The sequence below is a fragment of the Klebsiella sp. X13 genome, assembly GCF_003323835.1.
GTDB lineage: Bacteria > Pseudomonadota > Gammaproteobacteria > Enterobacterales > Enterobacteriaceae > Klebsiella > Klebsiella ornithinolytica.
On record NZ_CP030874.1, the window covers coordinates 2,175,006 to 2,632,614 of the forward strand.

The following is a 457,609-nucleotide window of genomic DNA, read 5'->3' on the forward strand; positions in this document are numbered from 1 at the left end:
GGCTAACCTCACTGGGCGCGACAACGGTTCAGGCGGGGGATGGCGTGGAAGCACTCCAGAAAATGGCCGAGTCCAAACCCGACCTGATGATTTGCGACATCTCTATGCCGCGAATGAATGGTCTTGAGCTGGTGGAGCAGCTGCGCAACCGGGGCGAAAAACTGCCGATTCTGATGATTTCGGCAACGGAAAATATGGCCGACATTGCCAAAGCGTTGCGCCTTGGCGTCCAGGATGTGTTGCTAAAGCCGGTAAAAGATTTCAACCGCCTGCGGGAAACGGTGTATGCCTGTCTGTATCCCAATATGTTCAACTCGCGGGTTGAGGAAGAAGAGCGGTTGTTTGAGGACTGGGATGCGCTGGTTAGCGACCCTACCGCAGCGTCAAGGCTACTGCAGGAGCTTCAGCCTCCCGTACAGCAAGAAATTTCGAAGTGCCGTATCCATTATCGTCAGCTGGTGTCGGCGGATAAACCCGGTCTGGTGCTCGATATTGCGCCATTATCGGAAAATGATCTGGCATTCTATTGTCTGGATGTCACACGAGCAGGAGATAATGGGGTGCTTGCGGCGCTGTTGCTGCGGGCTTTGTTTAATGGATTGCTTCAGGAGCAGCTGGCCCATCAGGGGCAGCGCCTGCCGGAAATGGGGAGCCTGTTAAAACAGGTTAACCAATTACTCCGTCAGGCCAATTTACCTGGGCAGTTTCCATTGCTGGTGGGTTATTACCATAGCGGTCTGAAAAATTTGATATTGGTATCCGCAGGTCTGAATGGCACACTCAATACCGGAGAACATCAAATTCAGATTAGCAATGGCGTTCCGTTAGGGACATTGGGTAACGCTTATCTCAACCAAATTAGCCAGCGCTGCGCATCATGGCAGTGCCAAATTTGGGGGGCCGGAGGGCGTTTGCGACTGATGTTGTCTGCGGAATGAACAATTACCGGTTTTTTTAAGCTGGTAGGATTACCGGGTAATCTTTTGCGGTGGTACTATCATTGCGTTTTATAAGTAAAGTCCTAATTCGAGGGAACACAAACCTTTTCAGACCAGGTTTGCCTGAGTGGACTGATATACTCGACACGTTATTATTAACGAAAAGTTTAAAAAACGAACAGTCCAGGAGATTTCAATGGCTGCCCTTAATTCTAAAGTAAGAAAAGCTGTTATCCCGGTTGCGGGATTAGGTACCAGGATGCTACCCGCCACCAAGGCTATTCCGAAAGAAATGCTGCCACTGGTAGATAAGCCTTTAATTCAGTACGTTGTTAACGAATGCATCGCAGCCGGAATTACTGAAATTGTTCTGGTGACCCATTCGTCTAAAAACTCTATCGAAAACCATTTCGATACCAGTTTTGAACTGGAAGCGATGCTGGAAAAACGTGTTAAACGTCAGCTTCTGGAAGAGGTTCAGTCTATTTGTCCGCCGCATGTCACCATTATGCAGGTCCGTCAGGGGCTGGCTAAAGGTCTGGGTCATGCGGTACTGTGCGCGCATCCGGTGGTGGGTGACGAGCCGGTCGCGGTTATTCTGCCAGACGTTATTCTGGATGAATTTGAGTCGGATCTTTCCCGTGATAACCTGGCCGAAATGATCGCCCGTTTTGATGAAACAGGATCCAGCCAGATTATGGTTGAGCCGGTTGCTGATGTTACCGCCTATGGCGTTGTCGACTGCAAAGGCGAATCCCTGCAGCCGGGCGAAAGCGTCCCGATGGTGGGTGTGGTTGAGAAGCCGAAAGCCGATGTGGCGCCGTCTAACCTTGCTGTCGTCGGTCGCTATGTGCTGAGCGCAGACATTTGGCCGCTGCTGGCAAAAACACCTCCGGGAGCCGGGGATGAAATCCAGCTGACCGATGCGATCGACATGCTGATCGAGAAAGAGACCGTTGAAGCCTATCATATGAAAGGTAAGAGCCACGACTGCGGTAATAAACTGGGCTATATGCAGGCGTTTGTGGAATATGGCGTGCGCCATAAATCCCTCGGTGCAGATTTTAAAGCCTGGCTGGAAAAAGCAGTAGCTAAGTAATCGTTTTCTGCTTAATGATAAACCGGGAGCGAATTTCGTTTCCCGGTTTTTTTATATCGCCGGGCGGCAGATAAAAAAAATCCCGCCGAAGCGGGATTTTTCAAATACAGATGCTCGATTACAGCAGGAAATCGTCCAGGGTTTTACCCTGCTCGTCCATGGCTTTTTTGATCACTGCCGGGGTGCGACCTTGACCTGTCCAGGTTTTGGTTTCGCCGTTTTCATCAACGTAGCTGTATTTAGCCGGACGCGCAGCGCGTTTAGCTTTAGTACCCGCTTTGACTGCCGCCATGGTGCTCAGCAGTTCGTTCGGGTCAATACCATCTGCAATCAGCATTTCACGGTATTGTTGCAGTTTACGAGTACGCTCTTCAATTTCTGCAGCTGCAGCGCTTTCTTCTTCGCGACGTTCGTTAACGACAACTTCTAATTTTTCCAGCATTTCTTCTAGCGTTTCAAGGGTGCATTCTCTTGCCTGCGCACGAAGAGTACGGATGTTGTTCAAAATTTTAAGTGCTTCGCTCATTGTAGTAATCTCAAACTTATATTGTGGGGTGGTTTGTTGGACTAATAATAGAGCGATATAATCGGATGTGCAATAGGGGAGAATGTAAGGAATTCAAAATTACTTGTTATTTGTCGCAGCAATTAATTAATTTAAGTTAAATTCTACGTGCGACTTCACATCTTTTTTGCTTATAGCCTGACCCGAATCCTGCGCTAAAACCCTGAGATAGTATGCTTTTCTCTGCTGGCCGGGAGTAAAATTATACTTTGCAGGGATAAATATCCCTCTTGAGTATTAGCGTATTAGTAACGGCAATCTTTAATATAATCTGGTGAGCAAAAAACGTTATAGCGGGTTGGCTCATGCTACGATTCGCACAAAAGGACAATCGCCGGGCGCCAGCCAGGGGGGCTGTACAAATTACCGGCACCTGCATTCAATTAAAAAAGCGTAATCTATCAGCAGGGGGGACGGACATAGCGTATGCCGCTATACCCATGCTGAAAGGGGGGATAGCACGGGAAAATATGCTACAATTTTGCCGCGATAAAACACACTGATTGGGGTGATGCAGCCGATGGCTCAACTTTATTTCTACTATTCTGCAATGAATGCAGGTAAGTCGACCGCTTTGTTACAGTCGTCATACAATTACCAAGAGCGTGGCATGCGTGCCCTGGTTTATACCGCCGAGATTGATGACCGCTTTGGTTCAGGTAAGGTCAGTTCAAGAATTGGTCTCTCCTCGCCAGCCCGCCTGTTTAACCCTCAGACCTCGCTCTTTAGCGATATTGCGGCCGAGCATGCGCAACAGCCTGTTCATTGTGTCCTGGTGGATGAGAGTCAGTTTCTGACCCGCGAGCAGGTACATGAATTGTCTGAAGTCGTCGATCGGCTGGATATTCCGGTGTTGTGTTACGGCCTGCGTACGGATTTCCGTGGCGAGTTGTTTATTGGCAGTCAGTATTTATTAGCGTGGTCCGATAAGCTGGTTGAATTAAAAACGATCTGCTTCTGCGGACGTAAAGCGAGCATGGTGCTGCGTCTCGATCAGGAAGGTCGGCCATATAATGAAGGCGAGCAGGTCGTGATTGGCGGGAATGAGCGCTATGTTTCCGTCTGCCGTAAACATTATAAAGAGGCGTTAAGTGAAGGCTCGCTGACCCGGGTGCAGAGTAAACATCGCCCCTGCTAATCGTCCACATCATTCCCCGCCCAGGCGCCTGTATGGCGCCTGCTGCGTCTCTTTACTGTGAACCGATGTCCTGACCTTTCCCCGGAACGGGTTATGCCTGGCACGCATGCTGCTGACGATTCTCCGCGACGGGCTTCTCCTGACCGGGTATCAACGGCATGAGGGCGTAATGAGCCTGACCAGGCTGCCGTGCCGCCGAAAACAAACCGCCAACAGCGTTAGCGTAGATATCCAGGTCGCAATGCGCGTCAGGAAAAAGCGTTTGCGATCGCTTATCCGGTCATGCTCTACCGGAATGAGATAAAAAAAAAGCCCCATCCGGAGATGGGGCTTTTACCAGCGTTATCAGAGTCGATTAAGCAGATTTCTTCGCTTTTTTATCGGCTTTTGGCGCTGCTGCGGTCTCTTTCTTCGCGGCAGTTTCACCTTCGCTGAACTCGTTACCGTAGAAGGTATCCAGCAGAATCTGTTTCAGCTCGGCAATCAGCGGATAGCGCGGGTTAGCGCCGGTGCACTGGTCATCGAATGCATCTTCAGACAGCTTGTCAACGTGGGCCAGGAAGTCAGCTTCCTGTACGCCGGCTTCACGGATAGACTTAGGAATACCCAGTTCAGCCTTCAGGCTTTCCAGCCATGCCAGCAGTTTTTCAATTTTCGCTGCGGTACGGTCGCCCGGTGCGCTCAGACCCAGGTGGTCCGCGATTTCAGCGTAGCGACGGCGTGCCTGCGGACGGTCGTACTGGCTGAATGCAGTCTGCTTGGTCGGGTTGTCATTCGCGTTGTAACGAATCACGTTACAAATCAGCAGGGCGTTAGCCAGGCCGTGCGGAATGTGGAACTGAGAACCCAGTTTGTGCGCCATGGAGTGACATACGCCGAGGAAGGCGTTAGCAAACGCGATACCGGCGATAGTTGCTGCACTGTGCACACGCTCACGTGCTACCGGGTTCTTAGAACCTTCGTGGTAGGACGCTGGCAGGTACTCTTTCAGCAGTTTCAGCGCCTGCAGAGCCTGGCCGTCGGAGAACTCAGATGCCAGTACGGAAACATAGGCTTCCAGGGCGTGAGTCACGGCGTCAAGACCACCGAAAGCACACAGGGACTTCGGCATATCCATCACGAGGTTAGCATCAACAATCGCGACGTCCGGAGTCAGCGCGTAGTCAGCCAGCGGATATTTCTGACCCGTTGCATCGTCGGTAACAACGGCGAATGGCGTAACTTCAGAACCGGTACCGGAAGTGGTGGTGACGGCGATCATCTTCGCTTTCACGCCCATTTTCGGGAACTTGTAGATACGTTTACGGATGTCCATAAAGCGCAGCGCCAGGTCTTCGAAGTGGGTTTCCGGATGTTCGTACATTACCCACATGATTTTCGCGGCATCCATCGGGGAACCACCGCCCAGGGCGATGATAACGTCCGGCTTGAAGGAGTTAGCCAGATCCGCACCTTTACGTACTACGCTCAGGGTCGGGTCAGCTTCAACTTCGAAGAAGACTTCAGTCTCAACGCCGGATGCCTTCAGCACGGAGGTGATCTGGTCTGCATAACCGTTGTTGAACAGGAAGCGGTCAGTCACAATCAGCGCGCGTTTGTGACCATCAGTAATCACTTCATCCAGTGCGATTGGCAGTGAGCCACGACGGAAGTAGATAGATTTCGGAAGTTTGTGCCACAACATGTTTTCAGCTCGCTTAGCAACGGTTTTCTTGTTGATCAGGTGTTTCGGACCAACGTTTTCAGAGATGGAGTTACCACCCCAGGAACCACAACCCAGAGTCAGGGAAGGCGCGAGTTTAAAGTTGTACAGGTCACCGATACCACCCTGAGAAGCCGGGGTGTTAATCAGGATACGTGCGGTTTTCATCATCTGGCCGAAGTAGGCAACGCGAGCCGGCTGGTTGTCCTGGTCGGTGTACAGGCAAGAGGTATGACCGATACCGCCCATCGCAACCAGTTTTTCAGCTTTATCAACAGCATCTTCGAAGTTCTTCGCGCGGTACATCGCCAGCGTCGGAGACAGTTTTTCGTGAGCAAACGGCTCGCTTTCATCAACGTCGGTCACTTCACCAATCAGAATCTTGGTGGTAGCCGGAACGGTGAAGCCTGCCAGTTCAGCAATTTTGTATGCCGGCTGACCTACGATTGCCGCGTTCAGTGCGCCATTTTTCAGGATGATGTCCTGAACGGCTTTCAGCTCTTTGCCCTGCAGCAGGTAGCCGCCGTGGCTGGCGAAACGCTCGCGAACGGCGTCATAGACAGAGTCAACAACAACGACTGACTGCTCAGACGCACAGATAACGCCGTTATCAAAGGTTTTAGACATCAGTACGGAAGCGACCGCGCGCTTAACGTCTGCAGTTTCATCAATAACAACCGGAGTGTTACCTGCACCCACGCCGATAGCCGGTTTACCGGAGCTATAGGCTGCTTTAACCATGCCTGGACCGCCGGTCGCGAGGATCAGGTTAATGTCAGGGTGATGCATCAGCGCGTTAGACAGCTCAACGGAAGGCTGGTCGATCCAACCGATCAGATCTTTCGGTGCGCCTGCAGCGATAGCGGCCTGCAGCACGATATCTGCCGCTTTGTTGGTCGCATCTTTCGCACGCGGATGTGGAGAGAAGATGATCGCGTTACGCGTCTTCAGGCTGATCAGTGATTTGAAGATTGCTGTGGAAGTCGGGTTAGTCGTCGGAACGATACCGCAGATAATACCGATAGGTTCGGCGATGGTGATAGTCCCGAAAGTGTCGTCTTCAGAGAGAACACCGCAGGTCTTTTCATCTTTATATGCGTTATAGATATATTCGGAAGCGAAGTGGTTTTTGATAACCTTGTCTTCGACAATGCCCATGCCAGATTCGGCTACGGCCATTTTTGCGAGAGGGATTCGAGCATCTGCGGCGGCCAAAGCGGCGGCACGGAAGATCTTATCAACTTGTTCTTGAGTGAAACTGGCATATTCACGCTGGGCTTTTTTTACGCGCTCTACGAGTGCGTTAAGTTCAGCGACATTAGTAACAGCCATAATGCTCTCCTGATAATGTTAAACTTTTTTAGTAAATCAGTAGCTCGATTCGACAGTATAGACAGGCTGTTAACAGCTTGCATCTAAATGTTAAGGTGCCGTTTCTGGCGCCGCTGGCTTCATTGATTTACTAAAGAAGCTTGATCTTTTTGATTCTCAGGTACCGCTATGCTGCACTCTTTTGGTGTCAACAAGGTTACTCACTTCTGAGTATAATTTACGTGATTTAGATCAAGTTTGCGCGAAGCTGACACCTTTCAGCAGTCTGTTTTTTGACCGGTCAAATCAAGTGTAATAATTGGTATGCAAACTAAGTGAATAAGTAACCGGGGGAAACAAATATATAACATGCCATTTTGTCGCCGCTATACGTATATTTGAGATGAATTATGCTGCTAAAAAGCGTATCTTCTGCGCGAATATTTTATGTGGCTAACTGTCAACAGCCATTTTTAATGATGCTGCGGAGCGCACTGTGACTCTACCGTTGTTTGATTTTTCAACCTACTTCAAGTTTTTCATCGGGTTATTTGCGCTGGTTAACCCGGTAGGCATCATCCCGGTCTTCATTAGTATGACCAGTTATCAGACGGCGGTGATCCGCAATAAGACCAACCTGACGGCGAATCTTTCGGTCGCCATCATTCTGCTGACGTCGCTGTTTCTCGGTGACTCGATTTTGCAAATTTTCGGCATCTCTATTGATTCATTCCGTATCGCCGGCGGGATCCTGGTCGTGACGATTGCGATGTCGATGATCAGCGGCAAACTCGGCGAGGACAAACAAAACAAGCAGGAAAAATCGGAAACCGCAATTCGTGAAAGTATTGGCGTCGTGCCGTTGGCGCTGCCGCTGATGGCAGGGCCGGGCGCAATCAGCTCGACTATCGTCTGGGGAACGCGCTACCACACGGTAACCTACCTTTTAGGGTTCTCCCTTGCCATTGCCCTGTTTGCCTTATGCTGCTGGGGGATTTTCCGCATGGCGCCATGGCTGGTGCGCCTGTTAGGGCAGACCGGCATCAACGTTATCACGCGTATTATGGGGCTGTTGCTGATGGCGCTGGGGATTGAGTTTATCGTCACCGGAATAAAAGCGCTGTTTCCCGGCCTGGTGAGTTAAACGCGCTTGCGCGATGCGGAGCCCAGCGCTCCGCGTTTGCTTCATTATTAGCAAAACATATCCATAAAGCGGAAAAGGCGGTACAAGATAGTTTTCTGTAATACCTTTAAATGTTCTTATTTATCAAATTGTTGTGCAAGTTATCGAACGTCTCCTCTCTTTTTATCCCCCCTCCGCCACTGTTATTTTCTTCACATCATTCTCTGGTGCTTGCCGTCGCATAATTGAAATGATATTAGTAATTTCATAACCGGGGCAGATGAATGTGCTAAATAATAACCGATTGTTAAATTTTCGTACAAAAATGCATCTTCGCGTGGTTCTAAGACACCCATAACGGGCTGTTGACAGTATCTGTATGAAAACTAAATTCTTTAATGATTTTCACGCCGAAAGACAGGGCAAGATAGCGGCGTAGAGAAAACCATAAAAGAGAATCCGGTAACATATTTGCAAATTGCATTGGCGGATGAGATGGCCTTTTGGTACTTTCCGCCGTGATCGCTAACTGAATAATACACGTAAATGAGAATTATTATTAAATAACTCATTACGGCTGAAAACGCCCCGCAACAGGGGATAAAAGAATCGACGCCAAGGTCGCCGTTTGAGCGGCCGTAATAAATAAGTCGGTGATAGCAAGCAGTAACGTCTGACAGCAGCATAAACTCCTGCACTGTACAGAATCCCGTAAGGGGAAAAAAACAGGCTGGTTAAATAGCCAGTAATTATAATGAATGGAGTAACAACACAATGACCATCATCACCAAAAAAAGTCTGGTAGCCGCGGGGATTTTGTCTGCGCTAATTACCGCGAATGTTGCCATGGCAGCGGATGTACCTGCAGGGGTGCAGCTGGCGGATAAACAATCGCTGGTACGTAATAACGGCGCAGAAGTGCAATCCCTGGACCCGCATAAAATTGAAGGCGTTCCGGAATCCAACATTAACCGCGATTTGTTTGAAGGGTTAGTGATTGGCGATATTCAAGGCCATCCGATCCCTGGGGCCGCAGAATCCTGGGATAATAAAGATTTTAAAGTCTGGACCTTCCATCTGCGCAAAGATGCCAAATGGTCCGATGGCACGCCGGTTACCGCGCAAGATTTCGTTTATAGCTGGCAGCGTCTGGCGGATCCGAAAACCGCTTCACCTTACGCAAGCTACCTGCAATATGGCCACCTGCTGAACGTTGATGACATTATCGCGGGCAAAAAGCCGATCACCGATCTGGGCGTCAAAGCGATTGATGATAAAACCTTCGAAGTGACGCTGAGCGAACCGGTTCCTTATTTCTATAAACTCCTCGTTCACCCATCCGTTTCTCCGGTGCCAAAAGCCGCTATCGAAAAATACGGCGAGAAATGGACCCAGCCTGCCAATATCGTGACCAACGGCGCTTATAAGCTGAAAGACTGGGTCGTTAACGAACGTATTGTGCTTGAGCGCAATCCGCAATACTGGGATAACGCGAAGACCGTCATTAATCAGGTGACCTACCTGCCGATTTCTTCCGAAGTGACCGACGTTAACCGCTACCGCAGCGGCGAAATCGACATGACCTATAACAACATGCCGATTGAACTGTTCCAGAAGCTGAAAAAAGAGATCCCGCAAGAAGTCCATGTTGACCCGTATCTCTGCACCTATTACTACGAAATTAATAACCAGAAAGCACCGTTTACCGACGCCCGCGTTCGTACCGCGCTGAAAATGGCGCTGGATCGCGATATTATCGTTAATAAAGTGAAGAATCAGGGCGACCTGCCGGCCTATAGCTATACACCGCCGTATACCGATGGCATGAAGGTTGTCAAACCAGAGTGGTTTACCTGGTCTCAGGACAAGCGTAACGAAGAAGCGAAAAAACTGCTGGCGGAAGCCGGATATACCGCCGATAAACCGCTGACCTTTAATTTACTGTATAACACTTCCGATCTGCATAAAAAACTGGCTATTGCCGTGGCGTCCATCTGGAAGAAAAACCTGGGTGCTAACGTCAAGCTGGAAAATCAGGAATGGAAAACCTTCCTCGATAATCGTCATCAGGGGACCTTCGACGTGGCGCGTGCCGGCTGGTGTGCGGATTACAACGAACCGACCTCATTCCTGAATACGATGCTGAGCGACAGCTCAAATAACACCTCTCATTATAAGAGCCCGGCTTTCGATAAAATCATCGCCGAAACATTACAAACGAATGATGACGCGAAGCGTGCCGATCTGTATGCGCAAGCAGAACAGCAGCTCGATAAAGATTCTGTGATCGTGCCGGTCTTCTATTACGTCAACGCCCGTCTGGTTAAACCGTGGGTGGGTGGCTATACCGGTAAAGACCCGTTAGATAATATCTACGTTAAAAACCTTTATATTATCAAACATTAATGGCAATACGTGGGGCAGGCGACGCTTGCCCCACCGTGTCTGAATTCATCGCACTCGATAGGCACAGGCCAGAAGGTACGGGCAATGTTAAAATTTATTTTTCGTCGCTGTCTGGAAGCGATTCCGACGCTATTTATTCTTATTACGATCTCTTTCTTCATGATGCGTCTTGCGCCGGGAAGTCCATTTACCGGTGAACGCACGCTGCCGCCAGAAGTGATGGCGAATATTGAAGCCAAATACCATTTAAACGACCCCATCATGACCCAGTACTTCAATTATCTGAAGCAGCTGGCGCACGGTGATTTCGGTCCCTCTTTTAAATATAAAGACTATTCGGTAAACGATCTGGTGGCGTCGAGCTTCCCGGTCTCCGCTAAATTAGGGCTGGCCGCCTTCCTGTTGGCGGTAGTTCTCGGCGTGACGGCAGGGGTTATTGCGGCCCTGAAGCAGAATACGAAATGGGATTATGCGGTCATGGGGGTGGCAATGACCGGCGTGGTGATACCCAGTTTCGTGGTTGCGCCGCTGCTGGTGATGATATTCGCCATCACGCTGCACTGGCTGCCCGGCGGCGGCTGGAACGGCGGGGCGCTGAAATTTATGATTCTGCCGATGGTGGCCTTATCGTTAGCCTATATCGCCAGTATCGCGCGTATTACCCGCGGTTCAATGATTGAGGTCCTGCATTCTAACTTTATCCGCACCGCGCGAGCCAAAGGGCTGCCGATGCGGCGCATCATTTTACGTCATGCGCTGAAACCCGCGCTGCTGCCGGTTCTTTCTTATATGGGGCCAGCATTCGTGGGGATCATCACCGGCTCAATGGTTATCGAAACGATCTACGGTCTTCCGGGTATCGGTCAGCTGTTTGTGAATGGCGCGCTTAACCGCGACTATTCGCTGGTGCTGAGCCTGACCATTCTGGTCGGTGCGCTGACTATTCTGTTTAACGCGATTGTTGACGTGCTGTACGCCGTTATCGATCCGAAGATTCGCTATTGAGGCTGGAGTTCGCCATGATGTTAAGTAAGAAAAGCAACGAGGCGTTGGAAAACTTCAGTGAAAAGCTGGAAGTCGAAGGACGTAGTTTATGGCAGGACGCCCGCCGTCGCTTTATGCATAACCGTGCCGCAGTTGCCAGCCTGATTGTGCTGGTGATTATCGCGCTGTTCGTGACTATTGCACCGATGGTTTCGCAGTTCTCCTACTTCGATACCGACTGGGGCATGATGTCCAGTGCGCCGGACATGACGTCCGGCCACTATTTTGGTACTGACTCTTCCGGCCGCGACCTGCTGGTGCGTGTCGCTATCGGCGGGCGTATCTCGCTGATGGTCGGGGTGGCTGCGGCGCTGGTGGCGGTGGTTCTTGGGACACTCTACGGTTCACTTTCCGGCTACCTGGGCGGCAAAGTCGACTCCGTGATGATGCGTCTGCTGGAGATCCTCAACTCCTTCCCGTTCATGTTCTTCGTTATCCTGCTCGTCACCTTCTTTGGCCAGAACATCCTGCTGATTTTCGTTGCCATCGGTATGGTCTCCTGGCTGGATATGGCGCGTATTGTTCGCGGCCAGACGCTGAGCCTGAAGCGCAAAGAGTTTATCGAAGCGGCGCAGGTCGGCGGCGTCTCAACATTCAGTATTGTGGTTCGGCATATCGTGCCTAACGTACTGGGCGTGGTGGTGGTGTACGCCTCTCTGCTGGTGCCGAGCATGATCCTGTTTGAATCCTTCTTAAGCTTCCTTGGCCTGGGGACTCAGGAACCCCTGAGCAGCTGGGGTGCACTGCTCAGCGATGGCGCGAACTCTATGGAAGTGTCGCCGTGGCTGCTGCTGTTTCCAGCGGGGTTCCTGGTGATTACGCTGTTCTGTTTTAACTTTATCGGCGATGGCCTGCGTGATGCCCTCGACCCGAAAGATCGCTAAGGAGCGCCGTCATGAGCACAATTGAAACGGCAAAAGCGCCGCAGGCACAGCAACAATCCGGCCTGCTGCTGGATGTCAAAGATCTCCGCGTCACGTTCAAAACGCCGGATGGCGATGTCACGGCGGTGAACGACCTCAATTTTAACCTGCGTGCCGGGGAAACGCTGGGTATCGTCGGCGAATCGGGTTCCGGTAAGTCGCAAACCGCGTTTGCTTTGATGGGCCTGTTGGCCTCCAACGGTCAGATTGGCGGGTCGGCTCTGTTTAACGGCCGCCAGATTCTCAATCTGCCGGAGCGCGATCTGAATAAGCTTCGCGCCGAACAAATTTCAATGATATTCCAGGACCCGATGACCTCCCTGAACCCGTATATGCGGGTGGGTGAACAGCTGATGGAAGTCCTGATGCTGCATAAAGGTCTGGGAAAAGCCGAAGCCTTTGAAGAGTCGGTGAAGATGCTGGATGCGGTTAAAATGCCGGAAGCGCGTAAGCGCATGAAAATGTATCCTCACGAATTCTCCGGCGGGATGCGCCAGCGCGTGATGATTGCGATGGCGCTGCTGTGCCGGCCTAAACTGCTGATTGCCGATGAGCCGACAACCGCACTGGATGTCACGGTTCAGGCGCAAATCATGACCCTGTTGAATGAGCTTAAGCGCGAGTTCAATACGGCGATCATTATGATTACCCACGATCTTGGGGTCGTCGCCGGGATCTGCGACAAAGTGCTGGTGATGTATGCCGGGCGAACCATGGAATACGGCATGGCGCGGGATGTCTTTTATCATCCTTCGCATCCGTACTCGATAGGCTTGCTGAACGCGGTTCCGCGTCTGGACGCCGAGGGCGAGTCGCTGTTGACCATCCCGGGTAATCCGCCAAACCTGCTGCGTCTGCCGAAAGGCTGCCCGTTCCAGCCGCGTTGCCCGCACGCGATGGAGATTTGTCATAGTGCTCCACCTCTGGAGGAGTTTGCACCGGGCCGCCTGCGCGCCTGCTTTCAACCGGTAGGGGATCTGCTATGAACGCCGTTACGGAACAAAGAAAAGTCCTGCTCGAAATTGCCGATCTGAAAGTCCACTTTGATATTAAAGATGGCAAGCAGTGGTTCTGGCAGCCGGCCAAAACGCTGAAAGCGGTGGATGGCGTCACGCTGCGTCTCTACGAGGGCGAAACGCTGGGCGTGGTCGGGGAATCCGGCTGCGGCAAATCGACTTTTGCCCGGGCGATTATTGGTCTGGTGAAGGCGACCGACGGCAAAGTCGCCTGGCTTGGCAAAGATCTGTTAGGCATGAAGCAGGAAGAGTGGCGCGATGTTCGCAGCGATATCCAGATGATTTTCCAGGATCCGCTGGCTTCGCTCAATCCGCGTATGACTATCGGCGAAATTATTGCCGAGCCACTGCGCACCTATCATCCAAAAATGTCGCGTCAGGAAGTGCGTGACCGCGTGAAAGCGATGATGATGAAAGTGGGTCTGCTGCCGAACCTGATTAACCGCTATCCGCACGAGTTTTCCGGCGGCCAGTGCCAGCGTATCGGTATCGCCCGTGCGCTGATCCTTGAGCCGAAGCTGATCATCTGCGATGAGCCGGTCTCGGCGCTGGACGTATCGATTCAGGCGCAGGTCGTTAACCTGCTGCAGCAGCTGCAGCGCGAAATGGGGCTGTCGCTGATCTTTATCGCTCACGATCTGGCGGTGGTGAAGCATATTTCCGATCGCGTTCTGGTGATGTATCTGGGCCATGCGGTGGAGCTGGGCACTTATGATGAGGTGTACCATAATCCGCTGCACCCCTATACCAAAGCGCTGATGTCCGCGGTGCCGATTCCAGACCCGGATCTGGAAAAGAACAAAACCATACAGCTGCTGGAAGGGGAGCTGCCGTCGCCGATTAACCCGCCGTCGGGGTGCGTTTTCCGTACGCGTTGTCCCATCGCCGGGCCAGAATGTGCGAAAACGCGGCCGGTGCTGGAGGGGAGTTTCCGACATGCGGTTTCCTGCCTGAAGGTAGACCCGTTATAATCTCTGGGGCTGACGTAGGTCAGCCCTTTTTTTTTGCGAGGTTAAACGTGGCTGTTCATTTTCACGCCGCTCGCCAGCGGCTGTATCATCTACTCTTCGATCAAACCCGTCGTTCCGGACGACGATTTGAAGGTCTGTGCGGTATTTTTGCGCTCTTGAGCGTGCTGGTGATTTTTATTGAGTCCGGTCTTGGCACGCAATATCACCTGACGTTTGATGAATGGCATGTTTTTGTCTGGCTGGAGCTGTTTGTCACCGCTGTTTTTACCCTCGAATATTTCCTGCGTATTATCAGCTGGCCGAAACCCCTCAGCTATATTTTCAGCTTTTGGGGGGTGATAGATTTAGCCACCATCCTGCCGCTCTATGTGATGTGGATGTGGCCGGAGATGGGGCTTAATTATGTCTTTGCGTGGCGGGCGATGCGGGCGATTCGCTGCCTGCGTATTCTTAAACTGCTGCGCTTTATGCCGTCATTGAATATTTTCTGGGCGGCTATCGTCAGCGCCCGCCATCAGCTGATCCTCTTTTATTCCTTTATTGCCATCGTGATGGTTATCTTTGGATCGCTGATGTACCTGATTGAAGGGCCGCAATATGGGTTTACCACCTTAAATGCGTCGGTCTACTGGGCGATTGTGACCATTACGACGGTCGGGTATGGCGATATTACGCCGCATACGCCGATCGGCAGAATTCTGGCCTCGGTTCTGATCTTAATCGGTTATTCCATTATCGCCATTCCGACCGGACTTATCACCACGCATATGACCAGCGCATTACAACATCGCCGCGCGCGCGCGTGTCCAAACTGTCAGCACGCCGCTCATGATAAAAATGCGCGTTTTTGCAACGCCTGCGGCAGTGAATTAGCGGAATAGTCAGGAAACAAAAATAAAACGGCAGGCGGTGTGGTGACCGTCTGCCGTTTTTTTGTGGTTCAGTATGGGGGACGCTTATTCACGCCACAGAATATGGCACAGCTTATGGTCTTTTTCGCGGCACAGCAGAATGCGCGCAAAGATATCGTTAATTTCGCCGCCATCGGTATCGGCAAGACCAATCACGACTTCGGCGAAAAAGTCCGGGTTGAGGTCATAATCGACATGCTCTTCCCAGTCCGGCGCAGGGTCAAACAGCTCGGCGCCGCCGCGTTCTTCAAACTGCAGGTTAAACAGAATGACATCCGCCGGATCGAGGTTGTCGACAGCCAGCTCCAGGAAGATGTCATAAGCTTGTTCAAGCGTTTCGTCTTCGGTCAGGCGATTGTTTAAATCCATATCCATGATTGCTACCCGTTAAACATCTGATTGGCACGTTTTACAGCAACGGACTGAAGAAGTAAAACAGTCGCTCGGTGATCCGCTGCCAGAGCGGTCGTTTTAACCACAACCGGGCGTCCAGCAGGCGCGAACGGGAAATATAATCGTCCTGAACGGCCGCCAGATCGCCGCCGAATCCGACGTCGTCAATGACCAGCGTGATTTCGAAATTCAGCCACAGGCTGCGCATATCGAGATTCACGGTACCGACCAGGCTGAGCTCGCCGTCGACCAGTACGCTTTTGGTATGCAGCAGGCCGCCTTCAAACTGATAAATTTTAACCCCGGCCGCCAGCAGCTCGGTAAAGAAGGCCCGACTGGCCCAGCCAACCAGCAGCGAATCATTCTTGCGCGGCAGGATAATGCTGACGTCGACCCCGCGTTGCGCCGCGGTGCAGATCGCATGCAGCAGATCGTCGCTGGGCACGAAGTACGGGGTGGTCATGATCAGATGTTCTTTGGCGGAATAGGCGGCGGTGAGGAGCGCCTGATGAATCAGATCTTCCGGGAATCCGGGGCCAGAGGCAATGGTATGAATCGTGTGTCCGCTGGCTTCTTCAAAGGGCATAATATTGAGGTCCGGCGGCGGCGGTAAAATACGTTTGCCGGTTTCAATCTCCCAGTCGCAGGAGTAGACGATGCCCATCGCCGTGGCGACCGGGCCTTCCATACGCGCCATCAGATCAATCCACTGCCCGACGCCGGAATCCTGTTTAAAGAAGCGCGGGTCGACCATGTTCATACTGCCGGTATAGGCAATATAGTTATCAATCATCACCATTTTGCGGTGCTGGCGCAGATCCATGCGGCGCAGAAAAACACGCATCAGGTTGACCTTCAGCGCTTCGACCACCTCGATGCCGGCGTTCCGCATCATGGCTGCCCACGGGCTGCGGAAAAAGGCGACGCTGCCGGCGGAATCGAGCATCAGGCGGCAGTGAACGCCGCGTCGCGCCGCCGCCATTAAGGATTCCGCGACCTTATCGGCCATGCCGCCCGGTTGCCAGATGTAAAACACCATCTCAATATTGTGCCGCGCCAGCTGGATATCGCGCATCAGCGCCTGCATCACGTCATCAGACTCGGTCAGCAGCTGAAGCTGATTGCCCTTAACGCCGGCGATCCCCTGACGCCGTTCGCAGAGCTTAAACAGCGACTCGGCAACCGGGCTGTTATCCTCGGCAAAAATATGTTTGCAGGCTTTGAGATCGTTAAGCCATTTGGCGGTGGAGGGCCACATCGCCCGGGCCCGTTCCGCACGACGTTTACCCAGATGCAGCTCGCCAAATGAGAGATAGGCGATAATCCCCACTAGCGGAAGAATATAGATAATCAGCAACCACGCCATTGCTGAAGGTACGGCGCGCCGTTTCATCAGAATGCGTAATGTTACACCGGCGATGAGTAACCAGTAACCGAGGATGACCAGCCAGTTCACCACCGTGTAAAAGGTTGTCATAGATGAAAAATCCTTTTGAATAACTCTATGTCATGAGTTTACGCATCAACATCCATCTGGCAAATAAAAACGCAGCGAAAGCGTTGGTCAGCCGGATTCATGGGTTTATAATGTGGTCTGTTTTTCACTTGTAGAGTAGTAGCAATGAAGCGTAGTAGAACGGAAGTAGGGCGCTGGCGCATGCTAAGACAGGTGAGTCGCCGCAAGTCCCGCTGGCTGGAAGCCCAATCGCGCCGCAACATGCGCATCCTCTCCATCAGGAAGGAACTGGTGAAACGACAACGTGGTTCCCTGCTGTTTGTCTTCACTGAGTACTGATATAAAAGGCACCGTTTACGGTGCCTCTGTTATTTTAGCGTCGGACGGTCTCAGAATACTTTCTTATAAGGCTTCACGGAGACGTTCTGGTACACGCCAGCCGCGATGTAAGGGTCATCATTTGCCCATGCTTTGGCGACTTCCAGCGATTCGAACTCCGCAATGACCGTTGAGCCAGTAAACCCGGCGGCGCCAGGCTCATTACTGTCGACGGCAGGCATTGGCCCGGCGGTCAACAGACGACCTTCATCTTGTAATAGCTGCAAACGTGCCAGGTGGGCGGGACGTACCGACAAGCGCTTTTCCAGAGAATCGGCAATGTCTTCAGCGTAGATAACGTAAAGCACGGCAAGGCTCCTTATCAATAAACAGGCGAATCACGTTAAGTGAATCCGCCGTTGACTGCAATGTAAAGATGCGTACCGACTTAAAATGCCATGCTTCAGACGTTTTTTCCCACAAAACGGGGCAAATTTTGATGCAAGATAACAAGGCTTATTGAATATGATTGCTATTTGCATTTAAAATCGGGGCATCATTTTTCAACAGAAACGACTATGAGCGCAATGACCCTTGATTTACCTCGCCGCTTCCCGTGGCCGACGCTGCTGTCCGTGGCTATCCACGGTGCCGTTGTGGCGGGGTTGCTTTATACCTCGGTACATCAGGTTATTGAACGGCCCTCTCCCTCGCAACCGATCGAAATTACGATGGTTGCGCCGGCAGATCTCGAACCGCCTCAGGCGGCACAGCCGGTAGCGGAACCCGTTGTTGAACCGGAGCCTGAACCGGAAGTGGTGCCGGAGCCGGAGCCACCAAAAGAAGCGCCGGTGGTGATTCACAAGCCCGAACCCAAACCGAAGCCTAAGCCTAAACCGAAGCCGGAGAAGAAGGTTGAGCAACCGAAGCGGGATGTGAAACCGGCGGAAACGCGCGTGGCTTCACCGTTCGAAACGACCAATACGGCGCCAGCACGTACGCAGCCGAACTCCGCACCGGCAACGGCAAAACCGACCCTGACCGCGCCGAGCGGCCCGCGGGCGATAAGCCGCAACCAGCCGGCGTATCCGACACGTGCCCAGGCGCTGCGTATCGAAGGTTCTGTACGCGTCAAGTTTGATGTCACGCCGGATGGGCGAGTGGATAACGTCGAGATTCTCTCCGCGCAGCCCGCCAATATGTTTGAACGCGATGTAAAAAATGCGCTGCGCAAATGGCGCTACGAAGCGGGCAAGCCGGGAACTGGCGTCACCATGACGATCAAATTCCGTCTGAAAGGCGTAGAGATTAGCTAACCGTGTTGTCATCAGGCCCCTTATGGGGCCTTTTCCATTAAGACCGCATCCAGCGCTTTCTGCGCCGTCACCAGATGCTGCCCGCCGAACAAGATCGCCCGGTTTAACAACGTGTAGAGCTGATAAACCGGCTGACGATCAAGGAAACCAGAGGGCAGCGGCGATATCGACTGGTAGCCATCGTAGATCTGCGGCGGCTGTTCAGGGTGCAGCGGCAGCATCGCCAGATCGCACTCTCGGTCTCCCCAGTAACAGGCGGGATCGAAGATATAGGGGCCGTTCGGGCCTAGCGCGCAGTTCCCCGACCACAAATCACCATGCAGCAATGACGGTTGAGGCTGGTGATTGCTCAGGCGCTGCTGCACATTATCGACGATGCTGTCGATATCGCCGAAGCTGAGCCCTTTTTCGGCAGCCAGCTCCAGCTGCCAGCCGATACGCTGTTCGGCAAAGAAAGTCGACCAGCGGCGCTGCCAGGCGTTGGGCTGCGGCGTGGTGGAAAGGTCGTTATCAAAATCCAGACCAAACTGCGGCTGATCGCTCCACTGATGCAGATGTGCAATATGCTGACCGAGTAAGAAGGCGTTGTGCGCGTCCAGCGGGCGAGGGGGCAGATATTCCATTACCAGGAAACTGTAGTCGCGATCGCTGCCAACCGCATAAACCTGCGGAACGCTAACGGTTTTACTCCGTGACAGCAGCTCAAGCTGGTCTGCTTCAGCGGTAAAGATAGGCAGAAGTTCACGCTCATCACATTTAACAAAGTAGTCCCGACCGCCGAAACGTAAATGCCAGGCCGCATGAATTTCACCGCCGGGCAGTTCGTTGCGGAGTTCGATTTCAGCTGCTTCGGAATGCCAGTCGCTTAACAACGTGCTGATAGCTTGCCACATGCTGTCTCTCCCCTTGTTTTCCACCATTTCATAAGGTTAGCCCATAACCCCGGTGTAAAATTCGAACTGACGCACAACTGGCGCGCTCCGTTGCACGAATCGCACTTATTGAGCTTTCAACCACTCAGCAAATGTGGTGACGGTAACGTCGACGGGGCGACCCAGCGCCGTTTCCGCCAATCCGGCGCTAAGCGCTTTGACCTCGTCGGCGCTTTGCGCGGAAATCAGGCCAAAGGTATTGGTACCCAGTTCATGGACCTTGCCGTTTTCATCATTCAGCACAAGAGTAAATCCTGCGCGGGTGAGATGATTACTTAGCTCGTTAATTTCGGTCAGCGTCTCTTCCTGAAAGTTAACCGTGACGACGCGGGTAACAATTTCTGTGCTCATTTTTCACCCTGTTGTAATCCATGGAATTTTCAGCATAGACCATGATGATGATTTGGCGACTCCCTCTGCGCCAGCAGAGGGAAGGAGAACTAGCGACCACACAGGTAAGTGTAGATTTTGTGCGTGTTTTCCAACGAGCACAGACGGGTACCCTGGTTAATGGTGGCGGCGCTACCGGCGGCGACGCCGAAGCGGACCATATCCTCCAGACTGGCATCTTCCGCCAGGCGCAGGGTCATTGCGCCGACCATGCTGTCGCCGGCGCCAACGGTACTTTGGCTTTTCATCGGCGGCGGCACGACCTGTACACTGCCGCTGGCATCAACGCCCAGCGCACCCTGCGGGCCGAGTGAGACCACAACCCGGCGGACCTTACCCGAACGAATCAGCTCCTCCGCCGCGCGTCGAACGTCATCCGGCTGGCTCAGATCGCGCCCCACCAGAGCACTCAACTCTTTTTGGTTAGGCTTGACGAGCTCAATATTCCCGACATCAAGAGCGGCGGCCAGCGCCTCGCCCGAACTATCAATGATGCAGCGAAGTCCGTGACGCTGTGCGCTTTTGACTAACTGAGTCAGGTTGTCAACGCCGATGCCAGGCGGCAGGCTGCCGCTTACGACCAGCAGTGAGCCGGTCTCGATCGCCAGAACCTTTTCTTCGAGGCGACGGAACTCCTCTTCCGTTAAGGCGGCACCAGGCATCACGAAGCGATATTGTTCGCCGCTGGCGCCTACGTGGACATGCAGATTTTGTCGCGTCCAGTCTTGCGCCTCGACAGGCTCAACCGGGACCTGTTCTGCGGTGAGCAGCGCCGTAAGATGTTCGCCGGTGGCGCCACCGGCCGGGTAAATGGCCGTTGCTTCACCACCGAGAAAGGTGATGGCACGTGCGACGTTGATACCGCCGCCGCCGGGTTCGAAAATCGGTGCGCTGCAGCGGAGTTTTCCTTCGGGGTACATTTGCGGGGTCAGCGTTGCGCTATCGAGTGAGGGAGCCAGCGTTAGCGTATAGATTTTGGTCATCTAATTTCCTCCATGATACGGGTTAAGCTGTTCTGTTTTTAAGCATGGCACTTCTTAGCGGGAAGGGGAAGCCATTGCCGGTCGCGATTTGTAAAGCGCTTTTTATTTTTATCTTTATGAAATAAAGATTGTTCTAAGAGCTGTCTTATTCAAAAAATGAAATAGTAATTGATTGCTATGTTAATCGTGCTTTTTTATAATTCTTTGCCTTTCATTGGACCTGCAAGATACAAAAATCATTCAAGATGCGTCGAGGCGGCGAGGGAAGCCATCCCACGAAAGCACAGTTCATGCTGTGTGGGGGATGTCTTAGTGACGCCAACAAAGAAGTAGCCTGAAGGATGACGCGTATAGCGATCCTTGCGAAAGTTTCCGGGACCAGCTGGGTCTCTCTTTTTGTTGTACGGACTCTAAATTAAATGAAGCTTTTGAAGACAGTACCCGCAGCGGCATTGCTGGCGGGGGGGCTCTTTGCGTCTGCGCACGCATTGGCCGATGATTCCGTTTTTACTGTTATGGATGACCCTTCCACTGCCAAAAAACCTTTCGAAGGTGCGGTTAACGCCGGTTATCTGGCGCAGTCCGGAAATACGAAAAGTTCTTCAATGACCGCGGATTCTACGTTGACCTGGTACGGCGATACGACGGCATGGTCGCTGTGGGGTAATGCCAGCAACACGTCATCCAACGATCAGCGCTCCTCCGAAAAATACGCGGTTGGTGGCCGTAGTCGCTACAACCTGACCGACAGCAACTACGTGTTTGGCCAGGCCAGCTGGTTGACCGATCGCTATAATGGCTATCAACAACGCGACGTTTTAACCGCGGGTTATGGTCGTCAGATCCTGAACGGTCCGGTTCACAGCCTGCGCTTTGAATTTGGTCCGGGCGTGCGCTATGACGAGTATACCGATGGCGATAATGATACTCAGCCGCTGGGCTATGCTTCCGGTACCTGGGCCTGGCAGATGACCGATAACACCAAGTTCACCCAGGGGGTGTCGGTGTTCGGTGCCCAGGACACTACGCTGAACTCGGAAAGTGCGTTGAATGTCGCCATCAATGCGCATTTTGCACTGCGGGTTGCCTACAACCTGACCTGGAACTCCGAGCCGCCGTCATCGGCGCCGAATCATACCGATCGCCGCACGACGCTGTCTCTGGGTTATAAGATGTAATGTATTTCAGGCCGGGAAACCGGCCTGATTGTTTTAAAATTAGCAACCATCGGCATTATTATTTTTGGTCATTCGTTTTATTTTTTATAAAAAGAAAATAACTCCACAATTTCCTCATAATTCATTTTTTCCTGACAACTCTGTAGATAATTTGACACAAATAGCTAAATATTTAGTCGGACAAAAGTGTGATCGGGATCTATACTGTTGACTATCGACGAAGATGAGATCTTTGCCGGACAACCTTCAGTAAATAAGAGAATCACCATCATGAAAAATAGCAAAATCGCAACTGCGGCTGTGATGCTGTGCACCCTGTCTTTTGGCGTATTCGCCGCGAACCCGGTCCCGCAGCCAGGCAACACCGACCATACGCAGGTTGGTATTGCGAAAGCGACCGATGTTGAAGCCGGATCGAATATTGCTCCCGGTTCACAATCAACCGGTCACTCTATGGATGATGCATTTAATGTCCATACTCTTGTTGCCGGCGAGTGGTCCTGATTTTCATCTGTAGATAATATGATGACGTTTCAGGGAATATAAAGCCGGGTAGAGATGTACCGGTTTATTTCCTGAATGGTGGTCAACACTGATTCTTCCACTTTGCTATTTCTTGCCATTACCTATTGTGGCACGAGCTGTTTTTCTTTTTTCGTCCGCCGTCCCGCCACGTTGTTCCTGTGGCTGAATATCCAGCATATGATTCTGTCCCCCTTGTTTTATCCATAACCGCCACCATTTATCTTGTTCTGACTTTTAACACGCACTAATGATGTGTAAACTAAGGGTCGGTGTTATCAGCAGGCGGCTGCAGGTGGGAACGACTCGGTAAACGATCGTCCTCATATTTCGCAGAGTGAAGCGGGAACTGAGCTATAACTTGTTGATAATTATTATTATATTGTTTTGTATGTGCTCTTTCGTGTGGGGCACCACTGCAAATAAGGACATAAAATGCCTGTAATTACGCTTCCTGATGGCAGCCAACGCCATTTTGACCACGCCGTTAGCCCGCTGGATGTTGCTCTGGATATCGGTCCAGGCCTGGCGAAAGCCACGATCGCGGGACGAGTGAATGGTGAGCTGGTCGATGCCAGCGACCTCATCGAAAACGATGCAACCCTCTCCATCATTACTGCAAAAGATGAAGACGGCCTGGAAATCATTCGTCACTCCTGCGCGCATCTGCTCGGTCATGCGATTAAGCAGCTGTGGCCAAACACCAAGATGGCTATCGGCCCGGTTATCGATAACGGCTTCTATTATGACGTCGACCTCGATCATACGCTGACCCAGGAAGATATCGACGCGCTCGAAAAACGTATGCATGAGCTCGCCGAGAAGAATTATGACGTCATCAAGAAGAAAGTCAGCTGGCACGAAGCGCGTGAAACCTTTGTGAAGCGTGGCGAGACTTATAAAGTTTCCATTCTTGATGAAAATATCGCCCATGATGACAAGCCTGGCTTGTATCATCATGAAGAGTACGTCGACATGTGCCGTGGACCGCACGTGCCGAATATGCGTTTTTGTCATCACTTTAAACTGATGAAAACCGCAGGCGCGTACTGGCGCGGCGACAGCAACAACAAGATGTTGCAGCGTATTTACGGTACCGCATGGGCAGATAAAAAAGCGCTTAACGCGCATCTGCTGCGTCTGGAAGAAGCGTCCAAGCGTGATCACCGCAAGATTGGCAAGCAGCTCGACCTGTATCATATGCAGGAAGAGGCGCCGGGTATGGTCTTCTGGCATAACGACGGCTGGACAATCTTCCGCGAGCTGGAAGTGTTCGTTCGCTCCAAGCTGAAAGAGTACCAGTACCAGGAAGTAAAAGGTCCGTTCATGATGGACCGCGTGCTGTGGGAAAAAACCGGGCACTGGGACAACTACAAAGATGCGATGTTCACCACCTCTTCTGAGAACCGTGAATACTGCATCAAGCCGATGAACTGTCCGGGTCACGTGCAGATCTTTAATCAGGGTCTGAAATCGTACCGCGATCTGCCGCTGCGTATGGCGGAGTTCGGTAGCTGCCATCGTAACGAGCCTTCGGGCGCGCTGCATGGTCTGATGCGCGTACGTGGCTTTACTCAGGATGATGCGCACATCTTCTGTACAGAAGAGCAGGTCCGTGAGGAAGTGAACGCCTGTATTCGTATGGTCTACGATATGTACAGCACCTTTGGCTTCGAGAAAATCGTCGTCAAACTCTCAACTCGTCCGGAAAAACGTATCGGAAGCGACGAGACCTGGGATCGTGCTGAGGCGGATCTGGCGGTCGCGCTGGAAGAAAACAATATCCCGTTTGAATATCAACTGGGTGAAGGCGCGTTCTACGGTCCGAAAATTGAATTTACTCTGTATGACTGCCTCGATCGTGCATGGCAGTGCGGAACGGTACAGCTGGACTTCTCTCTGCCGCAGCGTTTAAGCGCTTCTTATGTGGGCGAAAATAACGAGCGTCAGGTACCGGTAATGATTCACCGCGCAATTCTGGGGTCTATGGAGCGCTTCATTGGCATCCTGACCGAAGAGTTTGCCGGCTTCTTCCCAACCTGGCTTGCGCCGGTGCAGGTCGTGGTGATGAATATTACCGATTCTCAGTCTGAATACGTTAACGAATTGACTCGTAAACTACAAAATGCGGGCATTCGGGTAAAAGCGGACTTGAGAAATGAGAAGATTGGCTTTAAAATCCGCGAGCACACTTTACGTCGTGTCCCGTATATGTTGGTCTGTGGCGACAAAGAAGTCGAAGCCGGCAAAGTGGCCGTGCGTACCCGTCGTGGTAAAGACCTCGGCAGCATGGACGTAAATGAAGTGATCGAAAAGCTGCAACAAGAGATTCGCAGCCGCAGTCTTCAACAACTGGAGGAATAAGGTATTAAAGGCGGAAAACGAGTTCAAACGGCGCGTCCGAATCGTATTAATGGCGAAATTCGCGCGCAAGAAGTTCGCTTAACAGGTCTGGAAGGCGAGCAGCTTGGTATTGTGAGTCTGAGAGAAGCTCTGGAAAAAGCTGAAGAAGCCGGAGTAGACTTAGTCGAAATCAGCCCTAACGCCGAGCCGCCGGTTTGTCGTATTATGGATTACGGCAAATTCCTCTATGAAAAGAGCAAGTCTTCTAAGGAACAGAAGAAAAAGCAAAAAGTTATCCAGGTTAAGGAAATCAAATTCCGTCCTGGCACCGATGATGGCGACTACCAGGTAAAACTCCGCAGCCTGGTTCGCTTTCTGGAAGAGGGTGATAAAGCTAAGATCACGCTGCGTTTCCGCGGTCGTGAGATGGCTCACCAGCAGATCGGTATGGAAGTGCTTAACCGCGTCCGTGACGATCTGAGTGAACTGGCAGTGGTCGAATCCTTCCCGTCGAAGATCGAAGGCCGCCAGATGATCATGGTGCTCGCTCCTAAGAAGAAACAGTAAGGCCTTCAAGTAGCAACTCCTGTGGAGCCCTCAGGCTTCGCAGGCGTTGTTCGCCTATGTTTCGTTTATTAACAATGCGAAGTGGAAGTTATTAAAATGCCAAAAATTAAGACCGTACGCGGTGCTGCTAAGCGCTTCAAAAAAACCGGTAAAGGTGGTTTTAAGCACAAGCACGCTAACCTGCGTCACATTCTGACTAAAAAAGCTACCAAGCGTAAACGTCACCTGCGTCCGAAAGCCATGGTTTCCAAAGGCGATCTGGGCCTGGTAATTGCGTGCCTGCCGTACGCATAAGTCGTTAACCCTTTTAAACTTTTTAATTAGAATAGATACAGGAGAGCACATATGGCTCGCGTAAAACGTGGTGTAGTTGCCCGTGCACGTCACAAGAAAATTTTGAAACAAGCTAAAGGCTACTACGGTGCGCGTTCTCGCGTATACCGCGTTGCCTTCCAGGCTGTTATCAAAGCTGGTCAGTACGCTTATCGTGACCGTCGTCAGAAAAAGCGTCAGTTCCGTCAACTGTGGATTGCGCGTATCAACGCAGCAGCACGTCAGAACGGTATTTCTTACAGCAAATTCATCAACGGCCTGAAAAAAGCCTCTGTTGAAATCGACCGTAAGATCCTGGCTGACATCGCCGTATTCGACAAATTAGCGTTCACCGCGCTGGTCGAAAAAGCGAAAGCAGCTCTGGCATAAGCCAGTTGAAAGAGGGAGCTTGTCTCCCTCTTTTCGTTTCAACACCATCAATACATTGACTTTTATTGCCGTAAGCTTTTCAATACAGGTCTTACGTTTCGTACCAGACAAGGTAATGCAAGCATGAATGCTGCTATTTTCCGCTTCTTTTTTTACTTTAGCACCTGAACTCAGGAGGCTAGCGCGTGAAAGAAGAAACGGAAAACAGCGCCAGAAAGCCTCCCACTGTGGAGGCTTTTTTCGTATATGAACGTGTTCATTCTATTTCAAGCTGCAGGTGCGCGGGCTGAGTGCGCATCCGGCGACAGCGATTTTTCTGTGCTAAGTGCCATGCGGCCCGACGCCGCCTGTGACTCGAAATAGTCAGAATAAAATAATGATCATAACCGGTGTCTGCACCGACATAATGAGGAAAACCATGTCACATCTCGCAGAGCTGGTTGCCAGTGCGAAGGCAGCCATTAATGAGGCATCAGATGTTGCCGCGCTGGACAACGTCCGCGTGGAATACCTGGGGAAGAAAGGGCATCTGACCCTTCAGATGACAACCCTGCGTGAACTGCCGCCAGAAGAGCGTCCGGCGGCTGGTGCGGTCATCAACGAAGCGAAAGAGCAGGTTCAGCAGGCGCTTAACGCGCGTAAAGCGGATCTGGAAGGCGCAGCGCTGAATGCGCGTCTGGCCGCAGAGACTATCGATGTCTCTCTGCCCGGTCGTCGGATCGAGAACGGCGGGCTGCATCCGGTGACACGCACCATCGACCGTATCGAGCACTTCTTCGGTGAGCTTGGCTTCACCGTCGCGACCGGTCCGGAAATCGAAGATGACTACCACAACTTTGATGCGTTGAACATTCCGGGCCACCACCCGGCCCGTGCCGATCACGATACCTTCTGGTTTGATGCGACGCGTCTGCTGCGTACCCAAACCTCCGGCGTGCAAATTCGTACTATGGAAAACCAGCAGCCGCCGATCCGCATTATTGCGCCGGGCCGCGTTTACCGTAACGACTACGACCAGACCCATACGCCGATGTTCCACCAGATGGAAGGTCTGATTGTTGATACCAATATCAACTTCACCAACCTGAAAGGGACGCTGCATGACTTCCTGAATAACTTCTTCGAGGAAGACCTGCAGATTCGTTTCCGTCCGTCCTACTTCCCGTTTACCGAACCTTCCGCGGAAGTTGACGTTATGGGTAAAAACGGCAAGTGGCTGGAGGTCCTCGGCTGCGGAATGGTGCATCCGAACGTTCTGCGCAATGTTGGCATCGATCCGGAAATCTATTCCGGCTTCGCCTTCGGCATGGGGATGGAGCGTCTGACGATGCTGCGCTACGGCGTGACCGATTTACGCGCGTTCTTCGAAAACGATTTGCGTTTCCTCAAACAGTTTAAATAAGGGCAGGACAGAATAATGAAATTCAGTGAACTGTGGTTACGCGAGTGGGTTAACCCGGCGATCGACAGCGAAGCGCTGGCTAACCAGATCACCATGGCGGGCCTCGAAGTGGACGGCGTTGAGCCGGTAGCCGGTAGCTTCAACGGCGTTGTTGTCGGTGAAGTGGTTGAGTGCGGTCAGCACCCGAATGCCGACAAACTGCGCGTCACGAAAGTTAACGTCGGCGGCGAACGTCTGCTGGACATCGTCTGCGGGGCGCCAAACTGCCGTCAGGGGCTAAAGGTTGCCGTAGCAACCATCGGCGCCGTGCTGCCGGGCGACTTCAAAATTAAGGCCGCGAAGCTGCGCGGTGAACCTTCCGAAGGGATGCTGTGCTCGTTTTCTGAGCTGGGCGTGTCCGACGATCATAGCGGAATTATCGAACTGCCGGCGGATGCGCCGATTGGCACCGATATCCGTGAATATCTGCAGCTGGACGATAACACGATCGAAATCAGCGTCACGCCGAACCGTGCGGACTGCTTAGGTATCATCGGCGTCGCCCGCGACGTGGCCGTTCTGAATAAAGAACCGCTGAACGCACCGGAGATTACCCCCGTTGCCGCCACCATTACCGATACTCTGCCTGTCACCGTTGAAGCGCCGGAGGCCTGTCCTCGCTACCTGGGCCGCGTGGTGAAGGGTATCAATGTTAAAGCGCCAACCCCGCTGTGGATGAAAGAGAAGCTGCGTCGCTGCGGGATTCGCTCCATCGATGCGGTCGTTGACGTCACCAACTACGTGCTGCTCGAGCTGGGTCAACCGATGCATGCGTTCGATTGCGACCGTATTGACGGTGGGATCGTGGTCCGAATGGCGAAAGAGGGTGAGAAACTGGTTCTGCTGGACGGGACCGAAGCCAAACTGGATACCGATACCCTGGTCATTGCCGACCATCACAAAGCGCTGGCTATGGGCGGCATCTTTGGCGGTGAACACTCTGGCGTCAATGACGAAACGCAGAACGTGCTGCTGGAATGCGCGTTCTTCAGCCCACTGTCGATCACTGGCCGCGCGCGTCGCCACGGTCTGCACACCGATGCGTCTCATCGCTATGAGCGCGGCGTGGATTCAGCGCTGCAGTATAAAGCGATGGAACGTGCAACCCGCCTGCTGATCGATATCTGCGGCGGCGAAGCGGGCCCGGTTATCGATGCGACCAACGAAGCTGCGTTGCCGAAGGCGGCGACCATTACCCTGCGTCGTAGCAAACTGGATCGTCTGATTGGCCATCATATTGATGATGCGCAGGTGAGCGATATTCTGACTCGCCTGGGCTGTGAGGTGACCGTCGGCGATGGTGAGTGGCAGGCCGTTGCACCGAGCTGGCGCTTCGATATTGCCATCGAAGAGGACCTGGTCGAAGAGGTGGCCCGCGTTTACGGGTATAACAATATTCCGGATCGGCCGGTGCAGGCGGGGCTGATTATGGGCACCCACCGCGAAGCTAATCTGTCGCTGAAACGTGTAAAAACGCTGCTTAACGACAAGGGCTACCAGGAAGTCATCACCTACAGCTTTGTTGACCCGAAAGTGCAGCAGCTGATTCACCCGGGTGAAGAAGCCCTGATTCTGCCGAGCCCTATCTCCAGCGAAATGTCGGCGATGCGTCTGTCGCTGCTGACCGGTCTGCTGGGTACGGTGGTGTACAACCAGAACCGTCAGCAAAGCCGCGTCCGCATTTTTGAAAGCGGTTTGCGTTTTGTTCCGGATACCCAGGCTCCGCTGGGCATTCGTCAGGACGTGATGCTGGCCGGTGTGATTTGCGGCAACCGCTACGAAGAGCACTGGAATCTGGCAAAAGAGACCGTTGATTTCTACGATCTGAAAGGCGATCTGGAGTCCATTCTCGACCTGACCGGCAAATTAGCGGATATCGAATTCCGCGCAGAAGCGAACAGCGCACTGCATCCGGGGCAGTCAGCCGCGATTTATCTGAAAGGTGAACGTATTGGTTTCATTGGGGTTGTTCATCCTGAACTGGAACGTAAACTGGATCTGAACGGCCGGACTTTAGCGTTCGAGCTGGAGTGGAACAAGCTTGCAGACCGCGTGGTGCCTCAGGCGCGCGAGATTTCTCGTTTCCCGGCGAACCGTCGTGATATCGCCGTTGTTGTCGCGGAAAACGTACCTGCAGCCGATGTTTTGACAGAGTGTAAGAAAGTTGGCGTAAATCAGGTAGTTGGCGTAAACTTATTTGACGTGTACCGTGGTAAAGGGGTGGCGGAAGGCAGTAAGAGCCTTGCGATTAGCCTCATCCTGCAGGATACCAGCCGTACACTCGAAGAAGAGGAGATTGCCGCTACCGTTGCCAGATGTGTAGAGGCATTAAAAGAGCGATTCCAGGCATCATTGAGGGATTGAACCTATGGCGCTTACAAAAGCTGAAATGTCAGAATATCTGTTTGATAAGCTTGGGCTTAGCAAGCGGGATGCCAAAGAGCTGGTAGAGTTGTTTTTCGAAGAGGTGCGTCGTGCTCTGGAAAACGGAGAACAGGTAAAACTCTCCGGGTTCGGCAACTTCGATTTGCGGGATAAAAACCAACGCCCGGGTCGTAACCCGAAAACGGGGGAAGATATTCCCATTACAGCCCGGCGTGTGGTGACCTTCAGACCCGGTCAGAAACTTAAAAGCCGTGTCGAAAACGCTTCGCCCAGAGACAAATAATCTGAACTAACTAAAAAGGCCGCTGATGCGGCCTTTTTCTTTTGTGGCGTAAATCAACTTCTTACGGCAGTAACCATCACCTCGACGAGGATATCAGGGCGTGCCATTTCCGCCTGGACGGCCGCGCGTGCCGGGCTGTGACCTTCCGGCATCCAGGCGACCCAGACCTCGTTAAACCCGGCAAAATCACGTGCCATCGTCTTCAGCCACACCTGAGCAGACAGAATATGACGATTATCACTGCCGGCTTCGGCCAGCAGAGCGTCAATTTTTGCTAAAACCTCCCGGGTTTGCTGGCGGATATCGTCATCGCTGCTTGCCGGGGTTTGCCCTGATAAAAAGATCAGATCGCCGTACCCGACGCTGGCGGAAAGGCGGGGCTGCGAATGATGACGTTCTATTTTCATGCTGAGTGTTCCCATGTCAGACCTTCTAAAGAAATGGCGGGACTTGCGCCGTTGAGTAGCGCGCCGAGCACCACCGCGCTGCCGGCGGCCAGAGTAAAGCCGAGGCTACCCTGACCGAGGTTCATCCACAGGTTCTGATACCCGGCACGACCAAGCAGAGGGGGACCCGCGGGGGTTGAAGGGCGCATACCGCACCAGGCCTCTGCATCCTCAACGCCCTGCAACTCAGGGAAGCTGCGGGTGACGATCTTTTTTAGCGCCTGGATACGCTCGGGGCGCAGTTCATCGCCGTCGTAGCCAATATCGACCATGGCGGCAATGCGCAGCCGATCGCCCAGCCGGGCGTAGACCACTTTATGGCCATAATCCGTTACGCTGATATCAGGCGCAATCCCGGGCTTTGTGGGGTAGGGGAGCGTCAGGCTGTAGCCTTTCAGAGCGCACAGCGGCACGCGAATACCGGTACCGGCCAGCAGGGGACCGCTGCCGTTTCCTGCCGCCACGATGTACTCATCGCCGACCATCGTTCCCTGACGGGTATCGACAGAATCAATGCGGGCGCCTTTTTTATTCAGGCGCAGCACCTCACAATCGCTGGTCAGAGTAAAGCTGGCGCTGGCATGCAGCTTCTCCAGCAGCGCCTGGCAGAATTTTTGACAGTCGGCGGTCTCATCGCCGGGCGAATAAATACCGCCCTGCAGCGAAGGGTGAATATATTTCAGCGCCGGTTCAAGTTGAATACACTCGTCGGCATTCAACGCTTGCTGATATTGCGGGCTGATACCTTTGGCGGCTTTATTAAAATCATATGTCCGGCGATGAACGATCAATTTCCCGGAACGCCGCCAGTGAAAGTCGTGCAGATTATCCGCCGTCAGCCACTCCTGCATCACCTGACGGCTGAGCAGCGACAAGCGCAATATATGATCGCCGTTGAGCTTATTCGTCTGGCTATTACAGGCGCGGAGAAACTGCAGCAGCCAGCGCCATTGATCCGCCGACATTTTCAAACGCATATTGAGAGGCGAGTCGGCTTTACCCATCCATTTCATCCCCTGCAGGGGAACGCCACGATCGGCCAGGGGGGCCACATACCGGTAGCTAAGCTGCCCGCCGTTGGCAAAGCTGGTTGCCAGACCTGGCTTCGCCTGACGTTCCAGCAACTGGACCTGATGACCGCTCTTGATTAACTCATAAGCTGTTGCCAGCCCGATAACACCGCCGCCGATAATGACAATGCGCTTTTTCATAACCTGATAAACCCACCGCTGATAAATGCATGGGCTTTATGTCAAAGCATTTGCCTCTGCGGCGCAATTGACTTTTTATTTTCAGGGTATAACTCCAGGTTAATCTCCTGCAGCTGCTGGCGGAGCCGGGTGCAGAGAAAATCGACAAACTTCTGGCTGATCGGGCTGAGTGAAACGTCTGCCCGACGCAGTAAACACAGGGTGATCATCATCGGCGGCGCGATCGGATGAATCATCGCCGGCGCCAGGTTATGCCGGGCGGAAAAAATATCGGTAATGCTGCATCCCATGCCGCGTTTCACAAATTCGGTGGCCATGTAGTAGGTCTGCACGTTCAGACGGGTGGTCGAAAAATCGCGGCGGGTCGCAATGGCCGCGGAGAGGGAGTGTGGTCCTGGCGAGATCCACCGCTGCTGGTCAATCTCCTCAATCGCCACTTCTCCCTGGCGATAGTCTCGGTCAATGTATACCAGCGGGACCTCAGCGATAGCGGTGCTGGTGATCTCCCCTTGCTGGACGGGCTGTAGCGTCAGGGCCAGATCGATCTCGCGCAGATCCAGTTTTTTGACCAATGTCTCAGTGTGTTCGGTGGTGAGTGTCATCACCAGATTGGCATTTTGTTGATAGAAATCGGTGACCAGCTCCGGGACCAGACTCAACCCAAGGCTCGGCAGACAACCGAGGCTCATTTTGGCCCGGGGGTCGCGGGCCAGGTTATCGGCGAGCAGGCGGAGGTTATCTAGATCCTGATAAATATTCTGAGCTTTTTCAAACAGCATCAGCGCTTCGCTACTGGGCAGCAGTTTACCGCGTACCCGCTGAAAAAGTTTAAAACCGAGCTTCTGCTCGGCGTTTTTTAGCGCTTTGCTGGCGGCGGGTTGAGAGATATTGAGCGATTCCGCTGCTCGGGAAAGCGTGCCGCAAGTCATCACGGCGTGGAAGATTTCCAGGTGACGCAGTTTCATGAGGAGTTAACTCAGGGTTATAGAGGCCAGATAAAAAGTCATTTTCCAATAACATGAAGTTAACATAAATTTAATCCGCAATCAGCGAGCTGTTTACTTATCGCGCTGACTGCGCCGCCTTCCGGCGGATAATCCGATTCTCAGAACAATACCTGTTGTCCCTACATACACCCTCAGGCAACCAAGCCAACACATTATAACGAGGGGGATATTTTCTGAGCAGGCCCGAATACACCGCGTCCCAATAGCGGCCGGTTTTATTGGCATCAAGGAGTTATATGAGTGACTCAACGCTCTCTGGCAACCCGCTAGCCAGACAGAATATCACCAGAAAAAATATTATTATTGGCCTGTTATTAGGGCTGTTTTTAGCGACGGCATTTTGGTGCCATGGACACCCCGCAGACGAACTCGGCTTGCTGAGTTTTACACCGCTTGTCGCCCTCGCCATCCTCTCGCTCGTCGGGGTAGATATTGTGCTGGCGGTGATCTCATCCATTATTATTGCGATGATTATGACCTCGACCAGCTTGCCTGAAATGGGAACAATGCTGGCAAAATCGACCGGCTCTTTTATTGCCACCGTCGGGTTAATCATTATGCTCGGTGCCGGTGTCGGAGAAGTGGCGACTCGTACCGGCGCCGCGGTGGAGCTGGTGAAATTTTTGGTTCATCGTATCGGGCTGTCGAGTCAGACCCGGGTTAAACTGGGTATTGTCATTTCGTCGATTCTCATCTGCGGCGCCCTGGGGACCATGGCCGGGGGAAATGCGATCATCGTGGCGGTAATTATTCCGGTTGCCGCGGCGGTCAGACTGACGCCGCCGACGGTGGCCGCGCTGATGATGACCGCCGGCTCCATCGGGCTTTTTACCGGGCCGTTTACGCCGAGTACCGTGACGATTCTCAAGCTTGGCGGCCTCAGCTATCCGGACTATTTGCTGTATGTCGGGTTGCCAATGAGTGCGGTGACTTTGCTGGCCGGCTGGGTGATGGCGGGGCGGATTCAGAAGATGACCGAAGGGAAGCTGCGGTATGAGGTCGACCTGTCTGAAAAAACGCAGGAGCAAGCCAGTGCCGCCGTTTCAAGGCGCAAAAAGCTCAGCGCGCTGGCGTTTGCGGCAACGATTATCGTGATGGCGGTGGTTGGGGTAGTGATAAAAGCCGGCTTTAGCTTCGCGATTATTGTGATGCTGCTGGTGGCGTTGATCACCGGACTGGTCGGCGGCCTACGGCCCACGCAGATTTTGCAGGCGCTGTATCACGGCTGCGGCCGTCTGGTGTGGATGTTTATCCTCTACTGGCTCTATAACCCGATTCTTGAACTGATGGATGGGCTCCATGCCTATCAGGGGCTGCTGGACTACACCCAGCCGCTGCTGGAAGGGATCTCCCCGGCCTGGCTGTGCTTTTGTATTTTCGCCTTCAATATCATTGGCCATGTTCCCGGCGCGGCGGTGGCGCAGATGACCTTTACCCACAAGATTTTTGGCCCGATGTTGATGGCTGCCGGCGTCCCGCCGCAGGGAACCACTGCGGTTCTGCTGGCTTCATCGCAGGTGGACTGGTTTGGCCCGTTCCCCTCTTCGGACATGTTCGGGCAGATGGGGCTGGCGCAGTCGACCCATCTCAAGTACATGCTCTATAACGGCTGGGCTATCGTGATTGCTAACATTATTCTCTTCGCTCTGCTGTTTCAGGTGCTGGTGTAAGAGACCTTTCTGCTCAGCGCGGCGGGGCCGATGTCCCGCCGTTGTGGCCATTGGATCATCAGGTTATCTCTTCCCCTGCGGGAGGTTTTGCTTTTCTCACCTCTATCGCCACCGTAAAATCAACGGCATCTCTTTCTGGCATGACGGAAATTATGCTGACCTTTGTCCAAACTCAACAGCGCCGCAGCCGGCGCTGGCTTATTGCACTCCTGCTGCTGCTCCTCGCCATGTTGACCGTCAGTCTCTGCGCCGGAGACCAGTGGATTGGTCCGCAGGAGTGGTTCAGCGCCAAAGGGCAGCTGTTTATCTGGCAGATTCGTCTGCCGCGGACGTTGGCCGTTCTGCTGGTGGGCGCCGCGCTGGCACTCTCCGGGGCGATCATGCAGGCATTATTCGAAAACCCGCTGGCGGAACCGGGGCTGCTGGGCGTTTCTAACGGCGCTGGCGTGGGGTTAATTGCTGCGGTGTTGCTGGGCAAAGGCTATCTGCCGGGATGGGCGCTGGGGCTGTGCGCGATTGCCGGTGCGCTGGTGATTACTTTTATTCTGCTGCGTTTTGCCCGGCGGCATCTGTCAACCAGCCGTCTGCTGCTGGCGGGCGTCGCGCTCGGCATTATCTGTAGCGCGTTGATGACCTGGGCGGTCTATTTCTCCACCTCTTTCGACTTGCGTCAACTCATGTACTGGATGATGGGCGGGTTTGGCGGCGTGGACTGGCAGCAGCTGTGGCTGATGCTGGCGCTGTTGCCGGTACTTATCTGGGCGTGTCTGCAATCACAGCCGCTGAATCTCCTGGCGCTGGGAGAGGTGTCCGCTCGTCAGCTGGGGCTGCCTCTCTGGCTATGGCGCAGGCTGCTGGTGGTGGCGACAGGCTGGCTGGTTGGCGTGAGCGTGGCGCTGGCTGGGGCAATTGGATTTATTGGGCTGGTGATACCGCATATTCTTCGCCTGTGCGGCTTGAGCGATCATCGGGTGCTGCTTCCGGCCTGCGTGCTTGCCGGCGCCAGTGCGCTGCTCGGCGCCGATATCATTGCCCGCCTGGCGCTGTCGGCGGCGGAATTACCGATCGGCGTGGTCACCGCGACGCTGGGCGCGCCGGTCTTCATCTGGCTACTGCTGAAATCCGTGCATTCGCAATAAGCGGTGGGCTGGCGCAGCCATGATCGCTGCGCCAGGGGCGGGACGCTGGGGCTTACCAGCCTTTGATCGCATCGCCTTTGTATACTTCCATGGCTTTATCGGCGACTTCTTTGGTCTGGAAGGCCTCTTTCAACTGCTGAATCTTTTTACTGTCTTTATTCTCTTCACGTGAAACGATGGCATTCACATACGGAGAGTCCGGTCCTTCCATAAATAAACCATCGCGGGCCGCGGAAAGACCTGCCTGCGCGGAGAAGTTGGTGTTAATAATCGACAGCGCGACGTTCGGATCGTCGAGAGTACGGGTCAGCTGCGGCGTATCGACTTCAACAATTTTCAAATGTTTCGGGTTGTCGATAATATCCAGCGACGTCGGCAGATAGCCCACGCCCTCTTTCAGTTTGATTAAGCCCTGCGCCTGCAGCAGGAGCAGGCTGCGGCCTAAGGTCGTGGTTTCGTTAGAGATAGATACCGTTGCGCCGTCCGGCAGCTCGTTGATATGTTTAATTTTGCGTGAATAAGCGGCAATCGGGAAGACGAACGTTTTGCCAACGATGGCAAATTTGTAGCCGCGCTCTTTGGACTGCGCCTCGAGATAGGGCAGCGTCTGGAAGGCGTTAGCATCGACGTCTTTATTATTTAACGCTTCATTTGGCAGTACGTAGTCATTGAAAGAGATAACCTCAACGTCGAGGTTGTATTTATCCTTCGCCACCTGCTCAACCACTTTCCAGATGGCTTCATCCGGTCCGGTGTTAATCGCCACCTTAACTTTGTTGTTATCGTCAGGAGAGCAGGCCGATAACAATACTACCGATGTGGCGATTAACACTGAGCTTAACAACTTTTTCATCTATAAAAACTCTCTCAAATTAGTCCATAACAAAAGGCTATTACATCCATTTAACACTGTACACTGAATTGTCTGCTGACCATATTGAGAGGAATTCATGTTAGCGGCGCGTACGGTGCGGTATTCCTGGCCGCCGATTAGACGTACAATGAGCGCCCGTGAATCCGCTACAGTAGATAGGGATCACCTTAAATCAGAAACCCGTTTTATGGACGGAGGGAAGGCTATGCAACACGATATTCTGAATACTGAAGTCACCACGATTGATGGTCAAAAAACGACGCTGGCGGACTATGCGGGTCGCGTTCTGCTGATTGTGAACGTGGCCTCAAAATGTGGTCTCACGCCGCAGTATGAGCAGCTGGAGACATTGCAAAAAGAGCTCGGGCACGATGGGTTTACCGTGCTTGGCTTCCCTTGCAATCAGTTCCTGGGCCAGGAGCCAGGGAGCGAAGAGGAGATTAAGACGTTTTGTAGTACGACCTATGGCGTCACTTTCCCGCTGTTCAGCAAGGTAGACGTCAACGGTGAACATCGTCATCCGCTGTACCAGAAACTGGTTGAGGCCGCGCCGCAGGCCGTGGCGCCAGAAGGCAGCGGTTTCTACGAGCGTATGGCAAGCAAAGGCCGTGCGCCGGCAAACGTCGGCGACATTTTGTGGAATTTCGAAAAATTCCTGCTGGGCAAAGATGGCCAGGTTATCCAGCGCTTCTCGCCGGATATGACCCCGGACGATCCGCTGCTGGTTGCCGCCATTAAAGGGGCGTTAGCGAAATAATGCCGTTTCTGATGCAGCTGCGGAATGTCAAAGAAGCGGGGCGTCTGGCGCCGTTTAGCGCCCAGGTGCGTCCGGGTGAAATGGTCCATCTGGTAGGGCCAAACGGCGCAGGCAAAAGCACGCTGCTGATGCGAATGGCCGGTCTGACTGCGGGGCCCGGAGACGTTATTCTTAACGAACGTAAACTGGGCCAGTGGTCGGCACAGGAGCTGGCGCGTCACCGGGCCTACCTGAGCCAGCACCAGATGCCGCCTTTTGCCATGCCGGTGTGGCACTATCTGTCGTTGCATCTGCAAAATGGCGGGCAAAGCGAACTGCTCGCCAGCGTTGCCGATAAGCTGGGCCTGAGCGATAAGCTCGGGCGCCAGGTGAATCATATTTCTGGCGGCGAGTGGCAGCGCGTACGCCTGGCGGCGGTCATTCTGCAGGTTCATCCGCTGGCGAATCCGGCGGGGCAGCTGCTGGTGCTGGATGAACCGATGAACAGTCTGGACGTGGCGCAGCAGGCGGCGCTGGATCGCGTTCTGGGTGAACTGTGCGAGGCGGGCGTGGCGGTAGTGATGAGCAGTCACGATCTTAACCATACCCTGCGACACGCCCATCAATCCTGGCTTATCTGCCGGGGGCAGGCCATTGCCTGCGGTGAGACATCGGCAGTGTTAACCGAAGAAAACTTAACCGCGGCCTATGCGATTCCTTTTCAGCGCATCGCGGTTGCCGGTCATTTTATGCTCGTTGCGTCACACTAGCACGAAGCAACCTTGCCAGTGCATTGATAAACCAGCTAAATTATCCTGACGAATTGATAAGGAACAGAGGAATCGTCTGAGATGCGTTTGTGGTTCATTTTATTGACGGCGCTATTTCTGGCTGGCTGCAGCAGCCACCGGGCGCCGCCGCCGAATCCGCGGCTTGCAGATTCCATTACCGTTATCGCGAACCTGAACGAGCAGCTGCGCAACTGGCGGGGCGCGCCGTATCGCTATGGCGGTATGTCTCCGCGCGGGGTCGATTGTTCCGGATTTGTCCTCATGACCTTCCGCGATAAGTTTGCCCTACAGCTGCCGCGTGAAACTCGCGATCAGGCAGAGATTGGCACTAAAATTGATAAAAGTGAGTTGTTGCCGGGGGATCTGGTCTTTTTCAAAACCGGGTCCGGCGACAGCGGTCTGCATGTGGGCATCTACGATACCGACAATCAGTTTATCCATGCATCGACCAGCCAGGGCGTGACGCGTTCCTCCCTGGATAACGTCTACTGGAATAAGAAGTTCTGGCAGGCCCGCAGGATATAGCGACGGACGTCGTGGCGAAGGGGAAGCACTGGCTTCCCTTTTTTTATGTCGATAACCCTGCGTTTCTCCCGTGTTAATACCTTGTTGAAGGCACTACACTGGAGAGAGGAGGAACCATGACCCTGTCTTTTACTACCCACTGGCGTGATGAACTGCCGGATTTCTATACCCCTTTAGCGCCCACTCCGCTGAAAAATGCCCGACTTATCTGGCACAATGCGCCGCTGGCGCAAACCCTGGGCATTCCCGAGGCGCTGTTTCATCCGGCGCAGGGCGCCGGCGTGTGGGGAGGCGAAACGCTGCTGCCGGGCATGTCGCCGCTGGCGCAGGTCTACAGCGGCCATCAGTTTGGCGCCTGGGCCGGCCAGCTTGGCGATGGCCGGGGGATTTTGCTTGCTGAACAGCAGCTGTCGGACGGCCGTCGTCTCGACTGGCATCTTAAAGGCGCCGGACTGACGCCCTATTCGCGAATGGGCGACGGGCGGGCGGTGCTGCGTTCCACGATCCGCGAAAGTCTGGCCTCGGAGGCCATGCATGCGCTGGGGATCCCGACGACGCGCGCGCTCGCCATGGTCACCAGCGATACCCCCGTGCAACGCGAAACGCTGGAAAGCGGCGCGATGTTGATGCGTCTGGCCGAAAGCCACGTGCGCTTTGGCCATTTCGAACATTTTTATTATCGCCGTGAGCCGGAAAAGGTACAGCAGCTGGCCGACTACGTGATTCGTCATCATTGGCCGGAGCTGGTTGATGACGCTGATAAATATGTTCTATGGTTCCGTGACGTTGTCACGCGGACGGCGACGCTGATCGCCAGCTGGCAGACGGTTGGCTTCGCCCATGGGGTGATGAATACCGATAACATGTCGATTCTTGGGCTGACGATGGACTACGGCCCCTACGGCTTCCTGGACGACTTCAAACCCGATTTTATCTGCAACCACTCCGATTATCAGGGCCGCTACAGCTTTGAAAACCAGCCGGCGGTTGGCCTGTGGAATTTACAACGTCTCGCGCAGTCGCTGTCGCCGTTTATTGCGGTGGATGCGCTTAATGCCGCGCTGGATGACTACCAGCATGCTTTGCTGACGGTATACGGCCGCCGGATGCGCGATAAGCTGGGTCTGTTCACCCAGCAGAAAGGTGATAACGACCTGCTGGATGGGCTGTTCGCGCTGATGATACGGGAAGGCAGCGATTACACCCGGACTTTCCGGATGCTGAGCGTGAGTGAACAACACAGCGCGGCATCGCCGCTGCGCGATGAGTTCATCGATCGCGCGGCCTTCGATAGCTGGTTTGCAGGCTATCGCGCGCGCCTGCGCGATGAGCCGATCGACGATGCGCAACGCCAGCAACAGATGCAGAGCGTCAACCCGGCGCTGGTGTTACGAAACTGGCTGGCACAGCGGGCCATTGAGCAGGCGGAGCAAGGGGATATGAGCGAACTGGCGCGTCTGCATGAGGTATTAAGCCAGCCGTTTGCAGACCGGGACGATGAGTATATCAATCGTCCGCCCGACTGGGGAAGGCGTCTGGAAGTGAGTTGCTCCAGCTGATGTTACCCCGGACCTTCTCTGTGCTCGCGGGCGGAGAAGGTCTATTTAGTCAGAATCAGTTTCCCCGCATGGGTCTGGCGCAGTAAATAGCGCTGGCCACCATGCTCAATCACCACCCGGCCTTCAGCGCCGAGTAAGGAGCGGCTGTTGATCTTACGGTCCGTGGGAATGGGGTAAGGGGCATTGTCTTTTGTTTTTTCTGCTGTGGCAGTGTTATCCATACGCGTCATAGCACCAAATAAAAATAAAAGAAACAATGATAATCATTATCAATAATGTTAATTTTCACGGCAAGCGTTATTTGCGAAAACCCTGTTTTTTGGGGGGAGGCTGCGCCAGACTGCGCGGAAAGAATCTCCCCCACCATGGCGTGGCGGGGGCAGGGACTACAGGCGGGTTGCGGTTGCCGCGGCCAGTTCGGCTAGCAAACGTTCGCTGTCTTCCCAGCTCAGGCAAGGATCGGTAATGGACTGGCCCCGCGTCAGCGGCTGCCCGGCAACCACCTTCTGCGTGCCTTCCTGCAGGAAGCTTTCGGCCATGATGCCGGCAATCGAAGTGGAGCCGGCGCGAATCTGCTGGCAGATATCGGCACACACCTCCAGCTGACGACGGTGCTGCTTCTGGCAGTTGCCGTGGCTGAAATCAACCACCAGCTGTTCCGGCAGATCAAATTCACGCAGCGCATCGCAGGCGGCGGCGATATCTTCAGCATGATAATTCGGCTGTTTACCGCCGCGCATGATGATATGGCCGTACGGGTTGCCGCTGGTCTGATAGATGGTCATCTGCCCCTGTTTATCCGGCGACAGGAACATATGGCTGGCGCGGGAGGCACGGATGGCATCGACGGCAATACGGGTATTACCATCGGTACCGTTTTTGAAGCCGACCGGGCAGGAGAGCGCGGAGGCCATTTCCCGGTGGATCTGGCTTTCGGTGGTACGCGCGCCGATAGCGCCCCAGCTTATCAGGTCGGCAATAAACTGTCCGGTCACCATATCGAGAAATTCGGTGGCGGTGGGGACCCCCAGCTCGTTGACCTGCAGCAGCAGCCGACGTGCCAGCTCAAGACCGTGATTCACTCGATAGCTGCCGTTAAGGTCAGGATCCGAAATTAACCCTTTCCAGCCAACAACGGTACGCGGTTTTTCAAAGTAGGTACGCATGACGATTTCCAGCTGCGGCTGGTAGCGTTCACGCATCCCCTGCAGGCGGCGCGCGTAGTCCATCGCCGCGTCGGTATCATGAATGGAGCACGGTCCGATAATCACCAGCAGGCGGCGATCTTCACCGTTGAGGATCTTTTCAATCCGGCGGCGGGAAGCGGCAACGTGCGCCGCAACGTCGGCAGACACGGGATGCCGCTGCGCCAGTTCCGCGGGCGTCACCAGGCTTTCAATGCGCGCGGTACGCAATTCGTCTGTTTTATTCATTGGAGTCTCAAAAAATCTGTTTCTTCCGCGGCGAAAATGCCGGGAAGTGATGCGCATCACGATAAACCAATCTCTGCTTATTGCAAGGGCAGGTCATGATCCTGTATAGGCCACGGGCGATAGCATAAACAAATTTTCTCCAATGCACTAGTTCGTTAGTACATTCTTCGATTCAGCCCCATGATGTCCATGATTTTAGTCGCAATTTCTTCAACAGAATAATTGGTGCTATTCAGGCACGGAATTTTATTCTTGCGATACAGGGCCTCCACCTCGGTCACCTCCATGCGACACTGGCGCATCGATGCATAGCGGCTGTTTTCACGGCGTTCTTCGCGGATCGCGGCCAGCCGTTCCGGATTAATGGTTAAACCGAACAGCTTATGTTGTAAGGGTTTAAGCGAAGCCGGGAGGATCAGGTTGTCCATATCGTCGGCGATAAACGGGTAGTTTGCCGCGCGGATACCGTACTGCATCGCCAGGTAAAGACTGGTCGGGGTTTTGCCGCAGCGCGAGACGCCCAGCAAAATGACCTGTGCCTGATCGAGATTACGCAGCGAGATCCCGTCGTCATGGGCGAGGGTGTAATCAATTGCCGCAATACGTGCATCGTATTTGTTGAGGTTACCCGGCGTCAGGCCGTGGGTGCGATGCGCGATGGGCGTCGGGTCGAGCCGCAGTTCCTGCTGAAGCGGAGCCACCAGGGCCTGCACGATATCCTGACAAAACCCCTCACTTTGCAAAATAATATCGCGAATTTCAGGGATAACGATGGAGTAGAACACCAGCGGGCGGATGCCGGTCTGCTGATAGATGGCGTCAATTTGTTCCTTTACTGCCCGCGCGCGGCTGATATTTTCGACGAACGGCAGCGTAAAACTGCTGATCGCGACCGGGAATTGCGACATCACCGCATGCCCCAGTACTTCGGCCGTAATGGCGGTACCGTCAGAAATATAAAATACGTGGCGATCTACAGCACTTTCCATTTTGACCATCCGGTATAATGAGTTTAATTATCTGAAAGCAGAAATTAAATTTAAGCATATCCCTTTAGGCTTTGTCTCACTTTTAAAATGAAACGGTATTTTTATTTTTAATGAAAAGGTCGGTTCAGTTTTCGATTTTGCCGGCGTTTTGTATCTTATTGCAGCAGATTTCAGCAGAATCATTGGGTTAGCTATATCGGGAAAAGTATCCTAAAAAATGAAAAATAATTTGCTTGAACGATTCACCGTTTTTTTCAGCCGCATAAATATGTCAGGATAAATCCCGTAGTTGATCGTGAGTTTTTTATCACTGGTATTAAATCACAAAAGGATTGTCTCGATGTCCAACAATGGCTCGTCACCGCTGGTGCTTTGGTATAACCAACTCGGCATGAATGATGTAGACAGAGTTGGGGGCAAAAATGCCTCCCTTGGTGAAATGATTACGAATCTGTCCGGTATGGGTGTTTCCGTACCGAACGGCTTTGCCACCACCGCTGATGCCTTCAATCAGTTCCTGGACCAAAGCGGTGTAAACCAGCGCATTTATGAACTGCTGGATGAAACCGACATTGACGACGTTTCCGCATTAGCGAAAGCGGGCGCTCAGATCCGTCAGTGGATCATTGATACGCCGTTCCAGAGCGAACTGGAAGACGCCATTCGTGATGCCTATACACAGCTGTCCGCGGATAATGCCGAGGCCTCCTTTGCCGTCCGTTCCTCCGCCACGGCGGAAGATATGCCGGATGCCTCCTTCGCCGGGCAGCAAGAGACATTCCTCAACGTGCAGGGCTTCGATGCCGTGCTCGTCGCGGTGAAGCACGTGTTTGCTTCGCTGTTTAACGATCGCGCGATCTCCTATCGCGTGCATCAGGGTTATGACCACCGCGGCGTGGCGCTATCCGCCGGGGTACAAAGGATGGTGCGTTCCGACCTTGCCTCATCCGGCGTCATGTTCTCCATTGATACCGAGTCCGGCTTTGACCAGGTGGTATTTATTACCTCCGCCTGGGGCCTCGGGGAAATGGTGGTGCAGGGCGCGGTTAACCCGGATGAGTTCTATGTGCATAAACCGACGCTGGCGGCGGGTCGTCCGGCCATCGTGCGTCGCACCATGGGGTCGAAGAAGATCCGCATGATTTATGCCCCGACCCAGGAACACGGCAAGCAGGTGCGTATCGAAGACGTTCCGCAGGCGCAGCGCGATATTTTCTCGTTAACCAACGAGGAAGTGCAGGAGCTGGCGAAGCAGGCGGTACAGATTGAGAAGCACTACGGCCGTCCGATGGATATCGAATGGGCGAAAGATGGCCACACCGGTGAGCTGTTCATCGTCCAGGCCCGTCCAGAGACCGTCCGCTCGCGCGGCCAGGTGATGGAACGCTATACCCTGCATGCGCAAGGACAGATTGTGGCTGAAGGCCGCGCTATCGGTCATCGCATCGGTGCTGGCCCGGTAAAAGTGATTCACGATATCAGTGAAATGAACCGGATTGAGCCGGGCGATGTCCTGGTGACCGACATGACCGACCCGGACTGGGAACCGATCATGAAGAAAGCCTCGGCGATCGTCACCAACCGCGGCGGTCGTACCTGCCACGCGGCAATTATTGCCCGCGAGCTGGGGATTCCGGCGGTCGTTGGCTGCGGTGACGCGACCGATCGCATTCAGGAAAACCAGAATGTAACCGTCTCCTGTGCCGAAGGCGATACCGGCTACGTCTACGCCGAGCTGCTGGATTTCAGCATTAAGAGCTCAAGCGTGGGGGAAATGCCCGATCTGCCGCTGAAAATCATGATGAACGTCGGTAACCCGGATCGCGCATTTGATTTCGCTTGTCTGCCGAACGAAGGCGTTGGTCTGGCGCGTCTGGAGTTCATCATCAACCGTATGATTGGCGTTCACCCGCGCGCGCTGCTGGAGTTTGACGACCAGGAGCCGGCGCTGCAGAACGAAATCCGCGAGTTGATGAAAGGTTACGATTCCCCGAGAGAGTTTTACGTCGGTCGTCTGACCGAAGGGATTGCGACTCTCGGCGCGGCGTTCTATCCGAAGCGGGTAATCGTGCGTCTGTCCGACTTCAAATCTAACGAATACGCCAACCTGGTGGGCGGCGAGCGTTATGAGCCGGAAGAGGAGAACCCGATGCTCGGCTTCCGCGGTGCCGGTCGCTACGTCTCAGACAGCTTCCGCGATTGCTTCGCGCTGGAGTGCGAAGCGGTGAAGCGTGTGCGCAATGAGATGGGGCTGAGCAACGTCGAAATCATGGTGCCGTTTGTCCGCACCGTCGCCCAGGCGAAAGCGGTGGTAGAAGAGCTGGCGCGCCAGGGACTCAAGCGTGGCGAAAACGGTCTGAAAATCATTATGATGTGTGAAATTCCATCGAATGCGCTGCTGGCCGAACAGTTCCTCGAGTACTTTGACGGCTTCTCTATCGGTTCAAACGATATGACTCAGCTGACGCTTGGCCTCGATCGTGACTCCGGCGTGGTTTCTGAGCTGTTTGATGAACGTAATGACGCGGTGAAAGCGCTGCTGTCGATGGCGATTCGCGCGGCGAAGAAGCAGGGAAAATACGTCGGTATTTGCGGCCAGGGGCCTTCTGACCACGAAGATTTTGCCGCATGGCTGATGGAAGAAGGGATTGATAGTCTGTCTCTGAACCCGGATACCGTGGTGCAGACCTGGCTTGGTCTGGCTGAACTGAATAAGTAAGCCCTCGCTTTACATTCCCCCAATCCCCGTCAGCAATGGCGGGGATTTTTTATTTTCAGCGTCTGGCGACCGCTATTGACAGCCGTATGGGCAAACAAGAAAAAATAGCGGGCAGCTAGCGGAACCAGGTAAAAAAAAGCCCATCGTGGGAGATGGGCAAAGACTACACACAGCAATTCGTTGTTTCACTCAGGGGATTTCCATGCTTATAAATCAAGGTGTTGATCTATAACCGTGCCCTAATAGTAGACACAGCCTTTTTTGGCGTCGATCGGATTCATCTCAATAGTTAAACAGCTGTGAAGAATATGTCGATTGCGTAACATGAGAGAGGGAATAGTGGGGGAGAACGGTATTATTTTTATCAGTTTTTCTTATGATTAAGGCGGGTTTCCCCGCCTTAATTTTTTACTTTTCGCTGTTGATATTACTGACGTTTAACGCTTCAAGTTCCGCCAGTACCTGATCGGGATCTTTCGGCGGCGGCGGCACCTCCTGCAGCCAGGCATCAAACAGGCGCCAGGAGACGGCGAGCAGCACCGGACCGATAAACAGGCCAATCATTCCGAAGGCGATCAACCCGCCGATAACGCCGGAGAGAATCAGGATCATCGGCAGGTCGGCGCCCATACGAATCAGCACCGGGCGGATAACGTTATCCATGGTCCCCACCACGCAGCTCCATACCAGCAGCACCGTGCCCCAGGTGGTATCTCCGCTCCAGTAGAGCCAGATAATCGAGGGGATCAAGACAAGCAATGGCCCCAGCTGTACCAGACAGGTGAAGATCATGACCACGGTCAGCAGCGCGGCGTAAGGGACGCCGCTAATCGCCAGACCAATCCCTCCGAGCACCGCCTGAACCAGCGCAGTCACCACCACGCCCAGCGCCACGGCGCGAATGGCCTGACCGGCCAGCAGGACCGCCGCATCGCCGCGTTTTGCCGCCAGACGCGTTGCGAAGTAACGGAATCCATAGGCGACTTTCTCACCCTGCCAGTACAGCAGGGCGCTGAACAACAGCATCAGCCCGCAATAGACCAGCAGTTTGCCGATATGCGCCGCCTGACCGACGAACCAGGTCGTGGTGGTGCCGATATAGGGACGGATTTTGGCCATAATGGCCGCACCGCCCATATCCAGCAGACCGTGCCAGGCCGCGTAGAGCTTGTCGCCAATCAGCGGAACGCTATTGAGCCAGGCGAAATCCGGCAGCGTGACATTCCCGGTGGAGATAAGTTTTATCAGCGGAATGCTGTTATCTACCAGGCTATTCACCAGCAGCGCAATCGGGATGACGAACAGTAAAAACAGCAGCACGGTCATGACCAGCACGGCGAGGGCGCGTTTACCGAACAGCAAACGCTGCAGACGCAGCAGAACGGGCCAGGTGGCGATGACGACGGTGCCAGCCCAGGCGAAGGACAGAATAAAGGGTTGCACCACCCACAGGCAGGAGATAATTATCAGGGATAAGAACAGTACCGACAGCAGTATTTGCGGTATATCCCGGGGTTGGCGATCGTTAATCATAGAGAAATTTTACCTTTCCAGTCGCGTCAAAATGCTGACGCCGCGTAAATCCATATACTGATAATAATATCAATAATTTCACGGGCCTGATTTTGCACATAAATCTCGTGGGCGCATATGAAAAAAATGTGATAAAAAGTTGACTGCGCCACGCAATCGTTTAGTTATCCATAGACAAAATCATCCGGACGCATCGAGTCGGCGACAGACTCCCGGCTCTCAGGCTATTTTTGCCCGCCGTGGTGGACGTGGTTTACATTGCCCGCAAGGGTCAGCTTCACGCAAGGATTCGGCAGCAAATGCGCCAACAAGAGGCAGTCTGAAGGATGACATCACTACAACACAACATAGTCAGGCAGGGTCAAGCATTATGATCCCACAAATTTCTCAAGCACCAGGCGTCGTTCAACTGGTATTGACTTTTTTGCAGGTACTGGAGCAACAAGGATTTACCGGCGATACCGCCACTAGCTATGCCGACAGGCTAACGATGGCGACAGATAACAGCGTTTATCAACTGTTGCCGGATGCCATTTTATTTCCCCGCTCGACGGCCGATGTCGTCCTGCTGGCGCGGCTTGCCGCCGAAGATCGCTTCAAATCGCTGGTCTTTACCCCGCGCGGGGGCGGCACCGGCACCAACGGCCAGTCGCTGAATGCGGGAATTATCGTCGATATGTCCCGCCATATGAACCGCATACTCGAAATCAACCCGGAAGAGGGATGGGTTCGTGTCGAAGCAGGCGTAATTAAAGATCAGCTGAACCAGTATCTTAAGCCGTACGGTTACTTTTTTGCCCCGGAGCTTTCCACCAGCAACCGCGCCACTCTGGGCGGGATGATCAATACCGATGCCTCCGGCCAGGGGTCATTGGTTTATGGCAAAACTTCAGACCATGTTCTCGGCGTTCGTTCGGTGCTGATGGGCGGCGATATTCTCGATACCCAGGCGATGCCCGTCGCTCTGGCGGAGACACTGAGCCGGGAACAGTCGGCGATTGGGCGGATTTACCGAACGGTATATCAGCGTTGCAAAGCGCAACGTCAGCTCATTATCGATAAATTTCCAAAACTTAACCGCTTCCTGACCGGATATGATCTGCGCCACGTCTTTAATGATGACATGAGCGAGTTCGATCTGACCCGTATTCTCACCGGTTCGGAAGGGACGCTGGCCTTTATCACCGAAGCGCGTCTCGATATTACCCGTCTGCCGAAAGTTCGCCGTCTGGTGAATATCAAATACGATTCGTTTGATTCCGCGCTGCGCAACGCGCCGTTTATGGTCGAGGCGAAAGCGCTGTCGGTGGAAACCGTCGATTCAAAAGTCCTTAACCTGGCGCGCGAAGATATCGTCTGGCATTCGGTCAGTGAGCTGATTACCGATGTCCCGGATAAAGAGATGCTGGGGCTGAATATCGTCGAATTTGCCGGCGATGACGCGGCGCTTATCGACAACCAGGTGACCACGCTGTGTCAGCGCCTTGATGAGCTGATTGCCGCCAGCGAAGCGGGCGTCATCGGTTGGCAGGTCTGTAACGAACTGGACGGCGTTGAGCGCATCTACGCGATGCGTAAAAAAGCGGTGGGGCTGCTGGGGAATGCCAAAGGTGCCGCCAAGCCGATTCCCTTTGCGGAAGATACCTGCGTGCCGCCGGAACATCTGGCCGATTACATCGTTGAGTTTCGTGCGCTGCTCGACAGCCACGGCCTGAGCTACGGCATGTTTGGCCACGTAGACGCCGGCGTTCTGCACGTGCGTCCGGCGCTGGATATGTGCGATCCGCAGCAAGAAGTGCTGATGAAACAAATTTCCGACGAGGTCGTGGCGCTGACCGCCAAATATGGCGGCCTGCTGTGGGGGGAACACGGCAAAGGCTTCCGCGCCGAGTACAGTCCGGCATTCTTTGGCGAAGAACTTTATGGCGAGCTGCGAAAAGTCAAAGCGGCGTTCGATCCGCACAACCGTCTTAATCCGGGGAAAATCTGTCCGCCGGAAGGCGTAGATGCGCCGATGATGAAAGTGGATGCCGTGAAGCGCGGCACCTGGGATCGGCAGATTCCGATTGCGGTGCGCAGCGCATGGCGTGGCGCGATGGAGTGTAACGGTAACGGCCTGTGCTTTAACTTTGATGTTAAAAGCCCGATGTGCCCGTCGATGAAGGTCAGCAATCATCGTATCCACTCGCCGAAAGGGCGCGCAACGCTGGTGCGCGAGTGGCTGCGCCTGCTGGCGGATCGCGGCATCGATCCCAATCAGCTGGAAAAAGATCTGCCGGAAAAACGCGCCAGCCTGCGTACGCTGGTGGCGCGGACCCGCAACAGCTGGCACGCGCGCAAGGGGGAATATGACTTCTCCCATGAGGTCAAAGAGGCGATGTCCGGCTGTCTGGCCTGTAAAGCGTGCTCTACCCAATGCCCGATTAAAATCGATGTGCCGGAATTCCGCTCGCGCTTCCTGCAGCTTTACCACAGCCGCTATTTGCGGCCGGTTCGCGATCATCTGGTGGCAACGGTGGAATCCTATGCGCCGCTGATGGCTCAGGCGCCGAAGACGTTTAACTTCTTTATTAACCAGCCGTGGATGCGCAAGCTGTCAGAAAAGCACATCGGGATGGTGGATCTGCCGCTGCTCTCGACGCCGTCGCTGAAGCAGAGGATGGTGGGACATCGCTCGGCAAACATGACGCTGGAGCAGCTGGAAACGCTCAGCGCTGAGCAGAAAGCTAAAATGGTGCTGGTGGTGCAGGATCCGTTCACCAGCTATTACGACGCGCAGGTGGTGGCCGATTTTGTGCGCCTGGTTGAAAAAGTGGGCTACCAGCCGGTACTGCTGCCGTTCTCGCCAAACGGCAAGGCGCAGCATATCAAAGGGTTCCTCACGCGCTTTGCGCGTACGGCGCAGAAAACCGCAGATTTTCTCAACCGTGTGGCGCAGCTGGGGATGCCGATGGTTGGCGTCGATCCGGCGCTGGTGCTGTGCTATCGCGATGAGTACAACCAGGTTCTGGGGGACAAACGCGGCGATTTCCGCGTGATGCTGGTGCACGAGTGGCTGCCACAGGCGTTGCCGGAAGCTCGCGAGCAGGAGAATGGCGGCGAAGCGTGGTATCTGTTTGGTCACTGTACGGAAGTCACGGCGCTGCCCGCGGCGCCGAAGCAGTGGGCCGAGATTTTTGCGCGCTTTGGCGCGAAACTGGAAAACGTCAGCGTGGGCTGTTGTGGGATGGCCGGAACCTACGGTCATGAGGTAAAAAACCACGCCAACTCGCTGGATATCTACGCGCTTTCCTGGCAACAGGCGATCCAGCGTTTACCGCGCAACCGGTGCCTGGTGACCGGATATTCCTGTCGCAGTCAGGTGAAGCGCATTGAAGGCAGCGGTGTTCGTCATCCGCTGCAGGCGCTGCTGGAGATTATTGGATGATTTGGAAACGTCAGACAACGCTGGAACAGCTTAACCGCATGGGCGAAGGCAATATGGTCGGGCTGCTGGATATTCATTTTGATAGCTTCACCGATGAGACCATCGAAGCCACCATGCCGGTGGATAGCCGCACGCACCAGCCGTTTGGTCTGCTACATGGCGGAGCATCGGTGGTACTGGCGGAAACGCTGGGCTCGGTTGCCGGCTATTTGTGCAGTGAAGGCGAGCAAAAGGTGGTAGGGCTGGAGGTCAATGCCAACCACATTCGCTCGGTGCGCGGTGGCCGGGTCAGAGGCGTCTGTAAAGCGCTGCATGTCGGATCGCGCCATCAGGTGTGGCAGATTGAAATCTTCGATGAACAGGGGCGCCTGTGCTGCTCTTCGCGCCTGACCACGGCGGTAGTCTGAGATAGCTACCGCGGGCTGAGATTCTACTTGTCCAAATATATGGGGGAATATATTTCCCCCATATATTCAGCAGATTTTATTGTGTTTCATCCTTAATCGTTTCGCTGGGACCATTCTTCTGCACCGAGGCAATTCCTTTTTTCGCCGCCTCCTTCGAGGAATACATTTCACTGGTGGCGATGGTTTCATGGTTATCCGCTTTTAGCAGGAAATACCATGGCTGGGAAACGCTTTTCTCGGATTTTTTAATAACGTAATAGCCCATTGTTAACTCCTTTGCGCATTAGCATCGACATCATGATATGTAGACCATCGCGGCTTATACAGCAAGCTATCGGCGCTAAAAATATAATTCATGAATTGTTCACGCTACTTATGCTACTATTTTAAGTACGAAATACTTATGTGTAACCAAGAGGACGGAGTTAACTATGGGTATCATTTCCTGGATCATTTTTGGTCTTATTGCCGGTATTTTGGCTAAGTGGATTATGCCAGGCAAAGACGGCGGCGGGTTTATCGTCACTATCGTTCTGGGTGTCATTGGTGCGGTTGTAGGTGGTTGGATCAGTACGTTCTTTGGCTTCGGCAAGGTCGACGGCTTTAATTTTGGCAGCTTTGTCGTGGCGGTAATTGGTGCATTAGTGGTACTGTTTATCTACAGAAAGATTAAGAGTTAATATACCGTCATCATACCCGCATCCTCATTGCCGTCGGTGGTGAGGATATAGATATTGAGCACGAAAGAAGACGCAAAATAAAAGCTGCCACGTTCACTGGCAGCTTTTTTTATGAGGCTGACATCAGCCGCTCAAGGCTACCGGTATATGACCCCAGGATAACTCAGGGCATATCGGGAGCGGGAACGACTTCCACGCGCACTTCATAATGTTTCGCGCTACCTGTCGGGATCAGCGCGGTCAGTTTATTAATGGTCTCAACCGGGTTATCGGTGGCAACCGTTGCAGAGAATAATACCGGTTTTCTCGGCGGGAATGGCGGCAGAGGCATAGGCATTGGACCACGCCCTTGCGGCATGTCCATCACCGGCTGTCCGGCATTATTACCGGCGGGAGCAGGGCCGTCATTTTTATCTGCCGCAAATGCACTGGCCGCGACAATTGACGCGGTGGCTAACAGAGCAATGATTGTTCCTTTCATCTTCGTTACCTCGTTGGAATGTGGCTGGAATCTTAGAGGCAAGGTCATTGACGAACAATCCCACGGCGGGCGAATCCTCCAAAACTCCTCATTTCATAACGAATGTGAAGCTCCGGCGTGGCAGGCAGGGTTTGTGGCTGGCTTAGTTCAGCAGTACGCTCATCACCAGCAGTACCACCATGCACATCGACATAATACTGATATCTATCATCCTGTACGGACAAACTCCAGGTAAGCAGTGCCTCCGACACAGGGCCGAAAACTGTAGGAAATTTAGGCGGGAATTGTACATCAATTTACCAGTAGAGAAAAAACCTTTATTCCTGGTTTTTGTCCGAATTTAACATGATAACCGCTTCGCTTTACCGGATAACAAATAGCCATCCAGAAGGATGGTTATAGATAATGCTAAAGGGGTAGATCCGATAGTGCCTTGTCATCGTCCGGTACAAATAACAAGCTATTGATTTGACAGTAAGTGCTACGGATGCTGAATGGACTCTTTTCGATTTCAAAAATAGGTATTTCCGATGCACCTTTCCCATTGCCCGCCATACCTCCGCAAAACACTAAATAACTTATTATTTATCAATATATTAAATTACAAAATAGTCACCTGATAACCTGCGGGGGAGGGTCTATGCTTATAAAAAGCGAGATAAAAGGGTTCGCAAGGGGAATATCCCTTCTCCGGCTGGGTTGAAGTGATAATCGTTATCATTAACATGGTCGTATGCCCTTATGGCGCTAACCAATGAGGTAGAGCGATGGAATTAGATACAGGAACCTTCAATCCCGATGAATTTAGCTGGCGGGGTCTGATGATGACCCCGGCGGCAGCCGCCCATATTCGCGATCTGGTGAGTCAACAGCCCGATAAGCAGGGGTTGCGTCTGGGGATCAAAACCAGCGGCTGCGCCGGGTTTGGTTACGTACTCGAGCTGATTGCCGAGCCGGCAGAAGACGACCTGCTGTTTGAGCGCGACGGGGCGAAACTCTGGGCACCGCTGCAGGCTATGCCGTTTATCGATGGGACGGAGCTGGATTATGTTCGGGAAGGATTAAATGAAATCTTTAAGTTTCATAACCCGAAAGCACAGCACGAATGTGGCTGCGGCGAAAGCTTTGGGGTTCAGGCGGAGTAACTATGTCTCGTAATACTGAAGCAACTGACGATGTCAAAACCTGGTCCGACGGGCCGCTCAATTATAAAGAAGGCTTTTTTACCCGCTTAAAGACCGATGAGCTGGCGAAAGGCATCAACGAAGAGGTGGTGCGCGCCATTTCCGCCCGCCGCAACGAGCCCGAGTGGATGCTCGAATTCCGGCTAAAGGCATTTCACGCCTGGCTGGAGATGGAGGAGCCGCACTGGTTGAAAGCGCATTATGAAAAGCTCAACTACCAGGATTACAGCTATTACTCGGCGCCGTCCTGCGGTAACTGCGACGACACCTGCGCTTCTGAGCCTGGTGCGGTGCAGCAAACCGGCCCCGGCGCCTATCTGACTCAGGAAGTCGAAGAGGCCTTTAACCTGCTGGGCGTGCCGGTACGCGAAGGGCGTGAAGTCGCGGTTGATGCGATTTTCGACTCCGTCTCGGTAGCGACAACCTACCGGGAAAAACTGGCGGAGCAGGGGATTATTTTCTGTTCGTTTGGTGAAGCGATCCACGACCACCCGGAGCTGGTGAAGCAATATCTTGGCACCGTGGTGCCGGGGAATGACAACTTTTTTGCCGCCCTCAACGCGGCGGTAGCTTCTGACGGCACCTTTATCTACGTGCCAAAAGGAGTGCGCTGCCCGATGGAGCTGTCGACCTATTTCCGCATTAATGCGGAAAAAACCGGCCAGTTCGAACGTACCATTCTGGTGGCCGATGAAGGCAGCTATGTCAGCTATATCGAAGGGTGTTCTGCCCCGGTGCGCGACAGCTATCAGCTGCATGCGGCGGTGGTCGAGGTGATTATTCACAAAGATGCCGAGGTTAAATATTCCACGGTGCAGAACTGGTTCCCCGGAGATAACAACACCGGCGGGATTTTGAATTTCGTCACCAAACGCGCGCTGTGCGAAGGTGAAAACAGCAAGATGTCATGGACGCAGTCAGAAACGGGGTCCGCCATCACCTGGAAGTATCCGAGCTGCATTCTGCGCGGCGATAACTCCATCGGCGAATTTTTCTCCGTGGCGCTGACCAGCGGGCACCAGCAGGCAGACACCGGCACCAAGATGATCCACATCGGCAAAAACACCCGCTCGACGATTATCTCGAAAGGGATCTCCGCCGGGAAAAGCCAGAACAGCTACCGTGGGCTGGTCAAAATTATGCCGACGGCTACTAACGCGCGTAACTTCACCCAATGTGACTCGATGCTGATTGGGCCGGACTGCGGGGCGCACACTTTCCCGTACGTGGAGTGTCGCAACGACAGCGCGCAGCTGGAGCACGAAGCCACCACTTCGCGGATCGGCGAAGACCAGTTGTTCTACTGCCTGCAGCGCGGCATCAGCGAAGACAATGCCATCTCGATGATCGTCAACGGCTTCTGTAAAGATGTCTTCTCGGAGCTGCCGCTGGAGTTTGCCGTCGAAGCGCAAAAACTGCTGGCTATCAGTCTGGAACACAGCGTCGGCTAAGCGCCAGGCTTTACGAATTAAGGGAAATGAGATGTTAAGTATCAAAAACTTGCAGGTCGCCGTTGAAGACAAAGAGATCCTGCGCGGATTGAATCTGGAAATCCGCCCTGGCGAAGTGCACGCCATTATGGGGCCGAACGGCTCCGGCAAAAGCACGCTTTCTGCAACGCTTGCCGGGCGCGAGGACTATGAGGTCGTCGGCGGTAGCGTGGAGTTCAAAGGCAAAGATTTGCTCAGCCTGGCGCCGGAAGACCGCGCCGGTGAAGGCATTTTTATGGCCTTCCAGTACCCGGTAGAGATTCCCGGCGTCAGCAACCAGTTCTTCCTGCAGACCGCGCTGAATTCGGTGCGCGACTATCGCGGCCAGGAAGAGTTAGACCGTTTCGATTTCCAGGATCTGATGGAAGAGAAAATTAAGCTGCTGAAGATGCCGGAGGATTTGCTGACCCGTTCGGTGAACGTGGGCTTCTCCGGCGGTGAAAAGAAGCGCAACGATATCCTGCAAATGGCCGTGCTGGAGCCGGACCTGTGCATTCTTGATGAATCGGATTCCGGGCTGGATATTGACGCCCTGAAGATCGTCTCTGACGGCGTCAACGCGCTGCGCGACGGCAAGCGCGCATTTATTATCGTCACCCACTATCAGCGTATTCTCGACTATATCAAGCCTGATTACGTCCATGTGCTCTATCAGGGGAGAATCGTCAAATCCGGCGATTTTACCCTGGTCAAACAACTGGAGGAGCAGGGCTATGGCTGGCTTACCGAACAGCAGTAACGCGCTGCAGCAGTGGCATCATCTGTTTGAGGCGCTGGGTGAAAGGCGAACGCCTGAAGCCCGCCGGCATCTCCAGCAGGTCCTGCGCCTCGGTCTGCCGACGCGCAAACATGAAGACTGGAAATATACGCCGCTGGATACACTGAACAAAGGCACTTTTGTCGCGCTTCCACCGGGTGCCTTAACGGCAACAGAGCGCGATCAACGGGCGCTGTCGGTGGATGCCTGGCGGCTGGTGTTCATCGACGGGCAGTTCAGCGAGACGTTAAGCGACAACCTGGCCGGCAGCGGCTACGACGTCAGCGTGGCGGACGATCGTCAGGGATTGCCTGACGCGGTGCAGCCGGAAGTGTTCCTGCATCTCACGGAGAGCCTTGCTCAGACGGTGACGCGAATCCGCGTAAAACGCCATCAGCGGCCCGCTAAGCCGCTGCTGCTGATGCATGTGACGCGTGGAGGAACGGGCGACGACCTGAACACCGCGCACTATCGCCATCATCTTGAGCTGGAGAGCGGCGCCGAGGCGACGATTATCGAGCACTATCTGAGCCTGGATGAACAGCGCCACTTTACCGGCGCGCGTCTGACGATGTCGGTGGCGGATAATGCCCATCTGCAGCATATCAAACTGGCGTTCGAAAATGCGCAGAGCAACCATTTTGCCCACAACGATCTCGCGCTGGGCCGCGACGCTTCGGCCTTCAGCAGTAGCTTCCTGCTTGGCGGCGCGGTATTGCATCACCGCACCAGTACCCAGCTGCTGGGGGAGAACAGCACCCTACGGATCAACTCCCTGGCGATGCCAGTCAACAATGAGGTCTGCGACAGCCGAACCTGGCTCGATCATCGCGTTGGCTACTGTAATAGCCGCCAGCTGCATAAGACCATCGTCAGCGATAAAGGGCGGGCGGTGTTTAACGGTCTGATTAATGTCGCGAAGCACGCGATTAAAACCGACGGTCAGATGACCAACAATAATTTGCTGCTGGGGCGCCTGGCTGAAGTGGACACCAGACCGCAGCTGGAAATTTATGCCGACGACGTCAAGTGTAGCCACGGCGCCACCATCGGGCGCATCGACAACGAACAGCTGTTCTATCTTCGTTCTCGCGGCATTCCCTACCGGGCGGCGCAGCATATGATCCTGTACGCTTTCGCCGCCGAGCTGACGGAGGCGATTGGCGATGAGACGCTCAGGGCGCAGATTCTGGCGCGTATTGGCCAACGTCTACCGGGAGAAAAAGCATGACATTTTCTGTTGAACGGATACGCGCGGATTTTCCGTTGCTTAGCCGGGAGGTCAACGGTCAGCCGCTGGTCTATCTCGACAGCGCCGCCAGCGCGCAAAAACCAGAGGCGGTGATTCGCGCCGAGGCGGAGTTTTATCGCCACGGCTATGCCGCCGTCCATCGCGGTATCCATACGCTGAGCGCAGAGGCGACGGCGCGGATGGAACAGGTACGTCAGCAGGCGGCGAGGTTCCTGAATGCCCGCTCAGCGGAAGAGCTGGTCTTCGTCCGGGGGACCACCGAAGGGATCAATCTGGTGGCCAATAGCTGGGGGAATGCCAACGTCGGCGCCGGCGATAACATCATCATCAGCGCCATGGAGCACCACGCGAACATCGTCCCCTGGCAGATGCTCTGTGCCCGGGTGGGCGCCGAGCTGCGGGTTATCCCGCTCACTCCGGACGGCACCCTGCAGCTGGATGCCATTCCGGCGCTGTTTGATGAGCGGACCCGCCTGCTGGCCATTACCCAGGTCTCCAACGTGCTGGGGACGGAGAACCCGCTGGCGGCCTTGATTCCGCTCGCCCGCCAGCATGGAGCGAAAGTGCTGGTGGACGGGGCGCAGGCGGTGATGCACCACGCGGTGGATGTGCAGGCGCTGGACTGCGATTTTTATGTTTTCTCCGGCCACAAGCTGTACGGCCCGACCGGGATTGGCATTCTGTATGTCAAAGAGGCGCTGCTGCAGGAGATGCCGCCGTGGGAAGGGGGCGGGTCGATGATTGCCACCGTCAGTCTGACCGAAGGGACGACCTGGGCGAAAGCGCCGTGGCGCTTCGAGGCGGGCACGCCCAATACCGGCGGGATTATCGGCTTCGGCGCCGCGCTGGAGTATGTCAGCGCGCTGGGGCTGGCGCACATTGGCGAATATGAACAGACGCTCATGCGCTACGCTTTGCAGGCGCTGAAGGCGGTGCCGGATTTGACCCTCTATGGCCCTGACGAGCGCCTGGGGGTGATTGCCTTTAACCTTGGCGCACATCATGCCTACGACGTGGGCAGCTTCCTGGATAATTACGGTATTGCCATCCGCACCGGCCACCATTGCGCGATGCCGCTAATGGCGTTTTACAACGTACCGGCCATGTGTCGGGCTTCGTTGGCGATGTACAATACCACGGAAGAGGTGGATCGCCTGGTCGCAGGACTACAGCGCATCCACACGCTATTGGGCTAAAGGAAGCAATCATGGCGGCATTACCGGATAAAGACAAACTGCTGCGCAACTTTAGTCGTTGCGCGAACTGGGAAGAGAAGTACCTCTATATTATCGAACTCGGCCAGCGGCTGGCGCCGCTGAGCGCCGAAGAGCATACCGCGCAAAACATCATTCAGGGCTGCCAGAGCCAGGTGTGGATCGTGGTAGAACAAGGCGAAAACGGAGGGCTGTCGCTGCGCGGCGATAGCGATGCGGCGATTGTCAAAGGGCTGATTGCCGTGGTCTTTATCCTCTACGACCAGATGACGGCCAAGGATATCACCGACTTTGACGTACGGCCGTGGTTTGAAAAAATGGCGCTGACCCAGCATCTTACCCCTTCGCGATCTCAGGGCCTGGAAGCCATGATTCGCGCAATTCGCGCGAAAGCCGCAAATCTTAGCTAGAATAAACAGGTAGATTTCATTCTGTTACGTCAGGCCGGAGATGATGCCGGCCCGACGGCAGATCCTGGCGTTTTATCAGCGAAAGAAGGAATCTCAGTATGAAACGCGCATCTCTTATCACCGTAGCGCTTCTGACAGCCCTTAGCGTCTCACACGGCGCCTGGGCGGTAGATTACCCACTTCCCCCGGCGAACAGTCGGCTCATTGGCCAGAATCAATGGTGGACGGTACAGGAAGGGGATCGCAATCTGCAGGCGATTGCCCGCCATTTCGACACGGCGGCGATGCTGATTCTCGAAGCTAACGACACCCTCGCACCGGTGGAGCCGAAACCCGGGACTCAGGTATTAATTCCTTCACAGATGCTGCTGCCGGATGTGCCCCGGGAAGGTATCGTTGTGAACCTGGCGGAACTGCGGCTGTACTACTTCCCGCCGGGAGAGAACCAGGTTCAGGTTTATCCGCTGGGTATTGGTCAGCAAGGGCTGGAGACGCCGGAGATGACCACGCGCGTCGGGCAGAAGATCCCCAATCCGACCTGGACGCCGACAGCGGGCATCCGCGCGCGTTCGCTGGAGAAGGGCATCAAGCTGCCGCCCGTGGTGCCGGCCGGGCCGAACAACCCGTTAGGGCGCTATGCGCTGCGTCTGGCGTACGGCAACGGCGAGTACCTTATCCACGGTACCAGCGCGCCGGATAGCGTTGGCCTGCGGGTCAGCTCGGGCTGTATGCGCATGAACGCCGCGGACATCCAGGCGCTGTTTAGTCAGGTAAAAACGGGGACGCCGGTTCGCGTTATCAACCAGCCGGTGAAATTTGCGATTGAGCCGGACGGTAAACGCTATGTCGAAGTGCATCGGCCTCTGACGCAGGATGAAGCGGGCGACACCCGTACGATCCCGCACACGCTGCCAGCGGCCTTCCATCAGTTTGCCGGAGATAAGACCGTAGACGATGCGCAGCTTAAGAAAGCGCTGTCCCGACGTGCGGGCTATCCGGTGGTCGTCTCCACGGGCAATGAGGCGGCGAGCGGCGCAGCGCTATCGACGATGTCTGTGCAGAATGGCGCGATGGACGAAGCGAAAAGAGTGCAGTAGCGCGAGGCGGAAGGGGAGAGAGGACAAAAAAATGGCGCACAATGTGCGCCATTTTTATTACACAGGTACTATTACTTACGGTATTTAGTAGCCTGGTTGTCCAGACGCTGGTTAGCGCGTGCTGCGTCGTCTTTAGCAGCCTGGACGTCAGAACGCATTGCGTTCACGTCGTTGCTCAGCTGGTCAACTTTAGCGTTCAGAGTCTGAACGTCAGAAGACAGCTGATCGATTTTAGCATTGCTGGAGCAACCAGCCAGCAGAGTAGAACCCAGGATTACCGCGCCCAGTACCAGTTTAGTACGATTCATTATTAATACCCTCTAGATTGAGTTAATCTCCATGTAGCGTTACAAGTATTACACAAACTTTTTTGGGATGAGAATATTTTTTTACGGTAATACGCTTATTTTTGATCGTTCGCTCAAAGAAACATCGAATTTGGCAGATTAGTTTAAAAATCTTTGTGAAAACAGCACGCTTCCATCGGATTCATCTTAGATAATCTCTTATTAAATAGTAAATTCCGATTTGCATTTTTATTAAGAGTAGCTAGTGATTGAATAAAAAAAAGCGCCTCGAAGAGGCGCCTTTAAAAAACGAATTAACCTGTAAATTATTACAGCACGTGTACGGAGGCTGTATTGGTGGTTCCGCTCGGGACCAGCGCACCAGAGACCATAACAACCACGTCGCCTTTACGCGCCAGGCCGCTCTGCAGCGCCAGTTCTTTACCCAGGATGTAGAAATCATCGGTAGAGGAGAGCTGGTCAACCAGCTGCGGCACCACGCCTTTGGTCAGCACCAGCTGACGAGCAGTGGTTTCGTTGGTGGTCAGCGCCAGAATGGTGGCGTCCGGGAAGTATTTACGCACGGCGCGCGCAGATTTACCGCCCTGGGTCGCGACAACAATCAGCGGAGCTTCCAGTTTTTCTGCCGTTTCTACCGCACCACGGCACACGGCTTCGGTGATGCGCAGTTTACGGTTGTCGTTGTTGAATTCCAGACGGCTGGTCATCACGCGGTCGGTACGTTCGCAGATGGTAGCCATGATGGTGACCGCTTCCAGCGGGTATTTCCCTTTGGCGGATTCGCCAGACAGCATAACCGCATCGGTACCGTCGAGGATGGCGTTCGCAACGTCACCGGCTTCTGCGCGGGTCGGACGCGGGTTTTTGATCATGGAATCCAGCATCTGGGTGGCGGTGATAACCACTTTACGCGCGCGGATACATTTTTCGATGATCATTTTCTGGGCGAAGATAACTTCTTCAACCGGGATTTCAACGCCCATGTCGCCACGAGCAACCATGATGCCGTCAGACGCTTCGAGGATCTCGTCGAAGTTGTTCAGGCCTTCCTGGTTTTCAATTTTGGAGATGATCTGGATGTTTTCGCCGCCGTGCGCTTTCAGATGCTCGCGGATTTCGACGACGTCAGAACGCTTACGGATAAAGGAAGCAGCAACAAAATCAACGCCTTGCTCGCAACCGAAGATCAGGTCCTGCTTATCTTTCTCCGCCAGCGCCGGCAGGGCAATAGAAACACCCGGCAGGTTAACGCCTTTGTTTTCGCCCAGGTCGCCGTTGTTCAGCACTTTACAGATGACGTTCTTACCTTCAATGGCAGTCACTTCCATGCCGATCAGACCATCGTCGACCAGAACGGTGTTGCCGACGGACAGGTCGGTAGTGAAACCTTCATAGGTCACGGCGACGATTTCGTTGTTGCCGACGACGGATTTATCGGTAGTGAAGGTGAAAGTCTGACCGGCTTTCAGGGAGACGTCATTGCCGCCTTCCAGCTTGATGGTGCGAATTTCCGGGCCTTTGGTGTCCAGCAGGATAGCCGCGGTCTTACCGGTTTTGCTCAGCACGTTACGCAGGTTCTTGATGCGTTGACCGTGTTCAGCATAGTCACCGTGAGAGAAGTTCAGACGCATGACGTTCATGCCCGCGTCCAGCATTTTGGACAGCATCTCTTCGGATTCGGTTTTCGGACCGATGGTGCAAACAATTTTGGTCTTTTTCATGAAAGTTTTAGTCTTTAAGTTGTGAAGGATATGGAAATCTCGCTCCGTGGGCGCACGGCCGTGGAGTCAAACCTGTATTGCGAAAGTTGCTATGCCACGCTCTAAGAATAGGTGACAACAAAAGAGCGTGCAGAAGAAAGTGTGCTGGCGGTTCAGCCCATGAAAAGAGGCAGTATTTTATGCGTTTAGTTGTGCAGTCCAATGTGCTGAAACCATTCAAGAAAGAATCGGTGGGCATTATACGACGCTGGAACAAAAAAAGAAAATGAAAACGACGTTTCATTCTTTCCCATAAAAATGTAACAAAACTCAAACTAATCTAAATCTTCTCCGCAACACATTTTTTCACCAGCCGACAAAAATCAACGCCGTTATTTCGCGGATTTTCTCGCGGTTAGCCGCTGGAAACAGCGCACTGGCGCAAAAAAAGTGCGCTGGTTTGATTTATCACGAAAACATATCAATAATAATTTGATTGATAATGATAATTTGTGAGTCGACAAGAATGGGAAATAAAGCCAAAGACGACGAGTTGTACCAGGAAATGTGCCGGGTGGTAGGGAAAGTGGTGCTTGAAATGCGCGATCTCGGCCAGGAGCCAAAACATATCGTGATCGCCGGGGTGGTACGGACCTCGCTGGCTAACCCGAAAATCGCCCGTTCTGAACTGACCAAAGAAGCGATGGCGAAGGTGATCCACGCCTTATCCGGACACGATTAACCTTCCCGGCGCGCGGATCGCGCAGGCTCAGGAAATCACGAAACGCACGACCGCTTTCACCGCGATATCGCAGTGGTGGGCGACCATCTCTTCATCGTCGATAGCCGGCAAAGGGTCGTCGAGGAAGAGACTGTTGAAGGTGTAAAAGTTCGACACCTGATAAAAGCTAAAGCTGCTGATCAGGCGATGGACATCCCGCGCCTGCAGACCCTCCTGAAAAATTCCCTGCTGCTGCCCGCGCTGCAGAATATCCTCCAGAATCGACAGGGCGGTTCGATTCAGCGGCTTAAGCTGCCCTGACGACTGTAACCACTTCCCGCGCTGCATATTCTCCATACAAATCACCCGCATAAAGTTCGCATGGGTGGCGTGATAACGCACGCTCCAGCGCACCAGCTGAACCAGCGCTTCGACCGGCGGAAGCTGTTCCAGTCCGAGCTGCTGTTCAGTCTCGCGAATGCGCGCGTAGACATGCTGCAGTACCTCCTGGTACAGCTGCTCCTTCGTCTTAAAGTAGTAAACCACCATGCGTTTAGTTGTCTGCGCCTCGGTGGCAATTTGTTCCATGCGCGCCCCGAACAGCCCGTGTTCGGCAAAGACGACGATCGCGGCGGTGAAAATCCGCTCCTTCAGGGACTGTGCTTCATCATGAGCCACGACAGACATAACCACTCCTTTTTTCTGAGAGACAAAAAATACACATAATGATCACAAATTAGCAACCTTGCATGGCGCAAATGAACCAAATGATACATATTCAGGACTCACGTCTGTTGATGACACGAGGACCTATGCTGCGCTCTATTGCTACCGTTTCGATTTCCGGCACCTTGCCCGAAAAGCTCCATGCTATTGCGGCTGCGGGTTATCAAGGCGTCGAAATCTTTGAAAACGATCTGCTTTATTATACCGGCACGCCGGCGGATATTCGCAATCTGGCGGCTGATTTAGGGCTAAAAATCACGCTTTTTCAACCCTTTCGCGATTTTGAAGGTGCCAGCCGCAGCCAGTTTGCGGCGAATATGGCGCGGGCGAAGCGCAAATTCGCCCTGATGCATGAGCTGGGCTGCGACACACTGCTCCTGTGCAGCAATGTGCAGCCGGACTGTTCCGCAGATGTTGCGCTGCAGGTGGCGGATCTCGCCGCGCTGGCGGCGCTGGCGGAGCAGGAAAAGATCGTCATCGGCTACGAAGCACTGGCCTGGGGAACGCACGTCAACCGCTGGTATCAGGCCTGGGAACGGGTGAAAAGCGTGAACAGCCCGGCATTGGGGATCGTTCTGGACAGCTTTCATATTCTGGCCCGCGGCGACAATCTGCAGCGGTTGCCTGAAGTCCCGGTGGACAAAATCACCTTCCTGCAGTTGGCGGATGCGCCGCTGATGAAGATGGATGTCCTCGAATGGAGTCGCCATTTCCGCTGTTTCCCGGGGCAGGGTGAGCTGCCGCTGGTGGACTTTGCCTGTGATCTGACCCGTTGCGGCTACCGCGGCCCGTGGTCGCTGGAAATTTTCAATGATGGCTTCCGCGCGTCGCCGAACGGCGCAACGGCGAAAGATGGCTACCGCTCGCTGCAATGGCTGGAAGAGCAGACCCGCCGGCGGCTGGAGGACAGCGATGCGTCGCTGTTTCACGCTGCGACAGTGCCGGACTATCTCGGCCTGGAATTTATCGAATTTGCCGCCAGCCCAGCGGAAGCGCAGGCTCTCGGCCAGCGCCTGTCGCAGCTGGGGTTCTGTCAGGAAGGCAGCCACCGTTCGAAACAGGTGGCGCTGTGGCGTAACGGCGGGGCAAGAGCGATTGTCAACTCCCAGCCGCACAGCTGGGCCGACCATTTTCACCAGCGCCACGGGGTCTCGCTGTGTGCAATGGCGCTGCGCGTCAGCCGCAGCGCGGCGATTGTTGAGCGCGCCCGCGCCTATGGTTACGCCACCTGGCAAGGGGATGCCGGGCCAAATGAAAGCCCGATTCCGGCGATTTGCGCCCCCGACGGCAGCCTGATCTATTTAATCGAAGCCGGTGACGATATCTACGCCCGCGATTTTCATCTGCATGACGCGCCGGCGCTGCGCGATGACTACCGCGGCATCGATCATCTGGCGCTGGGAATGGAGGCGGAAAGTCGCGATAACTGGATTATCTTTTTCCGCACCGTCTTTGGTTTCACCCTCGAACATGAACAGACGCTGCCGGATCCGTATGGTCTGGTGCGCAGCCTGGCGGTTCACAGCCCGCAGGGCAATATTCGCCTGGCCTTGAATATCTCCCAGAGCCGCGCCACCCAGATTGCCCGGTCGGTGGCCTGCTATCAGGGGGCGGGCTTGCAGCACGCGGCGTTTGCCTGCCGTCACCTGCCGGAGACCCTCGACGCCCTGCCGCAGGTCTCCCGTCAGGCGCTGCCGATTCCGGCTAATTACTATGATGACCTGCTGGCGCGCTATGGCGAGGCGGTGGATGTCGCGACGCTGCAACGTCTGCACATTCTCTATGACGGCGATCCGCGCGGCGGGGAGTTCCTCCACCTTTATACCCGCCCGTTCTCGGCAGGGCGCTTTTTCTTCGAATTGACCGAAAGACGCGATGGCTATGCCCTGTACGGTGCGGCAAATGCCGCCGTTCGCCTGTCGGCAATGCAATACAGCTAGTGATGTATCAAATGGTTCATTGAGCACAGCATCGTCAATACAATAACAACATTCATCTGCACCCTATGACAGGAAAACGACTATGAACGCGTACAGCCAGAATCACTCGGCAGCGGCGCAAGCCGCGACCGCCGTGCCGCGCTCCCGGCGGCGAATGGGGATCCTCACGCTGCTGGCTATCGGCACGATGATTAACTACCTCGATCGGACGGTGTTGGGCATCGCGGCCCCCAGTTTAACTTCCGAACTGGGGATTGATGCGGCGGTCATGGGGATCGTGTTTTCCGCCTTCGCCTGGACCTACGCGCTGGCGCAAATTCCCGGCGGCCTGTTCCTCGACCGTTTCGGCAATAAAGTGACTTACTTCCTGTCGCTGACGCTGTGGTCGCTGTTTACGTTGTTTCACGGCATGGCGATAGGGCTGAAAACCCTGTTGCTGTGCCGCTTTGGGCTGGGGGTCAGCGAGGCGCCCTGTTTCCCGGTGAACAGTCGGGTGGTCAGCGCCTGGTTCCCGCAGCAGGAGAGGGCCAAGGCAACGGCGGTCTATACCGTCGGGGAGTACCTCGGGCTGGCCTGCTTCTCACCGCTGCTGTTCTGGATCATGGGCAGTTTCGGCTGGCGAGCGCTGTTTATCAGCGTCGGCGCGGTCGGGGTGCTGTTTGCGCTGGTGTGGTGGCGCTGCTACCGCGAACCGCATGAAGACAAACGCCTCAGCCAGCAGGAGCGAGATCATATTGTCAACGGCGGCGGTCTGGTGACGGCGAGCGACCAGCAGACGGCTTTCAGCTGGCCGCTGGTGCGTCAACTGCTGGGGAAACGGCAGATTCTCGGCGCCAGCATCGGTCAGTTTGCCGGGAATACGGTACTGGTGTTTTTCCTCACCTGGTTCCCAACCTATCTGGCCACCGCGCGCCATATGCCGTGGTTGAAGGTGGGGATCTTTGCCATTCTGCCGTTCCTTGCCGCCGCCGGCGGCGTGATGTTCGGCGGCTGGATCTCCGACAAACTGCTGAAGGCCACCGGCTCGGCCAACCTCGCGCGTAAGCTGCCGATCGTTGCCGGTCTGCTGATGGCCAGCAGCATTATTTCCGCCAACTGGCTGAGCAGCGATCTGGCGGTGATTCTGGTGATGTCATTCGCCTTCTTTGGTCAGGGAATGGTCGGTCTGGGCTGGACGTTGATCTCCGATATCGCGCCGAAAGGGCTGGGTGGCCTGACCGGCGGCCTGTTTAACTTCTGCGCTAATTTCGCGGGGATCCTCACGCCGCTGGTGATTGGCTTTATCGTCGCGGCCTTCGGCGACTTCTTCTATGCGCTGATCTATATCGGCGGCGCGGCGCTGCTCGGCGTCGTGGCGTATCTGTTTATTCTGGGCGATGTCAAACGCATCGAGCTATCGCAGTAAAGGAGCAGGGGATGATAATTAGTGGTAATACGCAGCTGATCGCGCATCTGGGTTATCCGACCGGTGGTTTTAAGGCGCCGATGATCTACAACCCGTGGTTCGACCGACAGCAGGTGGATGTCAAAGTGGTGCCCACGGGCGTGAAGCCGGAGGCGCTGGCGACGGTGGTTCCGGCGCTGTTTACGCTGACCAATATTATCGGTGCGCTGGTCACGATGCCGCACAAGATTGCCACCTGCGGGCTGGTGCATCGCCTCAGCCCCACGGCGACCATTGCCGGCGCCTGCAACGCCATTCGCCGCGAGGCCGACGGCACTCTGAGCGGCGATATGTTCGATGGCGATGGTTTCGTGCTCGGTATCCGGCGTAAAGGCTTTCAGCCAGAGGGGGCACGGGCGCTGGTGGTCGGCTGCGGCGGCGTGGGGTCGGCGATCGCGGCTTCGCTGGCAGCGGCGGGGGTACGCGCCCTGACGCTCTACGATAGCCACGCCGATGCTGCGCATGCGCTGGCGCTTCGTCTGCTGCAACACTATCCGCTGCTGGATATCAGCCTGATGCAGCGTGACCCGCAGGGGCACGATCTGGTGGTGAACGCCACGCCGCTGGGGATGAAGGCGGGGGACCCGCTGCCGCTCGATCCTCAGCGGTTGACGCCCGGTACCTGGGTAGGGGAAGTGGTGATGACCCAGGCCTTTACGCCGCTGCTGCAGGCCGCCCAGGCGCGCGACTGTCCGGTTCAGCGCGGTACCGACATGTTGTTTGAAATGATCCCGGCCTATCTGCGTTTCTTCAACCTGCCGGTAGCGACCCCGGAACAGCTGCGCGAACTGGCGGAAATTCGCTACTGAATCGCTGGCGGCCCGGTTAATATATCGTTCTGTTTCCGGGCATTTAGCGAGCCATCATGATGACCAACGCAGTCGTTCTGCTGGCGGCGGGGAGCCTGAAAGGGGCTTTTATCCCGCTGCTGGCAGGTTTCCATCAGCAAAGCGGTATTCGGGTCGAGGCCCATTTTGGTCCTGCAGGTTTACTGCGCGAGCGTATTGAAGGCGGGGCGGCGTGTTCGGTATTCGCCTCTGCCAACCGTCAGCATCCCCAGGCGCTGCGCCAGGCCGGGCGGGCGGGAGAATGTTATTCGTTCGCCCGCAACCAGCTGATGCTGACCGCCCGTCGCGCCGCCTGCGATGACCGCGCCGACTGGCTGGCGCTCCTCACTAACCCGCAGCTGCGTCTGGCGACATCGACGCCGGGCTGCGACCCGTCCGGCGACTATACCTGGCAGCTGTTTGAGCGCATTGAAGCCCGCTTCCCTGGCTGCGGCAGCGCCATGATGGCCCGCGCGCAGCAGCTGGTCGGGGGACGGCAGTCGCTCAGCGTCCCGCCGGGCGAGACGGCGGGAGCCTGGCTTATCCGCGAAGGGTTAACCGACCTGTTTATTGGCTATGCCCATTACGCCAGCCAGATGACGATGGCCGACGATCTGCGGACGGTAACGATTCCGGCGGCGTGGAATATCCAGGCTGATTATCAGCTGACGACGCTCGACGAGAGCGCCGGGGCGCAGCGTCTGTGCCGCTTTATCCTCGGCGCAGAAGGGCAGCAGTATCTGCAGGCCGCGGGTTTTTTACCGGCTAACGCCGAATCGTAAACTGCGGCGCCAGCAGCGGTGAGTCTGAGCCGGGGTAATCAATTTTACGCACCGCCAGGCCGTAGGCGCGCTGCAGATGCGGCTCGCTAAGCACTTCCCCGGAGCGTCCCGCCAGCCACTCGCCGTCCGGCAGTAGCAGCAGCGTATGGCTGGCGACCTGCAGGGCATGGGTGGGGTCGTGGGTGGTGAAGATCACGGTGCGCGACTGGCGATGGGCCAGGTCGCTGATGAGCTGCAGCACCACCTGCTGGTTGGACAGGTCCAGCGCCGAGCAGGGCTCATCCAGAAGGATATTCTGGCTGGCACCCACCAGCGCGCGGGCAATCAGCACCAGCTGCTGCTGGCCGCCGGAGAGCGAACGAAACGCGCGGCCCGCGAGGTCGGCGATGCTCAGCTGGCGTAACGCCTCCTCAACCCGGCGTTCATCGTCAACGGCCGGTTGGGCAAACAGACTGACTTGCCGGGCGCGGCCCATCAACACCACCTCCCGCACTTGCCAGTTGAACGCCGGGCGGAACGATTGCGGCACAATCGCTATCCCGCCTTCACTGTGGAAACTCCCGCCAAGCGGCGGCAGCACGCCGGTGAGGGTGTCGAGCAGGGTGCTTTTCCCGCGCCCGTTGGCACCGAGTACCGCCCAGATTTCACCGGGCAGGCACTGCAGGCTGAGCGGCCGGAAGAGCGGCTGACGGTGGCCGTAGCGCAGTTCCGCCAGCCGAAGCGACATGTTCATCAGACCATCCCCCGACGACGTGAGTGGATCAGTAGCCAGGTAAACAGCGGGGCGCCGAGCAACGCGGTAATGATCCCGACGGGTATCTCTGCCTGGGTCAGCGAGCGGGCCAGATCGTCGACCACGATCATTAATCCGCCGCCGAGCCAGAAGGCGGTGGGCAGCAGACGGCGGTGGTCGGCGCCGACCAGCAGCCGTGCCAGATGCGGGATCACCAGTCCCACCCAGGCGATGCTGCCGCTGACCGCCACCTGTGCGGCCACCAGCACCGCGCAGCATAGCAGCACGCCGCGGCGCAGCGCGGTGACCGAGACGCCGAGACCGCGCGCGTCTCTCTCCTCCAGCGCCAGCAGGTTGATTCGCCAGCGCAGCGCGATCAGGAGCGTGGTGCTGACGAGAATCGGCAGCGCCATGATCGCCACTTTGTGCCAGCTGGCGGTGGCGAAGCTGCCCAGCAGCCAGAAGACGATATTCGGCAGCGTCTCTTCGGTATCGGCCAGATATTGCATCAGGCTGACGAGAGCGGCGAAAAAGCCGCTGAGAATAATCCCGGAAAGAATCAGCACCAGCGTGTTTTCCCGCCCTTGCAGCGCGGCAATCAGGTACACCAGCATTAAGGCCAGCAGGCCGAAACCGAAGGTGGAGGTCATCATCAGTACGGTGTCCAGCCCCAGCAGGATGGCCAGCGTGCCGCCAAACGCGGAACCGGAGGTGACGCCAATGATATGGGGGTCCACCAGCGGGTTCTGGAACACGCCCTGCAGCGTGGCGCCGCACAGTCCGAGCGCGCCGCCGGCCAGCAGCGCCATGATGACGCGCGGCAGGCGCACCGACCAGACAATTTGCCCGGCCACGCCGTCTGCGGGCGACAGATGTCCCAGCTGGCTGAATACGTCGCTGAGGCTCAGGTGATACTGGCCGGCGCACAGCGAGGCGACAGCAATCAGCAAGGTTGCCAGCGCCAGCCCGCCTTGCAACAGCGCCGGGTGACGATTACTGAGCATCCGGCGTCCACTTCACGCGATAAAACCGCTGGTAGTACTCCTGCGCTTTGCTATCAACATCCACGCCGTTATAGCGGGAAGGATAAAGCTTTTTGGCCATCCACAGCTCGCCGAGGGCCAGCGCTTCCGGCATCGGGTAACCCCAGGCTTTGGCATACTCTGGCATCAGCCAGACGCGGTGATTTTTTACCGCGTCAATCCCTTGCCACTGCGGATCGGATTCGATCTGTTTGACCACCTGCGGATAGCGGTCCTGGACAAAGATCACCTGCGGATTCCACTGTAAAACCTGCTCCAGTGAAACCTGACGCGCGCCCTTGACCGTGGCCGCCGCGACGTTCAGCGCGCCGGCATGTTTCATCATCAGGCCGGTGTATTTGCCGGAGCCGTAGGTATTGAGGTCTGGATTGGCCATATAGACGCGCACCTGCTGATTGTCGGGGATATCGGCGACCGGCGCGTTGGCCTCTTTGCGCGCGGCGAAGGCGGTGCGAATGAGCGTTTCCGCCTGATCTTTGCGATCGACCACCGCACCAATCAGGCGAATACCCTGCTTTAACCCTTCGTTATAGGCCTGCTCTTCATCGGCCATCGACGGGTTCATTTTGTTTTTTTCACCCGCGGCATCCTGGCGTAACGAAATAGCCACCACCGGGATCCCGGCGTTCTGAATCTGTTGAATCATCGCCTGCGGCGCATAGTTGGCGACAAACACCACCTGCGGATGCAGCGCCAGCAGGCTCTCGATATTGACCTGGGTTAAATCTCCCGGCGTTGGCAGTTGTTCAATCCCCGGCATAAAGCGGGCGAAAGCAGGGCCAAGCTGCTTTTTCCAGCTGCTCATCACGCCAACAATCTCGTCACTGGCATTAAGCTGCACCAGCAGGTTTAGGGTTTGATGCTGGAGAACGACGGCGCGGGTAATGTGGTCAGGAAGCGTCACCTCGCGGCCAAGCTGGTCGGTGACGGTACGGTCGGCAAAAGCATGACCGGCAAACAGGCAGGCGCTGACCAGCGTCAGCCCCGGTAACAAACGGGGTCGTTTTGACATGAGTGGACTCGGTTAGGTGAGAAGAATCGTCGTATATTAAAATATATAGCGTTAGCGGAAGCAATGCTTACCGGCCGGTCTACCCATTCAGGACAAGTTTACTCGTAAAAAACCGCTTCTTCGGTCATTCGCGACTCGATCTGCGCGGCGACTTTTTGCAACGGTGCCAGATATTTCTGCGCCGCTTGCTCAAGACTCATCGCCTTCGCCATATAAACCAGGTTCAGGCAGCCGATAACCCGCTGCTGGCTGCGGATCGGTACGGCGATGGAGGCGATTTTCTCCTCCTGCTGCCAGCCGCGAAAGTTTTCGCCGTAGCCCTGACGTCGTGTGCGCTCAAGTATTGCCGCCAGCTTTTCCGGCTCTCGCGCCAGCTGATACTCCTCTTCCGGGCGCGCCGCGAGGATCTCGATCATCGCCTGGCGCTCATGATCCGGGGCGAAGGCCAGCCAGGTGAGCCCCGAGGCGGTCAGCAGCAGCGGGAGCCGACGGCCGACCATCGCGCGATGAAACGACAGGCGGCTGAAGCGGTGCGTGGTTTCACGGACCACCATGGCGTCAACATCCAGGGTGGAGATATCCGTCGGCCACAGCACTTCGCGCAACAGCTCCCCCAGTAGCGGGGTGGCGAGGGCAGAAATCCAATGTTCGTCACGAAATCCTTCACTCAGCTGACGGATTTTGAGGGTTAAACGAAAGCTGTCATCGGATTGACTGCGGCGAACGTAACCCTCCTCCTGCAAGGTCTCCAGCAGTCGTCTGACGGTGGTGCGATGCAGGCCGCTAAACTCAGCCAGCGTGCCGACCGTGGCCCCGCCATCGAATTTATTTAACAAATTAAGTAACAATAATCCCCGACTCAATCCGCGGACCGTTTTGTAATCTGCCTGCCTGCTTTCGCGCATATTTCCTCAATTAATATCCAGATAAACAATGATGTGCACCTGGTGCACATCCGGTGATGTTTTGATTGTAGCGCATCCGGCCGACCCTATACTGACCTCACTATAAAAATGTATTTACATCTATTTAACAAAGTGCCGGGCGTCAGTTTGCGACGCAGGCACGGTGTCTGAGTCGTGAGGTTCTGAAATGACAACATCGAATCCGGATATTCAACCCGCTGTACAGCATACCGCCCAGGTCGCGATCGCCGGCGCGGGCCCGGTCGGCCTGATGATGGCCAACTACCTTGGTCAGATGGGCGTCAGCGTACTGGTTGTCGAAAAACTCGAGGCGCTGATTGATTACCCGCGGGCTATCGGCATCGACGATGAATCGCTGCGCGCGATGCAGGGCATCGGGCTGGTGGACCATGTTCTCCCGCATACCACGCCGTGGCACGCGATGCGTTTTCTGACGCCGAAAGGGCGCTGTTTCGCCGATATCCAGCCGATGACCGATGAGTTTGGCTGGCCGCGGCGTAACGCGTTTATTCAGCCGCAGGTGGATGCCGTCATGTATGAAGGATTGCAGCGTTTTCCCCATGTGCGCTGCCTGTTTTCTCGCGAAGTTGAAGCCTTTAGCCAGTCTTCGGATGCGGTGACCTTGCATCTGAAGGGACCGGCGGGCGAACGCGAAACGTTACAGGCCGACTGGCTGGTCGCCTGCGACGGCGGAGCCAGCTTTATTCGCCGTACGCTGAATATTCCCTTCGAAGGTAAAACCGCGCCGAATCAATGGATTGTTATCGATATCGCCAATGATCCGCTGGCGACGCCGCACGTCTATCTGTGCTGCGACCCGGTGCGTCCGTACGTCTCCGCCGCGTTGCCGCACGGCGTAAGGCGTTTTGAATTTATGGTGATGCCCGGCGAAACCGAAGCCCAGCTCAGCGAGCCGCACAAGATGCGCCAGCTATTGAGCAAGGTGCTGCCGGATCCGGACAACGTCGAGCTGATTCGCCAGCGCGTCTATACCCATAACGCGCGTATCGCCGAACGCTTTCGCGTCGATCGCGTGCTGCTGGCGGGCGATGCCGCCCACATCATGCCGGTCTGGCAGGGGCAGGGGTACAACAGCGGCATGCGCGATGCATTTAACCTCGCCTGGAAACTGGCGCTGGTGGTGAACGGCAAAGCCGGTGAGGCGCTGCTGGACAGCTACCAGCAGGAACGGCGCGATCATGCTAAAGCGATGATCGATCTCTCGGTCACCGCCGGCAATGTGCTGGCGCCGGCGAAACGCTGGCATGGCGCGGTGCGCGACGGAATTTCGTGGCTGCTCAACTATCTGCCGCCGGTCAAACGCTACTTCCTCGAGATGCGTTTCAAGCCGATGCCGCAATACCGTGCCGGCGCCCTGCTGCTGGAGGGGGAAAGCAAAAACTCGCCGGTGGGGAAAATGTTTATTCAGCCCAAAGTCACCCTGGAGAGCGGTACGGTCACGCTGCTTGATGAGGTCATTGGCGCGAATGTCGCCATTCTCGCCTGGGGCTGCAACCCACAATGGGGGCTGAATGCCGGGCAGATAGCCCAGTGGCGCGCCGTCGGCGTGCGATTTATCCAGGTCGTGCCGGAGGTACAGATTCATCGCCAGCAGGACAATTTTGCGGGCGTTATCCGCGTCGGCGATACGCAAAACCGTCTGAAAAGCTGGTTTGCGCAGCACGATACCGCGATTGCCGTAGTGCGTCCGGACCGCTTCGTCGCCGCTGTGGCAATCCCGCAAACCCTGGGTCAAAAGCTTGACGCGCTGGCGAGCAAGATGCAGCTGGCCTCCGTGCAGACCACAACAACGATTGAACAGGTGGCTTGATATGAACGCGTATCTTCATTGTCTCTCGCATACGCCGCTGGTGGGTTATGTTGACCCGGCACAGGCGGTGCTGGACGAGGTTAACGGCACCATTGCCGACGCCCGGGCGCGGATTGCCGCCTTCGCCCCGGAGCTGGTGGTGCTGTTTGCCCCCGATCATTACAACGGTTTTTTCTACGATGTGATGCCGCCGTTCTGTTTAGGCATCGGCGCGACTTCTATCGGTGATTTCAGCAGCGCCAGCGGCGTCCTGCCGGTGCCGACGGCGTTGGCGGAAGCCTGCGCCCACGCGGTGATGAAGGAGGGGATCGATCTGGCGGTCTCTTACTGCATGCAGGTGGATCACGGCTTTGCGCAACCGCTGGAGTTCCTGCTCGGCGGGCTGGATACGCTGCCGGTTCTGCCGGTGTTTATCAACGGTGTCGCATCGCCGCTGCCGGGCTTTCAGCGCACCCGCATGCTGGGCGAAGCCGTCGGCCGCTTCCTGACCACCCTCAACAAACGAGTATTAATCCTCGGCTCCGGCGGGCTGTCGCATCAGCCTCCGGTGCCGGAGCTGGCGAAGGCCGATGCCCATATGCGCGATCGGCTGCTGGGCAGCGGCAAACAGTTGCCGCCGGTCGAGCGGGAACTGCGCCAGCAGCGGGTCATCAGCGCGGCGAAACAGTTTATCGAAGACCAGAACTCGCTCTATCCGCTCAACCCCGTCTGGGACAACCGTTTTATGAGCCTGCTGGAGCAGGGACGGCTGATGGAGCTGGATGCCGTCAGTAACGAAGAGCTGTCGGCAATGGCCGGCAAATCGACGCACGAAATTAAAACCTGGGTGGCCGCCTTTGCCGCGCTATCCGCATTTGGCAGCTGGCGCTGCGAAGGCCGCTATTACCGACCCATCCCCGAGTGGATAGCCGGATTTGGCTCGCTGAGCGCCACCGCGCAGAACTGAATTAACGGGAGAATATGATGAGCTACCAACCGCAAACCGAAGCCGCCACCAGCCGTTTCCTCAACGTGGAAGAAGGCGGAGAAACACTACGCATTCATTTTAACGACTGCGGCCAGGGAGATGAAACCGTGGTCCTGTTGCACGGCTCCGGCCCCGGCGCCACTGGCTGGGCCAACTTTAGCCGCAATATCGATCCGCTGGTTGAGGCGGGCTATCGGGTGATTCTGCTGGACTGCCCCGGCTGGGGGAAGAGCGACTCGATTGTCAATCGCGGCTCGCGTTCCGACCTGAACGCCCGAGTATTGAAAAGCGTCATTGATCGGCTGGATATCAGCCAGGTGCATCTGCTGGGCAACTCCATGGGCGGTCACAGTGCGGTGGCCTTCACCCTGAGCTGGCCGGAACGGGTGGGCAAGCTGGTGCTGATGGGCGGCGGAACCGGCGGCATGAGTCTGTTTACGCCAATGCCGACGGAAGGCATCAAGCTACTGAACGGCCTGTATCGCGAACCGACCATCGAAAACCTGAAAAAGATGATGAACATCTTTGTTTTCGATACTCGCGATCTGACCGACGCCCTGTTCGACGCGCGTCTCAACAATATGCTGTCGCGCCGGGAACATCTGGATAATTTCGTCAAAAGTCTGGAAGCCAACCCGAAGCAGTTCCCGGATTTTAGCCCGCGTCTCGGCGAAATCCGCGCCCAAACCCTGATCGTCTGGGGGCGCAACGACCGCTTTGTCCCGATGGACGCCGGCCTGCGCCTGCTGGCCGGAATTAACGGTTCTGAACTGCATATCTATCGTGACTGCGGCCATTGGGCGCAGTGGGAACATGCCGACAATTTCAACCAGCTGGTGCTGGATTTTCTGGCGCGCAAATAAGGAGCCGTGATGACAACGCTATCTCTCGAACAGCTGGCGCAACGACTGCGCGATGCCGAAGTCCAGGGACGGGCCATTGAACCGCTGCGCGATCTCCTCGGCACCGATAATGCGGAGGCAGCCTACGCCATCCAGCGGATTAACGTCCAGCACCACGTGGCGAACGGACGGCGGGTGGTGGGGCGCAAGGTGGGGCTGACCCATCCTAAAGTGCAGCAGCAGCTGGGCGTTGACCAGCCGGACTTCGGCACCCTGTTTGCCGACATGTGCTACGGCGATAACGCCGCTGTACCGTTCTCCCGGGTGCTGCAGCCGAAAGTGGAAGCCGAAATCGCTCTGGTGCTTAAACACGACCTGCCGCATGCCGATACCACCTTTGATGAGCTGTACGCCGCTATCGACTGGGTGTTGCCCGCGCTGGAAGTGGTCGGCAGCCGTATCCGCGACTGGTCGATTGGTTTTGTCGATACGGTCGCCGATAACGCCTCCTGCGGCGTTTATGTCCTGGGCAGTCCGGCGCGGCGTCCGGCCGGACTGGATCTGAAAAATTGCGCTATGCGTATGACCCGTAACGAGGAAGAGGTGTCCAGCGGGCACGGCAGCGAATGTCTTGGCCATCCGCTCAATGCGGCGGTGTGGCTGGCGCGCAAAATGGCCAGCCTCGGCGAGCCGCTGCGGGCGGGCGATATTGTGCTGACCGGGGCGTTAGGCCCGATGGTGGCGATTAACGCCGGCGATCGCTTTGCCGCCCACATTGATGGTTTAGGTTCAGTAGCGGCAACGTTTGCCGCCGAAGAGGGAAGCAGTGATGAGTAAACGCAAAGTCGCCATTATCGGCTCCGGTAATATCGGCACCGATTTAATGATCAAAATTCTGCGCCACGGCCAACACCTGGAGATGGCGGTGATGGTCGGTATCGATCCTGAATCCGACGGTCTGGCCCGCGCCCGGCGCATGGGCGTCGCCACCACTCATGAGGGCGTCGGCGGCCTGATGCAGATGGCGGAGTTTGCCGATATCGATTTTGTATTTGACGCCACCAGCGCCGGGGCGCACGTGAAAAACGACGCCGCGCTGCGGGAAGCCAAACCGGAGATCCGCATGATCGACCTGACGCCGGCGGCCATCGGCCCGTACTGCGTGCCGGTGGTCAATCTTGAGGCCAATCTTGCCGAGGGTAATGTCAATATGGTGACCTGCGGCGGCCAGGCGACCATCCCGATGGTGGCGGCGGTATCGCGGGTGGCCAAAGTGCACTATGCGGAAATCGTCGCCTCGATTGCCAGTAAATCTGCCGGTCCGGGAACACGCGCTAACATCGACGAATTCACTGAAACCACCTCGCAGGCTATAGAGAAAGTCGGCGGCGCGGCAAAAGGTAAAGCGATTATCGTACTGAACCCGGCGGAGCCGCCGCTGATGATGCGCGATACTGTATATCTCCTGAGCGAAGCGGCGTCGCAGCAGGAAATTGCCGCGTCGATTGCGGAGATGGCGGCCGCGGTGCAGGCCTATGTCCCGGGATATCGCCTGAAACAGCAGGTGCAGTTTGAGGTGATTCCCGAAGATAAGCCGGTCAACCTGCCGGGCATTGGCCGCTTCTCCGGTCTGAAAACGGCGGTTTACCTCGAGGTTGAAGGGGCGGCGCACTATCTGCCTGCCTACGCGGGTAACCTCGATATTATGACCTCGGCTGCGCTGGCGACGGCGGAAAAAATGGCCCAGTCAATGAACGACGCGGCGGGAGAAGCAGCATGAACGGCAAAAAAATCTATATCTCAGACGTGACCCTGCGCGACGGGATGCACGCGATTCGCCATCAATACTCGCTCGACAATGTGCGCCAGATTGCCCAGGCGCTGGATAGCGCAGGAGTGGATTCTATTGAGGTGGCCCACGGCGACGGCCTGCAAGGTTCGAGCTTCAATTACGGCTTCGGCGCCTATAGCGATCTGCAGTGGATTGAAGCGGCGGCGGAGTCGGTCAGCCGGGCGAAAATCGCCACTTTACTGCTCCCTGGTATCGGAACTCTGCACGACCTGAAAAATGCCTATCAGGCCGGGGCGCGGGTGGTGCGTGTGGCAACCCATTGCACGGAAGCGGATGTTTCCGCCCAGCATATCGCCTTTGCCCGCGAGCTGGGGATGGACACCGTTGGCTTCCTGATGATGAGCCATATGATCAGCCCGGAACAGCTGGCCCAGCAGGCGCTTAAGATGGAATCCTACGGCGCGACCTGCATTTACGTGGTCGATTCCGGCGGGGCGATGAATATGCACGATATTCGCGATCGTTTCCGCGCCCTTAGGGCGGTGCTCAAGCCGGAAACCGCCACCGGGATGCATGCGCACCATAACCTGAGCCTCGGCGTCGCCAACTCCATCGCCGCGGTGGAAGAGGGCTGCGACCGCATCGATGCCAGCCTTGCCGGCATGGGGGCCGGGGCGGGGAATGCGCCGCTGGAGGTCTTTATTGCTGCGGCGGACAAACTTGGCTGGAACCACGGCACCGATCTGTATGCGCTGATGAACGCGGCCGATGAACGGGTGCGGCCGCTACAGGATCGTCCGGTACGCGTCGATCGCGAAACCCTGGCGCTGGGCTATGCCGGGGTTTACTCCAGCTTTCTGCGCCACAGCGAAGTGGCGGCCGCGCGCTACGGTCTGAGCGCGGTCGATATTCTCGTCGAGCTGGGCAAGCGACGGATGGTGGGCGGCCAGGAAGATATGATCGTCGATGTGGCGCTGGACCTGCTCAACCGCGCGAAATAAAAACCGGCGGCTGGCAACGAATCAGCCGTCCTTCACCTGCACCGTTTTCGCTATCGCACAGGTACCCTATGACCACGACAACCTCTGGATCGGCTTCACGCCTGATGTTAACCATCGGGCTCTGTTTTATGGTTGCCCTGATGGAAGGGCTGGATCTTCAGGCGGCCGGGATCGCCGCCGCCGGGATGGCTCACGCCTTCGCGCTCGATAATATGCAAATGGGCTGGATCTTCAGCGCCGGTATTCTCGGGTTACTTCCCGGCGCGCTGGTGGGGGGAATCCTGGCTGACCGCCACGGCCGCAAACGGCTGCTGATCGCTGCGGTCACGCTGTTCGGCCTGTTTTCCATCGCTACCGCGCTGGCAGGGAGCTTTCCGATGCTGCTGTTGGCACGCCTGATGACCGGTATGGGGCTGGGGGCGGCGCTGCCGAATCTTATTGCATTGACCTCCGAAGCGGCCGGTCCGCGATTTCGCGGTACCGCAGTCAGCCTGATGTACTGCGGGGTGCCGGTGGGCGCCGCGCTGGCAGCAGTGCTGGGATTCTGGGGGGAAACCTCCGCCTGGCAGACGGTGTTTTGGGTCGGCGGCGTTGTGCCGCTGCTGCTGGTGCCGATGCTGCTGCGCTGGCTGCCTGAGTCCGCCGTCTTTCGCGCCGGTATGCAGAGTGCGCCGCTACGGACGCTGCTGGCGCCGGAAAACGCCAGCGCCACGCTGCTGCTGTGGCTGTGCTATTTCTTTACGCTGCTGGTGGTCTACATGCTGATCAACTGGCTGCCCATGCTGCTGATAGGTCAGGGATTTCGCGCCGGTCAGGCGGCTGGCGTCATGTTTGTTTTGCAGCTGGGAGCCGCCTGCGGCACGCTGCTGCTGGGGGCATTGCTGGATAAACTGAGTCCGCTGCTGATGTCGCTGCTGATCTATTGCGGTATGCTGGCGTCGCTGCTGGCGCTGGGCTGCGCCTCCTCCTTTCCGGCGATGCTGCTCTCGGGTTTTGTGGCCGGGCTGTTTGCCACCGGCGGGCAAAGCGTACTGTACGCGCTGGCGCCGCTGTTCTACCGCACGGAAATTCGCGCCACCGGGGTGGGGACGGCGGTGGCCGTCGGGCGGCTGGGGGCGATGAGCGGTCCGCTGCTGGCGGGAAAAATGCTGGCGCTGGGCGCCGGTACCGTTGGGGTAATGGCCGCCGCCGCGCCGGGGATTCTGCTGGCCGGCGTGGCGGTATTCTGGCTGATGAATCGTCAGAGACGGCAATCAATAGCCTGACGACGGTGCCGGGTTATGTTTCAGGACCCGGCACCGCGCCACCTTGCGCAACGGCAGACTTTGGCATACGGTAAATCATCACCCATTGATCATCTCTGCCGCCATGTCTTTTCAATCCCGGTTACTTAGCGATATTCCCGGCATTCGCTACGCCTTTCTCGATGTCCACGAAACGGCCGCCTTTCCTTACAGCGAAATGGCCCCGGTGAAGCTGGTGCACGGCAATGTGGTTCATCATTTTCAGCAGCCGGCGCCGCTTACCGACCGCCCGCATGCCGACGCGGTTTTTACCGCATCAAGTGGGCAAAAGGTGGGAGTGGTGACTGCCGATTGTCTGCCGATGCTGATGGCTTCCCGCGACGGGCGCTTTGTCTGCAGCGTACATGCGGGCTGGCGCGGTGCGGCGACCGGTATTATTGCTAATAGCCTCGATCTCTTTGCCCGACATGGCATACCGCCGGACGAGGTCGTGGTAGCGATCGGGCCGCATATTCAGGTCTGCTGCTATGAAGTGTCGGCGGCATTTTATCAGGCGCTGTTGGCGACGCCGGTGGCCGGGCTGGTCAAACAGCACCGCGATCGGCTGTTTCTGCACCGCCGTGGCCCTGAGCCTGCGGCGGAAAAAGCGCGGGCGACGGGTGACGACACAATGTGGTTCGATCTGCGGGCTTTTGGCCAGCTGCTGTTACGCCGCGCCGGGGTGCCGGAAAGTCATATTGAATGGCTGGGCAGCTGTACCTACTGTACGCCGCAGTCGCTGGGGTCGTTCCGGCGGCGTACGCACTTCCCGGCAGAGAAAACGTTCCAGTACTCGTGGATTATGCGCGAGGCCTGATATCACCCGGCATCGCGCTGCCGCGCTACAGTACCGTAAACCCGTGCGTCCCGTCGTTTGCCAGCTGGGCCACGAGGCCATACTCCCACTCCAGATAGGCCTGCATCGCTTCGCGGGAATTATCGGTTCCTTCATAGGGGCGACGATAGCGATCGCTACGCGCGCTGATCAGACGGGTTGCGCCATGCTCCAGCGGCAGACCTGAAGCGATCCACCCGGCGGTGCCTCCGCTTAATACCTGCACCGGTTTGCCGGTCAGCGCCGCCACTTCGTCGACGGCGTAGCGTGCCAGCAGGCTGCTGCCACAGGTCAGTACGTAACGGCTGGCAGAGGGAATCAGCGCCAGCGCCTGTTTCAGCCGCGAGCGTATCAGCCAGTATGCCCCGGGAATATGCCGCGCCACATAGTTGGCGCTGGTGGTGAAATCCAGAACCACCGTTCCCGGTTCGCGCAACAGCGCCGCCAGCCGGGATGCGTCGATCTCCTCTGCCGCAGGCGCCGCGGGCAGGCTGGCGGCCGGTACGCCGCGTTCGCTAAAGTTCGCCGCGCTCAGACCGCGCAGGATTGCCGTTTCCCAGCCCATTTGCGCCAGCCACGAGGCGGTTATCGCCGCGCGAATACCATCATCATCCACTAAGACCAGACGTGCGCCGCGAACGCTGGCGTGGTGATCGGTCTCCTGGACCAGCTGGCCGCCCGGTGCGCTGAGGCTTCCCGGCAGGTGACCTGCGGCGTACTCCTCCGGACTGCGGACGTCAAAAAGATAGGTGGTGCGGTCGGTCTGCTGCTGCCAGCGCCGGAGCGTGGCCTGGTCGATAACCGCCACTCCGGCTTTTTCCGCCAGCTGGCTGACCTGCTGAAGACGCGCCGTCGAAGCCCGCGATTCCTCGGCATAGCGGCGCCGCTGGTCGCGATCGAGGGCCAGTCCGGCCAGCGTCCAACCTATGGTGCCGTTACGTAAGGCATAGACCGGGTTGCTCACGCCGGCATTGATCAACGACTGGGCGCCGATAATGCTGCGGGTGCGTCCCGCACAGTTGACGACGATTGGCGTCTGCGGCGAATCGACCAGTCCGTCAATACGCAGCGCCAGCTCACCGCCGGGAACGCTGATACCGCCCGGAATACTCATGGTCTGATACTCATCGAACCGTCGGGCGTCGACAATCAGCACCGGCTGACGGCTGTCAATCAGCGCCTTCAGCTCTCCCGCGTCCAGAGAGGGGGTCTGCCGTTGGCTCTCCACCAGCTCGCCGAACGCTTTGCTGGGGGAGTTAACGTCCTGGAAGAGCGCGCCGCCGCTGCGCTGCCAACCCTTCAGGCCGCCTTCCAGCAGCGCGACATCTTGATATCCCCAGCCGCGCAGGCGATCGACGGCCTGGGCGGCCAGCCCCTCGCCGTTATCGTAAACGGTGAGCGGCGTCGTCAGCCGCGGCACCCGACGGTGGATCTCCAGCTCGAGCTTGCTCAGCGGAAGATTGGCCGCAAACAGCGGGTGAGCGGTGGCAAAATCCGCTTCTTCACGCACGTCAATCAGCGCCAGTTCGGCGTGGTCGAGCAGCGACTGGCGCACTTGTGCCGGCTGGCGATAAGTGTGGATGGGCATATTAATTATCCTTCGGGAAATCCCAGATATTGGGTAAGTGGCGATTGGAGTAGCCGGAAATAAAGGGTTTGATGAGACCTTCCGGCGTATAGACGGCACGTTTAACGGCGCCAATATTGCCGCCGTAGACATGGATACTGATCGACACGCTCTCCGCCAACGCGTTACTGACGCGGTGAATATCACCATCGCGGGAGGAGACTTTTTCGACCTCGCCCGGGGAGAGTCGTCCGGCAATACCGTCGGCCACCGGAAGGCCTGTCGCATCGAGGCGATAGCGCTGATTCTCTTCCGCGCCGCGTAGCATGCCGATGACGCCCCACACGCGGTGATCGTGAATCGGCGTGGCCTGCCCGGGCCCCCAGACAAAGCTGACGATCGAAAAGCGTTGTCCGGAATCGGCGTGCAGCAGGTATTGCTGATAGTGGTGGGGATGCGGCAACGCGTACTCGTCCGGCAGCCAGTCATCCTGCCGGACCAGCCGCGCCAGGCGCTGCGCTACCGCCTCCAGCAGAGGCGATTCGTCAGTGAACTGCCGATGAAGGGCATCAACTTCTTGAATAAAATGGCGTAGTTTTTCCAGTCGTGGTGCGGTCATGTACGGTTCCTGTCAGAGGGACTGGTCATTACGCTAACAAAGGCGTTAATATTATTTAAATGCAATTTACGCATATATTAATATGCAAAATTCACATTAAGGATTCTATGCGCATCGACGACATTGACGCCCTGCTGGCGACGGTACAGTTTTCTTCCCTCAATCAGGCGGCGGAATATCTGGGAATTACCCAGTCGGCCATTACCCGACGGTTGCAGCGTCTGGAGCAAACTCTCGGGGTGACTCTGTTGGAGCGCCAGACCCGGCCGTTGACGCTAACTGCTGCCGGGCACCGGGTTTATGAGCAATGCCTGAGCATCAAGCGGGAGACAAAAAAGCTGTACGGGCTGCTGGATCCGCAGGCCGAACCGCACGGTATTTTGCGCCTCGGCGTACCGCAGAGCGTGGCGGAAATTGCGCTTCAGCCGGCGCTGCTGGCGCTACGCCAGCAGTTTCCGCAGCTCCAGCCGCAGGTCACCTGCGGCTGGAGCGGGTTGCTGCAAAAGCGGCTCGAGAGCGTCGAGCTGGATGGCATGCTGGCGATGGGGCCGGCACAGCAGGTCTTTGCCGACGGCTATGTCGGCCGGTTGCTGTGTTCGCTGGATATTGTGGTGATTGCGGCGAAAAGCCTGCGCCTGCACGCCGCTGAACTGCGGGACTGCGCGTCTCAGGGCTGGGTGCTTAACCCTGACGGCTGCGGACTGCGGGCAGGGTTAATTCGTGAACTACAGGCTCAGGGGCTGCGGCTTCAGCTGAACGTCGAAACAGCGGGCGCTCACCTGCAAATTGGCCTCGTCGCTCAGGGTCAAGGGTTGGGTCTGGTACCGCGTGCGGCGCTGGCCGCCAGCCCGTGGCGCGATGAGGTGACAGCCCTGACGTTAGCCGATTTCCAGCCGGCGGTCTGCTTGTGGCAGGTGAGCGCACAGAATCTGGCGAATCTACAGCAGCCGTTCACTTTTTTTGCCGGGAAAATCGTCCAGCAGTTAACTCTATCTGACTGAATAGTATATTAAATTATCAAAATGCTAATTTTGCATATTAAGATATGATAAAAATGCATTTTGCTCATTAACTGCCGATGTATAGGGTAACGACAGGCGCCGCCGCTGCGGCCACCGTTACCCGACGCAAGGAGTTATGTTATGAGCATTCAGTTTCTCGGGATGATCGGCCATCGCCTCTCATCCGAAACCATCGCCCCGGCAGGCCCGGTTTTTGACCGCGACTATATCGTGCGCTTTGCGCAAACTCACGAAGCGGCCGGCTTCGATCGCCTGCTGGTGGGGCATTGGTCCGATCAGCCGGATGGCTTTCTGGTTACCGCGCTGGCCGGGTTATCGACGGAGAAAATCAATTTTCTGCTGGCCCATCGCCCGGGATTCGTCTCGCCGACGCTGGCGGCACGTAAGTTTGCTACCCTGGAGCATCTGCTCGGCGGGCGTCTGGCGGTGCATATCATCAGCGGCGGCAACGATGCCGAACAGCGTCGGGATGGTGACTACCTCAACCATGACGAGCGCTACGCGCGTACCGATGCTTTCCTGGATACGGTGCGAAAAGTCTGGACTGCGGAACAGCCCGTTGATATCGACAATGACTTTTATCAGGCCGAGCAGGCGTGGTCGGCAATCCGCCCGCTGCAACAACCGCACATTCCGATCTACTTCGGCGGCTCGTCCGAGGCCGCCATTGCGGTAGCCGGTAAACATGCTGATGTTTTTGCCCTGTGGGGCGAATCGTTAGGGCAAACGGCGGAGACCATCCGTCGGGTGCGGGCCGAAGCCGCGAAGCATCAGCGCCACATTGATTTTAGCGTCTCATTCCGGCCGATTATTGCCGACAGCGAAGCGCAGGCCTGGGAGAAGGCCGAGCATATTTTACATGTCGCTTCCGAACGGGCGGCGCAGGCGGGCCAGGGTTTCAAAGCGAAGCCAGACAGCGAAGGGGCACGGCGCCTGCGGGCCACGGCAGAACAGGGAAATGTGGTGGATAAACGTCTGTGGACCGGTATTGCGAAACTGGTTGGCGGCGGCCATAACTCCACCGCGCTGGTCGGAACGGCGGAACAGGTTGCCGATGCGCTGCTGGATTATTACGACCTCGGGGTGCGCAACTTCCTGATTCGCGGCTTCGATCCATTAAACGATGCGCGGGAATACGGGAAGGCTCTGCTGCCGATTGCTCGCGAAAAAGCGGCTCAGCGCGCGATTCAGGAGCGCGCATCGTGACGCTTTCCGGTCAACAGCCCCTGCGGCCGCAGGCCGACTGGTTGCGGCAGCTAACCCACATTCGTCAGCAGATGGCCGAACAGGCGGCAGAGCTTGACCGTAGCGGCGATTTTCCCCACCACAATCTCGCGCTCCTGCATCAGAGCGGTTTTCTGAGCCTTGCCACGCCGGCGCAGTATGGCGGGGCGGGGGCGGATTTGGCCCGGCTGCAGCAGGCGATTACCGCCATTGCGTGGGGGGAACCGGCGACGGCGCTGATCGTCTGTATGCAGTATCTGCATCATCTGCGTCTGGCGGAGAGCGACGGCTGGGCGGAACCGCTGCGTCGGCAGGTCTATCGCGATGCCGTCGAGCGAGGGGGATTGATCAACAGCCTGAGAGTTGAACCTGAACTCGGCTCGCCGGCGCGCGGGGGGCTGCCGCAGACGGTTGCAACACGTACCGCCGACGGCTGGCGTCTTAACGGGCACAAACTCTATACCACCGGCGTTGAAGGGCTAAGCTGGCTGGCTATCTGGGCACGAAGCGACGATCTCGATCCGCAGGTCGGCACCTGGCTGGTACCGCGAGAAAGTGACGGTGTCACCATTATTAAAAGCTGGGACCATGCCGGAATGCGCGCGACCGGCAGCCATGAAGTGATACTGAAAAATGTACCGATCCCCCGGCAAAATGCGGTGGATATCTGGCCGGCATCTGCGCCTCCCGCCGCGGATGCCGAACGTTTCCGTCTCTTCGCCAATCGACAGACCGCGCTGTTAGCCGCGATCTATGACGGCGTGGCCCGCGCGGCGCGGGACTGGTTGCTGGGCTGGCTAAGTACGCGGGCGCCGGCCAACCTCGGGCACCCGCTCTCCCGTCTACCGCGTGTGCAGGAAAAAACAGGTCAGATAGAAGGCTGGCTGCTGACGAACCGCTGTCTGCTGCAACAGGCCGCCGGACTGGAATTGACCGCCACCGAGGCCAATCTGGCCAAGGTCACCATTACCGACAACGCGGTGCAGGTCGTGACTCTGGCGCTGGAGCTTACCGGCAATCATGGCCTTAGCCGACAACATCCTCTTGAACGCCACTATCGCAACGTGCTGTGCGGGCGCGTGCATACGCCGCAGAGCGACAGCGCGTGGCAGGCGGCGGGTCAACACGCTTTTCAATCATAAGGATAATGTTTATGCACGAACGAACAATAACAAGATTGGCCGCGGGGCTCTCGCTGCTGGCGCTGAGCGCTTTGGCGTCGGCGCAGGAGCGCATCACTCTGCGAATTGCCGATCAGAAAGGGGGCATGCGCTCGCAACTCGAAGCGGCCAACGCGCTGCAAAACCTTGGCTATGAGATCAAGTGGGCTGAGTTTCCGGCCGCCGCACCGCTGGCGGAAGCGCTGAACGCCGGCGCGGTAGACGCCGGGATTATTGGCGATGCGCCGCTGTTATTTGCCCTCGCCAACGGCGCGCCGGTAAAGGCCATTGCCGTCGATAAAAGCAACCCGGCGGGCACGGCCGTGCTGGTTCCTCCGGGAAGTTCGCTAAAGCGCGCCGCGGATTTAAAAGGTAAGCGGATCGCCACCGGGAAAGGTTCGATCGGTCATTACGTGGCGCTGAAAGCCCTGCAGCAGGCGGGGATCTCACCGACAGAGGTGCAGTGGGTATTTCTCGGCCCGGTCGATGCCAAAGTGGCTTTACTCAACGGCTCGGTCGATGCCTGGGCGACCTGGGAACCCTATACCACCCAGCTGGTGAAAACCGCCGAAGGTCAGATTCTGGTGAGCGGTAAAGGGCTGCTGCCGGGGAATACGTTTCTGGCGGCAACGGATGAAAGCTTAAAGGATCCGGCTAAGCGCGCGGCGCTACAGGATTATCTCACCCGCCTGGCTGGGGCGGAGCGCTGGGCTTACGCCAATCTCGAGAGCTATGGCAAAACCCTTGGTGACATCATCCGTTTCCCGCCGGACATTGCCCGGGCGCAGTTTGCTAACCGCCAGTCGCAGTGGCAGCGTCTGGACTCGCGCACCATTGAACAGCAGCAGGCGACCGCCGACTTTTATCAGGCCAATGGTCTGATTCGCGCGAAGCTGGATGTCACGCCGACCTTTGATACCCGATTTACGCTGCCTGATGTCCCGGCCGCTCAGGAGAACAGACCATGAATCAGTCCGCTTTCTCACGCCGCCGCTTTTTACAGCTCAGCGGTGGAACCATGCTGGCAGCGGCCGCCTGGCCGCTGTGGGCGCATACGATGACCACGATGCCGGCGGAGGGCGGAAACGGTGAAAACCTGGCGCTGCGGCTGGCGGAACCCTACAAGCTGAAGCTGGCCATCAACAAGAGCGCGGTTTGCCTCGCGCCGGTGGCGGTCGCTGAGCAGCAGAAGTTTTTCAGCAAATACAACCTTGAGGTTGAGTTCGTTAACTTCGGCAACTCGACCGATGTGCTGTTGGAGGCCATCGCGACCGGCAAGGCCGATGCCGGCGTCGGGATGGCGCTGCGCTGGTTGAAGGCGCTGGAGCAGGGTTTTGACGTCAAGTTGACGGCCGGAACGCACGGCGGCTGTCTGAATCTGCTGACGGCAAAAAATTCGCCGTTTGGCGGCCTGGAGAGTCTGAAAGGGCAGACGATTGGCGTCACCGATATGGCCGGACCGGACAAAAACTTCTTCGCTATTTTGCTCAAACGACATGGCATCGATCCGATAAGCGACGTGCAGTGGAAAGTTTACCCGGCGGATCTGCTCAGTATCGCGCTGGATAAGCAGGAGATTGCCGCCATCAGCGGCAGCGAGCCCTTTAGCTTCCGCCTGCTGCAAAGCGGGAAATATCAGCTGATCGCCAGCAATATGAGCGGCGATTACGCCAACCTGAGCTGCTGCGTGCTGGGGGTAAGCGGGGCGTTGGCCCGGGATCACAAACCGGTTGCCGCCGCGCTGACCCAGGCGATTCTCGAGGCGCACAGCTATGCATCGGCTCACCCCGAAAGCGTGGCGCAATCGTTCATGGCCCATGCATTAAACACCGATGAGGCCGAAGTCTCGGGGATCCTTCATGGCCAGGGGCATGGACACCACGCCGTAGGAGAAGCCTTTGTGAATGAATTGACCCAGTACGTGAGCGATCTGCAGCGGGTACAGGTGATCAAACCGGGGACCAATCCTCACCAGTTTGCGGAGAGTATTTATGCCAACGTATTCGCCTGATCGGGCGCTGTCGCGCGCCGGGGGGCGCTATCCGTTGTGGTCTGAAGGGCTGCTGGCCGCCGCGCTGTGGCTGGCGGGCGGGATGTTTACTTTGGCGTGGCCGGATGTCGGGCGACGCTGGCCCTACAGCGCGGGGTGGGCGATGAGTCAGCTCGCCATCGCCGGTGGACTGCTGGCGCTGGCGCTAAGTTGCCGCTACTGGCATCAGCGGGGCGGTCGTCTGCTCGCGGCCGGAAAGTGGCTGGCGCTGCTGCCGCTGCTGTTTACGTTATGGCAGTGGCTGACGGCAAAAACGGCGATCCTGCCGGTGCCGTTTTTTGCGCCGCCGCAGGCGCTGATCGAAGTCCTGGTCGACGACTGGCCGCGGCTGCTGGATAGTCTGCTGCACTCTCTGGGGCTGCTCGGGCTTGGGGTGCTGCTCGGCACCTCCTGCGGTTTTATCAGCGGGCTGGCGATTGGCTGGTCGCAGCGTATCGGCTACTGGCTGCATCCGGTCCTGCGCCTGCTTGGCCCGGTGCCCTCAACGGCGCTCTTGCCGCTATGCCTGTTTATTTTTCCCTCCAGCTTTGGGGCAAGCGTGTTTCTGATTGCGCTGAGTACCTGGTTTCCGGTCACCGTGCTGACCTGGTCCGGGGTCATGAGTATCGATAAAGCCTGGTATGACGTCGCCCGCACGCTGGGGGCCAGCCAGCGTTTTCTGATTTTACGGGTGGCGATTCCCGCCTCGCTGCCGAATGTGTTTGTCGGCTTGTTCATGGGGCTGGGCGCATCGTTTTCAGTGCTGATCGTCGCTGAAATGGTTGGCGTGAAATCGGGCATCGGTTTTTATTTGCAGTGGGCGCAGGGCTGGGCGGCTTACCCCAATATGTATGCCGCGCTGCTGGTCATGGCCTTTCTCTGTTCCGGCCTGATAAGCGGGCTGTTTATGGTGCGCGATCGGCTGCTGAAGTGGCAGCGAGGAGGGATGACATGGTAGCGACAGCGGCATCCCAGAACAGCGCCCGGGTTGGCGCTGGCATCGAGATTCACCATTTGCACCATGCCTTTTCCCTCGGCAGGGAAACGGTGCCGGTGCTGGAAAATATCAGTCTGCGGCTGCGTCCGGGAGAGAGCGTGGCGCTACTGGGACCTTCGGGCTGCGGTAAGTCGACGCTGCTGCGGCTGCTGGCGGGACTGGAACCCATGCAGGGCGGGCAGATCCGGATAGATGACGCGCCGATGGGCGGTCCGGGGCCCGACCGCATTCTGGTGTTTCAGGATCCGACGCTCTATCCGTGGCTGACGGTGCGGCAAAATGTGCTGTTGGGGCCGCAGGCGCAGGGCAAAAAAGGGCGTGAAGCGCAGGCCGATGCGCTGATAACGCGTATCGGCCTGCAGGGATTCAGCCAGGCGTGGCCCCGGCAGCTTTCCGGCGGGATGGCCCAGCGGGCCGCGCTGGCGCGCGCGCTGCTCAACGAGCCGCGTTTACTGCTGCTCGATGAGCCCCTCGGCAAACTGGACTCGCTGACCCGCATCGGCATGCAGCGCGAGCTGATTACGCTCTGGCAGCAGCAGGGCTACACCAGCCTGCTGGTGACCCATGACATTGAAGAGGCGCTGCTGCTATGCGAACGCGTGCTGGTGATGTCGCCGCGGCCGGGGCGTATCATTGGCGAATTTACGCTACCGCTGGCCTTTCCCCGGCATCGGGATAACCCGCAGCTGTTGCAGCACCGACAGGATATTTTACGCATGTTAGGGCAGGCGGAGGACTGGTAGTCTGGCGCAGGAGCAACGGATGGACCCGGACAGGCCGCGATGGCGCTGTCCGGGCGTGGTGATGCGATCAGAAGTCCATTTTCACCGTAAACTGCACTTCCCGCGGATCGCCAATCTGATTGCCCAGGTTGTTTGTGGCGATGGATGAGGTGTAGTAGGTCTTATCAAACAGGTTCTTCACGTTAACCTGCAGCGTCACCGGATATTGCAGCTTCATCTTATAGGCGGCGAAGACATCGGCGACCGCGTAGCCCTGCAGATAATAGTCCGCGCCGTTGGTGCCGGAGCGTTTGCTCACCGCGCGACCGCCGCCGCCGACGGTCAGCGTATTGCTGTCGTAGACGTTATGGATGTCGTAGCTGAGGAACAACGAACCGGTGTGTTTCGGGACGTTGGGCAGCGGCTTACCGGCATAGTCAGGATCGTCGAGCACTTTCGCGTCGGTATAGCCGTAGCTGGCGATCACGCTCAGGTTATCGGTAATCGAACCGGCCAGATCCACCTCGACGCCGCGTGAACGCACTTTCCCGGCGGTCTTGGCGACAGTCTCATCGCCGACGGCTTCGGTGTACAGCACGTTGCGTTTATGGATATCAAACAGCGCGATGTTGGCGGTGATACCGCTTAACAGATCGAACTTGGCGCCCACTTCATAGGATGTAGACTCTTCGGGCGGCAGATTGCCGATGTAGCTGGCGATCGATGACTGCGGCATAAACGACTGCGCCACGTTACCGAACAGCGACACGGTTGGCGTCAGCTTATACACCAGACCAAATTTCGGCGTCCATTTCTGGTCGCTGCTGTCGGTGTTGACGTTGAACGGACGCCCTTTGCCGGCGTACTGGGTGTAATACTGATAGCGCATCCCGGCGACGGCAATCCACTTGTCGGTCAGATAGAGCGCATCCTGAACGTAGGCGGCGTAGCTCTCCTGCTGAATACGCTGATCGCTATCGGAGTCCGAAACGGTGCTGCAGGTGCCGACAGTGCCGTAGACCGGGTTATAAATATTAAACCCTTTCACATTCTTACAGCGGATCATATCGGTGCGCAGCAGATCGTAATTCTCATAGGCGATGCCGGTGAGGACTTCGTTATAAAACCCGCCGACGACCACGTTGCCCTGTAAATCGGCGCGAGTTGTGTGCATCTTTTGCGTTGAGCCGTGGGTGGCGTCAACGCGGCGGGTCAGATCGCCGGTGGCCGAATCGTAGGCCGTCACCCGGGCCTGGTTATCGTTGTAGTGATCCTGGCTGTAACTGTAGTCAAAGCGGGCGGTCCAGGCATCGTTCAGGCGATATTCGGCGTTCAGCTGCGCCAGATCGGAATAACCATCGGTCACGTTAAACGGCTCGTCAAAGCGCGTTTTCCGATCGACGTTGACCGCGTGACCGGTATTAAGATCGAAGATGGTACCGCGATCGAACGGAGTATTGTAGTCGCGATGGGAGTACGACACGTTCACCGTCGCCCTGTCGCCAAACCAGGTCAAGGAAGGGGCGATAAAGCTGCTTTTCTCTTTACCAAAGTTGCGCCAGTAATCCTCATGTTGGTACTCGCCGATGATCCGGTAGGCCAGCCGCGTGCCTTCGATGGGGCCGGTGACGTCAAACTGGCCGGTACCGCCGCCAAAGCTGCTGGAGGTGGCGGAAATCGATCCGCCGAAGGTTCTCTCCGGGCGTTTCGTGACGACGTTAATCAATCCGCCGGGGTCAAGAATGCCGTACAGCGTGGAGGCCGGGCCTTTCAGTACTTCTACGCGTTCGGTGGCGGCATTAAAGCTGCGCGGCAAAACGGTACGCAGACCGTTGGTCATGATTGAGCCGTCGCGGTTGGCGCCAAAACCGCGGCGGGTAAAGGCATCCTGGGTCCCGCCGAGGGTGTTGGTCTGGACGACGTTGGCGACGTTATACAGCGCCTCGTCAAGGGTAGTGGCGTGCTGATCTTCCAGCACCTTGTCGCTGACGGTATTTACCACCTGCGGAATATCCAGCAGCGGCATCGACGTCAGGGTCGCCGTTGAGCTGGCAACCGGCTGATAGCCGTTGGTGTCGCTCTGAGCACCCGCGGCGACCACCGTCATGGTTTCGTCGCCAGCCGTTTTCTCTTTGCTGGCGCTGTTTTCTGCTGCAATTAATCCCGGTGAGGTAAAAGAACCCAAAAATATCAGTGAAAAAAGAGCTCGCCCTTTCAGCGTTATGAAAGGGATCGTTGATCGCGTCATTTGTCTGTTTCTCGTGAACGAATCTGTCCTTTGCAGACAGAAAAAGCCAATTAAATCATTGCCCTTAAAAATATTATCTGCCTGTTGGTCGCGATGATTTGCGTTCAGACATGTAATTGAGAATCATTCAATCACGAGAGAATGTAGTAGTAAATGTTATGTAAGATAAAAAATTAACCGTTGCAGGATCGGTGATTGCGGCGCTTTTTCTTACCCGTTTTTTTGAGCTAATTTTTTGTTTTTTATGTAAAAAATTTAAACTTCTTTATGCAGGAATCCTGGTAGTGCAGGCAATTTATGTCCGATAAAACAGAGTATTGACTACTACATTCATCCGCAGCATGATCAAAAGAGAATGAGATTTATTTTTGTTTGAGTGCAGAACGTGCTGGCTGATGCCACGCCGTTGCGGCGCAGGAGCGAGTTATGCCACAGCGGGTGATGCCTGCAGAGCAGGGAATCGTGCTGGATTCCCTGTCGGCCGGATACGGCCAGACCCTGATTGTCGATGATATTCAGTTGACGATCCCTCACGGTAAAATGACGGTACTGGCCGGGGCTAACGGCTCCGGTAAATCTACCTTGCTGTCGACGATTGCCCGCATGCTGAAACCGCTTGGCGGCAGCGTGCGTCTGGATGGTCAGACGATTCACACTATGCCGACCCGGGCGGTTTCACGTCAGCTGGGGATTCTGCCTCAGTCGCCGCTCACTCCCGAAGGATTAACGGTCTTTGAGCTGGTTTCCCGCGGTCGCTACCCCTGGCAGGGATTGATGCGCCAGTGGTCTGATGCCGACGAGCGGGCGGTAGAAGAGGCGATGGCGTTGACCGGCACCGCCGAATTTGCCCATCTGCCGGTAGACAGCCTCTCCGGTGGCCAGCGCCAGCGCTGCTGGATTGCGATGGCGCTGGCGCAGGAAACGCCGACGATTCTGCTGGACGAGCCGACCACCTGGCTCGATTTGCGCTATCAGGTCGATATCCTCGAACTGCTGCAAACCCTGACCCGTGACCATGGACGCACGGTGGTCACCGTGCTGCACGACCTTAACTTTGCGGTGAACTATGCCGATATCCTGGTGTTCCTCAAGAAAGGGCGTATTGCCGGGGTCGTGGACGAAAACGCCAGCTGTACCCCGGAGCTGATCAAAACCGTGTTTGACGTTGAGGTCCAGATGTCGCTCAACCCGCAGACCGGTAAACCCTTTTTTATGCCCTTTCGCGCGCGGCAGGAGGAAGCCCAATGAGCGCCTCCGCGCTGCTGTTGCACCGCCGCCGCCAGGCGCGGCCAAAACGTGCGCTCGCGCTCCTGACGCTGCTGCTGATTGTCGGTTCGGTGGTGCAGCTGGGACTGGGGGCTCGCTGGATTGCGCCGGAGACGGTGCTCCAGGCGCTGTTTCACTACGATCCACGTAATTTTGACCAGCGGATTATTGTCGAGCTGCGTCTGGTTCGCCTCGCGGCGGCGCTGTTGACCGGCGCGGCGCTGGGCGTCGCCGGAGTGCTGCTGCAGACGGTGATTCGTAACCCGTTGGGGGAACCGCATATTCTGGGGCTTAATGCCGGCGCCTCACTGGCGGTAGTCGCAACATCGGCGCTGGGTCTGAGCGGAATGACGTCAGGTCGCCCGCTGATTGCCGCCGGCGGCGCTGCGCTGCTGTTTGGCGGCGTCATGCTGCTGGCGACCTCCGGGCGCGGCGGGGCGACGCCGCTACGCATCACGCTCTGTGGCGTGGCGCTCTCCGCCTTTGCCTCGGCGGTCACCGCCGCGATCCTGATTCTGGATGAACAAACGCTGCTGGCGATGCGTACGTGGCTGGCAGGCGATCTTGCCGGACTCAACTGGCCAGTTTTACGATCGGCGACGCTTCCGGCGCTGGCCGGTGGCCTGCTCGCGCTGCTTATCGCGCCTCGCCTGAACGTTCTGGCGCTGGGCGACAAGGTGGCGCTGGGGCTGGGGGTGAACATTCTTCAGACCCGACTGCTGGGGCTGGGTGCCATTGCGCTACTGTGCGGTGCGGCAGTGGCGGTCGCCGGGCCGATCGGTTTTGTCGGACTGGTGGTGCCACACGTTATTCGTCGCCTGATCAGCGAAGATATTCGTCTGGCGCTGCCGCTGGCGGCGCCGGTCGGGGCGCTGGTGCTGCTGTTTGCGGATATCGCCGCCCGCACCCTGGTGGCGCCGCAGGAGCTGGCGACCGGGGCGATGACTGCGCTGGTTGGCGCTCCGGTATTTATCTTTATCGCGGCGAGGTTTTTTAAATGAAAAACGCGGTGCGCCGTGCCGGTTTCCGGCCCCTTCGCGCGGGGAGCTGCCATCTGCTCCTGCGCCCTGCGGCGCTGAACATCGCCGCGGTGCTGATTATTGCCATTCTGCTTCTGGCAAGCTTTGGCCTGACGCGCGGCAGCTTCCCGCTGCCTGCCGGTACCCTGGCGCGTGCGCTCTTTGCCCCGGAAAATGTTGGCGACCAGTCACGCTTTATCCTGTTTGATATTCGCCTTCCCAGGCTGCTGATGGCGCTGCTGTGCGGCGCCATGCTCGGGCTGGCGGGGGCGGCGATGCAGAGCATCACCCGAAACGGACTGGCGGATCCGGGGCTGATTGGCGTCAAAGAAGGGGCCAGCGTGGTCGTGCTGGCGTTGATTCTGTTCTTTCCCGCCGTCGGGCTGGTCTGGCGGCCGCTGGCGGGCATTCTCGGCGGGGCGCTGGTGGCGCTGCTGGTGCTGGTTCTGGCCCGGGATTGCTCGCGGCCGCGCTTCATTCTGATCGGTATCGGCGTCTCCTGGACGCTGGCGGCGGCGGTCGGCATTTTTATGACCACCGCCGATGTGCGCGATGTGCAAACGGCGATGATCTGGCTTGCCGGCAGTCTGCATGCGGCAACCTGGACGCTGCTGCTGGTGGCCTTTTTGTGGGCGTTGCCGGGGACATTGATTCTGTTTCTGACCGCCCGGGCGGCGGATGTGGCGCTGCTTGGCGACCGTACCGCCGTGGGACTCGGCGTACGCCTGCAGCAGCTGACCCTGCTGCGCTTTTTTGCGCCGGTGCTGCTCACCTCCGCCAGCGTCTCCTGCGTCGGTAGCCTTGGTTTTGTGGGGCTGATGGCGCCGCACATGGCACGCTTTCTGCTGCGCGGTGGTCAGGTGTCGCTCCTGTGCGGCAGCGCGTTGATTGGCGCGCTGCTGGTGCTGTTTACCGATACTCTCGGCCGTCTGGCCTTCGCGCCGCTGCAAATTCCGGCCGGAATTGTTATTGCGCTGGTGGGGTGTCCGTTTTTTATCTTGCTGCTGTGGCGTCGTCGTGACGCCCTGTAATGTAGAAGGGTTGCTATGCGTTGGCTTATTTCTTTGCTGTTGTTAGCGGCGGGCGTGACCGGCGCCGCCGAGCGTCAAACACAAACGTTTACTGATGATTTAGGGCGGGTGGTGACGGTGCCGCTGCATCCGCAGCGTATCGTCTCGATGCACGACCTGGATATCACGATTCCGCTGATTGAGCTTGGCGTGCCGCCGGTGGCCAGCCACGGGCGCACCCGCCCCGACGGTAGCCACTATCTGCGCTCCAGCGCCCAGCTGACCGGGGTCGATTTTGATAACAGCGCGATTCAGTTTATCGGCACCGCGGATATTGACCTCGAAGCCGTTGCAGCGGCGAAGCCGGATCTGATTATTACCGAACCGAGTCGCCACGTCTCTGTGGAACAGCTGGCGAAGATTGCACCGACGGTCAGCATTGACCATCTGCAGGGCAGCGCGCCGCGAATTTACAGCAAGCTGGCGCAGCTCACCGGCAGCGAAGCGCGGCTGGCCATTCTTGAGCGCCGCTATCAGACGCAGATAGCCCAGCTCAAAGCGATGGTGGATACCCGCAACATCACGGTGTCGGTTATTCAGGCCAACAATGGCAAAGTCACCGTTCACCACTCTTACCACGCGCTGGGACGGGTACTGCGCGACGCCGGGTTTCATTTTCCGCCGTTGATCGACAAGATCCCTGACGGCCAACGTATTGACGTCAGCGCCGAACAGCTGCCGGAGCTGGATGCAGATTTTGTTTTTGCTACCTGGCGCTCGGATACCGGCGGTAAACCGCAGGAGGAGCTGCAGGCGATGGAAGGGGTGATGCCCGGCTGGTGCGACTTTATGCGTGCCTGCCGCACCGGTCGCTATATCCTGCTGCCGCGTGAGGAGGTTATCTCCAACTCCTTTGCCGCTCTGACCCTGATGGTGGCACAGGTGCAGTCGCACATTGCCGGTCGGCCGCTGCCGGCGGAGCTGAAATGAAAACCCCGGTAAAAAGAGAGAAAGGGCGGGTCGACCTGTTCGGCGAACGCTTTCGCGCCCGGGCGCACCAGCTCTCGCCGCGGCTGCTGGCGGTCGTCAGCTATATCAACGAAAACCGGGAAGTGGTGCTGGAGCGCACGGCGATGGAGATCGCCGCGGCGACTCAGACTTCGGATGCCACGGTGGTGCGGGCCATTCAGGCGCTGGGCTTTGCCGGCCTGCGCGAACTGAAGCAGACCATGGAGCGCTGGTTCGGCCCCTCCATCACCTCATCGGAGAAGATGCTGTCAACGGTGAATGCGCTCTCCTGCGATGTGAATTCGAGCATTGATTTTGTGCTGGAGGGCCATCAACGCGCCTGTGAAGTGCTCTCTCGCCCCACCAATCGCGCCGCCGTCGCCCAGGCGGTAGCGCTACTCAGCGAGGCACGGCAGGTGGCGATTTTCGGCATCGGGGCATCGGGGATTCTGGCGGAGTACACCGGCAGGCTGTTCAGCCGTATCGGATTACCGTCCAGCGTGCTCAACCGCACCGGCTTCAGCCTTGCCGAGCAGCTGATCGGTCTGCAGCGCGGCGATGTGATGATTATGATGGGACAAAAATCGCCGCATCGCGAAGGGATGACCGCGCTGCGTGAAGCCCGGCGGCTGGGGATCCCGACGATTTTGTTAACTCAGGCGGTGGACTCACGCTTCAGCCAGGAGGCGCAGGTGGTGATCGACGTTCCGCGCGGCGGCGATAACGGCCGGGTACCGCTGCACGGTACGGTGCTGGTCTGTCTCGAAATGCTGGTGCTGTCGGTGGCGACCGCCACGCCGCAGCGGACCATGAAATCAATGAAGCGCATTAACGAACTGCATAAAGCGATTGGTAAATCCGGCGGTAAACGCAGCTAAGTACGCGATAATTCACAGGCTGAAAGGTTTCCTGTTGCAAGTAATCGTGATGATGTGTATTTTTATGCAAAATTAATGCATAAAAAGAGGTTGTCATGATGGGAAAATGGATGAAGGCGTGCTGTCTGTTGGTGGCTCTGGCAGGGAGCGCGCAGGCGGCACAGGAGACGTACGTTGTCGGTTCCGGCGGGACCTACCGCCCGTTTGAATATGAAAACAGCCAGAAGCAGCTGGAAGGTTTTGATATCGATATCATCAAAGCGATCGCCAAAGCGGAGAACTTTAATATCAAGCTGGTGAATACCCCGTGGGAAGGGATCTTCGCCACTCTCGGCTCCGGCGACCGCGACATCATTATCTCCGGGATAACCATCACCGATAAGCGTAAACAGATGGTTGATTTTTCCGCTCCTTACTTCCCGGCTGAACAGTCCATCGTGGTGCCGGCAGACTCCAAAGTGACCTCCCTGGCAGCGCTGAAGAGTGAGAAGGTCGGCGTGGTGAACTCCAGCACCGGCGATATCGTGGTCTCTGATGTGCTGGGTAAAAACAGCACCTCTATTAAGCGTTTTGATAATACCCCGCTGATGCTGCAGGAGCTGTTTGAAGACGGCGTCAGCGCGGCGGTGGGCGATGTGGGCGTGGTGAAATACTACATCAAACAGCACCCGGAGAAGCAGTTCAGGCTGGTGCCGGACGCCAGGTTTGAACGTCAGTATTTCGGTATTGCGGTGGCCAAAGGCAACGCTGAGCTGCAGGCGAAAATCAACGCCGGTCTGAAGAAAATCGTCGCCGACGGCACCTACGCCAAAATCTATAAAACCTGGTTTGACGACAACGTCCCGACGCTGCCTGCGCAATAATTCATCTTTTGGTTTTCATGACGGCTATCGACGCGTGCGATAGCCGTATTTTTTAGGGAAGCACTATGACGGGATTCCGTTGGGAGATCATCGAGGAGTACGGTCCGCTGTTTATGGACGGCGCCTTGATGACCATTAAATGTACCATTATCTGCGTGATCCTCGGTACTCTGTGGGGCCTGACGCTGGGCCTTGGGCGTATGGCGAAAGCGGAACACGGCGCGTGGAAATATGTACTGCGCTATCTGGTGCAGTATCCGGTGCGCGTTTACGTCAGCGCGTTTCGCGGCACCCCGCTGTTTGTGCAGATTATGGTGGTGCACTTCGCGCTGGTGCCGCTGTTTATCAACCCGCGTGACGGTCTGCTGGTCAGCCATGGGCTGATGAGCGCCGATTTCGCCCGCGAACTGCGTTCTAACTACGGCGCGTTTCTCTCCTGTATCGTGGCCATTACCCTTAATGCCGGGGCCTATGTCTCGGAAATCTTCCGCGCCGGGATTCAGTCGATTGATAAGGGGCAGATGGAAGCCTCACGCGCGCTGGGGATGCCGTGGTGGAAAACCATGCGCCAGGTGATTCTGCCGCAGGCCTTTCGGCGGATCCTGCCGCCGCTGGGGAACAATGCCATTGCCATTGTCAAAGACTCTTCGCTGGCTTCGGCGATTGGTCTTGCCGATCTGGCCTATGCCGCGCGTACCGTGTCCGGCGCCTATGCCACCTACTGGGAACCCTACCTGACCATTTCTCTGGTCTACTGGGTCATTACCTTCCTGCTGGCGCAGCTGGTTAACCGTCTGGAAAAGAGGTTTGGCAAAAGTGATTCACATTAATAATCTGCACAAACGTTTCGGCGACAGCCACGTACTGCGGGGCATCAGCTGCGATATTAAACCGCAGGAAGTGGTCTGTATTATCGGGCCGTCGGGTTCCGGAAAAAGCACGTTCCTGCGCTGTATGAATGCGCTGGAAAGCGTCAGCGAAGGCATCGTCGAAGTCAACGGCTTTGCCGCCCACGACCGCAGCACCGATCTGAACAAGATGCGGGAAAGCGTTGGCATGGTATTTCAGCGCTTTAATCTGTTCCCCCATATGACGGTGCTGGAAAATCTGATCATGGCGCCAGTCAACCTGCACGGCGTGAGCCGTTCGCAGGCGGTGCTGCTGGCGGAGGAGCTGTTGGCGAAGGTTGGATTAAGCGATAAGCGTGACGCCTGGCCCTCCAGTCTCTCCGGCGGCCAGCAACAGCGGGTGGCCATTGCCCGCGCGCTGGCGATGAAGCCTTCGATTATGCTGTTTGATGAGCCGACCTCTGCGCTGGACCCCGAGCTGGTGGGCGACGTGCTGGAAGTGATGAAAAATCTCGCCAGCGAAGGGATGACGATGGTTATCGTCACGCACGAGATGGGCTTTGCCCGTGAAGTGGCTGACCGGGTTATCTTTATCGATCAGGGCATTATTCAGGAAGAGGGGAGACCAGAGCAGATTTTTACCGCTCCGGTCAATCCGCGCACCGCGGCCTTTTTAAGCAAGGTACTATAATACCGTACGACGGCGCGCCATCAGGGAACATCCGCTGATGGCGCTTGCCGTCGCATCTCAGGCGGTTTCAGTCTGAGCATCGTCGTCATCGCGGTCCTGGCGTTCATTCGCCAGCAGCGCTTTCTCCGTTTTCCCCAGGCACTGAATCAGCAGGAACAACACTCCGCAGGCCAGCAGGGCGATCAGCAGGCCATCATAGCCGGAGACGCTGATCAGCAGGCTACTGACAACCGGCCCGGCAACGCTGCCCGCCGACCAGAAAAAGCCCAGCAGCGCGTTGATCATAATAAGCTTCTGCCCGCTGAAGGTTTTACCGGCGCGCACCAGCGAGAGCGTATATAGCGCCCCCGCCGCCGCGCCAAGGATCAGACACCCGACAATGAGCTGTACAGGCGACGCCAGCAGGAATGGCAGCGCCACCAGGGCGAGGCAAAACACCGCCGCGCAGCTCAGATGCACGCGGCGGATACCAAATTTGTCGGCCACCCAGCCCAGCGGCGCCTGGAAGAAGGCATCGCCGGTTAGCACAATGGTCACCAGCAGGACCGCCATCGCTTCGTTCAGCCCTTTATCCATCCCGTAGAGCGGCAGCAGCGCCAGAATGCTGGCGTCGAAGAAGGCGAAGCAGAAGACGCCGGACGCCAGAACCGGTAAAAACGCGCCCAGGCTACGCCAGCTGGCGCGTTCAGAGAGGCTTTCGCGACTTCCGCTCGGCAGATGGCGCAGCATCAACAGACAGGCTGCGGTCAGACCGACGACGGCCAATAGCACCCAGATTTGATAATCGGCGCCGGCAGAGATCAGCAGCGGCCCGGCCAGCTGGCAGCCGGTGAATGCCGAGGCGTAAATACCGGTCAGCGTCGCGCGGTTTTTACCCGCCGCGCCGCCGGTTATCCAGCTTTCGCCAAGCACGATGATCACCCCGGAGGCGATACCGGTCAGAAAGCGCGGCAGCAGCAGCGGCAGCAGATCGACGGTCAGACAGGAGGTGATGGTGGCGAGCGCCAGCAGGATCAGGTTGGCCGTGAGCAGGGTGCCCATCTCAAAACGACGGCACAGCGCGGGCGAGAGGAACGACGAGAGCATCATCCCCGCCGGCGGCAGTGCGGCCAGCAGGCCGACATAGACCGTGTCTATCTGCTGCTGCGCAAGTTCAAGGCTGATTAAAGGCACCGTATAACCGGTGATAAATCCCACTAATGACGCGGCCATAATCATCGCCAGCGTGGGGGCAAGGCGATTCTGGTCTGGGTTAAACATTTTATTCCCGATAACGGAAGTCAACAGGTGGATAATCCGGCAAAGTGCCGACGACCCTGAATATTAATTAATCGTATGCGCGCTGTCACCGTTGAAATGACTACTAATATTGATACGCGGGTGCGGGCACCCGGCAAAACGCGCCGTTCGGGCCTCCGGGGAGTGTTGTCAGCGCGCTGGCGAAAGGATATAACGAAGAGGGCATTCCGCCAGCGACGGGCGCATGCATAAAATGTATCCCGATTTCATACTCGTTCAGCGTTGATGCTGTGCAGGAAAGGAGTAACACATGGCAGTATCGCCTTCATCGATCGCCGAGGCCATCCGCTGGCGTCGTGATTTTCATGCCTGCCCGGAGCTGGGCTACCAGGAACAGAAAACCTCGCGTCGCGTCGCTGAATTATTGACATCTTTTGGCCTGCAGGTGCATAGCGGGCTGGCAGGGACCGGGGTGGTGGCCACCCTGGAGAACGGCCCCGGGCCGGTTATCGGCCTGCGCGCCGATATGGACGCGCTGCCGATTACTGAACTGGGTGACGTCAGCTACAAGTCCCGTAATCCGGGCGTGATGCACGCCTGCGGCCACGATGGTCATACCGCTATGTTGCTGGCCGCCGCCGCGCATCTGACGCAGACTCGCCGCTTTCGCGGGACGGTGCATTTTGTTTTTCAACCGGCCGAGGAGAACCTCGGCGGTGCGCGCAAGATGGTGGAAGAGGGGCTATTTGAACGTTTCCCGATGGACGGTATCTACGCGCTGCATAACTGGCCCGGGCTGCCGCTGGGGCACGTGGCGGTTAACGAAGGGCCGATGATGGCCTCGCTGGATGCGTTTGAAATCACCCTGACCGGCAAAAGCTGCCATGCGGCGATGCCGGAAAGCGGCGCCGATCCGATTGTCGCCGCCGCGCAGCTGATTATGGCCCTGCAGACGATCCCCTCGCGTCGCCTGTCGCCGCAAGAGTCGGCGGTCGTCAGCATTACCCAGATTAACGGCGGTGAAGCGATTAACGTTTTACCGGACAAAGTGGTGCTGCGCGGCACCTTCCGCTGCCTGAGCAACCGGGTGCGTGAACGAGTGAAAGGGCTGATTGCGCACTATGTCAGTACGCAGCCGCAGGTCTCCGACGTGCAGGGGAGCATTGCCTGGTATCCCGGCTATCCGGTGACCAAAAACCATCGCGCGGAGGCGCTAAAGGTGCGCGAGGCGGCGGTGGCGGTACTGGGCGAGGCGGCGGTGAGCGGGCAGATCGCGCCGTCGATGGCGTCGGAGGATTTTGCCTGCATGCTGGAGGCCTGCCCTGGCGCCTATTTCTGGATCGGTACCGATGGCGAAACGCCGTCGAAACCGCTGCATAATGCCGGCTATGATTTTAACGACGATCTGATTGAACACGGCGTGACGCTGTGGACGGCGCTGGTGGAAAAACTGCTGCCGGCGGGCTGACGCCACGGCGGAACCTGTTGCGATCGCCGTGAAAGGGAGAGGCGATGCCTCTCCCCCAACACTCAGGCGTTTACTGCCGCCTTCAGGCGCGCTTTCATGTCACTGTAGGCGCGCCAGGCAAACTGCTCTGCCCAGAGCTGGTCCTTGATGGCTTCTATCTTCACCGCGCAATATTTGGTTTCCGGCGTTTTCGAGACCGGGTCGAGGTTGTCCTGAGTCAGCTCATTGCAGGCACCGACCCACCACTGGTAGGTCATATAGACGGCGCCGTGGTTAATACGATCGCTGATATCCGCGCGGGTAATCACTTTTCCGCGACGCGAGCTCACCCACACCAGCTGCCGATCGGCGATCCCCAGCCGGTCGGCGTCGGCGCGGCTTATCTGCACGCGACCGGGCTCATCGGCAAGGGATTGCAACGCCGCGCAGTTGCCGGTCATCGAGCGGCACGAATAGTGGCCGACTTCGCGCACGGTACAGAGCACCAGCGGATAGTCGGCATCCGGGGTCTCCGCCGGCGCACGCCACGGCGCGGCAAACAGCTGACCTTTCCCCGACGGGGTATCAAAGCGGTTTCCTTTATACAGCCATGGCGTGCCGGGATGTTCGAGCGTCGGACACGGCCACTGCACGTGGTTCATATCGCCCATTTTTTCATAGGTGACGCCGTAGAACAGCGGGCACAGTTCACGCATTTCGTCCCAGATTTGCTGGTTGTCGTCGTAATGCATCGGGTAGCCCATTTCGCTGGCCAGCAGGCTGATGATCTCCCAGTCGCGTTTTACGTTGCCCGGGGCCGGGATGGCTTTTTCGAAGCGCTGAAAACCGCGATCGGCGCAGGTGAAGACGCCGCCGTGTTCGCCCCAGGAGGTGGCCGGCAGCAGCACGTCGGCTATTTCGGCGGTTTTGGTCATGAAGATATCCTGCACCACGACAAAATCCAGCGCCTCGATGCCCTTACGCACCAGCCCCAGATCGGCTTCGGTCTGCAGCGGGTCTTCCCCCATGATGTAGTAGGCTTTGATCTCCCCGCTCAGCGCTTTATGCGGAACTTCGGTAATACGGGTGCCGACTTTGTCATCCATTATGGCCGGGTCGATCCCCCAGGCTTCGGCAAATTTGGCGCGGACGTTGGGATCGGTCACCTCCTGATAGCCGGGGAACAGATTCGGCAGCACGCCCATGTCGCAGGCCCCCTGGACGTTATTCTGCCCGCGCACCGGGCCGACGCCGACATGTTCCCGGCCGAGATTACCGGTCAGCAGAGCCAGGCTGGCGAGGCCTTTCACCACGTCGACCGCCTGGCCGAACTGCGTAACGCCCATGCCCCACATAATCGTGGCCGACGGCGCGGCGGCAAACATTCTCACCGCCTGACGTACCTCTTGCGCCGGGACGCCGGTGACCGCTTCCACCGCTTCAGGCGAGTAGGCTTTCACCGCCTCACGGTAGGCGTCCAGCCCTTCGGTAAAGCGTTCGACGTAATCATGGTTATAGAGATCTTCTTCCAGCAGAACGTGGCCGAAGGCGTTGACCAGCGCCATATTGCTGCCGTTGTTGAGCTGCAGGTGGCGATCGGCAATGCGGGCGGTTTCAATTCGTCGCGGATCGCAGACGATGATTTTCGCGCCGTTTTCGCGCGCTTTAATCACCCGACGGGCGACGATAGGGTGGGAATCGGCGCAGTTGTAGCCAAAGACCAGCAGACATTTTGAGTGTTCAATATCGCTGATGGAGTTGCTCATCGCGCCGTTACCCAGCGCCACCTGCAGACCCGCCACCGACGGACCGTGACACACGCGGGCGCAGCAGTCGACGTTGTTGGTGTTTAACACCGCCCGGGCAAATTTCTGCATCACATAGTTGGTTTCATTCCCGGTACCGCGAGACGAACCGGTCGTCATAATCGCGCGCGGGCCATACTGTTCTTTAATCTCCCGGAGTTTTTTTGCCGTATAGCGAATCGCCTCGTCCCAGCTGACCGGGGTGAGTTTCCCCCCTTTCTGGTAGCGAATCATCGGCTGCTTCAGGCGTGGGGTAAGCAGCTGAGTATCATTAAGAAAATCCCATCCGTAATACCCTTTGAGGCACAGCTGATTCTGATTGGTCACCCCATCGGCGGCTTCCGCACGGATAATTTTATTGTTATCGACAACCAGCTTGAGTTTGCAACCCGCCCCGCAATAAGGGCAGACGCTTGTGATTTTTTTCATCAGTAACAGACCTGTTAACAGTGAATGAAGATCGATGGTCAGGCCGGGCCCGGCCCGCCATCGTCATGGAATCCTTTCGCCGCGATACAAGCGGAAGGCAGGAGCGGTATGCAGAAGTTGTGCCAAAATTAATGCGTTGATATATAAGGGGATTAATTCGTGCTGCGGAGGTGTCGTCGTGATGTCGTCACTAATGACGATGACGTAACAGAACGCCCGGGGAGGGCGTTCTGTCAGGGGCTAGCGCATTTTGGGCTGAAACTGCGCCAGTTCCTGCGCCGGGAATCCGGCTTCCAGCGCCGCTTCGCAGATGGCCTGCCAGCTTCCGGCATCCAGTGGAATGCCCTGCGCCAGGCGCGCCTGACGATTGGCTTCTTCCCATTCGCCCGGCACCAGAATCGGCGTCTGCGCATCGTGAGGCGACTGTTTACACCAGTCGATGAAGGCTTCCGTCTCGCGCTGCATATCCGGTGCGTCGAAGGCTTTCGGGTCGAGAATAATGGTGGTCATGCAGTTGAAGATGGCATCAACGCAGGTCTGTAGGCTCTGCTGGTGGGTGGTCTGGCCGCCGGAAACGGCACCGCCGAGGATTTCGCACAGCGTGGCGAGGGCGTAGCCTTTATGTTGGGCAAAGGTGAGCAGGGCACCCAGCGGCGACGTCTGCATGACCGCCGGGTCGGTGGTCGGTTCGCCTCGGGCGTCAATCAGTGAACCGGGCGGAACGGCTTCGCCTTTATGCCAGGCGACGCGCGTTTTGCCAAAGGCAATCGCGCTGGTGGCGTAGTCGAGCAGCAGCGGAGGCTGACCTTCTCGCGGGAAGATAACGCACAGCGGATTGGTGCCAAAGCGGCTGTCTTTGCCGCGAAACGGGGCAACCATCGGGTCGCCTACGACGCTGACGAAGTGGATCGAAATAAAACCTGCCGCCGCGCACTGCTCGGCCCAGTAGCCGATGCGTCCGATATGATGCGCGTTGCGCAGGGCGATAGCCGCCATACCGTGTTGCCGGGCTTTCTCAATCCCTTTTTGCATCGCTTCATGGGCTACCACCTGACCAAAGCCTGCGTTGCCGTCGAGCGTCACCACCGCGCCGGCGTCCTTCATCACGCTGGCATGGCGGTTAAGCTGCAGATGCCCCTGCGCATGAGAACGCACGTAGCTCGGGATCATCCCCACGCCGTGTGAGTCGTGGCCGGCGAGATTAGCGGCCACCAGATGGTCGGCGACAAGGGAGGCTTCGGTGGGAGAACTGCCAAGCTGAATGAAGAGAGTGTTGACGAACTGATGCAGATCCGTTGCCTGAAAACGATATCCGGTTTGCACTGATACGCTCCTGTGACCTATTTGATTGTGTTGTTGTTTTGTTAAGTTTGCGCTTCCATGCTGCGCTCCTGGGCGAAGAAGATCAATACTTTGCGCCGAGGAGAGAATTGAGGGGCAGAGAACAGGATTGAGGCCGCAGGTGCTGTTCGCGGCGGCGATAATCACTATGATAAAAATGATAATCAATGTGAAAGAGAAAACCAGAATGAATATCAGCACGCTCTTGTTAATTATCGTCGCCATCGCCCTGCTGGGAATATCCGTCTATTGTTTACTCAGCTATATTAAAGAGCGTAGGGCGACACATTTTAAATCATTCCGCCATCGTTAACGTCAATGCGCGGTTTTAATATGGATAGTTATCGCGCCAGGCTTTCGGCGAGAGATGATATTTTTCGCGAAAGTGTTTGCTGAATAACGGGTGGCTGATGAAGCCGCATAGCCAGGAGACGCGCTCGACGGGCAGATGGGGATTGCTTTCCAACAGCTGTCGGGCGGCCTCCAGGCGGATCTCTTTGATCACCGCCATTACCGAGGTTCCCTGTTCGTTGAAGGCCCGGTCAAGGCTGGCTCGCGAGCAGCGCAGCGTCCGACAAAGCTGGTCGGGAGAGAGCTGGTGTTGATGATAGTTGAGCGTAATAAACGCTCTTGCGCTATTGACGATATGGCTTAATTTTCCGCATGAACGCAGTCCTTTTTCCTTGGCCACATCGGCCAGCACCAGCAGTGAAATTTGATGCAAACTATCGACGATAGCGGCGGTTTCTTGCGGTGATAAACGGTCTGACCGTTGATCGAGGAGCTGCATATGCGATTTTAAAAATAGCGCTAAAGGATGGTTTTCCAGTGAAATAATGGGACTAGTGAGTTTTCCGCTGAATAATGGTTTGATTTTCTCATTATGCGGAATGATATACAGCTGTTTAACATCGTCACATTGATAATGGTAATAATCATTACGCTGGTGAACAATCAACATTCCCGGATTCACCTGCGCGGCGGCAGATTTTTTTCTGCCGTTAATTAACTGGTGGCCGTGGACTAATAATGAGATATAAACAGAGGACTCTGCAACCTGATGAGGATCGAAGAACGTCTCATTCCTTGAGCCCATCGCACTACAATAGTCGCCAGAAACCCCGGAGATGGTTTTGTGATTAGCAATAATGTCTGCCGGACGGCGGTTGTTCACCACCTTGATCCCATAGCAGCTGAGGTTTTGTGCTATTTGCTGATAGCGCTCTTCCGGCGCGATATCCGCCGCGCTTAAAACATGTGGAACGTACAGCGTCGAAGGTCTGGACATGCTTGTCTCTTATCCCGGGTTGACGTTGGCAGGTAGCTCTGTTTTATCCCTCTGATTATAATATTAATCTTCATGAAAGCCAGCGGGCGGCCGGTTTTTTACATTGGCCTGAGGGGAGATTGTGCAGTATTGCGTGGAAAGCAATCAATCCGTAGCACATCGCGGTGACAGGCTGGCCGCATCAACCAGCGGAAATCTATTTGCGGTTAACATTTTCGCGGCCTTGAAATATATGATTAATTAATTTTAATTTCTTTTTTTTGTATTTTAAGTGGGCGCTTTGAGTTGTTATTTTGACATTTTAATAAAATAAACCAACCCCGTCTTTGTTATTTTTCATCTTCCTCGGGCTCGCGCAACAGCAAAAAAAAGAGAGTGGACAGCAGGATGGAAATCATCGCAATCTAAAAAGAGACATTCATTTCGCAACGGGGAAAATACGCGTATGCGCAAGAGTAAAATAATTGTTCTATCTTTGATGGTTGTTTGTGTTTTATGTTTTGCAATTGTTGCTGTTTATTTTTTATTGCTCAAGGATGACGCTGCGGAGCCGGTCAATGAAGAGACGGAAGCTGCGGTCCTCAACGTCGCCGGATTAGCGAACAACGGGCATCGCGACGAGCAAACGTTGAGAGCGCTGTTCGAGGCACGCATCGTGACTCGCCAGCTGAATCTCGATCGCGGCGAGCTGGTACCTGCCGGGCAGACTGGCGAAGAACACCAGCGCTGTGCAGACCTGCCACCGAACCGCGACCCGGCGCAGATCCGGCGTCGCTGCGCGCTGGTGGATATTTACCTGGTCCGTGATACCGACCAGCGTATTCAGCAAATTATTCTGCCGGTCTACGGTAAGGGCGCCAAATCAATGATGTATGCGCTGGTTGCTCTCCGCACGGATGGCCGTACGGTAAATGACCTGATCTATTACCAGCAGAATGAGACGCCGCTGCTGGGGGGGAGGGTGGAAGACCCGCAGTGGCGCAGGCAGTGGGCAGGGAAAAAAATCCGCGATGAACATGGGCGGCCCGCGTTGCAGGTTGTTCAGGACAATACCGGCCAGCGTGACGCCTATACCGTTGACGGCATCAGCGGCGCGACCCTGACCTCAACCGGCGTGGAGAAAAGCATCAATTTCTGGATGGGGGAGCAAGGTTACGCCAATTTTCTCCGCCATCTGCAGGATAATCCCGCGATATTAACCCAGTAACCTTCAGCCGTTTGCCTCCCTGCCGCGACGCCACTTCCGGCGTCGTTTTTTTATCTTGCGGGCGGGGATGACATCAAAAACGGACGCGCGCAGCCGACACAAAACGTGTTGTTCTTTGCAGCTTTTTACATAAATTGTCACCATTTGACATTTTCATGATCTGGGTCATGTGGACTGCAAGGAAAAATGACAATGATAACTATTATCATTGCCGTTAATGGAACCCGTCATGTCAGCTCCTCGCTCTTTTCTGCTGCTCACTTTGCTCAGCGTCCTGTTCTGCGCCTGCGCGACGGCGCAAACCCGCTACGCGCCGCTGATCGAGGATATTGAGCACCGGCTGGATAAAACGATCGAGCTCTACCAGCAGCAAAAAAACAACGAGGCGCGTCGGGAAGTGCAGGCCGCCTATTTCGAAGTGTTTGAAAACCTCGAAGGCCCTATCCGCATCAATTTTTCGGCGCGCAAAAGCTACGAAATGGAGAGCACTTTCGGTGACATCCGTCGCATGATTGCAGACGGCAAGCCGCTGCAAGAGGTTCAGGCTCGGGTGGACGGACTTAAGAAAGCGCTGCGCGACGTTGAGCCGGTGCTGGATGGCGGTCATCGGCTGGTGGCGGAAGAGCAGCATACCGCTTTGACCCGGGGCGATATCGCATTGCACTGGCAGAACAGCTTCCGCACCATCGACGATCTGCTGGCGCAGGCGGTGAGCGCCTATCAGACGGGAAATTACCCCCTCGCCAGTCAGCAGGTGCAGCAGGCGCACTATCAGGGGTTTAAAAACTCAGAGATGGAAATGTCGGTGCGGCAAAACCGCTCGGCAAAAGAGGCGGCGGCCATTAACCAGCAGTTTACCGCCCTGATTGCGCTGACGTCCCAGCCGGATCGTCTGAACGACGTGGCTTATCAGGTGACGACGCTGTTGCAGGAACTCGAAGACATATTGCCCGGGCTGCCGACGACCCGCGATGACCAGCCGGTGAATGCCCCGACAGCAGACGAAGGGAGCACTCCGCTCGCCGCTGGCGTGCCGGCCGCTGACTGGGCTAACGTTGCAACGGGGATCAACCAGAGTATCGAGGCGGCGCTGACGCGCTACCAGCACGGCGAGGCGTCCGATGCCATTCTGGATATTCAGGACACCTACTTCGATCGCTTTGAAGCCAGCGGGATGGAGAACAAAATCGGCTCCCGCGATGCCGCATTTAAAACCCGTCTTGAGGCCCACTTCACCCGTCTGGTCAGCCTGATGAAGGCCGGGCAGCCGCAGGACAAACTGGTGGCTGAAGCCGCTGCGCTACGAGCCGATCTGCATCAGGCGGTGGCGATGCTGGGCGAGGGGGAAGAGACGCAGTGGAGCCTGCTGCTATACAGCCTGATGATTATTGTCCGTGAAGGGCTGGAGGCGCTGCTGATTGTGGCGGCCATCGTGGCCTGGCTGGTGAAAAATGACCATCACGACAAGCTGCCGCTGATTCGTCAGTCGGTGGTCGTAGCGCTGGTTGCCAGCGTGGCGACGGCGGTCGTTTTCCAACTGGTGTTTACCCGCTCCGGCGCCAGTCGGGAGCTGCTGGAAGGGATTACCATGCTGATCGCCGTGGTGATGCTGTTCTTTATGAGCTATTGGCTGCTGTCGAAGGTTGAATCCCGCCGCTGGAAAGCCTGGCTGGAGGGTAAGCTGACGCATTCGCTCTCTCGCGGCTCGCTGGTGGGGCTATGGCTGACCAGCTTTCTTGCCGTCTATCGGGAAGGTGCCGAAACGGTCCTGTTTTATTACGCCCTGGTGGGCGACGCGCAGAGTGTTTCCGGGCATCTTGCCATCGGCGCCGGGTTTATTATTGGCTGCGTGCTGCTGCTGGCCGCGTGGCTCATCATGCGCTACTCGGTGGTGCGTCTGCCGCTCAAACCCTTCTTCATCTTCACCGGCGGTTTTATGTACCTGATGGCATTTGTTTTTGCCGGTAAAGGTGTCCTTGAACTGATAGAAGGCAAACTGTTTCAGCCTACGCTGGTTGGCGGCGTGCCCGAAATCAGCTGGCTGGGCATTTATCCCTATCTGGAAACCCTGACGCCACAGGTGATTTTACTGATTGCTGCCCTGGTCGCCCTGTGGATTACGCTCCGTCGCAATCACCTACCCACAGCACAGATAAAAAATAATACTTCAACAAATTAAGACGAGAGGATTTGTCAAATGACCATCAAAAAGAGCCTGATTATCGCTGCCACCGTGGCCGCTATTTTTACCGCGCCCGCGGCGCTGGCTTTTAAAGAGTATCCGGCCGGTGAACCGGTCACCATGAATGAGATGGAGATCGCCGCCGTCTATCTTCAGCCGATTGATATGGAACCGCGCGGAATGGGTCTGCCGGCCGCGAAATCAGATATCCATCTGGAGGCCGATATTCATGCGGTTGAAGGGGGAAAGAATGGTTTTGGCGCCGGGGAATGGATTCCCTATCTGACGATTGCCTATACCCTGGTCAATAGCGATACCGGTGAAAAGCAGGAAGGGACTTTTATGCCGATGGTCGCGAGCGACGGTCCACACTATGGCGCCAATATTAAAATGATGGGCGTCGGCAATTATAAAGTGACGTATCACATTGAACCGCCATCAAAAGCTGGGATGCACCGTCATACCGACAGCGAAACCGGGGTTGGCCGCTGGTGGAAACCGTTTGATGTCAGCTATGAATTCAAATACGTCGGCCTGAACTAACGTTCGTCGCGCAGGATGGCCAGCATGCCGTCCTGCGGTGTATTACCGCATGCGGATTGCACATTATCCGCCGAACCGGGTCGAAGTTATGAGTTATTTTTTCGTCACCACGCTGCAGGTTTTTTTCTGCATAACGCTGCTCTCCTCGGTGCTCTGGGGCCGCGGCGAACCTCCTTCACTGCGCCCCCTCACGTGGACGCTGCTCACGGCGCTGGCCTGTGGGCTACTGGCCGGACTGTTTATTCGCGGGAGCCAGACGCTACAGCTGATGCTGGTGAGCGGAGAAATCCTCCTTTCCCTGCTGTTTTTACTGAGCTTCTGGTGGGCCACGCCGCGTCTGCGCTACGTGTGGCAATGGATCCTCGTATTTGGCGCCGCCCGTCACTGGGCTCTGGATCCCAATCTTGGCGGATTAACCTCCACCCACGTGCTGAATACCGACCTGCTGCTGAACCTGACCGCGCTGGCGCTGGCCGTTGCGCTGCTGTGTCTGGCCGCGGTGCTGTGCGCTCTGCTGCTGCGGCGGATGAGCTGGCCGTACTGGCCGCTGACAATTCTCCTGATGATCCTGCTGTGGCTGCCGCTGTTCGGCAATCTGCTGCTGCTGTTGATGAAGCTGCAAATCATCCCCTTACTGAAGCCGCTGCTGAGTTTTGTGGCCAGGGTGACCAACAATGCCGCCTGGTATAGCTGGCTTGCCGCCGCCGTGCTCCTGCTGCAGTGCCTGTGCTGGACCCCGGCTATCCGTAGCTATGCCCGGGCGGTGAAGGCGGCGACGGCGCCGGTTGCCCGTCGACTGGCGTTGGCCGAGCGGCGCAGCGCTGTCCGCCTCTGGTTAACGACGATCTGCTGTGCGCTGGTGATTTCAGGTGGCCAGCTGTGGTGGGATCTGGTGGCCTCGCAACCGCCGAGGCTCTCGGAAGCTCAGCCGGTCAGCCTTGCCGCTGATGGTCTGGTCCATATTCCGCTTACCCAGGTTCGCGACGGAAAACTGCACCGTTTCGTTTGGGTGGCAGACGACGGTAAGGCGGTTCGCTTCTTTGTCATCAACCGCTATCCCGACAAATTACGCTTTGGCGTGGTATTTGATGCCTGCCTGCTGTGCGGCGATCAGGGATATGTCATGGAAGGTAATCAGGTGATTTGTGTCGCCTGCGGGGTACACATATTCATTCCTTCGATTGGTAAACCCGGCGGCTGTAATCCGGTACCGATCGATGGCTGGCATAACGACGAACGTGAGCTGACGATACCCGGTACGGCGCTGGCCGTCGGAGGCAATTATTTCTCTACCGTGCTGACTATCAACGTGACCGACCCGGTGGACGGGACGGTCCTGACCAACACGACCGCAGAGTATAAATACAGCTACGCAGGCAGAACCTGGTTTTTTGCCTCTGAAGCAAACTACAACCGTTTCCGCAACGCGCCAGAGGCGTTTGTTCCCGGCACGGTGCAGGAGGAGTAACCATGCTGTGGCGAATGATCTATCAGTCATGGGGGCGTAATCTGCGCCGCAAAGCGCTGGCGGTGTTAACCGTTTTCCTGGCCACGAGTCTGATCTCGGCGCTGCTGGCTATTTCTATCGACATCGGTGACAAAATGTCCCGGGAACTGAAATCCTACGGCGCCAATATCTTAATTGAACCGGCAGGGCAGGCAGCGCTACCTGCGTTATTCAGCGAACAAAGCAACCCGCTGGCCAGCGATGATTTCCTTGATGAATCCGAGCTGGCGAATATTAAGGATATTTTCTGGCGAAATAATATCGTTGGGTTTGCTCCCATGCTCAGCGGCGAGGCGACCGTTGACGGGCACGATATCCGCATACTCGGGACCTTCTTCAGTCAGCCGGTCGCGATACCGGATGAAGAGGGCTATGAGACCGGGCAGCGCACGGTCAGTCCGTTCTGGCAGGTTACCGGCAACTGGCCGCAGGAACCTGTAGGCAAGACGCCGCAAACATTAGTCGGCCATGCGCTGGCGCGTAATTACGGCTGGCAACCCGGTGACCATCTCAGGCTCCAGGTGGCGAACGAGGCCGTGGATGTGGTGGTCAGCGGCGTTCTCTCCAGCGGGGGTGATGAAGACAACCAACTGGTGATGCCGCTTAGCATCGTACAGCAGCTGCTGGGTCTGACGGGAAAAGTACAGGCAATTCGCGTATCGGCGCTGACGGTACCCGAAAATGAGCTGTCGCGCCGGGCGCGTGAGAATCTCGAGGCTCTCAACGCCGAAGAGTATGACCTGTGGTATTGCACGGCATACGTCTCTTCTATCGCTCACCAGCTGGAGGAGGCCATTTCCGGTGCGGAAGTGCGCCCGGTCTGGCAGGTTGCGGCCTCGGAGGGCGTAGTTATCGATAAAATTCAGCTGCTGATGGCGGTCGTTACCCTGGCGGCATTGGCCGCTGCGGCAATGGGTATTGCCTCGCTGATGACCAGTACCATTATGGAGCGAGCCCGGGAGATCGGCCTGATGAAAGCGCTTGGCGCCCGACAGTGGCAAATTCTGCTGCTGTTTTATCTCGAAGCAGCGCTGGGTGGGCTGGCAGGTGGGGGGCTGGGCTGCATCGCTGGCTGGGGGCTGGCGAAGATGATTGGCCTGATGCTCTTTGCCACGCCGCTCGACTTTGCCTGGGTGGTGGTGCCCTGTGTGCTGGTGATCGCAGTGCTGATTGCGCTTATCGGCACCTGGTTCCCGGCGCGTCGTATCGCCCGACTTTATCCCGTGGAGGTGCTGTATGGCCGCTAAGCGCGACATGCTGTGGCTATTGGTCTGGCGGGCGCTGCGTCTGCGTCTGCAGCGCGTCAGCGTCGTGTTCACCGCGCTGGCGGTTGGTGCGACCATCGTGACGGCGCTTTCCGCCGTGTGGTTTGACATCAACAGCAAAATGAGCGAGGAGCTGCGGACCTTCGGCGCAAATTTTTATATCGGCCCAGGGCACGGTACCCGTATGCCGGAGCCGACACTGCAGGCGATTCTTGACGATGCGCCGAAGGGACTGATTCATGGCGCCAGCCCCTGGCTATACGGCACGGCGCGTACCGAGCTGGAAAAAGTGGCGATCGTCGGCGTGTGGTTTGAGTCGCTGCAAAAGCTGGTGCCGTACTGGCAGGTCAGCGGCAACTGGATCGGCGTCAGCTTTGACGATCGCCATGCGATGGTGGGCGTTAAGCTGGCTCAGCGGCTGGCGCTAAATGTGGGCGATAGCGTCACGCTGGTGGATCATCAGCGGCGCAAAAAACTGCTGGTCAAGGGGATCGTCGAGGCCGGTGACGCGACCGATAACATGCTGATTGTCAGCCTGAACGTGGCGCAGGCGTGGCTGCAAAAGCCCGGTATTATCAGCCACGGCCTGCTGAGCGTCAGTAACGATCTCGGCCAGGTGGAAAACTATGCCGGGCAGCTGCAGCAGCGCTATCCCGCTCTTGAGATCCGCCCGATCCGTAAGGTCTCGGCAACCGAAGGTCAGGTACTGGATAAAATCAAAGGGCTGATGGGGCTGGTTTCTCTGGTGATTCTGGCGCTGTCGTCGCTGTGCGTGAATACCACCCTGATGGCAATTGTAGGCGAGCGCGCCCGTGAGTTTGCGCTGCAAAAAGCGCTGGGCGCCAGCAATGGCGATATTATCCGCCAGATGCTGCTCGAAACCAGCATTATCACTCTGGCAGCGGTGGTCTGCGGCTGGCTGCTCGGCTATCTGCTCGCCCAACTGCTGGGGCTGACCGTGTTTAATGCCACTATTTCGCTGCGCCTGCCGGTGCTGCCGATTACCCTGGCGCTGTCTTTACTGGTCGCCTTGCTGGCGGCCATTGTTCCGGTTCGCCGCGCGGTGAGCGTTGAACCGGCGAAAGTGTTGAAAGGAGAATAACGCCATGACCGTCACGCCTTTACGTCAGATGGCGATTGAAACCCGTCATTTATCTAAGCGCTTCGGAGAGGTTACCGCGCTGGATGACATTAATTTGTGCATCGCCCGCGGTGAATTCGTCGCCATTATGGGGGCTTCAGGCTCCGGGAAAACGACGCTGATGAATATTCTGACCTGTCTGGACACCGCCAGCGAGGGGCTGGTTATCCTCGACGGAACCGATGCCGCGGCGCTGGATGAAGAAGGGCGACGGCGCGTTCGCGCGCAGAAGATAGGCCTGGTGTTTCAGCAGTTTCATCTGATTCCCTTTCTGACGGCGCTGGAAAACATCATGCTGGCGCAGCATTACCACAGCGTCGTCGATGAGGCGGCGGCCAGGGCTGTGCTGGCGCAGGTTGGCCTTGAACATCGCATGACCCATTTACCCAGCCAGCTCTCCGGCGGGGAGCAGCAGCGAGTCTGTATTGCCCGGGCGCTGGTGAATGAACCCCCGGTGATTTTTGCCGATGAGCCCACCGGTAACCTGGATGAAGAGAATGAACAGCGGGTGCTGGACCTGCTGACCGACCTGCATCGTCAGGGGCGCACTATCGTGATGGTGACCCACAACCCGGCGCTGGGAAAATTCGCCGACCGTATCGTTCGGCTCCAGCACGGCAAATATCTCGGTGAGGAGATGAATCCCCATGCGCATGCCTGAAGTGATGATAGCGATGCTGCTGGTTCTGCTCCTGGCCGGCTGTAAAGAAGAGAAGCTGGCACGTGGTGAGACGGCACCTGCGCTGGCGGCTTTTGATTTGCAAGGGAAACCTGCCAGCCTGGAACGTTGGGAAGGGAAGGCGGTGTATCTCAACTTCTGGTCGGCCAGCTGCGGAGGTTGTCTCGCGGAAATGGATACGCTGCAGACGCTCAGCCAACGCTGGCCGGATAAACTGGTGGTGGTGGGGGTGAATACCGACCCGGAGCAGGTGGATATCGCTCCGCTGCTGGCGAAGCATGGCATCAGCTACCCGGTGCTGCGCGATCAGCTTCATATTACTCAGGATCGTTATCAGGTGATCGGGACGCCGACATCGATAGTGATTGACGCACGCGGGCGGGTGCGCGACCTGCATCAGGGGTGGCGAAAACCCGAAGAACTCCAGGCGGTTTTTACCCGCCTGGCCCAATCTGAATAGCGGCATCCCGGGCGCTGGCCCGGGACAGAGGGGTTATCGCTCAGTCCAGCAGCGAAGGATCGGCATCAATCATCAGCTGCTTCATTTCGGCGAAGTGCTGGCGGGAAAAATCGGCGATATTCTCCCAGTCCTGGGCAGTTTTCTCCGCCACCTCAGCCGACAACACCTTCAGCGGCTGGCCGGTTGACCACGCGGTGACCAGAATCTGGCAGGCCCGCTCCAGCGTCCAGATATCGTCAAACGCCTCGCCGATGGTCGCGGCGGTAACCAGTACCCCGTGGTTGCCCATCAGCAGGCGGCGTTTATCCGCCAGCAGCCCGGCCAGCCTCGCCCCTTCGGCGACGGTATCCGCCATCCCGCCATACAGCGTATCCACCGCCACGCGATTAAAATAGCGCGCGCTATTCTGATCGACCGGCAGGATCTGCGGATTCGCCAGGCAGGCGACGCTGGTGGTGTAGATCGGGTGCAGATGCAGCACCGCCCGCGCCTGCGGCAGCCGCTGATGGATCTGGCCGTGGATTGCCCACGCGGTGGCGTCCACGTCCGGTCGCTGCGCGGTCGCTTCATCATCGGCATCCAGCAGCAGCAGGTCGCTGGCGCGGATCCGCGAAAAGTGTTTCCACTTCGGATTCAGCAGAAACTTTTTGCCGTCCGGCGACAGGGCCGCGCTAAAGTGGTTGGCGACGGCCTCGTGCATGCCGAGATGCGCGATGATGCGAAAGGTCGCCGCCAGATCGATCCGCGTTTGTTCTTCGAAAGAGTAAGCCATCGCCTTACTCCGCTTTCGGCATCAGGGTTTTCAGGTCGTCTTCCGTCGGCGGCTGGAAGTGATATTTTTTCAGCAGCGCCGCGTATTCCGGCGTGGCGCTGAATTTCTTCAGCCCCTCCTCAAGGGCGCTTTTCACTTCGCTGTTGCCTTTTTTGACGCCAAAGCCGTTCAGCACCGGGTAAATTAAGGTATCGGAAGAGATAACGATCCGATCGCCCAGTTTCTCAACGACGCCACGCGCCACCGCCGCATCGGTAATCTGCGCCTCCACCGCCCGCGACAGCAGCGCCTGGGTGGTTTGCGGATCGGTGCTGTACTCGCTCAGCGCAATGGGCGGCAGGCCTTTCTTCACGCAGTAGTCCGCCGACAGTTTTTGCAGCTGCGCCAGCCAGGAGGTGGCTCCCATCGAGCCGATTTTATGGCCGCAGAACGCTTCCGGAGTTTTAGGCTGATAGCTGGCGCCTTTAAGCGCCAGGATCGATTCGCCGCTTTTCAGGTATGGCACCATGTCAATCACCTTCAGGCGTTCGGCGGTGATATACATCGAGGAGTTGGTAATATCGAACCGCCCGCCCTGCAGACCGGGGATCAGATTAGGAAAACGGGTATCGGTATTCACCGCCTCGCGGCCAATGGTTTTAGCCACACCGGCGAGAAACTCAATATCAAAACCGGTCGGTTGGTTGTTTTGCATATATTCATAAGGATAAAAGGTCATATCCGAACCGGCGGTAATTTTCCCCGGCTGCAGGAACGCCGCAAAAGTGCTGAACGAGGTCAGGGCGCCGGCGGTGCAAAGAAGCAGAGCATTAAATCGTTTCATAAAAACCTCCAGGGATGACATTACATGCTGGCAAGATCGTGGCCGGCCTGCTGAACGAAGAATGAGGCACCGCGCGGCTTCTGCGGCAAACGTAATTGGTTGGCGGCGCTGCGTACCAGGCCGCTCTCCACGCCGGCTACCAGTTGGCCCGCGTGCAGGCTTGGTAAGGGGTTTTCGCCAAAGGGCAGGGCGTCCTCGGCGGCGTAAACGCTGATAAACAGCGTCCGCGGCAGTTCGGTCTCATTAGGGCTCGAGGCGTGGAGCAGACGGGTATGCATAAAGCACACCGAGCCTGAGGGGCCAAAGCAGGCGGCGGGCTGCTGGCACTGCGCGGATACCACCTCGTCGTCAACCGAACCGGTAAAACGCCCCTCCTGCCAGTGGGACCACAGCGGCCCCTTATGGCTCCCCGGCACCACGTTCAGCGGGCCGTTTTCCGGCGTGACGTCGCTGATCATCAGCAGGGCCGTGATGATGTCGTCATTGCTGTGCGGCGTGAACAGAAAATCCTGATGCCATTTCACCTGCGTCGCGGTAAACGGCAGCTTGGAGTTGATTTTACTGTGATGAAAACGGGTGCCGCTACCGCCGATCAGCTGGGCGGCGATGGTCGCCATACGCGATTGCAGGGCGGCATGTTCGAAGGCGACGGAAATCTCCGTCGGCGAACTGACCCGGCGCAGCGAGGGGTGATCGGCGCGGTGATCCCCTTCAAGGTCGAAACGCGGGCGACCGTCGAGCGTCTCGCCCCACACCTCGGTGTGGCGGCGGCTCTCTTCGACCCAACCGTCAAAATCCTGCTGCAAGGCGGCGATTTCGTCAGGCGATAGCACCCCTTCGACCACCAGAAAACCCTGCTGATGAAACTGTTCGATTTGCCACTGCGCGATCATAATTTTTCCTTTCACAAACGGAGAGTTAAGCCAGGGAGACATCTTTCAGGAAGGCGTCAACGCGCGGGTGGTTACCGTCGCGCATCGCCTGCGGCGTGTCGTCGCACACCACGCGACCTTTTTCCATAAAGACAATCCGGTCAGAGACTTTGAAGGCAAAATTCATTTCATGGGTCACGATGACCATGGTGATGCCTTCATGGGCCAGCGATTCGATAACCTGGAGCACTTCATTGACCTTTTCCGGGTCAAGCGCCGAGGTGGGTTCATCGAACAGCATGATTTGCGGTCGCATCATCAGGGCCCGGGCAATGGCGACGCGCTGTTGCTGGCCGCCAGAGAGCTGGTGCGGATATTTCCACGCGTGCTCCAGCATGCCGACCTTATGCAGTAATTCGCAGGCCTGCTGCTTCAACTCGGCGTCCGGGGCCAGCCGGTGGTAGCGCGGCGCCAGCAGCAGGTTGCCGAGAACCGTCAGATGGGGGAACAGGTTAAAACTCTGGAAGACCATGCCGATGTTGAGGCGGTACTGCGCATTCTCCATAAAACGCGGTTTCTGCACGCCCTGGCGATCGAGGTGAATAAACGGCTGGCCGTTGATCCGAATTTCGCCGTTGTCGATCTGCTCAAGTCCGTTGAGCAGGCGGATCAGCGTGGTTTTCCCGGAGCCGGAAGGGCCAATCACTGAAACCACCTCTCCCGGCTGAATTTGCAGGCTGACGGCCCCGAGCACTTCCACATTGTTATAGGCTTTGTGCAGTTTTGACGCCTGCAGCGCCGGCTGCGGATTATCGACCGCGCTGCGCACGATTACCGGGCGTGTTTGGGTCGCCAGCCGCTGCATCTCGCTGTCGATGGGGCGGGTGACTTTCCGCCGGGTGACATCGAGATAGCTCTCCAGCCGTTTGAGCAGGAAGTCGAAAACGGTCACGATCAGCACGTAGTAGAACGCCACTGCCGCCATGGTTTCCATCACCAGGAAATTTTGCGAATACAGACGCTGGCCGACCATTAAAATCTCGGTCAGGGAGATGACCGACACCAGCGAACTGAGCTTCACGACGGCAATATATTCGTTGGCCAACGCCGGGAGGGCGACGCGCAGCGCCTGAGGAATAATCACCCGCCATTGGGTGCCGGCATAGCGCAGTCCCAGCGCCCGGGCGGCTTCGCTCTGGCCTTTAGGTATTGAAAGCAGGCCGCCCCGGTGGATTTCGGCGACGTAGGCGGCCTCACTCAGCACCATCGCCAGCAGGCCGGCCCAGAACGGATCGTTGAGCACTGGCGCTGACGACGGCACCGCCTGGGGCAGGTTATAGACGAATATCAGCAGTACCAGCAGCGGCAGGCTGCGGAACAGCCAGATATAGAGCCGCGCCGGAAGATTAAACAGTTTGCGCGGCGACTGCTTGGCCAGGGCGAGAACAAATCCCAGCACAATACTGCAACCCCAGGTCAGCAGACTTAATTTAATGACGGTCCAGGTGGCCTGCCAAAAATCTGCATCGCTGAGCAGACTTAACATGTAGTTCCAGTTAAACGTCATGGGCTATTTCACTCGCCATAATGAATGGACATGAATGCGATACCGATGATCAAAAATGGGGCATCGCCAGGGTTTATCTTGCAATAACACTATGCTGGCAGTTTTCGCTGCGAGGCAATTAGTAAATTTTTGGCCTTTAAGTTTAAAAAAACTATACAGGTGGATTAATTCCAATAAATTTAAAGCAATGAGTACGAAACAAGAACTAAACATTAAAAAAACAATTGCGCGGAAGGGATAACGGAACGGGCGTTTAAATCGCGAGTTGTGCCATGTTGGGGCGCGCGAGGAATTAATTTGGTGCAGCCTGATTCAGGTTGGTGCAATTAAGCGGATGCGGCGGTGTCGGTATAATGTTGACTTCGCCGGGACGCTAAATAAATCATTTGCTCAGCGAGGAAATAAGCGAATCCCGGCGAAATGGCACGATGCTTGCAAATTGCATATCAGGAAACTATACCGTTTCCGCTTGTGACAATATTCCGTAAAGGGTGAGGCTATGACGCGATTCACGCTCAAACAACTTAAATACTTCGTCACCGTTGTAGAGACCGAGAGTATCGCTGAAGCCTCCCGGCAGCTCCATATTGCCCAGCCGTCGATCTCGATTGCCATTAAAAACCTTGAAAGCACTTTTGAGCAGCAGCTGTTTATTCGCCATCATGCTCAGGGCGTCTCGCTGACCTCCTGCGGAAGGCGTTTTTATGAGAAAGCAAAAGAGCTGCTGCGGCTCTCCTATGAGTTTGAACAAAACTCCCGCGCCGATAAAGAGCTGGTTTCCGGGACGATTTCCGTCGGCTGCTTTGAGTCCGTCGCGCCGCTGTACATGCCAAAGCTGGTCGCCGGGTTTAAAAAAATGTACCCCGACATTACCCTCCAGCTGTATGACGGTGAACAGCATGAGTTAATGCACGGCCTGCATCGCGGGCGTTTCGATCTGGCGCTGGTCTACGATCTGGAATTAGGTCATTCGGTCAATAAAGAGATGCTGAATGCACCGCATAAACCCTATGCGCTGCTGCCGGCCAGCCATCCATTGGCGCAGAAAAATAGCGTCACCTTGCAGGAACTCAGCCATGAACCGATGATTTTGCTCGATGCGGTGCCCAGCAAGAATTATTTCATCACCATATTTAAAGAGAAGGGCTATCACCCTGAAGTGGCGTACAGTTCGCCCTCGATCGAAATGGTTCGCTGTATGGTAGGACAGGGACTGGGGTTTTCGGTATTAGTCACCCGGCCGTTGTGCGATATGACCTATGACGGCGAGAAACTGGTGCAGTTAGATATTGAAGATGAGATGCCCGCTTCGACATTAATTATGGCGCATCTTGCCAATAATGAACCGACCCGGCCCACGCAACTGTTTATGGACTATTGCCGCAGTATTGAATTAACCCCCGCACATTTTTGAATAAATAAGCCTGCGGTCACTGCAGGCTTATTTATTTTACGCTGCCGTTAAGGCTCGTAATTTTCTATTCAGCGACTCGTTTTATAATAATTTACCCGCGATGGCGGATTAAATATTCTGTGTGGGTTCCATTCGCGGTGGCTAAACCGCTGGCCTGCCAGGGGCACCTTCAGCCGCCTCATCTCTCCACACAGGAAGGTTAGCTATGCAAAATCAGCGTGACCCACATATTGATTCGCAGATCATCGACAGCTATCAGCAGGATGGCGTCGTGTTGCTGAAGGGGGTGTTCAGGCCGTGGATTGAAAGCCTGGCCGCCGGCGTCGCGGAGCTGATGGCCAACCCCAGCGAGTATGGCCACGCCCGCACGGTTGTGCCGAAAGATGGCTCCGCCCCGTTCTTTCAGGATTATTGCAACTGGTCGCGGATCCCTGACTTTGAACGCTTTGTCCTGCATTCGCCGGCGGCGGAAATCGCCGCAGCGCTGATGCAATCGAAGACGGCAACGTTTTTCCATGAACATACGCTGGTGAAGCCGCCCGGCGGCAGCACGGTGACGCCCTGGCATCACGATCAGCCCTATTATTGCGTCGAAGGGCAGCAAAACGTCAGCTTCTGGATCCCGCTGGACCCGGTGGCGGAAGCGATCTCGCTGCGCTGCATCCGCGGTTCCCACCGCTGGGGCGACGAGTTCAGCCCAACCCGTTTTAACGGCTCAAAGCTTTACGCACACAGCCGTTTTAAAGAGCTGCCGGATATTGATGCGCATCAGGACGATTACGATATTGTTAGCTGGGCGCTGGAGCCGGGAGATGCCGTCGCCTTTCATTACCGGACGCTGCACGGCGCGCGGGGCAATGCGACCGCGCGCGCGCGGCGGGTTTTCTCCGCTCGCTGGGTCGGGGATGACGCCACCTTCGCCGATCGCGGCGGAGTCACCTCGCCGCCGTTCCCGGAGCTGACGCTGAAAGATGGCGAGGCGCTGGTCTCGCCGCTGTTTCCCCGGGTCTGGCCGCGAGAGTCATGTTGAATTATCACCGGGCCGTCTCCTCGCGGCCTGAATTTGCCCGGCCACCATTTTCCCCTGTTAGCCCTATCGCCCATATTATTTTCCGCAACGCAATTCAGTGGCGGTAAATTGCCCTCCTGCAGGTCAGTTGTGGCCTGCAGCCATTCTATTGCAGGAAAGGCACGGCGCCCGTTTAATCAACAGCGCCGCTGATTCTTAAGGTTTCTTAATATTCGGTGGCGGGCGCGGGTAAATATTCTTCGCCTTATTCCTCGATTTTTTGACCGCCGCGGGCGCCAGTTTATTTAAATTAAGCCAGCGTCACAAAAGCCGGAAAAAAACACCCCCCGTCATTGCAACGTCCTGATGTCTCGCTATATGTTAAATTTGTGTTTAATAAATGATAATTAAGGGTTGGTTTTATGCATAGGAAAATTGGTGGTTTAGTGGTTTCACTGACGACAGTCTTCTCCTGTTCTGTTCTGGCAGAATTACCTCAGGGTTACCCGGCTGATTATCAAAAAGTGGTTGATGCCGGGGTGAAAGAGGGCAAGGTCGTGATCTATTCGACGACGGATACCAAAGCCGCAGGCCCGTTAATTAAAGGGTTTGAGGCGCAATACCCCGGGATAAAAGTTGAATATAACGATATGAACAGTACCGAACTCTATAATCGCTATATCAGCGAGCAGGCGGCGGGCGGCGGGAGCGGCGATGTGGTCTGGAGTTCATCGATGGATACGGCGCTAAAACTGGCGACGGATTATGCCGAAAAGTACGCCTCTCCGGAACTGAGCAAGCTGCCGAAATGGGCGGTCTGGCAGCAAAAAGCCTATGGAACCACCTACGAACCGGTGGTCTTTATCTATAACAAACGTTTGATTCCGCAGGGTGATGTCCCGGATTCGCACACCGCGCTGGCCAAACTGGTCACCGCGCAGGCGGATAAATTCAAAGGCAAAGTGACCACCTACGATATCGAGAAATCGGGGCTGGGCTTCATGCTGGCGGTACAGGACAGCAAAGCCGACGCCAACTATTTCGCCGATCTGGCCGGGATGGCAAAAGGCGGTCTGACCGTGCAGTCTTCAACCGGCACCATGATGGAGAGGGTCTCCTCGGGTGAAAACCTGCTGGGCTATAACATTCTCGGCTCCTACGCCGAGGCGCGGGCGAAAACCGATCCCTCATTAGGCATTTCCTATCCAAAAGATTATGTGCTGGTATTGTCGCGGGTCTCGTTTATTACTCAGGAATCCGAACACCCGAATGCCGCCAGACTGTGGTTCGATTATGTTCTGTCGGAAAAGGGGCAGAGTATTCTGGCCAACCAGGCGGATATTCCCTCTATTCGTAATGATATCGAAGGTAAAAACGATATCGACGGCATGACCAAAATGTTGGGCAATGCCCTGAAGCCGATTCCGGTCGATGAAACGTTACTGGAATATCTGGAACCGAAAAAACGTCTGGAATTTATCAAACAATGGCGTACCGCCGCCGCAAAATAATACCTGCCGGAGGCGCATCATCGGATGCGCCGCCTTTTCGCGCCGGGTATTCCCGGTTTTCAACACCCGTCTGGTTTGTACTCCGCGCCTGACCAAAGGGATAAGCTATGAATGTAATACGCAGAAAGTGGCAGGGGCTACCGCGTGGCATCGTGGTAGTGATAACGGCATTAGTGATTTATATCCCGCTGTTATTTATCGTGGTGCAGAGCTTTCTTTCCGCCCCGTTTTTCGCCCGCAGCAAAGAATTCAGCCTCGGGGCCTTTGAATTTATTTTTACCGACCCCGACTTTTATCTCGCGCTGAAGTCCGGTTTTATTCTGGCGGTGGGGCTGGTGCTGATTGCGATACCGCTGGGCGGGATCCTCGCATTCTTAATGGTGCGTACTGATTTGCCCGGGCGACGGTTTATTGAACCGCTGATTCTGGTGCCGATTTTTGTTTCTCCGATGGTACTGGCTTTTGGTTATGTGGTCGCCGCCGGACCGGTCGGGTTTTTCTCGCAATGGGCAGAGCAGCTGCTGGGGGTTGTGCCGTGGAATATCTATTCCATGTTCAGCATTGTGGTGATTGCCGGGCTGACTCACGTCCCGCATGCCTATCTCTATATCTCCTCCGCGCTGCGTAGCGTCGGTTCGGATGTCGAAGAGGCGGCGCGGACGGTAGGGGCATCTCCGCTGCAGGTGATGACCTCGGTCAGCCTGCCGATGGTACGTCCGTCGATTCTCTATGCCTGCGTGCTGCTGTTTTTCCTCGGTCTGGAAGTGTTCGGCCTGATGCTGGTACTCGGCGACCCCGAAGGCAATATGGTGCTGGCGACCTATCTCTATAAGCTGACCAATAAGCTTGGAACCCCTTCATACCACCTGATGGCGGCGGTGGCGGTCGTCCTTATCTGCATCACCATTCCGCTGGTCATGCTGCAGCGTCGCCTGATGCGCACGGCCAATCGGTTTGTGACCATGAAGGGCAAAGCGTCGCAGGCGCGAGCGCTACCGCTCGGCAGGTGGCGCTGGGTTGCCGGCGGGGTGGTGGTCTTCTGGCTAACCGTGACTATCGGCGTGCCGCTGATTGGCGTAGCCTTGCGGGCGTTTATCTCCAACTGGGGGGTGGGGGTTTCTCTCTGGGATGAACTCTCGCTGGCGACCTTCCGTAATATCTGGCAGCAGCCGAACCTGCTGCGGGCCATCGTCAACTCCATGGCCATCGGTATTTTCGGCGGCGCGCTGGCGGTGATCTGCTACCTGTTTGTCGGGATTGCGATGCATCGCAAAGCGGATAATGTCACGCGCTTTCTCGACTACAGCGTGCTGGTTCCGCGTGCGGTGCCGGGCCTGCTGGCCGGACTGGCGTTCCTGTGGGTGTTTTTATTCCTGCCGATGTGGCTGGATCAGTCGCTGAAAAACGGCTGGCTCTCGGCGCTGCCGGTGGCCGACTGGCTACGCGAACATCTGATTGTGCAGCTGCGGGCGCTGCGCAATACCATTTTCAGCGTCTGGCTGGCCTACACCGTTGTGTGGATGGCCTACGGGCTGCGGTTGATCTCCTCAACCCTGCTCCAGGTGGCGCCGGAGCTGGAGGAAGCCGCCCGGAGCAACGGCGCCTCGCGGGGCCAGGTCACGCGCCACGTTACGGTGCCGCTGTCGCGCTACGGCCTGATTGGTTCCTGGCTGCTGATGTTTCTGATCTTTGAGCGTGAGTATTCCACCGGCGTCTATCTGCTCTCGCCGGGAACGGAGACCATTGGTTCGATGCTGGTCTCGCTGTGGGCGGCGGGAGCCATCGATATTGTCGCCGCGCTTTCGTTTATCAATATCCTGCTGGTGGTGGTCGGGTTAGGTATCGCCCTGCGCTTTGGAGTGAAATTACATGATTGAATTATCAGTAGAAAATCTGCATCTGACCTACGGTGACAACCCGGTGCTGAAAGGGGTGTCGATGACCTTGAAGCGGGGAGAAGTGGTGTCGCTGCTGGGACCGTCTGGCAGCGGAAAAACCACCTTACTGCGTGCGGTTGCCGGGCTGGAGAAGCCCACCGGCGGGCGGATCGCTATCGGCAAGCAGACGGTCTATGACGGCAATCCGCGCAGCGAAATTCCGGCCGAGGCGCGCAATCTTGGGCTGGTGTTTCAGTCCTACGCTCTGTGGCCGCACAAAACGGTATTCGAGAACGTTGCCTACCCGCTCAGGCTGCGGAAAGTCGCCTCTGGCGAAATGAAACAGCGGGTGCAGGCGGTGCTCGATCAGCTGGGGCTGGGGCACCTCGGAAACCGCCATCCGCATCAGCTATCGGGAGGGCAGCAGCAGCGCGTGGCGATTGGTCGGGCGCTGGTCTACAACCCGCCGGTTATCCTGCTTGATGAACCGCTGTCGAACCTTGACGCCAAATTACGCGAAGAGGCGCGGGTTTTTCTGCGCGAGCTGATTATCAAGCTGGGGCTGTCGGCGCTGATGGTCACGCACGATCAGAACGAAGCGATGGCGATTTCCGATCGTATCCTGCTGCTCAACAATGGCGTGATTGAACAGCAGGGGACGCCGCAGGAGATGTATGGCAATCCGGCGACTCTGTTTGCCGCCGAGTTCATGGGCAGCAATAACCGCCTGCACGGTAAGATTACCGATGTGATGGACGGTCGGGCGCGGATTGAAGGGGCGAGCTGGGCGCTGTGGGGAATGGCGGACGGACGGGTCAGCGTCGGGCAGGAGGCGACGGCGGTGATCCGCGTAGAGCGTCTGTGCCTTGGGGCGACGCCCCAGGATAATATGCTGGAGCTACCGCTGTTAACCAGTATGTATCTCGGCGACCGCTGGGAGTATCTGTTCCGTACCCGGGGAGATGATTTCGCTATTCGCGCCTATGGTCCAGCGCTGCGCGACGACGGGCATTGTCACCTGACTTTCCCGGCCAATGATCTGTGGATTTTCCCGCGAACGTAGGCCTGAACGTCTCTGGCGGACGGCGATAGCGTGAGCGCCGTCCGCGAAATAAATAGCGTAATACTGGCGTCATGAAAATATACCGTTAAGAAACAATTTCACTGCGGTAATTCTATATTCTGTCTCTATTCACCGTCGCGGCGAATAATTCATCGCCGGCGGCATTGTGCATTGTCTCTCAGCGAATAAGCATTGCGCGAAATACAGTTAATATCCGTTATTAAGCAATTTAACCGCTCAAATTGTTTACTTTTTACGGAATCTTACGTTTGCACGCTGCCAGACAGCCATGTACCATAAACAAAAAAGCAACATTTGTGATACGTATCACTCTTTTTTGGGAAAATGGTCAGACCTACTTCGGCGCTGATTCCACCCCCATTTCTGCCCTCTGGATATTGCATACGCGTTCTGATTATCAAATGAAAAGGGATATTTTCCTTTTTTTCATGACGGTGTATGAGAATCGACTAATATCCAAACGATAACTCTATAAACATCATCGCCAGCGGCGATTTATTTTTTGTACGACTTAATGGCGTCGTGCCAGCAGGTCCGCTAAAGCGGTACCTTTCTGGAATCGGTTCCAAAGCAGCGTTTGCTGGGCTTGTAACAACAAAATCAGTAATTTAATTGACAGGAATGTGAGAATGTCGAGCGAAAAAACCAATAATTCGAGGCGTGATTTTTTAGTAAAATCAATGGCTTTGATACCCACGGTCGTGATCGGTAGCGGCAGCGTCGGCGCGGTTGCCGCCGCCAGCACCGCGCAGGCGGCGGAGCGTGCCACTGCCGGCGGATCCGCTTCCGCGACCACCGGCGACTGGAAACCGCAGTTTTTTAACGAACGCGAGTGGGCATTTATCAACGCCGCGGTAGCGCGCCTCATTCCGGCCGATGAACTGGGGCCTGGCGCACGCGAAGCCGGCGTACCGGAGTTTATCGATCGGCAGATGAATACTCCGTATGCCACCGGTTCCATCTGGTACATGCAGGGGCCGTTTAACCCCGATGTACCAAAAGAGATGGGTTATCAGCTACCGTTGGTCCCCAAACAGATCTACAACCTCGGGATTGCCGACGCCGATGAATGGTGCCAGGGCCAGTATCACCAGCCGTTCGCCGGGCTGACCCCGGAACAACAGGATGCCGCTTTAAGTCAGTTTGAAGCCGGCAGCGCCGCCTTTAAACAGCTGCCGTCTTCGCTGTTCTTCTCTTATCTGCTGCAAAACACCCGCGAAGGTTTCTTCAGCGATCCGATTCATGGCGGCAACAAAGGCATGGTTGGCTGGACGCTGATTAATTTTCCCGGCGCACGCGCCGACTTTATGGACTGGGTTGAACGGGGTGAACGCTATCCCCTCCCGCCGGTATCAATTAATGGGGAGAGGGCATAACGATGACCACCGTACTGAAAAAAACCGACGTCGCGATTGTGGGCTTTGGCTGGGTTGGCGCCATTATGGCCAAAGAGCTGACCGAAGCCGGATTAAATGTTGTCGCCCTGGAGCGCGGCCCGATGCGCGATACCTGGCCTGACGGTGCTTATCCGCAGGTGGTTGACGAGCTGACTTACAATATTCGCCGTAAGTTATTCCAGGATCTGTCGAAAAGCACCGTCACTATTCGTCATAACACCAGCCAGCAGGCGGTACCGTATCGCCAGCTGGCGGCCTTTTTGCCGGGGACCGGCGTCGGTGGCGCCGGACTTCACTGGTCCGGGGTCCATTTCCGCGTGGATCCGATAGAACTGCGCATGCGCAGCCACTATGAAGAGCGCTACGGCAAAAGCTTTATCCCGCAGGATATGATTATTCAGGATTTTGGCGTCACCTACGACGAGCTGGAGCCCTTCTTCGATAAGGCTGAAAAGGTCTTTGGCACCTCCGGTACCGCCTGGTCGGTGAAGGGACAGGTAGTCGGCAAAGGGCGCGGCGGCAACGCCTTTGCGCCGGACCGTTCGGACGACTTCCCGCTGCCGGCGCAGAAAAACACCTGGTCGGCGCAGCTGTTTGAGAAAGCGGCGCGGGAAGTGGGTTACCACCCCTACAATCTGCCGTCGGCGAACACCTCGGACTCCTACACCAACCCTTACGGCGCGCAGATGGGACCGTGCAACTTCTGCGGCTACTGCAGCGGCTACGCCTGCTACATGTATTCCAAAGCCTCGCCGAACGTCAACATCCTGCCCGCGCTGCGCCAGGAAAAGCGCTTTGAGCTGCGCACCAACGCTAATGTTCTGAAGGTCAATCTGACCGCCGATAAGCAGCGCGCCACCGGCGTGACTTACGTCGACGGACAGGGGCGCGAAATGGAGCAGCCGGCAGATCTGGTGATTATCGGCGCCTTCCAGTTCCACAACGTTCACCTGATGCTGCTTTCCGGCATTGGTAAACCCTACGATCCGCAAACCGGGGAAGGGGTGGTGGGTCGCAACTTCGCCTATCAGAATATGACCACCATCAAGGCTATTTTTGATAAGAATACCTTTACCAATCCGTTTATCGGCGCCGGTGGTAACGGTGTCGGGGTGGATGACTTTAACGCCGATAACTTCGACCATGCCGAGGCCGGCTTTGTCGGCGGCTCGCCGTTCTGGGTCAACCAGGCCGGGACCAAACCCATCTCCGGACTTCCGGTTCCTCCGGGGACGCCGGCGTGGGGCAGCAAGTGGAAATCGGCGGTTGCCGATACCTACACCCATCATCTGTCGATGGACGCCCACGGCGCGCACCAGTCCTACCGCCAGAACTATCTCGATCTCGACCCGAACTACAAAAACGTCTTCGGCCAGCCGCTGCTGCGAATGACCTTTGACTGGCAGGAAAACGACATCAAGATGGCGCAGTTCATGTTCGATAAGATGGCGCCGATCGCCAAAGCGATGAAGCCGAAATATCTGCTCGGCAGCCCGAAAAATGCCAACAGCCACTTTGACACCACCAGCTACCAGACCACCCATATGAACGGCGGCGCGGTAATGGGCGAAGATCCGAAAACCAGCGCGGTGAACCGCTATCTGCAAAGCTGGGACGTGCATAACGTCTTCGTTATCGGCGCTTCGGCCTTCCCGCAGGGTCTGGGATATAACCCGACGGGGACGGTGGCCGCGCTGGCCTACTGGTCAGCAAAAGCGATCCGTGAACGGTACCTGAAAAACCCGGGTCCACTGGTGCAGGCATAAAGGAAGGCAAATGATGAAAATGCAATGGTTATCGGCACTGGTGCTCGGTGCGTTAAGCTGTGCGGCGTTTGCCGAAGAGGCGCCCGCGGACAGCAATTTGATTCAGCAGGGCGAGTATCTGGCGCGGGCCGGGGACTGCGTGGCCTGTCACACCAACGGTAAAGAGGGGAAACCTTTTGCCGGCGGCCTGGCGATGGAGACGCCTATTGGCACGATTTACTCCACCAACATTACCCCGGACAGCGCCCACGGCATCGGCGGCTATACCTTCGAGGAGTTCGACGACGCGGTGCGCAAAGGGGTTCGCAAGGATGGCTCAACCCTCTATCCGGCGATGCCGTACCCGTCATTCGCCCGGGTGAGCGAAGCGGATATGCGGGCGATGTACGCCTACTTTATGCATGGCGTGGCGCCGGTTGCCGAGGCGAATCGCGATACCGATATTCCGTGGCCGCTGTCAATGCGCTGGCCGCTGGCGTTCTGGCGCGGGATCTTCGCTCCGACGCCGGCCGATTTTGTCGCGAATCCGCAGGTCGACCCGGTGCTGGAGCGCGGGCGCTATCTGGTGGAGGGACTCGGTCACTGCGGGGCCTGCCACACTCCGCGTAGCCTGACGATGCAGGAAAAAGCGCTTAGCGAAAGCGAGGGTGACGACTATCTGGCAGGCAGCAATGCGCCGATTGACGGCTGGGTGGCTTCCAGCCTGCGCGGTGAAAATCGGGACGGTCTGGGCACCTGGAGCGAAGCCGAACTGGCGGAGTTCCTGAAAACCGGGCGTAACGATAAGTCCGTGGTCTTCGGGGGAATGAGCGATGTAGTGGAACACAGCCTGCAGTATCTCTCTGACGACGATATCACCGCGATTGCCCGCTATCTGAAATCGCTGCCGCCGCGCGGTGGAAAACAGACCCCGGCGCCGGTTGAAGACAGCGTAGCGAAGGATCTGTGGAAGGGCGATGACAGCAAGCCCGGCGCGGCGCTGTACGTGGATAACTGCGCGGCCTGCCACCGTACCGATGGCGTGGGTTACAAGCGCGCCTTCCCGTCGCTGAAGGGCAACCCGGTAGTGCAGACCGATGATGCGACGTCGCTCATCCACATCATCCTCACCGGCAGCACCACGCCGGCGGTGAAAAATGCGGTGTCTAATCTGACCATGCCCTCGTTCGGCTGGCGTCTGGATGACCAGCAGGTGGCGGATGTGGTCAACTTTATCCGCACCAGCTGGGGGAACCACGCCTCGCCGGTGAGCGCCAGCGATGTGGCAAAAGTGCGTAAGGACAAGTCGATCGTTCGCGATGAGAAGGCGACAGGTAATGTCGACATCTCGAAACTGCCGGTTTCCGGTCAGTAACCGTCGTGGATGCGCCGCCCGGGTGGCGCATCCCGAACGGATTGTCGACGCTAACGGCGGTCTGAACCAAGGAGAGTACATTCATGCTGCATGCCGAAGGACTGAGCGGCATCTTTGATGACCGGGTGCTGTTCCAGGCGCTGACTCTGACGGTCGGGCCAGGCGAACTCCTGCAGGTGGCCGGCGATAACGGCGCCGGGAAAACCTCGCTGCTGCGGATGCTGTGCGGCCTGACGCGTCCGGAAAGCGGTACGGTGAGCTGGCAGGGCGAACCGCTGGCGAGCGTGCGTGAAGCGTTTCATCGTCAGCTGCTGTGGCTCGGGCATAAGCCCGGCGTCAAAACGGCGCTGACCGCGGACGAAAATTTGCATTTCTTCTTCCCGCAAACCCGGCAGCAGACGCGAGAAGCGGCGCTGGCCGAAATGGGGCTGGCGGGTTATGAAGATGTCCCGCTGAGTCAGCTCTCCGCCGGACAGCAGCGGCGGGTGGCGTTGACCCGTCTGTGGTTGACGTCGGCGACGCTGTGGATCCTTGACGAGCCGTTTACCGCGCTCGACGCGTCGGCTATTGCGACCTTAAGTCGTCGGCTGGAGCAGCATGTTCTGGCGGGTGGCAGCGCGATCCTCACGACTCATCAGCCCCTGCGTCCGCTGGCCTGCGCTCTGCGCACGTTAAGGCTCGGCGCCGGAGAGGAGGAAAACGCATGATGTGGACGCTGTTTGCCCGCGAAATGCGCCTGGCATGGCGCAACGGGGCAGAGATTCTCAATCCGCTGTGGTTTTTCCTGGTGGTGATCACCCTGTTTCCGTTTGGCGTCGGCGCCGACCCGCAGCTGCTGGTACAGATCGCGCCCGGCATTGTCTGGGTTGCCGCGCTGCTGGCGGCGCTGCTGGTGATGGACCGCCTGTTTCGCGACGACTGGCAGGACGGTTCGCTTGAGCAACTGCTGCTGCTGCCGACACCGCTGGTGGCGGTGGTTGTGGTCAAGGTGCTCGCCCATTGGGCGATGACCGGTCTGCCGCTGCTGGTGGTATCCCCGCTGGCGGCGCTGCTGCTGGGGATGGCCCCCCACGATGCCGGCGTACTGGCGCTGACCCTGCTGCTGGGGACGCCGACCCTGAGTTTTCTCGGTGCGGTTGGCGTCGGCCTGACGGTAGGGCTGCGGCGCGGCGGGGTTCTGCTGAGTCTGCTGGTGCTGCCGCTGTCGGTTCCGCTGCTTATTTTTGCCTACGGCGCCATTCAGGCTGGCGCCGCGGGGCTGCCGGTGGATGGCTATCTGGCGATTCTGGCGGCGTTTTTAGCCGCCAGCGCCACGTTGTGTCCGTTCGCCACCGCCGCCGCATTACGGCTGACGGTGCAATAATTCGCTGCGGTGACGCTGCCGCAGTCATAAAAACAGTAGTGTGAGCAAACGTTATGTGGAAAGCATTACATCAACTGGCGATACCCGAACGGCTGTACGGCCTGTGCGGCCGCTGTATTCCCTGGCTGACGGCCTTGAGCGCACTGCTGCTGGCGGTGGGGCTGGTGTGGGGATTTGTCTACGCGCCGGCGGATTATCAGCAGGGACAAAGCTATCGGATTATGTATCTGCATGTCCCGGCGGCCATGTGGTCGATGGGCGTCTATCTGGCGATGGCCGTCGCCGCCTTTGTGGGGCTGGTCTGGCAGATGAAAATGGCCGATCTGACGGTGGCGGCGCTGGCGCCGGTGGGCGCCGCCTGCACGGCCATCGCGTTGGTCAGCGGGGCGGCATGGGGGAAACCGATGTGGGGAACGTGGTGGATCTGGGACGCGCGCCTGACGTCGGAGCTGGTTTTGCTGTTTCTCTATGCCGGGATTATCGCCCTCTGGCACGCCTTCGACGATCGCCGTCTGGCGGGCAGGGCGGTCGGTATTCTGGTGCTGGTGGGGGTGGTGAATCTGCCTGTCATTCACTATTCGGTCATCTGGTGGAACACGCTGCATCAAGGGTCGACCAACATGCAACAGTCGATTGACCCCAGTATGCGTCTGCCGTTGCGAATCTGTATTCTGGCCTTCCTGAGCCTGGTGGCCACGCTGACCCTGATGCGCCTGCGCAATTTGATTCTGTTACAGGAGCGGCGCCGGCCCTGGGTCCAGGCGCTGGTCACGGCCCCAAAAGGAGCGGAGAAATGACCCCCGCCTTTTCATCTGTCGCCGCCTTTCTGGCGATGGGCGGCTACGCATTTTATGTCTGGCTGGCGGTGGCGGCGACGCTGCTGATCTTCGGGGTTCTGACGCTGCATACCTGGTGGCAGCGACGGACGCTGTTCCGCGAGCTGAGTCGTCAGCAGGCCCGGGAGCGGCGTATCGCCGCCGCTCGCCGCCGTGCAGAAGCGGAGGGCGCCGATGCAAACGCGTCGTAAAACCCGGCTCGGGATCGCGCTGGCGGTGCTGGTTGGCCTCGGGTTGACCATTGGCCTGACGCTGTATGCCCTCAGCGCCAATATCGATCTCTTCTACACGCCGGGGGAGATCCTGTATGGCAAAACGGAAACTCATCAGCGGCCACATCACGGCCAGCGTCTGCGGATCGGCGGCTATGTACAGCCCGGCAGCGTCAAGCGTGATCCGCAGACCCTGGACGTCAGTTTCCGACTGTACGACGCTCGCGGTGTGGTGGAGGTCAGCTATCGGGGCATTCTGCCGGACCTCTTCCGCGAGGGGCAGGGAGTGGTAGCCCAGGGGGTGCTCGATGGCGATCGGCACATTACCGCCCGGCAGGTGCTGGCAAAGCACGATGAGAACTATACGCCGCCGGAAGTGAAAGAGGCGCTGCAGCCGGAGAAGAAAGGAGAACAACCATGATGCCGGAACTGGGGCACTATCTGCTGTGCCTGGCGACAGGCCTCGCGCTACTGCTGGGCATTTATCCGCAATGGGGCGCGGCGCGGCAGGACCCGCGGCTAATGGCGCTGGCGCGGCCTCTGGCCTGCGCGCTCTTTTTCTGCGTCGCGGGCGCTTTTCTCGTGCTGGTCCATGCCTTCGTGGTCAATGATTTCACCGTGCGCTATGTCGCGGATAACTCGAACAGCGCGCTGCCGATGTGGTACCGGGTCGCGGCGACCTGGGGCGCCCATGAAGGCTCATTGCTGCTGTGGGTGCTCCTGCTGAGCGTCTGGACTTTCGCGGTGGCGCTGTTCAGTCGGCGGATGCCGCAGGACGCCGTGGCGCGGGTGCTGGCAGTGATGGGGACCATCGCCTTCGGCTTTCTGCTGTTTATTCTGTTCACCTCGAATCCGTTTGCCCGCACGCTGCCGCTCTATCCGGTTGATGGTCGCGACCTTAATCCGCTGCTGCAGGATATCGGCATGATTTTCCATCCGCCGATCCTGTATATGGGCTACGTGGGCTTCTCGGTGGCGTTCGCCTTTGCGATTGCGTCGCTGCTCGCCGGACGGCTGGATACCGCCTGGGCGCGCTGGTCGCGTCCGTGGACCCAGGCGGCATGGGTATTCCTGACTCTGGGTATCGTGCTGGGCTCTGCCTGGGCCTACTACGAGCTGGGATGGGGTGGCTGGTGGTTCTGGGATCCGGTGGAGAACGCCTCGTTTATGCCATGGCTGGTGGGGACGGCGCTGCTGCACTCCCTGGCGGTCACCGAGCAACGCGGGAGCTTCCGGGCCTGGACCGTGCTGCTGGCGATTGCCGCCTTTTCACTGTGCCTGCTGGGAACCTTCCTGGTGCGCTCCGGGGTGCTGGTGTCGGTCCATTCGTTCGCCTCGGATCCGACGCGCGGGCTGTTTATTCTGGCGCTACTGGTGGTGGCCATCGGCGGTTCGCTGCTGCTCTATGCCCTGAAGGGGGGGCAGGTACGGGCGCCAGTCGAACATGCGCTGTGGTCGCGAGAGTCGTTTCTGCTGGGGAACAATATTTTGCTGATCGCCGCCATGCTGGTGGTTCTGCTCGGCACGCTGCTACCGCTGGTGCACAAAGAGCTGGGGCTTGGCAGTATCTCGATCGGCGAACCCTTTTTTAATCTGCTGTTCACCGCGCTGATGGCGCCGTTTGCGCTGTTGCTGGGACTGGGACCGTTGATCCGCTGGCGACGCGACCAGCCGGGCAAGCAGCTTAAGCGGCTGGCGATTGCGCTGCTGGTGACATTGTCACTTTCTCTGCTGCTGCCGTGGCTGTTGCAGGACCGGATTGTCGCCATGGCGGTTCTGGGTCTGATGATGGCGATTTGGGTACTGCTCTTTGCCCTGATTGAAATCCATGAACGGGCGACCCACCGGCACGGTTTCTGGCGCGGCCTGCGGGTGATTTCGCGCAGCCAGTGGGGAATGGTGCTGGGTCACGTTGGCGTGGCGGTCACCGTTATCGGGATTACCTTCAGCCAGAACTACAGTATTGAGCGCGACGTACGGATGAAAACCGGCGATAGCATCGATATTCATCGCTACCATTTCGTGTTCGACGGGGTGCGCAACATCGTCGGCCCGAACTGGACCGGCGGTGAAGGAGTGATTACGGTGACGCGCAACGGTCGCCCGGAGGCAACGCTGTACGCGGAAAAACGTTACTACAGCGCCAGCCGTATGATAATGACCGAAGCGGCGATCGGCGGCGGTTTGACGCGCGATCTGTATGCCGCGTTGGGGGAAGAGCTGGACGATGGCAGCTGGGCGGTGCGTCTGTACTACAAACCGTTCGTGCGCTGGATTTGGTTCGGCGGCGGCCTGATGGCCCTTGGCGGCCTGTGCTGCATGCTCGACCCGCGCTACCGGATGCGTAAACAACGGCAGGAGGCACAATGAAGCGCAGGCTGCTTTTTATTCCGCTGGCGCTGTTTCTGCTGCTGGCGATGGCGCTGTTCTGGCAATTGATGCGTAACGCCGAGGGCGACGATCCGACGATGCTCGAATCTGCGCTGATCGGCAAACCGCTGCCTGAGTTTCGCCTTGAGGCGTTGACGGCGCCGGGAAAAACCTACAGCCGTGCGGCGCTGATCGACGGGAAACCGCTGCTGCTGAATGTCTGGGCCACCTGGTGCCCGACCTGTCGCGCCGAACATCAGTTCCTGAATGCGCTGTCCGGGCAGGGGGTTCGCGTCGTCGGGCTGAACTACAAAGATGACCGGCAGAAGGCGGTGAACTGGCTCGACAGTCTCGGCAACCCCTATGCGCTGAGTCTGTTCGACGGCAGCGGCATGCTGGGGCTTGATCTGGGCGTATATGGCGCGCCGGAAACCTTTCTGATTGATGGCCAGGGCATTATTCGCTGGCGTCACGCCGGCGATCTGAACGCCCGGGTGTGGCGCGAACAGCTCCAGCCGCTATGGCTGAAATATACCCAGGAGCCGGCAGCATGAGGCGCTGGATACTGGCGCTGATGGCGCTGCTGCTCGCCGGCCAGGCGCTGGCCGCCATCGATACCTGGCAGTTCAAAAACGAAGCGCAGGAGCAGGCGTTTCGCGAGATCACTTCGCAGCTGCGCTGCCCGAAGTGCCAGAACAACAGTATTGCGGACTCGAATGCGATGATCGCCGCCGATATGCGGCTGAAGGTTTATGAGCTGATGCAGCAGGGACAAAGCAAAGATCAAATCATCGCCTATATGGTGGCGCGCTACGGCCATTTCGTCAGCTATGAACCGCCGTTGACCGCCGGGACCTTACTGTTGTGGCTGGTTCCGGGGCTGTTTGTTATCGCCGGTGTCGCGCTGCTGGTGGCGCGAACCCGACGTCGCGGTGGCGCAAGCGCTGCGCTGAGTGAACAAGAGCGTCAGCGGCTGGCGGCGTTACTGAACAAAGGAGAGGATTGATGACCCTGTTTTTATTGCCGGCGCTCCTGATGTTGGCCGGGGCGCTGGCGCTGCTCTATTTTCCGTGGCAGGGGAAGGCGGCGGCGGATCGCGATAGTCTGAACCGGACGCTGTACCAGACGCGGCTCGACGAGCTGGCGCAGGAGGACAACGTTGCCGACCGGGAAGCGATGGTGGTTGAACTGCAGCGTACGCTGCTGGCCGATATTCCCGACGTCACGCCGGCAAAAGTCCGCCCGCTCAGCCGTTGGGTGCTGCTGCCCGGCGCGGCGGCGCTGGTACTGTTGAGTAGCGGGATCTTCCTTAAAACCAGCGATATTGGCCAGGTGTTGCTCTGGCAGCAGGCGGAACGTCAGACTCCTGCGCTGCTCCGGCAGGTGCAAGACCCAACGGCGGCGCCGCTGCGGATGGATCAGCTGGCTCAGCTCAGGCTCGGGCTGCGCAGCCAGTTACAGGATCGGCCTGACGATCTTGCTGGCTGGCAGCTGCTGGGACGTATTGCCCTGTTGCTCAACGATGGCGAGACGGCGATCGGCGCCTTTGCCCGCGCCCATCAGCTGGCGGCGGGCGATCCGCTGGCCGCATTCGATTACGCCAGCGTACTGGTGCGGGCCGGCGATAGCGGCCAGCTGCGGATGGCAGAACTGCTGCTGCGCGAACTGCATCAGCGGCAGCCGCACAATCTGCCGGTGCTGGAACTGCTGGCGCTGAGCGCGCTGCGTAGCGAAGATTACCCGCAGGCGGTTGCGGCATTGCAACAACTGCTGGATATATTGCCGGCGAACGATGCGCGACGTCAGGCCATTGAACGCCAGCTGGCGCAGGCGAGCGCGCGTTAATCGGCCGGGATAATCATTGCCCGAGCGACCAGCACATAAAAAAAGCCCCTGTTTCGCGGCAGGGGCAAACCATGTCAGAGCATCATGGAATTAGTTAAAAACCATACCGCCGTCGATCAGTAGCGACTGGCCGGTCATATAGTCGGAGTCCGGGCTCGCCAGATACGACACGCAGGCCGCGACGTCTTCCGGTTCGGATAAACGTCCCAGGGTGATGCGTTTCGCGAACTCGGCCGTACCGTAGCCCAGCGGTTTACCCGCCGCTTCCGAAACCTGACGATCGATCTCTGCCCACATTGGGGTTTTGACGATCCCCGGACAGTAGCCGTTAACGGTGATCCCCAGCGGCGCCAGGTCGCGGGCGGCGGTCTGGGTCAGGCCGCGCACGGCGAATTTACTCGAGCTGTAGACCGCCAGCTCCGGATTGCCGACGTGCCCGGCCTGGGAACAGGCGTTGATGATTTTCCCGCCGTGGCCCTCTTTTTTAAAGGCGTCGACGGCCGCCTGAATGCCCCAGATGACGCCTTTGACGTTGATGTTATAGACCTTATCGACGGTCTCCTCGACGATCGCTTCGATCGGCGTCGACGGGGCGATGCCGGCATTGTTGACGATAACGTCGAAACCGCCCAGCGCTGTACGCGCCTGTTCGACGGCGGCGAAAACCTGTTCACGGCGCGCGACGTCTACCTTAAGCGCCAGCGCCCGGCCGCCGTGCTGGTTGATCTCGGCGGCCACGGCTTTCGCCGCGGTATCGTTGTAATCGGCAATGGCCACGGCAAATCCGTCTTTAACCAGGCGCAGCGCGATAGCTTTACCGATGCCCTGAGCGGCGCCGGTGACAAGGGCGACTTTTTGCATATTTCTTTCCTTTTTGTAGTGACTCACAGTATTTGGCTGAGATGGAGTTGCCCCATCAGCAGAGGGTTATCGCGGTAGTCGACCGGAATAGCGACCACCGCCGGGCCATCGACGTCCATGGCGGCACGTAATGTCGGCTCCAGCGCGTCGGCGCTCTCCACCGAAAAGCCTTTGGCCCCGAAAGATTCGGCGTAGGCTTTGAAATCAACCGGACCGAACTCTACGCCGGAGAGGCGCTGGTATTTTTTCTGTTCCTGAATCGCCACCATGTTGTAACCGTTGTCGACCCAGATGATATGCAGGATATTGGCCTGCAGCCGGACGGCGGTCTCCAGCTCCATGCTGGATTGCAGGAACCCGCCGTCGCCGGAGACCGAGACCACTTTGCGCTGCGGATTGACCAGCCAGGCGCCGATTGCCCACGGCAGCGCGACGCCCATCGTCTGCTGACCGTTGGAAATCATCACCTGGCGGGCGCGGAAGCTGTACAGATAGCGGGCGATCCAGATATGGAAGCTGCCCATGTCGACGGTGAGGGTGACATCGCTGTTGACGATATCCTGCATCGCCCGCACGATGCGCAGCGGATGAAGGGCAAATTGATTCAGCTGCGCGCCGTGGCGGTCGAGCAGCTCGCGCTGATGCTGGCGATCGGTGAGGATCTCCGCCGCCTGCGGGGTTAACACCAGCTTATGACTGATGCGTCGGGTCAGTTTGTTCAGCGTCGCGGCGATATCACCCACCAGCTCCATATCGGGGGTGTAGTTACGCTCTTCATAAGCCGGCAGCACGTCGATATGTACCAGCGTCGCGTTACCGCGGTTCCACATCGCCGGTTCATACTCGACCGGGCTGTAGCCGATGCAGATGATCAGGTCGGCGAGGTGGAGCAGGCGGTCGCCGGCCTGGTTGTTAAACAGTCCGACCCGGCCGGCGAAGCGCGCAAAGTGCTGCTGATTGACCGCCCCGGCAGCCTGGTAGGTGCTGGTGACCGGAATATGACTCTGTTCCAGCAGCTGGTGCAGGGCGCGGCTGTTTTCCGGCTGGCTGGCCATCAGCCCGAGCAGGAAAACCGGGTTCCTGGCGGCGGCGATCATCTGCGCGACCTTCTCGATCGCCTCGTCAGGGGCCGCGCCCATTTGCGGGGCGTTGCCGACCGGGAGAATCGCGCCGTGGGTGGGTTGATCGACAACATCCTGCGGCAGGCTGATAAAGGCGCTGCCGGGGCGCCCCTGCTCAGCGGCGCGGAAAGCGTTGGAGACAACTTCCGCCAGCGCGTCGGCGGCGGTCACTTCAACGGCATATTTGGTCACCGGACTGAACATCGCCACGGTATCCATGCTTTGATGGACCAGTTTTGCCTTATCCGCCCGCTTAACCGCGCCACCCAGCGCCACCACCGGATCGCCCTCGCTGTTCGCGGTAGCCATCCCGGTAATCAGATTCGAACAGCCTGGGCCGGAGGTGACCAGCGCGACGCCCGCTTTACCGGTCAGGCGACCGACTGCCGCGGCCATAAAGGCGGCATTAGCTTCGTGGCGCACGGGAATAATCCGGATGGTGGAGTCCAGCAGCGAATCGAAGACTTTATCTATTTTCGCGCCGGGGATGCCGAAGACCTGGCGGACGCCCTGGGCCTCAAGCTGACTGACTATCATATCCGCGCCGTGCGCCCACTGGCGTTCGTGACGTTGATTGTCCATATGAAGCTCCTTAGTTTTCTACCGCGCGAATGGCGGCGTCGAGATTGTCAGGATGCAAATCGGCCTGGAGAAAAGCGCTGTCGGCCGGGAGGTCAATCAGCAGTTTGTGGATCTCGCCGAAAGTCAGCACGCCGCTATCGAGCTGGTAATCCAGCAGATGGCCGCCGCCCTGACGATCGTCGGTGATGAAGTGTTCGTGATACCCGGCGACGTTAATCCCCTGCATATGCTGCGGGGTGCGAAAACCGACCAGTATCCCTTTGCGCTGGTTGAAGCGGAACACCGGCTGGTCGTCCAGAACATCGGTCATCGCCCGGTAGGGGGGAGTCTGGCGGGGTACGGTCCGGGTATGGGCGTGGCGAAAATGGCCGTCGATATGCAGGGCGCAGAACAGATTGTCGGAGGGGATCTGTCGGTCGATGATCTCATGCAACTGCTGGCGGTTTACCGGGTGGTCGAAGCTGACGCGGTGCTGCGGTCGAAACCAGGTCATCACCGCGAACGGTGTTTTTTGGTCCCCGCGGGCTTTGCGCGCGCTGCCGTCGGCGCGCAGCTGGTAGACCTCGCTGCTGAAGGCGATCAGTTCGCCATCGAGTTCGTTAAAGGTTCCGAGACCGAAATCGCCGTGGGTGAGCAGGTCGGCGATGGTGGTATTGCCCTCATAGACGCCGCTCAGGAGCGCGCTCATCAAAGAGGTCTGATAGAGCACGTTATCAGGCTGCTGGGCAGAAAAACCGCGTACGGTTTCGCACAGGCTTTGCTGGCAGGTGCATGCAGAAGAATGGGTCATCAGAGACTTCCTCGTTCAACAAATATAAGAAAGATTAAATAATTGTTGACCCGATTCAGCTCTCAGTTCCAATATACAAAGCATGCTGGTTTGAGACGTTTTTGATATGGAACTTCGTTATCTACGCTATTTTGTCGCCGTGGCCGAGGCGCGAAATTTCACCCGCGCCGCCAGGGAGCTTGGCATCTCTCAACCGCCATTAAGTCAGCAAATTCAGAGGCTTGAGAGGGAGATTGGTACGCCATTGCTGCGCCGTCTGACGCGGGGAATTGAGCTGACGGAAGCGGGAGAATCGTTTTATGAAGATGCCTGCCAGATCCTTGCTCTGAGCGACGCGGCGCTGGAAAAGACCAAAGGTATCGCCCGCGGGATGAACGGCAGGCTGGCGTTAGGTATCACCAGTTCTAATGCTTTTCATCCGCAGATTTTCGCGCTGCTGCGCCAGTTTCAGCGCCGCTATCCGGCGGTCGCCCTGCGCCAGGTCGAAGGCAATATGGCGGCGCTGATGAGCGCGCTGGGGGAAGGGGAGCTGGATATCGCCTTTGTGCGCCTGCCGTGCGAAAGCAGCAAAGCGTTTAACCTGCGCATTATCGATGTGGAGCCGATGGTTATCGCCCTGCACCGTGACCACCCGCTTGCCGGTGAGAACGCGCTATCGCTGGTACAACTGCAGGAGACCGCGCCGATTCTGTTTCCGCGTGAGGTGGCCCCGGGACTGTATGAGCAGGTCTTTAATAGCTGTTTGCGCGCCGGTATCGATATGCAGCAGGCGAGTCAATCTTCGCAACTCTCCTCCTCCTTAAGCATGGTGGCTGCCGGATTTGGTTTCGCGCTGGTGCCACAGTCGATGACCTGTATCCACCATCCCGACGTCATCTATCGCCCGTTATCGGGGACGCCGGTGACGACCGATGTTGCGATTGCGTGGCGGCGATTCGAACGATCGCGAACGGTAAAACGTTTTCTGGAGATGTTTTAGCCGCTCCGGTGGGCTATCGGAGCCGTATCAGCGGTCGGGTTGTGGCTATGAGAGGTAGACGTTAGCCGCCGTCGGACCGCGCAGGCCGTTGACCCGGCGAAATTCAACGCGAATACCTGGAATTATGGTTTCTGATTCACCAGGGGATAATGCAGAAATATGGACCTGAACGTCTTTACGACCATCGGAGGGAATTATAAGGCCTTTGCCGGTTTTATTATCAAACGCTTTGACAATGCCTGTCATTTTTTGGAACAAATAAAATCCTTGTAAAAATAAGTACCGGCGAACTATACATTAATCGAACAATAAAGCTATCGATTTAATTTTTTACCGGAGCAGGCTTCCGGACGGCTAAAATAAACCTTGCTAATAAATATACCCTGTGCCTTAATAGCCAGGTCGGTTTGTAAGACAGAAAGCAGTTCACTAAAGCAGTCCTCATTTCCAGGCGTTATCGCTGATACCTCCTTCCTTGAGTCCCTCCATTAAGTGTTAAGTTGATTCTGTAGCGCAAACCAGTTTGCCGATTAAGGGCTCATAAAAAGGAATATCGAATGTCGAATAAAATGACTGGTTTAGTCAAATGGTTTAACGCAGATAAAGGCTTCGGCTTCATTACGCCGGCCGACGGCAGCAAGGACATCTTCGTCCACTTTTCTGCGATTCAAAGCGAAGACTTCCGCACCCTGTTTGAAGGGCAGAAGGTTGAGTTTGTGGTCGGCAGCGGCGCGAAAGGCCCGGCGGCGACAAACGTTTCCATCGTAGGCTAAGTATGCTGAACATGGGCGGGTCTGGGATAACGAAGACGGCAGCAGCCTGAGTAGACAGATTTACCCGTGGAACAGACAGAATAGATTTATTTAAAACCCGCCAGAGTGCGGGTTTTCTATTTGCCAAAAAAATAACAACCGATTGTGCCATTCATTCAAGGTGATAAGAATAATCTAATCAGTGTTGGATTTCGTGGAACAATCAGCGTCTGGCATCTAGAGATTAAGCAGCATTTTTTGCTGTTGTCTGGAAGAGTTTGTGGCAGTAAGGGCAAATGAGCTGGGCGCCTTTTTGTACTCGGCTGAAGCTGTGTTCTGAATCCTGGGAGCAATTAGGGCAGGTGCATTTTACAAGATAATTACGGCGGCTTTTGGCATCTTTTCGATCTGACATATGATTTCCTTCCTGATTTAATGGCCTGAAACCATACATCATTATTAAATAAATAGCCCGAACTCATTGTCTTTTGCCGAAAATAAACCGACGACAGGAAAATATCCCGCCGGAAAAATGAGGCGCCTGCTCAGCAGGAACGGGCGCCTCCTGAGCAGGTTGTCGGTTATTGCGCGACCCAGCCGCCGTCCATGTTCCATGCCGCGCCGCGCACCTGGGCGGCACCTTCGCTACAGAGAAACAGCGCCAGTTCACCCAGCTGTTCCGGGGTGACAAACTCGCCGGAGGGCTGCTTTTCCGCCAGCAGCTGTTCGCGGGCCTGCTCAGGATCGCTACCTTCAGCGATGCGTTTATCGATCTGCTGCTGTACCAGCGGGGTTAACACCCAGCCGGGACAAATCGCATTGCAGGTCACGCCGGTTCTGGCGGTCTCCAGCGCCAGCGTTTTGCTCAGGCCGATCACGCCGTGTTTGGCCGCGACGTAGGCCGACTTATCCTTCGAGGCCACCAGGCCGTGAACCGAGGCAATATTGATAATGCGCCCCCAGTTACGCGCCCGCATCCCGGGGAGCGCCAGACGACTGGTGTGAAAAACGCTGGAGAGGTTGATAGCTATAATATCGTTCCACTTCTCTACGGCAAAATGCTCCACCGGCGCCACGTGCTGGATCCCGGCGTTATTAATCACAATATCCACGCCGCCAAATTGTGCCTCGGCGTAGGCCATCATCGCCTCAATTTGCTGCACATCGCGCAGGTCGGCATCGTGATAGCCCGGGGTTTTGCCGATTTGCGCCACTTCCGCGCGCGCGGATGCGCTATCGCCAAAGCCGTTGAGGATCAGCTGCGCGCCGGATTTTGCCAGTACCTTCGCGATCCCTAAACCGATACCGCTTGTTGAGCCGGTGACCAGCGCCACCTTTCCGTTCAGATTCATGCTATTTTCCTTCATGATGCCGGTGAAATATTGTCGCATCAGACAATGCCGGTTAAATAGAAGACGGCAATGACAAACAGAACCGCCAGACTTTTAATCAGGGTAATGGCAAAAATGCCGCCGTAGGCCTGACGATGGCTGAGGCCGGTAATCGCCAGCAGGGTGATTACCGCGCCATTATGCGGCAGCGTATCCATACCGCCGCTGGCCATCGAGGCCACGCGATGCAGCACCTCCAGCGGAATATCGGCGGCGTGGGCGGCAGCGATAAAGGTCTCCGACATCGCCGCGAGGGCGATACTCATCCCGCCCGATGCGGAACCGGTAATCCCCGCCAGCACCGTCACGCTGATGGCTTCATTCAGCAGCGGGTTGGGAATGGCCGTCAGCGCTTTTGACAAAACCAGGAAACCGGGCAGCGCGGCAATGACGGCGCCAAAGCCATATTCCGAAGCCGTATTCATCGCCGCGAGAATAGCGCCGCTAACGGCGGTGCGGCTGCCTTCCGCCAGACGCCCGCGGATATTGCGAAAGCCGAACACCAGCACCACGACAATGCCAGCCAGCAGCGCTGCTTCAACGGCCCAGATCGCGGTGATTTTGCCCACTTCGGTGACGATCGGCTTCGCCAGTCCCGGTAAAACCAGCTCGTGAGTGGTACCGTACCACCGCGGGATCCAGCGGGTAAACAGCAGGTTCAGGATCCCAACCAGCAGCAGCGGGGCAATGGCTATCAGCGGATGGGGAAGGTTGATGTTGTCCGGCGTGTCCGGCTCGTTTTGTAAATCCGTGCCGTAACCTTCTCCCGCGTGCTGGGCTTTACGGCGTTGACGTTCCAGCCAGAGCAGACCGAAGGTGATGATAAACAGCGAACCGATCGTTCCAAGCCAGGGGGCTGCCCAGGCGTTGGTGCCAAAGAAACTGGTGGGAATAATGTTCTGGATCTGCGGCGTCCCGGGCAGGGCATCCATGGTGAATGAAAACGCCCCCAGCGCAACGGTGGCCGGAATCAGCCGTTTGGGGATAGCGCTCTGGCGGAACAGCTCGGCGGCAAACGGGTAGACCGCGAAGGCCACCACAAACAGCGAGACGCCGCCATAGGTTAGCAGGGCGCAAACCAGGACGATGACCGGGATGGCGTGACGTCGGCCGAGGATCTGAATGGCGGCGGCGACGATGGCGCGCGAGAAGCCCGACAGCTCAATAAGCTTGCCGAACACCGCGCCCAGCAGAAACACCGGGAAGTAGAGTTTTACAAACCCGACCATTTTTTCCATAAACAGACCGGTAAAGGTCGGTCCTACTGCGCCAGGGTCGGTGAGCAGTACTGCGCCGAGGGCGGCGATAGGGGCAAAGAGGATAACGCTATATCCTCGATAGGCCGCCAGCATCAGTAATGCCAGCGCGGCCAGGGCAATCAAAACACTCATCACGACACCTCACTCTCATTGTTATTGTGGGCTACAGTTCGAGACGCTACGGTTTCAGGGCATAGCGCAGGAGGTGCTCCCGACGCGACTGGATACGCGCCATTCGGGCATTATCCCAGCGATAAAATCCTTGCCCGCTGCGCGCACCGGTCTCGCCCCTGGCGACCTTTTCCGCCACCAGTTCCATCATTTGTGCGCCGCCGGCCAGCTCCGGCAGCAGGTGCTGACAAATATCCTGCACCGTCGCCAGCCCGGTCATATCGGCCGCCTCCAGCGGACCGACCATCGCGTAGCGGCGGCCGAGGGAGGCGCGCATGACCCGATCTACCACTTCCGGTGAGGCGATACCGCTGTGGACGATATGCAGCGCCTCGCGCAGCAAAGCGAACTGCAGGCGATTGCCGACGAACCCCGGCGCCGCACGTTGAAGCACCACCGCTTCCAGCGCCGCGGTGGCGAAAAAGTCGCTCACCAGCGCGGGGAGGTCCGGGCGCGTGGCGCTGCCGGGCACCACTTCCACAAGCGGAATAAAGTGCGGCGGGTGCCAGAAGTGGGCGATTAACAGCCGCTGCGGGTGGATCATACCCGCCGCGAGGCTATCCGGCGGCAGGCCGCTGGTGTTGCTGGCAATGATCGCATCGTCGGCAATCAGCGTTTCCAGCTGAGCGTACAGCGCATGTTTGAGCGGCAAACGTTCGGGAATCGCCTCAATCAGCAGCGTCGATTCCGCCAGATCGCTGAGGCTGGTGGTCCCGGTTAAGCGCGCCAGAACCGCCTGCTGGTGGGCGGCGTCAAATTGTCCGCTCTCCTGCAGTTCATGCAAAATAGCGGCGGCAACGGCAGGGACTTCCGCCAGACGCGTCGGGTCGGTGTCGTAAAGCCGTACCCGGTGGCCGTGGCGAGCAAAGTGGCAGGCGATACCGATACCCATCAGTCCGGCGCCGAGCACCGCCAGCGTTGGTTTATACATAGTGACTCCTGTTAACGTGCGATCGTCATGGCGATACCCTGTCCGCCGCCCACGCAGAGGGTGGCAAGCCCTTTACTGGCGCTCCGGCGCTGCATTTCATGCAGCAGGGTGACGAGGATCCGGCAGCCGGAGGCGCCGATAGGGTGGCCGAGGGCAATGGCGCCGCCGTTGACGTTGACCTTGCTGCTCTCCCAGCCCAGGGACTGGCCAACCGCCAGCGCCTGAACGGCAAACGCCTCGTTAGCCTCAATTAAATCCACCTCATCCAGCTGCCATCCGGCCCGGGCCAGCGCCATCTCGCAGGCGCTGACGGGACCAATGCCCATGATCGCCGGATCGACGCCTGCCACGGCGCTGCTGACAATGCGTCCCAGTACCGGCAGTCCCCGCTCCCGGGCTTTGTCGGCGCTCATCAGGAGTACCGCCGCCGCGCCGTCGTTAAGCGAAGAGGCGTTCCCGGCGGTGACGGTGCCGTTTTCCACGCGGAACGCAGGGCGCAGCTGCGCCAGCTGCTCTGGAGTGGTGGCCGGGCGGGGCTGCTCGTCGCGGGTAATGGTCTGCGGCGGTTGCTTCCCCTGTCTGACGACGACCGGCACGATCTCTTGTTCAAAGCGGCCCGCGTCGATCGCCGCCGCCGCTTTCTGCTGTGAACCGGCGGCAAAGGCGTCCTGCTGTTGGCGATCGATGGCATAGCGGTCGGCGAGATTTTCTGCCGTTACGCCCATGTGATAGTCGTTGAAAGCATCCCACAGGCCGTCCTGAATCATGCTGTCCCGCATGCTGCTATGGCCGATGCGTAGCCCGGCACGGGCGCCGTCAATCAGATAGGGGGCATTGCTCATGCTCTCCTGACCCCCGGCGATGACCACCTGGGCGTCGCCGCTGCGGATCGCCTGCACCGCTTGCTGCACGGCTTTCAGCCCGGAACCGCAAACCAGATTCACCGTCACTGCCGGACAGTCGATCGGCAGACCGGCGCGTAAGGCCGTCTGGCGCGCCGGATTCTGCCCGCAGCCGGCGGTTAAAACCTGGCCGAAAATAAGCTCGTCGACTTCCGTTACCGACAGCGAGCAGCGGGCCAGCAGGCTGCGCACGACTTCGGCGCCGAGGTCAACGGCGGAAAGCGCTGAGAATACGCCACGAAAGCTGCCGATGGGCGTTCTGACCGCACTGACAATCACCACTTCTTTCATGTTGCCTCCTCAGTTGAAACGCATTTCACAGACGTCGTCCGGGACAATCAGGCGTCCGGCGGTTTTGCGCCTGATGTCGTCGAGGGTGACGCCCGGCGCGTGTTCGCGCAGGACGAAGGCCCCGTCGCGTATCTCCAGCAGGGCGAGGTCGGTCAGTACCCGCCGAATACAGCCGACGCCGGTCAGCGGCAAGGTACAGCGCGGCAGGAGTTTGGATTCGCCGCTTTTCGAAGCGTGGGTCATCACCACGATGATGTTTTGTGCCCCGGCCACCAGATCCATTGCGCCGCCCATGCCTTTCACCATTTTCCCCGGGATCATCCACGAGGCGATATTGCCCTCAACGTCAACTTCAAAGGCGCCGAGAACGGTCAGATCGACATGACCGCCGCGGATCATGGCGAAGGACTGCGCGGAGTCGAAGATCGCCGCGCCGGTCCGGGCGGTGACCGTCTGTTTCCCGGCGTTGATCATGTCGGCGTCGAGCTCCGCCTCGTGCGGAAAACCGCCCATACCGAGCAGGCCGTTTTCGGATTGCAGCATGACGTCAACGCCTGCCGGGATGTAGTTGGCCACCAGCGTCGGGATGCCGATCCCGAGATTGACGTAGTCGCCATCGCGCAGCTCCCGGGCGACGCGGATAGCCATTTGTTCGCGAGTCAGCATAATCAGAGGCTCCCTGCGCGCAGCGTGCGCTGTTCAATGCGTTTCTCGAACTGGCCGACGATCAGCCGGTCGACGTAGATGCCGGGGGTGTGGATTGAAGAGGGCGGAAGTTCCCCCGGCGGGACGATCTCTTCAACCTCGACCACCGTAATGCGCCCGGCGGCGGCCATCAGCGGATTAAAGTTTTGCGCCGTATGGCGATAGATAACGTTGCCGTACCAGTCCGCCTTCCAGCCTTTGATGAGAGCGAAGTCGCCGGTGATGGCTTCTTCGAGGATGTAGTGCTTACCGGCAAACTGGCGCACCTCTTTTCCTTCCGCCACCGGCGTACCGTAGCCGGTGGCGGTGTAAAAACCGGGGATGCCTGCGCCGCCGGCGCGAACTTTTTCCGCCAGCGTGCCTTGTGGGGTCAGCTCCACCTGCAGTTCGCCGCTGAGCGCCTGCTGCGCAAAGAGGGCGTTTTCGCCGACATATGAGGCCACCACTTTGCGTACCTGGCGCGTCTCCAGCAGGATGCCAAGACCGAAACCGTCGACGCCGCAGTTATTCGATACCACCGTCAGCCCCTGTACGTTCCGGCGTTTGACTTCGGCAATCAAATTTTCGGGAATGCCGCACAGGCCAAAACCGCCGGCCAGCACGGTCATACCATCCGTTAACCCTTCCAGCGCCGCTTCGTAGCTGGCGACGCGCTTATCCAGTCCTGCCATGTTTCACCTCTGCTGGCTTGCGATGGGGCTATCATTGGCGGCGCAGACTGATTTGTTAATTTTGAATTTGTGACCTACTCATTGGGTTTTCTTATTAATTTGTTGTTAACTAAATTTTTTCAATTAGTTAACGGGATGAAAAATGAGAATGAGTGTCAAACAGTTACGCGCGTTTTTAGCGGTAGCTCACACTCTGAATTTTGCCCACGCCAGCGAACGGCTGAATATTTCGCAGCCGGCCCTCAGTCTGACCATCAAAGGACTGGAGGAGGGGCTCGGCGGCGCATTGCTGCAACGCAGCACCCGCCGGGTGACGCTGACTCAGGAGGGGGAGATCTTTTTGCCGATGGCTCGTCAGCTGCTGGCCGACTGGGATAACGCCGAAGAGGCGATGCGCCAGAGCTTTACCCTGCAGCGTGGCAAAATCTCGATCGCGGCCATGCCCTCGTTTGCGGCAAACGTCCTGCCCGAGGTGTTGAAAGCCTTTCGCGATCGCTATGCCGGAATTAACGTGACCGTTCACGATGTGATTAACGAGCAGGTGATAGAAATGGTTCGTGAAGGGCGGGTGGAGATGGGGATCGCCTTTGAGCCGGCGCCAACCAATAATCTGCTGTTTACGCCGCTGGGCGTTGACCGTTTTATCGCGATTGTGCCGAAATCATCGCCCCTGGCCGGTAAACATCGTCTCTCCTGGCGCGAGCTGTTGACGCTGGATTTTATTACGCTGCAGCGGCCTTCGGCGGTCCGCCTGATGCTTGAAGAGGAGCTGGCGCGCAGCGGTCGTCAACTGGATGTTGCGCTGGAGAGTCACCAGCTGGTGACGGTCGGCAGAATGGTGGCCAGCGGCCTCGGCGGCAGCGCCGTCCCGGCGCTCTGCCAGTCGCAGATGCAGGCGCTGGGCGCCGTATGTCTGCCGCTGGATAACCCGCCGATTGAGAAGTGTGTCGGGGTGATCCATGCCGGTCATCTGCAGCTGTCGAAGGCGGCGCAGGCGTTGCTGGGCACGCTGAAGGGGGCATTTACGGCTTGACTGACGGGCGAGGATAAAAAAAACCGGCGTGGTTAGCCGGTTCAGGAATCAGATTTTGCAGGCGTCGCCACAATCATCATCGGCAACGATCGCTTCGGCTTTTTTGTCAGCGTCTTCAAGGCGTTCGGCATTGCGCTCTTGCGCTTCTTCCAGACCGCTGAAGACCAGATTGTCGAGATCAATTTCCATGAGTTACCCACTTTAGTTCACTTTTGACTGGGGTCAGATTATAGAGCAAAACCATGCCAGGATGAACCCTCGGCGCCCCGTTACCGCACAGAGCGGTAATAGCGTGGCGCCGCGTGATATTTTCATCTGACGCCAGAAGAGACTGCCAATAATAAGAGTTGACATCCCCCCGCCTTTAATTATAGGCGTGAGAATGATTATCTACCTATTTATTAAATGAAAGGACAACGACTCACTAATCAAGCGTTGACTTGAACTATTTATGATATTATGGCCGCGATTATGGTTGATTCTATGGATCTTGATCAATGGCTCAAACAGCAACAGTTGCCATCAAAGAATGGCGAAAAAATAATAAATTGATTTGTCAAATTAAACTCAAATATAAAAAGGTCTTACGAAAATGCAGAGAAATACCTCTCGCAGGGGGAAAGTATAAGGAATATCAAGCGCTTTGTGATAAATATGTTTGCGCCAGATTAACCGGTGCAACGCAGGGGCTGGTCAGTTTTCAGGATAAGCCGTTCAAAGCCTATTTAAATAAAAAAATGTCAAGAAGAGCCAAGCTGGATATTGCCTATGGCTCCTTGATTTTTATCGAGAAAACCTTTAGCGCAGCCGCGCTGCCACAGCTGTATAACGTGGTGGAGTATGGGCTGACCGTGGCGGAAATTCCGCTGAAAAACGGTAGCCACATTGCGGTGAAATTGCTGGCTTCGCCTTTTCAGGAAGAGGGCGAACTGATGCTATTAATGCTTCAGGATGGAAAACGCATTTACAGCATCTGTTTTTCCTGCACCGAGGATGGCCGGGCTTATATCGGCGGCATTCAGGGAGGGAAGGATATTGCCAATGATGAAATTAAAGTGCTGACTAAAGAGCTGCACGGCACCCGACCGAAAAATTTAATTATCTCTCTGCTATATGGTTTTTTACAGCATAGCGATATTAAAGAGATCTATGCCATCGACTCCGATTTTCACGTCAAAAGCGAGAAAGTACAAACCAGCTATGCTGCGCTGTGGCTGGAAGTCGGGGGCGAAAAACATCGTCGCGGCTGGTATAAATTACCGCCGCAGGAGATCAAAAAAAGTATAGAAGAGGTCAAAAGCAAACATCGCAGTCAGTTTATCAAACGCGAAGGTTTGAAGGAGCTGGCGCAGCTGGAAATGAAGGCTGCTCTGCGGCAAATCAGTGGGTCCCGGCCCGTAAACTAATTTGCACCTACCGGTGTGCTGGCCCACAGGGGGCTGTTGGCCAGCCATCACCCGCCCGTTTATCCTCCTCTGGTGATTTATCACGCGCTTTATCACCGTTTCTGATGCAACTTCCGTTTATATATTAAAAAATTTTAAACATTTAATGCTGGTTTGTTTTACATAACTTTTACAAATCCATATACTTTATTACGTTCTTCGCTCGGCTCATGAGCGTCCAACCAGGATGTTATGCGGTCTGTATCCGATTTGTTTGGATCGGATGCTGTTAAAAATAAATATATTGGTTATAACGACTAAAGTCGTATGGGATGAGATATGGACGAACAGCGAGGTAGCGGCAGGAGGATCTTCTTCACCGTCTACCGGGTTATATTTGTATTACTCAGTTTTTGTACTGGACTCTTTTTCACTTTCTGGGGCGGTAAGCTCCTGACTCTGGGCGGTAGCGCCTGGTACCTGTTGGCTGGAGTGGCCTATCTGCTTATCGCCATCGGATACCTTATCCGCAGTCAATACGTCCTCCCTTTCACCATCGTGACCTTCTTACTGACCCTTGTCTGGGCGCTTTATGAAGTGCAGCTCAGCTACTGGGGACTGATTCCTCGTCTGGTGGTTCCGGCTCTGCTGCTGATGCTGGGCCTGTGGCTGGCCACAACGCTGCCGGTCAAACGCACCGCGGTCCGCTATGCGAACTGGAGCGCCTCGGCGATTTTCATCGCGCTTCTGGCGACGCTGGTCTCGGCGTTTTCTCCCCACGGTGGCATTCATCATGGCGTGGTGAAAGCCGCCGCCGATAGTAAGCCAACCCTCGCTTCCCAAAGCGACAACTGGGAGTTTTTCGCCCGCGATGCCTCAGGTACCCGTTTTGCTCCATACGATGACATTACCCCGGAGAACGTGAAAAACCTGAAGGTGGCGTGGACCTACCACACCGGCCGCCGGGTAAGCGGCCCGGGGATCGGGGTGGATGAGAATACGCCGCTGCAAATTGGCGATACGCTCTACTCCTGTACGCCGCTGAACGTGGTCACCGCCCTGGATGCGGATACCGGGAAAGCGCGCTGGCGCTTTGACCCACACGCGCAGACCGCAGAGCACGTTACCTGCCGCGGCGTCGGCTACTATGATGTGCAAAACGATACGACGCTGACGGCGCAGGAGAAAGCCAGCCCGGACCTGCAGCAGTGTCCGCAGCGGATTCTGGTCTCTACCGTCGATGCGCGCCTGCTGGCGCTGAACGCCAAAACCGGCGAGCTGTGCGATAACTTCGGCCGCCACGGTAGCGTCGATCTCAAGCAGGGGATGGACAACACCGAAAACAGCAAGCGCTACCATCCGACTTCGACGCCGGTGATCATGGGGCATATTGCGATACTGGGCGGCTGGGTTCGCGATATTATTCACGGCGAACCTTCCGGCGTGGTCCGCGCCTTCGATGTGCGCAGCGGCAACGTGGTTTGGGCCTGGGATGTGGGGCAACCGGAAAATGTGACCGATCCGCAAAAAGGGCGCGTGTACACACTCGAAACGCCGAACGTGTGGACGGTTCCGGGCTTTGATAAAGAGCTGAACCTGGTTTATCTGCCGACCGGCAACGGTCCGCCGGATTACTGGGGCGGCGATCGTAATGAGGCCAAAGAGAAGTACGGCTCTTCGGTGGTGGCGGTGGATGCCAGCACCGGTGAAACAAAATGGGTCTTCCAGACCGTTCACCATGATGTCTGGGACTATGATTTGCCGTCTCAGCCGGTGCTGTTCCATATGAAAAATGACCAGGGCGAAGAGGTTCCGGTCCTGATTCAGACCACCAAAACCGGTCAGATCTATGTTCTCGATCGTCGCACGGGCAAACCGGTGACGCGCGTTGAGGAACGGCCGGTAGCGCACGCAGGCGCAGAAGGCGAACGTCTTTCTACCACGCAGCCGTTCTCGACCGGGATGCCGCAGCTCGGCGTTGAGCCGTTAACCGAGAAATCCATGTGGGGCGTGACGCCGTTTGACCAGCTGATGTGCCGCATTGACTTCAAAGAGTCCACCTACCTTGGAATGTATACGCCGCCGTCAGAGAAGCCGTATATCGAATGGCCGAGCCTGCTGGGCGGCATGAACTGGGGCGGCATCACCATCGATGAACGCACCGGGACGCTGTTTGTTAACGACATGCGTATGCCGCTGAGAATGTCTCTGGTGCGTCAGGAAGATATGGCGAAATACAAGGTCTCCACCGACGAAGTCCCGGGCTTTATGGGCACCGTCCGTCCGCAGATCGCCGGGCCATATGGCGGCGTGCGGATCGATATTCTGCAATCCGCGCTGGGGATTCCGTGTAATACGCCGCCGTTCGGCACGATGAGCGCCATCGATCTCAATACTCGTCAGCTGATGTGGCAGGTTCCGATGGGCTCCGTCGAGGATACCGGTCCGCTGGGTCTGAAAACCCATATGCATATCCCGCTGGGTATGCCGACGCTGGGCGGCCCGACCTCGACCGCTTCCGGGCTGATCTTCTTTGCCGGGACCCAGGATAACTACCTGCGGGCGCTGGATTCCGCAACCGGTAAAGAGCTGTGGCGCGCGCGTCTGCCGGTAGGCGCAGTGGCCGCGCCGCTGATCTACAAATCGCCGAAAACGGGCAAGGAGTATGTGGTGATCTCCGCCGGCGGCGCCAGCCACTCCCCGGATGTGGGCGATGATATTATTGCCTATGCGCTGGAAGAGTAGCGCCCTGAAGGCGGCGTATTGAGTTCGCCGCTCCGCCAGGTTAAAACCAGCCAGCGTCATTGCTGACTGGTTTTTTTTTGCCTCAGCTCAGGTGTCGGCCACGTTGACCGACAGTCGCAGGGCCTCGCGCTTTAGCAGGAGGCGACCACCTCATGGCAGGCCACAAAGTGGCCGGCGGCTATCTCACGCAGCGTGGGGATTTCGCGGCGACAGCGGTCGTTAGCGCTCGGGCAGCGTGAAGAAAAACGACAGCCGGGCGGCGGATTCGCGGGATCGGGGATCTCGCCTTGTACAACCGCGACGGGTTCGGCGTGCGGCTCGAGCGTCGGTATCGCCGCCAGCAGCGCCTGGGTGTAAGGGTGGCGCGGTTGGGCAAACAGCGCATCGCGACTGGCGGTCTCCACCAATTGTCCGAGATACATCACCGCCACGTCATCGCAGAGATGCTCCACCACGCCAAGGTCATGGGAGATAAACAGAAAGGTAACGCCGAAATCGTCGCGCAGATCGGAAAACAGGTTGATGATCTGCGCCTGGATAGAGACATCCAGCGCCGAGATCGGCTCGTCGGCAATGATAAAGTCCGGGTTGAGAATCAGCGCCCGGGCAATCCCGATACGCTGGCGCTGACCGCCCGAGAACTCATGTGGAAAGCGATTGTAGTGGTGGGGCGCGAGGCCGCAGATCTGCATGACCGCAATCACCTTGTCATAGAGTTCCGCTCGGCTGCACAGTTTATGCTGCAGCATGGCTTCGCCAATCGCCTCGCCAACGCGAATCCGCGGGTTCAGTGAACTGTAGGGATCCTGAAACACCAGCTGGATTTTAGGGCGTAGCGCCTGCATCTCCTGCGAGGAGAGGGCGGAGAGCTCCCGGCCCCGGTATTTCACGCTACCGGCGCTCTTCTCGTATAGCCCCAGTAGCGTGCGCCCCACGGTCGTTTTCCCGCTGCCGGATTCGCCCACCAGGCCGAAAATGGTCCCCTGGCGGATGCGAAAGCTGACGCCGTCCACCGCCCGTAGCTGCCCGGTTTGCTGGCCAAACAGCCCCTCGCGCAGCGGAAAGTGTTTTTTTAATCCTTCGACTTCAATGACATATTCATGGCTTTCAGTGTTCATGCAACCGGCCCCGCGGATAGGGTGTGAAAGCAGGCGGCCTGCCGCGTTGTTCCCAATAACGGAGGGAGACTCTGGCGGCAGACTGCGCTGGCCCGCTGGCAGCGGTCGGCAAAGGCGCAGCCGGCTGGCAGGGCGGCCAGATCCGGCACCTGGCCGGGAATTGAGTACAGGCGACGGCGTCGTTCGCCGGGCACCGGACGCGAGGCGATCAGCCCCTGAGTATAGGGATGCTGCGGGTGGCGTAAGATCTCGGCCGTCGGGCCAGACTCGACCACCCGGCCGGCGTACATCACCACCACCTGTTCCGCCATTTGCGCAATCACGCCCAAATCGTGGGTGATCAGCAGCATCGCCATCCGCCTGGACTGCGCCCGATCGCGCAGCAGGCGCAGGATTTGCGCCTGAACGGTGACATCCAGCGCGGTGGTGGGTTCATCGGCGATCAGCAGCTTCGGTTGGCAGCTCAGCGCCATGGCAATCATCACGCGCTGTAGCATCCCGCCGGAGAGCTGGTGCGGGTAGCTGTTCATCAGGCTATCCGCGCGCGCCAGCCCCACTTCGCTTATCAAACGGGTGGCGTGGAGCCAGGCGGCTTTGGGCGTTTCGCCACGGTGGCGAATGAGCGGCTCGCACAGCTGCTCGCCGATGGTCAGCACCGGGTTCAGCGCGGTCATCGGTTCCTGAAAGATCATCGCCAGCTGGTTGCCGCGCAGGTCGGCCATAGGGTTGGCTTTCAGACGCAGCAGGTCCTGCCCGTCAAAGAGGATTTCGCCGCTATCAATACGCGCGGCATGGGGCGGCAGCAGGCCCATTAAGGCCATGGCGGTGACGCTTTTTCCACAGCCGGATTCGCCGACGATCCCAACGGTCTGGCCGGCATGAATAGCGAACGACACCTCCTGTACCGCCCGCACACGCTGTTTTTCAGCGGCGAAGGAGACCGAGAGTTGTCGGAAAGTGATTAACGGGGCGCTCATTTCAGCCTCTGTTTCATTTTCGGATCCATCGCATCGCGCAGGCCGTCGCCCAGCACGTTAATGGCAATGACGGTGATAAAAATGGCGATACCCGGCGGCATCCATAGCCACGGACGACGCTGGAAATCGATCAGGCTGTTGGCGGCGTCCATCATATTGCCCCAGGAGGGCGTGGGGGGAACCACCCCCAGTCCAAGGTAGCTGAGCGCCGATTCGCTCAGAATGGCATTTGCCACCGCCATGGTGGCCATAACCACCAGAATCGGAATGGTATTGGGCAGCAGATGGCCAAACAGGCGACGGCGCGCGGAGAGGCCCAGCACCCGGGTTGCCAGCATGAAATCACGTTCGCGCAGCGACAGGCATTGACCCCGCACCAGCCGCGCCAGCTTTGGCCACTCCAGCAGGCTGAGCATCACCACGACCATATAGATCCGGGCATCCGGGGAAAAATCGAGTTCGGATAACATCGCGCCAGCGACGATCAGCAGCGGCAGGCCGGGAATCGTCATGACCAGGTCCGCCAGGCGCATGATCAGCTTATCGGTCAGGCCGCCGGCATAGCCGGAGACGGCGCCGAGCAGGTAGCCCAGCGCCACCGACAGCAGCATGGTGAGCAGGCCAATAATCAACGAAATACGTCCGGCCATCAGCAGGCGGGTGTAGACATCGCGGCCGAGAAAGTCGGTGCCCAGCCAGTGCTCAGCGCCGGGCGGCTTGTTAATCATCAGGACATCGGTGGCATCATCTTTCCACGGCGACCACAGCGGCCCCAGCACGCACCAGGCGGCCATCACCGCCAGCAGCAGCAGGCAAAACATGGCCAGCCGGTTGCGTTTAAGCGACCGCCAGGCCTGGCGCCACGGTGACGGGGTGATCATAGCGAGCGCCGGAATCTCCGCCTTGCGCAGGCGACGTGGCGTTGAAAACAGAGTGCTAAACATGATTATGACCTCAGCCGAATTCGCGGGTCGGCCCACGCGTAGAGAACATCGGCTATCAGGTTGCCCAGAATGGTGAGCACCGCCAGAAACAGGGTAAATCCCATCAGTACCGGATAATCGCGGGCGGCCAGCGAGTCGATATGAATATGCCCGGCCCCGGGCCAGTTAAAGACCTTTTCCGTGATGATGGCGCCGGAAAACAGTCCCGGTAACTCGAAGCCGAGCAGCGTGATAATGGGCAGCAGCGCATTGCGCAGCGCGTGTTTGAAGATCACCGTCCGTTCATGCAGCCCTTTGGCGCGGGCGGTACGAATAAAATCCATTCTGACCACGTCAAGCATACTGGCGCGGAAGTAGCGCGTCAGGCTGCCGGCCTGCAGCATCACCAGCGCCAGAACCGGCAGCACCAGGTGCGCGGCCACCTGCAGGATATAGCCCCAGCCGCGGTCATCGCTGCCGGTGTTGGTCATTCCGCCAACTGGCAGCCAGTGCAGATCCACGGCGAACCACTTAATCAGCAGCAGACAGAGGAAAAAGGTTGGAAAGGACATCGCGGCAAAGACCGCCACGCTCACCAGGTGGTCAAACAGCGAGTTTGGCTTCATGGCGGAGACGATACCCACCGTCAGGCCGATACCCCAGTAAAAAACCAGCGCAATGCTTGCCAGCAGGAACGAGTTCCAGATGTACTGGTTTAGCAGCTGGCTGACCGGAATCTGGTACTGCAGCGAGAAACCGAGATCGCCTCGCAGCAGCTGGCCGAGCCAGTGCAGATAGCGGGTCAACAGCGGTTGGTCGAGGCCATAGATGGCTTTGAGTTCGGCGGCGCGAGCGGCAGTGAGGGTAATATTACCGTCGATAAAGTCACCGGGCGTTTTGGCAAACAGCATAAAAATAATCAATGAGGCCAGTAGCAGCATCGGCAGCGTTTGCAGCAGCCGTCTCAGGATAAAATTTCTCATAACATTCTCACATCAGCCGCCGGGTTATTCCGGCGGCTGTGATGGTTACCTGGCGATTTTCACATCCGGCAGGCTGCCGGTCAGGCCGTTATAAATATCCGGTTTAAAACCGGATACCCTGGCGCTGCTGGCCGAGAGAATCTGGCGGTAGCCGAGAAGAATGACCGGCGGGTCTTCCGCCAGCACCTGATACAGCTGGTGGTAAATCGGCTTACGTTTTTCGACGTCGAGCACGGCGTTGCCTGCGTTAATCAGCTTATCGACCTGTGGATTGTTATAGCCTGACTCTTTGGCTTCAGTGCTGTAGAAATCCCATACGCCATCGTGCGGATCGTTGAGCGTGCTGGTGCTGAAGGAGGCCAGGTCATAGTTGCCCGCTTTACGCTGGGCCATCAGGGCGTTGAAGTCGACCACCTGCGGCTTGAGCACGACGCCGATCTGCTGCCAGTTCTCTTTGGCAATCGGGATCAGCGCATCGTTGAGCACCTTCTTACTGACCAGCAGCGTCAGCTCCAGACGCTGGCCGTCTTTCACGCGGATGCCGTCCGGACCCGGTTTCCAGCCCGCTTCATCGAGCAGTTTTTTCGCCTGCGCCGGATCGTAGTGATACGGGTTAACCCCCTGCGGATTGTAGGCCCAGGAGATAGGGGCGATCGGTTCAACGGCCACCTTGCCATAGCCCTGGTACACCACATCGATCAGCTTCTGGCGGTCGAGGCCGTAAATCAGCGCCTGACGAACTTTGACATCCTTCAGCGCCGGACGACGGACGTTAAACTCCACCTGGCTGTAATCGCTGGAGCCGTAGAGGTTGATATTGGCGAAGCCGAGCATTCTCAGCTGTTCGATATCGTCCGGGCGCGAGGTAAAGGCGTCGTAGTCGGTTTCGCCGGTCTGGAACAGCTGGAAGTTGGTCGACGGATTGGTGACGCGGTAGATAAAGCGCGGCGTCGGCGGTGTGCCGCGGTAGAAGTGGCTGTTAGCGTGGAAACGAATCTCCTGGCCCGGAATATATTTGTCATAGACGTAAGGACCGTTGCCCAGCGGTTTTCCGTGCAGGGTGCGGAGATAGTCGAGGTTGCCGCGCTGATACTCTTTGCCGTACCAGGCTTTCGACAGCACCGGCCCTCCGATCCGCGAAAGGGTGGTGGCCCCGGGCTGCGTCGTCGTGACCTGCAGGGTCAGCGGGTCGATGACCTTCAGGCCGCTGACGCTGTCGGCTTTCCCGGCTTTATACTCGGCGCCGCCGGCAATGTTGGCGAGGGTAATATCGGTATCGCCGTCATACTTTGGATCCAGCAGCACGGTCAGAGTAAAGGCGACATCTTCCGCGGTGAGCGGCGAGCCGTCGCTGAAGGTCAGATTCGGCCGCAGCTTGATGGTATACACTTTGTTGTCGGCGCTCACTTGCCAGCTTTCGGCCAGGCCAGGGACCAGGTTGCCGTGGCTGTCCCAGTCAATCAGGCGTGAAAAGATGACGTTGGTGACGTTTTCGTCCCAGCCGTTAACGAAGAAGTAGGGGTTAAAGATCCCCTGCGGCTCGGAAATCCCGGCGACGACGGTGTCTTTACGCAGTTTGGCTGCCGCCGGGATCTGGCTGGCATCGGTGGCCGGCGTGATGCCTTCCTGCAAAATATCGTCCGCGCTGGCCACAGAAGAAAATGCCAGCGTGCCGCCGATTAACGCGATTCCAAGAGCGTGTGAAAATCGCGTCCGTTTAGTTTTTAATCCGTGCAGTAATCTGGACAAAAGTGCTCCCTCATCAAATGATTGCGTTGAAATTTACAATTCATGACGAAAGATAAGAGGCGCACCACGGCCTGTCTAACAACGAAAAAATATGATTTATAGCGAATCAGCATTAGCAATAATCTGGCAATAAAATGCCAGATTTTGATTAAGACGTAGAATTTTCCACCGACAGGTCCGTAGCGAGAGTCAGACGGTCCGCGACCCAGCCGTGCTGACCCAGCGCGCGCTCATCCAGCGGCCGGGGCAGCCGGATGCGCAGTTGCCCGATGACCCGCCCCTGAATCTGCTCGCAGTTGCCGTACAGCAGGCGTGCCCCGTCGCCGAGCAAAGCGGCGATGTGGTGTAAATCCGGTTCACCGCCGCTGCTGCCGTCGAAGTGCAGGGTCACCAGCTGCGAGCCGTCCACCGACGACAGGTTCTCGCCGGGACGACCGTGATGCAGCGTACTGGTCATGCTGCGCGTCACCTCGTGTTGCGGGTTGCCAAACACTCGCCACACCTCGCCCTGTTCGATAATGTGCCCGCGCTCCAGCACCGCCACCCGATCGCAGAGCGTGCGGATAACCTCCATTTCATGGGTAATGAGGATAATCGTCAGACCCAGGCGCTGGTTAATCTCTTTCAACAGCTTAAGCACAGAGAGGGTGTTTTCCGGATCGAGCGCCGAGGTTGCCTCGTCGCAAAGCAGAATTTCCGGCTGGGTCACCAGCGCACGAGCGATCCCGGTGCGCTGCTTTTGCCCGCCGGAGAGCTTTGCCGGCCAGCTATCGCGCAGGGCGCCGAGGCCGACCAGTTCCAGCATCTCATCGACCCGACGCTGTCTTTCGGCCCGCGGGACGCCGGCCATCTTGAGCGGCAGCTCGACGTTTTGCGCCACCGTTTTGGTCGACATCAGGTTGAAGTGTTGAAAGATCATCGCCACCCGGCGGCGCAGGTCGCGCATCTGACTGCGTGAATAGCGCAATGTCTGTTCACCGTGAATGGTGATTTCGCCGCTGTCGGCGTTTTCCAGACGATTAAACAGGCGCAGCAGCGTCGATTTCCCGGCGCCGCTGCGGCCGATAATGCCAAAAATCTCCCCCTGATAGAGCGTCAGGTCAATATTCTGCAGCGCCTGAACACCGTTAGGGTAGGCTTTGCTTATTCCGCTTAACTGGATATGCGGTACGGCATGAGGATCGTGAGTCACGGTAGTTTGCTCCATCAACCTTGAAAAACCGGCAGCATCAGCGCTGCCGGATACGCTCCGGCGATCAGAAGCCCGGGACGATTTTGCCTTTGTAGCGGGTCAGGATAAAATTGCGCACCGCGTCGGAGTGCAGCGCTTTCGCCAGCTTCTGGATCCCCGGATCGTTGAGGTTATCGGGACGGGCCACCAGATACTCGACGTACAGATCGCTGCCTTTTTCCACCAGCAGGGCTTTATCGGTGTCGATCCCTGCTTCCAGCGCATAGTTGGCGAAAATAAACGCCAGATCGACCTGATTCACCGCCCGTGCCAGCATGGCGCCTTCCAGCTCGCGAATTTTAAAATGGTGCGGGTTGGCGACAATATCCCGGGTCGCCGATTGCGGATCCTTCGGATTTTTCAGGGTCAGCAGGCCGGCATCGCTTAACATGACCAGCGCCCGCCCGGTGTTGACCGGATCATTCGGCACCGCGATGGTTGCGCCATCCGGGAGCGCTTTGATGTCGTGGTATTTGCTGGAGTAGGCGCCAAACGGTTCAATATGGACGCCTACCACCGGCACCAGATGGGTATGTCGCGTCTGGTTGTAGTTCTCGAGGAACGGACGGTACTGATAGTAGTTGGCGTCGAGGTTTTTCTCCGCCAGCTGTTGGTTGGGCTGAATAAAGTCGTTAAAGACTTTGATTTTCAAATCAACGCCCTGTTTGGCCAGCTCCGGCTTTACAAACTCAAGGATTTCCGCGTGCGGTACCGGCGTGGCGCCGACGGTCAGCGTCTCATTGGCGGCGACAGAGGCGGAGAAGAGGGTCAGCAGCCCGGCAGCGATAAGGGTTTTTTTCACGATGTTGTTCATGGTTTTTTCCTGGAAAAGTAGCGTGAATGTGTTATTTACGGCTCATGTACCGCACGAGGCGGTCGCCGCTCATCTGTAAAATCTGCACCAGGGCAATCAGCAGCAGGACGGTGACCACCATCACGTCGGTCTGAAAGCGCTGGTAGCCAAAACGAATCGCCAGATCGCCGAGCCCTCCGCCGCCGATAACCCCGGCCATAGAGGTGTAATCCACCAGCAAAATCGCGGTAACGGTGACGGCGGCAAGCAGTCCGCCGCGTGATTCGGGCAGCAGGGTGTGCCAGATCAGCTGCGCGGTATTGCCGCCCATTGACCAGCTGGCCTCCACCAGACCGTGATCCACCTCGCGCAAAGCGCTTTCCACCAGCCGGGCGAAGAAAGGCGCGCAGCCCGCCACCAGCGGCGGAATGGTGCCCTGTACGCCCAGGGAGGTGCCGGTAATTAAGGTGGTGACCGGGATCATGACGATCAGCAAAATAATGAACGGCAGCGAACGCAGGACGTTGACGCAAAGCGACAGCAGGCGATACAGCCGCGGGGCGTGCAGCAGCTGCGGCTGGCCGGTGAGGTAGAGGACAATCCCCAACGGCAGGCCGAACAGTACGGTAAAGCCCAGCGACCAGCCCAGCATGATTAACGTGTCGATGCCCGCCTGGGTCACATCGCTCCAGTCGATATCGGCAAAAAACTCCAGCACGGGGGCCACCTTAGTTCCAGTCGTGACGCTGTGGGCGAATGCCGTTTAATACCCAGTTGCCGAGCAGCTGATATTTCCAGCGTACCGGGTCGTGCAGGGTGTGAACGCGCGCATTGCGCCAGTGGCGATCGAAGTTATGGCGGTTGCCGGTCGCCCGGGTGCCGCTGAGTTCAAACAGGCGGCTGGCGGCGTCAAGGGCGACCTCGGTGGTGAACACTTTGGCGCGGGCAACGGCGATGGAAGCCTGCGCCACATGCTCTTCGCTGAGATCATGTTTAAACCGGTCGAGAACCTTGCCTGCCTGCTCCAGCAGCGCCTCAGCGGCGGCCAGTCGGCTATCAATCTGTCCGATATGGTAGATGGTGAGCGGATCGTCGCTGGCCCGTTCGACGCCGGCATCAATCCACGGTCGGGCGAACTGGCGAACAAAGGTGATCGTGTCGTTGAGGGCCGCGCGGGCGATCCCGGCATCAATCGCGGCGGTGGTGAGCTGCGCGAAGGGGCCGGCGAGCGTCGGCGTGGCATAAGATTTCCACGTCGGGAAAAGATGGAACGGCGCGACCGCCAGATTCTCCGCCAGCACCGTGCCGCTGGCGGTATTCCGCTGTCCAAGGCAGTCCCAGTCATCGAGCACCGTCAAGCCAGCGCTGTCGCGCGGTACGAAGGCCAGCTGCGCGCGATCGTCGGCGTCCAGCGCCAGAATGCCTATCCAGTGGGCGTAGAGCGATCCGGTGCAATAGCCCTTACGTCCGTTGATGTACAGCGTTTCACCGCGGGTTTCCAGGCGGGTGCGGATATCGAGCACCGTTTTGCCGCCGGTCTCGGAGAGCGCGTTGGCAAAACGATACCCCTGTAACACCAGACCAAAAAAGAAGGCCTGCTGCTCTGCGCTGCCCTGCAAACGAATGTCCTCGAGCAGGCAGTAGTGGTTTTGCGGAATTTGTCCGAGCGACGGATCGGCGGCGGAGATGATGGCAATCACCTGGGCCAGGGTGGCGGCGGAGACCTCGGCACCGCCCCATTGGCGCGGCACCGTGATGCCCCACAGGCCGCTGTTGGAGAAGGTATCGACAATCTCGGGCGCCACCGTCCCGTGACGGTCGCGTTCTGCGGCTCCGGGTTGTAGCCGCTGGGCAATCTCGTGGGCGATGGCGATGGCTTCTTCATCGCTGCCGATGACATGGGCATTCGGCGAATGGCGGGTGTAGCTGACAAGCGATTTACTTTCTGACATACGGATTTCTCGTGGTTAACTAAATGGCTATATGCAAAAAATAGATAACTAAATAACCTATAATTCCAATGTGTTATATGTGAATAGCAAAGGCTGTGCCAGTTCGCGGAGAATTTTTAGATGAGTAAAATCAATTGATTACGTTTCTATTTGCCGGAGGGGCTGCTGCAAATGCAGCTGCGGTGATAGCAGGCTGTTGCATTTCCGACAGCCTGCGTCGGGGAAACTTGCTGCAACAAGCGTTATGTAGTTTTATATATATCGAAAAATGATCATCAGAGGATCGGCAATGCATCTGTTTATGTTCTACGTCGGTGGCAATGCGGGTAAATCGAATATTGAAGTCCATGACATTCAGTTTGTGGTGGCGCGAACCCCGGAAGAGGCGTGGCCTGCGCTGCGCGAGGCCTGGTTTGGCGATGCGGATAAAATCCATATTGACGGCTATAGCAGGATCCGCTGGGCCGATGGTTATGAGGTGACTCTGGCCAGAACGCCTGCTCACGACCGGGTGAAACTGTTCTTTGTTAACGCCGGCGGCTATCGGTCCGACACCCTCGCGGAGCTACATGAATTCGGACTGTTTGCGGCGAGTGATGCGCGGGAGGCGAAGGCGAAAGCGCTGCAGACGCTGCTACGCGGCGCCTGGCAGCAGCATAAGGACAATCTGCAGGCCGTCGATGATTGTCTGCTGCTGGACAAGGTGGGCGACTGGTATCTACACCTGACGCCCAACGCTGCGGGCGAGGCGGCAAAACCCGAGTGGCAAGGCTATCAACCGATTGGGATTTGAAATCCTGTCAGCGCCGGGAGGCATCCTCGCTCATTGCCCGTCAGATTTTGGCCTGATTGACTCGCGCTGAGAGGGCCTGATGGCTCTCTTTACGTTCGCTGTATCGCCCGGCGAGCAGCGGGGTATGGCCTTTCAGCAGCTGGGTTATCTTGAACAGCTCTTCGCTGACGTCGACGATTCTGTCGTACCACGGCGAGGGCTTCATGCGACCCTGTTCATCAAACTCCTGCCAGGCTTTGGGGACAGACGATTGATTCGGGATAGTAAACATCCGCATCCAGCGCCCGAGGATCCGCATCTGATTGACGGCGTTGAACGACTGGGAACCGCCGCACACCTGCATCACCGCCAGCGTTTTGCCCTGAGAAGGGCGGACAGCACCTTCGCTCAGGGGGATCCAGTCAATCTGGGCTTTCATCACCGCGCTCATCGCGCCATGTCGCTCCGGTGAACTCCAGATCATCCCGTCGCACCAGCGCACCCGTTCACGCAGCTCAACCACTTTAGGGTGCGATTCCGGCGCATCATCGGGCAGCGGCAGTCCGGAAGGATTGAAGGTCTGGACGCTGGCGCCCATGGCCGTCAGCAGTCGCCCGGCCTCTTCCGCGGCGAAGCGGCTGAAAGAGCGCTCGCGAAGCGAGCCGTAGAGAATGAGGATGCGCGGTGGCGCCCGATCCGGGAGCTTGTTGGCAAGTTCAAAATCAAAAAATTCATGTTGCAGGGCAGGAAAATCAGCCATGGGGGAACACCTTTTTTTGAGAGCGGTTGTTTCAAAATTTATATATATGATTTAGCATATATATAAATGTCACGCTAAGGAATCGAAAATGCCGCATCCGCTAGAGGTTTTTAAAATATTGTCTGACGCCACGCGCCTGACGATCGTGATGTTGCTCAGGGAGCAAGGTGAACTGTGCGTCTGCGATATTTGCGCGCTGACAGCGGAATCACAACCCAAAATCTCCCGTCATATGGCGATTCTTCGCGAGGGAGGGCTGGTTCTTGACCGCCGGGAAGGGAAATGGGTGCACTACCGTTTGTCGCCGCATATGCCGGCCTGGGCGGCAGAGATCATCGACAGCGCATGGCGATGCCTGCGTGATGAGGTGCGTGCCCGGGTCGCTGACGCTTCACCGTCTTCCTGCTGATGGCGGCTTAATATATCTGTTATTGCATATTTGATGGGGTGAGGAATGCTGCTCGCAGGGACCATTTTTTTATTGACGCTGCTGCTGGTTATCTGGCAGCCGAAGGGACTCAGTATCGGCTGGAGTGCGAGCCTGGGGGCGGCGCTGGCGCTGGCGTTCGGCGTTATTCATCTGAGCGATATTCCGGTGGTCTGGAATATTGTCTGGAATGCCACGGCGGCGTTTATTGCGGTGATTGTTATCAGTCTGCTGCTGGACGAGTCGGGCTTTTTCTCCTGGGCGGCACTGCACGTTGCCCGCTGGGGGAATGGGCGCGGGCGAAGACTGTTTAGCTGGATAATTCTGCTGGGCGCCGTCGTGGCTGCGCTGTTTGCTAACGATGGCGCGGCGCTGATTCTGACCCCCATTGTTATCGCGATGCTGTCGGCGCTGGGTTTCAGCCAGCGCGCGACGCTGGCCTTTGTGATGGCTGCCGGTTTTGTTGCCGATACCGCCAGCCTGCCGCTGGTGGTGTCGAATCTGGTCAATATTGTTTCGGCCGACTTTTTCCATCTTGGCTTCAGCAGTTATGCGGCTGTTATGGTGCCGGTCGATATCGCGGCGATCCTCGCGACCCTGGCGATGCTGCATCTGGTCTTTCGTCGCGATATTCCAGCGGTCTACGATCTGGCCCTGTTGCCTGAACCGGCCAGCGCGATTAAAGATCGCCCGACGTTCCTGACCGGTTGGGTGGTGCTGGTGGCGCTGCTGGTCGGCTTTTTCATCCTGGAACCGCTGGGGATCCCGGTCAGCGCTATTGCCGCTGCCGGCGCGGCGGTGCTGCTGGCGGTGGCGAAAAAGGGGCGAGTCATTCATACGGGCAACGTGCTGCGCGGCGCGCCGTGGCAAATCGTCATCTTTTCGCTGGGGATGTATCTGGTTGTTTACGGTCTGCGCAATGCCGGGTTAACCGACGCGCTCTCCGGCGTGCTGAATGTGCTGGCGGAAAACGGGCTGTGGGTGGCCACGCTCGGCACCGGGGTGCTGACGGCGGTGCTCTCGTCGCTCATGAATAATATGCCGACGGTGCTGGTCGGAGCGCTATCCATTGATGGCAGCACGGCAACAGGGGTGATTAAAGAGGCGATGATCTACGCCAACGTCATTGGCTGCGATCTGGGGCCAAAAATCACCCCCATCGGCAGCCTTGCGACGCTGCTCTGGCTGCATGTTCTGGCGCAAAAGAACAGAGCCATCTCCTGGGGCTACTATTTCCGTACCGGGATCATCATGACCCTACCGGTACTGCTGGTGACGCTGGCCGCACTCGCTTTGCGTCTCTCTTTTTCTCTGTCGTGAGAACCTGATATGAGCAACACCATCATTTATCACAACCCGGATTGCGGCACGTCGCGCAATACGCTGGCCATGATCCGCAACAGCGGTATTGAGCCGACGATTATCTACTATCTCGACACACCGCCGTCGCGGGAAGAGTTAGTGGGTCTGATTGCGGCGATGGGGATAACGGTGCGCGCGCTGCTGCGTAAAAACGTCGAACCCTACGCGCAGCTGGGGCTCGATGATGAAACCCTTAGCGACGAACGACTGATCGAGAGCATGTTGCAGCAGCCGATCCTGATTAACCGGCCCATTGTGGTCACCCCGTTGGGCACACGCCTTTGTCGTCCGTCGGAAGTGGTGCTGGAGATCCTTACCCAGGCGCAGAAACAGCCGTTTCGTAAGGAGGACGGGGAATGGGTCGTGGCGACTTCAGACCAGCGGCAGCCATAAGGTATCCGGCTCGGCAAACCCCGCTTCAACCTGGGCGAAAAAACGGCTGGCGTGCAGCCCATCCACAAAAGCGTGGTTGAATTTACCCGCGACCGGAATGACGCCGTTTTTCAGTTTGCCCCAGGTGAGCGCCGGAACCGCCGCGCCCGTATAATACTCGGCCTGGGTGATGGCGCTAAAATGGAGCCACGGTAGACAGCTGGCGCAGAAAAAGTGCTCGCCCTCGACAATCAGCGGCGCCGGATCGATGGTTTTTGCCGCCTCAATATTCGGCGTCGCCGCGCGGCTAAAGGCGGCGAAGTCGGCGGCATTGTTGCACCACACCTGACGAAACCCTTCCTGGGCGGTCATGACGGGCGTCATCACCGCAATATCATCATATTCAATAATATCGTCGCCTCGCATCCGCTGCTTGAGCTGAGGTACCGCGTTGGCTGCCCGCAGCAGCGCGTAGAGCGCCAGCTGGAAAAAGGAGACCTGGCGATCCTTCGCGCACTCATACAAGCGCTGTGCTTCTACCGGCACGCAGAGGTTAAAGCTGGGGTTGGCAAAAGTGCGATAAAACTCGAAATGATCTCGACGATGCCAGCTCTCTTTATCGATGACATGGTAGGTAGACACGGCGCGTTCCTGCTCAGAATGGGTTGCAGAGATGACTATGCAACGATTTCAATCAGATTGCCATCCGGGTCTTTGATCACCGCTTCATAATAGCCGTCGCCGGTCGTGCGCGGCGGGGAGACTAAAATCCCCTGTGTTTCTGCCCGCTTCGCCAGCGCATCGACCTGCTGCGCGCCGCCGACGGAGATAGCCAGATGAACCCATCCAGTGTGGTTATTGTCCGGCGTGACCGCCTGCAGCCCCGGTTTGCACATCAGCTCAATGGCAATATCTTCGCCAATTTTCACAAAATAAGACTCAAAGCCGGGATTGGTCCGGCTGCAATATTTTTCGTTAATCTGGCCGTTAAAGAAGCTGGTCCAGAAACGGGCCTGTTGTTCAAGCTGCCGGGTCCAGAGCGCGATATGGGCAATTTTCATTTTTACCTCTTTACAGGGTAGGTTGACAGAGCCGGGCGGATGCATGATTATGCTCCTTAATGCTCGGTTAAGATAACTTCAGGAGTTAATGTGCTCGATTATGCAGCTTTCCCTCAGCAACGACAAGCGCTGATTTGTCAGATCCTCCAGGAAAACGGTCGGGTGGTCTGTAGCGAGCTGGCCAGCCGCTTAAACGTCTCCGAGCATACAATTCGCCGCGATCTGCATGAACTTAGCAAAGACGGGTTCTGTAAAAAGGTCTACGGCGGCGCGGTAATGAACCTGCCGGAAGCCGGGGATTACAGCGAGCGGAAAGACAAAAATGCAGCAACAAAACTCAGAATCGCGCAGAAATGCGCAAGGCTGGTGAAGCCCGGCGGCTGCATCTTTATCGATACCGGTACCACCAATCTGGCGATGGCGGAGGCGCTACCAGCCGAACTGGCGTTAACGGTGGTGACCAATTCGCCGGAGATAGCCGCAGAGCTGCTCAAAAAGCCGCTGTATGACGTGGTGATGCTTGGCGGGCAGGTTCAGCGAGCGTCGGGCGGCTGCGTTGGCGCTTCGGCGGTGGCTCAGCTGCAGGGCGTGCTGTTTGATCAGGGGTTTATCGGCGGCTGCGCAATGGCGCCGGAATCCGGTCTGACCGGATTCGACTATGCCGATTGCGAATTTAAAAAAGCGGTGATTAAACAGTGCAGTGAAATTATCGTCGGCCTGACTTCGGATAAAATTCCGGCGGTGGCCCGTTTTGTCGTCGCCCAAAGCGGCGATATCGATGTGCTGGTGGTGGAGGAGAACATCAGTCGCGAGTATCGCGACACGTTCCGCGAGCACGATATCCGCATTTATACCGTCTGACCCCCGCTAAACGCCGCCGCATCGGCGACAGACCTCCTGCTGAGCCGCGCCATCCGGGCGACGGCTGGCAATTATTAATTTGATAAATTACGTCTTCTCACTTTGATAAAATCACCGTCGTTCGGGCGGTGATACGCTCTCCGCATCCTCCGCTGCGCTGATTTTTCCCCGTCGGTGCCTCTTTTTGCGTTTCCAGTCACAAATAATAACCTGCACCACATCCCGGCGGACTTATGGCACAGATATTGGATTTGTTGTCCCGGACGGGTTTTTCCCGTGGGTGAACGGATACTGCATGCAATGGCTAAGTCTGGTTTGCCATCAACGGACAATAATAAGGGGAATATTATGTGCGCTTTACGTTCAGCGTCGCCGGGACGAGTGGATGGCCTGGCGAAAGTCAAAGGAACGGCCATTTATGGTGATGATATCACCCTGCCAGGTATGCTATTTGGTGTCTGCCGCTATGCGGATATCCCGGCGGGCAAAATTGAACACCTTGATTTGAGCGATGCGCTGGCGGTCGACGGCGTGGTGAAAATTGCCACCTGGCAGGATATTCCTGGCACGCCAGCGGTGGGGGTTATCGTGAAAGATTACCTGCCGATCGTCAAAGATGAGGTGGTCTTTCACGGCGACGTGATTGCCGTGATCGCGGCGACCACCTATGAGGCCGCCTGCGAGGCCGCTGACAAAATACACGTCCGCTATACGCCCTATGCGCCGCTCACCGATGTTGAGCAGGCGCTGGCACCCGGTGCCCGGCTGATCCATCCGCAACGCAGCGACAACATTGCCGCGCATCATCATACGATTAAAGGCGATGTTAATAAGGGGTTCGCCGAGGCTCGCCATGTGCTGGAGCGCGAGTATGAAGTGGGCTTTCAGGAGCATGCGTATATCGAGCCGGAAGTGGTGCTCAGCTGGCTGGATCCCACCGACGGCAGCCTGATCATTTCCGGTTCGATTCAGAATCCGCATCGTGTTCGCGGATTCGTGGCCAAATTTATGGGCTGTCCGCAGAGCTTAATTAATATTAAGCGGGCGGTGATGGGGGGATCGTTTGGCGGTAAAGATGATGTGATCGACCATCTGGCCTGCCGTTCGGCCTTACTGACCCACTTAACCGGTCGCCCGGTGAAATTCGCCTATACCCGCGAACAGTCGATTATCGAGAGCTGCAAACGTCACCCCTATAAAATGAAGTATAAAGTGGGGCTCGATGAGGTCGGGCATATTGTCGCGATGAAGGTCGATATTCTCGCGGACAGCGGCGGCTATGCCGCTTCTTCGCCCTTCGTGACCTGGCGGTCTTCGGTACAGGCCGCGGGTCCTTATCGTATTCCTAATGTCCATATTGATGTGAAAGCGGTCTACACCAACAACAGCTATACCTCGGCGATGCGTGGCTTTGGCTCGCCGCAGGTCGTCTACGCCCATGAATCATTGATGGATGAGATTGCGGAATACCTGGATATTCCACCGCTGAAGCTGCGTGAAAAAAACGCGCTACGACAAGGCGATACTTCGATTACCGGCCAGGTGTTTGATAACCACACCGTTTCGGCAATTGAAGTGTTGAATAAGGCCAGCACGTCGGCAGAATTCATGGCGAAACGCCAGCATTATCGTGTGTTGAATCAACAGGGAGGCGTCTGGCGCTACGGTATTGGCCTGGCGCTGAGCTATCGCGGCTGTTCTATCGGTGCGGAAGGGGTTGATACCTCAACGGCGCTGATTCAGGTCAACGAAGACGGCAGCGTTAACCTTTCGACATCAGTATCAGAAAATGGTCAGGGGTTACAGACCACCATGTCGCTCATTGCCGCCGAAGCGTTTGGTATTGGGCTTGAAGACATTCATTTTAGCGAACCGCCAACCTCGGTAATTGGCGATGGCGGATCCACGGCGGCCACGCGCGGAACGATGGTGGGCGGCGGGGCGATTCTCGATGCGGCAGAGAAGATTAAACGACGCATTCTCAGCGTCGTCGGCGACACGCTTGGCACCTGCGAGCTTGCCGATACCCTCTGGTCAGGTGGGTTGATAATCAATCGCCATGACGAAAGCCGACGTATTGATTTTAAAAGCGCCGTCAATAAAACCAAATGGGCCAGCGTCAGTCTCACCGAGTATGGCTGGTTCGTCCCACCGCCGATTCACTGGGATGAGGAAAAAGGCTGCGGCAGTCCGTACTTTACCTGGGTGTATGGCTGCCAGGTGGCTGAAGTTCGGGTGAACACCAGTACAGGGAAAACTGAACTCCTGCATGTGACCGCTGCGCACGATGTTGGGCGGATACTCAATCCGGTGGGGTTTGAAGGCCAGGTCTGCGGCGGCGTCGCCCAGGGGTTTGGCTATGCGCTGCTGGAGGATTTCAATATTGAGCACGGCCAGGTGAAGTCAGAAAACTTTGACAGCTACCTCCTGCCGACCATTAAAGATATTCCACGAATGACGGTTATCGGCGTAGAGAATCCCGATCTTGCCGGACCGTACGGTGCGAAAGGAATCGGCGAGCCGGCGACTGAACTGGCGGCGGCAGCTATCAATAATGCGGTCAGCTTCGCGCTGGGGAAACGCTTTAATAAGTTGCCGCTGACCCTTGAGCAGGTGATCCTCGGTTTCAATCTGAAAAAGCCCGCCCGGCAGAGCGAGTTGATGATTGAGCCTGAAAATAAAAAGCAGGTGCTGCGGCTGACCGACGTGACGATAACCCGTCCACAGAATCTGGAACAGGCGCTGACGCTGCTGGCTCAGGAAGGCGTGAGCGCAATAGCGGGAGGGACGGATGTCATTGTGCAAGGGCGCATGCAAACCCGGGCAATGAAGCTGGTGGATATTTCCCGTCTTCAGGAACTGACCGGGATTACAGAAGATCCCCATAGTCATGAGATGGTCATTGGCGCGGCGATGACCTTTAACCGTATCAGCGAGCATCCGCTGCTGCGCGAGCGTTATCCGCTACTGGTTCAGGCCTGTCACACCGTAGGCTCACATCAGATTCGTAACCGCGCCACCATTGGCGGCAATATCGTTAACGCCGCACCCTGTGGCGACTCCATTCCACCGGCGATACTCTACGATGCGAGTATTGTGCTGCATTCTCTGCGCGGCACGCGGCGGATGTCGCTGGGTGAGTTTCTGCTATCTGGCTATAAAACCCAGCGTCAGCCGGATGAGCTGCTGACTCAGGTGATCCTGCCGCCGCCGGCCAGACCGGAGGCCAGAGGTTTCTATCATCAACTGGGGCGACGTAATGCGCTGAATATTACCCGGCAAAGTCTGAGCGCGCTGCTGGCGCTGGATACCAACGGCTGCGTCGACTACTGCCGGCTGGTGGATGGCGCGCTGTTTAGCAAACCGCAGCGCCTGCCTGATGTCGAGCGTTGCCTGATTGGTCAGCGGTTAGAGCATGCATCGATCGACAGCGCTTGTGCGGTTCTGGAAAAGCTGATCGATGCCGCCATCGGCAAACGCTGGTCCGCGGCCTATAAGCAGCCTGTGTTTATCAGTATGTTCCGCGACATGATGGCGCAGGCGAAGCAAGAATTTGATAAATAACCATTAATTAACGGGGCGTGATATCGCCCCGCACAGGATAGCGCAATGAGCACAATCAAAGTGAAGGTCAATGGCAAGCTGGTGGAAGCGAAAGTGGAAGGTCATATGCGGTTGTTGGATCTGGTGCGCGACACTTTGCACCTGAGTGCCACTAAAGAGGGCTGTTCCATCGGGGAGTGCGGCGCCTGTACGGTATTAATGGATGGTCATGCCGTCTGTTCATGTCTGGTTCTGGCCGGGCAGTGCGATGAGGCGGAAATCACCACGCTTGAAGGATTGAACGATAACCCGCTGACGCAAAAACTGCAGCAGGCATTTGTCGAGAAAGGCGGCGTGCAGTGCGGTTTTTGTACTCCTGGCGTACTGGTGAGTACCACGGCGCTGCTGACTAAAGTGCCGCAGCCGACGGATGAACAGTTGAAAGATGTGCTGGAGGGGAATATCTGTCGCTGTACCGGCTATCAACCGATTCTTGATTCTATTCACCATGCTTTAAAGTCATAGATCGTACAACCCGGGCTAAGGTGTAGACGCCTGGCCCGGGTTGCTCTCTTTTCTGTCTGATAACCTGACCCGCTGATCTAATCGCTCCTGACGACTCCCGAAAGCGGCCGGATCTTTTCCCCGATAAACGTAGCGCAAGCGGGGAACAGTGTTAACCCATTGCGCTTTCGCGCAGGCGGGCTTTCAGCCTGGTGTACTCATCAATCACATACTGCTCGGCGGCGCGCTGGTCGGCGATGCGCTCAACGTTCACGGCACAGTACTTGTACTCCGGCGTTTTGGTTATCGGGCTTAAGTTCTCCGCTACCAGCTCATTACAGGCGCCAATCCACCACTGATAGGTCATATAGACCGCCCCTTTATTCGGCCGGTCGCTGACCTGCGCGCGGGTGATAATGCGGCCTTTACGTGAGTTCACCCACACCAGCGCCTCATCCTCAATACCCAGTCGCGCGGCATCGGCGGTATTGATTTGCGCATAGCCCGGTTCATCCGCCAGCGCGGCCAGCGCCGCGCAGTTGCCGGTCATGGAGCGGCACGAATAGTGGCCTACTTCCCGCACGGTGGAGAGCACCATCGGATACTCGTCGGTGAGCTTATCGATCGGCGCAACCCAGTCGCAGGTGAAGAACTGCGCCAGCCCGTTCGGGGTAGCGAACTTCTCTTTAAACAGATAAGAGGTCCCCTGGTCGGCGTCGGACTCATCGCGGCACGGCCACATCACGTAGCCCAGCTCGCCCATTTTCTCGTAGGTGGCGCCGTAAAAGTTCGGGCACAGATGCCGCAACTCGTCCCAGATCTCCTGGGTGTTGTTATAGTGCATCGGATAGCCCATTCGGGTGGCGATTTCGCTGATGATCTGCCAGTCGGTTTTCAGGTCCCACTTCGGCTCTACCGCCTTAAAGAAGCGCTGGAAGCCGCGGTCCGCTGCGGTATAGACGCCTTCGTGCTCGCCCCACGAGGTGGACGGCAGGATAACGTCGGCCGCCGCGGCGGTTTTGGTCATGAAAATATCCTGGACAATCACCAGCTCCAGCTCTTCAAACGCTTTACGCACGGCAGAGAGCTCGGCGTCGGTCTGCAGCGGATCTTCGCCCATAATGTACGCTGCCCGTACTTCACCGTGCGCCGCGCGGTGCGGCAGCTCGCTGATGCGATAGCCGGTATGCGCCGGCAGGCTCCCGACGCCCCAGGCTCTGGCGAACTTCTCGCGGTTCTCCGGGAATTTCACGTATTGATAGCCCGGATAGGTGTCCGGCAGCGCCCCCATATCGCAGGCGCCCTGCACGTTGTTCTGGCCGCGCACCGGGTTGACGCCGACGCTCGGCTTGCCGAGGTTGCCGGTGAGGATCGCCAGGCTGGTCAGCGAGCGCACGGTCTCCACGCCCTGATAGAACTGGGTCACGCCCATGCCCCACAGGATGGCGGCGGATTTCGCGCCGGCATACATCCGGGCACAGGAGCGGATCGCCTGCGCGCTGACGCCGGTGATGGCTTCCACCGACTCCGGCGTATAGCCTTCGACGATTTTACGATACTCCTCGAAGCCCTCAGAACGGCTGGCGACGAAGGATTTATCGTAGAGATCCTCTTCGATAATGACGTGGCCGATGGCGTTGAGCAGCGCGATGTTGGAGCCGTTTTTCAAGGCAATATGCATATCGGCAATGCGCGCGGTTTCAATCTTGCGCGGATCGCAGACGATAATTTTCGCCCCGTTGCGTTTGGCGTTAATCACGTGATTCGCCACAATAGGGTGTGAGTCGGCCGGGTTGTAGCCAAAGATAAAGACGAGATCGGTGTTATCAATCTCCGTGATGGCATTACTCATGGCGCCATTACCGACCGACTGGTGCAGACCTGCAACCGAAGGGCCGTGTCAGACGCGAGCGCAGCAGTCGACGTTATTGGTACCAATAACGGCGCGCGCGAACTTTTGCATCACATAGTTGGTTTCGTTCCCCGTCCCGCGGGACGAACCGGTGGTCTGAATGGCGTCCGGACCGTACTTCGCCTTAATGGCGCTGAGACGGGTCGCGACGTAGTCGAGCGCCTCCTCCCAGGAGACGGATTCCAGTTTTCCGCCACGCTGACGGCGGATCATAGGGGTTTTCAGGCGCGGGGTGAGGATCTGGGTATCGTTAATGAAATCCCAGCCATAATAGCCTTTCAGGCACAGGGTTCCCTGGTTGTTTTTTCCCATTGCCGCTTCGGCACGAAGGATTTTTTCCTCCTCAACGACCAGCCTGATCTTACAGCCAGCTGCGCAATACGGGCATACGGTAATCACCTTTTTCATTATGATAATTTTCCTCGTCAGAACGAAGCGGAGACAGCGCGATTAAAAGAATAACCAAAAGTCGAAGCGGCTATGGAAACTCAAATTAATGGCATATTGCACCGCTGGCAGGCTCAGCAAACAGAGAACCGCGGTGGCGAAAACCAGGCGTAATAACATGATAAGTGCTCCTGAGTTCGCGGAATGAATGCTCCCGGTAGCGGGATGACGGCGTCAGAGTTATGCATTGACGCCGTAGTCTTTCTCGTTATTCATCGTGTTGCTGCTGTTTAACTTTGCGCATCAGTAACCACATGCGCATCGTACGTGGCTGGCGCTTAACCGCCGGGTTCTCGGGAATCAGCCCCGTGTGTTTGTTGTAACCGTTAAAGAACAGATTGAGGGTGACGGCGCTGAACGTGGCCAGCATGATCCCGCTATGCAGTAGCGGCTGCAGTACTGTCGGGAATTTTGAGAAAAAATCATGCGACAGCGTTGGCGTCAGACCCACGCCAAGGCTGATGGCGACGATATAAAGGTTGTAACGATTAGAGGAGTAGTTAATACGCGCCAGAATGCGAATTCCCGTCGCCAGTACCATGCCGAACATGACCAGCCCTGCGCCGCCCAGCACAAACTGCGGGATTGAGGCGACCAGCACCGCCATTTTCGGCACCATCCCGAATATGATCAGAATAGCGCCGGAAGCCACGCAGACCCAGCGGCTGTGAACGCCTGTGACGCTGACCAGCCCGACGTTTTGCGAAAAAGAAGTGTGGGGGAAGCTGTTGAAAACGCCGCCAAACACCGTGCCGATACCGTCAACGCGCAAACCACGAACGATATCCTGCGGCGTCAGCTTGCGGCCCACAATTTCACCCAGCGCCAGGAACATCCCCATCGACTCAATAAAAACGATGATGACCACGGCGGTCATCGTGATAATCGACACCGGATCGAAGACCGGCGTCCCTAACGCCATCGGAGTGACAATTGCGAACCATTTGGCGTCGTACAGGCCGTTGAGGTTGACTTCATTCATCATCATGGAAAGGCCAAAGCCAAAGACGATGCCTAACAGGACGGCGACATTAGACATAAAACCTTTGGCGAAGCGTGTGACCAGCAGGATAAACAGAAGTACGGCGAAGGAGATGCACAGATAAACCGGATTACCATAGTCAGGATTGCCTTTCCCGCCGGCCGCCCAGTCGATCCCGACCTGCATAATGCTCAAACCGATAGAGGTGATCACCACGCCGGTGACCAGCGGTGGAAATAGTGGCATCAGCCGTCCGATGAGAGGGGCGAGCAGGGTGGTGATGATTCCGGCGCCGATCGTCGCACCGAAAATCCCCAGCAGTCCGATGTCAGGGTGTATACCAATGGCCAGCATCGGCGTGACGGCGGCAAAGGTCACTGACATAATGACCGGGAGACGAATCCCCATAAAACGACCGATACCGATACATTGCAGTAGCGTCACGACGCCGCAGCAAAACAGATCGGAGCTGATCAGTAGCGCCACCGTATCCTTACTTAATCCTAGCCGGTCCCCTATCATTAAAGGCACGGCGACGGCACCTGCATACATAACCAGAACGTGTTGCAAACCCAAAACGACCAGCTTCCCCGGCGACAAGACGCGATCCACCTCATCTGTTGTATGGGGGCTGCCAGAGACCGATGGTGGCTGAGAATCAATGGCGCTCATAACTTTGTTCTCCTTATTATCCGACATTTTCCGCCAGTGCTTCCTGAAAGGCGCGACTGGGGAGAAGGATGAGTAACGATTGAATACACCTGAGGGGAATATGCTTAGGGAGTGCCAGTTTTATGAATTTGAGGCAGAAAGTTGTCGAAATGAGTCGACTGTCACAGAACGCGCCTTTTACGCCGCGACAGGTCAGGATTAAACAACGGATGAGGAAGAGAAGGTTCTCATAATGATAGGAATGAAATCATTATGAATCGCCACATGATTCTGTGCGGCATTTCACTGGAGGTCCCCGGTCGGCGCTGGGAAGGGTGTTTCTTTGAGGCGCTTCTCAAAAATGAACCTGCTACGCGGCAGAACATAAAAAGCGCCTGATTATTGCATCGTGACCCTTGTCATTTTCATAATAATAAAAGGGACGCAAATGAATAGATTTATCGTTGCCGATGCCGCCAGCTGCATTGGCTGCCATGCCTGTGAGATAGCCTGCGTGACTGCGCATCATCAGGATGTCTGGCCGCAGCAGCGTCGTCATTTTCTTCCACGCATCCACATTGTCTTCCACCGTAATGAGAGTCGTGCCGCTACCTGTCATCACTGTAACGATGCGCCCTGCGTAACCTCATGCCCGACGCAGGCGCTCTATTTGGCTAATGACAGTATTCAGCTCCGACAGGCGCAGTGCATCGGCTGTAAAAACTGTGTGATAGCCTGCCCGTTTGGCGCCATCGAAATGACCTCGGTGGCAGCGGATGCGCCGCAGCTGGCGCAGAAGTGCGATTTGTGCAGCGAACATGCCTCGGGTCAGCAGGCCTGCGTGGCAGCCTGCCCGACCCAGGCGTTGAAGCTGATGGATGAGGCCGGTATCAACCGGCTGCGCCGCGAACGACAGATTCGTGCGGCCCAGGGGCTGGCGGTGCAGCCTCGTCAGAGGACGCGACGCGAAGCGTTCCTCGATAAATTACCGCGCGTCGGGGCGAAGAAGATCGCTGCCGAAACGCGAAAGACCCATTTTGCCGAAATCTACCACGGGCTTGAGGCCTGCGATGCGGAATACGAAAGTGAACGCTGCCTCTATTGCGCCCAGAAAGCCTGGTGCAGCTGGACCTGTCCGCTGCATAACCACATTCCGGATTTTATTCGCCTTGTCAATAAGGGCAATGTCATCGAAGCGGCGGAACTGTGTCATCAAAGCAGCTCTTTGCCGGAAATTTGCGGCCGGGTTTGTCCGCAGGATCGTCTATGCGAGGGGGCCTGCACACTGAAAAATGAAGGCGGCTCGGTCACCATTGGCAACCTTGAGCGTTATATCACCGACAGCGCGCTGGCGATGGGCTGGCGACCGAGCGTGGGGCATGTCGTGCCGCGTAAGGAGCGGGTGGCGGTCATTGGCGCCGGTCCGGCAGGCCTGGGCTGCGCTGATATTCTGGCACGCGCGGGGGTACAGGTGGCGGTGTTCGACAGGCATCCTGAAATCGGCGGCCTACTCACCTTTGGTATACCGCCCTTCAAGCTCGATAAAAGCATCCTGCGGGTCAGAAGGGAGATCTTCAGTGAGATGGGGATTACTTTTCACCTTAATCATGAAGTGGGGCGCGATGTGGCGTTCAACGACCTGGTTGCCGGTTATGACGCCGTTTTTCTTGGCGTGGGTACCTACGGCCTGATGGCGGCGGGACTGGAAGGGGAAGACGCAGCGGGCGTGATTCAGGCGCTGCCGTTTTTGATTGCCAGCACGCGTGAAGTGATGGGGCTTGAGGAGAGTCCGGAATATCCGCTGACCGAGATTAAAGGTAAACGCGTAGTGGTGCTCGGGGGCGGCGATACGGCGATGGACTGCCTGCGTACGGCGGTCCGTCGCGGCGCAGCCAGCGTAACCTGCGCCTACAGGCGGGATGAACTGAGCATGCCGGGTTCGAAAAAAGAGGTGGTGAACGCTCGTGAAGAAGGGGTGGCGTTTCAGTTCAACGTTCAGCCGCAGTATATTCTGCGTAACCGCAAAGGCCAGGTCAGCGCGGTTGGGATGATCCGCACCGAAATGGGTGAACCCGGCGCGGACGGGCGTCGTCGTCCGCAGCCGCTTGTCGGCTCAGAGTTTGAGCTCCCGGCCGATGTGCTGATCATGGCGTTTGGCTTCCAGGCACATGATATGCCCTGGCTACGTGGGCACGGGATCCAACTCGATCGCTGGGGGCAGATTCGTACCGGTGGTAAAGGTCGCGGCACGACGCAAACCGACAATGACAAAATTTTTGCCGGCGGGGATGCGGTGCATGGCGCCGATTTGGTGGTTACAGCGATGGTGGCCGGGCGCCAGGCGGCTCACGAGATGCTGGATCTGTTCAGGAACAAGGAGGGGATATGACCAGCTTTATCGTCGCCAGTCCACAGGCCTGCATTGGCTGCCGGACCTGTGAAGTCGCCTGCGCCCTGTCGCATATAGCTGAAGGGGCGGAGTTTCATCCGCGCCTGAAGGTGATGCGTCTCGCTAATCTCAGCGTACCGGTGATGTGTCATCAATGTGAAAACGCGCCCTGCGTGTCTGCCTGTCCGGTTGGCGCGTTAACGATGGGAACCGAGCGGGTTGAAGCCGATGCCGCACGTTGTATCGGCTGCCAGGGGTGCGTGGTAGCCTGTCCTTTTGGGGCAATAACGATTGTGGCCACGGCGGCACATCCGCCGGTGGTGGTGAAGTGCGATCTGTGCGTGGCGCGTGAACAGGGGCCCGCCTGCGTTGATGTTTGCCCGACGGCTGCGCTCAGGGTGATGAGCGCTGAGGCGCTGGCGGCGTTGCAAAAACAGCGAAACGTCGCCACCGCCAGTCTGCTGACGCTGTAGATTTGCTGCAAAAAAAGAACCCGGTGCAGAGACCGGGTTCTTTTTCCTGCCAGAGGCGTCAGGCCAGGGCATCCATTCGCTTCCACATCTTCGCCGCAACCTTTCTGGCTTCGGCAAACACCGGTTCGCAGTCAAAGGTAAACTGACGGTCCTCGTAAACCATGACCCCGTTGACCATGACGCTATGCACGTTGCTGCTCCCCATCCCGAAGGCAATGTGGCCGGCAATATTTTCAGCGATAAACGGTGTGGGCGAGGCGTAATCGCTGATGGTCAGGTCGGCCTTGTAACCGGCTTCAACACGACCAAACTGTGCATTAAAGTTACGACTGAGCAGTTCGTTACCATTGCTCAATGCACGGGCAAAGCTATCCGGCCACAGCGGCCCGCCGGCATCACGGTGCTTGAAGAAGGCAAACTTAAGCTCCTCAAACATATCAGAACCTATACCGTCGGTCCCGAGCGCCAGGTTACGGAACGCCGCCAGACGCTGGTTATAGCCCACATGATTGTTCATGTTAGAACGGGCATTATGTACCAGGAACCCGTCATGCGCATTCAGCAGCTCAATATCCCTGACCGAAAGATACAGCCCGTGGGCGATCAGCGTTTTGCTGTCGAGCAGATCGAAATCAGCCAGCCTGACCAGCAGGTCTTTTGCATAATGATGGTGGCTATGGGAGACATCGTAGCGGTCTTCCGCGGCGTGAATATGCAGCCCGCGGCCGGTTGTCTTCAGGGCCTCGGAGAGCATACTCAGGCCCTCATCCGGGACAGTGAACGGCGCGTGAGCGCCGATATGGGCCTCCACCAGATACGGGGTATCGCCTTTTTCCTTTGCACTATCTATTTCGCGAGCAAAGCGAATGTTTTCCTCAACGCCAGCCCGTAACTCTTTGACGCCACCGTTGCGATCCGTGGTTTCGAAGCAGGTCATTCCGCGTAGCCCCACCTTCAGAAAGGCCTGACGCAGTTGACTAAGCGACCCGGCAATATAATCCGGAGAGGCGTGGTGGTCGATAACCGCGGTACAGCCGCAGCGAATGGCCTCCAGCGAGCAGATGAGTCCGCTGTAGTACAGCGACTCTTCATCCAGCGCCCGGTCGAGCCGCCACCACAGGTTTTTCAGCGTCGAGATAAAGTCCGGACAGGGGGCGATGTTGGCCTGGATACCGCGTGATAAGCCGGAATAGAAATGGTTGTGGGAACATACGTTGCCAGGCATGACCAGGCGGCCCCGCATCTCTTTGATGCTGGCCAGCGGATAGCGCCGACACTGGTCCGCACCAACATCGATAATCGTCTCATTTTCGATAACGATATCGACATTTTCCACGACTTTTGCCGGGTAAAGTTGCACGATAGTCGCATTTTTTAGAATCAGGATACTCATACTTCGACGCCTCCCAGCAGATAGCGATGGTGGAGATGAACATGGCTGATAATGCGGCACATGTCGGTAAGCGGTGGCGGTACGTCGTTAAGCTGACCGCGTTCGTCGATATTCAGCAGCCAGATCCGATCGTTTTGTCGTACGTGAACCTGGTTCGCTTCGACAAGAAAACCCGGGTTGGTGCTGTTGCCGAAATCCTCGGCCAGGCTAAAGATGGTGATTTTGTCTTTGTATGGTTTGCCCTGCCACGGGCAGAACTGGGCGCAGTTACCGCATTCGTTGCAGAAGGCGTCAAGGTGCAAGGTCTGGTAGCGATTCTGGAACCCAGGTACGGCGATTGAGACGTTGGCGCGGTTTGGACAGACATCCACGCACTTGCTGCAGATGTAGTTGCACTCAAGGCAACGGGAGGCCTCCTGGGCCACGAATGCATCGCGATCGTCTTTGTTTACCCTTGCCACGGCAATGGTTCCTTTACGGCGGTAGACTTCCGCCGGATTGACGTTATTCCAGCGTTTATCACCATGGTGACTGAGGATATTCTCGCGGGCCAGAATCGTATCCGTGGCCCGGCGGGCATTGCCGATTGCGGAAACAATGGAAGAGGGGCCGCGCTGCACATCGCCGATCAGGAAGACGTTGGCCTTACCGGTTTCCCCATTGAGATCGACAACCGGCCAGCCATGTTCATTGAGCGGAATACCCATCGCCGCGAGGGCATCGTGATCCTGCTGCTCGCCGATGGCGGTTATCAGGGTATCGACCTGCAGCGTGCAGGTCTCGGCGGTTTGTACCGGGCGGCGGCGGCCCTTTTCATCGGCTTCGCCGAGAGTCATAACGCGCAGCGTCAAGGTGCCATCGGCGTTAAACTCTTCCGGGTTGTTCAGAAAACGGAACTGAACGCCATCAGCAACGGCTTCTTCATACTCCTCACGCCACGCCGGCATCTCCTGTTGTGAACGGCGATAAACGATGGTGGCCTTCTCCACGCCGGGGACGCGCAGGGCCGCGCGGGCGCAGTCCATTGCGGTATTGCCTGCACCAATAATGGCCACATGTTTCCCCAGCTTCAGGTTGTCGCCGCGGTTATACTCCCGCAAAAACTGGAGTGATTTTAGTACGTTAAGGTTATCACCGCGTAGCGGGACGCCGCTGTTCTTATCGGTACCGGTTCCCACCAGAACGTAGTGAAATCCTTCCTGCTGCAGCTTTTCAACGCTCAGATGCGGATCGCAGCCGTAAACCAGATTCACCCCATGCCGGGTCACGAAATCAATATCATGTTCGATCAGCTCTGCGGGAATACGGAATTGTGGGATGATATTGCGTACCACGCCACCGGCGTTGGCTTCGCGCTCAAAAAGCGTCACCGGATGCCCGGCGCGGGCGAGAAAATATCCGGCGGCCAGTCCTGCCGGACCTGCGCCAATCACGGCTACCGGATGTCTGGTGCCGGAACCTGCGGGTTTATGCCAGCGCTGCTGGTATTCATCCCAGCCTTTCTCAAGGGCGATTTTTTTCAATTCACGAATGTTAAGCGCGCTGTCGTAGTCCAGGCGAGTACAGTTGTACTGACACTGATGATCGCAGATATGACCGGTAATGGCCGGTAGGGCATTGCGCTGGTAAATCAGCTCCAGCGCGTCGGCATAACGCTGTTCGCCCATCAGACGAATATATTCCGGGATATCCTGCTTAATGGCGCAGGCGGTAACGCAGGGGGCGACGTAGCAGTCGGTGAGGGGCAGTTTCTCGCCGACATCAATACGGTCATCGGGTTTCCAGTGTTTCTGGGTGTACGCCATGCTGACGGCTTTTTCTGCCAGCGCATTCAATCTTGCGACGTCCACCCGGGTCATCTTCCAGCCGTCAGACTGCTCAAGTTCGCGCATACATTCGCTAAGCCGCAGGTAGCCTCCCGGTTTCAGCAGGTCCGTCGCCATGGTGATTGGATGTATTCCTGTTGCAAAAATTTCGCGAATATTGAGCTGGCTGGCGCCTCCGGAATAGGAGATTGGCAGCTTGCCGTCAAAAGCGCGGGAAAGAAGAGCGGCAACATTGATGGACAGCGGGAACAGCGCGCGACCGGACATATACATCTCATCTCCCGGCAGCGCACCTTTGTTGTTGACGGTGCCGAGGGTATTGGTGAGCTTCACACCGAAGCCGAGATGTCTCTCTTTTGCCAGTTGCATCAGGCGTTCCAGCATTTCTAATGCCCGATCGATTTTCAGATCGTGGTCAAAGGACTCTTCATTGAGGGCGATATAGCCGAAGCCGCAGGTATCAAGAATTTCGCGTACCCGCGAATAGCCGAGAAGCGTCGGGTTGAGTTTGACGAAGGTATTGAGGTTTTTCTCTTCCAGCATATAGCGACAAATGGCTTCAATTTCGTCCGGCGGACAGCCATGCATCGTCGACAGCGTCACGCCGTGTACCAGGGTGGCGGGGATCCGGTGTGCCAGCGTGTCGAGCCGTGGACGGATATCATCGAACCGGAAGCGGAGAAGGAACTTGTCGTCATGCAGCCAGCGGTCGAGAATATCGCGATAGCGGGAAAATTCGGGTTGCTTGCTGGCGTTCATCATGCAGTTGATGAACTGCTGCATCGGCGGCTGCTTGATACCGTCCAGGTTATAACCCACGCTCATATTGAAAATAAATGATTTGCCGCCCTTCATCGGCGTGAGCGGGAAAATCTCTTCCAGCAGGTGCAGAATAAACCAGGCTTTCAGGTACTCATCAGCAGCCTTTTTCAGGGTAAATTCGGTCGACCATTCAGTATTAAAACATTCATCTTCGGCGTCGATACACGGTTTTTCCAGCTCAAGCCGATCGAGGATCTGCACGGTTTTCAGTTCGATAAACCGACCGCCGGTTAACCAGGAGGTGATAATATTTTGCGCCAGCTGGGTATGCGGTCCGGCGGCAGGTCCAACCGGGGTTGCACAACTCTCGCCGAACACGGTGAGTCGATTTGGGTTTGTCGGCGAGTAAAATTGCTGTTCAGGAATACCAAATATCGAGCGATGGTTTTGGTATTCATCAAAGATACGCGTCAATAATGCCTCAAACGGGACGGGACGCATGATATCTCCCATAACCCTCTCCTTAGATTAATCGGTGAACGAATATTATCGGGAAAGCGATCTTTCCGACGAATTGGGAGAGGTGGAGCAACAATCACACCAGTTATTTAGCCATTAAGCTAAGCGGGTGCGAATCTGTGAGAGAGATCTAAAGTTAACGACGCTTTATGAAATACATCACGTTATGCTAATGCGAATTAAAATCACTCACCAAAATGAGCTGTGTTTATTTCTCAAAATCAACGCTTATCTATCACAATGATAATTTACGTTATCGCGCTATGCGCGCCTCATGAGGTGCGATGGCATCGCGACGAGAAACGCGGGCTATTCTGCAGGCGAATAAAATCGGCAGGGGTATCAATATCAAAAATAATTTCCGGATATTCCAGTTCCAGTCGTTGATGCCGACCGCTGAGCAGAGCTTTGCGGACAGATGAACCGTCAGATCGGTTCAGCCGCTGTTGCAAATAGCGGCTGGCAACGAGGATGGGATGGCCCGGTATTCCTTGATAATGCGGAAGGAGCGAACCGTTATAGCGCAACGGCCACATGGTGCGGAACACATCAGCCGTGATACAAGGCAGATCGCCGTGGGTGATAAAGCAGTATTCGCTTGTCACGGCACGGGCCCCGCAAATCACGGATGAGAACAACCCATGTTGATAATCCGCATTATGGGCCAGCGTTATCCTGGGATTGTTGCTATACCGTGTCTGCAGTTCCTGCGCGTGAAAACCCGTCACCAGAATAATACGTGAGCAAAATTGCAGGGCATTTTTAATACTTGCATCAAGTATTGTTCCCTCTTGCCAGGGTAACATCATTTTCCATTGCCCCATTCGGGAGGACAACCCGGCGGCGGTAATAATGCAGTCGATCGGCTTCATAGCTCTCTTTAAATAATGGAAATGAACCTGATTAATGGAAAATATACCGCAAGATGACGCCTTGTTTTGTGATTTGGGTGCGTCTGCCAGCCCGTTACTTATTTCCACCGTCGGCGCTGGCGGCAAAACCAGTACGTTGTTGTGGCTGGCTGAATTATTTGTCCGGGCCGGACGACGGGTCCTGTTGACCACCACCACGCATATGTATCTACCGGCGCAGATGCCGGTTGTTATCTGTCGCGATCCGCGGCGGCTGTCGCCAGTCGTCTGGCAACAGCCGCTGCTGGCCTGTTTTTCCGCATGGCTGCCGCAGGCTGGAAAAGTAAAGGGTTTTACCGGCGAGCAACTCGATGGACTGGTGGCGCAGGCTGACGTCGACGTGGTGCTGGTAGAAGCCGACGGTGCTCACGGTTTTGCACTCAAAGCGCCAAACGAGCATGAACCTTGCATCCCTGATTCAAGTCGCTGCGTCATTGCCGTGACGGGAGGCGGGTTGATTGGGCAATGTATTGGTCCTGGGACGGTTCATCGCTGGCCGTTTTTTTCCCGAATAACCGCCGCCGTACCGGGTGACAGGCTGAGCTGGCCGATGCTGCATCGTTTCATTCAGCATCCTGAAGGGGCCTTTAAAGATACGCCGACGGGTGTCCGGCGCATCTGGTTACTTAATCAGCTTTCTCAAAATGATAATTTGCTGACAGCCGACCTGCTGACCGATGGCGATGTTGATGCCATCTGGGCGGGATCCGTTCAGGCGCGTCCGGCAATCACGCGCAGACGAGTGAGAGAGTGAGATCCACTCTGGGGTGAAAAGGGATAGCCATCGAGGTTGTTATGAATATTTTCTCAGAAGCTGCAAGACTCGAAGAACAGAATCGCCCGTTTGCGCTGGCGCAGATTGTTGACAGCAGAGGCTCAACGCCCAGGCACTCGGCGCAGATGTTGATCCGCGCTGACGGGACCATTGCGGGAACTATAGGCGGCGGGATGGTGGAGCGAAAAGTGATTGATGAGGCACTGGTGGCGCTGGGTGAGAAGGCGTCGCGAATGTTTCACGGCAGGATGGCGCGCAACGGGGCCGATGCCGTTGGCTCTGACTGCGGAGGCGCGATGTCGGTTTATATCAGCGTGCATGGCCTGCGGCCGCGCCTGGTGCTGATTGGCGGCGGACACGTCAACCGCGCAATTGCGCAAATTGCGGCGCTGGTGGGGTTCGAAATCGCCGTTGCCGATATCTATCGGGAGAGCCTCAATCCTGATTTTTTCCCTCCGTCGACCCAGCTGCTGCATGCCGAAACCTTTGGTTCCGCGTTAGAAAAGCTGGACATTCGCCCGGACAACTTTGTTCTCATCGCCACCAACAATAAAGATCGCGAAGCGCTGGATCGGCTGATTACCCAGCCAGTGGCCTGGCTTGGTCTGTTGGCCAGCCGCCGTAAGGTTCAGGTTTTTTTACGTCAACTGCGTGAAAACGGGGTTGCGGAAGAACACATTGCGCGTCTGCATGCGCCGGTGGGCTATAACATTGGCGCAGAGACGCCAAACGAGATTGCTATCAGCGTCCTGGCGGAGATCCTGCAGGTGAAAAATCAGGCCGCTGGTGGCCTGATGATGGCGGTGGATCATCCCTCACAGCATCTGCGGGTCGTGATTCGCGGTGCCGGAGATATTGCTACCGGGGTGGCGCTGCGGCTCTGGCATGCCGGATTTAAGGTGATCATGCTCGAGGTTGAAAAACCGACGGCGATCCGCCGCAGCGTGGCCTTTGCCCAGGCGATATTCGACGGTGAGGTGACGGTAGAGGGCGTTGTCGCCCGGCGCGCAGCGTCGGTACATGAGGCTATTCGTATCGTCGAAAATGGGGCCATCCCGCTTCTGGTCGATCCAGTGTGCCACTCCCTACACGACCTGAGGCCCGCCTGCGTGGTGGATGCGATTCTGGCGAAGGAAAACTTCGGTACTCATTGCGGGCTGGCACCGGCGGTGATCGCGCTTGGCCCCGGTTTCTGTGCCGGAAAAGATTGCCACGCGGTAATTGAAACCCATCGGGGCCACTGGTTAGGTCAGGTGATTTACCACGGCTGCGCTCAGGCAAATACCGGGATCCCGGGCAATATTCAGGGCCACACGTCGCTGAGGGTAATCCGCGCTCCGGTGGCCGGCGTGCTACAGGGGCGGGTGCGGCTGGGAGATATTGTCAACGAAGGGGAGACGATCGCCACCATCGGTGACCGGGAGATTCTGGCCCCGCTGGGCGGGATGGTGCGTGGGTTATTAAACGATGGCCTGGTGGTTAACAGCGGTTTCAAAATCGGTGATATCGATCCGCGCGGCGCAGACGCCGATTATACCAGCGTATCGGATAAGGCCAGAGCGATTGGCGGTGGCGTGCTTGAAGCGCTAATGACGCTAATGCACCGAGGCGTTAAGGCGAAGGAAGCGGTGTTAACGGTCGCCTGAGCCTGATATCCCGTGGGCTGGTCCTGTAAAAATCGCCCGGAACATCACCGGGCGTATCGAGGGTTACTGGTTTTCTCAGACCCTGTTTAACCCGCTATCACGGTTCCGGTTTTGCCTTCAATTCCTTCTTGAGCCTTGCTCAGAACCGTAATCAGTGCTTGACGTCCGGGACGGGAACGCGCGAACGAGGCGGCAGCCTCGACTTTCGGTAACATAGAACCTTTCGCGAAATGGCCTTCGCGAATATAGCGTTCGGCATCGCTGAGCGTGAGCCTGTCCAGCCACTGCTCATCCGCTTTGCCGAAGTTGATGGCGACTTTCTCCACCGCGGTCAGGATAATCAGCATATCGGCGTCAATCATCGCTGCCAGTTTCGCGCTGGCCCAGTCTTTATCAATCACCGCGCTGGCACCCCGCAGGTGGTGGCCTTCACGAATGACGGGGATACCGCCGCCGCCTACGGTAATCACCACATGACCCGCTTCCATCATCGCTTTCACCGTCTCTTTTTCGATGATATCCACCGGTTGTGGCGATGCGACAACGCGGCGGTAGCCGCGGCCGGCATCCTCTTTCATGGTGTACCCCTGGCGGGTCAGCTGCCTGGCGTCTTCTTCGCTAAAAAAGGAGCCGATAGGTTTGGTTGGATGTTTAAATGCGGGGTCGTTGGCGTCCACTTCGACCTGGGTAATCAGCGTTGCCACGGGCACGGTCATTCCTCGGGAAAGGAGTGCTTCACGGAGTGCGTTTTGTAAGTCGTAGCCAATGTAGCCCTGGCTCAGGGCGACGCAGACCGACATTGGCAGCATGGGCGTGTGCGCTTCCGTTTTAGCGGCGGCTTCAAAAGCGAGGTTAATCATCCCCACCTGCGGACCATTTCCGTGAGTCACCACCACCTGGTGTCCCTGCGCAATCAGGTCAACGATGGCCTGCGCGGTTTGTTTAACGGCCTGCATTTGCCCGGCCAGGTCGTCCCCTAAGGCATTTCCGCCAAGGGCGAGAACAATTTTCTTACTCATTCATTCCTCACTTTAGGGTGCATTTCCGCTTACGGGAGCGTTAGCGATTGAAAAGGGATGGCGGCGCAGGAAACGCCCCTGGCCTGCGGTGCCGGTAAAGTGACCGTTATCGAAGATCACTCTGCCGTGAGACAAGGTCTGGCGAATAGCGCCCTGACAGATAAACCCCTCCCACGGGGAATAGTCAGCGTTGTCATGCAGCATTTCATGACGAATGGTGGTAGTCCGACGCGGATCGATGATCGCCACATCGCCATCGGCGCCGGGTGCCAGCAGCCCTTTTTTTGGCCACAGACCGAACAGTTTTGCCGGCGTCGCGCTGGTGAGAGCCACGAAACGTTCCGCCGAAATGCGTCCGGTCATCACCCCGTGGGAGAACAGGAGCAGCAAACGATTTTCGACTCCCGGCAGACCGTTCGGACAGCGGCTGAAATCGCCACCGGAAAGCTGCTGGCGTTGGGCCATGGAGAAAGCACAGTGATCGGTGGCGACAACATCAATCGCGCCATCGCTGATGCCGCACCACAGGGCATCGTTATGCCTGGCATTACGCAGCGGTGGACTGAGCAGAAACTGCAGGGCATCTTCACGCTCATAGCAGCGTTCGTCGAGCAGCAGATACTGTGGGCAGGTTTCTACCCATACCGGCTGATGGCGGGCCTGGGCGAGACGTAGATAGTCCAGACCCAGACTATTGGAGAGATGCACAATGTATAGCGGTGCGTTGCCGGCAAGCTGTGCAAGATTGATCATCCGCGCGATGGCTTCGGCTTCGCACTCAAACGGGCGACTTAAAGCGTGATAGCGCGGGGCGGTCTTACCGGCGGCAAGAAACTCAGCGCGCTTTTGCGCGATAGCGGCATCATTTTCTGGATGGACGGTCGTTAATGCCCCGGCACGCTGTAGATGACGCATCGCCTGCAGCACCTCGTCATCATTGAGTTTGTACTGGTAGGTCAGGTAGAGCTTAAAGCTACTGATCCCCGCCTCGACCATCATCGGGATCTCATCAAGAATCGCGTGATTTATATGCTGGATAACGCCATGAAAACTGTAGTCAATCACCGCTTTATAAGCGGCATATCCGTGGTAGGCCTCCAGCTGGTGGCGTAACCGACAGCCGGCAGGGCCAAAGCCCATATGATCGATGATGGTTGTTGTACCGCCACACGCGGCGGCGCGGGTACCGGTAAAAAAATCATCACAGCTGCGGGCGAGTCCGGTATCAATATTAAAGTGGGTATGAACATCGATGCCGCCGGGCATCACGTAGCAACCTTCGGCATCAATAGTGTCGCAAGGTTGGTCAGGCGTTATCTGGGGGGCCAGGCGGCTGACCAGACCGTTTTCAATGAGCAGATCCTGTTTAGCCCGGCCGTCGGCATTGACGACGATGCCATTTTTAATCAGTACGCGCATAAACACTCCAGACTCCCGTCGCAAAGCGACGGGAGGGGTTGCAGTCAATGATTATTCAGTGGCCAGCCAGCTAAGCGGAATGGCGGCATACATCGCGGCACAGGTCACCAGATGGGATTTCCAGGTCTTCTCATTAGGCGCATGGGCTTCCGGTTCTTTACCTGGCCCAAAACCGATGACCGGAATGCCGTGACGGCCCATGATGGAGACGCCGTTGGTCGAGAAGGTCCATTTATCAACGACCGGCGCTTTACCAAACAGCCCTTCATAGGCATTGCTTAGCGCACGGACGGTGAAGTGGTTTTCTTCCACTTTCCAGGTCGGGAAATAGCACTCGGTCGGGTAGACCAGCCCGGTCCAGGATGGACGGTCATAGTTGTACATCGACACCACCGCGCCGGCATTTTGTACGGCGGGCAGGGCGCGAATTTCAGCCAGAGCGCCTTCCCAGGTTTCCCCCCAGGTCAGGCGCCGGTCGATGGAGACGGCGCAGCTGTCGGCAACGGCGCAGCGGCTTGGCGAGGTGAAGAAAATTTCGGAAACGGTCAGGGTGCCTTTGCCCAGGAACTCATCATTGCCCAGTTTGTGCGAGAGTTCCTGCAGTTCATTGAGGATTGGTCCCATTTTGAAAATCGCGTTATCGCCGCGTTCCGGCGCGGAACCGTGGCAACTGATGCCCTGGACATCAACGCGAATTTCCATACGCCCGCGCTGACCGCGGTAGATCTGACAATCCGTTGGTTCGGTGCTGACAACAAACTCCGGGCGAATACCTGACTGCTCGATGATGTACTGCCAGCACAGCCCATCGCAATCTTCTTCCTGAACGGTGCCGGTGACCAGCAGGGTGTACTCATCTTGCAGTCCGAGGTCTTTGATAATTTTACCGGCGTAGACCATTGAGGCCATTCCCCCCTCCTGGTCAGACGTTCCACGACCGCCGATTAACTCATCGGTCTCCATGCCTTCATAGGGATCGAAATTCCAGTTCTTGATGTTGCCGATGCCGACGGTGTCGATATGTGCGTCCATCGCGACGAGGCGCGGGCCATGGCCGATATAACCAAGAACGTTGCCCATCGGGTCGATGACCACTTTGTCGAAGCCGACCTTTTCCATCTCTTCTTTAATGCGATGGACAACGCGTTTTTCATCACAGCTTTCGCTAGGTATTGCCACCATGTCCCGTAGAAAACGGGTCATGTCCTGCTGGTAGTGGTTTGCTTTTTCAAGAATAAGTTTGAAGGGAATGTGCTTGGCCATGAATCAGTTCTCCAGTTTTTGTTTCCCGCTCAGCGGGATGAATTTGTCAGTGTTCTGAGGAATTATTGGGCTGCCGGATATTTACCTTCCCAGACGACTTCCCGGTAGTGCTCCACATCGGTATCGCCTTCAGTACTGATAACCAGCACCACGGAGCGGCTATCCAGTCCGAGCTTATTCATCAGCGCTTCGCGCTGTGGATGGAAATGTACGGCGGAGAGAATGCCCAGACCGACAGCGCCAGACTCTCCGGAAATCACCCGCGGATCGGTACCGAGAGGATTACCCAGTACGCGCATCCCGAGCGCGGCTACGGCATCCTGACAGGAGATAAACTGGGTGGCGCAGTTGCGCAGAATGTCCCAGCCCAGCGGATTGGGTTCGCCGCAGGCCAGGCCTGCCATAATCGTGGCCATGCTGCCGCCAACGTTGACGATTTGACCTTTGACGCCTGAACGGTAGAGACAATCCGCCAGCTCTGGCTCAACGATAACCGAATGCAGATCGCGTGCGCCGAAGACGTCCACCAGATAACCGAGCACGCCGCCGGCCATCGCGCCGACGCCAGCCTGCAGGAAAACGTGGGTCGGACGAGCAATGCCCATTGCCGCCATCTGCTCTACCGCTTCATCGGCGAGGGTGGCGTAACCTTGCATAATCCAGGTCGGGATTTTGGTATAACCTTCCCAGGCGGTGTCTTGTACCACTACCCAGCCGTTTTGCCGGGCGGTTTGCATCGTGAAGCGTACGGTATCGTCATAGTTCATCTCGGTGACGATACACCTGGCGCCAAGCCGCAGGATGGCATCAACGCGCTCCTGGGCAGAACCTTTGGGCATATAGATGACGGCATTCTGTCCCAGCTGCTGTGCCGCCCACGCCACGCCGCGTCCGTGGTTACCGTCGGTGGTGGTGGCAAAGGTCATCTTTTCTTTGATGCTGGATTTGAAGGTTGCGAAGGAAAATGCGTTGATATCCAGGTGATATTTTTCGCACAGCAGCTGTGCGATAGCGTAGGCGCCGCCCAGCATTTTGAATGCGTTCAGACCGAAACGCTGCGACTCGTCTTTGACCAGAATCGTACTTACGCCGAACAGAGCAGCCAGCGATTTGAGGGCATACAGCGGCGTCGGTTTATATCCGACGATTTTTTGATGAAAATGTCGTGCCTGTTGCGCCTGCTGGCGCGAAAACAGCGGGGATGTTTCGCCGGTAAAAAAACGGTTTTCGGCAATATCCATTTTCAGTGAGAAAGCAGACATACTCTGTCCTTATCCATCATGCGGAGAGTGTGATGCTGGCCTGCAGGCCAGCCTGATAGGTTACTTGACGCGTTTTTGTGCTTCGTTGAGCAATTGCTCCAGCAGCTGGCCAGGTCTGGCGTATTTGCGGCACAAAATCATGGCGGCGATGATGTATGGCTTCCAGCTGGCTTCTTTGTAGGTGGCGATACGGTATTTTTCGAAGACCGCTTCGGTGACTTCCCCCTCGTCGCAGGAGACGCCGGTGATGTCGGCAGGCAGACAGTGCATATATAGCGCCTCGCCGTTTTTAGTCTGCGCCATCATCTCTTCAGTACAGTGCCAGTCTTTATGGTTGGCGTTTTGCGCCAGGCAGGCCTGCTCCAGCGCTTTTAACCCATCATGATCGTTAGCGCGCAGCAGTTCGGTGCGTTTTTCCATCACCTTATAAGGTGCCCAGGACTTCGGATATACAATGTCCGCATCCTTAAACGCTTCTGCCATATCGGTGACCTGACGGAAGCGGCCGCCAGAAGCTTCGGCGTTGTTTTTCGCCACGTCGATGACGTCCGGAATCAGATCGTAGCCTTCCGGGTGTGCCAGAGTGACGTCCATACCAAAGCGGGTCATCAGACCGATAATTCCCTGAGGCACCGAGAGAGGTTTGCCGTAACTTGGCGAGTAGGCCCAGGTCATGGCGATTTTTTTACCTTTCAGGTTTTCCAGCGATCCAAAATGTTCGCGCAGCCAGGCAAGATCGGCCATTGCCTGCGTCGGGTGGTCGATATCGCACTGCAGGTTAATGAGGGCCGGGCGCTGCGGCAGTACGCCCTGTTGGAATCCGTCGTCCAGCGCGTCGCCGACTTCGCGCATGTAGGCATTGCCGGCGCCAAGATACATGTCGTCGCGAATACCGATAACGTCGGCACAAAATGAGATCATGTTGGCGGTTTCGCGAACGGTTTCGCCGTGGGCAATTTGTGATTTGCCTTCATCAAGGTCCTGCTGCGCGAGACCTAACAAATTCAGCGCTGAGGCATAGGAGAAACGAGTGCGGGTTGAGTTATCGCGAAAAACGGAAATTCCCAGCCCGCTATTAAAGGCCTGGGTGGCAATATTCTCTGCACGCAGCGTCTTTAAGGCTTCGGCAACATCCAGCACCTGTTTCAGCTCATCCGGAGACTGTTCCCACGTCAGCAGGAAGTCTTTATCGTGAAGGCTGGAGTTGAGGTGGTTGATATCCTTAATCAGTTCGTTAACAGTTTTCATTTTTAGGTCCTGGTAGTGAATGACGAGCTTAATGATTGCTGTGCGGTCGGGAGCGGCGAGCGTGAAGTGGCGACGGCCAGCGCTGTATATTCACTAACAATAACTGTGCCAGTTCCTGATAAAGAGTCTGACGTAGAGATAAATGGCTGTGATTATGCGATGACGATCACGTAAACATCGGTGCTCGAGGGGGTGAGGTAAATAAGATTCATTTTCGTTATGCCGGCTGCCATTCGGTTTCTTTTATTCAGCGGCCGCAGAGCGGGGAAGAAGAGACAGCTTCATCGTCAAATTGATAAAAAACCGCTGCGAATTCTCATATTGATATGAAAATGTGATATCGCCTCCATATTTCCGTCAAAGAGTGAAAAGGGGATTTTATCTGCATCAATTCCGTTCAACCCTGGAGTAGTATCATCGGGAAAGAATAAAAATAGTTTTCGGTTAGTGAGAGTAAGGGTTCATTATGATTTCCTCTAACACCTTATCCGTATTGATGCAAATTCAACCTACAATTCAACGGTTTGCTCGTATGCTCTCCAGCGTGCTTCAGCTTGAGGTCGAGATTGTCGATAACACACTCTGTCGCGTCGCCGGAACAGGCGCGTACGGGAGATTGCTGGGAAAAAAGTTGAATGAAGATTCGCGACTTTTGCGTTACATAATAGAAACAAAAAAAGACAAAGTTGTTACCCATTCTCGTTTTGATCCTCTTTGTAAAGGATGTGCCAGTAAGGAAAGTTGCAAAGAAAAAGCGTTTCTTGGCACTCCTGTTATTTATCAGGGACAGTGTGTGGGCGTTATTAGCCTTATTGCGTTAACCCGCGAGCAGCAGGAGCGAATTAAAGATAATCTTCACGAATTCTCCGATTACGTTCGCCATGTCTCATCAATATTCGTTTCGCGGCTGCTGGAGGGGCAGGGCAGTAGCGATAATATTCAAAAAATATTTTTGACCATGATTGAGAATATGGATCAGGGGGTGCTGGTGGTCAGCCTCGATCAAAAGATAAAATTTGCCAACCAGACGGCATTAAAGATTCTTGGTGTAAATCAGGGAAATATGGTCGGCAAAACGATTAATTTTCGTCCGTTAACCTTTGAGCATAATTTTGTGCGCGGCCATATGCAGCATGTGATCTCCTTTGATGACAAGAAAGAACTTATTATCGGGCAGCTGCATGCTGTTCAGGATCAGTGGCTATTCTTAATGGCTTTTCATCAATCGCACGCCACGACGGATTTCAGTGCGGCGCAGGACGAGCCGCAGATTGAGCAGCTGATTGGCGAATGTCGCCCGATGCGTCAGTTGAAAAAACTGATAAGCCGCATAGCGCGTGGTCCGTCCAGCGTGATGGTTGCTGGCGAAAGCGGGACCGGAAAAGAGGTTGTCGCCCGCGCCATTCATAAGCTGAGCGACCGACAGGCAAAGCCGTTTATTGCCATCAACTGTGCGGCTATCCCCGAACAGCTGCTGGAGAGCGAGCTGTTCGGTTACGTAAAAGGGGCATTTACCGGCGCGTCGGCCAACGGTAAACCCGGGCTGATACAGGCGGCGAATCACGGTACGCTGTTTCTCGATGAGATTGGCGATATGCCCCTTACGCTGCAGGCAAAGCTGCTGAGAGCAATTGAGTCGCGTGAGATCCAGCCGGTAGGGGCCAGTCACCCGGTTCCGGTCGATATCCGCATTATTTCCGCCACCAACCAAAACCTGGCGCAGTTTATCGCCGAGGGTAAATTTCGTGAGGACCTCTATTACCGGCTTAACGTGATTCCGTTAAGGTTACCGCCGCTACGCGAGCGGCAGGATGACATCGAGCTGCTCATTCACCATTTCCTGCAGCTGCATACCCGCCGTCTTGAGCTGGTCTATCCCGGCGTCTCTCCCGAGGTCATCGGTTTGCTTAAGCGCTATCATTGGCCTGGCAATATCCGCGAGCTGAGCAATTTGATGGAGTACCTGGTCAACGTTGTGCCATCGGGTGAGGTGATTGATGCGTCATTGCTTCCGCCAAACTTAATCTGCAGCGGTAAAACCACCGGGCGGGATGCCAGCCTGCCTGGCGAGATGGCGGAGGTTAAAGAGGAAGAAGGGAGCACGGCGCTGGAAGCGATGGAAAAACAGATGATTCGCGACGCTTTGACTCGCTACAGCAATAAGAAACAGGCGGCGGATGAGCTGGGAATTGGCATTGCCACGCTGTATCGCAAAATTAAAAAGTACGAGCTGATTGGCATCTGATTCTTGAACGGACAAGGATAGCCCTTATGCTAAACGTATGGCGGAGCGGCGGCGGGTTATCACTCTGAGAGCGGTAATTATCAAAATCATCTCTTCCTGACTCAGGCTTGAGGTTTGACGCATTCACTGCTGCCGGTAAAGCTATCGCTTCTGTCTATGAGACCAACAGCAGGCAGTGCTTGCTCGCTTCAGTCTGCATTTTTGTCTATTTTTTAACCAGGTGGCGTCATTATTGCTTTGTAACCCTGTCTTCGGCTGCTGAGGTAGCCGGTTAGCAAACATGATAAGGACAGGATTATGGCGCAACTAAATGAGAATACACCTCCCTTAGCCGTATCACCGATAACACCATTTTTTGCTAAGTCTCGCATCATTGCTCGCCCCGGATTTAACCGTTGGCTGGTGCCACCGGCGGCGTTAGCCGTGCATTTATGCATCGGCATGGCTTACGGTTTTTCCGTCTTCTGGTTGCCAATGTCGCAGTTAATTGGCGGTACACACCCCCTGCAGTGTCCGGCTGAGATGTCATTCTGGCAGCAGCTATTTACCCGAGAATGTGACTGGAAAATTTCGCTGCTGGGTTGGACCTATACCTTGTTTTTTGTTTTCCTTGGCTGCGCCGCGGCACTCTGGGGAAGCTGGCTGGAAAAAGTCGGTCCGCGACTGGTGAGTCTCGTCGCGACGCTGTGCTGGTGCGGCGGGTTGCTGCTCTCCGCTCTCGCCATTTACAGTCATCAACTGTGGCTACTCTGGCTGGGAGCCGGAGTGATTGGTGGTATTGGCCTGGGACTGGGCTACATATCGCCGGTTTCTACGTTACTGCGCTGGTTCCCGGACAAGCGCGGGATGGCTGCTGGCATGGCGATCATGGGCTTCGGCGGCGGGGCACTGGTCGGCGCGCCGTTAGCAAACTGGCTGATGAACTTTTTTGCCGGCCCGCAAGGAAACGGCGTCTGGCAGAGTATCCTGGCGCTGGCGGGGATCTACTCGCTGTTTATGTTGTGCGGTACGTTTGGCTACCGTTTGCCGCCGATGGGCTGGCATCCCTCGGGGGAGAAAGCGCAAAAGGTGATGCGTAATCATTCCACCATACAGGTGCATGTCAGCGTGGCGTGGCGAACGCCCCAGTTCTGGCTGCTGTGGCTGGTGTTGTGGTTGAATGTCACCGCCGGTATCGGCATTTTGGGTATGGCATCGCCCATGCTGCAGGAGATTTTTGCCGGAAAGCTACTCTCGCAGGACCTGAGCTGGAATGAATTAAGTGGCGAACAGCTGAAGCGGATTGCGACGATGGCCGCCGGATTCACCGGCCTGCTCAGTTTGTTTAATATTCTGGGGCGTTTCTTCTGGGCTTCGGTGTCGGATCTGTGCGGCAGAAAGACCACCTTTGCCTTAATTTTTTTGCTGGGGGCGTTGTTATACGGGACGTTGCCGCTGACCAATCACGGTGGCTATGTGGCGCTTTTCGTCTGCGCGCTGTGCGTCATTATTTCGATGTATGGCGGCGGCTTTGCCACCATTCCGGCTTATCTGGCCGATGTATTTGGTTCTCAGATGGTCGGAGCGATTCACGGTCGTCTGTTGACCGCCTGGTCCGCTGCCGGCATTAGCGGCCCGGTGCTGGTGAATTACCTGCGAGAATATCAGCTGGCGCAGGGCATCGCCCCGGCACGGATCTATGATATTACGCTGCTGGTCTTGACGGTATTACTGGTTATGGGTTTCATCTGCAACCAGCTTGTGCGCCCGATTGCGGAAAAATATGCCATGACCGCCGAACAGCAGCAGCAGGCTAAGGGCATGTATACCATTAATGCCAACGCGCAATTGACATGGGAGGCCCGTCCCTCCGTTGTGCTGCTAACGTTAAGCTGGTTTGCTGTGGGGCTACCGCTGCTGTGGGGAATAGGCACGACGATGCAACAGGCAATAAAATTCTTCATCTAGCGAGGAGGTAGTGCACGTACCGACTGAACGCAACCGTTGCGCTGTCTGAGGCGTGAGATCCCTTGTATTTTGTCACAGCCCCGCAGAAACGATCGGGGCTGCAACATATAGATTCCATTTGAATAACGATTCCTATTCTCTGCTGCGGTGATACACTGACAAACTGTGATCTTTGTCATACCGTAATTCATACCGAGAAAAGAGACACTGCTATGCAACATATCATTGAGGGTTTCCTCAACTTCCAGAAAGAGATCTTCCCGCAGCGTAAAGAGCTCTTCCGTAGCCTGGCCTCCAGCCAGAATCCCAAAGCGCTGTTTATCTCCTGTTCTGACAGCCGCCTGGTACCGGAACTGGTGACCCAGCAGGAACCTGGACAGCTCTTTGTCATTCGTAACGCGGGGAATATCGTGCCCTCATTCGGACCAGAGCCGGGCGGCGTGTCCGCGACTATCGAATATGCCGTTGTTGCCCTGGGCGTCACCGATATTGTCATCTGTGGCCATTCCAACTGCGGCGCGATGACTGCGGTTGCGACCTGCCAGTGTCTGGATCCGATGCCGGCAGTGGCGCATTGGCTGCGCTATGCCGATGCCGCAAAAGCGGTGGTCGAAAAAGGCACCTGGAACAGTGAAATCGATAAAGTGAATGCGATGGTGCGGGAAAACGTTATCGCACAGCTGAACAACATCAAAACTCACCCGTCGGTTGCCGTCGGTCTGCGTGATAAGGCGCTGCGCCTGCACGGCTGGGTTTACGATATCGAAAGCGGGGCGATTGGCGCGCTGGATAAGAACACCAAAACCTTTGTATCGCTGTCGGAGAACCCGGCCGTCTACTTCGAGTAATTTCTCTCTTCAGGGCAGGGAAGCCCTGTATCTCAGCGTACCGTTTTTGACTCGTCCTCCCGTTCTTATTCCTGTTCTCCCCTCTGTGGCTTTCCTGTCATCTTTGGAATCACCGGCCGTCGCCGCGCATCTGCCATACTCATGACTGCTTTACCATCGTGCAGGAGGGGAATAATGATTAAGCTGTGTAAAACGTGCGGCACGTCGTATGACGAAAGAAGTACACCCATCTTACGCTGCAAGATTTGTGACGATGAACGCCAGTATGTCCCGGTCAGCGGACAGGCGTGGGTAGCCTTCGAGGATCTCATCAGCCATCATACCAACGCTTGGCAACAGCATGACAACACCTTGTTTAGCCTTAAAACCGTTCCCCGGTTCGCTATCAACCAACGCGCGTTTCTGCTCAGAACGCCGCAGGGCAATATTCTGTGGGATTGCATTGCCAATCTCGATGCCGCCACGATGGCGTTGATAGCTGCGCTTGGCGGTATTGATGCCATCGCGATTTCCCATCCTCATTACTACACCACCATGCAGGATTGGGCGGCCGCCTTTGACGCGCCAGTCTATCTGCATGCCAGCGACAGTGAGTGGATCGTGCGCGATAGCCCGGCGATTCGTCTGTGGCAAGGCGATGCGTTTGAGCTATGGCCCTCGGTGCAGCTGTTGCGACTGGGCGGCCACTTCGCCGGGGGAACCGTTCTACACTGGCGCGAGGGCGATGGCACGCTGCTGGTGGGCGACATCCTGCAGGTGACTCCCGGTGCGGATGCGGTCTCTTTTATGTGGAGCTACCCGAATATGCTGCCGCTGCCCGCGTCGGTCATTGAAAACATCATGCAGCGCCTGGCCGGCGTGCGGTTTGCCAGACTGTACGGAGCCTTCGCCGGGCAAAATATGCTGAACAACGCGCATGAAAGGGTACAGCGTTCCGCACAAAAATATCTCGCCTGCCTGCGTGGATGACGCCTGTTAATCGCGATGAGAGGCCCTTTTGCACAGGCCGCTCATCGCCGCCCATTGCCGAAAAGGGCCGCTACCACACCCCGTCGCCGCCATCCGAACACCAGACCTGGCCTGAGGCGAAGGAGCAGGCGCAAATCTTTTCGCTGGTGAAAACTTGTCCTGGCAACCAGGCTTTATAAGGCCGGTTGAGGAACCTGCACAGGACTTTTTCCTGCGCCGGCTTATCAGCCACCGCAATCATCCACGTCGCGACCGGAGGTATACATGAGACGATTGATGGCAAATGACGCCGCAAAGCGCGGGAGTCGCCCGGCAAAAGACGACCCGCGCGAACAGGGGGAAATACCGCGTAAACGCGATGATAGCGAGGACCATAAGAAAGATCCTTTTCACCCGGATCCCGGGCAGCGCTAAGATTGATCGTCACAGATCGGTCTGCGGCAAACGCCTGCGGCGACGGGACGCCGGACGGGAAATGGCGCCGGCCATGGCTTCAGCCATCTCGGCACAGGCGGTAATACCCTGCACAAAAGGCCGATCATGCATTAACCACGGCAGCGCCGCGAACGCCACGCGGCCTCGTACCTCCGCAGGCTCCTGTAACGTGTAGTCGTCCCCCACGTCCGGGATCTCATCGCCGGTGGCCTGCAGCTGCTCCCGTAACGTCGGGAAGGGCAGATCTTTTGTTTTTAGCGCTCTTTGCCCGCGTGCATCAATAAAGACATCATAGGTGGCCCGGCTTTCCCGCGTGGTAATCACCGTTTTGTCCTCTTCGATCGCCATCTGGTAATCCTCGCCGAGGGCGAGAATGCGGAGCGCTCCGGCTTCGCGAAGCGCCAGCAGGCGGCGGATCGACTCTGACGGAATAGCGGCGTAATTATCGATGAACACCCGGGCGAGCCCGTCGCTAAAGCGCTGACTATCCCGCGCATCCAGATGCGGGACCATTTCCTGCACGGCCTCATGCAGCCGGAGGATGACATAGCGCCACGGAACGGTGTATTTCTCGCGCTTGTTGCGCTCGACTTCCATAAGATTGGCCTGCGCCCAGTGAAACGGGTCATGTTGGTGTCGTTCACGAAACCACGCGTCGCTGAAGCTATCGGCGTTCAGCGTCGGGAGGGCGATACCGGCACTCCATTGCGGATCGGCGCGCTCGATCTCCTCTGCCATCAACCGGAAAACGCGGTCAAGTAAACCCTCTGAACCGGCGGCAATCGCCTTTTCCAGCGCGTCAGGCGTCACCACCGAAAGCGGTTCATAGGGAATCGGGCAGTAAAAATCCGCTTCCGGCAATATGCCGGAGCGCGACATCAGGACAATATTCAGCGCTTTGCTGGCCGGATTGAGCCTGAACTGCAGCGAGCGCGCGGCGGATTCGACAAACTCGCCGTGCTGAACCACCACGGCCATCGCGGCATCAATACCGCTCAACGAGGTACCCATGATACCGACCCTGCATGCCGGGATCTCGGCATCCATCAGGCCGGACCACGGACTGGGGAAAAAGGTACGGGTGGACTCCTCGTCAGCGGGCCAGACGTGGCCCGTGGCGATGACCGCAAGATCGAAACGTTCCGCCGCCGACTCACCTTGTGCCCATAATCTGACGCCTTCTGCCGTGGCCTGCAGGTCGGTGACCTCACAGGATTCATGCACCGTCAGCGAGAAACCCTGTTGTCTGGCTCTGGCTGTCAGGCCGATAAACTGGTCGCGAAAATATTCGCCAAGCAGGATACGCGGAAGAAACTGGCGAACATGCAGCGAATCATAGCTGACGCCATAGCGGGCAAGGTGCTCCTCGCTTTGCTGTTTCAGCCAGTCGATATAGGGACAGAGGATCGGTGGGATTTCAATACTGGCGATATTGGCCAGCATCATGCGCGAGTTTTCTTCGTCGCTGTATGGCATGCCGACGCCGGCCTGACTCGCCTGCTCATAGACCGTCACCGCCAGCGGCTCCGGATATTTTAACAGGGAAAAAAGAGTATAAATCCCGGTGGGGCCTGCGCCGATAATCGCAATTTTCTTCATGCATCATCACCCGTGATAAACGTTCTTCCATTGCCGTTTCCCGCCTGCCGGACGGTCAACCGGGAAAAGCGATCGGCGCCTTAGGTTCAGCAGCGGGAGTCGGGTTTAAGTGTGGTCGAAAACCCCGGCGCCAGCCAGCTGGATGCATGCGGTCTGTACGTCGCTCCCGGCTGTCGGCTGGCGGGCAATAAAAAAGGGGCCTCTGTGCCCCGCAAAAGTTTTCCGCTGTTATATCGATCAGGGAAAAGGAAACTGTTTCAAGGCCGGATGGGCTTCTGCTATTTCGCTGTGGGCACGAATTGAGTGGAAGTCATCGGCCTTCACCACCTCGGGGATCATCGCCTGAATAAAGGTCCATACCACGGCGCTGGTTACCGAGACCTGATCGAGCGGCGTGTTGAGCGCCCGGCGTTCCAGCGCGGCGTTCCATTCCCGGCAGGCAGACAGTAACTGCCAGGTGATGCGTTCAATCCACGGTTGATACTGTTTCTCTGGCGGCCGTAAGCGGTGTTCGTAAACCTGTTGTACGGCTTTTTCGCTGGCAGCCAGAATCCATCCCAGCGTCTGAAGATCTTCGGCCAGCGCAGGGCCGGCGGCGGGGAGCAATTTACGCTGCAAATCTGCCTGAGATTCGAAGTAATGAAGGATCAGCGTGGAGTCCATCAGCCGAACGGCGTTATCCAGAATCAGCGTAGGCGCCTTGACCACCGGATTGAATTTTGCGAAGGGTTCAACGGCACTAAACACCGACAGCGGCAGGTGTTCAAATTCGACACCGTACAGCGCCAGAGATACCGCGACGCGCCTCACGTAAGGGGAGTCCAACATGCCAATGAGTTTCATCATGATTCCTGTTTTCCTGTCTCTGAAAGGAGAATGCCGGGTCAATCAAGGTGCGCCAGGAAGGATATCACCGTGCGCATTGCCCCTGGCTGCAGAGAGACATTACGCCAGATTGGCGATAACGAATATTACGCATTTCTTACCTGAGATGTCAGAATGACTGACCGGTATTGTCGCCCGAGGTTTACCCTCCTGGACCAGGGTAACGTTGACCTCCTGGAGCCGGAATATAAGGAGCTGCTTCATGTCGGATTACCCACCGATCGCCAGTTTACGGAGCTTTGAGGCCGTTGCCCGACTTGGGAGCGTGACGCAGGCGGCGAAAGAGCTGCATGTCACCCATTCGGCAATCAGTCAGCAAATTAAAGTGCTGGAAGAGATGCTCGGCGTGAGATTGTTTACGCGTCACGGACGCGGAGTGCAGATTAACGAAGAGGGGCGACTGTATGCGATGCATGTCCGCGAGGCGCTGGAACATATCGCGGATGCCACTCGTCTGGTCCACGTTAAGCCGCGGACGACGACGTTAACCCTGGCCACGGTACCGTCTTTTGCCTGCCACTGGCTATTGCCGCGCCTGGATCGCTTTCGCACCAGCTATCCCCATATCACGTTGCGGCTGCTGGCCAGTCTGACGGTCACCAACATGCAGCAGGAGGCGGTGGATATCGCCATTCGCATGGGGAAAGGCGACTGGGAAGGGCTGGAAAGCCGCTATATGTTTGCCGATGAGCTGATTGTGGTGGCCGCGCCGCATTACAACGGCGGCGCGCTGCCGGCAACGCCGCAAGAGGTGGCGGCGAGTAAGATTCTATTTTCGATGGAATCCTGGAAAACCTGGTGCCTGAAGGCCGGGCTGGAGCGTGAGATCGTCGCCGGCGGACTCTGTATCAACGACTCGAATCTGGTTCTGGAAGCCGTGCGACTCGGCAATGGCATTGCGCTGGAGCGGCGCTCCCTGGTGCAGGGCGCGATCGATCGAGGAGAGCTGGTCCAGGTCACCGCCTGTTCTGCGCCTTATCCCTGGCCGTACTGGCTGGTCACCCCGCAGCAAAGTGAAAAGAAAACGGAGGTCTCGTTGTTCATCGCCTGGCTGAATGAAGAACTTGCGGCCTGGCGCCAGCGGGAAGATTTGCCGGCGCCGCGATAGCATTGTACCGGCGCTTGCCAGCGGGGCTCAACGGCCGGCGGATCGGGCAAATTCCCGCACCAGCGCCAGAAAGGCGGCCAGCCCGGCGGAGGGGTGACGTCTGCCGGGATAATACAGACACAGGCCGGGAAAAGGGGGCGTCCAGTCGTCCAGTAAACGAATCAGCCGGCCGGCCTCAATATCCTCGATGACATCCTGTTCAAGAAAGAAACCTATTCCCGCATCTTCCAGCACCGCAATCCGCGCCAGCGACGCCTCATCCAGCGTCAGCTGCCCGCGGACATCGACCTGTACCGTTTCTCCTTGCTTCTCAAGATGCCAGCGATAGAGGGAACCATCGGGCAGACGCACCCGGATGCAGGGATGATTGAGCAGATCTGCGGGGGTTTCAGGCCGCTTATGGTGCGAAAGATACTGCGCAGAAGCCACCACGGCATAGCGCTGAGGTTTGCCGAGGGAAAGTGCGATCATATCCTCCGGTATCAGGCTGGCGACCCGTACTCCCATATCGAAGCCTTCCGCAACGATGTCGATCAGCCGGCCATCGGTGACGATATCCACCTGCATTTGCGGATAGCGGTGCAAAAACTCCAGCACGACCCGGGAGAGAAGCGTCCGGGCGGCAAACGGAGGCGTATTGATGCGCAGGACGCCAGAAGGGGTTTCGCTGCGGGAGCGGACAACCTCAAGGGCCTGATGAACGCCCTGCAGCGACGGACCGATGTTATCGATAAACAGGCGACCGGCGTCGGTGAGCCCCACGCTGCGGGTAGTCCGGTTAAATAGACGTACGCCCATTTCGGCTTCAAATCTGGCGATGATATGGCTCAATGCGGTGGTTGATACCCCCAGCTCGATCGCCGCCGCGCGAAAGGTCCCTCGTCGGGCGATGGCCATAACGGCATCTAAATCCGTTAGCGTGATTCGCGACATTATCCCATTTCCTTCATCATGGCATCCCGGTTTGTCCTGATTGTTTAAATTATAAAGGATTCTTAAAGTTAAGCCGTAGCGTTTAATCACGGGAGATTCACTATGGATACGCCATCAGCAGTACAGGCCTTTTTTGCCGCTGAAGATCTGGAGCGCGTTGTCAGCGCCTTCACCCCGGATGCGGTGGTGAAAGATGAAGGGAATACCTATCGCGGACGGCAGGCCATCCGCGAGTGGCGGGTTGCCGCCAGACAAAAATACCGGTATGTCGCCGAACCTATTGAGACGATAACGCAGGGCGCCAGGGTAAAGGTGCGCGCCAACGTCAGCGGAAATTTTCCCGGCAGCCCGGTCATCCTTAGCTATGTATTTCGCCTGACGGCAGGGCAGATCGATGAGCTGGAGATCGGTGATGAGTGATTTTCTGGCGCTGGAAGGAAAGCGCGTTCTGATTACCTCGGGTACCAAAGGGGCCGGGGCGGCAACCGTGGCGCTGTTTCGCCAGCTGGGGGCGCGAGTGTTAACCTGCGCTCGCCATCCGCCGGACGCTCCTGTTGATGCGCTCTTTGTGACGGCGGATCTCGCCACGGCGAGCGGGTGCGCTCTGCTGGCCGCGGAGGTACAGGAGCAGCTGGGCGGCGTTGATATTATCGTTCATATGCTGGGCGGTTCTTCCTCCCCGGCAGGTGGGTTTGCCGCGCTGAGCGATGAGCTGTGGCAGCAGGAGCTGGATCTCAACCTTTTCCCTGCCCTCAGGCTGGATCGTCTACTGCTTCCCCTCATGCTCAACAGCGGGAAGGGGGTGATTATCCACGTCTCTTCAATCCAAAGAAGGATGCCGCTGCCGGAGTCAACCACGGCCTACGCCGCGGCAAAAGCCGCGCTCTCCACCTACAGTAAAAGCCTGTCGAAAGAGGTTTCCCCCAGGGGCGTTCGTGTTCTGAGCGTGGCCCCCGGCTGGATTGAAACCGAGGCGGCGGTCAGATTTGCGCAGCGGCTCGCGCAGCAGCAGGGGGTTGAGTATGCGCGAGGGAAACAAATCATCATGGACTCATTAGGCGGAATTCCACTCGGTCGTCCGGCGCAACCCGAAGAGGTGGCCAATCTGATTGCGTTTTTAGCCTCCGACCGGGCGGCATCGATAACCGGGGCAGAATACCTCATTGATGGTGGAACCGTACCGACGGTTTAACCATCACCACGGACTGGCAAGGCGCGGCGAAAGGTTTTCTCCTCACTCAGTCTTGATGGCAAGGTATTGCTGCCAGGGCCTCAAAGGGGCGTGGAGCGTGCGAGGCGGGGATCAAAGGTAAAGGGATACTGACGCACGGAGGCCAGGGCCTCGCTGAACGCGGGATGCAGCGGGTTTAAAATGGCGTTGTTTTCATAGGGAATAATGCAGGAGGGAAGCATCAGCGCCAGACCGCTGCCCGACTGTAGCCAGCCGGTGCCCAGATCCATTGTGGAAACGGGCATCGGATTTTCTTGCCAGTTATCCGGTAACCACTGTTTATCGAGGGATTCCACTTCACTGTCCGGTATCTCGATACTATACAGCTGATACTGGTTGAGGATTGCCTCATTTTTGACGTGAACCAGGATCTCCAGTGACGCCAGGGCAATGGAAGTGGACACATAGACCGCCGGGTGTCCCTGGTGATTCCAGCGCCCGCCGTACTGGTTGGCCCCGCTTCCCGTCCAGGCTTCGCTGGCGTAACGGCCGGTAACCAGACGATAGAAAATCATGCAAAGACGCCGTGTTCCAGGCGACCAATCAGGTCTGTTACTTCCAGCGCGCCGCTCTCGGTAGCAATCAGGTCGATGGGGGCGACATTGCCCAGTCCTCTGACCGGCGACTGCAGCCAGTCGTAGGCATCCTGCTTGCTGCCAAAATAGTCGACGGCGGTATCCAGGACCCTGACAAAACGCGCCACACGTTCGCTTTCGCCTGGCGTCAACGTGCCGCCCGCGCTCTTGCGCCGGGCAACGTTGCGCTCATTAATCCCGGTGATGCGCAGAATGTCGGTTTTCGACATTTCCGTCCACTCATGAATATTATCCAGAATGCTGACCGGTAATCCCATACTCAGCAGCTCAATCAACTGCATACCCCGATTCGCCGGTAGCCCGGCATAGCGCCACAGCGCATTATCGGCAGGTTGCTCTGCAGGAACCCAGGTTTTCATCTTCCCTCCTGAATAAGGACATTTGTCATGCTTTATTATAGTCATTTGTCGGGTTGTTGAAAATATAATCGCCGGGCAGGTCATGAGTTGATTGCGGTTTTGTGGCTGGCGGCCCCGAAAACAGTCCGCAGTAAGGACCGTCAGCTGGACGGTCCTCCGGGGTCGTTTTATTCGTCGCGGATTCAACGTTTACTGCTGCAACACTTCAGCAAATTTCGCCAGCCATTGCGGATGGGCGGGCCAGGCAGGGGCGGTGACCAGGTTGCCGTCAACATGCGCCTGATCGATACCGATCTCAGCATAATGCCCGCCGCTGAGCCGTACTTCCGGCGCGCAGGCCGGGTAGGCGCTACAGGTGCGGCCTTTCAGTATTCCGGCGGCGGCCAGAAGCTGCGGGCCGTGGCAAACGGCGGCAATGGGTTTGTGCGCCGCGTCAAACGCCTGAACCAGTTTGAGCACCTCGTCATTCAAGCGCAGATACTCCGGCGCTCGTCCACCGGGGATCAGCAGGGCGTCATAATCCTGTTCTTTTACGGCAGCAAAGTCGGCGTTTAGGACAAAGCGGTGCCCGGGTTTCTCGCTATAGGTCTGGGCACCGTCAAAATCATGGATCGCCGTCATGATATAGTCGCCTTTGCTCTTATCCGGGCAAACCGCGTCAACCTGATGGCCAATCATCTGCAATGCCTGAAACGGCACCATGGTTTCGTAATCTTCGGCATAATCACCAACCAGCATCAGAATTTTTTTGCTCATAAGGGTTGTTCCTCAGGGAATAAAGATGCCTAAGGTATAGTCCAGGGGCGAAGGGAATGCGAACCGCAAGTGGCGTTGTGTGTACTGATACCGCGGTGTTTCGCCTGTGCTCTGCTTTTGGAGCGCGCGCAGCTCTCGGCCTGAGTGACTTTGGTAGACGATAAATGATTGCCGACCTGCGGCAGGGAGCCGGGCAAGGAACTACTGAAACGTCTGGCCAATCCCGAAACTGTAAGGGCGTGAAATCGTACGCCATATCGCCTGCCTGTAATGCATTAATGTAATTTCTCATCGGTGTGTGCAGATTGACGATGATCTGCGCGTTTTATATTGCTGCCCGGTCCCGTCAGGACAATAATCGCCCATAGGGATGTCTCCTCACTGAATACAGGCCGCCATGATCATAAAAATCGTTTGTCTGAGTCTGCTTTGCATCATCCTGCTCTCCCTTGGCGCCAGCCTGGCCCAGACGATGTATCAGCGGGAGCTACGTCCGCAGGAGGGCTGGTGGTCCGCCCGTCGTGACTCAGCAGGCCTGGCGCCTGATCCCCAGCAAAACGCCCGCCTGGCCATTGTGCAGGTCTACGCCGCGCCCACCTGGGGCTGGAAAGGCGTGGTGGCGGTGCATCCCTGGATTATCTATAAACGCGCCGGGGAAACGGAATATAACCGCTATGAAGTGATTAGCTGGGGAGGCGGGGAGAAGGTGCGCCGTAATAGCAACCCGCCGGATGGCTACTGGTTCGGCGCGAAACCTCGTTTACTGGTGGAGCATCGGGGAGCAGAGGCCGAGGCCATGATCCCGCAGATTGTCGCGGCAATTGCCTCCTACCCCTGGCCGGATACCTACCACGCCTGGCCGGGCCCTAACAGTAACACCTTTCTGGCCCATATTGGCCGCGAGGTGCCCGCGCTCAAACTGGATATGCCGGCCAACGCGGTGGGGAAAGATTTTCGCTCGCTGCTGAATCCCATTGGCCTACCGCCATCCGGGCGCGGGCTGCAGGTGTCGGTGCTGGGTATCGCCGGCGTAACGCTGGGAGCTGAAGAGGGATTTGAACTCAATCTGCTGGGGCTGAACGTCGGCCTGGATTTCACGCCGCTACGTATCCGTCTGCCATTTATTGGCGGACTGGGCCATGACAATTTGTCCAATAACGCTGCGGAACACTCCCGATAAATGGCGACGCTCCCCACCTGCAGCTAAGCCAACATTGCTTATCGCTGCTGCACATTTCTCCTCTATGTGGCCATAAAGGTCGATGTTGGCATTTCAATTGTTATGTTATAACATAACAATTGAAATGCGATGGTCACACTGAGTGGCCCGAAATCAGCGGACCAATGACAAATGAAGTACGAGGAGATAAAAGGCAATGTCTGACATCAGCGTAGAAAGACAGGGCGACATGCGTCTGCCGGTGACCGTTCTGTCCGGTTTTCTGGGCGCCGGGAAAACGACCCTGCTCAACCATATTCTGAACAACAGAGAGGGCAGACGCGTTGCGGTTATCGTCAATGATATGTCGGAGGTCAATATTGATGCCGCTCTGGTCAGGGAAGGGGGCGCCGAACTTTCACGTACCGATGAAAAACTGGTTGAAATGAGTAACGGCTGTATCTGCTGCACGCTGCGGGAAGATCTCCTGCTGGAAGTGAATCGCCTGGCGAAAGAAGGGCGCTTTGATCAGCTGGTTATCGAGTCTACCGGTATTTCTGAACCGCTTCCGGTTGCTGAAACCTTTACCTTTGCCGGCGATGACGGGCAAAGTCTTTCAACCGTGGCGCGTCTTGATACCATGGTGACCGTCGTGGATGCCTTCAATTTTTTGCGTGATTATGACTCTGCAGATAGCCTCCGCTCACGCGGAGAATCACTGGGCGAAGGCGATGAGCGCAGCGTGGTCGATCTGCTCATTGAGCAGATTGAATTCTGCGATGTGCTGGTCCTGAACAAAGTCGATCTGATCGATGACGGGCAACAAGAAAAGCTAACGGCTATTTTGCGCTCTCTGAATCCACGGGCAAAAATAGTTGTTTCGCAGTTTGGTCAGGTAGCACTGGATAAGGTCCTGAATACCGGGCTGTTTGATTTTGATAATGCCGCACAGGCGCCAGGCTGGCTGAAGGAACTGCGCGGCGAACATACCCCGGAAACAGAAGAGTATGGGATTAGCAGCTTTGTTTTTCGCGCCCGCCGGCCTTTCCATCCGGCCCGTTTCTGCCAGGTGATGGCACATGAGCTGGCCGGAGTGGTCAGATCGAAAGGATATTTTTGGTTGGCCAGTCGTCCGGAATTTGCCGGCGCCTGGTCCCAGGCCGGTGGCGTGGCGCGTCAGGAACTGGGGGGAATGTGGTGGGCAAGTGTCCCCAGAGAACGCTGGCCTCAGGATGATGAGTCGCTGAAATTTATCCGGGCAAACTGGATGGATGGTGTGGGCGATGCCCGGCAGGAACTGGTGTTTATCGGAATGAATATGGATGAATCAGCACTACGCGCCAGGCTGGGTTCGGCTCTGCTTACGGACGAAGAAATGGCGGAGGGGCCGGGCGAATGGCGTCACTACTCCGACCCGTTTGCGCCCTGGGTTGCCGCATAAGTCAACACAAGAGACCCGGTAAAAGCCGGCTCTTCATCGCTTCTCTGTGCAATAACGCCGCAGAGACGGCGTGCGTGCGGGAATATTTCGTCAAGGGGGGCTGCTGAGAGGATAAACTGGCCCCAGTCCTGTTTCAGGAATGGCCTGGATAACCGCAAAGGAGAGATGAGCGTGTTACAGCGAGAAATGTGCGAAATTCGCACCGTTCGATAACCTACAGACGGTTGCTGATGTCTGCGGAATAAAGAATGGTGCGTCCGAGTGGACTCGAACCACCGACCCCCACCATGTCAAGGTGGTGCTCTAACCAACTGAGCTACGGACGCATTATGGTGCGTTTAATTGGACTCGAACCAACGACCCCCACCATGTCAAGGTGGTGCTCTAACCAACTGAGCTATAAACGCATTATGGTGCGTTCAATTGGACTCGAACCAACGACCCCCACCATGTCAAGGTGGTGCTCTAACCAACTGAGCTATGAACGCAATGTTGTGGTGACAACGGGGACGCATATTAGCGATCGGATGGGGTTGTGGCAAGAGGCAAACGTCACTTTTCTTTCAGATCTCACGCGATTGCGGAAGTTTTACGCATATTGCTCATATTTTACTGATGCTAAAGGATATTTCTTATCCAGTTGCCCTGGTCTCGCTGCGGCGTCGTGCCTGACGCGGCGCGAAGTAAGGCCTGGCGACGCTGTCGGGAGAGAATGAGTGATTCGTCAGGCGAATGGTGCAAGAGGCGTCGCAGACGCGGGGGCCGGAAAAGAGAGGTTACCTGAAAATAAGGCGAAGGGTAAAAAGTGCGCAGAGGACTAACAGGATCAGAATAAGCTCAAAACGATAGCGCTGCAGCATAGTGGCCTCCTGAAATAAAACCGGCGCTGAAACAGCGCCGGTTTATGATTAACTCAACTTAGCGGAAAAATTAAGCAGCCGGTTGGGCAGCCGGTTTAGCGGCCTGATGCTTAGTGGTTTTGTGATGTTTTTTTGCCGCCTGAGCTTTCTGGGCTACCGGTTTAGCCGCCGCTTTGTGGTGTTTTTTAGCGGCCTGGGCTTTCTGCTCAGCGGCCGGTTTGGCGGCAGCTTTGTGGTGTTTTTTCGCGGCCTGGGCTTTCTGTTCAGCGGCCGGTTTGGCGGCGGCTTTGTGATGTTTTTTCGCGGCCTGGGCTTTCTGCTCAGCGGCCGGTTTGGCGGCAGCTTTGTGGTGTTTTTTAGCGGCCTGGGCTTTCTGCTCAGCGGCCGGTTTGGCAGCGGCTTTGTGATGTTTTTTATGATGAGTGGTTTTGGCAGTGGTGCTGTGAGTTGCAGCCGCCGGAGCCTGAGTGGTGCTTACTGCGTCAGCAGCGAAAGCAGCAGAAGACAGACCCATAGCAGCGGCAACGACCAGAGCTAATACTTTTTTCATTCTGATATCCTCGAAATTATTTCTTCAGTGAACCCCACTGCGGGGCTGTTGAAATCACTATAAGTTTTTCTTTTTCAGGCTTCAGTGAGTGTTTGGTATCGGCGAGTAACGGAATGTACAACGCATAGAGCGGGCGAAAAGCCGGATGCTCCGCTAACGGATTCAGCGTCAGCGGAGGGGGGGTTAGCGACGCGGTGTATCGGACAGCGTCGTGAGCAGCTTCGGGCGGGTCATTCGTACGCAATAGGCAGGCTGGCCGCGTTCAAAACGCCATCCTTCGGACAGAGGTCCGGCGTCTACGGTGTCAAAGCCAAATGCCTCGTACAGCGCGGCGGCGATCGCTTTTCCTTTTTCACTATCGCCTGCCAACGGCAGCGCCCGACGATTTTCCGCGCCCGCGGGCAGTCCATCGCTTTCCAGCTGGGTCATGGGAATCGCGTTAAACGCTTTGGTGACGGTAGCGGCAGGCAGGATTTGGGCGAGCAATTCGCTGGTGGTGGTTTCTCCTGACTCCAGCGCCTCGATCGGGCCGTCACGCTCGGGATAGTAATTCACTGCATCAATGACATGTTTATCCTGAATTCCGCTGACCGGCAGCGAATGGATGGCGCTGAGCGGCACGGCAATGACCACCACCTCGCCAAATTCGGCAGCTTCCTCTGCGCTGCCGACCTGACAGCCAATCATCGGCCCCAGGCTGAAAAGCGTCTGGGGCCCTCGTGAGTTACTCAACATAACGTCGTGACCGGCGGCAAGCGCCAGCTTCGCGACAGACCGGCCAACGAATCCGGCGCCGATAATGCCAATCTTCATTTTCAACTCCTTACGAATGATCTGAGAGTGTTGATAAATTTAATTCCATCCCCGCAGAAGATAAATCGTAAGATAGTGGAATGATAAACAACTCAAATGAGTGAATCATGGACCAGCTCACCAGTATCAGGGTTTTCGTGAAGGCGGCTGAAACGGGGTCGTTTGCCGCCGCTGCCGGACAGCTGCGACTTTCGCCGCAGATGGTCGCCCGACACGTGGCGGCGCTTGAAGCACACCTCGGCACTTCATTAATCGCCCGCACCACGCGGCGACAGACGCTCACCGATATCGGGCGTAGCTATTATGAACGCTGCCGCGTGGTACTGGCGGAGATCGCTGAGGCGGACGCGGTGGCACAGGAGATGAAAGCGACACCTTCAGGCATCATCCGGGTGAATGCGCCGGTCACATTTGGATCGCATGCGCTCGCGGCCTTTATTACCGACTATCTTGCCCGCTATCCTGACGTTCAGGTTGAACTGACGTTGAACGACCGCATTGTCGACCCGATTGAAGAGGAGTTTGAGGTGATCGTGCGCATCGGTGAGCTGGCCGACAGCTCGATGGTGGCGTGGCCTCTGCTGCCATACCGGCTGATTGCCTGCGCGTCACCGGACTATATTTTGCGTCACGGCGAACCGCAGACGCCGACCGATCTTCAACATCATGCGTGTCTGGTTTATGGACATTGGTCGGCGGGCAGCGCCTGCCGGTGGCGATTTGAGAAACAGGGGGAGATGTTCGAGGTCAAACCCTCCGGGCGGTTTCGCGCGAATGACTGGAAGGCGCTGATGAATGCGGCTATCGCCGGGCACGGTATTACCCTCGGGCCGGAAGATGTGTTGAAAACCGAAGTGGAGCGGGGGAGCCTGGTACAGGTTTTAGCCGGATTCTCAGGACCGGCGCGGCCCATGCATATTCTGGTACCGGCCGGACGTCGGCGGACGACGAAAATTAAATGCTTTGTTGACGCATTAAGAGCTGCGATGGGCCCGCGCTGAATCCGTACGACGGTGAGAAGCGGCACCCCGGGAACAGGATGCCGCTGGGCGTTAGCGCGCCGCGCGTTGCAAAATCACGCTGGACGGCTGACGCTGCAGGAAACGCATCCGCAGCATCATCATCACCGCTGCCGAGGTGAGCCCGATAATAAATCCGCACCAGAAACCCGCGGGCCCCATACGCGGAACCAGCGTATCTGTTAAGGCCAGCAGGTAGCCGCTCGGCAGTCCCAGCACCCAGTACGCGGTAAACGTAATAAAGAAGATCGAACGCGTATCTTTATAGCCGCGTAGAATCCCGCTACCAATCACCTGGACGGAGTCGGAGATCTGATATATCGCGGCCAGCAGCATCAGCTGGGAAGCCAGCAGGACCACCTCCGGATTGTCGTTATACAGCAGCGCAATCTGCTTACGCATCAGGATGGTGAAAATCGCCGTGATCACGGCCATGCAGACGCCAACGCCAACCCCGGTTCTGGCAGAAACCTGCGCATCGAGGGTGGAACCCTGCCCAAGACGGAAGCCGACGCGGATGGTGACCGCTGCCGCCAGCGAAAGGGGTAAAACGAACATCAGCGAACTGAAGTTCAGGGCTATCTGATGGCCCGCGACGTCCACAATGCCCAATGGAGAAACCAGCAGCGCAACGACCGCAAACAGAGTGACTTCGAAAAACAGCGCCAGCGCAATCGGCAGTCCCAGCTGCACCAGGCGTTTAAGCACGTTCAAGTCCGGTCCGCTGAAGCCTTCATCGCTACGGATATCGCGCATAGAACGGGCGCGACGTACCCAGGAGATCATGCAGAAGAACATCACCCAGTAAACGGATGCCGTCGCCACGCCGCAGCCGATGCCGCCCAGCTCAGGCATGCCAAAGTGGCCGTAGATAAAGATATAGTTAACGGGAATATTGACCAGCAGGCCGATAAATCCCATCACCATCCCCGGTTTGGTTTTCGCCAGGCCTTCGCACTGGTTACGAGCGACCTGGAAGAAGAGGTAGCCGGGGGCGCCCCACAGCAGCGCGCGCAGGTAGCCTACCGCTTTTTCAGCGAGGGCCGGGTCGATATTGTGCATCGAGCTGATGATGTACCCGGCGTTCCACAGCACGACCATAACCAGCAGCGAAACGAATCCCGCCAGCCAGAACCCCTGACGAACCTGATGGGCAATGCGGTCGCGGCGGCCGGAGCCGTTTAGCTGGGCGATAACCGGCGTCAGCGCCAGCAGCAGACCGTGGCCAAAGAGAATTGCGGGGAGCCAGATAGAGGTCCCAATCGCGACGGCAGCCATATCGGTGGCGCTATAGCCACCCGCCATCACGGTATCGACAAAGCCCATAGAGGTCTGGGCGACCTGTGCCAGGATCACAGGAATGGCCAGGGCTAATAACTGACGCGCTTCAATAAAATACTTCTGCACGTGAACACCTTTATATTGTTGTTATTTTGAGACTAAAAAAGCCGCCGTAATTGGCAGCAAGAAGAAAGAGCTGAGGGGTTTTCCAGTCTATTGTAGCGATGATGCGCCATTAAGCCAGTGAAAAAATGGTAGGGCACGATGCGCGCTGGCAACCTGTTTTGCCAACTGGTATTGTTCCCGACAGGTATAACGGTAATGATACCGTCACGAAAGTCTACAGGAGTAAAGCATGTTTACTGGCATTGTGCAGGGGACCGCTAAAGTGGTGTCCATCGATGAAAAACCCAATTTTCGCACCCATGTGGTGGAGCTGCCTGAGCATATGCTTGCCGGCATCGAGACCGGGGCATCGGTGGCGCACAATGGTTGCTGCCTGACAGTCACCGAAATTGACGGTCCGCGTATCAGTTTTGACCTGATGAAAGAGACGCTGCGTATTACCAACCTCGGCGCGGTAGAGGTGGGGGACGTGGTGAACGTGGAACGAGCGGCAAAATTCAGCGATGAGATCGGCGGTCATCTGATGTCCGGTCATATTATGACCACGGCGGAAATCGTCAAGATCCTGACCTCGGAAAATAACCGCCAGATCTGGTTTAAGGTTCAGGACCCGACGCTGATGAAATATATCCTCTATAAAGGATTCATCGGCGTTGACGGGATCAGCCTGACGGTCGGAGAAGTGACCCCGACGCGTTTTTGCGTGCATTTGATCCCGGAAACGCTGCAGCGCACCACGCTTGGCATTAAAAAACTCGGCGATCGGGTGAATATTGAGATCGACCCGCAAACGCAGGCGGTAGTGGATACCGTGGAACGTGTGCTGGCGGCCAAAGAAGCGGCACAACACCTGAGCGATGAATGATCGGGCGCCGCCGCCGGATGAAGCATAAAAGAAAAGAATATCCCCCGTTTTAACGGGGGATATTTTTAGCGGGCGACGCGAAGGCCGTTTTCAACACCGCGAGAAAAGACCACCTGCCAGAGCTGAATATCGCGCGCGCGAAAAGCCCCCGCGCAGGCGTTCAGATAATAACTAAACATACGTTTAAACCGTTCCGAATAGTTATCGGCGATATCGGGCCAGCTGGCCAGGAAACGTTCGTACCAGGCCATCAGCGTAGTATCGTAATCGGCGCCGATATTGTGCCAGTCTTCCATCACAAAATGGGATTCGCTGGCTTGCGCGATATGACGAACCGAAGGCAGACAACCGTTGGGGAAAATATATTTATTGATCCACGGATCGACGCTGTGGTCCGTTTTTTTGGAGCCAATGGTGTGCAATAAAAAACGGCCGTCAGGTTTCAAATTACGATCCACCACTTCAAAATAGGTGGCGTAATTTTTAGGTCCCACGTGTTCAAACATCCCGACGGAAACAATGCGATCAAAGTGGTCATGCAGATCGCGATAGTCCTGCAGCAAAATGGTGACGTCTAACCCTTCGCATCTTTGCTGGGCCATTTTTTGCTGCTCGGCAGAAATGGTCACGCCGACTACGCTAACGTGATAATTTTTGGCCATATAGTAAGCCAGACCACCCCAGCCGCAGCCAATGTCCAGCACCCGCATCCCCGGTTCCAGCTGCAGCTTGCGACAAATAAGATCTAATTTTGCCACCTGCGCCTCTTCCAGCGATTGCGCCTCTTTCCAGTAGGCGCAGGAATATTGCATATAGGGGTCGAGCATACGGCTGAAAAGATCGTTGCCGAGGTCGTAATGTTCTTTTCCGACAATCCAGGAGCGCTTTTTACTTTGTAGATTAAACAGGCGAGCACCTGCGATGCGCAACGTATCTTTGAGATGATGCGGGAGCTGATTTTCCAGCCCGGCGCGCAGTACTTTATGGAAGAATATATCCAGCCGTTCACAATCCCACCAGCCGTCCATATAGCTTTCGCCTAACCCCAGCGAGCCTTCCTGTAAAACGCGTTTAAAAAAGAGCGGATTGTTAATCCGCAGATCGGAGGGGGCGGGGCCATTGACCTCAATGCCCGCGCGACCGAGCAATTCGGTTGCAATTCGGTACCAGTCGTCGTTTGGTACGCTTACTTCTTCTATACACGATGAACTCATAGCTTCTCCATCACGCCCAAGTGATCAGAACCTTAAAACAGCGTAGACGCTTTTTTGGCTTTGTGAGAAATCTCACGGAATATCCGTGAAGCTGCTATCCGACGTAGAACAGAGGAAGGGCGATAACCCTTGCCGAAAGGCCTTCCATGGTGAAACGGGACGCATCCTGCTGCCGTTAATCGTAAAAAATATTTTATTTATGTGAAGCCGGTTCAGTATAGGCCGCTGAAATCCGGCTTTCAATAAAAATATATTAGCAGGCTAATTACTGAGCCTTAACATCGCCGAAACGCGTTTATGCATGCGACGATTCGGTAGTCAGGCAGGCGCTGTGACGCTGCATAAAATAACCCAGCCCGGCCAGCACGATCGAGACCAGCATCACGCTGGTGGTGGTGAGCAGCGGTGTGGCAATCAGCGCGGAGACCAGCAGACTGGTCAGGAAGCACAGACCAAGCTGCAGCGTATTCTGCAGCGCGGCGGCACGGCCGGTCGCCTGCGGGAACGGCTTCAGCGCCTGGGCGACAACAATCGGGTAAATCCCGCCATTGACAACGGCCATCACGCAGAAGGGAATCATCACCGCAATGATTGAGACATCTTCAACCCGACCAACCATCCAGGTTGCAGCCACGCTGACGGCGAAAATCACCAGCAGCCAGGGCAGCAGCTGTTGGCCCTGCCATTTCTGCAGCGCCGCGCGGCATCCATAGCCACCGACTAAAAAGGCGATTGTCTGCGGAACATAGCTAAGACCGATAGCGGTCGGGCTGTAGCCCATCTCATGGAGAATAAACGGCGACCCGGTCAACCAGGCAAAAAAGCTGGCGGAGCAGGCGGCGTAAATCAGCACGTTGCCGCTGTATTCGCGCGAACGCAGCAGCGTCATAAAGGTCAACTTCTCGCGGACATCACCCTGCGGCCTGACGACCGGCTTCAGGCGTAGGGCGGGTACCATCAGCAGCAGGGCGATGGCAAACAGGGTGGCAAAAATGGCCTGCCATTCCAGATGGGCTAGCAGCCAGCTGCCGAGCAACGGCGCCAGAGCCGGCGATAGACCCACCAGCGGCATGATGGTGGCGAAAATACGGTTAGTGCGCTGGGCTGGATAATAATCCGTGACCATCGCCTGCCAGGTCACCGCCGCCGCGCAGACGCCGATCGCCTGAATAAAGCGCAGCACCAGCATCAGGGTGGCATCCCGCACCCACAGCATTCCCAGACAGCTGATAGCGAAGATCGCCAGCCCGGTCAGCAGAATCGGTTTACGTCCGTAGCGGTCCGAGAGCGGGCCCCAGAACAGCTGTCCGATGGCGAAGCCGGCGAGGAACAGGCTCAGACTGGCGCTGACCGACGCCGCAGACGTATTGAGATCTTGCTGGATGGCCGAAAAGGCCGGCAGATACATGTCGGTGGCGAGGAAACCCAGCACGCTGAGTCCCGCCAGCCACACTAAAAATCCTTTCCCGGGTTGTTGCATAACATTCTCTTATAGGTGCAGGTATGATGCCGCAGAGTGTAGGGAGTGCATTCTGGCTTGTGAAACGCTAATATTTGCTACATGCATTCAAAATTTTTGCAGGCAGAATATGTGGTCCGAATACTCACTCGAAGTTGTTGATGCTGTCGCCCGCAACGGCAGCTTTAGCGCAGCGGCTCAGGAGCTGCACCGCGTACCTTCGGCGGTCAGTTATACCGTACGTCAGCTGGAGGAGTGGCTGGCAGTACCGCTTTTTGAACGCCGCCATCGCGATGTCGAATTGACCCCCGCCGGGCTCTGGTTTTTACAGGAAGGACGATCTGTTATCAAAAAAATGCAGATCACTCGCCAGCAGTGTCAGCAGATAGCCAACGGCTGGCGCGGCCAGCTGTCGATAGCCGTAGACGACATTGTTAAACCGGCCCGTATGCGTCAGATGATTGTCGATTTTTATCGTCACTTTCCCGATGTCGAGCTGATTGTTTTTCAGGAGGTCTTCAACGGCGTCTGGGACGCGCTGGCCGACGGGCGCGTGGAACTGGCTATCGGGGCAACGCGTTCGATTCCGGTCGGGGGGCGCTACGCCTTTCGCGATATGGGGATGCTGAGCTGGCATTGCGTAGTGGCCAGCCATCACCCGCTGGCGCAGATGAACGGGCCACTGAGCGATGATGTGTTGCGCAACTGGCCGTCGCTGGTCCGGGAGGACACTTCCCGTTCGTTACCGAAACGCACGACCTGGCTACTGGACAACCAGAAAAGGGTGGTGGTGCCGGACTGGGAATCATCAGCTACCTGCCTCTCGGCGGGATTGTGCGTAGGGATGGTGCCGAGCCATTTTGCTCGCCCCTGGATTGACCGCGGTGAATGGACCGCGCTGGCGCTGGAAAACCCGTTCCCGGACGCCGCGTGCTGCCTGACCTGGCAGCAGAGCGACACGTCACCGGCGCTGTCGTGGCTGTTGGATTATCTGGGGGACAGCGAAACGTTGAACCGGGAGTGGCTGCGGGCGCCGGAGTAACCGGCGCCGCACGGGCGATCAGCGACGATAATCGACGAACGGGCCGTCTACGACGGAGCGACGCTCTACCAGCCGCGGGTGAACCTCAATAGATTGCGACTCTTCACGCTTGTTGACGATACGATCCATCAGCATATTGAAGGCCGCTTCCCCCAGCGAATCTTTCGGCTGGTGGATGGTGGTCAGCGCCGGGCTGAAATAGCGGGCGTTACGCACGTTATCATACCCGATCAGCGAAATGTCCTGCGGCACGCGCAGTCCCATCTCATCCGCAGCACAGATTGCGCCCATCGCCATGATGTCGCCGCCGCAGAAGACCGCCGTCGGGCGATGCTGCTGGCTGAGGATCTGCTGCATGGCGCGGTAGCCGGATTCAGGCTCGAAGTCGCCCTGAACAATCCAGCTTTCCGGAACGGCGATCTGCGCTTCTTCCATGGCTTTCATAAAGCCCGCCAGGCGGCCGGCGCCGGTATTACGCTCCAGCGGACCCGGGATCACGCCGATTTCACGGTGGCCGCGTTCCACCAGATAGCGACCGGCCATATAGCCGCCTTCGAAGGCGTTATCGATGACCGAATCGGTGAAGTCGGCTTTGGATTCACCCCAGTCCATTACCACCATCGGAATATGGCGGTACTCTTCCAGCATGCTGAGCACCGATTCCGGATATTCAGAACACATAACCAGCAGGCCGTCGACGCGCTTTTGCGCCATCATCGACAGGTAGGCCTGCTGTTTTTCGAGATCGTTCCACGCATTGCCCAGAATCAGGGTATAGCCTTTCTGGAAACAGCTCTTTTCTACGGCTTCAATAATCTCAGCGAAATAGGCCGCTTCGCTGCTGGTGGCCAGCAGGCCAATCGATTTGGTGTGATTAACCTTCAGGCTGCGAGCAACGGCACTGGGGGAGTAGTGCAGCTCTTTGATCGCCGCCCACACGGCGTTGCGGGTTTCTTCCGCCACGAAACGGGTTTTGTTAATTACATGTGACACTGTTGTAGTGGAAACGTTTGCGCGCTTCGCTACATCTTTAATTGTTGCCATTACTTCTCACTCCAGACCTTGACCTGATCGTCTGATTATCGATACGTAAACGTTTGCCTATACACACCCTGAATACAATTTTCAACATTGCATCACGTCGGGAAAACGACACAGAACGACAGGAAGGGGTCAATGGCCGATACGCTTTCAAATTAGCGTGGGATTTTGTCCGATCTTGCGGCAAAGGGGAAGAGCAAAAATGTGCATCACCCTAAAACATGGAAGATTTTTGCGCTATATTGTGCAAAAATGAGCAAGCTCACTTTTCATGTGGGGATAACTGGGGGGAAAAATTGATGGATACAGATTTAAAGTTTTCGCTGACGACAACGATTATTGTCCTGGGTCTCATCGTGGCCGCCGGCCTGACAGCGGTGCTGCACTGATTTATCCGGGGGAGAGGCCTCTTTCCCCCGACATCCCGCCATTATTATCAATTTCGCAAAAATCTTTTGCCATTTCGTTTACTTTTGTTTTTTTGTGATTGATGTCATGCTTTTGACTTCTGATGAGATACCGTCGCCGATGGCGGTCTGCTGGAGTCATTGAATGAAAATCAACTTTCCCTTGTTAGCGCTGGCGATAGGCGCGTTTGGTATTGGCACCACGGAGTTTTCCCCGATGGGGCTGCTGCCGGTAATTGCCAAAGGCGTCGACGTGTCAATTCCGGCGGCGGGAATGCTGATCAGCGCTTATGCGATCGGCGTGATGGTCGGGGCGCCGCTGATGACTTTGCTGCTCTCTCATCGCGCGCGCAGAAATGCGCTGATTTTTCTGATGGCGATCTTTACGCTGGGTAACGTCCTCTCCTCAATGGCGCCGGATTACACCACGCTGCTGATTTCGCGCATTATCACCAGCCTTAACCACGGCGCTTTCTTCGGCCTCGGTTCGGTGGTGGCGGCGAGCGTGGTGCCAAAACACAAACAGGCCAGTGCGGTGGCGACCATGTTCATGGGGTTAACCATCGCTAACATTGGCGGCGTTCCGGCGGCGACATGGCTTGGCGAGACCATCGGCTGGCGGATGTCGTTCCTCGCGACGGCAGGTCTGGGGCTGGTGGCGATGGTCAGCCTGTGGTTTTCGTTGCCCAAAGGCAGCGCTGGCGAGCGTCCGAACGTAAAGCAGGAGCTCTCCGTGCTGGTTCGTCCGCAGGTGCTCTCCGCATTGCTGACCACCGTGCTGGGGGCCGGCGCGATGTTTACCCTCTATACCTATATTTCACCGGTGCTGCACACCATTACGCACGCCTCGCCGCTGTTCGTCACCGCCATGCTGGTGTTGATTGGCGTCGGCTTTTCGCTGGGTAACTACCTCGGCGGTAAATTCGCCGACCGTTCCGTCTCCGGGACGCTGAAGGGGTTTCTGCTGCTGCTGATGGTCATCATGCTGGCGATTCCGCTGCTGGCGCAGACGCAGCTGGGGGCTGCAATCAGTATGGTGGTCTGGGGGGCGGCGACCTTCGCCGTGGTTCCACCGCTGCAAATGCGGGTGATGCGGGTGGCTCATGAAGCGCCGGGGCTCTCTTCGTCGGTCAACATCGGGGCCTTTAACCTCGGCAATGCGCTGGGGGCGGCAGCCGGTGGCGCGGTGATTTCCGGCGGACTGGGCTATGCCTTTGTGCCGGTGATGGGGGCGATAATTGCCGGTGTGGCGCTGCTGCTGGTGCTGTTCGGCGGGCGTTCGCAGCCGGAAGAGGCGTTGGTCGGACAGTAGTCGGTGTATTCGCAGAAGGGTTTCCCCTTCTGCGTTAGCGTTTTAGGCCGCCAGGTTGGCCGCCACAAACTTCCAGTTTACCAGCGCCCAGAAGTGCGCCAGATAGTCAGGACGGGCGTTGCGGTAGTCGATGTAATAGGCATGTTCCCAGACATCCACGGTCAGCAGCGGTTTGGCGTCGCCGGTCAGCGGCGTGCCAGCGTTGCTGGTGGAGACAATGCTCAGGCTGCCATCGCTATTTTTAACCAGCCATGTCCAGCCTGCACCAAAGTTCTTCGCTGCCGCGTCGGTAAACTTCGCTTTGAACTCTGCGAAGCTGCCGAAGGATTGATTGATGGCGGCTGCCAGCTCACCTTCCGGCTCGCCGCCCGCATTCGGCGCGAGGCAGTTCCAGTAGAAAGTATGGTTCCAGACCTGGGCCGCATTGTTAAAGATGCCGCCTTCAGAAGAGCGGACGATCGCTTCTAAAGATTGACCTTCAAACTCGGTGCCTTTGATCAGGTTGTTGAGGTTGGTGACATAGGCCTGGTGATGTTTGCCGTAGTGGTATTCCAGGGTTTCTGCGGAAATGTGCGGCGCCAGGGCGTCTTTTGCATACGGTAATGCAGGTAATTCAAACGACATTGTTACTCTCCTTATAACTTCTTGTTTTCTAGCTCACATTCAAAGGATGTTTGACCATCCACAACAGCATGTACTGTCCCTCGCCGGGGCGAGTGCAACAGGTTTTTATTGTGATCGGAATGCTAACACTTGCAGAAGGGAGTTAAAAGCCTTGCAATGATAAAGGGTATATTTAACAAATGTACCTGGTTAAGCCTTCGCCGGAGCGCAAGGCAGCGCATTTCAGCAGAGCCGGTTGATCGCTGTTGCTGTTGAAATATAAAGTGATTACTGAAAAATCCATTTTGCAGAGGTCTGTTTTGTCTAACATAGTCTATCGCCAGGCGATCCTGGCCGACGTCGAACGCTGTTTTGAAATTGAAACGAGCGCGTATGAAGGGGATGAGGCGGCTACCCGTGAAAAGATTGCCACCCGAATCCAGCAGTACCCGGAAGGATTTCTTTGCATGGAACGGCAAGGAGAGGTTATTGGCTTTATTAACTCAGGGTGCGCGTGGGAAGTCGTTATGTCGGATGAAGCCTTCAAGGAGCTGGTCGGGCACGATCCCCGCGCGCCGAATGTAGTGATTATGTCTGTAGTCATTGCGCCTGAACACCAGGGAAAAGGGTATTCGACCGCCCTGATGGAGCGATTTATCCGGCAGATGGCACAGGCGCAGAAGAGCGCCATTCACCTGATGTGCAAAGACCGACACGTGGCCCTGTATGAGCGGTTTGGTTTTCGCTACGAGCGGCCTTCGGCCTCGGATCATGGCGGGATGTCCTGGCATGAGATGAGCATGGCGTTATAGCCGGGGAATTGACCTGCCGCAGGTGCGGCAGGTCAGGTTCAGCGAATGGTTTTGGGGGTCATCACCCGGCGTGCGCCGACATAGTGGCGAATCCAGTAATCTTCGCTTAATGAGGTGATCTGAATATCGCGGCCGGTACGCGGCGACTGAATAAACTTGCCGTTGCCAACGTAAACGCCGACGTGATCGGCGGTGCCGCGCCCACGGGTGCGGAAGAAGACCAGATCGCCGCTCTGCAGCTCGCCGCGATCGACCGGACGGGCATCGCGCAGGTGATACATCTCATTGGCGGTGCGCGGAATGCGGATTTTTACCAGATCCTTATAGGCGTAGTAGACCAGCCCACTGCAGTCAAAACCAGTACGCGGCGAGGTTCCGCCCCAGCGATACGGTTTGCCAATCTGATCCATTAACTTCGACATCGCGGTGCTTTGCGCTTTCTGCACGCGGGCTTTGTGCGCATCCGCCAGAGTCAGCGGCGGTTCTTCCGCGATTGTTTTACAACGTTTTTTATAGCCTTTACGGACGACGCATTTGCTCTGCATGCTGGCCATGACCGGAGCCGGTTCGGCGGCCGGCGCGATCGTTTTCGCACACTGCTTTTTATACCCTTTACGCAAAACGCATTTTTTGCTGCCGGCGGCCTGACGGTTCAGCGCCGTCTGGCTGGATGCGGTGGTGCGAGTGGGGTGTCTGGTGCGGGTGGCCGTTGAGGCTTTCTTGCTGGCGGTTTTGGTTGTGGACTTCGTTTTCTGAGCGGTGGCTTTTTTCTTACGTTCTGTTGTGCCTTTCGCCGCGTGCGCTTTTGGCGTGGCGGAGGTGTGCGTATGCCCTGAAGCATGCGCCAGTGGTGTAAATGAGATAGATGTAAACAGTAATGCACAGAGCGAAATCGCGATTTTGTTTAGCCGCGCCACTGAGCAATCCCCTGATTAATGACAGATATGTACCCATACCTGACGGTGAATGACAAAACCCAACGATTCTAAAGCATAAAAACCCGGAAAGTTAATACTCTTTTGTATCTAAAGTGTATATGAAAATTTTCCTTTTTTAATCAATGCATTATAAAGGTCAATTCAAAATCATTCAAACCAAATTCATTACCCGACCTCAATCCTGTTCCACTCCCGCCCCTGTCATCACGATATTTTGCTGTCATGATACCTGACTCATGCCTACCGTGGACGCGTTCAGTTTTGGTGTATTTACCATTTTTTCCGCTTTTTTCTCGGTGATTCTCTGCGTCCTGGCGCATCGTTCCCCAGCACACCGTTTACCAGATACGTACACTGCGCCCCTGCATAAGGATTCATACCCATTGCATCGCCTGCATGACGAACGCCATACAATCGGCTGATTTAACCGGTACGTCCGGTTGCCTGATTCTGGCAAGCCTGCATGGCTGCCAAAGCAAAAGCCCGGAGGCACGATGGATGGCGGACATTACCGTACCACCCGCACTGTTCGCCCGTCTGACCGCGAGAAGTGGATAGAAGTAACAGAGATTGCGCCGGCAGTCTGTGCAGCTTGCGAAAGTAAGGGAATGACAAGTGCAAGATGCCGCTGCGGCAGTAAAGGCGAAGGCCGGGGCGTAAAGCAACCAAAGACCGCGGCGCCGCAGTTTTCAAAACATGTGAACGTTGCTCTGGCAGTGGCATCTCTACTGTATCGTCTGCTACGGTATAACATGCCCGCTCCTGGACCGTTGGTGGATACGCTGTCCAAAGGTGAACAGCATGCGTCTACAGTATTCGGGAAGGCAACGACTTAGCGATATGATCGGAATAATCAGAGATACCTTTTGGGGCTGTGTTGCTGACTTTGCATAACATCGTCCTGATGCTTTGCATTATGCAATTTTGCGTCGACACGAAATGAAAAATAGAAACTCTGCCTTGTCGGAGTTTTACAGCTTTTTGTGAAACCGATGGCAAGGCAGAATTTCTTGAACAAGCAACTTTTGATAAGTCTGGCTACAAGTAAAGTACATATGTTAATATTTTCGGGGTATAACATGTAATGCTGTTATTAACGGAGGATAATGATGAACAAGTACTTCTCTGATTTGTTTTTATGCCTATGCTTCTACACGCTTGTTTGTGCAATTGTCTTCTCTCGTTCAGAACTCAATACAAATGAAGCTATACTCTTAGCTCTATATTGCATAATAAGTAGCGTGTTTTTTCCATTTGTTGCGAATTTCTTTCGTGAAATTAAGAAAGGGGATATCCCTCTCAAATATTGGAATAATGGAGTTCTCACACTGTGTTTAATTCTCTCGCTGCCATTGGGGATTATTTTGTTTATTTATAAAACAAGCAAGAGATAGTTAGCCTCTTGCTTGTTGAATTAAATGCTAAGGATGAATTTATTTAAATCTTGAAGCGCTTTATCTGTAATTAATGCAGCTGTTATAGCCAGAATTGCAGAAAAGCCAATAATACCGATTGGTGTTGTGGCTATGGCAGCATATGCAGTAACAACTAAGAGAGATGCCAATTTGGTGGCGGCTATTTTTTCACCACCAATGATAGCGTCGTTCCAGGATCCCGTACGAAAACCTTTCACTACTCCGTTAATAAATGCCCCCCATGCTATTGCTTCGCCAACAACACCAAACATTTTACTGAATTTCTGCAACTGTGCAGCCATAGCAGCTTTATCGATAGACTCAAGTGCTTTTGCTATAGCGATTCTGTCAACTTTGTTAAACTTCTTGTTAAGGTTATCTTTATACTTTTCGAATGCAGCCATCGCTTCTGATGCATTACGTAATTTTTTACCCTTTGCTGCTGATTCTAATACCTTAGCCTCATTTAATAATTTATCACCAAATTTTTCCGTTAATGCTTTATAAAAATCAGAAGCTATGCTTATAGCATTCGTTGGAAAAGAGCTGAACAAATCTTGTGCGCTTCGTGAGGCTATTTGCTTTCTCTGTGGATCTGTTTTTGAAAAATTAAGCTCAGGGAACATTTCGCCTGGTGTCTTATTATTTGCTTTTGCTACCGCGACCTTAAGATTTTCAGCTTTGGTGTAGGGACGATCAGATGTTTTAGTGATTGAGGTTACCGTTCCTTGCTCGTTTAATTTTACCGCATATCTAAAGCCCTCAACATTAATATCGAAGAGCCTAATATTTGGCGGCAGGGTTTTCCAGGATGTTTCAGCTTCTTTTTTTGCCCTGGCCTGCCGCTCTGGCTCTCCTTTTGAAAAATCAAGCTCTGGATATAAATCACCTGGTTTTTTATTCTGTGATTTCGCAACTGCGACTTTTAAGTTTTCAGCTTTAGTGTAGGGGCGGGGGGCTGTTTGTGTGACCGCAACTGTTTTACCAAATTGATCAAGATTCACTTTATATTTGAATTGATCAATTGTTGTATCGAATACATCAGGCAATTTGCTCCACTCTCCTGGCTTAATACTCCATCCTTGGGGGGCAATGGAATCATTAGGACTGGTTGAACTACTGCTATTGTTTCCTTTTGCTGATGAAGTTAAAACACCTGAGAATCCGCCAACAGTGTTCGATGTTCGACTACCAGTTCCAGATGATACGGTGTTATTTTCACCCTGAATACTGGCGGTATAACCCCCGGAACCATCACTTTGTATATTAGAAACCTGCGAAGCTGTAATTTGTGTTCCACCGTAGCTATTGAATTGAGAAGCAATGTCTGCCGGTGAAGGTGCACGCATACCTCCGCTACTGCCACCAATACTACCCGAGTCATCTCCACCACTGTGGACGCCATTCGACCAACTTCCACCAAAACCAGTCCAGGCCATATCTGTATCCCTTTTAAAATTATGGTTAAATTTACCAAAAGCTATAACAAGATTAATTTTTGGACAAGGTTATTTTTCATACGATTAGCAGAAGTTATGTGCTTAAGGTTTATTTTTTATCTAAATAAAGGTCCTGGACAGGAGCGTGGCAAACCGCGGCTATCCACTGAAGATGCGGATGGGAAATCACAGAGCGCTGGCTGACGGAATCCAACAGCGAACAGCCTCATGAATCCCTGAATAACCAGACAACGGAGGAATTTATCCGGAGTCTGCAAAAAGGTCCGGATCTCTGATTTAACCTGGCATCGATATTGGGAAGGGAGCACCATCCCGGCGCATAACCTTAACGAACCGGAACGAGGAGCGGGAGGGATGGAAGCGAGACGTTCACGTGGTGAATTTTTCCGTTAACGCTCTGTATCGGGACGACACTCCTGTTTGATGATGGTGGATTATAGGCGTAACCAGGAGGTACGGCATGGAGAGGGGCCTGTGGGCAGGTCACAAAATGGTCTTAAATGATTGATAAAGATAAATAGTAACTGGATTTGTGATGTAACGTTGTGAATTGCAGTGTGTTTTTTAATCAACTTTCTATCTAAAGTGTCGTTTGATTAACAATTGCAAAAAAATAGGCCAGTTATCGACCGCCTTGTACGGAAAGTGCGCAGCAGGACGGTGCGCTGGCTGGTGAAGTAATATTTTTAAGGCAACTTCTGACCACAGAAGATAAAATATAATGAGTGAAAAAAATGTTATTATCTGTCCTGCGTTCAGGACGCTACAATGACAAATTACTGCCGTATAGAAGTTAAGGAAGCATGACAATGAGCACGACTGTAGAAAAAATCCAACGTCAAATCGCTGAAAACCCGATCCTGCTGTACATGAAAGGGTCTCCGAAACTGCCAAGCTGCGGTTTTTCCGCTCAGGCTGTGCAGGCGCTGTCTGCATGCGGCGAGCGTTTTGCCTACGTTGACATCCTGCAGAACCCGGATATCCGCGCGGAACTGCCGAAATATGCGAACTGGCCGACCTTCCCGCAGCTGTGGGTTGATGGCGAGCTGGTTGGCGGTTGCGACATCGTGATTGAAATGTATCAGCGAGGCGAACTGCAGCAGCTGATCAAAGAAACGGCGGCAAAGTACAAGACCGACGAGCCGAAAGCTGAATAAGTCTGCTGCCAGTAAAAAAGCGACTTCCTGTGAAGTCGCTTTTTTTTGTCTCTTACTCTTGTCCGGCAAGCGGTAATGGCCAGCCGCCAAGACGTTTCCAGCGGTTGACGATTTCGCAAAACAGCTGCGCCGTCTGCTCGGTATCGTACAGCGCAGAGTGCGCCTTGGTGCCATCAAACGCCATACCTGCGGCCAGGCAGGCTTTGGACAGCACCGTCTGACCGAGGGCCAGTCCACTCAGCGCCGCGGTATCAAACGTCACGAACGGGTGAAACGGATTACGTTTGAGTCCGGCGCGTTCGGCGGCGGCCATCGTAAAGGTGAGATCGAAGGTCGCGTTGTGCGCCACCATGATGGCACGATTACAATCGTGCTCCTTAATGCCCTTGCGGACCATTTTAAAAATGGCGTGCAGGGCGTCGTATTCGCGCACCGCGCCGCGCTCGGGGTCGTTCGGATTGATGCCGTTAAAGGCCAGCGCTTCAGGCTGCAGATTGGCGCCTTCGAAAGGTTCAACATGAAAATGCAATGTCTCGTCCGGCATTAACCAGCCTTGCTCATCCATTTTCAACGTAATGGCGGCGATCTCAAGCAGGGCGTCGGTTTTAGCATTAAACCCGGCGGTTTCTACATCAATTACCACGGGGTAGAAACCACGAAAACGGTCGCACAGACCATTAAGTTGAACGTTCTCGGACATCTGATTCTCTTAACTGGAAAAAAGTAGCGCGCATTATGGCAAATTTTGCCGCGCCTTGCAGCAGGAAGGGGAAAAACAGCGGGCGCCGATAAGCGCCCGGAGCAGGTTAGTTGCCAAGACCTTTGCCGGCATCTTTCTCTTCAATCAGCTCGATTTTGTAACCGTCCGGATCTTCAACGAAAGCGATCACCGTGGTGCCGCCTTTCACCGGACCGGCTTCGCGGGTGACGTTGCCGCCGTTCTGGCGAATACGCTCGCAGGCTTCGGCGGCGTTATCCACGCTCAGCGCGATATGACCGTAAGCGCTGCCGAGGTCGTATTTGTCAACGCCCCAGTTGTAAGTCAGCTCGATAACCGCCGTATCGCTCTCCTCGCCGTAGCCGACGAAGGCCAGCGAGTATTTGTACTCGGTATTTTCGCTGGTGCGCAGCAGCTTCATGCCCAGCACGTTGGTGTAAAACTCGATAGAACGTTGCAGGTCGCCAACGCGCAGCATGGTGTGAAGTAAGCGCATAGTTTTTATACTCCTTGTTTACAGCCCCTTAGCAGAGACCGTATGTGCAATTGTCTGAATAGCGTAACAAAACGGACAAGGCGTTTCATACCCCTGAGCACTATATCGTAAAAAGGCCGCCATTTCAGGCGGCCTTTACGCCGATCTTTCTTATCGCATCCGCGGACGGCGTGAGTGCGTCCAGGACGTGCAGTCAGATGCGACAGAATACGAGTATAGCGGCTAAACGTCGCCATACCCGGCCGGATTATAACGTCGGGTAGTCGGTATAGCCTTCCGCACCGCCGCCGTAGAAGCTTTCAGGGCGCTGCGGGTTCAGCGCGGCCTTGTGCTGCAGACGTGCGACCAGATCGGGGTTGGCAATATAGTCACGACCGAAGGCGACCGCATCAATTAAGCCTTTGCCGATCAGATCGTTGGCTTTTTCTACCGTATAGGCGCCGGCGCCGATAATCGCCCCCGGGAAGCGATCGCGCACTTTTTGGCGGAATGCGTCGCTGTACGGCTGGCCGCCGGCCCAGTCCGGCTCGGACATGTGCAGATAGGCAATGCCGCGTTTGGCGAGTTCTTCAATCAGATACAGCGCATCGGCTTCTTCGTTCGGGCCATTATCGACATTCTGGAAACTGCCGATTGGCGACACGCGGATCCCGATACGATCGGCGCTCCACTCTTTGCTGACGGCATCGACAACTTCCAGTACCAGACGCGCGCGGTTTTCAACGCTGCCGCCGTATTGATCGGTACGGTGGTTGGAAGAAGGAGACAGGAACTGATGTAGCAGGTAGCCATGCGCAGAGTGCAGCTCTACAAGGTCAAAGCCGGCATCGCGGGCATTGCCGACCGCCTGGCGGAAATCATCGACGATCCCCGGGATTTCATCGAGCTCCAGCGCACGCGGCATGGAGGTGTCGACGCGAATAGCGTGGCCATGCTCATCGCGCAGGGAGGTTCGGGTGCCCGCGCTGATAGCAGAAGGCGCAACCGGCGCTTCGCCGCCGGGCTGCAGGGAGTTGTGGGAAATACGACCGGTATGCCACAGCTGCACGGCGATACGGCCATGTTCAGCGTGAACCCCGGCGGTAATTTTCTGCCATGCCGCGATCTGTTCCGGGCTGTGCAGACCAGGCGCGCCGGCGTAGCCTTTCGCCTGGGCGGAAATCTGCGTGGCTTCGGAGATGATCAGTCCGGAGCTGGCACGTTGACGATAGTACTCTGCCATTAACGGCGTCGGGATATCGCCGGGTTCGATACTGCGCAGACGCGTCAGCGGAGCCATAAATACGCGGTTAGGTACAGTTATTGCACCGACTTTCAGTGGAGAAAACAGTTTTGATTCGGACATAATGACTCCTGAGTAGACCGGTCGTCTTGTAATTCGTTAAATAAAAACGCCTGTTAAACGCCAGGCGCTGCAATAATCTGTTTGGCATGGGCAAGGGCGCTTTCCAGCGGCATTGCGCTGCGGGTAATCTTGGCCTGCAAATTGGCTCCCAGCCACAGGGAGTAAAGCACCTGGGAGAGGGTAAAGGCATCGCCGTCAAATGTCAGGCTCCCTTCCTGGCGACCCTTTTCCAGCGCTTCGCCCAGTAAAGTAATAATCTGGCTGGCGCCTTTGTTCATCTCTTCACGCATGGATTCAGACAAATCGCACACTTCAGCGGAGAGCTTGACCGTCAGGCAACCGCTGATAATACCCTGCTGGCAAAACTGCGTCAGGGTGTGCTGGTAATAAGCCAGCAGGCGGTCGCGATAGGTTCCTTCGCCGTGAGCAAAATGGTCAACCAGGCGGCGGATATAGCCAGCATAGTGATATTCAAGCAGCGCGACGCCGTAAGCTTCTTTAGAGCGAAAATAGTGGTAGAAAGAGCCTTTCGGCACTTCCGCTATTTTCAGCAGCTCGCTCAGGCCCATTCCGGTAAAACCGCGGTGCATGCACAGCTGTTCACCGGTCAGCAGAATATGTTCGCGGGTATCGTATTCACAATGTTTGTTCATGGCGCTCACTGTAATAGACCGATTGGTCTAATGCAAGCAAAAAAAAGTCGCCTGGGGCAGAGGCTGAACAACAAAAGTTGCGAAGCAGAGTTGAAACGTCTTCAATAAAAGACACAGAGAAGTCGCCGGAGGCGTGGAGTGGCAGAGCAGCTGGAGTTTTTCCCGGTACAGAGTCCATGCCGGGGAATTTGTCAGTCGGACGAACGTGGATTTTGTCGCGGTTGCTTTCGTAGTCGCGAAGAGCGTTTTCACTGGCAAACAATGAGTGATGTCCAGAAGCAAGACGTGCTGCGCCTGTGCCGGCAGCGTCTGTTGCGCAAATTACGCGCGAATAAATCGCAGGCCGAGGAAGAACCACAGCAGCCTTCACTGTTTTAATGGCAAAATTGCGTATACTCAACACACTTTTTTGTTGAGGACGTTGTTATGGTTCAGCGTATTGCTATGGCCCCACAGGGGCCGGAATTCTCGCGTTTTGTGATGGGCTACTGGCGTTTGATGGACTGGAATATGTCCGTGAACGAGCGGGTCAGCTTTATTGAGCAGCACCTGGATCTGGGCGTGACTACGGTTGATCACGCAGATATTTACGGTGATTATCAGTGCGAAGCGGCCTTTGGCGAGGCGCTGAAGCAGGCTCCGCATCTGCGTAGCCGCATGGAAATCGTCAGCAAGTGTGGGATTGCCACTAAAGCCCGCGCCGAAAACACCATCGGCCACTATATCACCGACCGCGATCATATCGTCTTAAGTGCCGAGCAGTCCTTGCGCAATCTGGCGACCGACCATCTTGATTTGCTGCTGATTCACCGCCCGGATCCGTTAATGAATGCGGATGAGGTGGCGGAGGCCTTTCTCGCACTGCATCACAGCGGCAAAGTTCGCCACTTTGGCGTCTCCAACTTTACGCCGGCGCAGTTTACGCTGCTGCAATCGCGTCTGCCGTTTACGCTGGCCACCAACCAGGTTGAAATCTCCCCGGTACACCAGCCGCTGCTGCTGGATGGTACGCTGGATCAGCTGCAGCAGCTGCGTATCCGGCCAATGGCCTGGTCTTGTCTCGGCGGCGGGCGCTTGTTTAATGATGAAAGCTTCCAGCCGCTGCGTGATGAGCTGGCGCAAGTGGCTCAGGAGCTGAATGCTGAGAGCATTGAGCAGGTGGTTTATGCGTGGATCCTGCGTCTGCCGTCGCAGCCGTTGCCGATTATCGGCTCCGGTAAAATTGAGCGTGTGCGCTCTGCCGTGGTGGCCGAAAAACTGAATATGTCTCGTCAGCAGTGGTTCCGCATCCGCAAAGCCGCGTTGGGCTACGACGTACCATAATCCTCTCACCGCCTCCGCAATGGCCGTCTCTGGTTTACACTTATCAGGGACAGAGCCATTCTGGAGGTGTTATGCAACGATGTATCCTCGCCATATTGACTTTAGCGATCTCAGCGGGCGCGCAGGCGGCCAGCGAAAACGTGGATCTCAATCTTGTTACCCGCCAAAGCGTGGGCCAGGCCATTGGCAGCGTTAAAATCAGCGAGACCGCAAAGGGGCTGGAATTTACCCCAGATCTCAAAGCGCTACCGCCGGGTCGACATGGTTTTCACATTCATGCTAACGGTAGCTGCCAGCCGGCGATAAAAGAGGGTAAAGCCGTCGCTGCCGGTGCCGCCGGCGGACATTACGACCCGCAACAGACCGGGAAACATGAGGGGCCCGAGGGGCGCGGGCATCTGGGCGACCTGCCGGTACTGGTAGTCAACAGCGACGGGAAAGCCACCCGGCCGGTGGTGGCGCCGCGGCTTAAAACGCTGGATGAGGTACGGGGAAAAGCCCTGATGGTCCACATTGGTGGCGACAATATGTCCGACAGTCCGCAGCCCCTTGGCGGAGGCGGCGAACGTTTTGCCTGCGGGGTGATTAAGTAGCTCTTTCGGTTATCGTCCCGACCTCAGGTGCCTGCTCAAGTTGAGACAGGGCGCAATACAGCCGCCAGATCACGGCGGCCAGCTCTTTTGCCGCCGGCTGGTGATGGTGGTTCAGGGTATCGCAAATTCGCTGTAGCTCCTGCAAGGTTGAGGCCAGAGGACGCTGCTGGACGCCGCGCTCGCTCATGACATCCCGGAGCAGACTGATGCATAAATCCCGCACCTGCGAGAGCGGGTCAGAGCGGGTTTCCCACTCGCGAAGCTGCCAGACCACGTGCGAACAGTTAAGCAGCACCACGCCCCAGCGCAGCAGCCAGCGGCGCGCGAGAGCATCCTGGCTGTTACTTAACTGACTGATGTGATGGTAGACCAGCGATTCAAACTCGTGCTCGCTATGCTGAGGGCGGCGGCTCAGCTGATCGACAAAGTGACGGCGTAACGCCTTTATGTGCCGGCGGCTCTTGCGCGCATCGGAACCGGGACTGATCACCGCAAAAGCAAGCCAGGCAAAGCCAACGCCAATGATTTTTCCAAGATTGTCGTTGAGAAACGAGGCAAAGTCGTAGACCGGCGGGTTGGTCACCGAAATAAACGACCCCATGAACACAATCAATTGTCCCCAGAGACCCGCCAGCTTTGGCATCTGCAGTTTGAGCAGTTGCATGGTGGTGAGCAGCGGGAAAAGGAACAGCAGGAACTGCCACAGGTCGGTTATCTGCACCATCAGACCGAACTTCACCCCGAAGCTGAATAGCGACAGCAATATCAGCGTACGCATCAGCAGGCTCAGCGATTTGAACGGCGAGGGTGAGACTGAATAAAGCACGCAGCAAATCGCCGCCAGGGTGAGCGCTGCGGCGCAGGACTGCCACTGGGTGCTGATACCCCAGGCACCCACCGCAACCAGCGCACAGAACGTTCTGATACCGTTCCACAACGCTTCGGCCTGATCGGTATGACGCGCTAACGCCGGGGCGGAAGGAACATTAAATTCGGCGATTACCGAGGCGTTTTCCACGCGGCGGAGCCAGCGACTGCTGTCCAGATACAGGCGGCAGAAATAGCGCAGGCGCTTCCAGAACGCGAGATGGCGATAGTCGGCATCGGCGGGAGGCGCCAGCGGGGCGATTATCCGTGCGACAGCGTAAAAATCGGCCCGTGGATTAGCCAGCGCGGTAAGCAGCGTTTCCAGCACTTCGCGGGTCTGCGCCGGCGCGGCCGGCCAGTTCACTAACATCCGGCGCAGGCTGGAAATTACGCTGGTCAGCCGCAGCTGCTGGTGGAGTAAATAGTTCAGCAGCGGATTCTGACGGCGAAAACGGTAATGACTCCAGAAGGCCTGAATTCGCAGCAGGTTCATGGTCAGGATTTGCCCGATCACGCTTTCGTGGGCGGTACGAATGGCATCGGTGGTTTCCGGCACCCACAGCAGACTGGCGTGCTCAAGCAGACGAGCATGCATATTTTTCAATGCCGTCAGCAGCGCAGTGCCATCCGAGGTACTGGGCATCATCATCATCATCAGCCCGCCGCACAGGATACCGACGATAACCTCGCACACTCGCGACTGCGCGATAGTCCACAGCTCGTTGGCGTCGGTAATGTTGATAACCGGAAAGGCGATAATGGCGCAGGTATAGCCGGCGAGCTGGAAGGCGTAGGCTACGTTGTTGGTATACATCGCGCAGGCCCAGGTGCAGAGTGCAATCCACGCCGAAATGCTGAATAAAAATAGCCAGGGGTCGTTTAGCGTATGCCCGGCGAGCAGTAGCGCGGCGCAGGCGCCGAGCAGGCTTCCGGCAATACGCCCGAAGCTCTTACTGATCACGCCACCCACCGTCGGGAAGCTGACGACGGCGGCAGAGGTCATCGCCCAGTAAGGCTCATCAAGATCCAGCCAGTAGGCAATACTCAGCGCGAGACACATCGCAATGCCGTTACGCAGGGCATAGCGCCATTGCGGACGGCTGGCTTTAACCCAGGGAAGAGCACGCCATGACGAGACCTGCAGTTTCATCAGGGTTCGCCAATTGAGACGGTGCAGGTGGTCCCGGAAACCAGCGTCGTATCCGCAGGCAAACTGTTGAGTTCGATGCGCACCGGTACGCGCTGGGCCAGACGAACCCACGGGATATTCGGTTTAATATTGGCAACCAGGCTGTTCCCGCCTTCGACGCTTTGGTCGACGATGGCGCGACCGATACTGGATACGTGACCCTGTAACGTTTGTTTACTGCTGTACAACACTATCTGCGCATTATCGCCAGAGCGAATATGGCGCAGCTTAGTTTCTTCAAAATAACCAATGACATAAAACGAATTGCTATCGACAAGGGCGAAAACCGGGTGGCCTGCCGAGGCGTAGTCGCCCACGCGGGTCGTTAAGTTTGTCACCCAGCCATCTACCGGCGATTTCACGGCCGTCTGGCCAAGCTGCCATTGCGCGTGCTCCAGACTGGCCTGCGCCACGCCGACCACCGCTTTGGCGGCCTCAAGGTTGGTGGTGGCGGTGTCCAGCGCGGTATTGGCGCTTTCCAGATCTTCGGCGGAGATGGCCTCTTGCGAAAGATGACGACGACGACGGGCATCACTGGCCGCTTTCGTTTGCTCCGCTTTGGCTTTAGCCATTTCCGCTTGCGCTTTCGCGAGCTGCGCTTCGGCGTTGAGAGCGGCAATACGATAGGGGGTGTCATCGATCCTGAACAGAACGTCGCCGGCTTTGACCAGCTGGTTATCGCGCACGTTCAGCTGGAGGATGCTGCCAGAGACCTGCGGCGTAATGCTGACCTGTTCGGCGCGGACTTTGCCATCCCGGGTCCACGGCGATTGCGTGTAATAGTTCCAGACCAGCCAGGCGGCAATGATGGCGAGTGCGGCGACCAATAAGGTCGAGAGGTATTTGAGTTTTTTCATGTCGTGAACATTACCAGGCAGTCAGTAAAACCAGAGCCAGACACACAGAGAGTGCAAACAGGGACAGATCCATCAGCAAGGGATGCCAGATATCGCCGGCATACATCCAGTCTCGCAGCTGGCGGTGAATAACCAGCCAGATAAAAAATCCCAGCAATACGGCTTTAAACAAGGGGGGAAAGTAAATTGACGCACCGAATACCAGGTCCTGGAGCGCCAATCCGGAAGTGTTAAGACTCAGTTTCACAAGCAAAAATCCTTTGCCATTGCAGGGAGAATGTTCAGAGCATGCTACTATTACACATTGTAAATCATTGTTTTGAATTTGGTGTATCAGGTAATTCATTTGTTTTGATTATTCAAATGCTGCACACTATTCTAAAATCAGTATAATAACTTAGCAAGCTAATTATAAGGAGATGAAATTGGAATCGCCACTGGGTTCTGATCTGGCACGTTTAGTGCGCGTCTGGCGCGCGCTGATCGACCATCGCCTGAAACCTCTGGAGTTAACGCAGACCCATTGGGTCACGTTGCACAATATTCATCAGCTGCCTCCTGAGCAGTCGCAGATTCAACTGGCGAAAGCTATTGGTATCGAGCAACCCTCACTGGTGCGTACGCTGGATCAGCTGGAAGAGAAAGGGCTTATTTCTCGCCAGACTTGTGCAAACGACCGGCGCGCGAAACGAATCAGGTTAACGGAAAAAGCCGAGCCGCTGATCAACGAAATGGAAGAAGTGATCGGCAAGACGCGAGATGAGATTCTGTCTGGTGTGTCGGCAGAAGAGGTCGCTACGCTGCTCAATTTAATCCGTAAACTGGAACAAAATATCCTCGATCTTCAGGCAAAAGATTAATTTATTCAGGGCCCTGAGCATTCAAGGCCCTTTTTTATTGCTTTTGATTGTCCATTTATTCACTCCTGCCAGACAACCACCTGATTGCGCCCACTGTTCTTGGCATGATACATGGCGGCATCGGCTCGCTTCACATACTCCTCGGCACTGAGCGTCCCGTCGGTGGTGGTGAATACCCCGGCGCTGATGGTCATTCTTTCCGGAAGATCATCTTGCTGTTCATTTATCGCAAGACGGATACGTTCTGCTATTGTCAGGGCCTCTTGCTGCCCCGTATTGACCAACAGCAGAGCGAACTCTTCGCCGCCGATTCGGGCAGCCGTATCCTGCGTACGAATATTTTGCTGTAAAACATTCGCCGCAAACTGGATGACTCTATCACCCTGTATATGTCCGTAGTTATCGTTAATGCGTTTAAAAAAGTCGAGGTCGCAGACGACCACGGAAAGCGGCTGTCTGACTGATACCGTCGGCAGCAGGGCGGTGAGGGTATCGTAAAAGTGGCTGCGATTGTACAACCGGGTCAGCGAATCACGGATCGAGTTTTGATAAGAGTTCACGTATTTATCCTCGGATTCCCGATAAAGGCTAAACACATCGTACAACAATATAAAGAACATAAATAACGTACTGAGTACTTCAAAGAAACGAGCGTGATACCACGCATTTTCTGAACTGCCGTTTGCAAGCAGCAGAAAAAGCAATGTAAAAATATATGCACTGCAAAAAAAGGAACCGCTGAACCAAAATATATTGCGCAGCTGAGTGATGAAAATTAGTAATACCAGTGTTATTAACCATCCAATGGCTAACAGGCAGCCGACGATATTTCGCCATAGTTCGGAATGAATAAGCGTGTCATTGTCAATTAAAGCTGCCGTCAGTAATGAATGATGACTTGAATACAACCATGACAGAGTAATAACAATTATTGTGAAACCAATGCAAAATGTCAGAATAAGCACATGTGCTTTTCGGGTGAGCTTCTCGCTATGACGAAAGGCGTACAAAATGGTCGCGGTGATAAACAGTACCATCATCATCATATTGCGGAAAGTATAGAAGATCAGCGCATCGTTTGCATTGGCATAAAGTCCCGAGTCACACAGGAACCAGCCCGGATAGCTACTGAGTGTCCCAAACATCAACGAAGAGGAACCGGCGAAGGCGCAGGCGATAGCGATCAGGTACAAGCGTTTTCTGTCACACCAGTATTTCATTACCATAAAACATGCAATTGTGATGTGGAGTATTAATAATAAAATAGTTAATACGGGGAAGAGTAAGGGATTAAACGCAGGTATACGATTAATTGCTGAGGCGGAGAATAAATGTATGGCCCCCATCATAAGAGCGCAGATACTCAGATAGATAAAAACTCGCAGTACTAAGCGTTTTCTATTAATAAGCATGCATTACATCCTTGCAAAAATATTTTTCCATTCTGCGGTACTGTGGCAGGGCGACATACCGATAATACAATATGGTAAATAATAAATGTTGAGCGAAAGCAAATGTTGAATGGTTATTAGAAAATGACTGGATGATTCTAAAAACGATGCCGGGCACCATACTATCAGGTGAGAGTAGCTATATTAACAACAGGGAAAAGCAGGGCGGCCATAAAGACCGCACTGAGAGGTTCAAACTTAACGTGGGGAAACGGTAACCTGGCTGCCGCTGCCGGCAATCGCCACGCGCTGACCGACAGAGAACGGCGTGGTACCCTGTTTCTGCACGACCAGGATGGTATTGCCGTCATCCTTACGGATTTCCAGCTCAACGCCCTGAGTTTTGTTCATTGCGCCCTGTACGCCCTGTCCGGCTACGCCGCCGGCGACTGCGCCTGCTGCGGTTGCCAGAGAGCGGCCAGTACCGCCGCCGATGGTATTACCGAGGAACCCCCCCAGTACCGCACCACCGATAGCACCGATAGCATTGCTGTCATCACCGCTCTGGATCTGAACTGCACGGGTATGAACAATGGTCCCGTAGGTGACGCTTTGCACCTGTTTGGCTTCCGATGCGGAGTAAACGTCTCCGGAGAGGCCGCTGCTGCTCACGCAACCTGCAAGCGATAAACCAATCATCGAGACAGCCAAAACACGTAAAATCATTTATGAATCTCCTTCACCGAATAGTGTTCTGTTGAACGTCCATGCGTTCAATTATATGGCATTTCATCGTCGGCTGGCATACCTCCGGCATGGACTATACAAAAAATAATAATCCGTTCCTCTTCAACTTAACATAAACATAAGTTCTTTACGTAATGCGCAATCTTTCGCGCTTTAGTGTTAATAAACGTTAGTGCGCCGTAGCATTGCCCTCTTCTTTATGATGGAGTGTGAGGTATACGAGAGTCATGGAATGAAGGAAGACGTATGAAATCAGGTCACTTTATCGGCGTAATGTCCGGAACCAGCCTTGATGGCATTGATGTGGTTCTGGCGGCAATCAACGAAAGCGTAGTGGCGCAGCAGGCCAGTCTGTCGTACCCCATTCCGGTGGCAATAAAAGAGGATATTCTGGCTATCTGCCAGGGACAAACGCTGACGTTATCCCAGCTCGGTCAGCTGGATACGCGTCTGGGGCGCTTATTTGCCGATGCCGTGCTGGCCCTTATGCGTCAGGAGAATGTGCAGCCGACGGATATTGTCGCTATCGGTTGTCATGGGCAAACGGTATGGCATGAACCCACTGGCGAAGCGCCGAATACGCTGCAAATCGGGGATAACAACCAGATAGCGGCCCATACCGGCGTGACGGTGGTAGGGGATTTTCGGCGTCGTGATATGGCGCTAGGCGGTCAGGGAGCACCGCTGGTTCCTGCATTCCACCATGCGCTGTTGGCGCATCCCGTAGAACGGCGGATGGTGCTCAATATCGGCGGGATTGCCAACCTGTCGCTGTTGGCACCGGGCGTGCCGGTCCGCGGCTATGACACCGGGCCGGGTAATATGCTGATGGATGCGTGGATCTGGCGTCAGTGTGGCAAACCCTACGATAAAGACGCGCAGTGGGCCAGCGAAGGCAAGGTGCTGCTACCTCTGCTACAAAATATGCTCAGCGACCCGTGGTTTGCGCTCCCGGCGCCGAAAAGCACCGGACGTGAATATTTCAACTACGGCTGGCTGGAGCGCCATCTGGCTCGTTTCCAGGGGCTGCGTCCGCAGGATGTGCAGGCGACGCTGGCAGAACTGACGGCGGTGACCATCGCGGAACAGGTGCTGCTGAGCGGCGGCTGTGAACGTCTGCTGGTGTGCGGCGGCGGCGCGCGTAATCCGCTGCTGATGGCGCGGCTGGCAGCGCTGCTGCCGGGAACGGAGGTCTCCACAACCGATGCGGCTGGCATCAGCGGCGATGATATGGAAGCGCTGGCGTTTGCCTGGCTGGCATGGCGGACGATGTCCGGCCTCCCCGGTAATCTCCCGTCGGTCACCGGCGCTTGTGAAGCCACTGTGCTCGGGGCCATCTTCCCCGCAAACCGACCGCAGAATCAGAGTTAACTGAAACACCTATTTTTTATTAACCGGTAAACTGGATGAAGTTAACGGGGGGCGATTTGCCCTCCTGGACCGGGAAAGTCGAAGGCAAACGAATGAAAAAAATCCTTATCGCGGTAGTACCCTTTATGCTCGCAGGCTGTAGCTACTATAACCAGTTTGTGGAGCGGATGCAGACGGATACCCTGGAGTATCAGTGCGATCAGAAACCGCTGACCGTGCACATCAACAATACCCGTCAGATTGCCAGCTTTATCTATGACAACCAGCAGTTGAATCTGGCGCAGGGGCTTTCGGCATCAGGGGCGCGTTACACCGACGGCGTGTATGTCTTCTGGTCGAAAGGCGACAGCGCCACCGTTTACAAGCGCGATCGCGTTGTGCTGGAAAACTGTCAGCTGCAGACGCCCAAACGTTGAGATTTCCGCCCCGGGGGCGCACAATGACGCCACCCGATGACTATTTTCTCAATTGCCATGTCTGATAACGACGAATTGCAGCAAATCGCGCATCTGCGCCGAGAGTATACCCGTGGCGGCCTTCGCCGCCGCGATCTTCCCGCTGAACCGCTGACTTTATTTGAGCGTTGGCTCAGACAAGCCTGCGACGCCCGGCTGGCCGACCCGACGGCAATGGTCGTCGCGACCGTTGACGAAAACGGTCAGCCTTACCAGCGAATTGTTCTGCTCAAGCACTATGACGAAAAAGGGCTGGTGTTTTATACCAACCTCGGAAGCCGCAAAGCCCACCAGATCGAAAACAATCCTCGCGTGAGTCTGCTTTTTCCGTGGCACATGCTGGAGCGTCAGGTGATGGTGACTGGCAAGGCGGAGCGCCTGTCAACGCTGGAAGTGGTGAAGTATTTCCACAGCCGCCCGCGCGACAGCCAGATCGGCGCGTGGGTCTCGCAACAGTCAACCCGCATCTCAGCCCGCGGCATCCTGGAAAGTAAGTTCCTGGAGCTGAAACAGAAATTCCAGCAAGGCGAAGTACCGCTGCCGAGCTTCTGGGGCGGATTCCGCGTGAATATTGAGCAGATGGAGTTCTGGCAGGGCGGTGAACACCGTCTGCACGATCGTTTTTTATACCAGCGTGACAACAGCGCATGGAAAATCGATCGTCTGGCCCCGTAATCCCTGAAATTTGTTGTGTTAAGCGCTGGTGCTGGATGGGCTGGCGCTTTATTCTATAGACTTCATTTTTCAAGCTGCGTCTTTGTTGGCTGTGCCGGCTTATTCCGGTCGTTTGCTTGCGTAAGTCTCCGTACTTGCCGCCTTGAGGCAGCTTGAATGATTTTGCATAGATGTTTTTTTTTCGCGTCTGGCGAAAAGTCGTGTACCGGCAAAGGTGCAGTCGTTTATACATGGAGAATTTGATGGCAAGCAGTAACTTGATTAAACAATTGCAAGAGCGGGGGCTGGTAGCCCAGGTGACGGACGAGGAAGCGTTAGCAGAGCGACTGGCGCAAGGCCCGATCGCGCTCTATTGCGGCTTCGATCCAACCGCTGACAGCTTGCATTTGGGGCATCTTGTTCCATTGTTATGCCTGAAACGCTTTCAGCAGGCAGGCCATAAGCCTGTGGCGCTGGTGGGGGGAGCAACCGGTCTGATTGGTGACCCGAGCTTTAAAGCCGCCGAGCGTAAACTGAACACCGAAGATACCGTGCAGGAGTGGGTCGATAAAATTCGCAAACAGGTCGCGCCGTTCCTCGACTTTGATTGCGGTGACAACTCGGCCATTGCCGCGAATAACTACGACTGGTTTGGCAGCATGAACGTGCTGACCTTCCTGCGTGATATCGGCAAGCACTTCTCCGTAAACCAGATGATCAACAAAGAAGCGGTTAAGCAGCGTCTGAACCGCGACGATCAGGGCATCTCATTTACCGAGTTCTCCTATAACCTGCTGCAGGGTTACGACTTCGCGTGTCTGAACAAGCTGCATGGCGTGGCGCTGCAGATTGGCGGTTCCGATCAGTGGGGCAATATCACCTCCGGCATCGACCTGACCCGTCGTCTGCACCAGAACCAGGTGTTTGGTCTGACCGTTCCGCTGATCACCAAAGCCGATGGCACCAAATTTGGTAAGACCGAAGGCGGCGCGGTATGGCTGGATCCGAAAAAGACCAGCCCGTACAAATTCTACCAGTTCTGGATCAACACCGCGGATGCTGACGTTTATCGCTTCCTGAAGTTCTTCACCTTTATGGACATTGCCGAGATCAATGCGCTGGAAGAGGAAGATAAAAACAGCGGTAAGGCCCCGCGCGCGCAGTACGTGCTGGCCGAACAGGTCACTCGTCTGGTACATGGTGAAGAAGGGCTGGTGGCGGCAAAACGCATTACCGAAAGCCTGTTTAACGGCAATCTGAGCGACCTGAGCGAAGCCGACTTCGAACAGCTGGCGCAGGATGGCGTGCCGATGATTGAACTGGAAAAAGACGCCGACCTGATGCAGGCGCTGGTGGATTCTGAGCTGCAGCCATCGCGTGGCCAGGCGCGTAAGACAATCGCCTCCAACGCCGTCACCATCAACGGTGAAAAACAGTCTGACCCGGAATATGTATTTAATGACGGCGATCGTCTGTTTGGTCGCTACACCTTACTGCGTCGCGGTAAGAAAAATTACTGTCTGGTCTGCTGGAAGTAATTGCGTAAAGGCAGGGGCGTGGGAAACCACGCCCCTTATTTTTTGCTGTCAGGTATCCAAGATGAAGAACATCCTCGCCATCCAGTCCCACGTTGTATTTGGTCACGCCGGCAACAGTGCCGCAGAGTTTCCGATGCGCCGCCTTGGCGCAAACGTCTGGCCCCTTAACACCGTTCAGTTCTCCAACCATACGCAGTACGGGAAATGGACCGGTTGCGTGATGCCGCCTGCGCATCTGACCGAGATCGTTCAGGGGATTGCTGATATTAATCAGCTGCAGCGCTGTGATGCGGTACTGAGTGGCTATCTGGGCTCCGCCGAACAGGGAGAGCATATTCTCGGTATCGTGCGTCAGGTCAAAGCGGCCAATCCGGCGGCGAAATATTTCTGCGACCCGGTGATGGGACACCCTGAAAAAGGCTGCATCGTCGCACCCGGCGTGGCGGAGTTTCACGTCCGCCATGCGCTGCCGGCGAGCGACATCATTGCCCCCAACCTGATTGAGCTGGAAATCCTCTGCGGTCATCCGGTGGCGAACGTTGCGCAAGCCGTCTTAGCCGCGCGCGAGCTGATTGCGCAGGGCCCGCAGATTGTGCTGGTTAAGCATCTTGCCCGCGCAGGGCTGAGTATGGACCGGTTCGAAATGCTGCTGGTGACGGCTGATGAAGCCTGGCATATCAGTCGCCCGCTGGTGGACTTTGGTCTGCGTCAGCCGGTTGGCGTCGGCGATGTCACCAGCGGACTGCTGCTGGTTAAACTGCTGCAGGGGGCCCGGCTTCGCGATGCGCTGGAACATGTGACCGCCGCGGTGTATGAAATTATGCTGGCCACGAAAAATATGCAGGAGTACGAGCTGCAGGTGGTGGCCGCCCAGGATCGTATTGCCCAGCCGGAGCACTACTTCAGCGCCACGCAGCTGTAACCGAAGAACTGCCCGGCCTCGCAGCCGGGCAGAGGATGTCAGGGGATTAAACCCCTTCCGCCGCCAGCGCCGCGGCTACCGATGGACGAGCGGCCACGTGTTTCATCCAGGCCGCGATATTGCTGTAACCGGTCATATCCAGCTTCACGGCCCACGCCCAGCGCAGTACGGTAAACAGGTAGCCATCAGCGATGGTGAAACGATGCCCGCTCAGCCACTGCTTCTCCTTCAGCGACTCATCAATGTAATGCAGCTTCTTCTCCAGCTGCGCGCGCGCGATCGGTTTGTAATCTTCCGGCGTGTCCGGGCGGAATAGCGGCGTAAAGCCTTTATGCAGCTCCGTCGCGACGTAGTTTAGCCACTCCAGTGTCTGATAGCGCGCAATGGTGCCCACCGGCGCCAGCAGCTGGCGATCCGGCACCCGATCGGCAATGTATTGCATGATGGCGACGCCTTCTGTAAGCAGGATCTCGTCGTCAAGTAGCAGCGCCGGAACCTGTCCCTTCGGGTTGATCCGCAGATAATCCTCCCCGTTTTCCAGGCGCTTCTTCTGCAGGTCGACGCCTTGTAAGGTGAAGTCCAGTCCGCTTTCGCGCAGGGCGATATGTGATGCAAGGGAACAGGCGCCGGGTTTGTAGAACAGTTTCATCAGTAACTCCTCGTGGCTGCAGTTTTCTGTATGTTAGCCCAGGGGTAAAAAAAAAGCCGCTAACAAAACGTTAGCGGCCTAAATTTATTGGTTTTCCCGAAGCGCTTAAGCGGTTGCCGTATCGCGAGCTTTGCTCAGTGAGTCGTCATCCTGGGTCATGCGGTTCAGTTTCGGCGCGATAGCAAACATCAGCACGGCGATAACTGCGGTAGCAATACCAATCTGCAGGAAGACATGGCCATAGACGGCAAGAGACTGCAGCGGGTCGGTCACGTTCTCCGGTACCGCCATCAGGTTGGCGACTTTACCGGCGATGATAGCGGCACCTGCGGTAGTCAGGAACCAGCTGCCCATGATAAAGCCCATCAGGCGCTGTGGTACCAGCTGTGCCACCATCGCCAGACCCAGACCGGAAATCATCAGCTCACCGATACTCTGCAGCGCGTAGCTCAGAATCAGCCAGTTAACGGAGACGATACCGGCGTCGGTTGCAAATTTGGCGCCCAGCGGCAGGACGAGGAAGGCCAGCGAGCAGAGCACCATGCCGATCGCAAATTTATGCGGCATTGGCAGACGGTCGCCCATCTTGTTATAGATAGCGGCCAGAATCGGGCTGCCGATCATAATCCAGAACGGGTTCAGCGCCTGGAACTGTTCAGGCTGGAAGCTAATGCCCAGAATGGCGTGCTCAACGTTGCGGATAGCAAAGAAGTTCAGTGACGTCGGCATCTGGCTGTAGAGGACGAAGAAGACGATCGCCTGAACCATCAGAATGAAGGCCACAATCATCTTACGACGCGCAGCACCTTTCATCGCAATCGCTTCTTTAGCAAAAATAATCACGATACCCAGAGCCACCACGCCCAGCACCATGCGGGCAATGCCCTGGTTGTGCAGCAGCCAGGTCGCAATCACCACCAGCACGACCACGCCGACGATGGTCGCCAGCAGTTTACCGAAGTGTACCGGGGCAAAGTCAGGCTTCGAACCGTAGTTTTTTACCCATTTTTTGCAGAACATGAAGTTCACCAGGGTAATCAGCATCCCGACGAAGCTCAGAGAGAAGGCGATGCTCCAGCCAAATTTCGCCGCCAGCCACGGGGTAGCCAGCATCGAGAAGAAGGAACCGATGTTGATGGACATGTAGTACATCGTAAATGCGCCATCAAGACGCGGGTCATCTTTCTCGTAGCAGGTCGAGAGCAGGGAAGACGGGTTAGCCTTAAACAGGCCGTTACCGACGGCGATGGTCGCCATACCCATATAAACGATAGCCGCGTCATGTCCGGAATACGCCACCAGGGCGTAGCCGATAGCGAGGACGATAGTCCCCAGCATAATCACGCGCTTAGTACCGAGCACTTTATCGCCCAGCCAGCCGCCGATAGCCACGAGGCCATAAACCAGCGCACTGAAGGAGGAGAAGAGAGTAATAGAATCCGCTTCTGACATACCCAGCTGTTTGACCAGGTAAACGGCCATGATCCCTTGCAGGCCGTAATAACCAAAACGCTCCCATAATTCGATCGAGAAGATCAGATAGAACGATTTCGGTTGTTTGAAAGCGTTCAGACTCACGCTTTCTGCTGGTTTATTGTTTGCAGTTGACACATATACCTCTTTTTTTACATCCCATATTAACGGGGGGTGTTCGGGGCGCAATCTGATAAGACCGCCGCCTTTATAGTTATTCTGGAGGGAAAACGGGAAGTAATGTTCACTATCCTGGCCGTTCAGGCAAGCGTTTTGTAATACTCTGTTACATATATCTTAAGCGTTATAATACGCCAGTCATTCAAATGTTATACAGAGTTAAATTTCACCTTTTACACATTGGTGATATTTTTATCTGTCGAGACCGGAAGATAATCGGATAATGGCGATATATTCTGCTGATAAGCCTTGAACATAGTGATATAGCCCATAATCCTAAAAAATGATGGGGTATTGTCCTGGTAAGTGGTGCTCTGGTATTGGAAATACTGGCTTTCTTTATCATTGCGACAACAATAATTTAACATTAAGTTACGTGGATGATCTGGATCACAAATGTATAGAAATTTTTTCACCACAAAAAATGATTAACCTGGATGAACGTTATATAGACGGTTAATTGTCCTGTAGAGCGCAGAAATAGTGGCGTTAAAGCTAAGGGAATGGCGGGAAGAACAGAACCATTACCACAAGCAGGGTAATGGTTCTGCCAGAATGTTATGCGTAGACTTTTTCTTTAAACTCGCACAGATCTTCAATCAGGCAGGAGCCGCAGCGAGGTTTGCGCGCAATACAGGTATAGCGGCCGTGAAGAATAAGCCAGTGGTGGCAGTCGACTTTAAATTCGGCGGGAACGACCTTTAGCAGCTTTTCCTCCACCTGTTCAACGTTCTTCCCTGGGGCAAATTGTGTCCGATTGCAAACGCGAAAAATATGCGTATCCACGGCAATCGTCGGCCAGCCGAACGCGGTATTCAGTACCACGTTGGCGGTTTTACGTCCCACGCCGGGAAGGGCTTCCAGCGCCGCCCTGTCCTCGGGAACCTCGCCATTGTGCTGCTCAAGCAGAATCCGGCAGGTTTTAATCACATTTTCAGCTTTGCTGTTAAATAACCCGATAGTTTTGATATACGCTTTGACGCCATCAACACCCAGCGCCAGCATGGCTGCCGGCGTATTCGCCACCGGATAGAGCTTTGCCGTGGCTTTATTCACGCTGACGTCGGTCGCCTGCGCCGAGAGTAGTACGGCTATCAGTAATTCGAACGGGGAGCTGAAATTCAGTTCCGTTGTGGGGTGCGGGTCGTTATCCCGCAGTCGGGTCAGTATTTCCAGACGTTTGCTCTTATTCATCCCAGACTTTCCCTGTGCGCATCAACTGGCGTGGCTTGATTCGCTTCAGCTGCTTTCGCTTTACGTTGCTTAGTTCGTTCGTCAATCAGGTATTTCACCGCCAGCATCATCCCTAAACCGATAAAGGCGCCCGGCGGCAGCATCGCCAGCAGGAACGGCGTATCGGTGTGGAATACTTCGATACGCAGCACTTTCGCCCAGCTACCCAGCAGGCTATCGGCCCCATCAAACAGCGTCCCGTTGCCGAGGATTTCTCGCAGCGAACCGAGCACAAACATCGCGCAGGTCGCCCCCATACCAATGGAGAAACCATCCAGCGCCGACAGTGCCGGCCCTTTTTTGGCAGCGAACGCTTCGGCACGACCGACCACGATGCAGTTGGTTACAATTAGCGGAATAAAAATTCCCAGAGACTGATACAGACCAAATGCATAGGCGTTAATCAGCATCTGTACGACGCTCACGACCGAAGCGATGATCATGACATAAATCGGTATACGAATTTCAGCCGGTGTCCAGCGGCGCAGGCTGGAGATTGTCAGGTTGGTCAGCGTCAGCACCAGGGTTGTCGCCAGTCCCAGCCCTAACGCATTGGTGGCGGTAGAGGTCACGGCGAGCAGGGGGCACATGCCTAACAGTTGGACCAGCGCGGAGTTGTTTTTCCACAACCCCTGAACAATAACGTCTTTGACTTCGCTCATGGCTTACTCTCCACAGGACGTGAGTTCGGGAATCTGTGCGGGCAGCGTTTGCGCGTACAGGCCGGCACGCTTAACGGCGTTGACTACCGCGCGTGGGGTAATAGTGGCGCCGGTGAACTGATCGAAATCACCGCCGTCTTTTTTCACGGCAAAGTGGCTGTCGCCGGAACCGTGAATGACTTTGCCCGCAAAGTGGGTTATCCAGTCCGACAGACGGAGTTCAATTTTGTCGCCAAGGCCGGGCGTCTCATGATGCTCCGTTACGCGGGTGCCAAGAACGGTGCCTTTGAAGTCGGCGGCAACCAGCAGCTGAATCGCACCGGAGTAACCATCGGGGGCGGTCGCTTCCATCACCACTCCGACCGGAGCATCGTTATTTTTGGCAATCCAGATCTTATGCTGACCTTTACCGAGCGGTGGCGCTGTGACCAGGTAGCAGCTCTGCAGCAAATCGTTATTATAGCGGTCCGCAGGCAAAACCTGATTGAACAGCGCTTTTTGCTGGGTCGCCGCCTGCTCAGCAATCGTCGATTTTGTCAGCTCATTGATGGCCGCGGTTAACCCGGTAGAGCCGGCGGCGAAGAGCGCCAGCGTAATGCCGTGTTTGCGCATGCTTTTTAACATCATCGGTCCTCAGCGGTGGCCATAGACGCGCGGGCGCGTGTAGTAGTCGATTAACGGAACGGTAATGTTCGCCAGCAGCACGGCAAAAGCCACACCGTCAGGATAACCGCCAAAGCTGCGGATGAGCCACACCAGCAGACCCGCGAGGGCGCCGAATATCAGGCGGCCGCGGTTGGTGGTGGAGGCGGTAACCGGATCCGTTAAAATAAAGAATGCGCCGAGCATGGTCGCGCCGGAAAGCAGATGAATCTGCGGGGCCGCGAAGCTCTGCGGTGAAAACAGCCAGCCCAGGGTGGCGCAGAGGGTCAGGCTAAGCAGGAAGCTCAGCGGGATATGCCAGCGAATAGTCTTCTGCCAGAGTAAAAACAGACCGCCGACCAGATAGGCGATATTGACCCACTGCCAGCCAAGACCGGCCAGCGTGCCGCCGTAGATCGGGTACTGCAGGATCTCCTTCACCGCATGACCGGCATGCAGTGACGTTTTAAACGTATCCAGCGGCGTAGCCTGGCTGATGCCATCGATCCCCAGCCGCAGGGCGTTCATATCGTTGCCGCTGGCGGTGTGACCGCTAAAAATAACCTGCAGGGCGTCGGTGAAGCCCGGAACGGTGGCCGCAATTTCATGCGGCGGCAGCCAGGAAGTCATCTGCACCGGGAATGAGATCAGCAGCACAACATAGCCAATCATCGCCGGGTTAAACGGGTTGTGGCCCAGCCCCCCGTACAGCTGCTTGGCAATAATAACGGCAAAGGCGGTACCCAAAACGACCAGCCACCAGGGAGCCAGCGGCGGAATACTAATGGCCAGCAGCAGACCGGTCAGTAGCGCGGAGTTATCGGCAAGCGTGGCGGCAATATTCTGTTTCCGCAACCTGAGGATGGCGGCTTCTGTCGCCCAGGCCGTGAGGGAGGCGAGGACGAGCTGCACCACGGTTCCCCAGCCAAAAAACCAGGTCTGAACCGCGATGCCGGGTACGGCTGCGAGCAGAACCAGCAGCATAATCCGTGAGGTCTGACGCTGGTTGTGGGTATAAGGAGAGCTTGCGATTCTGAAAACCATTTATTCCTCGTTAACTGCCTGCCGGGATGCTTTCCTGGCCTGAACGCGGGCGATTGCTTCGGCGACCGCGGCTTTGCGCGGATCGTCGTTGGCGGCTGTCTGGGTCATCTCTTGCTGCCCGGCCTTGCGGGCCTTCGCGCGGGCGATAGCCGCTTCAACGGCCGCTTTCCGCGGGTCGACGGCTTCGGCGGCGGGCTGAACGTCAGCCGGTGCGGCGGCCTGCTGCTCAGCCTTGCGGGCCTTCGCGCGGGCGATAGCCGCTTCAACGGCCGCTTTGCGCGGGTCGACGGCTTCGGTTGCAGGCTGAACGTCAGCCGGTGCGGCGGCCTGCTGCTCAGCCTTGCGGGCCTTTGCGCGGGCGATAGCCGCTTCAACGGCCGCTTTGCGCGGGTCGACGGCTTCGGTTGCAGGCTGAAGGTCAGCCGGTGCGGCGGCCTGCTGCTCAGCCTTGCGGGCCTTCGCGCGGGCGATAGCCGCTTCAACGGCCGCTTTGCGCGGGTCGACGGCTTCGGCGGCGGGCTGAACGTCAGCCGGTGTGGCGGCCTGCTGCTCAGCCTTGCGGGCCTTCGCGCGGGCGATAGCCGCTTCAACGGCCGCTTTACGCGGGTCGACGGCTTCGGTTGCAGGCTGAACGTCAGCCGGTGCGGCGGCCTGCTGCTCAGCCTTGCGGGCCTTCGCGCGGGCGATAGCCGCTTCAACGGCCGCTTTACGCGGGTCAACGGCTTCGGCGGCGGGCTGAACGTGAGCCTCGGTCGCAAGTTGCCCCGTATCCTGATCCTGCAGCGCCAGTTTGCGGGCACGGGCTTCGGCTTTACGAGCTTCGCGGGCGGCGATCGCTTCACTGTTATCCGGTTTCGCGCCGGCCTGGACTACGATCGGCTGGGTGGCATCGCGTTGTTTTTCGCGAACCCGGGCCAGCGCCGCGTTAATCGCCGCATGATCTTTTGCGGCCGGTTGAACAGCAGACTGTTTGTGGCGCTCCAGGCGTGCGGCTTTGTCCCGTTCCAGGCGAGCCTGGCGGGCCTCAAAGCGGGCTTTGGCCTCCGCTGCACGCTTTTCTTCCTGACGGATAGCCGTAATCTCGGCCTTTTCCTGACGGAAATATTGTACCAGCGGAATATTACTCGGACAGACCCAAGCGCAGGCGCCGCATTCGATGCAGTCGGCCAGGTTATGGGCGGTGGCTTTATCGTGCTGCTGGCCTTTGCTGAACCAGTACAGCTGCTGCGGCAGCAGATCGGCCGGACAGGCGTCCGCACAGGCGCTGCAGCGAATACACCCTTTCTCTTCCTCGGGGTCGCCCATTTCGCTTGCCGATGGCGCCAGCAGGCAGTTGGTGATTTTGACCACCGGAACGTCAAGCCACGGCAGGGTGAACCCCATCAGCGGGCCGCCCATAATGACCATCTGTTCGGCGCTCGGGCAGAAGCCGGCATCTTCCAGCAGATGGCGAACCGGCGTTCCCAGTCGCGCCCACACGTTGCCAGGACGGGTAACCGCCTCGCCGGTGAGGGTGACAACGCGCTCGGTCAGCGGCTCACCGTCGATCACCGCACGTTTAACCGCATAGGCGGTACCGACGTTTTGCATCAGCACGCCGATGTCCGACGAGCGCCCGCCGTGGGGAACCTGTTTGCCGGTGAGGATCTGCGTCAGCTGCTTCGCGCCGCCGGACGGGTATTTGGTGGGAATCACCCGCAGTTCGATACCGTGAGCATCGGCAAGGACTGCCCGCATCATCGAGATGGCCTGCGGTTTATTATCCTCAATACCGATCAGCACCTGGCGCGGCTGTAAAATATGGGCCAGGATGCGGATGCCGGCGATAATTTGCGCTGCGCAATCCTGCATCAGGCGATCGTCGGCGGTAATATAGGGTTCGCATTCAGCGGCGTTAATAATCAGGGTTTCAATTTTGTCGCCGCCGCCGCGTAATTTGCTGCCGGTCGGGAATCCCGCGCCGCCCAGCCCGGCCACGCCGAACTGGTGAATACGCTCGATGAGCTCTTCACGGGTTTTGTTTGCGTAATCACTCCAGCCGTCACGCTCAATCCACCGGTCTTCACCGTCGGCATCGATAATGACGCTCATCTCGGCGAGGGCGGAAGGGTGAGCGGTCGAGTGCGGCGCGATGGCGCTGACGGTACCGGAGGTCGGGGCATGAACCGGCAACATTCGTCCCCAGCCGCGGGTCAGCGGCTGACCACGCAGTACGCGATCGCCAGGCCGCACGCAGAGCTCACCCTCAGCGCCGATATGCTGTTTTAACGGGATCACAAACTGCTGCGGCAGGGAAACCTGGCGCAGCGGCGTGCCGTTAGACTGGCTTTTCATTTCAGGCGGGTGAATACCGCCGTTGAAGTCCCAGACTTTATCTTTTCTGAACGCGGAAAATAGCTTAAACATGTTGTTCCACAGGAATATTGCGTACTGGAATAGTGTGCAGGTCCCACTTCCAGTTTTCAGTGGTCGTCGCGACAGGAACCATTTCAATACATTGCGTCGGGCAGGGCGCGACGCAAAGATTACAGCCGGTACAAAGATCGCTCATCACGGTGTGCATTGCGCGAGTTGCGCCGACAATCGCATCAACCGGGCAGGCCTGGATACACTTTGTGCAGCCGATACAGTTATTTTCGTCAATGACCGCGAGCATGCGTGCAGGCTCGAGTTGTTGTTCATCGCCATCGATGGGCTGCGGGTCGACGTTCAGCAGAGCGGCAATTTTTAGCATCACCGCTTCGCCGCCTGGGGCGCAGCGGTTGATTTTCTCACCCTGAGTGCCGACGGCCTCGGCATAAGGACGACAGCCGGGGTAGCCGCATTGTCCACACTGACTCTGCGGAAGAAGCTCATCGACTTTTTCAACAACGGGATCATCTTCTACTTCAAACCGACGGGAGGCGTATCCCAGAATCACGCCAAAAATGAGCCCCAACAGGCTAATGGCGATCACGGCTATCCAGACTGCACTCATATTACAACTTCACCAAACCACTAAAGCCCATAAATGCCAGCGACATTAAACCCGCAGTAACCAGGGCAATGGCATTACCACGAAACGGCGCAGGCACATCCGCAACCACCAGCCGTTCGCGAATAGCGGCGAACAGCACCATCACCAGCGAGAAACCGACCGCGGCGGCAAAACCGTAGAGCGCGGACTGCAAGAAGTTATGCCCGAGGTTAATATTCAGCAGCGCGACGCCGAGCACCGCACAGTTGGTGGTGATCAGCGGTAAGAAAATACCCAGCAGTCGATACAGGGCAGGGCTGGTTTTACGCACCACCATCTCGGTGAACTGCACCACTACCGCGATAACCAGGATAAAAGCCAGGGTCCGCAGGTAGATCAGGTTAAGCGGGATAAGAATCCAGGTATCAATCAGCCAGGCGCAAATTGAGGCCAGCGTCATCACAAAGGTGGTGGCCAGCCCCATCCCCATTGCGGTTTCCAGTTTTTTGGAAACCCCCATAAACGGGCACAGTCCAAGAAACTTCACCAGCACGAAGTTGTTCACAAGGACAGTACCAATAAAGAGCAGTAAATAATCAGCCATCAACTCGACCTGAAAACAGAAAAAGCCGCCTATTATCGAATAAATCGATACCGGCGACAACAGGTTAACTGTGGGGTTATTACGAATTCACGAAGGTTCGCTTAACCCGTGCGGAACGTTTGAAATAGGGGACTAACAGCGCCGCGGCAAGAAGCGGAAACAGCAGCTGGCGCAAGGCCATCGCGTCTGAAATCGGTGAAAAAGCAAAGGCCTTTATCGCCAGCAGCAGAGAGATGAGCAGCCAGATAATATAGTGCTTTGGTACGATGCTTCGCCGTTTGAAAAACGCAATGGTCAGCCACAGGGTATAGTACCACATGGCGAGGGCGAACAGCAGCGACCCCACCCAAAGCAGGAGGTGCCCGGCGCTCATTTCCGCCAGCAGGGCGTAGGTCCGGGAGCTCATCAACGCATTAGCAAAGATCAACAGCGACAGCGAAGTGCTAAGCAGAGCAACCAGTAGCCATGCGAGCGGTGCCAGCAGCCACCCGCCGATACGTTCTGCAGAGTGAGAAGACATGATTTCTCCCGGATTCAATCAAAATAAAGAGCGGGAGTATAAGCAACTGGCATGGCTGAGAACAGTTTTTATTGCACATAACGCCAGACGGATTTCGGAACCTGCCCGACATCGAACAATTTACCGCCAGAAACCAGCTCTGCCCGGCGGTGATCGGCTGCGCGATACATGTTGACGATTTCCGTGGTGTCGGTCAGGGAATAGTTAAGATGGTCAAAAAGTTTTTCAAGGCTTTCAAGGGAACTGATTTTACGGAATTTTAATAAGTAGTCCTGAACGGTCATTTGCGGTTCCATTTTATAATCGGAATAAACAAGTCGAATATTAACAACTGTCGGTAAACCAACTTTCAACAAACGGTGCCTTCTTAACGGGCCGGATGAAATTATTTAGGTTGTAAATACTAAAGACAAGAAATGATTTCATTCCTGGGGTAGTCAAAAGAAATTTAAGAATATTCTAGGGCTAAATCAGGCGCCGGGCGGCGCCTGGGAGAGAAGATTAACGCTGTTTGCCCCGGCTGGCAATAACGTTTTGATACCAAAAAAAGCTCTTTTTCCGTTTACGGGCGAGCCCTTGCTGATGATCGACATACACAAAACCGTATTGTTTTTGGTAACCGTTCAGCCAGCTCAGCAGATCAATAAACGACCACGGATAATAACCGCGGACATCGGCCCCCGCCTCAAGGGCTTTTTCCAGCGCATTAATATGGCTGCTAAGATAGTCGATGCGCGGATCGTCAACGACTTCGCCATCAATAATCGGATCTTTCGCGCCTAAACCATTTTCGGTGATGTAAATGGGAATATCGCCATAGCGTGCTTTGATCATCATTATGCCGTCGGTTAACCCCTGCGGCCAAATCTCCCAGCCCCATTCGGTATAGGTGCTCTGCGGGTTACGCACGAAATAAAACAGACCTTCGACGCCCGGTTCACCGCCGCTGGGACCCTCCTGAGGTCGGGCTGAGACGGTTTCACGGCGATAATAGTTGAGTCCAATAAAATCGCAGCGGTTGTCACGCAGCAGCGCGTCATCGCCGGGAGCAAACTGCGGAACACCCCACAGGGTCTGGGTCTGCTGCAAAAGCGACTCGGGGTAATGGCCTTTTAACACCGGATCGTATAGCCAGTGCGTATGTATTGCGTCCGCCATGTCGCTGGCCTGGCGATCTTCTGCGCTGTCGGTGAGCGGCGTATGCGGCTGCAGGACATTAACGAACCCAATCTCACCCTTGATACCGCTTTGGCGAAACTGTTTAACCGCCAGCGCGTGGGCAATAAAAACGTGATGACAGGCCTGGATAGCGCGCGCCGGATCGCGTACCGCCGGCGGATGACAGCCGTTAATATAGCCGTGACCGATGAACACAATGGTTTCGTTGAAGGTTGCCCACAGCTTCACCCGGGAACCGTAGCGCGCGTAACACAGGCGGGCATACTCGGCGAACGCTTCGGCGGTGCTTCGTGCTTCCCAGCCCCCTTCATCCTGCAGCGCCTGCGGCAGATCCCAATGATAGAGCGTAATCATCGGCTCGATATTGTGAGCCAGCAGCTCATCGATCAAATCGCTATAAAACCGGACGCCCGCTTCGTTAACTTCGCCACGGCCGAGAGGCAGCAGGCGAGGCCAGGAGATAGAGAAACGGTAGCTTTGCAGGCCCATTTCGGCCATCAGGGCAACGTCTTCGCGAAAACGATGATAGTGATCGACGGCGACGTCACCATTGGTGTTCTCGAATGTCGCGCCGGGCTGATGGGCGTATATGTCCCAGATTGACGGGCCTTTACCGTCGGCATCGTGACCGCCTTCAACCTGATAGGCTGCGGTGGCGGCGCCCCAAAGAAAATGTTGCGGAAATGCGGCCATGAAAAACTCCTTATCGAATGATAAAGAGAGTGTAGTGAATGCGTTTATCGCTGTGCAACCGGTTTCTGAAACCGGTTGCACACTTGCGAAGTGGGTCACTGTTTAGCGTCAGCAGAGGCTGACAGGCTAATGGGGCAGCGAGGTCGTTTGCACAACATTAGCTGGAGGCGGGGATTGGTAGTTATCAATGTGGTGAGCGATAACCAAAAGCAGGGCTGAGACGCCAAATACAACCCAACCAATAAGTTCTACAATTCGGTTAAAAACGTTTGCCATAATCCTGAAATTAAAAGTTAAAACAGGAGTAAATGTTACTAAATGGGGAGAGTAACGCAAGGGCTGTCGGAAGAGTATTATCACCATTGCTGTAAAGGTGAACGCTTGAGAAGCATAAGCAAAGCTAATAAATCAATTGAAGCTTATAGTTATCAGAGGGCAAAAATCCTTGAATGAGAGGGCAGCAAGATGAGTGACACTATCCGGGTGGGGATGATTGGCTACGGATATGCGAGTAAAACTTTCCATGCGCCGTTAATCAGCGGTACGCCGGGAATGACGCTGGCCGCGGTGTCCAGTAGCGATGAAAAGAAAGTCCAGGCCGACTGGCCTCTGGTGAACGTGGTGGCTGAACCCGCAGGCTTACTGAGCAACCCCGATATTGATTTGATCGTCATCGCTACGCCAAACGATACCCATTTCCCGCTGGCGAAAGCGGCGCTGGAAGCGGGCAAGCATGTGGTCGTGGATAAACCTTTTACCGTGACACTGTCACAGGCGAGAGAGCTGGAGGCCGTGGCCAGACGCTGCGGCAGACTGCTGTCCGTTTTTCATAACCGCCGCTGGGATAGCGATTTTCTGACGCTGAAATCGCTGATTCATGAAGGGCTGCTCGGCGAGGTAGGTTACGTCGAATCGCACTTCGATCGCTATCGTCCAGAGGTGCGTAACCGCTGGCGCGAACAGGGCGGCCCGGGAAGCGGAATCTGGTACGATCTGGGGCCGCACCTTCTTGATCAGGTCGTCAATTTATTTGGCCTGCCGGTCAGTATGACCGTTGATTTGGCGCAGCTGCGTCCGGGCGCCCAGGCTACCGACTATTTCCACGCCGTGTTGGCTTATCCCCAGCGGCGGGTCGTGTTGCACGGTACGCTGCTGGCGGCAGCAGAAACCGCGCGATATATCGTTCATGGATCCCGGGCAAGCTATGTCAAATATGGGCTGGATCCGCAGGAGGAGCGGCTGAAAAATGGCGAGCGGTTGCCGCAGGAAGACTGGGGATACGATATGCGCGACGGGGTGCTGACGCGGGTTGAAGGGGACGCTCGCACGACGGAAAACTGGCTCACTCTGCCGGGCAACTACCCGGCTTACTATGCCGCCATTCGCGACACCCTGAATGGCAGCGGCGAAAATCCGGTGCCTGCCAGCCAGGCGATTCAGATTATGGAGTTGATTGAGCTCGGTCTGGAGTCGGCGAAACATCGCGCCACCCTGAGTCTGATCTAGAGTCTTTGCCCGGCAGCGAGGCCGCCGGGCTGAGGGTCAGGCCTGCTGAACGCGCTGAATCAGCGCCGCTTTTTCCTGGTTGCTGAGAAACGCCTGTTCCAGACCATTAATTTGCGCCTGGCGAATCTGATCGCGACTCAGGCCGGCTGCCGGCGCGGCCACGGTGTATTCGTGAATGATGTCGATACCTTGTACCGCCGGGTCGTCGGTATTAATGGATGCCAGAACGCCGTGTTCAAGGAACGTTTTGAGCGGATGCTCTGCCAGTGATGCCACGGTGCTGGTCTGGATATTGGAGGTCAGGCAGGACTCAATACCGATACGCTGCTGCGCAAGATAATCCATCAGAGCCGGATCCTGGACCGCTTTTACGCCATGTCCGATACGCTCTGCTCCTAGTTCTCGTATAGCCTGCCAGATGCTTTCCGGACCGGCCGCTTCGCCGGCGTGCACGGTAATACGCCAGCCGGCATCGCGAGCGAGGGTAAAGTGTTCCATAAACAGATTGCCCGGGAAACCGAGCTCATCACCCGCCAGATCCAGGGCGGTGATCGCGTCGCGGTGGGCAAGCAGCGCGTCCAGCTCTTGCTGGCAGGCCGCTTCACCGAATGTCCGGCTCAGAATACCAATCAGACGGGTTTCGACATTAAAATCGCGGCTGCCTTCGCGTACGCCGGCAATCACGGCTTCAACCACGCCGTCGACCGGCAGCTGGTGGGTCATGGCCATATAGCGCGGGGAAAAACGCAGCTCAACGTAGTGGAGACCATTGCGTGCCGCATCCTCGACGTTTTCATAAGCCACGCGACGACAGGCTTCCAGCGAGGCCAGAACTTTTACCCCCCAGTCCAGTTTGGCGAGGAAGCTGACCAGATCGGGTTCATTACTGGTGACCTGTACATGGGGGATCAGCGTGTCGAGTGAGGTTGCCGGAAGGGTGATATTGAACTGGCGGCCAAGATCGAGAATGGTTTGGGCACGAATATTGCCGTCAAGGTGGCGGTGAATGTCGGTTAATGGCAAAGTTAAATCAATCATGGTCGCACTCATTTTTTAGTTAAAGTGCACGTCATTATACAGCAATTCTTTAACTCTTTAAAAGCATTGAAAAAATCCAGTGGATACAATCATCTGTAAGAGCCGCGATCGGTTTTGAACCTACATCACGAGAGTCTCCTGGCCCGAACAGGATCCCCGGCAAACTTGCGGGCGGTGGGCCTGGCGGCGGGCGATTATCCTGTCGACTAAACTTAGCCAGCAGGCCGGCATAGGATGCGGGACGTTGCGTGAGGGAGAGGGCGTCTAAGGAGTCCGGGGCGTTCACGATAGAGATGCAAAGAAAGCCATTCGATTCCAGCAGCAGACTCTCGCATCGCGTGGGCAAACGTGGCAGATAGCCGTTGCGAAGATCGATAAACTGTGAGCCAGAGGGGCGTTGTTTCAACTCAGATAAAATAAAGTTAACCGGGTTAAAGCAGATTTTTTCATTCACGGCAACGGCGTACGCCAATGCTTCATCCTATGCATGATGACAATTTAAGATGAAAGTGATTCACCTGGATAGCGTTTATCAATCAACGAACGAGAAGACCCAGGCGACCTGGCTGGAAAACGAGGGTATCGGTAGCATTCGCGAGACGCCGGACTATGACCCAACAAAGCTGGCGCTTGCAACGGGCATACGGCCCACAATGCCTGCTCAAATACAGCAGCTTTTCAATAAACTAAACGATCTGGTGCGCGACGACGTACTGGCGGACAGGTTGCCGGAAGCGTGTTTTCATTTTACCTTTTTACCGTTGACTCTCCCGCTATACGCTGAAAACGAGGTCCTTCCCGAAAAGATTTCGCAATTAGGTGAAATGTGGGCTGACTATCAGGCCCGACGTATTACGGTCAGAGAATTGCGTTTGGTTGCCCTGCCTGGCCAGCTATTGCTTGCCGGGATTCCGGATGAGGCGGCGGTTGCGATGCGCCACGCATTTTGTCAGAAAGTTCTGGCATCACCCTGGAAACAAGAACTGCTTGCCCGGCACACTGCTACGCCGCTTCCGGCCCCTTTCTGGCACAGTACGCTATTGCGCTACCAAGCCCGTTTTCTGCCCGCACACTTGCGACGATACTTCCAGCAGAATCAGGCGCGGCGCTTTGGTACGGTTTCAGGAGAACTCAAGCTCGTCAAAGTGAACTACAACTGGGCGCGCTGTGATTTTGTTCACCTCCAGAACCCGGACATCGGTTACCGACATCCCTGAGAGACGGCACAGGTTATTTACCGGGTACGGCATGTTTATTTCTTTTGTGAACGTACAACAGCTGATCGGATTTGTTGATCGCGCTTTCAAGAGAATCGCCAGCTTCTAATGGATAGTTGCCATGCGAAAAGGAGACCCGCTTGTCTTTATCGGTATGGCGCAGGTTTTCTTTGATGCGGGCGATGACGTCTAAGCTTTTCGCGTAGTCGGTATCGAAGAGAATTAATAGAAATTCATCGCCGCCAGCACGGATGCCATAGTCACTTTTACGAATCGACTGCTCGATGGCGCGGCCTAATGACTGAATGACTTTATCGCCCATATGGTGTCCGAGGGTGTCATTGATTTTCTTCAGACCATCGCTGTCGATAGACACCAGCGTAACAGGAATATGCTTTGCCAATGCCGCGTCTATTTTATGACTTAGCGCGTCGTTCAACACTTTTCGGTTATAAAGGCCGGTCATGGTATCCGTAATATTATCTTTGGACAGTTCAGCATGACGTGCCATTTGCTTTTTCGTGTAGCGACAAAGCAGCCAGGTGCTGAGGGTATAGATGAATGCCAGCCATAAGTTATTGATAATAAAATAGATAAGGTCAAGTTTAACATTCAGCTTATATAACGGTGTTAAGTTCGCCTGGTATTTAATGATGTTAATAGATTTGAGTATCGAACGATGGAAATAAATATCACCAGCGGTTGACTCATCCGTGACATACAGTGACAGGAAGCGCCAGAGTACCGGGCGGTCCGCAGTGTAAAACGCAGTGGTCAAATCATCAATATTAACATCGGTGACAATGATGCCTTTGATTAAACCGTTCTGAAAAACTGGCGTGAGCATACTAATTATATTTTTCTTGGTGTAGCCGTCCCGGTAAATATGGGAAGTGATGCTCTCACCATGGAGTAAATCGTTCAATGCGCGACGATCGATGCTGATAGTATGGGCGCTGCGAGTGATATCGATCACGTTATCATCACGGACTAACCAGTTATCAAACTGGTATTTATTAACGTCAATGATTTTATTAATATAAATATAATTATTGATCAGATCGATATAATAGCGGATATTATTGAAAATGTAGCCGCGATAGCTGGAGAAGGTATATTTTGACACCGATATCCGATGATCATTTTGAATAACAGAAAGCGCAGGAACATCCTCGGCCCAGACCTGGCAGTCCGCATTCCGGGTTTGCAATGTCCCGTTTAAACCACGATATGTCTGGTTGCTAAGGTTTAACCCCTGAACACCGTTGGCCGATTCAAGATGTTCGCACACCTTGTCACGCTTATTCTTTTGCACACCTGGCGAGGCAGGCAAAACTGAAAAAGCCCGGGAAAGCTGGAACGCCATATTCTGGTTGATATATTCCGCATGGGAGAGCGCGGATCGTCCATTTTCCGCCACGTAGCCCATATATCTTTCCAGATCGCGGTATTCACGCGTGATGAGACCGATGAAAATTGAGGTGGTCAGAATCACGATCAGCGTATTGATATACCGGAAATTAACGGAAAAGATTTTGGTGTCCATACTCAATGACCTGTGTGCCTGAAGCGGTGATAACCCAGGTCCGATGGCGCTGGAGCACTGGTAATGTAACGTCCCCGAACGTCAACGTTTTCATCAATAAATGAGAACAGCAACGACAAAGGGATGGGTATATTTCTGCCAGCGGTGTTTATTTTTCATGCGTGCCCTCCGGCTGGCAATAAAATCATCAAGTAATATGCTGGAACAGGCGGACTCATCGAATACGCTTGCGTTCAGCCATGGTTCACTGACCTCATCAGCCATGAAAAATCCCTTTCATCCGTTAGCTGATTGAAATTTTAATCTTCATTAGCCAATTTTTCCAGTGAGTTAAACTATAATTTCGTCGCCTCCGTGACAGCTCCGCGAGGAAAACTCAGCCATGAGACAGGCTCATAGCCAATCGCTATAAATCATAGTGAATCAGTCTTTAATATCGCCAATGATATTTCCTATAGTCTCAGGCGCTACTTTTCCTGCTATAAGCGGCAGGCTATTTTAAAAAGGACTCTGGGATTATGGTTTTTACGCTGAAGAAGTTTGCTGTTTCGCTGCTTGTCGCCAGCACCACGCTGCTTGCCGCCTGTGGCCCCGCCGGGCAGGACCCGAATCATATCAAAGTGGGTATCAGCGCGGGGATCGATCAGCAGGTATGGGCGGTGGCGCAGAAGGTGGCGAAAGAGAAATATAACCTTGATGTCGAAGTCGTCACCTTTAACGATTTCGTTTTGCCCAATGAAGCGCTGAATAACGGCGATCTGGATATCAACGCTTTCCAGCACAAACCGTACCTGGATAAACAGATCCAGGAGCGCGGCTACAAGCTGGTTGAGGTAGGCACAACATTCGTCTATCCGATCGCCGCCTACTCGAAGAAAATACACGCCATTGATGAGCTACCTGAAGGTGCTCAGGTAGCCGTGCCAAACGATCCGACCAACCTCGGACGTTCGCTGCTTTTGCTGCAGAAGCAGGGCCTGATTACCCTTAAAGATGGGGTGGGTCTGCTGCCAACGTCGTTAGATATTGTGCACAACCCGAAGAAACTGAAAATCGTCGAGATTGAGGCGCCGCAGCTAACTCGCGCGCTTGACGATCGGCAAATTGCGCTTGCCGTGATTAATACGACATTTTCCAGTCAGGTTGGGCTCTCACCAACCCGCAACGGGCTTTTCATCGAAGATAAAAATTCACCCTACGTCAATATTTTCGCCAGCCGGATTGATAACAAAGACAGTGCAAAGGTGAAAAACCTGGTGAAAGCGTATCAAAGTGATGAAGTCGCCGCTGCGGCAGCGGAGCTGTACAAAGGCGACGCGGTAAAAGGCTGGTAATCTGTATGGCATCAGGCCGGCGGCGGGAGCGCGTCACCGGCCTGGACGGGAGGGATTACTTCTGGATTAAATAGCGGATGGTTGGCCCGTCTTGTTGAATGTCCAGCACCGTATAACCGTAGTTGCGGGCATCCTGCGGAATGTTATTAATCGACTGCGGGCAATCGCTGACCACTTCCAGAATCTCCCCTTTTTTAAGCGAAGGCATCGCTTCCAGAGTGGCAACGGCCGGATAGGGGCAGGGTTCGCCTACCATGTCGAGACGATAATCGGGAACGATAGCTTTCATGCGGTTTCCTTAACATTGGCCATGGCGGCGGATTTCTGGCGGAAAAAGCGTTTCTCCCAGGCAATGACCAGCATCAGCGCGATAAATAATAGCAGATAGGTCACCAGCAGGCCGCCAAAAGGCCCGAAGGTGGCCAGCAGATTGACTTTATCCCAGCTGGTGGCCAGCGCTGGGGATAAATCATCCCAGAAATAGGCCAGAATCGTCGAACCAATGACGTTGCCCAGTCCTACCCACCAGTAGTGAACCTGACCTTCAACGGCGCGGTACATCCAGCCGGTTTCACAGCCGCCGGCCAGCACAATACCGAAACCAAACAGCAGGCCGCCGATCACCGCATTCGGGCCTGCCCACATGATTTTGGGCTCCATGCCCAGCTGCACATAGCTGAAAATGCCAATCGCGCTCGCCGCCATCCCGAAGATAATCGCTTTGGCCATATAGGTGCGTCCGGTGATCCACATATCGCGGAATGCCGAAGTAAAGCAGATCTGCGCACGTTCAATCAGCAGACCAAAACCGACCCCAAACAGCATCGCCAGGCCGAGTTTAGGCTGATTGAGTGCAGTCAGTAATCCCCAGGCGATCATGGCGAAGAACACCAGCATTCCTGCGCGAAAACGACGCCGCGCCTGCGCCGGCTTTTGTGTGAGCGGCGAGGCCGCAGAAACTTTTTGTATCCTGACCGGAATTCGAAACAGGGGCAGTAGCGTAAAGCGTGCGCCAAACCAGGTCCCGATAGCTGTCGCGATGGCAAAGAACCAGGCGTGGAGGGAAAACTGAGGAATACCGGTAAAAAAGGCTGCCAGGTTGCAGCCCATCGCCAGGCGTGCGCCAAAACCGGCAATGATCCCGCCCGCTACGGCCTGAATAATACGGATCCGGCTGCGCGGCAGGCGTAATTTGATATTGTTTGCCCACAGCGCGGCGGCGAAACAGCCACCAAACATGCCGATAATCATCATGCCGTCAATGCGGGTTAACGGCGTCCCTTCGAGATGAATCAGTTTGAAATAACCCCACTGCTCGGTATGAACGCCGGCAAGTTGCAATAGCTGCCCGCCCCAGCGGGTAAATTCCCCGGTCACGGCCCAGAACGTGCCGGTAATACCGAAATAATAGGTGGAGAGAATACCGGCGGCGATAACCGCGGGGGCCGGTGCCCAGAATTTAATCAGGTAGGCCTGTTTGAACTGTTGCCATGTCATGAAAGATGCCTCTGAACTCAGAAGGTAAATTACCCCGGGCGGGGTGAAAGAAGGCGGGATAATACGCCGCTTATAGCGAGAAAACGCTCGATGGGATCAAAATGAATCGATCCGGCAACAAAAATAAAGGCCGCCGCGGCGGCCTTTATTCTCTTTCGGCAGGGCGACGAGCCATCGCCGGGAGGTAATTAATGAAAGCCCAGCCGAATAAGGCTCATTGGGCAATATAACCCTTCGCAGCCTTCTATTTCCACGCAGTCCGCGCGGCGTAATTGTTCCGCCGTTTTACCTTCGCCGTGGATGGCCTTAATGACGCCCGTCACGCCATTTCCTGCCACCATAACCATGCTGCCTGTTGAGATAGCGTTACGGTTACGATCGTAAGTTTTCATGGTTTCCTCCTCTTATCAAAATAGCTGAACGGGATGGTTAGCGGCTTTTTAATACACCTTTTGCCAGTGAATTTTTTTGAGCTTTATCAAAATCATGGCTGTTTTTACCCATGAGTCCGCCCGTCAGGGCGACGGGCGGGAAGCGGGCAAATCTGCGCCGGTGGCTAGGACACTTTTGCGAACATCCAGTACAGCACCGCGGAGAGGATCACCGAGGCGGGCAGCGTCAGTACCCAGGCCATCAGCAGATTACGCACGGTAGAAAACTGCAGTCCTGAGCGATTTGCCGCCATGGTTCCGGCGATACCGGAAGAGAGGACGTGAGTCGTGGAAACGGGAAGGCCAAAAGCATCGGCGGCGCCGATGGTGCTCATCGCCACCAGTTCTGCGCTGGCACCCTGCGCGTAGGTCAGGTGCGTTTTGCCGATCTTCTCGCCAATGGTGACGACAATACGCCGCCAGCCGACCATGGTGCCCAGTCCGAGCGCCAGAGCAACGGCCACTTTGACCCAGAACGGAATGAAACGCGTGGCGTTATCGAGCTCTTTTTTCAGCGCATCGAGATTCTGCGATGTTTCCAGCGGCAGTTGGAGATCGGGGTTATTCTTCAAATGCTTGATAGTTTCCGAAGCCAGATACATATCGTTACGGGTGTTGGATACCGCCTGGGCCGGGATTTTATCTACCGAACCGTACTGGCGAATCTGGTCGCCAATAATGCCGGAAAGGCGCGCCAGCGCCGGTAATACGTCCGGCGTCAGCTGGCTGTCGCGCACATACTGGGTCAACACTTCACGAGGATCGGTGGGGAGGTTGCCCGGGAATTGTTTGAGCAGCCTGTTTTCGGTGACTTCGGCCAGCGCCGCGACCCGCGGTGCCTGTTCCGGCGGCAGAGTGCGGTTAAGCGCATAGGCAATGGGCATGGTCCCCACCAGAATCAGCATAATTAGCCCCATTCCCTTTTGCCCGTCGTTAGAGCCGTGGGCAAACGAGACGCCGGTACAGGTGAGGATCAGCAGACTACGGATCCACAGCGGCGGCGGCGCGTCATTTTCCGGTGCAGCGTAGAGCTGCTTGTTTTTGACGAAACGCTTTAACAGCAGCAGCAGGACGGCGGCGCAGACAAAACCGACCACCGGCGAGAGCAGCAAAGAATAGCCGACATTGACCGCCTGGCCCCAGTCGACGCCGCTGGTACCGTTGCGCCCGTGGATCAGCGCGTTTGAAACGCCGACGCCAATGATCGAGCCGATCAGCGTGTGTGACGAAGAGGACGGCAGGCCGAACCACCAGGTGCCCAGGTTCCAGATAATGGCTGAAAACAGCAGGGCATACACCATGGCAAACCCGTTGCCGGTACCGGCCTGCAGAATGAGTTCGACCGGGAGTAATGAAATGATACCGAAGGCCACCACGCCGCTGGAGAGCAACACGCCGAGGAAATTAAAAAAGCCGGACCACATGACCGCGACCGTCGGCGGCAGGGAGTGGGTATAGATGACGGTGGCCACGGCGTTGGCAGTATCATGAAAGCCGTTAACAAACTCAAAGCCGAGTGCAATCAATAAAGCCAGCCCTAATAAAAGAAAAGGCAGGTAGCTGGTATATACCGTTCCTGAACGGGCCACGTCGTTAAATAAGCTCACGGCGGAAAATGCGATGCCGATAGCTAATAAAAAGACAAAAAAAAGAACAGTTTTTTTACTGTTCTTTTGGTAAATCTTTGACTGGATGATTTGCGGGCTAAGGCCCGGCGCAACGCGTTGCGAGCTGCTGTTATCGCTCATCAGGAACCTTCCTTTAAACGTCAGACAGGATAAATTGTTACGGGTGACAGCGCTGAACTTATAAAACGCAGATGTCAGCCAGGTTTCCGTTTGATGAACAAATCATTAACCTTGCCAGGCTCTGAAAAATAGCGAAAGATGACTTTATTCGGGTCCGAACAGCATGCAATACAATCCTGAGGGATATATGAGTCAAGATGTCGCAGGAAAGATGTTAAAGCCCGATTTTGATATGGAAGTCTCCGGGTTGGTGTACGGTTTTCTTTTTCGGGAAGGGCATCAGCCGCTGCAAATCACCTCCCAGCAAGTATGCGCCCGCTTTCACGAGCTGGACGGCGAAAATGATTTCGTCTGGCTGCATCTCAATCTCAACCACGCAACCGCCGAGAAGTGGTTGATGAATCATTTCCCCGTTGCCGATTTTTTCTTTGAGGAGATCCGCGACGGCTCTCACACCACCCGCATTGAGCGCCAGGGCGACAATTTGTTTGCCGTGCTTAACGACGTCATTTTTCATCCCAAAGAGACCACCGCAGAAACATCGACGCTGTGGCTGTACTGCAGCCAGAAGCTGGTGGTGACGGCCCGCTATAAGCCGCTGCGCTTTATTGAATGGATGTTGCCGCGGCTGGCGACATTGCACGTGACATCCTCCACCGCGCTGCTGGCCTTTTTACTGGAGGAGCAGGAGGAGGTGCTGGAACAGGTGGTGCGCCAGGCCAGCCGCCATGTCGATGCCATCGAAGAGCGGCTGCTCAGTAACCACGTCCAGCGTAACCGCGCCGACCTGGCGCGCCTGCGGCGGATGCTCCTGCGCTTTCAGCGGCTGTTGGCTCCCGAACCGGCAGCCATGTTTCGACTCCTCAACCGGCCTCCGGCGTGGATCGATCGCTCCGTGGTTCAGGAGTTTCGCCAGTTCACCGAGGAGTTTACCGTGGTGCTCAACGATCTCTCCGGGCTGACCGAGCGTATCAGCCTGCTGCAGGAGGAGATCAGCGCCCGGCAAATGGAAAGAAGCAACCGCACGCTATATACCTTGACGGTCATTACCGTGCTGGCGTTACCGATCAATATTGTGGCGGGGTTCTTCGGCATGAACGTCGGGGGGATCCCGCTGTCCACCAATCATCACGGGTTTATCCTGCTGGTGCTGCTCGTCGGTGGATTTACCCTTGGGGCCGGATATCTGGCCTTTCGGCGGCGGGACGACTTGTGAGCCGGGCAGACTTGTCCGCGGCGTTTAACACGGCCGACGCCGTGCGGTACGCCGCGGTATCGCTATGCTAAAGCGCGCAGCGCGGCAATCAATCCGTTGACGCCTTTTTCCAGTTTCTCCCGGGGACAGCCGGCATTGAGGCGCACAAAACCAACGCCTTCTTCGCCGTAGGTATACCCGGGCATAATGGCGACCTTCTGAACCTCGATGAGCGCTTTTTGCAGCGCGCGATCGTCTACGCCGAGCGGGCGCAGATCGATCCAGGCGAGATAGGTGGCCTGCGGCGGCTGCCAGTTCAGCTGCGGGAAGGCGTGATTGAGCGCCTGAGCAATATAGCGCATGTTGTCCTGCAAATAGGCCCGCAGCGCATCGAGCCACGGGGCGCCTTCACGGTAGGCGGCAATATGGGCGACCAGCGCCGGTACGGAAGGCGAAGAGAGGCCATCGCGACTCTTCAGAGCCGTGAGATAAGCTTCGCGGGATGCGGCATCATCAATCAGGCCGTAAGCCCCGGTAAACGCGGGAATATTGAAGCTTTTTGAGCCGGAGGTGAACAGCGCCCACGGCCCGCGAGCGACGTCGCACCACGGCGTATGACGATGCTCACCCCAACACATATCCATATGAATCTCATCGCTGATGACCTTCACGCCGTGTTTTTCGCACAGCAGGGCCATGGTCTCAAGCTCCTCGCGGCGCCACACTTTCCCGGTCGGGTTATGCGGGCTGCACAGCAGCAGCAGCGTGTTGCGCGGCTCCGCCAGCGTGCGTTCAAGCTGCGCCATATCGCAATGCCACTGATTATCCCGCTGCGTCAGCGGCACCGATGCAACGCGACGCCGGTTTCCTTCAATGGTTTTATAAAAAGCGTCATAGGCCGGGGTATGGACGACCACACCGTCGCCTTCGTCAGACCACTGGCGAATCATCTCCGCTACCATGTAAATGACCGACGGGCCATAGACGATCGCATCGCGGTTAACGGGGCAGTGAAAGCGGCTGGCGTACCAGTGGGCGACCGCGCCCAGAAACTCATCGTTTTTCCAGCGGCTGTAGCCGAACACGCCGTGCGCCAGGCGCTGACTGAGGGCATCAAGAATGCAGGGGGCGGTGGCGAAATCCATATCGGAGATAGTAAAGGGGAGCAGGTCGGCGGCGCCGAAGCGGTCGGCTACGTAGTCCCATTGCGTACACCAGGTGCCGTGGCGATCGACAGGCGTTGCAAAATCAAACATTGACACTTCCTTTATCAAAGCCCCCTCCGGGTCAGGAGGGGGCGGGCGTTTATGCCTGGACGGTATTCATCAGGACGGTCATTTCATCTTTCACCGACTGCACCTGAGGGCCGATAACAACCTGCAGGTTATGCTGATTCAGCTGTACGACGCCGATGGCGCGGTTGGCTTTCAGCGCGGCGCTATCCACTTTACTCATGTCGTGCACCGACAGCCGCAGGCGGGTAATGCAGTTATCCAGGGAGACGATATTCTCGGCTCCGCCCAGCGCGGCCAGAATTGCCGGCACGTTGTAACCGGATTTACCGGTGACGCCGCTCACGGCTTTGTCAAAGGCCGTCTGGGTTTCGATATCGCGGCCCGGCGTTTTCAGGTTAAAGCGGGTAATGGCGAAACGGAAGATGCCGTAATACACCGCAAACCAGATGGCGGCAACCACCGGCACCAGATACCACTTGGTTGCCAGACCGTGCAGGATGCCGAAGACCACGAAGTCAATGACGTTCCCGTCGGTGTTGCCGATAGTGACGCCCAGCACCGCCATAATGGTGAAGCCAAGGCCGGTCAGCAGGGCGTGAATAACATACAGTACCGGGGCGACGAACAGGAACAGGAACTCCAGCGGTTCAGTGGTGCCGCCGACGACACAGGCAATCACCCCGGAGATCAGCAGGCCTTTAATTTTATGACGGTTTTCCGGACGTGCGCAGTGGTACATCGCCAGTGCCGCTCCCGGCAGGCCGCCGAGGAATGCCGGCATTTTACCCTGCGACAGGAAGCGGGTGGCGCTTTCTGAGAAGCCGTGAGTTTCCGGGCAGCTTAGCTGCGCCTGGAAGATAGTCAGCGCGCCGCTGACGGTATGACCGCACACATCCATGGTCCCGCCCGCTTCGGTAAAGCGAATCAGCGCCACCAGAATGTGGTGCAGACCGAACGGCAGCAGCAAACGTTCGCCGGTGCCGAAGATCATCGGTCCGAAGTCGCCCGCGCTGTTAATCACGTGACCGAGGGCATTAATTCCCATGGCAAAGACCGGCCAGACGAGGGGGATAACCAGACCAACCAGCCCGAGCACCACGGTGGTGATAATCGGTACAAAACGCGTGCCGCCAAAGAAGGCTAATGCGTCAGGCAGGCGGATATTGTGAAAACGCTCGTGCAGCATCCAGACAATGATCCCGGCGATCACCGCCCCCAGGATCCCGGTATCGATCGACTGAATACCGATGATGTTCTGGATATTGTTGGCTTTCAGCACCGCGGCATCGGTCGTGGGGAGAATCCCTTTCGCGGTGAGCCAGAAGTTCACCGCCAGGTTCATGACCGCATAGCCGACGAAGCCGGCGAAGGCCGCCACGCCTTTATTTTCACGCGCCAGCCCCAGCGGAATCGCGATACAGAACATCACCGGCAGGAAGCTAAAGGCGAAGGAGCCGACTTTGCTCATCCAGACAAACACAGCCTGCAGCAGCGGAATATCGAGCCATGGCAGCAGGGTGAGCACATCGTGGCTGCTTAAAGAGCTGCCGATCCCCAGCATGATCCCGCAAAAAGAAAGCAATGCCACGGGCAACATAAACGTTTTTCCTAACTGCTGGAAAAACTCCCACAAGGTAATTTTTGGTGTCGTTTTTGCCGTCATTAACACGAATCCTGATTTTTTAAGTTATGGGTAGGGTGTAACGCTACGGCAAGATAAAACGTTTTATCACTTTTTAGTGCGATAAAAATCACATAATCAGGCGAAGATAACGTTTATAAAGGTAACCCATTGATAAAACGTTTTATCGACCGCCACAGGGAGACGGTTGCAGTTATGGCTATCGCAAAAAAGATCACCATTAACGACGTTGCGCAGGTGGCCGGAGTGTCGGTGAGTACGGTCTCACTGGTGCTGAGCGGCAAAGGCCGGATATCGTCGGCCACCGGCGAGCGCGTCAATCAGGCGATTGAACAGCTGGGTTTTGTGCGTAACCGCCAGGCGGCTGCACTGCGCGGCGGGCAGAGCGGCGTGATTGGTCTTATCGTGAGCGACCTCTCCAAGCCGTTTTATGCGGAGCTTACCGCCGGGCTGACCGATGCGCTTGAGGCCGAGGGGAAAATGGTCTTTCTTACCCAGGGCGGCTACGGTGGGGAAAAAATGCGTCAACGTTTTGAAACCCTGATTTCGCAGGGTGTAGACGGGGTGATTATTGCCGGTGCTATCGACAAAGGTAGCGAACTGCGCGATCGCGCCGCGGAGGTTGGTATGCCGCTGGTGTTTGCCTCCCGCGCCAGCTACCTCGATGATATCGACCTTATCCGCCCGGATAATATGCAGGCCGCGCAGATTGTCACCGAGCATCTGATCCGCCGCGGACACCAGCGCATTGCCTGGCTCGGCGGACAAAGCGCGTCGTTGACGCGGGCGGAGCGGGTGGGCGGATACTGCGCGACGCTGCTGAAGTACGGTCTGCCGTTTCATAGCGAATGGGTCGTGGAGTGCGAATCCAGCCAAAAGCTGGCGGCCGAAGCAATGGCCTCGCTGCTGCGGCAGAACCCGACCATAACCGCCGTGCTGTGTTACAACAACGTGATTGCCACCGGCGCCTGGTTTGGCCTGATGCGAGCGGGACGCCAGAGCGGCGAAGACAGCGTGGAGAGCTATTTTGAACAGCGCGTGGCGCTGGCGGCTTTTGCCGAAGTCCCGGAAAGCGCGCTGGATGATGTGCCGTTGACCTGGGTCACCACGCCTGCGCGCGAGATGGGCCAAAGCCTGGCGGAATGTATTCTACGGCGTCTGGAGAAGGGGCAGATGAGCGCGAGAAATCAAATTATGCCCCCGCGGCTGGTGACCCGAAAATAGCCCCTCGAAGGGGCTCAGATGTAAACTATGGTTCCCGCATTCTGGCCCGGTGGCAGTTACGCCTTACCGGGCCTGCGTGATTGTAGCGGTTGCCACGTCTCCGGTAGGCCCGCGCAAGCGAAGCGTCGCCGGGCACTGACCGCTAAACTGAGCCCCTCGAAAGGGGCTAATCGCGAGATTACTGCTGCGGCGCGACCGGCGGCGCCACTTCTTCTGGCAGGGTTTCCTGCGGTTCGGCGCCAGGGGCTGCCGGCAGAGTAAAGCCAAACATTCCGGCGAACTCATCCAGCGGCATTTTCTGCCCGTTCAGGGTGACCTGACCTTCGGCGTATTGCAGACTGGAGGTGATCGCGTTGTCTTCCATCGCGGTAATGCGGAACATCTGGCCCATGGCGGCAAGACCTTTCACCTGCTGGTCTGCCAGTTTAGCCGCATCTTCCGGCTGGTAGCCTTCGAGGCCGGCAACCTGAGTCATAAATGCGGTGGCCATATCGACCGGAATGACCAGCTTGCTGTCGAGCGACTTGACGCTGCGATCCACTTCATCCGCCAGCGTTTGCGGTTCAGCGGTGGTCAGCGCCGGGTCTTTCAGCAGAACAGACATATTAAAGGTGCTTTCCCCTTTGGCGTTGCGCCAGCTCAGAGGGGCGATAGTCAGCGACGGGTTACCCTTCAGTAAAATCGGTAGCGCTTTAAAGAAGGTTTCCGTCAGCGCCTGCTGGTACAGCTCAGGATTCTGCGCCAGCTGCGGGTTCGCCATCAGCGCCTGCGCTTCGGCATTGTACTGCTGGCTGAACTGATGCCAGGCCTGGCCGTCAAGATTCGCCAGCTTGACGGTCAGTTTACCGCTGCCGATATCCTGGTTTTGCAGCTTCAGGCTGTTGACGGTGTAATCCAGCTGGCTGTTAATCCCTTTACCGTCTTCAGTCAGCGAAGACTGGCCATCGATGTTCATGCCTTCCAGCAGGGCCAGCTCTTTCCCTTCAACGCCAATCGACAGCTTCTCCAGGGAGATTTTCTGCTTACCGATGCGCTCATTGAAGCTGGTCATCTCGGTGGCGCCGTCGGTTTTCAGGTTATTGAAGTTCAACTGAACTTTCTGGTTGTATTCATTCAGCGCGTTGATCTGACCGCTGCTCGCTTCGCCGCTCAGACTCACCGATTTGCCTTCCGCATCCGCATCGAGCTGGAACTGACCGCCGCTGAAGGTGACTTTCTCATCGCCTTTCGCGTAGTCCAGTGGTCTCAGGGCGATAGCCGACCGGCTGTCGCCGCTGTAGGCAATCCGGGTATTGATGGTAAACGGTGACTCGCCTTTGGCGATATCAAACAGCCCTTTGCTGGCATCGTTATTGACCAGCGTGGTTCTGACGGACGCCATCGCCGGGGCAAGCTGGCCGGATTTCAGCGCTGCCGCCGGGAAGGGGCCGTGATCGACCACTTCATCAAACACCAGCGACTGCCCGGCCGCCAGCCAGCTGTTCTCTTTACCGGCAACCGGCTTCACTACCAGCTGCAGGTGGCTACTGAATACGCCGCGCTGATAGTTTTGCCATGACAGCTCGACGCCCGCTTCCGGCGCGCTGCTCTGTAGCTGCGCATTAGCCTGTTGCACTACCTCGGCGAGGTGGCTTTCCAGCTGTTTCCCTGTGTACCAGGCGCCGCCTGTCCAGATGACGCCCAGCGCCACGATAATTCCTGCTGCGACCAGCGATTTCTTCATAGCATTTGTCCATAAATAAAACCAGGCGGATCGAGCCGCCTGGTCATGTTGTCATGATGAGGGAAAGTCTAGCAAGCGCGACTAAAAAGTTCAGTAACTTACTTGAGCTTATTAAAGACGCGCGCCAGACGACCGCTGCCGCTGACCGCGACCGGCGACTCGTTACAGCCAATAAAGGCCGACTCACCGGCTTTCAGGGTCAGACGCTGTTCACCTTTACGCAGAACCGCTTCGCCTTCTACGCAGAAGATGATAGCCGCGCTCTGCTGGTCGAGGGTGGATTCCTGTGCCGAGAGATCGTGCAGGGAGAAGGCGAAATCATCGACCGGAATCGGGAAATCCAGCTCCGCGGCCTGTTTCACCGGCTGAGTCAGCAGCTCGCCTGCCGGCTTGGCAACGAACTTCACGTTGGCAACCAGCTCAGGAATATCAATGTACTTTGGCGTCAGGCCGGCACGCAGCACGTTATCCGAGTTGGCCATCACCTCCAGCGCCACGCCCTGCAGGTAGGCGTGCGGCGTTTCGGCGAACAGGAACATCGCTTCGCCTGGATTCAGCTTCACCACGTTAAGCAGCAGCGGAGAGAACAGGCCGCTGTCGTCGGGATAGAATTCAGCGATCAGGCGGATGGTCTGCCACGGTTCGCCCTGTTGGTTATCCAGCGCCGCTTGCAGCACGCGCAGAGCCTGCGCTTTTTCTTCGCCTTGCATATTGAGCAGGCCGGCGAACAGCTGGCTTAAATGTTCAGCATCCGGATGACTGAGGAATTCGCCGATGGCCGGGTGCGCGCTGGCAACCGGCTGCAGCAGGGCGGCAATCTCGTTAAATTCGCGGAACGCGTTCATCGCCAGGAATGGCGTCAGCGCAAAGACCAGCTCCGGCTTGTGGTTAGGATCTTTATAATTACGTTCAGCGGCATCCAGCGGAATGCCGGCGGCGTTCTCTTTGGCAAAGCCAATTTCTGAAGCCTGCTTGTTCGGATGAACCTGAATGGAGAGCGGCTGGGCGGCGCAGAGCACTTTAAACAGGAACGGCAGTTCGCCGAAACGCTGTGCAACCTTGTCGCCGAGCAGGGCGGACTTGTCGCCGTCAATGATCTGGCGCAGCGCGTGCGGGCGACCGTCAGCGTCGAGAACCTGCGAACTGCTCTTCGGATGCGCGCCCATCCACAGCTCTGCCATTGGCAGGTTGTCCGGGTTGGCGATACCATAAAGTTCCGTTAATGCGGTGTGACTTCCCCAGGCATAGTTCTGCACTGAGTTAATGAGCTTTTGCATTCTCAATCCCTGTTTCCACATGATAATAATCGCTCTATTAAACCAGCAAACCGCCGAGAAGCAACTGCTGAAAGAAAAAGTCGTCCCTGTCTCAGTTTTTGTTAAAATTTTGTGTAAAATTGATCGACTCGCTTTTCTACAGGCAAATGGAGTGTCTGCCTGAAATATAATCAGCCCAGCAGTAAGTGAGAGCACAATGTCGAATAAACCGTTTGTTTATCAGGATCCTTTTCCCCTTAAAAAGGATGACACCGAGTATTATCTCCTCAGTCGTGACTACGTCTCTGTCGCCGAATTCGCCGGCCAGGAAGTCCTGAAGGTTGAACCTCAGGCGCTGACTCTTCTGGCACAACACGCTTTCCACGATGCTTCCTTCATGTTGCGCCCGGCGCACCAGCAGCAGGTCGCCGATATCCTTAACGACCCGGAAGCCAGCGAAAACGACAAATACGTCGCCCTGCAGTTCCTGCGCAACTCCGATATCGCGGCCAAAGGCATTTTGCCGACCTGCCAGGATACCGGTACCGCAATCATCACCGGTAAAAAGGGCCAGCGCGTCTGGACCGGCGGCGGCGATGAAGCGGCGCTGGCGCAGGGGGTGTATAACACCTATATCCAGGATAATCTGCGCTACTCGCAGAACGCGGCCCTGGATATGTATAAAGAGGTCAACACCGGGACTAACCTGCCGGCGCAGATCGATCTGTATGCCACCGACGGCGACGAATACAAATTCCTCTGTATCGCCAAGGGCGGCGGTTCGGCCAACAAGACCTATCTGTATCAGGAAACCAAAGCGCTGATTACCCCGGCGAAGCTGAAAAGCTACCTGGTTGAGAAGATGCGCACCCTCGGCACCGCGGCCTGTCCGCCGTACCATATCGCCTTCGTGATTGGCGGCACCTCGGCGGAATCGACGCTGAAAACCGTGAAGCTGGCATCGACCAAATATTATGATGGCCTGCCGACTGAAGGTAACGAACACGGCCAGGCGTTCCGCGATATTCAGCTGGAGCAAGAGCTGCTGCTGGAAGCGCAAAATCTCGGCCTCGGCGCCCAGTTCGGCGGCAAATACTTCGCCCACGATATCCGCGTAGTGCGTCTGCCGCGCCACGGAGCCTCCTGTCCGGTCGGCATGGGCGTCTCCTGCTCCGCTGACCGCAATATCAAGGCCAAAATCAACCGCCACGGTATCTGGATTGAGAAGCTGGAAAGCAATCCGGGTAAATACATTCCGGAGTCGCTGCGTCAGGCCGGTGAAGGTGAAGCGGTGAAGGTTAATCTCAATCAGCCGATGAGCGAGATTCTGGCACTGCTGTCGCAGTACCCGGTATCGACCCGGCTGTCGCTCAGCGGTACCATCATCGTGGCGCGCGATATCGCCCACGCGAAGCTGAAAGAGCTGCTGGATAACGGCGAAGCGCTGCCGCAGTACGTGAAAGATCATCCGATCTACTACGCCGGTCCGGCGAAAACGCCCGATGGCTATGCCTCAGGTTCGCTCGGCCCAACCACCGCGGGGCGCATGGACTCCTATGTTGATCTGCTGCAGTCCCACGGCGCCAGCATGGTGATGCTGGCAAAAGGCAACCGCAGCCAGCAGGTGACCGACGCCTGTCACAAACACGGCGGATTCTATCTCGGCAGCATTGGCGGCCCGGCGGCGGTGCTGGCGCAGCAGAGTATCCGCAGCCTGGAGTGCGTGGCGTATCCGGAACTGGGGATGGAAGCTATCTGGAAAATCGAAGTGGAAGATTTCCCGGCCTTCATCCTGGTGGATGACAAAGGCAACGATTTCTTCCAGCAGATTCAGACCTCGCAGTGCACACGCTGTGTGAAATAATCGAAGCCGCCCTCCGGGGCGGTTTTTTTATGTCGTTTAGCGGCACGAACGAGCAACATAATCTTAAAAATTTGACCAATACTTAACCCTTTATAGCAGGTGAGCTTTGTCGTAATTACGTACTTTGTATTCAAGGAGAAAGTAATGACAACGCATCGCAGTGAAAGAGACTCAATGGGCGCTATCGAGGTGCCTGCCGATAAGCTATGGGGCGCGCAGACCCAGCGTTCGCTGGAACATTTCCGCATCTCGACGGAAAAAATGCCGGGCGAACTGATTTATGCGCTGGCGCTGACCAAACGGGCGGCGGCGAAAGTTAACCAGGATTTGGGATTACTGACCGCAGAGAAGGCCGGAGCGATTATTCAAGCCGCAGATGAAGTTCTGGCCGGCAATCATCCCGATGAATTTCCGCTGGCCATCTGGCAGACCGGTTCCGGCACGCAAAGCAACATGAACATGAACGAAGTGTTGGCCAACCGCGCCAGTGAGCTGCTGGGCGGCGCGCGTGGCATGGAGCGCAAAGTTCATCCTAACGATGACGTTAACAAGAGCCAGAGTTCCAACGATGTCTTTCCAACCGCGATGCATGTCGCGGCGATTATCGCGCTGCGCGAAGCGCTCATCCCCCGGCTCACGGTGCTGAAACAGACGCTGAGTGATAAAGCTGCGGCCTTCAACGACATCGTTAAGATTGGCCGCACGCACCTGCAGGATGCGACGCCGTTAACGCTGGGGCAGGAGTTCTCAGGTTGGGTGGCGATGCTGGAACACAATCTCCGCCATCTGGAGCTGAGCCTGCCGCACCTGAGCGAGCTGGCGTTGGGCGGTACCGCCGTTGGTACCGGTCTGAATACCCATCCGCAATATGCCGTTCGCGTAGCGGAAGAACTGGCGACCCTCAGCGGCCAGCCGTTCGTCACTGCGCCGAATAAATTTGAAGCCCTCGCGACCTGCGATGCGCTGGTTCATGCCCACGGGGCGCTGAAGGGGCTGGCGGCTTCGTTGATGAAGATTGCCAACGATGTACGCTGGCTGGCTTCCGGCCCGCGTTGCGGGATTGGCGAAATCGCGATTCCGGAAAATGAACCCGGCTCATCCATCATGCCCGGCAAGGTTAACCCGACGCAGTGCGAAGCGCTGACGATGCTGTGCTGTCAGGTTATGGGGAATGATGTGGCGGTCAATATCGGCGGGGCGTCCGGTAACTTCGAACTGAACGTATATCGTCCGATGGTAATTCATAACTTCCTGCAATCGGTGCGTCTGCTGGCGGATGGGATGGAGAGTTTTAATGAACACTGTGCGACCGGCATCGAACCGAACCGTGAACGGATCGCTCAGTTGCTCAATGAGTCACTGATGCTGGTCACGGCGCTGAATACCCATATTGGCTATGACAAAGCGGCGGAGATTGCCAAAAAGGCGCATAAAGAGGGGCTGACGCTCAAAGCCTCCGCGTTAGCGCTGGGCTATCTGACGGAGGCCGAATTTGACAGCTGGGTGCGCCCGGAAGAGATGGTGGGCAGCATGGCTACTCGTTAGCCAGCCACAGATGCAGTCGCGGGATAAGTAACCTGAGCGACTGCGCCTGCGGCTTATAGCGATACTGCACATTATCCGCATCGTAGTTCAGTAACTCGCCGATATCCGGCACGCTCACCCCCTGAGTGCCGGATATCAGCGTGATAAGCGGGCCCGGGCAGGCGTACTGCACCTGTTTCTGTTCACCGGCGTACCAGACGCGTGCAATAGGCTGGACCTTCACCGGCCGCTTGATCTTAAGTTTTGCCCGCTGCGGCAGAGCGGCGACATCCTGATATTCTCGCTCCAGTTTGCTTTGCCACTGTTCACGCGTCCAGGGCGGCACCGCGCGCGGCGATTGCAGACTTTTTTCCAGCTGCTGCAGCACCTCATCACGGGTGAGATTTTTAATCACGTGCTTATTAGCCCAACCGAAGCGAAGGGTGCTTGGGTCGCATAGCACCGTCAAGGTACGGTAGGCGCTGAGGGTGATAAGCCCCGGCAGATGACGGTGCACCCATTCAAAACGTGCCGCGGCGGGCAGGCCGGAATCAACGGTGACAATCTTTTCGAAAGCGGCTTTCAGCGCGTTAATGCGAGAAATGCTCTGCAGTAACGCCGCCTGTTCTTCGCCATCGGTTTGCAGGCAGATGGCGCCGGGGAGGCGGACCGCAGCCTTACTGCTACGGCTTTCTGATTGCTGTTGAATGAACAGATGGCTGTAGTGTTTCAGCGCCATCTCCAGCGCCGGTTGACCGGTGTGCTGAACCACCTGAATAGTCTCCAGCGGATCGTGTTCCGTCTCTTTACTGACGGCCGGCAGTTCAAACACCCGGGCGGCCAGCAGTCGACAGGCGCGCAGGCGTTGCTGGAGCATCTGTAGCTCGCGTTCCAGCTGGCGAAAGGTGTCATTCAGACGTTCAACGAGATCGTAGCTGGCCATAGCGCCCACCTTAGTTACAACATACTGTTTGGTTTTTAACTATACGCAGGCCGAAGCACCTGCGCAAGAGAGTCAGGCAGTACTCAAAGAGCGCTCAAATTGGGCAGCTGGTGATAGATTGGCCAGCTAAAACAAAAGCGAGCGCCGCCCAGAGAGCTGGCGCCGCAGCTCACCTCGCCGGACATGGCCTGGGCGATACTGTGGACGATCGCCAGCCCAAGCCCGCAGCCGCCGGTGGCCCTGTCACGGCTAGGATCGAGACGGACAAAGGGCTCAAACACCCGCTCGCGCTCCTCCGGGTCGATGCCCGGACCGTCATCTTCAACCTGTAAAGTTGCGCGCGAACCCTGTAGCGTGAGGCTGACCTGAATTCGCTGATTGCTGTAGCGCAAAGCGTTGTTGACGAGATTGTCCAGCACCCGTTCCATCAGACGCATATCAAGCGCGCCGTAATCCCCGGCGACCACCTTATGTAACGTCACATCGCGTTGGGGATTAACCATCTGAATCTCTTCAACGTGCGCCGCTATCCAGGCGGGAAAATCAGGCGTCGTCAGGTGTAGTTCGTTCTGCGGTCGGTCCAGACGGGCGTAGGTCAACAGCTCCTCGATTAAGGCTTCCAGCTGCCCAATATCGCGGTTCAGCGCCTGGGATTCCGCTTCGGTCAGGTTTTCACTCATCTCAAGGCGATAGCGCAGACGCACCAGCGGAGTACGCAGTTCGTGGGCAATGCCGTCGATCAGCAGCTTCTTGCTGGCGATTAGCGCGTTGATATTGTCGGCCATCTGGTTAAAGGCCACGCCCAGACGCTCGAAGCTGGACATACTGTCGAAATGAATGCGTTCGGTGAAATGCCCCTCGCCAAAGCGTTGTGCTGCGGTCTCAAGACGCAACATATCCTGCCAGTGGGGGCGCATCCAGATGAACACCGGAAAGGCCAGCGAAATGGCGATGAAAGCCATTAAGGCAACATCCAGCAAACGCATCTCGTGGAGGAAGTAGAGATAGGGGACGGGGCCCACCGACAGAACATAGTGGCTTCGCGGAATGCGTTGAATAAAGGTGTATTCATCATCGAGGGCGACAATATCCCCGGCGCGCAGATGCTGCATGGAGTTTTCCGACAGCTTAAATTTGCTCAGCGGCTCAATATGCAGATCGAACGACAGATTAAGATCCAGCTCCTTTAGCGTTTTGCTCCAGTCGCGCGGTGGGATTTCCCGCAGCTCGCTGCGCATCAGATACAACGAGCTTTTCATCAGATCGTCCAGCGACTGCCGGCCCGCACGTTCGGCGGTGAATTTATACACCAGCCCCACCAGCATGGTCATCACCAGGAAGCAGACGAACAGCAGAAGGTAAAACTGCACAAACAGCTTTTTCATTAAATCTCACCTAAAAATCAAAAAAGTTAACTACCTGTCTTTTACCTTCATGGGCACGATGGAGCATTGGCATCGCTCTTTTATGGATTATAAAGATTAGACTTCAGCTGATTCTTATCATGTTTTATTTTCCGCTTTTGACAGAAAGCAGACAACCGCTATGTCACGAGCATCGGTTCTGCCCGTAACCAGCGCTCAAAATCTTGCAGGGCGGGTTCATTAATTCCTGTTTCCACCGGTTTTACCAAACAAAATGTCTTGCTCAGTTGCTCTGAGTCCGGCCAGGGCGCAACCAGCAATCCCTGGTTTAGCTCTTTTTCGACGTATATGCGTGGCACCATGGCCACACCTTGTCCCGCCAGTACGGCTGCTATCGCCATTTCATGAAGGTCATAGCGGACTCCCTGTGCCGGGTTATCAAGGACTATCCCACTTTGCCCGGCATAATGCAGCCAGGCTTCTGGGTTCTGCCGCCGGTGAATGCGGGGCAGTGTATTCAACTGTTCAACGATATCCTTATCGCTTAACAGGTCGGGACGACAAACCGGCACCAGCTTCTCTTCAAACAGAACCTGCGTGCGCATACCCGCCCATGCGGGATGCTCGAAATGAATCGCCGCGTCAAATCCGCTCCCGGTGATAATGAAAGGGTCGGTTCTCGCCGCGATATTCAACGTGATGTCCGGATATAAAGACTGAAAGCCGCTGAGCCGGGGAATCAGCCAGCGGCTGCAAAACGTCGGCAGAACAGCAATTTCCAGGCTTCTGCTGCCTTCAGGCATGCCCATCACATACTGAGTATCCCGTTCTAACCGTTCGAGTATTTCCCGTACGTGATGGGCATAGTGTGAACCCACTGGATTAAGCTTTACTCGGGTTCCCGTACGGTCAAATAGTCTGCACTCGAGCAGAGCCTCCAGGCGGGCAATCTGTCTACTGATGGCGCCTTCGGTCAGCGATAGCTCCGCGGCGGCACGGGCAAAATTACCGTGCCTGGCAGCGGCCTCAAACGCCTGAAGTGAAGCGCTGCTGGGAATTTTTCTGCGCATTAGAATTGCCTTATTCGACGGAAGTGTGAATTGTTAGTGACATAATGTCACTAATACTTGAATTAATATCGATTCATCGCCGAGTTAACAGCATATAGCATGATCAAAAGTCATTAAGCAAGGCCATTCGGGCCCTGCGTTTTATTCATGCAGAGGTGAATCGATGCTCTATACCGTGGAGTGTAACTATACCGACCCTGAAAGTGAGCAGGAGTGGAATACGTTTTACAGCCAGCAAAAGCTGCCCGCGCTGATTTCGGTCGCCGGGTTTAGCTCTTCCCAGCGTTTTAAGGCCCTGAAACCAGGCGGCTCCCGGTATCTCGCCATTCATACGGTGAAGTATGCAGAGGTACTTACCAGCGAGGAGTACAAGCTGAAAGGGGGCGGTCATTTTTCACGCTGGCAAAATCACATCACCGACTGGCAGCGTAATTTGTATGAGTGTGACGGCACGGCACCTGCGGTAGCCAGTGATGAAATCCTGCTGCTCAGCACCCAGCCATTGAGCTTTATTGAGGGGCTGGGGTACCCGGCACTGCAAATGCAGGCGTCAGGATTAGATAAAATGCCCGCCCGACGCATTGCCTGGGTGGTGACGCGGGAAACTGCCGCGCAGTTAGCTGACCTGCCCGGCGTAAACTTCTATGCGCCGCTGACAGCGCAGTTGACGAATCCTGCTCAAGCCTGAAGGGAGGCGAGTTTATCAACATGCCGAATCTGACGTTTTATCTTTCTCAGGAACATGCTGCCAGGTTTAGTGACCTCCGCGATTTAACGCGTACCTGCAGTGCGCTCTGCACAGGCATTCTCGCTGCGGAGTCGGAAAATGTGCATATCATCTATGTCGATGTAAAACCCGGATGCGGACATCCGGTATATGCCGAGCTTTTTTATCGTCTGACAAACGTGCGTACGTCAGAAGTCATGGAGGAGTTCATGCGCGAGTTAGAACGAGCCATTCGACAAGCTTCGGGCCTTACAGCGCGTATTCGCTGTTTTGGCTCCGCTGCATCACACCTGTTTGCGCGCAATTAACCAGAGGTAACGATGAACCATCACTCTTTTTCAACCCGTCGGATTGGGGATTTTGTGGTGACCGCGCTGAGCGATGGCACGATGTCCGCCAGTCTGGATTGGCTGTCAGGCATTGAAACAGCAGAAGCAACGGTGATTCAACACCGCGCCCGGATCGCTGAACCCGGCAATATCCATATCAACGGCTATCTTATCCAGGGGCGCGGGCGAACCCTCCTGGTCGATGCCGGTGCCGGGGGGCTGAATAACGTAGGCGGGCAACTCATAGATAATCTTGGCGCTGCAGGTATTAGCCCCGATGATGTCGATACCGTGTTGCTGACGCACGGCCATCCTGACCATATTGGGGGGCTTTTAGATGCCGGAGGGCTACCTGTTTTTAAACAGGCCGAACTTCATCTTCACCCGCTTGAGGCACAATACTGGCAGGATGATGAACGATTTAAAGTAGCGAATGAGCGCGGGAAGCGAAATTTTAACCTCGCCCGCAGGACGTTAGACGTGTACGCCCGGCAGCTGCGCCTGCTTGACGAGGGGGCGATAACTGAGGGTATTCTCCCGGTATGGCTGCCAGGACATACGCCAGGACATACCGGATTCCGTATCACTTCCGGGGAACAATGCTTATTGATCTGGGGAGACATCGTCCATTTTCCGCATATCCAGTCAGCACGCCCGGACGTTTCCATTGTGTTTGACTGTGACCCCCTTCAGGCTGAAGAGACACGTAAAAAAATCCTCGCGCAGGCGGCAAGTGAAAAACTGTTGGTTGCAGGAATGCATTTAGACCGTTCGGGTTTTGCCAACGTGCTCAAGGCGGGCCAGGGTTACCGTATTGCCTACCGGGAAAACGGGCGAGAATGCCGGTGTGCATCCAGGACTGGCCGCCAGGCCAAAAATGCGGGTCACCTTTAAGTGACCCGCATTAACCCGCCGGCGGTTTTTTGTCGCGTTCTACGGCGGGGGAAGATTAATTGTCCCAGGCGTGAGGAGCGAACAGATACCCTTTATTGCGCACCGTCTTGATGCGATAGGGCTCGGTCGCGCTGTCGAGCAGTTTTTTCCGCAGGCGCGAAATTGCCACATCCACGCTGCGATCCATCCCATCGTAACTGACGCCGCGCAGATTTTTCAGCAACGCATCACGATCCATAATCTGTCCGGCGTGGGTGGCCAGTTCCCATAACAGCTCAAAATCCGCCGTTGAGAGGGCCACGCTTTCGCCACCGAGCAATACCTGACGATTAACCGGGTCGATGAGCAGTGAACCGAATGCAATCGATTTATGCGGGGTGAGCGATGCCGGAGCATTGGTCACGGGGGAGGCGACGTGCTGGCGTAAATGCAGGCGCAGACGTGCCAGCAATACGGCAGGCGGCGTGGTCTTCAGAATGTAATCGCTGGCGCCCATTTCCAGGGACAAAATATGGTTCATATCGCTGTCGAGCGAGGTGAGCAACACAATCGGACCTTGCCACTGGCCGCGCAGATCGCGGCACAGAGTCATGCCGTCTTTGCCTGGCAGCATGATATCCAACAATACCAGATCGGGTTTTTCCCGCGCGATAACCTCTTCTGCCCGGTCACCTCGTGGTTCAACCACTACGTCCATATCGTGCTTTCCGAGATAAGCGGCAATCAGAGCGCCCACTTCCGGATCATCCTCAACAAAAACGATCTTATTCATATCTTACTTGTACTGGAAAAAGAATTAACATACACCGCCACCAGACTACCTGCCATTACTCTTTTATAAAAAAGACCTCATCCTTCAAGCGACCCCGACGTTTGCTTCGCGCGCGGAGCGGTCAGCCGGTTATCTATGCTTCGGGGCATTCGCTCTTGCGCCGCGGTGGGGCGATTCGAATAATATTGTGAAGAGAGATACTTCCGTTATGCTACATCAACTGTTGTTTAAATGTTAAGGCTAAAGGAATGGGGTTGTTGATTAAAGGGCTGATCGGTGCGCTGGTGGTGATATTGATTGGCGTACTGTCGAAAAGCAAAAATTATTATATTGCTGGTTTAATTCCGTTATTTCCGACCTTTGCCCTGATTGCGCATTATATTGTGGCCAGCGAACGCGGGCTTGAGGCGCTGCGGACCACGATCGTCTTTGGGATGTGGTCAATCATTCCCTATTTCGTCTATCTGCTGTCGCTCTGGTACTTCACCGGGATGATGCGCCTGCCGTTGGCGTTGGCGGGCGCAGTCGGGTGCTGGGGGCTGTGTGCCTGGCTGCTGATCCTCGGCTGGAGCCGCTTCCACTAGCGCAGGTGTCTGCCGCCATCCACGGCAAAAGAGCGGCCCGTAACGAACCGGCTGGCGAACAGATAATCGAGCAGGTCGATGATCTCTTTTTCGCCCGCCACGCTTTTCATGAGCGATTTATCCAGTGCCTGCTGGCGATATTCGGCGTCGTCGCCCTCATTAAACATGATCAGCGAAGGGGCAACGGCGTTGACCTTAATCTCCGGCGCCAGCTTACGGGAAAACGAGCGGGTCATATTATCCAGTGCCGCTTTACTGGCCGCGTAGGCAATATGTTTATCGCTGCCGCGTTCAACGACATAGTCAGTGATATGAATAATGTCGCTGGCGGCGTGTCCGTGCCCGCGCAGGAGCGTTTCCAGCGCATGGTTGAGCAAATAGGGGGCATGAACGTGGATCTGCATCATGCTGGCCAGCACCGTGGTGAGTGGAATGCCCGGCTTTTCAGCCATCCAGTCGCTGGCGTTATGGACGATGGCGCGCAGGCCGCCGGCGGCGTGGTGTTTTACCGCTTCGGCGAAGGCCAGTATCTGCTCATCGGTACTAAAATCGGCGGTAAGACAGATAGCTCCGGCGTCGCGCAGTGCGTCAATGGCCGGGTAGTGCGTGCGATAGCTGACGATAACCGGCTGCTGCTGATCCAGAAAATGGTGCGCCAGCGCAAGGCCGATGCGGCGGCCTCCACCGGTGATGAGAATCGGGCGAGGCTGTCGGACAGTCATGGGTATCTCCTTTGAGTTCAGCAGCAGGGCGACCGCTTACCCCACCAGCATCCACGTTGCCGGTACAGCGGCAACCAGCAAAAAACCAATTAAGGCTAATTCACGGCGTTTGAGCATGCGATCGTGCTGGTGCGTACGGCGAGCGTACAGGAAAACCAGAAGACCCGGAGCGTAAAGTACCACTGACAACAATAAATGCACAGGGCCGGATGCATATAATAACCATAAGCCATAAATACATGCACCGACACCCACCGCCTTATGCAGCGGGCGTACAGCAATCTTCAGCAGGAAGGCGCCCACGAGGAAATAGGGCACCAGAATCATCTCTGACGCGATGGTCAATAACGTATTGTAATCAGACTTTGTCAGCCAGATGAGCACCAGCGACAGCTGAACACTGATATTGGTTAGCCACAGCGAGGCCGACGGGGCGTTGTTTTTATTCTGCCGGGCGAAGCGGCGCGGAAATGCTTTATGCGTCGCGGCCAGCCAGGGAACTTCTGCCGCCATAATGGTCCAGCTCAGATAGGCGCCGCACACGGAAATAATCAGCCCGGCAGCGATCACTACTTCGCCCCATGAGCCCATCATTTTCACCATCAGGCCGGCCATCGACGGATTACGCATTTCGGCCAGTTCCGGACGGGCGACCACGCCTAAAGAGAGCAGGGTCACCAGCAGATAAACCACCAGTGCGGAAAGGACCGCCAGCAGCGTAGCGCGGCCGACATCCTGTTTATTACGCGCCCGCGCGGAAACCACGACCGCACCTTCCACACCGATAAACACCCATAGGGTGATCAGCATGGTGTTCTTCACTTGCTCCCAGACCGGTACGCCGAGCGCCAGACCGCTAAAATCAAGGCGGAACGTCTCCAGACGAAAGGCGATGACGGCGAGGATGATAAATGCACCGAGTGGGATCAGCTTGGCCAGGGTGGCGATCAGGTTAATGCCTGCGGCGGTCTGGACGCCGCGCAGGACCAGAAAGTGCACCACCCACAGCAGGACCGACGCGCCCACGATCGCCTGCCAGGTATTCCCGTTGCCGAAAATAATGGCGTCCGGAGTATCGGTAAAGAAGCTGAGCGCGGCAAAAACAATCACCAGATACGAGACGTTGGCGATCACCGCGCACAGCCAGTAGCCCCAGGCGGAGCAAAAACCGACGAGTTCACCGAAACCTTCGCGGGCATAGGTGAAGATACCGCCGTCAAGATCGGCGCGAATGCGGGTCAACAGCAGCATGGCGAAGGCGAGGAATAAAATCCCCACGCCGGTGATTGCCCAGCCAATCAGCAGCGCCGACGGGCTGGCGACGGCCGCCATGTTTTGCGGCAAGCTGAACACCCCTGCGCCCAGCATTGAGCTCAGTACCAGTGCGGTCAAGGCGCTGAGGCCCAGTTTCTTTTCCATTGTATTCCCGAGGTGACGGCAGTGAATCAAGAATATTTATTTGGCGAAATCGCATAAAAATGGAGGATTACGCTAAGGCGCGGGATTTTACGGAGTGTCTTGTGCGCATGCAATGGTGGCGGATGAAAAAAAACAAAAAGGCGGCATATTGCCGCCTTTTTACACAGTGCCGATACGATTATTTATACAGGTCTGCGCTGATGGTGATGTTACCGCCACGTTCCTGCCACTGGCGGGTAATGTGGTAGTACTTCGCCCCTTTCTTCGCCGCGCGCTTGGCGGTCTGGTAAGAAATCTCGGTCATGTTGCCGTAATTGCCGGTGAACTTGATGCTGTCAAACGGCGCCATCTGGGCCGCGGTAATCTTGTTCACTTCTTCGACTTTGGTGCCATCCGGCAGCGTGACGGTGTAACGTCCACCTTTTGATGACTGGGTTTCGAAGAAACGACCTACGCCGGTACCGGAACCGACGGCTGCCGTGGTGGCAACGCCTGGGATTTCAACATTTTTCGCAGCGGTGCCGCCTTCAGCCAGCGCCGCGCGACCGGCTTCAGAGTCGGCCGGGATCGCATCCGGGCTCTGCAGAACGCGTTTTCTGGCATCGGCTTTATAGATATAGGCAGTAATACGCTGGTTACCGCCCTGGTTGGCATCAACCTGACGGACGATAAAGAAGGAGGCGGCACCTTTGGCTTTCGCCGCTTTAGTGATCGCATCATTCACTTCCGGCTGACTGCGATAAAAGCCCTGCACGGTCACGGTATCAAAAGGCTCAAGTTCGACGGCCTGATCCTTTGGTAACTCCATGACGCCATTGATGACGCGATTTTTCGGGGCATCCGCCTGCGGGGCATTGTCTTTATACAAGTCTGCCGTTACGCGCCAGTTGCCGCTGTTGCCATAATCAGAAGTGTCGACAACATAAAATGAGGCCGCGCCATCTTTGTCCGCTTTACGGGACATGGCTTTTACCGCATCGCCGATGGCATTAAAACGGCCCGTGATCACTACGCGATCGTAGGGTTTTAGCGCCGCCGCCTGCTCCGGAGTCAGCTCGGTCGCTGCATGGGCTGACAACGCTGTCGTAGCCAGGAGAGCAGACGCCAGGAGTGAGTTCTTAAGCTTCATAAAAATAATCCTTTGCCTTGCGCAAACCATGTACTGGTATTGTTGTTGACTGATAACGCTCGATTATTGCATTTAAAAGGAGTCACTGTCTGCGTCATTTTTTGCTTACCGCCCGAAACGTGCTTCACAATAATATAACAATTTCTGATATGTTGAAAAAACAGCCGCTTGACCAGCAAAATTGATAATCAATACCACTTTTATAAGTTAACGTAATGTTAATGTTATGTTCTTGCTGGCGATTAATGGCGTATTACTGCATCAGTTAAGCGATTTATCAGGCCTGACCATAAATTTAAGGTAAATATTGCTGCCTGACACGGTTCGCGATGCGTTTTACCAATAAAATCAAAATTTCTGTTTTATCGCAGTAGATCACAATCGCTATTTTCAGTAGGTTATAAAAAGTTTGTTACTGTTTCATTTTTTCAGTCAATGGAAAAGAAACGGCATGTTTTGCCGCTTAACCGTCGTCTGTAAGAAAAGAAAAACCATCATCAAAAACCGATGGAAGGGAAAACTATGCGTATCGGGGTACCAAAAGAACGGTTTGCCAATGAAACCCGCGTCGCTGCCACGCCGAAAACGGTGGAACAGCTGCTAAAACTCGGGTTTACCGTTGCCGTTGAAAGCGGCGCGGGTCATCTGGCAAGTTTCGATGACGAAGCCTTTGCTCAGGCGGGTGCAGAAGTTGTAGACACCGCTGAAGTCTGGCAGTCATCCATTATTCTGAAGGTGAACGCACCAGAAGAACATGAAATTGCATTACTCAATCCGGGCACCACGCTGGTGAGCTTTATCTGGCCTGCGCAAAATCCTGAGCTGATGCAGAAATTAGCGGCTCGCGATATCAACGTGATGGCGATGGATTCAGTGCCGCGTATTTCTCGCGCCCAGTCGCTGGATGCGCTCAGCTCGATGGCCAACATTGCCGGCTACCGGGCGATTGTTGAAGCGGCCCACGAATTTGGTCGCTTCTTTACCGGTCAGATCACCGCTGCCGGCAAAGTTCCGCCGGCGAAGGTCATGGTCATTGGCGCCGGCGTCGCCGGACTGGCGGCCATCGGCGCGGCGAACAGCCTCGGCGCCATTGTCCGTGCGTTCGATACGCGTCCAGAGGTGAAAGAACAGGTGCAGAGTATGGGCGCCGAGTTCCTGGAGCTGGACTTTAAAGAAGAGGCGGGCAGCGGCGATGGCTACGCCAAAGTGATGTCGGAAGCCTTTATTAAAGCCGAAATGGCGCTGTTTGCCGCGCAGGCCAAAGAGGTGGACATCATCGTCACTACGGCCCTGATCCCGGGTAAACCGGCGCCGAAGCTGATTACCCGTGAAATGGTTGACTCCATGACCGCGGGCAGCGTGGTGGTCGACCTGGCATCGCAGAACGGCGGCAACTGTGAATACACCGTTCCTGGCGAAGTGGTGACTACCGCCAACGGCGTGAAGATCATCGGCTATACCGACCTGCCGGGCCGTCTGCCGACGCAGTCCTCGCAGCTGTACGGGACTAACCTGGTCAACCTGCTGAAGCTGCTGTGCAAAGAGAAAGACGGCAATATCACCATCGATTTTGACGACGTCGTGGTTCGCGGCGTGACGGTGGTTCGTGAGGGCGAAGTGACCTGGCCGGCGCCGCCGATTCAGGTTTCTGCCCAGCCGCAGGCTGCGGCGAAGCCTGTTGATGCGCCGAAAGAAGCAGAAAAACCGACCTCACCGTGGCGTAAATACGCGCTGATGGCGCTGGCGATTATTCTGTTTGGCTGGCTTGCCAACGTGGCGCCGAAAGAGTTCCTCGGTCACTTTACCGTCTTCGCGCTCTCCTGCGTGGTGGGCTATTACGTGGTATGGAACGTTTCTCATGCGCTCCACACGCCGCTGATGTCGGTGACCAACGCTATTTCAGGGATTATCGTTGTCGGAGCGTTATTGCAGATCGGCCACGGTGGCTGGGTCAGCTTCCTGAGTTTTATCGCGGTGCTGATCGCCAGCATTAATATTTTTGGTGGTTTCACCGTTACTCAGCGCATGCTGAAAATGTTCCGCAAGAACTAAGGGGTAGCACATGTCTGGAGGATTAGTTACAGCTGCATACATTGTTGCCGCTATTCTGTTTATTTTTAGCCTTGCGGGGCTGTCAAAGCACGAAACCTCGAAGCAGGGTAACCTGTTCGGGATGGCCGGGATGGCTATCGCGCTGCTGGCGACCATTCTCGGGCCGGATACCGGCAACGTGGCGTGGATCATCCTGGCGATGGTTATCGGCGGCGCGATTGGTATTCGCCTGGCGAAGAAAGTCGAAATGACCGAAATGCCGGAGCTGGTTGCCGTGCTGCACAGCTTTGTGGGCCTGGCCGCGGTGCTGGTAGGCTTTAACAGCTACCTGTATCACGAAGCGGGTATGGAACAGATCCTGGTGAATATTCACCTGACGGAAGTGTTCCTCGGCATCTTTATCGGTGCGGTGACCTTCACCGGCTCGATTGTGGCCTTTGGCAAACTGCGCGGCAAGATTTCGTCTAAACCGCTGATGCTGCCGCATCGCCATAAGCTGAATCTGGCGGCGCTGGTGGTTTCCTTCCTGCTGCTGGTGGCCTTTGTTCGCACCGACAGCACAGGAACTCAGGTTCTGGCGCTGCTGGTGATGACGGTCATTGCCCTGGCCTTTGGCTGGCATCTGGTGGCTTCGATCGGCGGGGCAGATATGCCGGTCGTGGTCTCAATGCTGAACTCCTACTCGGGCTGGGCAGCGGCAGCGGCGGGCTTTATGCTCAGCAACGACCTGCTGATTGTGACCGGGGCGCTGGTGGGCTCGTCGGGTGCGATTCTGTCTTACATCATGTGTAAGGCGATGAACCGCTCATTCTTCAGCGTGATTGCCGGCGGTTTTGGTACCGATGGTTCCTCTACCGGCAGCGATGAAGAAGTAGGCGAACACCGTGAAATCAGCGCCGAAGATACCGCGGAAATGCTGAAAAACTCGCACTCGGTGATCATCACCCCGGGCTACGGCATGGCGGTCGCGCAGGCACAGTATCCGGTGGCGGAAATCACCGAAAGATTACGTGCTCGCGGCATCAAAGTGCGCTTTGGTATTCATCCGGTTGCCGGACGTTTGCCTGGGCACATGAACGTACTGCTGGCGGAAGCGAAAGTGCCGTATGACGTGGTGCTGGAAATGGATGAGATCAACGACGATTTCACCGATACCGATACCGTGCTGGTTATCGGCGCCAACGACACCGTTAACCCGGCGGCGCAGGACGATCCGAAGAGTCCGATCGCCGGCATGCCGGTGCTGGAAGTGTGGAAAGCGCAAAATGTGGTGGTCTTTAAGCGTTCAATGAACACGGGTTATGCCGGCGTTCAGAACCCGCTGTTCTTCAAAGAGAACACCCACATGCTGTTTGGCGATGCGAAAGCCAGCGTCGACGCAATTCTCAAAGCGTTGTAATGGTTTACCATCCTAAATAATGTTTGATTCTGAAGCCGTCTCTGCTGAGACGGCTTTTTTATATATACAGCAAGGCCATGAATTGCTCATAAAGTCGTCAGCCCGGAGTGCTATACTAAGCCTGTTTTTTCATCACTCTGAGGATATTATGGATACCGAATTAACCCCGGCGCAAATGGCAATCGAGTTTCTGCGTCGCGACCCAACAGCATTAACCCCCGCGCAGTACCTGAAAAAATTCAAACTTCTTGAGCTGGAATTTGCGGATTTGATGTCGCTCTCTTCCAGCGAGCTGAAAGAAGAGATCGATCATGCCTGGCGCTTAGGTATCCATTAAAAGCATTGTTGCTGTCTATGTGTTGTCGATGACGGGGCCGAAAGGCCCTTTGTTTTTTCCGTTGCCGGAGTGGATAGCTAAAAAAATCCCCCGCCGAAGCAGGGGAACGTATTTTACGCAGCATCAATCCGCGATCGATTAATCGTCGTCCTCGTCATCCATTTCAACCGGCGTTTTGTACTGCTCAGGCTTGAGAACCAGCAGGTCGCAGCGCAGATGGTCGATAACCTGCTCGGCGGTATTGCCGAGAAAGGCCGCCGACAGCCCGGTGCGCCCGACGGTGCCCAGAACCACAATCCCCGCCTGCAGGTGTTCAGAGAGGTCAGGAATGACCTCTTCCGGCAGGCCTTTTTCAACGTGGGTGCGGTTTTCATCAATGCCGAATTTTTGCCGCAGGGCCTTCATGGCCAGCAAATGCTGACCGCGAATGGCATCGTTGTAGATACTGGGGTCAAAATCAGGTAGTTCGATAGCGATATTAATCGGCGTTACCGGGTAGGCGCCCACCAGATGGACTTCGGTATGGTTGACCTGGTCCGCCAGTTCGAGGGTTTCTTTAACCAGTTTTTCGTTTAACGCGTCGTGGTAATTTTCTTCGCTGGCCAGATTGACGGCCACCAGCGCTTTGCCGCCTTCCGGCCACGGCTGATCTTTTACCATCCAGACCGGACATGGGCATTTACGCAGCAGATGCCAGTCGGTTGGGGTGAAAATAACGGCCTCCAGCTTGTCATGCTGGTGCGCCATTTTCAGCAGCAAATCGTGTTTGTCGCTGAGGATTTCCTGAATAATGGCTTCGAAGGGGCGATTGTGCCACACCACCTTAATCTCAATGGGAACACCGGATTCAATATAAAACCGGGCCTGTTCTTTGATCCAGGCGCTACGTTGGCTGATAACGCCCTGGCGCATCGCCGTCCGCTCGTCGGGCGACAGCAGGGTTGTCATCTCATAGGAAAAATCGTAGATCGGCAAAAAGGCTTTGATGCGTCCACCAATCCGTTGGTGTAGATACACCGCACGCCGCAATGCAGGCTGGTCGTCCTGATTGGGGTCGATTACTACCAGCATGTTCTGATACTTGGCCATACAGGGTCTCCTTACAACTGTAACCACAGTCTGTCTTTAAAAAGATAACCTATATGGATGAAATGAAACAGGGGATGACCCTGGCCAGATCAACAAATCAGAAAAAAAATGAGCGATCTGGCGGAGGGACAAAGAGGATCAGGCGACGTTGCGGGCCTGACCAGCGAGCTGAGCAAGCAGGTCGCTATTTTCGATGGTGATGTATTTGCCTTTTACCGCCAGCATGCCGCTTTTCTGGAAACGCCCCAGCAGACGGCTGATGGTTTCGACGGTCAGACCAAGATAGTTGCCGATATCACCGCGGGTCATCGTCAGGCGGAATTCGCGAGGCGAGAAACCGCGCTGCGCGAAACGACGGGACAAATTATAAATAAAGGCCGCCAGACGCTCTTCCGCATTCTTTTTAGACAGCAGCAGGATCATGTCCTGGTCGCCTTTGATCTCGCCACTCATCAGCCGCATCATTTGCTGGCGCAGATTGGGCATTTTACCGGAAAGATCGTCCAGCGTTTCGAAAGGGATTTCGCAGACCATTGAGGTTTCCAGCGCTTGTGCAAAGCTCGGATGCAGCGCGGTACCGATGGCATCAAAGCCAACCAAATCACCTGCCAGGTGGAAGCCGGTAATCTGCTCGTCACCTTGTTCGGTAATGGTATAGCTTTTGATGGTGCCCGAACGAATCGCATACAGAGATTTCAGCTCATCGCCAGCTTTGAATAAGGTTTGCCCTTTCTGGATTGGCTTTTTACGCTCGATGATATTATCCAGCTGATCAAGCTCGTGCTCGTTCAGAGTAAAAGGGATGCAAAGCTGACTAATGCTGCAATCCTGACAATGGATTGCGCAACCGCCAGACTGAATGCGTCGTATAATTCTCTTTTCCGGGATCATAAGTCTGCTCAAGCCTTAATTGATATTGGTCAATTTTAACATCTTTTTGGTGAGCAGGTAAGCCTCGAACCCGTGAAACACGTAATATTAAAAGGGTAAAGCTTTTATCACTTTTATCTCATTGATAACCAATGCAATGTTGGTCGGAAGCATATTGTAAAGTTACCTGATGCTTCCGATAAAAGGCACGTAGCGTTAAAGCAGCAGATACCCCTCATGGCGCAATAACCACTCTTTCCGCTGCACGCCGCCGGCATAGCCGGTCATGGTGCCATTTCGCCCAATCACGCGGTGGCAGGGCACGACAATGCTGACCGGGTTTGAACCGTTGGCCGCGCCGACCGCACGCGCCGCGCCAGGACGCCCCAGCGTTTCCGCCAGCTGGCCGTAATGCATCACCTGACCGCAGGGAATAGTGCGCAGGGCTTGCCAGACTTCACGCTGAAAGGGGGTGCCTGCCGTTGCCGTCGGCAGCGTCTCAATGACGCTGAGATCGCCGGCGAAGTAGGCGTCAAGTTGGCGACTCAGTCCGCCGGGATCGCGGGCATCGATGCGTTGATAACCTTCATGACGATAATGCAGATCAAGCAGTTGCGTCATACGGTCGCTATGCTCGTCCCACTCCACGGCGCGCAGGCGAAACTGCTCGTCGCAAAGAATCCATAACGGCCCCAGCGGGGTGTCGATTTTGTCCTGAAGCAGTACCAGCATCATTTCTCCTTGTTACCTGATTAGCAAGATAACTATTGCGTGATATTGACAAGATATCACGCACGCCGTTCCGCCAACTATACTCCTGAAAGATAATCCACCGCTGTGCGGATAAAGGCCGGGAACCGGGGGAAGAAATGACGCGCGATTTCAATCTGCATACGGCTGCTGAGACGGATAAAACCGCGGAGATACCGTCTGCGGTGATGTTTATTTTTGTATTAATTACGCCGCGCGGGTGTGACGGGTTTTTGTTACTTTTATTCGGCGGCGAATTCCCCTGTGCGGAGGAGCGTTCAGTTCATTTTTCTCTGCAGTTTGTCATACGCACGCGGATTAGTAAGAACTGGCTAATTCATCGGGAGGCACCCGGCGCCGCGAATAAATATACAGGCATTCCTTGAGTCAATTATTTTGCCAGCACCCCGGTGTTGGCTTTTTTTTATAACCATTAGAGGTATCGATATGCAATATATGCTGACAGGACTTTTAATCTTGATTATCAGTGGTTTATTGTTAAACGCTGTCTCTCTTGCGATTGAGTCGGTATATAAGATGCTGAAAGAGATGCATTTAAAAAAACGGCATCTTTAAGAATGTCGCAGGACAACCTCGGGTGACGAAAAATGCGGCGCAGACGACAAGGCTGATATTATAAAAAGTCTGGAGATGAACGCTTCTCTCCACGCGATCACGCGATGATGCGTGTCGTCACGCGCGCAGCGGAGGGTGACCAGGCTCTGGCCACCCGGTTTTATCAGGACAGGCGCGGGTAAATTCCCGGGCCGATGGGTAAACCCAGCCAGTACCATATCACCAGCATCAGAAGCCACACGACGAGGAATATCAGAGGATAGGGCAGGACGAGTGAATAATAAGTACCGAGTTTCGCATCTGAGCGATAGCGTTGCAGGAAGCCAAGAAACAGCGGGACAAACGGCGATACCGGCGCCAGCGGCAGGACCGACGAATCCGCGATGCGGAACAGTATCTGGGCAAAGGCCGGATGAAACCCGAGCAGCATAAACATCGGCACAAAGATCGGCGCCAGAATGGACCAGATTGCCGAGCCGCTGGCGATAAACATACAGAGAAATGCCGACAGTAGCGCCAGGCCAACAAAAGCCGGTACTCCGCTCATTCCCGCCTGCTCCAGCAAATCAGTCAGCCCCACGGCCATAAATTTACCCATATTGCTCCAGTTAAAAATGGCAACAAACTGGGCCAGCGGGAACACCATGACGATAAACCCGGCCATCTCTTTCATCGGTTCGATCATTAACGGCGGCAAATCCGCCTGACGACGAATTTTCCCGGTGGCAATACCGTAGGCCAGCGAGACGAAGCAGAAGAAAAAAATAATCAGCGGCACAATGCCTTTAATAAAGGGAGAGGGCATCACCGTATGGCTGACCGGATCGCGCAGAATACCGTTCTGCGGCACGACCATGATGGCGACCAGAGCGATAAAAACCAATGACGCGATACCGGCAACCCGCAGCCCGAAGCGTTGCTCCGCCGTCAGCGCCTCAAGTCTGTCCTCGCTGCGGCCTTCCCAGCTTCCCAGCCGCGGTTCAATCAACTTATCGGTGATAAGCCCCCCAACCAGGGTCAGAACGATGACCGAACTGGCCATGAAATACCAGTTGTCGATAACGCTGACATGCAGCGAGCCATCCAGTGTTTTTGCCGCCTCGGTACTGATGCCCGAGAGCAGCACATCGGTCGTGACAATCAGCAAATTAGCGGTGAACCCACAGCCGACGCCGGCAATCGCCGCCAGTAAGCCCGCGACCGGGTGGCGGCCAACGGCGAGAAACATCAGGGCGCCTAGCGGCGGCATAATCACCAGAGCGGCGTCGGATGAGATGTGGCTAAAAAAGGCGATAAACAGCACCATATAGCTGGCGTAGCGCGCGCTGACGTGCGAGGCCATTTTGGCCATCAGCGCCGGCAGCAATCCCACCCGCTCCGCAAGTCCAGCGCCGAGCACCAGCGCCAGAATCGCCCCCAGCGGTGCAAACCCGCTGAAGTTCTTGATGACGTTTGGTAAAAACCAGTGTAACCCTTCGACGCTGAGCAGGTTTTTGACCACCACGGTGGAGCCGTCCGTCGGGTTGATCACCGCCACGCCAAAGGCCGACAGCGCGGCGGTGGCTACCGCCAGCACCACGATAAGATAAATAAACAGCAAAAAAGGGTGTGGAACCTTGTTACCGATCTTTTCAACCCAGCTGTACAGCTTCCCGTTGGGGGAAGGCGACGGTATGGATGACATACTCATGGGCATTCCTCAGTCGTTGTTGTGTTAGTTGTGGTGTTTAGTGCGTGAATGATTGTTTTTATTTTAAAGGTGACGGTGTCACGCCTTGCGGGATCGGGCAGTGATATGGCTTTTCAGCCAGCTGTTGCGCCAGTTCTTGTTGACTGGCTTGCAGCAGCGCACCATCGGTGAGCAGGCGGATCGCCGTGGCGCCGAGCACTTTTCCGGCCACCAGCATCCCCTTATGGGCGATGGCCGTGCGGCCCTGGCTCACCAGTTGCCAGGTATGCAGCGGTGTTCCGACGGCAAAACAGGGGCTGAAACATTGGGCGACCGGGGTTTTCCAGCTGACGTCGCCCACATCGGTGGATCCCGCCAGGATAGTATCCGTCGCAGCCCAGGGGGCGACTTCATCGATTAGCACCGTTTCCCGGTGGCGACGGGCGAAGCGTTTGCCCTCTTCGCCGCCGGTGCCGGCGATATTTCTCAGGCTGTTGTTGAGGTCGTTCTCGCTTAACGTGGCACGAATGTCGTCGGCAAACGCGCGATCCGCCTCGCTCCATGACGGTGTACCGTAGTGGCACACGGCCTGATACATCGCCGCCTCCAGCGTGCGATTAGGTAAATAACTGGAGCAGGCCTTCTCGAAACGACAGGTGACCGACGTTTCAGTCATCAGCGCCGCGCCCTGGGCGATTTTCTCGATGCGGGCATAGATTTGCTGCGCATCCGCCATCTCCGGCGCGCGGATTAAATAGAGCACCTCCGCCTGAGCCTGTACCACGTTGGGGGAAATGCCGCCGCTGTCGGTAATGGCATAATGGACGCGTGCTTTCTCAATAATGTGCTCATTGAGGAAGTTGGTGCCGGTGGTCATCAGCGTGACGGCGTCCAGCGCGCTGCGCCCCAGATGCGGCGAGTTGGCGGCGTGAGCCGCGGTGCCGCTGAAACGCCACGCGGCCTGAATGTTGGCCAGCGTGCTGGTGCTGAACATGCCGGCGTAGGCTTCCGGGTGCCAGGTCAGCGCGGCGTCCACATCGTCAAACATGCCTTCGCGCACCATAAACGTTTTGCCGGAACCGCCTTCTTCCCCCGGACAGCCGTAGAAACGAATCGTCCCGCAACCGCCGTGCTGCACCAGCCAGCTCCGGCAGGCAATGGCGGCGGCCAGTGCGGCGGTGCCCAGCAGGTTGTGACCACAGCCGTGGCCGTTCGCCCCAGGCGTCGCGGCAGCAGGATACGCGCACTGCGCCTGCTGACTAAGCCCGGCCAGCGCATCATATTCACCCAGCAGGGCAATCACCGGCTTTCCGCTGCCGTAGCTGGCGACAAAGGCGTTGGGGATCCCGCCGGCCTCACGGCAGACCTCAAAACCTTCTGCTTCAAGGGCGAGCGCCAGCCTTTCGGCTGACCAGAACTCCTCAAAGCGCGTTTCCGGGTGATCCCAGATGGCGTCGGCGATAGCGGTCAACTCGCCGGCGCGGGCGGTAATCACCTCATCAACGTAGCGGTAGAGGGCCTCCATTACACACCTCGCTGCCAGGGGAAATTGAGCGCGGTGAGGGCCAGAGTTTCCACGGCGATGGCCATCACGTTCTCATCAAAGTCGAATTGTTCGTTGTGGTGACCGGCGCTGAGTTCCGTGCCAAAAACCATATACGAGGCCAGGCCATTATGCTGTTGAACCCGGGCCATCATCAGGGTGGCATCTTCTGAGCCGGCAGGGGCGGCAATACGGTCGATAGCCTGCTCCACGCCGGGCACCCGTGCCGCCTGCTCGCGCAGATAGTGTACCCACGCCGGGGACGGTGCGCTGGAAGTCGCCGCGCCCATCAGGCGCAGCTCGACGCTGGCTCCGTACATCGCGGCAGCGCCGTGGATAACCTCCCGCGCGCGTTCAAACACATACCGGTTAATGTCTTCCGTTTCGCCGCGGGTTTCCACCTTCAGGAGCGCGCCGGATGGGACAACGTTCCGCCCGGTGCCCGCCTGCATCACGCCGACATTGACCCGCGATGCGCCGGCGCTATGCGGCGCGATGGCGTGCAGAGCAATCGCCGCCTGCGCCGCGGCGAGCAGCGCATTACGCCCGTCTTCCGGTTTACCTCCGGCGTGGGCCGCAACGCCGGTGAATAGCGCGTCGAATTTAGTGGTTGCCATAAAGTTATCGCTGCCGCACACCACGGTACCGGCCGGGACACCGGTACCGATATGAATAGCGGTAAAGTAATCGACATCATCCACCACGCCAGCGGCGACCATTGCCCGCGCGCCGCGGGTACCTTCCTCCGCAGGCTGGAAAATCAGCTTGATCACGCCGTGCAGCCGATCGGCATACTGTTTCAGAACGTGGGCCAGGCCAAGGCCGATGGCCGTATGACCATCATGTCCGCAGGCGTGCATCATCCCAGGGTTACAGGAGGCAAAATCCTCGCGGAACGGGCGGTGGTGGCCGTCGGTATCTTCATTCAGATCGAGGGCATCCATATCGACCCGAAAGGCCAGAGTGGGGCCGGGACGCCCGGTATCCAGCGTGGCGACGATACCGGTGAAGCCGCCTTCGAATGCGCTCAACCACGGTTCTGGCGCACCTTGCTCACGGGCGCGCTGAAAGGCGTTGGCCAGGGTGACCTCATCCGGTAATCCCATCCGACTATCGGCATCGACCGCGTCGCGGCCCAGGGTCAGGTCGTAGCCCAGCTGATGCAACTGCTCTGCAACTTTACTGGCGGTGCGGAACTCGACCCAGCCGGACTCGGCATAATGGTGTAAATCGCGACGCCATTGCGTCATCTCTGGCAGCAGTTGACGGATGTATTCATTGAGTAACGGCATAACCTGTCCTGTCATATTTAAAAATGTGATGAGGTTCACGGTGTGATAGCTTTTACTTATCGCTGATGGGTTTTTCAGCAGCGCATTCTTACGTTGCCACAACGCTTTGCATTACAGTAGATGCCATTTTCTTCTGTTTGATAAACAATGGTTATCACTACGGCGATGTCTTTTCAGATTAAATTTCACCAAATTCGTGCCTTCGTTGAAGTGGCGCGTCAGGGCAGTATTCGCGGTGCCAGCCGGACGCTGGCGTTATCGCAACCGGCTTTGACCAAGGCCATTAAAGAGCTGGAAGAGGGGCTGTCCGCCCAGCTGTTCGTGCGCCGCAGCCAGGGGGTATCGTTAACCGAGAATGGCGAAAGTTTTTATCAGCACGCCAGTTTGATTCTTGAGGAGCTGCGGGCGGCGCAGGAAGATCTGTTGCAGCGCCAGGGGGCGTTGACCGGGCAGATCAATATTGGTCTTGGAGCCAGCGTGGCGCGCTCGCTGATGCCCTCGGTGATTTGTCGTTTTCATCAGCAGCACCCGCTGGTGAAGGTGCGTATCATGGAAGGTCAGCTGCTGTCGATGATCAACGAACTGCGGCAGGGGGAGCTCGATTTCACCATCAATACCTATTATCCCGGCCCTTACGATCATGAATTCAGCTTTGAGAAACTGTTCGAAAAGCCGTTTGCGGTCTTCGCCCGCGCCGGGCATCCCGCAACCCAGGCGACCTCGATTGAACAACTGCTGCATTACAGCTGGACCATGCCAACCCCGCGCGGCAGCTACTTTAAGCAGCTGCAGGATCTGTTTAGCCACCGTTCGCAGATCCCGCATGTCGGCATCGTGTGCGAAACCTTCTCTTCCTGCATCAGTCTGGTGGTACAGAGTGATTTTCTGAGTATCTTACCGGTTGAGCTGGGCAGCGACCCGATGATTGCCGACAAGCTGGTGATGATCAAGGTGAGCGAAACGTTACCGAAAGCGACCTATTATCTGATCCAGCGCCGCGACTCGCGGCAGACGCCGTTAACGGCCTCGCTGATTACCCAGTTTCGCCGACAAAGTCGCCACCAGTTTCCCGCCTGAGCCGGCAGGGCAAATTGTCGCCGGTTGTCGATAAACGCATTGAGGCGGCGGGGCGCGGCGGCTATAGTAGCCTCCGGTAGCAGCCGGAGGAGTGCACATGAATCTTGACGACAAATCGCTATTTCTTGGCGCCATGGAGGACGTTCAGCCTCTGAAGCGCGGCAATGACGTTCATTGGCATCCGGAACGCAACCCGCGCCCGACGCAGCGTCTTGATGTCCTGCAGCTCGATAATTTTCTCACCACCGGCTATCTCGATATTCTGCCGCTGACCACGCCGCTGGAATTTAAACGCGACGGGCTGCAAAACGGTGTGCTGGATAAGCTGCGTCTGGGGAAATATGACCAGCAGGCCAGCCTGAATCTGTTGCGCCGTCCGGTCGAACAGTGCCGGCAAATGCTGTTTGCCTTTGTCGTGCAGGCGCAAAAGGAGGGGTTGCGCAATCTGCTGATCGTCCACGGAAAAGGGCGGGAAGATAACGCGCACGCTAATATCGTGCGTAGCTATCTGGCGCGCTGGCTGGTCGAACTGCCCGAGGTACAGGCGTTCTGCGTGGCCTCGGCACAGCATGGCGGCAGCGGAGCGTGTTACGTCGCGTTGCGCAAATCCGCCGAGGCGAAACAGGAGAACTGGGAGCGCCACGCCAAACGCAGCCGCTAGCGCAGCAGCAGCGTCAGCTCGCGAGCCGCTTTTTGCAGCTCGGGTAGAACCCGTTCCAGCATGTCGCGAGTGGAGACCTGCCCGGCATGCACGCCGACGTTCAGCGCGGCCTGTATCTGGCCCTGCGGGTTGAACAAAGGCACCGCCAGCGAGCGCAGTCCCATTTCCAGCTCCTGATCGTTGAGCGCGTAGCCCTGCTGCTGGACGCGCTTCAGCTCCGCGCGCAGCTTGTTCACCGAATCCACCGTTTGCGGGGTGTAGCGAATCATCGTCACCCGCGCCAGCATATCGTTCAGCTTCTCTTCCGGCAGATGGCTTAACAGCACGCGCCCCATCGAGGTCGCCCAGGCCGGGAGGCGGCTGCCGATATCCAGATCGATGGTCATAATCCGCGAACTGGAGGCGCGGGCAATGTAGAGAATATCGTCGCCATCGAGGGTGGCTATCGAGCAGGATTCGTTCAGCATTTCACTCAGGTGTTTAAGAACAGGCTGCGCCGAACGCGCCAGCGGCGTGGAGGCTAGCCACGCGTGGCCGAGGGCCAGAATACGCGGGCGCAGCTGGAAGTTTTTGCCATCTTCCGCATAGACGAATCCCAGTTTCCCCAGCGTGTACAGGCAGCGGCGCACCGCCGCGCGCGGAATACCGGTCTTCTGGCTGATTTGCGAGATAGACAGGACCGGGCGCTGCGGGGTGAAGGCCTGAATCACTTCCAGCCCGCGGGCCAGCGAGGCCATAAAGTTCGGATCGCCTTTAAACGGATCGCTGTCGCCCGTCAGTAAATCGTCTGGATGCTTCTCCATTTTTTTCTCCATATTTGCCGTCGATCACATTCTTTCGCTAAAGATATACGATGTTCGATTATCGCACCATATTTCGATTATCGCCCTTGACCAACATCGTTAAGCGGGTCACATTTTGTGCGAACAACGCATAAAAGTGCGATTACCGCACGTAAAGGAGCGACCTGATGATTGATAAAAGCGTGTCGACGCTAAGTGATGCCATCGCCGGGATTCACGACGGGGCGACCATCATGATCGGCGGTTTTGGTCCCGCCGGTCAGCCAACGTACCTGATTGACGCCCTGATTGAACAGGGTGCCCGCGACCTCACCATTATCAACAACAATGCGGGCAACGGTGAAGTTGGCCTGGCGGCACTGCTGAAGGCCGGACGCGTGAGAAAGATGGTCTGTTCTTTCCCGCGCCAGGTTGACTCACAGATTTTTGACGATCTTTATCGCCGCGGCAAAGTGGAGCTGGAACTGGTCCCGCAGGGTAATCTCGCGGCGCGAATCCAGGCCGCCGGCGCCGGCCTGGGCGCGATATTTACGCCGACCGGTTACGGCACGCCGCTGGCTGAAGGCAAAGAGACCCGCGAAATCGACGGTCGTCATTACGTCCTCGAATACCCGATCAAGGCCGATTTTGCCCTGATCAAAGCGCACCAGGCCGACCGCTGGGGCAATCTGGTGTATCGCAAAGCGGCGCGCAACTTCGGCCCCATTATGGCCACCGCCGCAAAAACCACCATCGTTGAAGTCTCCCGTCTGGTGAGTCTTGGCGACCTTGACCCGGAAAATGTGATCACCCCGGGGATTTTCGTCCAGCGTGTGTTCTCGCTGGAACATCTGACCACCGCACAACGCGCCTGAGGAGCCAACTATGCAAAAACTAACCCGCGATGAAATGGCCCAGCGAGTGGCGCGCGATATCCCGGAAGGGGCCTATGTCAACCTGGGCATCGGTTTACCTACCCGCATCGCCAACTATCTGCCGAGCGATAAAGAGGTCTTTCTGCACAGTGAAAATGGCCTGCTGGGGATGGGGGGTAAGCCGCAGCCGGGTGAAGAAGATCCGGAGCTGATTAATGCCGGGAAAGAGTACGTGACCCTGCTCAAAGGCGGCTGCTTTTTCCATCACGGCGACTCATTCGCCATGATGCGCGGCGGCCACCTCGACATTTGCGTACTCGGGGCGTATCAGGTCTCCGCCAGCGGCGATCTCGCCAACTGGAGCACCGGCGCACCTGACGCGATCCCGGCGGTGGGAGGGGCGATGGATCTGGCCATCGGCGCACGTCAGGTGTTTGTGATGATGGATCACCTGACCCGCGACGGCGAGTGTAAGCTGGTTGAACAGTGCAGCTACCCGCTCACCGGAGTGGGCTGCGTCAGCCGGATCTACACCGACCTGGCGGTCATTGACATCACCCCGGCCGGTCCGGTGGTCCGAGAAATTTTCAACGGCCTCTCTTTTGAGGAGCTGCAGCGCATCACTCCGGTGGCGTTGACCTTTGAACATCTGGCGGAAAGCGCATAAGGAACCTATGATGAATCAGGCATTTATCTGTGATGCGGTGCGTACACCGTTCGGGCGTTTTGCTGGTACGCTGGCGACAATGCGCGCCGATGATTTGGCCGCTCTGCCGCTGAAAGCGCTGCTGGAGCGCAACCCGGGCCTCGATCCCGCGCGCATTGATGATGTGATTTACGGCTGCGCAAACCAGGCCGGGGAAGATAACCGCAACGTTGCCCGTATGGCGCTGCTGCTGGCCGGACTCCCGCAAACGGTGCCGGGTAGCACCATTAACCGGCTGTGCGGCTCCAGTCTTGATGCGATCGGCGTCGCAGCGCGGGCCATCAAAAGCGGCGAAACTCAGCTGATGATCGCCGGTGGCGTGGAGAGCATGTCGCGCGCGCCGTTTGTGATGGGTAAGGCGGAGAATGCCTTTAGCCGCAACATGAAGATTGAAGATACGACGATCGGCTGGCGCTTTATCAACGCCCGGATGAAAGAACTGTACGGCGTCGACTCGATGCCGGAGACCGCCGAGAACGTCGCCGCTGATTTTGCCGTTTCGCGTGCCGATCAGGACGCCTTTGCGCTGCGCAGCCAGATGCGCACCGCCGCGGCGCAGGAGGCCGGACGGTTTGCTGATGAGCTGATCGCGGTCTCTATCGCACAGCGCAAAGGCGACCCGCTGCTGTTTACTCGCGATGAACACCCGCGTAGCACGACTGCGGAAGCGCTGGCGAAACTCAAAGGGGTGGTGCGTCCGGACGGTTCGGTGACCGCGGGGAACGCCTCCGGGGTGAACGATGGCGCCTGTGCCTTGCTGTTGGCCAGCGAATCGGCGCTGTCGGCCAACGATCTGCACCCACTGGCCCGGGTCGTCGGCGTGGCGACGGCGGGCGTGGCGCCACGTATTATGGGCTTCGGTCCGGCTCCGGCGGTACGTAAAGTGCTGGCGCAAACGGGGCTGACGCTAGAGCAAATGGATGTCATTGAATTGAATGAAGCGTTCGCCGCGCAGGCGCTGGCGGTGACCCGCGATTTAGGGCTGGCCGACGATGCGCCCCACGTCAATCCCAACGGCGGCGCCATTGCGCTGGGCCACCCTCTGGGGGCGTCGGGTGGTCGTCTGGCGATGACCGCCGCGTATCAGCTACGTCGTAGCGGTGGGCGCTATGCGCTGTGTACCATGTGTATTGGTGTCGGTCAGGGTATTGCGCTGATTATTGAACGTGTTTAAGGAGCCAACATGAGTTTGTTGACCCCCATGCTGCGCAGCAGTCCGCTGACCGCCTGGTTTAGCGATGCGCAGCGGGTGCAGGGGATGCTGGATTTTGAAGCGGCGCTGGTCCGCGCACAGGCATCCTGCGGCACCGTGCCGCAGGATGCTGTCGCCCCCATCGTCAGCGCCTGCCAGCATTCGTCCATCGATTTTCCGGCCCTGGGGCTGGCTGCCGCCAGCGCGGGCAACCTGGCGATTCCGCTGGTGAAGCAGCTCACCGCGCGGGTGAAGACGCAGGATGCCGGTGCGGCACGCTACGTTCACTGGGGGGCGACCAGCCAGGATGCCATCGACAGCGGGCTGGTCTTGCAGCTGCGCGGCGCGCTGGACGAAACGGAACGCCTGTTGCAACAGCTGATTGACGGCTTCGCCACCCAGGCTGAACGCTATCAGAACACGGTAATGCCCGGTCGTACCTGGATGCAGCACGCGCTGCCGGTCACCTTTGGCCTGAAGCTGGCGGGTTCGCTTGATGCGCTGCTGCGCTGGCAGCAGCGTTTGCGGGAGATGCGTCCGCGGGTGCTGGTGCTGCAGTTTGGCGGCGCGGCGGGTACCCTGGATTCGCTAAAGGCCGACGCATCGCCGGTTGCGGCGGCGCTTGCCAGCCTGCTCGGGCTGACTCTGCCGGATACGCCGTGGCACAGTCAGCGTGACCGGTTGCTGGAAGTGGGGGCCTGGTTTGCGGGACTGTGCGGCACGCTGGGCAAATTTGCGAACGATTTTTCCCTGCTGATGCAAACCGAAGTGGCGGAAGTCAGCGAACCGGTTGCGGAAGGGCGCGGCGGATCGTCGACCATGCCGCACAAACGCAACCCAATCGCCTGTAGCGCGATTTTAACCGCGGCCCAGCGCACGCCTGGACTGGTGGCGACGCTTTACGCCGGCCAGATTCAGCAGCATGAACGCGCCCTTGGCGGCTGGCAGGCGGAATGGGAGACCCTCCCGGAGCTGATTATGCTGGTGGGTGGGGCACTGGCGCAAAGCGATGCGCTGGTTCGCGATATGCAGGTCTTCCCGCAGAAAATGCGGGCCGACCTGGAGATAACCCACGGACTGATTATGGCCGAGGCGGTGACGCTGGCGCTGGCGGCGTTTATTGGCAAAGCCGATGCCCATCACCGTATTGAGGCGCTGTGCCGCCAGGCGATCGACGAATCCCGCCCGCTGCAGGCGTTGCTGGAGAACGACCCGCTGGTCAGCCAGCATCTTTCGCCCCCCCGTTTAACGCAGCTGCTGGATCCGGCCACGGCCACCGGCAGCGCCGAACGTTTTGTGCGCCAGGTCGTGGCGCGTTACAAGGAGCAACGTAATGAACCTTGATTATCAGCTGGACGGGCCGGAAGGCGCGCCGGTCATTGTGCTTTCTAACTCGCTCGGGACCACCCGCGCAATGTGGCAGCCGCAGATGGCGGCCTTAACCCAACGGTTCCGCGTGCTGCGCTATGACACCCACGGCCATGGTAAAACCCAAAAGTCGGGCAAGGTCACGCTGGCGCAACTTGGGGAAGATGTGATTGCGCTGCTCGATCATCTCAATATCGCCAAAGCCTGGTTTTGCGGCATCTCGATGGGCGGCCTGACCGGGCTATGGCTGGGGCGTTTTGCCGCGGATCGTTTCTACGGTATCGCGGTGGCCAACACGGCGGCGCGGATTGGCGATCAGGCCAGCTGGCTTTCCCGTTCGCGTGCCGTGCGCCAGGAGGGAATGGACGTGGTGGCCGCCGGTGCGGCGGACCGCTGGTTCACGCACGCCTTCCGTCAGAAGGCGCCGGAGGTGGTTGAGGCGCTGTGCCATCAGCTGACCCATAGCAATGCCGAAGGGTATGCCGAGTGCTGCGAAGCGCTGGCGGCAGCCGATTTGCGCAGCGAAGTCGGACAAATTAGCGTGCCGACGCTGATTATTGCCGGTGAAAGTGACCCTGTCACTACCGTTGCCGATGCGCATTTTTTACATCAGCAGATCCCCGCGTCGCAGGTGGTGGTGGTTTCCGCCTCACATCTGTCCAGCATCGAGTCGCCGGGGGCCTTTAGCGCGGCGCTGTTGGCTTTTTTGCAGGAGGGCGATCGTGGACGATAAAACCCGTTACCAGCAGGGCATGAACGTTCGGCGCAAAGTGCTGGGCGATGCCCATGTCGAGCGCACGCTGCACAATCTGACGCCGCTCAATGACGAGTTTCAGGATTTCATTACCCGCTATGCGTGGGGAGAAACCTGGACCCGACCGGGGCTGGATCACCATACCCGCAGCATGATAACTATCGCCATGCTGATTGCGCTGAACCGTGAAGCGGAGCTGAAAATGCATTTGCGCGCGGCGTTTAATAATGGCGTGACCCGCGATGAGCTGAAAGAGTTGATTATGCACTCGGCGCTGTACTGCGGGCTGCCTGCTGCCAATGCCACGATGCATCTTGCGCAGCAGGTGTTTGATGAGCTGGACGGGAAACCGGCCTGATGCGGCTCTGCTGGCCGGTCTTTACCGGCCAGCATCGTGATTTATCCCTCTGTTGTCTGCGGGTCTTGCGCCGCCGGCGCGGCGTACCAGTCCTCTTTCGCCACCATCACGGTTCCCTTCGGCTGCATGACAAAGTTCGGCGACATGATCTGCACGCCAAATTCATTAAATACATCCTGAATATTGCTGTGCAGTGCGGTACGCCCGTCGGCCAGCGAGGTTTCCGCCAGTAGCAGGACCTGCAGCTCATAGGAGACGTACCAGTCCATCAGGCCAAGCTGACGCACCAGCGGCGGCTGACGGTGGTCGATACCCGGCGCGCGGCGGGCCGCCAGTTCCAGCATCGCCTGAACCTGTCGCCACGGCGTGTCGTAGCCGATGGTGACGCCGGTGGTCAGGTTAAGGCCGGCTTCGCTGTTTTGGGCGCTGAGGTTGGTGATTTTCCCGCTGACTACCACGGCGTTTGGCACCGTCACGATATAGTTTTCCCGGGTGACGATTTTGGTGGCCAGCATCCCAATTTCACTGACCTTACCCTCATTATCGGCAATCCGAATCACATCGCCTTTGCGCAGCGCGCGCGAGTAAATCAGCACCAGACCGCTCATGGCATGGTTCATGACTCCCGCCGATCCCAGGGTTAACATCAGACCGAAAAAGACGCTAATGCCTTTAAAAGCCAGCGAGTTGGCGCCAGGCAAAAAGGGGTAAGCGGCGGAGAGGGCGAACAGCCAGATGACCACCGAGATAAGTTTACGCGTCGCGCCTACCGTTTCCGGATGCAGACCCGGAATTTGCAGACGACCGGCTTCCACCTGACTGAGCAGCAGTTTTACCAGACGGATAATAAACCAGGTGATCAGCAGGATAATCAGAACAATCAGCAGGCCGGGTAGCGCCGAGACTATCGACAGCGCAATCTCCTGCAGGACGCGCACCGACCACTCTCCCAGCGATTCGCTCCACACGCGCGTCCAGGGGAACAGGCCGAAGGCCCAGCTTAGCCAGGCATAGAGCGCCACCGTACCAAGCAAGACCATCAGCAGGGCATAGAGTCTGGTTTCGATATTGCCGAGAAACCGCCGCCAGCTCTGGGGGATCCAGCCGCGCTTTTGCAGAATCTGCAGCAGAAAATAGCGGCGAACCCGACGCCAGGAGCGCCAGGCGACGTAATAAAAGGCGGCCAACAGCAGCGCCCCGACCACCACTTTAACCACCGCCAGCGCCAGGTAGGGGGTGTTGTACTGTTCCCGAAGCGCACTGCGCTGTGCCTCCATACGGGCGAGAACCCGTTGGCTGGCCTGGTCGAGGGTCAGGTCGTCACCTTCGTCGAGGTCGGCCTGGCTCAGCAACATAATGGGTTTACCGTTCATAAGGAACAAACGACCCGGCAGGTTGTAGCGCGTGACCGGAACAACCTGCAGCGGCTGGCTGATATCCGCCTCGGTAAAAGCACGTAGCGTATTCCGAATCCGCAGCACCCGCTCTTCGGGCGTCGTCTGGCCGAAGGTCGCCTGTAACATCACAATCGGCTGGTGGAAAATTTTTACCGTACGGGCCTGTTCACGTTCTGTGGGCTGTTGGCGCGGTTCTGCCGCCGAAAGGGGGAACGCCAGGCATAGCGCGAGGGCGGCTAAAAAAAACGCCTGTATCTTGTTCATATGCAGCACCCAAAAAAAGAGAATTATCGTTATTTTTCAGGTGGTCAACGGCACTCCCTGACCAGGCCCTGCTTTGAGCATAGACCAGCGATAAGCGAATACAAGCGCGGCGGACAGGTCGCGAATATCGAGGACGAGGCCGGCAAACGGCGTCGGGGGCCGCGTCATAATGTACTGAGCGGTGGCCTTGGCGCTGACAAAATGTGCGATCTTCTTGACACTACGTTGACAAATAGATGCCTGGTCAGTAGTTTCAATTGTAATTACTGACCAGGCAAATATCATGAATAACCATCCGGGTATTATTAACAATAGATTTCACTTAGGTTTGTTGATCCATCTGGCTAACCAGTTCAAGGACCAGCTGATTAGCCAGCACTTCTCCGGCATGGACATTACCGCCGCGCAGTTCAAGGTGCTGATCAGTATTTATAAAGGCTTTAACAGCCCGGTCGAAATCAGTAAAAACCTGGTCATGGACGCCGGCGCCATGAGCCGAATGGTGGATCGAATGGTCAAGCGTGAGCTGATCAGCCGCTCCCCAAATCCACAGGATAAACGCCAGGTGATTCTGGCATTGACCGACAAAGGGCTGCTGATTTGCGAGCGCTTTGTCAATGAAGCGCTGGTGTCGATCATCAGCGAACTCACCGCCCGACTGACTCCCGATGAATCCCGACAGCTGGTCGATCTGATGACCAAAATGTTGCCAGACGAGATCGTCGCCCCTCATCGCTAATGCATTCAAAAAGGTCCTGACAAGATGGAAACCACTGCGGTACAACAGGCTGAGCGCGGCAGCAAGCGCAAACGAAACTTTATTATTTTATTGATTATTCTGCTTCTCGCCGCCGGAGGCGGGGTGGCGTGGTATTTGCTGTACGCCCGCTACTATGAAACGACCGACGATGCCTATGTCAATGGTAACCAGGTGACGCTCACCCCGCAGATTGGCGGTACGGTCACTCAGGTGACGGTGGATGAAGGCGACTTCGTGCAGAAGGGGCAGCCGCTGGTGCTGCTCGACCCCAGCGATACCGAAATTGCGCTGCAGCAGGCGGAGGCCAGTCTGGCGAATACCGTTCGCCAGGTTCGCGGCCTGTACAGCACCGCGGATAACTACCGCGCCCAGGTCGCCGCAAAAAAAGTGGCGTTGCAAACGGCGCAAAACGACTATGCGCGGCGGCAGAAAATCTTCCAGAGCGGGGCGATCGCCGCGGAAGACCTGGCGCATTACCGCGATGCGGTCACCAGCGCGCAAAGCGATCTTCTGGCCGCTCAGGAAGCGCTGCGCACCAATATGGCCATGGTGGATGACACCGTAATCGACAGCCACCCGGAAATTAAAAGTGCCGTCGCCACTTTCCGTCAGCGCTATCTCGACAACTCCCGCAGCACCATCGTGGCTCCGGTCAGCGGCTATGTGGCGAAGCGGGCGGTGCAGCTTGGCATGCGCGTTGATTCCGGCACGACGCTGATGGCTATCGTGCCGCTGAACGAAGTCTGGGTGGATGCCAACTTCAAAGAGAGCCAGATGAAGGGGATGCGCCTCGGACAAAAAGTCACGCTCAGCGCGGATCTGTACGGCGATGATGTTGAGTATCACGGCACCATCGAGAGCCTGGGTATTGGCACCGGCAGCGCTTTCTCGCTGCTGCCGGCACAGAACGCCAGCGGTAACTGGATCAAAATTGTCCAGCGTCTGCCGGTCCGTATCGTGCTCGATCCCCATGATATGCAGAAAAACCCGCTGCGCGTCGGCCTGTCGATGAACGTTAGCGTCGATATTCGCGACGCTGACGGGCACCTGCTGCCGCAGCAAACCGTTAGCAGCCCGCGTTTCACCACCGATGTGTATCAAAACCCGCTGGCAGAAGCGGACAAACTGGTGGCTAAAATCCTTCATGACAACAGCAAAACGATAGCCGCCGGCGCCCGTTAAGAGAGACGTTATGCACGATAAGGCTGCCTTTACACCGCCCAATATGTGGCTGGCGGTGCTCGCGCTGTCTCTGGCCACGTTTATGCAGGTGCTGGATTCCACTATCGCCAACGTGGCGTTGCCGACGATTGCCGGCAACCTCGGGGTCAGCGCGGATCAGGGGACATGGGTGATCACCTCATTTGCGGTGTGTAACGCTATCGCGCTGCCGCTGACCGGTTGGTTTACGCGCCGCTTCGGGCAGTTAAAGCTGTTTATTGGCTCGGTGATGATGTTTACGCTGACCTCATTCCTGTGCGGATTTGCCCACAGTATGACCGAGCTGATTATCTTCCGCGCGCTACAGGGCTTTTTCGCCGGCCCTATGTTCCCGATGTGTCAGACGCTGCTGCTGGTTATCTTCCCCGCCAGTAAACGCAGTATGGCCCTGGCGCTCCTGTCGATGGTGACCGTGGTGGCGCCGATTGTCGGGCCGATTACCGGCGGCTGGATAACGGACAACTACTCCTGGCCGTGGATCTTCTACATCAACGTACCGATCGGCATCTTCGCCACCATCGTCGTCTGGACGCAGATGCGTGAACGGGAAGAGACCACCACCCACGCCCCCATTGATTACATCGGGATTGCGCTGCTGGTGCTTGGGGTTGGGCTGCTGCAGGTGGTGCTTGATAAAGGTAACGATCTTGACTGGTTTGCCTCTTCGCAGATCGTTGTGATGTCGACGATTTCAGCCATCTCGCTGGTGTCTTTCGTTATCTGGGAGCTGGGCGAGCGTCATCCGATTGTTAATCTGCGCTTGTTCAAAGATCGCAATTTTGCGATTGGTACGCTCTCGCTGACTCTGGGCTACGCGGCTTTTTTTGCTATCAATATTATTCTGCCGCAGTGGCTGCAAACGCAGATGGGCTACACCGCGATCTGGGCCGGACTGGCCGCCGCGCCGATGGGGATCCTGCCGCTGATAATGACGCCGATTATTGGCCGCTACGCCAATAATTTCGACCTGCGTATTCTGGCTTCGCTCTCGTTCCTGACGATGGGGGCCTCCTGCCTTATTCGCGCGCAGTTCAATACCGATGTCGATTTCCGCACTATCGCCGAAGTGCAGCTGTTCATGGGAATCGGCGTGGCGTTTTTCTTCATGCCTATCACGACGATTGTGCTGTCAAACCTGAACGGCGCAGAAGTGGCGGAAGGCTCCGGTCTGGCGACCTTCTTCCGCGTGCTGGGCGGCTCGTTCGCGTCGTCGCTCACCACCTGGATCTGGTCGCGGCGGGAAGTTTTCCACCATGCCAACCTGACGGAAAGCGTCTCCGCCTACAATCCCGCTGCGGTGGACTACATCGACAAGATGGGCGGAGCCAAGCAGCAGCATATGGCGCTGATTGATAAGAGCATTGAGCAGCAGGCCTACATGATGTCGACCATCGACTATTTTTGGGTGCTGGGCTGGGGCTTTATGGCGCTGATCGTGGTTATCTGGTTTGCCCGGCCGCCGTTCAGTCGTGCCGGAGCGCCGGGCGCCCCCTCGGCTGGTCACTAGCCGCGGGGTGATAAAAAACGAGCCCGAGCTGCGTCTGTTAATTCGATCGTTGCCTGCTTTTTCCTCGACCGTTGTTGCTCTCCGCAGTGATGGACATTTTGGGATGAAAAGGCGTGCAGCGGGGCCCTGGACCCCGCTGAAATCGGTGAACCGAAGGCCGGAAGACAAGGGCTGGCCGCCAGGGATGGCGGCAAGAGGCGAATCGAGACAGGAGCGAGCCCCGGAACGGGCGAGCAGGTCGAGTTGAGCCGACCGCAGGCTGCAGGCCGGGAGGTGAGCGCAGTGCGCAGCACCGATTTCCGTGCGGGACCGCGGGGATTGTTAAGGGGAAGACGGTTATCTTCCCCTTAACCCGGTCACCTCGCACTGAGGCCGCATGTTCTGCCTGACGTAGGGTGAACGGAATACCTCTTAGCTCAGCGCCCGGCTTTAGCCGGCAACACTACCGCTGGGCACAGCTGTTACACTGCTTGTTCTGAATCTGCTGGAAGAAATCATTGCCTTTGTCATCCACCAGGATGAAGGCCGGGAAATCTTCCACTTCGATTTTCCAGATAGCTTCCATCCCCAGTTCCGGATACGCCACGCACTCCAGGCTCTTAATACTCTGCTGGGCGAGTACCGCCGCCGGGCCGCCAATGCTGCCGAGATAGAATCCGCCGTGTTTGTGACAGGCGTCGGTCACCTGCTGGCTGCGGTTGCCTTTTGCCAGCATCACCATGCTGGCGCCGTGGGACTGCAGCAGATCAACATAGGAGTCCATGCGCCCTGCGGTGGTTGGGCCGAGTGAACCTGAGGCGTAACCTTCCGGAGTTTTCGCCGGACCGGCGTAGTAGATCGGGTGATCTTTCACGTACTGCGGCAGCGCTTCACCGTTATCCAGCAGCTCTTTCAGCTTCGCGTGGGCGATATCGCGCGCCACGATGATGGTGCCGTTCAGCGTCAGACGGGTGGAGACCGGATGGGCGGACAGCTGCGCCAGGATCTCGCTCATCGGCTGATTCAGATTAATGCTGACCACCTGGCCTTCACCTTGCTCACGCAGCGCTTCCGGGATGTACTGGCCCGGGTTGCTCTCCAGCTTTTCAATCCAGATACCGTGGCGGTTGATTTTGGCTTTGATATTGCGGTCAGCGGAGCAGGAGACGCCCATGCCGACCGGGCAGGAGGCCCCATGACGCGGCAGGCGAATCACGCGGATATCGTGGGCAAAGTATTTGCCGCCGAACTGCGCGCCGAGGCCGAGATTCTGCGCTGCCAGCAGCAGCTCTTGTTCCAGCTGAACATCGCGGAACGCCTGGCCGTGCTCGTTACCTTCGGTGGGTAAACCATCGTAGTAGCGCGTGGAGGCCAGCTTCACGGTTTTCAGCGTCGATTCCGCCGAGGTGCCGCCGATCACGAAGGCGATATGGTACGGCGGACAGGCCGCGGTGCCGAGGGTGCGCATCTTCTCAACCAGGTAGTTTTTTAGCTTCGCCGGGGTAATCAGCGCTTTGGTTTCCTGATACAGATAGGTTTTGTTGGCTGAGCCGCCGCCTTTCGCCATGCACAGAAATTTGTACTCGTCGCCGTCAACGCTATAGAGATCGATCTGCGCCGGCAGGTTAGTCCCGGTGTTGACCTCTTTGTACATATCCAGCGGAGCATTTTGCGAGTAGCGCAGGTTATCTTCGGTATAGGTGTTGTAAACGCCGCGGGCCAGCGCCGCTTCATCGCCGCCGCCGGTCCAGACGCGCTGACCTTTTTTACCCATGATGATCGCGGTACCGGTATCCTGGCAGGTCGGCAGCACACCTTTCGCCGCAATTTCCGAATTGCGCAGGAACTGCAGGGCGACGTATTTGTCGTTTTCGCTGGCTTCCGGGTCGAGCAGGATTGACGCAACCTGCTTTTGATGGGAAACGCGCAGCATAAAGGCCGCATCGTGGAAGGCCTGCTGGGCCAGCAGGGTCAGGGCTTCAGGTTCAACCTTCAGGATCTCCTGGCCTTCAAATTCGGCCACGGAAACATGTTCTTTGCTCAGCAGATAGTATTCGGTCTCATCTTTTGCCAGCGGAAAGGCTTCCTGGTATACAAACGGTTTAGTCGACATAGCTTTGCTCCCTAAGAGTAAAACCGCCGGAGGAGAACCTCCGGCGGTTATGAATCAGAACATCATAGACATCCACGGATAGCCAATCAGCAGCAGGGCGGCCAGGAAGATGGCGCCGAAGATGGTGCCGAGGCGCCAGTAGTCTTTGGTTGGCAGGTAGCCGCTGCCGTAGTAAATCGGGCTTGGACCGGTACCGTACGGGGTGATGATGCCCATCACGCCGAGCGAGGTGACCATCAGCAGGACGAAGACCTGCATATTCATACCCGGAATGGTGGAGGCGATAGTCAGCATTGCCGGCAGCAGCGCGGTGGTGTGCGCGGTGGTGCTGGCGAACAGGTAGTGCAGCAGGTAGAACGCCAGCAGCAGCACGATAGTGGCGACCCCCGGGGAGATGCCGCTCATCAACGCGCCACCTTCTTTACCCAGCCAGGCGATAAAACCGGTCGAGGAGAGGCCGTCGGCCAGCGCCACCAGCGTGGCGAACCAGACAAAGGTGTTCCATGCCGCTTTATTGTTGGTGATATCGCTCCACGAAAGTACGCCGGTCCACAGCATCAGCACAATCACCAGCAGGGCGGCCAGCGCCGGTTCAATCCACTCGGCGGCGAAAATCCACATGGTCAGGGCGAAGCAGACGAACACCAGCAGCAGGATCTCATTGCGCGACAGCTTGCCCAGTTTTTCCAGCTCACGAGCGGCCCACAGCGGCACTTCGTTGTTGACTTTCACTTCCGGCGGATAGAACCAGTAAGCCAGCAGCGGCATAGCCAGAATCAGCAGGATACCCAGCGGCAGGAAGGCGATAAACCAGGTGCCCCACGAGATATTGATGCCAACGATGCTTTTGACCAGCGCGAGGGCCAGCAGGTTTGGCGCCAGCGCGGAGAGGAACATCGAACTGGTGATACAGGCGGCGGTAATGGCCACCCACATCAGGTAGGAGCCGATTCGACGCGCGCTGGGATCGTTTGGTTTAGAACCGTACAGCGGCGGCAGGTTGGCGATAATCGGGTAGATTGTCCCGCCGCTGCGCGCGGTATTGGACGGGGTAAACGGTGCCAGCAGCAGGTCAGCAAAGGTAATGGCATAACCCAGCGTCAGGCTGCGGCGGCCCAGATACTTCACCAGGATCAGCGCCAGACGGCGACCAAACTGGGTTTTATCGTAGCCAGCGGCGAACATGAAGGCGCCGAAAATCAGCCAGACGGTGGAGTTACCAAAACCGCTGACCGCCCATTTAAACGAGGCGCCGGCCAGTTTGAATTTAGGGTCGGCCAGTTGCGCCGGGTTGAAGAGCAGCCACTGGCTGCACAGGGCGATGACCACCACCCCGGTGATACCGATCACGGCGCCCGGCAGGGGTTCAAAAATCAGCCCGACAATAACGCCAACGAAGATAGCAAAGTAGTGCCAGGCATAAGGCGGTAACCCGTCAGGCACCGGCACGAAGAGTAAAAGAACTGCAACAATAATGGGCAGCGCCATCATCAGCAGGCGGTTTTTATTTGCAGCCTTGGGACTGGCGGCACCGGCAGGCGGTATGGTTGTCTGTTTCTCTTTCATAATGAGTATCTGCGAGTAGTTGAAAATACGGTTGCGTCACGTCATAACCGGTGATTTTTTTAATTTCAAAACTTTCTTTACTTATTAATCTTTGGTTTTGATGATTTTCGTGACGATTATTTAACGCCTTTTTCCGTGCGTTAAATTTAATTTGTTGGTTATTTATATATTGCGCTTTGTTGCTTTATTGCAATTGATCAAGATCAATAAACACGGTGTGTGAAGGTGTTTTTTTATTTTCAAAATAACCCTGACGGATGAGGTGTTTATTTGTTTAAAATATAGATAAATGTTAATGGATAATTGATTTATAAACGTGAGTTAAAACAAAATTTATCCTATCTATATGATGTTAATTAGTTTTATTTTGTGTCTGGTATGTTTTGTTATTTAACAAAAGTGGCGAGTATGTTATCGGTGTTTTGCTTTTTGTGAAAATTGTATTTTTAATTAATAATACAATGGAGGTACTGATGTTATTGGTGGTATTAAATAGTTTTTTAACTAACGTAATTAGTTTGGTAACTAAAAATAGCGCTATATTATGGGCATGACAACAGGAATTAAGAAACACAACCAAAAAAAATTCCGTCACCCAATTCTGAATTTTCAATATTTAAAATCTGGAGTGTTAATATGACCAGTAACCCACGTATATTGCGTCCTTTTACCTTACCGAATGGTACTGAGTTAAAAAACCGTTTGTTAATGGCACCGATGACCACCTGCACCGGCTATTTTGACGGCAGCGTCACCAGCGAACTGGTGGAATACTATCGCGCTCGTGCCGGCAGCATTGGCACCATTATCGTTGAGTGCTGCTTTATTGATAATTACGGTCTGGCTTTCCCCGGCGCCATCGGCATCGACAATGACGAGAAAATTGCCGGTCTGGCTAAAATCGCCGACGCCATCAAAGCCGAAGGGTCAAAAGCGATTCTGCAGATCTATCACGGCGGGCGTATGGTCGATCCGCAGCTGATCGGCGGCCGTCAACCGGTGGCGCCGAGCGCGCTGGCGGCACCGCGTGAAGGTGCCGCGATGCCGCGTGAGCTGAGCGGTGAAGAAGTTGAGGGCATGATCGCCAAATTTGGCGACGGCGTACGTCGTGCCATTCTGGCCGGTTTTGATGGCGTGGAGATTCACGGCGCTAACACCTATCTTATCCAGCAGTTCTATTCCCCGAACTCCAACCAACGCGATGACCAGTGGGGCGGCAGCCGCGACAACCGCGCGCGTTTCCCGCTGGCGGTGCTGGACATTACCCACAAAATGGCGAGCCAGTACGCCGATGATGCCTTTATTATCGGCTATCGCTTCTCCCCGGAAGAGCTGGAAGAGCCGGGTATCCGTTTTGACGACACCATGTACCTGCTGGAAAAACTGGCGGCGCGCGGTCTCGACTATCTGCACTTCTCCGTCGGCGCGTCACTGCGTCCGTCGATTGTTGATACCCGCGATCCGACGCCGTTGATTGAAAAATATTGTGCGCTGCGCTCTGACACCCTGGCTCAAATCCCGGTGATGGGCGTTGGCGGCGTGGTGAACGCCGCGGATGCGGAGCAGGGGCTGGATCATGGTTACGATCTGATTGCCGTGGGCCGCGCCTGCATTGCCTATCCGGACTGGGCGGCGCGGATTGCTGCGGGAGAAAATCTCGAGCTGTTTATCGATAGCACCCAGCGCGAAGCGCTGAATATCCCGGAGCCGCTGTGGCGCTTCTCGCTGGTAGAAGCCATGATCCGCGACATGAGCATGGGCGATGCGAAGTTTAAACCCGGCCTTTTTGTGGAAACCGTTCAGGACGATGCCAACGAACTGGTCATCAACGTCAGTCTGGAAAATGACCGCATCGCCGATATTGAACTGGCTGCCGGCCCGGTCCAGAACGTGGAGTTCACCACCAGTTTCGAAGAGATCCGCGAGCGCATTTTGACCGCCAATACGCCGCACGTGGACGCGATTTCTGGCGCGACCAGCCAAAGTGAAGCGGTGAAAAAAGCGGTGTCGAAAGCGATGCTGAAATCAAGTAAAGCGCTGGCGCTGGAAGAGGGCGGCGCAGACCTGACGCCGAAAAGCTATGACGTGGTGGTGGTCGGGAGCGGCGGCGCCGGCCTGGCGGCAGCCATTCAGGCGCACGATGAAGGCGCAAGCGTCCTGATCGTAGAGAAAATGCCCACCATCGGCGGTAATACCATTAAAGCCTCTGCCGGAATGAACGCCGCGGAAACGCGCTTCCAGCGGGTAAAAGGTATTGAGGACAGCAAAGAGCTGTTCTATCAGGAAACCTTAAAAGGCGGGCAGAATAAAAACAATCCGCAATTGCTGCGTCGGTTCGTGGAAAACGCCCCGGAGGCCATCGAATGGCTGGCGCGTCGTGGGATCATGCTGAATGACATCACCACCACCGGCGGGATGAGTATCGACCGTACTCACCGTCCGCGTGACGGATCTGCGGTTGGTGGCTATCTGATCAGCGGTCTGGTGCGCAATATCACCCGACGCGGCATCGATGTGATGCTGGATACGTCGGTGGAAGAGATCCTGATGGCTCACGGCGAAGTGAGCGGCGTACGTCTGCTGAATGATGAGCAGGAAAGCATCGAGGTGCAGACCAAAAGTATCGTCATGGCGACCGGTGGCTTCAGCGCCAATAGCGCGATGGTGGTGAAATATCGCCCGGATCTGGCGGGTTTTGTCACCACCAACCATAAGGGGGCGACCGGCGGCGGCATTGCGCTGCTGGAACGGATTGGCGCCGGTACCGTTGATATGGGCGAAATTCAAATCCACCCGACCGTTGAGCAGAACACGTCGTATCTGATTTCTGAATCGATTCGCGGCGGCGGCGCCATTCTGGTCAATCAACGGGGTAACCGCTTCTTCAACGAAATGGAGACCCGCGATAAAGTGTCTGCGGCGATCATCGCGCTACCGGAGCATTATGCTTACATCGTCTTTGATGAACATGTCCGGGCAAAAAACAAAGCGGCCGACGAATATATCGCCAAAGGTCTGGTGACCAGCGCCAGCTCGCCGCGCGAACTGGCGGAGAAACTGGGGATGGATTACCATGCCTTCCTCGCCACGCTGGAACGCTACAACGGGTTTGTTGAAAATCAGCGTGATGAAGAGTTCGGTCGTACCACCGCGCTGCGCGCGCCGGTTAACCAGGGGCCGTTCCATGCGATTCGCATCGCGCCGGGGGTTCACCACACTATGGGCGGTGTGACCATTAATACTGACACCGCGGTCCTGGATACTCATCATCAGCCGATTGTCGGCGCTTATGCCGCGGGCGAAGTGGTCGGGGGTATCCACGGCGGCAACCGTATCGGCGGCAATGCCGTGGCGGATATTATTATCTTTGGCACCCTGGCGGGCCACCAGGCGGCAAAACGCGCCAGAGGCTAACGCTCAGTGATAACAGGCCGGGTTCGCCCGGCCGATTCCCGGCGGCGTCTGCCTGTCCGGGTGACACAGAGGAGCTTCAATGATGTCTGGTATCTCTGGCGATCAACGCCTCTATAGCTACTCCGCTGTTTTGATGGGGTCTCCCATCCTGCTCAAACTGTTCTCCCACGATGAAGCCCTGGCTTCCCGCACGTTTCAACTGATTAAACGCTACGAAGACCTGTTTACCGTCAACCGCGCACACTCGGAGGTGATGGGGATTAATCATGCCGCCGGCCGCCATCCGGTCAGCGTCAGCCGCCCGGTTTATCAGCTGATCAAATGCGCGAAAGCGGCCAGCATGGTGCAGGAGAGCGCCTTTAATCTGGCGATTGGCCCGCTGGTGAAGCTATGGCGCATCGGTTTTAACGGCCACAGCGTTCCGGCGGCGGCGGATATCGCCGCGCGCTTAGCGCTGACCCGCCCGCAGGATGTGATCCTCGATGACGCCGCCGGCAGCGTTTTTCTCGCCCAGCCGGGAATGGAGATCGATCTTGGGGCGATTGCCAAAGGCTACATTGCCGACCGGGTGCGCGATGACCTGCAGCGCCAGGGCGTCGACGCGGCGCTGATTAACCTCGGCGGCAACGTGCATACCCTGGGGGCGTGGTCGATTGGGCTGAAAAAACCGTTCGCGGCCGATAATGCGCTGGTGGGAAGTATTGATGTCGTCGGCCAGTCGGTGGTGACGTCCGGCATTTACGAGCGCTATTTTGAGCAGGATGGTCGACGCTGGCACCATATTCTCGACCCGCGCACCGGCTATCCGCTTGATAACGAGCTGGAGAGCGTCACCATTATTGCCGATGATTCGCTCGACGGCGATATCTGGACCACGTTGATCTTCGGTCTTGGGGTGGAAAAAGGCTGTGCGGCGCTGCGCCATCGCGAAGACATTGAGGCGATTTTCGTCACCAAAAATCGCGACATTATCCTCTCATCACAGCGCCGCTTTCGTTTTCACTTACTCGACGACAGCTACCGGCTTACTGACTGTACTGCTTAAGCAGGCTGTACTGCTCGGCGACCAGCCGGTAGCGATAGACCGGCCGCCCGGTCGCGCCGTAGTGAATGCTGGTGTAGAGAATATTAATCTGTGCCAGCCAGATCAGGTATTTCCGGCAGGAGACGCGGGAAATATTCACGGCCACCGCCAGTTCATCGGTGGAAAACTCGGTACCCGGATGGGCATCAATCCACTGGCACAGCGTGCGCAGCGTCTGGGCGGTTAAGCCTTTCGGCAGCTTGCGCGCGTCGCTGGCTTCCGGCGCGTTGCCGTGGAGCAGGCGGTCAACATCGGCCTGTTCATAATAGGGCTGTCCGGTCATCAGTTTGCGTTTTTCGCGCCAGGCGGTCAGCGCCTCTTCGAAGCGCGGAAACTGGAACGGTTTGATCAGATAATCGACGACGCCGTAGTGCATCGAGGTTTGCACGGTGGCGGCATCGGCGGCGGAGGTAATCATAATCACGTCGATAGGGCGACCAGAGGCGCGGATGGTCGGCAGCAGATCCAGGCCGCTGTCATGCTGCATGTAGACATCCAGCAGCACCAGATCGATCTCCTGTGCGCTATCGTTAACCATCTCCTGGGCCTTGCTCAGCGTAGACGCGGTGCCACAGCAGCGGAAGCCGGGAATTCTCGCCACATACAGGCGATTCAGTTCGGCGACCATGGCATCATCGTCAACAATTAATACATTTATCACGCACGTTTCCTTTTACTATCCCAGGGAAGATGAACAAAAAATTGGGTAAAGACGCCAGGCTCAGACTCGACGGCCAGCGTGCCGCCCAGTTCACGGAGCTGCTGGCTGGCGAGAAACAGGCCAACGCCGCGATTCTCACCCTTGGTAGAGAAGCCTTTATTAAAGATGGCATCAATATTCGCCGGCGGGATGCCCGGTCCGTCATCGCTGACTTCGCCGCTCAGCCAGCCGTTCTGATAGTGCAGCAGCAGGCCGACTTCCCCCTCGCTTTGGCCGCTCATGGCATCCAGCGCATTCTCAATCAAATTACCCAGCACGGTGACCAGCACGGTAACCTGCTTTTCATTTGGGCAATCGGGCACCAGGCTCTCTTCGGCTAAGTTAAGGGTGAAGCCGCGCTCTTTGGCGCGCTGGATTTTACCAATCAGGAAACCCGCGACCACCGGTGATTTGATACGGTGCTGAATTTCGCCAATGTCCGCCTGATAAGTATGGGCGGTTTGCAGCACATACTCCTCCAGCTTGTCATAACTTTTCATGTTTAACAGGCCGAGGATCACATGCAGCTTATTCATAAATTCATGCGAGGTCGTGCGCAGCGCATCGACATAGTTAACCATACCGTCCAGCCGCTGCAACAGCTGGCTGACTTCCGTTTTATCACGGAAGGTACTGATGGCGCCGACGATAGCGTTCTGGCTGCGTACCGGCACGGTGTTGCTGATCAGCAGGAAGCCGTTGCAGCCGAGTTCGCGGTCGTAAATCGGCTCGCCGGTCTGCAAAACCTCCTGCAGATCCGCCAGCAGCGGGGTGTGGGCAATCTCTTTGCCGGGGCCGCTAAGCAGGATCTCGCTAGCGGCCGGGTTGATCAGCGTGACGCGACCCTCGACATCCACCGCGACAACCCCTTCTTTTAACGAATGGAGCATCGCCTGCCGCTGCTGAAACTGCGTAGAGATCTCCTGCGGTTCCAGTCCCAGCAGCACGCGCTTGAGTCCGCGCACCAGGCTCCAGGTACCGATTCCGCAGACCAGGGCGCTGAACAGCACGGTTAACAGCACATCCCAGCGGCCTTTGGCAATTTGCTCATCCACTTTACTCAGCGAAATCCCGACCACCACCACGCCAATTTGCTGCTGCTGGTCGTTGAATACCGGCGTAAAGACGCGCAGCGCCGGAGCCAGCACCCCGTGATTGACGGCGACATTCTCTTTGCCGTTAAAGGCGGGTTGAATATCCTCGCCGATAAACTGTTTACCAATAAGCCGGGCGTTGGGATGCGAATAGCGCACGCCATGCATATCGGTCACCACCGCATACAGCAGATCGTTACGCCGGGTAATGGCCAGCGCCAGCGGCTGGATGAGTCCGCTCTGCGGCGGCAGCGTCAGGGCCTGCTTCACTTCCGGCATATCGGAGAACGTGCGAGCAACCGCCAGCGCCGTATCTTTTACGCCGTCGCGGGTGGTATCGCTGATCTGTATAAACCACAGCGCGTAGACCAGCAGCAGTACCGAACCAATCACGCTGCTAATCATGAGCGTCACGGCGGTACTCAGCTTCATACTCATCAGTCGTTTGCGTGCGGGCGGAATTGACTCCGCGATATCCTTCATACCATCCCCTGAACTGTTCGGCGAAGGGCTATTATCGCTGAAGGTAACCATTTCTTAAAGCTATGTAAAAAAGCAAAAAGACGCTGAAAGAACCGGGAAGCGTGACCTCACTCGCAGGACCTCGCATTAAATATCCTTATAGTGAATATGGAGTTATTTAAAAGGAGGTTTTTATGAGCAGTAAGCCAACCGCATCAATGATGGAACGACGCCACCCTGAAACTCACCACATCGACACTCTCGCCACCCTCGATATGCTGACCCTGCTGCATAAAGACAATCGGCAAATTGCCGACGCCGTCGGGGCCTGTTTACCGGAGGTTGCCCGTCTCGTCGATAATGCCGCCGCAGCCCTGAGCCGGGGAGGGCGGCTGGTGATTGTCGGCGCCGGAGCATCCGGCCGCGCGGCGCTACAGACGGTCAGCGAGTATACGCCGGAAGAGAAACATTCGCTGGTTGGCCTCATTGCCGGCGGCCCCGCAGCCGCGCTGCAGGAGATGGAGACGGCCGCTAACGATTACGATCTCGGGGCGCTTGAGCTGCAGGCTATCGGTTTCACCAGCAACGATATGCTGCTGGCGCTGACGGTTAGCGGACAAACGCCGTGGGTGTGGGGCGCGATGCGTCACGCCTGGTCGCTCGGTGCGCCAATTGCGGTACTGACGCAGCAAGCGGAGAGTGAAGCCGCCCAGCTGGCGGATATCATTATCGCGCCGCAAACCGGGCCAGAAGCGGTGGCGGGGTTCGGTAACCCGAAAGCGCAGCTGGCGCAGCGGCAGATCCTCACGATGCTGACTACCGGGCTGGCGATTCGCAGCGGCAGGGTTTACAGCAACCTGCGGGTCGATCTGCAGGCCATCAGCCCGCGCTGGACTGAGCGCCAGATTGCCATCGTCATGACGGCCACCGACTGCTCGCGCAGCGAGGCCAAAGCCGCGCTGGCCAGCTGTAATCAGCATGTGCGCACGGCAATCCTGATGCTGATGACCGGGCTCGACGCCTGGCAGGCGCGGGATCTGCTGGCGGAAAATAACGATCGTTTGCGCCTCGCGCTGCAGGAGACAAAGCGTTCGACGCTGAGCAGCGTAAATTGAATGATGCGGCGCGCAATCGCGCGCCGTAATGCCGCGAGGGCGACGGGATGATAAATAACTAAATAAACCGGCGGAAATTATTTAACCCCTTAATTGCCGCCGTTATTTTCTGATTTTTATTTTTTCGCGCGATATTTTACTTTTTTAAGTTAAAAAAGTATTTGTCGGAAATTGATTAACTGTGCGGAAAATGTAAATGATATTTTAAAATATAATAGAAATGCGTTAACATGTTTGCACTTATTTCATTGTGCTATGCGATAATTCTATTATGCCTGCAATAAAAAAATCTATCTTATCTGTGACCGCCCTGGCGATGTTTGTCAGCACCGCGTCGTATGCGAATACTGATACCGCTCAAAAAACCGATTTCCTGCTGATCGGCGGCGGAATTATGAGCGCCTCCCTTGGCACCTGGCTGCAGGAATTACAGCCGGACTGGAAACAGGTGATGGTCGAGAAGCTGGATGGCGTTGCGCTGGAATCCTCTAACGGCTGGAACAACGCCGGGACCGGCCACTCAGCGAATATGGAGCTGAACTATACGCCGGAGCGTGCGGACGGTTCCATTGATGTCAGCAAAGCGCTGGATATTAACGAGCAGTTTATGATCTCCCGCCAGTTCTGGACGGCGCAGGTCAAACGCGGCATTTTGCACGATCCGCACGCCTTTATTAATTCCACGCCGCATATGAGTTTCGTCTGGGGTGATAATGTGGAGTATCTGCAAAAGCGGTATACCGCATTGCAGCAGACGACGTTATTCCAGGGGATGAAATTCTCCACCGATCACGCGCAAATTAAACAGTGGGCGCCGCTGGTGATGGAAGGGCGCGATCCGCAACAAAAAGTGGCGGCGACCTGGACTCCGGTTGGCACCGACGTCAACTACGGCGAAATTACCCGTCAGCTGATCGGCAGCCTGAAGAAAAATAATAATTTCTCGCTGCAGACCTCTTCTGAAGTCACCGGGTTTAAACGCAATGCCGATAATTCATGGCACGTGACGATCAAAAACGTCAATAGCGGTCAGGAACAGGCGATCGATGCGAAATATGTCTTTATCGGTGCCGGCGGCGGCGCGCTGAAATTACTGCAAAAAACCGGCATTCCGGAAGCGGATAATTACGCGGGCTTCCCGGTCGGCGGCTCCTTCCTGATGACGGAAAATCCGGACGTGACGAAGCAACATCTGGAAAAAGTGTACGGTCAGGCCTCCGTTGGCGCGCCGCCGATGTCGGTTCCGCACCTCGATGCCCGTTTCATCGATGGTAAGCGCGTGGTGCTGTTCGGGCCGTTTGCGACCTTCTCGACCAAATTCCTCAAAAATGGTTCCTTTATGGACCTGCTGAGCACCACCACTACCGATAACGTACTGCCGATGACCCACGTGGGGCTCGACAACTTCGATCTGGTGAAATACCTGATTAGCCAGGTGATGTTGAACGATGATGACCGTTTTGCGGCGCTGAAAGAGTACTATCCGGACGCGCGTAAAGAAGACTGGAAACTGATCCAGGCCGGCCAGCGCGTGCAGATTATCAAGAAAGATGCCGACAAGGGCGGAGTCCTGAAGCTGGGTACCGAAGTGGTGGTCGATCAACAGAAAACCATCTCGGCGCTGCTGGGGGCATCACCGGGGGCATCCACCGCGGCACCGATCACCCTTAACGTCCTTAAGCAGATGTTCCCGGAGCAGTTTGCTTCTGCGCAGTGGCAGAACCGCATTCATGCTATCGTACCGAGCTACGGGCAGAAGCTGAACGATAACCCGGCGCTGACGCAGCAGGTGTGGAATGATACCGCCGCGACGCTGCAGCTGGTGAAACCGCCGGTCATCGACATGAGCAAGACTCAGCCAGCGGTGACCACCGCGAAGCCGGCCGAAGCAAAACCTGCGGAGTCAGCACAGCACGATATGGCGCTGTAATCTGACATAACGTCCGTCACAAAGCATGCCAGTTGGTCTGTCGCCAGCTGGCATTTTTTTGCGGATACGCCTGCCATCCACGCGGCGTACCCTCTGCGCCGCCTATTCATGAATGCGGCTCATAACCTCGATACGGTGGCAGGGGATTATTCGTCGCTCCTTTCTCGTTAACATACCTCGCTCTGTATCACTCTCTCCTGACGGATATCTCACATGACTGTGCCGCAAAAAAATGCCGCCAGCGGACCGCTGTTTATTTTGATTTTAAGCGGGCTGATGGCGTTCGCTTCGTTATCCACCGATATTTATCTGCCCGCCATGCCGGTTATGGCGGCGGAATTGCAGGGTGACGCCGAACTGACGATTACCGGTTTTTTAATCGGTTTTGCCCTGGCGCAGCTCATCTGGGGGCCGGTGAGCGACCGTCTTGGTCGTCGCACGCCGCTGTTTATCGGTATGGTGCTGTTTATCATCGGCTCCGCGGGTTGCGCGCTCTCCGACAGCATCGATCGGATTATTTTCTGGCGCGTTTTTCAGGCTCTGGGGGCCTGTACCGGGCCCATGCTGGCGCGGGCGATGGTACGCGATCTCTTTGCCCGGACCCGCGCCGCGCAGATGCTCTCGACGCTGACCATTGTGATGGCCATTGCACCGATTATCGGGCCGCTGATGGGCGGGCAGATGATAAGAGTCACCAGCTGGCATGCCATTTTCTGGCTACTGGCGGGCATTGGTCTGGTGATGCTGCTGGCGCTACGCTGGCTGCCGGAGACGCTGCCGCCGGAGCGACGCCAGCAGGGATCGCCGCTGAAGGCGTTTCATCACTACGGGCAGCTGCTGCGCAATCGCATTTTCATGCGCTATACCCTGAGTCTGACCTGTTATTACGTCGCCGCTTACGCTTTTATTACCGGTTCGCCGGATGTCTATATTCGCTATTTCGGCGTTGAACCGCAGCACTATGGCTGGCTATTTGCGGTCAATATTCTCGGCGTGATGACCATGAGCCTGGTTAACCGCCGTCTGGTTCAGCGTTATGCATTGGGGGATCTGCTCAAAGCGGCGCTGGTTGTGGCCTCTCTGGCGATGGCGGCAATGGCGTTCAGCGTCAAATTGCATCACGGCGGTCTCGTTGGAATCGCCCTGTGCGTGTTTCTCTTTTTCTCCATGAACGGCGTGATTGCCGCCACCTCAACGGCGGCAGCGCTGGATGAGGCGGGGGCGTTTGCCGGTTCGGCATCGGCCTTCATCGGCTCGCTGCAATATGGCAGCGGAATCGTCTCTTCACTGCTGCTGGCCGGATTACATGATGGTACACCCTGGACGATGACGTGGATTATGGGGGCCTTTACGCTTGCCAGCCTGCTGCTGGCCTGGACGCCGTCGGCACCGTTGCCTGATGAATTAAACGCCTGATTTCAGGCCGGTTCAGGTTTATCACCGACGGCGGCAGCGGTTCTCGCCGCGAGGAGATGCGACAGGCCCTGAACTTGCGCCCCGTTAAAACTTTCGCCGCGGATTGTGGTTATACTGGCTTGAATTGACAAGAAAAAAGCGGAAATACGGGGCGAAAATAATGAAAGACGACATTAATCAGGAGATAACCTTCCGCAAACTGTCGATATTTATGATGTTTATGGTTAAGGGGAATATTGCCAGAACCGCCGAAGCCATGGAGCTCAGCGGGGTGAGCATTCATCGGGCGCTGCATACCCTTGAAGAGGGGGTTGGCTGCTCGCTGTTTGTGCATAAGGGGCGAAATTTACTGCCGCTGCCGGCGGCCTGGACACTGCTGGAGTACTGCCAGGATGTCACCAGTTTAATGACCCGTGGGCTGGAAGCGACGCGCAAGGTGGCCGGCGTCGGCCAGGGGCGTCTGCGCATTGGCACACTCTACTCGCTAACTCTTGAGACGGTGCCGCGAATTATTATGGGTATGAAGCTACGACGGCCCGAACTGGAGCTCGATCTGACCATGGGATCCAACCAGATGCTGCTGGATATGCTGGAAGACGATGCTCTCGACGCCATTCTGATCGCGACCAATGAAGGGGAGTTCAGTAATACTGCCTTTGATGTGGTCCCGCTGTTTGAAGACGATATTTTCCTCGCCGCACCGGCGGCGGAAAAACTCGACAGCGTGCTGCCTGCCGACCTGCGCGACTATGCAGACCGCAAATTTGTCTCGCTGGCCGAAGGATTTGCCACCTATGCCGGGTTCCAGGAAGCCTTTCAGGTGGCGGGATTCGAACCCGAAATTGTGACCCGGGTGAACGATATCTTCTCAATGATTAGCCTGGTGCAGGCCGGCGTCGGTTTTGCGCTGCTGCCAGGACGCATGAAGAAAGTGTATGAAAACGATGTGCAGCTGTTAAAGCTGGCGGAACCCTACCAGATGCGCCAGCTGATCTCTATCGTCTATGCCCACCATCGTGAACGTGACGCCGATCTGCTGGCGCTGGCGGCAGAAGGGCGAATGTACGCCCGCAGTCTTAACCGTTAAGCCGCTGCGCCAGATGACGCACGACCGCCACGCCGCTACTCTCAAGCGCCAGACTCTCTCCCTGCCAGCCCGCCTGGCGGGTGAGGCAGGTGAGTACACCGCCGGGCGGCATCTCTATTGCCAGCCGGGCGTCGCGCTCCTGGGCGGCGACGACGGCATCCTGCCAGCGTACCGTCCGCGCCATATTCATCGCCAGATCGTCGGCGATCCGCTGCGGATCCCACAGTACCCGCGCGGTGGAACCGCTCAGGTAAGCGCAGCGCGGGCGCTGCAACGAGACCTGTGTGAAGGCTTGCGCCAGCGCGGCTGCCGGGGCGTCCAGCAGCGCGCAGTGCGAGGGAACGCTGACCGCCAGCCGCTGTGCTTTAGTGGCGCCGATGGCCAGCGCTTTCTGCGCTACGCGCGCCATCGCCTCATCGGTGCCGGCAATCACAATCTGCGTGTCGGCATTGAGGTTAGCGATGTAGGTCTCTCCCGCGATCAGCAGCGCCTCCACCCGATCCCGCGTCAGCCCCATAATCGCGGTCAGGCCGTAACCGTGCGGATAGGCCTGTTCCATTAAATCGCCGCGTCGCGCCACCAGACGCAGTGCGCTGGCGAAATCCAGCGCCCCGGCGATGACTGCGGCAGGAAAGGCGCCGATCGACAACCCGCTGACGATATCCGGCTGGACGCCCTGGCGCTGTAGTTCCCGCGCCCAGGCGACGCCGGTGATAAGCAGGCATAGCTGCACGGCCCGGGTGTGCCTGAGCGCCTCGACGCTATCTAAGGTGACGATCTCTTCCCCGAGTACGCTGCGGGCCTCGGCGAGGATCGCCTCACGGTGAGGGATGACGCCGAGCATACCCGGGCGCTGGTTTCCCTGACCGGGAAAGGTAAAGAGAATTTTCATGCTTCCTCCCTGTGCCAGGGCGTAGTGGTCAGGCGCGCGCCCCGGGACGTTTTCAGCAATACGCGGCCATCGCGCAGCCATTCATTCAACGCAAAGGCGCCGAACGGCGTTTCAATCTGGGTGTCGGCCCGACACGGCAGTTTCGCAACCTGCGTCTGCCACTGCCGTAGCTCATCCCCGGTCAGCGGCATAGGGGCGCGGATCAGCAAATCGAGATCGCTGTCGGCGTGCAGAACGGGAATTTCGCTGGCAAGCGCATAGCCGGTGCTGCCGGTAATGCCCCACAGCCACGGCCACGCGAAGGTCGTCAGTAAAATAGCCGCCTGAACCGGCGGCTGGGAAACAAACGGTGAGTGCAGCAGGCGTTCGCGGTCGGTGAGCGCTTCCGGCGTCACCACCCGGGAAACCGCCTCTGCCTTCACCCATCCGGCGGCGCGCTGTTCGCGCTTCATGCCGCGCACGCCCACCGGAATATCATGGTTTTCATTTACATCGCGCCGCACCACCACCGGCAAACCGGGGTGCCACTGGGTGGCCACCCACGCCTCCTCAACAGTCAGTAAGGCGTTGGCGTTGTTCAGCCACAGTAAATCGTGCGGGCGCGGGGTAAAGGTCATATCAGAGTCCGGAAGTCAGAGTAATAAACAGCGGTAACGACAGGATACACAGAACGGAGCTCAACAGCAGCACGGCTTCGGCATCCGGTGACTGGACGCCAAAGCGGTTGCCGAACACCACGCCGAAGAAACCGGCAGACAGCGCAATCATCAGGATAGCGGTGATCGCCACCGAACCGTGCAGCCCGAATGCCAGAACGATACCCCAGGCGATAAACGGCTGGATCAGCAGCTTGGCGATGGTTGCGATGCCGACCATCGCGTTCAGCTTCAGCTTACGGGCAGACAGAATGACCCCGGTCAGGAACAGCGCGGCAGCCGTTGCTGAGAGGCCCAGCGGTTTGATCGCCGCCAGCAGCAGGTCTGGCATGGTGATGCCAATCGCCGAAAGGATCACGCCGAGCAGCGGGCCCATGACGATAGGTTTTTTCAGCGAGCGCCACATCAGCACCGGTAGCATCGCCAGGGTAGAACCGCTGTTTTCCCCGGCGGCGCGCGCTTTTTCACGTTCGAGGATCAGCAGGCAAAACGGGGTCATCAGTACCGAGCCGCAGGCAATGGATACCGCCACGGACAGCGAGGTGGCGGAGCTTTCGCCCAGCACGCTACCGAGTATTGGCAGGCCGAGTGCGGCATAGTTCGGCAGCGCCACGGTGAGGGTCAGCACCGCCGCGTCCTGCGGCGACTTTTTAAACACGCCGGTGGCCAGGAAGTAGATCGCCGCATAGGTCACCCACATGGCGCCGGTCAGCACCACAATCAGCGGGGATTGCGCGACGATTCCCGCCCACGGCGTCTGTACGGTGGCGCTGAACAGCGCGGCCGGCAGGGCAAAGTCCATCACGAAGATATTCAGCAGCGACACGTTTTTATTGTCGACCATTTTGGCTTTGCCGGCCCAGAAGCCCAGCAGCATGATGAGAAAAATCGGCGCCAGGGCATGAACAATTACATAAGTCATAGAGTACTCACCTGTAGATAAAAAAAGAGATACGCGTCGTCCTTCACGCTGCCTGTGCGTTGGCTGCCTTCCCGGCTCCCGGTCACTGACTCACTCAGCTCATGGGGATTGACTCAGCTGCCGCCTTGGGCCAGCGTGAATGATTCAGCGTATTGGGCTAATTGCGATGTTTTTAGTTTTCTAAAAGCCGCGAGCCGTGGGCGCTATGCTGCGCCCGACGGTAGCCGCTTTCGGCAGGTCTTTTTTTACGTACTTCTGATGTTGCCCGTTACCAGCTGGCGCGCATCCGCTCGCGGACCAGGGCTGAGCTACGGCGATTTTCCGCGCCGAGACGGTTTTTCAGCGTTGGGTCTTTGCGCGCATCGGAAATGGCCTTTTGCACGCTGATCTCCACCAGTGCCAGGTCAGCATCAGACGGGGCATCCGGATTGCTGAGATTGAGCAGGTCGGAGAGCAGACCGAGCGTGGCGTAATTGCTGACGTCGTAGGCCATGGGGGGAATGGTCGCCGCCAGTTTTTCCAGCGCCTCGACGGTGCGTAGCGTGATCCGCGCGGCGGACGCTTTGCCCATCGCATGCACCAGCACGCCTTTGTCGTTGATGGCAATCAGGCGGTTAGCCTGGTAGCCGTGCGCCAGAAACGCGCCGGACATTGCCTTACCAACGATCAGGCCGATCACCGGATGACCCGCCAGGCGCGCTTTTGCATACGCGCCTGCGGCACCGGCCAGCGCCTGGTGGATACCGAACGCCTCTTCGCGGCGGCCATAGGCCTGGCTTGGGACGTCGATGACCGCCACTATCGGGCGTTTTACGTCGCTGTTGGCGTCGGCATCGATGGTTTCATTGACCACTTTCGCCAGCGTCCAGCCTTCCAGCAGACCCACTTCGCCTTTGGCGGCGCGCGGGTAGTGGTTGTTGGCATCCGGCACCACGGCGATGAAGCGCACGCTTGCGCCGTTCAGTTCACCGTCAGCGACCTGTACTGAAGGGCACAGGCCGTTCATGCGCGGCGCGTTCGGCGCCAGTTTTTCCAGCCATACGGCCCCACGGCTATTGGACTGAGTCATCATTTCACCTCCCGGGCAAAAAGCTGTTTGATCTGCGTGGTATCCGCCTGCTGGCGGGTATCGAAGTGGGTCAGGCGGGCCAGGTAATCCGCATATTTATCGCTGCGGTGTTGTGCCGGGACGCCTTTGGCAATGGCCTCATTCATTGCCGATTTCACCGCATCGATGCCGTCACCGACCAGCGCATCGACCAGCCCGCTTGCATAACGGATTTCGCCGCCGGTCATGCTCCAGATAAACGGGCGATCGCGGGAGTCGTACTCTTCGATTCCGGCTTCCTGCTCGATAACCTGCGGGCCGTTGAGACCCAGACGCGCCTCGCGGGTGACAATCAGATAGCTGCACAGGGCGGCGGCGATAGACATCCCGCCGAAACAGCCGACGGTGCCCGCGATAATGCCGACCACCGGGGTGTAGCGCCGCAGGTCCACAATCGCCGCATGAATGTCGGCAATCGCCGCGAGGCCGAGGTTGGCCTCCTGCAGGCGCACGCCGCCGGTTTCGAGGCACAGAACCGCCAGCGTCGGGATGCCGTTGCGGTTGTCTTCGGCCGCCAGTTCCAGTGCCGCCGCCATTTTCGCGCCGGAGACTTCACCCATGCTGCCGCCCTGGAAGGTACCTTCGATGGCAATGACCACCGCAGACTGGCCGTTGATGGTGCCGCGAGCGACCACCATGCCGTCGTCGGACTGCGGTACCACGCCCTGCGGCGCGAGCCACGGCGACATCATGCCGGCGAACGGATCGAGCAGTTCGCGGTAGCTGCCTTGATCAAGCAGCGTCCGGGCACGTTCACGGGCGCGTAATTCAATAAAGCTGCGGTCGTTACGCATGGGAAACCTCCTCAAAAACCTGTTCGATGCGAATGCGCGCCACGCCCGGCGTCGCGCCGAAGTCGTGAATAATCAGCGTGCCCGCAGGCAGGCCGTTGATCAGATTCAGACGGTCAAACAGCGCGTTCCAGCGGTGAGTGCTGTTGTCTACGGAGGTGGTGATATCGATGTTGAGCGTGTCGCCGATGGCCGCGGTGAACAGCACTTCCATATCACCGGAGCCTACGACGCCTGCCAGAGCTTTACCGCTGAGGGTACGGCTGGCAGGGAATGACAATGTAATGTGTTCCATAACATCCTCTTTAAATTGAGCAAGACGCGGGCTGGCTGACCCTGTCGAGAAACAGCGTGGCGGCGAGCAAATCGGCGGCGCCGCCGGGCGAAGCGTTGAGGGCGAGCATCTGCGCGTCGAGTTCGGCGAGCGCTTTGCTGCCCTGAACCGTGGCGCTGCCGCCGGCACGCAACACGGCGCGCGCGCCGGTCTGCATCGCGTTGAGACCGGCCATTCCGGCGCGTGAAAGCACGCAGGTATCGCTGAGCGAGGTCATGATTGCTATCAGCGCGTCAAGACGAGCGGCGTTTTCATCCGCGCCCTGTGCGCGGCTGCGCAACAGCTGGGGCAGTGCCAGTTTCATCACGTGCGGGAAGGCCTGCTGCGCCTCTTCACGCGCGCCCGGTACCCGGTAACGGTGCGTCGCCTTCAGCCCTTTGCTGAAGGCCTTCGGCGCGGCGCTGTCCGGCAGACGGGCGAGCAGGGCGGCAGTGTCCGCAATCTGCTGCGCGCTGGCGTTGGCGCTTAACATCGCGTTCGCGCTCACCAGTAATCCCAGAGCCCAAATTGCGCCGCGATGGGTATTCACGCCGACGGTGGCCGCCATCATCTGCCGTTCGCCTTCGCGTCCTAAACGGCCAATGGTTTCGCGCAGGGCGATGTCGGCCGGGCGCTGCCAGCTCTGCTGGGCCAGCTGCAGAAACGTCGGGGTCAGGCTGTGCGCCGAGCGCTCCATCAGATCTAACGACAGGTCGTGATGGGCGCCGTTTCCCCGGCTGTCCACCAGACCCGGCTTCGGGCTTAATCGCGCTTCGTCGATCAGGCAGTCGCGGGCGATCCACGCCAGCGTCTCGGCCTGCAGCCCGGCATGAGTCTGTGACAGGAGTTTCATTACCAGCTCCGGAATTTGGCAGGTGGGTTGTAAAGACCGTCGGACCATTCGACCAGATCGGCAACGCTGCCGGCGGCGAGCAGGGAACGGGTCGCATCGCTGCGGCGAATACCGATATCTTCCGGATAGACCACTTTGCCGCTGCGACGTAGTTCGGCGACGCGTCTGGCATCGACGCCCAGACCGATGTCGGTGATGCCGGCCACGGCGGCGACCATTGCCCGCCGCTCTTCCAGGCTTTCCGCGCGATAGAGATAGGCGATACCCTCTTCGGTCAGCACGTGGGTGACGTCATCGCCGTAGATCATTACCGGGGCTAAAGGCATGCCGGAGGTTTTCGCCACCTCTACCGCATCAAGTTTTTCCACAAAGGTCGGCTTCACGCCGGCCTGGAAGGTTTCGACCATCTGCACCACCAGCTTTTTGCCGCGCTGCATCGGGTCAGGTTCGGTGATCATGTTCAGCCAGGCCGGGGTCGCGTGGCGGCGACCGTGCGGGTCATGACCCATGTTCGGCGCACCGCCGAATCCGGAAAGCCGTCCGCGGGTGACGGTTGAGGAGTTTGCGAGGCCATCAACCTGTAGGGTGGAGCCGATAAACATATCGACCGCGTACTGACCCGCCAGCTGGCAGAAGGCGCGGTTAGAACGCATAGAGCCATCGGCGCCGGTAAAGAACACATCCGGGCGGGCGCGGATGTACTCTTCCATCCCCAGTTCGCCGCCGAAGCAGTGGACGCTTTCCACCCAGCCGCTTTCGATGGCCGGGATCAGCGTCGGATGCGGGTTAAGCGTCCAGTGCTTACAGATTTTGCCTTTCAGCCCCAGCTGTTCACCATAGGTCGGGAGCAGCAGCTCAATGGCGGCGGTGTTAAAGCCGATCCCGTGGTTGAGAGACTGCACCTGATGTTCCGCGTAGATGCCTTTAATCGCCATCATCGCCATCAGAATATGTTCTTGTTTAATCAGGCGCGGGTCGCGGGTAAAGAGAGGTTCAATAAAGAACGGCTTATCGGCCACCACCACGTAGTCTATCCACGAGCCGGGGATATCGACGCGCGGAAGATCGCACTCGTCGTCGACCAGTTCGTTCACCTGGGCGATAACGATCCCGTCGTGGAAGGCGGCGGCTTCGACCAGCGCCGGGGTATCTTCGGTGCTGGGTCCGGTGTAAAGGTTGCCTTTGCGGTCGGCTTTATACCCGGCGATTAGCGCGACGTTGGGTGACAGGTCGACATACAGGCGAGAGTAAAGTTCGATGTAGGTGTGAATCGCGCCGATTTCCAGCAGACCATCTTCCAGCAGCTGCGAAATCCGCAGGCTTTGGGTACCGGAGAACGAGAAATCGAGCTTACGGGCAATCCCTTTTTCAAAGAGATCCAGATGCTCGCTGCGTCCGACGCTGGGCATGATCATATGCAGGTCGTGGATAGTTTGCGGGTTCACTTCCGCAAGCATGCGGGAGAGAAAATCGGCCTGTTTCTGGTTATTGCCCTCCAGTACGACGCGGTCGCCCGGTGCCAGCAGATGTTCCAGCGCCTCGACCAGCTGGTCGGTGGGGATAACCTTACCGGAGACGTTCGCGGCGGCCAGTCGCCGCTGCTTTTCCGTACGACGACGGTTCCAGACGCGCCCCGGCGATTGTTCGGCATTCATTATTAACCTCCTGATTCGACAGATCGTTTTGATTGTCCTGGTGTGGAAGTTAGTGTGCGACGCGCCGGGCAGCGCATCAATTAAGCCCGCTAAAGGATTGTTAGCCTGAGAGTAATAATTCTAAGGGAAATTATGTGACGGCGATCGAAGCAGAGGTTCAAGGTGTCGGCTAGAGGAGGACCAGAAGGAGAGGAATTAAAGGGCAAAATGCAGACATGCGAGGGCGTGCCAGCAGGAGATATCATGCGTTGCTGGGGGGAATCGAGCTGATTGCATGAGCGTGAACATCTTTGACAATGCGCAAATGCCGGGTGTCGGCAACGCTTTCCGTCGGCCGACGATGCTCCGCTCGTTTTGCCAGACAGCGCTAAGAAGAGGCGGGGGGCGGATGTCAGAAGCACCCTGAGGTCGGGATCGTTTGGCATGAGAAATTCGCCAACAGCAGCGTGTTTACGCATCGACGAAGGGAAATCTGCCGCTGGCGGCCTTGTACCGCCAGCGCGAACAAAATCTATTTACTTAAATCACTCAGCAGCACGGCGATACTCCGCCCGCCGGGGCTCTGCTCAAGCGCGATTTTGACAATGATTGTCAATGGGACGGAAAGCAGCATGCCTACCGGTCCGAGCAACCATCCCCAGAAAATCAACGACAGAAATACCACCAGCGTCGATAGCCCCAGACCGCGCCCCATGATCCGCGGCTCAAGAATATTCCCGAACACCAGGTTAATCACCAGGTAGCCTGTGAGTACCACCAGCGCGTCGTACAGTCCGCCGAACACCAGCACCTGCAAAATAGGCGGAATGGCGGCCAGCACCGAGCCAATATTCGGAATATAGTTGAGGGCAAAGGCCAGCAGCCCCCACATAAAGGCGAAGCGAACGTCCAGCAGTACCAGCATGCCCCAGACCACCATCCCGGTGACCAGACTGATGGCGGTTTTTAGCACCAGGTAGTGAGAGACGCTGTCGATCGCGCGCTGTATGGCGCCCATACCTTCCACCGGTCTGGACATCAATTGTTGCAACTTGGCCGGCAGCTGGGGCACTTCCAGCAGCATAAAGACCACCGTCAGCAGCAAGAGGAAGATTGAGGACATTGCGTTCGACAGCTGGGTAAGCAGGCTGGTTACCATCGTCATGACCGCGTTGGGGTCGATGTATTTATTCAACTCGACAACGGAAACGGTAAACCCAAATCGCTGTAGCCAGGGCGTCACGGTTTGCACCGGCTCGCTGAGGGAGGTGCGGTATTGCGGCAGCGTGCGCGCCAGTTCATTCAGCGAGGTACCTAATGAGGCCAGCAAAACCACCGCCAGCATGACAATCGCGCTGATTAATAACGAAATGGCCAGCACGCGCGGTACCCGACAGCGCATCATCAGCCGGACCACCGGGTTAATGACCACGGCGAGGAACAGCGCAAGGATGAACGGGACGATGATATCCGCGGCGAAGCGAATACCGGTGAGGATGATGACCAGCATGCCCAGCATGATGACAATCTTTAATCCATTAAGCGTAATGATGGGTTTAGCCATGTGTGTCCCTGAAAAAATGACCGGTTTTCCTCACAGTGTAGACCCGAATGCCGGGGTAAAATCAGCAAAAACTGCCTCGCTCAGGCAGGATGACTGCGCCGGCTAAAACGTCTACGGTGGTGAAAACAATTCGGTGGCGAAAATAAAAAAGTGAAGCGCCATCATAATGGCGATTGCCATCAGTAAAAGCTAATCAAAATCAAATGTCAGACGTAAAGAAGTGCAAAGACTTTGAGTATAATGTAGCATTATGGTACAAATTTACTGTGTGTAACTACCGAGGACAATACTCATCCGCAATGACGAGAAGCAATACCGCGGATAATTGTAATTTTATGGACAATCAGTTCAGGATGTATATTTCGACTCACCCTGCCGTTTCCTTCCCTGGCTGCCGCTTTGCCGGCGAGCAACACTGGCGCTCCGCGCTTTAGTCCTTTCTCTCTGCCTGAGCTGGCGCCCTGCGCACGGCTAAACAATCTCAGAATTTTTCCGGTTTACCTTCGCTGTAAGCCGCGGTGGATTATATTCTCTAGCAGGAGAAGGATTATGTTTTATTGGATCTTATTAGCGTTAGCAATCGTTGCTGAAATTACCGGCACACTTTCTATGAAATGGGCCAGCGTCAGCGGTGGACACACCGGCTTTATTTTAATGCTGGTGATGATTGCACTTTCCTATATATTTCTGGCTTTTGCCGTTAAAAAAATCGCCCTCGGTGTGGCCTATGCCCTGTGGGAGGGTATCGGTATTTTGCTGATCACTTTATTCAGCGTCCTGCTGTTTGATGAAGCGCTTTCGCCGATCAAAATGGCGGGGCTGTCGACGCTGGTGGTCGGGATCGTGTTAATTAAATCCGGTACCCAAAAAGCGGTGAAGCAGCCAACGGAGGCGGCCCATGCAACAGTTTGAGTGGATTCACGGCGCCTGGCTGGCGCTGGCCATCGTGCTGGAAATTGTCGCTAACGTCTTTTTGAAATTTTCAGACGGTTTTCGTCGTAAAGTATACGGCATACTGTCGCTGCTGGCGGTGCTGGGTGCCTTCAGCGCGCTCTCGCAGGCGGTGAAGGGCATTGACCTGTCGGTGGCCTATGCGCTGTGGGGCGGTTTCGGTATTGCCGCCACGATTGCCGCAGGATGGATTCTGTTCGGCCAACGCTTAAATCATAAAGGCTGGATTGGCGTGATATTGCTGGTGACCGGGATGGTGCTGATTAAACTGGCGTAATGTGATGCCGCCTGCTCCCGCGGGCGGCAAAATTTGTTCTCTGTATTATTCTTTAAAAAAGAGTACTGGCGGCGCGTTTACCTTTAGCCGTGATGAGGACAAAGAATGGTTAATTTGCCTGGCTGGCGCAATCTTCCCTCGGCCAAAACGCTTTCGGTCATGATCTTCCTCGCCGGTATCGGCCTCATTGTTTCTGTTATTTCTTTAATCTATCTTTCCCAGCATCTGATTAGTATTAAAACAAATGAAATCGACAGACATCGCTCCGTTCTTTCGGTGGATGGCGCGGTGCAGACATCGGTGAACCGCGTTCTCTCGCTGGTACTGGATAACTCGATTTGGGACGACGCGGTTAAACAAACCTACGCCCCGGTATTGAATACCGGCTGGCTGTATGACTCCTGGGGCTCGGGCTTCAAAATCAACAATCTTTACGACGGTACCTTTGTGCTCGATCAGCACTATCGCGTGCTGTGGGGATCGTTTCGCAGCCAGGCCTTTAACGAAACCGACATACGCTTTTTTGGCAGCGGTTTGCAATCGCTCATCGCCCGGCATGCTGAAGCATTGCGCAGCGGCAAAGGCGCCTACGCCGGTATTACCCGCACCCGTGAAGGCATCGCCTTTATTGGTATCGGACTGATTCGCCCGACGCTGGGGCGCTTACAGGTGCATGATGATACGCGTCGCTACCTGGTGGTCACCCGGCATATCAATGCCGAGATGCTGCAAAAACTGGGGAATACTTTTCAGATTAACGGCCTGCATGAGACGGAGGGCAGCGGTGAATATAGCATTCCGCTGCGTACCCATGGCGGGGAGATCATTGGCTATCTCAGCTGGCAGCCGCGTCTACCCGGCGCGGAGGCGGCGCATGCGGCGTCGAACAGTATCCGGCTTATCGCCCTGGTGGCCGCCAGCCTGATCCTGCTGTTTATTCTCTTCAGCTGCCTCGGGCTGTACAAACTCTCCTGTGGAGAGAAGCTGGCGCGTAAAATCGCGTTGACCGACTGGCTCAGCCAGTTGCCCAACCGCCGGGCGCTGATCGGGCGATTGAATCAGGAGTGCGATAAGTCGCAGCATGAGACCCAGTGCGTGGTGTTTATTGATCTCGACGGGTTTAAGGATGTCAACGACAACTATGGGCATGAGGTCGGCGACGCGCTGATTGCCCATATTGCGCGGGAGCTGCAGGAGCGGGTGCCGGGCGACGGTCTGCTGGCCCGTATGGGCGGCGATGAGTTTGCCATGACCATCAGCGGGGAGCAGGCGGTGGATCATGCATCGGCTTTTGCGTGGGCGGTGCTGGAGATGCTGAAGTCGCCGGTGAAGCTTAATGAGCGGAAAATTTACATCAGCGCCAGCATCGGTATTGCCAGCGGCACGCCCGCATCCTGTCCGAGTACCGAGCTGTTTCGCCGGGCCGATATTGCGATGTATCACTCGAAAAAATCGGGGAAAGGGCGTACCTCCTGGTATGACGAGACCCTCAACGATACCCGGCAGTATCAGCTGAATATCGAAAACGGCATTCGCCAGGGGCTGGAAAACGATGAATTTGATGTCTGGTACCAGCCGATTGTTAACGCCGATACCCTGGTGATGGAGGGGGTTGAAGCGCTGTTGCGCTGGCCGCGTCGGCCGGAAGGGCCGCTGCCGCCGGATGTCTTTATCGGCATCGCGGAAAGCAGCGGTCTGATTTATGCGCTGGGGCAGTTTGCGCTCTACCGGGCCTGCTGCGATCTTCAGTCCATCGGGGAATTGATGCTGTCGGTGAATATCTCGCCCGCACAGTTTCGCGACCCGGAGTTTGAAACGCGCGTCGTCCAGGTGCTCGCCCGCTGCCATTTTCCGGCCCGCCGTTTGCAAATCGAGGTAACCGAGAGCTATGTGATGGAAAATCCCGCCCGCGCCCTTGCGGCGATTGAAAATTTGAAAGCGCTGGGGGCCGCGGTTGCGCTGGATGATTTTGGCATTGGCTATTCCAGCATCGGCTATCTGCGCAGTTTTCGCTTCGACACGCTTAAAATTGATAAATCGTTGGCCGGGCTGGTGGATGTAGATACCCAGGCCGCGGAACTGGTTCGCGGGACCGTGCGTATCGCCGGAGCGCTGGGAATGACGGTGGTGGCCGAAGGGGTTGAGAATCAGCAGCAGCTGGCGCTGCTGCGGCGGGCGGGATGCGATCGGTTGCAGGGTTTTTACTTCAGCGAACCGATGCCGATCACATCATTGCTACAGCTGCGCCAGCAGCAGGGCTGATCGTTTACTCACCGGCCAGCGCTTCCAGCTTGTCACGAAAACCGGTCACCGAAATCGCCCGGTTATCCGCCCGCCAGCGATCTTTCGGACCGGGCGCTGAACTCTGTACGGCAATGACCTGCCAGCCGGTATCGGTTTTCAACAGCAGCGGCGAACCGCTGTCGCCGGGTAGCGTATCACACTGATGGGACAGCACCGTGGTCTGCGCCCAGCCGGTCACAATGCAGTCCTGATGGCTGTATAAATTATCCAGATGATCTTCCGGGTAGCCGGACTGGGTGACTTTTCTCTCAGACACCTTCAGCGCGGCGGTGAGATCGGCTTTATCGCCGCTAAACAGCGGGATCGGCGTGATGCCGCCCGGCGCGTAGCGTAAAACGATTAAGCCAAAGTCCCAGGGCGCAGCCGCCGACGGGACAATCCAGCCGTCGCCATCGGCTTTGAGCCGCTTACCCAGCGACGGGTCGACGCGACCTTCAATGCCGTGAATCTCATACACCCAGCCGCCTTTGCGGGAAATAAAGCGCAGCGCAACGGGTTTATCCGGCTTGCCTTTTGGCGGCGTCAGCAGACAGTGACCGGCGGTCAGCGCCAGATGCGGCGAAATGAGCGTGGCGGTACACAGATTGCCGCTGGCCGTTTCTAATTGACCAATGGCATCCCAGGGTTCCTCGGCAGGATTGTTGACCGGTTTGCGATCGTCATGACCGAAAAAAAGCGTCTTGATATCTTTCGCACTCATGCTGTCATCATCAGCGTGAGCAAACGGGGACAACAAACAAAATGAACACAGCAATAACAGTACGTCTCTACGCATATCACTCTCTGGGGAGAAATTATGTTTCTACATTGCATCCTTTTGCGTACTTCATGCGGATGAAGCCGCCGGGATGATTTTGTCTATATTGACAGTAGCAGGAGATTTAAGTTTATGAAAGTTAAGAGTAATTTTAATCAAAGCCCACGGCGGACAAAATTACCTCAAAACGGCTCTTTTTGGCGGAAGAATGAAGATAACTCAACCGGTTAGCACGCATCTTTCCATCGCGTTATTTCCGCAGAAAGCGCTAGCGGAAGCAACATAAATCGGGTTACGGAAAGTACCAAATCAGACGAAAAACAGGCAAGCGGGCCGTGCGGAGGGATCGGGAGTGTCATGCGCAGACCGCGACGGCGAACAGTAAAAACAGACATTTCTTCAGCGGAAAATGCACTTCTTTACAGCATTCTCAGTTGCTTTCAATGTGAAACATTTTCTCACCGCAAATATTGTTATTCCTCTCTGCCGTTGAACAAACAGAGATGTTACCCCGGCGATGATATCCGCTAATTCTTATCTCCGGTTTCGGGAGGATGTATGTCTAAAAAAGGTATTCGTGCGTTAGTTTATGTTTCTCTCGCGTCGGTTTTTATCTGGGGCGCGGCGGGATATCTGGTTGTGCAGGCGGTACATGTTATGTAAACCGCCAGGATCGCTGTCACTTTGGCGGCTGACCCAGGCGGGTTAATCCATCCGGGAACGGCGCCGGGATGTGTTCGAGTAAAAAGTGATACAGCAGGGCGACAGGCTGTGGATTAAGCCTCTTTTTGGGCCACACCAGGTAATAGCCCTCGCCGGTGGCAACGGCCTGCGGGAACGGAAGCGCCAGCAGGCCGCTGCGAATCGCTTGCAGACTCAAAAAGAGATCGCCCACCGAGACCCCGTGCCCGCTCATGGCCGCCATCGTGCCTTGTTCCAGACTATCAAAGACGATTCCCTGGTTTATCCCGGTCTGCGATAACGCTCCGGCATGCTGTAACCAACGTCGCCAGTCCCGGCGATCGGTCGTCGGATGAATCAGCGGGCAGGCGGATAATCTCTGGCGAGCGGCCTCGACCATGGACGGGGCGCAGATCGGAACCAGCCATTCGGCAAACAACAGCCTGTGGCAGGTCTCTTCGCCGAAATGACCATCGCCGAGCAGAATCGCGCAATCGTAAGGCTCGCGGCTGAAGTCTACGCTGTCTCTGTCCATCCACACGCTGCTCATCTCTATGACCGGTCGCGGATGCTGCTGGCGAAAGCGCTGCAACACATCCAGCAGCCAGCGCATGGTGAGTGTCGACGGCGATTTCAGCCTCAGCTTGCCCGCCTGATGGCGCAAGGTCTGGCAGGCGCTGTCAATGGCGGCAAAGTTTTCCGCCAGCGCGCTGGCGAGCTGCCTTCCCGCGTCGGTGAGCATCACTTTTGGCCCCTGACGGGTAAACAGCTGGCAGTCAAACCAGGCCTCGAGCGTGCTGATATGGCGGCTGACCGCCCCGGGGGTAACGTGCAGCGCCGCAGCGGCTTTGCTAAAGGAGCCAAGGCGGGCGGCGGTTTCAAAAGCGCGGAGGGCATACAGCGGCGGCATCGACATATCGGTCAGCTTTCTATATTGAGTTAAACTCACATTCAAACTCACCATTTGTCGTTTTTCAATCCTGAAATCTAAATAGAAAATGCGCTGACCTGAAAAAAAAAGAGTGAGTCAGTATCATGAACTATGCATTGATGGCGGGATACAGCATGACGGTGCTGGCGCTGATTGCTACGCCGGGCCCGGTGGTGCTACTGGTGACCGGCTGCGCCGCCAGAGACGGGGCTTCATCGGCAGTGCGTACGATGATAGGCAGCAATCTCGCGTCGCTGGTGTTGATGGCCGTTGCGGCGGCAATGTTGACCGGCGCCGTGGCGATCCATCCCGACATTCTGCTGCTGTTGGCGGCGCTGGGGTCCATCTATATTACGTGGCTTGCTCTGAGTATGCTGCGTCCGTCGCCTGTGACACCTGGCGCGGCGACCGCGCGAGGCGGCGTGTGGTCGGGGTTCGTGACCGCCCTGAGTAATCCTAAGGACATTCTGTTCTTTGCCGCGTTTTTCCCGCAGTTTATCCAGATTACCAGTGATGTTGGCCTGAGCCTTGGTCTGTTGAGCATCATCTGGGTGGCTATCGATCTTGGGGTGCTGTCGTTCTATATCCTCGCCATTCGGCGCTGGCTGGCCCCGGCGCATGCCCATCGCTTAACGACAATTGCCGCCTGCTTTTTGCTGATCCTTGGGGTGTATGGCGTGGGGTATCATTTCTGGCTGCTGGCAGGTCATTAGCGCTTTCTCGTTACGGGAGGAGCAGCGGTCTGCTGGCGTGACCTTGTGATGAAAATCAGCGCATTGATGCGGTATTCACCGCGCAATCCGACGAGGCGGCAAGGAGGAGCAACGTAGACGGTGACAGCATGGTGAGATGTCGGGCCGGAGAGTCGCTGCGCAGAGTGATGAAGCGCCGTCTTATTCAGTAGAGGAAAAAGCGGGTCGCAATCAGCGCGCAGAGAATTAACAGGATCAGGATGAGCTCAAAACGATAGCGCCGCAGCATAAGTGCCCTCCAGAAAAAAACGGCGCTGAAACAGCGCCGGTTTATGATTAACCTGACTTACCGGAAGAATTAAGCAGCCGGTTGTGCAGCAGGTTTAGCGGCCTGATGTTTAGTAGTTTTGTGGTGTTTTTTAGCAGCCTGAGCTTTCTGGGCTACTGGTTTGGTTGCCGCTTTGTGGTGTTTTTTAGCGGCCTGGGCTTTCTGGGCTACTGGTTTGGTTGCTGCTTTGTGGTGTTTTTTCGCGGCCTGGGCTTTCTGTTCAGCGGCCGGTTTGGCGGCGGCTTTGTGATGTTTTTTCGCGGCCTGAGCTTTCTGTTCGGCGGCCGGTTTGGCGGCGGCTTTGTGGTGTTTTTTCGCGGCCTGAGCTTTCTGCTCAGCGGCCGGTTTGGCAGCGGCTTTGTGATGTTTTTTATGATGAGTGGTTTTGGCAGTGGTGCTGTGAGTTGCAGCAGCCGGAGCCTGAGTGGTGCTTACTGCGTCAGCAGCGAAAGCAGCAGAAGACAGACCCATAGCAGCGGCAACGACCAGAGCTAATACTTTTTTCATTCTGATATCCTCGAAATTGTTTTTTCAGTGAACCCCACTGCGGGGCCGTTGAAAGAACTATATGCCTCTCTTTTCTGGCTTTCCGTGAGTGTTTGGTATCGGCGTGTAACGATATGTACAACCGAAACTGAGACGAGGATATTTCGGTGAGCGCCGGGGAGTGCCCCGGCGCGACGGAGGCATTTACAGGTAGCGTGCGCTGAGATGCTGGCGGAAATAGTCGCTGTTCAGATCTTCCCCGGTGGCGTTAATGATCAGCTGTGAGGTGCTGAACCGGCTGCCGTGCTGCCAGATATTCTGCTGTAGCCAGGCAAACAGCGTCGTGAAATCACCGTTGGCAATGTTGGCCTCCAGCTGCGGCAACGCGCGCTTCGCGGCAGCCATCAGCTGCGCGGCGTACATGGCGCCGAGGGTGTAGGAAGGGAAGTAACCAAACCCGCCATCGGTCCAGTGAATATCCTGCATACAGCCATTACGATAATTGCCGGTGGTAGAGAGTCCCAGCCAGCTTTGCATTTTCTCATCCCACAGCGCGGGAATATCGTCTACCTCGATGTCACCATCGATCAGCGCCCGTTCGATCTCATAGCGCAGGATAACATGGGCCGGATAGCTGACCTCGTCAGCATCCACGCGGATATAACCCGGCTTGACGCGCTGGTTCCAGGCAATGAAATTCTCAGTGCTGAAGGCCGGCTGTTCGCCAAAACGCTGACGCACGGCCGGCAGCAGGCGTTTCAGGAAGGCATCGCTGCGTCCGAGCTGCATTTCGAAGAACAGGCTTTGCGATTCGTGGATCGCCGTTGAGCGGGCCAGCGCCACCGGTTGATCGAGCCATTTACGCGGCAGGTTTTGTTCATAGCGCGCATGACCGGTTTCATGAATCACACCGAACAGGGCGCTGAGCAGATCCTCTTCGTTATAGCGCGTGGTGATGCGCACATCCTGCGGCACGCCGCCGCAGAACGGATGGGCGCTGATATCCAGACGCCCGCCATCAAAATCAAAACCCAGAATCCGCATGGCTTCCAGTCCCAGCTCACGCTGTTCAGCGATCGGGAACGGCCCCTGCGGCGCAACCGGCGGGTTCAGGGACTGCTTTTCGACGACGCTGGCGAGCAGAGCCGGCAGCCAGGATTTGAGATCGGCAAACAACACGTCAAGCCGCGCGCTGGTCATATCCGGTTCGAAAATATCCAACAGGGCATCATAGCGAGAGCACCCTTTCGCCCCGGCGCGAATCGCCGCTTCTTCACGGCTCAGCTTCACCACCTCGCGCAGGTTTTCGGCGAAACCTTCCCAGTCGTTCGCCGGGCGCTGGCTGCGCCAGGCATGTTCGCAGCGGCTGCCTGCCAGCGATTTGGCCTCAACCAGACTTTCCGGCAGCAGCGCCGCCTGTTCGTACTGGCGAGTCATTTCGCGCAGATTCGCTTGTTCAACGTCGTTCAGATTTTCCTGGCGTGCGTTGCGCAGCGCTTCAGCCACGCTCTTATCCGTCAGGATTTGATGCTGCAGCACGCCCAGTTCCGCCAGAGCCTCGCCTCGCGCGGCGCTGCCGCCCGGCGGCATCATGGCGAACATATCCCAGCCGGCGATAGCGCCGAGATGCGAGAAGCGGGAAAGACGCTGGAAAGTGCGGGTAAGCTGCTGATAGTTTTTGTTGTCAGTCATGTTTAGTTTGGCCTGTTGCGAGTGAACGAAAGGCGTTGCCCGTTGACCTCTACACTATCCTGATCCGCGCCAATCTTCCACACGAGACGCAAGGCTCACCGGGCCGTCCGGCAGAGCGATCGGTGGGGACGGACTATCGCGCCAGTTTTTTCGCCTGGCCGGGAGCAGGATCGAAATATTGTCACATTGATGTGGTCAGAATAGCGGATTCTTTTTGAGCAGCGGCTAAACTTATTTTGGGCACAGGCCGTCGTTCGGGAGTCATTATGAATCCGTTCACTATGCTATTTATTGCACTGCTGTCTATCGATGCCGTCAGAGAGCTATTGGGGGCGTCGTCGGTACTGGGCATGTGGTGAAAGACGTGGCCGATAAAGGCCACGTGAAGAGAGATTATTGCAGACGTTTGTGCAGGCAAACGCCGGTAAGCAGTGCGGCCATTAGCATCAGCGCGATAAAGCCACCCACGCCGTTCCAGCCATAGTTATGCCAGAATACCCCGCCTAATGTCCCCGCAATACTGGAGCCGAGATAGTAGCTGAACAGGTACAGCGACGATGCCTGGCCGCGGGCGCGGCGCGCACGAGGACCAATCCAGCTGCTGGCGACCGAGTGGGCGGCAAAGAAGCCGGCGGAGAACAGCAGCATGCCCGCAAATATCAGCCACAGAGAGGAGAACAGGGTCAGCGTCAGCCCGGCCAGCATAACGGCGGTAAAGGCAAGCATCACCGGGCCGCGGCCGTAGCGTGCGGTCATTGCCCCGGCCTTCGGGGAACTCCAGGTCCCGGTCAGATATGCGACGGAGAGCAGGCCAACCACCGCCTGACTCAGCGACCAGGGCGACATCATCAGGCGATAGCCAATGTAGTTGAAGAGGGTGACAAAAGACCCCATCAGCAGGAATCCTTCGAGGAACAGCAGCGGCAGCCCGCGATCGCGCCAGTGCAGGTGTAGGTTAATCAGCAGGGTTTTGGGGCGTAGCGAACTCGGGCGGAAGTGTCGCGATTCCGGCAGGATTCGCCAGAACATAATGGCCGAGGCTAACGCGAAGCAGCTGATCACCGCCAGCGCCACGCGCCAGCCGAAAAAGTCGGTGAAAACCCCGGTCAGCAGACGGCCGCTCATTCCGCCAATCGAGTTGCCGCTGATATACAGTCCCATGGAAAAGGCGACGACGCTGGGGTGGATCTCCTCACTCAGATAGGTCATCCCGACTGCCGCCACGCCGCTTAGCGACAGGCCAATCAGCGCCCGCATAATCAAAATGCCGTGCCAGCTCGACATCATCGTAGACAGTAAAGAACAGCATGAGGCCAGCACCAGCGCGGTGACCATCACCTGTTTACGGCCGATAGCATCCGAAAGCGGGCCGGTAAACAGCAGGCCAACGGCGAGCATCGCGGTGGAAATCGACAGCGAAACGCTGCTGCTGGCGGGAGTCACGCCAAATTCGGTCGAGAGCACCGGCAGAATCGGTTGAACGCAGTAAAGCAGGGCGAAAGTGGCCAGACCGGCGGAGAAGAGGGCGAGAGTAACCCGAATAAACTGGGGGGTACCGCGCTTAATAAACTGATTTGGCTGGGATATAACATTGTCGCTGACCTCGCTTGCCGGCACGGTATCAACGGTAGTTGTACGACTCACGGAAAAATCCTTGCTGAGAACACAGAGTTAGGAAACATCACAGATCACATTTTAAGGGTATGAAAATGTAAATATTCTGTCTAATATATTAATAATCTCAAATAAGACGTTTTAGATATGAATATCGAGCTGCGTCATCTCCGCTACTTCATTGCCGTCGCCGAAGAGCTCCATTTTGGCCGGGCAGCGGCACGGCTGAACATTTCACAGCCGCCGTTAAGCCAGCAGATTCAGATACTTGAACAACAGATTGGCGCACGCCTCTTCGCCAGAACCAACCGCAGCGTGAGTCTGACGGCGGCGGGTCGCCAGTTTCTTGCCGACAGTCGGCACATTCTCAGTCTGGTCGACGATGCGGCGGCGCGCGCAAGCCGTCTGCATCACGGTGAAACCGGGGAGCTACACATCGGCTTTACCTCCTCCGCACCGTTCATCAAGGCGGTTTCCGATACGCTGTCCACCTTTCGCCGGCGCTACCCGGACGTGCATATCCAGACCCGGGAAACCAATACCCGCGAGCAGATTGTGCCGCTGAACGAAGGCGCCCTCGATCTGGGGCTGATGCGCAATACGCAGCTGCCGGAGACCCTGGTCTGGGAACGGGTGCTGCGCGAACCGCTGCTGGCGATGGTGCCGAGCGACCATCCCCTCGCGCGTCAGGAGGCGGTAAGCCTGATCGAACTGGCCCGCGAACCGTTCGTCTTTTTTGACCCGCACGTCGGAACCGGACTGTATGACGACATTCTGGGGCTGATGCGACGCTATGGTCAGACGCCGATGATCGCTCAGGAGGTGGGCGAGGCGATGACGATTATCGGCCTGGTGGCTTCCGGGCTGGGGGTATCGATATTACCGGCGTCGTTTAAGCGGGTGCAGCTCAACGAGATGCGCTGGCTACCCATTAAAGAACAGGATGCGGTTTCGGAAATGTGGCTGGTGTGGTCGAAGCATCATGAACAGAGTCAGGCGGCGCAACGCTTTCGTGAATACCTTCTTGCCGCCGCTGCGGTGAATAATTAAGACTAAAAACAGTCAAAAACGTGCGGTAAATCACAAGGCTAAGTAAAAATTTGACGAGTGCTACCGAAGTGCTTCACCATAGCTAAAAGTTTATTTCGAAGCGCGAAAATAAAGGGAGTCAATGGTGGTAGCGGACAGTCAGCCAGGCCATATCGATCAAATAAAGCAGACCAATGCAGGAGCAGTATATCGCCTGATTGATCAGCTTGGCCCGGTGTCGCGCATCGACCTCTCGCGTTTTGCGCAACTGGCGCCGGCCAGCATTACTAAAATCGTGCGTGAAATGCTCGAAGCGCATCTGGTTCAGGAGACGGAAATCCAGGAGCCGGGGAGCCGCGGGCGTCCCGCCGTCGGGCTGATGGTCGAGACCGAGGCCTGGCACTATCTCTCCGTGCGAATCAGCCGCGGTGAAATTCACCTTGCGCTGCGCGATCTCAGCAGCAAACTGGTGGTTGAGGAGCAGCTCGAGCTGGCGCTCCAGCACGAACAGCCGTTCCTGACGCGCGTTGTTGAGCATATCGACCAGTTCTTTATCCGCCATCAAAAGAAACTGGAACGTCTGACCGCCATCGCCGTCACCATGCCGGGCATCATTGATACCGAAAACGGCGTGATTCATCGGATGCCATTTTATGAAGAGGTCAAAGATCTGCCTCTTGGCGAGGTTCTGGCGAACCACACCGGCGTCTCGGTCTATATTCAGCACGATATCAGCGCATGGACGATGGCGGAATCGCTGTTTGGCGCGTCCCGCGGGGCGCGGGATGTCATTCAGGTGGTGATTGATCATAACGTCGGCGCCGGGGTGATTACCGATGGTCGCCTGCTGCATGCGGGCAGCAGCAGTCTGGTCGAGATCGGTCATACTCAGGTCGATCCCTACGGCAAGCGATGCTACTGCGGTAACCACGGTTGTCTGGAGACTATCGCCAGCGTCGAAAGCGTGCTGGAACTGGCCCAGGTACGAATGACTAAATCAATGAGTTCGATGCTGCATCAGCAGCCGCTGAGCGTGGAGTGGCTGTGCCAGGCGGCGCTGCAGGGCGATTTGCTGGCGCGGGATATTATTAGCGGCGTGGGCCAGCACGTCGGGCGGATTCTGGCGATCATGGTCAATCTGTTCAACCCGCAAAAAATCCTCATCGGCTCCCCGTTTAGTCTGGCGGCCGATATCTTATTTCCCGCCATTTCAGATTGTATTCGGCAACAATCTCTGCCCGCCTACAGCCGGCATATTAGCGTTGAAAGCACGCAGTTTTCTAACCGTGGAACGATGGCCGGCGCAGCGCTGGTGAAGGATGCCCTCTATAACGGATCTCTGCTGATTCGACTGTTACAGGGTTAACATTTTTTCATAGTCACACCAAAAATTGCGCTATCTCAAGCTGGTATCCGGCGGCTTCGCGTAGACTTTTCCCACAGTTTATTCCTTCTCTTCTGTATAAATCATCAACATAACTGTGGGGTTAATGATGTTTAAGCGTTTCTTTATAACAGGTACTGACACCTCTGTCGGGAAGACAGTGGTTTCTCGTGCGCTGTTGCAGGCACTTGCTGCCAGCGGCAAAAGCGTCGCGGGATACAAGCCTGTGGCGAAGGGCAGCAAAGAGACGCCGGACGGATTGCGTAACAAAGATGCGCTGATTTTACAAAGCGTGTCGTCGCTGGCGTTACCGTATGATGCTGTCAATCCCATAGCATTAAGCGAAGATGAGAGCAGCGTGGCGCACAGCTGCCCGATTAACTACGGGCTGCTGTCGGATGGTCTTCAGCGCCTCAGCGGGCAGGTCGATCACGTTGTGGTTGAGGGGACCGGCGGCTGGCGGAGTCTGATGAACGACCTGCGTCCGCTTTCAGAATGGGTGGTCCAGGAGCAGCTTCCGGTGGTGATGGTCGTTGGCATCCAGGAAGGCTGCATCAACCACGCTCTGCTGACCGCCCAGGCCATTGCTAACGACGGTCTGCCGATGATTGGCTGGGTGGCAAACCGCATTAACCCGGGCTTAGCGCATTACGCTGAAATCATCGAGGTGCTGAGTAAAAAGCTGCCTGGGCCGCTGATCGGCGAACTTCCTTACCTGCCGCGCGCCGAACAGCGTGAGCTGAGCCAGTATATTGACTTAACCATGCTCGGCGACATGATGGCGGTAGATAGAGTCCTGGCGTAACGTCCGGGAGAGCACCGATGCCAGTACGCAGGCAATCAATAAACCGGGCAGTAGCAGGTATTGCCCGGTCATTTCACAGATCATCAATGTCGACATAATCGGCGCATGCGTTGTGGCCGCCAGAAAGGCCGCCATTCCGGTCAGACCAATCATAATTGCCAGTCCTTGATCGTGGTGCAGCCACAGCCCGCTGAAGCTGGCAAACAGCATGCCCATCGCCAGCCCGACGAACAGCGTAGGGGTAAACACGCCGCCCGGCGCGCCGGATCCGCTGCTGGCCAGCACCGCTATCAGTTTGCACACAAAGACCACCGCGATGGCGCTAAACAGCGGCGGCGACTGCAGATAATGCTGTACCGTGCTGTAACCATTGCCCCACACCGCAGGCGTGATCAGCGACAGCAGGCCGACAATCATTCCGCCGAGCGCCAGCTGCCACGGCGGCGAGAGCCTGATGCGTAAAAAACAGCGGTGGCTGTAGCTCATCATCGCGATAAACAGCGGTCCGCAAAGCCCGGCTAACAGTCCGGTAGCCAGCATCAGCGCATAGTGGAGAGCGGTCAGCGTCTCATGAAACTCCACCTGATACAGCGGCGATGCGCCGCCGTTGATCAACTGCGTGAGCAGCAGGGCGATAACCGCGGAAATCACCACCGGACCCAGTGACGCAAGCATCAGCGTGCCAAATAAAATTTCGGCAATAAACAGACTTCCGGCCAGCGGCGCGTGATAGGCGCTGGCCATCCCGGCGGCGGCCCCACAGGCGACCCACAGCTTCCATTCTGCTTTTGGCGTGAAGCGGCGGGCGAACAGCGACGCGGCCAGTGCGGCCAGCAGAATCATCGCGCCTTCGCGACCAATCGCGCTGCCGGTAGTCACCACCAACAAGGAAGCCAGGGATTTAACCAGGCTGGCGGGGGTATCAAACTGACCGTCTCCGCTATCGAGCGCCTCCATATAGTCGGTGGGCGCATGCGGGCGCTGGCGGGTCCGACATTGCCAGAACCAGAGCAGTGCGCCGGCAGCCAGTCCGCCAGCCGCCGGCGTGAGCAGACGTCGCCAGCCGGGTAGTCCTTCGGCGGCATTGACCAGACTCCCGCTATGATCGTTGAGAAAAAGCCCTTCCAGGATCGCCATCGCCGAATGAAATAACGCAACGGCCAGCGCCGCCAGTATACCGACCAGCGTCGCAATCAGCAGGCGACGAAACATGACCTGAACATCAGGATAATTGTGCAGACGGTGCATCAGAGGTTACGGTGAGCGGGAAACATAGACTTATTGTGATAGGAAATAAGCTTAGACGCAAAAGCTATAAATGCCGCTTGTGCTGAAACAGCGGGCGGATGAAGGGGCTTAAAAAATCTGTCTGCGTGACGTTGTCACTGAAAAGCCGCCATGCCAGTCCTCCCGGCATGGCGGTGCGTTTAGCGATAAAGCGGTTTGTCGGCGACGGCAATGGGGAGCTGGCGTTGCCATTCGGCGAGCGTCGCCTGCGCCAGTTGTCCGAGGGAATGATAAAAGGGGTGTTCGGCTCCGGCGATAAACACCTCGAGGAACCGGCCGGACCAGGGCAGCAGATGCCAGGCGAGAAGCTGCGAAAACGCCTCCTCCTGCGCGGATTCGCACAGCCAGGCGGCCAGCAGCAGGAGCGTACCAAAATGATCTTCCGGCTCCTGGCCTTGCGTTGCGTGACCAATTCCGTTCGCGCGCATCCACTCCCGCAATGCCAGAGTAGAGTCGCCGAACAGCACATTCTCTTTATCCAGCCAGACCGAACCCCACGGCGGGGCGGGCAGCGCCCAGGGACCAATAAACAGGCGTTGCCAGGCCTGGGGGAGCGGTTCATCGCTGGCGGCGGCGAACCCGGTCACCAGCGAATCGGCTAGCGGATAAGGCCATTGAGCCTGCCAGCTGCCGTCTTGCAGAGCCGCTACCAGCGGCGCGGCCTGCGCGCTTTCCGGGGAAAATGAAAACAGGGCGCCCAGGGTGCGGGCGCTCAACGCGACGGCGTCGCGGTAGTGAGCTTGTATCATGTACTCTTCCTTACTGCGGCGGGACGGTGCCACGCCTGAATATTAACCAGCAATCGCCACGCCGACGGTCATATGCAGAGCATAAAACAGACCGCGGCCAATAAGTTCTGCGGCCAGAACCAGCAGCAGTCCGAGGAACAAACTGGTCGGGCGCGGGGTTTTGTTCCGGCAAAGCGGGCAGATCCAGCAGCCGAGGCCAAGCGCCAGCAGCGCGATGCGCCAGATCTGTAACGCGGCATAATTCGGCACCAGCGCGCCGGCGCGCTGCACTGAGCTCTGAATGTCGCTGAGTTCAACGCCCTGTATAATCACCAGAGCAATGCTGGCAAACAGCGCCAGCACGCTCAAGGAGGCGAAAAAACGCCCGTTGAACTCAACATTCGCAGCCCGCAATAACAGCGCGGCGAACAGCGGCCCGGTCAGCGCCATTGTCAGAAAGAAGGATGTTGTCGTGCCGCCACTATACCATGTCGGGACGGTTTCAATCTGGTAAACCCGGGTCATCGCCAGCACAAAAATGAGGCCCAGCAGCATGCTCAGCAGCAGCCAGGGGCGGCCGAGGGCCGCAGGCAGTTTGCCGAGCCTCGCCAGCCACCACCAGATGCCGCCTACGGCGAAGAACAGGGCGCCGCTGGCAATTTCATTACTCAGCGCCGAGGCGCCAATGCGATGAAGAGAGTTGAATGCCCGGAGCGGCGATCCCAGATGCAGAACCGATGCCAGAAAACCGACCCCCATCATGAGCCAGAGAAAGACCATGCGTTTGACCAGACGCTGCCGGGCCTCGGAGTTATCTGTCAGCGACATCCATCCCAGACCGCTGACGATAGTCGCTCCCGCCACGCATTGACCGAGTACCGTAAACAGCACCAGCGGCCATTCATGCCATCCACTACCCATGGGCGATCTCCTTGCTGGCTGTTGGCTCGTCTGCGCCTCCTGGCAGCCAGGAGATCATGACGCCGTGTCCTCGACCCTGGCGATGTCAACGAGGTTCGTATGCTGTGGATTTCCTTTTGCCAGCGGAGAGGGCCGCTGGGTGGTCAGGGTATTAATGCAGGCGCCGCGATCGATGCGATCACCGTCCATGTTGGCGTCATGCCATGCTCCCTGGCCCATGGCCGCAACGCCGGGCATGATACGCGGCGTGACTTTCGCCGCAATACGCAGTTCGCCGCGCGGGTTGAAGACGCGCACCAAATCGCCGTTTTTAATTCCACGCTTCCCGGCATCAAGCGGATTGATCCACACCTCCTGGCGGCAGGCGGCCTGTAGCACATCGACGTTGCCGTAGCTGGAGTGGGTTCGGGCTTTGTAGTGAAAACCGAAAAGCTGCAGCGGGAACTGGTCGCGCAGCGGGTCATCCCAGCCTTCGAAAGTGGAGGCGTAGATCGGCAGTGGGCTGATCGTTTCATCCTTCTGCAACTGCCAACGGGCAGCAATATCCGCCAGTTGACTGGAGTAAATCTCAATTTTGCCGGAGGGCGTTTTTAAGGGGTGCGCGATCGGGTCCGCGCGAAAATCGCGATAGGCGACAAAATGGCCGTCCGGATCTTTACGCTTATAAATCCCCATTGCTTTCAGGGCTTCATAGGTGGGTAGCGCGGGATCTCTGGCCAGCATTTTGGCGTACAGATACTGGAGCCACTGCTCCTGGGTGCGACCTTCGGTAAATCGTTGATGAATATCATCGCCGAGGCGTTTTGCCACTTCGCTGAGGATCCAGTAGATCGGTTTGCGTTCGAATTTCGGCGCGGTTGCGGGCTGAATAAAAATCAGGTAGCCCATGTTCCCGGCGTAGTCGTTAGGGATGATGTCTTCCTGTTCGACGGTCATCAGGTCCGGCAGCAGAATGTCGGCATACTTCGCCGAAGAGGTCATAAAGTTCTCGATCACCACGATCATTTCGCATTTTTTCTCGTCCTTGAGAATTTCGTGGGTTTTGTTGATATCAGAATGCTGGTTGACGAGGGTATTCCCGGCATAGTTCCAGATAAACTTAATCGGGACATCCAGCTTATCTTTGCCTCTGACGCCGTCACGCAGCGCGGTCATCTCCGGGCCGCGCGCGATGGCGTCGGTCCAGCTAAAGCAGGAGATGGCGGTTTTGACCGGATTGACCAGCACCGGCAGGCGCTCAATGGTCAGGGTATAGGTCGATTCGCGCGCGCCGCTGTTGCCGCCGTTAATGCCGACATTGCCGGTCAGAATCGGCAGCATGGCGATCGCCCGGGAAGCCAGTTCCCCGTTAGCCTGGCGCTGCGGTCCCCAGCCCTGGCAAATACAGGCGGGTCGGGTGGTTCCAATTTCCCGGGCCAGCTTAATGATTCGGTCGACGGGGATCCCGGTGATACGCGACGCCCACTGCGGCGTTTTGGCGGTCCCGTCCTCGCCGTGGCCGAGAATGTAGGCTTTGTAGTGGCTGTCTGGCGGGGCGCCGGCGGGAAGGGTTTTTTCGTCATAGCCGACGCAGTATTTATCGAGGAACGGCCGATCGACCAGATTCTCACTAATCAGTACCCAGGCGATACCGGCCACCAGCGCGGCATCGGTGCCCGGACGGATGGGGATCCATTCATCTTCCCGCCCGGCGGCAGTATCGGTATAGCGGGGGTCAATGACAATCATCCGCGCGTTGGAGCGTTCTCTGGCCTGCTCCAGATACCAGGTGATGCCGCCGCCGCTCATGCGGGTTTCCGCCGGGTTGTTGCCGAACATCACCACCAGTTTGCTATTTTCGATATCCGAGGTGCTGTTACCCTCGTTGCTGCCGTAGGTGTAGGGCATGGCGCAGGCAATCTGGGCGGTACTGTAGGTGCCGTACTGATTCAGCGACCCGCCATAGCAGTTCATCAGACGGGTGACCGGCGAGGCCGAAGGCGAGGAACGGGTCATATTGCCGCCGACAATTCCCGACGAATAGTTAATGTAAACCGCCTCGTTGCCGTAGTCTTTGACGACTCTTTGCAGATTGCCGGCAATTGTCTCCAGCGCCTCTTCCCAGCTGATGCGCGCAAACTTGCCTTCGCCGCGTTTGCCGATGCGTTTCATCGGGTAATTCAGGCGATCCGGGTGGTTGATTCGCCGGCGAATGGAACGGCCGCGTAGACAGGCGCGTACCTGATGGTCGCCATAATTGTCCATCCCGGTATTATCCGTTTCTACCCAGGTGACTTCATTATCGCGCACGTGCAGACGCAGCGCGCAGCGACTGCCGCAGTTTACCGAACAGGCGCCCCAGACGATACGTTCTTCACTCTGTGTCGCCTGCTGAACGGCCGCCGCAGCGGAGCGCAGACTAAAAGGAAGCGAGAGTCCACCGGCGGCAAGCGCCAGTGAGCCTATCGCAGACGATTTGATTAACGTGCGTCGGCTGACGCCGCCAGAATGTTCCTGACTGGACATGGCTCACCCCATCGTTGTGTTGCCGCTGAAAGATCGCCGGTATCATTTTCCGGTGTATGGGGGAGCAATCATACCCAGAGTGGGGTAGAAGGATATTATCCCTGGTCAACTCAGGGATAATATCCTTCGAATGAAAATAAGAGGTTAACGGGCGTCGCTGTCTGAATCGGCGCTGCGGGTATAGGTAATTTTGAAGGTGTCGTTAGCACAGTGGCCGACAACCTGGGCACCGGGCTGATCGGGTTGATCGTTGGGCACGATCGCTAAAGTAAAGCCTGAGGCCGGCACGCCGTTATTGACGATCTTTTGTTGAATATCGTTCTTCACGCGTTCGCAGGAATCGGGCGCGGCCAGCGCTGAGGTTGAACCCAGCAGCAGCGCGGCGCATAGCCAGAAAGAGCGTTTCATCATAGACTCCTTATTAATGTTATCCAGATTTAAGCATAGCAGAACTGGTGTAAACAATTGTATTTGCTAATATGATTGCAATGTATACAAAAGGGATTCGGCGTGAAAAAACGGTTATTGCTGATATCGGCGGTGATGGTGCTCAGCGCCTGCGATGCGCAGAAGAAGCCAGAAGCATTTACGCCGGAAATGGCGAGTTTTTCCAATGAGTTCGAGTTCGATCCGCTGCGTGGTCCGGTGAAAGATTTTAGCCAGACGCTGCTCGACGAACACGATGAGGTGGTAAAACGGGTGAGCGCGAGCCTCTCGAGGGAGGGCTGTTTTGATCTGCTGGACCTGGAGGACCGGGAAAATAATACCGGCGCGACGCTGATGCTGGATGCCAACTTCTATCTTGACGCCCGCACCCGTGAGAAACGCCTGCGCCTGCAGGGAAAATGCCAGCTCGCGGAACTGCCGTCGGCCGGCATTATCTGGGAGACGGATGATAACGGCTTTGTGGTGGCCGCGCGTGGCAAAGAGACGACTGCCACCTATCAGTATGACAGCGAGGGTTATCCGACCGGTAAAACCACCGTGGCGAAAAATGAGCGTTTTACGGTGATCTCCACGCCGGCGAAGGATCCACGTAAAAAGCTGGACTACACGGCGACCAGCACCTTCAACGATCGTCAGTTGGGGAACGTGCGTCAAACCTGTGACTACGATAGCCACGATAATCCGGTTGATTGCCAGCTGCAGGTGGTCGATGAAAGCGTCCAGCCGCCGCTGACCCGTCGTTATACCATCAAAAACAGTATCGAATACTACTGAGCCGTGGGCTTCAGCAGCGACTGTCCCTGAGTGCGGTGTTCGCTAATATACTGGTGCTGGAACAGGCACATACGAATGGTGTTGCGGTATTCGCCGTTGATGAAAAATTCATGAATCAGCTCCCCCTCTACCATAAACCCAAGCTTGCGGTAGATGTGGATGGCTTTTTCATTTTCGCTGTCGACGATGAGATACAGTTTATACAGATTGAGAACGGTAAAACCGTAGTCCATCGCCAGCTTCGCGGCGCGTGTCGCCAGACCTTTTCCCTGATAATCCGGTGAAATAATGATTTGAAATTCGGCGCGGCGATGGACGTGGTTGATCTCAACCAGTTCCACCAGCCCGGCTTTTTCACCATTACATTCGATAACAAACCGGCGTTCGCTCTGATCGTGAATGTGTTTATCGTAAAGGTCGGAGAGCTCAACAAAAGCTTCGTAGGGCTCTTCGAACCAGTAGCGCATCACGCTGGCATTGTTATCGAGCTGGTGGACAAAACGTAAGTCTTCACGCTCGAGCGGACGAAGTTTGATTGAGTATGCGTCGGTCATGGCTGTTCCTGTCGATAAAAGCTAAATATCGCGCCCGCGGGCGCCATGGATGCGTGACGGATTAAGGTGCAATAGCGCGACCGGTGCGGCGGTCGAGGCAGCGCAGGGTGTTCGGTTCCCAGTACGCGTTGACGTTCGTGCTTTTCTGGCAGTTGTCCTGCGCATCAAAAGCGACGTCAGCCTTGTCCCACTCTTTTTCGGTGCGGGTGTTGACCTTGTGACGCAAAGAGCGGGTGTCGTTCCACTGTTCTTTTTCCATGGCGGCCTGCTGGCGGCTTTGTGCGCTATCGCCGGATTCAATCACCAGCTTGCTGGTTTGCGCGAAAGACGATGCGGTGAAGAGTACGGCGCTCAGCGCCAGCATAGCCGTCAGGCAGTAACGTGTGTTCTGTGTCATTTTCATCACGATTTCCTTTGAGTGATAAAAAGGGGAAGCCCCTGCAATCTGCAGGCAGTTTACTACATCTCTTTTCGCCGGCATACCCGACAAAAGAGTGTGGAAGAGGCAGATTATTGCGTAAAATGGGCCAACAACCTGCTCTCTTTACGTGTCTTTAATGTTCAAAACAACGCTGCTTTTCTTCGCCACCGCGCTCTGTGAAATTCTCGGATGTTATTTACCCTGGCTATGGTTAAAACGCGGCGCAACGCCGCTGCTGTTAATTCCGGCAGGTCTGGCGCTGATGATGTTTGTCTGGTTGCTGACGCTGCATCCGGCAGCAAGCGGGCGGGTTTATGCCGCTTACGGCGGCGTGTATGTCTGCACCGCGCTGCTGTGGCTGCGTTTTGTCGATGGCGTTAAGCTTAGCCATTATGACTGGGCAGGGGCGCTGATTGCGCTGTGCGGCATGTTGATTATTGTCGCTGGCTGGGGACGCGCTTAACGCGCGTTCTTCTGTGATCGTTCACGCTAATTTTAACCTTTATTCTTGTATGGTAGTCGGCTTGTTGTCTTACTGTTAAATGCATATCGTCAATTACAGTAAGGAACAACTATGGCTATCCAGCCTCTCGCCAGCCAGACTGGCGCCAAACCGGCTCGCATTCGCCGGGTACAGAATGTGACGCTGGTGCTTCTGTTTATCGCTGGCATCGTCAATTTCCTCGATCGTTCGTCGTTAAGCGTCGCGGGAGAGGCTATTCGCGGTGATTTGGGGCTGAGTGCGACCGAGTTCGGTGTGCTGCTGTCGGCGTTTTCACTATCCTATGGTTTCGCTCAACTACCTTCAGGCATGCTGTTGGACCGCTTTGGCCCGCGCATTGTGCTCGGGGCCGGACTCATCTTTTGGTCATTAATGCAGGCACTGACCGGGATGGTGAACTCATTCAGCCATTTTATTCTCCTGCGTATTGGTCTTGGCATTGGCGAAGCCCCGTTTATGCCCGCGGGCGTTAAATCGATCAACGACTGGTATGTTCAGAAAGAGCGCGGAACGGCCGTGGGGATCTTTAACTCATCGACGGTATTAGGGCAGGCGATTGCGCCGCCAGCGCTGGTGCTGATGCAGATTGCCTGGGGCTGGCGGACGATGTTCGTGGTTATTGGTCTGGCGGGTATTGTGGTGGGTCTGTGCTGGTATGCCTGGTATCGCAACCGGGCGCAGTTTGATCTGCAGCAGGATGAGCGGCTCTACCTTGCGGCGCCGGTGCAGGCGCGTCCGACGCTGAATTTTAGCGAGTGGCTGGGGCTGTTTAAACGCCGGACGACCTGGGGCATGATTCTGGGTTTTTCGGGCGTGAACTATACCGGCTGGCTGTATATTGCCTGGCTGCCGGGATACCTTCAGGCGCAGCAGGGACTCAGTCTTGCAAAAACGGGGTGGGTGGCGGCCATTCCTTTCCTGGCCGCTGCCGTTGGCATGTGGGTTAATGGTATTGTCGTCGATGCCCTGGCGCGCCGGGGATATGATCTGGCGAAGACACGCAAAACCGCGATTGTTGTTGGTCTGCTGCTTTCCGCGCTGGGCACGCTGCTGGTGGTGCAGTCCTCATCGCCGGCTCAGGCCGTGGCTTTTATCTCGATGGCGCTGTTCTGCGTTCATTTTGCCGGAACCTCGGCGTGGGGGCTGGTACAGGTGCTGGTCAGTGAGCAGAAAGTTGCCTCGGTGGCGGCGATTCAGAATTTCGGCAGTTTCGTTTTTGCCTCTTTTGCCCCGGTCGTTACCGGTTGGGTCGTCGACACCACCCACTCATTCAATCTTGCGCTGGTCATTGCCGCCTGTGTGACTTTTACCGGCGCACTTTGCTACTTCTTCATTGTAAAAGACCCTATTCATTAGCCTACAGAAGCGGCGCTCAGCGCCGCTTCACCTCGTCTGAAGAATGTGACCGAACGCGTCTTTTTCTAATTTCATACTTGTATGGTAGTAGGTCTGATGCTTTAATTTTGATCACTTATCGTCAGAATGGAAGGAAACAGAGATGAAGATCGTTGCCGCTGAAGTTTTCGTCACTTGCCCCGGACGTAACTTTGTCACCCTTAAAATCACCACCGATGACGGGGTTGTCGGGCTGGGGGATGCGACGCTGAACGGACGTGAGCTCTCCGTGGCATCGTATCTGCAGGATCATCTCTGTCCGCAGCTTATTGGCCGCGATGCGCACCGCATTGAAGACATCTGGCAGTTTTTCTACAAAGGAGCGTACTGGCGCCGTGGGCCGGTCACCATGTCGGCTATTTCTGCCGTCGATATGGCGCTGTGGGATATAAAAGCGAAAGCGGCGGGGATGCCTTTGTATCAGCTGTTGGGCGGTGCATCGCGAGAAGGCGTGATGGTTTACTGCCACACCACCGGGCATTCCATCGATGAAGTACTGGAGGACTATGCCCGCCACCAGGAGATGGGCTTTAAGGCCATTCGCGTGCAGTGCGGCGTTCCGGGTATGAAAACGACCTATGGAATGGCGAAGGGGAAAGGCCAGGCGTACGAGCCGGCGACCAAGGGCCAGTGGCCGGAAGAGCAGCTGTGGTCAACGGAGAAATATCTGGACTTTACGCCGCAGCTGTTTGCCGCCGTGCGTGAAAAGTTTGGCTTTAACGAGCATCTGCTGCACGACATGCATCATCGGCTGACGCCCATTGAAGCGGCTCGCTTTGGTAAAAGCATCGAAGAGTATCGCCTGTTCTGGATGGAAGATCCTACCCCGGCAGAGAACCAGGCGTGCTTCCGCCTGATTCGCCAGCACACCGTGACGCCCATTGCCGTCGGTGAAGTCTTCAACAGCATCTGGGATTGCAAGCAGCTGATTGAAGAACAGCTGATCGACTACATCCGCACCACTATCACCCATGCTGGCGGGATTACCGGCATGCGCCGCATTGCCGATTTTGCTTCGCTTTATCAGGTCCGTACCGGTTCGCACGGGCCATCCGACCTGTCGCCGATCTGCATGGCTGCGGCGCTTCATTTTGACCTGTGGGTGCCGAACTTCGGCGTCCAGGAATATATGGGTTATTCCGGGCAGATGCTGGAGGTTTTCCCACACAGCTGGACCTTTGACAACGGCTATATGCATCCAGGAGAAAAGCCGGGGTTGGGTATCGAGTTTGATGAAAAACGGGCAGCAAAATACCCGTATGAGCCCGCCTGTCTGCCGGTAGCCAGACTGGACGACGGCACCTTATGGAACTGGTAAGGAGATAAAAATGAAAAGCATCGTGATACGACAACCCAATGAGCTGAAGGTGGAAGAGAGAGACAGGCCGGAACCTGCGCCTGGAGAAGTGCGGGTAAAAGTTAAGCTGGCGGGGATTTGCGGTTCCGATAGCCATATCTACCGCGGGCATAATCCTTTTGCTCAATACCCTCGCGTTATTGGCCATGAATTCTACGGCATCATCGATGCCGTTGGCGATGGGGTGCTGGACAGGAAGGTCGGCCAGCGGGTGAGCGTTGACCCGGTGATTAGCTGTGGTCATTGCTATCCGTGCTCAGTGGGCAAACCCAACGTCTGCACTTCTCTGGTGGTTCTGGGGGTCCACCGGGATGGCGGTTTTAGCGAATATGTGGTTGTGCCTGCTCAAAATTGCTGGTTAGTGCCGGATACGGTACCCGATCGGCACGCGGTGATGGTTGAGCCTTTCACCATTGCTGCCAACGTCACCGGACAGGTTAAACCGACGGCACAGGACATCGCGCTGGTATTCGGCGCCGGGCCGATGGGCTTAACTACGATTCAGGTGCTGAAGCGGGTCTATCGGGTTAAGCAAGTGATTGTGACTGACCAGATCGACGAACGCCTGCAAATGGCGAAGCGCAATGGTGCCGACTGGACGATCAACAACGGTCAAACGTCATTAGCGGAATGCCTGCAGGATAAAGGCATTAAACCGACGCTGATTATTGATGCGGCCTGTCATCCGTCAATTTTTCAGGAGGCCGTGACGCTGGCCTCTCCGGCGGCCAGAATTGTGCTCATGGGATTCTCAACGGAACCCTCGCAGGTTGCCCAGCAGGGTATTACCGGTAAAGAACTGTCTATATTTTCATCGCGGCTGAATGCGCATAAATTCCCCATTGTATTGGCGTGGTTAGAGCAAGGGTTAATTGATCCTGAAACTCTCATTACTCATGTTTTTGACTATCAGAATATTATCGACGCTATCGAAACTTTTGAAAAAGACAGAAAGAGCTGTTGTAAGGTTTTACTGACCTTTTGACTCTAATAATAAATGCAGGCTCGACTTCTAACAATTAGAGAAAATAATGATGACTACAGTAAATAATGAGAGAACAACGGCCGATCTCATCCGTGCGGCTGTGTCTGGGTGGTTAGGGACCGCTCTGGAGTTTATGGACTTTCAACTCTATTCTTTAGGGGCTGCGCTGGTTTTTCATGAAATCTTTTTTCCTGAGCAATCAGCCGCAATGGCGCTTATTCTGGCGATGGGGACCTATGGCGCGGGATATATTGCGCGAATAGTCGGTGCTTTTATCTTTGGCCGGATGGGTGACAAAATCGGACGTAAACGCGTTCTCTTTATCACTATTACGATGATGGGCATTTGTACCACCCTGATTGGGGTGTTGCCTACCTATGCGCAGGTTGGCATTTTTGCGCCAGTGTTACTGGTGACTTTACGTATTGTCCAGGGGCTGGGCGCCGGGGCTGAAATCTCCGGAGCAGGTACCATGTTGGCCGAATATGCGCCGAAGGGGAAACGCGGCATCATTTCGTCGCTGGTCGCAATGGGGACCAACTGCGGCACGCTGAGCGCAACCGCTATCTGGGCGATAATGTTTTTCCTGCTTGACCGGGAGGAGCTGGTGGCATGGGGATGGCGAATCCCGTTCCTCGCCAGCGCCGTGGTGATGATATTCGCTATCTGGCTGCGGCTGAACCTTAAAGAAAGTCCGGTATTTGAACAGGTCAACGAGGGAGGCGAGCTGCAAACCGGCGCGGCGGAGCGGGAGACTACTTTTGGCGCGATGCTGAAAAGTAAATCCTTCTGGCTGGCAACCGGGTTACGTTTCGGTCAGGCGGGTAACTCAGGTTTATTGCAGACGTTCCTGGCCGGCTATTTGGTACAGACCTTATTATTTGATAAAGCTATTCCAACCGATGCTTTAATGATTAGTTCCGGCATCGGTTTTATCACCATCCCTCTCCTCGGGTGGTTATCCGATAAAATCGGTCGCCGTGTCCCTTATATTATCGTGAATATCACCGCCATTATACTGGCCTATCCGATGGTCTCGATCATTGTTGATAAGAGCTACAGCGTCGGCGCAATTATGGCGTCGTTGATTGTCATCCATAATATTGCTGTGCTGGGTCTGTTTGCGCTGGAAAATATCACCATGGCGGAAATTTTCGGTTCGCGTAACCGCTTTACGCGAATGGCGATTTCAAAAGAAACCGGTGGTTTAGTTGCCGTAGGCTTTGGTCCGGTACTGGCCGGTATTTTCTGTAATATGACGGAGTCATGGTGGCCGATCGTTGCCATGCTTATCTGCTACTCGTCTATTGGCTTGCTCTCCGCTCTCCTTATGCCAGAAGTGCGGGACCGCGATCTCAGCTTGCTGGACGATGCGGCAGACGCCGTTCCTCAACATCGCGAGGTGAGAAGCGGTCAGTTAACCTGAACCGTTGACAGACCGACGTGCAAACTGGCCGGGTGCGGAACCCGGCTTTTTATTTCCTCTATTCACCCGTAGTGAAACAGACTGTGAATGGCAAAATCTTCTTGTATGGTAGTTGATGGAAATCAAAGATGTCATACCAATTGCATGAGATGGTTTACCTCACAGAGGCATTCTCCTCGAGAATGGTTGATTAGTAATCATAAAAATGAGAGTCACCATGGAAAACACGCTTTTAACAGCCAAGGCAACGCTTCCTTCCTACGATCGCAGCAAACTGGTTTCGCGCATTGTCCATCTCGGTTTTGGCGCATTCCATCGCGCGCACCAGGCGGTCTATGCCGATATTCTGGCGGCAGAACAGGGCAGCGATTGGGGCTACACCGAAGTTAACCTGATTGGCGGCGAGCAGCAGATTGCCGATCTGCAGAAACAGGATCTCCTGTATACCGTTGCCGAAATGTCGGCGGATGCCTGGACGGCCCGCGTGGTCGGCGTGGTTAAACAAGCCATGCATGCAGAGGTCGATGGCCTTGAGAGTGTGCTGGCGAAGATGTGTGAGCCTCAGGTGGCCATTGTATCCCTGACGATTACCGAAAAAGGCTATTGCCACTCGCCGTCCACCGGCGAGATACAGCTGGAGCATCCGCTGATCGCGGCGGATATTCTGAATCCGCACCAGCCGAAATCTGCGCCGGGCGTTATCGTTGAAGCCCTGGCGCGGCGCAAAGCTGCAGGCTTGCCGGCATTCAGCGTGATGTCCTGCGATAATATGCCGGAGAACGGTCATGTCACGCGCAATGTGGTTTGTGCCCTGGCGCGCGCAATTGACGGCGATCTCGCCGACTGGATTGCGCAACAGGTGACCTTCCCGTCGACGATGGTTGATCGCATTGTGCCGGCGGTGACGGCCGACACGCTGGATAAAATTGAGCAGTTGACCGGTGTGCGCGATCCGGCGGGCGTTGCCTGTGAGCCGTTCCGTCAGTGGGTCATTGAAGACAACTTTGTGGCGGGTCGCCCGGCGTGGGAACTCGCGGGGGCCGAACTGGTCGCTGACGTCGTACCTTTTGAAGAGATGAAACTGCGTATGCTCAACGGCAGCCACTCTTTCCTCGCCTATCTGGGATATCTGGCCGGCTATCAGCATATCAATGACTGTATGCAGGATCAGAATTACCGCCGCGCGGCGCGCAGCTTAATGCTCAGCGAACAGGCGCCGACGTTGAAAGTCCAGGGCGTTGATCTGGAACGTTATGCCGGGCTTCTCATCGACCGTTACAGCAACCCGGCACTGAAACACCGCACCTGGCAGATTGCGATGGACGGCAGCCAGAAACTGCCGCAGCGGATGCTGGATTCCGTGCGCTGGCATCTCGCGCAGCGTACCGACTTCAGCCTGCTGGCGATGGGGATCGCGGGCTGGATGTGCTATGTCGGCGGCGTTGATGAGCAGGGACAGGCGATTGAGATCTGCGATCCGCTGCTGCCGGTGATTCAGCAGGCGGTCCAGAACAGCGCTGAGGGGCCGGAACGAGTGAAAGCGTTGCTGGGTATCGAAGCCATCTTTGGCCGCGATTTGCCGCAGAACGGTCGTTTTGTCGATGCCGTAACGAGCGCCTGGCTGTCGTTGAAAGCGCGGGGCGCGAAGGCGACCGTTGCGGCCTGGGCCCAGACTCACTAGCGGCACCCGTCCCGCTCGACCTTGTGGAACAATATTAAGACACCCATCCGGGTGTCTTAATTTTTGCAATCACGTTCGTTAACATCCTGGCAGGGCGTTTTCTTCGGCGGTAAAAATATTTATTGTGGCTTTTATACAAATATTGATCGAGAACATTGAATATACATAACTTTAGCTATCCAGAGCTAACTATATATAATTGATGTTTATTTTAATGAATATGCCAGATTACAGGGTTATTAGTTGTGTGGGACTGAAAATAAATATGTCATGATGTGCGCAGTGAAATTAAGTACTTCGGAAAAAGGAGCCGCATATGTACAAGAAAATTCTCTTGCCGGTCGATGTATTTGAAATGGATTTGAGTGATAAAGCTGTTCGTCATGCTGAGTTCCTGGCGTCGGCTGAAGAGGGCGAAATTACGTTATTAAACGTATTGCCAAACAGCAGTCGTTCCGTTTTACGCGGCTTCGCTGCGGATATTCAGAAATTCGAAACCTTTATGAAAGCAGAGTCAGAAAAGAAAATGCAGACGCTGTCCCGTCTGTTCTCGATTCCGGCTGAGCGGATTCATACCCGGGTAGTATTTGGCAATGTCCGCGATGAAATACTGGCTATCGGCAATGCCGACGAGTTTGACGTGATTGTTGTTGGCTCACGCACACCGGGCCTATCCACGCATCTTCTCGGCTCGAACGCCGAATCAATTCTGCGCTACGCAAAAATACCGGTGCTGGTTGTCCGTTAGCGTATTTAGCCATCAGGGCGGCAGCGTTGCTGTTTATTTGGCTGCCGCCGAAATCATTTACTCTTCACTAAACCAGTCGCGATTTTCCTGACGAATTAATAATACCGATTCACTGATTTCATGCAGGTGAATATTCATCGCGGTGCCGACCGCTTCCGCATCACGATTTTCCAGAGCCTGAAAAATTTGATGGTGTTGGCGCAACAGCATCTCCGGCGAGGTAATGTGATCGAGGCTCATGTAGCGGACCCGGTCAATTGTCGCTTTAATATTCTCGACGGTATCCCACGCCAGCTGACAGTCGGCAATCAGCGACAGTTTTTGGTGAAATTCATCATCCAGCTGAAAAAAATCATTTAACTGCTGACGCTCAACCGCAATACGCTGCTGGTTAAGATTTTGCTCAAGCTGATAGATTTGTTCGGCGGTGATCATTCCGGCGGCACGGCGCACCACGGCGCATTCGATAGCCTGGCGAACGAAACATCCGTTGCGCACCTGAGACAGTGAGATCTTATTGACATAGCTGCCGCGCTGCGGGCGAATTTGAATAAGACCATTCTCAGCCAGTTTGATAAAAGCCTCACGCACCGGTTGGCGGGAAACGCTAAAACGCACAGACACTTCTTTCTCAGACAGCGGGGTACCCGGCGGGATCAAACAATGAACGATATCATGGCGAAGGATACGATAAATTTGCTGGTTTACAGGCTGTGTCGGATTAAGTTGCAATTCTGCGGCCATTGATGGTTACTTTTATTGGGGGATATGCGCTATTTTACGCGTTATTTGTCCATTCGCCCATACCCGGCCGCAAAGCGACCGGGCTGCCGGTTTTAGCCCGCGCGATGGACGCTCAGGCCGGCAAAGCTTTGGCTGACCGGCATCATTTCCAGCGTGTTGATATTGACATGCGCGGGCAGGGTGGCGACCCACCATACCGCTTCGGTCACATCTTCCGCTGTTAATGCCTGGGTATTCTCGTAGGCTTTACTCGCTTTAGCATCGTCGCCTTTAAAACGGACGTTAGAGAACTCAGTACCGCCGACCAGGCCGGGCTCTACATCGGTCACTCGAATGGCTGTACCGTGCAGATCGGTACGCAGGTTCAGGCTGAACTGACGCACAAAGGCTTTGGTCGCGCCGTAGACGTTGCCGCCGGAATAAGGCCAGCTGCCGGCGGTGGAACCGATATTAATAATATGACCGCGGTTACGCTCAACCATACCCGGCAGCACGGCACGGGTCATATAGACCAGCCCTTTGTTGTTGGTGTCGATCATGTCTTCCCAGTCTTCGACGCTGGCTTTGTGCGCCGGCTCAAGGCCCAGCGCCAGACCGGCGTTATTGACCAGCACATCGATGGCCTGCCACTCGGCCGGTAGTCCGGCAATCATCTCTTCAATCGCGGCACGGTTGCGGACATCCAGCTGCGCGGTGTAGAGATTCGCGCCCAGCTCATCCTGCAACGTTTTCAGGCGCTCTTCGCGACGCCCGGTGGCGATCACCTTGTGACCATTAGCGATAAAACGGCGAGTCATGCTTTCACCAAAACCTGCTGTTGCCCCGGTAATCAGAATAATCATTATCGCTCCTGTCAATGTTCTCATCATGCCCCAGCCGTCTTATGTCGGGGCTTCCATACCGTCTTGCTTAATATTTCGCGTAAAAACGGTTCGCCGGCGTATTGCTGCGCGCCAAAGGACCCAATCCGGAGAAAAAGATTAAACAATGACGATAACCGCTCGTTACCAGCACTGTAGCTACAAAAGAAAAGAGAGTCTACATCCGTGGAACAAGCAATACGTTTCCAAAACAGGTAATTGCGACGACGAGCGGGGATGAGCGCCTTTCCGCCGGGATAAACATCGCTGTGGCAAGAGTGGGTGAACCGGCGCTGTTGGCTAACGGAAAAAGAGGTGGCCGGCTGGTCAGTTATGCGAACCTTGTGGAAAAATAAACAAGAAAGCATTCATGGCATGAATTGATCATCGACGACATTATGGGGATTGTTATTCTGCCGCCACACGACAGAAGAGCACAGGATTGACACCTAAATCCTTGTCGCGCCGGCCCGTTGCGGCGGCGCTTTTTTGCCTGAGGAGGGTTCCGATGAACGAATGGGAAGAAGAAGAGAGCATTCCGACGCACGCCACCATAATCAGCACGGCAATCGATATTCTTGGCGTAACGGGCGCGCTGCTGGTGGCCGGCGTTTTCTTTTTTTTGTTATGACCGCGTTCGGGTAGCGCCGCTCGCCAGCAGGCGGAAATCATTGCGGTCAATCAATGAGTTGCCTAATCTTACTGGATTACCGAGTCCAGGAGACGATGATGGCCGACAATAACCCCTTTTTGCGCGTCAGTCTGTTGCCTTATCAGGCACCCCAGTTTGATCTGATTGACGATACCCATTACCGACCGGCCTTTGATGAAGGCGTTCGCCGTCAGCGGGAAGAGATTGCCGCGATAGTAAATAATCCGGCGCCGGCGGACTTTGCCAACACGCTGGTCGCGCTCGAGCAGAGCGGGCAGCTGCTGGCGCGCGTTACCCGGGTATTTTTTGCCATGGCCGGGGCGCATACCAACCCGACGATCCAGGCGCTTGATGAGCAATTTTCTGCTGAGCTGGCGGATCTGGGAAATGATATCTGGCTTAACGCGGCGCTATTCGAGCGCGTGAAGCAGGTATGGCAGCAGCGTGACACCTTGCCGCCAGATAGCGAGTCCCGCAGGCTGCTGGTGATCACCTGGCAGCGTTTTACGCTGGCCGGTGCGACCCTGGCCGATGCGCAAAAAACAGAGCTGCGGGCTTTGAATACCCAGGCTGCGGCTTTGCAGAGTCAGTTTCAGCAGCGGCTGCTGGCGGCGGTTAAATCCGGCGGTCTGGTGGTTGACGACCCGGAGCAGTTAGCCGGACTCAGCGATGAAGAGATTGCTGAAGCCGCAGATGCCGCGCGGGAAAAAGGGCTGAGCGATCGCTGGCTGCTGCCTTTGCTGAACACCACCCAGCAACCGGCGTTACTCGCCTTACGCTGCCGCCAGACGCGTGAAAATCTGTTTGCTGCCGGCTGGAAACGCAATCAGAAGGGCGATGCGAATGATACCCGCGAGCTGGTGCTTCGCCTGGCGGAGATTCGCGCCCGGAAAGCGGAACTGCTGGGCGTGGCGGATTACGCCAGCTGGTCGATGGCCGACCAAATGGCGGCAACGCCCGAGGCGGCATTTGCGTTCATGCGTCGGATAGCCCCGGCCGCCCGGGCAAGAGCGGAACGGGAGCTGGCGGATATCCAACGGGTGATTGATGGTGAGGGCGGCGGTTTTAAGGCTGAAGCCTGGGACTGGTTGTATTACGGCGAACAGGTGCGCCGGGCGACATTCGCCATCGATGAAGCCCAGTTAAAACCCTACTTCTCCCTCGACCGCGTTTTAGAGGATGGCGTGTTCTGGACGGCGTCGCAGTTGTTTGGTCTGCGCTTTGTCGAACGGTTTGATATTCCGGTTTATCATCCGGACGTCCGGGTATGGGAAATTTTTGACGCCAACGGGGAAGGTCTGGCGCTGTTTTACGGCGACTACTTCTCGCGGGATTCGAAAAGCGGCGGGGCGTGGATGGATGTCTTCGTTGAACAATCCACGCTGCTCGCCCGGCATCCGGTGATTTACAACGTCTGCAACTACCAGAAACCGAAGGCCGGCCACAGCGCGCTGCTCTCCTGGGATGAGGTCATCACCTTATTCCATGAATTTGGTCACGCGCTGCACGGGCTGTTTGCCAGTCAGCGTTACGCCAGTCTGTCGGGGACCAATACGCCGCGCGATTTTGTTGAGTTTCCGTCGCAGATCTTTGAGCACTGGGCCAGTCAGTCTCAGGTGTTCGCCCACTATGCGCGCCATTATCAGACCGGGGAAGCGATGCCGGATACGCTGCGTGAGCGGATGCTGCGCGCGGCGAAGTTTAATAAGGGCTATGACATGAGCGAGCTACTGGCGGCGGCGCTGTTGGATATGCACTGGCATAGCCTCTCGTCGGCAGATATTCCGCGCGATGTCGATAGCTTTGAAGCGCTGGCGTTGCGTCAGGAGCAGATGGACCTCGCCGCGGTACCGCCGCGCTACCGTAGCAGCTACTTCTCGCATATCTTCGGCGGCGGCTATGCGGCAGGCTATTACGCTTATCTGTGGACGCAGATGCTGGCCGATGACGGCTATCAGTGGTTTGTGGAGCAGGGTGGTTTAACCCGCGAAAACGGCCAGCGCTTCCGCGAGGCGATTTTGTCCCGCGGCAACAGCACTGATTTAGCTGAACTTTATCGCCAGTGGCGCGGGCATGACCCGCAGATTGAGCCGATGCTGGAGAACCGCGGGTTGAGTGAGTAGGGCAACTTTTATGTCGGAAACAGAACCGGGCCTGAGGCCCGGTTTTTTGTCCACTTTTTGTACCTCAACATCGCTCATGCATGTCGGCGGTATGGGGAAAATCTTGTCCGCAGGCCGATAGATTCACCCCCTGGGGACAATGACATTTTCTCTCTCCGTCACTCCTCGACCATCCACATATCAGCCTCTTCAAACATTTCCTGCACAGCACGGCTGATTTGTTCTTTTTCGTGCTTGCTGGCATCGGTGTTAATTGCCGGTAGCGTCATCATCGGCTTTACACGTACATCAGCATCGGGAAAGATACGGTGAATTCGCTTCGATAGTTCAGCTGCAATCGTCTCTTTCGCCCCGGGAAGGCCCTCAAAGTTCCGCTTGTCATAAATCAGTTCCACAAACATATTTCATCTCTCAGCGTTAATTGTTGGCGCTATTTTTACTGTATTTGCATACAGTATCAAGTTGCGTGGACGACGGGAAGGCCAATAGCGCGATGCAGCGATGGTTTGTTGTGTGTCGCTGGCGAAACCGTCACACGGTTCGTCACGAAAAGAGCCGCTGATTAAACGTAGCCAGACGTCGGCAAACAGAATCGCCCGGTGTTATCTCTTCTTCATCCTGCAGACCTCTTGCGGCGCTGTCCTTAGTGACGCCCTGCGCTCTGAACGACGTTGTTAAACAACTAAATATTAACTCTTTGTAATTAATATTTTTTTTGCTGTTTATTTGTCCCCGCTTAGACGAGAATATCCTCCCCGATAATGAAATGGCTGAAAAGGATCCGCTATGTTAGAAAAATACTTTCAATTTGATGGCGATAGTGGCGACGCGGCTATCGAGAAACATAAGCGTCTGCTCGCTGTTCAGGCGGCATTAGAAATTTCGAAAGCCGCCGTCTCTTCATCAACCGCGAATTCCGGGATTCGTAGCCAGATGGATTTACGCAATGTGGCTCAGGAAGTCGCTTCCTTAGCCGATGCCATTCAGGATGCGCTCGAAGGTTACGAGGAAAACTAATCCCGGCCATCGCTGCGATCTCTCCGCGTCAGGCCTCGCGTTTGCGAGGCTTTTTTACGTCTGAGGTTTTGTCCGGGGATGTTCCGGATGGCGAGCGATCGCTGACCGGCTAGGGTCTTTTATCGTCTTTGGACCAGTGCCTGACCAGCGTTTCACCGATGGCCGCAATCTGTTTATTGCGCTCATCCATTGAGGCCGGGGTTGCGGTTAAATAAATCACCACGATGCGCGCGGCTTTACCGTCCGGACCGAGAGCGGCGATGATTCCGCGCGAGCCGCGGTTGCCGGCTCCGGTCTTATCGGCAATAAACCAGCCTGCCGGCAGCGCTGAGCGCAACAGCGGCCCCGCAACTTTGTCCTCTACCATCCAGCGTTGCAACTGCTGCTGCGAGGCGGGGGAAAGCACGCGGCCGGTCAACAGATTTCGCAGTGTCCTGGCCATCGCTTCCGGAGTCGTCGTATCACGCACATCGCCCGGCCGCGCTTCATTGAGTTCCGTTTCCCACCGGTCGAGTCGCGAAGTCTGGTCGCCGCTGTGGCGCAGGAACGTGGTCAGCCCCTGCGGGCCGCCGAGAGTGGTCAACAGCAGGTTTGCCGCCGTATTATCGCTCAGGGTAATGGCGGCCGCGCACAGTTCGCCCACGGTGAGCCCATCGGCAAGATGCTTCTCCGTCACCGGCGAGTATTCCACCAGATCCTGCTGCCGGTAATGGATACGGCGATCGAGCTGTTCTTCACCGGTATCGACGCGCGACAAGACTGCGCCGCAGAGCAGCACTTTAAAGGTGCTCATCATCGGGAAGCGTTCGCCAGCGCGATAGCCGGACAGCAGTTGGCCGGAAGCTAAATCCAGTTCGGCGTAGCCGACCCGGCCCTGCAGCTGGCTTTCGGCTTGTTTAACCGTCGTCACCGTGGCTTCATGCGCCCAACCGGGGAGCGCCAGGGCGGCTAACAATGGCAGAAGGGCGAATCGATATTGACGCATAGCGGAATGTTTCCCTGCAGGTTGTTGTCCACAAGTCGATCTGGCGGGTTTTGCGGACGTCACGGAAAATAAACAAAAAATAAAGACAAATAAGAGTTATGAAGATTCACAATTTCTCTTTTTTCCTTCATCATCTGCCAGCTTTTACCAGTAATAATCAATGCTTAGCTCACTATATGAAAGAGTTTTTTTCATTCAGGCTGGTATGAACTATAAGAATGTACTGAAGGTTGTATAAATGCTCTACGCCGTCGGCAATCACATATTAACCATTGATCCATCCGGGAGGAACATGGTGGACCCGCTAATTAAGGTCATGCTGGTGGGGGGAAAGGCGGATGGCCTGTTGGTCAGCGTCGCCGGTACCGCGACGGAACTGTCCGTCACCGCCGCGCAGTATGGCGCGAAATCTGGCAATCCGCTGAGCTATCGGATTGTTTCGCAAACGATCGATGATGAGCGTTATTTTTTCGGTGTGTTTAGCGAAACCCATGACGATGCTGACAAGCTCAAACGCGTGGCCCTGACCCGAGGCATGAAAAAGTCTCTCCGCTGAGTGCGTCCTTGCCGGACGATTGACCTTCGTCCGGCCTGACCGTGTTATCATTCCCCTTGTTTGCCACTGCCGCAGCACGGAGTTTTTCATCGGGAGCACCATGATTCACCATATCCGCATACAAAATTTCAGGTCGGTCAGGGATATCGAACTGGAACTGGGCGCGCTCAATATCGTGTTTGGGCCGAATGGCTGCGGCAAGTCCAACATCTACAAAGCGATTCACCTGTTAACCGCCTCCGCGGACGGCAAGTTCTCAAGCTATATCAGCGAGGAGGGCGGCCTGGAAAATGTGATGTGGTCAGGGCGAACGGCACCGACGGCGCGCCACCCGCGTCGGCTGCAAATTTCCTGTCTGACCGCGGAGTTTGACTATGAGCTCCAGGTGGGTTTCCCGGAAAAGCTGCCTTATCCCACTCAGTTTATGCTCGACCCGATTGTCAAAGAGGAGTCCATCTGGCTGGCGGGATTCTCCCGGCGACCTTCTGCCAGGGTGCTGCAGCGGAAAAACCAGGCCGCGTTCCTGCTCGATGTCAACGGCGAGAAAAATACCTTCACCGACACGATTTATGAAAACGAGTCGATCTTTGGTCAACTGGGCGAGCCGCACCGCTTCCCGGAAGTTTCTCGCGTCCGGGAAACGATGCGCCAGTGGCGTTTCTACCATGAATTTAATATCGGCCGACATTCGGCGCTCCGACATCTGACGGTAGGTTATCGTTCACCGGTCCTCGACAGCGACGGGCATAATCTTGCCGCCGCTTTTCAGACGATTGTCGAAATTGGCGCCGAAGCGCTCCTGCACGAGATTCTGGCCGCCGCTTTTCCGGAGTGCACGTTCTTCTGCGAAAACGAAAACTCGCGTTTCTCGATTAAGATGCGGCGCAACGGGGTGTTTCGCCCGCTGCTGGCGGCGGAAATGTCGGACGGCACGCTGCGTTTTTTATGTCTGGCGGTAGCGCTGTTGAGCCCGCGTCCGCCGGCATTCCTGGCAATTAACGAACCGGAAAACAGCCTGCATCGGCAGATGTTCCCGGCGCTGGCCAGACTGATTGTCGAGGCCTCCCGCTATAGCCAAATCTGGTTGACCAGCCACTCTGCCGAGCTGGCGGCACTTATCTCCTCGCAGGCCGAGAGCCGGCTATATGAGCTGGAAAACAGCGACGGCGAGACGCGAATCAAAGCTGCAGCCGCCGGATAATGGTAGCGGCCCGTTGTGCGTAACGGGCTGCTAATTTGCGGTTTACGCGGCGTTGTTATAGCCGGCGGTCGGCAGCAGCGTTTTACTGCCTTTCAAGGTGAACAGTGAGATCACGGTAAAGCCCAGGGTAATCGAACCCAGAATCAAGTAAGCCTGGTGGAAGCCGACGGTGTCGTACATGCGGCCCACCCATGCCGACAGCACCACGCCAGAGAGCTGTTTCGATAAGTTAAAACCGATCAGGAACAGGGTGGCGGACAGTTTCGGGTTAAAGGCCGAGGAAATATATTTAAAGGTGCCGACCAGCAGGAACGGAACTTCAAACATATGCAACATTTTTAAGATCACGACCTCGACCGCCGTCGTGGCGAATGAGGAGCCGAGAATACGCACGGACATAATTATTCCGGCGGTCAGCAGCGCATTTTTCGCCCCGATACGGTTCACAATAGCCGGGGCGCAGAACATGATCAGCGCATTCAGCAATTCGCCGCCGGTGGTGACGAAACCAAAGACTTCAGTTCCGCGCTGCGGATCGGCAAAAAAGCCTTTAAAAAAGTTAGCAAACTGCTGGTCGAATACGTCATAGACGCTGGCGACGCCGACCACATAGATAATAAATCCCCAGAATCGCGGCATTCTCAGCAGCTCAGCGGCGACGCGCAGAGAAAACGCCTGACGGTTTGCCCCTAAGGCGTCCATCACCTGGGCGCTGTTGCTGCTTTCCGGACGGGAGAACCACAGCAGCACCCCAAGCACCAGCGCAAAGCCGGAGGCGATCCAGAAGGTGATATTGGGATCAATACCAAACAAGATGCCGGTGATTGACGCGCAGAGCGCCCAGCCGACACAGCCAGCAACGCGAACCTTGCCGTATTCGAAACGGTTGGCGCGACTGACCCGCTCAATATAGGCTTCGACCGCGCCGGAACCGCTGGAGAAGACAATTCCCAGATAGAGTCCCCCCACCAGCGCCCCGGCGATAATATTGACCTGCAGCAGCGGCGAGAAGACAAAGATAAAGAACGGGGCAAACAGAATTAATAAGATGGTGATGGTCCACAGCAGGTGTTTACGCAGTCCCAGCTTATCGGATATCAGGCCAAATATCGGTTGGCAAATAATGGCAAACAGCGAAATAGCAGAGAAGACAATCCCGGTTTCCGTTTTAGTTAAATGGTTTACATCCGCCAGCCACACCGGAAAAAACGGGAAATAGGCCGACATAATGAAGTAGTAAAAGAAAAAGAACAGCAGGAAATAAACAAAATTATGCCGTTCGCGTGGCGCCAGTTCAGAGAATTTCATAGAGATGTTCCAGGGTTATTATACTCGTCATCATTCCAGCTGCCTGTTATTGGCGGCACGCCGTTCCCTTCGTGATACTCGCCATTCCTGGCCTTCGGCGCGGATTCTGTCCATTTCCGCCACGCTGCATCCCGAATATGCGGGTATAGCCGTTTTAAAGGGGGGCGAGAGCCCCCGTTGAGGGTTTAGCGTAAAGACAGCGAGAGCTGGTACTGCCAGCGGGTCCCGAGCAGCAGCCACTGCGGCAGCACGCTTGGTGTCCACGAATCGTCGCCGCCGACGCCCATATGCGCGCCGTCGAGAGTGATCCAGACGCCTTTTTCCGGGGTCATCCGGTGCCAGTGATCGGTTTCCATGAGCTGCGCGGTGCTGTAGGGCTGAACCGAGAAGTGGAAGTCACCGGTCACGTGCCAGCGCCCCCAATCCAGCGCTTTGTTGTCGCAGCGCAGACCGTTTTCCGTCGGGAAAATATAGGGCGTGCTCATCGCTTCCAACGGAAGCTGCCAGCGGGCGAAACAGGCGCTGCTCTTCCGGTCAGGGTAATTTTCATGCGGCCCGTAGCCGAGCCAGGAGACCGGCGACCGCTGGTCCGGGACCTGGAAGTGAAGGCCCACGCGCGGCAGCGGCGGCAGCGTGCCGGCCCGCTCTCCGCTCACCGCCAGATGCAGATGGCCATCGCTATCAAAGGTCATCCGCCACTGACTGACGATGACCACTTCATCGCCGCGCAGATAGTGCCAGCGGCTGTCGATGATGATCTCATGTGCCAGGCGCTGCGCGGTACAGTCAACGCAGCGCGCGTCGAGCGCATAGAGTCCGGCGCTTTTCCAGCGTTCAACCCAGGCGTTGGGGTCGATACGATCCGTTTCACTGACGCCGATATCGTTGTCCAGCGGAGCGCGAACGAACTGGTCGCGCAGCGGAGACAGCAGCTGCTCTATGCCTTCCGCCAGCCAATGAGTTAACAGACCGCTCTGACGATCGATAATCCATTGCTGAGATCCCTGGCGGACGCTGAATGTCTCATCATCGACGGTCAGCTCTGGAGCCGGGCCGACGGTGGCGGGCGCGGGTAAGGCCAGCGGGGCGGCGAGGGCGAACTGCGCCCAGGCCACGCGGTGCCCGGCGTCAGACCACGCCGTCGCCTGCGGCTGGACAACTTCCAGCGTCAGCCAGACCTCCCTGGCGCCTGCCGGCAGGGTCAGCTGGTCGCACAAGGTAAAATCTTCCTCGCCCTGCGGCGCGAGGTTCAGCGTCAGGCTGCCGCTGGCGACGGTTTCACCGGCGGACTGCACCTGCCAGTTCAGCACTTCATTATCGCTGGCACGGAACAGGTATTCGCTGACAACGCTGACCCGCAGCGGGGAGTGCGCCAGCAGGGAAAACTGGAAATATTGCTGGGCATGTTTCGCTTCAATCAGCGAAGGATGAGGGCGACGATCCGGGAACACCAGCCCGTTCATGCAGAACTGCCGATCGTTTGGCGTGTCGCCAAAATCCCCGCCGTAGGCCCAGCCCACGCTGCCGTCCTCGAAGGTCTTTTCAATTGCCTGATCCGCCCAGTCCCAGATAAAGCCGCCCTGCAGGCGCGGATATTCCCGGAAGGCCTGCCAGTAATCGGCAAAATTACCGAGGCTGTTGCCCATCGCGTGCGCGTATTCGCAGAGAATCAGCGGTCGCTGTTCACCGGGCAGGCCGATCCACTTTTTAATGCCCCATTTGGGCACGGCTGGAATCAGCTGATCGCGTTCCACGCGAGCGTACATCGGGCAGATAATATCGGTCGCCGTGCTGTCGGCGCCGCCGCCTTCGTACTGGACCGGCCGCGTAGGATCTTCACGTTTCAGCCAGTGATACATGGCTTCATGGTTCGCACCGCAGCCGGACTCGTTCCCCAGTGACCAGATAATAATCGACGGATGGTTACGGTGGCTTTGCAGCATCCGGGTGACGCGAGCGCTGTAGGCCGGCAGCCAGGCAGGATCGTCGGACAGGCGGTTCATTGGCACCATGCCATGGGTTTCGATGTTCGCCTCATCGACCACGTACAGGCCGTAGCGGTTACACAGTTCATACCAGCGTGCGGCGTTGGGATAGTGCGAACAGCGCACGGCGTTAAAGTTATTCTGCTTCATCAGCAGAATGTCCTGCAGCATATCCTCTTCGGTCACCACCTGGCCGCGCTGGTGGTGGTGCTCATGGCGGTTCACTCCGCGGATAAGCAGCGGTTTGCCGTTGAGCAGCAGCAGGCCGTTGCCGATCTCCACCCGGCGAAAGCCGATGTCCCAGGCTTCAGCTTCAACCAGATCTTCGCCGCGCCACAGGGCAACCACGGTGCGATAGCAGTGGGGCGTTTCCGCGCTCCATTGCCGCGGTTTTTCCACCGCCAGGGCCAGCGTTGCCCGTTCGGCATAATGGCCCCGTTCATCAACTGGCGCAGAACCTGGCCGCTGGCGCCGGCGGGCAATCAGCTGCTCGCCGTCCCACAGACTGACTTCAGCCTCCAGCCCGGCCAGCTGCTCATCAGCGGCGGAGATGGCCAGATTGACCTGTAGTTCGCCGTCGCGATACAGCGCATCCAGCTGCGGGGAAATCTGCACGTCGCTGAGGTGCTGCTTTGGTTTGTTCAGCAGCCACACCGAGCGGAAAATCCCGCTCATGCGCCACATATCCTGATCTTCCAGCCAGCTGCCCGCGCTCCAGCGCATGACCATCACACACAGGCGGTTTTCTCCCGCCCGCAGGTAGGGGGTCAGGTCGAAAGCAGCCGGCAGCCGGCTATCCTGGGAGTAACCGACCCACACGCCGTTACACCACAGGTGAAACGCCGAGTTAACGCCGTCGAAAACAATCTGCGTCAGGCCATCGGCCAGCCAGTGTTGCTCCAGGGTGACGTTGAGCGAGTACAGGCCGGTCGGGTTCTCTTCCGGGACCCGCGGCGGCGGCGTATCAATGGGATAACGGACGTTGGTATAGATCGGCGCATCGTAGCCTTCCATCTGCCAGTTAGAGGGCACCGGCGTGCTGCGGCTGGTGTCGAGATCGCGCTCGATCCAGCGGCCATCGACGGCAAACGGGCTGGGTGCCCAGCAAAATTGCCACTGCCCGTCGAGCAGGCGGAGGCGGTCGGAAGGGCGGTTGTCCCGGGCGTCGTCGAGCGATCGCCAACTGGCAAACGTGGGGTGAGCCGCTAAGCGATTAAGGTGAGTAATGGTCTGATTTTGCCAGTCTTCACGGGCCAGCACGTCCTGAAACGTCAACGAGCGAACCGCGTTTGAGTCATGTTGTTGCATAGGCATACCTGACGGATAAGTGGAAAAAATGTCATTCGCTAGACAAGGATGATGTTGTTATCAGATATTTTCTATCAGGCCGCAATAATGGCGAAAATGAAACCGACTCACGATCACGAAACTGCAGAATCAGAGCTGATTTTTGTCGTCAGTTAGACATAAAATGTTAGCGGACGACATTTAACGTAATCAGACGAGTTTTGCGCAGACAGGGGGGATTATGCAGCGGCGTTCAGCAACCTTAGACGATGTGGCACACGAGGCCGGCGTTTCACAGCAAACGGTCTCCCGGGTGCTGAATCGTCCCGATGTCGTCTCCGCGCGGACTCGCGAGAAGGTGATCCGCGCGATGCAGGCGCTGCATTATGTGCCCAACCGATCGGCGCAGCTGCTGGCGGGGAAAGCCGCACCTTCAATCGGGCTGATTACGGCGTCACTGACGCTACACGCGCCGTCGCAAATCGCCTCGGCGGTAAAAAGCCATGCCGGGGCTCATCAGCTGGAAGTGTCCATCGCCATGCCCGAACGCAGCGATTACGCTTCTCTGCAGACCCGGTTGGATGAGTTTCGTGCTCAGCATATTCGCGGCGCGATTATCAGCCTGCCGCTGGAGAGCAGCATCGCGGAACGGCTGGTGAAGGAAAATCCCGATATCGCCTGTCTGTTTCTTGATGTGTCGCCGGAGACCGAAGTCTCCTGCGTGCGCTTTGATCATCGTGACGGTTGCGGCGCCTGCGTTCGGCATCTCTGGGAACTCGGCCATCGCGAATTTGGCCTGCTGGCCGGTCCGGAAAGCTCGGTCTCTGCCCGGATGCGCCTCGGTAGCTGGCGGGAGACATTGCATCGCCTGGGCGTAAGCCAGGCCGTGACGGTTTTCGGCGACTGGAGCGCCGCCAGCGGCTGGCAGAAAACCTTTGAACTGCTCCACCTGCAGCCGCGGCTCAGCGCCATCGTCGTGGCCAATGACCAGATGGCATTAGGGGTACTTAGCGCGCTGGCGCAGCTTAATCGTACCGGTAACAGCGCCGTTTCGGTCACCGGCTACGACGATACGGCGGACAGTCTTTACTTTCAGCCGCCGCTGACGACCGTGGCGCAAAACTTCGATTTGCTGGGGAAACGGGCGGTGGAGCTGCTGATCCAGCAGATGGCGGCGCCGCAGGTGCCGATCCGCGAACTGCTTCCCACCCGGTTGATTGTCCGTCAGTCAACCTGGCCTCGTGAGGGGGAGTATCCGCGCGATCCGCTGATTGCGCAGCTCAAAGCGCTGGTGGATAAACTGTAAGCAGATGTCGGTTTAACTTTCATTGAAGATAACTATGCTAGCGTATGGCCAGGCGTAGAAGGAGAGGGAAAATGCCTCTACGTAAAATGCAAAACACAATCTATCCATGCAAGCATTTATTCACCGCCAGCTATCTGGCGGTTTTTTTTTGCCGCTATTCCCGCATCAGCTAGCGGAATTTTGCTTTATTCCGCCAGTTGCGCATTAAGCGCGCATCCAACAGAATAAATACGCTGTTTTTCAGGGTAGTGGTGCGGCGGCTCTCGCGGGTTGTAGTTTCTTACCCAGCATAAAATGCTGCTGAAGAGGGGCGGCCATCCAGCTCTCTGTGCCGATAGAAATGGCGCAATCACCAGCGGATTATTGTCCAAATTTAAATTTAACTCTTTGTTACAGAAGGCTTTCATTTTGAGAGCAATAATCAAATCTCTTCTTTTGCACATTAAGGATAATTGATTGTGAATAAACTTTTCCGTAACACCCTGCTTGCCGTGGCGATGACCGCGGGTTTCTCCATGGCCGCACAGGCAGCCACCGCTGACGAAGTCCCGCCGGTTTCTCAGGACCCGGTGGTGCAGCACCTTAAGCTGAGTAACGATCAGGTGACAAAAATTAAGGGCCTGCATCAGGAGTTTGAAACTAACGTCAACAATATCAAAATCGAAGGTTTCAAAGATGGCGCGCTGATCGATGTGATCCAGTCCGGCAAGTGGGATGAAGCGAAAGTGAAGCAACAGCTGGCCGCTTTTGGACAGTTAGATCAGCAGGTACGTTACTACCGCGTGAAATACTATTTTGGCGTCAACCAGGTGCTGACGCCGGAACAGCGTACCCAGGTTAAAAAAGATCTCCAGCAAGCGCTGAATTAATTGCAAACCCGCCAGCAATGGCGGGATTCTCTTTTTGCAGGATCGCATCACCCGCGACAGAACGAAAAATGAGCCATTATGAAGAGATTCCTGTTCATCGCTCTCAGCTTTCTCGCCTTTACCTGCCAGCCCGGCTTTGCGGGGAGTAAAACCGTGGTGGATTACGGCGTTGTGCAACAAAGTCAAATCATCACCAGCCAGGCCCGTAACCAACCGCTGCGAACGCTTGCCGCCGGCGCGGTTGGCGGGGCCATCGGCCACCAGTTTGGTAACGGGAGCGGGCAAACGGCGATGACGGCGGTGGGGGCGGTTGCCGGAGCCAGCGCGTCGCATCACCGGCAAACGCAGCGCCAGGCCGCCCGGCAGATCGAACTGACGATCAAAACGCAATCTGGCCAGCTAATCCAGGTGCTGCAGCCGTATGATGGTCAACTGACCTTCAATAAAGGCGACAAAGTTCGTATCCTGACCTCCGGTACAAATACCAACGTCGATAAATCCGTTTAACGCACAGGCCGCCGGCGGATAGACGCAGGCGGCATCTCTCTTTGCCGCCTGTCGGTTGCGCCTTCACTGCTCACAAACAGAGGAAAAAAAACGCGCAACATCAGCCGCCTGTGATAGTATTGAGAATTATTATCAATATGGAAGCTGATGATGAAACTATCCCGGGCATTTCTGTTTGCCGGCTGCTGCCTGATATCAGCCTGTACCAGCCAGATGAAAGGCGTTGCGCCTCAACAGCTTGTCTCCACGCTACCCGATTATCCCTATTACGCTCTGGCCAACCATCTCGACGGGGAAGTGACGATCCGTTTTGATGTCGGGGCGAACGGTAAAGTGGAGAAAATGTGGATACTCACCTCTGAACCACAGCATCTATTCGATGATGCCGTCATTTCCGCCGCGGCAAAATGGCGCTTTGAGAGCAATAAGCCCTATAAGGGAATGACCAAAACCATCCGCTTTAAATTAAACAATGCCGGATAACGCTAATTCGGCAGCCGATCTCTCTGCTCCGGATTCACCCGGCAATCGTTCAGTATCTCTTTGCTGTTGGCCGTCCTTCGTCATTCAGTAAAACATCTGCGTGCCGGGACAGCGATGGCAAAGCAGGGGGCATGACCGTGCCTGAACGGCTGGACTCCCCGACGCCTCTTCAAGGTAACGTGCGTTAGTTTGCCGCTATTTTGCGCTAAGAACAGGGTTAATGACGATTTTTGCCGGCGAGAAACGTATGCCGAGAGAAGGTAACGTATTGACCTGACGAGCAAAGAGATACGAATAAAAATTGTTCTCATAGACAAAAGTGTGATCGCGATCAATATGGCCGGTCGTGAGTAACATTAAACATAGCTAATGTATTCATTCTAAAAATAATCAGGTGGTAATCGATGGCTATCAAGGACTTCTTTGCACAAACGGAACCCGGGCGCCGGCGTTATGGCGTGGCAACAGGCGTTGGGATCATTGCGGGTATTATGTCGGCATTTGTGAAGTGGGGGGCTGAAGTTCCGTTACCGCCCCGTACTTTCTCCGGCGGCAGGGATGAATTTAATCCACCCTATCTTTTTTTACGTGATTACCTGGGGATTGATCCTACTCACACCGTTTATACCTTCTCAGAGCACATCATCAATCCGGTGATGGTGACGCATATTATTTTCTCGCTGGTATTTGCCATTGGCTATTGCGTGGTGGCAGAAGTTTTCCCCAAAGTAAAATTATGGCAGGGGGTATGGGCGGGTATTGTTGCTACTATCGCCGTTCACTGGATCTCTTTCCCTTTATTAGGTCTGACGCCTTCTCTGCTTAATATCCCCGCCGATGAATATATTTCGGAACTGGTCGGGCATATTTTCTGGTTCTGGGCGATAGAGATGATCCGCCGCGATCTGCGAAACCGTATCACTCATGAACCTGATGCTGAAGTTCCGCTGAATTCACCGTTCAGATAATTGCCGGAAAAGCGATGGCAATGACGGGCTCGCGACGGCGGGCCCGTTTTACGTCATCAGAGGAGTCTCAGGCGCAGACCTAAATCCTGGGGATAGGGATTAAAGTAGTTTTGCGTCAGCAAATAGCGGTCTGGAAATTCGCCCAGATAATGTTTGAGCAATGTCATCGGCGCGAGTATTGGCAGCAAACCGGCGCGATAGTTGAGGATCACCTCGCGAAGTTCGCCGCGCTGACGACTATTGAGCCGATCGCGAAAGTAGCCCTGGATATGCATCAGCACGTTGGTATGGTTTTTCCGCGAAGCGGGTTGTTTAAGAATCGCCATCAGCTTCGCGCGATAAGCGACAAAGAAGGCATCCAGATCTTCCCACTGGTGAAGGGAGGCAACGAAAGGCCCAATTTCGCGATAGCCCGCCTGGTCGTGCGCAAGCAGCTGCAGTTTGTACTGGCTATGGAAATCCAGGAGCGCACGGCGGCTAAGTCCCTGCGCTCGCAGGGTAGTTAACTGGTGCAGAGCGAAAACGCGCTCAACAAAGTTCTCCCGCAGCACCGGATCGTGCAGGCGGCCATCCTCTTCTACGGGCAGCCACGGGTAGTGCATCAGCAATTGTTGCGTGAAAAGACCCACTCCCTCTTTACGCCCACGGTGACCATTTTCGTCATACAGCCGCACGCGCTCCATACCGCAGCTGGGCGATTTAGCACAGACAACAAAGCCAGAGAGGGCATCCACGCGGGGGAGAAATGAGGCGCTAAATTCGGCCATTTTCTCCGTCACATCATCGTGGGGCGTTTGGCTAAAACGCATCTCAATGGCTCCTTCGTTGGTTTGCACCAGACGAAGAGCCGGGCGAGGAGCGGGCAGGCCGATGGCCATCTCCGGACAGACGGGTTTGAAGGCGACCCAATCCGCCAGTTCGTCCATGACAAAGCCCATACGTTTATGCCCGCCGTCAAAGCGTACGGCTGAGCCGGTTAAACATGCGCTGATGCCGACTGCGGGTTGCGTGTTCATGGTGCCATCCTCTTAGTGCATTGGTTGTAGGAAGAGCAGGGGGACCACCGGTTGCCGGCCCGCGCGACGTCTTCACATACTTAAAACTTACACAATAACTAATATTTGTCCAAGTATTAGCGAGGATATTTATTATTATCTATTTAATTCAAGTGGTTATATTTAACGGTTTTCATCGGTCCTTTATCGTCAGGCGATGTACTAAAGTCCGGAGGACTCAATCTCTTTGACTGGTATCGGCGGTCGCGTCCGGCGAGATATCGCCGGAGGAAAGGGAGATAACGTCGAGGGCGCTGACCTGCTGCCGCCAGCATGCGATCTGTTTTTTGCGGGCAGCGGTCAGTGTTCCGGAGGTGACCAGCAGCCAGTTTCGCTGCGGGAAAACCTCGGGCGCCAGAGCCGCCGGCGGGACGGGAAGGAGATCGATACGCTGGCCCTGGCCGGTACGGGCGAGGGCCTCCAGCCAGATTTCGCAGGGGTCGGAGAGATGCCAGCCGGCTATCAGCCAGTTATCTCCCGGCGCTTTTTTATCGCCTTCGAGGCAAAACGAGGTATAGGCGATAATGATCCCGTCGAGAATTTCGCGCAGCGTCATCATTGTCGGGATGCGGGCAGACAGTTTACCGCGCAGCGGACGCAGTACTTTCGTAACCAGCTCCGGGCGCGGGGACTCGCGGCCTGCATCGTAGATTAGCTGGCGCAGGGCGTCGATTTTCCCCTCTTTAAGCCGCTGCAGCATGGTTTCCTGCAGGCTTGACCAGTTGTCAGTCCGCCTCGCGACGGGGCTATCCAGCAGAGGTTTCACCTGGCTGACGGGAACCCCTTTTTGAATCCAGTCGAGAATTTTGAGCGCCAGCTGAACATCATCATCACTGTACAGACGGTGTCCACCCTCTGTACGCCGCGGTTTGAGCAGGCCATATCGGCGCTGCCAGGCGCGAAGCGTAGTGGGGTTGATCCCGCAAAGCCGGGCAAATTCACCGATGGAGTAAGACATGAAGGAGACCTGATAAGAGAGAAAAGTCCCAATATACTATGAATTATTACCGGGTAAATGTTAAATGACCGACGCCCGCGTTGCCCTGCGCGGTCGCCGCGATTGCGCAGATGACATCAGGTTCCGCTCATGCCGCCGAACGGCGTTATTTCAACGTTCGCGATGACGTTAAATTCCGCTTCCCGCCACCGCGTTACTGTCGATTCCGGGCGCCCGTCGGTTATCGGTCTCCGCGAACAACCGCAGGCGCTTGCGCGGATCCTGAAATGGAATAAATTGATAATTTCACTGCGGCTTTAAGGTTTCGTTAATTAACCGCAACGATACTGATGAAATTAACTTTCCCGTAAACAAAGTGGTTAAATCATGAAAGACCGGTTATGTCAGGCGCTTCCTCACCGCGATACCCCTTTTTTTCGCGCGCTACATATCAGCGTCGCGATATTGGTTTTATTGCAGATTATTAACTCTGACTTCACTGAAAGTGAGGCCCTCGGCGAGGTTAACCTGGCTGGGTTCGTGACCTGGTTTCACGTTATCTCCGGATTTACATTGATTGCTCTGGGGATTGTGATGCTTATCTGGATGCTGACACAGCGTGGTTTTCATTACTATTTTGCCTGGCTGAAGCTCGATTTTCGCGGCATGGTTGTCGATTTCAAGACGCTGATTTCATTACGTCTTCCTGACGCGCATGCCGGGGGAGTGGCGGCATTTATTCAGGGGCTGGGGGTTCTGGCACTGCTGGGCGTGGCTCTGTGTGGCGGGCTCTGGTTTGTGCTGAATACAGCGCTTGGTCCATCCTCTGCGTTGGCACATGATGTCCTGGGCTTGCATAAATTCCTGACCGTATTTATTGAGACATATTTCTGGGCCCACGGCGCAATGGGATTACTGCATATTTTCCTGAAAGTCCGCAGCCAAAGGAATAATCCCGTGACTGAATAATCATGTTACCGCGAGAAAGGGGCTTCATTATTGTGCCCGACAAAAAACGCCGTCAGGATTTTACCTGGCGGCCATGTGCGAGACGTGAATTGCGCATCAATATTTACGGCTTATATTGTAAATTCCATTCTTTCTTCAGAAGAGCATAAATACAGGTATTGTCATATCGTCGTTCGCCGCTGGCGGTCACAAACGAAACAAACTCTTTAAAACAGCCTTCCTGGCGCATCTGAAGACGTTCACAAAGTTTCTGAGAGGCCTGATTGTAGTCTTCAACATAGGCATACAAACGGCGGGCTTCTTTCGCCGTAAACAGATAGTGAAAAAGCGCGGAAACGGCTTCCGTCGCAAAGCCCTGACCCTCATAACGTTGATTAAAATGCCAGCCCACGGACCAGGTATTGTGGTCCGGCTCTTCGTCGTTGTCGGCAAACAGGTGCCCGATGAGCCGATCGCTTTCCTTGAGGCAAACTGCAAACTGGCTTGCGTCACTGGCCCTTTTGATGACGTCTTCCTTGGCTTGCGCAATGGAATTGAGCTTTTCATCCTGAAAACAGGGCACGCGAGGGGAAGACAGGTATTCCAGCAGCGGCAGGGCATCTTTTTCTTTAAAAGAACGAATAAAAAGTCGTGAAGTCGTCGCTACGATCATGATGGGATAAGTCGCCGGGATAAGTTTGTGCCTAAACTAACATTCATCCAGGGATTGCCTCAATGCCTTTCGAAAACGCTGAACATCTCTCCGGTTAATGATGCCCGGTTTATCTGCTGAAATATCGATGGGAATTGATGATAGCTGCAGAATCATCCAAAAATAAGAAAACATGAAATTGTTAAGGGTATAGCTTTGTCATATGTTTTAAGTGTCAACGTAATCTTAAGGAACAGTTATCATGTTTAAGCGTCGCACTCTCAAAACTGCACTTGCGGCGGTTATATCTCTTGTTGTTCTTGCTGTGCCGGTTTATGCCAACCCAGGAAACGGAAACGGCGGTGGGCATGGCAATGGCGGGGGGAACCACGGGAACAGCGGCAATCATGGCAACAGCGGCGACCATAGCAACCAGGGCCAGGGGAAATCGGCTGAGGATCATGGCAACCGCAAGAACTATGGGAAACCAGACCATGTTGACTCCGATATCAGCTTCTCGCGGGCGCGCTCCCTGGCAGTAAATTATGGTCTGGTGGGTTATAAGGCGCTCCCTCCGGGTATCGCCAGGAATTTAGTCCGGGGCAAGCCATTGCCTCCGGGGATTGCGAAGAAAACGCTCCCGGCATCCATGATTAACGATTTACCCTATTATCCAGGATATGAATGGCGTGCGGTGGGCCATGATTTGGTGCTGGTCGCATTAAGTACGGCCATCGTTACATCAATCATTAATGGTGTTTTTGACTAACGGTAAACCGTTTGCTCTGAGGCCCCGCAAATGCGGGGCTTTTTTATCCGCGAAACAGCAAAGGGCAGCCAGGGCGAAGCGTCTTACGAGCGGCTGATTTTGTCCTCATTGGCTTAACGGGAATATCCCGGTAACGTCTGCCTCTGGCACAAGGCGGGTATCGTGACCCGGGCCATTATTTACCCGCAGACCCGATCATAAGGTGGATGGGCTGACCCCAGAAATATCCGCTGTCAATGTCCCGAGGCCAGGTCGTGGCACAAGCGACCGAGTTGTTCCACAGCCTTCAAAAGATGGCGGGTGGCTTCATTGGCACCGTTCAAGCGCAGGAAGTTTTGCAGTTCTGCCGCCCCCGGGGAAAACAACGGTCCCGGACTGACGCCAATGCCAAGGGCGAGTGCGCGACGATGTACCTCCAGCGCATCTATCTTTGACGGAAGCTTTACCCAAATCAGAAAACCGGCTTCTGGAGCGGCTACCCGCGTGCCCGGTGGGAAGCTTGTTTCAACCTGTGCGATGATAGCCTTCATCCCTTGCGCAATGCGGAGCTTCAGCTGCCGCAGATGCCTGTCATAATCACCACTTGCCAGGAGCTCGCTCGCCGCGGCTTCAATCAGCGGCGCGCCGGCCCACTCTCCGGCCATTCGGGCCTGCAATACCGTTGAGTGATAGCGTCCGGCTGCAATCCAGCCGATTCTCCAGCCCGGCGCCAGGGTCTTAGACAGTGAGCTGCAATAAATAACATTTCCGCACCTGTCGAAGGCTTTACACGCAGGCGGACGCTGCGCATCCCCGGCCAGATCGCCATACACATCGTCCTCAATTAAAGGGATGCCCATGCCGGCAAGCAGGGCCACCAGAACCCGCTTGCGCGCGACGGGCATGCTGGCACCTAACGGATTCTGCACCGTGGGTGAGGCAAGAACGGCCGCAGGACGGTGGCGCTGAAGGGCTTCTTCAAGCGGCGCCAACAGTAAACCTTCAACAGGGTCAGTGGGGATCTGTAATGCCTTCAGGCCCAGATCCTCCAACAGCAGGAGCGTGCCGAAGTAGGCAGGCTGCTCAATTGCCACGGCATCACCCGGTTGGCACACGGCGCGGAGAGCCAGGCGTAGCGCCTGGGTTGCCCCTGCGGTAATGATAAGGTCATCCGCGCCAAAAAGTGCTCCCCACTGTGCCGCGCGCGCGGCAATCTTTCTGCGCAGGTCTGCTCTCCCCGGGGGCAGGCTGTAGCTCTGCCCGCGCGCATCAAGCCGACGACCTGCAGTCTGCAATGCCCTTTGCAGAGTATCTACGGGAAGCCAGGCGGGATCCGGTAGCGCGGCGCCAAGCGGGACCAGGCGCGCCTCGGCGCTCCCGAACAATGAGCGGGCTATTGCGGACATGGTTACCGGCACGGGGACGGGTAAAGAGGCGGTGCCCGGCCTCTCCCCGGCGGAGATGATCTGGTGGACAAAGTAACCTGAGCGTGGTCGCGCGATAATCAGCCCCTCCGCCTCAAGATAACGTAGGGCCTCCAGCGCCGTGGGAAGGCTGACCTGCTCGCGCTCGGCCAGTTTACGCGCGGAAATAATCCGATCTCCTGTGCGCAAAGCGCCTGAAGTCAGCGTCAGCCGCAGCAATTCGGCTATTCGGCGGTAGTGGGGAGTCGGCGGGGACGGGTCGGACATCGTAATCTGTATAGTCTGATTTTTGATAAATCTGACTATACAGGCGATACGAGGCGCCATCTATAGTGTGGGCAACACAAACCAGCCAAGGAAGTCCCATGCACAGCGACAATTTTGATCTTTCCCTCTACTTCCGGCGCATAGGCTATAGCGGGCCTGCGGCTGCCGATACCGCCACGCTACAGGCGCTCATGCGCCACCAGCTCTTTGCGCTCCCCTTTGAGAATCTGGACGTACAGGCAGGTAAAATCGTTTCGATGGAGCCTGATGATATTGCCAACAAATTATTACAGCAGAGCCGGGGCGGCTACTGCTATGAACTCAACGGGCTGTTTACGATGGCGCTGGAGACGCTGGGTATAACCTACCGTTTTGTCGCGGCGCGGCCAATGTTCTATCCCGCGCGCCGGCCTAAAACCCATATGGCGGTCATTGCCGAAGTTGATGGCCGTCAATGGCTGTGCGACCTTGGGTTTGGTAGCTACGGTATCCGCGCGCCGCTGGCCTTAGATGAACTGGATACAGACATCATTCAGGATTTTGATACGTTCCGGCTGAGTCGCGATGCGAGTGGAGACTATCTGCTTCAGGCCAGGGTTGACGGAGACTGGTGCGATCAATACGGTTTTGACCTGTCGCCTCAGGAATGGATTGATTTTGTTCCGGCCAATTACCTTAACTCTACGCACCCCGATGCGGTCTTTGTACAAAAGCTGCTTGTCATCCAGCATCGACCCGAGGGGCGCTATATTCTGCTGGGCAATATGCTTAAGACCATTACTGTAGACAGGGTAGAAAAGCAGTGGCTGACAGAAGACGAAATTGCGCATGCGCTGGAAAACCGTTTCGCGCTTGTGCAGACCGTTCAGGTTTAAGCTATTTCATCATCGAGAAGCTGACTTTAATGTTACCGCGCCCAACGGCATCTTGCAGCTTATTCGCCGCAACGACCTTGCCGATCGGCGTATAGCTGTAGGATGTGCGAAAGGTCTCGTAAAAAAGAACAACAATATGACCACCGTATAACATGAGATCCCCCTGATAGAGGGTTTCAGGGCGGATGGGATTGGGGGGTAAAGGATGGGGTAAGTCAGCGAATTTCTCATTGCCGTTAAGCTCCTGCATCGTCAGCGTTAACGGCAGCTGTTTGATAAACGCCTTCGCTGTCGGATTATCAGCAAGCTCAACGTCGTAACTCTGTTGATGGAGGGTCAATTTCACAATCATCGGCTTCTCCTTACCTGACGGAACAGCACCCCCGGCATAAACGGGAAACACACAATGATTAACCAGGACAAATAACAGCGCTAACGGTTTATTCAACATGGCTCTCCTGTAAATTTTCCGCTCCCTTTATGGGAGCGGCGGGTAGCACTATTTCAGATTGGTTTTAAAGAATGACGTCAGCTTCGCAAAAGGGATCAGATCCGTTCGGTCGTACAGATCGACATGGCCTGCACCAGCAACGATATAGAGCTCTTTCGGTTGAGCTGCGCGCGCATAGGCATCCTCGCTAAACTCTTTTGAATGCGCATTGGCGCCGGTAATAAACAGCATTGGGCGCGGGGCAATGGTTTCAATATCGTTGAATGGATAGAAATTCATAAATTTGCCAATGCTGCTTAACAGCGGTTTGGTGGTCAGCGCCTCTTTCTCGCCCTGCGGGGTATAGCCGCCTCGCGCTGTACGATAGAAATCAAAAAACTCACGCTGTATGGCCGGTGTGGCGTCATCCAGCTTGTTTACGGTCCCCGGAATATATGCCTTCTCTGCACCGTTAAATTCGGCCTGTCGCTGTTCGATGGCCGACTGGATGAAGGACTGACGTTGCTCTGGCGTCTGGGAATGATTCAGGCCATTGCGGAAAGCCGAGCCCATGTCATACATGCTGACAGTGGCAATCGCTTTCATCCTGGGGTCAATTTTGGCCGCGCTGATAACAAAGCTGCCGCTGCCACAAATCCCCAGCACGCCGATATTCTCAGGATCAACGTACGGCTGGCTACTGAGGTAATCAACTGCCGCGCTGAAGTCATCAGAATATATTTCCGGCGAAATCAGATGACCCGGTTTACCTTCACTTTCACCCCAAAAGGAGAGATCGATTGCCAGCGTCACAAAGCCCCGATCCGCCAGTTTTTGCGCATACAGATTCGAGCTTTGCTCTTTTACCGCCCCCATCGGATGTCCGACAATAATTGCCGGATTTTTGACATTCTGATCCAGCGTTTTCGGAATAAATAAATTGCCTACAACGCTCATCTGGTACTGGTTTTTAAACGTCACCTTTTGCTGGATAACCTTATCGCTTTTATAAAAGTTGTCGGCGCCTTTTGACATATCCGCCGCAGAGGCGGCAAACGAGCTGATTAACAGCCCCAGCGCCAGCGTCATATTTTTCATGGAGTTTTATCCTCTATTGTGAGTGGTGTGTTTTACGTGATGTCAGAATGGTTAACCCCGCAGCGACAATCAGCAGCCCGCTACTCAGCGCAAAAGTGCTCTGCCAGCCGGTGTGATCAAACGCCAGGCCGCCAAGCGTGGAACCCAGGGCGATAGAAAGCTGGATCGCCGCGACCATCAGGCCGCCGCCGGCTTCGGCATCATCAGGCAGCGTACGCGCGACCCAGGCCCACCATCCGGTCGGTGCAGCTGTCGCCATCAGTCCCCAGAACCCCAGTAGCGGCACGACAAACCAGAGGTGTTGGCCCGTGAGTATGAGCGTCACGGCGACGACAGCCATGAGTGAAGAGATGGCTGCAAGCGTTGAATAAAGGCCCCGCTTTAAAAAATGACTGATCACCAGCGTGCCAATAAAACCCGCTATCCCGATGGTCAGCAAAATGAGCGATAAGGCGCTGATATCCACCCGGGTGACGGTTTCAAGAAACGGCCGTACGTAGGTGAATAACGAGAACTGCCCCATAAAGAACAGCCCGCAGGCTAGCAGGCCAACGGCAACAACGGGACGGGAGAGCAGATGAAAAGCAGAACGCCCGGGCTGCCTGTTGTTGTCGGGGGCCATCGCGGGGAGGCTGAAGCACTGCCAGATGAAGGCGGCGATCGCTACCGGAACAAGGCAGAGGAACGCTCCGCGCCAGCCCATTACGGCGCCGAGATAACTGCCGAGCGGTGCCGCGATAACGGTTGCCAGGGCATTACCGCCATTGAAAATAGCTAATGCGTGAGGGACCCGGCGCCGTGGCACCAGACGCAGCGCAGTGGCGGCAGACATCGACCAGAAGCCACCGATCGCAATGCCAATCAGGGCGCGACCCGTCATATAAATCAGGTAGCTGGGGGACAGGGCGACCATAGTTGCCGATAAAGCCATTAATGCCGTCATGCCCAGCAGCAGATATTTACGATTCAGATTCCCGGCAAGAGTCGAAAGAGACAGGCTGGTCAACACCGCCAGCGCCCCGGAAATGGCGATCCCCTGTCCAGCCAGCCCTTCACTCACCCTGAGGTCGGCCGCGATGGGCGTCAGCAGGCTGACAGGCATAAATTCTGAGGCGATAAGCACAAAGACGCAGAGCGTCATCGCCAGCACACCGCTCCAGTATGCGCGCTCCTGGTGATATGAATTTTCATGACTGAGTGTGGACATAAACGGCTACCTCTGAATATCGACCCGGCTGAATTCAGGCAAGCCGGGGCCGGACGCTATTCACGGGAATAACGACAAAAAACGCACGCATAAACATGCTGTTGACGCTTATCAATTACTGAAAGTTTTACATGACTGGTGTAGCCTGACTAGCTAATGAATACTTAATAGGCTTATAAGCCTGAGTTATTAATCGGGAGTGTCAGCCGAATGAAACGCAACCTGAATGACCTTCTTTATTTTGTCACTGTTGCCCGTGAAGGGAGTTTTACCCGAGCGGCGGCGCATCTTGGTGTGACGCAACCCGCTCTCAGTCAGGCGATTTCAGCCCTGGAAGAGCGCATGCAAATTCGTCTCCTTACCCGAACCACCCGCAGCGTGTCGCCCACCGCAGCCGGAGAGCGGCTGCTGCAGGCCATCGGCAATCGTTTTGATGAAATTGAAGCTGAACTGGATATGCTCACGGAACTGCGTGACAAACCTGCCGGTACGGTACGAATTACCTGCGGGCCGGATGTGTTACGTACCACCTTATTACCCAAACTGACGCCGCTTCTGCGTGAATACCCGGATATTCATATTGAGTTCGATGCTAATCACGGTTTCCGCGATATTGTTGCCGACCGCTTTGATGCTGGAGTGCGTCTGGGCGACACCATTGATAAAGATATGATTGCGATACCGATTGGCCCGGAATTACGCATGGCGGCCGTGGCTTCGCCGGAGTATTTTTCACGCTACCCGATTCCGCAAACTCCGCATGAACTGACGCAACACTGCTGTATAAACCAGAGAATGGTCAAATCCGGGGGGCTGTACGTCTGGGATTTTGATCAGGAAGGTGGTGATTTGAACGTTCGGGTGAACGGGCAGGTGACGTTCAACACTTCAGAGCATATTGTCACCGCCGCACTGGCTGGATTAGGCATCGCTTTTTTACCTGAGCAAGAGTTTGGCGCACATATTGAAGAAGGTCGGCTGATTCGGGTGCTGGAAACCTGGTGCCAGCCTTTCCCTGGCTACTATCTGTATTACCCCAGCCGGAAGCAAGTTTCTCCCGCATTTTCGCGGGTGATCGATGCTCTGCGCGTTTACCGTCGGCGCCAGCCCGTAGACAAGAACCGGTAATTCTGTTTCCTCATGCCCGGACGGCTTCTGGTATGAATACCTGAAGCCGTCATGCTACAGGGGGATGCCTGGGCGGCTGTAGAGTGACGCTCTTTCGGTCTGTCTCTCCGATCTATTTAGATATCTCTGGTAAACGATGTTTGCCTGAAATATGCCAGACGCGGGTGGTTGCTTAAACTATAATCCCCGGCATTTATTGTGGGGGAACTGAATGAAAAGTATGACAGCAGTATTGAGTATTGTGCTCGCAGGAACGTTATCAGGGTGCGCAGCAGTCCAATATAACGATGGTGAAAAGGTCAGCATTCAGGCTGATGCGTGGTACGGTCTCGATAGTTTGCATTCTACGGCCGTTAAAGCCTGTCAGCAGTATGGCAAATCAAAAGCAGTATATGTCCATAGCGCAAATATGAACCCGAATTTGCCGAAGGGCAGCGGGGTACAAAATACCATCTGGAAATGTGAGCCATGATGAGGCCGGGTTGCTGAATCTGTGCCAGACAGAAGGGGATATTCGGCGCGTAAGGCAGGGAATAAGAATGCCGTTCCGGTACGGTTTGCTGAATATCGGCTATGCAGTAGTTTGCCAGATATTTAGTCGCCAGTGCCGCAGCGGCATTGCCGTCTTTAGTGTAGGCCAAGACGGATCAGTTCAACGGGTTCGAACTTACCTTCATTCCCTTCAACTTCAACGGTTTTGCTGCGACGTAATTGGGCGGGGGTGAGTCCACTGGCGTGGATAGCAACAATTTTACCCGTTTTACCTGTCCCATTAATCATCACCTGGCTTCCGTTGGTAATAGGATTGCGGTTACGATCGTAAGTGACCATGGGTATTTCTCCTTTTTTCTCTGTGCATCAAAAAAAACCGTATTGCGTACAAGGCCGGGCCCTGGCAACGGACGTAATATAAATACGCCTTTGCGCCTGTCATGTTTTGAGTTTGATCAATGTCACACTTTTTAGCCGTTAAGAGGCGACTCCTCTCCGGGTGAGCGGTATTTTAATAGTTAAAGAACGCATAACACTTACTTTTTTATAAATAAACATAATATCAGCGTGTCGCTTTTTATCTGTTGATAGCGATAAACGCGAATATTCTGTTGAACTAATAATCGATACCGCCCTGGGTAATTTCCCGGATAAACCCATGGACCTTCTGCAGGTTATTCGTCCCATCCCTGGGACTCACCCCTTCGGGGCCGACGTCAACGTCGTTCAAAAACGCTCCGGGCTTTTTTGTCCATGCTGGCGGCCCCGGCTCAGCGATTTTCAGCCGCGCCAGCCCCCTGCGGCATGTCCCGTTATTCCATGCTGACCATTCCGCCGCTGAAAAACCTTCAGCAAGGATATTGCAGCGTGACGGCCACGGAAGGGCCGCGCAATGCCGGGGGCAGCCGACCTTAAACGATCGGCATTAATCTGCGGGTGGCTTGATTAACAGCTGTAACAAAATGGCTTTCCCACCTTAGCGAAGATCTGGCCCGTGAAAGTGTCCACCACCAGGACCACCGCCGGGTCCGCCTCCGTGGCCTCCCGGCGGAAGGATGCATCCGGAAAGAGACATGGCTCCACAGAGCACAAAAATGACAAGGATAATTTTTTTCATAATAAACTCCTGAACTGGCGAGCCTCAATTCCAAACCAAAAATGTGATTATTTTATGGAGAATCAATAATTCCCCTTCGCGACACACCTTAATTAGGAATATTCCATGAGGAAGCCTGGCCGCGAGGTCATCAAAGCGATGTGTTGACCTGAGTGATATTTCTGCTGATTCACCGAAGGGGTGTCCAACACCGCTATTCTTCTGTTGAGAATCGACAATTGGCACTATCGCGGGGCATGAGACCTGGAAGACTAGCTCTCACGCTGTGCCTGAGGTCGGTAGGACGGCAGAGCTTCCGCGAAGGGCGGCGATAATCCTCCCCACATCGTACCGAAGTACGGCATAGCGCCAGGCACCGTGTCCGAACCGAGTCGTTATGACGAAAAAATGTGGGATCTTACCGCCAGCAGAGAGAGAGCATTGTCAATGCAGGAAAGTTTTCGAAATTCGGTGGCGGGAGCGGTAGTGCGTGGTCATGCACGATGCCATTACGCCATCGAACGACATGCATTTATCTTGAATAATCCGTGAGGAGGGTCTGTTTAAAAATACGCCGGCTAGTAATGTGAGCAAAAAAGCTAGCAACGGAATAGCTATATGGGTTTTCACTGGCAAGGAATCCGATATCGCGAATAATGCTGAATAATCTACACCCTCAGTATGAAGGTAAAGTGACGATCCTCGTTGCCATCAGGGGGCCGGGTACGGCGGAAGGAATGAATTTCTCACAATGAAGCTAATACTATGTTCGGAAAGCTAAAAACAGAAAGCCCCCTGGTGCAGTCAGCAACAGGGGGCGGTTACGGGTGGGGATTATCGTCGTTCATCAGTCATCCCATTTGTGGCTTAGATACGCGGCAAGAAAACCAAAGAACAGAATTGTTCCCAGTACTGCCATAAATACATGCATATTTCCCAGCATGATTAACCTCCATCATTGATTAGTGTGCGCTAAGTAGTCCTTATTGAACGTGGTGTACGGTTGTTGCATAAAGAATAACCTGGTCAACCTAAACAAATAATTAACCAGGAAAACTTTTTCGCCGTGAAATAAATAGTGCGGTGAGTGATTAGAGCGGTCGTTCAAGGACGAACAGATAGGCCTCGCGCGACCAGAACAGTCCGGTTCTGCGGCGCTCCACGGACATCGTTTTGACTTCCCAGCCCTGCAGGGTGAACTCATTGAGAAAACGGCTCATTTTCTCCGGGTCAGCTTTCGCTTCACCAAAAAACATGCTCCCCAGAATCCCCTCTTTGTACAGAACGACTCGACACTCTTTTTTCATCTGACAGGCTCCTTGCGTAATGACAGCAAACTGAAAGCCATTGTGACCGCCTGTTACGATTTTACAACCGCGGCGGCAGAAAACTTCTTCCGGTAGGCAGATGGGCTGATGGCGAACTGCTGGCGAAAATGGTGGCGCAGGGTGCCGGCATCGGCGAAACCGCTGAGTTCGGCGATTTTATCGATACTGATGCGGCTATGGGTCAGATGCTGCTGCGCGCGCTGCAACCGCTCATCCAGCAGCCAGCGGGCAGGGGTCTTACCGGTCGCCGCCTGAAAACGGCGCAAAAACGTACGAGGACTCATCCCCGCCTGTTGCGCCAGCGACGCCACGGTATGGCTGGCGGCAAGATGCTGATGCAGATAATCAAACACCAGCCCCAGGCGCTGACTTTCCCGCGCCTGGGCCACGGGCCGGACGACCTGCTGCGCCTGCGCGCCGTCGCGATGCGGAGAGACAACCAGTCGCCTGGCCACGGTATTGGCGGCTTCAATCCCAAAATCCTCACGCACAAGGTGCAGGCACAGGTCGATGCCGGCGGCGCTGCCCGCGGAGGTCATAATGCCGTCAGAACCCACGTACAACACATCGGCGACGACATCAATCAGCGGGTAGCGCTGGCGCAGATTTTCCGTGTATCGCCAGTGCGTTGTCGCTTTGCGGCCATTGAGTAACCCGGCGGCCGCGAGAACAAATACGCCGGAGCAGATTGAGATAATCCGGCAGCCTCGCGCATGGGCGGCGGCTAAGGCATCACCCAGCGCCGCCGGGATCGGCGCATCGATCCCGCGCCAGCCGGGCACCACGATAGTCTGCGCATCCTGAAGCAAATTCATGCCGCCGTCGGTCATCAGCCGGATACCGCCGGTAGCACGTAGCTCACCGTCATCGACGGCGGCGACCGCGAACTGGTACCAGCGTTCGCCCATCTCCGGGCGGGGAAGACCAAAGATCTCCACCGCGATACCAAACTCAAAGGTGCACAGGCCATCATAGGCCAGCACAACGACCCGATGGCGTGACAACGTCACGGGATGGTTTGTCAGGATTTCAACGTTTTCTGTCATGGTTGCCGGCAGAGGATAAGTGGGCGGATTCATTAAATTAGTGGTACCACAGACAAGGAGAATACGCCATGAGTGTTGTAACTGCTTTTGCCCCAGCCACCTCCAGCGAGGCTGCCGCCTGGTTCCGGCATAAACTGAGTTTTGAAACCGACTGCGCGGATGTCTACAGCGCGATGCGCGACGGGGCCTGCGATTTTGTGCTGCTGCACGTTGTCGGCAGTCCGGAGGCCTTTGCCCGACGGCATCTGCCCGGGGCGCTGCATTTACCGCATCGCCTGATCGATGCCTCCCGAATGAGCGAATGGCCAGCTGAGACGCTGTTCGTCGTCTATTGCGCCGGCCCACACTGCAACGGTGCGGATATTGCCGCTCTCAGGCTGGCTGAACTGGGGCGTCCGGTCAAAATGATGCTCGGCGGCCTCACCGGCTGGCAGGACGAGGGGCTGCCTTTCGCCGACTAACTCACCGCGGCCGGTTTCCTGCGGGGAGCAGGCCGCACAATGAATTTATTTCATGACCGATGAAATTTTCTCGTTTGCCGCTGACGGCAGTGCATGACAGTATCTGGACATATAGCCATCCAGAAGTCTAAAATTCAAATGATGAACTATCACGGCAGGCAACTAATTGTGCTTACCGCTAAGGAGACACCATGCAACGTCAACAGGCCCCGTTCCGCGCGGATATCGTCGGCAGTTTTTTACGTCCAGAGGCAATAAAAGTCGCGCGTCAGCAGCTTGCCGAAGGCGCCATAGATGCACAACAGCTGCGCCAGATTGAAAATGATGCTATCCGCCAGCTGGTCAGGCAGCAGTGTGACTGCGGGCTGCACGTGGTGACCGACGGGGAATTTCGCCGCGCGTGGTGGCACTTCGATTTCTTCGATGGCTTAGAAGGCGTTGAACGCTACGACTCCGACAAAGGGATCCAGTTTAACGGCGTGCAGACCCGGGCACACGGCGTTCGCGTCATTGGCAAACTGGCGTTTGGCGATCATCCGATGCTGGAAGATTTTCGCTATCTGAAAAGCGTCAGCGGCGAAGCACAGCCGAAGATGACCATTCCAAGCCCGAGCGTGCTCCATTTCCGCGGCGGGCGTAAAGATATCGATGCCACGGTTTATCCGGATCTCGCCGACTATTTTGACGATCTGGCGACGACCTGGCGCGATGCCATCCGCGCCTTCTATGATGCCGGCTGCCGCTATCTGCAGCTCGATGATACCGTCTGGGCCTATCTGTGTTCCGATGAGCAGCGCCAGCAGGTGCGCGATCGCGGCGACGATCCCGACGAGCTGGCAAAAACGTATGCCCGGGTGCTGAATAAGGCTCTGGAAGGCAAACCGGACGATTTGACCATCGGCCTGCACGTTTGTCGCGGGAACTTCCGTTCCACCTGGATCTCGGAAGGCGGTTATGAGCCGGTTGCCGAGGTGCTGTTTGGCGGCGTCAACGTCGATGCGTTCTTCCTTGAGTATGATAATGACCGCTCCGGCGATTTCGCCCCGCTGCGCTTTATCCGTCCGGGCAAGCAGCAGGTCGTGCTGGGATTAATCACCACCAAAAACGGCGAGCTGGAAAACCCGGAGGGAGTGAAGGCCCGTCTGCAGGAGGCCGCGCAGTATGTTGCGCTGCAGCAGATTTGCCTCAGCCCGCAGTGTGGCTTCGCCTCGACCGAAGAGGGGAATGCGCTGACGGAATCCCAACAGTGGGATAAAGTCCGCCTGGTCACCGGGATCGCCGCTCAGGTCTGGTAACCGCTCTTCATAGCGCAGCGTTGCACCGTTTTGAGGCAACGCTGCCTGTCTGTTTCTCTCCTGCCGCGCCGTCGCGCGCTTTCCCGCCGTCAGACAACCTGGCACCGTTTTTGCCTTATCACTTCCGGATAGTCGTTCATTCATTTTTCGTTTTTGCGATTTTCAGGAGTGAATCATGCAGCGTCGAACATTATTAAAAGCTTTTGCCCTCTCCGCCTCTACCGTTCTCATGGGCTACTCTTTCCAGGTTTATGCCGCCGACACCATTAAAGTCGGGATTATGCATTCACTCTCCGGGACCATGGCGATTTCCGAAACACCGTTGAAAGACGTGGCGCTGATGGCAATTGACGACATCAATGCCAAAGGCGGGGTGCTGGGGAAAAAGCTCGAGCCGGTGGTTGTGGATCCCGCCTCAAACTGGCCGCTGTTTGCGGAGAAAGCCCGTCAGCTGCTAACCCAGGACAAAGTGGCGGCGGTCTTTGGCTGCTGGACATCGGTCTCGCGAAAATCGGTGCTGCCGGTTTTTGAAGAGCTGAACGGCCTGCTGTTCTATCCGGTACAGTACGAAGGCGAAGAGATGTCGCCAAACGTCTTCTATACCGGCGCGGCGCCGAATCAGCAGGCGATTCCGGCGGTGGAATACCTGCTGAGTGAAGATGGCGGCGGGGCGAAACGCTTCTTCCTGCTGGGCACCGATTACGTCTATCCGCGTACCACCAACAAAATTCTGCGCGCATTCCTGCATGCGAAAGGGATCCAGGATAAGGACATCGAAGAGGTCTATACCCCGTTCGGTTACAGCGATTACCAGACCATCGTTGCCAACATTAAGAAATTCTCCGCCGGCGGCAAAACGGCGGTGGTTTCTACCATCAACGGCGATTCCAACGTCCCGTTTTATAAAGAGCTGGCAAACCAGGGGCTGAAAGCGACCGATGTGCCGGTGGTGGCCTTCTCGGTCGGTGAAGAGGAGCTGCGCGGTATTGATACCAAACCGCTGGTGGGGAACCTGGCGGCGTGGAATTACTTTGAGTCCGTCGATAACCCGACCAACAAACAGTTTGTGGCGGATTACCGTGCCTATGCCAAAGCCCACAAGCTGCCAAACGCCGATACCGTGGTGACTAACGACCCGATGGAAGCCACCTGGGTTGGGCTGCACATGTGGGCCCAGGCGGTAACCAAAGCGGGAACCACCGATGTCGATAAGGTGCGGGCAGCGATGGCCGGCCAGACCTTCAACGCGCCATCAGGCTTTACTCTGACTATGGACGCGACCAATCACCATCTGCACAAACCGGTGATGATTGGCGAAATCGAAAGCAACGGGCAGTTCAACGTCGTCTGGCAGACCGATAAGCCGGTACGCGCCCAGCCGTGGAGCCCGTGGATCGCCGGCAACGATAAGAAACCCGATCATCCGATAAAAACTGCCGCTAATTAAGCGCCTCTTTCCCGGGCGCGAACGCCTTGCCCGGGCGACATAAATATCCCCGGCAAGCGCCAGCGCTGCCGGGGCTATCCCGGAATCCCGCGCGACCCTCGTTAGCGTTAACGGGGAAATGACACAAGGAGATACTCATGAGCACATGGCGCATAGTGGGGTATTACCTCGCGCTACTGGTGATGATCGTGCCGTGGCGGGCGCAGGCAGCGGATGCGGATGATTTTGTGACGGCCAACCGTACCCAGCAGGCGCGCCTGCTGGAACAGTGGGCCGCCGCGCCCGATGCCCGGCGGCTGCCGCTGCTGCGGGCGCTGAAAGCGGAAACCCTGGTGGCTGATGACAGTGGCCACGCCTTCAGCCAGCAACAGGCGCTGGGGGCAGCGCGCACTCCGCAAGGGGCGACAAAACCGGTTCGCCTCACCAACCGCCTGCGTAACCTGGTCGCCGGGGCGTTGGCCACCCATTTGCTTGTCAGTGACAGTGTCACGGAGAGGGCGGCAGCCGTCAAAACGCTACAGCGGGAGGCGACGCCGGAAATGACGGGGCTGCTGCAACAACGTCTGGCGGTTGAAACCGATGAGGGGGTTAAAACGCAGCTGAACATTGCGCTGGCCCGCCTGCAGCTTGCCAGCCCGGACAGCGCCAGACGGCTGGCCGCCGTTGAACAGCTCGGTCACGCCGTGGATCCGGAGACCCAGGCGCTGCTGATTCCCTATACCGATCTTCAACATGAGCCTGATGCCCGCGTGCGCGATGCGGCGGCAAACAGCCTGAGCCAGATTAAACAGCGTCTGCTGCTCGGCGATATTCTCGGCCAGGCATTCATGGGGCTATCGCTGGGGTCGGTGCTGCTGCTGGCAGCGCTGGGGCTGGCCATCACCTACGGGTTGCTGGGCGTCATCAATATGGCGCATGGCGAGATGCTGATGATCGGCGCCTACAGCTGTTGGCTGGTGCAGCAAGCGCTGGCACAGCTGGCGCCGCAGTGGCTGGCGTTCTATCCGCTGGTCGCGCTGCCGGTCGCTTTCCTGATAACCGGCGGCATCGGTATGGCGCTGGAACGCACTATCATTCGTCATCTCTACGGCCGGCCGCTGGAGACGCTGCTGGCCACCTGGGGGATTAGCCTGATGCTGATCCAGCTGGTGCGCATGCTGTTCGGCGCCCAGAACCTGGAAGTGGCAAACCCGGCCTGGCTCTCCGGCGGCTTGCAGGTTCTGCCGAACCTGATCCTGCCGTGGAACCGCCTGGCGGTGCTCGGCTTTGTGCTGCTGGTGCTGTTCTTCACCTGGTTAATTCTCAATAAAACCCGCTTAGGCATGAACGTGCGGGCGGTGACCCAAAACCGGGCGATGGCCGCCTGTTGCGGCGTGCCAACCGGGCGAGTGGATATGCTGGCATTTGGTCTCGGTTCGGGTATCGCCGGTCTGGGTGGTGTGGCGCTGTCGCAGCTGGGAAATGTCGGCCCGGAACTGGGCCAGGGCTATATCATCGACTCCTTCCTGGTGGTGGTGCTCGGCGGCGTCGGCCAGCTGGCGGGGAGCGTAGTGGCTGCCTTTGGCCTCGGCATCTTCAACAAAATCCTCGAACCTCAGCTCGGGGCAGTGTTGGGCAAGATCCTGATCCTGGTGCTGATCATCCTGTTTATTCAGAAGCGTCCGCAGGGTCTGTTTGCCTTAAAAGGGAGGGTTATTGACTGATGAGCCAACCAATTAGCTTAACATTAGCGCGTAAGGCGCCGCGATCGCTGCAATGGCTTGGTGTACTCCTGGTGCTGGGGTTGCTGAGCATGCCGTTTCTGGCGCTGCTGCCGCAGTCACATCCGCTGGCGGTCTCCACCTGGCTGCTGACCCTCAGCGGTAAAATTCTCTGTTACGCGATTGTCGCCGTAGCGCTGGATCTGGTCTGGGGTTACGCCGGTATGCTGTCGCTGGGCCACGGCATCTTTTTCGCCCTCGGCGGCTATGCGATGGGGATGTATCTGATGCGCCAGGCGGCGGGCGATGGTCTGCCGGCATTCATGTCTTTTCTGTCATGGAGCGAGCTGCCGTGGTTCTGGTGGGGAACCCAGCATTTTGCCTGGGCGATGCTGCTGGTGGTGCTGGTTCCGGGCGTACTGGCCCTGGTCTTCGGCTGGTTTGCTTTCCGCTCTAAAATCAAAGGTGTCTACTTCTCGATCATGACCCAGGCGTTGACCTACGCCGGCATGCTGCTCTTTTTCCGTAACGAAACCGGTTTTGGCGGCAACAACGGTTTTACCGGATTCACCACGCTGCTTGGCTATTCCGTTACCGCGACCACCACGCGGGCCGCGCTATTTATGGTCACGGTTTTACTGCTGCTGCTGACGTTAGGGATCGGCTATCTGCTGGCGCAGAGTAAATTCGGCCGTGTCCTGACGGCGGTGCGTGATGCGGAAAACCGGCTGATGTTCTGCGGATACGATCCGCGCGGCTTTAAGCTGCTGGTGTGGACGCTGTCGGCGGTGCTGTGTGGCCTCGCGGGGGCGCTGTACGTGCCTCAGGTGGGCATTATTAACCCCAGCGAAATGTCGCCAACCAACTCCATTGAAGCGGCTATTTGGGTGGCGCTTGGCGGTCGCGGCACCTTAATTGGCCCGGTGCTTGGCGCCGGGCTGGTGAACGGAGCGAAGAGCCTGTTCACCGTCACTATGCCGGAGTACTGGCAGCTGTTCCTTGGTCTGATTTTTATCATCGTGACCCTGTTTCTACCTCGCGGGGTTATTGGCCTGCTGCGCAAAGGAGACCGCTAATGCAACCGGATGAAGGCCTGTTTACCCGCCAGCAGCCCACGGACCGCTTTCGCGAGCAGACCGACCCGGTGCTCGAGCTGGAGAACATCAACGTCACTTTTGATGGTTTCCAGGCGCTGACGGATCTCTCATTGCAGATTGGCGTGGGCGAGCTGCGCTGTATTATCGGGCCGAACGGCGCCGGGAAAACGACGCTGATGGATGTCATTACCGGCAAAACCCGGCCGCAGAGCGGCAGGGCGCGGTATGACCAGTCGATCGATCTGCTCGGGCTTGATCCTATCGCTATCGCCCGCCAGGGGATCGGCCGCAAGTTTCAGAAACCGACGGTGTTTGAGGCGCTGACCGTCGCCGAAAATCTTGAGCTGGCGTTGAAAGGCGATAAGTCGGTCTGGGCCAGCCTGCGGGCGCGGCTGAACGGCGAGCAGGAGGACCGCATCAGCGACATTCTGCGCCTGCTGCGTCTTGATGGCGAACGCGCGCGCCCGGCGGGGCTGCTTTCTCACGGGCAAAAACAGTTTCTCGAGATCGGCATGCTGCTGGTTCAGGAGCCGCATCTGTTGCTGCTGGATGAGCCCGCTGCCGGGATGACCGATGCTGAAACCGAGTATACCGCCGAGCTGTTCCGCACCCTGGCCGGGCAACATTCCCTGATGGTGGTGGAGCACGATATGGGGTTCGTCGAAACCATCGCTGATCGGGTCACGGTGCTGCATCAGGGCCAGGTACTGGCAGAGGGCTCGCTCCGCGAGGTACAGGCGAATGAGCAGGTGATTGAGGTGTATCTCGGCCGTTAAGGAGAGCGAATGTTACAGGTTAATCAGTTACATCAATACTATGGCGGCAGCCACATTCTGCGCGGGGTCGATTTTGAGGCCCGGCAAGGCGAGGTCACCTGTCTGTTGGGGCGCAATGGCGTGGGTAAAACCACCTTACTGAAGTGCCTGATGGGGCTGATCCCGGCGCGCAGCGGCGAAGTCATCTGGCAGGAGAAAATCATCACCCAGCGTAAACCGCACCAGCGGGTGCAGGCCGGTATTGCCTATGTGCCGCAGGGTCGTGAAATATTTCCTCGCCTGACGGTTGAAGAGAATCTGCTGATGGGGCTGTCGCGGTTTCCGGCCAGCGAGGCCGGGCAGGTACCGGAGGAGATTTATCAGCTGTTTCCGGTGCTGAAAACCATGAAACAGCGGCGCGGCGGCGATCTCTCCGGCGGTCAGCAGCAGCAGCTGGCTATCGGTCGCGCGCTGGCCAGCCGGCCGCAATTGCTGATTCTGGATGAGCCGACGGAAGGTATTCAGCCGTCGGTCATCAAAGAGATTGGCGAAGTGATCCGCCAGCTGGCGAACCGTGGCGATATGGCCATTCTGCTGGTCGAGCAGTTTTATGACTTTGCCGCGGCGCTGGCCGATCGCTATCTGGTGATGTCGCGGGGAACGATTATTCAACAGGGGAACGGCGCGGCGATGGAAGCGGAAGGGGTGCGCGGCATGGTGACGATTTAACACGCGGACTTTTTTAAGGGCTTTGCCGCCTTGAGGCAAGGCCTGTTTACCGTTAACAGGCCCCGTCCCATACGAACAGACGTCTGTTCGCCTTTTATTCTGCAATAAGAATAAAATCCAGCATATTTCATTCCCAGCCGTTAAGTCTGTTTATCTATTCGCTATCTATATGATGGCTCCGTTGATGACGGCGCTGCTATTGCTCAGCGTATGTGGTTAATTGCCTGGTTCTGGACGCTAATTGTTTTGTATAAATTCAGACGCTTTTCTTGTTTTAATTATTTGTTATTTATATGTGTTTCCGATATCGATATTCGCCATATATTGTAAGAGATAAAACACTTCTTAATTTGCTCAGGAACTGTTTAATCTGCGAATTTAATGACGAAACCAGAGCTTAATACTAAATGTTGATTTTTATCGAATGTAATGGTTGTTGAGTTGTTTTTTTATTATGAAATCATCTGCTAAAAATAAACTCTGCCTGCTGCCCCATTACGGTAAGAAATACCGTCGCATAATTCCTGATTTATAAGCAATTAGTCCATTTTTCTGAGGCTGTTTTTTCTACAAATGATCGGTAAAAACGATCGTTATATGTTAAATGATAGCTTTTGACTATTAATTGGATTGAAATCGATCGATTATAAATATTAGCTGGCTGCAGAATTATCAGGCTATTCTTCTACTGCCCGGAAAATATCAATACTGAAAAGATAGATTCTTTTTATGAATATATTTTGGGTGACATATAAATTTAAATATTGAATGATGGTTAATAAGGAAACTGGTAATGCTAAACCGTGTTTATGATAAATATCTGGCTGCCTATACCTGTGTTGCTGGATGCATTTATGATTTTAAAAACAATGAAAAAGGCGTCACCGCCGTTGAGTATGCGATTGTCATCGCTGGCGTGGCCGCTGTTGTCGCCGTTATCTTTGGTTCGGGCGGAACCGTGCAGACGATGTTGTCCGATATCTTTACTAGTGTCAAAGATAAGGTCGATGCCTCTATGACGCCATAAGCCTTTGTAAGTTCATTAGTGGTTTTAATACGGGCATAGCAGGACGCAATGCCCGTATTGATGAATTTCAGATACATGGATACTGTCAACGCAAAGTGGAAAACAATGAATATGAAAAGAGGCGGTCTGCTTGTTTATGTGGTGATGATCGTTGTCGGTATTCTGGGGCTGTTTTTCTATTTTAATCAATCCCGCACGGCTGCTCCTTTGCAGGCCAGTCAGCCAGAAAAAAAACCGCAGCAGACGATAAGCGTGGTGGTAGCCACCCGTGATTTAGACGCCAGAACGATACTACGGGCCGGGGACTTTCAGATTAAAACCGTTACGGTTGATGTCGGCAGTACCGATACGCAGTTTAATCTCGTCGGTAAAAACCTGGATAACTGGGCGTTAAAAAGCGCGGTGCCGGCGAATTCATGGATTTTGCCGGGTTTAATGGTGGCGCCGGGCAGCGATGAATACCTGACCCTGTTTTTACGACCGGGAAATATTCTCTATACCTTTGAGCTAAACAAGTCAGACAACTATTTATTAAATAACATCAAAGCCGGGCAGGGCGTGGATATTTATCTCTCCTATCGTCGGATATATCCCAAACATGAAGATACGCTGGAAGTCGGGGCCGAACAGTCCCGCGAGAAAAATCAGCTTTATAACCGCCTGAAACCGCTGATGGGCAATAAGCGGGTGCTGGCGATTCGCCCGGCAAAAACGGTTGTCAATAACGGCGTCAACGTGGTGGAAAAGGGCAGCCAGCTAGTGGTGGAGCTGCAGGACCACGAGGTCAAGATGCTGAAGGGGCTGGGCGGCGAGCTGGCGAATATTCTTCTGTTTCCGGCCACCACCACTCCGGAGGGGAAATCGACCATTGCGCTGCCCTCGCCAGAGGCGGCATGGCCGGTCAGCGACGACGTGATTTTTAATCTACCTCCCGTTCCAGCAAAGCTCACCTCAGAAATTAACGAGCTTCGAGGCTAAATCGCCGCCTGACGTCGGGTGGCTTATAACACCATGGAACCCCGGATACAGGGATATTTTAAAAAATGACTCAACGTTTGTTCTGCATTAAAAGGCTGTTTGTGCTGCTGATTTTTTGCGTGTTTTCTCTGGGGGCCAGGGCGGAGGTCGTCAATCTCAAACCCGGGCAATCGAAAACGCTGCGCTTCGCTAGCGCCGTTAATACGGTGTTTGTGTCAGACCCGGCCGTTGCCGATTACAAAATCGTCAACGATAAAAATATCGTGCTGTATGCCCGCAAGCTGGGCAGTACTGAGCTGGTGGTCTATGGTTCGCAGGCGAAGATCCTGATGAATCTCAGCGTGGATGTCGACCCTTTTCTGAGCGACATTCGCCAGCGCGTGGCGCGTGAATACCCCGGCAGTACGGTGGAGGTGAAACGCTTCCAGAATGCCGACAAAGCCACGTGGATCCTGAGTGGCACGGTGCCTGATGAAGAGACCCGCGACGGGGTTTATCAGCTGGTTGGCAGCCTGGTGGGTTCCGGCGATGGCGGCGGAAAAAGTAACGGCAGCAACGCCAGCAGTGAAAACACCCGTTTTGCGATTGCCAAAGTCTACAACAATGTCATTAACCGCTTACAACTCCCGTCCTCAAACCAGGTCAACGTTAAACTGACCGTGGTGGAGGTAAGCAAAGAGTTTACCGATAACCTGGGTATCGAGTGGAGCAGCCTGACGCTGGATAGCATTATCAACGGCGGCGGAAATGGCGGCATGACCACCAACAGTCCTGGGGTCTTTAATCTGCTGGGGTTTCGCCGCGGGTTTGATGTCGGAAATATCAGCACCCTGATCAACGCGGTAAAAAATGACTCAATTGCCCGGGTGCTGGCTCAGCCTAATCTCACCGTACTTTCCGGAGAGTCAGCCAGCTTTCTGGTGGGCGGAGAAATTCCGATTATGGTGAAGGATCAGGACTCGGTCACCGTGCAGTATAAAGAGTACGGCATTCGCCTGAATATCACCGCTAAGGTGGAAAAACGCCAGAAGATACGTTTATTTGTCTCCAATGAATTAAGCAGCGTCACCGGTTCGTATGCCTATAACGACTACCAGATCCCAACCATGCGTACCCGCCGTTCCAGCTCAACCATCGAGCTGGCGGATGGCGACAGCTTTGTTATCGGCGGCTTATTAAGCGAAGCGGACAAGGAGTCGCTCACCAAAGTACCGTTTATTGGCGATATTCCGGTGCTGGGGGCATTAGCCCGTAGCTCGATGACCGAAAGAAGCAAAAGCGAACTGGTGGTGTTTGCCACGGTGAATCTGGTGAAACCGCAGTCAGAAGCGGCGGCCCGCAATATGTCGCTTCCATCCTTTCGCCGCAGCTCGGTTGAGAAGCTGTTCTTCAACGTCGGCGTTGACCAGAAAATGCGCGAAGAGCGTTTAAATAGTGATGCCGGACGCTTTCTGGAACAGGGCGGCTTTGCCCGCTAACGACATCGCATCATTGACATATTTCTGGAGTGAAAGATGAAGTTGTTTTCGGATTCTAAAAAGAAAAGCGAGCCGGAAGTCGCGCACAAGGCGAAAAAGGGAGGGCCGCAGTCGATAATCATTATCTCCCCTGATAAAGAGATGCTTTCTGATATTAGCAGTTTGTTATTAATTAATAACTTTAATAACGTTATTGGTCATCCTCTTGATTTTTTTGCCTTGCTGGATGACAGCATCTTGCGCGGCGCTGCGACGGTGATTATTGATATCGGCAGCTGCAATGATGTTACGTTGATCTGTGAAACGGCCACACTGCTGATTCCTGCCAGCGCGCGTCAGGTCTTTCTCGGCCGCAATGACTCGATCGCTTTCGCCCAGGCACTGATGAGCGCCGGCGTTTGCTATCTGCATATTCAGTCCCAGCTGGCACAGCTGGCCGGGCAGCTCCAGCAACCGGACAGCGCCCAGGCGACGCGCAGTATGATGAAAATCAGCCTTCTGGGCTGCAAAGGTGGTGCGGGTACCACGACCGTGGCCTGGCAGCTGTTTCAGGCTATCGGTATGCAGACCTCTATCCCCTCGCTGCTGGTGCAGGGCGCCAGCGGTAGCCGGGATCTTGATTTATTGACCTTCTGTGGTCTACCCAGAGACGGGGCGATTACGTCTCTGGGGCCTCAGCAGTCCGCGCGCATAGAACCCCTGGATGCGGCCTGGACCTATGACGATAGCCACTTCAATGCGTTCAATCTGGTGATGTTCGATCACGGCGTCTATGCCCAACCCTACGAGCATCTTGAGACAGTCTTTACGCAATCCAGCACCTTGATTCTTGTGATTAACCGCGATCTGAGCGCTCTGAGGGTGGCTAAGTATTTACTGGATGAGAAGCAGCGCGTTGACCTGTCGCGCGGTGGTAAAGAACTGCGGGTCTTCATCTGCCTCAATGAGAATCACCCTGCGCACGGCGATGAGCTGCGCAATGATGATATTGAGGAGTATCTCGGTTACCCGCTGGCGGTGATTAATCCGTGGAACGTTAAGAAAAACCAACCGTTGTCGGTGACTCCGCTGTGGCGTTTTACCGCACAGAGCCTGTTGGGTAAATCTGAACAAGAGGCAGCAAAGAGGAGACTATTTCCATCGTTTTTCTCATTACGTCCCGACCGTAAGTCGTAGCGGATAAGCGGACTTCGTCACGCGGTGGGAACATAACTTTTAAGGATGATGAAAGCAATGGATACGGAGAGCTTTGAATCCCTGCTCTATTTTCGCGAGCTTGTGCTTAAGAGCGTTGATTTAGAACGGGTTGATGCATTGCGTCACGACCGCGATGCGCTGTTTCGTGAAATCAGTGAGGTGATCACGCGGCAGGTGAATAGTAGCGGTAGATATTTATCCTCCCGCGCCGGTCACGATCTCTGCGAGCTGGTTACCGATGAGATAACTGGCTACGGCCCGTTACGAGAATTAATGGAAGACGACACTATCAGCGATATTTTGGTGAACGGACCGGATCGCATTTTTGTCGAGCGGTTCGGCAAACTTGAACAGGTCGATAAACGCTTCCTCAACGACATTCAGCTCACCGATATCGCCAGACGGCTGGTTTCGCGAGTAGGGCGCCGGGTCGATGATTCCCAGCCGCTGGTAGACGCGAGGATGCCGGACGGCAGCCGTCTGAACGTGGTGATTTCACCGGTGGCTCTGGATGGTGCGTCGATCTCCATTCGTAAGTTTGGTAAGGGCAAGAAATCGCTGGCCGACCTGGTGGAGTACGGCAGCATGAATGAAATGATGGCCAATTTTCTGGTCATCGCCAGCCGCTGTCGGATCAATATTATTGTCTCCGGGGGGACGGGGTCCGGGAAAACTACGCTGCTTAATGCGATGTCGCAATACATCAATGAAGATGAGCGGGTACTTACCCTGGAAGATGCTGCCGAACTGCGGCTACAGCAACCGCACGTGGTTCGCCTGGAAACGCGAATGGCCGGATCGGAAAACCAGGGGGTGGTGAATATGCGCCATCTGGTGGTCAACGCGCTGCGTATGCGTCCAGACAGGATCATCGTCGGCGAGTGTCGTGGTGAGGAGGCTTTTGAGATGCTGCAGGCCATGAACACCGGCCATGATGGTTCTATGTCGACTCTGCATGCCAACTCACCGCGCGACGCGCTGGCGCGGCTGGAGAGCATGATCATGATGTCCAGCGCTTCGTTGCCGTTGGCGGCCATACGCCGAAATATCGCCTCGGCGGTAAACATTATTGTTCAGGTGTCGCGCCTGCCGGACGGCTCGCGCAAGGTGATCAACATTGCCGAGGTGATGGGTATGGAAGGAGACAACATTATCCTACAGGACATCTTCAGCTTCGGCGCAGAAGCGGATCGCAATGAGTACGGGAAAATTCAGGGGACGTTTACCTGTTTTGGGCTGCTTCAGCGTTCGGCTGTGTACCGTCAGGCGCTGGTGCACGGCCTGCTTGAACCTTTAAAACAACTGTTTGGGAACCGGATGCCATGATGATGATCATTTTTAGCTTTCTGCTGCTGGCAGGCTGTATTCAGCTGGGGCTGTGGTATCGCCAGCAGAAGCGCATGCAGCGTTTACAGCAGGCGGAAGCCGCCCGTAACCGGGTGGAACTGACGAGGCGACTGCTGCGTAATCCGTTGGGCGGGTGGTTATCACGCTTGATGGATGATATGCGTCTACATTTACTGGGCAAGCAGCGCAGTACCGCCTTACGCCACGGGCTGATCCTGCTGCTGGTACAGGCCGTAAGCCTCTACGTTAACCGCAATTACCTGAACCTGAGCCCGATCATTATCCATCCCGTATTATTTGTGCTGACTCTGTACGGCCTCTATCTCAGCAGCAAGAAAAAGATGCGTCTGGAATTTGATGCTCAGTTCGCGGAAGCGTTGAATATCATTAATAGCTCCATCCGCGCCGGTAACTCTGTTATTCAGGGGATTGAGCAGTGCGGGCAAAAGATTGATGGTGTGCTGGGCGAGGAATTCAGACAGATATCGCAGCGCCTGGAAATTGGTGAAGATGCGGAAAGCGTATTTATGGCCTCGTGGCGACGTCTGCCGTTTAGCGAATACTACTTTTTCATTATTACCGTACAGCTCAATATGAAAGGTGGGGGTCAGGTCAAAGAGGTGATGTCGCGTCTGGGGACGCTGATCTCCAACGCCCGGGTGCTGGAGAAGAAAAAATACGCCATGACTTCGGAAGTCCGCATGTCGATTAAGATTTTGACAGCTATCCCCATTTTTTTCTTCTTCTTTCTGAAGTTTCAGTCGCCGGCTAATTTCGACATTTTACTGCACCATCCAACGGGCCAGATGATGCTCTATTACGCTATTTGCAGCATTCTGCTGGGGCTGCTGATTGTCTGGATGATGATGAATAAAGTATAGGTGGCTTATGTTTTATATTATTGCGCTAGCTCTGCTGGTATTAGGCACTGGGGGGCTAGCCCGGATCTGGTTATTGAGGCAGCGTCGGCAGCGTATTTATCATCTGCTGGAGCAGAGTAGCAACCAGTACGCTTTTATCCCACAGGACAATACGACGCCGTTTGAGCGGATAATGAGGAAAACCAGTCGCCTGGTCTCGTGGACCGCGATGTTGGATAAAAATATTGTCGCTAAAACGTTAGTCGTATTCATCGCGACGCTACTGCTGGTATTAGTGAATGCTGCCGGGATTTATACATTTTCTCATGAAACGTTATTTCTTTGCGTAATAGCCTGTGTGGTGGTGGTGATTCTGCTACCAAATCTGGTAAAAGAAATGGTCATTAAAAAACATATGAAAAGGATTTCTGACGACCTGCCATTCGTTATCGATATGCTGGCAGTTTGCGTGCAATCCGGGATGACCATTGAAAAAGCTTTGCGTTATATCGCCGACAATACCTATGCCATTAATCCCAATATCGCCACGCTGTTCGACAGGGCGATGCTCAAAACAGAGGTCAACGGTATTAATGCTGCGCTGGAACAACTCTATGAAGAAGTTCCAGGCACGGAAGTCAGGATGCTATGTTCGACCTTACAGCAGAGTATTAAATATGGCTCATCGATATATCAGGTGTTGATCGATCTTTCTAAAGAGATGCGCGAACTGCAGCTGCTGAATACCGAAGAGAAGGTGGCCAGTCTTTCAGCAAAAATGACGTTGCCGATGATCGCCTTCATTATGTTTCCGCTGTTGGTTATCGTTGCAGGGCCGGGTTTTATAGGGATGGTGTCGGTGTGGGAAAAATAATCTCTCTTACGTCGCTTCTGGCGCTCTTCGTTTTGTGTGGGTGCCAGAGCCAAACTGGCAGCGGCAGTGAACTCGATGATAGTCAGCGTGAATATATTCTCAGTAAGGTCAATAACTATAACGGCTTGATCAAGCTCTACCGTGAAAAGCTCAGCCGTAAAGAGGATAAGGATACCCGCTACCAGCTGGCGGAATACTATTATCTGGCGGAGGATTTTGACTCTTCCCGCCAGTATCTACAGCCGCTCATCGCCAACAATCCCGATGAACGGGCATTATTACTGGCAAGTAAAAACTTGATGGAGTTCGGGGATTATAGAGAAGCGCAGGCGGCGATTTCCGGTGTGCTCAGACAGAACCCCAAAAGTGGTGAGGCCTGGAATATACAGGGGATCCTGCTGGCGCAAGATGGCGATTTTCCCGGGGCGACACGCGCGTTTAATAGCGCGAGGCAGCGCTTTGTCGATGACGATATCGTAATTAATAACCTGGCGATGCTGGCCATTATGCAAAACGATTACGCCACCGCCAGAGACTATCTTTTTTCTCTCTATGGCCGGGGGCATGCGAGCCAGAAAGTGCTGCATAACCTCGTCTACGTGCTGGTGAAGCTCCAGGACTTTAACGCTGCGGAAAGCATCCTGCAGCAGGAAAAGATGGCCGACCGTAGCGACGGGTTGATGGAAGCGCTGGCGAAAGTGAATCCGCGCCCGCGCGCGCCGTCTGCAACATTATCGGCTGCGGCTCCGGTATCGATAGCGGAAAGCGCAGCGCCCGCGGTGAAATCGGGGGAGCAGGCTGGCGGCGGGCCCCTGCTGGTCAGAACGGCGGCCGCTGGACGTACCCCGGTTGCCACTCAGGATGAGCTCGCCCGGTTCCTGGATAATCAGCAGACGGCGAAGCCGGCAGGGCTACCGGAAAAAGCTTCTCTGTCATTAACCAGTAGTCTGAAAGATATCTCTGCGGTTCGCTCCGGGCGCCATCCCGGTTATTTCCGCATGATACTGGAATCGCGGCATGCGATTAATTTCCGTGAACTACCTGGTACGGATAAAAATAAGCGTATTTTTGAATTACAGAATGTCAAACTAGGGAATGCATTGCTGCGAGCGGCTGAGGATATTACCAGGGAACACCCTGATATCAATAAATTGACGTTTTATCAGCATCAGGCGGATGCTGTTTTAATTGAGTTTGAATTTACCCGTTCACTGGCAAAAGCGAAAGTGTTTCGCCTTGCTTCGGATAAGGCGCCAGGAGAGAGACTGGTGTTTGATATTTATTATGGCTGAACCGCCGGGTCTATTTTTATACGGAAATAAATATTATGAAAATTTATGAATACAACGATCTGCTGGTGCAGGTGCCGGCGGGAGTTACGCATCTGATGATCGGCGCGGATGGCGTATTACGCGGCTATCGCAGCAGGCCGGATATGTCATTGTCCCGCCCCTGGGAAACGACGGAAAGTATTATTCCTGCTGTGCTGAACTGGGAAAAATCACATGCTGAGATTGCCGCGCTGCGGGAATATTCGCCGATTGTTATTCACGAGTTTGCGTTGCCAGGAACCGAACGTTTCCGCGTCGGCGATAAATACACGCTACATGCGACTATTAATGAAGAACTCTGTTTGACCTCAGAGGTTCATGCAGTTGTCAGCTGCTATACACCGGGCATGAAGCCATGGTGCCAGATATTAAAACTGAAGGTCGAAGGGCTTTCTATCGACAATATCTTACTGGCAAATGTAAAAGAAGTTCTTCATGACTTAAAGGTCACTGATTAATTATAACAAAATGAAATCACAGGAGAAAATAATGGCTGAAATGGAAAAATTACTGGATGGACTGGTAAACCTTGATGGCGCCCTGGGGGCGGCGTTGGTCGATGCGCGTAATGGCATGCTGTTACACGGTGTGGGCTCCGCCGGTCTGGATATCGAAATTGCCGCCGCGGCCATTACTGACGTGCTGCGCGCCAATATCAAGATGCTGAAATTAATGGCGACCGGGGATGAAGTAGAAGACATCCTGATTACGCAGGGCAAACAGTACCACATACTCCGACCGGTGAGGGCTGTGGATGGGGTATTCGTGTATACCATTCTCGATCGCCGCAATGGAAATCTGGCGCTGGCCAGACGCAAAGTGACGGACGTCGAAGAGGCCATCGTCATTTTATAAGTAACCTCGCCCGCGTAACGCGGGCGGAGGACATAAGGTTCGGGATGATGAAAGACTATAAGGTGATCCTGGTAGGACGCAGCGGCTCGGGTAAGACCACGGCTATCCGTAGCGTCAGTGAAATCAACGTCGTGTCAACGGACGTGCTGGCATCGGACCGCGTCGACTCAGAGAAAGAAACCACCACCGTCGGTTTTGACTATGGCGAGTTGACTATTCCTGGCGGGCAAAACCGGATGCGGCTTTACGGCACTCCGGGGCAGGAGCGCTTCACGTTTATGCGCGATATCCTGGAACGCGGCAGCGTCGGTATTCTACTGCTGGCTGATAATCACCGTCCAGACCCGTTGGCAGAGACTCGTAGCTGGTTGCGGGCGCTGAAAACCGGCCCGTTGGCGGGAAATGCAATCGTGCTGCTGGGTATCGTTAAGTGTGATTTGTCCCCCTTACCTGATCTTGAACAATACCAGCGCTTGCTGCGGGAGGAGGGGCTAACTCTTCCCGTCGCGACGCTGGATGCACGCAGCCCGGAAAGGGTCTTATTTCTGCTGAAGGTGCTGTTTTGCCAGCTTGAGCGTGCCAGAAATGAAGAGGTTTATTCCCGATGACAAGCATACTTCCGTTTGCGATTGAAGATGCCGGTACCCTGTCTACTGAACTCAGCCAGCAGATTCAGCAACTGCTGCTGGAGTTTGCCCAGAATTATCCTGTGATGGGGGAGCTGCTGGTGGCGACCGCCGATGGTTATGAGGTTGCGGCCGTTCTCAAAGAAGAGGACCCTGGGCGTTTACATAAAATCGCGGCGATGACCAGCTCTCTGCTGGGGATTGGCGCTGCGATGCTAAATGAAATCGCGGCCGGAGAGCAGAAAGCCATCACCGTCGAGGGCGAGAGGGACAATATCCTGCTCTGGCAGGTCGCTACGCAGCGTTTTTCGTTATGTCTGACCGTCGTGGCTTCCGCACAGGAGCCCCTCGGGCAACTGTTCTGGCTGCTGCGCCAGTTGGCGGCGGCCATTGCTGAGATCTGCCATGCGCAGCCGGATCTGCCGCCGCTACAGGAATATTATTATGAATGATCCGTTAACGATGTCCTTTGCCGTCAGATTATGCTCGGCAGACATGAGCTGTGGTTTTATTTCCGTATCGCCGGTCCTGGATAACAGATCGGAGTTAATTCAGCAGCGTCTGAAGTGGTATCACCAATGGCTACATTCGCTGTGTAGTCATTTGCAGAAAGAGATACCGATCCCGGAAGATATTTTCTCGCTTCTGCTGCTGCAGGCCGTTGAATTAACGGCCGCCGATATGCTTAGCGATGCCATTGCGCTGGCGCCGGTGCTTTACGATCGCGACAGCAGAATCATCGAGAGTGTGACCAGCTATTATTCCTGGCTCCAGGCATATACGATGCCAGCCCCTGAAAATAATGAACTGACGCAACCAGAGAATCTCTCACCTGAATAAAAACGGTTCTTTTTAATATCGAATTTTTATGATGCATGGAGAATAAGGGATTATTGTGAGTATCGCATGGCTATTGACTGCCGGTATTAGTGGAGTTCTTATCTATATTTGCTATGTGGATATACGCTGGCGGCGGATACCTAACCGCGCCACGCTGCTGATACTGCTGCTCTCCTGTCTCGCAGGATTTACGCATATGCCTTATCCGGCGTTCATTCTCCCCGGCATACTGCTGGCGCTGGGATTTATCGCCGCGATGGCGAAGTTGATGGGCGCCGGGGATATTAAGCTGGTGTGTGCGCTGGCGGTGGCGTTGTCAGTACCGGAGACCGGCAATTTTTTGCTGCTGACGGCCATCGCGGGTATTCCCGTCGCCATTGTCAGCCTGCTCTATTTTTATTTCTTCGCCCGCGAGGAACGCGCGACGGTGCCATATGCGCTGGCCATCAGCTGCGGGTACTGGCTACAGCTGTGGGTATAACCATTGGTGAATGTATGTTTAAAAAGGTAAAAAACGGTCTGCGTCATTATTTAAGCGCTGAACATGGCGTTGCTGCTATGGAATTTTCCATGGTGTTTATTCCTTTTATTATTTCGATACTTTTTATTGCCGAGATGTGCCGGGTGGTCTTTATTTCCTCGGCGCTCGATCTGATTATCGCCGAGTCGGGGCATATAGCGGCGATCACCAGAGCGCCAGACAATTATCAGCAATATTTCAACGCCGAAATCAATAAACGCATGGCCGACTGGCCGCTCATCTCCCGTGAAATACATGTCGAACTTTCGGTTAGCTGGTGTGACAGTATTTCCGCGGTGATTAACCACACTTGCACCACTATGGATGCGCGTAATAAACCGTTGGCATTTTATAAAGTGACCACTGATTATCAGCCACTATTTTTTTTCTTTCCATCGCAAAGCGTCATCCGTGAACTGAGTCGCAGGATTTTACTGGTACAGGAATTTCAGCGTGAGGCAGAAAATGATGAATAACCCGATGGGCGAGATAAAACGCTCTCTATGCGATGAACGAGGGTCAGTCACGATTGAGGCCGGCCTGTACTTCGTTGTCTTTTTTGTGCTGTGCGCGCTGCTGGTGGATTTCAGCGCCGTTTTTCTGAATAAAAGCTACCTCGCGCGAGTAACTTATTCGTTGGCCAGCGTGGTGCGAGAAAGATCCGTCTTCTATGGCGAAAAAGAGGAGCTAAGCCAGCAGGACGTCAGCGATCTCTACGAACTGGCCGGTGTTTTACTGGAGGAGAGTCGGCTGGCAGGCAGCCGCTATCAGCTGGTGGTGGAGGCCGCCTTTTTTCAGTCCAGCGGCAGCAAAGCGCAAAGACACCTGCTTAATACCCAGTCCATCGCCCGGGGTTCCGGGGACTGCCATAGCCGACCTGGCATAACCAGTTCGCAAATTGCGGATCTGTCGCCGTGGGATACGAAAGGGCGCTGGCTACCGGTTTATCAGGTGACGATGTGCTTGCCGGGTGGCGAGAGCTTGTTTAAACGCACCCTGAATAGCGTCGGAATAGAGATCGGCGATATTGCCATCAGCAATGCGGTGATCCCGCGTTAATACCGTTCCTTATGGGCGAGGTGAAAATTATGCGAAGCCGATTTTTGCGGTTTATCGTTCGTCTTTTGCGTCAGGAATATGGCGCGATAACCGTCATGTTTGCCATTATGTTTCCGCTGTTAATGATGTTCTATTCGGTGGCATATGATGGCGCTAATCTACAAAGCAGTCGCGCCAGGCTGGCAGATGGCCTCAATCAGGGCGTGCTGGCGGTGGCGATGATCGATAACCGCAATACCACTGCCGCGGATGAGGCGGAGAATATTACGCTGTTACATCACTACCTTTCCTACTATGTGCCGGATGCGAGGATCGCGAAAAGCGATCTGGCCGTTTCGGTCGATGTGAACTACAGCACAACGAAAACAGGTAAACTTGACTCCGTGGACTATACCGCCAGCGGAAAGGCCAGCATGCGGCCGCTCATTGGCGCGCAGCAAGAGGTCGGTTTTGACTCTGCAGTAGATATTCGCGCCGACAGCGGCGCGGGAGTGGTCAGACGTACAATCGAAGAGATAAAATACCCGACGGACTATGCTCTTGTGCTGGATTTTTCAGGTTCGATGCTAAATTCGTCATCAGAGCCAGGCCTGACCAGGATCGAGTTGTTACGTAAAGTCGTCACGGAGTTTATTGGCGAGGTTTTAAATGATGATTCTGTGACTAATACCGTAGGAATTATTCCATTTACTGCAGGTGTATCAGTTATTCTTCCCGGAGAAAATGTTGCTGGAGGAAATAATTTTGGTTGTTCATATGTTGGTAAGTTCCAGAAAAAATATGCGAAGGTAGATCTGGACTTTTGGTATAATAAAATACGCTTTAATACCTCTTTAGCAACTCCGACAGAAATAACTCAGTCCTATCAGTACGATCAGTTATTATATAACTGGTATAATAATGTTGTACGTCCAGCAACAGGATACAGCATCAATGATATGATTAATAAAGGCTGGTGTGTGAAAAATGCGCAATTTGGTTCTGCGGTTGGTAAAGCACAATATAGCTGCGATGCCGATCCTCGGGCTAGCCTGTTTAAGAATTACCCGGAGTTTCAGGAAGGCCGTGTGGCAGCACATGAACTTATGTACTACGCTTACTCTCAGCGCACGATATTTAATACAGTAACGATGGATTTCCCCGGCTTAGTTACGGGTGATTATATGTTTACCGATGCCTCCATTACCACTTTCAAATACATGGTTAATAATATTAATGATAGACCATTTTTATATGACTGCTATTCGACCTTTGGTGCTATTAACGCTACCACTGCAAGCAATATGCTGAGGAGTAAGACGGCTAAACCAGCCTCTTATCTTATTGAGTTAACTCATGACCGTCAAATAATCGATAAATTCAGAGAGATGAATGTCACTGATGGCACAACCTATGTCACTTCAGGATTACTGCGCGCGCTTCCCGTTATCGCCAAAGGAAATAACCCAAGAAAAGCAATAATTATCATATCAGATGGTATTGATATTGATGGCGGCGCTTTGAGCAAAAAATTATTTGATCAGTATAGTTTGTGTAGCCGCATCAGAGAGGGGTTACTGCGCTATCCTGAGGGAACGCCTACGCAACTGGCGGATATTTTCTTTATTTTTACGGTCAATAGTTCAGAAACGACCAACGCTCTCGACCTCTGGCGCAATTACCGCGCAGGAGACAACGTGTTCCTTGCCACCAACTACCAGGACATTATTAACGTCCTGACGGGGATTGCTAAAAAATCCTCGGTGAAATTTATCAATAAAAATGAGCCGGAATAACCACCCGCGCGACAGGAGGTCAGAGTGTTGGATTTGGCTGTTTTGGCTAATCAGTGCGCGCCAGAGGTCGCTCCCCAGGTGCTGGAACGTTTAATGAAAGTGGAGTCGTCGTTTAATCCATACGCCATTGGCGTGGTAGGCGGACGGCTGGCGCGTCAGCCACGCCACAAGGAAGAGGCTATCGCCACCGCGCAATATCTGGAACAGGCGGGCTGGAATTTTTCGCTGGGGCTAGGCCAGGTGAACCGGCACAACCTCGACAAATACGGACTGGATTATGAGACCGTCTTCGATCCTTGTCATAACGCCCGCGCTGCTGCAGGTATTTTTAATGAATGCTTGCGGCGCGCTTCGGTCAAGTTTTCACCGCAACAGGCGGAGCTGGCGGCTTTTTCCTGCTACTACAGCGGCAACTTCCGCCGTGGGTTTCTCCCTGAAGGTCAGGCGCAGACCAGCTACGTAGATCGGATCATGGCAGTAAAACCGACGCTGACAGTCGGCAATATTGCTCCCATTGCGGTAATTCCGGATGGTAAATCTCGCCCATCGGCAAAAGCCTCCGTCGCAAAAGAAAACCGGCAAACGCCACCCGGAGCGAAGCTATCCCAGATCGCTGGCGCGTCATCACCCAGAGGCGTGAAATCTCTGCGAGGTGACTAGCCGGGGCCCGCCTGCAATCTGTAGACCCGCTCAGCGTCCAGGCAAGCGGGGAATGGTTGCAAGGTAAAATAGCTATTTGCGCAGCAGTCGCTGCAGCCGCGTCTGACGCCAGCTGCGGATCCATCCGCCGAAAACAAACAATCGCATGCCTCTCACCAGCAGCAACGCCCCCCAGATCCCGGCGACCCAGGCAGACCAGTTGTTCTCCGGGTTGGTAAACCGGTTAAGTAAAGCCAGCAACACGCATACCACCACGGCGGTCGACAGTGAGCGGAAAAAGCGGCTTTCCTGATGCACGCGCGCTTTTGCCTCTTCGATGCGTAAATCGAGAGACTCTTCGTGCCCCGCCGGGGAGTCACCGGTGATATCGGCAACGTTAACTTCAAAGACGGCGGCAAGGGCGCTCAGCGTTTCCAGCCCTGGGCGGTCGCCGTTTTCAATGCGCTGAATTGTCCGCACGCTGAGGCCGGCAAGTTCTGCCAGCTGCTCCTGGGACCAGGCGCGCTGTAGACGTAATTGTTTAACCTGATTAGTGCTGTTCATCATGGCTATCTCCGGGTGAAAACCTGAGATGGAGTGTGGCGCCGGGCTCTGTCGGGCACCACGATCCGCAGCCGACAGTTGCACGACATTAACCCGACAGCCGCATGACGCCTGGGGTTACGCGCTGACGGCCGAACAGCCATTCTGCCACGGGCGAATTTTCATTCCGCGGAAGATCATCAGCCAGGCAACGATAATAGCGAGCATCAGCACCACAAACAGCGACCAGTGCGGCATATGGGTCAGGATAGATCCGGTAATCATCGGGTTGAAGGCGGCGCCCAGCCAGCCCAGCGACTGGGCGGAAAAGTAGCTTGCCTTCATGCCGGCGGGGGCGATGTTATCAATCAGCATATACTCACCGGGCGCGTAAATGACCTCGCCAAGCGTAAACACGGCGGCAGAGAGCCCCCATAGCAGCAGGCTGCTGTCGGAAACAATAAATCCCCCCAGACCGAGGACGAAACAGAACGTACCAAAGGTCATGAGCGGACGAATATTCCTGGCGCTCAGGCGACGGCCGACGGCGTACTGCAGCGCAACCACCACGGCGGCGTTGACCGGGAGTACCACCGCCACCACCTTTTCGGCAAAATCGCTATCGGCGACCACCAGCACATACTGCGAAATACAGGAGGCGAATGAACCGCCGACGAACGAGGCCAGCAGGCCGGAAAGCGTAAACCACATCAGCGCGCGGTCGCGCAGCAACACGGAAGGCGACCATTGGGTGGCATTATCCTGGGCAATGGTCGCCGAGGAGCGCTGAACGAAGAGCTGAATACCAACCAGCGGCAATGCGGCGCAGGCCGCCGCCAGCCAAAATGGCAGGTTGATACTGTGCATCACCAGCAGCGTGCCGATGGGTGGGCCGACGGTCCAGCCGATGTTGAGAAAGGTATAGTTGAGGGAGAAGATCCGCGCTTTCTTTTCCGGCGACAGAACATCGGCAAACCACGCCTTCAGCACGGTGGAGAAGACGGAGTAGGCGCAGTTGATCAGAGCAAAGAAAAACACCACCAGGCTTACGCTATTGACCAGCGGAATCGCGATAAAGCCGCAGATAAAGGCCAGCACGGCGATAAGCATATAGCGCTTTTTATCAAACTTATCGGCCAGAATGCCAAACCCCATGCTAAAGACGACGCCGACGGTGAGGGCGATGGAGAGCGCATAGCCAATTTTATCCACCTCAAGCTGGTACTGGCGGGTGAGGAAAATGGTCATAAAGGGCAGCGTTGCACCACGGCCGATAGTCAGCAGCAGCGAGGACGCCAGCAGCGCGATGGTGGAGCGCCTGATGGTCGGTATCATGTTGTTTGCCTGATGAAATGTTTTTTTTATGTGGTACCGCTCAGAAATACCATGCTCTCAGGACCTTGTATAGCGCAACCCGGTGTCATCATGTGCTTTGGTACCCTGCTAAAAATAATGATCTATCCGGCGGGCGCTTTTTTGGGTACTTTGATTTTGTTCACAAAAATTCATATAACAACAGAGGCAGGGTATGACACGTAAAGACGGGCTGCTGGCGCTGCTGGTGGTAGTGGTGTGGGGGCTGAATTTTGTGGTGATTAAGGTCGGACTCCACAATATGCCGCCGCTGATGCTGGCGGGACTGCGTTTCTTACTGGTGGCCTTTCCGGCGCTGTTGTTTGTTGCCCGTCCCAAAATCCCGCTGCGCCTGCTGCTCGGCTATGGCCTGACCATCAGCTTTGGTCAGTTCGCCTTTTTATTCTGCGCAATTAATCTTGGGATGCCCGCTGGCCTGGCCTCTTTGGTGCTGCAGGCGCAGGCGTTCTTCACCATTATTCTTGGCGCTTTTGCCTTCGGTGAACGCCTGCAGGGAAAACAGCTGGCCGGGATTGCGCTGGCTATTTTTGGCATCCTGGTGCTGGTGGAAGCCAGCCTCGGCGGCCAGCATGTTCCGGTCGTCGGATTTATGCTGACTCTGGCGGCGGCGTTGAGCTGGGCGTGCGGTAATATCTTTAATAAGAAGATCATGTCCCGCGCCGAGAAACCGCAGATTATGTCCCTGGTGGTGTGGAGCGCGCTGATTCCGGTGCTGCCGTTTATGCTGGCGTCATGGGCGATCGATGGCCCGCAGACGATGGTGGCGAGCCTGATTCATATTGATATGCTGACCGTGCTCTCGCTGCTTTATCTGGCGTTTATTGCCACGATTGTGGGCTACGGCATCTGGGGCTCGCTGCTTGGGCGCTATGAAACCTGGCGCGTGGCGCCGCTGTCGTTGCTGGTGCCGGTAGTGGGGATGGCCAGCGCCGCGCTGTTGCTCGGCGAAACGCTGAACGGCTTGCAGCTGCTGGGGGCCGTTTTGATTATGGCCGGGCTGTATATCAACGTTTTCGGCCTGCGGACCTGGCGGACGGGCGTGGTCCCAAGATAAGTAAAGGCCATATATCTGGACAGGGATGTTTTTTGCATGACGGCGCCAGGGTTGCTTGTCGCTGGTCTTTGACCATGATGTGGTTAGGCTCAGGGGCAAAGCGAATGAGTGACCAAAGGAATATAAATGATTGATGACATCCGCTACCTGATCGTTTTTGCAAAAATTGTAGAGGCGGGATCCATCTCAGGTGGCGCAGAAGCTTTAGGGCTGACGACCGCAACGGCGAGCACGCATCTGGCAAAACTGGAAAAAAATCTGGGTAGTGCTCTGCTATATAGAAATACCCGGAAACTCTCTCTGACTCACGATGGCATCAGTTTGCTGGAGACGGCCAAATCTATGCTGGAGCTGTATGAGAAGGGGGTTATTGAATTTAAGCAGCGGTCTATATCAACGGCTAACAAGCTGCATATTTCTGTTCCTGCCGTTTTTATCAATAGCGCATTTACTCGTCATCTTGCGGTTTTTATAAAGGAATATCCGGATGTTTTCCTCAATATTTCTTATAGCGACACGCGGAAAGATATTATCGGAGAGAGTATTGATGTTGCTTTTCGGATTGGGGAGCTCCCGGACAGCTCACTCAAAGCCCGGCATCTTTTTGTGCTGCCCCGGCAGCTCGTCGCATCAAAGGCGTTGTTAAGCCAATATAAGCCCATCAACCACCCTGATGATCTTGAACCACTGCCCTGGATTGGACTGACCATGAGGCAGAACCAGCGGGCGTTCAGGCATAAAAATGGCGAGGTGGCGTTAGTAAAGTATACGCCAACGGTTGTCGTTGATAATGTTGAAGCGGCCTATGCTCTTGCAAAGCAACACATTGGACTGGCCGCTCCCCCTCGCTATCTGAGTGAGAATGATGTTAAGCGCGCAGAAATGCAGGAAGTACTCCCGGACTGGTCATTAGAACCTCTAAAGGTATACGCCATATGGCCGGCGAATATATCGACCAGCAGTATTGCCTACAAATTGATTAATAATATTTATAATTCGTTTGAGTCGCATAAATTATGAATGATTCAGGAATGGCAGACAGAGCATGTAGCCAGCCGTAACGATCAGCGAACTGCCCATCAATAAGTTAAACGTACGGATACGTTGTCTGCTCCTGAGCAGCATTGACACTTTGTCACCAAGGACTGCCCATGAAGCCAGTGAGAGATAACAGACTAAAAAATAAATCATGATAAAGACGGATACCGTTGTCCTGGTTGCCGGGTCGGAAAACAACGCCGCTCCTGATGCGCAGGCAGTCCAGGCTTTCGGGTTGAACCATTGCATTAAAAAACCCTGAATGAAACCTGGGGTTTCTGCTTTTTGTAATGACAAATCAGGGTGAGACGACGCTATTTTATAACCCAGGTACATGATAAATACTGCGCCAGCAACGTTGAGATATTTGAAAAATAACGGGTGCTGTTCAATCGCAGCGTAGAATCCGAAACAAACGAATATAAGCAAGGCAGTAAATCCTGTTGTCGCACCAGAGACAAACGGGAAGGTTTTTCTAAATCCATGCGCCGCCGCTGACGATATAATGATCATATTTACCGGGCCTGGTGAAAATGACATGGTGAGGGAAAATATAAACATCGTAACAATTAAAATCATTATTTCTCCGCGAATGTTAAATGTTTAATCAGCATGGGAGTATTATCCAATAGCGTTGCTGATATCCCGACAGGCTACCTATAAATAGGCATTAGAGTAAGTGGCTTTTCTCTAAAGGTGTATTTGATGTTTTCACCGCACAGTGGCCATAAAGCCCGGCTCATTACCGGGGCGCTGAGGTTTGTTTATCGTTGTAATGATATGAATTTATTGTTTTTTTAAGTTGGCAGGGCGACCGGCGGCCCTGTACACGTAGCAGACGGGCTAACCCGACACGCATTCTGAGAGGCGGTGGCATAATCAGCATATGCTCGCTGGGAAATGTTACCTGACCAGTCGAAGTCCTCGTGAAACGATTCTCTTGAACTCCTCACAATGGGTATGCTCGGGCTGAGTACAGCGCGCAACATGTTTTAGTCCGCGGCTTAATAATTGCAGTCTGCGAATGGTCACGTCAATTTCCCGTGAGCGTTTGTGGAGCAGTTCGCGATTAATATCTGGATGAGCTTCCGTACCGATCATCACGGCGATTTCATCCAGAGAAAACCCTGCGGCCTGTCCCAGCGCAATGAGTTGCAGTTTATAAAGCACATTCTCATGGTACTGCCTGCGAAGACCATTTCGCCCGACAGGCCGAATTAATCCTTTCGTTTCGTAATATCGCAATGCGGAGGGTTTAACCCCGGCAAGGTCAGCGATCTCTCTGATATCCCGTTCTTTCATTGTTGACTTAAACCTCACTTTAAGTTGCACACTGGCTGTCAGCTTAGCATTCCATCAATAAGGAGCAGACATTGGATATGATTATTCTCGGTAAAACGGTCATAACAGGCATCGGCGCCACGCTGATCATGGATATCTGGTCACTTTTGCAGAAATACCTGCTCAAAGCACCGCCGCTAAACTATGCGCTGGTTGGGCGCTGGATTTTATGGTTGCCCAGAGGAAAGTACTGGCATTATACGATTGCGACAACGCCGCGAATACAAGGGGAGATGTTCACCGGTTGGATGTTCCACTACCTGATCGGGGTCGTTTTTGCTTTTGTACCGCTTATGCTGAACGCAACCGCCTGGTTCAGCGAGCCCTCTCTTAAAGTCGGTCTTCTGGCCGGTTTATCGACGCTATTTGCTCCGTTCATCATTCTGCAGCCGGCATTGGGTTTTGGTTTCGCTGCTTCACGAACCCCGCGTCCCTGGCTGGCTCGTCTGCTCAGTCTGCTCACGCATCTGGCGTATGGGGGAGGGCTGTATATCTCAGCCCTGATGATGAGCGCCTGAAGATAAAGCATTTTCGTCCGGTCATTTCACCAGCTTATAGCGCGGCGGCTTCAATGCTAGCACAAAAAATGGTAGGGAATATGAAGATAAATGCAATTGCAAATGATATTTGTTTTCATTAATGCTTGCATTCCGTAAACTACTGTAAAGAAAAATTACATGTCTACCGTATCCCTGACGAAAGTAACGCTTTGCGCGCTGGCCATTTCATCTTCTCTGCCTGTTTTCTCTGTCTCGGCTAAGGATTTTACCGAGCAGGCCTTCCGCTCACAGCCTCTTGGCCACGGCGTTTATGAGCTGGCTTATGACAACAGTCAGAAGACGCTCTATGCCGCCTCCGCGCCCTCGTTTGAGAAAGATAAAACGACGGGCGTTGTATTTCGGCTGGCGGCCGATTCTCTGCAGATTAATCAGAAGATAGCCACCGAACGGCGTACCTTTGCACTTTCTCTGGATGAAGAAAACCATATCCTGTATTTGGGCAATGCGCTGGATGGTTCGCTAACGCTCGTGGATACGTTGACCAATAAGGTGATTAAAACTATTCAGCTAAGCGATGATGCGGATCCTGAGAAACAGGCTCACGTGCGCGAAGTGGTGCTGGATAAGCAAAATCAACGTCTGTATGTGTCCGGGATCGGGCGCAAAGACAAAGGGCTGCTGTGGGTTGTCGATACGCGAAAGCAGCAGCTTAGCGAAACGCTGAATCATCTCGAACCGGTGGGGTTTGCCGTTGATGACGCGGGTAACAAAGTTTATGTAGTTACCGGCAACGGGGAGTTGGTGACCCTCGATGGCAAAACGTCGAAGCTCCTTGCCCGCGTGAAGGTCGACCCGGCTGAACCGGACCATTATTTCCTCAATATCGCCCTGAACAGCGCCGCAGGAGTCGGGTATATCGCTGATACCAACACCCGCGATGTGCTGGTGGTGCGGCTGGACTCCGGCAAGCTGGTGGATCGTATTGCCTCGCCCAATTCGGTCGCCGTGCTCTATAACGCCGCGCGCGATGAAATCTACGTTACCCATCGCAACGATCGTTCGATTAGCGTCATCGACGCAAAAACCCATCATCTCAAACACGCCATCAAAACGGCGGCCGTGCCCAACAGTCTGGCGCTTTCTGCGGATGCCGGAACGCTTTATGCCAGCGTCAAACAGGACGAAAAAAGCGACCAGGCTGATTACGTTCTCAAGATTGATCTAACTAAATTCTAAGGACTTTTTTGTGACGATTAAGACACACATGGAGGTGGCGATTGCGCTCGCCTTCGTCAATCTGCCCGCGGCTGCCTACGCTGCAGATAGCGCCGCCGTAAACGAAGAGCAGATGGTAGTCACCGCCACAGGTTTCAGCCAGGAGAGGCGCGAGGCGCCGGCGACGATCTCGGTGCTTGATGAGAAGGCGCTGAATACCCGTTCCAATCAGAATGTCGCGGAAGCGCTGCGCGAGATGCCGGGCGTGCTGGTGGGCAACGGTCACGGCAGTCTGGCCACCGGCGATGTACAGATGCGCGGTATGGATTCGACCTATACCTCGTTTATGGTCAACGGTATCAAGCAGTCTACCCGCGAATCCCGTCCCTACGGGCATCACATTGGTAGCGAAGTGGCTTTTATGCCGCCGCTGGCTGCCATTGAACGGGTAGAGGTCATTCGCGGCCCCATGTCCTCGCTGTATGGCTCTGACTCGATTGGTGGCGTGGTCAACGTCATCACCAAAAAGTCCTGGAACCTCGAAAAATGGACCGGGGTACTGGAGGATAATTACTTCCTGCAGGAAAAAAGTGAATACGGCAACACTAATCAGACCAACGCTTTCTTGATGGGGCCTGTCATCCCGGGCAAACTCGGGATCAGCGTGGGCGCAGACTACCTCGATCGTCGCGATGATGATAGCCCAACCAAAGAGCGCTTCGTGAAGCATCAGGCCGGGAATCTGGACGCCACCATTTCTCTGTCGCCAACCGATACTCAGCTCTGGGATCTGAACGCCTCTAAAGGCAATCAGGAGAAAACCCATAACGATAAAGCGTGGTACTGGGGCTTTGACCGCGACGCGGCCTCACTGTCACAGCATGCCTGGTACGGCGATGATCTGGTGGAGGTGAAGAACTTTATCAGCTACGAGAAGGCCCGTACGGAGTACCGCGTGCCCGGGATGGATTCGCAATTTATTAAGCAGAATAATTTTGAGGCCAATAGCGCGAACACCTTTACTCTGGCCGATCACAAGCTGACGTTAGGCGTAAATTTCACGCGCAATGAGCTGAATGACACCTTCGGTATCGCGGATAAGCAGGCGCCTGGCGTCACTCCGGTGAGTAAAATCACGCGTCATGGCTGGGCGGTTTTTGCGGAAGATGCATGGATGATGGTGCCGGACTTTACGCTGACCACCTCTGCGCGCCTGGATCATGATAGCTACTTTGGCTATCACGTCACGCCTAAGCTGTATGGTAACTGGACTATCGACGAGACCTGGGCGCTGAAAGGGGGCGTCTCCGCCGGTTACAAAAAACCGGATTTACGGCAGAACAACGCCGGTTTTACCAGCGTCTATGGTGCTTATCCCTATTCTGAGATTGGTATCGGCAACGACGATCTGAAGCCGGAACAGAGCATCAACACCGAACTGGGCGTGTACTGGCAGCAAAACGCGCTGGCGCTGGATGCGACGCTTTTCCATACCAAATTTAAAGATAAAATCAGCGACCACACCATCTGTACCTCATCGGCCAGCCAACAGTGTCAATACAATGGCTATACCGCTGATAGCGTGTCGCAATATATTAACGTCGGGGATGCGGAGATCTACGGCCTGGAGCTGAACGGCGACTGGCAGGTGACCGCGGCGCTGAAGGCCAACGCCAACTATACCTATACCCACAGTGAACAGAAAAGCGGTGAGTATAAGGGCTATGCGCTAAATGATTTTCCGAGCAGTATGGCCAACGTTTCGCTGTCATGGAATACAACGTCCGATCTGGAGCTGTGGACCAAGGCGAGCTGGCGCAGCAACTCGCCGGATATCGGCAAGTCCAGCTCAACGGATGCGTATGCGCTGGTTGATTTAGGCGCGCGTTACCATCTGAATAAACACGTCACGTTGATGAGCGGGATCTACAATCTGTTTGATGTGAATCCGGTTTACACCACCACCTACAGGCAGACCGCGATGCTGGAAGGGCGGCGCTATAATTTCGGCGGCCGCGCGGAGTTCTGAGAATGATGCAGGGGCCAAGGGCCCCTGAGACAATATTGCGGAAATCCCGCTCACGGTCTGAAATCCATAATGGCATTGTTGAATGTCTGATAGGTTTGTTCATCCGGGGCTGGCGGAATCTGCGCCTCTTGTAGCGCGGCTATAATTTCCGCGCATAAAGCCGGATCGCCATGCGCTTCCGTTGGATTCTGCACCTTCCCGTCACGCTGGAACGTTAAGCGCACGGAGCATTTTTGCCCCTGATACGCCTGCGGCTGGTCTATTTTAGCGAAGATAGCCGTTCTGACCTGATGCAGATAGCGCAAATTAGTCGCCCGTGGCGAATTGTCTGACCCCATCTCATAATCTGCAAACAGCTTATCCACTTCTGCCGATAATTTAGCCTTTTCAGCGCTCTCAGGTGGGGAAGCGGTGCCTGAGCAGGCCGTCAGCAGTAAAGAGAGGAAACAAAAGAGTAGCGGACTGCGTCTCACGGTCATGGTAATGCCTCCTTGCCTGGTATGATAAATTCGGCGTGATATGCGGTCATCCTCTGCTATTCAGCGAGGGTATTCAAATGTTTATCAACGAGTGTGCCTGCGGAGGTTCGAACGCAGGCATTCTTTCCGTGTGACGCTGTCACTTTTATGCGACTCCGGCAGGCAGATTACCGCATCCAGTCGCGGATAATTTCTCCGTACAGCTGTTCCGCTTCCTCCAGTCGGCTGAGCAGGCAGTACTCATCGGTTTGATGAGCCAGAGACGGCTCGCCGGGGCCGAGAATAATACAGGGCGGGTTGCCCAGCGCAGGCAGCAGCAGGGAGGCATCGGTAAAGTAGGGAACCACGCGCGGCTCAAGCGGCCGATCGTGCAGCGGCTGGCAGCGTTGATAAACCTGCTTTATCCAAACGTGGTCCGCTTCGCTCAGTACCGCGGGCAGGTCAACCAATGTCGACACCGTGACGCTCTCACCAAGCAGCGTGGTCAATCGCTGCCGGATAGTGGCGTGCTGTAAATTGGGCGCGCTACGGATATCGACATCAAAACGCGTGCGGTCCGGCACGGAGTTGATATTGAGCCCGCCTTCGATACGTCCGACGTTAAGAGTGGGCTGTTTCATCAGCGGATGCGGCGCGCCTGGCGAGAAATGTTGAATCTTACCTACCGCATCCGCCGCCAGATAGATAGCGTTAATCCCCAGTTCCGGCATCGCGCCGTGCGCGGTTTTCCCTCGCGTTTCACAACGTAGCCAGAGGGCGCCTTTATGCCCGATAACCGGGTAATTGGCGGTGGGTTCGCCGACGATCAGCGCCCCGATCTCCGGCAACGGAGCGGAGGCGATCAGCGCCCGGGCGCCGTCACAGCCGGTTTCTTCCCCTCCGGTAATCAGCAATACCGCACCGCTGCCGGCGAGAATAGTTTCCCGCTGATGAACGCAGGCGACGGCAAATGCCGCCACCGCTGCTTTCATATCGCTGGCGCCGCGTCCATAAAGACGACCGTCCTCCGTCTGTGAACCGAAAGGATCGTATCGCCACTGCGCGTTCCCAAGCGGCACGGTATCCAGATGTCCGGTAAAAGCCAGCGGTTTACCGGCTGTCATCCCGGGCAGACTGGCGATCAGATTGCTGCGTCCCTCGCCGAACGACGACAGCGAAACCTCAAAGCCGCTCTCTTGAAGCCAGTCGGCAAAGAAGCGCATGCAGTCAGCTTCGCTACCCGGCGGGTTGATGGTGTTAAAGCCCAGCAGCTGCCGGGCCAGTTGAAGGGTGGTGGTCATCAGTCGCGTTCCGTTAGCCAGTCGAGGCAGTTAATCCACAGCTGGCGATAGCCGGGCCATTTGGCAAACTCTTCCGGCAGCCAGTGTGCGGACATATCGCTGGTCCACACCAGCGAGCGACCCTGTTGATATTCGCGAATAGCCAGCAGCGGATGACCGGTTCCGGCGACGGTAGCCAGCAGTTTGCCCTGCGGATGCATTTCCACTTCGTTATAGCCCAGCAGCCACGGCCATTCGCCAGGAATATCGTTAAACAGGGCGTGAGATTCTGTCACTTCGGCATAGCAACCTTCCGGGGTTTCAATACGATCGTCCCATGCCAGACAGCGCACCGGCAGAACTTTCTCCACCGCGGTATGGCGATAGCGTGCGCCGCCGTTAATTCCCTGGAAGCTGTAATAGCCCCCAATCATCATCAGCGCACCGCCGGCGGCAACGTAGTCATGGATCAGCGTCAGCCGGTTGGCGGTACGCCGGCTTTTCAGCCAGGTATCCGGATGCAGCAGCAGCGTATTGGCGCCAATATCCGACAGGATAATTGCATCCCACTGCCGCAGCGCTTCCTGAGTCAGCGGGAAGTCGGTCGCCGCCGCGTGGGCAGGCATGTAGGTAATCGCGTAATGACTGTCCGCAAGCGCGGCGAGAAAATCCGTTGCGCCGGTGTGCCAGGTAGCGGTGGCAAACTGATCGAAGCCTTTAATGTGCGTTGAAGTGCTGGTCCAGGATTCCCCGACCAGTAAGATTTTTTTCTGCATTATGATTTTCCTTTTATCCGCCAAAGACCCGTTGGGGATTGCCAATCATCAAGGTTTCAAGCTGTTCGCCGCTGACGCCGTGGCGCCGCAGACGAGGAACAAAATGCTTGAGTATGTAGCCGTAACCGTGGCCGCCGTAGCGGGTGAGCATGGTTTTCAGGAACACATCCTGCGACAGCAAAATCTGCTGGAGATAGCCATCGTCAATCAGCTCGCGAATCGCACGGGCGTTCTCCTCGTCGGAGGGCGACTGCGCCGACTCGTCGGCATAGTAGTAGCTCATGCCGATCATGTCGTATTCGAGAAACGCTCCGCGCTGCGCCAGTTCGCGCTGGTAGCGCTTATCGGCAAAGCTGGGATTCATATGACACAGCACCGCATGACGGAGATCGGCGCCTTCCTGTTCGAGAATATCCAGCACCCGGTGACCCAGTCTCTCCCAGCCCGGCAGATGGACCTCGATCGGCACGCCGGTCGCGGCGCTGGCCCGGCCGGCCGCGCGCAGAGACTTCTCTTCATCCGGCGTAAAGCGGCTTGAGATTCCGATTTCGCCGATAAGCCCGGCGAGCACTTCCGGTTTCTCCTCCGCGCCGCCAAGATCGTAAATCAGCCGTTCGGCCAGCTGTTCGACGCTGCTGGTTTTTACCCACTCGGGGTGTGACGGCTCCAGATAGAGGCCGGTACCCATAACAATGTTCAGACCGGTCAGACGCGCGATGCGCGCCAGCGCTTTGGGGTCGCGGCCAATGCCGATATTGGTCGGGTCGACCACCGTTTCCCCGCCAAGCGCGCGATATTTGGTCAGTTCTTCAATCGCGACGTCGACATCAAATAGCTGGCAGTTATCGCGGCTCATCAGCGGGTTCAGCGACAGTTCGCCGAGGTTTTCCATCTTCACCGGCATTTCGGCTAGATGGCGATCGCTACAGCAGCAGGGCGGCACCCATTTGCCGGACGCGTCCAGCAGAATATGCTCATGCATCAGCGTGACGCCCATCTCGCTAATCGGCAGCGGGCCCAGCACCGTCATGACGTAACCGCTGCTGACGCCGACCGGCAGCGGGGAGGGATGGCGAAAAATTGATCCTTTCATCAGCTATCTATCCTTTTGCCGCCGAGCGCGTGGGGTTGAGAATGCGGGTGTTCAGCCAGATAGCCAGCAGGATGATAGTGCCGGTGGCTATCTGGGTGTAGAACGGTGAAATATGCGACAGGATCAGCCCGTTCTGAATCACCGCAATCGACAGCGCGCCGAGCAGCGTGCCGATAATCGTCCCGAAGCCGCCAAACAGACTGGTACTGCCGAGCACAACGGCGGCGATGACCTGCAGTTCAAAACCTTCGCCCTGGTTGGAGGAGCCGCTGCCGAGACGTGCGGTAATAATCATTCCGGCCAGCGCGGCGGCCATTCCGCTGATGATATAGACCTTCATGGTCACCGCTTTGGTGTTAATCCCGCTGCGTCGTGCGCCTTCGGCATTCGCGCCGATAGCCGTCACATAGCGGCCAAAACGCATATGGTTGAGAACGATATGCCCGATAATCAGAACCATAATGCCAATCAGCGCTGGCATGGGGATACCCACGACCCACGCGCGCCCTATAAAGGTAAACAGGCTGTCAGCGGGAAGCGGAATCGAATAGCCCTGGGTCACCAGCAGCGCGATACCGCGCACAACGGCCAGGGTGGCGAGGGTGACGATAAACGCCGGAATGCCTTCATAGGCAATAAAAAAGCCGTTGATGGCGCCGACTAATCCGCCGAGCAGCAGACCGCCGAGCAAAACCACCGGCCACGGCAGTCCCCAGTTGTTCAGGGCGATAGCGGAAAGCGCGCCGACCAGCGCGAGGGTGGATCCCACCGACAGGTCGATGCCGCCGGTGGTAATCACCAGGGTCATTGCGGTTGCGACGATCAGCAGCGGGGCGCTCTGACGGATGATATTCAGCCAGTTGGTGCCGGTGAGGAAATTGCCGGTAATCAGCGAAAACACCACGCAGCAGAAGACAAAAAATAGCGCGATGCTCACCACGCCCGAGTGGTTATGCAGCAGGCGGCGCGGCAGCGAATGCTGGATCATGCGGGAGCTGCTTAAGTTCATGATACTCATCCTGTTACCTCAATGTGCAGCCGCAGAGCGGGCGGTGAATTTCTCGCCCACAATCAGGTTAACGATATCGCTCAGGCTGGTGTCGGCCACCCGCCGGTCGGCGACGTTGGTACCTTCATACATCACCATGATCCGGTCACAGACCAGGAACAGGTCCTGCAGGCGGTGGGTAATCAGAATAACGCTCACGCCGCGAGCGGAAACGCGACGAATTAGCTCCAGAACCGCTTCAACTTCCGCGACGGCCAGCGCGGCGGTTGGCTCGTCCATGATCAGCACCTTCGGATCAAAAGCCGCCGCGCGGGCGATGGCAATGGCCTGGCGCTGGCCGCCGGAAAGATTTCGCACCAACAGGCGAGTATCAGGAATGGAAATTCCCAGCCCTTTTAGCATCTCCCGGGCATCGGCGTGCATTCTGGCTTCGTCGAGAAAGGGGATGCCGAGGAGCGATTTCATCGGCTCGCGACCCATAAACAGATTGCCCGCGACGTCGACCGTGTCGCATAGCGACAGATCCTGATACACCATCTCGATATGGCAGCGACGCGAATCGGCCGGATTAGCAAACTGGTGCTGTTCACCGTCGATACGAATAGTGCCGCTGGAGGGGATCACCGCGCCAGATAGTACTTTGGTCAGGGTTGATTTCCCCGCGCCGTTATCGCCCACTAATCCCAGCACCTCGCCCGGAGCCAGCTCCAGGTTGACTCCGCGCAACGAACGTATCGACCCGTAGGTCTTGGTGATATTGATCATCTCCACCCTTGGCGGGGTAGTTTGTGGCTGCTGCATCTGATAACTCCCATCGCTATTGCCGGGAAAATGTTCGCCAGCCTGCGGGAGATACCCCATCCGACACGGTTTACATTCTAGTAAACCGGTTTACCTGCGGAGTGGAGCACTCGCCAACACAGTCTGGTCAAACGCTATGTAAGATATTTGTTCGCCAGTAAGAACATTGCAGCATCCGTGCCAGGGCAGGAACAACACCGCAGCCCTGTGACTTAACCTTATGTAATAGATAGTGTTTCTTGATTACATTCCGGTAAACCGGTTTACTGATTATAGTGAAGAGATGGCAGGTTGAACGTTTTTTGCGCCAAAACTGGGCGCTTTTGCGCCATTTTGGGACGCGCTTAACAAATCTTGATCGAGTCGCGGCCAATCCATTCCACCGGCAGGCGGGTTTCTGCCGGGATATCTTTGTCGTCGTTGAGCAAGCGCATCATGATGTTCACCGCAGTGCGGCCCAGCTCCCGGGCGGGCTGGCGGATAGTTGAAATACGCGGCTGGGTGAAATCGGCATAGCTGGCGTCATCGAAGCCGACTAACGACAGCGCCTCCGGCGCCTGCAGTCCGCCGGCGCGCAGCCCATCGAGCAGGCCAAGCACCAGATAGTCGCTGGCGGCGAAGACGGCAGTAGGGCGAACCGGCTGACTAAACAAATACTGCAGCGCCTGTTGGCCGAACTCGCGCTGGTAGTCGCCGTACATAACCCATTCGGGGGGCCAGCTCAGACCGGCCTGCTTCATGGCGGTGCAAAAGCCCTGATAGCGTTCGCGGACGCTCATCAGCTTGTCCGGACCGCCGACGAAAGCGATATGGCGATGCCCGGCGGCGATCAGTTTTTCGGTCGCAATCCGCCCGCCCTGGACGTTATCGGCAAAGACTTTAGGAACCTTACTGCCGGGAATGTCCTCATCCAGCAGCACAATGCGTTCGTGGCGCTGAACCTCTTTGCGCAGCAGGCCGTTATCGGGGCGGTTGGTGGTGAACAGCAGACCATCGACCTGGCAGGTATCCAGCCAGCGTATAAACTGACACTCTTTTTCCGGGTTATTACGAGTGATGCACAGTACCAGGCTGTAGCCGTTGGCAGAGGTGGCCTCTTCGGCGGCATCGGCCAGTTCGGCAAAGAAGGGGTTGGTGATGTCGGGCAGCACCAGGCCAAGGGTTTCGCTTCCGCCTTTACTCAGACGGCGTGCGAGACTATTACCGCGATAGTCCAGTTCGCGTATTGCCGTTTCGATGCGGTCGATGGTTTCCTGCGGCAGCACAATACTGTTGTTCATATAGCGCGACAGGGTAGCCTTCGACAGGCCCGCCAGCTTTGCCACGTCGGATAATAATACGCGTTTTATACTCATTTCCTGCGCCATTTCTGCCAGAGTCGGCTATCTGTAACATAGTTAAGCGCGGTGGATACAGCAATATCTCTGTTAACAATATCCTTAAATAAATGCTTGACAAATTTTAAATGGCGGAGAATTGTATAGGCAGTTTACCGCATCATCCGGGAAGTCATTCCCAAACCCGTTTAACTCATTCCAGTCGCGCACCGACACGGACCGGTTGCCGGAATGAAATTAAGCAGGTCCAGCCGAACGTTCGACGATCGTTCTGGCCATATAGACGATATTTGCCCGCCAAAAAATAATCCTTCTGCGTTCGCATGCGACGCGGAACTCTGCTGGCTATCAACTATTCCCGACGAGGATACTGATGATGTTATTTAACACCGGAAAACTGCGTTTTATTGCTATAGCAACGACGATGCTGGCATCAGTGAGCTTTATTTCTACCGCCAGTGCCGCCGCTCCCACTTATGCGCTGGTACAGATCAATCAGCAGGCTCTGTTTTTTAATTTGATGAATAAAGGCGCGCAGGATGCAGCAAAAGCCAGCGGTAAGGATTTAGTTATTTTTAACTCTAACGACAATCCCGTCGCGCAAAATGACGCGATTGAAAACTATATTCAGCAAGGTGTTAAGGGCATTCTGGTTGCCGCTATCGACGTTAATGGAATTATGCCTGCGGTAAAAGAAGCCGCCGCTGCTAACATTCCCGTGATTGCTATTGATGCCGTATTACCGGCCGGGCCTCAGGCGGCTCAGGTGGGCGTGGATAATATCGAAGGCGGCAGAATTATTGGCCAATACTTCGTTGACTACGTGCAGAAAGAGATGGGCGGCCAGGCGCGGCTGGGGATCGTCGGCGCCCTGAACTCAGCGATTCAGAATCAGCGGCAGAAGGGCTTCGAAGAGATGCTGAAAAGCAACCCGAAAATTACCATCGCCAACGTCGTCGACGGGCAGAACGTGCAGGATAAAGCGATGACCGCGGCGGAAAACCTGATTACCGGCAACCCCGATCTGACGGCTATCTATGCTACCGGCGAACCTGCGCTGCTGGGCGCCATTGCCGCGGTGGAGAACCAGGGGCGTCAGAAAGATATTAAAGTCTTTGGCTGGGATCTGACGGCGAAGGCGATTTCGGGTATTGACGGCGGATACGTCACCGCCGTACTGCAACAGGATCCGGAAAAGATGGGGGCCGAAGCCCTCAAGGCGCTGAACAGCATTACGTCGGGAAAAACCGTGCCGAAAACCATTCTGGTTCCGGCAACGGTGGTGACGAAAGCGAACGTTGATAGCTACCGCTCGCTGTTTAAGTAGGTCAGTGCGCGCCGCCCGTGGCTAACAGGGCGGTGAGCTCCTGAGCGTCGGGAAACGCGCTGAGCGTGCCCCGGCGGCTAACGGTAATGGCGGCAGCACGGCTGGCATGGGTAAGCGCCAGGCGATCTGGTTCGACGTCGCGCAGTAGCGCGGATGCCAGCATCACAGCGAGGAACGTATCGCCCGCGCCGGTGGTATCAAGCGCCTCGGCGGGGGCGGCGGGGCAAAACTGACGCTGGCCATCACGGATCAGCCAGGCGCCTGCTGCCCCCTGGGTAATCACTAAGGTTTTTACGCCGTATGGCTGGAGCAATTCAGCCTCTGATTCGTTGACCACTGCGATGTCGATAAGCGGCCACAGATGACAAAAGTCAGGATTGACCGGTGAGGGGTTGAATACCGTTGTCATACCGCGGGTTCTGGCATACTGGAATAGCGCCCGCGTTTTCTCCAGGGAGAAATTGCCCTGTTGTAGCAAAATATCGCCCGCGGCGGCATCGGCCATGTGTGGAATAATATCATCAAGATGGAATGTATCGGCGGCGGCGGTAGTGGTAATGATCGCATTATCGCCATCAGCGCTATTTAAAATAATCGAGGTATCGCTATGTTGGTTAAAATGGCAGTCGGGTAGCAACGTTAATGCTTCATTTTGTATCCGCTGGCGAATCCAGATTCCATTGCTGTCATTTCCTGTGGCAGCAATTAAGCGCGTTTCTATTCCACTGCGGGATAATATAATCGCCTGATTCGCGCCTTTACCGCCGATATCCTGCGAAACTTTAACGCCATGAATTGAAGTGCCTTTTTTTGGTATATCCGAAACAGACCAGGTTTCATCTACGGTAATATTGCCGATAACGTAAACACGCATAGTGTTCCCTTAACAGGATGGATAAGATGGTTGCTATCTCAGCAGAAAAAACGAATGCAATACAAGCTATTTTTTCACGTGGTAAAGTTGTTATAGGTGTTATTCATTGCGATCCTTTTCCCGGCACACCTAAATATCGAGGGAAATCAGTGGGTGATATTGTCGAGCGTGCGCTTCGGGATGCTGAAAATTATATTTCTGGAGGCGTTCATGGCTTGATTGTTGAAAATCATGGCGATATCCCTTTTTCTAAACCTGAAGATATCGGTCATGAAACCTCGGCGCTGATGGCGGTCATTACCGAGAAAGTACGCGAGCGTTTTGGCGTACCGCTGGGAATTAATGTCCTGGCAAACGCTGCGATTCCGGCGATGGCTATCGCTCTGGCGGGGGGCGCCGATTTCATTCGCGTCAATCAGTGGGCCAATGCTTATATCGCCAACGAAGGGTTTATTGAAGGGGCGGCGGCCAGGGCGTTGCGCTATCGCAGCATGCTGCGCGCTGAACATATCCGCGTTTTTGCCGATAGCCACGTTAAGCACGGCAGCCATGCTATCGTTGCCGATCGTTCGATTCAGGAGCTGACTCGCGATGTGGACTTTTTCGAGGCCGACGCGGTGATTGCCACGGGTCAGCGCACCGGCGATAGCGCCACGATGGCGGAAATTGATGAGATTCGCGCGGCGACAGAGCTACCGTTATTAGTGGGCTCGGGGGTGACACCAGCCAATGTCAGCCAGATCCTCGGACGGACTCAGGGAGTCATTGTGGCCAGCACCATGAAGGTTGATGGCGTCTGGTGGAACGACGTAGAGCTGGCCCGGGTTAAGCATTTTATGTCCGTCGCCCAGGCCGCGCTGGAGGAGGCATAATGGAAGCATTTAGCGATCGCCTGCTGCGCGAACATCAGCAGGTCTGGCAGACGATGCAGAGGCACCGTTTTGTGGTTGATATTGAACAGGATCGTCTGCCGACAACCGTATTCAACCGCTATCTGGTGTTTGAGGGCAACTTTGTCGCCACGGCAATCGCGATTTTCGCCCTCGGGGTCAGCAAGGCGCCGGATATTCAGCAGCAGCGCTGGCTCATCGGCGTACTGAACGCGCTGGTAGACACGCAGATTGCGTGGTTTGAACAGGTCTTGTCTGACCGGCGGATTAATCCCGCGGATTATCCGCACGATTTGCCAGCCGTGCAGCGCTTTCGCGACGGCATGCTGCGGACAGCCCGGTCGGGCAACTATGAACAGATCATTACCATGATGTTCGGGGCGGAATGGATGTACTACTCCTGGTGCCGGGGGGCGAGCGAGCATCGTCAGAGCGATGCTGACGTCAGGCGCTGGGTGGTAATGCACGCCGAAGACGACTTTTATCAGCAGGCTCTCTGGCTGAAGAACGAACTCGATCGCTGCGCCATGGCGCTGAGTGAAAACGAAAAGCAGGCGCTGTCGGCGCTGTACGGGGATGTGCTGCAGTGGGAAATTGATTTCCATCACGCCGCGTACGAGGATTAGCCGCGAGGTAATAGCAGGGGGGCGCCAGCAGCGGCGCCCCCCTGGACATTGATGTTATTATCAGGCAGATAGCAACCTTAATCACTGTTTTCAGGGAAATGATGAAATATCAGGACGTATTGCAGGACCTGTTGTTAAACGACCCGATAAGAATGAAGGCGCTATATGCCGTTCAGGCGCTGGAACTCAGCGATGGCTGGATTGGTGCCGGCTTGGTCAGAGATGCGGTCTGGGATCATCTGCACGGATACGGGCAAAGGCCAGTCTCGGGTGATGTGGATGTTGTCTGGTTCGACCCGAAAAACTGCAGTTCAGTTGTTGATAGCGCTCTGGAAGAGACGCTCAGCCGGCAATCACCGGTCTTTAACTGGTCGGTGAAGAATCAAGCCAGGATGCATCAACGTAATGATAATGAACCCTATTGCTCGACAGCGAATGCTCTTCGCTACTGGCCTGAGACGGCGACGGCCGTCGCGGTCAGAATAGGCCGTTCCACCCTTATTGAGATCATTGCGCCTTATGGGCTCGACGATCTGTTTGAACGACGTCTTCGGGCAACGCCATTCTTTGAGAGCGATAAGCGGGATGTTTTCTGGCAGCGTGTCGTGGCAAAACGGTGGCTGGAACGCTATCCGGATTTGCAGCTAATCCTGCCCGCATAGTGTTGGCCTGGGGTTAGAGTGGATTATCGTTGGAGATGATGAAAATGAAAGACTTGTTTACATCGGCAGGCCATCATCGAGAGCGCACGATTTTCATCAGGCCACAGCGCAATGACAACATTGCGCCTCCCTAATATCTATGCAAGTAAAGTCCGCTGCGTGCCAGGAGCGGATGTTGCGACCCCTTAGGCGCTATTGTCAATCAGGGTAGACACATAGCGCAAAACATCGATTGGCTACACTTTTGCAGAAATGCAACCGCCCGGAGTTTTATTCCTGTTGCTGAACTATCGGAACCTGGCATTATTAATTTCGTTTCACCTCGTATTGCAGACACACTACGCCCGACGGGAAAACGTGACTCTTCACCAGCATGAGTGAGGTTCTGTGTTTTATATTTTGGAACAAGGGAATGCCTTGCCCCAGCAGAATCGGATTGACGAATAGCCAATACTCATCAATAAGGTTTTCCGCCATTAGCGAGTGAGTAGCTGAGGGACTACCAAACATTAAGATTTCGCTACCCGCGCTCTGCTTGAGCTTGCTGATTTCGCCGCTTAAATTGCGACTGATAATTTGCGTATTAGGGTGATTTTTCTCCAGAAGGGTTTTCGACAACACCACTTTGTGGGCAGATTTATACCAACGCGAATGCGCATGGTCATGTGGGCTGGCGTCAGGCTTGTCGGCAGCCGTTGGCCAGTACGATTCCATCATCTGGTAGGTGGTGCGCCCATATAAGGCGGTGTCGGTTTGCTGAATTCGCTGCTCTACGTATTCAAACAGGTCGGGGCTTATGCTTATCCAGGCCAGACCCGCCGGGCCCTCTGCGGTAGAAGCGACAAAACCATCTAGCGACACATGGACAAACGAAACTATTTTTCTCATGATTTTCTCTTTGATTAGGTTTTGATTACATAGCCTGCGAGGCGCGCCAGGGTTTGCTTCCCGCTTTCTATCGCCCCCATTTTCTCCAACGCTATCTTGCGTGCTTACGCATCCGGAAAAAACAGAGGTATCGTTACTTTGATTTGTCCATCCACCGCTCATCACACCGGAGAGGGTGACGAAGGTGTTCCCGGGCACGCTCAAGTTGTATTGGATCAAGATGAATAAAAGAACGAAGTAGTGAGAAAAACAAGTTGCCTCCCGCGGAAAGCCCCTGGTCCCGAAGGTATCTGAAGATCGCCAGATGGGATCGGAACGTAGTTACGTGAGCAGCTGCGGTAGATTCAGCCGTGTTTAAGCCAGCGGGCGAAAGCCACTGGCCCACGCTGAATGCTAATCAGCAAGCGCTGGTTCCTCTTTTTGGCGCGCATACACCACCAGCCTCAGATGCCTGTCTTCATCCACGGTCAGCGACGTGAATTCGAAAGGCACGGGCTGTTCCTCTATCAGCAAACGGCGGATGCCATTGCAAGGCGCATGAACCTGATGTTGTCGCCACCAGGTTTTGAACTCGGGTGAAACCTGTTCCAGCTCATTGACCAGTTCAGGAATATCGCTGCTCTGGCTGGCGCGAGTGAAGTCACGGCGAAAGTCAGACAACATCAGCGGAGCCTGTTCATCCCAGTCAACCACACGCGCCCGTAGCGCGGAATCGGTGAACAGTAGCCAGAGCAGGTTACGCCGCTCCGGTACATGACGGGCAAAATTAAACAGCTTATCGGCTAACATATTAAAGCCCAGGACATCCCAGCGCAGATTGAGCACAAAAGCAGGATGCGGCAGATCGTGCATCAGCCGCCGCACAAGGGGAGGGAGTACGCACCAGGTTTTTCCGGGGTCGGCAGGAGGACGCTGATGTGCGAGCATAAAGAGGTGTCGACGTTCAGCGGCATCCAGTTTCAGTACCCGCGACAGATTATCCAGAAAGGTGGACGACACCCCAATATCCCGGCCCTGTTCAAGCCACGTGTACCAGGTGAGGCCGACTCCGGCAAGCGCCGCGACTTCTTCACGCCGGAGGCCTGGCGTCCGGCGCCGGGTTCCGCTGGGCAACCCGACGTCGGCAGGTGACAGACGTTCCCGCTGTGCCCGCAGGAAGGCTGCCAGATCGGAACGCGTTCGATTCAGTGTGCGCATCGCTTATCTCGTTACTTAAAGTAATAGTATAAAGTGTTAAATTGTAATGGTTTAAAGAGCAAGAGAGAATCGTCGCATATTCTCCTTACCCTGGATATACATGATGAGTTCACCCCTCTGTTTTTCGATGCCGCGCGAACGTGAAACGCCTCCGTGGGCTGGTTTGACCGTGTTGCTCCTCGCGGGATTCGTCACCATCTTTGATCTGTTTGTCGTTAATGTGGCCATTCCTAGTATTCAGGCCGGGCTGGGGGCAAATTTCGCCGAGATTGGTCTTATTGTCGCCGGATATGAACTCGCGTTTGGCGTTTTGTTGATTACCGGCGGGCGGCTGGGGGATCGGTTTGGCCGCCGTCGCCTCTTCATCATCGGTATGGCTGGCTTTACGCTGGCGTCGGCATTTTGTGGCCTGGCGCCTGATACCGGTTATCTTATCAGCGCCCGGGTGTTACAGGGGCTGGCGGCGGCATTGTTGTTCCCGCAGGTGTATGCCTCCATCCGGGTTAACTTTGCGGGTAATGACAGGCGCAAAGCTTTTGGCCTGTTGGGGATGACTCTGGGGTTGGCCGCGATTGCCGGTCAGGTGCTGGGCGGTTGGCTGGTACATGTAGACCTGTTCGGCCTGAGCTGGCGCACTCTGTTTCTTATCAATGTGCCGGTTGGCGTTCTCGCTATTCTCACCGCACGATCGATTCCCGAATCCGCCGCCCCGCAAAGACCACAGCTGGACTGGATCGGCGTGGTACTGATCAGCTCCGGGTTGACGCTGTTGCTGGTTCCATTGATAGAAGGGCCGGTGCAAGGCTGGCCCGCGTGGAGTCTATGGTCACCGGGTATCGCGCTGATTGTACTCGCGCTCTTTTGTCGACAACAGGTACGCCGCCGAATGAGTGGTAAATGGCCGCTCGTGGATATGCGCCTGATGGCGAAGCGCCATTTTGCGCTGGGCACGTTGCTGGTATTACTGGTTTATTCGACATCAAGTTCATTTTTCCTCTGCTTTGCTTTACTGGTACAGACGGGGATGGGGTTGGATCCCTTCATGGCGGGAAGCCTGTTTGCGCCCTGTAGCGTAGGGTTTGTGCTTGCGTCACTGGCGGCGCCACGAGTGCTTTCCAGATGGGGAACCCGGACCCTTTTTTGGGGCGCCCTGATCTATGCGCTATTCATCACGGTATTAGTTGCTCAGGTTTGGCTGTCAGGCGCTGAACTGAAGCCGGTGTACTTGCTCCCGGCGCTTGTTATGATCGGTGCCGGACAGGGTTACATTATGACGCCACTGCTGAACCTGGTGCTGGGTTTCGTTGACGAAGCAGACTCCGGCATGGCTTCCGGAGTGGTATCAACAGTACAGCAAGTCGGCGCTGCTCTGGGCGTTGCTGTCGTGGGCATTCTGTTTAATGGCGCTCTTGCAGAGACGACCTCTTTGTCACCAGCCGGACAGTATGCTTCTGCCTTTGTGGCTGGAATGCTTTACAACCTCGCAGCGGCGGGAGCCATCTGCCTGCTGTTGCTGATTCTGGAAAAAACGCAACCAACAACACAATGATCGGGTTTCATCCGTTAGCGCCTTAATCTGACGGTGGATGATTGAGTCTCGCGTATTCACCGTGATAGATGACGGTCCGCTTCTCGCTCAAAGCTGCCGGTTAACTACTGTAAACTCATGAAGGTGTATCGGCAGCCATTCTGCATGCATAGACAGAAACAGCGGAACGCCCGCTGCAACGCGAAAACAGGTAGAAAGAGAGGTCACTTGCAAAAACAGGCTGGAGTGAGGTCTGGCTTTTTCACTTTTCTTCGTTGAGAGGGTTTCCGTGACCGGATCAGGCTATATAGCTGACCGCTGAACAGCGGTCGATAATCCCTGTTAGTCAGCCGCTTAGAGATATAGTATAAATTAATGCTGGCTTGGGTTATTTAACATAGGGAATTGTCAATGCGCGGACCGTCTGTTTTATTCATTGTGCTGGCACTGAGCGGGTGTGTTGTCCATTCGCCGCAGATGGCACAATATAAAGCGGAGTATTCTAACCGACAGGATATTCATTCACATAGCCTTTATCGGTTCATGGCTAAACCCGTTAAATCAAGTGAGGAGAAATACTGGGGCGCAGGCGATTTGACTGAGTTTTTTTACGTTAAAGGTGACAAGACTTCAACTGTAGAGTTAAAACTCGATTATGATTCCAAAACAATGCATATCAAATCGATTGATTCGCAAAACAGAACTCTGGATGAAAGAACATTTGTCCTTCTCGATGGCTCAGAAGAAAAACCATCAGACTCAAACGTGAAATCTCTATATCTGACAAAGGATGGTGAATTAATTAGAAAGGTCAAAAACTGTACCCCAGATATGAGCGCCGGATGCCAGTGGTGGGAGCACCGACTCTTCATCACTCATAATGGAGATTTAGCCGTACAGTATCAGCAAGGAGGTGCCGGTATGCTGTTTCTGATTGTTCCTTTTTATACGAATAGTAGTTACCTTGAAATTTTCCCTCGAGCTCCTGACGTATAGCGTTTTATTCTGATCTGCTTGCAGCCGGAAGGTAAGGTGCCGCAACCGCGGAAGCCGTTTTTTGTGGGCCTCTGGACAGACATACCGCTTCGTCCAGGTGAGACAGTGAACACCAGAACGAGATTTGTGTTGCTTGATCGCGATGGACGTCAATCAGCTTCGAGTAAAAAGATGTGAATACCGATCGGATACGCTAAAACATACCCCCGGCCCACAGGTGACTGGGGGTTAATAATAATGCCAGGCTGACCTGCCTGCGACTAACCCGGCGGACTCATGGCGTCATTTTTTGGCGGTGATTTTCGTCACTGAGCCGGTCTGAACTTTATCTCCGGTCGAGCCATACATAGACACCAGATAAACTGCGCCATCAGGCCCGGCGGTCAGGTTGTTTGGCGTATCATCCACCGGGATATTAGCGACCAGTTTACCGTCCTTGTTCAGCACTGCTACGGTTCCGCCTGCACGCGCGGCGGCGAAAACCTGCGATGTCACCGGATCCCAGACGACAGATACTCCCCCGGCACCAATATAGGTATCCGCAAGTACCTTACCGTCCGCATCAAGAACCACGACATTGTTCGTCTCCTGGGACGCGACATACAGACGGCCGGTCTGCGGATCGCGAGCGATGTCGGTTGCGCCCTGCGCCTGAGGTACTTTCACCGTCGTACTCTTGCCGGTTTTGAGATCAATCCAGCCTACCCATGGCGTATCGCGGCTGACGCCGTAGAGCTTGCCGCCAGCGCTATCGAGGGTAAGATCGGTACTGTTAAACAGGTTTTTGCCACGCTCCACCACAAACTCCAGCTGACCGATGTGCTCCAGCGTTTTGGTGTCATACACTTCGACAAAACCGGTCAGCGCCGCGCTGACATAGGCCCGATTGTTGGCTTCATCAATAACCACATCGCGTGGATGTGCGACCGAACCCTCCGGAAAGACTTTGGCGACGGCAAGCGTTTTTGCGTCATAGACGGTCACCGTCTCGGCAAGGGTGTTCGTCGTCCAGACCTGATTATGGGCATTATCAACACCGACGCCGAAGACACCAATCTGCTCACCCTTTTTGTCTTCAGGCAGTGTTGCCTCCGCTTCGACAGCCAGGGTTCTGGCATTCAGTCTCAGTAGGCGGCTACCATCCTTCGGGCCGCGGGCAGAGGTCACGAACAGCTTTCCGTCAGCCGACACTGCCGCCTGGTAAGCCCGCTCACCGACGGACGTTGTTTGCAGCCTGAAAGCCTCCGTGTTTTTTGGCGGGACAATCTGGGACAATTTCAACATGACCTGCGAAACGCTCGCCGGGTTTTGCGTAATAACAGTGAGTGGATGAAGACCTGTTGCGGCATCGGCCGGAACGGTCAACGGAATAGTGAGGTTTCCCTTCTCGTCGGCGGTCAGTGGTTTCGGTGTCAGGACTTCAGCACCATTGAGAATGGTGACGGTCGTGCCCGCCTGCAGGCTCTTAATGGCTATAACCGTTTTATCTCCGGGCTTGACGGGAACTTCCCGTGACCCGGCACGGATGCTACCAGGAAAGGTCGTGGTGGCGGCTGTCCATTGGCTATCGGCGTATGCCGCTATGGCGGTTGACATCGCAAAAGCTGAAGCCAACAGCACTGACCAGACTGAAATTCTTCTCATCTTCTCTCCATAAATTGTATTGATGCTGCATCTCAGCGCAGCCACAGGATTTTCCCACGCGATGAGTCTTATCTTCCGCCATGAGAACCCGCTCTTGTTTTAAGCGCATACAACATAGCATACTGATGCAAATAGTTATCATTACTGTTTTGGGCGGTATCTTAAATGCAGGGCCTTTACTGTATCGCGGGGAAACGTAGTGCGGGTTTTGGCCAGGGTGAGCAGGAGGGAGCACCTTAAGATTCAATCATTAGAAATGATTGAATCTTAAGGTTAGCTGCGAAAAAAAGATCTAGTCACTTACAGCCTGATGAGCCTGGACGCTTTTCAGGCCAGAAAGATCAGTTGGCTTCGTCCTGCAGTCGGTGCCGATAATGTTTCAGGACAACGTGTGTCACGATCTGGCCGTAAATAAAGCCACCCAGCCCAGCAAATATTACGGTGCCGGCCAGGCCGCCAAAGTGCGCTCCCGCGCCGCTGAAGGCCCCGCAGAGGACGAGGCCGCCCCAGGTCTGCCAGTGCCGGAAGGCCGATTTATAGGCATTCCGCCACCGTCTTCCGCGCTCCCGAAAAGATAAGTCTTTTAGTTCGGTAATACTTTTTAGGGTCCAGTAGATTTTCACGGTGTTTTCCTTGTTCCGTTGCTTAGGCTAAGGAAAACATAAAACGCCGGCCTGGGAAAGGATGACTCAAGGTCAGCTTTTCGCTCATCGTCGTCCGATGGTAGCTCTATGGTGGGTTTCGTAGCAAAAACGGACACGATTAACATCATGCAGAGTTCATCAATGGGGAACGGGGCACCGGTCGCCTGTTGGGTGTCCTTCTGGACCTGTTCGCACGATTTAATTGTGTGAACAGGCAGCCAAGGAACGATGCCGGGATCCGCGTTCGGATTCAGGCCACCACCGCCGGCATTGCTCTTACTAAAACTTGACGTCGCGATTCAGGACCTACCGGGTTATCATCAGCAGGAACAACTTGCCGCTCTCCACGCGATATTCCCGTGCAGCAACACGCTGCGTAGTCATGTCGGTGTCGAACGGGTTCTGCTCTGAGGATTCCGACATGACCCCCTTTTATGAACTGACGGCCAACAGTCTGCGTGGCCAGCGCATCTCTATGGCCGACTACGCCGGCAAACTGGTTCTGGTGGTGAATACTGCCAGCCACTGTGGCTTCACGCCGCAATACGCCGGTCTTGAAGCGCTGTACAAAAAGTACGCCGCCCAGGGGCTGGTGGTGCTTGGTTTCCCCTGCAATCAGTTCGGTAAGCAGGAGCCCGGCGGCGCCGACGAAATCGCCCGGACCTGTCACATCAACTACGGTGTGAGCTTCCCGATGTTCGAGAAAGTAGAGGTGAACGGGACCGCAGCGCACCCGGTGTTTCGTTTCCTGAAAGATGAACTGCCCGGCGTACTGGGCGGGCGGATCAAGTGGAACTTCACTAAATTTCTGATTGGACGCGACGGTAAACCGCTCAGGCGTTTTGCACCGTTCGTCACGCCGGAGAAAATGGAAACCATAATCCGTGCTGCACTTGAAATCTAAGTGCTCTTGTCATTCGGGCCATTCATTTTTTAGCTGCTGCCGACCAACTGATTAAATCCGTCTGAGAAGAGAGAGAAAGCAAAGGGCTTCTTGCTTTCTTCTGTCAACCATCGCAGGGGGAACGGGGGGATGTCCAATGCCCCGACGCGGCCTTCTGGCAACATCCCGCATCCATGCGACGCCACGCTAAACAACAGACAAGTTCACCCTTTAAAATGAAGTGTGTTAAGTTCTATTTTCTCTTCTGTATATTAAATGAATAACGTCAGAATTCATTTCTGGCCGTTATAGCGTAGCGGATTGGAAATTCTCGTCTTGTTCATAATGCCTTTTTCTTGTTAAAGTAACGACGTCAGCGTCGAATACTTTGTGTATTACATGGATGTTATTTCTACAATAATCAGGGGATGGGGCGAATATGAAGTATGTTTTTGCGTTTATGCTGAGCGTGGGATTATCAGGATGTACCGCAAATGATTGGGTGGATGCTGCGGGCGGGATAATGCAGGCCCATGACAAACAAGAAAAAGACGCCATGAATAAGCGTATAAAAGCCGCCAATAAAGCTGCAGGGTACTGATTTTTTAATAAATTAATATTCCTCTTCTTAATCAAGACAGCATGAGGAGGAATGGTTTTTAATCAAACTTACTGACTAAATATTCCCCTGACTTTTGCCTGTTGACAAGAGATATAGCCATAATGCTGTCGGTTTTCTCTGTTATCGAAAACGACATAAAAAGGCATGGTCTGTGCGTCTTTTTTCGGCGTCTGGTTGAGGCGGCTCGCGCCGATTTCAGGAACCATTAAAAAATGGGTATAGCGCATTGCATCTCCTTGCAGCGAATATAATTACATGAGGAATTAAAAAACACCCGATATTTTCTGAGCATCTGATCTTTTAAAAAAAGACAGGGAAGTGCAATTATCGGTCTTATCGTTACGCACGTAACGGATTTTTGTGGGACCGCTTGATTATTAGCCATGAATAAGTTTAAAACCTGCTGATGAGTGGTGCCGCGGGTGTTTAGCAATGCAGGGCAGATAAGGTTACGAAATACGCTTTCGGTCGAACAGACAGATCATCGCAAACATTTCCCCAACCCCTGGGGGACGATGCAAGCGACCGTTCGCCTTCCAGCCTGGGCGAGACATCTCGCCGGCGTTAATGGCGCTGGCGATGCCGGACACGTTAATTCGGCGGTCTATCATGGTCGCGTGAAAAGCGTAGCCGCCTCGCGCACAGATCTTCAGGACATCATTCGTTGCCGATCGATGCGGTTCTGCGCGTTCGGATAGTCAATAGCCGTAAGTTACGCGCCACGCCGGCGGCGAGCCTTGTGCCAGAAGGGTCTTCACCTCAGACGAGGCTCGATGTCCGCACCTTGAGCCTGCCCGCCAGCATCACGTGCGTGGCGGCATCTTCCTGGTTGCACAGGTACTCCACCGCCAGGCGTCCCAGCTCGCTGTATGGCAGCTGGATACTGGTCAGCGGCGGGGTGAGCTGCTCGGAGATTTTCTGGTCATCATAGCCCGCCAGCAGCATATCCTGGGGGATGCCAATGCCGTTTACCGCCAGCGCCTGATAGCAACCGATCGCCAGCCAGTCGCTGGCGCAGAAGATGGCGTCCGGGCGTTCATCCAGCGCCAGCAGAGAGGTGGTGGCGGTAAAAGACTCGCTGAACTGCCAGTTGGTCTGGCGCACCAGGCTGTCGTCACACGCTAAATCGGCCTGCTGCAGCGCAGCCTGGTAGCCGGCCAGACGCTGGCGGGAGGCTTCCATCCAGCTCTCCCCGGTGATGTGGGCGATACGCTTTGCGCCGCAGGCGATAAGGTGTTTTGTCACCTGGAAGGCGTTGGCGTAGTCGTCCGGAATAAACGACGGCAGCAGCGGCGAGCCGGGGTCGCGCTGGTTGAGCAGCACCAGCGGAATGCGGCTGCAGTCCTGAAAAGCAGTCATGTCGACAAGGGTGGTCACGGGGGAGGCGAGAATAATCCCCACGCAGTTGCGCTTCTCCAGCTGGCGGATAATGTTCAGCGCCAGCTCCACGTCATCGCCATAGTCGTAAACGGTCAGCAGCGCTTCGTTGCGCCACGCGGCTTCCCGTGCCTGGCTGATGGCGTCGATAAACGGATCAAAGCTTTGCAGGGAGCTCACCAGCAGGGCGATTTCTTCCTGGTTGCGCGGCGCATGAATGGCGGGCAGGCGGTCGTAGCCGAGTTCGGTCGCCACGCTGATGACCCGCTGGCGGGTGTCGTCGCTGAGCTTGATGTTGCGCGACTGGTTGAGCACCAGCGATACCGTCGCCTGAGACACGCCCGCCGTTCGCGCAATATCATTCATCGTGACTTTAGTCTTTCGCTTCATTCGTCCTCTCCCTCTCGCGTCACCGCATCATACCCTAACTGCTCGCTTACGCGCTGTCGATCACGTTTCTCATTCACCGAAGCGTGAACTTTGTGAAGGCTGTCGCTTTTCTTCGCGTGGTGATTTGCGCATTTATCCTGCAACTAATATTTATTAGCTAAATATTATCAGCAAGAGGACGCGTAATGAAAGAGCAGTGGAGTAAAGCGCAGGCGCAGGCGTGGTATCAGCAGAAGGGGTGGCTGTGCGGGTTCAACTACCTGCCGTCAACGGCAGTGAACTGGACCGATATCTGGCAGCAAGAGACTTTCGATGCCGAGACCATCGATCGCGAACTAGGCTGGGCGGCGGAGGCGGGCTACAACACCCTGCGTATCAACCTGCCGTTTATTGTCTGGGAAGACGATCGCGACGGCCTGATAGCGCGTATCGACAAGTTTCTGACCCTCGCCGACAGTCGCGGATTCAGCACCATGCTGACTCTGATGGACGACTGCGGTTTCTCCGGTGATGAGCCCTATCTGGGGCCGCAAAAACCGCCGGTGCCGGGTAAGCACAACAGCCAGGCGGCCGCGAGCCCGGGACGCGACAAGGTCTGCGATCCCGACTGCTGGCCGCATATTGAGCGCTATATCCGCGACGTTGTCCGCCAGTTCCGCGACGACAGCCGCGTGCTGCTGTGGGATCTGTATAACGAGCCGGGCAACCGCGGCATTTTCGCAACCGGTACGCAAGAGGTGCAGTATGACGCGAAGCTGGAGACCTGCGCGCATAAGCTGATGAAACTGGCGTTCCGATGGGCGCGTGAAGAGGATCCGACTCAGCCGCTTACCGTCTGCGCCTGGCGTCTGCCGGCGGAGGAGGAGGGCGAGACGTTTTATCAGCATCCGCTGGATCAGACCGCGCTGGCGTTATCAGACGTGGTGAGTTTCCACGCCTACACCAACACCGGGCGTATGACCGCGATTATCCAGCAGCTGCAGGCGCTTGGGCGACCAATCTTCTGCACCGAATGGCTGGCCCGCCACGTGGGCAGCACCATCGAAGAGCAACTCCCGCTGATGTACGCGGCGAAGATCGCTCCGTATCAGTGGGGACTGGTGCGCGGCAAAACGCAGACGTGGCTGCCGTGGCCGGTAGTGATGAAAGAGTCCACGGACTACTGCCGTCTCTGGTTCCACGATGTATTTGAGGAGAACGGTATCCCGTTTTCGCGCAGTGAGATGGCCTTAATGAAGAAGCTCCGTCAGATTGCCCCGCAGGCTCAGGGCTAATAATATCCACCCGGCGGCCTGCCGCCGGGCAACCAGGTACGCACTATGGCAATGACAATGAAAATACCGTCTCGCGAGTTGTGGTCTTATTTTGGTTATGGTTTAGGTCAGTGTTTTAGCTTTGGTTTAGTGGGTTCGTTTATTAACTATTTCTACACCGACGTGCTGGGGATCTCGGCACTGGCGGCGAGTACCATCTTCCTGATTGCCCGCGCGTGGGACGCGGTTCACGATCCGCTATTTGCCAGCATAATGGATACCATTAACACCCGGTTCGGCAAGTTTCGTCACTTTTTGCTGATTGCCCCGGTACTGATTACCGGCGTCACGCTGCTGTCGTTCTATAAAATCGAAGCGGACATGACCACTAAAATTCTCTACGCCGGGGTGACGTACATTTTGTGGGGGACGCTGTACGCCATCTCTGATATTCCGTTCTGGTCGATGTCGTCGGTGATGACCAATGACTCCGGGCAGCGCACCCGCGCGGTGACGGCGGCCATGCTGGGGGTCAACGCCGGGATCGCCTGCGCCAATATCTTCTTCCCGAAACTGGCGGCGTTTTTCGCGCACTACAGCAACGACAAAGGCTACTTTATGGCGGCGCTGGTCATGATGCTGGTAGGCCTGCCGCTGATGCTCAACGGCTTTATGCAGATTAAGGAGCGCGTGCCGCCGAGTCCGGAAAAGGTGACGATACGTGACACCTTCCATAACCTGCGCCAGAACAAGCCGCTGTTTATCGTTCTGCTGTCGTTCTTTTTCTGCGTGTTTCACAACGTGGCCGGCGGCCTCTATATCTACTTCTTTATCAACAATATGGGGGACGGCAGCCTGCAGATGGCGATCGGCGTGATGGGGATTATGGCGGCGGTGGTGTGCCTTGTCGCCCCGATGCTGACGCGCAGGATGCAGAAGCGGAAGCTGTTTATGATCCTCTGCGGGCTGGATGTCGCGGTACGCGTGGTGATGTGGTTTGTCGGATATCAGCACGCGGCCATGCTGTTTATCCTGCTTGGCCTGAGTACGCTGTTCGTGATGATGACCAATATCCTCACCTCGTCGATGATTGCCGACACCATCGAATATGCGGAGTACCACACCCACAAGCGTTGCGCGGCGATCACCTTCTCCGGACAAACCTTTACCGGCAAGATGTCGGTTGCGGTCGGCGGCGGGTTAATCGGCGTGTTTCTGACGATGATCGGCTATGTGCCGCAGGCGCCCACCCAGAGTGACGGCGTGCTGTCGGGGCTGTTCTTTGGTATCTGCCTGCTCCCGGCCATAGGCTCGCTGATCCGGCTGGTGTTTATGTCGCGCTTTACCTTTACCGAGGAGAAGCATGCGGAGATCTGCCGACTACTGGCGGAGCGCAGGCACGAGAAAGAGCAGCGGGGTGAGGACGAGGGTCGTCTGGCGCATCCGGCCACGGTGAACTAACCATTAACGCCTGCACTGCAGGCGTTATGTATTCTTCTCAGCGCCGGAGCGCGATCAACTGTCTGGTGAATAGCCGGAAGCCGTCTCCGCTAACTACGCCAGAATGTACGCGAAAGCAGAATCAGTAGCGGATAGATCTCCAGTCGCCCCAGCAGCATCGCCATACACATCAGGTATTTCGAGACATCATTCAGGCCAGCGAAGCCATCGGCGGTCGCCCCAAAACCGAGGCCCATGTTATTAATGCAGGCGGCAACCGATGCAAACGATGTCAGCAGATCGTAGCCCTGTAGATTCAGCAGCCAGACAAATAGGCAGGTCGTGAGGATATACAGAAAGAAGAAACTCCACACCGAACGCAGCACGCGATCGGTGATGATTGCGTTTCCGACGCGGATACTCATGATTGCCCGGGGATGGGCTAATTGATGTACCTCGTGGCGGCTCTGCTTGAAGAGGATCAGAAAACGCAGCGCCTTAATTCCCCCGCAGGTCGACCCGATACAGCCGCCGAAAAAGCTCGCTGACAGCAGCAGCACGATAATTTCCGGCGGCCAGGAGGCATAATCCGCCGTTGCCAGACCGTTATCGGTGATCATAGAACTGGTGAGAAAAAAGGCGTGGACCAACGATTTGGGCAGGCTGTACATCTCCGAACGCCACACTTCGAAAGTGACCACCGCCACCACCAGCGCCACCACCAGGAAAAAGAAATGCATCTCGGTGCTGCGGCGAAACGGTTTCAGACTACGACGCGCGATAGCCACAAAATAGAGGGTGAAGTTAAGGGCCGAGAGCAGAGAAAAGGCCCCGGCCACCAGTTCTATTGCATCGCTCTGGTAGTAACCGATGCTTTCCGTATGCGTGGAGAACCCTCCCAGCGACACCGTCGATAGCCCGTGACAAAGGGCATCAAAAAACGACATCCCGGCAAGGAAAAAAGCAAGAGTACAGGCGCCTCCCAGCAGCATATAGGTGAGCCACAGACTTCTGGCAGTATCCGCCAGCCTCGGCGTCAGACGCTCCTCTTTAAACGGACCGGGCATCTCGGACTGATAAAGCTTCATTCCCCCGATGCCCAGCAGCGGCAACACCGCCACAGCGAGCACGATAACCCCTAAGCCACCCACAAAATTGAGCTGGGCGCGGTAATAGAGAATCGACACGGGTAGCGAAGAGACGTCATGAAATACTGACGCCCCGGTGGTGGTAATCCCCGAGACGCCCTCAAACAGGGCGTCGGCTATCGACAGGCGTAGTTCGTCATTTAACCACAGCGGCAAGGCGCTGATGGCGGAAAACAGCAGCCAGAACAGCACGATAATCAGAAAACCATCGCGGGTTTCGAGATTAACCTTCGACTGATGCGTCGCCCGCCAGCAGAGCAAACCGCCAGAGAAGGCGAGAACAAAGGTCGAAAAAAAGGCAAAAACGCTGCGCTCTTTGGCGAACAGCGCAATCAGCATCGGCGGGATCATGGTCAGGCTGTAGAGCAAAACCAGAAACCCACACAGGTGAAGAACAATTTTAAACCGGGTTGAAATGTACATCGGCGGTCTTATCGTTTTGCGAGCGTAACTACGATGAACAGGGATAAGGAATTATATGATATTGGGGGACAAATTGAGTTGAGGGAGCGCAGTAAACGGCCACCTGGGGACAGTCAGGGGGCGCGATCCGTTGTTGTCAGAGGCGCAAAAAAAAAGCCCCGTAAACGGGGCGAAATGCTCGGGTAGTGCAGTTAATTGTAATACGGTACGCCCAGCTCATCCGATTTGTCGCTACCGGCAGCCATATGATTGAAATCAAAT

At 56.0% G+C, this 457,609-nt stretch carries 438 protein-coding genes, 3 tRNA genes, 1 other RNA gene, 3 pseudogenes and 1 other annotated feature (2 of these 446 only partly in view); of the genes and pseudogenes, 240 read left to right on the plus strand and 205 right to left on the minus strand.

The features are described 5' to 3' along the window. Positions 1-938, plus strand: partial view of a two-component system response regulator RssB gene (gene rssB / locus DSD31_RS10355; protein ID WP_004863426.1) — the 3' portion only. Its footprint begins 76 nt before the window's first position; 938 of the gene's 1,014 nt are visible here — the last part of the coding sequence; its start codon lies beyond the left edge, outside the window; its stop codon occupies positions 936-938. 196 nt (positions 939-1,134) lie between these two features. After that, positions 1,135-2,037 carry a UTP--glucose-1-phosphate uridylyltransferase GalU gene (gene galU, locus DSD31_RS10360; protein WP_004863423.1) on the plus strand — a complete coding sequence of 301 codons (903 nt, stop codon included), beginning with the start codon at positions 1,135-1,137 and terminating at the stop codon, positions 2,035-2,037. A gap of 118 nt (positions 2,038-2,155) precedes the next feature. Here the strand turns inward: galU and hns are convergent, their stop codons facing one another. Further along, positions 2,156-2,563, minus strand: coding sequence for a histone-like nucleoid-structuring protein H-NS (gene hns, locus DSD31_RS10365; RefSeq protein WP_004863421.1), 408 nt, complete (start codon positions 2,561-2,563; stop codon positions 2,156-2,158). Between the two features lie 559 nt (positions 2,564-3,122). On the opposite strand from hns, the gene tdk reads away from it, so the two are divergent. After that, complete coding sequence (tdk, locus tag DSD31_RS10370) at positions 3,123-3,740, plus strand: thymidine kinase (protein ID WP_015584099.1); 618 nt, start codon at positions 3,123-3,125, stop codon at positions 3,738-3,740. A gap of 355 nt (positions 3,741-4,095) precedes the next feature. Here the strand turns inward: tdk and adhE are convergent, their stop codons facing one another. Then, positions 4,096-6,774, minus strand: coding sequence for a bifunctional acetaldehyde-CoA/alcohol dehydrogenase (gene adhE, locus DSD31_RS10375; protein ID WP_004863415.1), 2,679 nt, complete (start codon positions 6,772-6,774; stop codon positions 4,096-4,098). A 475-nt stretch (positions 6,775-7,249) separates the two neighbouring features. Here adhE and DSD31_RS10385 point away from each other — a divergent pair, with 475 nt between their 5' ends. The 7 genes from DSD31_RS10385 to DSD31_RS10415 all read left to right on the plus strand — a co-directional run bounded on the left by DSD31_RS10385 (position 7,250) and on the right by DSD31_RS10415 (position 15,117). After that, on the plus strand, positions 7,250-7,897 hold the full coding sequence (locus DSD31_RS10385) for a YchE family NAAT transporter (protein WP_004863410.1): 648 nt from the start codon (positions 7,250-7,252) through the stop codon (positions 7,895-7,897). A 753-nt stretch (positions 7,898-8,650) separates the two neighbouring features. After that, entirely contained in the window at positions 8,651-10,282 is a 1,632-nt protein-coding gene (gene oppA, locus DSD31_RS10390) for an oligopeptide ABC transporter substrate-binding protein OppA (RefSeq protein WP_004863408.1), read from the plus strand. A gap of 84 nt (positions 10,283-10,366) precedes the next feature. Continuing rightward, the gene (gene oppB / locus DSD31_RS10395) at positions 10,367-11,287 is read left to right on the plus strand and encodes an oligopeptide ABC transporter permease OppB (protein WP_004863406.1); all 921 of its coding nucleotides are present in this window, start codon (positions 10,367-10,369) and stop codon (positions 11,285-11,287) included. A gap of 14 nt (positions 11,288-11,301) precedes the next feature. Next, positions 11,302-12,210 (plus strand): oligopeptide ABC transporter permease OppC, encoded by a 909-nt coding sequence (oppC, locus tag DSD31_RS10400; RefSeq protein ID WP_015584100.1) that lies wholly within the window; start codon positions 11,302-11,304, stop codon positions 12,208-12,210. 11 nt (positions 12,211-12,221) lie between these two features. After that, entirely contained in the window at positions 12,222-13,235 is a 1,014-nt protein-coding gene (gene oppD / locus DSD31_RS10405) for an ABC transporter ATP-binding protein (protein WP_004863400.1), read from the plus strand. Continuing rightward, complete coding sequence (oppF, locus tag DSD31_RS10410; RefSeq protein ID WP_004863396.1) at positions 13,232-14,236, plus strand: murein tripeptide/oligopeptide ABC transporter ATP-binding protein OppF; 1,005 nt, start codon at positions 13,232-13,234, stop codon at positions 14,234-14,236. Before oppD ends, oppF begins: the two co-directional genes overlap by 4 nt. A gap of 47 nt (positions 14,237-14,283) precedes the next feature. Beyond that, on the plus strand, positions 14,284-15,117 hold the full coding sequence (locus tag DSD31_RS10415) for an ion transporter (protein ID WP_004863394.1): 834 nt from the start codon (positions 14,284-14,286) through the stop codon (positions 15,115-15,117). Positions 15,118-15,192: 75 nt separating this feature from the next. Here the strand turns inward: DSD31_RS10415 and DSD31_RS10420 are convergent, their stop codons facing one another. After that, a complete protein-coding gene (locus tag DSD31_RS10420) occupies positions 15,193-15,522 on the minus strand; it encodes an HI1450 family dsDNA-mimic protein (RefSeq protein ID WP_004863389.1) in 330 nt (109 codons plus the stop codon). A gap of 34 nt (positions 15,523-15,556) precedes the next feature. Next, positions 15,557-17,017, minus strand: coding sequence for a cardiolipin synthase (cls, locus tag DSD31_RS10425; RefSeq protein ID WP_004863387.1), 1,461 nt, complete (start codon positions 17,015-17,017; stop codon positions 15,557-15,559). Between the two features lie 144 nt (positions 17,018-17,161). Here cls and DSD31_RS26160 point away from each other — a divergent pair, with 144 nt between their 5' ends. Continuing rightward, complete coding sequence (locus tag DSD31_RS26160; RefSeq protein WP_004863385.1) at positions 17,162-17,335, plus strand: YciY family protein; 174 nt, start codon at positions 17,162-17,164, stop codon at positions 17,333-17,335. A 50-nt stretch (positions 17,336-17,385) separates the two neighbouring features. On the opposite strand, the gene DSD31_RS10430 is transcribed toward DSD31_RS26160, so the two are convergent. Further along, entirely contained in the window at positions 17,386-17,682 is a 297-nt protein-coding gene (locus DSD31_RS10430) for a YciI family protein (protein WP_004863379.1), read from the minus strand. 210 nt (positions 17,683-17,892) lie between these two features. Here DSD31_RS10430 and tonB point away from each other — a divergent pair, with 210 nt between their 5' ends. Next, the gene (gene tonB / locus DSD31_RS10435) at positions 17,893-18,630 is read left to right on the plus strand and encodes a TonB system transport protein TonB (RefSeq protein ID WP_113991029.1); all 738 of its coding nucleotides are present in this window, start codon (positions 17,893-17,895) and stop codon (positions 18,628-18,630) included. Between the two features lie 20 nt (positions 18,631-18,650). On the opposite strand, the gene DSD31_RS10440 is transcribed toward tonB, so the two are convergent. The 3 genes from DSD31_RS10440 to pfkB all read right to left on the minus strand — a co-directional run bounded on the left by DSD31_RS10440 (position 18,651) and on the right by pfkB (position 20,935). After that, positions 18,651-19,523, minus strand: coding sequence for a fructosamine kinase family protein (locus tag DSD31_RS10440; protein ID WP_004863375.1), 873 nt, complete (start codon positions 19,521-19,523; stop codon positions 18,651-18,653). A 105-nt stretch (positions 19,524-19,628) separates the two neighbouring features. Further along, a complete protein-coding gene (gene ghoS / locus DSD31_RS10445) occupies positions 19,629-19,913 on the minus strand; it encodes a type V toxin-antitoxin system endoribonuclease antitoxin GhoS (protein WP_004863372.1) in 285 nt (94 codons plus the stop codon). Positions 19,914-20,002: 89 nt separating this feature from the next. Further along, positions 20,003-20,935 (minus strand): 6-phosphofructokinase II, encoded by a 933-nt coding sequence (gene pfkB, locus DSD31_RS10450; protein WP_004863368.1) that lies wholly within the window; start codon positions 20,933-20,935, stop codon positions 20,003-20,005. A gap of 419 nt (positions 20,936-21,354) precedes the next feature. Here pfkB and DSD31_RS10455 point away from each other — a divergent pair, with 419 nt between their 5' ends. The 10 genes from DSD31_RS10455 (at position 21,355) to ihfA (ending at position 30,356) form a co-directional block, all read left to right on the plus strand. Then, positions 21,355-22,113 carry a DUF481 domain-containing protein gene (locus DSD31_RS10455; protein ID WP_004863367.1) on the plus strand — a complete coding sequence of 253 codons (759 nt, stop codon included), beginning with the start codon at positions 21,355-21,357 and terminating at the stop codon, positions 22,111-22,113. A gap of 270 nt (positions 22,114-22,383) precedes the next feature. Beyond that, entirely contained in the window at positions 22,384-22,617 is a 234-nt protein-coding gene (locus DSD31_RS10460) for a YdgH/BhsA/McbA family protein (protein ID WP_004863364.1), read from the plus strand. A 453-nt stretch (positions 22,618-23,070) separates the two neighbouring features. Next, on the plus strand, positions 23,071-24,999 hold the full coding sequence (gene thrS, locus DSD31_RS10465) for a threonine--tRNA ligase (protein WP_015584103.1): 1,929 nt from the start codon (positions 23,071-23,073) through the stop codon (positions 24,997-24,999). A 3-nt stretch (positions 25,000-25,002) separates the two neighbouring features. Continuing rightward, complete coding sequence (gene infC, locus DSD31_RS10470; RefSeq protein WP_049267827.1) at positions 25,003-25,545, plus strand: translation initiation factor IF-3; 543 nt, start codon at positions 25,003-25,005, stop codon at positions 25,543-25,545. A 96-nt stretch (positions 25,546-25,641) separates the two neighbouring features. After that, entirely contained in the window at positions 25,642-25,839 is a 198-nt protein-coding gene (gene rpmI, locus DSD31_RS10475) for a 50S ribosomal protein L35 (RefSeq protein ID WP_001124225.1), read from the plus strand. 51 nt (positions 25,840-25,890) lie between these two features. Beyond that, entirely contained in the window at positions 25,891-26,247 is a 357-nt protein-coding gene (gene rplT / locus DSD31_RS10480; protein WP_004102963.1) for a 50S ribosomal protein L20, read from the plus strand. Between the two features lie 118 nt (positions 26,248-26,365). After that, positions 26,366-26,491, plus strand: a sequence feature (Phe leader region). After that, positions 26,371-26,415: a pheST operon leader peptide PheM gene (gene pheM, locus DSD31_RS26165; protein ID WP_001386830.1), complete on the plus strand. Its 45-nt coding sequence runs from the start codon at positions 26,371-26,373 to the stop codon at positions 26,413-26,415. (Overlaps the previous feature by 45 nt.) A gap of 174 nt (positions 26,492-26,665) precedes the next feature. Then, on the plus strand, positions 26,666-27,649 hold the full coding sequence (pheS, locus tag DSD31_RS10485; RefSeq protein WP_004863355.1) for a phenylalanine--tRNA ligase subunit alpha: 984 nt from the start codon (positions 26,666-26,668) through the stop codon (positions 27,647-27,649). Positions 27,650-27,664: 15 nt separating this feature from the next. Next, positions 27,665-30,052 carry a phenylalanine--tRNA ligase subunit beta gene (gene pheT / locus DSD31_RS10490; protein WP_004863353.1) on the plus strand — a complete coding sequence of 796 codons (2,388 nt, stop codon included), beginning with the start codon at positions 27,665-27,667 and terminating at the stop codon, positions 30,050-30,052. Positions 30,053-30,056: 4 nt separating this feature from the next. Continuing rightward, entirely contained in the window at positions 30,057-30,356 is a 300-nt protein-coding gene (ihfA, locus tag DSD31_RS10495) for an integration host factor subunit alpha (protein ID WP_004102960.1), read from the plus strand. 53 nt (positions 30,357-30,409) lie between these two features. On the opposite strand, the gene DSD31_RS10500 is transcribed toward ihfA, so the two are convergent. The 3 genes from DSD31_RS10500 to admX are packed head-to-tail and all read right to left on the minus strand — an operon-like array spanning position 30,410 to position 32,978. Next, the gene (locus tag DSD31_RS10500; protein ID WP_004863350.1) at positions 30,410-30,763 is read right to left on the minus strand and encodes a RidA family protein; all 354 of its coding nucleotides are present in this window, start codon (positions 30,761-30,763) and stop codon (positions 30,410-30,412) included. After that, positions 30,760-32,013, minus strand: coding sequence for a D-amino acid dehydrogenase (locus DSD31_RS10505; protein WP_069475857.1), 1,254 nt, complete (start codon positions 32,011-32,013; stop codon positions 30,760-30,762). The genes DSD31_RS10500 and DSD31_RS10505 overlap by 4 nt, the downstream gene beginning before the upstream one ends. A gap of 41 nt (positions 32,014-32,054) precedes the next feature. Next, positions 32,055-32,978 carry an HTH-type transcriptional regulator AdmX gene (gene admX, locus DSD31_RS10510; protein ID WP_004863346.1) on the minus strand — a complete coding sequence of 308 codons (924 nt, stop codon included), beginning with the start codon at positions 32,976-32,978 and terminating at the stop codon, positions 32,055-32,057. Positions 32,979-33,256: 278 nt separating this feature from the next. On the opposite strand from admX, the gene DSD31_RS10515 reads away from it, so the two are divergent. Then, on the plus strand, positions 33,257-34,690 hold the full coding sequence (locus DSD31_RS10515; RefSeq protein WP_113991030.1) for a gluconate:proton symporter: 1,434 nt from the start codon (positions 33,257-33,259) through the stop codon (positions 34,688-34,690). A gap of 152 nt (positions 34,691-34,842) precedes the next feature. After that, positions 34,843-35,829, plus strand: a complete 987-nt coding sequence (gene btuC / locus DSD31_RS10520) for a vitamin B12 ABC transporter permease BtuC (protein WP_015584105.1) — start codon at positions 34,843-34,845, stop codon at positions 35,827-35,829. 52 nt (positions 35,830-35,881) lie between these two features. On the opposite strand, the gene DSD31_RS10525 is transcribed toward btuC, so the two are convergent. Next, positions 35,882-36,682, minus strand: coding sequence for a MetQ/NlpA family ABC transporter substrate-binding protein (locus tag DSD31_RS10525; protein WP_004863338.1), 801 nt, complete (start codon positions 36,680-36,682; stop codon positions 35,882-35,884). Positions 36,683-36,908: 226 nt separating this feature from the next. On the opposite strand from DSD31_RS10525, the gene DSD31_RS10530 reads away from it, so the two are divergent. The 4 genes from DSD31_RS10530 to selO all read left to right on the plus strand — a co-directional run bounded on the left by DSD31_RS10530 (position 36,909) and on the right by selO (position 40,314). Then, a complete protein-coding gene (locus DSD31_RS10530; protein ID WP_032717750.1) occupies positions 36,909-37,460 on the plus strand; it encodes a glutathione peroxidase in 552 nt (183 codons plus the stop codon). Continuing rightward, complete coding sequence (gene btuD / locus DSD31_RS10535; protein ID WP_044349600.1) at positions 37,460-38,209, plus strand: vitamin B12 ABC transporter ATP-binding protein BtuD; 750 nt, start codon at positions 37,460-37,462, stop codon at positions 38,207-38,209. Before DSD31_RS10530 ends, btuD begins: the two co-directional genes overlap by 1 nt. Before the next feature lie 81 nt (positions 38,210-38,290). After that, the gene (locus DSD31_RS10540) at positions 38,291-38,755 is read left to right on the plus strand and encodes an NlpC/P60 family protein (RefSeq protein WP_004863328.1); all 465 of its coding nucleotides are present in this window, start codon (positions 38,291-38,293) and stop codon (positions 38,753-38,755) included. A gap of 116 nt (positions 38,756-38,871) precedes the next feature. After that, on the plus strand, positions 38,872-40,314 hold the full coding sequence (selO, locus tag DSD31_RS10545) for a protein adenylyltransferase SelO (protein ID WP_015584107.1): 1,443 nt from the start codon (positions 38,872-38,874) through the stop codon (positions 40,312-40,314). Between the two features lie 41 nt (positions 40,315-40,355). Here selO and hemP read toward each other — a convergent pair whose 3' ends face one another. The 3 genes from hemP to ppsR all read right to left on the minus strand — a co-directional run bounded on the left by hemP (position 40,356) and on the right by ppsR (position 42,736). Then, entirely contained in the window at positions 40,356-40,535 is a 180-nt protein-coding gene (hemP, locus tag DSD31_RS10550; RefSeq protein ID WP_162661074.1) for a hemin uptake protein HemP, read from the minus strand. A 165-nt stretch (positions 40,536-40,700) separates the two neighbouring features. Next, positions 40,701-41,747 (minus strand): 3-deoxy-7-phosphoheptulonate synthase AroH, encoded by a 1,047-nt coding sequence (gene aroH / locus DSD31_RS10555; RefSeq protein ID WP_004863320.1) that lies wholly within the window; start codon positions 41,745-41,747, stop codon positions 40,701-40,703. A gap of 155 nt (positions 41,748-41,902) precedes the next feature. Further along, the gene (ppsR, locus tag DSD31_RS10560) at positions 41,903-42,736 is read right to left on the minus strand and encodes a posphoenolpyruvate synthetase regulatory kinase/phosphorylase PpsR (RefSeq protein ID WP_004863318.1); all 834 of its coding nucleotides are present in this window, start codon (positions 42,734-42,736) and stop codon (positions 41,903-41,905) included. 340 nt (positions 42,737-43,076) lie between these two features. Here ppsR and ppsA point away from each other — a divergent pair, with 340 nt between their 5' ends. Then, positions 43,077-45,455 (plus strand): phosphoenolpyruvate synthase, encoded by a 2,379-nt coding sequence (ppsA, locus tag DSD31_RS10565; RefSeq protein ID WP_004863315.1) that lies wholly within the window; start codon positions 43,077-43,079, stop codon positions 45,453-45,455. 128 nt (positions 45,456-45,583) lie between these two features. Here ppsA and rprA read toward each other — a convergent pair. Continuing rightward, positions 45,584-45,691, minus strand: an RNA gene (gene rprA / locus DSD31_RS10570) — antisense sRNA RprA. Positions 45,692-45,863: 172 nt separating this feature from the next. Beyond that, positions 45,864-46,988 carry an AI-2E family transporter YdiK gene (gene ydiK, locus DSD31_RS10575; protein WP_044350647.1) on the minus strand — a complete coding sequence of 375 codons (1,125 nt, stop codon included), beginning with the start codon at positions 46,986-46,988 and terminating at the stop codon, positions 45,864-45,866. Between the two features lie 370 nt (positions 46,989-47,358). Here ydiK and ydiJ point away from each other — a divergent pair, with 370 nt between their 5' ends. Continuing rightward, entirely contained in the window at positions 47,359-50,415 is a 3,057-nt protein-coding gene (gene ydiJ / locus DSD31_RS10580; protein ID WP_004863306.1) for a D-2-hydroxyglutarate dehydrogenase YdiJ, read from the plus strand. Beyond that, a complete protein-coding gene (gene menI / locus DSD31_RS10585; protein ID WP_004863303.1) occupies positions 50,412-50,822 on the plus strand; it encodes a 1,4-dihydroxy-2-naphthoyl-CoA hydrolase in 411 nt (136 codons plus the stop codon). Before ydiJ ends, menI begins: the two co-directional genes overlap by 4 nt. A 76-nt stretch (positions 50,823-50,898) precedes the next feature. On the opposite strand, the gene DSD31_RS10590 is transcribed toward menI, so the two are convergent. Next, the gene (locus DSD31_RS10590; RefSeq protein ID WP_004863298.1) at positions 50,899-51,087 is read right to left on the minus strand and encodes a YegP family protein; all 189 of its coding nucleotides are present in this window, start codon (positions 51,085-51,087) and stop codon (positions 50,899-50,901) included. A gap of 166 nt (positions 51,088-51,253) precedes the next feature. Here DSD31_RS10590 and DSD31_RS10595 point away from each other — a divergent pair, with 166 nt between their 5' ends. Next, positions 51,254-51,502, plus strand: a complete 249-nt coding sequence (locus tag DSD31_RS10595; RefSeq protein ID WP_004863295.1) for a GlsB/YeaQ/YmgE family stress response membrane protein — start codon at positions 51,254-51,256, stop codon at positions 51,500-51,502. Between the two features lie 163 nt (positions 51,503-51,665). Here DSD31_RS10595 and DSD31_RS10600 read toward each other — a convergent pair whose 3' ends face one another. Continuing rightward, positions 51,666-51,983 carry a hypothetical protein gene (locus tag DSD31_RS10600; protein WP_004863292.1) on the minus strand — a complete coding sequence of 106 codons (318 nt, stop codon included), beginning with the start codon at positions 51,981-51,983 and terminating at the stop codon, positions 51,666-51,668. Positions 51,984-52,750: 767 nt separating this feature from the next. Between DSD31_RS10600 and sufA the strand changes: the two genes are divergently transcribed. The 7 genes from sufA (at position 52,751) to ldtE (ending at position 59,387) form a co-directional block, all read left to right on the plus strand. Next, entirely contained in the window at positions 52,751-53,128 is a 378-nt protein-coding gene (gene sufA / locus DSD31_RS10610; protein ID WP_004863289.1) for a Fe-S cluster assembly scaffold SufA, read from the plus strand. 2 nt (positions 53,129-53,130) lie between these two features. Further along, positions 53,131-54,618: a Fe-S cluster assembly protein SufB gene (gene sufB / locus DSD31_RS10615; protein ID WP_004863284.1), complete on the plus strand. Its 1,488-nt coding sequence runs from the start codon at positions 53,131-53,133 to the stop codon at positions 54,616-54,618. Between the two features lie 31 nt (positions 54,619-54,649). Next, positions 54,650-55,396: a Fe-S cluster assembly ATPase SufC gene (sufC, locus tag DSD31_RS10620; protein ID WP_004863281.1), complete on the plus strand. Its 747-nt coding sequence runs from the start codon at positions 54,650-54,652 to the stop codon at positions 55,394-55,396. Beyond that, positions 55,371-56,645: a Fe-S cluster assembly protein SufD gene (sufD, locus tag DSD31_RS10625; protein ID WP_015584112.1), complete on the plus strand. Its 1,275-nt coding sequence runs from the start codon at positions 55,371-55,373 to the stop codon at positions 56,643-56,645. The genes sufC and sufD overlap by 26 nt, the downstream gene beginning before the upstream one ends. Next, positions 56,642-57,862, plus strand: a complete 1,221-nt coding sequence (gene sufS / locus DSD31_RS10630; protein ID WP_015584113.1) for a cysteine desulfurase SufS — start codon at positions 56,642-56,644, stop codon at positions 57,860-57,862. The genes sufD and sufS overlap by 4 nt, the downstream gene beginning before the upstream one ends. Positions 57,863-57,873: 11 nt before the next feature. After that, entirely contained in the window at positions 57,874-58,290 is a 417-nt protein-coding gene (gene sufE / locus DSD31_RS10635) for a cysteine desulfuration protein SufE (RefSeq protein WP_004863272.1), read from the plus strand. A 98-nt stretch (positions 58,291-58,388) separates the two neighbouring features. Then, complete coding sequence (gene ldtE / locus DSD31_RS10640; protein WP_004863269.1) at positions 58,389-59,387, plus strand: L,D-transpeptidase LdtE; 999 nt, start codon at positions 58,389-58,391, stop codon at positions 59,385-59,387. A gap of 71 nt (positions 59,388-59,458) precedes the next feature. Here ldtE and lpp read toward each other — a convergent pair whose 3' ends face one another. From lpp to ynhH, 3 genes are all read right to left on the minus strand, one after another. Further along, positions 59,459-59,695 (minus strand): murein lipoprotein Lpp, encoded by a 237-nt coding sequence (gene lpp, locus DSD31_RS10645; RefSeq protein ID WP_001082307.1) that lies wholly within the window; start codon positions 59,693-59,695, stop codon positions 59,459-59,461. 308 nt (positions 59,696-60,003) lie between these two features. Continuing rightward, on the minus strand, positions 60,004-61,416 hold the full coding sequence (gene pykF / locus DSD31_RS10650; RefSeq protein WP_015584114.1) for a pyruvate kinase PykF: 1,413 nt from the start codon (positions 61,414-61,416) through the stop codon (positions 60,004-60,006). A gap of 7 nt (positions 61,417-61,423) precedes the next feature. Then, the gene (ynhH, locus tag DSD31_RS26685) at positions 61,424-61,699 is read right to left on the minus strand and encodes a protein YnhH (protein ID WP_418338559.1); all 276 of its coding nucleotides are present in this window, start codon (positions 61,697-61,699) and stop codon (positions 61,424-61,426) included. Positions 61,700-61,921: 222 nt separating this feature from the next. Between ynhH and fumD the strand changes: the two genes are divergently transcribed. Continuing rightward, positions 61,922-62,137, plus strand: coding sequence for a fumarate hydratase FumD (gene fumD / locus DSD31_RS10655; RefSeq protein WP_015584115.1), 216 nt, complete (start codon positions 61,922-61,924; stop codon positions 62,135-62,137). 27 nt (positions 62,138-62,164) lie between these two features. On the opposite strand, the gene DSD31_RS10660 is transcribed toward fumD, so the two are convergent. Next, complete coding sequence (locus DSD31_RS10660) at positions 62,165-62,803, minus strand: TetR/AcrR family transcriptional regulator (protein WP_113991031.1); 639 nt, start codon at positions 62,801-62,803, stop codon at positions 62,165-62,167. A gap of 125 nt (positions 62,804-62,928) precedes the next feature. Between DSD31_RS10660 and DSD31_RS10665 the strand changes: the two genes are divergently transcribed. The 4 genes from DSD31_RS10665 (at position 62,929) to DSD31_RS10680 (ending at position 67,835) form a co-directional block, all read left to right on the plus strand. Continuing rightward, positions 62,929-64,782: a bifunctional sugar phosphate isomerase/epimerase/4-hydroxyphenylpyruvate dioxygenase family protein gene (locus DSD31_RS10665; RefSeq protein ID WP_113991032.1), complete on the plus strand. Its 1,854-nt coding sequence runs from the start codon at positions 62,929-62,931 to the stop codon at positions 64,780-64,782. A gap of 82 nt (positions 64,783-64,864) precedes the next feature. After that, positions 64,865-66,187: an MFS transporter gene (locus DSD31_RS10670; protein ID WP_104895234.1), complete on the plus strand. Its 1,323-nt coding sequence runs from the start codon at positions 64,865-64,867 to the stop codon at positions 66,185-66,187. A gap of 11 nt (positions 66,188-66,198) precedes the next feature. Beyond that, positions 66,199-67,035 carry a shikimate dehydrogenase family protein gene (locus DSD31_RS10675; RefSeq protein WP_004863178.1) on the plus strand — a complete coding sequence of 279 codons (837 nt, stop codon included), beginning with the start codon at positions 66,199-66,201 and terminating at the stop codon, positions 67,033-67,035. A gap of 59 nt (positions 67,036-67,094) precedes the next feature. Beyond that, complete coding sequence (locus DSD31_RS10680; RefSeq protein ID WP_113991389.1) at positions 67,095-67,835, plus strand: substrate-binding domain-containing protein; 741 nt, start codon at positions 67,095-67,097, stop codon at positions 67,833-67,835. Here DSD31_RS10680 and DSD31_RS10685 read toward each other — a convergent pair. The 4 genes from DSD31_RS10685 to DSD31_RS10700 form a co-directional block, all read right to left on the minus strand. Then, entirely contained in the window at positions 67,819-68,568 is a 750-nt protein-coding gene (locus DSD31_RS10685; protein WP_004863172.1) for an ABC transporter ATP-binding protein, read from the minus strand. The two genes, DSD31_RS10680 and DSD31_RS10685, sit on opposite strands and share 17 nt — an antisense overlap. Next, positions 68,568-69,572, minus strand: coding sequence for a FecCD family ABC transporter permease (locus tag DSD31_RS10690; protein WP_004863169.1), 1,005 nt, complete (start codon positions 69,570-69,572; stop codon positions 68,568-68,570). The genes DSD31_RS10685 and DSD31_RS10690 overlap by 1 nt, the downstream gene beginning before the upstream one ends. Next, positions 69,562-70,623: an ABC transporter substrate-binding protein gene (locus tag DSD31_RS10695; protein WP_113991033.1), complete on the minus strand. Its 1,062-nt coding sequence runs from the start codon at positions 70,621-70,623 to the stop codon at positions 69,562-69,564. The genes DSD31_RS10690 and DSD31_RS10695 overlap by 11 nt, the downstream gene beginning before the upstream one ends. Before the next feature lie 98 nt (positions 70,624-70,721). Continuing rightward, positions 70,722-71,528: a DNA-binding transcriptional regulator gene (locus DSD31_RS10700; protein ID WP_004863162.1), complete on the minus strand. Its 807-nt coding sequence runs from the start codon at positions 71,526-71,528 to the stop codon at positions 70,722-70,724. 187 nt (positions 71,529-71,715) lie between these two features. Here DSD31_RS10700 and DSD31_RS10705 point away from each other — a divergent pair, with 187 nt between their 5' ends. The 8 genes from DSD31_RS10705 (at position 71,716) to DSD31_RS10740 (ending at position 80,082) form a co-directional block, all read left to right on the plus strand. Then, positions 71,716-73,380, plus strand: coding sequence for a bifunctional 3-(3-hydroxy-phenyl)propionate/3-hydroxycinnamic acid hydroxylase (locus tag DSD31_RS10705; RefSeq protein WP_004863158.1), 1,665 nt, complete (start codon positions 71,716-71,718; stop codon positions 73,378-73,380). Position 73,381: 1 nt separating this feature from the next. Continuing rightward, a complete protein-coding gene (mhpB, locus tag DSD31_RS10710; protein ID WP_004863155.1) occupies positions 73,382-74,326 on the plus strand; it encodes a 2,3-dihydroxyphenylpropionate/2,3-dihydroxicinnamic acid 1,2-dioxygenase in 945 nt (314 codons plus the stop codon). A 17-nt stretch (positions 74,327-74,343) separates the two neighbouring features. Next, the gene (gene mhpC / locus DSD31_RS10715) at positions 74,344-75,210 is read left to right on the plus strand and encodes a 2-hydroxy-6-oxonona-2,4-dienedioate hydrolase (RefSeq protein ID WP_004863152.1); all 867 of its coding nucleotides are present in this window, start codon (positions 74,344-74,346) and stop codon (positions 75,208-75,210) included. A 9-nt stretch (positions 75,211-75,219) separates the two neighbouring features. Then, entirely contained in the window at positions 75,220-76,026 is an 807-nt protein-coding gene (gene mhpD, locus DSD31_RS10720) for a 2-keto-4-pentenoate hydratase (RefSeq protein WP_004863149.1), read from the plus strand. Next, positions 76,019-76,969, plus strand: coding sequence for an acetaldehyde dehydrogenase (gene mhpF, locus DSD31_RS10725; RefSeq protein WP_032717724.1), 951 nt, complete (start codon positions 76,019-76,021; stop codon positions 76,967-76,969). The genes mhpD and mhpF overlap by 8 nt, the downstream gene beginning before the upstream one ends. After that, positions 76,966-77,982, plus strand: a complete 1,017-nt coding sequence (gene mhpE / locus DSD31_RS10730; protein WP_015584126.1) for a 4-hydroxy-2-oxovalerate aldolase — start codon at positions 76,966-76,968, stop codon at positions 77,980-77,982. The genes mhpF and mhpE overlap by 4 nt, the downstream gene beginning before the upstream one ends. Positions 77,983-78,050: 68 nt before the next feature. After that, the gene (mhpT, locus tag DSD31_RS10735; RefSeq protein ID WP_104895230.1) at positions 78,051-79,247 is read left to right on the plus strand and encodes a 3-(3-hydroxy-phenyl)propionate transporter MhpT; all 1,197 of its coding nucleotides are present in this window, start codon (positions 78,051-78,053) and stop codon (positions 79,245-79,247) included. 103 nt (positions 79,248-79,350) lie between these two features. Then, complete coding sequence (locus DSD31_RS10740) at positions 79,351-80,082, plus strand: purine nucleoside phosphorylase YfiH/LACC1 family protein (RefSeq protein WP_004863137.1); 732 nt, start codon at positions 79,351-79,353, stop codon at positions 80,080-80,082. Between the two features lie 25 nt (positions 80,083-80,107). Here DSD31_RS10740 and DSD31_RS10745 read toward each other — a convergent pair whose 3' ends face one another. Both DSD31_RS10745 and DSD31_RS10750 read right to left on the minus strand, forming a co-directional pair. Beyond that, the gene (locus DSD31_RS10745) at positions 80,108-81,688 is read right to left on the minus strand and encodes a rhodanese homology domain-containing protein (RefSeq protein WP_088402114.1); all 1,581 of its coding nucleotides are present in this window, start codon (positions 81,686-81,688) and stop codon (positions 80,108-80,110) included. A 1-nt stretch (position 81,689) separates the two neighbouring features. Further along, complete coding sequence (locus tag DSD31_RS10750; RefSeq protein WP_004863130.1) at positions 81,690-82,286, minus strand: cysteine dioxygenase family protein; 597 nt, start codon at positions 82,284-82,286, stop codon at positions 81,690-81,692. A gap of 107 nt (positions 82,287-82,393) precedes the next feature. On the opposite strand from DSD31_RS10750, the gene DSD31_RS10755 reads away from it, so the two are divergent. The 7 genes and pseudogenes from DSD31_RS10755 (at position 82,394) to DSD31_RS10785 (ending at position 89,461) form a co-directional block, all read left to right on the plus strand. Then, positions 82,394-83,287: a LysR family transcriptional regulator gene (locus DSD31_RS10755; protein ID WP_088402115.1), complete on the plus strand. Its 894-nt coding sequence runs from the start codon at positions 82,394-82,396 to the stop codon at positions 83,285-83,287. Positions 83,288-83,428: 141 nt separating this feature from the next. After that, positions 83,429-84,515, plus strand: a pseudogene (locus tag DSD31_RS10760) (LLM class flavin-dependent oxidoreductase); the annotation flags it as partial. Between the two features lie 70 nt (positions 84,516-84,585). Further along, the gene (locus DSD31_RS10765; RefSeq protein WP_044348910.1) at positions 84,586-85,674 is read left to right on the plus strand and encodes an acyl-CoA dehydrogenase family protein; all 1,089 of its coding nucleotides are present in this window, start codon (positions 84,586-84,588) and stop codon (positions 85,672-85,674) included. Positions 85,675-85,685: 11 nt separating this feature from the next. Then, positions 85,686-86,660 (plus strand): ABC transporter substrate-binding protein, encoded by a 975-nt coding sequence (locus DSD31_RS10770; protein WP_004863118.1) that lies wholly within the window; start codon positions 85,686-85,688, stop codon positions 86,658-86,660. Next, complete coding sequence (locus DSD31_RS10775; protein WP_004863115.1) at positions 86,657-87,703, plus strand: ABC transporter substrate-binding protein; 1,047 nt, start codon at positions 86,657-86,659, stop codon at positions 87,701-87,703. Before DSD31_RS10770 ends, DSD31_RS10775 begins: the two co-directional genes overlap by 4 nt. Continuing rightward, positions 87,684-88,679 carry an ABC transporter permease gene (locus DSD31_RS10780; RefSeq protein WP_004863112.1) on the plus strand — a complete coding sequence of 332 codons (996 nt, stop codon included), beginning with the start codon at positions 87,684-87,686 and terminating at the stop codon, positions 88,677-88,679. The genes DSD31_RS10775 and DSD31_RS10780 overlap by 20 nt, the downstream gene beginning before the upstream one ends. Next, a complete protein-coding gene (locus DSD31_RS10785) occupies positions 88,673-89,461 on the plus strand; it encodes an ABC transporter ATP-binding protein (RefSeq protein WP_064356970.1) in 789 nt (262 codons plus the stop codon). The genes DSD31_RS10780 and DSD31_RS10785 overlap by 7 nt, the downstream gene beginning before the upstream one ends. 67 nt (positions 89,462-89,528) lie before the next feature. On the opposite strand, the gene DSD31_RS10790 is transcribed toward DSD31_RS10785, so the two are convergent. After that, on the minus strand, positions 89,529-91,598 hold the full coding sequence (locus DSD31_RS10790; RefSeq protein ID WP_086817543.1) for a TonB-dependent siderophore receptor: 2,070 nt from the start codon (positions 91,596-91,598) through the stop codon (positions 89,529-89,531). A 516-nt stretch (positions 91,599-92,114) separates the two neighbouring features. On the opposite strand from DSD31_RS10790, the gene DSD31_RS10795 reads away from it, so the two are divergent. The 8 genes from DSD31_RS10795 (at position 92,115) to DSD31_RS10830 (ending at position 99,271) form a co-directional block, all read left to right on the plus strand. Continuing rightward, entirely contained in the window at positions 92,115-92,936 is an 822-nt protein-coding gene (locus tag DSD31_RS10795) for an ABC transporter ATP-binding protein (RefSeq protein WP_071359544.1), read from the plus strand. After that, on the plus strand, positions 92,933-93,955 hold the full coding sequence (locus DSD31_RS10800; protein ID WP_004863100.1) for a FecCD family ABC transporter permease: 1,023 nt from the start codon (positions 92,933-92,935) through the stop codon (positions 93,953-93,955). The genes DSD31_RS10795 and DSD31_RS10800 overlap by 4 nt, the downstream gene beginning before the upstream one ends. Continuing rightward, entirely contained in the window at positions 93,952-95,004 is a 1,053-nt protein-coding gene (locus tag DSD31_RS10805; protein WP_004863097.1) for a FecCD family ABC transporter permease, read from the plus strand. The genes DSD31_RS10800 and DSD31_RS10805 overlap by 4 nt, the downstream gene beginning before the upstream one ends. A gap of 15 nt (positions 95,005-95,019) precedes the next feature. Continuing rightward, on the plus strand, positions 95,020-95,973 hold the full coding sequence (locus DSD31_RS10810) for an iron-siderophore ABC transporter substrate-binding protein (RefSeq protein ID WP_015584134.1): 954 nt from the start codon (positions 95,020-95,022) through the stop codon (positions 95,971-95,973). Continuing rightward, positions 95,970-96,869 (plus strand): MurR/RpiR family transcriptional regulator, encoded by a 900-nt coding sequence (locus tag DSD31_RS10815; protein WP_075808453.1) that lies wholly within the window; start codon positions 95,970-95,972, stop codon positions 96,867-96,869. The genes DSD31_RS10810 and DSD31_RS10815 overlap by 4 nt, the downstream gene beginning before the upstream one ends. A 95-nt stretch (positions 96,870-96,964) precedes the next feature. After that, positions 96,965-97,732, plus strand: a complete 768-nt coding sequence (locus tag DSD31_RS10820) for a basic amino acid ABC transporter substrate-binding protein (protein ID WP_004863087.1) — start codon at positions 96,965-96,967, stop codon at positions 97,730-97,732. A 65-nt stretch (positions 97,733-97,797) separates the two neighbouring features. Continuing rightward, on the plus strand, positions 97,798-98,562 hold the full coding sequence (locus DSD31_RS10825; RefSeq protein WP_004863083.1) for an amino acid ABC transporter permease: 765 nt from the start codon (positions 97,798-97,800) through the stop codon (positions 98,560-98,562). Then, entirely contained in the window at positions 98,549-99,271 is a 723-nt protein-coding gene (locus tag DSD31_RS10830) for an amino acid ABC transporter ATP-binding protein (RefSeq protein WP_004863080.1), read from the plus strand. The genes DSD31_RS10825 and DSD31_RS10830 overlap by 14 nt, the downstream gene beginning before the upstream one ends. Positions 99,272-99,328: 57 nt before the next feature. On the opposite strand, the gene DSD31_RS10835 is transcribed toward DSD31_RS10830, so the two are convergent. Then, entirely contained in the window at positions 99,329-100,531 is a 1,203-nt protein-coding gene (locus tag DSD31_RS10835; protein WP_086816280.1) for an MFS transporter, read from the minus strand. A 289-nt stretch (positions 100,532-100,820) separates the two neighbouring features. Here DSD31_RS10835 and DSD31_RS10840 point away from each other — a divergent pair, with 289 nt between their 5' ends. Then, positions 100,821-101,978 (plus strand): M20 aminoacylase family protein, encoded by a 1,158-nt coding sequence (locus DSD31_RS10840; protein WP_004863074.1) that lies wholly within the window; start codon positions 100,821-100,823, stop codon positions 101,976-101,978. 62 nt (positions 101,979-102,040) lie between these two features. Here DSD31_RS10840 and fdhF (DSD31_RS10845) read toward each other — a convergent pair whose 3' ends face one another. Continuing rightward, positions 102,041-104,191, minus strand: a complete 2,151-nt coding sequence (gene fdhF / locus DSD31_RS10845; protein WP_004863070.1) for a formate dehydrogenase subunit alpha — start codon at positions 104,189-104,191, stop codon at positions 102,041-102,043. 240 nt (positions 104,192-104,431) lie between these two features. Further along, positions 104,432-105,514, minus strand: coding sequence for a malate/lactate/ureidoglycolate dehydrogenase (locus tag DSD31_RS10850; protein WP_004863067.1), 1,083 nt, complete (start codon positions 105,512-105,514; stop codon positions 104,432-104,434). 211 nt (positions 105,515-105,725) lie between these two features. Between DSD31_RS10850 and DSD31_RS26170 the strand changes: the two genes are divergently transcribed. After that, complete coding sequence (locus DSD31_RS26170) at positions 105,726-105,845, plus strand: small membrane protein (RefSeq protein ID WP_099144820.1); 120 nt, start codon at positions 105,726-105,728, stop codon at positions 105,843-105,845. A 15-nt stretch (positions 105,846-105,860) separates the two neighbouring features. Here DSD31_RS26170 and DSD31_RS10860 read toward each other — a convergent pair whose 3' ends face one another. Continuing rightward, positions 105,861-106,820: an AraC family transcriptional regulator gene (locus tag DSD31_RS10860; RefSeq protein ID WP_113991034.1), complete on the minus strand. Its 960-nt coding sequence runs from the start codon at positions 106,818-106,820 to the stop codon at positions 105,861-105,863. Between the two features lie 445 nt (positions 106,821-107,265). Between DSD31_RS10860 and nqrC the strand changes: the two genes are divergently transcribed. From nqrC to DSD31_RS10900, 8 genes are all read left to right on the plus strand, one after another. Then, positions 107,266-108,027 (plus strand): NADH:ubiquinone reductase (Na(+)-transporting) subunit C, encoded by a 762-nt coding sequence (gene nqrC, locus DSD31_RS10865; protein ID WP_113991035.1) that lies wholly within the window; start codon positions 107,266-107,268, stop codon positions 108,025-108,027. Between the two features lie 229 nt (positions 108,028-108,256). After that, positions 108,257-110,206 (plus strand): FTR1 family iron permease, encoded by a 1,950-nt coding sequence (locus DSD31_RS10870; protein ID WP_113991036.1) that lies wholly within the window; start codon positions 108,257-108,259, stop codon positions 110,204-110,206. An 18-nt stretch (positions 110,207-110,224) separates the two neighbouring features. Then, on the plus strand, positions 110,225-110,752 hold the full coding sequence (locus DSD31_RS10875; protein WP_004863053.1) for an iron transporter: 528 nt from the start codon (positions 110,225-110,227) through the stop codon (positions 110,750-110,752). Positions 110,753-110,840: 88 nt separating this feature from the next. Then, complete coding sequence (locus DSD31_RS10880) at positions 110,841-112,220, plus strand: Fe-S-containing protein (protein ID WP_113991390.1); 1,380 nt, start codon at positions 110,841-110,843, stop codon at positions 112,218-112,220. 2 nt (positions 112,221-112,222) lie between these two features. Continuing rightward, on the plus strand, positions 112,223-113,506 hold the full coding sequence (locus DSD31_RS10885) for an ABC transporter permease (protein ID WP_015584139.1): 1,284 nt from the start codon (positions 112,223-112,225) through the stop codon (positions 113,504-113,506). Further along, positions 113,496-114,626: an ABC transporter permease gene (locus DSD31_RS10890; RefSeq protein WP_032717712.1), complete on the plus strand. Its 1,131-nt coding sequence runs from the start codon at positions 113,496-113,498 to the stop codon at positions 114,624-114,626. The genes DSD31_RS10885 and DSD31_RS10890 overlap by 11 nt, the downstream gene beginning before the upstream one ends. A 4-nt stretch (positions 114,627-114,630) precedes the next feature. Further along, positions 114,631-115,326: an ABC transporter ATP-binding protein gene (locus DSD31_RS10895; protein WP_113991037.1), complete on the plus strand. Its 696-nt coding sequence runs from the start codon at positions 114,631-114,633 to the stop codon at positions 115,324-115,326. Then, a complete protein-coding gene (locus DSD31_RS10900) occupies positions 115,313-115,804 on the plus strand; it encodes a TlpA family protein disulfide reductase (RefSeq protein ID WP_015584140.1) in 492 nt (163 codons plus the stop codon). The genes DSD31_RS10895 and DSD31_RS10900 overlap by 14 nt, the downstream gene beginning before the upstream one ends. Positions 115,805-115,844: 40 nt before the next feature. On the opposite strand, the gene DSD31_RS10905 is transcribed toward DSD31_RS10900, so the two are convergent. The 4 genes from DSD31_RS10905 to DSD31_RS10920 are packed head-to-tail and all read right to left on the minus strand — an operon-like array spanning position 115,845 to position 119,838. Beyond that, a complete protein-coding gene (locus tag DSD31_RS10905) occupies positions 115,845-116,576 on the minus strand; it encodes a class II aldolase and adducin N-terminal domain-containing protein (protein ID WP_032717710.1) in 732 nt (243 codons plus the stop codon). Positions 116,577-116,580: 4 nt separating this feature from the next. Continuing rightward, positions 116,581-117,399: a transporter substrate-binding domain-containing protein gene (locus DSD31_RS10910; protein WP_004863034.1), complete on the minus strand. Its 819-nt coding sequence runs from the start codon at positions 117,397-117,399 to the stop codon at positions 116,581-116,583. Between the two features lie 20 nt (positions 117,400-117,419). Next, the gene (locus DSD31_RS10915) at positions 117,420-118,292 is read right to left on the minus strand and encodes a phytanoyl-CoA dioxygenase family protein (protein WP_004863029.1); all 873 of its coding nucleotides are present in this window, start codon (positions 118,290-118,292) and stop codon (positions 117,420-117,422) included. A 25-nt stretch (positions 118,293-118,317) separates the two neighbouring features. Beyond that, positions 118,318-119,838 carry an amino acid ABC transporter permease/ATP-binding protein gene (locus DSD31_RS10920; protein WP_004863028.1) on the minus strand — a complete coding sequence of 507 codons (1,521 nt, stop codon included), beginning with the start codon at positions 119,836-119,838 and terminating at the stop codon, positions 118,318-118,320. Between the two features lie 499 nt (positions 119,839-120,337). Here DSD31_RS10920 and DSD31_RS10930 point away from each other — a divergent pair, with 499 nt between their 5' ends. The 17 genes from DSD31_RS10930 to ccmI all read left to right on the plus strand — a co-directional run bounded on the left by DSD31_RS10930 (position 120,338) and on the right by ccmI (position 137,876). Then, positions 120,338-121,252, plus strand: coding sequence for a LysR family transcriptional regulator (locus DSD31_RS10930; RefSeq protein WP_004863024.1), 915 nt, complete (start codon positions 120,338-120,340; stop codon positions 121,250-121,252). A 205-nt stretch (positions 121,253-121,457) separates the two neighbouring features. After that, positions 121,458-122,282: a phytanoyl-CoA dioxygenase family protein gene (locus DSD31_RS10935; protein ID WP_004863021.1), complete on the plus strand. Its 825-nt coding sequence runs from the start codon at positions 121,458-121,460 to the stop codon at positions 122,280-122,282. 401 nt (positions 122,283-122,683) lie between these two features. Then, entirely contained in the window at positions 122,684-123,772 is a 1,089-nt protein-coding gene (locus DSD31_RS10940; RefSeq protein ID WP_004863020.1) for an ABC transporter substrate-binding protein, read from the plus strand. 107 nt (positions 123,773-123,879) lie between these two features. After that, positions 123,880-125,649: an ABC transporter permease gene (locus DSD31_RS10945; protein WP_113991038.1), complete on the plus strand. Its 1,770-nt coding sequence runs from the start codon at positions 123,880-123,882 to the stop codon at positions 125,647-125,649. Next, positions 125,642-126,712, plus strand: coding sequence for an ABC transporter ATP-binding protein (locus tag DSD31_RS10950; protein WP_004863014.1), 1,071 nt, complete (start codon positions 125,642-125,644; stop codon positions 126,710-126,712). Before DSD31_RS10945 ends, DSD31_RS10950 begins: the two co-directional genes overlap by 8 nt. Before the next feature lie 650 nt (positions 126,713-127,362). Continuing rightward, positions 127,363-128,109, plus strand: a complete 747-nt coding sequence (locus tag DSD31_RS10955) for a gluconate 2-dehydrogenase subunit 3 family protein (RefSeq protein WP_004863012.1) — start codon at positions 127,363-127,365, stop codon at positions 128,107-128,109. Between the two features lie 2 nt (positions 128,110-128,111). Then, positions 128,112-129,896 (plus strand): GMC family oxidoreductase, encoded by a 1,785-nt coding sequence (locus DSD31_RS10960; protein WP_004863011.1) that lies wholly within the window; start codon positions 128,112-128,114, stop codon positions 129,894-129,896. A 10-nt stretch (positions 129,897-129,906) separates the two neighbouring features. After that, a complete protein-coding gene (locus DSD31_RS10965) occupies positions 129,907-131,250 on the plus strand; it encodes a c-type cytochrome (protein ID WP_160873501.1) in 1,344 nt (447 codons plus the stop codon). A gap of 83 nt (positions 131,251-131,333) precedes the next feature. Continuing rightward, positions 131,334-131,957, plus strand: coding sequence for a cytochrome c biogenesis heme-transporting ATPase CcmA (gene ccmA / locus DSD31_RS10970; protein WP_015584146.1), 624 nt, complete (start codon positions 131,334-131,336; stop codon positions 131,955-131,957). Further along, a complete protein-coding gene (gene ccmB / locus DSD31_RS10975) occupies positions 131,954-132,613 on the plus strand; it encodes a heme exporter protein CcmB (RefSeq protein WP_113991039.1) in 660 nt (219 codons plus the stop codon). Before ccmA ends, ccmB begins: the two co-directional genes overlap by 4 nt. Positions 132,614-132,666: 53 nt before the next feature. Beyond that, the gene (locus DSD31_RS10980) at positions 132,667-133,410 is read left to right on the plus strand and encodes a heme ABC transporter permease (RefSeq protein ID WP_004863001.1); all 744 of its coding nucleotides are present in this window, start codon (positions 132,667-132,669) and stop codon (positions 133,408-133,410) included. Next, on the plus strand, positions 133,407-133,640 hold the full coding sequence (gene ccmD, locus DSD31_RS10985) for a heme exporter protein CcmD (protein ID WP_004862998.1): 234 nt from the start codon (positions 133,407-133,409) through the stop codon (positions 133,638-133,640). The genes DSD31_RS10980 and ccmD overlap by 4 nt, the downstream gene beginning before the upstream one ends. Continuing rightward, complete coding sequence (ccmE, locus tag DSD31_RS10990; protein WP_004862993.1) at positions 133,624-134,082, plus strand: cytochrome c maturation protein CcmE; 459 nt, start codon at positions 133,624-133,626, stop codon at positions 134,080-134,082. Before ccmD ends, ccmE begins: the two co-directional genes overlap by 17 nt. Next, positions 134,079-136,031: a heme lyase CcmF/NrfE family subunit gene (locus DSD31_RS10995; RefSeq protein WP_113991040.1), complete on the plus strand. Its 1,953-nt coding sequence runs from the start codon at positions 134,079-134,081 to the stop codon at positions 136,029-136,031. The genes ccmE and DSD31_RS10995 overlap by 4 nt, the downstream gene beginning before the upstream one ends. Beyond that, positions 136,028-136,585, plus strand: coding sequence for a DsbE family thiol:disulfide interchange protein (locus DSD31_RS11000; RefSeq protein ID WP_004862986.1), 558 nt, complete (start codon positions 136,028-136,030; stop codon positions 136,583-136,585). Before DSD31_RS10995 ends, DSD31_RS11000 begins: the two co-directional genes overlap by 4 nt. Before the next feature lie 8 nt (positions 136,586-136,593). Continuing rightward, positions 136,594-137,037, plus strand: a complete 444-nt coding sequence (locus tag DSD31_RS11005; RefSeq protein WP_160873517.1) for a cytochrome c-type biogenesis protein — start codon at positions 136,594-136,596, stop codon at positions 137,035-137,037. Beyond that, a complete protein-coding gene (gene ccmI / locus DSD31_RS11010) occupies positions 137,037-137,876 on the plus strand; it encodes a c-type cytochrome biogenesis protein CcmI (RefSeq protein ID WP_104896378.1) in 840 nt (279 codons plus the stop codon). Before DSD31_RS11005 ends, ccmI begins: the two co-directional genes overlap by 1 nt. A gap of 90 nt (positions 137,877-137,966) precedes the next feature. Here the strand turns inward: ccmI and DSD31_RS11015 are convergent, their stop codons facing one another. From DSD31_RS11015 to budA, 3 genes are read right to left on the minus strand one after another with little or no spacing between them, the layout of a single operon-like run. Next, positions 137,967-138,737 carry a (S)-acetoin forming diacetyl reductase gene (locus DSD31_RS11015; RefSeq protein WP_004862981.1) on the minus strand — a complete coding sequence of 257 codons (771 nt, stop codon included), beginning with the start codon at positions 138,735-138,737 and terminating at the stop codon, positions 137,967-137,969. 23 nt (positions 138,738-138,760) lie between these two features. Next, positions 138,761-140,440 (minus strand): acetolactate synthase AlsS, encoded by a 1,680-nt coding sequence (alsS, locus tag DSD31_RS11020; protein WP_113991041.1) that lies wholly within the window; start codon positions 140,438-140,440, stop codon positions 138,761-138,763. A 10-nt stretch (positions 140,441-140,450) separates the two neighbouring features. Further along, the gene (gene budA / locus DSD31_RS11025; protein ID WP_004862971.1) at positions 140,451-141,230 is read right to left on the minus strand and encodes an acetolactate decarboxylase; all 780 of its coding nucleotides are present in this window, start codon (positions 141,228-141,230) and stop codon (positions 140,451-140,453) included. Positions 141,231-141,336: 106 nt separating this feature from the next. On the opposite strand from budA, the gene DSD31_RS11030 reads away from it, so the two are divergent. Then, positions 141,337-142,209 carry a LysR family transcriptional regulator gene (locus tag DSD31_RS11030; protein WP_015584152.1) on the plus strand — a complete coding sequence of 291 codons (873 nt, stop codon included), beginning with the start codon at positions 141,337-141,339 and terminating at the stop codon, positions 142,207-142,209. A gap of 45 nt (positions 142,210-142,254) precedes the next feature. Here DSD31_RS11030 and cspF read toward each other — a convergent pair whose 3' ends face one another. After that, complete coding sequence (cspF, locus tag DSD31_RS11035; protein WP_004862967.1) at positions 142,255-142,467, minus strand: cold shock-like protein CspF; 213 nt, start codon at positions 142,465-142,467, stop codon at positions 142,255-142,257. 299 nt (positions 142,468-142,766) lie between these two features. Between cspF and cspE the strand changes: the two genes are divergently transcribed. Next, on the plus strand, positions 142,767-142,982 hold the full coding sequence (gene cspE / locus DSD31_RS11040; RefSeq protein ID WP_004862963.1) for a transcription antiterminator/RNA stability regulator CspE: 216 nt from the start codon (positions 142,767-142,769) through the stop codon (positions 142,980-142,982). 223 nt (positions 142,983-143,205) lie between these two features. Here the strand turns inward: cspE and DSD31_RS26415 are convergent, their stop codons facing one another. The 7 genes from DSD31_RS26415 to DSD31_RS11070 form a co-directional block, all read right to left on the minus strand. Next, positions 143,206-143,376 (minus strand): YnfU family zinc-binding protein, encoded by a 171-nt coding sequence (locus DSD31_RS26415; protein WP_213084092.1) that lies wholly within the window; start codon positions 143,374-143,376, stop codon positions 143,206-143,208. 166 nt (positions 143,377-143,542) lie between these two features. Beyond that, positions 143,543-144,313, minus strand: coding sequence for a 3-hydroxybutyrate dehydrogenase (locus tag DSD31_RS11045; RefSeq protein WP_015584153.1), 771 nt, complete (start codon positions 144,311-144,313; stop codon positions 143,543-143,545). A gap of 38 nt (positions 144,314-144,351) precedes the next feature. Next, on the minus strand, positions 144,352-145,746 hold the full coding sequence (locus DSD31_RS11050) for a GntP family permease (protein WP_196770148.1): 1,395 nt from the start codon (positions 145,744-145,746) through the stop codon (positions 144,352-144,354). A gap of 43 nt (positions 145,747-145,789) precedes the next feature. After that, positions 145,790-146,713 (minus strand): 3-hydroxyacyl-CoA dehydrogenase family protein, encoded by a 924-nt coding sequence (locus tag DSD31_RS11055; protein WP_015584154.1) that lies wholly within the window; start codon positions 146,711-146,713, stop codon positions 145,790-145,792. 11 nt (positions 146,714-146,724) lie between these two features. Continuing rightward, positions 146,725-147,906, minus strand: a complete 1,182-nt coding sequence (locus DSD31_RS11060) for an acetyl-CoA C-acetyltransferase (protein WP_048024855.1) — start codon at positions 147,904-147,906, stop codon at positions 146,725-146,727. A 9-nt stretch (positions 147,907-147,915) separates the two neighbouring features. Beyond that, entirely contained in the window at positions 147,916-148,572 is a 657-nt protein-coding gene (locus DSD31_RS11065; protein WP_004862947.1) for a CoA transferase subunit B, read from the minus strand. A gap of 2 nt (positions 148,573-148,574) precedes the next feature. Beyond that, the gene (locus DSD31_RS11070; protein ID WP_004862943.1) at positions 148,575-149,282 is read right to left on the minus strand and encodes a CoA transferase subunit A; all 708 of its coding nucleotides are present in this window, start codon (positions 149,280-149,282) and stop codon (positions 148,575-148,577) included. A gap of 142 nt (positions 149,283-149,424) precedes the next feature. Between DSD31_RS11070 and DSD31_RS11075 the strand changes: the two genes are divergently transcribed. After that, positions 149,425-150,315, plus strand: a complete 891-nt coding sequence (locus tag DSD31_RS11075) for a LysR family transcriptional regulator (protein WP_004862938.1) — start codon at positions 149,425-149,427, stop codon at positions 150,313-150,315. A gap of 48 nt (positions 150,316-150,363) precedes the next feature. Here DSD31_RS11075 and DSD31_RS11080 read toward each other — a convergent pair whose 3' ends face one another. Beyond that, positions 150,364-150,504 carry a hypothetical protein gene (locus DSD31_RS11080; RefSeq protein WP_004862935.1) on the minus strand — a complete coding sequence of 47 codons (141 nt, stop codon included), beginning with the start codon at positions 150,502-150,504 and terminating at the stop codon, positions 150,364-150,366. Positions 150,505-150,812: 308 nt separating this feature from the next. Between DSD31_RS11080 and DSD31_RS11085 the strand changes: the two genes are divergently transcribed. Next, on the plus strand, positions 150,813-151,721 hold the full coding sequence (locus tag DSD31_RS11085) for a DUF535 family protein (RefSeq protein ID WP_004862932.1): 909 nt from the start codon (positions 150,813-150,815) through the stop codon (positions 151,719-151,721). 318 nt (positions 151,722-152,039) lie between these two features. After that, entirely contained in the window at positions 152,040-154,445 is a 2,406-nt protein-coding gene (locus tag DSD31_RS11090; protein ID WP_044023519.1) for a membrane-bound PQQ-dependent dehydrogenase, glucose/quinate/shikimate family, read from the plus strand. A gap of 131 nt (positions 154,446-154,576) precedes the next feature. On the opposite strand, the gene DSD31_RS11095 is transcribed toward DSD31_RS11090, so the two are convergent. The 9 genes from DSD31_RS11095 to DSD31_RS11135 form a co-directional block, all read right to left on the minus strand. Then, entirely contained in the window at positions 154,577-155,563 is a 987-nt protein-coding gene (locus DSD31_RS11095; RefSeq protein ID WP_015584158.1) for an ABC transporter ATP-binding protein, read from the minus strand. Next, on the minus strand, positions 155,560-156,540 hold the full coding sequence (locus DSD31_RS11100; RefSeq protein ID WP_069475878.1) for an ABC transporter ATP-binding protein: 981 nt from the start codon (positions 156,538-156,540) through the stop codon (positions 155,560-155,562). Before DSD31_RS11100 ends, DSD31_RS11095 begins: the two co-directional genes overlap by 4 nt. Further along, positions 156,537-157,484 (minus strand): oligopeptide ABC transporter permease, encoded by a 948-nt coding sequence (opp4C, locus tag DSD31_RS11105; protein ID WP_032717691.1) that lies wholly within the window; start codon positions 157,482-157,484, stop codon positions 156,537-156,539. Before opp4C ends, DSD31_RS11100 begins: the two co-directional genes overlap by 4 nt. 2 nt (positions 157,485-157,486) lie before the next feature. Beyond that, the gene (locus tag DSD31_RS11110; protein ID WP_015584160.1) at positions 157,487-158,446 is read right to left on the minus strand and encodes an ABC transporter permease; all 960 of its coding nucleotides are present in this window, start codon (positions 158,444-158,446) and stop codon (positions 157,487-157,489) included. 45 nt (positions 158,447-158,491) lie between these two features. Continuing rightward, on the minus strand, positions 158,492-160,195 hold the full coding sequence (locus DSD31_RS11115; protein WP_015584161.1) for an ABC transporter substrate-binding protein: 1,704 nt from the start codon (positions 160,193-160,195) through the stop codon (positions 158,492-158,494). A 148-nt stretch (positions 160,196-160,343) separates the two neighbouring features. Beyond that, complete coding sequence (locus tag DSD31_RS11120; RefSeq protein ID WP_015584162.1) at positions 160,344-161,402, minus strand: methionine ABC transporter ATP-binding protein; 1,059 nt, start codon at positions 161,400-161,402, stop codon at positions 160,344-160,346. A gap of 49 nt (positions 161,403-161,451) precedes the next feature. After that, a complete protein-coding gene (locus tag DSD31_RS11125) occupies positions 161,452-162,228 on the minus strand; it encodes a MetQ/NlpA family ABC transporter substrate-binding protein (RefSeq protein WP_032717762.1) in 777 nt (258 codons plus the stop codon). Between the two features lie 43 nt (positions 162,229-162,271). Beyond that, positions 162,272-162,937 (minus strand): methionine ABC transporter permease, encoded by a 666-nt coding sequence (locus DSD31_RS11130; RefSeq protein WP_015584164.1) that lies wholly within the window; start codon positions 162,935-162,937, stop codon positions 162,272-162,274. A gap of 10 nt (positions 162,938-162,947) precedes the next feature. After that, a complete protein-coding gene (locus tag DSD31_RS11135) occupies positions 162,948-164,171 on the minus strand; it encodes an SfnB family sulfur acquisition oxidoreductase (protein ID WP_113991042.1) in 1,224 nt (407 codons plus the stop codon). A gap of 289 nt (positions 164,172-164,460) precedes the next feature. Here DSD31_RS11135 and DSD31_RS11140 point away from each other — a divergent pair, with 289 nt between their 5' ends. Then, entirely contained in the window at positions 164,461-164,964 is a 504-nt protein-coding gene (locus tag DSD31_RS11140; RefSeq protein ID WP_032717687.1) for a DUF1543 domain-containing protein, read from the plus strand. A 40-nt stretch (positions 164,965-165,004) separates the two neighbouring features. On the opposite strand, the gene arsH is transcribed toward DSD31_RS11140, so the two are convergent. Next, on the minus strand, positions 165,005-165,703 hold the full coding sequence (arsH, locus tag DSD31_RS11145) for an arsenical resistance protein ArsH (protein WP_032717686.1): 699 nt from the start codon (positions 165,701-165,703) through the stop codon (positions 165,005-165,007). An 88-nt stretch (positions 165,704-165,791) separates the two neighbouring features. On the opposite strand from arsH, the gene DSD31_RS11150 reads away from it, so the two are divergent. From DSD31_RS11150 to arsC, 3 genes are read left to right on the plus strand one after another with little or no spacing between them, the layout of a single operon-like run. Beyond that, positions 165,792-166,112: a metalloregulator ArsR/SmtB family transcription factor gene (locus tag DSD31_RS11150; RefSeq protein ID WP_004862888.1), complete on the plus strand. Its 321-nt coding sequence runs from the start codon at positions 165,792-165,794 to the stop codon at positions 166,110-166,112. Positions 166,113-166,157: 45 nt separating this feature from the next. After that, positions 166,158-167,450 (plus strand): arsenic transporter, encoded by a 1,293-nt coding sequence (locus tag DSD31_RS11155; RefSeq protein WP_004862882.1) that lies wholly within the window; start codon positions 166,158-166,160, stop codon positions 167,448-167,450. 9 nt (positions 167,451-167,459) lie between these two features. Further along, positions 167,460-167,885, plus strand: a complete 426-nt coding sequence (gene arsC, locus DSD31_RS11160; protein ID WP_044349868.1) for a glutaredoxin-dependent arsenate reductase — start codon at positions 167,460-167,462, stop codon at positions 167,883-167,885. Here arsC and DSD31_RS11165 read toward each other — a convergent pair. Continuing rightward, complete coding sequence (locus DSD31_RS11165) at positions 167,865-168,506, minus strand: CatA-like O-acetyltransferase, family 1 (protein ID WP_004862878.1); 642 nt, start codon at positions 168,504-168,506, stop codon at positions 167,865-167,867. The genes arsC and DSD31_RS11165 overlap by 21 nt on opposite strands. A 35-nt stretch (positions 168,507-168,541) precedes the next feature. Next, a complete protein-coding gene (locus DSD31_RS11170; protein WP_015584171.1) occupies positions 168,542-168,925 on the minus strand; it encodes a VOC family protein in 384 nt (127 codons plus the stop codon). A 90-nt stretch (positions 168,926-169,015) separates the two neighbouring features. Between DSD31_RS11170 and DSD31_RS11175 the strand changes: the two genes are divergently transcribed. The 3 genes from DSD31_RS11175 (at position 169,016) to DSD31_RS11185 (ending at position 173,854) form a co-directional block, all read left to right on the plus strand. Further along, complete coding sequence (locus DSD31_RS11175) at positions 169,016-169,786, plus strand: DeoR/GlpR family DNA-binding transcription regulator (RefSeq protein ID WP_004862872.1); 771 nt, start codon at positions 169,016-169,018, stop codon at positions 169,784-169,786. A 348-nt stretch (positions 169,787-170,134) separates the two neighbouring features. Continuing rightward, positions 170,135-173,350 carry a molybdopterin cofactor-binding domain-containing protein gene (locus DSD31_RS11180; protein WP_004862870.1) on the plus strand — a complete coding sequence of 1,072 codons (3,216 nt, stop codon included), beginning with the start codon at positions 170,135-170,137 and terminating at the stop codon, positions 173,348-173,350. A 45-nt stretch (positions 173,351-173,395) separates the two neighbouring features. Further along, entirely contained in the window at positions 173,396-173,854 is a 459-nt protein-coding gene (locus DSD31_RS11185) for a (2Fe-2S)-binding protein (RefSeq protein WP_004862868.1), read from the plus strand. Between the two features lie 151 nt (positions 173,855-174,005). On the opposite strand, the gene fdhF (DSD31_RS11190) is transcribed toward DSD31_RS11185, so the two are convergent. Together fdhF (DSD31_RS11190) and DSD31_RS11195 are read right to left on the minus strand one after the other, a co-directional pair. After that, a complete protein-coding gene (fdhF, locus tag DSD31_RS11190; protein ID WP_113991043.1) occupies positions 174,006-176,153 on the minus strand; it encodes a formate dehydrogenase subunit alpha in 2,148 nt (715 codons plus the stop codon). A gap of 247 nt (positions 176,154-176,400) precedes the next feature. Then, positions 176,401-177,846 (minus strand): nucleobase:cation symporter-2 family protein, encoded by a 1,446-nt coding sequence (locus DSD31_RS11195; protein WP_004862857.1) that lies wholly within the window; start codon positions 177,844-177,846, stop codon positions 176,401-176,403. Between the two features lie 427 nt (positions 177,847-178,273). Here DSD31_RS11195 and ygfT point away from each other — a divergent pair, with 427 nt between their 5' ends. After that, positions 178,274-180,214, plus strand: a complete 1,941-nt coding sequence (gene ygfT, locus DSD31_RS11200; protein ID WP_113991044.1) for a formate-dependent uric acid utilization protein YgfT — start codon at positions 178,274-178,276, stop codon at positions 180,212-180,214. Beyond that, the gene (locus tag DSD31_RS11205) at positions 180,211-180,687 is read left to right on the plus strand and encodes a 4Fe-4S dicluster domain-containing protein (protein WP_048025211.1); all 477 of its coding nucleotides are present in this window, start codon (positions 180,211-180,213) and stop codon (positions 180,685-180,687) included. Before ygfT ends, DSD31_RS11205 begins: the two co-directional genes overlap by 4 nt. Positions 180,688-180,745: 58 nt before the next feature. Here the strand turns inward: DSD31_RS11205 and ssnA are convergent, their stop codons facing one another. The 3 genes from ssnA to DSD31_RS11220 all read right to left on the minus strand — a co-directional run bounded on the left by ssnA (position 180,746) and on the right by DSD31_RS11220 (position 186,059). Then, complete coding sequence (ssnA, locus tag DSD31_RS11210) at positions 180,746-182,080, minus strand: putative aminohydrolase SsnA (protein ID WP_113991045.1); 1,335 nt, start codon at positions 182,078-182,080, stop codon at positions 180,746-180,748. Then, on the minus strand, positions 182,077-185,181 hold the full coding sequence (gene ygfK / locus DSD31_RS11215) for a putative selenate reductase subunit YgfK (protein ID WP_015584177.1): 3,105 nt from the start codon (positions 185,179-185,181) through the stop codon (positions 182,077-182,079). Before ygfK ends, ssnA begins: the two co-directional genes overlap by 4 nt. 278 nt (positions 185,182-185,459) lie before the next feature. Continuing rightward, positions 185,460-186,059 (minus strand): NTP transferase domain-containing protein, encoded by a 600-nt coding sequence (locus DSD31_RS11220; protein WP_004862839.1) that lies wholly within the window; start codon positions 186,057-186,059, stop codon positions 185,460-185,462. A gap of 34 nt (positions 186,060-186,093) precedes the next feature. Here DSD31_RS11220 and yqeC point away from each other — a divergent pair, with 34 nt between their 5' ends. Next, positions 186,094-186,852 carry a selenium cofactor biosynthesis protein YqeC gene (yqeC, locus tag DSD31_RS11225; RefSeq protein ID WP_004862837.1) on the plus strand — a complete coding sequence of 253 codons (759 nt, stop codon included), beginning with the start codon at positions 186,094-186,096 and terminating at the stop codon, positions 186,850-186,852. 41 nt (positions 186,853-186,893) lie between these two features. Next, positions 186,894-188,519 (plus strand): selenium-dependent molybdenum cofactor biosynthesis protein YqeB, encoded by a 1,626-nt coding sequence (yqeB, locus tag DSD31_RS11230; protein WP_044349858.1) that lies wholly within the window; start codon positions 186,894-186,896, stop codon positions 188,517-188,519. An 86-nt stretch (positions 188,520-188,605) separates the two neighbouring features. On the opposite strand, the gene arcC is transcribed toward yqeB, so the two are convergent. From arcC to ygeW, 5 genes are all read right to left on the minus strand, one after another. Then, a complete protein-coding gene (gene arcC / locus DSD31_RS11235; protein ID WP_004862832.1) occupies positions 188,606-189,538 on the minus strand; it encodes a carbamate kinase in 933 nt (310 codons plus the stop codon). Positions 189,539-189,550: 12 nt separating this feature from the next. After that, on the minus strand, positions 189,551-190,957 hold the full coding sequence (gene hydA, locus DSD31_RS11240) for a dihydropyrimidinase (RefSeq protein ID WP_004862828.1): 1,407 nt from the start codon (positions 190,955-190,957) through the stop codon (positions 189,551-189,553). Positions 190,958-191,008: 51 nt separating this feature from the next. Continuing rightward, a complete protein-coding gene (locus DSD31_RS11245; protein WP_113991046.1) occupies positions 191,009-192,220 on the minus strand; it encodes a YgeY family selenium metabolism-linked hydrolase in 1,212 nt (403 codons plus the stop codon). A gap of 62 nt (positions 192,221-192,282) precedes the next feature. After that, positions 192,283-193,482 (minus strand): diaminopropionate ammonia-lyase, encoded by a 1,200-nt coding sequence (gene dpaL, locus DSD31_RS11250; protein WP_113991047.1) that lies wholly within the window; start codon positions 193,480-193,482, stop codon positions 192,283-192,285. Positions 193,483-193,542: 60 nt separating this feature from the next. Continuing rightward, on the minus strand, positions 193,543-194,730 hold the full coding sequence (ygeW, locus tag DSD31_RS11255; RefSeq protein WP_075808475.1) for a knotted carbamoyltransferase YgeW: 1,188 nt from the start codon (positions 194,728-194,730) through the stop codon (positions 193,543-193,545). A 466-nt stretch (positions 194,731-195,196) separates the two neighbouring features. Here ygeW and DSD31_RS11260 point away from each other — a divergent pair, with 466 nt between their 5' ends. The 5 genes from DSD31_RS11260 (at position 195,197) to DSD31_RS26330 (ending at position 201,153) form a co-directional block, all read left to right on the plus strand. Further along, the gene (locus tag DSD31_RS11260; RefSeq protein WP_015584180.1) at positions 195,197-196,975 is read left to right on the plus strand and encodes a sigma-54 interaction domain-containing protein; all 1,779 of its coding nucleotides are present in this window, start codon (positions 195,197-195,199) and stop codon (positions 196,973-196,975) included. Positions 196,976-197,272: 297 nt separating this feature from the next. Beyond that, positions 197,273-198,922, plus strand: a complete 1,650-nt coding sequence (locus DSD31_RS11265; RefSeq protein WP_032716412.1) for an OFA family MFS transporter — start codon at positions 197,273-197,275, stop codon at positions 198,920-198,922. A 212-nt stretch (positions 198,923-199,134) separates the two neighbouring features. Continuing rightward, on the plus strand, positions 199,135-199,770 hold the full coding sequence (locus DSD31_RS11270) for a carbonic anhydrase (RefSeq protein WP_004862810.1): 636 nt from the start codon (positions 199,135-199,137) through the stop codon (positions 199,768-199,770). A gap of 174 nt (positions 199,771-199,944) precedes the next feature. Further along, a complete protein-coding gene (locus DSD31_RS11275; protein ID WP_004862807.1) occupies positions 199,945-200,739 on the plus strand; it encodes an MBL fold metallo-hydrolase in 795 nt (264 codons plus the stop codon). A 264-nt stretch (positions 200,740-201,003) separates the two neighbouring features. Continuing rightward, positions 201,004-201,153 carry a hypothetical protein gene (locus DSD31_RS26330; protein ID WP_004862804.1) on the plus strand — a complete coding sequence of 50 codons (150 nt, stop codon included), beginning with the start codon at positions 201,004-201,006 and terminating at the stop codon, positions 201,151-201,153. 9 nt (positions 201,154-201,162) lie between these two features. On the opposite strand, the gene DSD31_RS11280 is transcribed toward DSD31_RS26330, so the two are convergent. Together DSD31_RS11280 and DSD31_RS11285 are read right to left on the minus strand one after the other, a co-directional pair. Beyond that, on the minus strand, positions 201,163-202,773 hold the full coding sequence (locus DSD31_RS11280; RefSeq protein ID WP_048025220.1) for an FAD-NAD(P)-binding protein: 1,611 nt from the start codon (positions 202,771-202,773) through the stop codon (positions 201,163-201,165). Positions 202,774-203,010: 237 nt separating this feature from the next. Next, positions 203,011-203,619 carry a glutathione S-transferase family protein gene (locus DSD31_RS11285; protein WP_032724246.1) on the minus strand — a complete coding sequence of 203 codons (609 nt, stop codon included), beginning with the start codon at positions 203,617-203,619 and terminating at the stop codon, positions 203,011-203,013. A gap of 241 nt (positions 203,620-203,860) precedes the next feature. On the opposite strand from DSD31_RS11285, the gene gcvA reads away from it, so the two are divergent. Then, entirely contained in the window at positions 203,861-204,766 is a 906-nt protein-coding gene (gene gcvA / locus DSD31_RS11290) for a transcriptional regulator GcvA (RefSeq protein WP_032716408.1), read from the plus strand. Positions 204,767-204,793: 27 nt separating this feature from the next. Here gcvA and DSD31_RS11295 read toward each other — a convergent pair whose 3' ends face one another. Next, positions 204,794-205,699, minus strand: a complete 906-nt coding sequence (locus DSD31_RS11295; RefSeq protein WP_032716407.1) for a LysR family transcriptional regulator — start codon at positions 205,697-205,699, stop codon at positions 204,794-204,796. A gap of 102 nt (positions 205,700-205,801) precedes the next feature. Between DSD31_RS11295 and DSD31_RS11300 the strand changes: the two genes are divergently transcribed. Next, the gene (locus DSD31_RS11300; RefSeq protein ID WP_004862785.1) at positions 205,802-206,119 is read left to right on the plus strand and encodes a nuclear transport factor 2 family protein; all 318 of its coding nucleotides are present in this window, start codon (positions 205,802-205,804) and stop codon (positions 206,117-206,119) included. After that, on the plus strand, positions 206,112-206,891 hold the full coding sequence (locus tag DSD31_RS11305) for an SDR family oxidoreductase (protein ID WP_004862782.1): 780 nt from the start codon (positions 206,112-206,114) through the stop codon (positions 206,889-206,891). The genes DSD31_RS11300 and DSD31_RS11305 overlap by 8 nt, the downstream gene beginning before the upstream one ends. A gap of 80 nt (positions 206,892-206,971) precedes the next feature. Here DSD31_RS11305 and DSD31_RS11310 read toward each other — a convergent pair whose 3' ends face one another. The 3 genes from DSD31_RS11310 to DSD31_RS11320 form a co-directional block, all read right to left on the minus strand. Beyond that, complete coding sequence (locus tag DSD31_RS11310) at positions 206,972-207,445, minus strand: RES family NAD+ phosphorylase (RefSeq protein ID WP_015584188.1); 474 nt, start codon at positions 207,443-207,445, stop codon at positions 206,972-206,974. Beyond that, positions 207,442-207,885, minus strand: coding sequence for a type II RES/Xre toxin-antitoxin system antitoxin (gene parS / locus DSD31_RS11315; protein WP_004862777.1), 444 nt, complete (start codon positions 207,883-207,885; stop codon positions 207,442-207,444). Before parS ends, DSD31_RS11310 begins: the two co-directional genes overlap by 4 nt. Before the next feature lie 189 nt (positions 207,886-208,074). Further along, entirely contained in the window at positions 208,075-208,641 is a 567-nt protein-coding gene (locus tag DSD31_RS11320; protein ID WP_015584190.1) for a DJ-1/PfpI family protein, read from the minus strand. Between the two features lie 397 nt (positions 208,642-209,038). Here DSD31_RS11320 and DSD31_RS11325 point away from each other — a divergent pair, with 397 nt between their 5' ends. Together DSD31_RS11325 and zigA are read left to right on the plus strand one after the other, a co-directional pair. Next, a complete protein-coding gene (locus DSD31_RS11325; RefSeq protein ID WP_032717546.1) occupies positions 209,039-209,821 on the plus strand; it encodes a DUF3750 domain-containing protein in 783 nt (260 codons plus the stop codon). A 196-nt stretch (positions 209,822-210,017) separates the two neighbouring features. Next, the gene (gene zigA / locus DSD31_RS11330) at positions 210,018-211,241 is read left to right on the plus strand and encodes a zinc metallochaperone GTPase ZigA (RefSeq protein WP_004862767.1); all 1,224 of its coding nucleotides are present in this window, start codon (positions 210,018-210,020) and stop codon (positions 211,239-211,241) included. A gap of 249 nt (positions 211,242-211,490) precedes the next feature. On the opposite strand, the gene DSD31_RS11335 is transcribed toward zigA, so the two are convergent. The 6 genes from DSD31_RS11335 to DSD31_RS11355 form a co-directional block, all read right to left on the minus strand. Continuing rightward, positions 211,491-211,567, minus strand: a tRNA-Val gene (locus tag DSD31_RS11335). 4 nt (positions 211,568-211,571) lie between these two features. Beyond that, positions 211,572-211,648 (minus strand) — tRNA-Val (locus DSD31_RS11340). 4 nt (positions 211,649-211,652) lie between these two features. After that, positions 211,653-211,729 (minus strand) — tRNA-Val (locus DSD31_RS11345). A 288-nt stretch (positions 211,730-212,017) separates the two neighbouring features. After that, positions 212,018-212,101, minus strand: coding sequence for a small membrane protein YdgU (gene ydgU / locus DSD31_RS26690; RefSeq protein WP_099130681.1), 84 nt, complete (start codon positions 212,099-212,101; stop codon positions 212,018-212,020). 70 nt (positions 212,102-212,171) lie between these two features. Then, complete coding sequence (gene asr, locus DSD31_RS11350) at positions 212,172-212,651, minus strand: acid resistance repetitive basic protein Asr (RefSeq protein ID WP_113991048.1); 480 nt, start codon at positions 212,649-212,651, stop codon at positions 212,172-212,174. Between the two features lie 183 nt (positions 212,652-212,834). Then, positions 212,835-213,464 (minus strand): NADPH-dependent F420 reductase, encoded by a 630-nt coding sequence (locus tag DSD31_RS11355; RefSeq protein ID WP_113991049.1) that lies wholly within the window; start codon positions 213,462-213,464, stop codon positions 212,835-212,837. A gap of 107 nt (positions 213,465-213,571) precedes the next feature. On the opposite strand from DSD31_RS11355, the gene DSD31_RS11360 reads away from it, so the two are divergent. Next, on the plus strand, positions 213,572-214,465 hold the full coding sequence (locus DSD31_RS11360; RefSeq protein ID WP_113991050.1) for a LysR family transcriptional regulator: 894 nt from the start codon (positions 213,572-213,574) through the stop codon (positions 214,463-214,465). Between the two features lie 51 nt (positions 214,466-214,516). On the opposite strand, the gene mdtK is transcribed toward DSD31_RS11360, so the two are convergent. Next, positions 214,517-215,890: an MdtK family multidrug efflux MATE transporter gene (mdtK, locus tag DSD31_RS11365; RefSeq protein ID WP_004862752.1), complete on the minus strand. Its 1,374-nt coding sequence runs from the start codon at positions 215,888-215,890 to the stop codon at positions 214,517-214,519. A gap of 229 nt (positions 215,891-216,119) precedes the next feature. On the opposite strand from mdtK, the gene DSD31_RS11370 reads away from it, so the two are divergent. Then, positions 216,120-216,755, plus strand: a complete 636-nt coding sequence (locus DSD31_RS11370) for a riboflavin synthase (RefSeq protein ID WP_004862750.1) — start codon at positions 216,120-216,122, stop codon at positions 216,753-216,755. Positions 216,756-216,820: 65 nt separating this feature from the next. Here the strand turns inward: DSD31_RS11370 and cfa are convergent, their stop codons facing one another. Continuing rightward, entirely contained in the window at positions 216,821-217,969 is a 1,149-nt protein-coding gene (gene cfa / locus DSD31_RS11375; protein WP_004862748.1) for a cyclopropane fatty acyl phospholipid synthase, read from the minus strand. 295 nt (positions 217,970-218,264) lie between these two features. Next, a complete protein-coding gene (gene punC, locus DSD31_RS11380) occupies positions 218,265-219,449 on the minus strand; it encodes a purine nucleoside transporter PunC (RefSeq protein WP_004862745.1) in 1,185 nt (394 codons plus the stop codon). Between the two features lie 109 nt (positions 219,450-219,558). On the opposite strand from punC, the gene punR reads away from it, so the two are divergent. Further along, positions 219,559-220,470 carry a DNA-binding transcriptional activator PunR gene (gene punR / locus DSD31_RS11385; RefSeq protein WP_004862743.1) on the plus strand — a complete coding sequence of 304 codons (912 nt, stop codon included), beginning with the start codon at positions 219,559-219,561 and terminating at the stop codon, positions 220,468-220,470. An 18-nt stretch (positions 220,471-220,488) separates the two neighbouring features. Here the strand turns inward: punR and purR are convergent, their stop codons facing one another. Continuing rightward, on the minus strand, positions 220,489-221,514 hold the full coding sequence (gene purR, locus DSD31_RS11390; RefSeq protein WP_004862740.1) for an HTH-type transcriptional repressor PurR: 1,026 nt from the start codon (positions 221,512-221,514) through the stop codon (positions 220,489-220,491). A 296-nt stretch (positions 221,515-221,810) separates the two neighbouring features. On the opposite strand from purR, the gene cydH reads away from it, so the two are divergent. Then, positions 221,811-221,900, plus strand: coding sequence for a cytochrome bd-I oxidase subunit CydH (cydH, locus tag DSD31_RS11395; protein ID WP_004862736.1), 90 nt, complete (start codon positions 221,811-221,813; stop codon positions 221,898-221,900). Between the two features lie 163 nt (positions 221,901-222,063). Continuing rightward, on the plus strand, positions 222,064-223,230 hold the full coding sequence (locus DSD31_RS11400; protein ID WP_004862733.1) for an MFS transporter: 1,167 nt from the start codon (positions 222,064-222,066) through the stop codon (positions 223,228-223,230). 42 nt (positions 223,231-223,272) lie between these two features. Here the strand turns inward: DSD31_RS11400 and sodB are convergent, their stop codons facing one another. Further along, complete coding sequence (sodB, locus tag DSD31_RS11405) at positions 223,273-223,854, minus strand: superoxide dismutase [Fe] (protein WP_015584196.1); 582 nt, start codon at positions 223,852-223,854, stop codon at positions 223,273-223,275. 299 nt (positions 223,855-224,153) lie between these two features. Here sodB and DSD31_RS11410 point away from each other — a divergent pair, with 299 nt between their 5' ends. Further along, on the plus strand, positions 224,154-224,645 hold the full coding sequence (locus tag DSD31_RS11410) for a GNAT family N-acetyltransferase (protein WP_113991391.1): 492 nt from the start codon (positions 224,154-224,156) through the stop codon (positions 224,643-224,645). Between the two features lie 38 nt (positions 224,646-224,683). Here DSD31_RS11410 and DSD31_RS11415 read toward each other — a convergent pair whose 3' ends face one another. Both DSD31_RS11415 and DSD31_RS26615 read right to left on the minus strand, forming a co-directional pair. Further along, the gene (locus DSD31_RS11415; RefSeq protein ID WP_071359519.1) at positions 224,684-225,562 is read right to left on the minus strand and encodes a C40 family peptidase; all 879 of its coding nucleotides are present in this window, start codon (positions 225,560-225,562) and stop codon (positions 224,684-224,686) included. A gap of 263 nt (positions 225,563-225,825) precedes the next feature. Continuing rightward, positions 225,826-226,008 (minus strand): annotated as a pseudogene (locus DSD31_RS26615) (recombinase RecT); the annotation flags it as partial. A gap of 141 nt (positions 226,009-226,149) precedes the next feature. Between DSD31_RS26615 and DSD31_RS26425 the strand changes: the two are divergent. Next, positions 226,150-226,419, plus strand: a pseudogene (locus tag DSD31_RS26425) (antitermination protein Q); the annotation flags it as partial. Between the two features lie 578 nt (positions 226,420-226,997). Here DSD31_RS26425 and DSD31_RS11430 read toward each other — a convergent pair. After that, a complete protein-coding gene (locus DSD31_RS11430; protein ID WP_097358215.1) occupies positions 226,998-228,437 on the minus strand; it encodes a colicin-like pore-forming protein in 1,440 nt (479 codons plus the stop codon). 830 nt (positions 228,438-229,267) lie between these two features. On the opposite strand from DSD31_RS11430, the gene grxD reads away from it, so the two are divergent. After that, complete coding sequence (grxD, locus tag DSD31_RS11435) at positions 229,268-229,615, plus strand: monothiol glutaredoxin 4 (protein WP_004862717.1); 348 nt, start codon at positions 229,268-229,270, stop codon at positions 229,613-229,615. Between the two features lie 52 nt (positions 229,616-229,667). Here grxD and rnt read toward each other — a convergent pair whose 3' ends face one another. The 4 genes from rnt to DSD31_RS11455 form a co-directional block, all read right to left on the minus strand. After that, entirely contained in the window at positions 229,668-230,315 is a 648-nt protein-coding gene (gene rnt / locus DSD31_RS11440; protein ID WP_004862716.1) for a ribonuclease T, read from the minus strand. 106 nt (positions 230,316-230,421) lie between these two features. Next, positions 230,422-230,829: a lactoylglutathione lyase gene (gene gloA, locus DSD31_RS11445; RefSeq protein ID WP_004862713.1), complete on the minus strand. Its 408-nt coding sequence runs from the start codon at positions 230,827-230,829 to the stop codon at positions 230,422-230,424. A 247-nt stretch (positions 230,830-231,076) separates the two neighbouring features. Continuing rightward, complete coding sequence (nemA, locus tag DSD31_RS11450; protein WP_004862710.1) at positions 231,077-232,174, minus strand: alkene reductase; 1,098 nt, start codon at positions 232,172-232,174, stop codon at positions 231,077-231,079. A 53-nt stretch (positions 232,175-232,227) separates the two neighbouring features. Next, positions 232,228-232,827: a TetR/AcrR family transcriptional regulator gene (locus DSD31_RS11455; protein ID WP_004862709.1), complete on the minus strand. Its 600-nt coding sequence runs from the start codon at positions 232,825-232,827 to the stop codon at positions 232,228-232,230. 138 nt (positions 232,828-232,965) lie between these two features. Between DSD31_RS11455 and DSD31_RS11460 the strand changes: the two genes are divergently transcribed. From DSD31_RS11460 to sodC, 3 genes are all read left to right on the plus strand, one after another. Continuing rightward, positions 232,966-233,205, plus strand: coding sequence for a DUF1289 domain-containing protein (locus DSD31_RS11460; RefSeq protein ID WP_113991051.1), 240 nt, complete (start codon positions 232,966-232,968; stop codon positions 233,203-233,205). 48 nt (positions 233,206-233,253) lie between these two features. Then, a complete protein-coding gene (locus DSD31_RS11465) occupies positions 233,254-234,150 on the plus strand; it encodes an aldo/keto reductase (RefSeq protein WP_004862703.1) in 897 nt (298 codons plus the stop codon). Between the two features lie 71 nt (positions 234,151-234,221). Next, positions 234,222-234,743 carry a superoxide dismutase [Cu-Zn] SodC gene (sodC, locus tag DSD31_RS11470; RefSeq protein ID WP_015584197.1) on the plus strand — a complete coding sequence of 174 codons (522 nt, stop codon included), beginning with the start codon at positions 234,222-234,224 and terminating at the stop codon, positions 234,741-234,743. Here sodC and DSD31_RS11475 read toward each other — a convergent pair. The 3 genes from DSD31_RS11475 to DSD31_RS11485 are packed head-to-tail and all read right to left on the minus strand — an operon-like array spanning position 234,736 to position 237,903. Next, complete coding sequence (locus DSD31_RS11475; protein ID WP_113991052.1) at positions 234,736-236,760, minus strand: FUSC family protein; 2,025 nt, start codon at positions 236,758-236,760, stop codon at positions 234,736-234,738. The two genes, sodC and DSD31_RS11475, sit on opposite strands and share 8 nt — an antisense overlap. Continuing rightward, entirely contained in the window at positions 236,760-237,656 is an 897-nt protein-coding gene (locus tag DSD31_RS11480; protein WP_004862695.1) for an efflux RND transporter periplasmic adaptor subunit, read from the minus strand. The genes DSD31_RS11475 and DSD31_RS11480 overlap by 1 nt, the downstream gene beginning before the upstream one ends. Before the next feature lie 10 nt (positions 237,657-237,666). Next, positions 237,667-237,903: a DUF1656 domain-containing protein gene (locus tag DSD31_RS11485; RefSeq protein WP_004862692.1), complete on the minus strand. Its 237-nt coding sequence runs from the start codon at positions 237,901-237,903 to the stop codon at positions 237,667-237,669. A 172-nt stretch (positions 237,904-238,075) separates the two neighbouring features. Between DSD31_RS11485 and slyA the strand changes: the two genes are divergently transcribed. Continuing rightward, complete coding sequence (gene slyA / locus DSD31_RS11490) at positions 238,076-238,516, plus strand: transcriptional regulator SlyA (RefSeq protein WP_032687399.1); 441 nt, start codon at positions 238,076-238,078, stop codon at positions 238,514-238,516. Positions 238,517-238,575: 59 nt separating this feature from the next. Here slyA and DSD31_RS11495 read toward each other — a convergent pair whose 3' ends face one another. Together DSD31_RS11495 and slyB are read right to left on the minus strand one after the other, a co-directional pair. Then, entirely contained in the window at positions 238,576-239,928 is a 1,353-nt protein-coding gene (locus tag DSD31_RS11495) for a sensor domain-containing diguanylate cyclase (RefSeq protein ID WP_064356991.1), read from the minus strand. A gap of 237 nt (positions 239,929-240,165) precedes the next feature. After that, positions 240,166-240,633 carry an outer membrane lipoprotein SlyB gene (gene slyB / locus DSD31_RS11500; RefSeq protein WP_004862684.1) on the minus strand — a complete coding sequence of 156 codons (468 nt, stop codon included), beginning with the start codon at positions 240,631-240,633 and terminating at the stop codon, positions 240,166-240,168. A gap of 267 nt (positions 240,634-240,900) precedes the next feature. Here slyB and anmK point away from each other — a divergent pair, with 267 nt between their 5' ends. The 5 genes from anmK to pdxY all read left to right on the plus strand — a co-directional run bounded on the left by anmK (position 240,901) and on the right by pdxY (position 245,594). Further along, on the plus strand, positions 240,901-242,025 hold the full coding sequence (gene anmK / locus DSD31_RS11505) for an anhydro-N-acetylmuramic acid kinase (protein ID WP_032687401.1): 1,125 nt from the start codon (positions 240,901-240,903) through the stop codon (positions 242,023-242,025). Positions 242,026-242,117: 92 nt separating this feature from the next. Beyond that, on the plus strand, positions 242,118-242,441 hold the full coding sequence (mliC, locus tag DSD31_RS11510; protein ID WP_015584200.1) for a C-type lysozyme inhibitor: 324 nt from the start codon (positions 242,118-242,120) through the stop codon (positions 242,439-242,441). A gap of 57 nt (positions 242,442-242,498) precedes the next feature. Beyond that, positions 242,499-243,155 carry a pyridoxamine 5'-phosphate oxidase gene (pdxH, locus tag DSD31_RS11515; RefSeq protein WP_015584201.1) on the plus strand — a complete coding sequence of 219 codons (657 nt, stop codon included), beginning with the start codon at positions 242,499-242,501 and terminating at the stop codon, positions 243,153-243,155. A gap of 242 nt (positions 243,156-243,397) precedes the next feature. Then, positions 243,398-244,672, plus strand: a complete 1,275-nt coding sequence (tyrS, locus tag DSD31_RS11520) for a tyrosine--tRNA ligase (protein WP_004862674.1) — start codon at positions 243,398-243,400, stop codon at positions 244,670-244,672. 61 nt (positions 244,673-244,733) lie between these two features. Next, entirely contained in the window at positions 244,734-245,594 is an 861-nt protein-coding gene (gene pdxY / locus DSD31_RS11525; protein ID WP_044349041.1) for a pyridoxal kinase PdxY, read from the plus strand. Between the two features lie 46 nt (positions 245,595-245,640). Here pdxY and gstA read toward each other — a convergent pair whose 3' ends face one another. The 13 genes from gstA to blr form a co-directional block, all read right to left on the minus strand. Continuing rightward, entirely contained in the window at positions 245,641-246,243 is a 603-nt protein-coding gene (gstA, locus tag DSD31_RS11530; protein ID WP_065906604.1) for a glutathione transferase GstA, read from the minus strand. Between the two features lie 105 nt (positions 246,244-246,348). Continuing rightward, positions 246,349-247,854, minus strand: a complete 1,506-nt coding sequence (gene dtpA, locus DSD31_RS11535) for a dipeptide/tripeptide permease DtpA (RefSeq protein ID WP_015584203.1) — start codon at positions 247,852-247,854, stop codon at positions 246,349-246,351. Between the two features lie 600 nt (positions 247,855-248,454). Continuing rightward, positions 248,455-249,090, minus strand: coding sequence for an endonuclease III (gene nth / locus DSD31_RS11540; protein WP_004862665.1), 636 nt, complete (start codon positions 249,088-249,090; stop codon positions 248,455-248,457). Further along, complete coding sequence (locus DSD31_RS11545; RefSeq protein ID WP_048025228.1) at positions 249,087-249,791, minus strand: electron transport complex subunit E; 705 nt, start codon at positions 249,789-249,791, stop codon at positions 249,087-249,089. The genes nth and DSD31_RS11545 overlap by 4 nt, the downstream gene beginning before the upstream one ends. 3 nt (positions 249,792-249,794) lie before the next feature. After that, positions 249,795-250,415: an electron transport complex subunit RsxG gene (gene rsxG, locus DSD31_RS11550; protein ID WP_015584205.1), complete on the minus strand. Its 621-nt coding sequence runs from the start codon at positions 250,413-250,415 to the stop codon at positions 249,795-249,797. Positions 250,416-250,424: 9 nt separating this feature from the next. Beyond that, a complete protein-coding gene (gene rsxD, locus DSD31_RS11555) occupies positions 250,425-251,477 on the minus strand; it encodes an electron transport complex subunit RsxD (protein ID WP_004862657.1) in 1,053 nt (350 codons plus the stop codon). Further along, positions 251,478-253,883 (minus strand): electron transport complex subunit RsxC, encoded by a 2,406-nt coding sequence (rsxC, locus tag DSD31_RS11560; RefSeq protein ID WP_113991053.1) that lies wholly within the window; start codon positions 253,881-253,883, stop codon positions 251,478-251,480. After that, positions 253,876-254,454, minus strand: coding sequence for an electron transport complex subunit RsxB (rsxB, locus tag DSD31_RS11565; RefSeq protein ID WP_015584207.1), 579 nt, complete (start codon positions 254,452-254,454; stop codon positions 253,876-253,878). The genes rsxC and rsxB overlap by 8 nt, the downstream gene beginning before the upstream one ends. A gap of 1 nt (position 254,455) precedes the next feature. After that, positions 254,456-255,037: an electron transport complex subunit RsxA gene (gene rsxA / locus DSD31_RS11570; RefSeq protein WP_004862649.1), complete on the minus strand. Its 582-nt coding sequence runs from the start codon at positions 255,035-255,037 to the stop codon at positions 254,456-254,458. 79 nt (positions 255,038-255,116) lie between these two features. Beyond that, complete coding sequence (locus tag DSD31_RS11575; protein WP_004862645.1) at positions 255,117-255,557, minus strand: DUF2569 domain-containing protein; 441 nt, start codon at positions 255,555-255,557, stop codon at positions 255,117-255,119. A 68-nt stretch (positions 255,558-255,625) separates the two neighbouring features. Beyond that, positions 255,626-255,841 carry a transcription modulator YdgT gene (gene ydgT, locus DSD31_RS11580; protein ID WP_004862642.1) on the minus strand — a complete coding sequence of 72 codons (216 nt, stop codon included), beginning with the start codon at positions 255,839-255,841 and terminating at the stop codon, positions 255,626-255,628. A 217-nt stretch (positions 255,842-256,058) separates the two neighbouring features. Further along, positions 256,059-257,429, minus strand: a complete 1,371-nt coding sequence (locus tag DSD31_RS11585) for a GH1 family beta-glucosidase (RefSeq protein WP_004862640.1) — start codon at positions 257,427-257,429, stop codon at positions 256,059-256,061. 126 nt (positions 257,430-257,555) lie between these two features. After that, entirely contained in the window at positions 257,556-257,705 is a 150-nt protein-coding gene (blr, locus tag DSD31_RS11590) for a division septum protein Blr (RefSeq protein ID WP_071824612.1), read from the minus strand. A 189-nt stretch (positions 257,706-257,894) separates the two neighbouring features. Between blr and DSD31_RS11595 the strand changes: the two genes are divergently transcribed. Then, the gene (locus DSD31_RS11595; protein WP_004862635.1) at positions 257,895-258,935 is read left to right on the plus strand and encodes an oxidoreductase; all 1,041 of its coding nucleotides are present in this window, start codon (positions 257,895-257,897) and stop codon (positions 258,933-258,935) included. 36 nt (positions 258,936-258,971) lie between these two features. Here DSD31_RS11595 and add read toward each other — a convergent pair whose 3' ends face one another. Together add and DSD31_RS26175 are read right to left on the minus strand one after the other, a co-directional pair. Beyond that, positions 258,972-259,973, minus strand: a complete 1,002-nt coding sequence (gene add, locus DSD31_RS11600) for an adenosine deaminase (protein WP_099144353.1) — start codon at positions 259,971-259,973, stop codon at positions 258,972-258,974. 49 nt (positions 259,974-260,022) lie between these two features. Continuing rightward, positions 260,023-260,445: a hypothetical protein gene (locus DSD31_RS26175; RefSeq protein ID WP_125041307.1), complete on the minus strand. Its 423-nt coding sequence runs from the start codon at positions 260,443-260,445 to the stop codon at positions 260,023-260,025. A gap of 31 nt (positions 260,446-260,476) precedes the next feature. Here DSD31_RS26175 and DSD31_RS11605 point away from each other — a divergent pair, with 31 nt between their 5' ends. After that, positions 260,477-261,190 (plus strand): hypothetical protein, encoded by a 714-nt coding sequence (locus DSD31_RS11605; protein ID WP_032717608.1) that lies wholly within the window; start codon positions 260,477-260,479, stop codon positions 261,188-261,190. 13 nt (positions 261,191-261,203) lie between these two features. Here the strand turns inward: DSD31_RS11605 and dgcJ are convergent, their stop codons facing one another. Together dgcJ and DSD31_RS26180 are read right to left on the minus strand one after the other, a co-directional pair. Further along, positions 261,204-262,736: a diguanylate cyclase DgcJ gene (gene dgcJ, locus DSD31_RS11610; protein WP_113991054.1), complete on the minus strand. Its 1,533-nt coding sequence runs from the start codon at positions 262,734-262,736 to the stop codon at positions 261,204-261,206. A gap of 93 nt (positions 262,737-262,829) precedes the next feature. Then, complete coding sequence (locus tag DSD31_RS26180; protein ID WP_004862622.1) at positions 262,830-263,000, minus strand: hypothetical protein; 171 nt, start codon at positions 262,998-263,000, stop codon at positions 262,830-262,832. A gap of 254 nt (positions 263,001-263,254) precedes the next feature. Between DSD31_RS26180 and metQ the strand changes: the two genes are divergently transcribed. Continuing rightward, positions 263,255-264,070 carry a methionine ABC transporter substrate-binding lipoprotein MetQ gene (gene metQ, locus DSD31_RS11615; protein WP_004862619.1) on the plus strand — a complete coding sequence of 272 codons (816 nt, stop codon included), beginning with the start codon at positions 263,255-263,257 and terminating at the stop codon, positions 264,068-264,070. Positions 264,071-264,125: 55 nt separating this feature from the next. On the opposite strand, the gene yedF is transcribed toward metQ, so the two are convergent. From yedF to DSD31_RS11635, 4 genes are all read right to left on the minus strand, one after another. After that, complete coding sequence (yedF, locus tag DSD31_RS11620) at positions 264,126-264,359, minus strand: sulfurtransferase-like selenium metabolism protein YedF (protein ID WP_004862615.1); 234 nt, start codon at positions 264,357-264,359, stop codon at positions 264,126-264,128. Next, entirely contained in the window at positions 264,356-265,567 is a 1,212-nt protein-coding gene (yedE, locus tag DSD31_RS11625) for a selenium metabolism membrane protein YedE/FdhT (RefSeq protein ID WP_004862613.1), read from the minus strand. Before yedE ends, yedF begins: the two co-directional genes overlap by 4 nt. A 188-nt stretch (positions 265,568-265,755) precedes the next feature. Next, positions 265,756-265,959 (minus strand): putative selenium delivery protein YdfZ, encoded by a 204-nt coding sequence (ydfZ, locus tag DSD31_RS11630; protein ID WP_004862611.1) that lies wholly within the window; start codon positions 265,957-265,959, stop codon positions 265,756-265,758. A 164-nt stretch (positions 265,960-266,123) separates the two neighbouring features. Further along, the gene (locus DSD31_RS11635) at positions 266,124-267,746 is read right to left on the minus strand and encodes an inorganic phosphate transporter (RefSeq protein ID WP_015584211.1); all 1,623 of its coding nucleotides are present in this window, start codon (positions 267,744-267,746) and stop codon (positions 266,124-266,126) included. Between the two features lie 187 nt (positions 267,747-267,933). On the opposite strand from DSD31_RS11635, the gene DSD31_RS11640 reads away from it, so the two are divergent. Further along, positions 267,934-268,962 carry a CorA family divalent cation transporter gene (locus DSD31_RS11640; protein ID WP_004862606.1) on the plus strand — a complete coding sequence of 343 codons (1,029 nt, stop codon included), beginning with the start codon at positions 267,934-267,936 and terminating at the stop codon, positions 268,960-268,962. A gap of 62 nt (positions 268,963-269,024) precedes the next feature. Here the strand turns inward: DSD31_RS11640 and DSD31_RS11645 are convergent, their stop codons facing one another. Both DSD31_RS11645 and malX read right to left on the minus strand, forming a co-directional pair. Next, a complete protein-coding gene (locus DSD31_RS11645) occupies positions 269,025-270,197 on the minus strand; it encodes a MalY/PatB family protein (RefSeq protein ID WP_054828937.1) in 1,173 nt (390 codons plus the stop codon). Positions 270,198-270,246: 49 nt separating this feature from the next. After that, positions 270,247-271,839: a maltose/glucose-specific PTS transporter subunit IIBC gene (gene malX, locus DSD31_RS11650; RefSeq protein WP_004862603.1), complete on the minus strand. Its 1,593-nt coding sequence runs from the start codon at positions 271,837-271,839 to the stop codon at positions 270,247-270,249. A gap of 174 nt (positions 271,840-272,013) precedes the next feature. Here malX and DSD31_RS11655 point away from each other — a divergent pair, with 174 nt between their 5' ends. Continuing rightward, complete coding sequence (locus tag DSD31_RS11655; RefSeq protein WP_004862601.1) at positions 272,014-273,042, plus strand: Mal regulon transcriptional regulator MalI; 1,029 nt, start codon at positions 272,014-272,016, stop codon at positions 273,040-273,042. 178 nt (positions 273,043-273,220) lie between these two features. On the opposite strand, the gene DSD31_RS11660 is transcribed toward DSD31_RS11655, so the two are convergent. Then, positions 273,221-274,765: a YdgA family protein gene (locus DSD31_RS11660; RefSeq protein ID WP_064359279.1), complete on the minus strand. Its 1,545-nt coding sequence runs from the start codon at positions 274,763-274,765 to the stop codon at positions 273,221-273,223. Between the two features lie 98 nt (positions 274,766-274,863). After that, the gene (gene manA, locus DSD31_RS11665) at positions 274,864-276,042 is read right to left on the minus strand and encodes a mannose-6-phosphate isomerase (protein ID WP_064356997.1); all 1,179 of its coding nucleotides are present in this window, start codon (positions 276,040-276,042) and stop codon (positions 274,864-274,866) included. Between the two features lie 196 nt (positions 276,043-276,238). Between manA and fumA (DSD31_RS11670) the strand changes: the two genes are divergently transcribed. Continuing rightward, positions 276,239-277,885: a class I fumarate hydratase FumA gene (fumA, locus tag DSD31_RS11670; RefSeq protein ID WP_064359281.1), complete on the plus strand. Its 1,647-nt coding sequence runs from the start codon at positions 276,239-276,241 to the stop codon at positions 277,883-277,885. A 144-nt stretch (positions 277,886-278,029) separates the two neighbouring features. Then, on the plus strand, positions 278,030-279,430 hold the full coding sequence (gene fumC, locus DSD31_RS11675; RefSeq protein WP_064359282.1) for a class II fumarate hydratase: 1,401 nt from the start codon (positions 278,030-278,032) through the stop codon (positions 279,428-279,430). Here the strand turns inward: fumC and tus are convergent. The 3 genes from tus to DSD31_RS11690 all read right to left on the minus strand — a co-directional run bounded on the left by tus (position 279,420) and on the right by DSD31_RS11690 (position 282,786). After that, positions 279,420-280,352, minus strand: a complete 933-nt coding sequence (gene tus, locus DSD31_RS11680) for a DNA replication terminus site-binding protein (RefSeq protein ID WP_004862589.1) — start codon at positions 280,350-280,352, stop codon at positions 279,420-279,422. The two genes, fumC and tus, sit on opposite strands and share 11 nt — an antisense overlap. 83 nt (positions 280,353-280,435) lie before the next feature. After that, positions 280,436-281,737 (minus strand): two-component system sensor histidine kinase RstB, encoded by a 1,302-nt coding sequence (gene rstB, locus DSD31_RS11685; RefSeq protein ID WP_004862587.1) that lies wholly within the window; start codon positions 281,735-281,737, stop codon positions 280,436-280,438. 158 nt (positions 281,738-281,895) lie between these two features. Further along, positions 281,896-282,786, minus strand: a complete 891-nt coding sequence (locus DSD31_RS11690; RefSeq protein WP_004862586.1) for a LysR substrate-binding domain-containing protein — start codon at positions 282,784-282,786, stop codon at positions 281,896-281,898. 163 nt (positions 282,787-282,949) lie between these two features. Between DSD31_RS11690 and DSD31_RS11695 the strand changes: the two genes are divergently transcribed. Genes DSD31_RS11695 through DSD31_RS11705 form a run of 3 tightly spaced genes read left to right on the plus strand, consistent with a single transcriptional unit; the run spans position 282,950 to position 284,736 of the window. Continuing rightward, positions 282,950-283,474 (plus strand): DUF4286 family protein, encoded by a 525-nt coding sequence (locus tag DSD31_RS11695; protein ID WP_004862584.1) that lies wholly within the window; start codon positions 282,950-282,952, stop codon positions 283,472-283,474. Between the two features lie 20 nt (positions 283,475-283,494). Beyond that, positions 283,495-283,821, plus strand: a complete 327-nt coding sequence (locus DSD31_RS11700) for a hypothetical protein (protein ID WP_004862582.1) — start codon at positions 283,495-283,497, stop codon at positions 283,819-283,821. 12 nt (positions 283,822-283,833) lie between these two features. Next, entirely contained in the window at positions 283,834-284,736 is a 903-nt protein-coding gene (locus tag DSD31_RS11705; RefSeq protein WP_032717528.1) for an MBL fold metallo-hydrolase, read from the plus strand. Between the two features lie 55 nt (positions 284,737-284,791). Here DSD31_RS11705 and rstA read toward each other — a convergent pair whose 3' ends face one another. Beyond that, positions 284,792-285,508 (minus strand): two-component system response regulator RstA, encoded by a 717-nt coding sequence (gene rstA / locus DSD31_RS11710; RefSeq protein WP_004862578.1) that lies wholly within the window; start codon positions 285,506-285,508, stop codon positions 284,792-284,794. Positions 285,509-285,756: 248 nt separating this feature from the next. Here rstA and DSD31_RS11715 point away from each other — a divergent pair, with 248 nt between their 5' ends. Next, the gene (locus DSD31_RS11715; RefSeq protein WP_004862575.1) at positions 285,757-286,092 is read left to right on the plus strand and encodes a GlpM family protein; all 336 of its coding nucleotides are present in this window, start codon (positions 285,757-285,759) and stop codon (positions 286,090-286,092) included. On the opposite strand, the gene folM is transcribed toward DSD31_RS11715, so the two are convergent. The 3 genes from folM to ydgH all read right to left on the minus strand — a co-directional run bounded on the left by folM (position 286,089) and on the right by ydgH (position 289,362). Then, entirely contained in the window at positions 286,089-286,814 is a 726-nt protein-coding gene (folM, locus tag DSD31_RS11720) for a dihydromonapterin reductase (protein ID WP_097358242.1), read from the minus strand. The two genes, DSD31_RS11715 and folM, sit on opposite strands and share 4 nt — an antisense overlap. Before the next feature lie 36 nt (positions 286,815-286,850). Beyond that, the gene (locus DSD31_RS11725; protein WP_004862570.1) at positions 286,851-288,233 is read right to left on the minus strand and encodes an amino acid permease; all 1,383 of its coding nucleotides are present in this window, start codon (positions 288,231-288,233) and stop codon (positions 286,851-286,853) included. Positions 288,234-288,411: 178 nt separating this feature from the next. After that, a complete protein-coding gene (gene ydgH, locus DSD31_RS11735) occupies positions 288,412-289,362 on the minus strand; it encodes a DUF1471 family protein YdgH (RefSeq protein ID WP_004862568.1) in 951 nt (316 codons plus the stop codon). Between the two features lie 522 nt (positions 289,363-289,884). Here ydgH and pntA point away from each other — a divergent pair. The 3 genes from pntA to DSD31_RS11755 all read left to right on the plus strand — a co-directional run bounded on the left by pntA (position 289,885) and on the right by DSD31_RS11755 (position 293,150). Continuing rightward, a complete protein-coding gene (gene pntA, locus DSD31_RS11745; RefSeq protein WP_004862565.1) occupies positions 289,885-291,414 on the plus strand; it encodes a Re/Si-specific NAD(P)(+) transhydrogenase subunit alpha in 1,530 nt (509 codons plus the stop codon). 10 nt (positions 291,415-291,424) lie between these two features. Further along, positions 291,425-292,813, plus strand: a complete 1,389-nt coding sequence (gene pntB / locus DSD31_RS11750) for a Re/Si-specific NAD(P)(+) transhydrogenase subunit beta (protein WP_004862561.1) — start codon at positions 291,425-291,427, stop codon at positions 292,811-292,813. A gap of 148 nt (positions 292,814-292,961) precedes the next feature. Further along, positions 292,962-293,150 carry a YdiH family protein gene (locus tag DSD31_RS11755; protein WP_004862559.1) on the plus strand — a complete coding sequence of 63 codons (189 nt, stop codon included), beginning with the start codon at positions 292,962-292,964 and terminating at the stop codon, positions 293,148-293,150. Between the two features lie 138 nt (positions 293,151-293,288). Here DSD31_RS11755 and uspE read toward each other — a convergent pair whose 3' ends face one another. From uspE to ogt, 3 genes are all read right to left on the minus strand, one after another. After that, complete coding sequence (gene uspE, locus DSD31_RS11760; protein WP_004862557.1) at positions 293,289-294,239, minus strand: universal stress protein UspE; 951 nt, start codon at positions 294,237-294,239, stop codon at positions 293,289-293,291. 138 nt (positions 294,240-294,377) lie between these two features. Then, on the minus strand, positions 294,378-295,130 hold the full coding sequence (fnr, locus tag DSD31_RS11765; protein ID WP_004862555.1) for a fumarate/nitrate reduction transcriptional regulator Fnr: 753 nt from the start codon (positions 295,128-295,130) through the stop codon (positions 294,378-294,380). A 195-nt stretch (positions 295,131-295,325) separates the two neighbouring features. Then, positions 295,326-295,841, minus strand: a complete 516-nt coding sequence (ogt, locus tag DSD31_RS11770) for a methylated-DNA--[protein]-cysteine S-methyltransferase (RefSeq protein ID WP_004862553.1) — start codon at positions 295,839-295,841, stop codon at positions 295,326-295,328. 137 nt (positions 295,842-295,978) lie between these two features. Here ogt and DSD31_RS11775 point away from each other — a divergent pair, with 137 nt between their 5' ends. Further along, positions 295,979-296,245 (plus strand): hypothetical protein, encoded by a 267-nt coding sequence (locus tag DSD31_RS11775; RefSeq protein ID WP_004862550.1) that lies wholly within the window; start codon positions 295,979-295,981, stop codon positions 296,243-296,245. Between the two features lie 353 nt (positions 296,246-296,598). Here the strand turns inward: DSD31_RS11775 and abgT are convergent, their stop codons facing one another. The 3 genes from abgT to DSD31_RS11790 are packed head-to-tail and all read right to left on the minus strand — an operon-like array spanning position 296,599 to position 300,939. Next, complete coding sequence (gene abgT, locus DSD31_RS11780) at positions 296,599-298,125, minus strand: p-aminobenzoyl-glutamate transporter (protein WP_004862546.1); 1,527 nt, start codon at positions 298,123-298,125, stop codon at positions 296,599-296,601. A gap of 58 nt (positions 298,126-298,183) precedes the next feature. Next, positions 298,184-299,629 (minus strand): M20 family metallopeptidase, encoded by a 1,446-nt coding sequence (locus DSD31_RS11785; RefSeq protein WP_015584220.1) that lies wholly within the window; start codon positions 299,627-299,629, stop codon positions 298,184-298,186. Further along, on the minus strand, positions 299,629-300,939 hold the full coding sequence (locus DSD31_RS11790; RefSeq protein ID WP_099144358.1) for a M20 family metallo-hydrolase: 1,311 nt from the start codon (positions 300,937-300,939) through the stop codon (positions 299,629-299,631). The genes DSD31_RS11785 and DSD31_RS11790 overlap by 1 nt, the downstream gene beginning before the upstream one ends. A gap of 165 nt (positions 300,940-301,104) precedes the next feature. Between DSD31_RS11790 and DSD31_RS11795 the strand changes: the two genes are divergently transcribed. Together DSD31_RS11795 and smrA are read left to right on the plus strand one after the other, a co-directional pair. Continuing rightward, the gene (locus DSD31_RS11795) at positions 301,105-302,016 is read left to right on the plus strand and encodes a LysR family transcriptional regulator (protein ID WP_015584221.1); all 912 of its coding nucleotides are present in this window, start codon (positions 301,105-301,107) and stop codon (positions 302,014-302,016) included. Between the two features lie 97 nt (positions 302,017-302,113). Next, complete coding sequence (gene smrA / locus DSD31_RS11800; protein ID WP_086816532.1) at positions 302,114-302,677, plus strand: DNA endonuclease SmrA; 564 nt, start codon at positions 302,114-302,116, stop codon at positions 302,675-302,677. Here the strand turns inward: smrA and DSD31_RS11805 are convergent. Beyond that, positions 302,674-303,480, minus strand: a complete 807-nt coding sequence (locus tag DSD31_RS11805) for an IclR family transcriptional regulator domain-containing protein (protein WP_004862537.1) — start codon at positions 303,478-303,480, stop codon at positions 302,674-302,676. The two genes, smrA and DSD31_RS11805, sit on opposite strands and share 4 nt — an antisense overlap. Before the next feature lie 167 nt (positions 303,481-303,647). Here DSD31_RS11805 and DSD31_RS11810 point away from each other — a divergent pair, with 167 nt between their 5' ends. Genes DSD31_RS11810 through pcaC form a run of 6 tightly spaced genes read left to right on the plus strand, consistent with a single transcriptional unit; the run spans position 303,648 to position 308,712 of the window. Next, complete coding sequence (locus DSD31_RS11810; protein ID WP_004862535.1) at positions 303,648-304,334, plus strand: 3-oxoacid CoA-transferase subunit A; 687 nt, start codon at positions 303,648-303,650, stop codon at positions 304,332-304,334. A 10-nt stretch (positions 304,335-304,344) separates the two neighbouring features. Continuing rightward, positions 304,345-305,001, plus strand: coding sequence for a 3-oxoacid CoA-transferase subunit B (locus DSD31_RS11815; protein ID WP_004862533.1), 657 nt, complete (start codon positions 304,345-304,347; stop codon positions 304,999-305,001). A 10-nt stretch (positions 305,002-305,011) separates the two neighbouring features. Beyond that, the gene (gene pcaF / locus DSD31_RS11820) at positions 305,012-306,214 is read left to right on the plus strand and encodes a 3-oxoadipyl-CoA thiolase (protein WP_015584222.1); all 1,203 of its coding nucleotides are present in this window, start codon (positions 305,012-305,014) and stop codon (positions 306,212-306,214) included. 9 nt (positions 306,215-306,223) lie between these two features. Beyond that, positions 306,224-307,576, plus strand: a complete 1,353-nt coding sequence (locus tag DSD31_RS11825) for a 3-carboxy-cis,cis-muconate cycloisomerase (protein ID WP_104896563.1) — start codon at positions 306,224-306,226, stop codon at positions 307,574-307,576. Then, complete coding sequence (gene pcaD / locus DSD31_RS11830) at positions 307,566-308,333, plus strand: 3-oxoadipate enol-lactonase (protein ID WP_032717526.1); 768 nt, start codon at positions 307,566-307,568, stop codon at positions 308,331-308,333. The genes DSD31_RS11825 and pcaD overlap by 11 nt, the downstream gene beginning before the upstream one ends. Further along, the gene (gene pcaC / locus DSD31_RS11835; protein WP_004862525.1) at positions 308,323-308,712 is read left to right on the plus strand and encodes a 4-carboxymuconolactone decarboxylase; all 390 of its coding nucleotides are present in this window, start codon (positions 308,323-308,325) and stop codon (positions 308,710-308,712) included. The genes pcaD and pcaC overlap by 11 nt, the downstream gene beginning before the upstream one ends. Before the next feature lie 41 nt (positions 308,713-308,753). On the opposite strand, the gene DSD31_RS11840 is transcribed toward pcaC, so the two are convergent. Continuing rightward, positions 308,754-310,373, minus strand: a complete 1,620-nt coding sequence (locus DSD31_RS11840) for a mechanosensitive ion channel family protein (protein WP_004862522.1) — start codon at positions 310,371-310,373, stop codon at positions 308,754-308,756. Between the two features lie 283 nt (positions 310,374-310,656). Here DSD31_RS11840 and DSD31_RS11850 point away from each other — a divergent pair, with 283 nt between their 5' ends. Genes DSD31_RS11850 through DSD31_RS11860 form a run of 3 tightly spaced genes read left to right on the plus strand, consistent with a single transcriptional unit; the run spans position 310,657 to position 313,861 of the window. Next, complete coding sequence (locus DSD31_RS11850) at positions 310,657-311,112, plus strand: MarR family transcriptional regulator (RefSeq protein ID WP_015584227.1); 456 nt, start codon at positions 310,657-310,659, stop codon at positions 311,110-311,112. A 24-nt stretch (positions 311,113-311,136) separates the two neighbouring features. After that, the gene (locus DSD31_RS11855) at positions 311,137-312,315 is read left to right on the plus strand and encodes an efflux RND transporter periplasmic adaptor subunit (protein WP_113991055.1); all 1,179 of its coding nucleotides are present in this window, start codon (positions 311,137-311,139) and stop codon (positions 312,313-312,315) included. 10 nt (positions 312,316-312,325) lie between these two features. Further along, positions 312,326-313,861, plus strand: coding sequence for a DHA2 family efflux MFS transporter permease subunit (locus DSD31_RS11860; RefSeq protein WP_113991056.1), 1,536 nt, complete (start codon positions 312,326-312,328; stop codon positions 313,859-313,861). 442 nt (positions 313,862-314,303) lie between these two features. Here DSD31_RS11860 and fumA (DSD31_RS11865) read toward each other — a convergent pair whose 3' ends face one another. Further along, positions 314,304-315,953, minus strand: a complete 1,650-nt coding sequence (fumA, locus tag DSD31_RS11865; protein WP_113991057.1) for a class I fumarate hydratase FumA — start codon at positions 315,951-315,953, stop codon at positions 314,304-314,306. A gap of 54 nt (positions 315,954-316,007) precedes the next feature. After that, positions 316,008-317,519 (minus strand): anion permease, encoded by a 1,512-nt coding sequence (locus DSD31_RS11870; RefSeq protein ID WP_004862511.1) that lies wholly within the window; start codon positions 317,517-317,519, stop codon positions 316,008-316,010. 636 nt (positions 317,520-318,155) lie between these two features. On the opposite strand from DSD31_RS11870, the gene DSD31_RS11880 reads away from it, so the two are divergent. Together DSD31_RS11880 and DSD31_RS11885 are read left to right on the plus strand one after the other, a co-directional pair. Further along, positions 318,156-320,933 carry a flavocytochrome c gene (locus DSD31_RS11880; protein WP_004862509.1) on the plus strand — a complete coding sequence of 926 codons (2,778 nt, stop codon included), beginning with the start codon at positions 318,156-318,158 and terminating at the stop codon, positions 320,931-320,933. A gap of 82 nt (positions 320,934-321,015) precedes the next feature. Next, positions 321,016-321,978 carry an FAD:protein FMN transferase gene (locus tag DSD31_RS11885; RefSeq protein ID WP_032717606.1) on the plus strand — a complete coding sequence of 321 codons (963 nt, stop codon included), beginning with the start codon at positions 321,016-321,018 and terminating at the stop codon, positions 321,976-321,978. On the opposite strand, the gene dcuR is transcribed toward DSD31_RS11885, so the two are convergent. Together dcuR and DSD31_RS11895 are read right to left on the minus strand one after the other, a co-directional pair. Next, on the minus strand, positions 321,959-322,678 hold the full coding sequence (gene dcuR / locus DSD31_RS11890) for a two-component system response regulator DcuR (protein WP_004862505.1): 720 nt from the start codon (positions 322,676-322,678) through the stop codon (positions 321,959-321,961). The two genes, DSD31_RS11885 and dcuR, sit on opposite strands and share 20 nt — an antisense overlap. Further along, on the minus strand, positions 322,675-324,294 hold the full coding sequence (locus DSD31_RS11895; RefSeq protein ID WP_004862503.1) for a sensor histidine kinase: 1,620 nt from the start codon (positions 324,292-324,294) through the stop codon (positions 322,675-322,677). The genes dcuR and DSD31_RS11895 overlap by 4 nt, the downstream gene beginning before the upstream one ends. 173 nt (positions 324,295-324,467) lie before the next feature. Here DSD31_RS11895 and DSD31_RS11900 point away from each other — a divergent pair, with 173 nt between their 5' ends. The 4 genes from DSD31_RS11900 to DSD31_RS11915 all read left to right on the plus strand — a co-directional run bounded on the left by DSD31_RS11900 (position 324,468) and on the right by DSD31_RS11915 (position 329,821). Further along, positions 324,468-325,388, plus strand: a complete 921-nt coding sequence (locus tag DSD31_RS11900; RefSeq protein WP_113991059.1) for an N-acetylmuramic acid 6-phosphate etherase — start codon at positions 324,468-324,470, stop codon at positions 325,386-325,388. A gap of 316 nt (positions 325,389-325,704) precedes the next feature. After that, positions 325,705-327,318, plus strand: a complete 1,614-nt coding sequence (gene mqo, locus DSD31_RS11905) for a malate dehydrogenase (quinone) (RefSeq protein ID WP_255416104.1) — start codon at positions 325,705-325,707, stop codon at positions 327,316-327,318. Positions 327,319-327,531: 213 nt separating this feature from the next. Beyond that, positions 327,532-328,734, plus strand: a complete 1,203-nt coding sequence (locus tag DSD31_RS11910; RefSeq protein WP_004862496.1) for a multidrug effflux MFS transporter — start codon at positions 327,532-327,534, stop codon at positions 328,732-328,734. A gap of 160 nt (positions 328,735-328,894) precedes the next feature. After that, positions 328,895-329,821, plus strand: coding sequence for a LysR substrate-binding domain-containing protein (locus DSD31_RS11915; protein WP_113991061.1), 927 nt, complete (start codon positions 328,895-328,897; stop codon positions 329,819-329,821). Here the strand turns inward: DSD31_RS11915 and mdcH are convergent. The 9 genes from mdcH to DSD31_RS11960 all read right to left on the minus strand — a co-directional run bounded on the left by mdcH (position 329,811) and on the right by DSD31_RS11960 (position 338,554). Beyond that, positions 329,811-330,713, minus strand: coding sequence for a malonate decarboxylase subunit epsilon (gene mdcH / locus DSD31_RS11920; protein WP_048024979.1), 903 nt, complete (start codon positions 330,711-330,713; stop codon positions 329,811-329,813). The two genes, DSD31_RS11915 and mdcH, sit on opposite strands and share 11 nt — an antisense overlap. Next, a complete protein-coding gene (locus tag DSD31_RS11925) occupies positions 330,710-331,330 on the minus strand; it encodes a malonate decarboxylase holo-ACP synthase (RefSeq protein ID WP_004862489.1) in 621 nt (206 codons plus the stop codon). The genes mdcH and DSD31_RS11925 overlap by 4 nt, the downstream gene beginning before the upstream one ends. 1 nt (position 331,331) lies before the next feature. Next, the gene (locus DSD31_RS11930) at positions 331,332-332,291 is read right to left on the minus strand and encodes an AEC family transporter (protein ID WP_004862487.1); all 960 of its coding nucleotides are present in this window, start codon (positions 332,289-332,291) and stop codon (positions 331,332-331,334) included. Positions 332,292-332,559: 268 nt separating this feature from the next. Continuing rightward, positions 332,560-333,360 (minus strand): biotin-independent malonate decarboxylase subunit gamma, encoded by an 801-nt coding sequence (gene mdcE / locus DSD31_RS11935; RefSeq protein WP_064359421.1) that lies wholly within the window; start codon positions 333,358-333,360, stop codon positions 332,560-332,562. Then, entirely contained in the window at positions 333,360-334,193 is an 834-nt protein-coding gene (locus DSD31_RS11940; protein WP_113991062.1) for a biotin-independent malonate decarboxylase subunit beta, read from the minus strand. The genes mdcE and DSD31_RS11940 overlap by 1 nt, the downstream gene beginning before the upstream one ends. Next, complete coding sequence (gene mdcC, locus DSD31_RS11945) at positions 334,186-334,485, minus strand: malonate decarboxylase acyl carrier protein (protein WP_004862481.1); 300 nt, start codon at positions 334,483-334,485, stop codon at positions 334,186-334,188. The genes DSD31_RS11940 and mdcC overlap by 8 nt, the downstream gene beginning before the upstream one ends. Positions 334,486-334,495: 10 nt before the next feature. Next, entirely contained in the window at positions 334,496-335,356 is an 861-nt protein-coding gene (locus DSD31_RS11950; protein WP_113991063.1) for a triphosphoribosyl-dephospho-CoA synthase, read from the minus strand. After that, positions 335,356-337,011: a malonate decarboxylase subunit alpha gene (gene mdcA / locus DSD31_RS11955; protein ID WP_004862476.1), complete on the minus strand. Its 1,656-nt coding sequence runs from the start codon at positions 337,009-337,011 to the stop codon at positions 335,356-335,358. Before mdcA ends, DSD31_RS11950 begins: the two co-directional genes overlap by 1 nt. 511 nt (positions 337,012-337,522) lie before the next feature. Further along, entirely contained in the window at positions 337,523-338,554 is a 1,032-nt protein-coding gene (locus tag DSD31_RS11960; protein WP_004862473.1) for an AI-2E family transporter, read from the minus strand. 549 nt (positions 338,555-339,103) lie between these two features. On the opposite strand from DSD31_RS11960, the gene mdtJ reads away from it, so the two are divergent. From mdtJ to DSD31_RS11980, 3 genes are all read left to right on the plus strand, one after another. After that, positions 339,104-339,466, plus strand: coding sequence for a multidrug/spermidine efflux SMR transporter subunit MdtJ (gene mdtJ / locus DSD31_RS11970; RefSeq protein WP_113991064.1), 363 nt, complete (start codon positions 339,104-339,106; stop codon positions 339,464-339,466). Then, entirely contained in the window at positions 339,453-339,782 is a 330-nt protein-coding gene (mdtI, locus tag DSD31_RS11975) for a multidrug/spermidine efflux SMR transporter subunit MdtI (protein WP_004862469.1), read from the plus strand. The genes mdtJ and mdtI overlap by 14 nt, the downstream gene beginning before the upstream one ends. 105 nt (positions 339,783-339,887) lie before the next feature. Continuing rightward, on the plus strand, positions 339,888-342,044 hold the full coding sequence (locus DSD31_RS11980; RefSeq protein WP_113991065.1) for a putative bifunctional diguanylate cyclase/phosphodiesterase: 2,157 nt from the start codon (positions 339,888-339,890) through the stop codon (positions 342,042-342,044). 4 nt (positions 342,045-342,048) lie between these two features. On the opposite strand, the gene DSD31_RS11985 is transcribed toward DSD31_RS11980, so the two are convergent. Both DSD31_RS11985 and DSD31_RS11990 read right to left on the minus strand, forming a co-directional pair. Then, entirely contained in the window at positions 342,049-342,861 is an 813-nt protein-coding gene (locus tag DSD31_RS11985; protein WP_004862464.1) for a trypsin-like serine peptidase, read from the minus strand. A 661-nt stretch (positions 342,862-343,522) separates the two neighbouring features. Continuing rightward, complete coding sequence (locus tag DSD31_RS11990) at positions 343,523-344,440, minus strand: LysR substrate-binding domain-containing protein (protein ID WP_032717603.1); 918 nt, start codon at positions 344,438-344,440, stop codon at positions 343,523-343,525. Positions 344,441-344,559: 119 nt separating this feature from the next. Here DSD31_RS11990 and DSD31_RS11995 point away from each other — a divergent pair, with 119 nt between their 5' ends. Beyond that, positions 344,560-345,168, plus strand: a complete 609-nt coding sequence (locus DSD31_RS11995; protein WP_004862458.1) for a LysE family translocator — start codon at positions 344,560-344,562, stop codon at positions 345,166-345,168. Positions 345,169-345,352: 184 nt separating this feature from the next. Here DSD31_RS11995 and ydgU (DSD31_RS26695) read toward each other — a convergent pair whose 3' ends face one another. The 3 genes from ydgU (DSD31_RS26695) to DSD31_RS12005 all read right to left on the minus strand — a co-directional run bounded on the left by ydgU (DSD31_RS26695) (position 345,353) and on the right by DSD31_RS12005 (position 347,653). Further along, on the minus strand, positions 345,353-345,436 hold the full coding sequence (ydgU, locus tag DSD31_RS26695) for a small membrane protein YdgU (protein WP_099130682.1): 84 nt from the start codon (positions 345,434-345,436) through the stop codon (positions 345,353-345,355). Positions 345,437-345,505: 69 nt separating this feature from the next. Beyond that, positions 345,506-345,982, minus strand: a complete 477-nt coding sequence (gene asr, locus DSD31_RS12000; RefSeq protein WP_015584237.1) for an acid resistance repetitive basic protein Asr — start codon at positions 345,980-345,982, stop codon at positions 345,506-345,508. A gap of 183 nt (positions 345,983-346,165) precedes the next feature. Continuing rightward, a complete protein-coding gene (locus DSD31_RS12005; RefSeq protein ID WP_064357009.1) occupies positions 346,166-347,653 on the minus strand; it encodes a carboxypeptidase M32 in 1,488 nt (495 codons plus the stop codon). 266 nt (positions 347,654-347,919) lie between these two features. Here DSD31_RS12005 and DSD31_RS26430 point away from each other — a divergent pair, with 266 nt between their 5' ends. Then, positions 347,920-348,012 (plus strand): KPN_01571 family protein, encoded by a 93-nt coding sequence (locus DSD31_RS26430; RefSeq protein ID WP_004862449.1) that lies wholly within the window; start codon positions 347,920-347,922, stop codon positions 348,010-348,012. A gap of 34 nt (positions 348,013-348,046) precedes the next feature. Here DSD31_RS26430 and DSD31_RS12010 read toward each other — a convergent pair whose 3' ends face one another. Beyond that, entirely contained in the window at positions 348,047-349,297 is a 1,251-nt protein-coding gene (locus DSD31_RS12010; RefSeq protein ID WP_004862448.1) for an MFS transporter, read from the minus strand. Positions 349,298-349,414: 117 nt separating this feature from the next. On the opposite strand from DSD31_RS12010, the gene DSD31_RS12015 reads away from it, so the two are divergent. The 3 genes from DSD31_RS12015 to bioD all read left to right on the plus strand — a co-directional run bounded on the left by DSD31_RS12015 (position 349,415) and on the right by bioD (position 352,485). Then, complete coding sequence (locus DSD31_RS12015; RefSeq protein WP_004862447.1) at positions 349,415-350,317, plus strand: LysR family transcriptional regulator; 903 nt, start codon at positions 349,415-349,417, stop codon at positions 350,315-350,317. 124 nt (positions 350,318-350,441) lie between these two features. After that, the gene (mlc, locus tag DSD31_RS12020) at positions 350,442-351,662 is read left to right on the plus strand and encodes a sugar metabolism global transcriptional regulator Mlc (RefSeq protein ID WP_015584239.1); all 1,221 of its coding nucleotides are present in this window, start codon (positions 350,442-350,444) and stop codon (positions 351,660-351,662) included. A 127-nt stretch (positions 351,663-351,789) separates the two neighbouring features. Continuing rightward, positions 351,790-352,485 carry a dethiobiotin synthase gene (gene bioD, locus DSD31_RS12025; RefSeq protein ID WP_015584240.1) on the plus strand — a complete coding sequence of 232 codons (696 nt, stop codon included), beginning with the start codon at positions 351,790-351,792 and terminating at the stop codon, positions 352,483-352,485. On the opposite strand, the gene clcB is transcribed toward bioD, so the two are convergent. The 5 genes from clcB to DSD31_RS12050 all read right to left on the minus strand — a co-directional run bounded on the left by clcB (position 352,438) and on the right by DSD31_RS12050 (position 358,334). Beyond that, a complete protein-coding gene (gene clcB, locus DSD31_RS12030; protein WP_004862444.1) occupies positions 352,438-353,733 on the minus strand; it encodes a voltage-gated ClC-type chloride channel ClcB in 1,296 nt (431 codons plus the stop codon). The genes bioD and clcB overlap by 48 nt on opposite strands. 179 nt (positions 353,734-353,912) lie before the next feature. Continuing rightward, complete coding sequence (gene dmsD / locus DSD31_RS12035) at positions 353,913-354,521, minus strand: Tat proofreading chaperone DmsD (RefSeq protein WP_015584242.1); 609 nt, start codon at positions 354,519-354,521, stop codon at positions 353,913-353,915. Positions 354,522-354,563: 42 nt separating this feature from the next. Next, positions 354,564-355,421 (minus strand): DmsC/YnfH family molybdoenzyme membrane anchor subunit, encoded by an 858-nt coding sequence (locus DSD31_RS12040; RefSeq protein ID WP_113991066.1) that lies wholly within the window; start codon positions 355,419-355,421, stop codon positions 354,564-354,566. A gap of 54 nt (positions 355,422-355,475) precedes the next feature. Further along, positions 355,476-357,926, minus strand: coding sequence for a selenate/tellurate reductase subunit YnfE (gene ynfE, locus DSD31_RS12045; RefSeq protein WP_015584243.1), 2,451 nt, complete (start codon positions 357,924-357,926; stop codon positions 355,476-355,478). 144 nt (positions 357,927-358,070) lie between these two features. Then, complete coding sequence (locus DSD31_RS12050) at positions 358,071-358,334, minus strand: DUF1161 domain-containing protein (protein WP_004862440.1); 264 nt, start codon at positions 358,332-358,334, stop codon at positions 358,071-358,073. A gap of 135 nt (positions 358,335-358,469) precedes the next feature. Between DSD31_RS12050 and DSD31_RS12055 the strand changes: the two genes are divergently transcribed. Further along, positions 358,470-359,147: a YnfC family lipoprotein gene (locus tag DSD31_RS12055; RefSeq protein WP_054829311.1), complete on the plus strand. Its 678-nt coding sequence runs from the start codon at positions 358,470-358,472 to the stop codon at positions 359,145-359,147. On the opposite strand, the gene speG is transcribed toward DSD31_RS12055, so the two are convergent. Then, positions 359,141-359,701 (minus strand): spermidine N1-acetyltransferase, encoded by a 561-nt coding sequence (gene speG / locus DSD31_RS12060; RefSeq protein ID WP_004862437.1) that lies wholly within the window; start codon positions 359,699-359,701, stop codon positions 359,141-359,143. The two genes, DSD31_RS12055 and speG, sit on opposite strands and share 7 nt — an antisense overlap. A 61-nt stretch (positions 359,702-359,762) precedes the next feature. Continuing rightward, entirely contained in the window at positions 359,763-360,104 is a 342-nt protein-coding gene (locus tag DSD31_RS12065; protein ID WP_004862434.1) for a DUF1283 family protein, read from the minus strand. 154 nt (positions 360,105-360,258) lie between these two features. On the opposite strand from DSD31_RS12065, the gene DSD31_RS12070 reads away from it, so the two are divergent. From DSD31_RS12070 to DSD31_RS12100, 7 genes are all read left to right on the plus strand, one after another. After that, on the plus strand, positions 360,259-360,585 hold the full coding sequence (locus DSD31_RS12070) for a YnfA family protein (protein WP_004862432.1): 327 nt from the start codon (positions 360,259-360,261) through the stop codon (positions 360,583-360,585). Positions 360,586-360,696: 111 nt separating this feature from the next. After that, the gene (locus DSD31_RS12075; RefSeq protein ID WP_100663274.1) at positions 360,697-361,980 is read left to right on the plus strand and encodes an MFS transporter; all 1,284 of its coding nucleotides are present in this window, start codon (positions 360,697-360,699) and stop codon (positions 361,978-361,980) included. Positions 361,981-362,122: 142 nt separating this feature from the next. Further along, positions 362,123-363,337 (plus strand): D-mannonate dehydratase ManD, encoded by a 1,215-nt coding sequence (gene manD, locus DSD31_RS12080; RefSeq protein ID WP_004862427.1) that lies wholly within the window; start codon positions 362,123-362,125, stop codon positions 363,335-363,337. Between the two features lie 10 nt (positions 363,338-363,347). Beyond that, the gene (locus DSD31_RS12085) at positions 363,348-364,361 is read left to right on the plus strand and encodes a Zn-dependent oxidoreductase (RefSeq protein ID WP_015584248.1); all 1,014 of its coding nucleotides are present in this window, start codon (positions 363,348-363,350) and stop codon (positions 364,359-364,361) included. 49 nt (positions 364,362-364,410) lie between these two features. After that, complete coding sequence (locus DSD31_RS12090) at positions 364,411-365,787, plus strand: MFS transporter (protein ID WP_032724241.1); 1,377 nt, start codon at positions 364,411-364,413, stop codon at positions 365,785-365,787. A gap of 217 nt (positions 365,788-366,004) precedes the next feature. Beyond that, a complete protein-coding gene (locus tag DSD31_RS12095; protein ID WP_004862419.1) occupies positions 366,005-367,468 on the plus strand; it encodes a mannitol dehydrogenase family protein in 1,464 nt (487 codons plus the stop codon). Between the two features lie 316 nt (positions 367,469-367,784). Next, positions 367,785-368,216 (plus strand): universal stress protein, encoded by a 432-nt coding sequence (locus DSD31_RS12100; protein WP_015584251.1) that lies wholly within the window; start codon positions 367,785-367,787, stop codon positions 368,214-368,216. A gap of 57 nt (positions 368,217-368,273) precedes the next feature. Here the strand turns inward: DSD31_RS12100 and DSD31_RS12105 are convergent, their stop codons facing one another. Beyond that, positions 368,274-368,960, minus strand: coding sequence for a GntR family transcriptional regulator (locus tag DSD31_RS12105; protein ID WP_004862416.1), 687 nt, complete (start codon positions 368,958-368,960; stop codon positions 368,274-368,276). A 92-nt stretch (positions 368,961-369,052) separates the two neighbouring features. Beyond that, on the minus strand, positions 369,053-369,802 hold the full coding sequence (gene ydfG, locus DSD31_RS12110) for a bifunctional NADP-dependent 3-hydroxy acid dehydrogenase/3-hydroxypropionate dehydrogenase YdfG (protein ID WP_004862414.1): 750 nt from the start codon (positions 369,800-369,802) through the stop codon (positions 369,053-369,055). A gap of 526 nt (positions 369,803-370,328) precedes the next feature. Here ydfG and DSD31_RS26560 point away from each other — a divergent pair. Then, a complete protein-coding gene (locus tag DSD31_RS26560; RefSeq protein ID WP_004862412.1) occupies positions 370,329-370,451 on the plus strand; it encodes a hypothetical protein in 123 nt (40 codons plus the stop codon). 98 nt (positions 370,452-370,549) lie between these two features. Beyond that, complete coding sequence (dcp, locus tag DSD31_RS12115; protein ID WP_113991067.1) at positions 370,550-372,595, plus strand: peptidyl-dipeptidase Dcp; 2,046 nt, start codon at positions 370,550-370,552, stop codon at positions 372,593-372,595. Between the two features lie 158 nt (positions 372,596-372,753). Here dcp and DSD31_RS12120 read toward each other — a convergent pair whose 3' ends face one another. Further along, positions 372,754-372,996 carry a DinI family protein gene (locus DSD31_RS12120; protein WP_004862406.1) on the minus strand — a complete coding sequence of 81 codons (243 nt, stop codon included), beginning with the start codon at positions 372,994-372,996 and terminating at the stop codon, positions 372,754-372,756. 385 nt (positions 372,997-373,381) lie between these two features. Here DSD31_RS12120 and DSD31_RS12125 point away from each other — a divergent pair, with 385 nt between their 5' ends. Then, on the plus strand, positions 373,382-373,612 hold the full coding sequence (locus DSD31_RS12125; RefSeq protein ID WP_004862401.1) for a hypothetical protein: 231 nt from the start codon (positions 373,382-373,384) through the stop codon (positions 373,610-373,612). A gap of 109 nt (positions 373,613-373,721) precedes the next feature. Here the strand turns inward: DSD31_RS12125 and DSD31_RS12130 are convergent, their stop codons facing one another. Beyond that, on the minus strand, positions 373,722-374,597 hold the full coding sequence (locus tag DSD31_RS12130) for a broad-spectrum class A beta-lactamase ORN-1 (protein WP_004862397.1): 876 nt from the start codon (positions 374,595-374,597) through the stop codon (positions 373,722-373,724). Between the two features lie 292 nt (positions 374,598-374,889). On the opposite strand from DSD31_RS12130, the gene DSD31_RS12135 reads away from it, so the two are divergent. Next, positions 374,890-375,153: a hypothetical protein gene (locus DSD31_RS12135; protein WP_015584254.1), complete on the plus strand. Its 264-nt coding sequence runs from the start codon at positions 374,890-374,892 to the stop codon at positions 375,151-375,153. Positions 375,154-375,253: 100 nt separating this feature from the next. Beyond that, positions 375,254-376,354, plus strand: coding sequence for an AAA family ATPase (locus DSD31_RS12140; RefSeq protein ID WP_113991068.1), 1,101 nt, complete (start codon positions 375,254-375,256; stop codon positions 376,352-376,354). A 42-nt stretch (positions 376,355-376,396) separates the two neighbouring features. Here DSD31_RS12140 and DSD31_RS12145 read toward each other — a convergent pair whose 3' ends face one another. Next, complete coding sequence (locus DSD31_RS12145) at positions 376,397-377,662, minus strand: MFS transporter (RefSeq protein WP_004862386.1); 1,266 nt, start codon at positions 377,660-377,662, stop codon at positions 376,397-376,399. A gap of 185 nt (positions 377,663-377,847) precedes the next feature. Further along, positions 377,848-380,955 (minus strand): beta-galactosidase, encoded by a 3,108-nt coding sequence (locus DSD31_RS12150; protein WP_113991069.1) that lies wholly within the window; start codon positions 380,953-380,955, stop codon positions 377,848-377,850. 220 nt (positions 380,956-381,175) lie between these two features. Here DSD31_RS12150 and DSD31_RS12155 point away from each other — a divergent pair, with 220 nt between their 5' ends. Beyond that, on the plus strand, positions 381,176-382,240 hold the full coding sequence (locus DSD31_RS12155; RefSeq protein ID WP_004862380.1) for a LacI family DNA-binding transcriptional regulator: 1,065 nt from the start codon (positions 381,176-381,178) through the stop codon (positions 382,238-382,240). A 185-nt stretch (positions 382,241-382,425) separates the two neighbouring features. On the opposite strand, the gene DSD31_RS26185 is transcribed toward DSD31_RS12155, so the two are convergent. Continuing rightward, positions 382,426-382,665, minus strand: coding sequence for a hypothetical protein (locus DSD31_RS26185; protein ID WP_032717507.1), 240 nt, complete (start codon positions 382,663-382,665; stop codon positions 382,426-382,428). 72 nt (positions 382,666-382,737) lie between these two features. Between DSD31_RS26185 and DSD31_RS12160 the strand changes: the two genes are divergently transcribed. From DSD31_RS12160 to DSD31_RS12175, 4 genes are all read left to right on the plus strand, one after another. Continuing rightward, positions 382,738-383,109 (plus strand): Spy/CpxP family protein refolding chaperone, encoded by a 372-nt coding sequence (locus DSD31_RS12160; protein ID WP_048023702.1) that lies wholly within the window; start codon positions 382,738-382,740, stop codon positions 383,107-383,109. A gap of 78 nt (positions 383,110-383,187) precedes the next feature. Further along, positions 383,188-383,616 (plus strand): glycine zipper 2TM domain-containing protein, encoded by a 429-nt coding sequence (locus tag DSD31_RS12165; RefSeq protein ID WP_015584258.1) that lies wholly within the window; start codon positions 383,188-383,190, stop codon positions 383,614-383,616. Positions 383,617-383,763: 147 nt separating this feature from the next. Continuing rightward, positions 383,764-384,099: a TonB family protein gene (locus DSD31_RS12170; RefSeq protein ID WP_004862374.1), complete on the plus strand. Its 336-nt coding sequence runs from the start codon at positions 383,764-383,766 to the stop codon at positions 384,097-384,099. A 404-nt stretch (positions 384,100-384,503) separates the two neighbouring features. Then, positions 384,504-385,067 carry a YagU family protein gene (locus DSD31_RS12175; RefSeq protein ID WP_004862371.1) on the plus strand — a complete coding sequence of 188 codons (564 nt, stop codon included), beginning with the start codon at positions 384,504-384,506 and terminating at the stop codon, positions 385,065-385,067. A 56-nt stretch (positions 385,068-385,123) separates the two neighbouring features. Here the strand turns inward: DSD31_RS12175 and DSD31_RS12180 are convergent, their stop codons facing one another. Both DSD31_RS12180 and DSD31_RS12185 read right to left on the minus strand, forming a co-directional pair. Further along, the gene (locus DSD31_RS12180) at positions 385,124-386,083 is read right to left on the minus strand and encodes a YbgA family protein (RefSeq protein ID WP_004862370.1); all 960 of its coding nucleotides are present in this window, start codon (positions 386,081-386,083) and stop codon (positions 385,124-385,126) included. A gap of 217 nt (positions 386,084-386,300) precedes the next feature. Continuing rightward, on the minus strand, positions 386,301-387,080 hold the full coding sequence (locus tag DSD31_RS12185; RefSeq protein ID WP_004862368.1) for a MerR family transcriptional regulator: 780 nt from the start codon (positions 387,078-387,080) through the stop codon (positions 386,301-386,303). Positions 387,081-387,446: 366 nt separating this feature from the next. On the opposite strand from DSD31_RS12185, the gene DSD31_RS12190 reads away from it, so the two are divergent. Further along, the gene (locus DSD31_RS12190) at positions 387,447-388,028 is read left to right on the plus strand and encodes a cytochrome b/b6 domain-containing protein (RefSeq protein ID WP_004862365.1); all 582 of its coding nucleotides are present in this window, start codon (positions 387,447-387,449) and stop codon (positions 388,026-388,028) included. 103 nt (positions 388,029-388,131) lie between these two features. On the opposite strand, the gene DSD31_RS12195 is transcribed toward DSD31_RS12190, so the two are convergent. Beyond that, the gene (locus tag DSD31_RS12195) at positions 388,132-388,680 is read right to left on the minus strand and encodes a GNAT family N-acetyltransferase (protein WP_004862362.1); all 549 of its coding nucleotides are present in this window, start codon (positions 388,678-388,680) and stop codon (positions 388,132-388,134) included. Positions 388,681-388,921: 241 nt separating this feature from the next. Here DSD31_RS12195 and DSD31_RS12200 point away from each other — a divergent pair, with 241 nt between their 5' ends. Next, positions 388,922-389,428, plus strand: coding sequence for an anti-virulence regulator CigR family protein (locus DSD31_RS12200; RefSeq protein ID WP_054828899.1), 507 nt, complete (start codon positions 388,922-388,924; stop codon positions 389,426-389,428). A gap of 233 nt (positions 389,429-389,661) precedes the next feature. Here DSD31_RS12200 and DSD31_RS12205 read toward each other — a convergent pair whose 3' ends face one another. Then, a complete protein-coding gene (locus tag DSD31_RS12205) occupies positions 389,662-391,158 on the minus strand; it encodes an aminotransferase-like domain-containing protein (protein WP_113991070.1) in 1,497 nt (498 codons plus the stop codon). Between the two features lie 38 nt (positions 391,159-391,196). On the opposite strand from DSD31_RS12205, the gene DSD31_RS12210 reads away from it, so the two are divergent. After that, entirely contained in the window at positions 391,197-391,973 is a 777-nt protein-coding gene (locus tag DSD31_RS12210; protein WP_113991071.1) for an arylamine N-acetyltransferase family protein, read from the plus strand. Between the two features lies 1 nt (position 391,974). Here DSD31_RS12210 and DSD31_RS12215 read toward each other — a convergent pair whose 3' ends face one another. From DSD31_RS12215 to DSD31_RS12225, 3 genes are read right to left on the minus strand one after another with little or no spacing between them, the layout of a single operon-like run. Then, positions 391,975-392,424, minus strand: a complete 450-nt coding sequence (locus tag DSD31_RS12215; RefSeq protein ID WP_227538647.1) for a cyclophilin-like fold protein — start codon at positions 392,422-392,424, stop codon at positions 391,975-391,977. A 48-nt stretch (positions 392,425-392,472) separates the two neighbouring features. Next, entirely contained in the window at positions 392,473-393,501 is a 1,029-nt protein-coding gene (locus DSD31_RS12220; protein ID WP_032717502.1) for an alpha/beta hydrolase, read from the minus strand. A gap of 13 nt (positions 393,502-393,514) precedes the next feature. Continuing rightward, a complete protein-coding gene (locus tag DSD31_RS12225; RefSeq protein ID WP_064359299.1) occupies positions 393,515-394,708 on the minus strand; it encodes an MFS transporter in 1,194 nt (397 codons plus the stop codon). A 210-nt stretch (positions 394,709-394,918) separates the two neighbouring features. Between DSD31_RS12225 and DSD31_RS12230 the strand changes: the two genes are divergently transcribed. Both DSD31_RS12230 and DSD31_RS12235 read left to right on the plus strand, forming a co-directional pair. Then, positions 394,919-395,836: a LysR family transcriptional regulator gene (locus tag DSD31_RS12230; RefSeq protein WP_004862346.1), complete on the plus strand. Its 918-nt coding sequence runs from the start codon at positions 394,919-394,921 to the stop codon at positions 395,834-395,836. A 211-nt stretch (positions 395,837-396,047) separates the two neighbouring features. Continuing rightward, positions 396,048-396,308, plus strand: a complete 261-nt coding sequence (locus tag DSD31_RS12235) for a hypothetical protein (RefSeq protein ID WP_004862343.1) — start codon at positions 396,048-396,050, stop codon at positions 396,306-396,308. Between the two features lie 155 nt (positions 396,309-396,463). On the opposite strand, the gene ydfZ (DSD31_RS12240) is transcribed toward DSD31_RS12235, so the two are convergent. The 4 genes from ydfZ (DSD31_RS12240) to ftrA form a co-directional block, all read right to left on the minus strand. Next, on the minus strand, positions 396,464-396,667 hold the full coding sequence (ydfZ, locus tag DSD31_RS12240) for a putative selenium delivery protein YdfZ (RefSeq protein ID WP_004862340.1): 204 nt from the start codon (positions 396,665-396,667) through the stop codon (positions 396,464-396,466). Between the two features lie 1,604 nt (positions 396,668-398,271). Next, complete coding sequence (mgtS, locus tag DSD31_RS12245) at positions 398,272-398,367, minus strand: protein MgtS (protein WP_004102377.1); 96 nt, start codon at positions 398,365-398,367, stop codon at positions 398,272-398,274. A 148-nt stretch (positions 398,368-398,515) separates the two neighbouring features. Further along, on the minus strand, positions 398,516-398,731 hold the full coding sequence (locus DSD31_RS12250; protein ID WP_004862336.1) for a DUF4177 domain-containing protein: 216 nt from the start codon (positions 398,729-398,731) through the stop codon (positions 398,516-398,518). Positions 398,732-398,784: 53 nt separating this feature from the next. Further along, positions 398,785-399,798, minus strand: a complete 1,014-nt coding sequence (ftrA, locus tag DSD31_RS12255) for a transcriptional regulator FtrA (RefSeq protein WP_044023522.1) — start codon at positions 399,796-399,798, stop codon at positions 398,785-398,787. A gap of 68 nt (positions 399,799-399,866) precedes the next feature. On the opposite strand from ftrA, the gene DSD31_RS12260 reads away from it, so the two are divergent. The 25 genes from DSD31_RS12260 (at position 399,867) to DSD31_RS12380 (ending at position 422,709) form a co-directional block, all read left to right on the plus strand. Further along, positions 399,867-400,259: a rhodanese-like domain-containing protein gene (locus tag DSD31_RS12260; protein ID WP_015584265.1), complete on the plus strand. Its 393-nt coding sequence runs from the start codon at positions 399,867-399,869 to the stop codon at positions 400,257-400,259. Positions 400,260-400,450: 191 nt separating this feature from the next. After that, on the plus strand, positions 400,451-401,554 hold the full coding sequence (locus DSD31_RS12265) for a cobalamin-independent methionine synthase II family protein (protein ID WP_004862329.1): 1,104 nt from the start codon (positions 400,451-400,453) through the stop codon (positions 401,552-401,554). A 175-nt stretch (positions 401,555-401,729) separates the two neighbouring features. Next, complete coding sequence (urtA, locus tag DSD31_RS12270; RefSeq protein WP_004862326.1) at positions 401,730-403,001, plus strand: urea ABC transporter substrate-binding protein; 1,272 nt, start codon at positions 401,730-401,732, stop codon at positions 402,999-403,001. A 137-nt stretch (positions 403,002-403,138) separates the two neighbouring features. After that, complete coding sequence (gene urtB / locus DSD31_RS12275; protein ID WP_113991073.1) at positions 403,139-404,704, plus strand: urea ABC transporter permease subunit UrtB; 1,566 nt, start codon at positions 403,139-403,141, stop codon at positions 404,702-404,704. Further along, on the plus strand, positions 404,704-405,777 hold the full coding sequence (urtC, locus tag DSD31_RS12280; RefSeq protein WP_004862322.1) for an urea ABC transporter permease subunit UrtC: 1,074 nt from the start codon (positions 404,704-404,706) through the stop codon (positions 405,775-405,777). The genes urtB and urtC overlap by 1 nt, the downstream gene beginning before the upstream one ends. Further along, entirely contained in the window at positions 405,777-406,574 is a 798-nt protein-coding gene (gene urtD, locus DSD31_RS12285; protein ID WP_004862320.1) for an urea ABC transporter ATP-binding protein UrtD, read from the plus strand. Before urtC ends, urtD begins: the two co-directional genes overlap by 1 nt. Positions 406,575-406,583: 9 nt before the next feature. Next, positions 406,584-407,282, plus strand: a complete 699-nt coding sequence (urtE, locus tag DSD31_RS12290) for an urea ABC transporter ATP-binding subunit UrtE (RefSeq protein ID WP_015584267.1) — start codon at positions 406,584-406,586, stop codon at positions 407,280-407,282. A gap of 793 nt (positions 407,283-408,075) precedes the next feature. After that, positions 408,076-408,309 (plus strand): Flp family type IVb pilin, encoded by a 234-nt coding sequence (locus DSD31_RS12295; protein ID WP_004862315.1) that lies wholly within the window; start codon positions 408,076-408,078, stop codon positions 408,307-408,309. Between the two features lie 105 nt (positions 408,310-408,414). Continuing rightward, complete coding sequence (locus DSD31_RS12300) at positions 408,415-409,287, plus strand: CpaB family protein (protein ID WP_032717495.1); 873 nt, start codon at positions 408,415-408,417, stop codon at positions 409,285-409,287. 65 nt (positions 409,288-409,352) lie between these two features. After that, positions 409,353-410,765 (plus strand): type II and III secretion system protein family protein, encoded by a 1,413-nt coding sequence (locus tag DSD31_RS12305; RefSeq protein ID WP_004862311.1) that lies wholly within the window; start codon positions 409,353-409,355, stop codon positions 410,763-410,765. Positions 410,766-410,801: 36 nt separating this feature from the next. After that, complete coding sequence (locus tag DSD31_RS12310) at positions 410,802-411,941, plus strand: hypothetical protein (RefSeq protein WP_004862307.1); 1,140 nt, start codon at positions 410,802-410,804, stop codon at positions 411,939-411,941. 57 nt (positions 411,942-411,998) lie between these two features. Beyond that, positions 411,999-413,288 carry a CpaF family protein gene (locus DSD31_RS12315; protein ID WP_004862305.1) on the plus strand — a complete coding sequence of 430 codons (1,290 nt, stop codon included), beginning with the start codon at positions 411,999-412,001 and terminating at the stop codon, positions 413,286-413,288. Further along, complete coding sequence (locus DSD31_RS12320) at positions 413,285-414,190, plus strand: type II secretion system F family protein (RefSeq protein ID WP_004862304.1); 906 nt, start codon at positions 413,285-413,287, stop codon at positions 414,188-414,190. The genes DSD31_RS12315 and DSD31_RS12320 overlap by 4 nt, the downstream gene beginning before the upstream one ends. A 7-nt stretch (positions 414,191-414,197) precedes the next feature. Further along, on the plus strand, positions 414,198-415,043 hold the full coding sequence (locus DSD31_RS12325; protein ID WP_048757086.1) for a type II secretion system F family protein: 846 nt from the start codon (positions 414,198-414,200) through the stop codon (positions 415,041-415,043). Continuing rightward, on the plus strand, positions 415,031-416,335 hold the full coding sequence (locus DSD31_RS12330) for a tetratricopeptide repeat protein (protein ID WP_155407395.1): 1,305 nt from the start codon (positions 415,031-415,033) through the stop codon (positions 416,333-416,335). Before DSD31_RS12325 ends, DSD31_RS12330 begins: the two co-directional genes overlap by 13 nt. A 35-nt stretch (positions 416,336-416,370) precedes the next feature. Next, on the plus strand, positions 416,371-416,832 hold the full coding sequence (locus DSD31_RS12335; protein ID WP_032717493.1) for a hypothetical protein: 462 nt from the start codon (positions 416,371-416,373) through the stop codon (positions 416,830-416,832). A 31-nt stretch (positions 416,833-416,863) separates the two neighbouring features. Continuing rightward, positions 416,864-417,229 (plus strand): hypothetical protein, encoded by a 366-nt coding sequence (locus tag DSD31_RS12340; RefSeq protein ID WP_004862293.1) that lies wholly within the window; start codon positions 416,864-416,866, stop codon positions 417,227-417,229. A 44-nt stretch (positions 417,230-417,273) separates the two neighbouring features. Then, entirely contained in the window at positions 417,274-417,837 is a 564-nt protein-coding gene (locus tag DSD31_RS12345; RefSeq protein WP_227538648.1) for a GTP-binding protein, read from the plus strand. Further along, entirely contained in the window at positions 417,834-418,307 is a 474-nt protein-coding gene (locus DSD31_RS12350; RefSeq protein ID WP_004862289.1) for a roadblock/LC7 domain-containing protein, read from the plus strand. The genes DSD31_RS12345 and DSD31_RS12350 overlap by 4 nt, the downstream gene beginning before the upstream one ends. Then, entirely contained in the window at positions 418,300-418,695 is a 396-nt protein-coding gene (locus DSD31_RS12355) for a hypothetical protein (protein ID WP_004862288.1), read from the plus strand. Before DSD31_RS12350 ends, DSD31_RS12355 begins: the two co-directional genes overlap by 8 nt. A gap of 55 nt (positions 418,696-418,750) precedes the next feature. Beyond that, entirely contained in the window at positions 418,751-419,176 is a 426-nt protein-coding gene (locus tag DSD31_RS12360) for an A24 family peptidase (RefSeq protein ID WP_071988520.1), read from the plus strand. A gap of 14 nt (positions 419,177-419,190) precedes the next feature. Further along, positions 419,191-419,691, plus strand: coding sequence for a TadE/TadG family type IV pilus assembly protein (locus DSD31_RS12365; RefSeq protein ID WP_032724239.1), 501 nt, complete (start codon positions 419,191-419,193; stop codon positions 419,689-419,691). Then, a complete protein-coding gene (gene tadF / locus DSD31_RS12370; RefSeq protein ID WP_125041299.1) occupies positions 419,669-420,274 on the plus strand; it encodes a tight adherence pilus pseudopilin TadF in 606 nt (201 codons plus the stop codon). The genes DSD31_RS12365 and tadF overlap by 23 nt, the downstream gene beginning before the upstream one ends. A 29-nt stretch (positions 420,275-420,303) precedes the next feature. Then, the gene (locus tag DSD31_RS12375) at positions 420,304-422,049 is read left to right on the plus strand and encodes a TadE/TadG family type IV pilus assembly protein (RefSeq protein ID WP_162786318.1); all 1,746 of its coding nucleotides are present in this window, start codon (positions 420,304-420,306) and stop codon (positions 422,047-422,049) included. A 24-nt stretch (positions 422,050-422,073) separates the two neighbouring features. Then, positions 422,074-422,709: a lytic transglycosylase domain-containing protein gene (locus DSD31_RS12380; RefSeq protein WP_004862278.1), complete on the plus strand. Its 636-nt coding sequence runs from the start codon at positions 422,074-422,076 to the stop codon at positions 422,707-422,709. Between the two features lie 72 nt (positions 422,710-422,781). Here the strand turns inward: DSD31_RS12380 and DSD31_RS12385 are convergent, their stop codons facing one another. Further along, the gene (locus DSD31_RS12385; protein WP_032717592.1) at positions 422,782-423,252 is read right to left on the minus strand and encodes a helix-turn-helix domain-containing protein; all 471 of its coding nucleotides are present in this window, start codon (positions 423,250-423,252) and stop codon (positions 422,782-422,784) included. A 117-nt stretch (positions 423,253-423,369) separates the two neighbouring features. Beyond that, entirely contained in the window at positions 423,370-424,566 is a 1,197-nt protein-coding gene (gene ydeE, locus DSD31_RS12390; protein ID WP_015584269.1) for an efflux MFS transporter YdeE, read from the minus strand. 193 nt (positions 424,567-424,759) lie between these two features. Here ydeE and eamA point away from each other — a divergent pair, with 193 nt between their 5' ends. Further along, entirely contained in the window at positions 424,760-425,659 is a 900-nt protein-coding gene (gene eamA, locus DSD31_RS12395; RefSeq protein WP_015584270.1) for an O-acetylserine/cysteine exporter, read from the plus strand. Positions 425,660-425,785: 126 nt separating this feature from the next. Then, on the plus strand, positions 425,786-426,679 hold the full coding sequence (locus DSD31_RS12400) for a LysR family transcriptional regulator (protein WP_100663651.1): 894 nt from the start codon (positions 425,786-425,788) through the stop codon (positions 426,677-426,679). Here the strand turns inward: DSD31_RS12400 and DSD31_RS12405 are convergent. After that, positions 426,674-427,276, minus strand: coding sequence for a LysE family translocator (locus tag DSD31_RS12405; RefSeq protein ID WP_015584272.1), 603 nt, complete (start codon positions 427,274-427,276; stop codon positions 426,674-426,676). The genes DSD31_RS12400 and DSD31_RS12405 overlap by 6 nt on opposite strands. Positions 427,277-427,600: 324 nt before the next feature. Continuing rightward, positions 427,601-427,999: a MerR family transcriptional regulator gene (locus DSD31_RS12410; protein WP_015584273.1), complete on the minus strand. Its 399-nt coding sequence runs from the start codon at positions 427,997-427,999 to the stop codon at positions 427,601-427,603. A gap of 77 nt (positions 428,000-428,076) precedes the next feature. Between DSD31_RS12410 and DSD31_RS12415 the strand changes: the two genes are divergently transcribed. The 3 genes from DSD31_RS12415 to DSD31_RS12425 all read left to right on the plus strand — a co-directional run bounded on the left by DSD31_RS12415 (position 428,077) and on the right by DSD31_RS12425 (position 431,782). After that, entirely contained in the window at positions 428,077-428,556 is a 480-nt protein-coding gene (locus tag DSD31_RS12415; RefSeq protein WP_015584274.1) for a DUF2938 domain-containing protein, read from the plus strand. A gap of 159 nt (positions 428,557-428,715) precedes the next feature. Further along, entirely contained in the window at positions 428,716-429,774 is a 1,059-nt protein-coding gene (gene yncE / locus DSD31_RS12420; protein WP_113991076.1) for a 7-bladed beta-propeller protein YncE, read from the plus strand. 28 nt (positions 429,775-429,802) lie between these two features. Then, a complete protein-coding gene (locus tag DSD31_RS12425; protein ID WP_113991077.1) occupies positions 429,803-431,782 on the plus strand; it encodes a TonB-dependent receptor domain-containing protein in 1,980 nt (659 codons plus the stop codon). A gap of 50 nt (positions 431,783-431,832) precedes the next feature. Here the strand turns inward: DSD31_RS12425 and DSD31_RS12430 are convergent, their stop codons facing one another. From DSD31_RS12430 to DSD31_RS12460, 7 genes are all read right to left on the minus strand, one after another. Continuing rightward, positions 431,833-432,261, minus strand: coding sequence for a cell envelope integrity TolA C-terminal domain-containing protein (locus DSD31_RS12430; RefSeq protein ID WP_064359306.1), 429 nt, complete (start codon positions 432,259-432,261; stop codon positions 431,833-431,835). Positions 432,262-432,428: 167 nt separating this feature from the next. Then, positions 432,429-433,541, minus strand: a complete 1,113-nt coding sequence (locus DSD31_RS12435) for a M20 family metallopeptidase (RefSeq protein ID WP_015584277.1) — start codon at positions 433,539-433,541, stop codon at positions 432,429-432,431. Continuing rightward, positions 433,541-434,296: a glutamine amidotransferase gene (locus DSD31_RS12440; protein WP_004862251.1), complete on the minus strand. Its 756-nt coding sequence runs from the start codon at positions 434,294-434,296 to the stop codon at positions 433,541-433,543. Before DSD31_RS12440 ends, DSD31_RS12435 begins: the two co-directional genes overlap by 1 nt. Before the next feature lie 13 nt (positions 434,297-434,309). Beyond that, positions 434,310-435,389 carry a phosphotriesterase family protein gene (locus DSD31_RS12445; protein WP_048023633.1) on the minus strand — a complete coding sequence of 360 codons (1,080 nt, stop codon included), beginning with the start codon at positions 435,387-435,389 and terminating at the stop codon, positions 434,310-434,312. A 7-nt stretch (positions 435,390-435,396) separates the two neighbouring features. Further along, positions 435,397-436,398, minus strand: coding sequence for an ABC transporter permease (locus tag DSD31_RS12450; protein WP_004862247.1), 1,002 nt, complete (start codon positions 436,396-436,398; stop codon positions 435,397-435,399). Positions 436,399-436,416: 18 nt separating this feature from the next. Further along, complete coding sequence (locus DSD31_RS12455) at positions 436,417-437,163, minus strand: ATP-binding cassette domain-containing protein (RefSeq protein WP_160873108.1); 747 nt, start codon at positions 437,161-437,163, stop codon at positions 436,417-436,419. Positions 437,164-437,543: 380 nt separating this feature from the next. After that, positions 437,544-438,566: a LacI family DNA-binding transcriptional regulator gene (locus DSD31_RS12460; protein WP_113991078.1), complete on the minus strand. Its 1,023-nt coding sequence runs from the start codon at positions 438,564-438,566 to the stop codon at positions 437,544-437,546. Between the two features lie 343 nt (positions 438,567-438,909). Here DSD31_RS12460 and DSD31_RS12465 point away from each other — a divergent pair, with 343 nt between their 5' ends. Continuing rightward, positions 438,910-439,863, plus strand: coding sequence for an ABC transporter substrate-binding protein (locus DSD31_RS12465; RefSeq protein WP_099843560.1), 954 nt, complete (start codon positions 438,910-438,912; stop codon positions 439,861-439,863). A 1-nt stretch (position 439,864) separates the two neighbouring features. Here DSD31_RS12465 and DSD31_RS12470 read toward each other — a convergent pair whose 3' ends face one another. Next, positions 439,865-440,737, minus strand: coding sequence for a ribokinase (locus DSD31_RS12470; protein WP_048023632.1), 873 nt, complete (start codon positions 440,735-440,737; stop codon positions 439,865-439,867). A gap of 26 nt (positions 440,738-440,763) precedes the next feature. Here DSD31_RS12470 and DSD31_RS12475 point away from each other — a divergent pair, with 26 nt between their 5' ends. The 3 genes from DSD31_RS12475 to DSD31_RS12485 all read left to right on the plus strand — a co-directional run bounded on the left by DSD31_RS12475 (position 440,764) and on the right by DSD31_RS12485 (position 442,915). Then, positions 440,764-441,609 (plus strand): BtpA/SgcQ family protein, encoded by an 846-nt coding sequence (locus DSD31_RS12475; protein ID WP_004862236.1) that lies wholly within the window; start codon positions 440,764-440,766, stop codon positions 441,607-441,609. Further along, on the plus strand, positions 441,609-442,253 hold the full coding sequence (locus DSD31_RS12480) for a TenA family protein (RefSeq protein WP_004862233.1): 645 nt from the start codon (positions 441,609-441,611) through the stop codon (positions 442,251-442,253). The genes DSD31_RS12475 and DSD31_RS12480 overlap by 1 nt, the downstream gene beginning before the upstream one ends. Before the next feature lie 101 nt (positions 442,254-442,354). Beyond that, positions 442,355-442,915, plus strand: a complete 561-nt coding sequence (locus tag DSD31_RS12485; RefSeq protein WP_044023606.1) for a nucleotidyltransferase family protein — start codon at positions 442,355-442,357, stop codon at positions 442,913-442,915. Positions 442,916-443,221: 306 nt separating this feature from the next. Here DSD31_RS12485 and DSD31_RS12490 read toward each other — a convergent pair whose 3' ends face one another. Both DSD31_RS12490 and DSD31_RS12495 read right to left on the minus strand, forming a co-directional pair. Then, positions 443,222-443,803 (minus strand): dihydrofolate reductase family protein, encoded by a 582-nt coding sequence (locus DSD31_RS12490; RefSeq protein ID WP_032717483.1) that lies wholly within the window; start codon positions 443,801-443,803, stop codon positions 443,222-443,224. A 393-nt stretch (positions 443,804-444,196) separates the two neighbouring features. After that, entirely contained in the window at positions 444,197-445,000 is an 804-nt protein-coding gene (locus DSD31_RS12495; protein WP_004862226.1) for a helix-turn-helix transcriptional regulator, read from the minus strand. A gap of 100 nt (positions 445,001-445,100) precedes the next feature. On the opposite strand from DSD31_RS12495, the gene DSD31_RS12500 reads away from it, so the two are divergent. Beyond that, on the plus strand, positions 445,101-446,549 hold the full coding sequence (locus DSD31_RS12500; protein WP_044023523.1) for an MFS transporter: 1,449 nt from the start codon (positions 445,101-445,103) through the stop codon (positions 446,547-446,549). 390 nt (positions 446,550-446,939) lie between these two features. Beyond that, entirely contained in the window at positions 446,940-447,524 is a 585-nt protein-coding gene (locus DSD31_RS12505) for a hypothetical protein (RefSeq protein ID WP_004862221.1), read from the plus strand. Positions 447,525-447,806: 282 nt separating this feature from the next. Here the strand turns inward: DSD31_RS12505 and DSD31_RS12510 are convergent, their stop codons facing one another. Both DSD31_RS12510 and DSD31_RS12515 read right to left on the minus strand, forming a co-directional pair. Then, a complete protein-coding gene (locus tag DSD31_RS12510) occupies positions 447,807-449,168 on the minus strand; it encodes a YncE family protein (protein ID WP_071359420.1) in 1,362 nt (453 codons plus the stop codon). A gap of 341 nt (positions 449,169-449,509) precedes the next feature. Further along, on the minus strand, positions 449,510-449,791 hold the full coding sequence (locus tag DSD31_RS12515; RefSeq protein WP_004862215.1) for a hypothetical protein: 282 nt from the start codon (positions 449,789-449,791) through the stop codon (positions 449,510-449,512). Positions 449,792-450,233: 442 nt separating this feature from the next. Here DSD31_RS12515 and DSD31_RS12520 point away from each other — a divergent pair, with 442 nt between their 5' ends. Next, complete coding sequence (locus DSD31_RS12520; protein ID WP_113991079.1) at positions 450,234-450,716, plus strand: glutathione peroxidase; 483 nt, start codon at positions 450,234-450,236, stop codon at positions 450,714-450,716. 418 nt (positions 450,717-451,134) lie between these two features. Further along, entirely contained in the window at positions 451,135-451,296 is a 162-nt protein-coding gene (locus DSD31_RS26335; protein ID WP_004862211.1) for a hypothetical protein, read from the plus strand. Positions 451,297-451,364: 68 nt separating this feature from the next. Here DSD31_RS26335 and DSD31_RS12525 read toward each other — a convergent pair whose 3' ends face one another. Together DSD31_RS12525 and DSD31_RS12530 are read right to left on the minus strand one after the other, a co-directional pair. Next, on the minus strand, positions 451,365-451,544 hold the full coding sequence (locus tag DSD31_RS12525) for a hypothetical protein (protein WP_113991080.1): 180 nt from the start codon (positions 451,542-451,544) through the stop codon (positions 451,365-451,367). 532 nt (positions 451,545-452,076) lie between these two features. Next, the gene (locus DSD31_RS12530) at positions 452,077-453,084 is read right to left on the minus strand and encodes a LacI family DNA-binding transcriptional regulator (RefSeq protein ID WP_015584288.1); all 1,008 of its coding nucleotides are present in this window, start codon (positions 453,082-453,084) and stop codon (positions 452,077-452,079) included. 185 nt (positions 453,085-453,269) lie between these two features. On the opposite strand from DSD31_RS12530, the gene DSD31_RS12535 reads away from it, so the two are divergent. Continuing rightward, the gene (locus tag DSD31_RS12535) at positions 453,270-454,358 is read left to right on the plus strand and encodes a cellulase family glycosylhydrolase (protein WP_113991081.1); all 1,089 of its coding nucleotides are present in this window, start codon (positions 453,270-453,272) and stop codon (positions 454,356-454,358) included. Between the two features lie 45 nt (positions 454,359-454,403). Beyond that, positions 454,404-455,798, plus strand: coding sequence for an MFS transporter (locus tag DSD31_RS12540; RefSeq protein ID WP_065906531.1), 1,395 nt, complete (start codon positions 454,404-454,406; stop codon positions 455,796-455,798). Between the two features lie 89 nt (positions 455,799-455,887). On the opposite strand, the gene DSD31_RS12545 is transcribed toward DSD31_RS12540, so the two are convergent. Beyond that, positions 455,888-457,348: a TrkH family potassium uptake protein gene (locus tag DSD31_RS12545; protein ID WP_113991082.1), complete on the minus strand. Its 1,461-nt coding sequence runs from the start codon at positions 457,346-457,348 to the stop codon at positions 455,888-455,890. A 191-nt stretch (positions 457,349-457,539) separates the two neighbouring features. Next, positions 457,540-457,609 carry the 3' portion of a multiple antibiotic resistance protein MarB gene (gene marB, locus DSD31_RS12550; RefSeq protein ID WP_004862194.1) on the minus strand. The gene runs 137 nt beyond the window's last position, so the window shows 70 of its 207 coding nt (coding positions 138-207); its start codon lies beyond the right edge, outside the window; the stop codon is at positions 457,540-457,542.

Bases quoted from the DNA above. Each gene is read 5' to 3' on its own strand.
- galU (WP_004863423.1), top strand. From the start codon at position 1,135: ATGGCTGCCCTTAATTCTAAAGTAAGAAAAGCTGTTATCCCGGTTGCG.
- hns (WP_004863421.1), bottom strand. From the start codon at position 2,563: ATGAGCGAAGCACTTAAAATTTTGAACAACATCCGTACTCTTCGTGCG.
- tdk (WP_015584099.1), top strand. From the start codon at position 3,123: ATGGCTCAACTTTATTTCTACTATTCTGCAATGAATGCAGGTAAGTCG.
- adhE (WP_004863415.1), bottom strand. From the start codon at position 6,774: ATGGCTGTTACTAATGTCGCTGAACTTAACGCACTCGTAGAGCGCGTA.
- oppA (WP_004863408.1), top strand. From the start codon at position 8,651: ATGACCATCATCACCAAAAAAAGTCTGGTAGCCGCGGGGATTTTGTCT.
- oppB (WP_004863406.1), top strand. From the start codon at position 10,367: ATGTTAAAATTTATTTTTCGTCGCTGTCTGGAAGCGATTCCGACGCTA.
- oppC (WP_015584100.1), top strand. From the start codon at position 11,302: ATGATGTTAAGTAAGAAAAGCAACGAGGCGTTGGAAAACTTCAGTGAA.
- oppD (WP_004863400.1), top strand. From the start codon at position 12,222: ATGAGCACAATTGAAACGGCAAAAGCGCCGCAGGCACAGCAACAATCC.
- oppF (WP_004863396.1), top strand. From the start codon at position 13,232: ATGAACGCCGTTACGGAACAAAGAAAAGTCCTGCTCGAAATTGCCGAT.
- DSD31_RS10420 (WP_004863389.1), bottom strand. From the start codon at position 15,522: ATGGATATGGATTTAAACAATCGCCTGACCGAAGACGAAACGCTTGAA.
- cls (WP_004863387.1), bottom strand. From the start codon at position 17,017: ATGACAACCTTTTACACGGTGGTGAACTGGCTGGTCATCCTCGGTTAC.
- DSD31_RS26160 (WP_004863385.1), top strand. From the start codon at position 17,162: ATGAAGCGTAGTAGAACGGAAGTAGGGCGCTGGCGCATGCTAAGACAG.
- tonB (WP_113991029.1), top strand. From the start codon at position 17,893: ATGAGCGCAATGACCCTTGATTTACCTCGCCGCTTCCCGTGGCCGACG.
- DSD31_RS10440 (WP_004863375.1), bottom strand. From the start codon at position 19,523: ATGTGGCAAGCTATCAGCACGTTGTTAAGCGACTGGCATTCCGAAGCA.
- ghoS (WP_004863372.1), bottom strand. From the start codon at position 19,913: ATGAGCACAGAAATTGTTACCCGCGTCGTCACGGTTAACTTTCAGGAA.
- pfkB (WP_004863368.1), bottom strand. From the start codon at position 20,935: ATGACCAAAATCTATACGCTAACGCTGGCTCCCTCACTCGATAGCGCA.
- DSD31_RS10455 (WP_004863367.1), top strand. From the start codon at position 21,355: ATGAAGCTTTTGAAGACAGTACCCGCAGCGGCATTGCTGGCGGGGGGG.
- DSD31_RS10460 (WP_004863364.1), top strand. From the start codon at position 22,384: ATGAAAAATAGCAAAATCGCAACTGCGGCTGTGATGCTGTGCACCCTG.
- thrS (WP_015584103.1), top strand. From the start codon at position 23,071: ATGCCTGTAATTACGCTTCCTGATGGCAGCCAACGCCATTTTGACCAC.
- rpmI (WP_001124225.1), top strand. From the start codon at position 25,642: ATGCCAAAAATTAAGACCGTACGCGGTGCTGCTAAGCGCTTCAAAAAA.
- rplT (WP_004102963.1), top strand. From the start codon at position 25,891: ATGGCTCGCGTAAAACGTGGTGTAGTTGCCCGTGCACGTCACAAGAAA.
- pheS (WP_004863355.1), top strand. From the start codon at position 26,666: ATGTCACATCTCGCAGAGCTGGTTGCCAGTGCGAAGGCAGCCATTAAT.
- pheT (WP_004863353.1), top strand. From the start codon at position 27,665: ATGAAATTCAGTGAACTGTGGTTACGCGAGTGGGTTAACCCGGCGATC.
- ihfA (WP_004102960.1), top strand. From the start codon at position 30,057: ATGGCGCTTACAAAAGCTGAAATGTCAGAATATCTGTTTGATAAGCTT.
- DSD31_RS10500 (WP_004863350.1), bottom strand. From the start codon at position 30,763: ATGAAAATAGAACGTCATCATTCGCAGCCCCGCCTTTCCGCCAGCGTC.
- DSD31_RS10505 (WP_069475857.1), bottom strand. From the start codon at position 32,013: ATGAAAAAGCGCATTGTCATTATCGGCGGCGGTGTTATCGGGCTGGCA.
- admX (WP_004863346.1), bottom strand. From the start codon at position 32,978: ATGAAACTGCGTCACCTGGAAATCTTCCACGCCGTGATGACTTGCGGC.
- DSD31_RS10515 (WP_113991030.1), top strand. From the start codon at position 33,257: ATGAGTGACTCAACGCTCTCTGGCAACCCGCTAGCCAGACAGAATATC.
- btuC (WP_015584105.1), top strand. From the start codon at position 34,843: ATGCTGACCTTTGTCCAAACTCAACAGCGCCGCAGCCGGCGCTGGCTT.
- DSD31_RS10525 (WP_004863338.1), bottom strand. From the start codon at position 36,682: ATGAAAAAGTTGTTAAGCTCAGTGTTAATCGCCACATCGGTAGTATTG.
- DSD31_RS10530 (WP_032717750.1), top strand. From the start codon at position 36,909: ATGCAACACGATATTCTGAATACTGAAGTCACCACGATTGATGGTCAA.
- btuD (WP_044349600.1), top strand. From the start codon at position 37,460: ATGCCGTTTCTGATGCAGCTGCGGAATGTCAAAGAAGCGGGGCGTCTG.
- DSD31_RS10540 (WP_004863328.1), top strand. From the start codon at position 38,291: ATGCGTTTGTGGTTCATTTTATTGACGGCGCTATTTCTGGCTGGCTGC.
- selO (WP_015584107.1), top strand. From the start codon at position 38,872: ATGACCCTGTCTTTTACTACCCACTGGCGTGATGAACTGCCGGATTTC.
- hemP (WP_162661074.1), bottom strand. From the start codon at position 40,535: ATGGATAACACTGCCACAGCAGAAAAAACAAAAGACAATGCCCCTTAC.
- aroH (WP_004863320.1), bottom strand. From the start codon at position 41,747: ATGAATAAAACAGACGAATTGCGTACCGCGCGCATTGAAAGCCTGGTG.
- ppsR (WP_004863318.1), bottom strand. From the start codon at position 42,736: ATGGAAAGTGCTGTAGATCGCCACGTATTTTATATTTCTGACGGTACC.
- ppsA (WP_004863315.1), top strand. From the start codon at position 43,077: ATGTCCAACAATGGCTCGTCACCGCTGGTGCTTTGGTATAACCAACTC.
- ydiK (WP_044350647.1), bottom strand. From the start codon at position 46,988: ATGATTAACGATCGCCAACCCCGGGATATACCGCAAATACTGCTGTCG.
- ydiJ (WP_004863306.1), top strand. From the start codon at position 47,359: ATGATCCCACAAATTTCTCAAGCACCAGGCGTCGTTCAACTGGTATTG.
- menI (WP_004863303.1), top strand. From the start codon at position 50,412: ATGATTTGGAAACGTCAGACAACGCTGGAACAGCTTAACCGCATGGGC.
- DSD31_RS10590 (WP_004863298.1), bottom strand. From the start codon at position 51,087: ATGGGCTATTACGTTATTAAAAAATCCGAGAAAAGCGTTTCCCAGCCA.
- DSD31_RS10595 (WP_004863295.1), top strand. From the start codon at position 51,254: ATGGGTATCATTTCCTGGATCATTTTTGGTCTTATTGCCGGTATTTTG.
- DSD31_RS10600 (WP_004863292.1), bottom strand. From the start codon at position 51,983: ATGAAAGGAACAATCATTGCTCTGTTAGCCACCGCGTCAATTGTCGCG.
- sufA (WP_004863289.1), top strand. From the start codon at position 52,751: ATGGAATTAGATACAGGAACCTTCAATCCCGATGAATTTAGCTGGCGG.
- sufB (WP_004863284.1), top strand. From the start codon at position 53,131: ATGTCTCGTAATACTGAAGCAACTGACGATGTCAAAACCTGGTCCGAC.
- sufC (WP_004863281.1), top strand. From the start codon at position 54,650: ATGTTAAGTATCAAAAACTTGCAGGTCGCCGTTGAAGACAAAGAGATC.
- sufD (WP_015584112.1), top strand. From the start codon at position 55,371: ATGGCTGGCTTACCGAACAGCAGTAACGCGCTGCAGCAGTGGCATCAT.
- sufS (WP_015584113.1), top strand. From the start codon at position 56,642: ATGACATTTTCTGTTGAACGGATACGCGCGGATTTTCCGTTGCTTAGC.
- sufE (WP_004863272.1), top strand. From the start codon at position 57,874: ATGGCGGCATTACCGGATAAAGACAAACTGCTGCGCAACTTTAGTCGT.
- ldtE (WP_004863269.1), top strand. From the start codon at position 58,389: ATGAAACGCGCATCTCTTATCACCGTAGCGCTTCTGACAGCCCTTAGC.
- lpp (WP_001082307.1), bottom strand. From the start codon at position 59,695: ATGAATCGTACTAAACTGGTACTGGGCGCGGTAATCCTGGGTTCTACT.
- pykF (WP_015584114.1), bottom strand. From the start codon at position 61,416: ATGAAAAAGACCAAAATTGTTTGCACCATCGGTCCGAAAACCGAATCC.
- ynhH (WP_418338559.1), bottom strand. From the start codon at position 61,699: ATGAAACGTCGTTTTCATTTTCTTTTTTTGTTCCAGCGTCGTATAATG.
- fumD (WP_015584115.1), top strand. From the start codon at position 61,922: ATGGGAAATAAAGCCAAAGACGACGAGTTGTACCAGGAAATGTGCCGG.
- DSD31_RS10660 (WP_113991031.1), bottom strand. From the start codon at position 62,803: ATGTCTGTCGTGGCTCATGATGAAGCACAGTCCCTGAAGGAGCGGATT.
- DSD31_RS10665 (WP_113991032.1), top strand. From the start codon at position 62,929: ATGCTGCGCTCTATTGCTACCGTTTCGATTTCCGGCACCTTGCCCGAA.
- DSD31_RS10670 (WP_104895234.1), top strand. From the start codon at position 64,865: ATGAACGCGTACAGCCAGAATCACTCGGCAGCGGCGCAAGCCGCGACC.
- DSD31_RS10675 (WP_004863178.1), top strand. From the start codon at position 66,199: ATGATAATTAGTGGTAATACGCAGCTGATCGCGCATCTGGGTTATCCG.
- DSD31_RS10680 (WP_113991389.1), top strand. From the start codon at position 67,095: ATGACCAACGCAGTCGTTCTGCTGGCGGCGGGGAGCCTGAAAGGGGCT.
- DSD31_RS10685 (WP_004863172.1), bottom strand. From the start codon at position 68,568: ATGAACATGTCGCTTCGGCTGGCGGAACTGCGCTACGGCCACCGTCAG.
- DSD31_RS10690 (WP_004863169.1), bottom strand. From the start codon at position 69,572: ATGCTCAGTAATCGTCACCCGGCGCTGTTGCAAGGCGGGCTGGCGCTG.
- DSD31_RS10695 (WP_113991033.1), bottom strand. From the start codon at position 70,623: ATGTCAAAACGACCCCGTTTGTTACCGGGGCTGACGCTGGTCAGCGCC.
- DSD31_RS10700 (WP_004863162.1), bottom strand. From the start codon at position 71,528: ATGCGCGAAAGCAGGCAGGCAGATTACAAAACGGTCCGCGGATTGAGT.
- DSD31_RS10705 (WP_004863158.1), top strand. From the start codon at position 71,716: ATGACAACATCGAATCCGGATATTCAACCCGCTGTACAGCATACCGCC.
- mhpB (WP_004863155.1), top strand. From the start codon at position 73,382: ATGAACGCGTATCTTCATTGTCTCTCGCATACGCCGCTGGTGGGTTAT.
- mhpC (WP_004863152.1), top strand. From the start codon at position 74,344: ATGAGCTACCAACCGCAAACCGAAGCCGCCACCAGCCGTTTCCTCAAC.
- mhpD (WP_004863149.1), top strand. From the start codon at position 75,220: ATGACAACGCTATCTCTCGAACAGCTGGCGCAACGACTGCGCGATGCC.
- mhpF (WP_032717724.1), top strand. From the start codon at position 76,019: ATGAGTAAACGCAAAGTCGCCATTATCGGCTCCGGTAATATCGGCACC.
- mhpE (WP_015584126.1), top strand. From the start codon at position 76,966: ATGAACGGCAAAAAAATCTATATCTCAGACGTGACCCTGCGCGACGGG.
- mhpT (WP_104895230.1), top strand. From the start codon at position 78,051: ATGACCACGACAACCTCTGGATCGGCTTCACGCCTGATGTTAACCATC.
- DSD31_RS10740 (WP_004863137.1), top strand. From the start codon at position 79,351: ATGTCTTTTCAATCCCGGTTACTTAGCGATATTCCCGGCATTCGCTAC.
- DSD31_RS10745 (WP_088402114.1), bottom strand. From the start codon at position 81,688: ATGCCCATCCACACTTATCGCCAGCCGGCACAAGTGCGCCAGTCGCTG.
- DSD31_RS10750 (WP_004863130.1), bottom strand. From the start codon at position 82,286: ATGACCGCACCACGACTGGAAAAACTACGCCATTTTATTCAAGAAGTT.
- DSD31_RS10755 (WP_088402115.1), top strand. From the start codon at position 82,394: ATGCGCATCGACGACATTGACGCCCTGCTGGCGACGGTACAGTTTTCT.
- DSD31_RS10765 (WP_044348910.1), top strand. From the start codon at position 84,586: ATGGCCGAACAGGCGGCAGAGCTTGACCGTAGCGGCGATTTTCCCCAC.
- DSD31_RS10770 (WP_004863118.1), top strand. From the start codon at position 85,686: ATGCACGAACGAACAATAACAAGATTGGCCGCGGGGCTCTCGCTGCTG.
- DSD31_RS10775 (WP_004863115.1), top strand. From the start codon at position 86,657: ATGAATCAGTCCGCTTTCTCACGCCGCCGCTTTTTACAGCTCAGCGGT.
- DSD31_RS10780 (WP_004863112.1), top strand. From the start codon at position 87,684: ATGCCAACGTATTCGCCTGATCGGGCGCTGTCGCGCGCCGGGGGGCGC.
- DSD31_RS10785 (WP_064356970.1), top strand. From the start codon at position 88,673: ATGGTAGCGACAGCGGCATCCCAGAACAGCGCCCGGGTTGGCGCTGGC.
- DSD31_RS10795 (WP_071359544.1), top strand. From the start codon at position 92,115: ATGCCACAGCGGGTGATGCCTGCAGAGCAGGGAATCGTGCTGGATTCC.
- DSD31_RS10800 (WP_004863100.1), top strand. From the start codon at position 92,933: ATGAGCGCCTCCGCGCTGCTGTTGCACCGCCGCCGCCAGGCGCGGCCA.
- DSD31_RS10805 (WP_004863097.1), top strand. From the start codon at position 93,952: ATGAAAAACGCGGTGCGCCGTGCCGGTTTCCGGCCCCTTCGCGCGGGG.
- DSD31_RS10810 (WP_015584134.1), top strand. From the start codon at position 95,020: ATGCGTTGGCTTATTTCTTTGCTGTTGTTAGCGGCGGGCGTGACCGGC.
- DSD31_RS10815 (WP_075808453.1), top strand. From the start codon at position 95,970: ATGAAAACCCCGGTAAAAAGAGAGAAAGGGCGGGTCGACCTGTTCGGC.
- DSD31_RS10820 (WP_004863087.1), top strand. From the start codon at position 96,965: ATGATGGGAAAATGGATGAAGGCGTGCTGTCTGTTGGTGGCTCTGGCA.
- DSD31_RS10825 (WP_004863083.1), top strand. From the start codon at position 97,798: ATGACGGGATTCCGTTGGGAGATCATCGAGGAGTACGGTCCGCTGTTT.
- DSD31_RS10835 (WP_086816280.1), bottom strand. From the start codon at position 100,531: ATGTTTAACCCAGACCAGAATCGCCTTGCCCCCACGCTGGCGATGATT.
- DSD31_RS10840 (WP_004863074.1), top strand. From the start codon at position 100,821: ATGGCAGTATCGCCTTCATCGATCGCCGAGGCCATCCGCTGGCGTCGT.
- fdhF (WP_004863070.1), bottom strand. From the start codon at position 104,191: ATGAAAAAAATCACAAGCGTCTGCCCTTATTGCGGGGCGGGTTGCAAA.
- DSD31_RS10860 (WP_113991034.1), bottom strand. From the start codon at position 106,820: ATGTCCAGACCTTCGACGCTGTACGTTCCACATGTTTTAAGCGCGGCG.
- nqrC (WP_113991035.1), top strand. From the start codon at position 107,266: ATGCGCAAGAGTAAAATAATTGTTCTATCTTTGATGGTTGTTTGTGTT.
- DSD31_RS10870 (WP_113991036.1), top strand. From the start codon at position 108,257: ATGTCAGCTCCTCGCTCTTTTCTGCTGCTCACTTTGCTCAGCGTCCTG.
- DSD31_RS10875 (WP_004863053.1), top strand. From the start codon at position 110,225: ATGACCATCAAAAAGAGCCTGATTATCGCTGCCACCGTGGCCGCTATT.
- DSD31_RS10880 (WP_113991390.1), top strand. From the start codon at position 110,841: ATGAGTTATTTTTTCGTCACCACGCTGCAGGTTTTTTTCTGCATAACG.
- DSD31_RS10885 (WP_015584139.1), top strand. From the start codon at position 112,223: ATGCTGTGGCGAATGATCTATCAGTCATGGGGGCGTAATCTGCGCCGC.
- DSD31_RS10890 (WP_032717712.1), top strand. From the start codon at position 113,496: ATGGCCGCTAAGCGCGACATGCTGTGGCTATTGGTCTGGCGGGCGCTG.
- DSD31_RS10895 (WP_113991037.1), top strand. From the start codon at position 114,631: ATGACCGTCACGCCTTTACGTCAGATGGCGATTGAAACCCGTCATTTA.
- DSD31_RS10900 (WP_015584140.1), top strand. From the start codon at position 115,313: ATGCGCATGCCTGAAGTGATGATAGCGATGCTGCTGGTTCTGCTCCTG.
- DSD31_RS10905 (WP_032717710.1), bottom strand. From the start codon at position 116,576: ATGGCTTACTCTTTCGAAGAACAAACGCGGATCGATCTGGCGGCGACC.
- DSD31_RS10910 (WP_004863034.1), bottom strand. From the start codon at position 117,399: ATGAAACGATTTAATGCTCTGCTTCTTTGCACCGCCGGCGCCCTGACC.
- DSD31_RS10915 (WP_004863029.1), bottom strand. From the start codon at position 118,292: ATGATCGCGCAGTGGCAAATCGAACAGTTTCATCAGCAGGGTTTTCTG.
- DSD31_RS10920 (WP_004863028.1), bottom strand. From the start codon at position 119,838: ATGACGTTTAACTGGAACTACATGTTAAGTCTGCTCAGCGATGCAGAT.
- DSD31_RS10930 (WP_004863024.1), top strand. From the start codon at position 120,338: ATGACGCGATTCACGCTCAAACAACTTAAATACTTCGTCACCGTTGTA.
- DSD31_RS10935 (WP_004863021.1), top strand. From the start codon at position 121,458: ATGCAAAATCAGCGTGACCCACATATTGATTCGCAGATCATCGACAGC.
- DSD31_RS10940 (WP_004863020.1), top strand. From the start codon at position 122,684: ATGCATAGGAAAATTGGTGGTTTAGTGGTTTCACTGACGACAGTCTTC.
- DSD31_RS10945 (WP_113991038.1), top strand. From the start codon at position 123,880: ATGAATGTAATACGCAGAAAGTGGCAGGGGCTACCGCGTGGCATCGTG.
- DSD31_RS10950 (WP_004863014.1), top strand. From the start codon at position 125,642: ATGATTGAATTATCAGTAGAAAATCTGCATCTGACCTACGGTGACAAC.
- DSD31_RS10955 (WP_004863012.1), top strand. From the start codon at position 127,363: ATGTCGAGCGAAAAAACCAATAATTCGAGGCGTGATTTTTTAGTAAAA.
- DSD31_RS10960 (WP_004863011.1), top strand. From the start codon at position 128,112: ATGACCACCGTACTGAAAAAAACCGACGTCGCGATTGTGGGCTTTGGC.
- DSD31_RS10965 (WP_160873501.1), top strand. From the start codon at position 129,907: ATGATGAAAATGCAATGGTTATCGGCACTGGTGCTCGGTGCGTTAAGC.
- ccmA (WP_015584146.1), top strand. From the start codon at position 131,334: ATGCTGCATGCCGAAGGACTGAGCGGCATCTTTGATGACCGGGTGCTG.
- ccmB (WP_113991039.1), top strand. From the start codon at position 131,954: ATGATGTGGACGCTGTTTGCCCGCGAAATGCGCCTGGCATGGCGCAAC.
- DSD31_RS10980 (WP_004863001.1), top strand. From the start codon at position 132,667: ATGTGGAAAGCATTACATCAACTGGCGATACCCGAACGGCTGTACGGC.
- ccmD (WP_004862998.1), top strand. From the start codon at position 133,407: ATGACCCCCGCCTTTTCATCTGTCGCCGCCTTTCTGGCGATGGGCGGC.
- ccmE (WP_004862993.1), top strand. From the start codon at position 133,624: ATGCAAACGCGTCGTAAAACCCGGCTCGGGATCGCGCTGGCGGTGCTG.
- DSD31_RS10995 (WP_113991040.1), top strand. From the start codon at position 134,079: ATGATGCCGGAACTGGGGCACTATCTGCTGTGCCTGGCGACAGGCCTC.
- DSD31_RS11000 (WP_004862986.1), top strand. From the start codon at position 136,028: ATGAAGCGCAGGCTGCTTTTTATTCCGCTGGCGCTGTTTCTGCTGCTG.
- ccmI (WP_104896378.1), top strand. From the start codon at position 137,037: ATGACCCTGTTTTTATTGCCGGCGCTCCTGATGTTGGCCGGGGCGCTG.
- DSD31_RS11015 (WP_004862981.1), bottom strand. From the start codon at position 138,737: ATGCAAAAAGTCGCCCTTGTCACCGGCGCCGCTCAGGGCATCGGTAAA.
- alsS (WP_113991041.1), bottom strand. From the start codon at position 140,440: ATGGACAATCAACGTCACGAACGCCAGTGGGCGCACGGCGCGGATATG.
- budA (WP_004862971.1), bottom strand. From the start codon at position 141,230: ATGACCCATTCTTCTGCATGCACCTGCCAGCAAAGCCTGTGCGAAACC.
- DSD31_RS11030 (WP_015584152.1), top strand. From the start codon at position 141,337: ATGGAACTTCGTTATCTACGCTATTTTGTCGCCGTGGCCGAGGCGCGA.
- cspE (WP_004862963.1), top strand. From the start codon at position 142,767: ATGTCGAATAAAATGACTGGTTTAGTCAAATGGTTTAACGCAGATAAA.
- DSD31_RS26415 (WP_213084092.1), bottom strand. From the start codon at position 143,376: ATGTCAGATCGAAAAGATGCCAAAAGCCGCCGTAATTATCTTGTAAAA.
- DSD31_RS11045 (WP_015584153.1), bottom strand. From the start codon at position 144,313: ATGAATCTGAACGGAAAGGTGGCGCTGGTCACCGGCTCAACAAGCGGT.
- DSD31_RS11055 (WP_015584154.1), bottom strand. From the start codon at position 146,713: ATGTATAAACCAACGCTGGCGGTGCTCGGCGCCGGACTGATGGGTATC.
- DSD31_RS11060 (WP_048024855.1), bottom strand. From the start codon at position 147,906: ATGAAAGAAGTGGTGATTGTCAGTGCGGTCAGAACGCCCATCGGCAGC.
- DSD31_RS11065 (WP_004862947.1), bottom strand. From the start codon at position 148,572: ATGCTGACTCGCGAACAAATGGCTATCCGCGTCGCCCGGGAGCTGCGC.
- DSD31_RS11070 (WP_004862943.1), bottom strand. From the start codon at position 149,282: ATGGCAGGACTGGATAAGCGCGTCGCCAGCTACGAAGCGGCGCTGGAA.
- DSD31_RS11075 (WP_004862938.1), top strand. From the start codon at position 149,425: ATGAGAATGAGTGTCAAACAGTTACGCGCGTTTTTAGCGGTAGCTCAC.
- DSD31_RS11080 (WP_004862935.1), bottom strand. From the start codon at position 150,504: ATGGAAATTGATCTCGACAATCTGGTCTTCAGCGGTCTGGAAGAAGCG.
- DSD31_RS11085 (WP_004862932.1), top strand. From the start codon at position 150,813: ATGGCTCAAACAGCAACAGTTGCCATCAAAGAATGGCGAAAAAATAAT.
- DSD31_RS11090 (WP_044023519.1), top strand. From the start codon at position 152,040: ATGGACGAACAGCGAGGTAGCGGCAGGAGGATCTTCTTCACCGTCTAC.
- DSD31_RS11095 (WP_015584158.1), bottom strand. From the start codon at position 155,563: ATGAACACTGAAAGCCATGAATATGTCATTGAAGTCGAAGGATTAAAA.
- DSD31_RS11100 (WP_069475878.1), bottom strand. From the start codon at position 156,540: ATGAGCGCCCCGTTAATCACTTTCCGACAACTCTCGGTCTCCTTCGCC.
- opp4C (WP_032717691.1), bottom strand. From the start codon at position 157,484: ATGTTTAGCACTCTGTTTTCAACGCCACGTCGCCTGCGCAAGGCGGAG.
- DSD31_RS11110 (WP_015584160.1), bottom strand. From the start codon at position 158,446: ATGAGAAATTTTATCCTGAGACGGCTGCTGCAAACGCTGCCGATGCTG.
- DSD31_RS11120 (WP_015584162.1), bottom strand. From the start codon at position 161,402: ATGGAGCAAACTACCGTGACTCACGATCCTCATGCCGTACCGCATATC.
- DSD31_RS11135 (WP_113991042.1), bottom strand. From the start codon at position 164,171: ATGTCAGAAAGTAAATCGCTTGTCAGCTACACCCGCCATTCGCCGAAT.
- DSD31_RS11140 (WP_032717687.1), top strand. From the start codon at position 164,461: ATGCATCTGTTTATGTTCTACGTCGGTGGCAATGCGGGTAAATCGAAT.
- arsH (WP_032717686.1), bottom strand. From the start codon at position 165,703: ATGGCTGATTTTCCTGCCCTGCAACATGAATTTTTTGATTTTGAACTT.
- DSD31_RS11150 (WP_004862888.1), top strand. From the start codon at position 165,792: ATGCCGCATCCGCTAGAGGTTTTTAAAATATTGTCTGACGCCACGCGC.
- DSD31_RS11155 (WP_004862882.1), top strand. From the start codon at position 166,158: ATGCTGCTCGCAGGGACCATTTTTTTATTGACGCTGCTGCTGGTTATC.
- arsC (WP_044349868.1), top strand. From the start codon at position 167,460: ATGAGCAACACCATCATTTATCACAACCCGGATTGCGGCACGTCGCGC.
- DSD31_RS11170 (WP_015584171.1), bottom strand. From the start codon at position 168,925: ATGAAAATTGCCCATATCGCGCTCTGGACCCGGCAGCTTGAACAACAG.
- DSD31_RS11180 (WP_004862870.1), top strand. From the start codon at position 170,135: ATGTGCGCTTTACGTTCAGCGTCGCCGGGACGAGTGGATGGCCTGGCG.
- DSD31_RS11185 (WP_004862868.1), top strand. From the start codon at position 173,396: ATGAGCACAATCAAAGTGAAGGTCAATGGCAAGCTGGTGGAAGCGAAA.
- DSD31_RS11195 (WP_004862857.1), bottom strand. From the start codon at position 177,846: ATGAGCGCCATTGATTCTCAGCCACCATCGGTCTCTGGCAGCCCCCAT.
- ygfT (WP_113991044.1), top strand. From the start codon at position 178,274: ATGAATAGATTTATCGTTGCCGATGCCGCCAGCTGCATTGGCTGCCAT.
- DSD31_RS11205 (WP_048025211.1), top strand. From the start codon at position 180,211: ATGACCAGCTTTATCGTCGCCAGTCCACAGGCCTGCATTGGCTGCCGG.
- ssnA (WP_113991045.1), bottom strand. From the start codon at position 182,080: ATGAGTATCCTGATTCTAAAAAATGCGACTATCGTGCAACTTTACCCG.
- ygfK (WP_015584177.1), bottom strand. From the start codon at position 185,181: ATGGGAGATATCATGCGTCCCGTCCCGTTTGAGGCATTATTGACGCGT.
- DSD31_RS11220 (WP_004862839.1), bottom strand. From the start codon at position 186,059: ATGAAGCCGATCGACTGCATTATTACCGCCGCCGGGTTGTCCTCCCGA.
- yqeC (WP_004862837.1), top strand. From the start codon at position 186,094: ATGGAAAATATACCGCAAGATGACGCCTTGTTTTGTGATTTGGGTGCG.
- yqeB (WP_044349858.1), top strand. From the start codon at position 186,894: ATGAATATTTTCTCAGAAGCTGCAAGACTCGAAGAACAGAATCGCCCG.
- arcC (WP_004862832.1), bottom strand. From the start codon at position 189,538: ATGAGTAAGAAAATTGTTCTCGCCCTTGGCGGAAATGCCTTAGGGGAC.
- hydA (WP_004862828.1), bottom strand. From the start codon at position 190,957: ATGCGCGTACTGATTAAAAATGGCATCGTCGTCAATGCCGACGGCCGG.
- DSD31_RS11245 (WP_113991046.1), bottom strand. From the start codon at position 192,220: ATGGCCAAGCACATTCCCTTCAAACTTATTCTTGAAAAAGCAAACCAC.
- dpaL (WP_113991047.1), bottom strand. From the start codon at position 193,482: ATGTCTGCTTTCTCACTGAAAATGGATATTGCCGAAAACCGTTTTTTT.
- ygeW (WP_075808475.1), bottom strand. From the start codon at position 194,730: ATGAAAACTGTTAACGAACTGATTAAGGATATCAACCACCTCAACTCC.
- DSD31_RS11260 (WP_015584180.1), top strand. From the start codon at position 195,197: ATGATTTCCTCTAACACCTTATCCGTATTGATGCAAATTCAACCTACA.
- DSD31_RS11265 (WP_032716412.1), top strand. From the start codon at position 197,273: ATGGCGCAACTAAATGAGAATACACCTCCCTTAGCCGTATCACCGATA.
- DSD31_RS11270 (WP_004862810.1), top strand. From the start codon at position 199,135: ATGCAACATATCATTGAGGGTTTCCTCAACTTCCAGAAAGAGATCTTC.
- DSD31_RS11275 (WP_004862807.1), top strand. From the start codon at position 199,945: ATGATTAAGCTGTGTAAAACGTGCGGCACGTCGTATGACGAAAGAAGT.
- DSD31_RS26330 (WP_004862804.1), top strand. From the start codon at position 201,004: ATGAGACGATTGATGGCAAATGACGCCGCAAAGCGCGGGAGTCGCCCG.
- DSD31_RS11280 (WP_048025220.1), bottom strand. From the start codon at position 202,773: ATGAAGAAAATTGCGATTATCGGCGCAGGCCCCACCGGGATTTATACT.
- DSD31_RS11285 (WP_032724246.1), bottom strand. From the start codon at position 203,619: ATGATGAAACTCATTGGCATGTTGGACTCCCCTTACGTGAGGCGCGTC.
- gcvA (WP_032716408.1), top strand. From the start codon at position 203,861: ATGTCGGATTACCCACCGATCGCCAGTTTACGGAGCTTTGAGGCCGTT.
- DSD31_RS11295 (WP_032716407.1), bottom strand. From the start codon at position 205,699: ATGTCGCGAATCACGCTAACGGATTTAGATGCCGTTATGGCCATCGCC.
- DSD31_RS11300 (WP_004862785.1), top strand. From the start codon at position 205,802: ATGGATACGCCATCAGCAGTACAGGCCTTTTTTGCCGCTGAAGATCTG.
- DSD31_RS11305 (WP_004862782.1), top strand. From the start codon at position 206,112: ATGAGTGATTTTCTGGCGCTGGAAGGAAAGCGCGTTCTGATTACCTCG.
- DSD31_RS11310 (WP_015584188.1), bottom strand. From the start codon at position 207,445: ATGATTTTCTATCGTCTGGTTACCGGCCGTTACGCCAGCGAAGCCTGG.
- parS (WP_004862777.1), bottom strand. From the start codon at position 207,885: ATGAAAACCTGGGTTCCTGCAGAGCAACCTGCCGATAATGCGCTGTGG.
- DSD31_RS11320 (WP_015584190.1), bottom strand. From the start codon at position 208,641: ATGAGCAAAAAAATTCTGATGCTGGTTGGTGATTATGCCGAAGATTAC.
- DSD31_RS11325 (WP_032717546.1), top strand. From the start codon at position 209,039: ATGATCATAAAAATCGTTTGTCTGAGTCTGCTTTGCATCATCCTGCTC.
- zigA (WP_004862767.1), top strand. From the start codon at position 210,018: ATGTCTGACATCAGCGTAGAAAGACAGGGCGACATGCGTCTGCCGGTG.
- ydgU (WP_099130681.1), bottom strand. From the start codon at position 212,101: ATGCTGCAGCGCTATCGTTTTGAGCTTATTCTGATCCTGTTAGTCCTC.
- asr (WP_113991048.1), bottom strand. From the start codon at position 212,651: ATGAAAAAAGTATTAGCTCTGGTCGTTGCCGCTGCTATGGGTCTGTCT.
- DSD31_RS11355 (WP_113991049.1), bottom strand. From the start codon at position 213,464: ATGAAGATTGGCATTATCGGCGCCGGATTCGTTGGCCGGTCTGTCGCG.
- DSD31_RS11360 (WP_113991050.1), top strand. From the start codon at position 213,572: ATGGACCAGCTCACCAGTATCAGGGTTTTCGTGAAGGCGGCTGAAACG.
- DSD31_RS11370 (WP_004862750.1), top strand. From the start codon at position 216,120: ATGTTTACTGGCATTGTGCAGGGGACCGCTAAAGTGGTGTCCATCGAT.
- cfa (WP_004862748.1), bottom strand. From the start codon at position 217,969: ATGAGTTCATCGTGTATAGAAGAAGTAAGCGTACCAAACGACGACTGG.
- punC (WP_004862745.1), bottom strand. From the start codon at position 219,449: ATGCAACAACCCGGGAAAGGATTTTTAGTGTGGCTGGCGGGACTCAGC.
- punR (WP_004862743.1), top strand. From the start codon at position 219,559: ATGTGGTCCGAATACTCACTCGAAGTTGTTGATGCTGTCGCCCGCAAC.
- purR (WP_004862740.1), bottom strand. From the start codon at position 221,514: ATGGCAACAATTAAAGATGTAGCGAAGCGCGCAAACGTTTCCACTACA.
- cydH (WP_004862736.1), top strand. From the start codon at position 221,811: ATGGATACAGATTTAAAGTTTTCGCTGACGACAACGATTATTGTCCTG.
- DSD31_RS11400 (WP_004862733.1), top strand. From the start codon at position 222,064: ATGAAAATCAACTTTCCCTTGTTAGCGCTGGCGATAGGCGCGTTTGGT.
- sodB (WP_015584196.1), bottom strand. From the start codon at position 223,854: ATGTCGTTTGAATTACCTGCATTACCGTATGCAAAAGACGCCCTGGCG.
- DSD31_RS11430 (WP_097358215.1), bottom strand. From the start codon at position 228,437: ATGGCCTGGACTGGTTTTGGTGGAAGTTGGTCGAATGGCGTCCACAGT.
- grxD (WP_004862717.1), top strand. From the start codon at position 229,268: ATGAGCACGACTGTAGAAAAAATCCAACGTCAAATCGCTGAAAACCCG.
- rnt (WP_004862716.1), bottom strand. From the start codon at position 230,315: ATGTCCGAGAACGTTCAACTTAATGGTCTGTGCGACCGTTTTCGTGGT.
- gloA (WP_004862713.1), bottom strand. From the start codon at position 230,829: ATGCGCTTACTTCACACCATGCTGCGCGTTGGCGACCTGCAACGTTCT.
- nemA (WP_004862710.1), bottom strand. From the start codon at position 232,174: ATGTCCGAATCAAAACTGTTTTCTCCACTGAAAGTCGGTGCAATAACT.
- DSD31_RS11455 (WP_004862709.1), bottom strand. From the start codon at position 232,827: ATGAACAAACATTGTGAATACGATACCCGCGAACATATTCTGCTGACC.
- DSD31_RS11465 (WP_004862703.1), top strand. From the start codon at position 233,254: ATGGTTCAGCGTATTGCTATGGCCCCACAGGGGCCGGAATTCTCGCGT.
- sodC (WP_015584197.1), top strand. From the start codon at position 234,222: ATGCAACGATGTATCCTCGCCATATTGACTTTAGCGATCTCAGCGGGC.
- DSD31_RS11475 (WP_113991052.1), bottom strand. From the start codon at position 236,760: ATGAAACTGCAGGTCTCGTCATGGCGTGCTCTTCCCTGGGTTAAAGCC.
- DSD31_RS11480 (WP_004862695.1), bottom strand. From the start codon at position 237,656: ATGAAAAAACTCAAATACCTCTCGACCTTATTGGTCGCCGCACTCGCC.
- slyA (WP_032687399.1), top strand. From the start codon at position 238,076: ATGAAATTGGAATCGCCACTGGGTTCTGATCTGGCACGTTTAGTGCGC.
- DSD31_RS11495 (WP_064356991.1), bottom strand. From the start codon at position 239,928: ATGCTTATTAATAGAAAACGCTTAGTACTGCGAGTTTTTATCTATCTG.
- slyB (WP_004862684.1), bottom strand. From the start codon at position 240,633: ATGATTTTACGTGTTTTGGCTGTCTCGATGATTGGTTTATCGCTTGCA.
- anmK (WP_032687401.1), top strand. From the start codon at position 240,901: ATGAAATCAGGTCACTTTATCGGCGTAATGTCCGGAACCAGCCTTGAT.
- mliC (WP_015584200.1), top strand. From the start codon at position 242,118: ATGAAAAAAATCCTTATCGCGGTAGTACCCTTTATGCTCGCAGGCTGT.
- pdxH (WP_015584201.1), top strand. From the start codon at position 242,499: ATGTCTGATAACGACGAATTGCAGCAAATCGCGCATCTGCGCCGAGAG.
- tyrS (WP_004862674.1), top strand. From the start codon at position 243,398: ATGGCAAGCAGTAACTTGATTAAACAATTGCAAGAGCGGGGGCTGGTA.
- pdxY (WP_044349041.1), top strand. From the start codon at position 244,734: ATGAAGAACATCCTCGCCATCCAGTCCCACGTTGTATTTGGTCACGCC.
- gstA (WP_065906604.1), bottom strand. From the start codon at position 246,243: ATGAAACTGTTCTACAAACCCGGCGCCTGTTCCCTTGCATCACATATC.
- nth (WP_004862665.1), bottom strand. From the start codon at position 249,090: ATGAATAAGAGCAAACGTCTGGAAATACTGACCCGACTGCGGGATAAC.
- DSD31_RS11545 (WP_048025228.1), bottom strand. From the start codon at position 249,791: ATGAGCGAAGTCAAAGACGTTATTGTTCAGGGGTTGTGGAAAAACAAC.
- rsxG (WP_015584205.1), bottom strand. From the start codon at position 250,415: ATGTTAAAAAGCATGCGCAAACACGGCATTACGCTGGCGCTCTTCGCC.
- rsxD (WP_004862657.1), bottom strand. From the start codon at position 251,477: ATGGTTTTCAGAATCGCAAGCTCTCCTTATACCCACAACCAGCGTCAG.
- rsxC (WP_113991053.1), bottom strand. From the start codon at position 253,883: ATGTTTAAGCTATTTTCCGCGTTCAGAAAAGATAAAGTCTGGGACTTC.
- rsxB (WP_015584207.1), bottom strand. From the start codon at position 254,454: ATGAGTGCAGTCTGGATAGCCGTGATCGCCATTAGCCTGTTGGGGCTC.
- rsxA (WP_004862649.1), bottom strand. From the start codon at position 255,037: ATGGCTGATTATTTACTGCTCTTTATTGGTACTGTCCTTGTGAACAAC.
- DSD31_RS11575 (WP_004862645.1), bottom strand. From the start codon at position 255,557: ATGTCTTCTCACTCTGCAGAACGTATCGGCGGGTGGCTGCTGGCACCG.
- ydgT (WP_004862642.1), bottom strand. From the start codon at position 255,841: ATGACCGTTCAGGACTACTTATTAAAATTCCGTAAAATCAGTTCCCTT.
- DSD31_RS11585 (WP_004862640.1), bottom strand. From the start codon at position 257,429: ATGGCCGCATTTCCGCAACATTTTCTTTGGGGCGCCGCCACCGCAGCC.
- blr (WP_071824612.1), bottom strand. From the start codon at position 257,705: ATGGCAAACGTTTTTAACCGAATTGTAGAACTTATTGGTTGGGTTGTA.
- DSD31_RS11595 (WP_004862635.1), top strand. From the start codon at position 257,895: ATGAGTGACACTATCCGGGTGGGGATGATTGGCTACGGATATGCGAGT.
- add (WP_099144353.1), bottom strand. From the start codon at position 259,973: ATGATTGATTTAACTTTGCCATTAACCGACATTCACCGCCACCTTGAC.
- DSD31_RS11605 (WP_032717608.1), top strand. From the start codon at position 260,477: ATGAAAGTGATTCACCTGGATAGCGTTTATCAATCAACGAACGAGAAG.
- dgcJ (WP_113991054.1), bottom strand. From the start codon at position 262,736: ATGGACACCAAAATCTTTTCCGTTAATTTCCGGTATATCAATACGCTG.
- DSD31_RS26180 (WP_004862622.1), bottom strand. From the start codon at position 263,000: ATGGCTGATGAGGTCAGTGAACCATGGCTGAACGCAAGCGTATTCGAT.
- metQ (WP_004862619.1), top strand. From the start codon at position 263,255: ATGGTTTTTACGCTGAAGAAGTTTGCTGTTTCGCTGCTTGTCGCCAGC.
- yedF (WP_004862615.1), bottom strand. From the start codon at position 264,359: ATGAAAGCTATCGTTCCCGATTATCGTCTCGACATGGTAGGCGAACCC.
- yedE (WP_004862613.1), bottom strand. From the start codon at position 265,567: ATGACATGGCAACAGTTCAAACAGGCCTACCTGATTAAATTCTGGGCA.
- ydfZ (WP_004862611.1), bottom strand. From the start codon at position 265,959: ATGAAAACTTACGATCGTAACCGTAACGCTATCTCAACAGGCAGCATG.
- DSD31_RS11635 (WP_015584211.1), bottom strand. From the start codon at position 267,746: ATGAGCGATAACAGCAGCTCGCAACGCGTTGCGCCGGGCCTTAGCCCG.
- DSD31_RS11640 (WP_004862606.1), top strand. From the start codon at position 267,934: ATGAGTCAAGATGTCGCAGGAAAGATGTTAAAGCCCGATTTTGATATG.
- DSD31_RS11645 (WP_054828937.1), bottom strand. From the start codon at position 270,197: ATGTTTGATTTTGCAACGCCTGTCGATCGCCACGGCACCTGGTGTACG.
- malX (WP_004862603.1), bottom strand. From the start codon at position 271,839: ATGACGGCAAAAACGACACCAAAAATTACCTTGTGGGAGTTTTTCCAG.
- DSD31_RS11655 (WP_004862601.1), top strand. From the start codon at position 272,014: ATGGCTATCGCAAAAAAGATCACCATTAACGACGTTGCGCAGGTGGCC.
- DSD31_RS11660 (WP_064359279.1), bottom strand. From the start codon at position 274,765: ATGAAGAAATCGCTGGTCGCAGCAGGAATTATCGTGGCGCTGGGCGTC.
- manA (WP_064356997.1), bottom strand. From the start codon at position 276,042: ATGCAAAAGCTCATTAACTCAGTGCAGAACTATGCCTGGGGAAGTCAC.
- fumA (WP_064359281.1), top strand. From the start codon at position 276,239: ATGTCGAATAAACCGTTTGTTTATCAGGATCCTTTTCCCCTTAAAAAG.
- fumC (WP_064359282.1), top strand. From the start codon at position 278,030: ATGACAACGCATCGCAGTGAAAGAGACTCAATGGGCGCTATCGAGGTG.
- tus (WP_004862589.1), bottom strand. From the start codon at position 280,352: ATGGCCAGCTACGATCTCGTTGAACGTCTGAATGACACCTTTCGCCAG.
- rstB (WP_004862587.1), bottom strand. From the start codon at position 281,737: ATGAAAAAGCTGTTTGTGCAGTTTTACCTTCTGCTGTTCGTCTGCTTC.
- DSD31_RS11690 (WP_004862586.1), bottom strand. From the start codon at position 282,786: ATGCGCAGAAAAATTCCCAGCAGCGCTTCACTTCAGGCGTTTGAGGCC.
- DSD31_RS11695 (WP_004862584.1), top strand. From the start codon at position 282,950: ATGCTCTATACCGTGGAGTGTAACTATACCGACCCTGAAAGTGAGCAG.
- DSD31_RS11700 (WP_004862582.1), top strand. From the start codon at position 283,495: ATGCCGAATCTGACGTTTTATCTTTCTCAGGAACATGCTGCCAGGTTT.
- DSD31_RS11705 (WP_032717528.1), top strand. From the start codon at position 283,834: ATGAACCATCACTCTTTTTCAACCCGTCGGATTGGGGATTTTGTGGTG.
- rstA (WP_004862578.1), bottom strand. From the start codon at position 285,508: ATGAATAAGATCGTTTTTGTTGAGGATGATCCGGAAGTGGGCGCTCTG.
- DSD31_RS11715 (WP_004862575.1), top strand. From the start codon at position 285,757: ATGGGGTTGTTGATTAAAGGGCTGATCGGTGCGCTGGTGGTGATATTG.
- folM (WP_097358242.1), bottom strand. From the start codon at position 286,814: ATGACTGTCCGACAGCCTCGCCCGATTCTCATCACCGGTGGAGGCCGC.
- DSD31_RS11725 (WP_004862570.1), bottom strand. From the start codon at position 288,233: ATGGAAAAGAAACTGGGCCTCAGCGCCTTGACCGCACTGGTACTGAGC.
- ydgH (WP_004862568.1), bottom strand. From the start codon at position 289,362: ATGAAGCTTAAGAACTCACTCCTGGCGTCTGCTCTCCTGGCTACGACA.
- pntA (WP_004862565.1), top strand. From the start codon at position 289,885: ATGCGTATCGGGGTACCAAAAGAACGGTTTGCCAATGAAACCCGCGTC.
- pntB (WP_004862561.1), top strand. From the start codon at position 291,425: ATGTCTGGAGGATTAGTTACAGCTGCATACATTGTTGCCGCTATTCTG.
- DSD31_RS11755 (WP_004862559.1), top strand. From the start codon at position 292,962: ATGGATACCGAATTAACCCCGGCGCAAATGGCAATCGAGTTTCTGCGT.
- uspE (WP_004862557.1), bottom strand. From the start codon at position 294,239: ATGGCCAAGTATCAGAACATGCTGGTAGTAATCGACCCCAATCAGGAC.
- fnr (WP_004862555.1), bottom strand. From the start codon at position 295,130: ATGATCCCGGAAAAGAGAATTATACGACGCATTCAGTCTGGCGGTTGC.
- ogt (WP_004862553.1), bottom strand. From the start codon at position 295,841: ATGCTGGTACTGCTTCAGGACAAAATCGACACCCCGCTGGGGCCGTTA.
- DSD31_RS11775 (WP_004862550.1), top strand. From the start codon at position 295,979: ATGACGCGCGATTTCAATCTGCATACGGCTGCTGAGACGGATAAAACC.
- abgT (WP_004862546.1), bottom strand. From the start codon at position 298,125: ATGAGTATGTCATCCATACCGTCGCCTTCCCCCAACGGGAAGCTGTAC.
- DSD31_RS11785 (WP_015584220.1), bottom strand. From the start codon at position 299,629: ATGGAGGCCCTCTACCGCTACGTTGATGAGGTGATTACCGCCCGCGCC.
- DSD31_RS11790 (WP_099144358.1), bottom strand. From the start codon at position 300,939: ATGCCGTTACTCAATGAATACATCCGTCAACTGCTGCCAGAGATGACG.
- DSD31_RS11795 (WP_015584221.1), top strand. From the start codon at position 301,105: ATGTCTTTTCAGATTAAATTTCACCAAATTCGTGCCTTCGTTGAAGTG.
- smrA (WP_086816532.1), top strand. From the start codon at position 302,114: ATGAATCTTGACGACAAATCGCTATTTCTTGGCGCCATGGAGGACGTT.
- DSD31_RS11805 (WP_004862537.1), bottom strand. From the start codon at position 303,480: ATGGAGAAGCATCCAGACGATTTACTGACGGGCGACAGCGATCCGTTT.
- DSD31_RS11810 (WP_004862535.1), top strand. From the start codon at position 303,648: ATGATTGATAAAAGCGTGTCGACGCTAAGTGATGCCATCGCCGGGATT.
- DSD31_RS11815 (WP_004862533.1), top strand. From the start codon at position 304,345: ATGCAAAAACTAACCCGCGATGAAATGGCCCAGCGAGTGGCGCGCGAT.
- pcaF (WP_015584222.1), top strand. From the start codon at position 305,012: ATGAATCAGGCATTTATCTGTGATGCGGTGCGTACACCGTTCGGGCGT.
- DSD31_RS11825 (WP_104896563.1), top strand. From the start codon at position 306,224: ATGAGTTTGTTGACCCCCATGCTGCGCAGCAGTCCGCTGACCGCCTGG.
- pcaD (WP_032717526.1), top strand. From the start codon at position 307,566: ATGAACCTTGATTATCAGCTGGACGGGCCGGAAGGCGCGCCGGTCATT.
- DSD31_RS11840 (WP_004862522.1), bottom strand. From the start codon at position 310,373: ATGAACAAGATACAGGCGTTTTTTTTAGCCGCCCTCGCGCTATGCCTG.
- DSD31_RS11850 (WP_015584227.1), top strand. From the start codon at position 310,657: ATGAATAACCATCCGGGTATTATTAACAATAGATTTCACTTAGGTTTG.
- DSD31_RS11855 (WP_113991055.1), top strand. From the start codon at position 311,137: ATGGAAACCACTGCGGTACAACAGGCTGAGCGCGGCAGCAAGCGCAAA.
- DSD31_RS11860 (WP_113991056.1), top strand. From the start codon at position 312,326: ATGCACGATAAGGCTGCCTTTACACCGCCCAATATGTGGCTGGCGGTG.
- fumA (WP_113991057.1), bottom strand. From the start codon at position 315,953: ATGTCGACTAAACCGTTTGTATACCAGGAAGCCTTTCCGCTGGCAAAA.
- DSD31_RS11870 (WP_004862511.1), bottom strand. From the start codon at position 317,519: ATGAAAGAGAAACAGACAACCATACCGCCTGCCGGTGCCGCCAGTCCC.
- DSD31_RS11880 (WP_004862509.1), top strand. From the start codon at position 318,156: ATGACCAGTAACCCACGTATATTGCGTCCTTTTACCTTACCGAATGGT.
- DSD31_RS11885 (WP_032717606.1), top strand. From the start codon at position 321,016: ATGTCTGGTATCTCTGGCGATCAACGCCTCTATAGCTACTCCGCTGTT.
- DSD31_RS11895 (WP_004862503.1), bottom strand. From the start codon at position 324,294: ATGAAGGATATCGCGGAGTCAATTCCGCCCGCACGCAAACGACTGATG.
- DSD31_RS11900 (WP_113991059.1), top strand. From the start codon at position 324,468: ATGAGCAGTAAGCCAACCGCATCAATGATGGAACGACGCCACCCTGAA.
- mqo (WP_255416104.1), top strand. From the start codon at position 325,705: ATGTTTGTCAGCACCGCGTCGTATGCGAATACTGATACCGCTCAAAAA.
- DSD31_RS11910 (WP_004862496.1), top strand. From the start codon at position 327,532: ATGACTGTGCCGCAAAAAAATGCCGCCAGCGGACCGCTGTTTATTTTG.
- DSD31_RS11915 (WP_113991061.1), top strand. From the start codon at position 328,895: ATGAAAGACGACATTAATCAGGAGATAACCTTCCGCAAACTGTCGATA.
- mdcH (WP_048024979.1), bottom strand. From the start codon at position 330,713: ATGAAAATTCTCTTTACCTTTCCCGGTCAGGGAAACCAGCGCCCGGGT.
- DSD31_RS11925 (WP_004862489.1), bottom strand. From the start codon at position 331,330: ATGACCTTTACCCCGCGCCCGCACGATTTACTGTGGCTGAACAACGCC.
- DSD31_RS11930 (WP_004862487.1), bottom strand. From the start codon at position 332,291: ATGACTTATGTAATTGTTCATGCCCTGGCGCCGATTTTTCTCATCATG.
- mdcE (WP_064359421.1), bottom strand. From the start codon at position 333,360: ATGACTCAGTCCAATAGCCGTGGGGCCGTATGGCTGGAAAAACTGGCG.
- DSD31_RS11940 (WP_113991062.1), bottom strand. From the start codon at position 334,193: ATGCGTAACGACCGCAGCTTTATTGAATTACGCGCCCGTGAACGTGCC.
- mdcC (WP_004862481.1), bottom strand. From the start codon at position 334,485: ATGGAACACATTACATTGTCATTCCCTGCCAGCCGTACCCTCAGCGGT.
- DSD31_RS11950 (WP_113991063.1), bottom strand. From the start codon at position 335,356: ATGAAACTCCTGTCACAGACTCATGCCGGGCTGCAGGCCGAGACGCTG.
- mdcA (WP_004862476.1), bottom strand. From the start codon at position 337,011: ATGAATGCCGAACAATCGCCGGGGCGCGTCTGGAACCGTCGTCGTACG.
- DSD31_RS11960 (WP_004862473.1), bottom strand. From the start codon at position 338,554: ATGGCTAAACCCATCATTACGCTTAATGGATTAAAGATTGTCATCATG.
- mdtJ (WP_113991064.1), top strand. From the start codon at position 339,104: ATGTTTTATTGGATCTTATTAGCGTTAGCAATCGTTGCTGAAATTACC.
- mdtI (WP_004862469.1), top strand. From the start codon at position 339,453: ATGCAACAGTTTGAGTGGATTCACGGCGCCTGGCTGGCGCTGGCCATC.
- DSD31_RS11980 (WP_113991065.1), top strand. From the start codon at position 339,888: ATGGTTAATTTGCCTGGCTGGCGCAATCTTCCCTCGGCCAAAACGCTT.
- DSD31_RS11985 (WP_004862464.1), bottom strand. From the start codon at position 342,861: ATGCGTAGAGACGTACTGTTATTGCTGTGTTCATTTTGTTTGTTGTCC.
- DSD31_RS11990 (WP_032717603.1), bottom strand. From the start codon at position 344,440: ATGTCGATGCCGCCGCTGTATGCCCTCCGCGCTTTTGAAACCGCCGCC.
- DSD31_RS11995 (WP_004862458.1), top strand. From the start codon at position 344,560: ATGAACTATGCATTGATGGCGGGATACAGCATGACGGTGCTGGCGCTG.
- ydgU (WP_099130682.1), bottom strand. From the start codon at position 345,436: ATGCTGCGGCGCTATCGTTTTGAGCTCATCCTGATCCTGTTAATTCTC.
- asr (WP_015584237.1), bottom strand. From the start codon at position 345,982: ATGAAAAAAGTATTAGCTCTGGTCGTTGCCGCTGCTATGGGTCTGTCT.
- DSD31_RS12005 (WP_064357009.1), bottom strand. From the start codon at position 347,653: ATGACTGACAACAAAAACTATCAGCAGCTTACCCGCACTTTCCAGCGT.
- DSD31_RS26430 (WP_004862449.1), top strand. From the start codon at position 347,920: ATGAATCCGTTCACTATGCTATTTATTGCACTGCTGTCTATCGATGCC.
- DSD31_RS12015 (WP_004862447.1), top strand. From the start codon at position 349,415: ATGAATATCGAGCTGCGTCATCTCCGCTACTTCATTGCCGTCGCCGAA.
- bioD (WP_015584240.1), top strand. From the start codon at position 351,790: ATGTTTAAGCGTTTCTTTATAACAGGTACTGACACCTCTGTCGGGAAG.
- clcB (WP_004862444.1), bottom strand. From the start codon at position 353,733: ATGCACCGTCTGCACAATTATCCTGATGTTCAGGTCATGTTTCGTCGC.
- dmsD (WP_015584242.1), bottom strand. From the start codon at position 354,521: ATGATACAAGCTCACTACCGCGACGCCGTCGCGTTGAGCGCCCGCACC.
- DSD31_RS12040 (WP_113991066.1), bottom strand. From the start codon at position 355,421: ATGGGTAGTGGATGGCATGAATGGCCGCTGGTGCTGTTTACGGTACTC.
- ynfE (WP_015584243.1), bottom strand. From the start codon at position 357,926: ATGTCCAGTCAGGAACATTCTGGCGGCGTCAGCCGACGCACGTTAATC.
- DSD31_RS12050 (WP_004862440.1), bottom strand. From the start codon at position 358,334: ATGAAACGCTCTTTCTGGCTATGCGCCGCGCTGCTGCTGGGTTCAACC.
- DSD31_RS12055 (WP_054829311.1), top strand. From the start codon at position 358,470: ATGGTGCTCAGCGCCTGCGATGCGCAGAAGAAGCCAGAAGCATTTACG.
- speG (WP_004862437.1), bottom strand. From the start codon at position 359,701: ATGACCGACGCATACTCAATCAAACTTCGTCCGCTCGAGCGTGAAGAC.
- DSD31_RS12065 (WP_004862434.1), bottom strand. From the start codon at position 360,104: ATGAAAATGACACAGAACACACGTTACTGCCTGACGGCTATGCTGGCG.
- DSD31_RS12070 (WP_004862432.1), top strand. From the start codon at position 360,259: ATGTTCAAAACAACGCTGCTTTTCTTCGCCACCGCGCTCTGTGAAATT.
- DSD31_RS12075 (WP_100663274.1), top strand. From the start codon at position 360,697: ATGGCTATCCAGCCTCTCGCCAGCCAGACTGGCGCCAAACCGGCTCGC.
- manD (WP_004862427.1), top strand. From the start codon at position 362,123: ATGAAGATCGTTGCCGCTGAAGTTTTCGTCACTTGCCCCGGACGTAAC.
- DSD31_RS12085 (WP_015584248.1), top strand. From the start codon at position 363,348: ATGAAAAGCATCGTGATACGACAACCCAATGAGCTGAAGGTGGAAGAG.
- DSD31_RS12090 (WP_032724241.1), top strand. From the start codon at position 364,411: ATGACTACAGTAAATAATGAGAGAACAACGGCCGATCTCATCCGTGCG.
- DSD31_RS12095 (WP_004862419.1), top strand. From the start codon at position 366,005: ATGGAAAACACGCTTTTAACAGCCAAGGCAACGCTTCCTTCCTACGAT.
- DSD31_RS12100 (WP_015584251.1), top strand. From the start codon at position 367,785: ATGTACAAGAAAATTCTCTTGCCGGTCGATGTATTTGAAATGGATTTG.
- DSD31_RS12105 (WP_004862416.1), bottom strand. From the start codon at position 368,960: ATGGCCGCAGAATTGCAACTTAATCCGACACAGCCTGTAAACCAGCAA.
- ydfG (WP_004862414.1), bottom strand. From the start codon at position 369,802: ATGATTATTCTGATTACCGGGGCAACAGCAGGTTTTGGTGAAAGCATG.
- DSD31_RS26560 (WP_004862412.1), top strand. From the start codon at position 370,329: ATGAACGAATGGGAAGAAGAAGAGAGCATTCCGACGCACGCCACCATA.
- dcp (WP_113991067.1), top strand. From the start codon at position 370,550: ATGGCCGACAATAACCCCTTTTTGCGCGTCAGTCTGTTGCCTTATCAG.
- DSD31_RS12120 (WP_004862406.1), bottom strand. From the start codon at position 372,996: ATGTTTGTGGAACTGATTTATGACAAGCGGAACTTTGAGGGCCTTCCC.
- DSD31_RS12125 (WP_004862401.1), top strand. From the start codon at position 373,382: ATGTTAGAAAAATACTTTCAATTTGATGGCGATAGTGGCGACGCGGCT.
- DSD31_RS12130 (WP_004862397.1), bottom strand. From the start codon at position 374,597: ATGCGTCAATATCGATTCGCCCTTCTGCCATTGTTAGCCGCCCTGGCG.
- DSD31_RS12135 (WP_015584254.1), top strand. From the start codon at position 374,890: ATGGTGGACCCGCTAATTAAGGTCATGCTGGTGGGGGGAAAGGCGGAT.
- DSD31_RS12140 (WP_113991068.1), top strand. From the start codon at position 375,254: ATGATTCACCATATCCGCATACAAAATTTCAGGTCGGTCAGGGATATC.
- DSD31_RS12145 (WP_004862386.1), bottom strand. From the start codon at position 377,662: ATGAAATTCTCTGAACTGGCGCCACGCGAACGGCATAATTTTGTTTAT.
- DSD31_RS12150 (WP_113991069.1), bottom strand. From the start codon at position 380,955: ATGCAACAACATGACTCAAACGCGGTTCGCTCGTTGACGTTTCAGGAC.
- DSD31_RS12155 (WP_004862380.1), top strand. From the start codon at position 381,176: ATGCAGCGGCGTTCAGCAACCTTAGACGATGTGGCACACGAGGCCGGC.
- DSD31_RS12160 (WP_048023702.1), top strand. From the start codon at position 382,738: ATGACCGCGGGTTTCTCCATGGCCGCACAGGCAGCCACCGCTGACGAA.
- DSD31_RS12165 (WP_015584258.1), top strand. From the start codon at position 383,188: ATGAAGAGATTCCTGTTCATCGCTCTCAGCTTTCTCGCCTTTACCTGC.
- DSD31_RS12170 (WP_004862374.1), top strand. From the start codon at position 383,764: ATGATGAAACTATCCCGGGCATTTCTGTTTGCCGGCTGCTGCCTGATA.
- DSD31_RS12175 (WP_004862371.1), top strand. From the start codon at position 384,504: ATGGCTATCAAGGACTTCTTTGCACAAACGGAACCCGGGCGCCGGCGT.
- DSD31_RS12180 (WP_004862370.1), bottom strand. From the start codon at position 386,083: ATGAACACGCAACCCGCAGTCGGCATCAGCGCATGTTTAACCGGCTCA.
- DSD31_RS12185 (WP_004862368.1), bottom strand. From the start codon at position 387,080: ATGTCTTACTCCATCGGTGAATTTGCCCGGCTTTGCGGGATCAACCCC.
- DSD31_RS12190 (WP_004862365.1), top strand. From the start codon at position 387,447: ATGAAAGACCGGTTATGTCAGGCGCTTCCTCACCGCGATACCCCTTTT.
- DSD31_RS12195 (WP_004862362.1), bottom strand. From the start codon at position 388,680: ATGATCGTAGCGACGACTTCACGACTTTTTATTCGTTCTTTTAAAGAA.
- DSD31_RS12200 (WP_054828899.1), top strand. From the start codon at position 388,922: ATGTTTAAGCGTCGCACTCTCAAAACTGCACTTGCGGCGGTTATATCT.
- DSD31_RS12205 (WP_113991070.1), bottom strand. From the start codon at position 391,158: ATGGCGCCTCGTATCGCCTGTATAGTCAGATTTATCAAAAATCAGACT.
- DSD31_RS12210 (WP_113991071.1), top strand. From the start codon at position 391,197: ATGCACAGCGACAATTTTGATCTTTCCCTCTACTTCCGGCGCATAGGC.
- DSD31_RS12215 (WP_227538647.1), bottom strand. From the start codon at position 392,424: ATGTTGAATAAACCGTTAGCGCTGTTATTTGTCCTGGTTAATCATTGT.
- DSD31_RS12220 (WP_032717502.1), bottom strand. From the start codon at position 393,501: ATGAAAAATATGACGCTGGCGCTGGGGCTGTTAATCAGCTCGTTTGCC.
- DSD31_RS12225 (WP_064359299.1), bottom strand. From the start codon at position 394,708: ATGTCCACACTCAGTCATGAAAATTCATATCACCAGGAGCGCGCATAC.
- DSD31_RS12230 (WP_004862346.1), top strand. From the start codon at position 394,919: ATGAAACGCAACCTGAATGACCTTCTTTATTTTGTCACTGTTGCCCGT.
- DSD31_RS12235 (WP_004862343.1), top strand. From the start codon at position 396,048: ATGAAAAGTATGACAGCAGTATTGAGTATTGTGCTCGCAGGAACGTTA.
- ydfZ (WP_004862340.1), bottom strand. From the start codon at position 396,667: ATGGTCACTTACGATCGTAACCGCAATCCTATTACCAACGGAAGCCAG.
- mgtS (WP_004102377.1), bottom strand. From the start codon at position 398,367: ATGCTGGGAAATATGCATGTATTTATGGCAGTACTGGGAACAATTCTG.
- DSD31_RS12250 (WP_004862336.1), bottom strand. From the start codon at position 398,731: ATGAAAAAAGAGTGTCGAGTCGTTCTGTACAAAGAGGGGATTCTGGGG.
- ftrA (WP_044023522.1), bottom strand. From the start codon at position 399,798: ATGACAGAAAACGTTGAAATCCTGACAAACCATCCCGTGACGTTGTCA.
- DSD31_RS12260 (WP_015584265.1), top strand. From the start codon at position 399,867: ATGAGTGTTGTAACTGCTTTTGCCCCAGCCACCTCCAGCGAGGCTGCC.
- DSD31_RS12265 (WP_004862329.1), top strand. From the start codon at position 400,451: ATGCAACGTCAACAGGCCCCGTTCCGCGCGGATATCGTCGGCAGTTTT.
- urtA (WP_004862326.1), top strand. From the start codon at position 401,730: ATGCAGCGTCGAACATTATTAAAAGCTTTTGCCCTCTCCGCCTCTACC.
- urtB (WP_113991073.1), top strand. From the start codon at position 403,139: ATGAGCACATGGCGCATAGTGGGGTATTACCTCGCGCTACTGGTGATG.
- urtC (WP_004862322.1), top strand. From the start codon at position 404,704: ATGAGCCAACCAATTAGCTTAACATTAGCGCGTAAGGCGCCGCGATCG.
- urtD (WP_004862320.1), top strand. From the start codon at position 405,777: ATGCAACCGGATGAAGGCCTGTTTACCCGCCAGCAGCCCACGGACCGC.
- urtE (WP_015584267.1), top strand. From the start codon at position 406,584: ATGTTACAGGTTAATCAGTTACATCAATACTATGGCGGCAGCCACATT.
- DSD31_RS12295 (WP_004862315.1), top strand. From the start codon at position 408,076: ATGCTAAACCGTGTTTATGATAAATATCTGGCTGCCTATACCTGTGTT.
- DSD31_RS12300 (WP_032717495.1), top strand. From the start codon at position 408,415: ATGAATATGAAAAGAGGCGGTCTGCTTGTTTATGTGGTGATGATCGTT.
- DSD31_RS12305 (WP_004862311.1), top strand. From the start codon at position 409,353: ATGACTCAACGTTTGTTCTGCATTAAAAGGCTGTTTGTGCTGCTGATT.
- DSD31_RS12310 (WP_004862307.1), top strand. From the start codon at position 410,802: ATGAAGTTGTTTTCGGATTCTAAAAAGAAAAGCGAGCCGGAAGTCGCG.
- DSD31_RS12315 (WP_004862305.1), top strand. From the start codon at position 411,999: ATGGATACGGAGAGCTTTGAATCCCTGCTCTATTTTCGCGAGCTTGTG.
- DSD31_RS12320 (WP_004862304.1), top strand. From the start codon at position 413,285: ATGATGATGATCATTTTTAGCTTTCTGCTGCTGGCAGGCTGTATTCAG.
- DSD31_RS12325 (WP_048757086.1), top strand. From the start codon at position 414,198: ATGTTTTATATTATTGCGCTAGCTCTGCTGGTATTAGGCACTGGGGGG.
- DSD31_RS12335 (WP_032717493.1), top strand. From the start codon at position 416,371: ATGAAAATTTATGAATACAACGATCTGCTGGTGCAGGTGCCGGCGGGA.
- DSD31_RS12340 (WP_004862293.1), top strand. From the start codon at position 416,864: ATGGCTGAAATGGAAAAATTACTGGATGGACTGGTAAACCTTGATGGC.
- DSD31_RS12345 (WP_227538648.1), top strand. From the start codon at position 417,274: ATGATGAAAGACTATAAGGTGATCCTGGTAGGACGCAGCGGCTCGGGT.
- DSD31_RS12350 (WP_004862289.1), top strand. From the start codon at position 417,834: ATGACAAGCATACTTCCGTTTGCGATTGAAGATGCCGGTACCCTGTCT.
- DSD31_RS12355 (WP_004862288.1), top strand. From the start codon at position 418,300: ATGAATGATCCGTTAACGATGTCCTTTGCCGTCAGATTATGCTCGGCA.
- DSD31_RS12365 (WP_032724239.1), top strand. From the start codon at position 419,191: ATGTTTAAAAAGGTAAAAAACGGTCTGCGTCATTATTTAAGCGCTGAA.
- DSD31_RS12375 (WP_162786318.1), top strand. From the start codon at position 420,304: ATGCGAAGCCGATTTTTGCGGTTTATCGTTCGTCTTTTGCGTCAGGAA.
- DSD31_RS12385 (WP_032717592.1), bottom strand. From the start codon at position 423,252: ATGAACAGCACTAATCAGGTTAAACAATTACGTCTACAGCGCGCCTGG.
- ydeE (WP_015584269.1), bottom strand. From the start codon at position 424,566: ATGATACCGACCATCAGGCGCTCCACCATCGCGCTGCTGGCGTCCTCG.
- eamA (WP_015584270.1), top strand. From the start codon at position 424,760: ATGACACGTAAAGACGGGCTGCTGGCGCTGCTGGTGGTAGTGGTGTGG.
- DSD31_RS12400 (WP_100663651.1), top strand. From the start codon at position 425,786: ATGATTGATGACATCCGCTACCTGATCGTTTTTGCAAAAATTGTAGAG.
- DSD31_RS12405 (WP_015584272.1), bottom strand. From the start codon at position 427,276: ATGATTTTAATTGTTACGATGTTTATATTTTCCCTCACCATGTCATTT.
- DSD31_RS12410 (WP_015584273.1), bottom strand. From the start codon at position 427,999: ATGAAAGAACGGGATATCAGAGAGATCGCTGACCTTGCCGGGGTTAAA.
- DSD31_RS12415 (WP_015584274.1), top strand. From the start codon at position 428,077: ATGATTATTCTCGGTAAAACGGTCATAACAGGCATCGGCGCCACGCTG.
- yncE (WP_113991076.1), top strand. From the start codon at position 428,716: ATGTCTACCGTATCCCTGACGAAAGTAACGCTTTGCGCGCTGGCCATT.
- DSD31_RS12425 (WP_113991077.1), top strand. From the start codon at position 429,803: ATGGAGGTGGCGATTGCGCTCGCCTTCGTCAATCTGCCCGCGGCTGCC.
- DSD31_RS12430 (WP_064359306.1), bottom strand. From the start codon at position 432,261: ATGACCGTGAGACGCAGTCCGCTACTCTTTTGTTTCCTCTCTTTACTG.
- DSD31_RS12435 (WP_015584277.1), bottom strand. From the start codon at position 433,541: ATGACCACCACCCTTCAACTGGCCCGGCAGCTGCTGGGCTTTAACACC.
- DSD31_RS12440 (WP_004862251.1), bottom strand. From the start codon at position 434,296: ATGCAGAAAAAAATCTTACTGGTCGGGGAATCCTGGACCAGCACTTCA.
- DSD31_RS12445 (WP_048023633.1), bottom strand. From the start codon at position 435,389: ATGAAAGGATCAATTTTTCGCCATCCCTCCCCGCTGCCGGTCGGCGTC.
- DSD31_RS12450 (WP_004862247.1), bottom strand. From the start codon at position 436,398: ATGAACTTAAGCAGCTCCCGCATGATCCAGCATTCGCTGCCGCGCCGC.
- DSD31_RS12455 (WP_160873108.1), bottom strand. From the start codon at position 437,163: ATGATCAATATCACCAAGACCTACGGGTCGATACGTTCGTTGCGCGGA.
- DSD31_RS12460 (WP_113991078.1), bottom strand. From the start codon at position 438,566: ATGGCGCAGGAAATGAGTATAAAACGCGTATTATTATCCGACGTGGCA.
- DSD31_RS12465 (WP_099843560.1), top strand. From the start codon at position 438,910: ATGATGTTATTTAACACCGGAAAACTGCGTTTTATTGCTATAGCAACG.
- DSD31_RS12470 (WP_048023632.1), bottom strand. From the start codon at position 440,737: ATGCGTGTTTACGTTATCGGCAATATTACCGTAGATGAAACCTGGTCT.
- DSD31_RS12475 (WP_004862236.1), top strand. From the start codon at position 440,764: ATGGTTGCTATCTCAGCAGAAAAAACGAATGCAATACAAGCTATTTTT.
- DSD31_RS12480 (WP_004862233.1), top strand. From the start codon at position 441,609: ATGGAAGCATTTAGCGATCGCCTGCTGCGCGAACATCAGCAGGTCTGG.
- DSD31_RS12485 (WP_044023606.1), top strand. From the start codon at position 442,355: ATGAAATATCAGGACGTATTGCAGGACCTGTTGTTAAACGACCCGATA.
- DSD31_RS12490 (WP_032717483.1), bottom strand. From the start codon at position 443,803: ATGAGAAAAATAGTTTCGTTTGTCCATGTGTCGCTAGATGGTTTTGTC.
- DSD31_RS12495 (WP_004862226.1), bottom strand. From the start codon at position 445,000: ATGCGCACACTGAATCGAACGCGTTCCGATCTGGCAGCCTTCCTGCGG.
- DSD31_RS12500 (WP_044023523.1), top strand. From the start codon at position 445,101: ATGATGAGTTCACCCCTCTGTTTTTCGATGCCGCGCGAACGTGAAACG.
- DSD31_RS12505 (WP_004862221.1), top strand. From the start codon at position 446,940: ATGCGCGGACCGTCTGTTTTATTCATTGTGCTGGCACTGAGCGGGTGT.
- DSD31_RS12510 (WP_071359420.1), bottom strand. From the start codon at position 449,168: ATGAGAAGAATTTCAGTCTGGTCAGTGCTGTTGGCTTCAGCTTTTGCG.
- DSD31_RS12520 (WP_113991079.1), top strand. From the start codon at position 450,234: ATGACCCCCTTTTATGAACTGACGGCCAACAGTCTGCGTGGCCAGCGC.
- DSD31_RS26335 (WP_004862211.1), top strand. From the start codon at position 451,135: ATGAAGTATGTTTTTGCGTTTATGCTGAGCGTGGGATTATCAGGATGT.
- DSD31_RS12525 (WP_113991080.1), bottom strand. From the start codon at position 451,544: ATGCGCTATACCCATTTTTTAATGGTTCCTGAAATCGGCGCGAGCCGC.
- DSD31_RS12530 (WP_015584288.1), bottom strand. From the start codon at position 453,084: ATGAAGCGAAAGACTAAAGTCACGATGAATGATATTGCGCGAACGGCG.
- DSD31_RS12535 (WP_113991081.1), top strand. From the start codon at position 453,270: ATGAAAGAGCAGTGGAGTAAAGCGCAGGCGCAGGCGTGGTATCAGCAG.
- DSD31_RS12540 (WP_065906531.1), top strand. From the start codon at position 454,404: ATGGCAATGACAATGAAAATACCGTCTCGCGAGTTGTGGTCTTATTTT.
- DSD31_RS12545 (WP_113991082.1), bottom strand. From the start codon at position 457,348: ATGTACATTTCAACCCGGTTTAAAATTGTTCTTCACCTGTGTGGGTTT.